The following is a 461,373-nucleotide window of genomic DNA, read 5'->3' as shown; positions in this document are numbered from 1 at the left end:
ACCTCGGCAAAGAATTCCCTATCAATTACAATGAAAGCATTTCAAAACTTAAAGGCGTAGATGTAGTGGTCTTCGTAGGTGGCATTTCGCCACAGCTGGAAGGGGAAGAAATGCCTGTGAATATTCCCGGCTTCAAAGGAGGCGACCGTACGGATATAGAATTACCCGCTGTACAGCGGAACTTCCTAAAAGCCCTGAAAGATGCCGGAAAACAAGTAGTATTTGTCAATTGTTCCGGATCGTCTATGGCATTACTGCCCGAAACGGAAAGTTGCGACGCCATTCTCCAGGCATGGTATGGAGGAGAACTGGGTGGATATGCTGTAGCCGACGTGTTGTTCGGTGATTATAACCCCTCCGGCAAGCTGCCCGTCACTTTCTACAAAAGTACGAAACAACTTCCCGACTATGAGGATTACTCCATGAAAGGACGTACATACCGGTATATGTCCGACCCTCTGTTCCCATTTGGATTCGGATTAAGTTACACGGATTTCGCCATAGGTACAGCCAGTTGCAGCAAAACCCGACTCCGTACAGATGAGTCGCTGACCTTGACTGTACCGGTCTCCAATACGGGCAAACGGTCCGGAACTGAAGTCGTACAAGTATACATACACAAAACCGATGACGCTGACGGACCATTAAAGTCCCTGAAAGCCTATGCACGTGTAGAACTCGCAGCAGGAGCCAAACAGGATGTCAAGATAGAGTTGCCATCCGAATCATTCGAATGTTTTGATCCTTCTACAAATACCATGCGTGTAGCACCGGGTGAGTACGAGTTATTCTATGGAACAAGTTCCGCAGCCCGGGACCTGCAATCCGTCAAAGTCACTTTACTATAAAAATAATTTTTTCATGCAAGCATGAAAGTTCTGCATTCGATTTGCATTATCTTTGTGTCCGGATGAAGAAATAGAAAGCCCGTGCACATAAAAAACAATTAACTTATGAAAAACAAAAGACTATTTTTATTATCCGCATTTCTGGTAATAATAGGTACATTAAAAGCCCAGAACCCCATTATAACAGATCAGTTCACCGCTGATCCTACCGCCAAAGTTTTTGAAGGCAAGATGTACGTCTATCCTTCACATGACATTCCAAGCCCCATTGAGCGGTTGAAAGAATGGTTCTGTATGGCAGATTACCATGTATTTTCGTCAGACAATCTGGTAGACTGGACAGACCACGGAGTGATCCTAAGCCAGGAAAATGTACCTTGGGTAGCTCCTGACTCCTATTCCATGTGGGCTCCCGAATGTGTTTACAAGAATGGGAAATATTATTTCTACTTCCCATCTACCCCTAAAGGTGAAGGTAAACGCGGTTTCAGCATCGGAGTTGCCATAGCCGACAAGCCTTACGGCCCTTTCACCCCGCAAGCCACTCCCATTGAGGGAGTCAACGGCATCGACCCTTGTGTGCTCATCGATAAAGACGGACAAGCCTACATCTATTGGTCAGGTCGCGGAATGTCAGTAGCAAAGTTGAAGGACAACATGCTTGAACTCGCTTCAGAGCCTATGCAGATTCAAGGATTGCCCGAAGGCTTCAAAGAAGGACCTTTCGCCTTTGAACGCAACGGGAAATACTACTTCACATTCCCTTGGGTAAAAGAGAAAACAGAAACATTGGCCTATGCCATGGGAGACAGCCCTATGGGACCTTTTGAATTCAAAGGCATCATCATGGACGAGTCACCGACCGGGTGTTGGACAAATCACCATTCATTGGTGGAATACAAAGACCAATGGTATCTGTTCTATCACCACAATGATTACTCTCCCGAATTCGATAAAAACAGATCAGCGCGGATCGACTCCTTATTCTTCAACCCGGACGGCACTATCCGAAAAGTAATCCCTACTTTGCGCGGAGTGGGTATAACAGACGCCCGGAAAGAAATTCAGCTGGATCGCTACAGCCGGTTAAGCAATCAGGGAGCAGCCATCGATTATCTGAACCCAACCAACAAATTCGAAGGTTGGAAAACTTTATTGAGCAAAAACGGCGCATGGGTGCAGTACAACCGGGTGAACTTCGGAGACAGTGCCCCCCGAAAAGTGAATGCGAGAGTAACCTCGGATAACGGAGGAATACTACAAATACGTATAAACGGAACAAACGGCCCGGTTATCTCGGAAATAAAAGTCCCCAAAACCGATCAATGGACGAATATTGAATCTTCGGTTCATTCCGCTCCGACCGGCATTCACGATTTATATGTGTCCCTGAAAGGAAACGGTAAAGTGGATATCGACTGGATCAGTTTCCGATAACTAAATCTCCAGGCCGGATATGAAGTATACGAAGACAATAGCGCTAATCACAACCCTGCTCTGCTTCCTGCAAGGGCAGGGTCTAGTGCTTGCTCAGCAGAATCCAAACCAATACAATTACCTTTATCTTACTATCCGGAACGGATTATGCGACAACTCCATCCGAGCCATACACAAAGATCATAACTCATTCATGTGGTTCGGAACCTCCAACGGGCTCGACCGTTACGATGGTTACGAACTGAAACACTACTCCACAGCTCCCAGACAACCGTATCTGTTTATTGAAAGCAATTACATCAATGACATTAGCGAAGACGGCAACAACTATTTGTGGGTAGCTTCCGAAGCCGGTATCATGAGCATTGATCTCACTCACGAAAATCTCAACTTCTATAAGGAATACTCCGGCAAGAACAATAATGTACTTTACTCTCCCGTTCAAGCCCTGCTTGTCGACGATTTCAATAATCTCTGGGTGGGTAAAAGTGACGGACTGGCCTACATCATTCTGGACGAAGAAAGGCAGATAAAAGATATCCGGATATTGAAAAAAGACGTGGATATCAGAACCATTGTAAAACATGGAAGTGATATCTGGGCGGGAGGCGATAAGTGTTTATTGCATTTTACTCCTTCGGGTAAACAGGATTACAGCAACATACCCGTAGTTGCAAACCTGGATACTTCACAGTTAATCTTTAACCGCCTGTTTTCGTATGGCGACTATCTGTGGATCGGTACCCAAAGCGGCTTATACTGCTATAACACCCAGAACCAATTCTGTATACTTTACCAGCATAACCCCAATAATCCTCACAGCATTTCCTCCAACTTCATCACAGATATCGATAAGAACTCATCAGGCGACATCATTATCGGAACCAGAAACGGAGTGAACATATATCAGCGAAATGACCAATTCGTTACTTTCAGCAAAGGTATACAAGCCCGGTCACTGAATGATAATATCGTTAATCGGATATTTGTTGATAAGAATGATAATATCTGGGCAGGAACCGACTTCGGTGGGATTAATATCATGGCTCCGCAACGTATAACTTTCAACTATTCACTGCAAGGGTATGAAAAAGGAGTGCCCAACATTATCAGTACAGTACTTGAAGACAAAGAAGGAAATATCCTGGCAGGAATTGTAGATGGCGGACTTGCCATTAAGAGGAAAGACACCGACTCCTTTTCGTTCTTCAAACACAATCCGGGAGATCCTCGCTCACTGGCTCACAACAATATCTCGGACATCATTCAGGATTTACATGGCAATTACTGGATATCAACAATAGGCGGAGGGCTGGATAAACTGGATAAAAACAATCTGTCACACCCCGTATTCGAACATTACAACAGCTCGAATTCCTCCCTGACCTCCGATGACATCTATGACATAGCTCTGGACTCTGCCAGAAATGCATTGTGGATATGTAACGGCAACCATATCAATACACTCGATTTCTCTACGGGAGCTATCAACCGGCTAAAGTTTTACACACAATCCAAAGAGCCCGTTCATAACATGAATACAATCTTCATCGACTCACAGTCAAGATTATGGATTGGCGGAAACGGCGTATACGTCATCGACCTGGAGAATTCCAGGAATACCTACGAATGTATATACTATCAGCACAAACTGGATGATCCCGAAAGCAAAATCAATGAAAAGATCACTTGTATATTCGAAACTAAAAAGGGAGAGATTTATCTGGGTAGCCTCGGAAATGGCATCTACTTGCTGGAAGACAACAGCAACAGCGAAAAATATACATTCAAGAACTATGCCGTGCGCTGCGGTCTTTCGGATACCAGCATCTCAAACATTCTGGACGATGAGAACGGGAACTTGTGGATCAGTACCTTAAAAGGCATTTACTTCTTCGATATCAATACAAAACGGGCCTTCAAGTTCGATGAAGGAGACGGATTGCTGGTGCCCCAGTTCTATAAAAGATCCGGTTGCAGGACCATCAATCACAATATGTTACTGGGAACTATCGATGGTTTCGTAACATTCAGCCCGCTGGTAAACCTGCCCAAGCAAAAGCAGCGGACAATAACCCTCACCAGTGTTGTCTGTAACGGCAGCCAGTTGATACCTTATCTGAACAGCGACAATCTGCCTGTAAGTATCTCAACAACCAAGGAACTGCATTTATATCCACCACAGAATTCCTTTGAAATCACATTCAGCTGCCTGGACTATATCGAACCGGAAAAGGTGTTCTACTTCCATCGCATTCATGAACTGGAAGAACACTGGAACACTGGATTGGTAAAAAGAAACGCCAAATACACCAACCTGTCGCCAGGAAAGTATATGCTGGAAATACGATGCACCAACCACGACAACACCTGGTCTACTGAGGCCACCTGTCTCAGCATTATCGTACATCCCCCATTCTATAAAACAGGATGGTTCTACTCACTTATCGCTATATTGATAGTGTCCATTCTGCTTTATATCATCTATTGGTATAATGCAAGGCAACAGCATATCCAGAAACTTCTGAAAGAAAAGATAGAGATCATGTCCGAACAGATGGAGGCTATCAACAAAGAGAAGCTATCCTATTTCACCAACCTCGCACACGAGTTTAAGACACCCCTGACCCTGATACAAGGACCGGCAAGCCAGCTTGTCAGGCAAACTACCGATCCCAAAGAAAAAGAGGACTTACAGATTATCAACCGGAATGCCCAATACCTGCTTTCACTGGTCAACCAACTGATTGACTTACGCAAGATCGATACCCAGAACTTAACGCTCAATTACTCTCAATTCAACTTCAGCAAGTTCCTGAACACAACAATAACCGACTTTTCCAACCTGATGAAAGAACGAAACATCAGCTTTGAAAAGATATACCGCCTGAAGAGTGACCATATCTATTCTGATAAGGAAAACCTGCATAAGATACTGTTCAATCTATTATCCAACGCCATCAAGCATACTCCCGATAAAGGAAAAATCACATTGCATGCCAACCAATTCATCGACAAGTCGAACAAACTCATGCAGTTTATCTCCGTCACCAACAGTGGCAGCATAATAGCTCCTGACGAAATAGACAAAATATTCAACCGTTTCTACCGGATACCCGAACAGAACAAATATACAAACTACGGACAGAGCAGTACGGGCATCGGACTTCACATCGTAAAAGAGCTTATCAACCTATTAGGCGGAACGATTAAAGTCAAGAGTTCGGAAAAAGAAGGTGTATCTTTCAGATTATATTTCCCCATTACGCTGGCGGACGCAGCGGAGAATGAAATTCATGAGGAATATAAAGAGCCCGTACCCGTTGAAGACAAAATCGAGCCGTTCATTCCTATAGACAGGAGCAAGCCGACTTTGTTATTGGTAGAAGACAATCCCGATATGCGTCATTATATCAAGAATATGCTAAAAGAAAAATACAATATCGCTGAAGCAAACAACGGTGAGCAAGGCTATAAGACAGCCCAGAATATCGTGCCCGATTTCATTGTATCCGATCTAATGATGCCCGTATGCGATGGTTCCGATTTCTGCAAAAGACTGCGCGAGGACAAACTTTTAAGTCACATTCCTTTCCTGCTTCTCACGGCAAATTCAAGTGAGACTGCCCGGATAGAAAGCTATGAAAACGGAGTAGACGGATATATCACCAAGCCTTTCGAACAATCCGTATTATTAGCCCACATAGACTCCATCTTGAAGAACAGGGATTTGCGTCAGAAGAAATTCGTAGAACAAGACTTAAATCCTATTCTGCTGGAAGTGGGACAATCCGACCAGCAGTTCATGAACGAAGTTATGAATATTCTGGAAAAGAACTATGCTGATCCTCAATTCGGTGTAAAGGATCTGACAGAAAGACTGAACATCAGTTATACAGTGATTTATAAGAAATTCGTATCACTCACCGGACTTCCGCCGGTACGTTTCATCCAATTATACAGGCTACAGATTGCCAAGAAAATATTAGAGAATAGCACCAATAACGTCATTGTATCAGAAATAGCCTACCGGGTGGGATTTAATGATCCCAAGTACTTCACCCGTTGCTTTGTGAAACAATATAAGCAAACGCCCAGTTCATTCTTCAAGTAGCACGACCTTAGGATCAGATCTGCTTACACACATTGCAGAAGGTTTCTATTTTATAACTATCAGATCGCCTTCCGCAAACCCAACTGTTATATGTTTCACCTGAAAAAGACTTATTTCTTTCAGATCTTTCTTTAACTCTTTCAGAACTTCCACCAGGCCGTTCAGTACTTCCTCCCACGGAATTTCGCTGGAAAGTTGCAAAGCATCACAGTTCCTTTCTCTCGGATCGAAATCTTCTTCACAGGCCCAGTCATCATTTTCCACGTCATATTGTTTAGAGCCTGTCAGTTCGAGTGTATAGCAGCTCTGCCCATTTTCTTCGACAGCTTCCCACAAGTTGAAGTTCAATGCAATGATGTCATTAGGCAGGGTTTCGTATTCAGCAATGAACAAAAGCCACTGTTTTACAATGGCTTTTACTTTCTGTTTATCAAATACCTCCATAGGGGTACAGCAGATCCGAAAGTCCGGTTTACTTTCATCGTTCCCCAATATGGAGAATAGTCTTTTAAAGATATTACTCATTCTTAATCAATTCAAAAGTGTAGCTTCCTTACTCAATGACATCATTGATATGATATGACTACAAAGATAATGACAAATAATAAATAAATAATATCTTTGTTACCATACTACATAAATAACCTTTTAGCTGAGAAAAATGTTTTATCCGGACATAATTAAACATTAATAGAAGACGTTATCTCTTTTTCTTCCAAATATAGATATGTGCCCCTACCGTTGCATATAGGCGACTGGCATCCATTTTGCCGGTATACAGTTCATCCATCGCGGCTTGCAGTTCATCATTGTCAACTTTCGGTTTTCCGATTTCGCCTCCCACAAGACCGGCATCCACGCTTAAACCTATTACTGAACTCAAACGATATTCAAGTCCCACCGTAAAGTTCCCGCCTAAAGCATTTGCCGTAGCATTAATTTTGCCTAAGCCATCTGCTTTAAGAGTTTCTTTATAACGTAACCATCCCCATCCTACTGCACCGTAAATGGTTAACTTCTCCCCTAAAACCCATCGCCCGGTAAACTGAGGAGCAATATACAATAATCGTCCTACGTCTTTCATCTCCATCGTTTGAAAACCGTCAGTGAGAGACATTGTCTCTTTGGCGCGAAACTGCTGTACCAGCACTCCCCAACCCCAACGGTTGTAATAACGAGACATGCCTACTCTCCAATCAAGTCCTGTGGACATATACGATGTCCCCTCAACCTCTTCTGTGGAGACAATATGCCCTATACCTACACCTCCAAAGACGTAACCGATGGGTTGTTTACTCCAGTCCGTTCCCTTACGTGGCTGTGAATTTACTTCCTTTTCGGATTGCGTCAGACTTTTGTTTATTTCCTGAGCATGAAGAGAGAATACTCCCAGAATGCTGATTGCTAATAGAATGATTTGCTTTTTCATATTTTATGTATTAGTTTTATGTTTCAGTTCTCACCTTCAGGGGGATATACTATTGTCCAATTTGCCTGTTCCATATCTTCTAATGAAACCCGATAACGATGAAGAATAGGAACGTATTTGCGAATTGTATCACAAGGTTCAAACATATATCTACGATAGATTTCACGATCCATAATCAGAAATTGCATACAAGGAACAACGTTGAAATCAGCTTTCCAGCCTGTATCGTCTACACTCTCTATAAGAGATGACAAACCTTTGGAGACTCCAACGGCCCCAACTGAACATAAAAATAACGTGTCAGCAATTGTAAGATTTCGATCTCTATATTCTTGGTAAACAATATCTCGTTCTGACTTATTAACAAGTGTAATGTATTTCTCGCTCTGTTCCGGACATGCCGATAATATGCATGACAATAAACATAAGGCAAGTATTCTTGTAATTCTCATAACATTAATAGTTAAGTAATTTATTGAGAACTGTTATTGATCACATAAAGTTCTCATTCCTTTTCCTTAGGGGGATATACTATTGTCCAATTTGCCTGTTCCATATCTTCTAATGAAACCCGATAATGATGCAAAATAGGAACATATTTGCGAATCGTATCACAAGGTTCACCCCGATATTCATCATAGTTTTCTTTATCCATAAACAAAAATGTCATATAAGGGCTCAAGTTGAAATCGGCTTCCCAACCTGTATAATCTACACTCTGACAAAGATACAACGAGTCTTTCAAAATCGTAAAGACTATACCTTGACAAATGTAGGATATGTCATTATTCACAAAATAATTATCGTTGTCTGCCTGAAAAACAACATCTCGCTCTGACTTGTTTACCAGTTTAATGTATTTCTCGCTCTGTTCCGGACATGCCGATAATATGCATGACAATAAACACAAGCCTAGTATTTTGGCAATTTTCATAAATTTCATAATAAACAATTATAAATAAATATTTTATCGAGCACTACTATTATAGATTCCAACACCAATAGGACCAATAACAGGAACCGACCATGATACATAATCATACCATTTTTCTTTTATTCTCAAACTATTTATGGCCTCCCTGACTTGAGGATTATGATAATCATGATATCCACGTTCTTTGCCAGTACGATTAATATCCAACGGGTTAACAGCAAAATTCCATCCAATATTATTTCCTTTTAATATTTCATTTACTATAGATATTTTCAAAAAGGATAATTCCACTTACTATAAGGAGGCCACATTCTGATATCACGCATGGTGGAAATAGGTGGATAGTACAAGCAGCCATTTAAGTACCTCAAATCTTCAACACTGACATCATATCGCTGCAAAATATTATAATTCTTCTGAATTATATTCCAATCATACATATTTACTGTATCGGTAGCTAATATAAAAATACGCATCGTATCAATACCCAAGTACTCAAATATTTCATCCCAATCTGGTATTTTCCCTACCCCGCCCATATCGCGTTGTTTCCCTTTAGGGATTTTGTGAAGAAGATTAAGAGCATCTATATTCGGAAGTATCGTATCCGCATCTGCCGTAGTTTGTACTCCTCCCAACAATACAGATATATCCTGTACTGATTCGTTTTCTAAACATAACCGTGCTTCGCCTTTTTCAAGACAACTATCGCAAGAACCCAATAACAATAAACATAATACAGATTTTAATATTTTCTTTCTCATACTGTTTAATATTTTAATTTAGTACTCACCGGTTTGTAAGTTGGGTTTTTATCTTCATCCCATGATACATCATAATATTTTTGAAAATATTCTTTTCCTCTTCTGCTCGCATTCATTTCATAAGGCTTCTCGAATTGTTGCCTGCAACCCAGTATTGTCCACTTTTAGTTTCCCTATTTCGCCTCCTATTAAACCGAGATCTACGCTCATACCTACTACCGAACTCAAACGATATTCAAGACCCACTGTGAAATTTCCACCTAAAGCATTGGTTGTACCACTGAGTTCCCCCAATCCGCTTCCTTTCACTGTCTCTTTATAGCGCAACCACCCCCAACCGATTGCGCCATAAATGGTTAGTTTCTCTCCTAAAATCCATCGACCGGTAAATTGAGGGGCAATATACAATAACCGCCCTATATCATCCATAGCCATAGCACGTACACCATCATAGAAAGCAACTGATTGCTTGGAACGATTGCTGTACAAGTACTCCCCATCCCCAACGATTGTAGTAACGAGACATTCCCACTCTCCAGTCAAGTCCCGTAACGTAATTAGAAGCAGCCAGTCCCTCAACCTTTTCTACCGATGGAATATATCCTATGCCTGCACCTGCAAAAACGTAACCGATAGGTTGTTTATTCCAGTCCGTGCCCTTACGTGGCTGTGAGTTTACTTCCTTTTTGGATTGCCTCAGACTCTTGTTTATTTCCTAAGCATGAAGAGAGAATACGCCCAAGATGCTGATTGCTAATAAAATGATTTGTTTTTTCATATTTTATGTATTAGTTTTATATTTCAGTTCTCACCTTCAGGGGGATATACTATTGTCCAATTTGCCTGTTCCATATCTTCTAATGAAACCCGATAACGATGAAGAATAGGAACATATTTGCGAATTGTATCACAAGGTTCAAACATATATCGGGAATAAGTCTGCTCATCCATGATTAAAAATTGTATGCAAGGGGTGTAATTGAAATCGGCTTTCCATCCTGCATAGTCTAAACTCTCTATGACAACCGATGTCCTCTTTTGAATTTCTACGGCTCCAACTGAGCATTGAAATAATGCATCACTAAATGTATGACCAAAATCTCTATACTCTTGGTAAACGATATTTTGATCTGATTTATTGACAAGTGTAATATATGCCTCACTTCGTTCCGGACATGCCCATAACAAGCATGACAATAAGCATAAAGCTAGTATTTTTATAATTTTCATAATATAGGTAATTAATGTGTATAAAATAGGGCACTTTATCGCGAACTCTTGCTGTTATAAATTCCAATACCAATAGGACCAATAACCGGAACCGACCATGATGCATAATCATACCATTTTTCTTTTATTCTCAAACTATTTATGGCCTCCCTGACTTGAGGATTATGATAATCATGATATCCACGTTCTTTGCCAGTACGATTAATATCCAACGGGTTAACAGCAAAATTCCATCCAATATTATTTCCTTTTTTAACATTGGTATAATATTGATCCCCCGTTTGATAGAACCCAGAAACATGCCTATTAAAATATAAAAATGCCCTAGCATTCGCATCCTGTTCGTGAGGCTGATATTTATGTTCCCCACTTCCGTCAGCACTCATCAAGCTCGGTATGCCTATTCTGGATAAATATCCCCACCCCATCGATTGACTTTGCAGGTAGTGCCCATACTCATGTTGGAATACCGAGTTATTCGGATCAGCCGAAATTGTACGATCACCAATAATAAAACTACTCAGAGTTACTGCTTTTTGTCCCCAGTTATTTCCGCTCATTACAGTTGCTCCTCCCCAGTAATCCACATTATCTACTTGACCGACATGATTAGATATATGGGCGTAAGTATGACCTACCATAGTCTGAGGTAATTGCCAAGTAAAGCGGCTTAAGAGTTCCCAGGATTGTCCCCAAAAACTCTTACGCTTATCAGTCGTAAATAACCCTCCATACATCTTTGCCTCATTTGTAAAAGTGCTCCATATCGTTTTTATAATATTTTTCTTTTGGAAAATAGCTTTCCAAAAACCTGCAAATATTGAAAAGAAGAACTCTCCATCTTCATCAATATACCTTAATGGATTATTCAAGCAATAAGAATACCTATTATAATTCTGGCTCGAATACGGTTCTTGCAACTGCGGATCAGGAGACAGGAATCTGCCTATAACCGGATCATAAAGCCTTGCATTCATATTAATCAAACCAAAGGCAGTCAGATGCTCATGCCCAGTATAACCTCTGCCCAAGAATAACGCAGGTTCTGTGCCAACTGCATATAAAGCCTGATTAACAGGATTTCTTAATCTGCCCCACGCATCGTAACTCAACTCTTGCTTGACTACACCGGAGGAATTAACAATGTGGGTAATGTTACCCAGATAATCCCCACACAGATAGTAAACAGCCCAAGCCCCTGAACCTTCTTTCACATACACTGCTGCCGCTGAATATGCATCGCCGCCAAGGTACAGAATTTCTTTTGAACCCGCAACTCCTGTCTCGAATTCATATTGATTTCCCCAATAATATTTATTGAGTTGAACTTGATTGTTCTTCTTCAGATTCATTTTGACCCTATTACCTTCCCCATTATATGTAAATGTTGCTACATAACCATTCTCAGTAATAGTCGTCGGCCTTCTTAAAGCATTATAGGTAATCTGTTGTTCCCGAAGTGGAACTTCCGTACCATAAGGAGTAATCGAAGCTATCGCATAAGGTTTCTCATCATTATACACAAAAGCTCCCACATTAGATATATTGGTTATATTTCCATTGTTACTGTAAGCAGCCGTTTTTCCGGCAAAGCTTGTTAATCTGTTCAGATTGTCATAGCCAAAGCTCTCCTGAATGTTCCTCACATTGTCTTTTCTCCAATTCAGATTGCCCGTCTTAGCATTAAAATTATATCCGGAATTCTGAATAACAGTAGAACCGTTTTTAACTACCCTACCCGTTGGAATTCCGTTTGCATCATAAGAATATGTACGGGTCAGAATACCTGTGCTTACACCGGTCGTTAATCCTAATGAGTTTTCAGCAGTTAACTTCCAGATGGATGTCGAGTTATTAAGTTTCACTTCCGAAAGATTACCATAGGAATATGTATAGTTTTCAGTCACAATACTGCCGACATTGGAAGCATACGCCAAGCCTGATATACGCCCACTCGCGTAAGTAAATGTTTTTTCGAGCCATTTTCCATCCACATTCGTTTCTTTCATAGTCTTCAGCCTCATCAAAGCGTCATAAGTATAGGTTTTAGACGTCCCGTTTGAACTTACCTCAGATTCTATGAGATTGTCAGCATTATAGCTGTAGTTTATTGTCTGTCCGGCAACCTCCTTTTTTGTTAAACGATGAAAATTATCATAAGTTTTCTTCGTAGTATTTCCATTGGCATCAGTTTCCAGAACTCCATTCCCCATAGCGTCATAACCGTATTCGATTAGTCCGAAACTTGGGTCATTCATCGTAATTCGTCTGCCAAAATCATCATACCCGAATGTAGTTGTAATCTGTCCCGGAGCAATTACGCTATTCATCTGACCGTCCGGTCTATAATTATAGGCAGTGGTACCTGCGGGGTCGGTAACTGATATTATATTTCCGGAAGCATCCTGTTTTTCTGTTTTTGAAACACCATCTACCACCGAAGTTACGCTTGTATTAGAGTATGAAAAAGTGTCCTCCTTACCGGATGCATATTTTAATGATATGACCCTATCATTAGAATCATAAGTATATGTATTCCATTGCGCAGGAGTGGCTCCCTTGAACGGTACGGAAACTTTAGCCAACCTCCCTCTCTCGTCATACACATTATCGGTATAAATATAATTTCCATCAAAGCGTTGTTTTCCACTTCTTACTTCCCTCCCTAAAGCATCATAATAAGTCCGGGAAGTCGGAGCACCTGTGGCAGAAACGGTAGTAAGCCTTAAAGCTGAAGCCGGAGCCGTAGCCCAAGAATATGAAGTAGTTTCTACAGAACCATCCGGAGAGACAGTTTTTACTTTTCTACCCCAATCATCATATTCGAACGTGGTTTCCTGTTCTTTATGATTTTTTACAGAATAAAGTAATCCCTTTGGATTGTACGTATACGTACTCACAAAATTCAAAGGAGTCGTTTTCTTTATGACCCTCCCATAAGAATCGTATTCATACAGCGTTTTTAAGCTAGTAGTAGCTCCATACTCTTTCAGAAGTTCCTGAGTAACCAGCCCATCTTTATATAAACGAGTGACTTGAGAGGCTGATTTCCCGTTTACATAATTCACTGTAACAATCGGAAACTGATTCTTTTCAAATACAGGTATGTAATTTCTGCCGACCCATGTTAAACCATCTTTTGTTTTAGTGGTTACCTGATCATATAACAGTCCTATTCTATAAGTCGTGCCATTGTCTATGTTATGATAAAACTTATCAGTTGTTATCGTGAGACCATCGCTGTAAACAGATGTTTCTTTCGTTACATTACTATAAACATCATAGACGCAACTGGAATTTACTGACACGTTTTTCAACTTATCTTTTTCTTCCTTACTGCTCGAAAACATCCTGATTAGCTTATTTGACAAAGTAACTATATGATAGTTATAAGACGATTCCGCCGTTGGAGTGACCACTTGAGTAATGAATCCGAATTTCATGGGATCAAAAGTCTGTTCTGTCTGAATTCCTCTGTTATTGTCATATATCCTAATTTTCCTGAACCCACAGAAGCCTAAGCCTTGACGATGCGCAACAGCATCATTATAATAATACGATACAGAAGATATATATTTACCATTATAAATAGAGTATGCATTACTCACCATATTAACGTCTATATACAGCTTATTATATGGGAAACCTACATTATAGTCAGATGTCGTCCAATACATACTGCCATTAGTAAGATTTTCATAATCAAATTTCTCGATCACTCCATAACTGTTAATCATGCCGGTCAGCATTCTTCCCCGGGCATCATTACGTGTAAAGGAAATTGGAGTGACAGTGGCATCTTTAATACTTAGCAATTGGCTGGTCCTACAACTATAACCATCTCCTATAGTTCCTGTTATAAAATGAGAATCAGAATCTACAGTCACTTTTGCAGATTCGGCCACAGTATTCAGTTTACCGTTCCGGTTCAGATGTACACTGATTTGAGTTCCGGATTTTACAGCTAAATCGGGAAGTTTATCACCATTCAGATCATGAAACAGAAACTGATAATTGGTATCGGAATTAGATAAAAACTCAAATGTGCTGCTTACAAATCCACTGCCGGTTGCCAATAAAACAGTCCAGGTTTTATATGTACTATTGTAATGAGTAACCCCATAAGGGATGGGCCTAATACACCGAGTGGTCGGTCCAAGAGGCTTGTTGATGTCAACCTTGCCATCATTATCAGGAAGAAAATCATCTTTTATTGTCGAATTATCAATAATCTCACCCCTACAGCCACTACATTCACCACAAGGACGTTGTTTCATTTCAACCCAATAATCATTCCTTTTAGGACCTAAAAGAAAATCCGTGAGTCCGTCACCATTAATATCCTCAACCAGTAATTCTCTTTTTGAACTACTTGATATATCCGTGTTCCTGATGCCGCTTGTATATGCAATCTGCACAAAAGTGCCTCCCTGATAGGAGTGAATATAAGTTCCACTTCCGTTTATGAGGCAAATGTCCGTTCTCCCGTCCCCGTTATAGTCGACGGCAAAAAGCGCATCTTTAAAATAATCAAATAAGAATGGAGTTTGATCATATATCTTAGTCCTTGATTCCAAATTAAACATAGTGGTTCTTGACCATGTCCTGGTTTCTCCTTTCGGAAGTTTGTTGCCCGAAACGGCAACCAGTTCCATCTTTCCATCTCCATTGAAATCTCCGGTAATGAATAATCTGGGGACGGCACTTTGCCTGCTGCCTTCCGCAAATGTTCCTTCTAATAGGAAAGATGCATTCCGGGCTGTCATATTCTTATCATAGGTAGTGATATCTACTTTGGCGCTGTTCTGATCATGCAGCCAATAATTAATTCTAACCAGTTCATCATTTCCATCACCATCTATATCAACAGGATATAATTTCTGGAATCCATTACCTGCCTGGATTTTTACCGGTGAGCAGAAATAGTCGCCAAGATTCTTATAAACCAACAGATTCTGCGCAGGATCATATCTACTTCCATACAGACAATTCCCTTTACTATCATGAGCCGTGATGCCATAAGATTCAAAATTAGGATAGGCAACGAGTCCCTCACTCCGGGTAAGAGAATTAAATTTACCTTTATGCAAAATAAGGTCGGGAGCCTTACTGTTAGCAAAATAAGTTTCAAGAAAAGCCGTGCTTGTCTGGAAACGACTTTCATCAGACTCACCTCCATAATAGAACATCAGCGGATTAACTTCTTTGCCATTCGATTTAAGACTGATTTTAGACAAGAAACTATATATACTTGTGTCATAACTCAGCGTATAAGTACTAAGAAGCATTGATGATTGATAATATGTATCTATCTTCGACAATAATTTACTATCCTTCATCAACCGCCCTGCTATATAGGAAGATTGAACATCATTTCTTGCCTGATAGGTAAACTGTATAGCACCATATTGAGTAGAGTTACTGCCATATTTGATCTCGGTGACATAATAGACGTTATTATCCAACAGATAAGTAAAATCAATATACCCTCCGAATGCATCTACACTTTTAGTAATCGGGTAAGTAATTTGTGCCGATGTATTGGTGGGATATCCAAAAGTTACTTTCTTTCCATCCGGATACCAAACATCAAAATAGTATTTTCCTGATGGTGCATAAAATGTAACTTTCACATTGCCGTGCTCTGTCTGATAATTGATTTGAGAAGTTGTTTCTGATATCTTAATAAGCCTACTTCCATCTAATGAATAGGCAGAATTCTTATCTAAACTAGCTGGTTTTGCATTACTTCCATCATAATAATAATTTGAATTACAAATAGATATATAGGATAATCCTCCTATACACCACCCGTATCCGGCAATACTATTCCCCATCAGACTATTATAAGATAAAGCAAGAGCGGGTTGGTGTCCGTTTTTCCCTCCATATATTTCAATAGGTACACTGTATGTGAGTGAGCCATTTTCTATTCTCGATTGAATAGGAATTTCACCTACTGCTTTTGCCCGGTCTATTTCTACCGTGCTTGGCAATTCGGGCAGGGATGGAGGCGCCGGCAAAAGAGGATCTAACGGTTCTAATGGATCTAACGGATCTAATGGTTTCAACGGGGGGGTCAAGAGAGGGGCGTCTAACGGAAGAACTTTATTTCGGACATCACCATCTTCCGACGACAACTCATTGACTTCTCTCACTACTTGATACAACCCGTCCGCATCGGCCTCTTCCATAAATTTATCTTTTGATAAATCTATAACAAGAGAGTCCCGATCTACTGAAATCTGGGTATATCCTGACAAGGAGTATAGCAGTACTAAAATAAAAAATATATTTCTTTTCATAACAGAGTATTAGCTTTAGGTCATTTCTATTCTTTAACTATTTTCCAACTGCTGGTATTGCCATTATAGACTATCTGCATGATATACATCCCCGGAGTTCGATCAGATATATCTACCATATTGGATTGAGATATACTGCCCCATTGTTGCAGCAATGTCCCGGTAAGATCATAGAGAGAAATCCGGGCATTCTCAAACTTCTCAACTCCTGAAATATCAATTTTGAGTATACCACGGGTAGGATTGGGATAAATTGTCACTTTAGTTTCCGAAAGTTTTTCTTCATATGTGGAAGGCTCTCCTTCATCATCGCTCAAGGCTCCCCTTGTCTGAATCACAATCTCCTTTTGGCGAGTCAACCGATTACCGGCACTGTCATAGGTATATTTGATTTTGTTTTGGGCGTATGCATCAGCAGCAGCCCACATAGATAAAACCGCGAATAGCAGAAATATGGCAACTATCCGTTTAGATGTTTGAATTCTTAAAAGTAAAAATGTTGTTTTCATGTGATATAAGATTTTATTGACGCTTCAAATAACCACAACTTTCACATAAAAACAAAATATTATATGGTAACAGTGGTAACAAACCTACTTCAGCAAGAAAAGTTGTTTTGCATCTTACAGTTCTTTCAGCCTCCGTCAATTGCCCTATTCATCGGCTTTCCGGCTGAAAGAACTGTAAGATCTGATTGGTTAAAAAGACATAACCACCGATTATAGAAAACGATTTAAAAGTAACATCTCAGTCCGCCTTGAATTCCCAAACGATTTACTCCATGACGGTCATTAATCACAATCATACCTGAGTAAATGCCATCAGGACGGGAGATAGATGCCCGCCACCATCACACACCCAGCTTCTGGCAATAGACAAAGACAGGAGCCACATAACCCAACGTCACAAGTTCCTCCGGGAAATCAGTAGTAATAGCCTCACATTCCACTCCAAATCCATATCCGCCGTCACCGACCCAGTTATACGCTACTTTATACTCTCCCCCTCCTTTCCACTTGTAAGATCCCGAGCGCATCACCACCTCACTCGTTATCCATCCATAGCCGAAATTCACAATAAACGTGTTTCTCGGTACTCTTATCCTCTTCTCCTGCTCTTTTTGTGCTTCCTGCATCCCAACCACATCTTCCATCGTGAGAACTACACTCTTTTCTTGCCCCCAAACACTGACATTCAGGCAGCATAAGCCAAACATCAATAACACATACTTCATGACTTTCATTTTATAGATTTTTCTAATATCTCATTAATAATCCCGCTTTGATAAGATACTCTATAACTATAATTGCCGACTCTTTCTTTTCTTCGGGCAAAGCGTTATATTCCTGCGAATACTCAGGATAATTCAGCAAAATAGTTCTCATATTGTTTTTAGTGATGAGTTTCACTTTCTTGCTATCAGACTCTATCAAATAACAAACTTTGTTTTTCAGTTGCTTAGACGCTACGATAGCCCCTCCTATGGCACCGAAGAGCATACCCCCCGCAACAGCCTCACTTATCTGCTTTTTGCCAATCTTAGTACCGATAAAACAAATCTTGTTTGTACCAAAGCGGAAACCGGGTGCATACCAACTGCCAAACCTGCATCCCTCATATCTTAATTACCGACAGTTTACATACAAGGTATCCTGATGTATGATATACTTTACCTCTTTCTTCAATAGCTTATCTGTCTTTTTATCACCCGTCTTCGGTTTAAAATCGGCGCCTCCATTCCAGAATCTCTTGCTCTGGGACCTGGATTTAATAGCAAGATTCTCCAATGCAGTGAACTTTCCATCCATGTAATCGGAAAATGAAAGAGCATATCTGCTCTGAGCAAACGAAGTGGCTGCAAATAACAGAAATATAAAACATAAGATGTATTTATTCCGTATCATAAAACTTGTATTTGAGTATAAGAATTTTTAATTCGAGGTTCTCCGAAATGATTCCCAATAATATATTGGACTGAATGGAGTACAGTTTATTTCCACAAGTTAAAGCAGTAACCTACATGAAGCTCCACCCCGAAATTATGGGGAGACCTCGTTATTTTGTTTTCGTCGAAAACATCCTCGAACATACTTTTAAGAAATTCCTTACTGACGGGAAGAAGGCCGTACTCCACTGCGCCACCGACAAAAAAAGATTTGTACTTGAAATCTACCCCGGCACTCAATCCGATGTCCAATCGTTTCAAGCCTCTGTCTTTATTGAAAGTATCAGAACGAAACTCTCGATGAGTACCCAAGTCCTCAAATCCTTCCGGAACAAGACCACTACCACTCCAATGAGGATCTCGTTTCATTTCACCGTCAATATTTCCTCCAATACCATAAGCAATGTACGGTCCTGCACTTATTTGTAAACCACAATCCGTATTCAAGGGTAGATATGTCGCTATTTTCACTGGAAGCTGAAGATAGACGGCGCTCATTTTAGACTTTTTCGTCTCATAGAGCAAAACTGTCTCTCCTTCGTATTGGCGAGTTTCTAATGCATCTTCATCAATGGAACTTTTCCTGTTCAAGAGTTGGAGACCTGTCTGTAATGACCAGGCACGAGCTAAAGGGAACTCCACCCCAACCCCGAAACGGTATCCGAAGTCAGCCTTATAATTTTTATCCTTTGTGATGCCACTGAAACCGGCACCACCTTGTACACTGACTTTTACTTGTGAATAACAGAAAGAGGTTGTTAGACCCAAAAGTAGAACTAATAAAACGTGCTTTTTCATATTCATATCAGAATTAATGGATTATTTGAAATATAATTAAGAAAACAAGGAGGAAATATACCATAAAAGCATTGAACATGCAAGTAATAAAACGAAAAAATATGGATAGCCCATTCGGCCGGATATATCGTCCGGCTGAATGAGTACTCTATCACTTATTTCTTCTTAAACTGTTTTTTCAATTGTTCAATATGTTTCATATAGTTTTCCCAGTCTTGCTCATTGCACCAGAACCATTTTCTTTTAAGCAAGTTATCGTCCGGTTGAGGAATTTTCACACTAACAGGAACAAACCGAAGAGTATCACCGATATCAGAAGGGTAACTTTTGGAAAGTTCTCTTTCTCTTTCAATAGTTGTGTTATTGAAATCATTTATACACAGTATTGTATTTTTATCGATGATTTTATACCATTTTTCCGTTCCTCTTCCAGCATCATTTAGAGATTGAGTTTCTCGTATATACTGTATCTTTAATGTATCTCCATAGATCTGGTAAATTCCAATAAAATATGTAGAAGTAAAACGCTCTTCTGAAAATTCCTTCAACTTTTGCAATTCAAGATGGTCACGTTCAGGATAATACCCTTCAAAAACTAGTCCATTCTTATAAAAAAATGTGCGCCGATTATAATAACCGTCCGTATTAATAAGAGTATCAATCCCTGTATACACATCTGCATAACAGTAAGTAAATGCTCTTTTAACATCATTAGGAATCCCCCTGCAAGATGATAAAACAGACAGTACACATAAAATAAATATTATTTTTTTCATATTGAATACATTTTTATTTTCCCCATAAACTCAAAGGATTATAATAGCCCGAATAGAAATATCCGCCCGCTTTAAAGTTTTCATAATTCAGATAAAAATTCTGATTTCCAAAACCGGTTCGCCCATGAATTCCATTCTGCTGTAAATCCTGGAACACTTTATGGCTATAACCAACGCGCGTAATTTGATTTCCTCTTCTATATCCAATCCATACAGGAGCCGAGAAAACCTGTCCATTTTTCCAAGTGCTATAACCTTCATTTCTATTTTTACCCCATATTGGACTACGTGCATTTTTATCTTGCTCTTCATTACTTGCATCCAACCCATCATTTGTATAGATATAAGACCCAAATAAAAAATCTCCAACACTCAGTTCAAACGCATTCGTCCTCCATCTATCTCCATCTCCTCCTAAAGATTTCATATCATTTTGCAACGCAAAAGAACCACCTTTCCAATATGCCGTTATATTAGCAACTCTTTGTGCGTTCGATTTTCCGTCCGGACCTTGAGTCTTCCCATAATAAGTCAAACCATATCCGACTCCAACGCCATTATAGGTTGCAGAAGCATTCCACCCCCAATGATTATCACCCACTCCACACTCCAACACTGACACCAATGCTAAAGTCTCCATGAACTATTTTTTAATCTAATAATTTCTTTACAACCTCTGCCATCCATCCTTCATAATTACTTATATTATCCACGGACACTTCTTTAAAAACTATTTGTTTAATTTTCTCTCCATACTCGAACACAATAGCAGATTTCTCCGGATGCTCCTGTAGACGCTTATAAATCCTCTGGTAAATAACCTTACTCGAAGGATATGAAAGTCCTGCAGTATGAAAGAGGATTAGATCATTTTTCTTAAATAATATATCTATCAATATCGCGGCTTTTATTCTTATATGTATGATATTATCTGCATATATTTTATCATCCAAATTAAGTTCTTCAAATAAAAGATTGATTTCATTAGTAGAAAAGCCATACTTCTTCAATAAATTAGAAAGTCTTATATGCCTGAATATTCTAAAATTCTCAAAATAGATCTCTACTTTTTCTTCTATCCTTGCTTCGTCCATAAAAGGATCAGTATACTTCTTGCAAAAGATATTTAGAGGAAAAGTGCACTTCTTGTTTTGGGAAGATATAATTTTCCCAAAATTCGGTATTGCAGAGAAACATACATAAAATCTACCTGCAAACGCTGTAAATGAACTTATATTTCCCAGATTATATATTTTAAAATAATAATTATCTGGCGATTGGGAAGCTGTATGATCTATAACCATAATTCTTAGGATTATTAATAGTGAAATTTCCGTTATTCAGTAATGAATTAACAAATTTGTCATTGCCAGTTGATAAATAATATCTGATAGCAGCATTCATCCGATGGTTACCATCTGTAATGGTTCGCACTCCTTCATGATAAAATCCCGCAGCACCAGATTTATCACTAAAAGTACCATTTTTCATCTGTTCATAGTACATATCTACTATATCCTGCTTTACACTTTGTTGTGCACTACGCAAACCTAATTGCGCTGCTGTTTGCTGTATTTGCTTACTTTGATCAGAAATACCTGTCCAAATATCCACTTTATGGTCCAGCGAATAGTTTGCTGCAGCTCCAACCGCTGATAATCCGCTTGTCATAAAGCTCATCTTGGCACCACTCCACATCCCATCAAGAAAGGAAGTATTGGGATCATCATCAACTTCAGCCATCACACCACCCATCAAAGTACCGAAAGGCAAACCGGAAACTTCATGAGTAATTAGATTCTGAAGCATTGGAGATTTTATGTTTTGGGTAAGTTTCTCGATAGGACCGACAAACCGACCGGCAATCTCACCGCCAACATAAGCCATCGTACCAGCCATTATGCCATCAAACGCAACTTGTTGCAGGTTGATATTCTTCCACCCATTGTTAAAACCTTGACCAATCGCAGAGTTTGCGGCACCGGTACCGGCGGTAATACCAATAGCGGCACCGGGGAAAGCGGCAGTCAATGCACCGGAAACTGCACCGGTAGCAAAATAAGATAATCCTTCCCAGCTTAAATCCGCACCATTGGCAACCCAGTTTATTGCTCCTCCAATAACTGCACCAATAAATAGATGCCAGAACTCTCCATCCGGATCCGTATATATTAACGGATTATTTAAGCAATAAGTATATCTATTGAAATTTTGTGAGAAATCAGGCATCTGAACAAACGGATCAGGACTCAAGAAACGAGCCAGTAACGGATCATACATACGGCCGTTCATGTCTATCAGCTTGAACTCATCCAGATGTTCATGTCCCGTATAGCCACGGTGGAACTTGAAGGTGTTATTAGCTACCGTACGTCTGCCCCAAACATCGTATGAAGCCTTGAAAACCTCAGTACCTGCATTATCAGTCAACTTCACAACACTGCCCAAATGGTCTTTGTGGGCATAATAAATCTTATCAGGCTGCCCGGATTGTTTCACATATACCGCTACCAAACCGTTATTGCCACCAAGATAATATAATTGTTTCGTTACACCGCCTTCGGTGACCATCTCATAATCGCCCGCATATACAGTCGTACGTGCAACCGCATTGTTCGTCTTCAACGTAGATTTCCAACGTTGGCGATCAGGACCATACGTGATGTTCAACAGGTAATTGTTCGAACCGACCGTTTCACTGATGGAGGAAACTTTATCAAATGCAGTATACGCAATGGTCTGGTTATTCTCGGAAATCAGGCCGCCGGTATTGTCAACGGTACTTACCGCATGAGGTTTGTCATAACTGTATGAACCCAAGCCTGTTTTAGAAACAATATTGCCATTGGCATGATAACCCATATTCATGACTGTAGAACTACCTTGCTTCACAACAGTCAAACGATCTGCGCTGTCATAAGTGAAGGTTTCCGTTTGCCCAATCATACCCGTACGCGAAGTAAGATTGCCTGTAGCACCATCAAACACATAGTTCATATTATGCAGCGACGTAGTACCTTTCATCGTCTTCAGGTTACTAAGTAAGCCTTGCGAATTACGGGTTTCGGTAGAAATCAATGTACCACCAAGTTTGGTAGTAGTGACAGTTCCGGTAGTTCCCGTGAGTTCCCAGATATTTTGCGTACCTGCCAGCACCTGTCGCAGATTACCATAAGCGTCATAGTTGCGACTGACGGTCAAAGATCCAGGATAGGCAATATTACTCAGTTGCCCCTGTGAGTTATAAGAGTAAGTAAATGCCAAAGCACCTGTTCCTTCTATTTGACGTGTCTCAGTCCTCGTACGACCGTAATTATCATACGTGTAAGTCGTGTAATTATTACCCGTCTGTTCCTTTGTCAGACGCAGCAAGTTGTTGCCGGACGTTCCATAGGTATAGGTAGTAGTTACACCATCCGCCACGGAAGAGGTCATACGCCCCAACACATCATAGGTATTTGTCGTGGTTTTACCTTTCCCGTCAACCTGAGTTTTCAATCGTCCGGCAGCGTCATACGTATAGGTTATGGTACCTGCATTGGGATCGGTCAGCGTCTTTTGCTTGCCCGTGTCATAATAGGTCATAGTGAAAGTAGCTCCACCTGTGACTATCTTTTGAGGTTTTCCCAATGACTTATAAGTATAGGCAATGCTGGAAACCGGATCGGTCACGGATTTCACTCCACCCCAGGGATCATAAACTTGGGTATAAGTTTTCCCGTTTGTGGTGCTCGATACTGTACGGTTCCCATAAGCGTAAGAAACGGATCTCCCTGCACTGCTTGTTTGGGTCAGCACTCGCCCACGAGCATCATACGTATAGTTCTCCGTTGTGGTAAGATTGCCAGTTTCTGTCTTTTTCTGAGTGACCAGCCCTTTGTTGTTATAAGTCGTAGCCTCTTTAATGGACATACTTTTGGGACCGATTGTTTCTACCAATACCTCACGCCCCTGATTGTCGTACCAAGTTTTTACCCAGGGCTCTCCCGTAGCTTGGGCAAGCGTAAAGAATCGTTTACTTGAATTGACATTCCAACCACTCAGATAACTTCTCTTAGTACCGTCGGGAAAAAGAGTAGACAGTCTGTTCCCCCATCCATCAAACGTATGCCTAGTTGTTAACTTATTGGAAGTATCACTTTCGTCTGTTTCCGTCAGGACATTTCCCCAAGTATCATATGTATAAGCAATAATGGATGACGACGGATTAGTAGAAGTTTTAGCGATAAAACGTTTCGTTGCATCATAATCATAGTTGCTGGTAAGGGCGGAAACTCCAGAGCCGCTGATTTTCTCCGTCTTCACGTTTCCCCAAGTATCGTAGGTGAATTCGGTGGTAAAGGGTAAAGAGGAACCATAATTTTCAACAGTCTTCGTCTTATATCCTTTAGAGGTATTATACGTGATTTCAGTCTTCTGCGTGAAAGTCGACGAGTCGTCCGTATGCTTCTGTACCTTTGTGATCAGCTGGGGCTGATAGGTTTTTCCGGCAAGGATATAGTCGCCATATTGAACAGTGCGATACATATTATTGCCATAGTCCGCCTTTTCCTGGGTCATGTAACCGTAGGTAGTATTGAACTGACGAGTGGTAGTAACCATATTGCCATCCAAATCCTTCTCTGTAGTAGATGAAGGGTAAGCAAAGTATTTCCTGGAGCCTTTATCCACAATAACCAGCGTAGAGTTAGTTTCAGCCGTACTGCCGTCTATGGTATTTTTAGTATAGGTAGCAGATGGTATATAGAAGGAAGTATTCCATGCTTTTACACCAGATTCAGAAACTGTCCCCAACGTCATATTCTCAGCTATCATGGAAGACATTCCCAACAGCCCTTTTCCTTGCAAATGCATTTTAAGGCCACTGTACCGATAGTTAGTTGTCATTGTTCTGCCTGCCGCACCATTATCCGAATTTACTTTCTTTACTACATGCAAAGGCAAAGTATAATCGGCAACAGGATAACTGCTACCCGTACCTTTGGTATAGATACCGCCATTGACAAGGGAGGCATAAGTAATATTCGTCACACTGCCATAGCCACCGGTAACAGAAGTTACCTTACCTTTGTCTGTATTGTAACTACTATTAGGGTATAATCGCCATACAGGGTCTCTGTTTGAATTACTACTATTATAACAATTGTAACCATAATTCATCAGTTCCATCTGACCGTCACCGTTGAAGTCACCCACCAGATAGCGGGATGAAAGAGCATCTTCATCTCTGTTAGAAGTCGCCGAACGCACTATGGTAAGCGCACTTCCTGTAGAATGCATCCAATAGGTATAAGTTTTATTGAACTCACCCCAAGAACCTTGAAATATAGCGCTCTTCTTATCATACATGGCCTTGGTTATCACCACATCCGATTTCCCGTCAAGATCGAAATCATATATAAGGCAATCAAACCTTGAATCATCTTTTGAAGTGAAGCTCTGATCGTAAAGCCCTAATGTGCATGCCTGCGACTTAGTAAAAGTTCCATTGCCATTATTCAAGGCAAAATACCAACTACTTTCACCGGTACTGTTCATTAGTATATCCATTAAGCCATCACCATTAAAATCACCGGAACGAATCATCCACACCTTAGAGACATTGGTTCCTGTAGTCTTCTTGGCATCCGAAAAAGTAGTTCCCGTAATTCCATTACCCTGATTCCAAAAAATGGTATAGCCTCCATTATAAATTATCATCATATCTTCCAGCCCGTTACCGTTAAGGTCAGATACGAATACCTTATCGGGATTAGAAGGCAAGGTAAGGCTAAATGCCGTGCGGTATAAAGATGTTCCGGAATTATGTCCAATAATCTCGCCCGGATACTTGTTGCCACTGTGTCCCTTTTCTATGAAAACGATATCTCCTTTTCCGTCATTATTAAAATCACCGGTAGCATAGGCGGGCATTTCACTACTGTGCTGCAAGTTGTATCCGAAAGCCCCCTGAACCGTGTTTCCATAAACATAAAAAGCTATTTGCTTCCAATGATCATTGATGCTTACATGTGGTACTACAAATTCATTCAGACCGTCTCCATCAAAATCGATGACGGACGATCCCGCTTTGTATTCTTGCATGTCAGACAATTGAAAACTTGCTCCAAGACGATAATTCGTTCCGTCAACAAATCGGACATTTCCGGAAGAATCCAATGAGGCCCAATATATATAAGCGTAAGTATCATAGGTCCAAGAATTCGTACCTGTCGGTATCTTTACAGGAGAGATTCCCATCATATCCGTCAAACCATCTCCATTGAAATCACCAGCAATAAATTGCTGTTCAGAAAATGCGACAGCCGGATAAACAGAAGCAGCATTCACTTGAGGAGAAACAGGAATACTATATAGGGAAGGCAAATAAGACCAATTTAGCTTAACCGGTTGCATAACATCGCCGGCACCATTCCTCTCCGTAACACTTGTCAGACGTGAATATTTAGTACCGGAAGCATCACCGGTGGTATTGTATTGCAAGTCATAAACACGGTAAACCGAATTTCCCGTTTTGCTTGTAATGGTTTTCAGCCTACGATCCATGGTTCCTTTTACGCCTTCAATAACAAATAGCTGTGGATCATTGGAGCGAGTTTCATAACTGAAAGTAACCGTATTCTGTAAACCGGTACTCCCATTCTTATTATTTCCATACATTATAGTGTTGGGATACATGCAGTAACTCCACTTATTATAGGTATAATTCATGTAATTACCCAACGGATCTTCCACGTAATCCAGATACCATGCATAGATTCTGGGAGAATTACCAGCTGTGTAGCTTTGTCGAGCACCGGTTGTATTTCCATAATAGCATATCTGCCCGGTAGAAGATTGCACTTCAAACCATGTATTAGCTGTAGAAGCAGTGTATGTGCCATGAACAATCACTTTAGTAAAAGGATCGGATTCCAAATAATATACGGCTCCCTCTTGCCCTATAGTGCCAGAAGAATAAATCAAGCGTTTACCGTCCAGATAATAAGCCTCATCGGCGGAAAAAGTCAATGCCTTGGCTGTACCGTCATGATACATATCCTTCGGACCGCGAGTTATAACTGACATTCCCGACAAATTACATCCCCAACCCAACATTCCATTTCCTGCCTGACTATTATAAATGATAGCAAGCGTAGGTTGCATACCTCCTACACCTTGCGGAATTTTAATAGGAATTGAATACGTAGCTGCTCCGGTAGCCGATACATCAAAAGTTCCACCAAGAGAGCCAACGGCTTCCTGTTCCGCACTATATGTGATGGGAATGTCCGGATAATCAAAGTCTTCCGAGGCATATCCGGTAATATTGGTAGTAATAAGTTCCGCTGTATCATATCCTTCCGATACTATATAATAGGTGCCCGGTTCTAAGGTTCTCTGTATAAAAGCATGAGAGGATGAAGAACAGTGACCATCATCTGAATAATAATCATTGGAAGCAATGACACCTCCCGCGGCATTCAACAGATAGGCGCAAGTTTCATAGACCATTGATCCGCAATGAGTTATTGTTACAATCATTTTACGGGTTAATGTGAACTTATAAAAAACATCCTCTTGTTCTCCGGCTGCATACTGATTAGAAAAAAGATTCATATTCTGTATATCAGAATAGTCAAAACTCTTGTTGTAAGTACCGGCGTCAATAGCATTCTGCTGACTATCCCCTTCTGAAGATAAAAACATCCCAGTTATTTGAGTAGTAATAACTCCGTTCTCTTCATATCCTTCTGCCACGACGTAGTATGTGCCGGCATCCAGTATCTTTGATAAATAAGCCTCTCCAGCACCACCGCCACAGCCTATGGAAAAGTCAGCATCATCGTTATAGTCAATTAATTTTCCGGAAGCATCCAAAAGGCTCAAATAGGTATCAGAAAGCTCTGATTCGCAATGCTTCATGATGACCTTCATCCTAGTACTTATAGTAAATTTATAAAAAACATCATTGGAAGGTCGCCCCGTATAATTGTTTGTAAAATCTTCCGTGTTTTGTGAATCTGAATAATCAAACTCAGAATTATAAGTGCCAACTTCAATTGGATATGATCTAGTATTTCCCTGTTGCGCATGGGCAATAAGTGGAAATAATAAAAAGGAAAATATGAATAATAAATGTGTTTTCATGGAGAAGTGTGTTTTAAGGTTATCTTATTCTTTAATTATCTTCCAACTGCTAATCTTGCCATTGTAGGCAACCTGCATGATATACATTCCCGGAGTCCGTTCGGATAAATCAATTTCATTGGATTGGGATATACCCGCCCACTGCTGCAACAACTTTCCGGTAAGATCATAGAGGGATATTCGAGCATTCTCAAACTTTTCAACTCCTGAGATATCAACTTTGAGCATACCACGGGTAGGGTTGGGATAAATAGTTACTTTAGTTTCCGAAAGCTCTTCTTCGTATACCGATGGCTCCTCTTCATCACTCAAAGCACCCCTTGTCTGTACGACAATCTCCTTTTGGCGAGTCAACCGGTTTCCGGCATTGTCGTAGGTATATTTGATACGCTGCGCACAAATATCCAGACCTGCCCACATAGATAAAACTACAGATAGCAGAAATATAAGCGCTACCCGTTTAGATATCCGTTTATCCTTTTTCATAATGCGTAATGTTTATTCGATACTGAATTCTCCTGATAACAAGGTTTCTCCGAAAGAAATTTCTAATAAGTATTTTCCATTCTCCACTTCGGACATATTCACAAATATATTGGTCGGAGTAAAGTACAATTCAGACTGAATAGTTTCACCTGTCAAAATACTTTTTACCAAAACCGTTACTTCAGTATATACGCAATCTAAATTAATAGTCAAAGCAGTATTATCAGGATTAAAATAGGCAAAGACATTCAATGGTTCTAAAGAACGTGTTCCGGGCTGTTGCGCTCCCTTTCCCTTAAGAGATTTTTTTAAATTAATCTGTTTGATAGATACCATTTGTTCTGCATAAATATTTAGAGAGAACAAAGCGAATAAGAGCGAAAGTAAAAATGTTGTTTTCATGTAGTATAAGATTTAATTATTTGATGCCTCGAATAAACACAACTTTCATCTAACAACAAAATATTACGTGGTAACAATGGTAACAGAGAAATCCAAGTATGTAACAGACAATATATAAATCACACATTATCAGACATAAATACTTTCTCAAAAAGTCCCTTATCCATTTTATTCTTAATTCTATTTTTCCGTGTTTTTATTGCGTCGGCAGTAGTATTCATTACGTCCATAACAATTTCTTTTGGACAATGAAGTATGATTAATACGCAATATAACAAATCATTCATAGTCAAAGAAGAACAACAAGCATTCAAATCCTTCATGATATCTGCAAATGCGCTTCTAATATCATCAAGAATCAACACCCTGTGGTTATGAATAATACTAATACGCTCTTTTGGTTTTGCTTTCATTAATTCTGTCAATTTCCTACCCCCCTCAGTTGATCTAAATAAAGAAATGCAAATATCAATCCTTAACTCTTTCAATTCATGCAACTTGCTATTTCCTTCTTCACAGATATCTTTTCCATGTAACAATATTTCCGCACGATTCTCCATCAGTTGTTTCTGTAAAACGATATATCTGTTCTTCCTGCATCTATCCCTCCACATCAATATAAGGCTTAATACTAAAACAATAAATAAGGATAATATAATCAGGAGATTCATTGTTCTTCTATGTTCAACAGAGAGTTTATACTTATGCAATTCCAATAAATGTTTATCCATTAACTCGTTAATCTCCGCACGGTCATTCATTCTCTGAATCGAATCATAATAAACGATGAAAGAATCAACATTTAAAATCGCATCTTTCCAATTAGAAAGCTCTTTATTGGCTTGATATATACTATAATAATTTGAGGTCTTTGTATATATATCAGAAGATTCCTTTCCTAAATTCCAATAATAAAAGGCTGAGTCTTTCTTACCCAGATTATACAAAATATCACCTTTCAAAGAATAGGCAGAGGTTAAGCTTTCTATATCTAACAAATAAGGCATGGCTCTTGAAATACAATCATTGGCCTGTCCATACTCTCCCTGCTCATTATAAACTCCGGATAAATTCTTATATATGGCGCCCAACAACACCGGATAATCCAGTGAAAGTGCCATTTCCAGTGCCTGTTGATAATAATTTAATGCACTGTCAAGTTGAAGTTCAAGCAAAAAAGTACCACCAATACCATTCAGATTGTGAAATGCACGTAAAGTATCATGATTACTCACATTTATAGCATAAGCCTGCTTATACATGTTTCTTGCTGTCTCTTCCATATTTTGGTCTGTATAGCAATCTCCCAAATCGTTATATACCATAGACAAAAATACCGAGTCACCTCCTTGCGGCATAGTCCTCAATGACTTCAAATATAAATTTATGGCAGTAGATATGTCTTCTTGCTCCCGATACACACATCCGGTATAAAAATAAGATTTTGCCAATCGCTCTCTATCACTGTTCTTTTCAAAATAATCCACAGCTACCTGTATCAAAGAATCATTCTCCAGCGACACATAATTCTTATACTTCGCCTGCGTAAGCAGCAAGGCATACCATGCCCTGTCTGTTTTCCCCATCTTCTGCGGTGCAGAAACCTCCTCCAATAATTGCAGCGAACTGTCAGGACGCGATTGCATCAACGAATCAGCCAATAACAGAATAGAGCTGACAGCATGAGAATCTCTTCCGCATGCCCCTAGCAGCATAGTAAATGATATAAAGAATAGGAAAGCGGGTAACAGTTTTTTCATGCTATATTAGACTTCTCGTTTCAATACTGCAAAGATAGCAACAAATCATGGAAAAAGCCAGTTAGAAAGTAAGCAGTTGAAACATAATTAGTATCACACTATCATTTTGACACTTTGTATTTCCAATTGCCTGAGAATGCATTATTCCCGAATAACTGACCATGGAGGTAAAAAGAGACAAACGAAATTCAGCAAGCCACAGATTATTAATAATATATCGAAATACTTACACTTCTTTTAGAGTAAAACACCACCCTAAAAACACAAATATAAGAGAAATAGCCAATACAAATAAGTGTATTACTAGTAAGTAGTAACCCTTTTGACCGTAAGTAGTAATGATATCACCTATAAGTAGTAACCCTTTCACCCGTAAGTAGTAACCCTTTTCTGCATAAGAAGCCCTAAAACACGCAAGAATATGCAGAAATAACGAATTTACATTCCTTATTTATTCACAGGATATCCTATAATGCAAGATTGACAAATGGGCATAATCACATAAAACAAAGAAATAGCATCAATTTGATTAAGATATCAATAAATAAAAATCAATTTATCATTTCACTCCACAAGCATTTTGCCCCCCCCTAAAAACAACCAAAGGAAAAGATTCGTTTGCCGGCAACAAATGAAATCATTTGCCAATAAACTATGAAAGCATTCAATCTGTCGGAAGGTATTATTGTAACAACTAATCAGACCGATTCTTTTGAAGAAGACGGAAAACATATCCGGCTGATGCCCGCCAATCAATTTTTACTATCATAGAATCAATAAGAAGCCGCCCCCTCCTTTCGCAATACGAAAGGAAACAGGGCGGCTTCTATATAAATAGCTTGTAAAGCTACGCTGATTACAAAACCAGAGAAAGATTACAGACCGAAAGCGGCTTTCACCTTGTCCACGTAATCCAGTTTCTCCCAAGTGAAAAGTTCCACCTCCACATCTTTGTTACCTTCGTAACGAGACTTGAAGTGCTTGGTAACAATCTGCGGTTCACGTCCCAGATGTCCGTAAGCAGCAGTCTCCTGATAAATCGGATTACGAAGCTTCAGGCGATCTTCAATAGCCTTCGGGCGAAGATCAAAAAGTTCATCTATCTTCTTCGCAATCTCACCATCGCTCATGTTTACATGGCCGCGGCCATAAGTATTGACATAGATATTAATGGGACGAGCCACACCTATAGCATAAGACACCTGTACCAGCATTTCGTCAGCTACACCGGCTGCCACCAGGTTCTTGGCAATATGACGGGCTGCATAAGCGGCACTACGGTCTACCTTACTGGGGTCCTTACCGGAGAAAGCGCCACCACCGTGAGCACCTTTACCACCGTAGGTATCCACGATAATCTTACGTCCCGTCAGACCGGTATCTCCGTGAGGTCCGCCGATAACGAACTTTCCGGTAGGATTAACGTGATAGGTGATATGGTCATTGAACAATGCAAGTACTTTCTCTGCATGAATAGAAGCAATGACACGTGGCATCAGGATATTGATGACATCCTGACGGATAGTGGCAAGCATTTCTTCATCCGCTTTCAGCTGGGCGGCTTCGCTGTCGTCGGCAGGCTGGATGAAATCATCATGCTGGGTAGAAACTACAATTGTATCGATGCGGACAGGCGTACCGTTATCATCATATTCAATAGTTACCTGACTCTTGGCGTCCGGACGGAGATAAGTCATCTCTTTACCTTCGCGACGGATGTCGGCCAGCACTTGCAAGATGCGATGTGCCAGGTCGAGCGAAAGAGGCATATAGTTTTCTGTTTCGTTAGTAGCATAACCGAACATCATGCCTTGGTCGCCTGCCCCCTGTTCCATAGGGTCCTGACGTTCCACACCACGGTTAATGTCGGGGCTTTGCTCATGAATGGCGGACAATACGCCGCACGAGTTACTTTCGAACATGTACTCGCCTTTGGTATAGCCGATTTTCTGAATTACTTCGCGCGCAATGAGTTGCAGATCAACGTACGCTTTGGTTTTCACTTCTCCAGCCAGTACCACCTGTCCGGTAGTTACCAGAGTTTCGCAAGCTACTTTCGAACTGGGGTCGTAAGCCAACAGTTTGTCAAGCACAGCGTCCGATATTTGATCGGCCACTTTGTCGGGGTGTCCTTCTGACACCGATTCGGATGTGAATAAATATCCCATACTTCTAAATTAAAGAATGAATAATTAAAGAATGAAAAGCGGGGGATCTGATGGTGAGTAGACATGCATATCCCGATGCTCGGAGCATCGTCAGAAAAGGATGTGTTTTAGCATTTTTTTCTGTGGTTGCAAGCTACTCAAATCTTTCCACATTTCATTTTCGGGTGCAAAGATAAAGGTTTTCTTATGAAATAGCATATAAACAGGAAAGCATTAACATTATATTAGCAAAAGAAGTGTACCGATATCCCATCGGCACACTTCCCAATTAGTAGTCTCAATATTGTTAACTTTAAAATTGTGCTTTATTTCAATAAGTTCCGGTAGTAGCTCTCCACATCGCTCCATTTATAGAAAGGAAACTGGTCGGTCTGTACCGGAATGTGTACTTCATGCTCATTATGCAGTATCTTAACCAGAATATCATCCGCGTTTCCTTTTTCATTCCGGAAGAAGGCAATCTGCACATTAGCGGCCATAGGGACTACCTTAAAGTCACTCCACACTTTATACACCTCGTAAGGATCATCTACGGCAACATTACAATTCTCTATCTGCATCAATGCCACCAAAGGAATCACATTGCCATCATGCCCGAAGCGAAGGGTAGCAGCTATGCCTCCCTTCTGAATAGCCTCATTGGCGCTATCCAAAATATTCTGCAACAATGATTTCGCATTGGCTACAACAATCCCTTTCCCGTCTGCATGATTTGCATTGCCCACATAGAAACGATAGTTGATACACTGCCACAAATCAAACAGTTCCTGGGGCTGAAACAAATCATAGAAAGAAACCTTTGTCTCTGCATTCTGCATATCACTCGCCACCCAGTACATACCCCACATCACTTCCTTCGGATTCACTTTCTTCAGTATGAAACGCTTGTCCTTAAATAAAGAAGCAATCAACCGGTCGGGATTGGTGTGGACATCTTCAAACTTTCTGTATTCTTCAGCCCACGGACCGTCAGTGGAAGAAGTAAAGCGGTTGGATTCGTCCGTATGGAAATTCAAGTAGTCCATATACTTATGGCTGGCCTCATAAGAAATGCGCAGATTGGGATTCAGTTCCTTCAAACGATCACCAAAAGCCACCATACTCATCGCACAACGCAACACAACGGTAGAACGGGCAGAAATGGAAGGGCTGCCCTTAAAGGCTTCAGGAAATGCAGCATACATTCTTTCCGCAATTCCACGGTGCTGACGGACACCTAATGGGGTCAGATCACCTCCATGGCCTTCCGCTTCTTCCCACACCTTCAGCAAACGCTGCCGGGCATCTTCTCCCAAGTCTGAAAGTGCACCCTCACGATGCGCTTCTTCAAAAAGGTCCACCAGCCATTTATAATCACGGTCGCCAATCAAATAACGGGAACCATGCCGTCCATAGTGGCTCACGTAGAATGGTTTATATCCTTTGGGAGCCCGGGTTTGCGGTGCAAAATCAAGTGGATAAGCCCAATAGACGCCACCCGTTTTCTCAATGGTAGAAAACATCTCTTCTTTGGATGTCTGCGCCCCAAGCGGAACACAGCACATCCACATCATACCACATAACAGTAATTGTTTCAGTCTCATTCTATTTCTTCATTTATTGTTTATAACCGTCATTCTGATTCAACGCCGGGTTGTTGGTCAATTCGCTTTCCGGTATCGGGAACAACTTATACTTGTCGTCCACATCTCCACCCAGACGGATACCGTTCTTCCAGTCCCAGTTATTGCCTTTCGTATATTTACCGAAACGGATCAGGTCAGTGCGCCTGGTCAGCTCGGATGCCAGCTCTTTCTGACGCTCGCTCAGGATAAAGTTCAAAGAAAGCTCATTGAGGGCGATTTCTCCTGAAACATCCGAACGAACGCCGCTCTTCGCATATTTACCGGACATATACGCTCTGGACCGGACTTCATTGACGTAGCCTAATGCTTCCGTTTCCGTACCATTTGCTCCACGCAAGATAGCCTCGGCAGCCATCAGATAAGCATCAGCGGTGCGGAACAACGGGAAATCAATAGAGGTATAAGCATCGCCCGAAGCACAGAGCTGATCATCCTTGGTCACATTTCTCCATTTGATATAGCCATAGCCACAAGTAAAGGTACTGGTCATGTTCAGTTCCGAGTCCCAGGTTTCCTTCACCTGATTCGGAAGGGCGGTCATGAACTGGGCACGTTTATCTTTCTTTCCGTTACCCCAGGTATCATTGACATCAAACGCCACATCATCCGCATCAAAGGCGTCTACCAGTGTCATCTTGGCACGGACATTACCCCAACCTCGCGAACCGACTCCTGTCTTATACAATTCGTCCATCGGACCATTCACGAAAGCTTTTACGTAGAAGTTTGTTCCGGCTGAACTTTGGGCACGCTGTCCGTCCTGTACCAGTCCCCAGATGATCTCCTTGCAGGTTTTGTTATCCGCCAGGAAGATTTCACGATAGTCGGAAGCCAGCGGATAGTGTCCGTCTGTAACTACCTTCTTCGCATACGTATATGCCTCCTGGTATTTATTTTCATGAATCCAAGACTCAGCATTCAGATACATACGGGCCAGCAGGAACCAGTCGGCTACACGGTCAATTCGTCCGTATTCGTTTTCTCCCGGAGCTTTCAGTTCATTCTCAACAGCCAGCAATTCACTTTCCGCATATTCAAATATCTGCTTACGGGTATACTGAACCGGAATTTCCTTCACACCTGTATGTTCGTCAACATAGGGCACGGAACCAAACAAATCACAAAGCATGGAATAGCAGTATGCACGTATAAAACGTGCTTCGGCTCTGTAACCAATGTATTCGTCCTTCATTTCTTCCCAAAGTCCTCTATCCTGTAACTTCCCTTCGGTACATTCGCGCAGCAGCTCGTTACAGTAAGCAATACTCATATAAAGCCGCTGGTAAGTCCAGGTGACAACTGAGGCGTTGGAGGCATCCCATTGCAGGTTCAGGCACTTACGCAGACCGTTTGAAGAAGAAGGCATCAGGAAGTTATCCGTACTCATCTCCTGCAAGTAGAACAACAGACGCACATAACCGGAATACCCTTCATTGGCACCTTCCAAGTCACCATTACCGCCATCGCCACCCTGCTGCCCTGTCAGGATCAGAGATGAATAACACTTGGCCAGAACACCCGTATAGCCGTCCTTGGTCTTATATACCTGGTCGCTCACTAACTGGTTATTATCCAGTGGCATGGTATCGAGATCACCTAGGCACGAAGCCAGAAACGTGACCAAGAAAAGTAGATTGAATGAATAGGCAATTATCTTTTTCATATCACATAGTTTTTTTTAAATCCGTTAGAAAGTTAAATTAGCACTTAATGAGAATACTCGCGGACGAGGATATATTTCCTTGTCGATACCGCTGTAGATTTCCGGATCGATGCCCGAATAGCCGGTAAAGGTAGCCACATTCTGAACACCGAAAGTCAGCCGCAAAGAGCTTGACTGATCCCACAGTTTCTTGAAAGTGTAACCCAATGAGATATTGTCAATCCGAAAGAAGTTTCCTTTCTCCAGGAAGTAGTCCGAGTACAGTTGCTGGTTCTGGAAGCCTGTAGCTTTGGTTCTGTTCAGGATATTCGAGAAGTTTCCCTGGTCGCTGTAAACAGACTGTACATACTGGTCGGCAGCTATGTAGTTATAGACATAATTGCCGAAAGCTCCGTGCCCGCTGATAGCGAAATCCCAGTTCTTATAGCTCAGTTGGGTATTGAAGCCCAGATAAGATTCCGGCAATGCACTCTTGTTGGTGGCATACTTTGTTTCTGTTGCCGATACGGAACCGTCCGGCTGTACATATTGGCCTTCTATCGGTTTGCCATTGTCGTCATAAGCTTGTTTTGCCAGATAGAAAGTATAAGGGCGTTCGCCTACCATGAATACCTGTACTGTTTTACCGGTACCCGAAATGGCTCCGGTCTGTACAAAGTTGGCTTCCGAATCCACTACATTCAGTTTTGTGATCTTTGAATCGTTCCAGGTATAGTTCATGCCTACTGTCCATTTCCAGTCCTTTGTATGTACCGGCACTGCATTAATGGAAAATTCGAGTCCTTTATTATCCATTTCACCGATATTAGTGGTAATCACAGAAGAATAGTTGGTTCCTGAAATCACAGGAATCGTATTCAGCAAATCCTTGGTGTGGCGTTGGTAATAGTCCACAGAACCATAGATACGGTTATTGAGGAAACCATAATCCAATCCGATGTTATAAGTCTCGGTAGTTTCCCATTTAATGTCGGAGTCATAACCATTCGGACGATACGTATTATACCATTTATCTCCGAACTGATAGCAAGCTTCAGGATAGGATACTGTGAAAGTTGTCATATAAGGATAGTCGTTCAGAATATCCTGTTGTCCGGTCTGTCCGTAGCTCAAACGCAACTTCAGGTCAGACAGAATATCCGAATCTCTCAGGAAAGCTTCCTGGCTGATTTTCCACCCCAATGCCACGGAAGGAAACAATCCCCAACGATTGCCTTTTGCAAAACGGGATGAAGCATCCGAACGCAACGTAGCTGTAATCATATAGCGGTTATCATACGAATAGTTAAGACGACCGTAAAACGAAAGCAGATAATATTCCGATTCATAATGATTGGGAGAGAAGAGCTCCTTGCCCTCCGGAGAAAAGGTAGTAGCATCAAACTTCTTCCAGAAATGCTGCCAGCCATATCCGCCCATGGCACTGAAGTTATGCTTCTCATTGAAAACATGAGAATAGTTAGCGTATAAGTCCAGCAGATAATTCCGTTTGTTCTGCTTGGAGTCATAGACAAGACCTGTACCGTCCTTCATGTTAGAGGTGTACATCATTCCCGCCAACTCGGGCACTTCCTTCGAGTATTTACTGGTCAGGACATCGTAGCCCAGGTTCATGTTCAACTGCAAATCTTCCAAATGATGTACCTTATAGTTGAAAGATGCATTACCGATAGAGCGTGTCACTTTATTGCGGATATCCTGCAAGTCAAGCTGTGCCACCGGATTATCCGTCTGGATGGCCATCGGAGAATTACCGTTCATCCAGATAAAATATCCCAACCCCGGATCAGTAGCCGCTGTGGCACTTCCGGTCTTAACCGGACGTGTAGGATCATAGCGAAGCGCGTTATTTACGACGCTTTCATCGACTTTCTTATTATTTTCATAGGACACTTTCAGGTTCAGATCAACTGTGAGATGATTATCAAAAAACTTGGGCGAAATACCTCCGTTGAATGTAAATCTCTCGTAGTTATTGGTACGTATGACACCGTTCTGATTGGTATATCCAACTGAAAGACGATAAGGAGCATTTTGCTTCACTTTACCCGATACGGAAAAGTTGTGTTCCTGTCCGAATGCCGTCCGATAGATTTCATCCTGCCAGTCAGTCGATGCTGTGCCTAAGGTCACAGAAGCCGGTACTCCGGATACAGTGGGAACAAACTGGCGAAATTCATCGGCAGAAAGAATATCCAGCGTTTCAGTAACTGTACTTACCGACAGGTTCGTTGAATAATTAAAGCGCAAATTGGTATCAGCCCCTTTCTTCGTAGTGATTACAATCACACCGTTCGAAGCCCGCGAACCGTAGATAGCCGTAGCCGACGCATCTTTCAACACCGTAAAGGTTTCTATATCATCAGGGTTAATACCACCAATCACATTGCCGCCACCTTCGATAGTAGAGTTATCAACCGGTACGCCGTCAATCACAATCAACGGATCGTTGGAGGCGGAAAGCGAAGCACCGCTTCGGATGCGAATCGTGGCGCCTGTACCCGGAGCACCGGAACTGGATACTACGTTTACTCCCGGTACTTTACCCACCAGGGCATCCTGAGCGGTTGTACGCAGTCCTTTATTAAAATCATCCGGCTTAATGGCTGTTACCGAGCCTGTTGCATCCGACTTCTTTACGCTGCCGTAGCCGATGACAACTACATCTTCAAGCATCTCGCTATCTTCCGTCATCACGATCTTCATGCTGGCAGAAGCAGGCATCTCCACGTTTTTATACCCTATATAGGTAATCAGTAATGTAGCTTTAGGATTTGTGATCGAAAGAGTGAAGTTACCGTCCACATCACTGATCGTTCCGTTCGACGTTCCTTTCTCCAAAATATTAGCTCCAATAATAGGCAGATTGTCCTTATCGAGGATATTGCCTTTCACAACCGTTTTCTGTGCGGCAACGCTCACACTGAAAACCAAAGCAAACAGTACCCAAACATACCGCCATCTACTTCCAAAAGTTTTCGGATTCTTCTTGTTTTTCATAATAGTTTTAAATTAGTTTATTATACGTGTAACAAAGGCATCGCGTGACTTATACGATACGAAGCAAAAGTAATTTCAATGGTATAACAGAACAACTACACGAAACGGAAAAGTAAGTAAATAAATAAGCCGATAAGCAGTAACTAACTATTTGTCAACACATTGACCAATTAGAACAAAAGAGAAAAAGTAAGATCAAAGGAAGTGTAAAACTACAGTTTCTGTACCTGAATTGCCAAATCCTTACCCGGAATGATCGCTTTATTCCGCATTTTCATCCGGTAGTTGTAAACCGTCTGAAGTGAGTAATGAAGAAAGTTGGCAATCTTTGAATTATCGTTTATACCCAAACGTATGAGAGCGTATATACGCAACTCGGGTGTCAGCAACTCGCCTTCCTTCAGCTGCACACGCTCTTCTTCCTTCAACAGAGCATTAAACGACTCGACAAAATTAGGAAAGATGGAAAGGAATATAGTATCAAACTTACTGATGAAAAGCTTGAAATCATCGGAAGTGGAAGATTGTCCGCGAAGTGTCTTTGATATATCCGCCATAGAGCCTGTATTTGCAATCTTCAACAATGCCTTGCGGTCGTTCTCCTGCTTATAGATATATTCGGAACATATATTGAACAGTAATCCGATATATTCTTCCTTGATATGATTCGATTCCCGGATCTGCTCATTCATCCGGGTAAGGTTCTCAGCCATTTCCTGCAAGCGCAAATTCTGTTCGGCCAGCGATTGCTTCACCTTCAGCAGTTTGGTATTCTTCTTACGGATGAAGAAGAAGGCAACGATCAAGGCTATTACCAATATCAGGAGTATCAAAAGGGAAAAGAGCACCCGGTTTTCATCAGCCTTGATGCGTGCATCATTAGCGGCCTGAATGATAGGGAGATATTCGGCAATGTCAATAAAGCGATAGCGGGCTTTCCCGAAATTCACATCTTCCAGGGAACATGAGATATAATTATAAGCCCTTGCAATGTCACCTTCCCGGAAAAGAAGTATTGCCAAATGCTGCAAAGACATATACACTTTCTTGGCATTGGCAATATCAGTCAATGAAGCCAGAATAAGATAATGCCTTGCCTGCAAAGTATCCTGCTTTCCCAAATACAATTCTGCCAGAAGATACTCCATTCTGGCTCTATCTGAATTATCTTCTGTACTTTGCCCATAATAATCCTCCAACAGCCGGATAGCCTCATCCCACTTTCCGGACATACTCAGGCGACCGCATTTATTGGTAATATAGCTGGAAGAGTGTGGTTCGCTAATCGCAATCAACGTGTCTTTATAAGCTTTTAGCTGCTGCCAGGCAAGTTGTTTGCCGGATTCATCTATGGCATCACTATAGCAGGATAAGTAAATGGTGTGGTATAGATAATAGAAATAAGTATCCTTTCTTACGTCTTCTGTCCGTTTCACTTTGGCAAGCATAATCAACGCATTCTCATGCTTCCCCATTTTGTTCATTACATCAGCTATGTTCATCAATCCCTCATTGATTAACTTTTCATCTTTCAGACTTTCCGCCAGTTGCAGCCTCTCCTTTGCGATAATCATAGCCGTATCAATCCGAAATGAACGATATTTAGTGAACAGATTCCCTAATATATCAAACCTGAGTTTATCATCTTCCGCATAATCCAGCGTCCGGCGAATGTCTGCTATTTCCTTTTCCACTTTTTGCTGGTAAACCTCACGATGCCCGATCATCTTATCCAGTTTTAAAAGCAGGGCATCGTCGTCCGCTTTGACCGCAGCCCACAGACCGGAACAAATAAAAAGACAAAATAAGATAGAAACAGAATATCTGGACATTAGACTACAGGTTATATACTTCAAGAGCAAAGATATAGATTTTTTCTCTATGATAATCGTGTACCGCCTCTTTTTAGCAGATAAAAGGCAGCTTACTTCTTATTACCGATCTTTATCAAAGCCATTCCGATGGCTATCCATAATAATTCGCGTATGCGGGTTATCAGCCCCACATAAACGCCCAATGCCGGGGACATGTGCAATCCGTCCACAGCCAATGCCAAACCACCTTCGCGTGCACCCAGTTGCATCGGAAAGAAGAAAATCAGATTACTGAACAAAGAGGAGAAGGCCAGTATCAACACACAATCCCACCCGTTAACGTCCGGTGTGAAAACGCTTAGAATAATGTATATTTCAAGACTGGAGAGTATGCGTGCCGAAAGTTCCAATAGCAAAGAACTATAGAAAGTTATCTTATGCTGGCTATGCAGTAAGGCTATCTGACTATCAATCTGTTCCAGAGTATCTTTTTGCTTCACAACAAAACTATGCGCCCACTTCCTGATAAAGGGTACCTTCTGTAAGAACCGGAAAGTCTTCACCGCCATCCCATTTTTATATCCACGGGTAAAGAAATAGATAGCCAACAGACAAAATGCCCCTATTGCAGTAAGCAATATTGCCATAAAGGTATTCACAGGATACAGGAAGATATATAAGAATATGGAGAGAAACCAGAACCAAAAGTGAGAAAAGATGTGCATCATCACATACAGAATGACCGAAGACGTAGCTTTACTTACGCCTACATAGGGAGTCAGTTCCATAATCCGATACGGCTCACCGCCCATCAGTCCGCCGGGTGTAGCGTAATTTATGGCAAACCCTGTGATCGACAACTTGCAGACCTTCCAGAAAGGGACGCTATATTTACGGTCGTCCCTGATTATCAGATACCATGAACAGGTATTTATCAGATAGACAAAGAACCACAGCATCATGATTACAGGAAACCAAAAGCCTATGCGCTTCACGTTCTCCCAAATGTCGGAACAATCCATATCCATTGTACAAAGCATGATGACAATGGCGAGTATGCCGAAAAGCAAAAACAAGTTACGGTATTTATTCTTCATAAAGACTTCTTTTTATCAATTGGTACAAAATTATGTAATTATATCCTCTTTATTTAATTTATTAAAAGAAAAGGGATTAAACGCACCTAAATAATGTTTTCAAAAGAATAAAAAGAAAACGAATTTTTGTATTCCCCCAAAAACTAATTGTTATATGAACCTAAACTTGCCAGATATCTTAATACTACAACCTTCAAATCTCAATATAATCATTATTTTACTATTAGAATTCTAAATAGTTATACTACCCTCTAAAATCCTCATAAATGAGGATTGTTTAAATATAAAGTCTTCCGTATCTTTACAAATATTTAAATATTATCCATATGAAAAAACTACTTTATGCAGTTCTAGTTGCTACAGTTGTAATTATCAGCTGTACCAAGGAAGATGTGGTTCTTCCAACATTATCAACCACTAAGGTGCCATCGATTTCTTATGAAATCTCCGAATCTCAAGCAAAAAAAAATTTATTGAATTATCTTGGAAAATTAGAAAAAGCAAGTACAAAGAGCATACAATCTGACATTCAAATTGGAAGTTCTGAAATCATAAAAATACCCTATACTGGAAAAAGGAATACTCGTTCCGTTAAAAACAATATAGATATCAACATATACAATTTCACATTATCAAGCCCTGAGGGAAAAGGATATGCCTTAGTTTCAGGCGATATCAGGATACCTCAAATTCTAATATTCTGCGAACAAGGAACGCTACAAGATACTATATTCAATAAAGGTTTAGCAAAATACGTAGAAAATACATTTCAAAATCTAAGCAACTTTATTGATGAATGGGAGGCTAACTACGCAGTTGCAAGTACCAGAGTTGCACCTGGTCGCCCCAATTTACCAGAACAACAATTACTGGACACTATAAGTATAAAAGATTCAATAGGAGGGGATACATTATACCGCGAAATCGGTATATTATCTTATTCTTTTAATGAACTTAAAGAAGTTTTTGTACCTGTACAATGGGGGCAAGGTGCTCCATATAACAATAATGTCCCAATGACATGCAATTCAGGTAAAGCACCTGCAGGTTGTGTTGCTATTGCTATGGCACAAATTATGGCATATCACAAATATCCTCCAACATACAATTGGGATTTACTTACATCAAAGAAACAAATTGATACGTATTCTTCGGAAGATGCAACCCGCAGAATAGAAGTAGCAAGACTAATTGCTGATATCGGTTCTAAAGTTCACATGAGATATGATTGCTATGGAAGTGGTTCTAATATCTATGACGCTAATGCAGCTTTCACGGGATATGGATATAAGACATATGGAGTAACTCCATTTTCAATTTACCATGAAATACCAGGAGAATACGGACGCTATCATAAAGTCTACCATTTTAATTCACCCATATATTTAAGAGGCGTAAATGACGACGATGAAGGACATGCATTTGTAGCTGATGGTCGTGCAACTTATATTCAAGCACTTTGGATAGTCCAAGACAAGTATTATCGCGGGCAATACGTAACTACAGATTTAATTTTTGCGATGCCAATAACATGGGGTGATGTAGGTTTATACTTACATATAAATTGGGGTTGGTATGGAAGTTCAAATGGTTGGTACATTTTTGCCAACCTCAGTAAAAATGATATTAATGATTTTTATAGAGATATGAAAGTTATTTATGACATAACTCCTAATAAATAATGATATGAACACTGCAAATATTTTTTTATTAATAACTTTTTTATTGGTAACGCTGTCTTCATGCACTCAGGAAAAAGAAGATAATATGGATGGCATTCAAAAAGATACTATTCTTCAATCTGTAAAGGACACATGCATTGATTATAGGCAGCAAATTATAAAGGTTACAACAAAAGGAGAAAATTGGTACTTCTCAACAATTGAAGCCACAAATTCATATATCGAACATAATACCGATTATAAAAAGCAAACGAGTTTTCCTTTTACTATTGAAGGAAAATGGTTTAAAATTATCAGAAAAAAAACGAATGAATTTGAAATTATACTATTTGAAAATCAATCAAATGCATCCAGAGAGATGAACATTAATCTATGGGATAAAAACTATTATACTTGCACCAGAATCTTCCAGAAAAGAAGGTAAGTATTATCAATTTTTTAGAAAAATATCACCAGTTGATGCTATCCTAACTGGTGATATTTTTATTGTAGGTATAATACTCAATTTTATGGATTTCAAAACAATATGATAACCTTTAAATCTATAACAATAGATATTCATATACCATTACCTTAAAAGTATCAACAGTTGTTAATATTTAAATTAAATCACGCATTGTCGCTCTCAAAATAAGATTCTTCCAAATGCCATAATAATCCGATCCATTGTGCAAAGTATGACAACGATAGCTAGCATATCAAAGGGAAGGAAACAGGCTTGCAGTATTTATTCTTTATTGTGTTTTCATTTGCAGGATATATAGATCCAACATGTTGGGCATATAGATCGGAAACGTTGGAGATATAGATGGGAAACATTGGAGATATAGATGCAGGAAATCAGTTATTAATCAGTCAAATCACGATAGATATCCCCCAGTGTCTTTCCTAATACCGGGTGCATCACATCGGGCGCAATCTCCGCCAGCGGCTCCATCACAAAGCGGCGTTCCTGCATCAGCGGATGAGGCAATTTCAGTGTAGGGGTATCCAGAATAAGATCATCATACAACAACAAATCGACATCTATCACACGGTCACTATACACACCGTTCACTGATTTATGGGTACGCCCCATCTCCTGTTCAACGGACTGGGTTATGGAAAGTATCTCCAACGGCGGAAGTGAAGTCTCCGCACAAACGGCAGCATTCAGGAAAGCATTATCAGAATCAAACCCCCACGGGGCAGTAGCATAAAAAGCGGACAGGGAAACAATCTTCCCTATCCGCTCTTCTATATGTTGCACGGCAAGACGGAGGTTCTGCACCTTATCACCGAGGTTGGTTCCTAAACTGAAATAAACGTACATTACTTATCCGTAATCAACATCGCATCCCCATACGTACCGAAACGGTAACCTTCCTTCAAAGCCACATTGTACGCCTCCATTACCTGATCGTAACCACCGAAAGCGGCAACAATCATCAGCAACGTGGAAAGTGGCATATGGAAGTTGGAAATCATCGCATTGGCTACTGTAAAGTCATAGGGAGGGAAGATAAACTTGTTAGTCCATCCTTCGTATGCCTTCAGGTGACCGTCTGTGCTTACGGTGCTCTCAATGGCACGCATCACAGTGGTACCTACAGCGCAAACCTGTCTGTTCAGGTCTTTGGCACGATTTACAATGCCGACAGCTTCTTCGTTCACAATCATCTGTTCAGAATCTGTCTTGTGCTTCGTAAGGTCTTCCACATCAATATCACGGAAGTTACCCAAACCGGCATGCAGCGTGATATACGCAAAGTCGATACCTTTAATTTCAAGACGCTTCATCAACTCACGGCTGAAGTGCAGACTCGCAGTAGGAGCCGTCACCGCACCCTCATTACGGGCAAAGATAGACTGGAAACGCTCCGAATCTTCCGCCTCTACAGGACGGTTGATGATGCTGTGAGGCAGCGGAGTTTCGCCCAACGCATACAAAGCCTTCTTGAACTCATCGTGCGGACCGTCGTAGAGGAAACGGAGCGTACGGCCACGAGACGTTGTATTGTCGATAACTTCAGCTACCATAGAGTCGTCATCACCGAAATACAGCTTATTGCCGATACGGATCTTACGGGCAGGGTCTACCAACACATCCCACAGACGGAGTTCTTCATTCAACTCACGCAAAAGGAACACTTCAATACGGGCACCAGTCTTCTCCTTGTTGCCATACAAACGGGCAGGAAATACTTTCGTATCATTGAAAATGAACACATCCTTATCATCAAAGTAGTTCAGAACGTCTTTGAATTCTTTGTGCTCAATCTCACCTGTCTTTCTATGCAGCACCATAAGGCGCGACTCGTCTCTGTACTTTGTAGGGTGCAAAGCAATCTTCTCTTCCGGAAGCTTAAATTTAAATTGCGACAGTTTCATATCTATTCTTTCTTTAAGTTATTCTTCTGTTTCTATCTCTTGAGCGTCTATCCACTCTTTAAAATCCATCGGATCGAGGCAATCTTCCAGCCGGACATCACCTACACGGGTGCGTTCCAAAGCCGTAAGATGGGCGCCACTGTTCAGCGCTTCACCAATGTCGCGGGCCAAGGCACGGATATAAGTACCTTTACTGCATACCACACGGACTTTAATTTCCGGCAGATTACATTCCAGCAACTCTATCTCGTCAATCACCAGCAACTTCGGTTTCAACTCTACCTCTTCGCCCTTACGTGCCAGGTCATAGGCGCGTTTGCCATTTACCATACAGGCCGAAAAGGCGGGGGGAACCTGCTGTATCTCACCGATAAATGTCTTCAACGTTTCTTCCACCAACTCCCGCGTGATATGCTCAGTAGGGTAAGTGGCATCTATCTCGTGTTCCAAATCGTAAGAGGGGGTAGTGGCACCCAATTGAATGGTAGCGACATACTCCTTCGTATGATACTGGAACTCTTCTATTCTCTTCGTAGCCTTACCCGTACAGACAATCATCACCCCTGTTGCCAAAGGATCGAGCGTACCGGCATGGCCTACTTTCAACTTCTTTACTTTCATCCGCCGGCAGATGTGGTAACGCGCATGTCCCACAACCTTGAACGATGTCCATCCCAGCGGTTTATTGAAATATAATACTTCTCCTTCTTTAAACTTCATCCGTTATCCTTGCATTTGTGACAGTACGATGGTTACGATACCGGCTATTGCACAATAAACAGCGAAGTATACCAATTTTCCTTTCTTCACAATATTAATCATCCACTTACAAGCCAGACAACCCGCCACAAAAGCTGCAATAAATCCTATCAGCAATGATAACGTTGAAATGCTTCCGGCAATCTCTTCTCCTTTCATCAACTTGATACCATCCAGCAGCCCTTCACCCAATATCGGAGGCATTACCATCAGGAAAGAGAACTGAGCCAGCTTTGCTTTATTGTCACCCAGCAACAATCCGGTTGCAATCGTCGTACCGGAGCGTGAAAGTCCGGGAAGCACCGCACAAGCCTGGGCCAAACCTATAATGAACGCATCTTTCATGGAGATGTTCTCCTTCTGCTTCGGTTTATAATAATAAGAGAATGACAGCAAAGCAGCCGTTACCAGCAACATGCAACCCACAACCAGCAGGCCTGAACCGAAAACTGCCTCCACCTCATCTTTAAAGAATACCCCCACAATGCCGATAGGCACCATAGATATCAGGATATTGATTACATAACGTGTTTCATCATTCATCTGGAACTTAAACAGTCCCTTGAAAATCCATTCGATTTCTTTCCACAAGACCACCATTGTACTGAACACCGTAGCTACGTGCACTACCACCGTAAATGCCAAATTTTCCTCTCCCTGAATACCAAACAATGCCGAACCGATAGCCAAATGTCCGCTACTACTTACCGGCAAATACTCTGTCAATCCCTGGATCAAACCCAGGATGAGCGCCTCAAACCATTCCATGTAAGTTGATTTATGAATTATAATTTTTCATTCCTTCATTATTCATTTGCTTGTCACGCGGTTTGCGCAATACAGCGTATATCATGAGTAAAAACCCCACAAGACATACCACGGGAGCTACTTTAATACGTCTCGCACTAAAAATATCCGGTTCAAAGTGTGTCGGGGTAGACACCGGACCTGTCATCAGAATAAAACCGATAATCACCACCGCCATTGCAACGGCAAGCAGGATAAAGTTAGTTTTATCGAAAGCAAATTTCTCTTTACTCATCTCTTTATTTATGATTTAATTGTTTACAATTTAACTTCACTCAAAACATCTCTTATTTCTTTATTAATGTATAAGCTGTAATGTTCAATACTATATATAATAAAGCGTACTCGCCTTCATCCGTAGGAACTTATTGATAGACAGGTATGCACAGAACCACGTGATACACACTCCAAATACAAGCACCGATACGGAAACCAGCAACATAACATTGGGTGTGATTACACTGATCAGGTCAGGCTCATACACCACCAGCCAATATGCCGCAGCCCACAGAACACCATCGGCAATGACAGCCGCCAACACACCGATCCAGAAGTTACGCCACAGGAACGGACGCCTGATAAAACTCCAACTCGCACCTACCAGCTTCATCGTATGAATCAGGAAGCGTTTAGAGTAAATAGTCAGCCGGATGGTATTATTGATCAATGCAAAGGAAATGAAAGCCAGTAATACAGCCAATCCCAACAACATCAAACTGATATTACGGATATTCTCATTAACCATATTTATCAGGTCTTCCTGATAACGCACTTCCTGTACATTGGTATTCTTCTTTATTTCTTTTTCTATTTTGGCAATACTGTCGGTATTCGCATAATCGGAGTGCAGCTTCACTTCGATAGAAGCATGAAGAGGATTATATCCCAAAAAATCCTGCGGATCTGTCCCCATGGCTTCAATCTGTTCACGAAGCGCCTGCTTCTTCGAAATATACTCCGTAGACCGTACGAATACTTCCTTATCCAGTCTTTTTTGTAACTTCAGAATATCCGTTTCCTTCATATCATCGCTGATGATAATAGAGAAATTGATATTCTCCTTTACATACACAGAAAGATTGTGAGCAGTCAGTACGAAAAACACCACCAATCCCAGCAGCAATAACACCAGCGTCGTACTGATGCTGGAAGTAATGAACTGCATATCAAAATAGGATACGGAATTATTCTTGCTTTTCGTCTTCATGCCTTATCACCTTACCATTTTATCATCTTATTTCTGCTTCTTCCTGAATACATAAATCATCGAGCTGCTTCGCTCCTTGCTCGCCAACGCGCTGAACCACGCTAACGTACCACTGAGTACCCCCCGGAAGAAAGACATCGAATGTCCCATATACTTTTCGCTTAGCATCGACACATAAAATGCATCAAATGGCATCGGATGACGTGCAGCCAATATAAATTCATGCTTTGCTCCCAATCTCTGAATAGTGCCGGGCGTAAAATGCCATAAATGACGGGGAACATCGTAGGCAGCCCAGTGCGCACCATATTTCTTCGCATCATACGAGGAGCAATTGGGCACGGCAATAATTAACACGCCTTTTTCCGTCAACAGGCTATTCAGTGTATCCCACGTTTCATTCAAATGTTCCAGATGTTCCATTACATGCCACAAAGTGATGACATCAAAACTTCCGGGAGCAAAATCCTGTAATGCGGTATCGGGCTTCACATCCAGACCGAAATGTTCTTTGGCAAAAACGCGCGCCTGCGCATTCCTCTCCACTGCTTCCACTTGCCAGCCCCGCCGCTTCATGGTATCGGCAAAATATCCAGTTCCCGTACCGATATCCAGCAAATGTCCTTCTTTCCGGTGTGCTTCACGAGCCACCAGACGTGCCTTGTGCCCCAGCATATAACCACGCACCCAATGGTACGCCTTATTCATAAGGCCCTTTTTCGTATCAGAATGGGAAATATAATCGGGAGTCTCATAATATTTGCCTATCTCAGCCTCCACAGGAAAATCTTGCGTAAAGAGAAAGTCGCAATCCTGACAGCGGCACAGATAAAATGCCTCGCTGGAAGCATAATGGTCTATGCAAGTCATAGCACGCTCTATATGCGCACTACCACATACCGGACAGACTTTTATGGTGAGTTTATTCATTGAACGTTCTGCAATAATGAAGCGCAGCCTGAACCTAACAGACCGCACTATACCCGAATTTGGTGCAAAATAACAAATAAAAAGTGACGCATCGGGCTTTCTTTAAGGAGATTTAATAAAAGAGAAGTTTAAACACTTGTTTTAAATACATTTGTCGGAACAAGATTACTCCTCACCGACATTTTCATAAGTACATTCTTCCTTGATTTCTCCCACACCCGAGAAGTCCGCATAATATTCACGAGACAGTTTCAGGTATTTATCAAACAAACGACAGGTAACGACCAGTTCATCCCCATGAGTGACAGGTGTTCGTGCTTTACCCGTCTGATCCACATAGGCAAGTTCCCATTCAGCAAGCCGGTTGTAAAAGTCGTTTGCACGGAAATCTTCTCTACCGTAAGCCAGGGGTAGCCCTTCCTCCTGATAGTCAGTACCTGCATCCAAATGTCCCTGCAACATTGCATAGAATTTCTGCCAGCGAGGCAAATAATACCCATTAATCAAACCTGCCCATTCCCTCCATGAATAATCAAATATACGCGGATCACCATCAGCTCCCCAAATAGTGACCAATGAAGTTGCATCACGTTCCATCAGATCCTTTTCCTCTTTAGTCTCTCCCCAACTGCGGGCTTCCGTCAACCATCTGTCAAAACTATACTCACTGCGTGTATAAAGCAGTTCATCCATATCTCTCAATAATTCAAGGAAACGCCCTGAGTGCAAGGCAAAGGCCGCCTTATCTTTGGCAACAAATGCTTCTGCCGCCTTTTTGTGCACTAATTGCCCCAGATTAGTCATCATCTGGCGTTGCACATCTACAATATCAAAACGATAAGGTTTGGAAAATGCCAGTTTATCAGCATCCTTCAAAAGTTGCGATTGAGCCCGAATCACCAACATCGGTTCATAAGGAATACCCAAACCCGCATTCGGGCCAGACTTCTTTACATTCAATGCCGGACGAGCAGCTACAATAGAGCTCCTTTCCGTTCCATTCGTACCCCGACGATAAGGACCTTCCAACAGGTACATCCACGCTGTTCCGGCAGCAGCAGATTTCGCTCCATACCGACGTTCGGCATAAGCTGCAAGCCATGCCTGCAAAGGGATACTATCAGCATGATTGGGCATTTCAAAAGCCAGTTCATAGTAAACAGGATTCTGCTCAATGGCCTCCATAAAAAGTCCGGACCCGCACACATTCGGATAACGCGCCTTCGCTTTCTTATACTGGTTAGAAGCCAGCAAAGCTAAATCGCCATGCATATTGATACGTCCGCCAAAATTATGAAGATTACCAGCTATCACAGGATATCCCCAACCACCGTTAGCAGCAGTTTTCGATCCGTTTAAGTCCAATATCAGTAAAGATTCCTTAGGAACAGCTTTCACTATATCTTCCCGCATACTCCATGCCTGCATCACCCACAAAGCTCCCGCATCAAATGTCTGGAAAAGCTTATGTATGGTCTGTCCCACCCCTGTCAGATATTCAGGTGTATCTATCGGGGGAGCGCTCTCATGAAAAGGATCGGCTGCGTATACCCCATAACTACCAAACAATTTATCTTGCTCTTCCAGAAAAGCCAAGCCCATTTCATGAAACAAAGGGTCAGTCGGGTCTAGTTGAGCAGTACCGTCAAAACCACACCACTTCCGTTTCATGCTGATTTTGGCTTGCGGATATTTAGCTTGCAATTCCCGCGGAACATATCCTGAAAAGCCCTGCTGAATAGGTTGCATCCCTAATTCCAACTGACGCGCCAGTATCTTTTTACCCAATATGACATGCTTGTCTATCACCGATTTAGGCAAAGGACCTCCATAACTCTGAATATTCTGCATCCACTGCCACGCCGAATGTCCCGGCCCAGTGAGAAAAGCCCGGGCTTCTTCTTCCGTAAAATTAAAACGTAACAGCGTATTATACCATACACCATCCAGCCCTACAGAAAACAAAGGCATATTGATAGCATTCATCGCCATGTAGTCCAGTTCTTGTTGCCAACGTTCCCAATTCCACCACGCCGCAGTATAGCTTACCGTGCAATAGTTCATGTAAACGCGGTATTTTCCATTAATAATCCTCCGTTCTTTATTCGCAGGTTGTGGCAATTTCGCAGGCAATTTCAATTGATTACCAAACCAGGATACATGGGCGTGGCACGTATACTTCAAATACCAGTTGAAAGCAGTTGCCAAGGAGACAGCATTGTTTCCCCGCAGAATAATTCTCTGCCCGTCACCATCCACTTCATAAACATCACTTCCATTTTCCGGCTGTATTATCTCTAACCGATACTGCGAAGCATAACCGGGAGTAACCCGCTCTATCAGGTCATACACTGCCTTTTCCGACGTTCCGCCACCCCATACCGGCAAACCACTGAAACAAATAAATAAGGTAATCAAACAGAAATTCTTCATAGCATATTATTTTGGAGACAAAAATAGTTGCGTTATCGATAAAAGGATATTGATAATGTACCAAATGTTTGAACTCATGTCTCAAAAGGAATAAATATTTTGTTTTATTCAGGTCACTGTTCGATAATAAGCGGACAACTGTCCGATAATGAACAGCTTATCATTTTTATTATTTACTGATTTTCAATCACTTATCACTTTGGCACAGGAATTGACTATTATTAAGCGAAAGCGGTCAGCAAAAAAATAAAGATTATCTGCCACTTTTCAACAAGTAGTTCCGTCTAACAGATAAGAGCGAAAGCCAAATAGAAATAGTAACAATTAAAAAATAAAGATTATGAAAACTACAAGTTTATTTAAAGCAGTCGCATTGGTAGCTATTATGGTAGCAAGTGTTCTCAACTCCGAAGTGAAAGCTCAGGACGGTTTCATAACAAATCAAGTGATGAACGGCGAATTAGTCGCATCCAAAACTATCTTCAAGCAAGAAGGCTCTTATCTGCAACGCCACATGCAATACACTTTTACTTATGACGACCAAAACCGTCTGATTAGCAAAGAAGCATCCAAATGGGATGGTGCAAAAGATGCATGGGTGCCCTATTTCAAAATGACTTACCAGTACAGCGATAATGAAATAACCATGAATTACGCCCGCTGGAACGAATCTCACAAAGCTTATGATGAAGCCGTTCAGAAAAGTGTATACGAACTGAATGACGCAAATATGCCGACGGCTTACAAAGCCTACAAGCAAGACAATAAGAATAAATCAGATTGGACTCTGGTTAACCACAAGCAGATGGACTTCACGACCAATCTATTAGCAATTGCAAAGTAATAAATATAGAAATTAAAGTTAACAATTAGTTGAAAAGCACGGGCCGGAAGGCTCGTGCTTTTTTAGTTATCCGATTACAAAACAGCTATAAAGCACCTAATACCATTATATTGAATGCTACTGTTACTGAAGCCCAACTTCTGTTGAGCTATCAGTATCAGATAAACAAAGTTAAGGTTCCGGTTATTAATTACTAAATCTACAATAAATCTTTATGTCAATACAAATCTTAAATCTGATAATGGGTATACCTCCGGCACATAATGCTTATTCACTATGACAGAAGGGGTTTTACTTATCTTTTGTTCCCGACAATATATCTGTTGTTTTGTCCACACATCACGTACCTCAGCCGTTATACTATATATACCCGCGTCTTCCATGTGCCTGGTTTCATACCACTCCCGCAAAAGCTCTATTGCCCTATCCCAACCGACAACGTAATAAGCCGCAATAATAACCTGGGCAATTTCCTCACCCAACCTATCATTTGGAAATGTTACCAATACTAATGACACGGGAACACTTGAAGCAATTTCTACTATATGACGATGAACACTTGCACAATTCTTGCAATTGGGATTAGTCACTATCATCAATTCATTACTACCTTCTTTTTGATTATGCAATGCAATATCCCGACTTACCATTTTCCCGATCTGAGGTTTTAATGCCAACAATGTTTGAAAAGTTTCCGGGTTAAGCAGGCTGCCAAAATATTTCTTTAAAATAATCCTTTCCTTTTCTCCGGTTTGTATGGCTCTTAACTGTAGTTCAAAAATCAAACAGATATACCCTATGACCACAAATGCGAAAAGTGAGGATAATGACAGCTCCATTACAAAATCATTTTTCAATATATAAAGAGCTACCGCACTACCCCATACTGCAAAATCAGCCAATACACAAAGCATGCAGGCTTTACGCAAAATAAAAACCTGATAAATAATAGAGTATAAAGAAAGCGTCACGGCTACAGCACAACATACAACAGAAATTATATAAAAATCATCCTGCCGGATAAGCGAGAATAGATAAAGAGGCGCAAAGTATAGCAGAGATAATTCCCCTAACCCTAACCCTGCTATACTTGCCCCTTTAGAGTGGAACACTTCATTGCAATTCACTACCTTACCGATATTACAGAATCGCTCCATGAACTCCCCGTTCACCCGCTCTTTGTAGAGGATGGCGACAGATACGAGTATTCCAAAAACCAATGCAGATAAATAGAACATAAAGGCAAGCGACCGACTCTGACAAAATGCAGTCTGGAGTCCCAATATCAGGACAAAGAGCAAAGCAATAATGAATCTATAACGCAATAAATAAAATACGATATTTCTCATTATATAAAATTGCTCGTTCGGTGTTGCTTCAGTAGGTTCTCCCAATAGGACTGTACCTGTCCAATGCTGTAGAAACTTGTCTACCTTTACATGCTGTTTTCCACCCTCTCCATTGATAAATTCTACGATGAAACCGTCCTTTTTCGTCACAACACAAAAAGATTTTTTGTCCACCTCAAGCATTGTGATAAAAGGAGTTTCCAGTTTTGAAAAGTAATCATGTGACAGGAGCCGAAATACCTCATTTTTTATATGAAGCGCATCCAGTGCATTACTGACGCCGCGCATACTGTCTCCCAACGGAGTACTAAGCAGGCGATGTACAGTATCTCTACTTACTCTCACGGACAATGTCCGCAGATATTGATAAAGTACGACACTGATGTTATCAGCCCCGGTCATGATTACCTTCGTTTATTTATCAGGATATTATAAAGAAAAAGTGCCTTCAAAGGAGGTTCCGTCAGAAATAACCTCTATTATATATTCTCCACTATCTTCTCCGTTCAAATCAATAGAAAAGTTTGTAGGACTAAGAAGCGCCTTTGAACAAACAGTTTTCCCTGTAGTTTCATTAATAACATTGATTGCAACAGTAGGGAATACTGTTGCAAAATAAACAGTTATTTCTCCATTATCCAAGTAAGCATAAACCGGTTGGAGAACAACACTACGAGTTTTGGGAGCATCTTCCGGACTGGTAGATTCAGCCTGATCACTTATATCTCTGTCACCACTTTTTTGTACAAACACAATCTCCTTAACTCCAAAGCCCAATTGTGCTTTTACTGAGCTACCTAAAATCAAGAATAGAAATAAAATAGATAATACTCTTTTCATAATGCATAACTTTTTTGTTTGATGCCGCTAAACTACAAAAGTCCATGCGAAAAGAGTGTGTCACAAGTGTGCCATCCCTATATTTCGCGCAAGATTTCTTTAAATTCACTGTTCTGTTCAACACCGATCCGTTCACATAAAGCATTCTTTTTCCGATAAAGTGTTCTTCTGGAAAAATGCATCAAATATGCTAAATGAGCAAATGGAAAATCTGTCAAACTTAAACATACTAAATAGAGTTCCTCTTTGGATAATTGATACTTGACATGAAAACGTGAAATGGCATTATTCCACTGGGAGTCCATGCTGACAATTAATTCCTGCCATTCCTTATCGCTTATTTCTTTATCTGATGCATCTTTATCTAGATAATCTTTTATAATTGCCTGCATTTTTGCATAAAGTGGTGAATGTAGGAAGGCCTCTTTTACCAAAGCTTTTCTCCTTAAAACCATTTCATCCAGTTCTACCCGTATTTTTTCCCTTCGCTCTTCATCAATCCGGCAAGAAGCTAACTCTTTCCTTAGATTTTCAATTTCCAGATCTCGTTGGGTAATCTCTTTCTGTAGACAAGCATAATGTTGACTTAAGTCTTGGTTTACCTTCTCTAATTGCTGATTATTCTTTTGCAGCAAATCATTTTTTCCTCGATATTGTTTATTTTTTCTATAAAGAAGAAAAACAATCATAATGATTATGATCGTCACTGGTATAAAAACACACAAATATATATTTAAGCGCCCTTTATAGTATAACTGGTGAAGCATTAGTCGTGCATCAGTCTCTGCTTCAACTATCTTATCAGTAACTATATTCCGACGAAATTGATATAAACTGTCTTTATATGTAGAGCTATATCTCTCCAATCGCATAGAAAGAGCAGCATTTCCTTGAATCATTGCTATATCAGCTAAACGCATATAAGCATCTGCCCTTCTTCCATAATCCTTACTTAACAGGCTTTTATTCAAATAGAAAGTTGCGGAATCATACTCTCCAATTTTATAATAAGCATCTCCTAAAATAAGAAAAGATCGATAAGCTCGTGCAGTATCCCTCCGCAAAGAAAGATTAAGTTTTCCATAATATAAAGCCTTACCACCTTGATCCATCTGATTATACAAACGACTTAACGTAGCTGAAATATCAGCTTTTATCTCATTATTTTCTATTCTGTCTGCCACCACAAAAGCGTCCAATAATTTTCGTTCAGCAACCGAAAAATAATCACGACCCTTCATAAGGGCAATAGAACCTTGTCTAGATAAGGCTTCTGCCCAAAGATCCATATCTTTCAAATCTTGAGCTATATTCTCCATTAACTGATAGATAGAATCTGCTTTTTCCTTGAAATTCAGTATATAATAAATATAGCCTATATTATTGTATATCAAACCTAGTTGCCGTTTTTCTCCAACCGCTTTTGTTAAAGGCGCGGCAATGAGGTATTCTCTAAATGCTTCTGTCTGTTTATTCATATCCCTATACACACATCCCCAATAGTAATGCGCACTTGCCTGCATTCTTGTATTTCCTATTTTATCATAATGTGCAACAGCGTAACGTATCAACGAATCATCTACCTGTACAACATAATTTTTATCTCTTGCCTGTGTCAGCAACAGCGCATAATAGGCACTATCAGCGGGCGAGGTAAACTCCTGAGTAGAAATATTCTGCAAAACAGACAAGGCACTATCCGGCAGCGACCGCATAAGGGAATCTGCCCATATCAATTGCTTGTTATTGCTTTGCCGGGCTGTACAGGCCAACAGCAAAAAAGTGACTAAAAAGAGTATAATAGCTTTAGTTTTTCCCATTCTATAAGTCATCTACTGAGTCCTTAGTTGGACAAAGATAATGTTTTCCGGCCAAAGGCGTCAGATGTTAGAAGAAAGAATAGACTAAAATCAGAAAAAACAGCCAATCTTATCTTACGTCACCCCCCTCCTTATAGCCGATTCTTATCTGATTCGCTATTTAGGATTCCCTAAATTAAGTAATAATTCCATTTCATATCAAAATGTAAGAATAGTTCAGTAACAGTTTACTTCAAAACAAAGAGTACAACTTTAACCCCGCCAACCGGGTGGTGAAATGGCTACACCCTTTCACCCGGATAGTGTAGCCCTAAGCATAAAAGGGTGTAGCCATCCGTGAGAAAGGGTGTAGCCATTACAGAAAACTGATTATTAACTATTTACAAGTCTACAAATTCCTAAAAATGAAGAAACAGATATTGCCGGAAAGATATCCACACCTTTTTAGAAATTACTTCATTGTATAAAAAAGTCGGTTAATTCTTCAGATATTGCAGCCGTTTTCCCCAGTCTTCCATAACTGCCTGACGCCACTTATAGACAGTCTCGGCACCTTGAAGATTTCGCCAGAACAGTGCAGGGGCGCTCTTGTCAGTGTACCAGTTGGGACCTACCTCGTAGTCGGTGGCAGACTCGCGACCCGGCCACAAGTTTTCAATAGTTATGGCACCCTCCAGCACAGGGAAACCGGATATGCCCCACAAATTCATAAAAACATGCCGGATTCCGAGATATTGAAGACTTTCGATGAAAAGCGTGGCGAGTTGAAACCCTACGGTCTGACGTGTGAAACCTAGCGCCCGCAGCTTATGCCGAAAATCGACCGCCATAACGAGATTGAGCTCAACTACATTCCCGAAGGAAGCATTACCTATTTTTTCCCTACAGGAAAAGTTACGGTTCCGCCTCGCAAAATGGCTCTGTTTTGGGGGCTTATACCCCACAAGATCATCAAAAGTGAGGCTGACGCACCCTATTTTGTGGTCACCATACCGTTCAACCTCTTTTTAAGCTGGAGATTACCTTCGGTCCTTGTCGATAGGATTCTCGGAGGGGAAGTTGTGGTTGAAGCCGTCGAGTCTGAGTGCGGACTCGGCAAGCCAATGTTTGAAAGGTGGGTTTCCGGTGAGCTATATTGCCCACAACTATGACCGTCCAATAAAGATTTCCGATATTGGGCGGACCGTGGGACTTCACCCCGATTACGCCAATGCCATTTTCAAGAAGGCCTTTGGCTGTACGTTAAGTCGTTACGTGGCAGAAGAGCGGATAGGCCACGTCAAACGCAAACTTATCCTGACAGACATGAGCATAACGCAGATAGCCTTTGACTGCGGATTCAATTCAATCAGCCGTTTCAACAGTACCTTTCTTGACATCTGCGGGCAGACTCCCCGGCACTATCGCGAACAGAACAAGTGAAATTATATCGAGTTTGCGTCAAGCCTTATAGAAGTCATACCCAAAGGCTATCATACCACTTAAATATGCACACTTAACATGATAACTACCATAGGATAATATATCTTCTCCCTATGATCATCCTTCTCAAAATGCTTCATTTTGCAATTCCCACAGAAGTGGTTCGGCAGCCTCACGGCTATGAGGCTCGTGCTCCACAATCGTAAAGCACAACCACCACAGCGGTGGCCACAACTAAAACAATGATTATCAACAAAATGCGTATGCATAGTTTTCGTAATGGACATAGGGGATTAACGTTTACAATCCCTGTTTAGGACGAACAAAACTGCGTGTAGGTAAATTTACCTACACGCAGTTTTAACTTACTTACACCACCGCTCTATCACCGATGAACAGGGAGGTGCAGCGCATGAGTGCAAGCGTGTAGGTAAAAGTATACCAAAAATCTTGTGTACGCGCGCGAAGCAAATAAATCAAACCTCTTCTCCCTTCAGCGTTGCTGAACTGGCTTCTGTAATCTTCACCATTACAAAATCACCAATACGGTGCGTACCACGGTCGAACACCACGACACGGTTTTGCTCCGTACGTCCTACAAGCTGTTCGCGCGAACGCTTGGAAACTCCTTCCACCAGAACTTCATACGTCTTACCGATACAGCGGGCATTAGACTCGGCGGAGAGGCGGTTTTGCAGAGCAATAATCTCATTCAACCGACGTATCTTTACCTCTTCGGGTACATCATCCGGCAAATGCTTGGAAGCATAAGTACCCGGACGCTCAGAATACTTAAACATAAAAGCTGAGTCGTAAGCACATTTCTCCATCAGAGAAAGGGAAAGCTGATGATCTTCTTCCGTTTCGGAATGGAAGCCTGAGAAGATATCTGTGGATAAACCACAATCGGGAACAATGCGATGGATAGCATCTACACGGTCCAGATACCATTCACGGGTATATTTACGATTCATCAGTTTCAGGATACGGGAACTTCCACTCTGTACAGGCAGGTGGATATGTTTGCACACGTTGGGAACCTGTGCAATGACTTCCAGCGTTTCGTCACTCATATCCTTGGGGTGCGAAGTAGTGAAACGGACACGCACACCTGGCGCAGCCTCAGCTACGATGCGGAGCAGCATAGGGAAAGTTACAACTTCTCCGTCCGGTTTCTCAAAACGATAAGAGTTGACATTCTGCCCCAGCAAAGTGACTTCTTTATAACCTTTCGCCACCAAGTCGGACACTTCATTAAGAATGCTTTCCACATCACGGCTGCGTTCCCGTCCACGGGTATAAGGAACAATGCAGTAGGTACAGAAGTTGTTACATCCACGCATGATGGATACAAACCCGGAAATGTGATTACCGCAGATACGCGAGGGGATAACATCCCGATAGGTCTCAGTGGTAGAAAGTTCTACATTGATAGCTTTCTCGCCCGCCTCCACAGCAGCAACCAAGTCAGGAAGAGTAAGATAAGCATCAGGACCTACCACCAGATCAACATGATGATTAGTGATCAGATCATCCTTTACCCGCTCAGCCATACATCCCAGTACTCCCACAATCAAATTACGTTTCTTCTTTTTGAGCGAATAGAAAAATTCCAGACGATTGAGAATTTTCTGCTCGGCATTGTCACGAATGGAGCAAGTGTTCATAAACACTGCATCCGCTTCTTCCAGCGTATCAGCCGTTGAATATCCCGCCATCTGCATCACAGAGGCAATAACTTCACTGTCCGCCACATTCATCTGGCAGCCATAGGTTTCGATGAACAACTTCTTGTTGTCATCAGCAGTTGCAGATTTAAAGTCTGCTCCCGTTACTTTTTCCATAATTTCTTGTTTTTTAGCTCACCACAGAGGACACGGAGAACACAGAGGAAAGATTCAAAAAACACAAAAATAAAAAAGACTCAGCGTCCTCTGTGTCCTCTGTGGTGAAAAAGTTTCAGCTGCAAAGATACGCCTTCGGCACTAAATTACAGATGAAAAGGCAAAAAATAACACTCAATAGTTAGAAAATGAGCTGTTTTCTATAATTAATGTTAATAGACCGAACATTTTGGGGACTGTTATTTGGCATAAAGGATTTTATTTCACAAATTTGCGTAATGAAAGAAACATTAGATTTTTTCATAGTTAAGGTTTAGGTTAAAAAAAATAAGGGGAGCTGTGAAGCTGCCCTTTTTTCATGCCTAAAAATTGGCTGTTATTCAGATAAATTAGTTACCTTTGGCGGTGAAAAACTTAAATGAGTATGGATGGTATCTTACAGTTTCTGTTAATCGCAGGCATAATCGTTATCGGAGTTGTTAAGCAGTTCAAGAAAGAAGCAAAGAAGAACGCTGAGAACAGGCCTGCTATGCCTGTGCCGGAAGATGATATTGATGAAGATACATTACCCATTCCTGAAACCTGGGGAAACACATATGGCGGATTTATTCCCGAAGGTCCCGCCCCCCAAACACCCTCCGCTCCGACAGCAAAAGAAGAATATCAATTTTCAGCTTCAAAACATATTTTTGGAGGAGATTCTACAAACACATCTCCCAAGCATACCACAACTCCTCCAAAACAGAAGATTTCTCCTCCTCCGTCCACCCCGCAAAAACCTGAAACCGATTCCGAATACTCCATTCATTCGGCAGAAGAAGCACGGAAAGCTATCATTTGGTCGGAAATACTACAACGGAAGTATTAATACATAGAGAATTGAGAGTTGAAAACAGAGAGTTGAGAGTAACTCTTCCGGTAACTTATGAATTTTCACACAGGAAAAATAACTAAATACATTATGGCATTCAATTACATCTCGGCAGCGGAAGCTGCAAGCCTGATCAAACATGGCTACAACATCGGCTTGAGCGGATTTACTCCCGCTGGAACAGCCAAAGCCGTTACGGCAGAATTAGCAAAAATAGCGGAAGCTGAACATGCAAAAGGAAACCCTTTCCAGATAGGTATCTTTACCGGTGCCTCTACGGGTGATTCCTGCGACGGCATACTTTCACGCGCCAAAGCTATCCGCTACCGTGCTCCTTACACAACCAATTCCGATTTCCGTAAAGCAGTAAACAGCGGAGAGATTGCCTATAACGACATCCACTTGTCTCAGATGGCACAGGAAGTTCGTTACGGTTTCATGGGCAAAGTAAACATTGCCATTATCGAAGCTTGCGAAGTAACTCCCGACGGCAAGATTTATCTGACCGCAGCCGGTGGTATTGCTCCCACCGTTTGCCGCCTTGCCGACCAGATCATCGTGGAACTAAATGCTGCTCACAGCAAAAATGCTATGGGATTGCACGATGTATACGAACCGCTTGATCCGCCTTACCGTCGCGAAATACCTATCTATAAACCAAGTGACCGCATCGGTCAACCGTTTATCCAGGTAGACCCTAAAAAGATTGTAGGCATTGTGGAAACCAACTGGCCGGACGAAGCACGTGGTTTTGCCGACGCAGACCCGTTGACTGACAAGATTGGTCAGAATGTAGCTGACTTCTTGGCTGCGGATATGAAGCGCGGAATCATTCCGTCAACCTTCCTGCCGTTACAATCCGGTGTAGGTAATATTGCTAACGCTGTGCTCGGTGCACTGGGACGCGACAAAACCATTCCGGCATTCGAAATGTATACGGAAGTTATTCAGAATTCCGTAATCGGATTGATCCGCGACGGTCGCGTGAAGTTCGGTAGTGCTTGCTCACTCACTGTAACAAACGACTGTCTGCAAGGTATCTATGATGATATGGACTTCTTCCGTGATAAACTGGTGCTCCGCCCGTCGGAAATCTCCAATAGTCCGGAAGTTGTACGCCGTCTGGGGGTTATCTCTATCAACACGGCTATCGAAGCTGACCTCTACGGAAACGTCAACTCTACACATATCGGCGGTACGAAGATGATGAACGGTATCGGCGGAAGCGGTGACTTCACACGCAACGCTTATATTTCCATCTTTACTTGTCCGTCCGTTGCCAAGGAAGGTAAGATCAGCGCCATTGTTCCGATGGTATCTCACCACGACCATACAGAACATGACGTAAACATCGTCATTACTGAACAAGGCGTTGCCGACTTGCGTGGTAAGAGCCCGAAAGAACGCGCGCAGGCAATCATCGAAAACTGCGTTCATCCGGATTACAAGAATATCCTCTGGGATTATTTGAAAATAACTGATGGTAAGTCTCAGACTCCGCAAGCAGTCCGCGCTGCATTGGCTATGCATGCGGAATTGGCAAAAAGTGGAGATATGAAGAATGTAGATTGGGCACAGTATAAGTAAGCTACGAGTTACGGGCTACGAGCTACAAGTGTAAATCAGTACGAGCTATAAGAAACGAGCTACGAGTTCTGCAACATCAACGCAGCCACTCGTAGCTCGTAGCTTGTAGCTCGTAACTATTTTATTACTTCGTCACATACCGCATCCTGAAAAGCACGTGCTTTAGCTCCTGAAAGTACATTCTGATTCATGATGGCAAAAGCCACTTCATGCCCGTTTGCGGCACGCAAATAGCCGGCCAAGCAATTAATAGCTGTAAAGGACCCGGTTTTGGCATGTACATTCTTATGAGAGGGAGTCCCGCGTTGCATCCGGTATTTTAATGTTCCGTCCACACCGCCGATAGGCAAAGCCTTATACAACTTCTGAAAAACATCCGTGCGCGAATAAGCAAACTTCAGGAAAGAAACCAGCAGATCAGGAGAGATATAATTATAATTGGAAAGCCCACAGCCATCAGCCAGTTTATAGCTATCCGCATCTCCTCCCAAAGCTTTTATCTGCTTACGAATGGCAGAAAGCCCGTCTTCATCCGAAATTCGTTTTTTACCGGTAGCTTGGGCACCCAAACGACAAAGCAAAGCCTGGGCATTCAGATTATCGCTTTCTTTCATTATCTGATTGACTACATCCTGAGTGGAAGTCTCAAACAAAGCCATTTGCACTGAAAGGCTATCTTTTTGCAATTCGTTGAAAGCATAATCGGCGGGGCATTGGATACCTTTTGCTTGCAGGCGTTCAAGAAAAGTATGCATAAAGAAATCCTGGGAGGAATAGATATTCACCGTACCTATCCGCTTACTTTCCACGTTTCCTTTAATAATCACATTATTGCCATTCTGCAACCAATCCCGGGAAACACCGAAACGTCCGGCAGAAGGAGTACGGGACTGGGTTTCATTGGTCACAGTATAATAAGAAGAGACGGGAACACATTCGATATTTGCCATTTCTCCTTTCTCACCCGGAGAAGCGGTTACGGTAACCAGACCTTTATTCAGCATCAACGGTGAGAGATAGGGTTGGTATGAGGCAGGCGTATCATCCCATGCCCAGCCACTTCCCCAATAGATGGAGTCTTTCATAGAAACATCACCGTATACATTGCCCGCTATCACCGAGAAGGGAAAGCGGCTCACCGTATTCACCAGCGAGTCCAAAGCTTCATCATCAAATTCAGGATCATATCCACCGACAACATATATGTCACCTTTCAGTGTATCCCGTTCAATCACTCCCTGATACCATACCTCCGTTTTAAAAGGTTCATCCGCATCGGGGCGGGCAAGGGCGGTAATGGTAGTCAGCAACTTCATGGTAGAGGCCGGACGGGAAAGTTTATCCGATTGATAGGTATATAAGGATTTCCCTGTAGTCAGATCGTATACGGATATACCAACGTTGGAACCGGCAGGAAGCTGATATTTTATCAGGGTATCCAAGCGGGAAGAGAGACTCTTAGCATTCGTATTCTGCCCCCATAGTACTATGGGAATAAATAAGAGAATCAGTTTTACAATTTTCATCGTTCTAATATTTTATATGAGTCCTGAAAAGTGCTAAGAAGCGATTGTGATTATCATAATGCTTCCTTAAAGATTTCAGAAACCGTAGGATGGGGGAAAATGATTTTCTTCCATTCCGTAGTAGTCAGTTTCAACTCGATGGCCATACCTGCCAAAGTGATGATTTCAGAAGCCGGATTGCCCAATACATGCGCCCCCACTATCGTTTCATCATCCGCAATCAGAAGTTTGCAAACTCCATTCACACCTTCATTTTCAGCAACGAAACGCCCTGAGTAGGCCATTGGAAGCTTTACAACCCGATAGTTGATACCTTTTAGTTGCAGAACCTCTTCCGTTTGCCCCACACCGGCAATCTCCGGATTGGTATATACCACCCCGGGAATAGCCCAATAGCTCATAGCATCCTTCTGGCCAAGTATGGTATGTACGGCTACTTCCGCCTCACGCACGGCTGTATGTGCCAGCAAAGAGAAACCCGTCAGATCACCACATACATATATGCCCGGAACAGAGGCCTGCATACATTCGTTCACACAGATATTTCCCCGTTCAGTCCTTCGTAAGTCCAGGTTTTCGAGTCCGAATCCTTTTATCACCGGACGACGGCCTACGCTCATCAATAATCTATCAGCCAATACAGCACCTGCACCTTCCGCATTCTCATAATTCACCTGTACCTGTGGTTTCCCATCATCGGAAGAAGCCTCAGTAATAGATACCACTTTTGTGCTAAGCATAAACTTAATTCCACGTTTGGCATACTCTGCACGCAACATAGCGGAAAGCTCCTTATCCATGCCGCCCAAAATTTCATCAAGCATCTCTATCACAGTGACCTGCACGCCCAGACTATTGAAGAAAGAAGCAAACTCGATGCCAATCACTCCACCACCGATAATGGCAAGTGACGCGGGAAGCTCCTTATTATCCAAAGCGTCGCGATGCGTCCAGAAAGGTACGGTATCCACACCGGGAATAGGCGGAACAAAGGTTTCCGAACCCGTACAAAGAATCAGGTTTTCACATTCATAAGTTTCGCCACCACACTGCACGGTATTCTTGTCAATGATAGTAGCCTCTCCCTGCACGATATTTACACCGTGTGCCGTCAGTTTGCCTTTAACGCCCAGCACCAGCTTGCGCACTACCTTCTGTTTGCGGGCAATAATCTTCGGCAAGTCAAATGAGACTTCGGAAACATTCACCGCATATTTGGAAGCATGACGCGCAGCATCATACGTCTTTGCCGAATACAACAAGGTCTTGGTAGGGATACAGCCTTCATTGAGGCAGACTCCACCCAAATTCTGTTTCTCGAACAACACTACACTCAAACCGGCTTTTCCGGCTGTTTCGGCAGCAGTATATCCAGCAGGACCTCCACCGATAATGGCAACTTGGTATTTCATAGTCTTATTTATTAATATACTTGTAAACTGCCTGCAAGTTAATAAAAACCTCTCTTATCTGCACAAAAGAATTATCCTTTCTTTGTCTTTTTCACCGTACGCTTCATCTTTAAGGCATATAAATTCAGCTCTATCGAAGATTCGGTTTCTGTTATATCCCCTTTCTCTTCTACAGACAATAATTCGTGAAGTAACTCACTGCTGCGTTGGGTCAATGTTTTCTGTTTACCTTCATCTGTTTCTGTTGACAAGATATTTAGATTGCGGGAAAGTTCTCTTAAATGGGCAAAAGATTCTATAATGGCAAGAGTCATAGCCGTAGCCCGGGGACTTTTCAAAACGGTGGCAAGCATATAAAGTCCTTTTTCGGTGAAAGCTTTAGGTTCCATTGTAGCATGCTTTAATGTTTTGAACCGGTCGAAATTTTCGACCAGTTCCTGTTTCTCAGACACTTGCAAAGAAACAAGATACCCTTCCGGGAACTTATCCGGATTATTTCTCACCGCTTCATTCACCCGCTTCGTTTCTACTCCGTACAGCGTTACCACATCTCTATCCAACAGTACTTTTTGTCCTCTCAGTTCTATTAGGCATGCTTCTATTTCCTATTCTCTGATAACTTGTAAATTGTTTTCTATGCTCTATATGTATTTTGTTGATTTAAAGACCTACAAGGTACAACTAATATTCTACAAAAAGCATCCTCTCCTATCTTTTTCTTACTAAAAAAACATACCTTTGTTTGCAGTATTTTCCAATAAAATACGTCTATAAACAAAAGCTATTTAAACGAACGAAACTAAAGATACATGAAACGAACAAACGTACTCCAAGCGCTAATATTCTCCATTGTCATCCTTTTCGGTGGAACAGCCTGTGATAATGCAAATGATGAACGTTTCTCTTCTACAGAAGAATTTACTGTCGAAGGCGATGCAAGCTCCATAGAAATCCCGATGACCAGAACCAATTGGATTGTGGCTTCCGTTATGTACCCGGATGGAGGCATCATGACAGATGAGAACGGGTATCCCTTGAAACTGGAGGGTATAGGTACCGTACGCTTCCATTGGGGCAGCATCACCCGCGACAAGGCAAAATCCCTGACTATACAACTGAATGACAACTTTGCAGGGGAAGAGCGCAGATTGATTCTCAAACTGAGTAGCGAACAAGGACTTTACTCAGAACAAATATTCATCCGGCAGAAAATATGCACCAATTACTATCAGATAGAATCCATCACTTACTCCCTGGATGAATTTGATGGAGTAAGAGAAGCCGGAACAAAGCCTTGGGGAATCACCTGGATAGACAGAACCGGTAGCGGAGAAGAAATAAAGAAAACTTCTTTTTTCCCCTTCTACAATGCTTTTACTGAATATTACTTCGACACCGATACTGGCGAATATCCCAAGGAATGGATGAATCCCGAAGGAGAAAGCCGCTATGTGGATATGCCGGGAAATATTGTAGACGGACAAATTATCTTCGAGCAAGAAAAACAGAAATACACCGACAGAGGAATGTACAGAGGTGAATTAAAAGATATTAGTTTCGAGGTGGACATGGTCGGCATGAAACAAAACAGGTATCAGGCTGATGTCTATTATAAGACCTTGCAAGTCAGTTACACTATGACCTTGTCAAGAGCCGGCAGTGACACAAAGAAAATCATTACAGGGAAACTGCTAAAGAATTACCCTTATGATTGTTCTCCTATACGCCATGAAGTCAGCGATCTGCCGCCGGAAGACGCATAGACGGTAAGTTTTCAACAATCTCCTCCCTGCTCACGGTAGGAGGTTGTTTCTCCGCTAACTTGCGACACACCAATCTGCCTATTTTCAAGGCTTCTTCTTCTGATGCAAAGGCCGTCTTCTCGCCTATGGCAGGTATATAAGGCTGATAAATCAGTGTATCTGCCCCGTAAACCACCACATATCCATACCCCCCTTCCACTTGCATGGAACGGCAGGATAACTTCTCTCCGGCAGCATTCGTACAACCGGAACAATAAGAAAGGCATACTGCCACAAGGGACAGCACACCTATCTTCACAATAAACACCAGCTTCATAAATCTTTATATAGCAAAAACACTAATCAACATCTTCCTGCTCATAAGGCAAGAGCTCATAGACATCATCAAAATAACTGGTTCCCGAAGATCCCGACAGAACAAAACCCCGCTTACCTGTGGAGAAAGATACTGCATAGGAACGCGATGAGCCTCCGGAACTGACATTATGCACATTCGTCATCGGCGTATAGTCATCATCAGAGTCACCATACCACAAATCTTCTTCCGGATCATATACCCAATAATCACTGGTCACCCCACTACGGGTTCCTGTTGCGATATATCCCCTACCGTCTATAACGAAAGATACGGTACCCGCACGGGTAATGGCATAATCGTCGTCATAATCTTCATCGCTATCATTATCGGCAATGTCGCGCAACTGCTTCCAATCGCTACCATCGAACTTCCATAAATCGTCTACCAGAGTACTGTTGTTCTCCCCACAACAGATGTAAGCCACATCATCTATAACGAAAGCTGTACCGTACCGGCGTTTATATCCACCGAATCCATTCACGATTGTCCATTGCTGTCCGGTAGCAGCATTAGGGTCGAAACGATAAAAGTCTTTCAGGTAGTTGTCATTATAACCCGTACCCACATAGCCATATTCTCCGATGGAAAAAGCCAGTGCGCCATAACGTGCACCTCCGCCAAAGTCATCTTTCTGCGTCCAGGTGTCTGTATTGGGATCATACTCCCAAGTATCTGCCAGGTTCGTAGACTCATTTTTCTGGACACCAGTGCTAATGTATCCTTTTCCATTCAGAGCAAACGAGGCGGCACTGTGGCGACCTTGCGCCTCATCGGGCATATCGGCGCATTGTGTCCAATAATCATTGTTGATGTCGTACACCCAAAGGTCCTTCAGGTACGTCTTGTTCGTCCCACGGAAGCCGCAGCACAGATAGCCTTTATTATCGATGGTGAAACTACTGGCTTGTCCCCGTGCAACCCCGTTCAGGTCCGACCTTCTCATCCATACACCCTGGGTGTATTCATCGTCGTCCGTACAACTGCCGGCCAGGCATCCAACCGCCAGCAGCATCATTCCAAATAATAGTCGATTCATTTTTTCTTCAGAACTTATTTTGATTACTATATTTTTGGTAGCAAAAGTAGGCGGCAGGCACTTCATCAGCAAATATAACCGACAAACAGCACTAATTTTTCGGTAAATAGCTTTACCGATAAAACCCGCCCGATAGCCGATTTTAATAGGAAGATATGGAAGATTTCATTTTCCTTTGCGAAAGAATTTAAGAGTTACGAGCTACTGGCTACAAGTGCCTTTCGGTATGATAGCGCAGCCACTTGTAGCTCGTAGCTTGTAACTCGTAGCTCAAAAACACTATGAACAATGAAAAAGTTATTGTATAGCCTGATTATAACGATCGCCGCCGTCTGCGCCTGCCAGGACGAAAACTCAGAACTGGGCAAAAGCCTGGTCGACAGTTCTTTCTACAATATATATGTAGACACCTGCACCGTGGATATCAGCACCATTCTTATGGACTCCATAGAAACCAGGGGAGACAGCATCTGCCAGCTGGGGCATTACAAGGACCCGTCATGGGGCGAAGCCTCTGCCACCTACTATGCCGAATACTCCGCAAACAGTTTCACGCCCAACGAGAACTACAGCTATAGCTTCGACTCACTCGTACTGCGGATGACGCCCTCCGGCCACTTCTGGGGCGATACGCTGACACAGCAACGCATCTCCGTATACCGGCTGAAACAGCCTATTTATCTGGATGATGACGAAGATTTATACACCACCACCGTGTTGCCCACCGAGAGCACTCCTCTGCTCAGTTTTACCTTCACTCCACGTCCCGGACAAAAAAGAGAATTGGAGATACGTCTGCCCGACGAACTGGGTAAAGAACTGCTGACAGACCTCATAGCCGAAGAAGACTACTTCGACAGCCAGGATAAGTTCAAGGAAAAATTTCCCGGACTGGCCCTCGTGGCCGAAAGCAGCGGAGGATGTATCACCGGATTCCTGGTGAATGAATCATCCATGACCATCACCCTGCATTATAAAGAGATAACCAGCCAGCGCACGGAAAAAGAGCTGGTATTCAGCGTAAATACAGACTATGCCTACACGGGTATTCGTCACGACCGGACAGGGACTTCCCTTGCCACTCTGGAAAGCGGAATAGAAAACCTTATTCACTCCTACGATCTGGACAAGCATGCGTATATGCAGGGACTAACCGGACTCTACAACCAGATAGAGTTCCCCTACCTGAACAATTTGCAGGATGCGGGAGAAATCGTCTCCATAGAAAGCGCCACCCTCTACCTTTATCCGCAGGCCGGAAGCTATAACAAGCTGAACCAGTTACCGGAAGATATCCGCCTCTACATCACAGATGAAAACAATGTGCTGGAAGACTATGTATATGGTAGCGACGGTGTAACGGTACAGACCGGCAATCTGAGCGTGGACGACATGTTCGGACGGGATACCTACTACTCTTTCAACGTGACCGAATTCATCCGCAACAACTTCGGCACATGGGGCATCAAACGACAGAAACTGCTGCTGAGTCTGCCGGACAATGAAATGATAACGACCTTCAATCAGATCATCTTTGCCAACGACCCCGACCGGGAGAGACAATGCAGATTAGATATCAGATTTAAAACATACAACGAGAAATGAAACATCACCACCAGATTCTCCTTACGCTGTGCAGTTTATGTGCAGCAAGCCTCTCTGTCGTAGCCCAAAACACCACAAACCTGCCCACTTCCATGTATGGAATAGGTGAATTAAGCGCCAGCGACGGCGGACGCTATGCCGGAACGGGCAATATCGGCATCGCCCTGAACAAGCCCGGCTTCCAGAACACTCTGAACCCGGCAGCCATCACCCGAATGGACAGCACCTGCTTTATATTCGATGTCGGTGCATCAGCTTCGTATGCCCGTTATTCTTTTCAGAATGATCACAGTTCCAGCTTTATGGGCAATCCCAACCGCTTCAGCATAGGCTTCCGTGTGTTGCCGCGCTGGTATGCCATGGTGGGTGCTTCGCCCTACAGCAGCGTAGGATACGTCATCCAGACCGAAGAAGAGGTGGAAGGAATGCCCGGAAGCTATACTTATTCGTTATTTGAAGGATCGGGAGGCTTATACCGCTGTTATGTTACCAATGCCTTTGCACTGACCAAGAATCTGTCGGTAGGCGTGAATCTGGGCATCATACTAGGAACAGTTACCCAAAGTGAAACACAGGAGAGTGCCATTGTGGAATATGAATCTTCCAAACGCGCCTTTTACGCCGATTTCGGAGTACATTATGAATTCAATACTACCGGAAGGCAGAAGTGGGCGGCCGGATTAGTGTTTGCTCCCTCCCTTCAGATCAGCCACGACAACAGTCTGACTTATAGCAATTCCTCTACCAGCGACAACCTTGACAAGAGCTACCATAGCCGGACACAATACCTGCCCATGCACATCGGCAGCGGAGTGTCCATGACTACCGAACGTTGGGTGGTTACCGCCGACTACAATTACCTGGACTGGAGCCGTAACACTTCATCCTACACTTCCATGAAATATGAGAATCAGCACAAGATGAATATCGGGGGAGTTTATACCACAAATCCACGCTATCCCCGGTCCACTGAAATAATGGGAGGGGTAGGCTTCAGCAATTCTTATATAAATCTGAGAGGTGGCAAAATGAAGTATCTGGAGGTCAGTGCCGGGGCAAGTTTTCCCATTCGTTACTCTTATCTTTCATTGGGCGCCACTTGGCGGAAACAGATAAATTCACGTAGTAGCCTGATGCAGGAAAGTCGTTTTAGCATAAACCTGAATCTTAGGTTCGGAGAAAGAATATCACGGGCAAAGCTGAAATAAGGCTGATATGACAAGCATAACTACCTGTATGATAGAGAACTTGGTGTCCCACTAAGTTCTATCGTAGTGGGAACTACATTCAGTCGTAGTGAGAGCTACATTCAGTCGTAGTGGGAACTACTTTCAGTCGTAGTGGGAAACACCTTCAGTCGTAGTGGGAAGATCTCCCACCCCTATACCGATGTGAGCTGATTCCGGAAACAAACATCGCAACAGGTTAAAGAACAGAATAATCAGCAATATAATTCTTCAGTTTCTTCCGGTAAACCTCTCCGATAGGAATACTTCTTTTGTCCAAAGCAATCTTGCTGCTTTCTATGACGCGTATGCAGTCTTTACGTATAATAAACGAACGGTGAACGCGTATGAACTCATCGGAAGGCAGTTTCTCTTCCATATACTTCATCGTGCACAAGCTCAGCACAGGCTTTGGCTCGTCCTTGCTATAAATCTTCACATAATCACCCAACCCTTCGATATAGGATATCCGGGATATATCCAAGCGGAAAATCCGATTGTCAGACTTCACATAAATCACCTTGAGCGTTTCCGTCTGGCAAGTTTCCGTCTGAGACTTTTCGGGAAGAACGGTAAGCAGCATTCCCGTTTCACCTTTCAGGCTGAACCAACGCGAAGCCTTATTCACTGCTTCGAAAAAAACCGGAAAACTGACTTCAGATATCAGATAGTCCAATGCGTCCAGCCGAAAGCACTCGGCGGCATACTGGGGAGTATCCGCAATAAATATGACACGGGTGGACGGAGAGAGTAGTTTACTGAATTCCATCCCGTTGATGCCCTCCGTTTCTTCCTGCCCGATTCCTACAAAGTAAAGGTGTACCTTATTATCATAATAACCCTTCAAAGCCTCAATAGGATTACTGTACTTTCCACACAAAGCAAGAAAGGGTGTCTTGGCTATGAACGCTTCTAGTTGTTCACTCACCTGTCTGTCGGCATGCAAAATAGCACAAGTCAAATTCATCATCATTTCTCTTATTTTTAGAAATTAGACGGACGACTCTCGCGAAGGCTGCAACAGGTGAATAGAGAATTAGTATTTCTTCACTTCATTTAAACGATTAGTAAGGGTTTTTATGAACATATCTTCCTTCACCGGAAGCAGCACGGCACATTTCCCCTTCGTTCCGTACTTCACCAGCACATAGCGCATCACGGCGAAACGTCCTATTTTCATGGACGAAGCCCGCTCCACAGAGATAATGTCTTTCAGGGATATTTCCTCCGAACGGGAAAATCGTCCGTAAAAAAGGAGGAGCCTGTCGTCTGTGGTCAGCGTATACGTGGTATGAATGAGGCGCTCGATGGCGATGACGAGCAAAAGCATGAAAAGGATGGCCATGAGGGCATGCTGCATCCACATGGAATAAATAACGATAATCGTTGTCAGCACTAAAAACAAATATTGCCCTATAGCAATGCGGGCATGGAAGATACGATTCATTTTGTTCCGTTTTTGCCGCTAAGATAGGTATTTTTGCGGAACGGCAGGAGTTATCCTTCCAAGATCTCCCGCAATTTATCGCCCAACAGCTTTTCTTCCTCCAATCTCATCTTCCAGCATACCGACTTACGGAACATATACACCTGGTCGGCCGGCAAACAAAACAGTTGCTCAATCTCATCTACCGACTGCCCAACGGCAATCAGCATGCAGAGCAATTCCTCATCTTTCGTGATATCCGGAACCAGCTTCTGCACCTTATCTATAAAGCTTGGATAATGAAAAATAAATATCTCGCGGAAAACGGCTCCACGCGCTCCGCAAAGCATATCCTTCGAAGCATAGGGCGATTCATCGGAAATCATCTCTATCAAAGCCCTACTGATTTCTTTCATACACAATCGTGACATCTTTTCCACCTAATTTATTATTTGGTTAGTCTTCTATAAGACTACAAATGTGCAGAAATAATAAGATTAAATCATAAATAAGCAATATACAATCCAATATACAAAAATGTATCTCTCTCATTATCAAGCTCAATAAAACATAAAAAAAAATAAAGGTAGCACTTTTTCCTTTTTTAAAATGGAATTGTATCTTTGTCCGGCAAACCCAATAAATTTCTATCTTATGAAGATAAAAACACTTATATTACTCCTCATGCTGTCAGTCGGAGCCTGTACCGCATCTTCAAATTCTTCAAGCGATCAAGACACACAGCAATGGCAGCAGACTATCCAACAACTGAACACATTACTGAAAGAGAGAAAGCATCAGGCAGCCATTGACGAAGGCAAACAAAAGATATCCGAATTGTTAGCCGTAGCAGATTACACCGAACCCAAAGATACAGTGGTCAAATACGCCCGGCAGATGATCAATCTCTTCTATTTCAGTTATCTGGCCAGCAAGCAATTCCGTCCCGGCATAGAATATCTGGACAGCCTCAACAACGCTCCCTTCCTGCAACAGCATTGTAAGCACGAATTATTATCCACCCGGGCAGGCTTGCACCAGATGTACGGAGACAATGAGGTAGCTATCCGGCTGGCAGATGAATACTTGCAATTACCCGAATACGATGATGCCGACCGTTACATTCCACAAGCCGAAATTGTCAGCGGAGTTTATATCTATTCCGGTAACGATGTTCCTCAAGCCATCCGACTCCTGGAGAAAGCGATGGAATATTACCATCAGGGAGGAAAATTCCACAATATGCTTCGCATCATATCCCGGCTAGGCATCTACTACCGCCTGGTCGGTGAATACGAGAAAGCGGTAGCCACCAACCAGGAAGCCATCAACAGCTATAACGACAGCATAGCCCCGCCTAATATCGTGATAGCCTATGGCGAACAAGCCAACCTCTATGCCGAACTGGGCATGTACGACCGTGCCTTAGAAATGAATTCAAAAGCCCAATATTATTCACTCTTGAAAGACAGCTTCGGACTGGGCGATCTCTATCGCTATCGTGCAGAAATATTCCGCAGAACCCAGAATAAAGATTCTGTATTCTACTATCTGAACCAGGCCGGGAAAATTTCAGCCGGACAGAAGAGCTTTAAAGGTGTATTTGTCAATAAAGTCCTCACAGTAGATAGCTATCTGGACTATCCGGACTCCGTACAAAAGGCATTGCAGCTTGCATTAAGCATTTGTCCGGACAGTACCCGCATGCCTCAATGGGCCAGGTATGACCTGAATCTTCATTTAGGACGTGCTCTGATGGAGACAGGTAAGGCCTCACTAGGAATACCTCTTATAGAAAAGGCAGCCCGTGGATTTGCCCGGATGGACATGATCGGAAAAGAGAAGAGTGCCAACCGGATATTGATGGACTATTACCGGAGGATGAGAATGGACGATGCCTTCTTCCGTTGCTACGACCGCGACCAGCTCTTCGCCGACTCTCTGAATCTGGATGAAAAGATGCGTGCCGTTGCTGCCGCCAATATCCGGTTTGATGCCGAACGCAAAGAGAAGGAAAATAAACTGCTTTCAACACAAGTGGAGCTGCAACAACGCCGGTTATTCTTCAATATATGCATCTCCATCGCATTATTACTGTTACTTATCATTTCCATTGCCTACTTCATCACCCGAAAAAAGGCGAACCGCCTGTTATTGGAAAAGCGTAGACAAGAAATACAGAAACTAATTGCCCGCCAGCAGGAACTGAACAGACACAACGAGGAACTATCCCAACAGATAGAACAAATTATGGCAACCAACAATCTGAATACCATCAGCCAACTCACCGGTCAAAGCCTGCTCAGCAAAGAAGATGAAAACAACTTCAGAAAGTCATTTGCCGCCATATATCCGCTCTATCTGCCCAAGCTGCGGGAAAAGTACCCGCAACTGACGCGCAGCGAAGAACTGCTTGCCATGCTCATCTGCATGAATCAAAGTACGGATGAAATAGCCTTGATAATGGGCATCAACCGGAGTAGTGTCAACATGATCCGTTCGCGTATGCGTAAGAAAATAAAGCTTACAAAAGATGAGTCGCTGGATGAGGTTATAAAGCAGTACTTATCATAAAATCGTGAATTAATATACAGGAAAAGTACAAGCAACCCAGTTATTTTGTAGCTTTGCAGTACTTAAACATACGAAATATGATTAAAGAGTTCGACTTTTTAGTAATTGGTTCCGGTATAGCCGGCATGAGTTTCGCTCTGAAAGTGGCTCATAAAGGTAAGGTAGCACTCATCTGCAAGACGGAACTGGAAGAAGCCAATACCTTCTTCGCCCAAGGGGGAATTGCCTCAGTAACCAATACACTGGTAGATAACTTCGACAAGCACATTGAAGACACCATGATTGCAGGCGACTGGATCAGTGACCGCGCCGCCGTGGAGAAAGTAGTGCGCGAGGCCCCCGGACAAATCAAAGAACTGATAGACTGGGGAGTGGACTTCGACAAGAACGATAAGGGAGACTTCGACCTCCATAAAGAAGGCGGTCACTCCGAATTCCGCATTCTGCACCACAAAGACAATACAGGTGCCGAAATACAGGAAAGCCTTATCAGAGCCGTAAAGACGCACCCCAATATCGAAATATTCAACCGCCATTTTGCCGTAGAAATCATCACACAACATCACATGGGTATCATCGTAACCCGCCATACCCCGGGCATCAAGTGCTACGGAGCGTATGTGCTGAATGAAGACACGGGCGAAGTGGATACTTTCCTTTCCAAAGTGACGCTGATGGCTACGGGGGGGGTAGGTGCTGTCTACCGCAATACCACCAATCCGCTGGTTGCTACCGGAGACGGTATTGCCATGGTCTACCGTGCCAAAGGTTTCGTACAGGATATGGAATTCATCCAGTTCCACCCCACAGCGCTTTATCATCCGGGCGACCGCCCCTGTTTCCTGATTACGGAAGCGATGCGCGGATATGGTGCTGTATTGCGTAATATGGGTGGTGAAGAGTTTATGCAGAAATATGATCCGCGTCTTTCTCTTGCTCCGCGTGATATCGTGGCACGTGCCATCGACAGCGAAATGAAGCAACGCGGTGACGACCATGTATATCTGGACGTTACGCACAAAGATCCGGAAGAAACCAAGAAGCACTTCCCGAATATCTACGAAAAGTGCCTCAGCTTAGGTATCGATATCACCAAAGACTATATCCCGGTAGCTCCTGCCGCACACTACCTCTGTGGTGGCATCAAGGTAAACCTGAACGGAGAATCTTCCATCAATCGCCTGTATGCCGTAGGAGAATGTTCTTGCACAGGTCTTCACGGAGGCAATCGTTTAGCTTCCAACTCTTTGATTGAAGCGGTTGTCTATGCCGATGCCGCTGCCAAACATGCGTTGAGCGTGCTCGACCGCTATGAGTTCAACCACGAAATACCGGAATGGAATGCCGAAGGAACAGTGACCAACGAAGAGATGGTGCTTATTACTCAAAGCATGAAAGAAGTGAACCAGATTATGGGAGCCTATGTAGGTATCGTACGAAGTGACTTGCGTCTGAAACGTGCCTGGGTACGTTTGGATATGATATATGAGGAAACGGAAGACCTCTTTAAACGTAGCAAGGCATCCAGGGAAATTTGCGAACTGCGTAATATGATTAATGTAGGATATCTGATTACACGTCAGGCAATAGAGCGCAAAGAAAGCCGGGGGTTACACTATACGATTGACTATCCGCACGCAAAGAAATAGGATAACTCCTTTATTAATGCCGAACGCCCGGATGTTTCTTCAAGCGAAACACCCGGGCGTTCTTTATCATAGAAATAAGAATTTCTTAATAGTTTTCTTTTTTCACTTCAAAGTAAGCCTGCGGATGCAAACATGCCGGGCAAACTTCAGGAGCTTCTTTACCTGTGAAGATGAAACCGCAATTACGGCATTGCCATACTACTTCACCTTCTTTAGCGAATACTGTAGCATTCTCGATATTGTTTACGAAAGCCAGGTATCTTTCTTCATGCCCCTTTTCGGCTATTGAAATGTTACGGTACATAGCAGCGATTTCATAGAAACCTTCTTTTTCCGCTACGTCAGCAAAGTGAGGATAGTCCAAAGACCATTCTTCGTGTTCACCGGCAGCAGCTTCTTTCAGGTTATCCAGTGTAGTGCTGATAACACCGGCAGGATAGCTTGCTGTAATTTCTACCATACCACCTTCCAGATACTTGAACATACGTTTAGCGTGTTCTTTCTCCTGATCAGCCGTTTCAGTAAAGATAGCAGCAATTTGTTCGTAACCTTCCTTCTTAGCTACACTTGCAAAATAAGTGTAACGCATTCTTGCTTGTGATTCTCCTGCAAATGAGGTCAGCAGATTCTTTTCTGTCTGAGTTCCCTTAACACTTTTAGCCATAGTTCTTTTTCTTATTTAGTTAGTAATTACGTATCAATTGTCGTTAGTCATTCTTATTTAACAACACAAAAATAAGGATTTTGTTTGATGTTTACACATTTTTTATTCATCGGATTTATCTATACAGACATAGATAACATCTATTTCCGATACAATCTATTCAAGCAATAATGAACTAAAGCCTTAACTGTCCGCTATCTGATAAACTTCCAACAGTCGAAGTTAAATAGCTCATCTTCGCCGCCTCTAAAGATGAAGTAAACATCGTGCACGCCTTTTACTTTATCAACCTGAGCCTGGAAAGTCTTCCAACTTTCCGGACCACCTGTATTGCCAATAACGCAGGTACCAATCAGCGTACCTTCTTTGTTATCCAAACGAATTTCTATTTGCCCACCGGAAGAAGACGATGCAGCAACTGCTTCAAATGACTTCGCCCCTTTCTTGAAATCGACATTGCGCACACGGATATAATCCCCGTCGTGGATAGCCGTAACATACATACCTGCCTCACTCTTTTCTGTCTTCAAGCCCTCACTCCAAGCTATTGTCTCAGCTTCAACGCGACGGTAAGGATTCAGCTTACCCACCGGATCTACGCCTTTTGCCGTCCAGAACGGAAGTTGCTGAATTGTGCCATCCGGATTAAAGGTCAGTTTCTCTACACAAATAGAGCGTCGCTCATAGTGCTGGGAAATCTTGGAAAAATGGATATCATAATTGAAGCCAAAGACATACGTATTCCCTTTATAGTCGATAATGCCCGGATGATTGCCATTTGATCTTCTGTCACCTTCCATAATCATACCTTTATATACCCAGGGACCGGTCGGAGAGTCACTCATCGAATATCCCATGCCTTCGGGACAGCAGGTGGATGCGAACGCCATGTAATACTTATTCTTTCTCTTGTAAGCCCACGGCCCTTCCTCATATAAAGTGGGGCGTTTCTGATTCCCCTTCCGTTCGCCAAAAGCCTCATGTGTCATCCGCTCGTGCACTACTTCACCGTCACAGGAAATCATATCTTCATTCAACTTCACATAGTATAAATCCGGATTTCCCCAATACATATAAGCCTGCCCATCATCATCAATCAGCACCGTAGGATCTATATCAGCATAACTGTTTTTCACTAATGGCTTTCCAATGGGATCTATAAACGGTCCATAAGGACTATCGGCAACCAGCACTCCGATGCCTATCCCACCGGGCATCGGACAATACATATAGAATTTCCCGTTGCGTTCAATACACTGCGGTGCCCAGGCACCATTGTCATAAGGAACCCATTTGAAGTCTTTCAGCGAGGCAACCACTCCGTGATCTGTCCAATTCACCATATCAGTCGAAGTATAAAGCAGCCATTCGCGCATGACAAAGCCTTTCGCATTGTCATCGTCATGGCTTGAATAAAGGAATACAGTATCATTGTGCACCATTGGTGCCGGATCAGCTGTATATTTAGTCTGAATGATCGGATTGTTAGTCTGTACTTTCAACTTTTTCGAGATCCTATATAAACCTGCACCGTGATAATTGATGACAGGTGAGAACTCCGTTCCCGAGAAGTTACCAAGATCCTGATTCCTCCAGATATCACGTACTTTGGCAGCTCCGTCAAATCCTAATTCTTTCAGGTCTACAGTCACTTTCCGGTTGGCAGGATGTGACTCCCGGGGTTCTTTCTGATCTACATAGAACAGTGCCAGATATCTATCTCCATTTCGGGGATCATCAGCTGTCCAGGCTATAATGCCATCTTTATTATACCATTGCTTGTTGTTTACAGAGTTCCGATGTACATAGAGCACTTCTTCATTCGTTATCAGCGAATTGGTGAATTTATCATTATCAGGCAAGTGCCCGCCGAACATCAGCGGCGACTTAAACATAGCAAACAACGTCATAACCATATATTGTTCATCCCGCGTAAACTTGCTCATACGGGCATTACCTCGAAGATCAATATGTCCCAGCGGCAACATATCGGCATCGGGCCATGCGCCACGACCTATATAAGGCGCCCATTTGGGACATACTTCAAACTGATGGTAAAGATGCGGCCAATTGTCCCAGAAATCATCTACCGTACGCCACATATTAGCATGCCCTACAGCGTGATCCGCCTTGTTCACATCGGTTTCTCCCGGTGACATGCTCAATACAATCGGCCGTCCGGTACGGTCAATCGCCTTCCGTATCATCTCTATTTCCGCCTGATGATAAGGACGGGAAAGATCATCAATCTTAACAAAATCCACTCCCCATGAAGCATACAGGTCGAAAATTGAATTATAATATTCCTGTGCTCCCGGTCTGCCGGCTACAATCGTGTAGTTATCTCCCAACCAAGGACATTTCCAGTCGGTAGAATAAATATCGGCAGCCGTTACTCCGCCGGCATCTTTCACTGGCAATTTCTTCTCTACGGCAAGTGTGGGTACACCGCGCATCAGATGGATACCGAACTTCAATCCTTTACTGTGGACATAGTCAGCAAGAGGCTTAAATCCATTTCCGTTGCCAGCTGATGGAAAACGGTTCACGGCAGGCATATAACGGCCGTATTCATCGAGCACATATTTAGGATCTTTGAAGTTATAGTAACCGGTAGTCTGATTTTCCACAAACCAACGGATATCCACAACAATATACTCCCATCCGTAGTCTTTCAGGTGCTCCGCCATATAATCGGCATTGGCTTTTACTTCCGCCTCAGTAACATTAGCTCCAAAGCAATCCCAACTATTCCAACCCATAGGCGGTGTTTCTGCCCATTTATGGAAATCAGCGTTCCGATTTTGATTATTGTTCTGCGATTGTACCCCACAAACTGTTAAAAGGGTAATGAGAAATAAAGTTAGTCTCTTGTTCATGATATATAATATTACTTGCTCAATTTACATTCAATCCGCTATTACTTCTTTTTCTACCACAACTTCTTTTTCGTCAGTGTATGGATTTACAATCTCAGCTACTTCGGCGGCAGTCTTCGGCTTCACAGTAATACCTTCTTTGGTCTGCTCAACATACGCCATACGTCCGTCGGGTAGATAATAAAGATAGTCAACGCACACGCTTCGGCGCCCTGTGGCACCGGATTTACCATCTATGGTAAGTATTGCATTATGATAGAACAGATAGTTTTGTCCCTTGAATTCAATGATTCCCGGATGTATGGTAAAGCTATTTTCTGCCATTCCTGTCAAGACTCCACGATAGGTCCATGGACCTTCCATGCTGGGCGCCGTGGCATAGCTGATTGTTTCACGCCCCTTCCCCATCGATGCATACGTCAGATAGTAAAGATTTTCACGCTTATGAATCCATGGCCCTTCCACAAATTTCGGCATTTTAAGAATCTCTATATTTCCGTCCAGTTCTATCATATTGGGTTTAAGTTTCACCAAGAAGCAGGTACCGTTACCCCAGCTCATCCATGGTGTGCCGTCATCATCCACAAAAACGGTCGGATCGATATCGTTCCACCATCCACGAGGACCGTTAGGAGTCATATCATCTGTAATAAGCGGTGTACCCCGAGCATCGATGAAAGGTCCCGTCGGACTGTCCGATACTGCAACTCCTACCACCTTACTATTATATGGCGCACCCGCCTGTACCGTTGTATAATAATAGAATTTCCCATCTTTCTCTACAACTTGGGAAGCCCATGCTTCTCCAACTCCCCATGAGAAATCCGTAGGCTTCAGCACACTTCCATGATCAGTCCATGTTTTCATATCTTTTGTTGAATAACACAACCATTCGGTTATGTTAAAATCCTGTCCTTCTTCAGCCTCATCATGACCCACGTAGAGGTACAGCCTCCCATTATGTACCATGGGTGCCGGGTCAGCGGTAAACTTATCCGTCACTATCGGATTACCTTCCGAAATAAACTTCACTTCATTACTTTTCTCACCACAGGCAGATAAAATCAGATATAAACTAACAATAAAAAGAGTGTTTCTCATGATAAAAACAATTAAGTAAGTAATTCTATTTTTTTATATTTCATTGAACCGGTGTAAATTTATAAAGAAGTACCCCATGAGCCGGAACATTGAGAGACAATGGCTTCCGTCCTGTATCCAAGGTTCTTATATCCTTTTGTCTCCAAAGGTCACGCACAGTTTGTTTACCCGTAATACTCAGTTTATCAAAATCACGGAAAGAGATATCAGCCTTTTCCCGGTCGAAATTACAGAAACCAACCGCCTTACTGCCATCTTCAAGTTCTTTCACATAAATACGTAATTCCCCTATTGAATACACACATGTGGCTTGTTTACCCAAAGGATCCTGATTAACAGCTATCACCTCATTGTTAGTCAACAGACTCAGAGTAAAATCATCCATTTTCTCCAAATCGCAACCTATCAGAAGCGGTGCGGAGAATAAACTCCAAAGACTGAAATGGAGATACTGTTCATCAGGTTTGAGCTTGGTTTGGTGAGGATTTCCCCAACCTACAACACCTAAAACCAGCATGTCCGGATCATTCCAGTTACCGGGTTTCGCCCATGCAGCTGCACGGTCCTGAGAAAGAGCGATACCTTTCACACTTTCCCAAGTATCGGTGATATCGTTAGTCGTACGCCAGCACTGGCCTCCAACGGCATCTCCCCATTTCCAGACATCCCCCATACCATACTGACACAGGTTATAAACAATGTCTCTGGGCTGCTGACGCAAATAGTCCCCCATAATCTTAAATGGCTTTCTACCGGCAATTGAATCCCCTCCCCCTTGAAACGCCAAGGAAGACACGCTGTAAGGATCCTTATCTAAATCACGGTCAAGAACTCCCCCGTAACTGCACCAGTCATATTTCAAATAATCAAGCCCCCATTTGCCATACATATCGGCATCTTGCTTTTCATAACCATAACTGCCTACGCAACCTCCGCAAGTCCACGGACCGGGTGAAGAATAAATCCCCACTTTCAGTCCAAGTGAATGTATGTAGTCCGTTAACCCTTTCATATCAGGAAATTGGGCATTAGGTATGATATTACCCTGATCGTCACGCAACCGTCCACCTCTGGTCCGGTCGTTGGGATCTCTGTGATGTTGCCATGAATCATCTATATTGATATAGGTCCAGCCATAATTCACTAAACCACTTTCAACCATAGCTCTTGCCGCTTGTTTCACTTTCTCAGCCGAGACTTCGTGTCCGAAACAGTTCCAACTGTTCCATCCCATCGGCGGGGTAAGCGCAATTCTGTCACCACACTCAATACGAAGTTTTCTTTCTGCCGTTCCTTTCACATTTTTCGCCTGTAAAACCACTTCAAATGTACCGGCCTTGGTTAGCTTACCCGTAATCAGACCCGTTTCCGGGTGAATCTCCAGTCCTGCCGGTAATCCCTCCGCTACAAATGCCATCGGACGATCGCCTGTGGCCGCTACCTGATATTGGAATGGCGAACCGGGACGCACTCCAAACACAGAGGCCCCATTAATTCTTGGCGTTGCGGGAGCCGGTGGAGTCAGTATATAAGGTTCCGTAGCAATGAATTTAAGTGTAGGAAAACTCTTCTTCCCTTTTGATATTATCTTTGCATCCGCCCAGTCAGCATGGTCATAGTAAGGCCCGTCACCACCGTCAGCAACTATCAGCTCAAGCCTTTTGACTCCATCCAGTGAAACCGAACATGATTTAGGCGCATCTCCCGCCTTTACAATCCCACTGGACCAAAGCCTGGCTCCATCTCCTATTACAACAAATTCGGCGGATGTCTTATGCTCGATGATCTCATCATCCAGTCCTACCTGAGCCGTAAATGATACGGCTTTGCCATCCAATTGAATTGCTATCTCGCTGACAGAATGAGTACCCACTCCACGTTCAAACGTTTGTCCTCCGATTGTCAGGGTTTTACCGTCAACCGATTTATTTTTCATAGCTACTCCATGACCTTGAGTCATAGCTGTCAGATCCAAATCATCAAGCCATACAGTATGGGGCTGACCACATCCTGTAATTATAGAGGCTATTGCAAATCCTACAAGGGTCAATAGCGGTTTCATATTATTCTTCATGTCTTTTTAAAATTCAAATCATTGTTTCAAGTAAGCGCTATAGTGATATCACGATTGATTTTCCCTCATAGATAACGCTCTTATTTACTTTTGACTGATAAATTCCAGTGCCTGACTCCGGCGTTACAATTACAATATTGAAGTCCATTCTTTCCTTCATTCCCGCGAACGAACCTTTTCTGTCACTGATAGTAAGGGTCTTATCCGAATCACTCCACTTCAGGTTAAACGTGCTGAACCGGCCTTTCTCATAATTGTAATTGATTCCTTCGTCTTCATAAACAGAATAAGAGCCATCAGCCCCCGGATAAATACGGATTTCCCACGGTTGTTCCGTCTCCTCCGATGCATACTGTTTCTGAGGTCCTAACGGCAAAATGGAACCCGCTTTCACAAACAAAGGAGTCTTCATAAGATCCACATTTACATCTGTAAATATGCCTCCCTTATGAGGTGTACCATTCCAGAAATCTACCCAGCCGGCCTGACATTCCGGAAGATAAACCTTCATCCGGTTAACGCCGCTTTCTACCACCGGAGCCACCAGTATAGAAGGTCCGAACATGAACTGATAGTTTTGTTCCAGTGCAAAACGGTCTTCAGGGAAGTCCATCACCAACGGACGCATCAAAGTAGAACCTTTGAATGAAACCGCAGCATTTTGTGAATAGATATAAGGAAGAAGCCTATAACGTAAATCCAGATACCGGGCAATGATATGTTCCACCTTTTCTCCATATCGCCACGGCTCGGTATTACTCATATAGCCATGCACACGCATCAATGGGAAAAATGTTCCTGCCTGTATCCAGCGGATCAACTGTTCATGGTATCCGGTATTTGTATATTGGTCGCCCGGACGGAAGAACCCGCCTGCATCATAAGTCCACCAAGGCAGCCCTGTCGCCATCTGCCCCAATCCCCCTACGATTTGCCGGCGTAAGGTTTCCCAGTCATGTCCTACGTCTCCCGACCACGTGGCGGCTGCATAACGTTGCATTCCTGAAAATCCACTGCGAGTAAAAATCATAGCTCGCCTGTCAGGATCATCCTGACGTAAACCTTCATAGATTGTCTTGCTGACATACATCGGATATACATTCCGGTAAACCTCTCCCGGAGTTTGTTCACGATTGATGCGGCGGTTCTGCAAATCATCATTCTCCGGTTCGGTGGCATCCTGCCACCAGGCATCAATACCATATTTCAATAATCCGGTACGGAAATTCTGCCAATAGAAAGCCACCGCATCCGGATTGAAAAAGTCAATCCAATCACTGCCCGGTATGTAATATCCCTTTTCCTTGGCTTGTTTCCCCACTTCGGACTGAGCATCAATTTTAGACCATACAGAAATCATCAAACGCATATCCATCTCATGGAGTTCCTTCAACATACTTCCCGGATCAGGATATCTGTCTTCATCAAACTTCATGGCATTCCAGCCATATTTTCCCCAATATTGCCAGTCCTGTACAATCATATCGATAGGCAATTTCCGTTCCCGGAATTCACGGGCATTCTCCAGCAATTCCGCCTGAGTATTATAACGCTCCCGGCAATGTATATATCCCAGACTCCACAAAGGCATCATGGGGGCAGGTCCGGTTAGTTCCCGATAGCTGGCGATTACTTCATCTCCGTTACCGGCAAAAACCGTATAATCCAACATTTGGGCAACCGGAGAACGAAATACAGTCTCTTCCGAAACAGGACGCCAATACAACACAGGCTTATCATTGCGCTCACCTTGCACTTCTATATCGTGCTTGCCGGCTGTCAGCTCCACAATGGCAGAAGTAGTGGGAGGCAACCATAAATTATTGACATCCACAATCTTTTGTCCATCGATAGCCAGATAATACTTCCGTGCCATTCGCTGTCCCACATCCAACAACAAAGAATAACTACCGGAACGAGGTACTTCCACCGAAGCTGTAAACGAATAGGTTTGTCTGGTTTCCCTTACATTTCCACTCGTACCGGTGGTATTTACCGTAACAGCCTCTCCACTAGCATTGGCAGGAGTCAACTCGACAGATTTATCTGCCGGATTGAAATCCGTCAATCCATAGTTGTTCCACAGCAGCCCATAGCCTTTACTTGAAAGAATAAAAGGAATAGAAATCTGCGTATTCACCTGCGTCAAACGCCGTGTCAATCCCCGGATATTCAGATAACCGTCCTGAAACTGCCCTGTACCATATATGTATTCATCTTTCGGAGAAACAAAACGCTGTTCCACCTGATAGGTAGGCTCATTCTGTACAGAAGAAACCTTCATGAAACGCCCGCCAACTTTCTCTTGGAGAATGATACGCTTATTCGCATCTTTAAAAGTCAAGACTTCCGTACCTTTGTCGAATTCCACAGAAATTCCATCCAGAGATAAAACCAGCGATTGCTTATCTTCTGTAACTTCATATTCAGGAACAGGAAGTTTTTCTGTATAGATAAGCTCTTCCATAGGCGCCGAACCCGGTTGGGAAAACTGTACCCGGACAGCATTCTGATTTAATGGTATCAGCGAAAGTAATCCCTGTTTCAGTTCAAGAACGACTTTCTCTTTTTGCTTTGAAGCACATGCCGTATTCAACAAAGCAACACAGAACAACAGGATGATTCCTGTTGTTCTGATATACTTTCTTTTATTCCTCATAGTATTTAGTACAAGTTATTTAGAGAACATCCAATAATCAAAATACATAAGATTGGTAGCAGGCCTTCCTTTTACCACAAAATAAAGATCATGTACTCCGGTCACTTTCGAGATATCGATGGTTCGTAAATCCCAACGGTCACTGCCACCTGTGCGGGGCACTTTAATGGTTCCCACCAATTCTCCGTCCACACCACCCAGACGCACTTCAAGCCGCACGGGGTCATTGTGTGTCGTACCGAGTCTGGCAGTGAACTTCGTTGCACCGTTTGTTCCAAAGTCCACGTCACGAACCCTGATATAGCTGCCGTCCTTCATTGCCGTCACAAAAACACCCACCTGATTGTTCTTGAAAGATTTGAACCCTTCGGAAAAAGCGATAGTCTCCGCTTCCGTTTTTACATACGGATTCAGTGTCGTAATCCCTTTTGTAATACCCTCTGTCATCTTCAGTTGAGGAATAGAACCATCTTTGTTGAATTTAAGTTCTTCAACACATACCGAACGGTTGAATCCACCGCCTCCGGGTAACTGTCCGTTATGATAGAAAAAGTAAGTTTTACCCTTGAAATCAATAACTCCCGGATGGATGGTAAACGCTCCGCCACCGGCAGGCATCACTACTCCACCGTATTTCCACGGGCCTGTAGGAGTATCGCTGGTTGAATATCCGATATGCTCGGGCAGCGGACCTCCCGGCCAGAATAAATAATACTTCTTATCCCGCTTATAAAGCCAGGGACCTTCTTCATACAGAGTGGCTCTCTGGGCATCTCCTTCGCGTTTACCAAACGATTCTGCTACCAAAGGTACACGTACAATATCCCCACTATAAGAAATCATATCTTCATTCAACTTCACATAATACAGATTAGGGTTTCCCCAATATAAATAAGCCTGTCCGTCATCATCAATAAAAACAGTCGGATCAATGTCTCCCCATTCACTCTGAACCAGTGGTTTCCCAAGCGGATCATAGAAAGGGCCGTAAGGACTGTCAGCTACCGCCACGCCAATTGCACCTCTATTGTTTATATTCGAAATCATGGGTACATACATATAAAACTTACCATCTCTCTCAATGCATTGCGGAGCCCATGCATCCCCTTTTGCCCAACTAAAATCAGTATATGATAACACAGCGCCATGATCCGTCCAGTTCACCATATCACTGGTCGTATACAATCGCCAGTCGTTCATCGTAAACCAGGTAGAATTATCCTCATCATGGGTAGTATAAAGATATACTTTATCATTATATACCATTGGAGCCGGATCAGCCGTATAATTTGTCTGAATGATTGGATTTTGTGCCAATCCCGAAGTACTTACCACCACCAATAGCGATGAAAAGAATAAAGATTTCATTTTATCCATATTGCTTTTTTAGTTTGATTATTCTACAATTAATATTCCACCATTACAAGGCATTGCCAATTGTAATTCCTGTTTCTTATTTACCTTTATTTGTTTTACATTTCCTTGCAATTCTTCATTATCAGTAAATACCCTCACTTGATCACCAGGCATAAACATCGGTAAGGCAATCTTCAACTTTACGGTCTCTTTCTGCGCATTAACTCCTGCAATATACCATTTATCTCCATGCCTGCGCGCCATAACTACATATTTACCGGGATAGCCATCAATAAAACGTACTTCATCCCACGTAGTGGGGACTTCTTTCATGAAGCCTATCGCCCATTCCGGAGCATCTGTCAGATTGTTCGGAGCCAAGGCAAAATGTTGTACCGGACTTTGGAACAATACCGCAGTAGCCAAAGCAAACACATCAGAAGTCATACGCCGGCTGCCGCGCGGAGCATTATCCGAATTATAATATTTATTCAGTGCACTGCCGCCAAAGTCCATGCTACCCACCGTATTACGAATAAATGGATGCAGACAGGCATTGAAAGCCTCATTGTCACAACTCCCCTGAGAGAAATGCAGGTTCTCACTGGCCAATACGGCTTCACTCGACGCAAAGTTAGGATACATACGTTCCCAACCGCGAGGCAAAGTACACCCGTGGAAAATCACCAGTAACCCATACTCATTGGCATCAGCAAGAATATCTTCATACAGCTGCATGGTAACTTGCTTATCACCACCAAAGAAGTCAACCTTTATACCGCGTATTCCAATGCTTTGCATCCATTTCATCTCCTTGCGTCGGGCTATCGCATTGTCCATGATACCACGCGGTGATTGTGGGGCATCATTCCAATATCCATTAGAATTATACCACAGATAGAGACCTACCCCTTTCTGCGCTCCATATTTAGCCAACTTCTCAATCTTATCATATCCAATCTGCGTATCCCACAATGCATCTACCAATACAGACTGATACCCCATTGCCGCAGAGAAATCAATGTAGCGCAACTGCTCTTCATACTTCGTACTTCCATCCATACCGATAATCCAACTCCAGGAACCTCTGCCGTATTCATATTTTCCGGATGCTGCATACAGTGGCTTTACAACATCAAAGGAAACTGTTGTTTCAACAATCGGAGCTAAAGTTTCACCCAAAGTGATCGTTCTCCAAGGCGTTTCTCCTGGCAGGGCAAGTCCGGGTGCAGTTGTACCATTTCCATTCATTTCACCCTCTTGAGGAAAACCGATTGTATACAAGCCATTTTCATGTCCCAGTAAACGACTTCCACAATATTTGCTATCTACACCCGTTTCCGAAATAAGTATCCATCCCTTATCACCATTACGGAACAGGCAAGGAAAAGTATAACCTTCACCCCATCCATTTTTGCCCATGGAGTCATCTGCTTTATAAGGAGTCTCGTAACTGGGCGAAGTGCGGGCAAATCCTCCCATAGGTTTGCTTTGCGGGCACAGGAAAGTCGTACTTCCTTCAGGAAGCACAAAGCCGGTCACCTCCTCTTTCACAACGCAGGACAAAGTATTCTTTTGAGGATACATTTTATATCTGAAAGCTACATCCCGGTCACTTACACGAAATATGACATCATAAATAGCCTTACCTTGTTGACTAAACTGGCATACAGCTTCTGTTGCCACATAATGCACATTGCTCTGCTTTATATTAGGCAATGTATAGGTCTCGTCAATCTTGTTTGAACGGACATTCTGTCCCAAAGACATTTCACGGGAAAAATCACCGACATTAGTAATAAGCCCCAAAGGAGAAGGGTTAATGAAAGGAATACCATTATAGCTGATGCTATACGAAGGTTGCCCATTTTTATCAGAGATGGTTACCAATATTTTCCCATCGGGACTTGTAATTTCTTTCTCTTCTGCTTTTATTGCACTGCAAATCAATAATGCTGCTATAACTAAAAAGTAGTGTTTCATGAATATCAAGATATTATTTATTAATAGTCACCCTATCATTGGCCCTCTCGTAGTCAAAGTAATCAACGTCGACATAACCTCCCAACGATTTTGTTGCATAGTTAAAGATGGCAAACTTATTTCCCATAAACAGTTTTGTATAATCAAAACGCATTTTGAAATCCGTTCCAATCTTCTTCCATTCCTTATTGTCCAGGCTGTAATAGAAAGTAGCAATATCCCGCTTCGGAGTAAAATCACCTTCTATACGCAAATAAATGATATTCTGATTAAGTTCTACCTGTTCCTTTTCCTCTACATCCACACTTGCGATAGCTTTATTAGGAGTATTATCAAAGTTGACTACATTGGTAGACATCACAAGTCGTTTTGCATCTCCCTCCTTCACCACAGACAAAAGTCCGGAATGTCCATTGAATGCACTAAAACCTGCCACATCGCCATCCTTCATATTCGAAATATCAAGCGAGACAGTAGCCTTACATTTCGGTCCTTCCATACGCTGCGTAATTGTATTCGGAGCAAGATACAGATTATCAACTACCCGACTGGTTTCTAAACGTAAATATCCCGGCCGTTCTGTGAGCGACCACTTATCATCCACCGGATTGTGATTCCATTGCCAATAGAGTGAAAGTTTCTCTCCATTGAAATCATCACTTCCAAGTATTCCTTTGGTATTTTTAGTCGGATATATCTCTTTTTCCATCGTCAAAGGCACATGTCCATTTTCATCTCCCAGCATCGGCCATCCGTCTACCCAACGGCAGGGCATAAGAGTAGGTACACGGCCTATTCCTCCGCGGTCTTGAAAAATAACCCCATACCAGTCTCCTTCTTCCGAGTCAATAATACAACCTTGACCTACTCCTCCATAACCATCAAAATCATGCTCCAGGATAACCTTCTTCTCATAAGGACCTGTTATCTTGTCTGCACGATAACATACTTCCCTGCGTACCCGACCGGGGATACTCCAATCCATGGAAATCATCAGCAAATAATACTTTCCGTTATGTTTCACAACCTGGCTTCCTTCCAGCAAGCCCTGTTCATCAGCATCCCGTTCAAAAATCTTCATACTGACTCCATCGGGTTTCACATCCGACAAGTCACTCTTTAACTCCTTCAGCTCACCGGTTCCATAGAATACATATACTCGGCCGTCATCATCAAAAAACAAAGAGGCATCATGAAAATGCTGTGTTCTTGACAATAGTTCCCACTTCCCTGCCGGATCTTCCGCCGTGAATATATACGACCGATAGGGCACATCGTTTGGTGAGAACAATACATAGAATTTCCCATTATGATAGCGTATAGAAGATGCCCATTGTCCGCGTCCATAAACAGTTCCACCAATCAAATCATACTTTGAGTTATCAGTCAGCTTATCAAAGACATAGCTCACTGTTTCCCAATTCACCAAGTCTTTTGACCTCATAACAGGTCCGCCGGGCATCAAATGCATGGTGGTACTTATCATATAATAGTACTCTCCTGCACGCGTAACGGACATATCCGGTACATCAGCATAAATTACAGGATTACGATACATCCCCTTCACCGACGTCTCCGAACCGGTACACCCCATCAGTAATGAAGCAACAGTCAACCATGCTAACATCATCTTTTTCATGATACTCTTAGTCTTTAAAATCTATATTTCCAAATAGCACTAGAATTTCACACTAACTCTTTTCCCTTTGTAGTCAACAACTTTCCGAGTTCCGTCTTGAAGTACGATTGTGAACTTTCTATTATTTAACATTCCCTTGTATGCACCTTTTCGAGCCCCTATAGTCAACTGACGTGATGCATTATTCCATACGACAGGAATCTCTGTATATGCTCCCTGCTCATAATTATAATTATCAAATTCATCTTCATACAGAACAAAGGAACCATTGGCACCGGCATATACTCTCAATTCAAGATTATCCCACGGTTTCTCCGTCGCATACTGCACTTTAGGTCCCATTGGAATAATACTACCCGCCTTGACATACAAAGGAATGACATCAATAGTCGTTTCCTTTTCTATTTCTTGTCCGCCGTCATACTTTTCATTCGTCCAGAAATCATACCAGGTAGCACCTGCCGGCAAATATACCTTTGCGGACTTAGCCTGCATAAAGTCTACCGGAGCCTTATCCCCAAACTTCTGAGCGTTATTTCTATTCCAGCCATCATGCTCATTTACCTTCACCACCTTTTCCTGAGTGTACTGCGCATTGACCACCGGCGCTACAAGAATGGATTTACCAAACATATACTGGTCTTTTATATCCCATACATTCTTATCACCGGCAAAATCCATTACCAAAGCACGCATAAAGCTTGATTGGTGTTCAGTCACTTCCCATGAAGTGGAATAGATATAAGGCAACAATGAATAACGCAGATTAATCATCTTTTCAATAGCATCATATACAGGTTCGCCTTTTTTCCCAAATTGATAAATTTCTCTCGGCGTATCAGCTCCATGCGAACGCATCATTGGAGTAAATGTCCCGAATTGTAGCCAGCGTACATACAATTCCTGAAACATTGGATTCTTAGGTGCACTTCCGTCATTCCAACTCTTGTTATAATGTCCGGCAAAGAAACCACCTATATCAGTATTGAAATTAGGATTTCCGGTAAGGGTAAAGTTCAATCCCGCCGGAATCTGATTACGCAGTGATTCCCAGGAAGATCCGATATCTCCTGACCATACATTGGCTCCGTAACGCTGCTGTCCGGCAAAAACGGAACGTGTAAGAATAAAGACGCGTTTATCGGAAGTTACAGCACGCTGATTATCATACACGCCACCCACCGTCAACAACGGATAAGCATTACGCACCTTGCGGAACGAACCCAGATAAGTTTTCGTATCAAAGTCCTCCGGCTTCCAATCGAAGTGGTCGGGTTCTGTAGAATCCATCCACCAGCCGTCCATGCCCAACTTGAAGATACCTTCATTCAGGTATTTCCAATAGATATCACGGGCTTTCGGATTATAGGCATCGTATACGCGTACTCCGGAAGGATATTCCATATCGGGCGGCCAAGTCTCCAGTCCCGATTGAGGCCATGTAGAGAAGTTAAACAGCATGCCATTCTTGTCCAGTTCCCTGTAAGGCTTGGTCATCGGCCCAAACGAAGACCAGATAGAAATCAGCATGTGAGCATTCATTCCATGCACATCATCAATCATCTCTTTAGGATTGCTGAACGAAGGGTTCTTAAAGTCCATCGCATTCCACAAATAGTTGTGTCCCCAGTATTGCCAATCCTGAATGATTCCATCAAGAGGCACACCCAGTTCACGGTATTTCCGTACCACTCCCACCGTTTCTTCCTGGCTCTTATAACGTTCCTTGCTTTGGAAATAACCGTAAGTCCAGAGGGGGAACATAGGAACCTGTCCGGTCAATGCACGCATCTTTGCAACTACGCCGTCGGCATCTCCGCCATACATGAAGTAATAATCGATGCAATCTCCCACTTCGGACTGAAAAGAGGTCCCTTCCGGTTTATCGGCAAAATTGGTTGGTGAATAGTTATCCCAGAAAAGGCCGTATCCTTTCACTGACTGCACAAATGGAACCACATCTTCCACATTGCCCTGCACAAGACGTTTAGTCTGATTGCGTTGCGACATCTTTCCATTCTGGAGAATGCCCAACCCATAAAGAGGCTCATCCTTATCTAAGAGAAACGTCTGTTTAACAGTGAACGTTTTTGTACCTGCATCATTAAAATCAATAAATTCCGGCTTTCCTTTCTCATTGAGCAAAGGTTCTCCTTTCGCAGTAAAGAAAGACACAATGCCAGACTCCAAGTTAAGAGTAACCCCCATTTCACTACTTTTCAGTCTTACAATATTGCCTTCCTGAGTAACGGCAGTCTTCACCTTCTGAGGAGTTTCTATTACAGAAAGGCTCTCCTTCGTATACTTCCAACCATTAGGAGATTTTAATATCCTTACAATTGACGGAGTATAGAATTGCAATTCTACATCTACAGAATTAACAGTCGCCTTAATTCCCTCAGGAATTTGCTGATAATCTTGACCCGCAAGCGGGATACAACAACACAGCGCCATTAATATTAATACACTTTTAATTGGTTTCATGGTACTTATTACATTTAATGATTAAAACTCGCATTCCATAACTTTGCACGATACAAAAATAGCTGCATATCTTTTACACCTTTTTCAATATTAGATATTTGACTTTCAATATTAGATAAATAAATGGCTATCAATCAGAATATTCCATCAAATAACCATAATAATAAGCTTGATCGCCATCAATTGTATATTCATCCAATGTTCTTGCCCCCCAAGAATCAATACCTCCTACGCCATGAATATTCAAATCAATATTCACATTTACATAATCGCGTCCGGGTAGTTCATAAGCATGCCTGTTCTTTTCCAAATCTTCCTCACCATACGGCCACACACGAAAGCAGAGCGGTTGCAAACCTGTCACTTTTATCATTCGGCCCTCCTTATCATTCAGTGAAAACCAACGGACATCACATCTGTTTGCATTATCCTGTGGAAAAGCATAATCCGTGACAAAACTATTGAGATCCGTTGCATAACAACCGACTAAAGCAGCCGTTTTCCTATCCGGATAGTTCTCAAACTCACCACGACCATACCATTTGACATAATCCATGGAAGAAGGTAAACGCATCCTCATTCCAAACTTAGGCATTAATGGGATTTTTTCTTTTTCCGGTTTATAGAAAGCTTCAACTTGTATCTTTCCGCTCCCATTTACAGTATAGCGCAATTGATAAGCAGCACCTACCACAGGCAACGACATACTAACCTCCACTACAGCCAACCCATTCTTTACAGAATAATCCACACCTTCGACTACACGTTCATCGGCAGCGTTTCTCCATATTCCTAAACGGTCATTATAACCATTATTCATCTGATTACTATTCGCCGGTTTCCAGAAATAAGGTTCCAAAGGAGCATATAGAATTTCCGTTCCATCATTTTTCCAACTTGTCAAAGCACCGGATTTCACATCTACAATGAAACAATTCAGTCCAGTTATTATCTCAATAGTAGCCGGTGACGCATTCACTTCAACACTTCCCCCTTCCGAAACAATAGACTCCGGTTTAGACATATTCACCAAAAATTGCTCCTTACTAACAATAAAACCTTTTTCAGCCCAGCATGTACTCTGTTTCAACTTGGCAAATACATTCAGGAAAAGCTCACCCGATCCCGTGAAAGAGGGAATATCCAAACGATTTCCAGCCACAAGCGGTACTTCTCCCGACTTTACAAGTTCACCATTCTGCAACCATTCATACTCATAATCGAACTCATCCAAAGCCGTAAATTCATACTTATTGGTGAGACGTACCTTATTCGGACCTTCAAGTGAAAAACCAATATTCTGATACACTTTCTGAACCTGATAGTAGTGTGGGTGGGGAACACGGTCAGCCCCAATTAAACCATTAAAACAGAAATCCCCATTATTAGGAAAATCCCCGAAATCTCCTCCATAAGCCCAGAATTCACCTTCCTTCAATAGCAAAGCATCTGAGTTCTCCACTCCCTTCTTATATCCCGGATTTATCTTTTTTGCAATTCCCTGATCGACCCAATCCCAAATAGCCGCACCTGAAACATGCTCATTAGACTCAATGACATCCCAATACTCCTGCAAATTACCTACAGAATTTCCCATGGCATGAGCATACTCACGCATAAAGATAGGCTTATCACGTTTTTCCCGGACATATTCCTTAAACTTTCCGGGAGTATAATAAGAAGGATCATTAAAAGCCGATACAGAAAGATCGGTATCGCTAAAAATAATACGTGAAGCATCTATGGCCCGTATTGTATCTGCCATGGCCTGCATATTGCGTCCGGCACCTCCTTCATTACCCAGAGACCAAAAGACCACACAAGGGTGATTCTTATCGCGTTGTACTAATGCAAGTGCCCTGTCTACATGCGCTAACGTCCATTCCGGGTTGTCACCAAGTATTTTATTACCTAAACCATAATCATGACTTTCCTGATTAGCCTCATCCATCACATAGAAACCATATCTGTCACACAATTCATAAAACAACGGGGAATTAGGATAGTGTGAAGTACGGATCATATTGATGTTGGCTTGTTTCATCAGCTTCAAATCCTTTTCCATGGTTTCCCTATCCACCAACCTGCCGGTACGGGGATGATGCTCATGACGGTTCACTCCCTTCAATTTAACAGGCTGCCCATTAAACTTAAATACATTCCCATCTATCTTGCATTTCCATATTCCTATATGTGATTGAAACTCTTCAATTACCTTCTTACCATCGTAAAGCCTTATTTCAACATCATACAAGTCTGGCTTTTCCGCCGACCATAGCTTCGGATTTTCTACAATAGATGACAAAGTATAGCAACCTGCAGATGCTGCCGGCAAATTCTTTACAGGAGTAATTAACCGTTTCACAAATCTCTCCTCACTCCAATTCTTCCCTTTCAATAGAACCTCAAGACTCAGTTTGCCCGATTTACTGTCCGACAAGTTTCTCAGCCAGACTTTTGCCTTAAAACCGGCAGACGAAAAATCATCTGCCAGATCGGTAGTCAGCGAATAGTCTTTTATATGGATTTTAGGGCGTACCCACAACTCTACCGGGCGATAAATTCCACTAAAACGCCACATATCCTGATCTTCCAGATAGCTGCCATCCGACCAACGGTATACCTCTACCGCCAGACGGTTTTGCCCCTCATTTACATATCCGGTAATATCAAACTCCGCCGGAGCCATGGAATTCTGGCTATATCCTACTTTTTTCCCGTTAATCCATACATACATAGCCGACTTAACTCCTTCAAAGTGCAAATACAATTGCTTATCTTTCATATCCTCCGAAACATCGAAAGTTGTCACATAAGACCCCACCGGATTGCGATTCTCATAACTAAAAAAATGCTTGGGAGGCTCTCCCGTCACTTTCGGCTGGTCTTTCTTAAAAGGATATGTCCAATTAGTATAAATAGGTTTTCCATAGCCTTGTAACTGCCATGTCCCCGGTACAGAAATATTATCCCATCCACTCACATCAAAACTATTTTTATAAAAGTCCGACGGTCGACTTTGCGGATCGGGGGACCAATAAAACTTCCACCTCCCGTTCAAAGGCACAACCTCTTCACACGAGGATTTCCCGGACGGCAACGTCAATGTACTGTGATACTCTTCTTTATTGATACCTACTACGCGAGGATTTTCCCAGTCAGGCACTTGCTGTGCACGCATCTGAAAGGTAAAGCAAACAGTTAACAGAAATATATAAATTCTCATACTCATCATTTTATAACAGCCACAAATCCTCCACGCGGCAAGCATTTTATCTCCAAGCTCATTTCGTCATCTGACAAAGGAAGATCCTCTGCAATAGTAAAGCTTCTGTCATCTGTACCATCCTCAAACAAGGTTATTTTCTTATCGGCAACGGAAAGATCTTTCAGCGAAAAATAAAGGGTTTTCGATTCATTGGTCCCATTAATACCTGCAATATACCATATATCCCCTTTGCGTCGTGCCATAACAACTTCCCTACCCGGATAGCCGGTCAAAAACTTCGTATCATCCCAAGCCGCCGGCAGATCGGATAGTAACTTCTTTACAGGTTCCGGCATATCATAATAAGCCGAAGGTCTGTCCGGCATATGCTGCAAGGCCGACTCAAAAATCACCGGTAATGCCAATTCATGACCATAAGAAGTGATATGCGGATGCTGAGAATCAGAGAAAGTACCCGGAGTATAATCCATTGGACCTACGACATTTCTCGTAAAGGGTAAGGTAGCATTGTGTTCCGCAGCCCGATTCGTCAAAACCGGAGTGTTATTGTACCATTCCGCCCCATATACTCCCTCCACCGACATCATGTGAGGATACGTACGTTGCCATCCGCGAGGAATAGTGGCACCATGAAAGTTAAGCATCAATTTATACTTCACGGCATCTTCAAGCAGATCTATATAATAATTCATTGTAGAAACACTATCACCCGAGAAGAAGTCAACTTTAATGCCAGCGACCCCCATATCGCTCAACCATTTATATTCCTTTTCCCTATCTACCTTTTTATTCAGGCGGAAGAGAGGACCGGGACCTATCCAATTCGTGCTCGAATTATACCAGACCAAAGGTTTAACGCCTTGGCTCAAAGCATATTTCACTGCATCTTGAATATTTCCCCCATTTCTCATTACATCCCATTCCCAATCAATCAGATCATAAGGCCACTTCATCTTGACTGCCAGGTCAATGTATTCCTTCACGATCTGATAATCTTGAGAACCATGGTTATATGCCCAATAAATCCATGACACCATTCCGGGTTTTATCCATTCCGTATCCTCCACCTTAGAAGGGTCAGACACATCCGTCACCAGTGTAGACTCAGTGATATCAGCCAAAGAACCGGCAATAAGCAATCGCCATGGAGACTCCCACACACCACTGAAAACCAGTTTTTTATCAGCCAGCCGTACCTGATAATTATCGCGATTATCCCCATTATACAGAAAAGAACCACAATGCCCCCGTCTGATATTAGCCTCCGTAATCAGCACAAACACAGAATCCCGTGGCTCTATAAGCGCCGGATATCCCCAAAGGTCAACCTCCGGGCGATTGGCAAGCTCACCATCAGTAGACAACGGGAAAAACTTTTCATAACCCGGATCATACTGTTGTATCCATCTTTTACTCCCTTGCGGTAAGGCGTACGCCGTATATTCATTAATGATATGTTCTTCATCCGAAATAGCTTTAAGTCCATACTTAAATGCAACTCCATCGTTGTACACCCTAAACGTTACCTCCAAAGTTTGCCCTTCATCGTTTTCCAGAGAATAAACCCGTTCGGAAGCCTCGTTCACACAATGGCTCCGTTTTCCCGTGATCATCTTATAATCATCAATCACGGATTTCGGTTCCGAAACTGATTTCAATCTTAAGTTACCGGCAAACTTTTGTGCATCAGTCTCCAATCCCAGTTCGGAACGAAAAAGAATACTATCTCCCTTGTAATGCACAACGAAAGCGGCTTTTCCATAATCGCCATCCTTTGTTGTTACTACCCCAACCTTTAAGGTTCCATCAGGAGAAATAGTATCAAATGTTCCCGAATGGCACGAACTGATTATAACAGCTATTACAATCCCCCATGTTTTTCTAAGTAAGTTCATAAACATACATATTTTTATGTCACGCGACCATTATTTATCCATTACCATTGATTCGGGAACCAGCAATCGTACTGCAAAAATCCCTCCCGCTGTAGTATCCGGTTTACTCTGAAACCTAACCGTAATTTTATCTTTCGATTTCAGTAAAGTGGTCGGAATATTATATTCCACATTGCAAAACAAGTCTTTCTTCCATTTCCCGACAATATCTTCCGTAGCGATAATTTGACCGTCCACCAGAATATCAAAGCTCCTGCTACCAGACTCAGCTCCCCAATAACGGACCATCAATGAGAGATTCTCATTCCCTTTCGTGGTCAGTGTATATTCGAAATATCCTCCATTACGGGCATCACGCCAAGCCTCACCGGCATGTACTCCACGATGTGAATCCTGAGTTTTCATTGCATGATCCGACTCAGGTTGTTGCTCACCCGATGATACCATATCCACAGTACGCTTGTCGAGTATCATTCTCCCATGTTCTTCAGCTTCCACGGCTTGTTTATATTCCCTGAATGCGGGCTCGGACATTGATAACCAATACATCATATACCGACTATCATGAATTCCATAGAATGGTTCAAGTACCAGATTCTTATATTTTTCCTGAGTAAACAAACCGGGAACAGTAAAACTAAAAGATTTTCCTTCGACAGGCTTCATCCTATTCAATTTATTCAGAATATCACTTCTTTCCCCTATAATATAAGGTGCGTCAAAAAGTGAAACCAACGATCCGTGCGCAATATGTTCCCAACGCCCGTCTCCGGCAATTAATCCGGGCATATTTTCCGTTCCCGTCCTCGCACCTAACAATATAGGTCCACGCATGATCGAGATAGCGTTAGGTACATTGGGCAGTTCTTCAATTCTCACGGTCATCGGAGTTTTTATTTCTACCACATCTCCTTTTGACCATTGGCGATCAATGGTTATATAAGAACCTGGCCATGCATTTTTTGCATAATCAACTCCATTGCAGACCACCTGCATTTTTCCCTGCTCCACCCACGAGGGATAACGTATCAGCAGTTTAAACTGTGTTGCTTTAGAAGGATTAACAGTCAGCGTAGTCCCTTCTTCATTCGGAAAGTCCGTTTCTTGTACAATCTTAATCTTCTTCTCTTTCCAGTTTAATTCGGAAGGTATAAAAAGATTCACATACAGAGCATTATCCGCCGTATCATGGGTATAAATAAACTGTCCGTATTTACCATGATTCTCCATACCGGTCCCTACACAACACCACATCGCTTTTCCCGGTGCCGAATAAACACGATAATGCGAGGGGCAAGCAGGTGTGAAATATACGTATCCTCCATGTTCAGGATGCTGGGTAGAAAGGATATGATTATACATGGCACGTTCATAGAAATCAGCATATTCCACTTTGGGATGCATGCGGAACAGGCCTTCGGTAAGTTTCAGCATATTGTTGGTATTACACGACTCCGGTCCCTGACGTTCGTGCATATAATCGGAACATTTTCCTGCTTCGGGAAAATGCTCCCCCCGACTGTTTCCGCCTAATGACAAAGAGCGATGATAAACTACGGTCTCCCAGAAAAATTCAGCAGCAGTCATAAAATCATTGTAATCCGGAGCGGTTTTCGAATTAAGTTCAGCCACACGCTGATATCCCACGGCTTTAGGAACCTGTGTATTGGCATGCTTGTTATCCAGGTTATCAATGCGCCTTGCCATACTGTCGAAAATCTGCTTATGTGAGAAACGCTTCGCTGTATCAAGGTATTTGGAATTACCGGTCATTTGCCAAGCATCCGCATACACTTCATTCATACCGCCGAATTCATTATCCAGCATACGCTCCATTTGCCGGTCGTCTAAATTAGAAATAACGTCGATGCCCCAGTCACAGAACTTCAGGAAAACCTTTTTCGCTTTTTCATTTTTACCGTAAAGCCAGGCATCCCGCAGTCCGGCATAGGTTTTATGCATATTATACCAGGCCACCCAATAGTTCCATACAATGCCTACATTTCCTTTTCTTATTTCTTTTGCAAACTTCTTACTATTCGGAAAACCGCAAATAGAGCCGTCACCATTAGCCTGCTGTACACGTGCGAATTCAGAAACCATATAATCCATACGTTTTTTGCATTCCAAATTACCTGTAGCGGCATAGTGAATAGCTAAAGCGGTCAGATAGTGCCCACCGATATGCCCGTCAAGACCGTCTTTTTCCCAATTACCATACGTTTCCGTTTTCTTAGGTAATCCTGCTTCACGCAGGAAAGGGGCTAGCAGACGATCGGTATCATACTGAAGCAGAACCTTTACGTTCAAATCACAGGCATGCTTAAAAGGACCTGCGGTTATTCTCACATCTCCCAGAGGAAAAGTGTTTGAATAAAGAGCGTCCTGCGCAGTAAGGCTTGTAAAACTAATTATTATCAGTAACAATAGAATCCATTTCTTCTTCATTTCCTAATCCTTATTTATTTCCACTTACACTCCTACTTCCATACAATCTGGTACACTGCAAAAATAGGCCTATTATATCATAGTTATTATCAATTTCAGACATTTGATTTTAGATTTCAGATAAAACTTCTTTCGTAGATTTACCGCAGTTCTATCGTACTTAAATCGTATCCGAACCGTACTTGCTCCGTACATTCTTCGGTCAGAGGTACCTTCAGACGGAGAAACTACGGACTTGGTACGGAGCAAGTACGACTCGGGTACGGTGCAACTATGATAAAGGTACAATGAAGGGGTACAGATTTGAAAAGCAACGGATAGCCATATTTTTCGAAAGATGTAACATCAGGAAAGAAACGTGTAACATCATTATTGGGCTGAGAAAGCAGAATGCTGTATGTTTGCGACATAAAATTCAGAACCATGAAAAACATTGCAATCATCTTAGTATGCGCATTGGCGTATTGCTTCGGGGTACAGGCACAAAGTACCATCCCCCACTCCCTGGCTGGTTCCGACGTAGAAAAGGCAGGAATAGACCAAGGGAAAATAGAAACAGTGACTTATAACTCTAAAACCGTTGGTACGAAACGGAGAGCATTGGTTTATACCCCTCCCGGCTTCAGCAAGAGCAAGAAATACCCTGTACTTTATCTGCTGCATGGCATTGGGGGCGACGAACTGGAATGGTTCAATAACGGCAAACCGCAAGTCATTCTCGATAATCTATATGCCGAAGGCAAACTAACACCGATGATCGTAGTACTCCCCAACGGAAGAGCCATAAAGGATGACCGCGCTACGGGCAATATCATGGCTCCAGATAAAGTGGAAGGCTTCGCCATTTTTGAAAAAGATCTGCTGAACGACCTGATTCCCTTTATTGAAAAGACATATCCTGTAATCAAGAACCGGGAGAGCAGGGCCATCGCAGGACTGTCAATGGGTGGCGGACAATCCCTAAATTTTGGTCTGGGAAATCTGGATAAATTTGCTTGGGTAGGAGGGTTCTCATCCGCTCCTAATACCAAAGCACCCGAAGTGCTTGTCCCTAATCCGGAAGCTGCCAAACAACAACTGAAACTACTGTGGATATCCTGCGGGGACAATGACAACCTAATGTCCTTCAGCGAGCGCACTCACCTCTATCTGCAACGGCATCGGGTTCCCCACATCTTCTATGTGGAGCCAGGCGGGCACGACTTCAATGTATGGAAGAATGACCTCTACCTGTTCTCCCAACTGCTTTTCAAACCGGTAAACACATCAAGTTTCGACCAATACGGCATTCATGGTATGCGTGCGGAGACCAATGTACGGAACTCCAAATATCCACAACTGACGGCAGACCATCGTGCCATATTTCGCATACAAGCACCGGAAGCACAAAAAGTCCAATTGGATTTGGGACGGAAATATGATATGACCAGACAGGAAAACGGCATCTGGCAAACGGTTACAGACTCTTTGGGAGAAGGTTTCCACTACTATTCGCTCCTGATAGACGGAGTGGCGGTAGCTGATCCCGGAAGCGAGACTTTCTATGGCATGGGACGCATGGCAAGCGGCATTGAAGTGCCTTTTGAAGGTGGAGAATATTATGCGCTGAAAGATGTGCCGCATGGCGATATCCGCATGAAGCGTTATTATTCGGAGGTAAGCCGCTCGTGGAGACGCTTCTTCGTATATACTCCGGCAGGATATGACACCCGTACAGACGAGAAATATCCCGTTCTATACCTTCTGCACGGTGGTGGAGAAGACGAACGCGGCTGGGGCACACAAGGAAAGACCGACCTGATAATGGACAACCTGATCGCAGCAGGAAAAGCCAAACCCATGTTAGTAGTAATGCTTGATGGCAATATGCCTTCTGCCGGGTTCAGTGCCGGTGCCTTGAAAGCATTCGAAGCCGAGCTGATGCAGGCTGTCATTCCATTTGTAGAAGATAACTACCGTGTCAGAAAAGAAGCAGACAGCCGGGCACTTGCAGGCTTGTCCATGGGAGGTATACAGACACTTTATGCCGGATTGTATCATACAGATTTGTTTGCTCATCTCGGTGTATTCAGTTCTGGATGGTTACCCTTCTACCAGAAAGTTGCAGATGACCAGTATGAGTTTATCAGCAAAAATAAAGCGGCAATAGACTCTCAACTAAGATTACTCTGGATCGCCATGGGAGGCAAAGAAGATATAGCCTATCAGAACTGCCAGAATATGCTTAAAGAGTTTGATACGCTAAAACTGAAATATACATATTCCGAATATCCGGGTGGACACACCTGGCCGGTATGGAGGAATAATCTGTATCATTTTGCACAATTGTTATTCAACAAATAACAAAAGACACATGAGAAAACAATCTATCTTCTTACTCCATACTTACAAGGATTATCACAAATATATCTGATTTTGAAATTCAAATATCTAATATCAAAAGCCACTCATTCTTCGATAGCTTACTTTTGTCGCATGGTGTCTTATTGAATAAATAATAACATAAATATTTACGTATAAAAAAGATTAGATTGGTTATGAAAAGAATTCAAGTCGTTTTATTATTGTTTGCTATTGTCCCTGTGTTTGCAATAACAAAAGCAATAGCCGGTAATAATAATCAGCCCAAAACGTCGAAGTTTGTTTATCACGGAGCCGGTAATCCGTATCTACCGTTATGGGAACATTTACCGGACGGAGAACCCCGTGTTTTTGAAGACCCCGACAATCCGGGGAAATTTCGCGCTTACATCATCGGTTCGCACGATGTCCGCTTCGGCAGTTATTGCGGACCAGACATCAGGATGTGGTCGGCACCCGTGGAGGATTTATCAAGCTGGCGTGACGAAGGCCCCATCTTCACCTATCAGGTAGGAGGACAATGGGATGTGATGTACGCTCCCGACCTTGTTGAAGTGAAAAGAAAGGACGGCACAAAAGAATATTATCTGTTCCCGCACAGCCGAGGCAGAGACAGGGAAGCGATGGTGGCTAAAGGAAGCCGTCCCGATGGACCTTTTACACCCATCAACTTGACTGCCGACGGCACGAAAACCCTTCCCGGCAGTATTCTGGGATTCGACCCGTCTATATATATCGAATACATCACAGACCCGAACGACCCGGATTATGAAATCGGATTCAGAGCCTATGGATACTGGGGATTCCAACGTTCATTAGCCGCCCAGCTGGACCAAAACACCATGTATTCCGTACGCCCCGGCACAGAAGTGATTCCTTATTTCATGCCGGCAGGCGTCCGCAGAGGCAACAACCGCGGTCCGAAGAATATTTCCTATCCGCACATCTTTCCCGGAGAAGATCTCGAATCATTCAATTTCTTTGAAGCCTCATCCATACGTAAGATCGGAAACAAATACGTGACCATCTATAGCGGGCATTCAGGTCCCGACTATGGATTGGGCAGTTCCAACTCCACTTTGCGCTACGCTTATGGTGATTCTCCACTGGGTCCATGGAAAAGCGGCGGCGTTCTGGTCGATTCGCGTGCCCCGGTGTTAAATCAGGATGGTTCACGACTGCAAACAACTAATGCAGGACACAATACGCACGGAAGTATAGAGCTCATCAACGGACAATGGTATGTATTCTATCACCGCCCGCCCCGTGGCTTCGGCAACGCCCGCCAGTCGATGGTAGCTCCAATCCATGTAGAATGGGATAAGAAGCCGGTATCGGAAGGCGGTAAAGTATCCATCAGAGCTTACGACCCGTATGCAAAAGATAAAATCTGGACAGCCAAAGACAGCCAAGGGAATGAATACAAAGGAGCGGAAGTAACTTCGGAAGGCTTCCATATATTTGGTCTTGATCCTTACCAGTATTATTCCGCAGGATTCGCATGTTATCTTTCCGACGGACGTATCCAACAGGATTCATGGGACATCTGGGATAATCATGCCCCCATCACAAACGTGAAAAACGGCAATATAATAGGATATAAGTACTTCGGTTTCGGCGGATTGAATAAAGATAAACTGGGCCTGAAAGCTTTCGAAGGAACCAAAAAGGGAAACAAAACAGCCTTCAACCTCTTCCTTGCACCGAAAACATCAAAGACGTTTAAAGTGAATGTTTGGTTAGACGGTCCGTGGGATAACGAAACCTGGAAAGGAACGAAGATAGGTGAGATAGTTGTTCCCGCCAATTCGGTACAGGAAACAACACAGTTTACAATCGACGTATCGAAGTTTGTTGACCATTTGGACAAGAAACATGCAATTTACCTCGTTGCTGAAAGTCAGGAGACCGGTGATCTCTTTGATTTAGCCGGATTGGGATTCAGTTCCAACAAGAAGAAAATTGTTCGTCCGGTTGTCCCCAAAGTAAATATCGAAGTAAACGGGAAAGCAATCGAAGTGCCGGCAACTCCTGTACGTTCTACCGAAAGCAATGGTATCACCGGCTATGACATCTATGAGGCTGTCTGCAAGCTTCCCGCCGGAACAACCGGAATACCTACTGTGTCGGCATCAGCAACTGACAAGAGCGTGAAAGTAGAGATTATCCAGGCAACATCGGTTTCCGGAACCGCTATTGTGAAATTCGACTATAAAGGGGTGGTTAAAACATATAAGGTTGTGTTTACCCCTCTTGCATAAGAATATAAACAACAATCAGTATATAGTCAAATAGAACTGATTTGTGAATATGAAATTCGCAATACATTTCTATTTGACTATATAGCTATATAAAAAGAATGTAACCATGAAAAAAACATTTACTATTCTATTATTTATATGTGCTGCCACAGGGATAAATGCACAAGATAAATTGTATTCCAACGAGTTTCCTCTCTCGCAAATAACACTCCTCGAAGGACCCTTGAAACATGCCCGTGACCTGAATATCGAGACATTGCTCAAGTACGACTGTGACCGCCTGATAGCTCCCTATCGAAAAGAGGCAGGACTGACACCCAAAGCAAAGTGTTATCCCAATTGGGACGGATTGGACGGACATGTGGGGGGACATTACCTCACAGCTATGGCGATTAACGCAGCTACCGGCAATGAAGAATGTCGCAAGCGCATGGAGTACATTATCAGTGAAATTGCCGAATGCGCCGAAGCCAATTGCAAGAATCATCCCCAATGGGGTGCTGGCTACATGGGTGGAATGCCTAACAGCCAGAATATATGGAACGGTTTCAAAGATGGCGACTTCCGCATATACAGCGGTTCGTGGGCACCTTTCTATAACCTGCACAAGATGTATGCAGGCTTGCGCGACGCATGGCTATATTGCGGCAACGAGCAGGCAAAGACTCTTTTTCTGCAATTCTGTAATTGGGCAATCGATATCACATCAGGTCTGTCGGACGAACAGATGGAACGGATGCTTGGCAACGAGCATGGCGGCATGAACGAGGTGCTTGCCGATGCGTATGCCATTACCCACGAACAGAAGTACCTTGACTGCGCGAAGCGTTTCTCTCATAAACGGTTATTTACTCCTATGTCGCAGCGGCAGGACTGTCTCGACAATATGCACGCCAATACGCAAGTACCCAAAGTTATCGGCTTCGAGCGTATATCAGAGTTATCGGGCAATGAGGATTATCATGCGGCAAGTTCATTCTTCTGGGACGTTGTAACAGGCGAGCGCAGCCTTGCATTTGGCGGGAATAGCCGTCGTGAACACTTCCCCGCCAAGGATGCTTGCATGGATTTCATCAATGACATTGACGGTCCTGAGAGCTGCAACACCAACAATATGTTGAAACTGACAGAAGACCTCCATCGCCGTAATCCGGAAGTGCGGTATGCCGACTACTACGAGCTTGCCACTTTCAACCACATACTCTCTACCCAGCATCCGGAACATGGAGGCTACGTCTATTTCACGCCTGCCCGTCCCCGCCACTATCGCAACTACTCCGCTCCTAATGAAGCAATGTGGTGCTGTGTCGGCACCGGTATGGAGAACCATGGCAAGTACGGACAATTCATCTACACCCATGTAGGTGATGCTCTTTTTGTGAATCTATATGCGGCTTCGCAGCTCGACTGGAAAGAACGCGGCATCACGCTACGTCAGGAGACGGCTTTCCCTTATTCTGAAAACAGTACTATTACTATTGCGGAAGGTAAAGGCACATTCAATCTCATGGTGCGCTATCCGGGATGGGTACATCCGGGCGAATTCAAGGTCAGTGTAAACGGAAAGCCTGTCGACATTATTACAGGCCCGTCCTCCTACGTCAGCATCCATCGCAAGTGGAAAAAAGGCGATGTGGTGAATATCCATTTCCCAATGCACTCATCCCTGCGCTATCTACCCAACGAACCGCAGTACGTTGCTCTCATGCATGGCCCTATCCTTCTCGGCATGAAAACCGGTACAGAGTCGATGACTTCACTCATAGCCGATGACAGTCGTTTCGGGCAGTATGCAGACGGTCCAAAGCAGCCTATTGATAAAGCTCCAATCCTCATCAACAATGACATTGCCAGCATCCCGTCGCAGCTCACTCCTGTGCCAGGTAAGCCGCTGCACTTCACACTCAGTACCCGCATGGAAAACAAGATTGAAGGAGAATTGCAGCCATTCTTCGAAATTCATGACTCTCGCTATATGATGTATTGGCTTGCTCTCACTGAAGACAGTTACAAGCAATACATCGATAACATTGCCAAGCAGGAACAGGAACGTCAGGTACTTGAAGCAAGCACTGTCGACAAAGTGCAGCCGGGTGAACAGCAACCGGAAACCGATCACAAGATGGAGACCGACGAGTCATACACCGGTAATACAAATAATGTCTTCTACCGCGATGCCCGCAACGGACATTATTTTAGTTACCTCATGCAAACCGACGGTCTGACTAACCTCAAGTTGCGACTCAAGTATTGGGGAGTGGGCGAATGGAAAAGCCATGAATTCGATATCTATATTGATGATGTGCTTCTCCGTTCCATCAACAACACTGGCAAATATCGCATATCAGAGTTCAAGGCAGAAACTTATGACATTCCAGCTACTCTCTTGCAGGATAAGAAACAAGTACGCATCAAGTTTGTGGCAAAACCAAACAAGCAAATAGGTGAGATATATGAAGTAAGACTCATTAAACAGTAGCAAGATGGCTACTGTTCAATAAACAACAGGCCTGTATGTTTTATAAAGAACATACAGGCCTGAAAAGTATATTTTTATTTTTAAGTAAAACATTAAAGATCAAGAATCAAACGCGGACGGAACTCCGCTTCCAGTATTTCCCGCTGACGGGCATCAGCTACAAATAAACCGGTCGACAAAACTTCGCCTATAGCACCATTGTCCGTAACCACCGCTACCTCTCTTTTCCCTTCCACCGGTTTTCCGTTCCGGGGATTGATGATATGTTTTCGCTCATACGAATCATTACCGGAAGTTGTGAGGCATTCATTCTGAAGAAGCAACTCCTGCGGTTCCCTCCCCTCTGGAACAGCGCCCTGTCCAAAACCGACCTTCCATCCATCAGCCAAGGGATGATGCCCCAAAGCCAATACAGAACTGTTTCCCATATTGATCAATGCATCCTTCACTTCATAATGTTGCAGTAATTTCCGTGTTTTTTCCAAAGCATATCCTTTCAGGAATCCGGAAAGGTTGATAGTCACTCCCGCTTGCAAAAAGAGAAGGGTACGCTCCTGAGGTGATAGTTGAACACTACGGATTAAACCGGGTGTATAGTCAGCCGAATGAATAGTTACATCAAAACATCCAGCGGTACGGGTATGGCAATCTACACAGAAAGTAAGCATATCATAAAGCTCGTGGCTGACCTGTTGCGGATGTGTAGAAGCAGTCCGGTTCAAATATGCCAGCTCACTATCCGCATCATAATAGTTGGCCATCTTTTCTAAACGGCACAGCATTTTGTACACCGCTTCGACTACCGACAGTAAAACGTCCTCCCCCTGCCTGCCACACAGCATTATATCGACACGTGTATGCATGGATGGAAACCAGGCATAAAGCAAGCCACCCCGGGAAGGTGAATATTTATAAAGATGTTGAATAACGTCCGGCATTTCCAAGTGTGTGTTTCCTAAAGAAAAATGAAAGGGCAAGCCGCAATTCTGCAACTCACCCTTTTCAAAGACATACTATTAATTACAACTCTTTGATCTTTATATTCTTAAACCAAACTTCATCGCCATGGTCTTGCAGAAGGATATTGCCGGATTCCCAATTACCGAAGTTGGGCCAATCTCTGTATTTGCTATATGCAACCAGTGCATCCCACATCTGGTTCTGGCGTGTGTATTCGATGAGCTTCATGCCATTCAGCCAATGCTCTACATGGTCACCCCTCACGATAATCGTAGCCGTATTGAAATCTTTCTTGTTGAAAGGCTTGTCCGCCGGAGCGGGAATCAAATCGTAAAGTGAACCCAATGTGCGGTTTCCTTTCACGCCCAATTTGGCATCGGGATGCTTGTCATCGTCAAGAATCTGGAACTCGCAACCGATAGCAGAACCGGCTCCCTTATTCATATCGGGGCTAACGAAATATTTCACACCACTGTTAGCGCCTTCAGTGATCTTGAAGTCTACCTTCAGGATAAAGTTCTTGTATTTTTTAGTGGTTACGATGTCGCCACCGTTGGCAGATTCAGCGCCACCGCTCTTCATCACTTTCAGGATGCCGTTTTCCATTTTCCAGCCCTTTTCAGGAAAAGAGTTCAACCGGGCTCCTCTCCAACCTTCTGAAGTCTGGCCGTCCCAAAGGAGCGTCCAACCTTCTTTTGCTTCGTTCGGAGAGATGGTATTGGGGATAACATTTATCTCCGGAGCTTTCCGATCCGTCTGGTAGCGCTCTACGTCTGTCGTACAAATGCGGATATTCTTCCAGCTGACTGTTTTTCCTTCATCGGCGGCATTACCGATAGCGTGTACTTGCAAAGCAATAAAACCGGCAGGGGTCATATCGTCCCAGATATTGGCACAAGGCACTCCATTGATCCAGGTAGCGATAGAATTACCTACAGCCTCGATACGGGCCTTATTCCACTCATTGTTCCTGAAAGCACTTTTAGCCGCCGGATTTTGTGTCAGCGGATAAAGCCAGTTACGACGGGCCTCATCATAGATGCCACCCGACCAGGCACGCTTGGAGGGATCAATTTCAAACTGATAGCCGTGCACGCGTCCTTTCTGATAGTCTTTCCTGCTTTCACTGCGCAGCTGCACGCCCGAATTCAAGCCATCATCTACTTTGAAATCAAACTCCAGGATAAAATCACCATACGTCTTCTTTGTAGCCAGAAATGTGTTAGGCGTTCCCATCTTCGAAATGCCGACAATAGCACCATCCACCACCTTGTATTCGGCTTTACCATTCAGCTTCTTCCAGCCACTCAGATTCTTCCCATTGAAAAGAGGCTCCCAGTCCTGCGCTGAAACAACGGAGGCACAAAACACTAACAAAAGCAACAAATAATTCTTTTTCATATTGATATTTCTTCTATTGATTATTTAATACTATGCAATTACAGTTTATAGAACTCATCCCATCCCTTACGAGGCGGTACGCCGGTCAACATTGCATTCGCAAACTCATTATTCGTAATCTGCCTGGTGCGGGGATCAAAGAATATTTGCGTATTGAGACGTTGCGCAATCACTCCCAATGAGAATACCTGCCCCAGCACACCGTTAATTTCAAACGGTGAGCGGGTCTTTTCCTGTCCCATACAAGCCAACAGGAAATTTTCGAAATGATTCGACGGACTCTTAGGTACTTCCGGCAGCTTGCCTGCCATTTCCTTAGCCTTCTCCTCCGGGATTATGGAGAGTGTGCTGCCATGGCTTCCACCCTTAAATATCAAATCCTTTGTATAGATAATCTTTCCGGGGTTCAGACTGGAGGCCGGCGTATCTCCCTGATTAGTTGCAGGAATATTAGGATCCAGACCGGATACACCATAACCGGCAGGGATAGGGGGAAGATTATCCAGACCATCATACCAAGTAATGTCAACCGGCGGCATACCCTTACGTTGCGGGAAACGGAACAGGATAGTGGAAGAATAAGGGAAGAAATAGTCATTATGTCCGTTGGCATATTTCATAGACACTTCGTAGGGCAATCCCAATTCCAGGAATTCGTGAACCGTATCCAGGATATGCGCACCCCAATCACCCAGACAGCCCATTCCGAAATCATACCAGCAGCGCCACTGTCCCAGATGGTAGTCTTTGTTATATTCGTGATAAGGAGTCACTCCCAACCAGGCATCCCACTCCATATCCTTCGGCAGTTGCTGGCCGGAAGGGAACTTATAGATATTGGTATCCCATTTGTGCCAGCGGCGGGGGTTATTCATATGTGCCGTCACAGCCGTTACATCCTTGATAATACCGGCATCCATCCACGCCTTGAACTGAAAATAGTTGGCTTCCGAATGCCCTTGGTTACCGACCTGCGTAGCCAGGTTCGGACGTTTCAGCGCAGCTTGCATCAGCAATTCTCCTTCATAGAAAGTACGTGCCAGAGGCTTCTCCACATACACATGTTTGCCTGATGCCAAAGCCAGCATACTGATAGGGAAATGTGAATGGTCGGGGGTTGCTATGGCTACCGCATCAAAATCATTGCCCGCCTTGTCAAACATCTGACGGAAATCGCGGAAACGCTTCGCCTTAGGATACTGGTTCATCACTTTCTGGGTGTGAGCGGCTCCCATATCCACATCGCACAGAGCCACGACTTCTACCATACCGGTACGGGCAAAATCACCGATAATCTGTTCGCCACGGTTTCCAATGCCTATATAGGCAATCTTCACTTTATCCGTCACTTTTCTTTGCGTCGTGGAGGCACGGGCTCCCAACACATCACCGGCTCCGAATGCCAGCCCGGCAGAAGCCATTGTCATCGTTTTCAAAAAATCTCTTCGTGTCGTCATATATCATTGGTATTAATTAAGTTACTGAATCTTGAGCATCTTCAGGCCGCATCTCTTTTCTTCAAAAACAGACTTCTTATCCCATAGAACAGAATACGCAGGATTGTCCAAAAGACATAAAGCACGCCCGAAAACGCGAGGACATAGAAAAAGGATGTCAGCATCTCCGAGAAAGGTGTCTCATAAGAAATTATGGCATACAGATTTGCCAGATTGCCGATAATGAAGCACGCCAGCAAAGTCAGCAGTTCCATCTTTTTCCGGCGGGCGGTAATGACTGTGTTTTTCATACGGCTTGAGGTGTTTTAGCTTGATGATTCAGGTAATTGATTTTATATTCATCGGGGAAGTATAGTACCCGTTCTTCCTGTAAAGCCTGATCGCCCAACAGGCAAAGCATACTTGCATAATAGCCCTCTTCGGCTATGCGTTCAGGCTGCCTACGGGTAATGACAGCCTCAACAAAAGCTTCTAATAACAAAGAAGTGCCATCCGATTTAGGCCGTTCTCCCAGAATGAATTCCCCTTTGTTTTCATTGGCGGTTTCCGGTGCCCAGCTTGTTCCGGCAAAAGGTAAGGAATCAAACACTTTATTCTCCCATTCGTTAATCATCTGCAAAAATCCGGGTGCGGGAGGGACACTTTCAAAGAAGTATTTGCCTTTCTCCGGTTCCACCGTCCCCAGATTACCCATGATCTGTTCTTCCAAACCATAGAATTTATTGGATATGACAGAATCAAATGTCATCTTCACTCCGTCATCGAACACATATATGCAACTTACATTATCATATACTTCCCTACCGTCTTTCCAATAGGTGATAGCCCCATGCCCCATCACTTTCTCGGGAAGCTTCTGCAGTGCCCAGCTCCCTATCTGTAACTGATGGCAAGCCAGTTCGGTCATCAGTCCTTTGGAATATTCACGGTACAGACGCCAGTTAATCAGACGTTCCAGGTCAGGTGAAGGCACTTCACGCCTCCAGTCTCCATTCCGGTTCCAGAAAGTACGGATGGCGTTTATCTCACCGAAAGTGCCGGCATGAACCATTTCCATGACCTTGATGTATCGCGGATCGAAAAGACGTTGCTGCCCGGTAAAGAATATTTTGCCCGTACTGATATGCTTACTGTAAATGCGGAAACATTCTTCCATCGTAAAGCCTATGGATTTCTCACAGAACACGTGCTTGCCGGCATCAAAAGCATCCAGCACAATCTGGCAATGGGAATTAAGAGGGGTAGCTACCAGTACGGCATCAACGGTTTTATCTTCCAGTATTTTCCGGTAATCGTCATAAACTTTAGCTTTCGGAGCCAGTTCCAGTGCTTTTTCAATAGAGGGCTGATAGATATCGCACAATGCCACAATTTCTACTTTAGGATTCCGTACCAGGAAGCTCATCAAAAAACGCCCTCTTGAACCCGGACCGATGATAGCCAGACGGCATTTTTCACCGGATGTCTCTACAACTTCCGAAAAGGCAGAAAGCCAAGGGCTCGCTGATAGCAGCACTCCGGCTCCAATCATCCCTATATCTTTCAGAAATTCTCTCCTGCTGATAAATGTATCTTTCATATAATAATGATGTATAGGGTTAAACAACAAAATTGACAAAAAGCAAATCAATGTATCAAATACAATATTTGCAAAGATACACCGATTAAATAAAGATACTATATAATTCTGTTACATATCGTTTAAAAAATAATGCGGATATATTTCTGCCGTATCATTTTTATTAACTGATGTTACACCATTCTATCACACTTCTTCATTTTTGCTATTGATTATAATCCGCTTTAGGTACACACAGTGCAGTCCTCACTTTCCTGTTTCTTTTCCAATACGGATACAAGCCCCGCCACCCGGTGCTAACTTTATATTCAAAACTTCATTCCGGGTTACTCTCTTTTTCGAAACCTTCATCGTTTCTCTGTTACTTAAATAATGGGCATTCTCTCCATCTTCCACAATTTCCGCTTCATAGTCTCCTTTACCTAAGAAAGACAGCGGCACACGTAAAGTTCTACTTTCTTCGTTAGTTGCAGCCCCTACCAAGAATACTCCATCTTCCGCTTGACGCATCATTACGATATATTCCCCTATTTCGCCATCTAAAGTCTTACTTTCCAGCCAAGGCATTTTCTGTGCAGACAAAAAGCGGAGTAAAGCAGGATATTTACGATAATATTCGGGAATATCCGGAATAATCGTTGCACCGGAGAAAGTGATCAATGTTCGTGCAGCTTCCGATACCACCGTTGAAGGTACCTCCTGGTTATTATCCGAACGTGTCGTTTTCCCTTGCCGAAGGTCAAACATACCATTATTCATATCAATCGGACCGGCTACCATATTTACAAACACCGAAGTAACAAAGGTTTTAGGATAGAAAATCTCGTGTCCGTCCAATTGAGCTTTGCAGTATTCACGTGTCACAGCATTGGGCCATGTCCGCATCTGCCCATAGGGATGCACCGGATAGTCATGAAAATCCACCAATAGCTTATACCGTGCACACATTTCCGTTATATTCTTTGTTCTGGTATTCTTCTCTTCAGGGTTTCCGGCCATAAAACCATACTTCACTCCGGCAGCTCCCCACTCCCCATATTGTTTCAAAGTTTCTTCCAACGGATAATTACGTCCTCCCACATCATTCAGATACAGCCAGATACCCACTCCTTTCTGCTTTCCATATTGAATCAATTTTCGCACATCCCCGGCCTTATCTCCCTTAACGGGGTCCGAACCCTGCTCAAACTCAGGTCCATACCAATTGGCATCAAGAACCAGATAGACAAAACCCTGCTCTGCGGCAAAATCAACCGCTCTTTCCCAAGAAGGATAGGACATCGTATAATTAAACCCTTCCCACTGAGCACCATTCATACGCCAGTCCCACAATGCAACTCCCGGCTTTACCCATGAGAAATCATATTCTCCGGAAGGTTCCGGATTCAGCAATTCCACGAGATGAGAATCCACCAGATCACCCGGACGATTGCCGCAAAGAACCACACGCCATGCCGATTGATACCCTGCACGAAACAAATGCGGTTTCGCAGAAACGGAAAACAAGCATCGCCCCTTTTCCGATTTCAGTTTCAAGGGTTCACCCTCATCCAGACAAGCCTCATGCACAGCCAGGTATAAATCATCCGCAGCTTTCACCGTCATCACGGGTAAGCGCTCGCCATCTGTTTCGGTCAATCGTTCCGGACCGATATTATGCCTTTCTCCATTATAATACCATGCAGTATAGTCACCTGCAAAATTAAAAGTGGTAAGTTCCAACGCAGAACCTGCACCTTGAGGCAACACATAGCGAAAAGCCACACCTTCATTATAAGCCCGTGCCACTACTTCCAAAGCATCCGATGATTTCGCTTCATTCACAAAAGACAGCTTCATCTCATTGTATTTATCAGGCACCACGGCACGCTTTCCCCACAAAGGTTTCCAAACAGAATTCACTTTGTTACGAGTAACCTTTCCCATTTTCCATCCCCGAAAAGGAAAAGTCAGCCCATCTTCCGTTTTAAACCCTAATGCAGAAGCATCAATCACTTGTTTACGCTTCACGGATAATTGATAAGTCAACTCACCGGCATCCGTCTGAATAATCGCTAACTGTATCTTTCCGTCAGGCGAATCAACCGTATATTTTTTTTCACCGGCATAACAATATGTTCCTATCAATAAGAACAACAAACACAATTTTCTCATAATCCGATTTTATCACATCAATAAACTTTATTAAATACCGGCTTCATTATAAAACTGAATTCATAATTACCATACGGCAAGCGGTATTGCGGATAAGCGATAGCTCCCCAGCTGTTTTCACAAGCCAGACCCAATTGAGCCTTATCTATACAGATATTCGTATAATCCACCGGGATTACTTCCGGCGAATGACGCTGATCTTTATTCAACCCGTCGTCCAAAGACTCAATTGTATAATTCAAAGCCGATGCCGAGAACGGGGCTTCCGCAACAAATTGCAACCCGGAACCCGCTTCGTTCAGTTGTCTCCACCAACGTATATCAGTCTTAGTACCCGTTTCCTGTGGACGAATATATGGATAGAATTGTTCCCCCACCGTCTGACGGTAAATTCCTAAATCTGTTGCATGATTGCGGTCCGAATAGTTTTCCACAGGACCTCTGCCATAATAATTGATTTTATAGAACTCGTCAGGCATCTGCATCTGCATGCCGAAGCGGAACATATCGGGCACTTTCTCTGCTTCACCAGCAAGCATTTTCTGGGTAACTTTTATCTCACCTGTATTATTTATCACATAAGTCAGATATAATTTAGCAGATACATCAGGCATTTCATATCCGGCCTCAACTACAATCGTTCCATTTTCCTGCTTATTGGTAAATGAAGTCCTTTTAAGTTTCGGATTCAGCCATACCCTGTATTTGTGCTGCAATCTGGCACCATAATCGTTGTCAGTAGGCGCACGCCAGAAATTAGGCACGAGTTGTCCGCCATCATTCATCAATTCTTTGCCTGCAACCTTATATCTGCTCAGAAAACCATTGTTCTTCGCAAACTCGATAATGAAATCCTCACCTTCAATGATCAGATAATTGCCATCATTATTATTCACGAAGGGAGCAACGGATTCTATATTCGCTTTTTTCACATTCACCAACGCCATATCGGGTGCCTTATAGGGAGTGACGGACATCTGGGCTTTTGCAACAGTAAATCCGGGAGATAATAAGGTTTCAGCCTTTTTAAGTTTATAAGACACATTCAGTAATAGTTCTTTGTCTTTATACGAATTTATACCGGAGATATCCAGTTTTAATCTTGCCGTTTGTTGAGGAGCAACATCAAGATTGCCAACAGTGCCGGCTTCTACCAATTCACCATCTGCCAATAACTGCCAATCCAGATAATAGGCGGAAAGATCACGGAAGAAATTCTCATTGAAGATTTCTATTTCTCCATTTTGCAGGTTGACGGGATGTGTCCAAATGGACTGATAAAAGTAACCCACTTCGTACATGTGCGGATTCGGTACCCTGTCAGGGCTTATCAGACCGTTATCACAGAAATTATTGTCAGAACCATCGTACTTATTAAAATCTCCGCCGTACGCATATATTTCAATACCGTCTTTATTTTTCCAACGCACAGACTGGTCAACAAAGTCCCAGATGAACCCACCCTGAAATTTCGGATATTTGCGTATCAGGTCCCAATATTCTTTGAATCCACCCATAGAATTACCCATGGCATGCGCATATTCACACTGTATAAGCGGTTTAGTGGCATTACTCTTGGCATAATCCTCACACGCACTGTACCACAAATACATCGGACAGAAAATATCGGTATAATAATCATGACCGGCCTGTTCATACTGCACGGGGCGTGTCGCATCTTCCGCTTTTATCCAACGGTAGCAAGCTTCAAAATTAGGGCCGGGACCGGTTTCGTTGCCCAATGACCAAATAATAACCGAAGGATGATTGTAACTGCGCTGCACATTACGCTGGTTACGTTCCAGATGTGCTTTGGCAAAGGAAGCATGTTTAGAAAGCTGATTATTAGTATATAACATTCCGTGCGCCTCTACATTAGCCTCAGCTACGACATACAAACCATACTCATCGCACAATTCATACCAAAGATTGTCATCAGGATAATGGCATGTACGCACGGCATTGATATTGAATTGCTTCATGATCCGGATATCCTGCAACATACGTTCCCGCGAAACAACATATCCATAATCGGGATCCATTTCATGGCGGTTGGCACCTTTAATCAGTACAGGCTGTCCGTTCACAAGCAACTGGGCATCCTTAATCTCCACTTTACGGAAACCTACTTTTACTGGAATAACTTCTAAAATATCATTGCCATTCTTCAAAGTAGCCGTCAGACAATAAAGATTGGGCATTTCCGCACTCCATTTAAGGGGATTCTTAACCTCCATGGTAGCCGAAAGATTGCCCGAACCGTTCACCCGGGTGTTTGCAACGATATTGCCTTTCGAATCCGACAGTTCCAATTCCACAGTACCTCGCCCTTTCATTTGAAGGGCAATATTCAACGATCCGTTTGTATACTGTTGGTCCAAGTCGGGAGTAACTCTGATGTCCTGAATATAGTTCTTGTTGCGGGTATACAAGTAGCAATCACGCCCTACACCCGAAAAACGGAAGAAATCTTGGTCTTCAAGATATGACCCGTCGCACCAACGGAACACCTGAAATACAATCAGATTTTTACCCGGTTTGAGATAACCCGACAAATCAAACTCCGCTTCCAGTTTACTGTCTTCACTATACCCAACGTATTTACCATTCACCCACAAATAGATATTAGAAGTGACTGAACCAAAATGCGCAAAGATTTGCTTATCCTTCCACTCCGCCGGTATAACAATCTCCTTACGATAGGATCCCACATGATTGTTCTTTACAGGTATTTTCGGAGGATCTGTTCTGAACTGGTTCTTCCACGGATACCCAACATTGACATAAATAGGATCTCCATAGCCATTTAACTCCCATACAGCAGGTACTTTCAGCTCATCCCACGCACTATCGTTATAACCCAACCGATAAAAGTCGTCCGGGCGCTGGTCGGCATTCCTTACCCAATTAAATTTCCACATCCCATTCAGTGACAGAAAATTATCAGATTCTTCCTTCACACCTGCACGGGCAGCATCGGGCGATTCATAAGCAAAATAGTTGGTATGCATCGGAGTACGATTTACAGCATTTACCTCCGGATCTCTCCACTCATTCTTTTGGGATAAGGCAATTGTCTGAAATCCAATAGCCAAAGCAAATAAACTGAATAGCTTTTTCTTCATATCATTATTATTTAAAATATTTTTAATCAGTTAGTCCTGTCATATTTAATAAATCTTACATGCATCTACAGAAACTTTCCCTTTCCTGTTGACAATAGAAAGAGTATGTTTACCCGGTACTAGATTTTCCATTTGAAAAACCACTTGCTGAGGAAGACATACATCCACTGTAGAAAGATCAACAATAGATTGGCTATTGCCATCAATAAATATTTCCATGCTACCGGCACCCGGTTCTTTCGGAGCAATAACAGCGATGTTCCTTCCTTCAAAACTACATGCCCAAACGTCACCGACACGTTCGCTGACAGTCAAGTCATTATTGTAATCACCGGAATTCAAATTGCAATAACGTTTCCAGCCTGTAGCCGCAACACCCGGATCATCATCATTCATCCACCCTTTAGTATGTGATATACGCAAAACACGATATTTAGAGGCAAGAGACACATTCTCTATATCTGCCAATGGCAGTACCCTCCCGGAAGGTTTAAGCATCAATCCATCAGCATTTTGAGTAAATGTAAACGGTACGTCGGACCCAAGCATCACCACCTCTGTCACATCACCTATAGTCGTGCCTCCGGAACGTAAAGCCTTTAAAGTAAGCGTACTATCACTCCAATTCAACAGAGTGGCATATACGTATCCTTCATTACGCGTAAAAAGAACCTGATGATCTCCCCACACTTCAAAAGGACGGGAACCGTAGACGGCCTCACCATTAATTTTGAGCCAAGCACCTATATCATGACAAATGCGGACAGCCTCTTCATCCACATCCCCTCTTCCATGTTGCGGAATATTAAGCAGTAAAGCCCCATTACGTGAGACATTTTCCATCAATCCCCATATCACCTCGTCTGCTTGCGCATAGGGCGCCCCTTTTTTATAGTGCCAATCGGAAAGGCTCCGCTCTGTCTGAAACGGATAAGCCATAATTTCCGATTCAATGTAAAACTCAGTACTTTTTACCATAGCCCGTTCCACTACCGGTATCAGCTCAGGGTTATTTGGAAAGCTATTGTAACGTCCGCCCACTCCTTTTGCATTGAAAACTACATCCAGTTTTCCATTATTCCATGCCATCGACTTATTATAGTAATTGGCTATCAAAGGAGGAGCGAGAAACCCCAACCCCATATTCACCCCGAGATCGAGGTATGCATCTCCTGCCGACTCGTCAAAATAGATCATATCAGGATGGTATTTTGTAATGGCATCATCTACACGCCACATAAATTGATTGGCAAAAGGTGATAGTAAAGGAGTCTTGACATCATGCTCAGGACCGTAGAGATCGGCAGGATCCATACCTTCCCACCACTTGCCTTTACCGTCCAAAATAGTTTGCATCGCATCATAAGGAACGCCTGCCTTATCTCCATTACGGTCCGCCGTATAACGAACCGTCATAAATTGTCCCCACGTACGTGGAGGCGAGCTATGGAAACCAATACCGAAACGCATCTTATGGTTACGAGCCACTTTTTCCCATATACCTATAATATCCATCTTAGGACCCACACGAACAGAATTCCATGGCTGATATTTAGAGTCATAGCAATCAAAATTATCATGATGCCCCCCCATTGCCATAAAGTAACGGGCACCCATATCCATATATAGCTTCATCAATTCTTCCGGATTCCACTTGTCTATCACCCAGTCGTTACATATATCCTTATAACCATATTCAGAAGGATGACCAAAATGCTCCACATGATAATTGTATTGCCAATGCCCTTCAATATACATATTCCTTGCATACCAATCACCATATTCGGGCATAGACTGCGGATCCCAATGAGACCATGCTCCAAACTTTGCTTCACGCCACCAGTCTGGAGCAGAATAGTGATTACTCAAGCTATCCCAGTCCGCGGCAAAAGGTCCTTCAGCTACTTTAAGTTCAGGCAGATTCCAAATATCAGGTGGTAATCCGAGGTCACCTTTACCGACAAGTATCTTGTCTACGCAAAGAGCCACATCTCCCTCCTCTACACTCAAAGTAACAAAACCATTTCCAGGAATAATAACGTCAACAACCGCATACAGAAAACTGCCTATAAAACTACCCGAAGAGTGAATATTCACCTTTAATGCAGGCTGACCATTGACCGACAAGCTGAAAACGCCGACATTTTCAGTGGCATAACGAATAGCTATTTTCTCAGAAGCCGGAAGATTTCTGAAACAGACAGACTGCCCCCTGCCCATCAACCCGACAGTTGCTCCACCTGATGCTTGCTTATCTATATTCTCTGATACGCAACTTACCTTATCAGCCTCTTCAGCTTCATAAGAATATACATTGTCACTCGTATTGCACATCGTTAACATCAATATATTGAGAAATGCAATGCCTAACCGTATAATTCCTAAATTACCATTCATAGTTCCACACTTATATTGCTTACAAATATAAGAGCGCTCTACCTTCCATGACTTTTAATTTCAGACATTTTATTATTGAAAATAGATAAATCCAGCCTTTTATGCGAAAAAAACTACCCAATCTCAAAAGTCTTATTCCAAACAAACTTGCTTCAATAAAGTTTTTCGATAAGTTATCAGCACTCCAGCACTGATAACGTTCAAACCCCTTGTCAGCCGTAGTTTGACGGCAGTGCTGACAATGTGTTTGTAAGTGCTGAAAAACGTTTTGTCAGCACTGTTTTTCACTCTGTTTTCACCTGTTTTTAAATATAACTTTCTGATTTATAACGCTTAGCCCTATTATGTACGGTTTTCTCGAATTTACACTCAAATGGTTCTTTTTTATCAGTAAGTCCGTTCTGGTTGATATTGTATAGTCTCAGTCTTGATTGGGCTATGATTTCTCTCAGTAGCATCTGCGGAAATTCCAATGCCTTGATGGGAAACACAAGTTTCCGAGTACAACTGTCGTTTCTCTTCATGGGAACTGCTGTTCCAATTAAAAAAGTATCATGCAAAATACCATCATATTTTCTTTAATTAATAAAGTAAAGAATATATATCTAATATATTTCCTTGGCTTTTTTCTTAGAAGACCGTAAGTAATCCTTTACTTTCACATCACAATATGTCTTGAAAACCCCATCATCATTGGAAGGTAGCCTGTCTTTTTCATGAGGTAACTCAAGAATATCAATCACTTCTACACTTTTTTTCAGTTTAGGGAAAAGGAGACTGACATAGATATACTTGGAGTTGAACCCCTCTACAGTCAATAATCTGTCTTGGGGAGCTCCTCTGTCATATCCTCTCACATGGTATTCATCACCCGTTTTCTTGTCAATTATCACAAACCCCGGACTATAGTACAGCCATTGCCAATTAAAATAAATAGGTTGCAGGAAAGTTACTTTCGTATCTTTGGCTCTTCTCTCAATGGAGTATAATGAAGGTTTTGTTACCTCTGCTCTGTTATAGGGTCTCTTAACCACTTCAATACTATCTTTGGGAAGCGCATAAGCTGCATCATATAATTCCTGGTCCCGATTTCTCGTTTGCTCCATTGCATCCATACTCCTGTCAGATTCCGGATGCAGCTCTTTCCTCGTTTCCACTTGTAGCCGGCTGACCAATAACGGCATAGCTTCACGCATAATACTTATTGCCGACTCTCTATATCGCTTTCCCAAAGGAGATTCATAAAACGCAATGGTTTCTTGCAGATCCTCCAAAGCTAAATGTTTCTTGTAGACAGGCAGGTATATCTCCATGACCATCCGTTCCATCTTCTCTCTCCACGACTTGGCAAATGTATTCCAATAGTCAGCATCTTTTTCCGGTTCATTCATCCTTGCCACGGCCAAAGTATGTGGCAGAATCTCATCAATAGAATTCAAAGCACCGGTAACTTCCATTAGCTTCTTCAAAGCAACTTCGTATTCACTCGTTTCATCTGATTGCTGTGCGGAAACCGGTAAGATGAAGGTAAATAATGCAACTACACACATTGCGACTTGAAAAATAATTTTGTTTCTCATAATATAGTTTTTAAATAATCCGTGATATTTATTGCATAGATAGTTCATAAAGTAAGTTTTAACACAATCACTTGCAACTTCATCATCTGATTATGGTTGTATCGAATAAATTATCATATATAACAATTGATTTATAATGTATCGCATTTCTTTATAATATTTTTTCTTCTTCAAAAAACAGTCCACTGTTATCATAACAAACACCCAAATAAGTAATGTTACAGGCGTCTTATACTCTTTTTCTAAAGGGTTCATTAGAATAATATAAAAGTTTAAAGATACTAATAAGATTTCACTGAATACAATAATCAAATGTCTCATATTATCTATATTTACATTATATGCCCATTAGCGAACAAGTAATCTCCGTTATAGTTATTTCATTTATAGAATGCATACCTACCCTACGCCTTTCAATTTTGGAAAAGACGATTCAAATCCTCTATACTGAAATTTCTTTTAAGAATTATTCCGTCGGGTGATATCAGCATCAATACCGGTATTTTATTTATTCCATACGAATTCACAAACGAATAATCCGCCAGTACTTGTGTCCAAGGAAGCCCTAACCGCTTAAGTGCTTTTTCCCAGTTTTTCCTATCACGATCTATTGAGATAGATAATAACTTCAGATTTTTGGAAGCATATTTTTCGCCCGCATTTCTGATTTCCGGTAACTCTGCAATGCAAGCCCCACACCACGAAGCCCAGATATTCACTAACACATAATGCCCCTTCCCTATATAATCCGACAAATATACTTTTGTACTGTCCGGTAATTCCACTTTAGAATCAACAAAATTGCTACCTTCTTGCACACTAATCATCTTTGTTATAAACCGATTGTTTTTCAACACGGGAGAGGCACCGGCAAGCATAGCGTTTAATTCGTCAACGGTAATCTGTTCCTGAAAAATACGAATCCAGAATGCAGGAATTATATTATCAAGATTCTCATAAACAGTTCTTTTTATAAATTCCTTTGTTTGTTTTATCACCTTTTCACGGGTAATTGCATATAATTCCTTTTTTCTTTCAGTTTCAACATTCAGACTGTCCAATTTCTTAAAAGCATCTATACCAGCTTGATTCAGCACTTGATACTCTCTCCAACTCTTTTGAAATACATCATTAACCGGAGTGCCTTCGCACCACCCCTCCTTACCATCTGTACAAATACGAATACTCCCATTCTCAAGTACGGTGAAAATCCCATCCATACCATCAATGCATACAGCCGCCCAACAAGGCTGTAGCAACTCTCCTTCAAAAATGAACTTTCCATTCACGACATTCGTACTATCAGCCTGCCGATTATCCTCTTCCACCATAATCAGGAAAACTTTTCGTCCTTCATATTCGTGATCTGTACTTCCTTCAATACTGTAATGTACTTGAGAGAAGGTTCTTCCTCCTACGAGAAGCAAGATTATTAATAGTACTATTTTCTTATCCATTTTAATATTATTATCAACGGTTCAGTAAAAAACTACTCTCTTTCAATAATCCCTTCTTCCTCCAATTTCTTCTTCAACCGATAATAAGTATCAAGTTTACGATTCCAAACGTCGTCGTTATCATCACTCAATAAACATGCTTTCTTCAGGAGACTTTCATGACTTTCTTCTGCAACAGGAGAGGCAACTTCATCCAATTCCGCAAATTCCACTTCTATTTCATCCCCTATTTTAAACTCTCCTCCATTCCATGTAACATGTATTTCTTCGGGCATTTTCAAACCTCCGATATTCCAATAGCCTCCATCATATCCATGTTGCATTATCATAAGACTGACTCCACCATTTGGAATACCCGCTTTCCAAACAGTATCCCTCCATTTCACAATAATCCCTTTCATGCTATATAAGTCCCTTTCCTTGTAATTCCATTTTTAATTGTTCGTATCTCCTTTTCATCTCATTGCGATTACAATCTTCAATTGTCAAGACAGGCGATACCTTATCCGTATCGACCATTTTTATCAAGACTCTGTCACCTTCTTCCAACTTCTCTGTAAGCCAAGTGAGATAATGCAGAACATCACTTCCTTTTATTTGGATTCTGCCGGAAGAACATCCGAATGCCAAATCCGCAAATACAAAATAATCTGAAGCGGCAACTATAGGCTCTCGACCATTTATACTTATTTCAAAGCCTATCATAATCACTTATTATACAAAATTCTATCACTTTTTTTAATTTGATAATTTTTAATCATAACCACCCATATACCCACACAAAATCCCAATGCACCGGTAAAAAGTGAATGAATAATTGTAAGTTCTGCAATCCCAAACCATTGAGACATGTATATCCGTATTATATACCCCGATATTAGTGCCATTAAAAGCCCTAACGCATATTTAATAATTTCTTTTATCATTGATTTATTACATATTACAGTCACATTTAAAACTTCAAACCTTTCGCTCCTTTTTTTAATTCTATCTGTTCAAAGTGCTATATATTTCCTTCTATGAAATGGAAACTCACAGCTAATGTTTGTTACCTATTTTTCTTTGATAATAAAGAAAAAAACATGAACTAACACAGTAAAACCACCCATAACAACTATCGTAATACATACGCCCTCCCAAAATGTTATATCTTTTACATTGAAGAAATATCTCAATACAAAAATAGCGAGCGCACTTCCTATAATGCATCTCAAAGCAAATAAGTACTTCATAACGACTAAATTTATGATTGATTTAAAATTAATAGCATAGATAGCCATTTCATATAACTAAACCAAACTCAAAGCGTATACAAATCCGCTAATGCAAAATTTATATACGCTTTAAGCTATCTTCCTTATCTAAACAGCTTTTTGATAAACTCTGGTAATGAATCACAATCTACCCCCATCTTCCTTTTTAAACGACACCGTCTCATACGGAAAGACCTTGGCAAAATATGTAATAATCGTGCAATCTCAACATTCTTCATGCCAATGTGCATCAAAAGTATAATATGCATGTCATCCCTCGAAAGCATCGGAAAATTTTGACGAACTTTACATGTAAAGTCATTTTGCAATAGATTTACCAAAATTTCCAGTTCTTCCCAATCTGATTCATCCAAATAATTCAAGGATAACAATTTATCCAAGAGTTCTCTTACTAAAGTAATCTTATCTATTTCCATATGAAACAGAATTACCCACCCCTGCATACAAGTATAATCTTCCTTCATCAGAAAAAAACATTGGTTCCAACATTTCTAGAGGAAAACTGCAAGCTATCGTTTTCCAGACTCCATACCTCAGGTTATCAGTTTTATAAATGGCATCCGTGTCATAAGAATGATGGGAAACATCATCGAGACAGAAACGGTAATTCAAATTAAGGGGATTGCTTATAGTGCGGAATACAGGATTCTTCGCATCGGGTATCCGGCATCCAGCTACCACAACAATTATCATGACTAATACCCATATAGTTTGCCGATTATACATAGCATTCATACATATTAGATTAACTTTTTATATGGGCACAAAGTTAAGCTACTAATAAAGTATCCTTATTTAGATTACAGATATTTGATTTTAGATATTAGGTATTTAATCAGAAATTACCTCCAAAATTGTTATATTTGCCTTCGTATACTGTTTAAAAATCTATCAGAAATGAACATTGAAGAATTTAGAGAATACTGTCTGTCATTAAAAGGAGTTCATGAGAAAATGCCGTTCTTGAATATTCCTGATAAATACAGTCGGGATGTTCTATGTTTTTATGTAGCGGATAAATGGTTCTGTTTTGTCAATATCGAAGTCTTTGACTTTTGCTGCATCAAATGCGAGCCGGAAGAATCGGGAGAATTACAAACCACATATATAGGAATAAAGCCCGGATGGCACATGAATAAAAAATACTGGATCAGTATTTACTTCAATCAGGATGTGTCTGACGAGAAAATTAAAGAACTCGTAAGGAAGTCTTATGACATTGTTTTCAAAAGCCTGACAAAGAAAGAACGGGAAATGCTACTATCGAGTGATAAATAGCATTCCCGACATTAATATGATACGTAAGCTGACTATTTGCCAAGCATTTTCCATATCCTTTTATTTAACTCTTCATCTTTAGTACATGACAAAAATTGAAAATATGCTGTCAAGCATTTAAATTTCAAGTGATTATATTTGCAAGAGCCCCTGAAAATTAGTAATTTAAAGGAAAGGTTTGCCGACTTTTCTCCATGAAAACTACTAATTCCAAGGACTTGGTCAAAGTTAACCAAATCCTCCAATTATGCAAGAGCATTTTGGAAAATCGATGAATATGGCCCGTATAAAGTTGATGGCGTTGCTCATCCATGCGCTCTGTGTGGTGCAGAAGGTCAGTCTCCATAAGCTTGCGGCAGCTATGCCTGCGGATGCCAAGAGAAATTTCAATATGCGAAGGATTCAGAGATTTCTTGCAAAGTATTCCCTTGACCTGGATTTGATTGCAAGGATGATATTCTCGCTGCTTCCGAATAGGCGTGGGCTTGTGCTGAGCATGAACCGTACCAACTGGAAGTTTGGCGGGTTCAACATAAACATCCTCATGCTCGGGGTGACCTACAAAAGCGTGGCGTTTCCCTTGATATTCAAACTGATGCCAAAGCGTGGCAATTCCAGATGGACTGAGTGCAAAGAACTTGTCAAACGATTCGGGAAGCTCTTCGGATATGGCTGCATCGACTGCCTTGTAGCCGACAGGGAGTTCGTGGGCAAGGACTGGACCGGGTGGCTCAACTCCATGAGAATACGTTACTACATACGTATCCGTCAGAACTTCTGGGTACAGAATCCGAGGTCTGCCGAAAAAACGAGGGCATGGAATCTGTTCAACCGTGTCAGACTTGGTGAGGAGCTTTTCTACCACAAGCCATATCTCATGAACGGAGAGTATGTATATCTCACCGGCGCACGGCTCAAAAACAGCAAGGGCGTCCCGGAACTTCAGATTCTCATCTGCTACAACCACCCCCATCAGGCTATCGGGGCATATAGGGAAAGATGGCAGATCGAGACTTTGTTCCGGGCCATGCAATCCTCCGGTTTCAATATCGAGGACACCCATTTGCGAGATATAGAACGCATAAAGCGTCTTGTTGCAATGGTATGTATGGCGTTGGTATGGGCCTATCTCGTCGGTGAGCATGAAGATATGCATATTAAGAAAATCAGGGTTCTCAAGCATGGTCATCGAAGCAAATCCATTGTCAAGTACGGACTTGAGGAGATTGCAGATGTTTTGAACAGACCTTGGCAACAACCCGATTTCGATATTTTCAATTTTTTGTCATGTAATTAATATAAAAACATATGTTACACAAAATCACTTGTCGCCGAAAACCTGCTCCATCACCCATTGGGCGGCATTGTAGTTATTTTCGGGGAAATTAAAATGTGCATTGGTATATGTAACCGATACTGTCTTAGGCGATTTCACCTCGTTGAGCATGCTGTTGATTGATGTAGGCGAACAGGTATCGTCATTATAACCATAGTCACAATAGAGAGGAACTTTTAGAATACGAGCAAAATTCACAACATCATAATATGGTAGAGTAGCAAGCACCAAAGGGGTATCTTCATCGGAGAACTTATTATCCATAAAATATTTAGGCCATCCTCCGGCTCGTCCTTGTGCAAATCCCGAAAGGTCGCAAAGCGCCGGATAGTCGGCACTTACATATTTCACCTTATCATTGAGCGCAGCGGTTATTATGGAAAGTGCCCCACCCTGGCTGCCGTCCATAGTCACAATGGTATTTCCGTCCCATTCAGTCAGTGTAGCAAGATAATCCACACAACGCACACATCCTGCATATACCTGACGAAAATAGCATGAGTCTCGCGAAGTTAATCCACGATTCCAATAACCCCATATCTGTGGTGACGCAGATTCAATAAGGTCCTGTGAAGACTCTGGACTCAGTCCGTGAATATCAACATTCAGCACAATGAAACCTTTTCTTGCGAAATCGGTCTGCGGCTGTCGCTTATATGGTCCGGCTCCGGGAGGACAGAACATAGCCGGATGCTTTTTACCATCATTTGGCATCGATAAGTAGCCATAGAAATAGCGCCCGTTCTCTCCCACCGTAAGGCGAATCAAATACACACTAACATCCTCAGACGAGTGACGTTTGATGTAAGTAAGACGCGGCTCAAGGTCCAACTTGCGTACCGCAGCAATCTGTTTATCCCAAAACTCCTTGAAGTCCTTGGGCATCTTTGTGAACGATTTGATTTTGTCCGGGGCAAAAGCCACTTTAACCGCATCGTCAATCTTCTGTCCGAATATGGAAAAAGAGAAATTACACTCTCGGAAACCAGGGGTCTTGGATGTTCCCATATCGATAGTGGCAACTCCATTGACAAATGTGGTAGAATCGGTCATTGCAGGCAGAAGCATCTCACTGCCGATGCAGTACTTAACGACAACACCGTCCAATGGAATGCCACCCCTATATGCCTCAATCCTGACGACAGGACTATCGCCGATTTTATAAGTGCGGTCAGTGCGGTCAAGCTTAACCAAATACTCCAAATAAGGATGTTGCTGTGGTCGGAATTGGGCATCAAGCTTTTGTGACATACCCATAACCAGGACCATCAAAATGAGTAATAAAATGAAATCCCGTTTCATAATTTGCGATAATGTTAGTATAATTAGTAATTTAGTACATGACAAAAATTAAAATTATGCTGTCAAACATTTTAAATTTTAAGTGATCATATTTACAGGAGTCCCTGAAAAATGAAAACAGCATAAACAACAGACAGCTATTTATTTGCTTCATAATATGAGTCATTTTTTACTTCCAAAACGTTGCTTCAGATATTTCTCCAGATTATAAGTTCCCGGAGAATTTCGCAATACAGTACCATCTTTTTCTATCCACTCATAATGAGGGATACCATTAAAGTGGAATAATTGGCGGAGATAGTTGTAATCTGCCTGGGGGATACGATAACAAGCCTCACCTTTCAAATTCTTTTCCACATACTCATTATAAGTCTTTTCGGGACTTTCACGATCACTGGTGATGTATATGAACTGGAATTCCGGATGATCTTTATACTGTTGGCGCAAACCGGCAGTATGTTCAATACCTCCACGACAGGGACCACAGAACGTTGCCCAAAAATCTACAAATAGAGCTTTACCCGCATGGGCTTTAATAATATTACGGAAGATGTCCGTAGCGGGCCCTTCAGGTAAAGCATACGTGCTATCATTTTGTTGCGGAAACGCTTTGGCATACAAACGTTCCGCCTCAGCAAACATGAACGGATGGCTGATTAACTGTTTTTCTTTCTCCAACAGGCTACGGGCACCTTCCCTATCCAATTGTTTTAAATCAAAAGGAAGACTACGCAAAGTAATGATCTGCGAAACCAACGGAATATATCCGACTATGGTATCCAATCGTCCAGATTTTTCTCTTTGATATCTAAAGAAAGCATTTATTTTCATTTTTTTTTCATCTTCTGCCTTTTGATTTTCATCAATTGATACAGAAACACCATCCATTACCTCGTTTTCCTTTCGATAAGCTTCGAATAAATCCTTATATTTTTCTCTAAGTTCTTCCCATATCTTTGTCTCCGCAATGAGTTCGCTTATCTCTCTTGTCACAGTCTTACCCGCTCTTTCTTCGCTATCTTTTCGCATTTTTTCTTGCTCGGGAGTCAATATTACACCATTCTTCTTCAAATAAGTAAGAACAGATTTTTCAGGATATTTATAGGTAATCTTTCCCATTTCAACAGTCGTCGTATCACCCATAGCCCTTGCAAAATCCATATACTCAAGGCGGTTGATAAATGTACTGAAATGCCTGTCCGCTACGATAAGACTATCGTTAAGCGGCATCTGTCGTAAGAAGTGGTAATAAGTTGAATCTTCCTTAACCTTCAGAACCTCGTTATCTTTATTCTCTCGCGCCAGATAAGCTCTGTCCATTACAAAGTCCAGCATCTGATAACCTTGGGAAATCCTTGCCGTATTTCTCACCAAGCGTGCCGCCTTTCCCACATATCCGTTGACAGCTACAAGCGAGTCAGCCTGCTCTGACCAACGACGAAACATGGGTTCGCAACGCTCTGCAAATTGTGCAGGGGTCAGCTCTTTCTGCATCTTCGAGAAATCCTCATAACGGAATACGAATAAATCATCCACATATTTCAATGCCCTTCCTATATATGCAGTAGTTCCCATGTAATGGACATTATGAAGAGGATAATAATAATCACGGGCACGACTACGTGCCATTACAGCTTCCCAATCTACATACATGGTTACAGTTTGCCCCGGCTCTATATAAAAGGGTAACCAGTTATTATTAAACACTACCGAACTTACCATAGGGTAGTTGACCTCAAACTTACACTCAAACCTTCCATTGGGTTGCAGAGTCACTACCATCGGATAGTCTTCCCTCGTCAGGTCATTGGAAACATAAATCAGACCATTGGTAAAACCTAATTTCTGATCATAGCCGGCAATATATCCTTGCAGGCAAACACTATCACGACGGAATACCGGCCTCTCATCCTCTTCAACCTGCATCGCCTTCATGCTTCCCGCATCCCGTGAATAAAACCGGGCGGGTTCTTTATCTTTCTTTATCCGGCACAGACCATTCTTTTGCGGGGTAAGTTCCAGTTCCACTTTATCGCCCCGGTCATCTTTCAAAGTCAACAGCATGCTTTTGCCTTTCTGACGGATTGCTTCGTACTGATAGAAACGGTTGTCCATGACAGCAAGAGAATCGTATATGCCGAAAGCCCATTCATAATAGTCATCCATTCCCATCCAGTTACCGGAAACTTTATCGAAAAGTGAGGCTTTGGCATCTTTCTTTTCCAAAGATATATAGAATGTATGCGACTCATCGCCTTCATCATCATCGAGGAAATGAATCTTTTTTGTTGTTTCAGGAAGCGGTGGAAAAAGAAGTACAAAATCTAAAGTTCCCGAGTCCGGAGTATATACTTCTTTATCCAGTTCAAAACCTTCGCTCCCCGTAAGATAATATTTCTCACCGGTATCCGCATCTTCCAGATAAGTGTTCTTACCCAGCATCACCCACCAATGCGGACGGAAAATAACATGGATATGCAACCTTGTTGCATCCGGAGTACGTTCAATGCGAGGAATATTATAGATACTGCCCGAACGGAATTTAAACTTAGGATTGTCGATTACATTTTGTGCCTGAAGCATACCAGTAATGCAAAGCAGGAGAAGGAAAATAAGTTTTCTCATGGTATAGTTGTATATAATTAATTTCTACTAAGGTTCAAAGATTGATCACTCTGACAAATATAAGCAATAAAAAAAGAAGAACTTTTATTTTGAATAAATATTTTTCAAAAACTGATATTCTAAGAGTAAAGCATCCTTTCGGAAAGGCTACACCCTTTATATGAAAAGGTGTAGCCATGAGACTAAAAGGGTGTAGCCATCCGGGCAAAAGGGTGTAGCTCTTCCAAAGCATGGATACAAGTACCTGTAAGCCGGATTACAGTATCCTTATAAATACGTTTTCAAAGAAATAGATTGCCCACTTATGTAAACTAATCAGATTCCATCATCGGATTACTTCAGTATGGCAATCTTCTCTCTTCCCACAATATAAATTCCTGCAGACAAATCCCGGATCACCTCACTTCTGCGCACCTGAGTGCGGAGCTTGATTCCCGTAATGGTATAGACATCTACCAGAGGATTTTTCTCTACGGTTACATCCTCGATACCAGTAGGATCTTCGTAATCATCGGAATTAGTCAGATAGACTTTCTCTATGACAATGGGCTTTCCTCCTAACGACCAAAAGCCTACAATATAAATATGGCTCGGATCAAGTTTCACTTTGGGATTACCCTTATACATATTATTCAAATCGACAACCACTTGCTTGCTGCTCTTGATTTCATATTCGGCAGCTCCCGACCAATAGTTATTCTCATCAAACAAACGGAATGAAGCACCGTTGTCCGAGTTATCATTGCCCATTTTTGCCACAACGTATTTATATTCCGATAAATCAATACCGTTGTCGTACCACCAGCCGCCGAAACCATACTGTCCGGTCATTAATGTATGCGTATTCTCATCAAAAGAGCCGGTCGCATAAATATTGGGATTAAACAATTCTGCAGTTAATGGAAAAGTGGAGGAAGTGACATGAATCGTCAAAGACTGACGGTCGCCCAATGGACCTTTGTAGCTGATAACTACATCACTTTCTCCATCCTGCAAAGCCATTATACGCCCATTAGTTACACGCACGACATCCGGATTTTGATTTTCATAATCGGCCGCCATAGTGATATCTTCCGTATGGCCATCGGCATATATTCCTTTCACTGTAATTGTAGAAGAACTCCCGGTAAGCAAAGTTAGCTCTTCATCTCCATTGATGGCCAATTCGGTTAAGGTTAGTGATTCCTCACTATAACCCTCAAAAGAATCGTCAAAATAGAACTCTTCATCAAACGCCGGTTCGGTAGAGAACCAGTCTATATCTACATAGCCACCTGTCTGGACAGTTGCATAATTAAAGATAGCGAACTTATTACCTGTGAATACCGTCAGATCATACTTCATGTTCAGGTCATCTCCAAATTTTGTATAGTTCTTGTTGTCCAGGCTGTAGTAGAAACCTGCCTTACTCGTGCTGTAATTGGCAATAGCTCGCAGATAGATTACCGATTCAGTGACTACCTCTCCTATCTGCTCCGACTTTGCAGCCGACGAAACTACAGGGGCAGTGGTATAAACCAACCGCTTCTGTCCGTCTATGACTTTAATACCAATAAAAGCATAAGGGTCCTGAAATACTGCCAATCCTGCCACATCGCCTTCTTGCATTTTTCCTATCTCCATTCTGACCGTACCATAAGAATGCTCCAAATCCTGTGGATATCCCAGAATTCTTTGGGTCAATGTGTTCTTGGCTTTATGCAGGCTGTCAGTAACATTTGCCGTATACAATCGCAAATAGCCGGCATGTTCAGTCAACGACCATTTTGATCTGTCTGCATTATGATTCCATCCCCATTGCAGTCCTAATTTATAATGTCTGAAATTATCATTTGTAGGCAATGACTTTATAGGGTATTCCTTACCAACATCGGGCTTACGATAGGTAGTGACTCCTTTTCCGTTCTCACCGATTTCAGGCCAACCATCCACCCATTTTACGGGTTGCAGGTTAGGGAACCGTCCATAAGCGCCTTTATCGTAGAAAAGCATAGTCCACCACTCTCCAGTCTGCGTTTCTATCAAAGCTCCCTGATGAATGTTGTCATCGTCTATCAGCTTCTTCTCCTCATAAGGTCCGTAGATGTCTTTGGAACGGAAAACAGTCTGGAAAGCAGGCCACCCTCCATACGTAGAGTAGATATAATAATATTCACCTATCTTATACAAACGGCTCCCTTCGAGTCCTTCGCGGAAAGACCATTTAACCACATCCTTATCTCTGCCGGGAATTTTATTGAAATCTGCATCCAATTCGGCTATGCGAAGCTGATTGATACCGTAAACTACGTATATTTTATCATTATCAAAAAGCAATCCGCAATCATAAAAACCGTCATTCAACTTCTTCTTTTCCCATCCACCTTCAATATCAGTAGTGGTCAATAGGTATCCACCTTCATCCAGTGTAGTAAACAGAAGATAGAACTTGCCGTCATGATATTGAAGCGCTGTTGCCCACTGTCCGCGACTGTAACGATTCTGACCATTTTCAAGATTATAACCATCAGATGCCTCTATCCGCTCCAACGGATTGCAGCAATACTCCCAGTTCACCAAATCATAAGATTTCAGAATGGTAGCTCCAGGAAAAATGAACATAGTAGTGGATACCATGTAGTACACATCACCTACACGGATTACATCAGGATCAGGGAAATCACCGAAGATAACGGGATTGGTATATGTTCCATCCCCATTATCACTATGAGACTGATAGGTGAAATCGGGACGCGGATAATTCTCCTTTGCATATTCCTGATACCAGTGATAGGTAGACCACGGACAAGCTTCCGGATCAGTCAGGAAGGTGTATGCCTCTCCTTCGGCAGGTGGAGTATCTTTAAACTTCGCCAGCAAATCGGCACCCGTAAAAATAAGCCAGCTCACATTGCCCGAATTATCTACAATATGTTTCATATTCGCTCCAAAACCCGGACCGCCAAATGTACCGGTATGGGCTTTCCCCCATGAAGCATTATATTTTGACGGCGCCCAATCCATTTCTGTTATCATGATAGGTGCGAATGCCGCTACCGGAGCTACAGAATCATCCCATCCCTGCTGGAAAGGTTCATATCCTCCTGTACTGGAACCACCGTCTCCATTTTCCCCGTCACTTCCCATCCAGCCCGGGTAAAGGTGAACAGCATAGCCAATATTTTCTCCCTCAATCGGATTCACAGCAAATCCTTTATACAATCCCTGATAACCCAAACCGGGTATCCAGAGAATATTATCACAGCCCTGTGCACGCATCGCATCTACCACCGACTGGAAATACTCTTTCAGTTTATCGAAGTGTCCCTGCGAACCGGCTCCATAAGTACCATCAGGCCCAAGTATATTAATCGGCTCGTTGGCCAGTTCAAACATAATATTGGGATGATTCTTTAATTTCGGATGCTGGGCTACATGTGTCCATACTTTAATAAGATACTGATTATACTCATCTCCTACGGCTATCTTTTCCGGACAGACTCCGGGAGGACGCATCACTACATAAAGCCCTTTTGAGACGGCATATTCCGCCATCGGAATAAAGACTCTATCAAGATAAGTTTTAAACCGGTTGAAATCGAATGCTGAAATATCATTCTCTCCTTCTACATGAATTCCCAGAGAATTTGACCAATACGGGTCCATGTGTAATCGAAGAAAATTCATTTTCCAACCGGCATCCATAATGTCGTCAATCAGTCCTTGATTGTATTTCAAGCATTTTGCCACGTCATAATTGTCCCACTTCTGTCCCATCTCATTGAACCACGGACTATAGGTTTGTGCAAATCCATGTAAATTAACCTTATTCCCATGCGGGTCTACCAAATAACGGCCTTCGACATGCAATCTGGGCATTGGCATATCTTCCCATGCCCAAAGCGTGGAGGAAGACATCAAACAGCATAAAGCTATAAGAAATTCGTAAAATACGTTTGTAATGTTTTTCATAAGCAATATTTTTAAATTATTCTGAGAAAACTAATAAGAAGCATTATGCCGCGATACAATTTTCTCACCTGAATAAATGAGATTGCCTGAAGCGCAGACACCTTCTATCACTATCCCATAATCGGCTGCAGAATCAGCCGTATAGAAACTGACGTGAGCAGTTCCCGATTCATCAACCTGAACGCTCGGATTCCAGTATATCGTTGAACGCAAGTCAGGGGTGGTGGATTCTTTCTTTGCTTTGGTGTCATACGCCGGTGAGTAAAACTCTACAGTCTGCTGGTAGCCAATACCCGCAATAGTCTGTATGTTGCTGTTCATCTTATTTTTCTGCACAAACCCGTTCTTCGTAGTGACTACTATGGCACCATTTCCCGCAGCCGACCCGTAAAGAGGACCGACAGAAGTGGCAGGAGAGTAAAAAACATCTTTGATATCATCTACGTCCAACAGGTCAAAATCGAAATTTTCTTCGGGAACATTGTCCAGTAACACCATGACCGGAGCAAATCGATAACGCACCTCATTATTTGTGACAGTAATGCCCGGCAAACGTCGCAAAAGGTCGTATGTAGAAATAAAATGTCCCTTTTTCACATCTTCTTCCGTCAGCACCTTCGAAGTCCCCACCGAATAAAAGGGAGATTCCGTTTTTACAGCTCTCTCTCTTCTGGCTGTCACTATCACTTCCGCCAGATTATAGACTCTCATTCCATTTTCTATAGTATATTTTTGGTCCATCTTTGCCATATAGTTTTCTTCTATATGTGGTTTTTCAATGCGGGGAATAAATCCGATTTTAGGGGCAGGAAATGATTTATAGGGGTCCAGTTCAATAAAGACCTTTGAAGAACCTTTCTTGCTAAGAGCCTGAACTATATACTGAGTACCGCTGGGATATTCCAGCCTGTCGAATACAAACCGCCCATTCCGGTCAGGCTTCGCCAGTTCTGTCCCGATGAGCGAATCTTTAAGGGCAAGCAAAGAGATATTTCCCTCTTTCAATGCAGAAAACAAGCCCTCTACTTTACCGGAAACTTCGTCGCCCAATTCCAAATTGTAGGGTAATGTGTCGGTTATATTACCTTTCAATACCTCCGGAATGTTGTATTTCCGCCAGCCTTGTGTCATCATCAGCAAATCCAGGGCATAGGAAGAACTGCGGCTGTCCTGCAAGTAACTCAACGGTGACTCAATGTGTCCTTTAAGATCGGAAGTGAGCAATAAAGTGGAAACAATGTTAGAAACGGTATCCGGCTTCACGTCTGTTCTGTCAACAACTGCAAGTGCGAAGTTGCCTGACATGGGGTTTCCGTTTATATCTTTAATCTGTATATCCATATTTACCTTCTCTCTTGCCAAGTAGTTTTCGCGGTCGAGCCGAACTTCAGTCTGCGCCAGCGCGCTTTTTTGCAGAGAAAACACTAAACGTTCGCTCAGAATGTTTCTCCCTTCATCAACCAGCAGAAAATGAACGATACCCGCCGGGAAGAAATTTTTTTCGAAGTCAACATAACTTTGTTTGTTATCCCAAGGCTGTGCATACAGAACGATACCGCGTAAATGCGCCACCAGCGTCAGCGAAGTTCCCAATGGGGTATCGGGTGATTTGGAAAGACTTACCCGCAAATAATCTTTAGACCAAAGTGTATTCAGGGAGATAGCATCCGGAGAAGGCTCAGGCAAATCAAAACGCCTGGAAACACCTGTTCCGTCACTACAAACGGCATGATACTTTTTTCCGGGAACATAATACATCCGGAAACTCCCCATACCCAAATGCTGGCTCTTGAAATCGGCACATACCTGACCTTCTTCGTCAAGTACCTGACCTTCTATCTCTGTAGACAAACCATCTGCATCAATAGCCTTAAATGCCATTTTGATTGTGGTGGACTGAGCTGCATGACCTCCTTCGGGAAAAAAAGCTACATCAAAGTTTTTACTCAATTCGGGGATTCTGAAATAGCGGTTGGATATTTTTCCATCATACACTGTTTGCAACAAAAATGTACGCGAAGCGGGAATTTCTTTCTTTTTGAAAGTGTAATGGATATTTTCTCCTTCCAATGATAAGACTTTTCCTTTTTTGTCCCTGTCTCCATCGGGGAAAAGAATGGCTTGTGTGGGAGTGACGGATCGGTTGTCCGGTTTACTGAGAAAATGTATTTCTGCATGAATGTCATTGTTCTCAACAGAATAATTGATTTCCGGAGATATCGCTTCGGATACGGGATCGGATATATAAATCAGTTTATGGGAGAAATACTCTTCACCTATATTCTGCATGAACCAAGTGTAGGCTCTGAGAAAATAGTTACCTTCCGGCAGGTCTTCACCCAATGGAATATGTCCGTAAAAACATCCCAAAGAGTCCGGTCTTATTTTCACTCTCTCCACCAGATTGCCCAACGGATTCACCAACTCTACATATACATATCGGCTGGCATTAGCTTGTTTTAGCATAAGGGCATCTACTAAGTGCGCCCTGAACCAAAGGGTTTCACCGGACATGTAGATGCCACGGTCAGTCTGAAGATAAATTTTTTCCTGGGGGAAATGTGACAACTCTTCTCTGAACAGGTTTTCAATGGTATCTGTCGGTACAGACTGGGGAGCGGTACCATCTGCCCAAAGGCTGGGAGACAGCATCAGGCAGCACAACCATACCATGTATTTGACAGAACTGTTCGCAATGTTCTTCATTATTTTTTCTTTTTAATTATTAATTCACCACAGAATACACAGATTAACACGAATACTTTCTCATTATCAGCATTGTAGAGTAACAGATTGCTTTCTTCCCTGTTTTCCAATGGAAAACAGGGAAGAAAGCAATGGAAAGATTTCACAGGTACTTATTAGTAAGTAGGCATTGGAGAATCTGGATAATAAACTACTCCATCCAAAACTTGACTCATTTTTACAGAACGGACTATTTGGCTCAAAGGCTCTAAATTAGTTGTTTTATACACACAATAGTTTGTACATGCTGGTAATGATGAACCATTACCAGGAGACAATTTGGGACACCCTCCATCGTAAAGACGAATATCTAAAGTGAAAGTCGCATCCGGACGATCCCAAAATCTATCTAATTGTGGATGGCTAATTTTTATTACCTCGGACATAGATGAAGTAAGAACCGGGAGATCAACCCAATTCGTAATATCTTCAACATCATATACAGGGTTAGAGGTATAAGGGTAATAAGGAAGGGATTCATAATGATCGAAGCTCTGAACATGCAAGATATATAACAATAACCCTCTTTTAGGAAACTCTCCTCTCGAAAAATAGAAATTATGCTCCAAGTCTACGCCTATACTTAATACTGGATATCGTGGGTTATATCCATGGCTACAATTTGGTGGAGCAGCAGGATCATTCATAATACCGAGTGAAATAGTTATTGGTTGACCAACATATCCATTAGAAGAACGACCTCTTACTGTCGCTACCACAGGTCCACTGTACGATGCAATAGAGGACAAAAAAAACTTCTCACTTCCAGAGTCGTCACTACTTGAAAATGAACCCAATGACATACCAGACCCAGTAGATACTCCTACTTCGATGCCAACATATTTACCAAATGGCTCATTCCAAGAAATAGAAACAACATTCCCTGACAATGACAAATCAAGAGAGCCTGATGGCCCCCTTGTCGTTGCAGACGAAGGGTCATTTTTTTCTTCTGTGATCGGATCATCTTCTCCTTTACATCCGATACATAATAGCATCAGAAACAAACAATAAAATAAATGTTTCATAATGGTTCAGCTTTAAAAATTTGACAATATTTACTTATAGAATGGTGTTTCTCACGAAGCACCATTCTTAAACTAATGATAATAAAAAAGTCACAATCTGTTTTTTACCTTAAAAACACCTTCCTAATAATCATATTTTCTATTTTCTTCCATCCAGTCGTTTATCTTACGCACTTCATCATCATTCTTACGCTCTTTGTATACAAATCCTCTGGTTTTCTTTTGTATCCCATCTTCTTCGAAAGTATACCACAAATCATATACTTCCATCTCCGGATAGTATTTACCACCGCCACTGATAAGTTTGAACTTATCCCAAGACTTCAAGGTTACTGAATTATCCGGATTAACAGTGATATTGAAACAAAAATCCGGTCTATAATCTGTTGACCCTTTTGACCACTCATTCTTTTGATGATACATACGTACAGTGTTACCATCAACTACAGCTTGCAACGTGCGAGGCGACTTATAGATAATGGAATCTTTCGGATTATCAGCAGGCTTAATCACACCGTCCATATAATAAAGCCCTGAATAGTCATTCATCAGATTCAGACGGATTAGCACCACTGTATCTTCTTTAGCCAATTCAAAACGAGATGTTCCACTAAGTTTAAACGCCATCATATAGAGCGAATCTATATGCAAAGTGGATGGGTCAATGTGAACAGGATACGTGCCATAGGTTTCACCCTTTTTCACAACTACATTTTCTTGCGGAAAACTATAGATACCATTTGTCAACGTACGATATTTTATATCATCCGAACCGAGTTCTTTCTGGTTATAACTTTCAATACCAGAAGGAAATTCTTCAATAGTAACAGTTATATCTTCCTTGGTAGGCAGCGAACCGCTGATGGCAACCGATGCATATATGGTATCTTTTTCATAACCTATATTCAGATCTCTATTTATAATCTTATCTTTTGCCCCAACCAGATAAACCGTTTCGGGCCATAAATTCTCTTCCATAGGTATTTTATTGTCGCAACCCGCCATACATGCCAACAGCAAGGTTATCGAAAAAAATGCTATTTTCTTCATATTATCAACTTTTAGTGTTTTCATTTTAATTCCATCCTGGGTTCTGTACCAACTTACCGTTCTTTCTCAGCACATTTCTGTCAAGCGGCCACAGATACATCTTGTTGGAAAACATACGTTTCATGGTTTTTTCTGTATTCCAAATTCTTTCTGTATAGAACTGTTCGCGTTGTGATTCGCGAGCACTTACATCCAATCCTCTGATGGGTTTGTTGTAAGCGTCATAGGCATCTTTCCAACGGCGCAAATCCCAATAACGATGACTTTCGAAAGCAAACTCAATCAACCTTTCATGCTTAATCAGTTCACGCATCCTGCTTTGGTCGGCTGCATCGACAGTTGTGATTCCCGGTTGACCGGCACGATAACGAATCTGATTGAAGTATTTCACCATCTGATCCACATCACGAGTAACCGTCACCTGCCCATCTTCGTCCGTATACGAACCTTCCATTTCGTTCATCGCTTCTACATACCCCAACAATACTTCGGCATAGCGGAATATCGGATAAGTTTTCGCTTTTACCACTCCATTCCAAAAGATACAATCATCCTGATGCACATATTTCCGGCAGGTATATCCGGTTCTGGTTCTGTTATCATTATTATTCATATCAGATGCACTACCTCCGTAATAATAGTCGGTAACATAGTTTCTGGTACCTGCTGACAAACCGTCACGGTGAGAAGTTGTAGGCCAGATACAAGCATTGAAACCAATAGCCGCATAAAAACGCGGCTCACGACCATCATCACGATGAGCTCTATTTCCGGAAAGAAGATAATCTGACGAGAATGTTTTATCTTGTCCCACTGCCTGCCATGATTTTTCCGCCTGAGTAGCTTCACTAAACGGTCTACCGTCAGCCATCCGGTATTCATCAATCATATCCAAAGTAACACTAAATGAAGATATTCCCCCCAATTTGGAAGGTGTCACAAGAATATAGTTTCCATTATTTCTTGAAAAATAGATGTATTCTTTAACCAACTCAGGCTGGTAAGTACCATCAAACAGCGTCTTGTATGACTTATAGGGATCTATGCCTCCAGCTCCATCAGGGAAGTTGGCATCGGATACCGTCTCGGGAAGAGGCAATGTGCCTGTACCCTTTTCATTCACTATTTTAGGTACAGTATGAATGGCATACTTATTCATATCAATAATCCGTTTGAACGTGGCGGCAGCTTTTCCCCACTTAACCTTGTCTTCCGTCTGGGCAATGAAATTCCTGCCCTCTGAGTCTTTCCAATCGGAATAATAACTGTTACCATTGAAAAGGGGGCTGGCAGCATAGAGTTGCATACGAGCTTTGAACGCCAAAGCAGCACCCTTGGTAGGTATATACTGCAATGCATCTATACGACTTGGAGGCAGCAATTTAGCTGCTTCTTCAAAGTCGGCACAGATTTTCTCTACACACTCATCGTAAGTGGAACGCTCGAATGAAACTGACGCTACATCTTCGTCCGTATCGAAAGGACGGTCGGGAAGTACAACCACAGGCCCGTACAATCTTACCAAATAGAAATAGAAGTAAGCCCGCAGAAAATAAGCCCTTCCCTTGAAATCACGCATTTCCATCTCGGTAAGCTCCTGGTTTTTGGATATATTCTCCAATACGATGTTGGCCTTACGGATTCCTTTATAGCAATCGCCCCACGGATTAAACCATGAGTTCGTTTCTTTCACTTCATCATAAAGTATAGCATTTCCATTCGTTACAAACGGAACGATTGCTTCATCTGAGCCCAATCCACTGGGCAATGTAGAAGACGCTCCCCAACCATTCATAAGTATTGATTCATCGGGAAGCAGTGCAGCCGCTCCATTGATATACTCTTCCGTTCTGGAGCGGGAAAGGAAAATGGAGTCCAGCGTGGTCTGATCATACACATATTTGTCAATGTCCAAGTATTTTTCGCACGAACCGAACATAATGCTTGAGACCAAAATAACGGTTATTGCAGCTATTCTACCGAGAAAACCGAATTCTCTTTTATAATTTCCAAATTTTATCATAATTGTCAGGTTATATTAGAATGAAAGATTAAGCTGTAAAGTATACACTCGCTGGACAGGATAGACTGTTCCATTATCTCCCGCTTGTGCAGGATCCAGCATCTTCTCTTTAGACCAAACTGCCAAATTGTCTCCAATCACACTAATTACTGCTTTCTGGAGACCAAACTTTTTCAGGAATTGGTTCTTGAGTGTATAAGAGACTTGCACATTCTTCAGACGCAAGTAACTACCATCAGACAACCAAAAAGAAGATGATTGACTATTATTACTGCTACCTCCATAATAAAGACGAGGGTACTTGGCGTTCGGATTCTCGGTGGCAGGGTCGCCTGAGATTTCACGTGAAATCCATCGGTTTGCCGGATTGGCAAAGTCTGTAATCACATTACCAGCTGTACTACCCGAGAATGGCTGATACATATTTCCACCTTTAAAATAGGTCACGCGGCTTACTCCCTCGAACAGAACACTTACATTAAAGTTCTTCCAGTTAAACTCTGTGGCAAATCCATACTGTATCTGAGGCACATAAGAATACTTCAAAGGTACAATATCATCCCAATTGACAATGCCATCGCCATTGACATCCTTATACTTGATGTCACCAGGCAAGTAATTGCCAAAATCCTGACGAGGACTATTATCTATATCTGCCTGGTCTTTAAACAAGCCCAAAGCTATCAAGCCTCGGTTAATTCCACTTTGATATCCTACGGCTGATTGGTAATCGTATTTCTTAAGGTCTTCCTCGAAATTAGTGATTTTGTTCATGGACTGTGTGTAGTTGGCACGTACAATCAGGTATTTGTCACTGTCACCCAAAGGCTGTGTATATGAGATATGTCCATCCATACCCCAACTCTTCATTTCACCTACATTGGCCCAAGGCAATGACGGAAGTCCCATCTCTTCGGGTACACTCTGGCGTTGTTGATAAATACCGGAACGTATATCCTGGAAGAAATCGACTGTCATTTCAAAACGTTCGTGGAAGAAACGTGTATCAATACCGATGTCAGCTTTCTTGGCCTTTTCCCAGCGCAGGTTGCTGGAACCCACTTGCGTTTCGGTCAAACCGGAACCGTTATTCCAACTGCCGGAACCTGTGTGACCAATCAAAGTCAGATAGGGAAAACGTACCGAGTCATCCCAAGTGAGACGGTCATTACCTACTATACCATACGAAGCCCTGATTTTGAAATAATTGATAAAATTGTCCTTATTACGCCAGAAGCGATATTGCGTGGGAGCCCAACCTATAGAAACAGCGGGAAACCAACCAAATTTCTTACCTTTCTCAAAAGCCTCCGAACCGGTGTAACCCATATTAAATTCGGCCATATAAGTATCATCATACGAATAAGAGAAACGGCTTGAGTAACTATTATAACGTTTAGGGATAGCAGTCAGCAATTGATTATATTTCGATGCTTCATAATCGCTCCATTCGGCCTTCACCAAAGCACCTACCTTATGTACCTTATTAAATGTCTGGTCGTAATTCAGTCGGAAATCCCAATAAATTCTACGCTCAGTGTCATTCCAATTTGTATAATAGGGCTCCACTGCATCAGATATTTTCTCCAAATCGAGTGTTCCATCACGTTTATAACCATGAGCATAATAAATGGCCGGCATTTTTTCGCGAACTTGGGTTCTCGCACCTATCGAATTAATGTTGACCAATCCTGCAATACTCAGTCCGGGAGTTATCATCTTCAAATCCTGATTGAGCTGCATCGTGATTTTATTGTCATTGGAATAGAACTTACGATAACCCGTCATATTCAACAATACATACGGACTGATATTCGATTTATCAGTGCCATATCCAGGTGCCTGCCCTGTGGTGTACATCAACGGTACTGTCACCGGAGTCAGATTGGATTGTGCCTGCCACAATACCTTACTGTCGTTTCCATATCCCGGATAATTCTGAGTAACAATCACAGTCTCTTCATTCAGCGAGAGCGTAGTGGTGGAAGTGACATTCACATCCACATTGGCACGGAAATTAAACTTGTTGTAATTTACGTTCGTATTGTATTTGTTTACACCTTTGTCTTGCTTAAAAATAGCATCTTTTGTCGTAAAACCAGCACTGATGTAATAACGAGCCACTTCACCACCTCCCGATGCACTCAGGAAGTATTGTTGGTTCCAGGTATAGTCTTTCAAGATAACATCCCGCCAATCCACATCCGGATGAAAATCAGGATCCATGTGATTTCTAAACAGTGCCAAATCCACATCCGTATAAACAGGAATACGTCCACGTGTTACGGCAGCTTCGTTGGCGAGTGCCGCATATTCCGCAGCACGTACATATTTGGGCATTTGAGGAGAATAAGAAATACCAGTATTTGCCTTCACCTGCAAATTCAGCTTTCCCGCCTTACCCTTCTTGGTACTTACCAATACTACACCGTTGGCACCACGCACACCATAAACCGCCGTAGAAGAGGCATCCTTCAAGATAGAGAAACTTTCGATGTCTTCGGGGTCGAGCGTATTCAAGTTACCTTCGATACCGTCAATCAATACCAAGGCACCCTGTCCGGCACCAAAGGTACTAATACCACGCACCCAGAACTCGGAGAAATCCTTACCCGGCTCTCCACTACGTGTAACGGAAATGATGCCCGGAACACGTCCGCCCAACATGTTGCTTATGGAAGTGGCAGGAGTTTTCAACGTAGCCACCTCAACTCCAGTAATGGCACCTGTCACATTAATCTTCTTCTGTACCTTACCCGATGCCGTAATCACAACCTCGTCCATTACATTCGAACTCTCCTTCAACACCACGCGCATGCGCTCGTCACTCTTGTTCATCTTTATCTCCTGAGGATCATACCCCACATAGGATATGACCAACGTATGCCCGGCTTTGATACCCCCTATCTTGAAACGACCGTCAATATCCGTAATGGCACCCATAGAAGGAACTTCCTTTACAGAAATCGATACTCCGATTAAGAGTTCGCCTTTCTCGTCCATAACCGAACCCGAAGCTACCACAGTCTGTTGCGCATAGGCCAAATTCATAGAACTTACCCATGCCATAATAAACAGTAATATATGTTTAATCTTCATCTTGATTCATTTTATATGATTTCTACTTTTATTCAATTGTCATTTTCCGGATTGCCTTTGAAGATTCTTCACCAATGAAGAAGTTCTCTTCCGAATCCAAAGCAATACACAATGGATTATCAAACAATGCATCCGTAGGGAATCCGTTAAGTCTTCCTGACCGATCGGGAGCTCCCGCTACCAAAGAAACAAGCCTTCCTTTGATTTTCACAATGCAATGGCTATTTTTGCAACATACATAGAGTTCACCGTTACTATTCACCGCCATTCCGCAAGGTTCTTTCAATACGGCATCGGTCAATCTATCTCCAAAAGCTGTAGCCAACCATCCCGGTTGGAAGCCAGCATAGCGTTCCACTTGCCATGCGCCCGAAGTATCTTTCCATATCTTCACAATGCCATTACTCTCAGGATAAGAGGCGAAAAAACACTTATCGTATTTACTATAAGTCAGATAATGCCTCCACTGGCTGGTGTTCACTCCATCAAAAGCCGGGTAATCTGATGTAGCAAATAACTTTGTATAACCTTTATCTTCCAAATCTATTTCATAAAGACCATCACCGGACATTGCATACAAATAGCGGTCATCTTCAGCATAAGCCAATGCCCCCTGGCAATCGCCTTGGAAAGGTATTGTGAGACCAAGAGAGTTTAAAATCCATCCATCCGCACGGGTAGCTGTGTATAAAGCGCCTCCATTACGGGGCATGATACTCACTTTTTCTCTTGAACTATCAACTGCAACAGCACCCATATAACCAATATTAATCAGACGAATCACCGTATTATCCTCTAATGACACAAAATAGGTACGGTCGCCCCATCCTCCTCCAACGAAAATGAAATTATCACTCTTTTGTCCTGCAACAGCTACAATTCCTGTACACTCATTCATTCGGAATTCTTCTATTTTACTGTCATCTGACGATGTCCATCCGTCTTCACCAAATTTTCCCAATATTGTTTTCACAGATTGAGTTTGATAATACTTAAACTTCACATTGTCAGAGGTGTACCTTTTACCTTCCACTTCCAATGTTATCTCGTTATAGCCAGGCAACTGCTTGGGGATAAGCCCATACAATTCATTTCCGTTGTTGTTTACTATAACCGCTTCCTTATCGGCAAAGAAAACTTTGACTTTTCCGGTCGTATCAACTGGAAAGTTTCCTTTGATAATAAAAGAATCGTTGATTCTTCCCCAGTCGGGTGACATGGATTTTAACTCAATAGGCTTGCTCGAATCATAATAGTTGCCTATTTCAGGCCATTTCTCAATTACTTCTTCGCCATTACAACTTGCGAACAAAATACTTAAGAAAAGAAAAACAAAATAAAGCTTGTTGTTCTTCATAATATATAAGTAGTGGGGTTCTATGTTTTTCATTACTAATAGTAGTCATTGGTACCAGCCCCCCTTTAAATACCAAAGCTACGTAAAACTCATTGCAGATTACCGAAAGTGATATGTATCGCTACGGTTATCTCTGATTCTACAATCTTTACATAATAGCTGACTTAACCGTCATTATCATACATACATTTCATAAGATTAACTTGATTAGATTTAACATAACAATAACTCCATCGATATACATTCCGTACATCGATACACAAAGCTACAGAAGTGTACCCAATACACTTTTAGATATTAGATATATAATTTTAGATATTAGATATTCTAACTAATAAATAATAAAAAAGAGGAAAAAAGAAGTAAATCACACCTCTGTAGGAGACTTTCCAAAATATTTCTTAAATACCGTACTAAAGTAACTGATACTGGAATAACCACAAAGTTCGCTAACTTCCGTGATGGTGTATTTATGAGATTGGAGTAATTCTAAAGCCCGGTTTAAACGAATGGATTTAATAAACTCAATAGGTGATTGGCCTGTCAATGCTTTTATTTTTTTATATAACAGGGAACCGCTCACATACATTTCCATAGCAAAACTTTCTTTGTCAAAATCCAGATTTTGCATATTATTATGAATCACTTCCACGGCTTTTTTCACAAACTGATCATTAAGCTCATTCGCCAGAATAACCTGTTGCTCATCATTATCCGGCTTTATCAATTTCAAAGCTTTCTCTCTGACGATTTCCCTGTTTCGCATAAGGGACTTTATCCGTTGCTCCAAAAGTGATATATCAAAAGGCTTTGTGATATAATCTTCTGCCCCCAGACCTAAACCTTCCAATTGGTCACTTTTATCACAAAGTGAAGTTAACAGGATTACCGGAATATGCGAAGTTTCAAAAGTAGATTTGATCAATTTACATAACTCAAACCCATCCATATCAGGCATCATCACATCTGAAATAATCAATTCAGGAGATTCTTTCTGAAGCAATTCCCATGCTTCATTACCATTGCCAGCTTCTAAAATGTAATATTGATTTTCAAAAGAATACTTCAGGAAGTTCCGCAAATCCTTATTATCGTCCACGATTAATATAGATTTCTTCTTTCCGGATCTATCATCTTCCTGTTTATATTCCGACTGATCAGACGGATCATCGGCAGATATGATATTGCCCGGTTCTTCATGTTCAACAGGTGCAACCTCAACCACTTCTTTATAAGGGATGTTTATTTTGAATAAAGAACCTTCATTCTCCTTACTTTCAAGTGAGACTTTTCCCTCATGCATCAAAACGTAATTCTTCACCAACAACAGGCCTATCCCGGAACCTACCATGCGTGAATTAACCTTATTATCTCCCCTATAAAACTCTTTGAACAGCTTCTTCTGAGCATTATCCGAGATACCCAATCCATAATCTCTTACCTCCAAGCTCCAATAGTACTCATTGCAATTCAATGTAAGCTCCACTTTACCATTCGTATGGGAATATTTGATTGCATTAGATATCAAGTTATCAACGACTTTCTCTATTTTCAATTCATCAACAGCTGACATATAAGATTCCCTGTTAGAGACAAACTCCAATATAACATTCTTTTTTCCCGCCGTAGACTTGAACATTGTTTTCCGCCTGTACACCAAATTAACAATATCAACCATTACCAGAAACAGTTGTCCTTTCCCCATATCCACTTTCTGAAAATCCAGGAGTTGGGTCGCAACATTAGATAAACGTTCAGACTGTTCCGTAGCCAGATTCAGATAATAATGTCCTTTATCTGATAGTTCCTTCTCTTTATTCAATTCCTGAATAGGCGCGTTTATCAACGTTATCGATGTACGAAGATCATGAGCGGTATTTGTGAAAAAACGAATTTTATCTTCGGCATGACGCTGTTTTAAACGATTTATATAGAAATTAAGCACAAAGAATGTAATACTCATTATAATAATGAATATTACCAGGCGGAACCACCACGTCTGCCAGTAAAGCGGTATAACGTGTATATCCAATGTACGTTCATCGACTATCTGAGAAAGTGAATTATTGTACATTTTTACTTTAAGCCGGAAATTTCCATTAGGAATATTGGTATAAGTAAGTATTTGCTGGCTGGAAGGATGCGACCACTCAGCATCAAGACCTTCCATTTTCCATGAAAATTTTATTTCTTTGGAAGAAACCCCAATAGGCAATACCTCAAGTGTCAGAGTATTCTGATCATATTTGAATGAAATATCTGTTTGCTTATTTACCGGAATTCCACGCAACAAATCCTGATTTTCTCTGATAGAACTGCCGGAAATAGTGATATTCTGGAAATAAATCTCCCCGTTGAGCTGGGTATGATATAATTTATCGGGATTAAACATTACCGCTCCATTATTTGTACCCCACATTAATTCACCATTGCGTAATTTACAACTGGCATTCACATTGAACGAAGCACTGGAAAGAGCTAAAGTAGAATAAAAAGTATGCACCGTGCTGTCGGCAGGATTATAACGGCACAAACCATTTTCCGTACCTAACCATAAATACCCATTATCATACATGACACTGTTAACATAATTAGATGGCAATCCGGATTCCACTGTTATTTTATGAGTTTCACGAGTCGTGTAGTTATGGTGCAGCAATCCGTCTCCGGAAGTAGCCACCCAAATATCATCCTCCATTACTAAAATATCTTGTGCAAGGCATTCCGGTAAAAAAGAGATTTGCCCTGTTTCTTTGTCTAACAAAAGCACAGAATAAGTACAGGCCAACAACATTTTTCCCGGAGAAAACTCCATAAACGTACGCATGGGCTGTGCACCATACGTATGAAAACGTTTTTCTTTCGTTAAATAACATATTACATCTTGGATACCTCCAATCCAAATATCACCCTCACTATCCTTATATATATTCATTATGAATTTACCATCAGACTTCAAATCCGATGTATTCCGTGGATAATGAACCAATTCTTTTCCGGTATTCCGATCTAAAACATAAAATCCGGATGAGAACGACCCTGCCCAGATGTTTCCTTCATTATCTTCACATAATGCCAGAAATACCTGTGCCTGTGCCTGTTTATTCTGATAATAAGTATCCCATTCATTAGTGGCGACTCTCCACCTGCTTATTCCATTATTCGTAGCAAACCAGATATCTCCTTTGCTATCTTCCAGTATCTTGTTTACATTGTTATTCCCTAAAGAATTCGGATTATTGACCTGATGGGTAATTTGATTAATTAAGGGAGATTTCCAGTCGAAGAAAGAAAGTCCACCCGTATAGGTAGCGACCCATACTCTTTGCTTACCATCGCAAAATATATCATAAACTCCATCCCCATGAAGAGAGAAAGGATTATCAATATCTTCTTTCAGAATGTTCAGAACCTTTTTTTTATCCTTATCCAATTCCCATACTCCCTGCCCGTCAATTCCCACCAATAATGTTGAATCAGCACTTTCCGTTATCACTCCGATAGGCTGCCTTGGAAAACCGGAAAATGGCAATAACGACTTTTTTTTCATGTCCAGATAAAAAAGACCGTCAGTAGAAGTCCCTATCCATAAAACCTCTCCTTTATTATCATAAAAAAGGCTGCTTATCTGGAAAGCATTATTTATTTCACATACACTTTTTTGTTCCAATGTATTCATATTCAGCAATCTAATGCTATCCTGATACGTTACAAGCAAATGTGTTGGATCATAAGGTGCTATACTCTGTGTCATAGTTTGTTTCTCGCCTATTTGGGAAAACATTCCATTTTTATATTTGCACAATCCTCCGGAAGTAGGAATCCAGAGAGCCTGTTCATCATCAATAATGACTTTGCCTACACTTAAATAAGAATTTTTTAATGAAACCCTAAGATCCAGAAATAAATCAAACCGGTCATACAGTTCATTATAATGAAAGAATTGGCCATTATTCGTATATGCTATTAAAAACGAATTATTATAGGCCAACTTTACATTTATGATATTGGCTGTTTTATAAGGAAGCTGATAAATGCGATAATCACTTTCCGTAATTCTCAATATACCTGTTTTAGAAGAAGCCCAAATAAAACCATTCTCATCTTTGCAGACAGAAGCCATCTCCCGCATGGAAATTCCATACATTGCATTAATATTATAAAACTTCACATCCGAAGCATATATATTAAAAATAGAAAGAAAAAGAAAAAATATAAGCAGTCGTGATTTCATAATATTACAGTTAGCTGCTGCAAATATAATATATTTGAAAGCAATCAACCAATATATGCATTATTTTGTCTAATTTTGCACCTCGTTTCACAAAAAGTACAGATTATCAATGAAAGCGTTCGATTTCAGACCAAAGCTATACACAGCTTTGAAAAATTACTCGAAAGAATTATTCATGGCAGACCTGATGGCCGGTATCATAGTAGGTATCGTTGCTCTTCCGCTTGCCATTGCGTTTGGTATTGCATCCGGTGTATCACCCGAGAAAGGTATTATCACGGCAATCATTGCCGGATTCATTATCTCCATGTTGGGAGGTAGCAAAGTACAGATCGGTGGTCCTACAGGAGCTTTTATCGTTATTATTTACGGCATCATCCAACAATATGGAGAAGCAGGACTGATTGTTGCCACGCTGATGGCGGGAGTCATTCTTATTCTGTTAGGGATATTCAAGTTGGGTGCTGTAATCAAATTTATCCCCTATCCTATCATTGTGGGATTTACCAGTGGTATCGCTGTCACTATTTTCACCACCCAGATAGCTGATATCTTCGGACTTAATTTCGGTGGTGAAAAGGTTCCCGGAGATTTTGTCGGGAAATGGATGATCTATTTCCAGCATTTCGATACTATCAACTGGTGGAATACAATTGTCAGCATTGTAAGTATTGCAATTATCGCCATAACCCCGAAATTCTCAAAAAAGATACCGGGATCGTTGATTGCTATTATTGTAGTGACGGTAGCGGTATATCTGATGAAGACTTATGCCGGAATCAACTGTATAGATACTATTGGTGACCGTTTCAGTATCAAAGCGGAACTGCCGGATGCAGTAATGCCTTCACTAAACTGGGAGGCTATTCAGGACTTATTCCCTGTAGCCATTACCATTGCGGTATTAGGAGCCATCGAATCACTGCTTTCCGCTACGGTAGCGGATGGTGTTATCGGTGACAAGCATGATTCCAATACGGAATTGATAGCACAAGGAGCTGCCAATCTAATAACACCCTTGTTTGGTGGTATTCCTGCTACCGGTGCCATTGCACGTACAATGGCCAATATAAATAATGGTGGTAAAACCCCTGTTGCAGGTATGATACATGCAGTGGTGCTCTTGCTTATCCTTCTGTTCCTTATGCCTTTGGCACAATACATTCCGATGGCTTGTCTGGCAGGTGTATTGGTGATTGTCTCTTATAACATGAGTGGCTGGCGCACATTCAAGGCACTACTGAAGAATCCGAAATCAGACGTCACCGTATTGCTGATTACCTTCTTCCTGACAGTTATTTTCGACTTAACCATCGCTATTGAAGTGGGTCTTGTCATAGCTTGTGTACTCTTTATGCATCGTGTGATGGAAACCACTGAAATTTCTGTTATCAAAGATGAGATAAACCTGAATGAAGAATCTGCCAGCAAAGAAGAAGAAGAAAACTTATCCATCCCTAAGGGTGTGGAAGTATATGAAATAAACGGCCCTTACTTCTTTGGTATTGCCACTAAGTTCGAGGAAATCATGTCCAGACTGGGAGACCGTCCCAAAGTGCGCATCATACGTATGAGGAAAGTACCTTTCATCGATTCAACAGGTATTCACAATCTAACCAATCTTTGCCAGATGGCGCAACGGGAGAAGACAACAATCGTACTTTCCGGTGTGAATGAAAAGGTGCACAAAGCATTAGAGAAATCCGGTTTCTATGAACTGCTGGGTGAAAAGAATATCTGCCCGAATATCAATGTGGCATTGGAAAGGGCGAAAGAATTATTGGATGAGTAAAACAAAGTAATAATATAAAGGAGGGGATGAAAAAATCATTCCCTCCTTTATATTATTAAAGATACTTATTCCCTCATCCATGCTCCGGTAATTTCAGCTACATAAATATGATGCAAACCGCCATGGGCACCACCATACCATTGCTTACAAACACTTGGATCGATAAAACAGTCTTCTTTCATTACATCCGTATAAAGCTTACGGCATTCCAGACTGAGACGGCCTTGTTCAAAAAGAATATTTCCTTTTTCTGTAATAACCGGTTTCAGTCCCGTCTCTTTCACCTTGTCTACTTCCCTACCCGATTTGCTTCCACATATCTTATGGATAGCTCTGTTCTCTTCTCCCAGGAAAGAGAGCGTGAAGTATTCACTCTTCTCAATAAACTCAAACGTATAACGTTCCGGACGGATAAAGACATAGACCACCGGTTTATTCCATAGGAAGCCTATACCACCCCAACTGGCAGTCATTGTATTGAAATGATCTTTATTACCTGCTGTCACCAGCATCCATTCTTTACCGATAACTTCAAAGAAGTTCTCTGAAAGATCTTTAATTGCAATAGGTTTCATTGTATGCATATTATAAAATTAGTCACTTTAATATTTCTGATAAATTCCATGCTTGTACATGACGTATACCTTCTCTTGAAGGCAATTGAACTTCGTCCATTGAAACAACATACTTCTCATAACTATCAGCAATTGATAATAAAGAAGCATATTCACGCTCCATTGTTTCTTCCGTTTCCATCATGTAAGCAACCTGAATATAAATAATACGGTCGTCTTTCATAGCCACAAAATCGACCTCTTTATCACGAATAGTGCCCACATAAACTTGAAAACCAAACCTGCGAAGCTCGATATATACCGCATTTTCCAACAAATATCCTACACCATATGCAAAGCCCGGATATAAAAAGTTCTTAAATGCCAAATCATTCAGATAATATTTGCAATTACCCGCCAGAACTTCTTTTCCTTTAATGTTGTAACGCTCTGTTTTATAAGCCAAAAAGGCTTCTTCTATATAACTTAAGTAATTCGATAACGTATCGTATGATACTTTACGGTTCTTCGATTTAAAGAAATTTATTACATTCTGAATCGAAAACAAATTGGATGTATTATTCAACAAATAAATAAAAACATCATCCAGAAGTCTGACATCACGAATGGGTTTACGTTTCACTATATCACGCAATAATATGGTATCTTTGACCGAAGCAACATATTGCTTCTGAGATTCCGTATCAGGCAAATTATACAATTCCGGTAGCCCTCCACGTTGTAAATAAGATAAATAAGAGGAACGTCCTGCCACTGTATCCGTCACTTGAATATATTCCATATAATTATATGGGAAAATATGAAACTCAACGTAACGACCGGAAAGCAAAGTAGCCAGTTCACTGGAAAGCATCTTTGAGTTTGAACCGCTGATAAACAACTCACATTCTTCCACAAAATCCTGAGAATGAGAATTGACAAACCGCTCCCAACCATCCACATTCTGTATTTCATCGAAGAATAAATAAACCTTTCCCTGAGGATTAAGTTTTTCACGATAAAGTTGATATAGTTTTTCTAACTCCTGATAATTGTCTATGAAATCAAATTCCAAATATTCCTTATTGATATACAGAATATTATTAGGATGAACACCTAAGTCAGAAATCAAACCGGAAGCTATTTGCCTTAGAATATAGCTTTTCCCGGAACGACGTTGACCTATAAGTACCTTTACTAATTTATTTCCTACAAAAGCATGAATCTTATTAATGTAAGATGTACGTAGTAACCCTAATTTATAGGAATTTCCATTCCAAAGATTATACTTTTCCAGTGCACTCCATTTATCGTCCATAAGCTAAGTTTTCCACAAAAATATAAATAGTTTCGATTATAATCGAAACTATTTAAAGTGATTGTTTTAATCAAGATGCGGTTACCCTGTACTTATTTTACCTATAGGTAATTGCATCACTACCTATAGGTAGTTTAATAAGAAACACTAACCGGAATACCTTCTTCCTTAATTAAAGCAGCAATGCGGTCCAGTTCCTCATGAGTAGCCTTACAAAGATCATGGTCAGGCGTTTCACGATCAATGGTATAAATCATCACCTGACGGGGCTTTATCTCTTTCACAACTTCCAGCCACGGAAGAACGTACTTATCCGAAGTATTATCCACATCTTTTCCCTGATAACTGCCTTTCATGAACATAGTCTGAATAATACAGTTGCCTTGAAAAGCTTTCATATATTCTACGATTCCACCCACAGAATAATGCCCTGCAGGACGATCCACAGTATGAATATAATCCTCATCTACCGTATCGAGTTTCAGTATGTTGTTATCTATCTTGTTCAGCGCATCAAACACTGCAGGGCGGTGAATAAAGGTGGAATTACTCAATACACTGACTTTGGCATTCGGGAAATACTTATCACGAAGCATCAACGTATCTTCTATGATTTCAGGGAAATGCGGATGAGCTGTAGGTTCACCGTTTCCGGCAAAAGTCAATACATCCGGTTGAGGGCCATTCTGTTGCATATCCTGCAATCTGGCTTCAAGGGCATTGCGTACCTCTTCGCGGGTAGGCAATGCCTTCTTGGGACGATGGTCTGCATTGAAACCGCATTCACAATAAATGCAGTCGAACGAACACACCTTACCATCTTCCGGCAATAAGTTAATCCCTAAGGATACTCCCAAACGGCGGGAATGAACAGGACCGAAGATGGGAGACGGATAGATAACAGTCATTGTATTTACTATTTTAAATTAAAATGGAACTATTATATTAAACAAAGATATGAAATAAATAAGATAACCGTCTATTTCCAATCTAAAACTTTATACGAAGCTGCATTTGTAAGTCGGCTTTTCTGTTTCCTTGTATCAGGTCGTTACCCGAACCAATGGTTTCACGGTCCTGATAGACGGTTTGCCCGAATTTAACAAGAAGCATCAGAGCTTTGTTCACATCATACCGGGCACAGGCAGAAAAGCGAAATCCTTGTCCATAAAACGAAGGCGTATAGAAGGTGTAAAGCAGACCTTTTTCGGAAGCATAAATGCGGGAATCGTAATCATCCGTATGGAAATAAGTACCCTGCACAGATATCTTCAGCGGAAAAGAAAAAGCATACGAACAGGATTGTGTAAACTGATATCCCTGGCTTCCCTCCTGCCCCTGTGAATGAAAATGATTATAATCCACCGTTGTTCGTAACTGTAGATGATCCGGTGAATAAGTCAGGCGGTAACGAAGGCGGTGATGATAAGTAGGGAGGATAACTTTTCCATCCGTTCCTGCCACATCTCTCTCTTTTCGCTTATAGCGATAGTTAACATACATAGATAAATTTCGCTTAGGAGAATAGATTGACTGGAACATGCCATCCACACCTTGCGACGGTTTACTGATGCGGTATTTCCACCAGGGAAAAGAAAATAAATCCAGAGAAGCGAAGAATTTCCAATGTGCCAAAGGCGATGCTTCGGCAGCCAGATACCAGCCATTTTCATTTTGCGGTGTACTACTTTCACCAAACGAACGTGCAAACATTGCCCAGTAATCATGACTATAATATCTATGAACAATCAACAGTTGATAACCGGTTAATATATTATATTTCAATTGGTTCAACAGTGAATAACCTTGTTTGCCCATAGCCGCTTCACCTGTCAGAGTAAATCGATTCCAGCGATATTTATAATCTACACCTACATTATGAAAGTAATTCCCTTGCAAATTATACTTGCCATAAGTTCTTAACTCCGGTTGATAACTACGGTTGAAAAAGTAATAAATGCCTGTCATTCCTACTTTTAGATTGTTCTTTTCATAGGTGATATTCCCACCCATCAACTGTAAAATGAAAGCATTTACTTTATCCGCTTCCTTCTTCGTACGATGCAATCCGGTTTTATAAATAGAGGTAATTTCACTCCCTTCTATGACTCCATCCATAGAACGATGTGAATAAAAACCAGATAACTGAAGTGCAGGAATAATCTCCACTGTTGCCGCAGCACCCCTGAAATAATTATATTCATCCGTTGAGCTGTGCTTCCGGATGCCACCACTACGGTTATCCACCGTTGAGAGAGAATAAGTTTTCCCTAAACGGAAATCAGTGCTGACTACTAGCCCTTGCCCGAAACTTAATCTGTAATTTCCCAATGCCAACGTTTTCAACTTACCCAGATTACGAAGCAGAAAGTAGATAGAATAATAATCATATCCTTTTTCATTATGCAGGGCAAAGAAAGGTTCTCCTGCATCCTTTTCAGCCGTAATTCCCATCTGGAGATAATCTCCGTAGCGATACCCATATCTTAGAGAGTGGTACATTGCAGGTCCCAGATAATTCTTCTGATAACCTTTACGGGTATAGAAAGGCACGTCCAGCCGGGTTAATACCTCCTGTTTACCATATTTCAACAGACTTTTCAACCGGGGAAAACCTGTCTTTTCAGGAATAGGATGTACACAAACAAAAGGAAGAAGCAGGTCGATGGTATGCTTATCCATTTCTTCCACCAATTGCAGTTCATAAATGGTTTGCATCTGCCCGTGTATATACACATAAGCCAAGATATTTTCAATCTGAATATCCGAAAGAAAAGGAAATTGCTCTAATTCACGTTTAGTAGTAACATTGATATTAACAGGTTCCTGCAGGCGATTGGACAGCTCTTCAAGTTCATCTTCCCAGTTCTTTTCTTCTTCATCCATAGAGAGTTGCTCTATATTCTCTTCCCACAAGGACACACTTGTATTTTGAGCTTCAAGTACAGGAGTCATCAACAGCATACTTAGAAAAACTCCCAACTTGAGTAATTTCATTCGTGTAAATAAGTTTAATTGTCGCGAAATTACCATAAATAAGTTAACACGACAAGGAAAACATCGACAATCAGACCAAATATAAAGATAAACACTTAATTTTGTGGCATGAACGCACGACTGAACATATTCATCATCGTAGTCTTCCTTCTGTTCGGGACTTCCTTATGCCAGGCACAGGAAACGAAAACCGAAGGATACTTGGTTCCTATGTGCGTTTACGAAGGAGACACTATCCCGTATATAAAGATACCCACCGTTTATATCTTCAAACCTCTCAAATTCAAAAACAAAAAGCAATTGAATGAATATAACCAACTGGTATATAACGTAAAGAAAGTATTGCCTATCTCCAAAGAAATCAACCGTGCAGTTATTGAAACTTACGAATATATGATGACTTTGCCTGATGAGAAGAGCCGTCAGAAGCACATGAAAGCAGTAGAAAAAAGCCTGAAAGAACAATATACTCCACGCATGAAAAAGCTTTCTTTCTCTCAAGGAAAGTTATTAATCAAGTTAGTGGATCGCCAAACCAATTCCACGGGTTACGAACTGGTAAAAGCCTTCATGGGACCTTTTAAAGCAGGTTTCTATCAGACTTTCGCCGCACTGTTCGGTGCCAGTCTGAAAAAACAATATGATCCTACAGGAGATGATGCGCTTACCGAACGGGTTATTCTGTTGGTAGAAAGCGGACAACTCTAATAATGTTAAGAACATTGTTAGTAATGAAAAACTGTCATTATAGAAAACCATGTATTTCAAACACTTACCTATATTGAAAACTTCTATGAACCATTGTTCATTTCTCTATTGATAAGGACATAATAACCACTGTTTGAATAGGGTTCAAACAACTTATCAACACCCTGTTATTTCAGTTTCTTAAATAAATCCCAGATAACGATACCGGCAGTTACAGATACGTTCAATGAGTGTTTTGTACCATATTGAGGTATCTCAATACATCCATCGGAATGGTCAATAACCTCCTGCTGAACTCCTTTCACCTCATTACCCATAACTACCGCATACTTCTTAGTACGATCTAAAGACAGCTCATCCAGCATGATACTACCTTCCGCTTGCTCTACGGAATAAACAGTATATCCTTCCTTTTTAAGGTTATCAACAGCTTCAACACAGTTATCAACATACTTCCAGTCGACAGTGAATTCAGCACCTAAAGCTGTTTTATGCATTTCAGGATGGGGCGGAGTAGCTGTAATGCCACACAGGTAGATACATTCCACCCGGAAAGCATCCGAAGTACGAAATACAGAACCAATGTTATGAAGACTGCGGATATTATCCAATACCACCACCAGGGGCAACTTTTCAGCTTCCTTAAACTCCTCTATACTAATACGATTCAGTTCTGTTATTTTCAGTTTACGCATGACAGCTATACTCTTTAAATGACTTTTATTAATAGATTGATTTTATCTCGTTGCAAAGATACTTCTTTCCGTTCACATCCCTGTTAATAACCGTTGAAAAGCTGTCAAAAGAGTAGGGAAAGAAATTCAAAAATAATTCTTGCAATATTCAAAACAACGTATATGCACCCACCAGAATGAACATTCCAAAAAAGTTAAGAGAAACTTTCCGAGGTTATATAAACACATTTTTTAGCCCTATTACACCGGTTTATAACCATAAAGTTATTAACTTTGCACTTTATCAACAAGGTGTTGAAAGAGTTTTATAGATGGCTTATTATCAAGAGATATACCTTTTATTTGCCCGTTGATAACGTACGAATAAAGTTTTATCTCATACTAATAACTTCATAGGCAAGAAAAATCGTATTTACTTGTCGACACTATTAACAGCCTATCATCACCATCAAAGGATTTTTAAATTAGAAAGAGAAATAAAAAATATAATTATGAATAATCTCATAGAAGCTATCAAGCAACTTAAAAAGGAGAAGAACGCGATTATTCTGGGGCACTATTACCAGAAGGGGGAAATACAGGATATAGCCGATTACGTCGGCGATAGTCTGGCATTGGCTCAATGGGCAGCCAAAACGGAAGCGGATATCATTGTGATGTGCGGTGTTCACTTTATGGGTGAAACGGCCAAGGTGCTTTGTCCGAATAAGAAAGTGCTGGTTCCTGATATGGCAGCCGGTTGTTCGTTGGCAGACAGTTGTCCGGCGGACAAGTTCAGTCAGTTTGTCAAAGAGCATCCCGGATATACGGTGATATCTTACGTAAATACGACAGCTGCCGTGAAAGCAGTGACAGATGTTGTGGTAACTTCTACCAATGCGAAGCAGATCGTGGAAAGTTTCCCCAAAGATGAGAAAATAATCTTTGGTCCTGACAGAAACCTGGGGAATTATATTAACTCTATCACGGGGCGCAATATGTTATTATGGGACGGCGCATGCCATGTACACGAACAATTCTCGGTTGAAAAGATTGTTGAATTAAAGGCGCAGCATCCCGATGCAGTGGTTTTGGCACATCCCGAATGTAAGAGTGTAGTTCTGAAGTTGGCTGATGTGGTAGGTTCAACGGCAGCATTGTTGAAGTATGCAGTGAATCATCCCGAGAAAGAGTATATTGTTGCTACCGAATCGGGCATCCTTCATGAGATGCAGAAGAAATGTCCGCAGACAACGTTTATTCCGGCCCCTCCTAACGATAGTACCTGTGCCTGTAATGAATGTAGCTTCATGAGATTAAATACGCTGGAAAAGCTTTATAATTGCTTGAAAGACGAATCTCCGGAAATAACAGTAGATCCTGAAATAGCTGAGAAAGCAGTGAAGCCTATCAAGAGGATGCTGGAAATTTCGGCAAAGCTGGGGCTTTGATAAAGTGGTAAGGTGATAGAGGTGATAAAGTGATAGGGTAACATTACTCTTACCACTTTATCACCTCTATCACTCTTATTCTCCTCTTATAAATGCAATTTTCGTAACAATCCCTTCTTTTCCTTCACTGTCTGCGGCAAGTACCATATATATTCCTGTGGCTACTCTCCTACCTTGCTTATTTCTTCCGTCCCAGGTGAATTGCCCTCCCAGGGAAGTACCTTGGTAAATAAGATGTCCGGCAGTATCCACAATCTTCACATCACTGTCGTAAACCATTCCCGTAATAGTAATCACTCCGTTGTAGTCCGGACGTACCGGATTAGGATAAGCACGTACATTACTCTCTTTAAAGCTGTTTTCAGCCTCTGTAGCGTCACTTTGATAAGAAACGAGTCCCTTGCTTGTTCCGATGAAGACTTCGCCGGTACGGGGATGTATGGCAATAGATACGATGCTATTGGAAAGCAGCGGACTGTTCTCTTCCATAAAGTGATGAATCGTTTCCATTCCATCCGCACTTATCAGGTAAATTCCATTGGACGCTGTACCTATCCACTTTCTGTTGGCACCATCTATTGCAATGGCATTAATCGCTTCGTTCACCAATAAGAAATCAGCCAAGCCGCTGTCGTCATTGCGCGGAACTTTAATCTGTGTACAATAGAAGTTATCATTAAAGTAACGAGAAGGGTTATTCAGTATCAAAGGCCCTTTGTTAGTACCTATCCAGATAGCTCCCTCTTTATCTTCGGCAATGCAATAAACCGCCAGTTGTTCTAAAAGGGTTCCATCTTGGTTAGTGAACCGGGTAATGAACCTGTGTTGGTCGTCCGAAGTATCCGCTATAGTGCTGTTATAATTCAAGCAGAACAATCCTCCCGACTCTATACGCGAAGAAGTAGCCCACAGCCAACCTCTTTTATCAAAGATAGTCCGTCCGAAATTACTTCTTTCCATGGCTTCCGGATAATGAAGACTTACCCAGCTTCCATCTTTTCTTAATACCTGTACCGGATTTTTAGCAACACCGCAACTTACCATCCAAAGATTATTATCTTTATCATAGATAAGTCCATTTACGCGTACATAATTGTGTTTTGAATCACTGTTTGGCAGTGCACTTTCCAACGGACTATTATGCATACTGTACCAATTAATAAATTTCCCATCTTTAAATTCATAAATCCCCTCTCCTGCTGATGCCGCAAAATGATGAGTATTGTCCTGAGGATCTTGAACGATACAATTGATATCATCATACCGTTGTTTGGTTTGTTCACTGATACCCTCTTCCTGAAAATTGTTCCAGGTATTATTTTCAAATGTCATGATAGTACCTGGACGATCCAGTCTGTTTGCTATATGTCCGCCTCCGGTTATTAATAATCGTTCTCCGGTAAAATTCATATAATACGGATAGTTACGTATAGGACTGTTTGGCGTTATATTTTCCGGTATTTCTTCTTTAAAAGGAATATCCTTGTATTTAGAAAGGAATTCAGAGGTATCGTCCGAAACCTTTTTCCAGTTGTTAATATCTAATAGATTTTCAGTTAATAGTCCTGCGAACAATCCTTCGGAAGTAGCTGCATAAAGATAATTCTCCGATACGTTGCATGCCATAACGTTTTTATTCAGGGGATAATAATTGCTGATTTCTCGCTTTTTCAGATTAATACAAAGAATACCCGAGGCAGTGGATAAATACGTGTATTCTTTATAAAAACAAGCATGGTTGACTGTTTTGTCCTGTGTCATATTCTTGTTTTTATAATCGGGAAGATTATAAATATCTTCCTCATTCACTAATAAATCTATATTCGCATTGGAATAAATAATGACTAATAACTTATAGGCTGATTGGTAAGCAATATAGGATATTTCCGTATCGCTTAGCGGAAAAGATTTTGAATAAGTTCGTATACTGGTATCTTCTTTATCATAAGCATACAAGTCTCCGTTTGCAAGTATGAAGAGTTTGCTTCCTATGACTTCACTGCGGGTGGGGGTGTGATAAGAAAGGTAAGTTTGCCACTCTCCTATTGCGTTTTGTGCATTGACGGACAATAGAATGCATAAGCTGAATAAAAGTATATATAAAAATCTCATAAAAAGGTCAGAGCTATATTAGTTTGTAAGCAACACACTTACAAACTAATAACTCTATATTTATGGGTTTATTGTATGCTATTGAGGAATTTGCAGAGTTTGTTTGTGGCTATGGCGCGATGGCTTATTTTATTTTTCAATTCATTGCCCATCTCTGCAAAAGTTTGCGAGTAACCTTCGGGTACAAATATCGGATCGTATCCGAAACCCGAATTACCTCGTCTGGTTTTGATGATTTCTCCTTTTATAAAACCCTCGAACAAGTGTTCTTTTCCGTCAATAATCAGGGCAAATACTGTACGAAATTGTGCTTTCCTGTTTTCTATTCCTTCCATGTTGTGCAGGAGTTTCAGCATATTTGCTTCTGCATTGTGTCCGTCTCCGGCATAGCGGGCAGAATAAACTCCAGGTTCTCCATTCAGTGCTTCCACTTCCAGTCCGGTGTCATCGGCAAAGCAATCCATCTGGTAGTTTTCAAAAATATATTGAGCTTTCATCAAGGCATTTCCTTCCAAGGTATCTGCTGTTTCGGGAATGTCTACGTGGCAGTGAATGTCTTTCAGGCTAAGGAGTTCTATCCTGTTGCCTAAAATGGCAGTAACTTCCTCCAATTTATGTGCATTGTTTGTGGCAAATACAAATTTTCTTTTCATAATAATTGGTATTATTTATCGTTGTATATTTGTGCAAAAGTACAAAAGATGAAGGAAATATTTTTTAATAAGGACTTAAAATATGCTTTGTTCATATTGTCTTTAACTATAGGTTACGGACTTCTCTTTGTTATATGGGAATTTCTGGATATTCCTTGTTCTGGTTTTACTGATTGTCTGATACTTGTATTGCAATGGGGGATTATCACCTTAGCTTCTTTTCCCTTATTTCTTTTGTTAGGGGTCAACAGATATGTTTTCTGTGTTTCTTTTCCTGCTATTGTGTTACTTAGTAGCATTTTTGCTTATTTTCGCTATTCGCTTCATATTACGCTAACTCCGATGCTGATTGATCTGATTGTAGTAAATGATGCAGGTTTCGGAATAGGCTTTATGACTTTTAAGTTGTTTCTGTTTGTTCTGATTGCCTTGCTGTATTCCTTGTTTGCTGTATATTGGCGTTTCAGCAAAATACAAGTAAATAAATGGGAACTTTTTATAGTATCTTCCTTATGTTTATTATTTGTGTTTCATGGTGTGGGAAAATTATCCGGTTCCGTATCACGGCGTATGCCGGCTTCTTTCTTTTATGTATTGAAAGATTATACGTTGCAACGCCAGACACAAAGTACACGAATTGACTTTAAGGAAAATATTCGTTGTGATGCAGATACTTTAACTACAATTGTGGTATTGGGGGAATCATTACGTGCCGACCATTTGCAACTGAACGGATATAGAAGAAATACTACTCCTTTACTTACATCTGATGTGCAGATATGTTCCTTCTCCAATGTTTATACTAAAGAGTTTTTTACGCACACCAGTCTGCCGGTTATCTTGACAAGGGCAGACAGTATTGATGATAAAAGAGCACAAACAGAACGATCTTTTATTTCTCTCTTCAAAAAGGCTGGTTTTCGCACATCCTGGCTTGCCAGTCAGGAGCCTGTAAATACTTATTCCGATTTTATGTATGAAGCCGATACATTGATATATGCTAATGAGGGAAAGAATGTGTATATGTTTGATAAATGGCTGGATGGAGCTTTATTGCCTTCTTATTTGAAAGAATTAGAATATTCGAACCCACGGAAGTTGATTGTTCTCCATACGATAGGTTCACATTGGTGGTATAATTCTCATTTTGAAAAAGAAGTTTTCTCTCCTATTCTCCGTTCAAAAAATATCTCTTCAAGTACTCGGGAGGCTATTATAAATTCTTATGATAATACTATCATATATACTGATTGGTTTTTGCATCAGCTGATTGAAGAATTGAGAGATAAAACAGCTATTCTTATTTATCTTTCCGATCATGGAGAATCTTTGGGAGAGAACGAAAAATATCTTCATGCGGAAGATAATGAACCGCTTCATTATCCGGCAGCTTTTGTGTGGTATTCGGTTAAGTATGAAAATTTGTTTCCTCAGAAAATAGAAGCTATGAAAAGAAATGCTGTGAAACATGTCACTACGAGTTTCATGTTCCACAGCATTTTGGATGCTTCTTCCATTACATCTGTTTATCTGGATGGAGAAGAAAGCATATTCAGATAAAGTCTTATTTCACTTTCAACCGGTCGAAACCTTCTCCATATACTCCGATAACGGAACTTTGAGAGATAAATGCGTTCGGGTCAATGTCTTTCACCAAACGGAAAATGTCGATTGACTGGCGCTTGTAAGCCAGAACGACGAGTACTTTTACATTGTGTTTACTGTACCATCCTATACCGTCCAGAACGGTTACGCCGCGGTGTGTCTCCTTCGTAATACGGTCGGCAATCTTTTCATATTCTTTGGAGAAGATAAAGAATTGCACGGACTGGCGGGCACTGTTCACAATATAGTCTAATACGAAACCGATAACAAACAAAGTTACAAAACCAAATATCACACGTCTCCAGTCATGGAATACGAAGTAACAGGAACTGATGATAATCACATCGCAAAGCATCACCATACGTCCCAGTGTGACGTCTTTATACTTATGTATGATGGCGGCGATGATATCCGTTCCTCCCGTGCTTCCGTTGCAATTGAATACGACTCCGAGACCTGCACCGCACATCACGGCACCTATCATACAAGCCATGAAGTCCTGTCCCGGTCCCAGTATAAGTGGTGGTGTATTGTCTGGACCGTTTACAAGCATTTGGAAAAACCATAAAAAGAATGTCAGCCCGAAGATGGCGAATGTGGTTTTAATACTGAATTTAGGACCCAGTATTTTAATGGCAAATGTCATTAAGACAGCATTGATGATGAAGTATGACCATTGGATAGGAAACCCCGTGGCGTAATAGATAATTGCACCGATACCTGTAGTACCGCCCGTCGTTATCTGATAAGGAATCAGAAACAACGCCCATCCCAAGGCATAACTGATAAGACCGACAGTGATGAAGATATAGTCCCGCAACTCTCTCATCATTTCGGCTTTGGTTGGTTTTGTAATTTGCATATTAGTTAGTTACAAGCTACGAGCTACGAGCTACAAGTGTAGGTAAATGAGACAAGTTGACTTGTCTCTTGTAGCTTGTAGCTCGTAACTTACGTTATTTAATAACAATGTTTACGATCTTCTTCGGAACGACAATCACTTTCACTACTGATTTGCCTTCCATCCATTTAGCCGAACGTTCATCTGCCAATACGGTGCTTTGAATGGCTTCTGATGTTTCGTCAGCAGGGAATTCCATATTGAAGCGTGCCTTGCCATTGAAAGATATGGTGTAGTTGATTGTATCTTCCACCAGGTATTCTTCGTTGTAAGCAGGCCAGTTGGCATCGCAAACTGAGTCTTCATGGCCCAGTGTATCCCACAACTCTTCACATACGTGCGGAGCGAAAGGAGCCAATACGATAACCAGTTGATTCAATATTTCCTTCTTGCTGCATTTCAGGCTGAATAACTCGTTTACGCAGATCATGAAAGCACTGACGGAAGTATTGTAAGAGAACTGTTCAATATCACTCGTTACTTTCTTAATCAGTTTATGCAAAGATTTCAGTTCTTCCTTGGTTGCAGGCTCATCCGTCACCATATAGTTTCCGTTACGGTCGTAGAACAGTGACCAGAACTTCTTGATGAAGCGGTACACACCGTCGATACCGTTCGTATCCCAAGGCTTGGATTGCTCTACCGGACCGAGGAACATCTCGTACATACGCAATGTATCCGCACCGTATTTCTCAACAATCATATCGGGATTAACTACGTTGAACATGGATTTACTCATCTTCTCCACAGCCCAGCCGCAGATGTATTTACCATCTTCCAGGATAAATTCAGCGTTGGCAAATTCAGGACGCCATGCTTTGAAAGCTTCGAGGTCCAAAATATCATTGGATACGATATTTACATCCACATGGAGTGGGGTAGTGTCGTACTGATTCTTCAGATTCAGAGAAACGAACTTGTTGCTATCTTTGATACGGTAAACGAAGTTACTCCGTCCCTGTATCATGCCTTGGTTCACCAACTTCTGGAACGGTTCTTCCACGATAGACACTCCTACATCGTGCAGGAATTTATTCCAGAAACGTGAATAAATCAAGTGCCCCGTAGCATGTTCCGTACCACCTACATAGAGGTCGACGCTTTTCCAGTATTCATCTATTTTCTTATCAACCAATGCTTTGTTATTATGCGGGTCCATATAGCGCAGATAGTAAGCGCTGGAACCTGCAAAGCCCGGCATGGTATTCAGTTCAAGAGGGAATACAGTAACGTTATCTATCTTTTCATTCTCTACCACACATTTGTTTACGGTATCCCAAGCCCATTTGGTAGCATGTCCCAACGGTGGTTCTCCGGTTTCGGTAGGAAGGAATTTGGCAACTTCCGGCAATTCAAGCGGCAGACAGCTTTCATCGATCATATAAGGCATTCCATCCTTGTAGTAAACCGGGAACGGTTCACCCCAGTAGCGCTGGCGGGAGAAGATAGCGTCACGAAGACGATAATTCACTTTTACGCGTCCCAGATTATGTTCTTTTACGTAGCTCTTGGTCTTTTCGATAGCTTCTTTGATGGTCAGTCCGTTCAATGTAAGATCACAGTAAGGAGTTACATCAGGTCTCGGAGAGTTGCAAACGATCCCTTCTTTGGCATCAAAGCTTTCTTCGCTGACATCGCAACCTTCTACCAACGGACGGATTTCCAATCCGAAATGTTTGGCGAAAGCATAGTCACGGCTATCGTGTGCAGGTACAGCCATGATGGCACCTGTACCATAACCGGCAAGTACATAGTCGCTGATCCAGATGGGCACTGCCTCACCTGTGAAAGGATTAATGGCATAACTTCCGGAGAATACACCCGTCACGCTGCGGTCTGTGATACGATCACGTTCGGTACGTTTATTTGTACGTTCCAGATAAGCGTTAACTTCGTCCTTTTGCTCAGGAGTAGTCAGCTGGGCTACCAATTCGCTTTCCGGGGCCAACACCATGAAAGTAACACCGAACATCGTATCTGCACGAGTGGTGAAGATGGTAAATTCCAGATCGCTGTCTTTTACTTTGAACTGCACTTCGGCACCTTCGCTACGACCGATCCAGTTTCTTTGAGTTTCTTTCAGAGAATCTGTCCAATCGATAGTATCCAGTCCGTCCAACAAGCGTTGTGAATAGGCAGAAACGCGAAGACACCATTGACGCATCTTCTTCTGAACTACGGGGAAACCTCCGCGTTCGGATACACCGTCTATCACTTCATCGTTGGCCAAAACCGTACCCAATTGGGCACACCAGTTTACCATCGTTTCACCCAGATAGGCGATACGATAGTTCATCAGGATTTCCTGTTTCTCTTTCTCGTTCTTGACTTTCCATTCTTCGGCAGTGAAGCTGAGTTCTTCGCCACAAGCCACATTCATGCCGTTGGTACCTACTTGCTCGAAAGCCTGTATCAGCTCTTCGATAGGGCGGGCCTGTTGTTCATCATTGCAATAATAGCTGTTGAACATCTTCTGGAATGCCCATTGCGTCCAATGATAATATTCCGGTTCGCAGGTACGTATTTCGCGGCTCCAGTCGAAACAAAAACCTATCTTATCCAACTGCTCACGGTAGCGGTCGATATTGTTGATCGTAGTAATTGCAGGATGTTGTCCTGTTTGTATAGCATATTGTTCGGCGGGAAGTCCGTAAGCATCATATCCCATGGGATTTAGTACATTGAAGCCCTGCAGTCGTTTGTAACGAGCATAAATGTCCGAAGCGATGTATCCCAGCGGGTGTCCTACGTGTAGGCCCGCACCGGAGGGGTAGGGGAACATGTTTAGTACATAGTACTTCTGCTTCGTCTCATCTTCCTTCACTTGGTAGGTTTTCTCTTCCACCCACCTTTTCTGCCACTTCTTTTCAATCTCCCTGAAATTGTACTCCATAATGGTTTTCTTTCGTTATTTTATGGTTGATACTTAGTTATATACTTTATTAAACGGTGCAAATTTACGGGTTTATTTTCAGATTCATAGCTTAGTACAACAAAAAAGTATTTGTCCGGACCGTACCAGGGATACACTTGCTCCGTACCAAAGCCGTACTTTCTCCGTGTAGAAGTACTTTTGACCGAAGAATGTACGGAGCAAGTACGGTTCGGATACGTTTCAGACAGGTAGCGGAACATTTGAAAATATATGTTTTTTCCTGTTTAGTGGTAAAGTAGCGGAAAAGATGGAAAAAATATAAATAAATACTTGACAAAGTAATTTTTATTGCTTATATTTGTGATGTGCTTATTAAAACTAATTCAAGTAATGTAATACAAAAAATGGCTAAGTTAATTCAATAGGATTTTACACAAAAGTGTTTTTAGGATATTTCAAAGGATGAAGTCTGAGAAGATTGCATCCTTTTTTTGTTTATTTTTATGCCGAATTGCTGAAAAGTACTCTAATCACGTTGTTAATAAACGTGGGTAAAGTTTTTAAAAAACGTCACCCTTATTTATTAAAAACGTTTCCGGCGTCTATTAAATCCCCTGTTTTATTGTACAAAAAGTAGAAATGGTATATCTTTGCCTGCAATTTATCGGGAACGTATGAATGAGAAGAAAAATTACACCTATCATCTGATAGCGATCTTCACCGTAGGAGTGTGGGGATTAACCTTTATCTCCACCAAAGTTTTAATTGCCAATGGACTTTCTCCGAAAGAGATCTTCTTGCTTCGTTTTCTGATTGCCTATATTGGTATCTGGTTTATATCTCCCCGCAAACTGTTTGCGAACAACTGGAAAGATGAACTTTGGTTGTTATTGGGTGGCATCACGGGCGGTTCCGTTTATTTTCTGACGGAGAATATGGCTTTAGGCATTACATTGGCTACCAATGTGGCGTTTATTGTTTGTACAGCTCCGTTGCTCACCACTATCTTTTCACTGATGATTTATAAGAAGGAAAAGGCTACCCGCACTTTGATAGGCGGTTCACTGATGGCATTGGTAGGGGTGGCAATGGTGGTTTATAATGGGAGTTTTGTTTTGAAAATATCTCCGTTGGGCGATTGTCTTACTTTGGTTGCTGCTCTTTCATGGGCGTTCTATAGTCTGATAATGAAGAAGATGACGGGGAGCTATAATACTATTTTTATTACTCGCAAGATATTTTTCTATGGCATATTGACTACACTTCCCGTCTTTATGTTTCAACCTTGGAAGGCTGACCTTTCTTTGCTCATTCAGCCTTCCGTTCTGTTGAATTTATTGTTTCTGGGTGTAGTTGCTTCCCTGATTTGTTTTGCAATTTGGAATGTTGTACTGAAAAATCTGGGAACGGTACGTGCTTCCAACTATATCTATCTCAATCCGCTGTTCACTTTGGTAGGATCGGCTGTCCTGTTGGATGAACATCTGACGATTATTGCACTGGTCGGGGCTGCTTGTATTATGGGGGGAGTGTATATGGCAGGGAAAAGGTAAGAGTTATACTTGTTTTCAGGGTTTATCTAAATAATAAAAGGCTACGGACTTATAATTTACAGGATGTGTATTTCCAACCATACCATGTTCTATACCCATGTAGAATTCCTTTTCAAATGATAATTTGTCTGTTGTATAGAAACGGAATCCTCCGGTGCGTGCAGTTTTTAAATGATAATCCAGGCAGCCATGTAGTGGCAGGCTTTTAGCACGGTCCCATTTTCCAGGCAAATCGTACCATCCTCCATTGTAATAATCTTCGGAACCCGTACCGTGAATACGCATTTTACCGTCTACGTAAGTGGAATCATCTCCTTCGAAGAATACCATATTACCAGGATATAAACCTTGTGCTGAGTGAATGGTACCTACGTAGTGCCCTTTACCTTTTACAGAAAGGAAATCATAAAATTTGCCTTGTTCCGGATTAATTTCTCCATGCCAGAAAGCATATAATTTACCTTCGGTTTGTTTGATTCTGGCTTCCGTATTATAATAAACTTTCACTTTGAAAGGAATAGTTGTTCCTTCTATAGCTCGATACTGCAATGACATTTTTGCGGATTGATCGAATGGGCAAGGTAGAAAACAATAATGCCTTCCTGCGTCACTTCCTATAATCATTCCGTTCATGGATGGCTTTTCAGTGGAATATCCAAAGAAGTCTTGCATCGGAATGTTTATTGCAGGAACTTCTTCTTCATCCCATATAGTTTGTAGAAATACATCTTTGTGAAGAAGCTGTTCGCTGTTAATTTCGAATCCTACGATTCGTCCCGGTGTATTTGTATGGAAGAACTCTTTTTCTTCACCTGGAGCCAATGAAAAAGAAAGTTCTTCTGTCTGGCAATTTGCAGACTTTCCTTCAGCAAAAGTGTTCATATGGGATTTAGAAAAGTTTTCCCATACCCGGCATGCTTTCGATAAGGTAGTTTCCTCTTCAGAAGATAGGTCGATGGAAAAGCTTTCTATATCATAGTTTGGCATATTGCGGTATTGAATTTGATAGAATTTCATTTGATCACCATCTAATATAATTTTGCATGATTTTTTGTATGGAATGGGGAGATAGCAATAATATCCGCCTACTCCTTCTCCGCAAACAGGGTTTATGAAAGGATATCGTTTGTTAGAGAATAAATCCTGGAAGCAGATTTTCAATTGGGCTTTTTTCTGTCCGTCAAAGTAAAATTCTAATGTATCGTTAGTAGGGGTAGGGGTCCAGATGCGATTAATGATTCCGGGACCTTTCATTTCTGCAATAACAAGTTTATCACCTTCTTTCCGAAGATATGAATAAGTGCCATTAAATCCATCATCATTGCCTCCTGTTCTATCATAACTGGAAATTTGCTCCACGATACAGTTGGAACGGAAATCGGGTAATAAATCCAGGCGATAAAGAGTTTCTAATTCTGATGAATAATTATATTTTCTCTTTGTAACGGTGGAGCAGGAGAGTAGTAAACATATAATTACTCCTCCTGCTACTATAAAGTGATTCTTAATCCATTTATTCTGCATATTATAATTCTCTTTTTCCTTGATAAATAAATAATTATTCGTCTCCCCAGGCATTATTTCCTTTCGTCTTTTTCCATGTTTCGCGCATCTGATGAATATTCCAGAAATTAATCAGAGATTTCAATTTGCGACCGGCCTTATTCGGAATGGAGGGAATGGGATAAGCTTTATCCTGATACCAATAGGCAACTGTGGCAATATCCAAATTCATATCATTGGATGTACCATGTTCAATGGTTGCTTTCAGTGATTTTTCAAAGAAGATGGGATCGTTTATAAAGAAACGGTACGCATGGGTACGTCCTAACCATCCGGTTTCATTATTCACCCGAGGGTAACCGAAGAAAGGACTTTGGAAAGGTTCTTTTGGACACCATGAAGTATTGAAAAAATCTTCTGTTCCGGTACCTACCATTGAAGGTATTTTTTCTCCATCGATAAACCACATATCATCTCCTTCACCATACCAGGCAGTGGAAGGATTTTGAACATAGTAATTTAATCCAATGAAGTGTCCTTTCCCCTGTATATCAGCAAATACATAATTTTCTTTTCCATCTATATTAGCCATTTCTCCCCCTGTTTCAGGGTCTTTTACCGGAACAGTGATTTCGCGATTGAACCATGCATGAAAACGTCCCATATCCTTAGGCAATTTATCTACTTCATAGTAATCCACATAGAAAAATATGTTATCAATAACATTGTTCGCTTGATTTTCTATTTCAATGCGAGCACCTTTGCCAAACGGCATCATAAAGTAAGTGGACATACCTGTTCCGTTTGCAGGTCCGGTTGTCAATGCATACGATGAGAAATTGTAGCTCTCATCCCATCCTTGTCCGAAAAAAGGACCTATTGGAGACTCTACCGAAGGATAATCATTTTCATCCCAATATATTCGTAGAATGATATCATTCCGACTGATTAAATGAGGAGGCGGGGCAATAGTAAACCAGATATGGTTGATTATTCCAGCTCCTTGAATATCGCAGATTATGACTTTTTCGTTAGGTTTAATTCCGACAATACGGTCACCATTATAGCCATTTTTATCATAACTGCTTATGCGTTTTGAGCGGTAGCCGCTTTTGGTTTTTGCCAGATTATATAGTTCTCCATCCATTTGTTGGGCGAAGGCGGACAAAAAAGGAAGATATAACAGTAACAATAGTAAACCACGTTTCATATTTTCATTGTTTTATTTCTCAGTTCCTGATTAATAAAAATCAGGAACTGAGAAATTGATGAATAATGCGAATCAGTAGTTGATAATCATCTACCTTTTCGCTTGTTAAAATGTTATTATTCAGTTAATTATCTCATTAATTAGTTTTCTAATCTCCTTGAAAATCAGTATATTAGAAGAATAAAACCACTCATTATTCTAATTATGATTCCCAAGGAGAAAGAATTAAAACTTATAAAACTATATATGTATATCTGTGATGTTTACGAGTCTTCACTCAAGTTCTACTGCCAGAGGTTCAGTAACAGCAATCATCCAATCTTTACCGATCAGGAACTGCTTACTGTATATCTGTTCTGCGGAGCTTATCAGCAATACTTTAAAATCAAAGACATACATACCTTTACCAAGGAATACCTGCTTTCATGGTTCCCTGACTTGCCTTCTTACCAAACATTCAATTATAGATTGAATTTGATACCGGAAGCAATCAGCGAACTTGTCAGGCAGTTAATCCATTCATTCAAACCTCAAGATTGTGACAGTATGAAATCATTAGTTGACTCAATGCCTATCATTACTTGCGCGGGAAAGAACAAAGTAGGAAAGGTCGCTACTGAGATTACTTCCAAAGGATATTGTTCGACAAAGAACATGTATTATTTCGGAATAAAACTCCATGCAGTGGCTTTCCGTAGAAAAGGAACTATACCTTTTCCTGAAATGCTCATACTTTCCGCTGCGGATGAAAATGACTCAACTGTATTCAAAAGAGAATGTGTGGGAAATCTGAACAATAGAGAAATATATGCCGATAAAATATATTCGGATATACCATTCTATAAAGAGACGAAAGAATCCAAAAAACTCGAGCTATTTACTCCTGTAAAAGCTATCAAAGGAGAATCACCTGAAATAACAAAAAGGGAGAAAGCGGCAAGAGACTTGTTTTCAACGGCAGTCTCAAAAGTTAGACAACCCATTGAATCATTATTCAACTGGTTGAATGAAAAAACAAATATTCAAAGAGCGATGAAAGTCAGATCTACATCTGGACTTCTGGTACATACGATGGGAAAAATTGCCATCGCATTAATTACTTTAATTTTTAACTAAGGAATCAAATACTGATTCGCATGAATAATTAAATTATTTCCATCCCGGATTCTGTTCCAACTGTGGATTCAGCAATATCTGACGGGTAGGTAATGGGAATAAATAATGTTTGTCAGGATCGAACTTTCTATCTGATGCTTTTTCCAAAATAATAACTCCCTCTTCGTCTACTTCATAGCCCAGATTATTCCAACGACCATCTGTTTCATATTCAGTACCTTTATATTTAATGCCTCTCAATGGTTGATTAAGTTCTGTTTCTGCAGTTTTCCAACGTCTCAAATCGTCTAAACGGAAACCTTCCAGACTTAATTCAATAGTTCTTTCACGTCGAATCTCTTCCAACATATTCAATCCGTTTGTAGTAACGAAATCATTGGTAAGGTGAGGCATGCCAACCCTGTCTCTTAGTTTGTTAATACTTAAATTCAATTCTGCATCTGTTATTCTGTTATTCTTTTCGAATGATGCTTCAGCATAGATAAGCAATACTTCAGTATAACGGATGACAGACCAGTCGTTTCCTAATGGGAATGTGATTTCAGCCTCAAATTTTACATTTCTGTAACCTGTTTGAGTCCAAAAACCGAATTCCACATTATAAACAATACCTCTATTAGGATCATCCAGATTATTCCAGTCTGCATTGTACATGGGTTGTGAGAATAGCCAGAAACGTTCGCCCGGTTTCAAAAAGAAGATGTCCATACGAGGATCACGGTCTTCATATTCAGAAGTGAGTCTTTGATAGCCTTTGAATACAGTATTTGGATGATTTATAGGCAAACCATTTTTATCCAGATACATATCTGCTAACTTTTTAGTTGGGCAAAGATTACCGGAATGTTCGTAACGAGGAGATTCTCTGAGATCTTCATCATATCGTTGTGCTAAAATTGTTTCTTTATTATCGGCTTTAGTTAAACCGGCCGGATTAGCCTTAATTTTAGAAAGTGTGAAGAAGTATTTATAAGCTAAATCTCCTAATTCTGTTCTATGATCCCATAATTCATATTCATTACTATCAATAACACTTTTGGAAGCTGATATTGCATCATCCAGGAAAGCCTCTGCTCCTTGCAAACCATGATATTTTCTCCATGTTCCTTCAAACAGTGAAAATCTGGCTTTAAAAGCTAAAGCAGCTCCTTTTGATATACGACCTTTATCATCATTAGCTATTTCTGATTCAAGTGGTAACTCGGGAATGGCTTCATCTAAATTCTTTTTGATAAAAGCAGCAATTGTTTCTCTACTGTCACGCGGACCATACAATAGATCTTTATCATCCAATGTAAGGGTTTTCTCAATAAGAGGAACACCACCGAAACGTTTCAATAAGTTGAAATATTGATAAGCTCTGAAAAATTTCATTTCAGCCTCATAGACTTTTATGTCATCTTTCAAATCATCCGGTGCGGTTGCACACCTTTCAAGGCCATAGTTTATGTAGCGTATAGCCGAATAAGCTCCATCCCAGGTTCCGTCAGTTGTTCCGGCTATATATGAACCGTTACTTACATTATTAAATCCTGAAGGTTTAGTAATGTCGGACATGTCATCATCCGAATTGAAAGTGGATAAGCCATAATAAAAATTATTTGCATATCGTTTGAAATCCTCTGCGTTTGCAAAGTATACAGGTTCAGAAATTACATCTTTCGAGTATAAATTCAAACCTTTTTCACAAGAAACTGTAGTACCTAATAAAAGTAAACAGAGTCCTAATATTATATATTTATGTGTCTTCATATTATCTGTTTTTTAAAATTGTACATTCACACCTATAGAATATGTTCTGGAGAAAGGTATTAAGTTTTCATTATAGGGAGCTTCAGGATCAAATCCATCTGGTAAATTATCCCATTCAAATAGATTCATACCTGTTGCATAGACTCTTAGGTTTTCGACACCAATTTTCCTTGTAAGTTTGGTTGGAAATGTATAACCTATCTGGATTTCCTTCAATCGCAAATATCTGTTATTGAAATATTTATATGGTGCAGTCGACCACATATAATTGTTATTTTGGATACCTCCATCCTGAGTTAAACGAGGATATTCTGCATTCGGGCGGTCTGCACTCCAAGTGTTATGATAGAAATATTGGGATGATTGTTTCCAGACTTCTCCTCCTCCTGCATAAGTTCCATTTATACAATTCCATTTACCTACGCCTTGCAGGAATGCACTAAAATCAATTCCTTTCCAGTCGACTCCCAGGTTGATGCCATATAAATACCGTTGATTGTGAGTGCCTTTATATACAATGTCACCTGAGTTGGGGTCACCTTCCTTATATAATGTCGGTTCCAATATTCCATCTCCATCTTTATCTACATATTTGGCATCACCTACTCTTAGGTTAGTAGGAACTCCACCTTTTATCTTAGATTTATAATCTGCAAGATCAGCTTCGTCTTTAATGAATCCATCAAATTCATAAATGAAGAATGCATTGGTAGGATAACCCTCTACAAAGGCATTTAAACCATGTCCTGGATTTCTGGAATCACTTAAAGAAACAACTTTGGTTTTATTATCGCTTAAAGTTACTCCCAGTCTATAACCAACTTTACCTATTTTATCTTTCCAGTTCAGTGTAAGTTCCCAACCGTTGGTTCTGACATGAGCTCCATTGATAGAGGGGGCACTTGTTCCCAAAATGGTAGGAAATTCTTCTGCATAAAACATATTTTTATTCTCTTTGATAAAATAATCGAAAGTACCATTTAAGCGATTATTCAATAAACCGAAATCGATTCCGGCATTATAAGTCTCAATGGTTTCCCATGTTCTGTCAACGGCAGGCATACCTCCTAATGATGCATTAGGAACTTTCAATGGGTTATTGGAATCTCCGAATGGATATTGTCCACCTACAAAAATATATTGATAATGATCATATAATCCAATACCTGCCTGATTACCCAACTGTCCCCAGGAAAGTCTGATTTTTAAATTGTTCAGATAATCCTTGACAGGTGTGAAGAAGTTTTCATTGGAAATGATCCATGAGCCGGAAACACCCCAGAAATCTTCCCATTTATGACCTTTGGCGAATTTAGAAGAACCGTCATTACGATAAGTAGCTTCAACAAAGACACGATTATCCCAATTGTAGCCTAAACGTCCGAAAATGGAAGTAATAGCCCATGCGTTGGCATATTCATCATTATATTGTTGTTCTGCATCTCCTAAACCCAATACAGGCAATTCATCGGTAATCAGATTATAACGATAGGCATTGAATCCTCTGCTGTCGAGTTCTTCATGGGAAGCACCGAACATTGCATTGAACATATGCTTATCTGTAATATTGAAATTGTAGTTGGCATGCAAAGATGTAACTATATGTTCATTTCTGCCATAAAGAGATTCTGTCTTAGTTTTTCCGCCTTCCCAGTAATCTATGACATCGTAGTTTAGAGAACCATCCCAGTGGTAGGTCTGATGTCTTTTGCGATAATACTTCTCATCGGTGATGTCATAATTCAATGACATGTCACCTGTAATGGTTAAGTTTTTGATAGGGGTGATGTCAAAGCCTAACTGTGTGTAGTAAGAATAATAAGTCTTCCATTTATTGCCTGTATGCTGTGCATAAGCAATTGGATTGCCAAAACCACCGGAAGCATAATACTCGCCTTGAGGATTGTAGGTAGGCTGGCAGTTCCAGGTCCAGTAGGTTAACCATGCCAGATGGTCGATATTATAAGGCTCTGTTACTTTTTTGCGGCCTACATATACGTTGGAGCGGAGCTTAATATACTTATTCAGATTATATTCATATTTGAAACGTCCCCAATATTTTTTATTATTATGTTCTCCATAGTTGAACATGGAACCTTGATCAAGATAGCCGATAGAAGCATAATAATTGGATCTTTCTGTACCTCCGGATATAGATAGGTTGTGTGAATGGTCAAAAGCTGTTCCATACATCTCATCCCACCAGTCATGCCAGCCCAATACTAAGTCAGGAGTATCACCAAACGGACCTTTCACAACTTGAGGATCCTTGGAATAGATATCAGCAGTTTCTACATATGGAAGTAAATGGGTAAAGAAGTGATTGGTTATTCCATCGTTGGCATATAATTCACCCATCATTTCAATGTGCTGCAGAACGTTTACTTTTTGAGGTACGCTGGCAGGAGCATTAAAAGTAAAATTACCGGTATAGCTGATTGTCGGTTTTGCTGTTTTACCTTTTTTAGTGGTAACCAATAGGACACCGCCTGCTGCGCGTGCACCATAAATAGCTGCTTGTGCATCCTTCAGAATAGTAATGTTTTCAATATCCTGTGGGTTAATCTTATTTAGGGCATCTGCATTATTATCTTTATACGGAATGCCATCTACTACTACCAGAATTCCCGGATCTGAACGGGATGTAACCCCTCTGACCTGAATGGAATAACCTTCTTCACCAACTTTACCTTGATTTGTTCTTCTGATTTCCATACCGGGAACCACACCTTGCAAAAGCTCAGCTGTGTTTGTTACCGGTCTGTTCATTAATTTATCAGAGTTGACCAAATCTACTGCACCGGTAGTGGTAGCCCTTGTTTTTGTACCATAGCCGATGGCTACTACTTCCTGAAGCATTACGGCATCTTCTTTCAGTCTGACATTAATAACAGACTTCTTTCCTACCTCTACTTTTTCTGATTTCATTCCAACAAAGGAGAAAACCAATGTTTTTCCATCCTGAGTTGTAATTTCATACTTACCATCTACATCTGTGATAGTTCCGGTGGCTGTACCTTCTATCGTTACTGAAACACCAGGCATAGGATTACCTTCTAAATCTTCAACTACGCCATGTACTACCTTTTGTTGTGCCCATAGCGGAGTTCCCACTATCAAGCAAATTGCAAGCAAAATTGTTGCTAAGCATCTGTTTTTACATGCTGATTTCATAATTAATTGATTTAATGTAACAAAAAAGAAAAATTGTTTATTGTATTTTGAAGTAATATGCTCCAAAGTGGCATGTGTTTTGAAGCCCATGCAACACACCACTTTGGAAACATATATTGTTCTTACTCAAAGGTTATCTGCAATTTGTCTCCCAAACGCATCTGCAAACCGTTTAATGATATTTCAGTATAACCATTTGTATTTGCAGCACTGACAGCAATATCCTGATTGTTTAATGAAGCTTTTATATTATTGATGCCTGTTCCTGTCGGTAAATTAACTTGTAACTTATCAAGGTACAAACGACCAAATTTCACTTCCACACAATTAGTTTGTTTATTGTTTTTTCGGCTTTGTGAGATATTTCCCCATCCTTCGGCTGCATTAAAGAATCCGGTAAAATCATCTTTCCTGAGTTTCGGATCAAATCCCATAATGCCTTTAGGACCGTCATACCAATAACCTTGTATTGCTTGTAGTACTCCATAGGATGCCATAGCCCGAGCATAATGATCGCCACATTCTATTTCATTCCACGGATTGTGTTTCTTACCATCGTAACGTGAGTGAATAGCTTTGACTATGGCTAAACCTTCGTCTATCATGTCACGTTTTATCATTTCAGTTGCAACTTGATATTCAATACCGGTCCAGACCTCATCGCGATATCTTACTCCATCTTCCCCCGGATGTTTACTGTAAGGCCATGTACATATGAATAATCCGGGTTCTCCGGCATGAGCATAATATCTCTCCGGAAGGTGAGCTTCACTCTGAGCTTTCACATCATTTGTCCAATTGAATTTCCAGATAGAACGTAATGCCTTGTTGATAGCATCTGTCGGATAAATATCTCCTAATCTATAAAGAGAAGCCCATGTCTGACCAAAAAGCTGATCACTTAAACAACCTTTACTGTATTGGTATTTGGGATATTCTTTTTCATCTACATCTTGATAGAAATACTCACCATTCCACAGGCGATCCATGGTGTTCTTACTACCTGCTGTATATATTTTCTTGTAATAATTAGCAGCGACAGTATCTTTCATGATGTAAGCCATCTTTTCACCAGCTCTCAATGCAGCCAGATAAAGTGCTCCTACATAGGTGTTGGCACCATTAAATGAAATGTCATATGTATTCGGTTGAGTTTTGACGATCAGACCATCTTCATTGCCATCCTCATTTATAATATATTGCAAAGAACGCTTTATTTTATCCCAGTTCCTTGATAAGAAGAAGTTGTTTTTGGACATCAGATGTTCACGATACATGCGTAGAATAACGCTTGCGTGGCCATCAATCAAAACCCCATGTTCTCCATTGCGTGATAAAATGGCTCCGTCTTCTCTGAGTGAAACGCTATAATCCGTCTTTTCACGCAGATTACGTTCCAGTTCAGGGAATAGGGCAGCCATTGATTGAGCATATCCCCAAACATGCGTGCAAGTTCCTTCGCAAGAGCCTACACCTTCCCATGCCCAGAATTTATCGGTGGCCCACCATTGGCAGGTTTCGGTTGCTAATGTAGAAATAGGCATCATCACGCGTTGTACCAACCAGTAAGGCAGGTTAGTCTCATTGTAGTAAGTATTGTGGAAGTTATGAGTTTCTTGTGCTAATTCTGCATAATTCTCATGTAGTTGTTCTGCAACATCTAAAGAAGAATCATACCAGTTGGAATACATATTACCGATAGCTGGACTGTTGGGCGGCAATGGTTTATTCCATTCAGAACCTTTATAACTTAACGGGCGGTTTGGGAAATACCATGAAAGTACAAACGTTACTTCCTTAGATTCTCCGGGCTGTAAGGTCATAGATGAGCTTAATGCGCCATTTATTTTATTACCAAGTTCTGTTTCTGCATATTCCACATTATTTTTTGAATCATCAGCTGTAGCTGTTGCGTTATTATCAAAGACAGATAAAGCAAGATTTCCGAAATATGTATGTGATTTATCAATGGTTGTTGCCGGAGCAGCTACAGGAGAATTAGAGAACTCTATATTGTCAACACTGATATGCCCCCAATCACCTTCTACACTATCTACGATTTCCAGATAAGCTTTTTTTCCTTTATATTTTGATACATCCCAATTACGTGGGAGGAAATCTTCATTATTATTGCCAGTTGCAGACATTGTCACTTTGCCATCGATAACTAAATTGATACAAGTTTTCCCTGGATGAGAACCACCTGCGATATTGAAGGAAATGAACTTATGCTTGATGGTAAATGGCTTGGAAGTTAATTTACCAACAGGCTTATCATAGTTTGTATATGAATTGGCTAAGTAATTGCCATAATCACCGCCAAAAGGATTTTGATTGCATTGTTCTCCGGGAGAAGGTTTTCTTCCGAAAGCCGTTCCTTCTACTTTCCAGCGATTATAAGTTCCGCTTTCAAAATTTTCAAATACTTCATATTTACGGCTTTTATCAGAGGTTTTGATTGGCAGGTTATCCACTCTCATATCCATGTAAACTGATTTCCAACCATTATTATCAATAACTTTATTTTGTAGCATTCCCTCTGCACGTCCTTTTAAATCAATGCATACCAGGTTTTGCATCCAACCTTCCAAATTGGCTGTAACTTTTCTATCCGACACGTTTTTTACTGTGTATTTCATGATTGTTGCCGGAGTAGCAGATTTTTTAGCATCCAGTGGAACAAATGGTGAATAAATCTCTGCGGAAACTTTTACTGGTAGATTCTCATTTTTGTGTCCGTACTCAATAAAAGCAATCGGATATTCACCTATAAATGCAATGTCATCAAAGTCTTTTTTATTTAGTTCTTTTGTTACCGTTTTACTACCGTCGTCTACGGTTATTTTGAATCCCTGATCGATATAGCTCGCCGGTTCAAATGTTTGGTAACAGACTTTCCAAGGTCCTAGAGGGGTATCGAAGTTCAATAACCAGTCAATTCCATAACCTGTGTTATAAGCATTATTGGCAATCCACCAGTTGGCTAATGTCCCATCGCCACGAACATATAACTGTCCGGCACAAATACCTCCAACCGGCATGCCGATTGTTGTAAGTTCATCGCCTTTGTATACTTTTCTTTCACCTTTCGTTTCCTTGTTTCCAATGAATGATTTGATATCACCTTTATCTAAAGATACTTTATGATCAGGTGAATACTGGGAAAAGGAAGGTAAAGATAAGGACATTAAACATGAAAGTGTTAATAATTTAATTCGCTTCATAATCTTTTGTTTTGTAATTAGAAATAATTGAAAACAATCTATATTACCTTATTTTTAATACCTAATCTACCTTAATTTGCCTGATATTTGAAATCTGTTTTGTTGCCGGAAACAATGCAAGATTCAATATCAAGACTGCCATAAACAACATTGATAATGGGTTTTCCCTGTTGTACTTCAACTGTTCCGAATCCTGTATTTGTGGATAAAAATGTTTTAAAACTATCACCTATTTTGGAGTCTATATATAAAATGTGGTCTACTGCGTCATAGCGGAGTCCTGTTAGGGCTTGAAGCAGGCTATAGCTTGATAGTGCACGTGCATACCAACCTCCACATTCATATTCATTAAATGGATTTCGTGCTTTACCATCGTAGCGCTCGCGTACTGTACGGACAATATCGAGGCCTTTTTCAACTTCACCTTCAAAAATCAAGTGGGAAGCAACCTGATATTCGATTCCCGTCCATACTTCATCGCTGTAGACAAATGGAAGACTTAGTTTTCCCCCTTTAGGCCAGGTACATAATAAAACTCCCCCATCTTTACCAAGCCCGTAAGTGGGGCGTTGAGGATTTGCATGATCACTTAAATCTTTACGAAGATTATATTTATAAATAGAGTTCAGATGACTTTTTACTTTAGCTTTGTCGATGGGTTCATCTAAACCTGCTACCAGAGACATCCAACAACCGATGATACCATCTGATAAACAACCTTTGCCATATTGATATTTAGGACCTTCTTTTATAAGGATGGCGCGTGCTTCTTCCGAATAATCGCTGTTCCAGTTCTTCTCGGCTATAGCTATCGGATCCGGTGATTTTAGATTCTCCCATTGTATATTCTGGATGAAGTATTCTCCGTCATATAATTTTGTTTCCATGTAATCTTTACTTTTTGCAAGCAATGATTCGTATTCGGAAACATTTTCATTTAAGGCTTTACCTAATTGTATGAAACTTTGTAAGGCGGCTGCATAAAAGCTGGTACACATACCGTCAGCGCCCCAGAATTCAATGTCGTATGTATTATGATGCGGTTCTTCTAATGCACCTACACGTCGCGGGTCCCAAGTATCAATGCAATAGTCAAGGCTGTTTTTTACCTGAGGGTACATCATACGTAGCCAATCGGCATCTCCACTAATTCTCCAATCACGATAAATTTTGATAATGCCACCTAATTGTCCGTCTGCTGCTGCATGGAAATCATGTTTCACGGCCCGGATGGGAATATTGGTTCTGAACATTTGGTGTCCTTCTTTATTCTGACTTATAAAGAATTCACTTTCACGTAGAGTTCTCTCCATTGCCGGAAAGAGGTGGGGTATGGCTTGTGCATAGTTCCATACATGTGTACAAGAACCATGGCAAGAACCCCAGGTATCACCACATCCTTCGAAATTCCACAGGCGTCCGTCATGTTGGCGCATTACGGTTGGCGATTTGAGAATAGAGAGGTTGGAACTTACGGCATCAATAACCTCTGCTGGTAAGGTAGTATTATAAAATGTATTTGTAAATAGTTCGGTTTTATGTTTAAGCTCATCATATTTCGATAACCAATATTCTGAAACTTCATTAATATCAGCAAAATAGCTACTATACCAGGGACGATAACACTGAGGAGTTTCCATTTTTTCAACAGTAGGACACTCTGTAGATTTATCATTTTCTGAAATAGCGTCAGCACCAATACGCATATTGGTATCGGGAACATACCATGCCATATGTAAACGAAGCGAATACGTTTCACCGGCTTTTACTTTGAAAGGCACGTATAATGAAGCGCCGGGAGCTTCTTCTTTTACAGGAGCATTTTCTACTATTTTCCCATCAGCAATGGCATTCCATGCCATAGTTAAAGGGTCCCACCATCCACCACGGAACCAGCAATAATTTACTTTTGTTGCATCTGTATTGGTGTAGATAGCAAAATCGCCTTTCAGATGCTTTTCAGTATCTGAAGCTTCTTGTGATAGAATAAAGCCGTTTTTCATGGCACGAATTGTATGGGGAGCTCCATGCATTGCCATAAAGTTGCGTGTGTTATATGAAAAGACAGCTTCTATATCTTGATCCGATGTATTGGTGAAGGCATATTCAAGGGCTCCGACAGGTAAACTGGAATTATCCTGATCAGTCGGAATAAAAGGACTCCATCCTCTCAATTCAACATTCAGAGGAATGTCTTTATCTGATAAACGAATGGATGCAAATGGGAAACGCGAACTAAAACTTGCATTTTCAAATCGAGGCAATCCCCAGGAGGTCAAAGGTCCTCCCAAAGCCGATTCCGGTCCACCAAATTTTTTGCGGTCAGGAACAGGTCCTTCTAAAACTTTGGAACCTTTCTCGTATCCTTTAACATGTATAGCGGCAAACATGCAAGGTTCGTTAAATATATTGGGCTGATGCCTGACTGACATATTAGAAATGGCACCAGTGCCTTCCAGACAAAACATACCGACACCCATTCCTCCAATAGGAAATGCTATGCGGTTCAGGAATTCTCCCTTGTATTCTTTGTTGTATTCGCTAATCTGTGGTTCATTTTGTCCTTGATTATGGCAAGAACAGACTGAGATAAGAACAATAGTTCCTATGACTAAAAGATTTTTCATATTAGATGTTTTTTCTGATTAAAACTAAAGGGGACTATTTGAGTATTTCTGCTATTTTTAAGTATTTCTTGTAGAGTATTTCATAAACCCTTGCCCTTTCGGTGTCCGGTTTATATTCCACTTCAATATCCGCCCCCATATACTTCATGGCTTCCATGATGTCCTGATATACTCCCGCGGCCACCGCTGCAAACATAGCCGCCCCGAGTGCGCAAGTCTGCTGTGAGCGCACGATGCGAATGGGCATATTCAGCACATCAGCCAAAGTCTGCATGACAAAAGGGGCCTTTTTGCTGATTCCTCCAATGCCGTTGACAGAATCAATATGCAGACCTTGTGCTTTCATATGCTCTACAATACGCCGGGAGCCGAATGCGGTGGCTTCGACAAGGGCTTTGAATACCTCCGGGGCAGTGCTTCCCAGTGTCAGTCCTGCAATCATGCCTTTCACATTCTGATCGGCATACGGCGTGCGGCGCCCGTTCATCCAGTCAAGGGCAACGATGTCATTTTCAGAAAGTTTCAAGGCTTGTGCTTCCCGGGCCAATTCAATCAGCATGGTGTCCATGACTTTCTGTTTGGCTTCTCCTTCGGGAATGTTCTTCAAGGGCCATGACATGAATTTCCTGAACCATGCATAGATGTCTCCGAAAGCTGATTGTCCGGCTTCCAGGCCAATGAATCCGGGAAGTACGGAACCGTCTACCTGTCCGCAGATACCTTCTATGCATCGGTCTCCTATTTCATGTTTCTCTGCCACCATGATGTCGCAGGTGGAGGTTCCCATGATGCGTGTAAGTACCCCTGGTGCTACCGAAGCTCCCACGGCTCCCATGTGTGCATCGAGTGCTCCTACGGCTACGGCGATGCCTTGAGGTAAGCCCAGTTTACCGGCCCATTCGGCGGTCAACGTGCCGGCACGGGTGTCACTGGTGTAAGGTTGCGTGAAAAGATGGGGGAGGATTCTGTTCAGGGAGGGATTAAGTTCTAAAAGAACTTCGCAGAGAGAAACAATTGATACTTATATCATATAGAATTATGGATATAAAAGAGAAGTAGTAGAAATTGAGTTATATTTCCACTGTATTATTATATTCTCACAGCTTCTGTGCGGATTATGAATATATTTGCGCTATACTTTCTCCTTACTTACTTCTTACCTACTCCCTACCTTCTCCTTCTTATAATAGCATAAGGAGAAGGTCAGAAGTAGCTAAGAAAAAGATAAAAGTCAGATATGGAACTGAAGCGAACGAATATGTATTGAAAAAATACAAAATAGCATTTTATGCCTCATTGTTGCACGGTAATATAGCATCAATGCTATAAACCGTCTGAGGTAAGCCCTGTAGTAATTCCTGATATAACCTCTTCCCATGAAAGAGGAGTGATGCCGAATACATAACTCTGTCCGGAACGGAAAGGTTCCGTCAATTCGAAATTTTCATAAGAAATGCCGCCGGGAATAGGGGATTTACTTGCCCAGTAGGTATAACGACCATTTACTACCCCTTCTAATTCATTACTTGGTTTAGGACAATACCAATATTGAGTAGCTTTTTTTCCTGTATATTTCCAATGTGTATGGGTATCCTCGGCATAAACCGCTTTAGCAGGGTCCTCTTCATCAGGAGAAGCGATGAACCAGGCACCTCCGTTCTTATCTTTTATCATTTCAGATAAAGGGGTATGGTTATGTTCTGTAAAATTGCTTTCCTTATAAGTTGGCCATAACTGACCGGCCTTTTTGTTTTTTCCATTTGCAAGATGCAATGTTCTGAGTCGGGCCTTGTTGCCCATTGTCGCTGTAAGTATAAATCGGCTTAGTTCGTCGGAGTCCTCAGTGGTATATCCGGTTATCTCAAATTCGTAAGGTTTTCCCGCTGTGAATTTAATTCGTACATAAACATCTGCTCCATTATCAAATGTCTCGCAGAAGAGATATACGGTCAGTGTCTCGACTCCATTTTCATTGGATATGACTCCATGCGCCGGATAATATTTATCGGGAAAAGAAGGTGCTTCAGGCGTATTGCTACTCCAAAAGCGTTTTCCGCGAACATCATCCAGCTCACTCCATTCCAATTCGGACAGTCCTCTGATGTTTTTTGCTTTGTCTATGGGTTCGAATGCAATAAAATTAGTTACCACAAAATTATCATGCCCTAAATAAGGAGTATAAATACGTATCAGTCCACGTGGACCGTCGAGCGGAGCAATCCCTATCCGGATGCCATCGGCAAATCCCCATATCGGTTGTGCTTTGGTGTTTTGGGCAGGCTGCACCCATATCCCGTTTTCTTCCGGAACTGCTAAAGTTTTAGGATCAATTTTCAAATCAGTTTGTCCGTAGCAAAAATACGTTCCGGCTACAAAAAATAAAATGGCAAATAGAATCTTGGTTTTCATTGTCTTAAAGATTTAAATTAGTTTTTTATATGATGTTTATGGCAGGTTACAGTGATTTCACGCTGCAAATATAAAATTGTTATAACGAATTAGCAAAATAATTTGCTATTTTAATTTTTATGTTTATATTTGCAGCGTAGTAAAGTACTAAATAGTACATTATCAGTAGATAAATGAAAAACATAATATTCTACTATAGCAAAAACGTTATACTGAAAAACATATGTCAGCACTAAAAAAAGTATCGCTAAAAGACATTGCTGAAGCCGCAGGAGTATCAACAGCACTGGTTTCATTCGTACTGAACGGTAAGAAGAAAGAATATCGTGTAGGTGAGGAAACAGCCAAGCGTATATTGAAGATAGCTCAAGAAATGAACTATCAACCCAATATTGCCGCTAAGAGCCTTCGTAGTGGGCGGACTAAAACAATTGGCGTAGTGATATCTGACATATCCAACCCTTTTTTCTCACAATTAGCCCGTATACTGGAAGACGAGGCAACGAAACGTGGATATACCGTCCTGTTCGGTAGTTCTGATGAAGACACAGAGAAAATGAACCGTGTTGTGAGCAACCTTATTAATAAAGGTGTAGATGGATTGATTATTGTTCCCTGTGAAAATTCGGAAAAGTCCATTGCCTCATTGGTAGATAACAATGTTCCCATTGTTCTTTTCGACCGCTATTTCCCCGAAATAAATGTCAGCTATGTAGCTCTAAACAATTATAATGCAACTTATACCGCAACTAAATATCTATTGGATTCAGGTTATAATGCCCCCTGTATAGTGGCTTATGATATAAATCTGATTCATATGAAGGAGCGTATTCGCGGATATAAGAAAGCAATGGAGGATGCCGGCAAGAAACGATTGGCAAATGTCATTTTCCTGAAACAGGATGCTCCAAGAAAATCGGCCGACCGTTTATTGCCCAAAATGATTGAAGGAGGAGCAGATGCATTTCTGTTCGCGACAAATATGATCTCAATAGCCTGCTTATATACCATAAAGGATTTGGGACAGGAGGTTATTAATAAAATAGGATTAGTAGGATTTGATGGTACTCCCGCATTCGACTTTTTCAGTGCGCCTATATCCTATGTTCAACAACCCGCAGAAGTATTGGTACAGAAGGCGCTTGGAATACTGATAGACAATATTGCTAATGGTAATACTGTGCAGTCGGTACTTGCTGATGGGGTATTTATAGAAATAACCCCTTAACCGGGGCTATTTTTTTTAAATATTTGCTTAATCGATTTAGTTAATTAACAGTATTAATCTATATAAATCTATTTACCCATGACTCATTCAAGACTTATCGGTGGAAAGCCGAAAATTGGTATTCGGCCTATTATTGATGGCCGTCGCGGGGGTATCCGCGAATCACTGGAAGATATGACCATGACTATGGCCCATAAAGTAGCAGAGCTTTATTCTTCATCTTTACGTCACAGTGATGGCACACCTGTGGAATGTATCATAGCAGATACCACTATCGGCGGTGTGGCTGAAGCAGCTATGGCAGCAGAGAAATTCCGTAATAATGGAGTAGGAGTAGTACTCTCTGTTACTCCCTGTTGGTGTTACGGATTCGAGACAATTAACATGGATGGTGAAATGCCGAAAGCCATCTGGGGATTTAACGGAACCGAGCGTCCGGGCGCTGTTTATTTGGCTTCTGCTCTGGCAGGACATACACAGAAAGGATTGCCGGCATTTGGCATTTATGGGCGGGACGTACAGGAAATCGGTAATACGGAAATTCCGGAAGATGTGCAAGAGAAACTATTGCGTTTTGCCCGTGCAGGTTTGGCTGTTGCAACCATGAAAGGTAAATCTTATCTTTCGATAGGAAGCGTGTCCATGGGCATTGCCGGTTCTATCCCCAATCCGGATTTCTTTCAGGAATATCTGGGCATGCGTAATGAATATGTAGATGCCAGTGAGATAGAGCGTCGTGTTCAGTTGGGTATTTATGATCACGAGGAATTTGACCGCGCCATGGCATGGACGGAAAAGTATTGCAAAAGCAATGAAGGAAAGGATTTCAATCCGGAACATCTGGTATATTCCCGTGAGGAAAAGGATGCGCGTTGGGAATACGTGATAAAAATGACTCTTATTTTCCGTGACATGATGATCGGTAATCCTAAATTGGCAGAGATGGGCTTTAAGGAAGAAGCAATGGGGCATAATGCCATCGCCGCAGGCTTCCAGGGGCAACGTCAGTGGACAGACTTCAAGCCAGATGGTGATTTTACTGAAGCTATACTGAATAGCTCATTCGATTGGAACGGTATTCGTGAAGCATTTACTTTTGCTACGGAAAATGACACGTTGAACGGCACTTCCATGCTTTTTGGACATTTATTATCAAATACGGCACAGATATTTGCTGACGTACGTACCTATTGGAGTCCGAAGGCAGTGGAACGGGTAACCGGCAAAAAACTGGAAGGCAAAGCTGCCAATGGTTTCATTCACCTCATTAACTCAGGTTCTTGCACGCTGGACGGAACAGGACTTCAAACCCGTGACGGAAAACCTGTAATGAAACCTTTCTGGGAAATATCTGAGGAAGAAGTTGAGGCATGCCTTGCTGCAACCACATGGTATCCGGCTTCCCGCGAATACATGCGTGGCGGTGGATATTCTTCTCAATTCCTGACCCGTGGTGAAATGCCTGTAACCATGTGCCGGTTGAATCTTGTAAAAGGACAAGGACCTGTACTTCAGATAGCTGAAGGTTGGGCGGTTAATCTGGATGAGGATGTTTTCAAGGCTATCAATGAGCGTACCGACCGTACATGGCCTTCCACTTTCTTTGCTCCACGCCTGACAGGTAAAGGTTGTTTCCGCGATGTATATACCGTTATGAATCGTTGGGGTGCCAATCATGGCGCTATCAGCTATGGTCATACGGGTGCTGATTTGATTACACTGGCTTCCATGCTCCGTATTCCCGTATGCATGCACAATGTTCCTGAGGAAAATATTTTCCGTCCCAGCGCATGGTCTGCCTTCGGTGAAGACGTGGAAGGTAGTGATTATAGAGCTTGTAAAAATTACGGACCTCTCTATAAATGAAAAACATGAGAATTATGTTGCAACTAATCAATTTGAAAAACACTCTGCTTGTAGGTGCGGTTACGTTACTCGCATCTTGCAGCGGACAAAAAGAAGTTAAGATGGGAAGTTATGCTTATGATGCCCAATTCCTGAAAGAGAATGGCATAGAATACACTGAACTGGTTTCTGCCGATGGAAATTCTAAAGTCATGATTGTTCCGGCATGGCAGGGGCGGGTGATGACTACTTCGGCTTCCGGTGACGAGGGCGATAGCTACGGATGGATTAACTACCGCTTTATTCGTGAGGGAAAGGTCAGCCCGCAGTTCAATCCTGTAGGAGGTGAAGAGCGTTTCTGGTTGGGTCCCGAAGGCGGCCCGTTCTCACTCTATTTTAAGGAGGGGCAGGAGCAGGTTTATGATAACTGGGTAGTTCCCACTGTGCTCGACACGGAAGCCTTTGCCATTAAGTCACAGGATGATAGCAGTGTTCATTTCGTGAAGGACACCCGTCTGACAAATGCTTCAGGTACTACTTTCGACATGAATATCGACCGTACGGTGTCATTGATGAATACTGATGAAGTGGCTGCGGATTTCGGTATACAACTTTCACAAGGTATGAAAATAGTAGCTTATAAGAGTGAGAATAAGATTACTAATACGGGCGATAGCGCATGGACAAAAGAGGGCGGACTGGTGTCGGTATGGATGCTCGGCTGTTTTAATCCCACACCTACCACTACCGTCTTTATTCCATATAAGGAAGATGCGGAAGGGACGATTGTAAATGATGAGTATTTCGGCAAAATCCCGGCAGATAGGTTAATCAAAGAGGAAGGTATCATCTATTTCAAGATAGATGGAAAATATCGTTCAAAGTTAGGATTGCCGGCTTCACGCGCAACAAGCCTGTGTGGAAGTTATGACTCGTCAAAAGGTGTACTGACTATCTTGTGGTGCAGCCTGCCCGAAACTCCTTCAGCTTATGTGAATGGACAATGGGGACCACAGGAAGACCCGTTTGAGGGTGATGTCATCAATTCTTACAATGACGGTCCGGTGGAAGACGGTTCTATCATGGGACCTTTCTATGAGATTGAAACATCTTCTCCGGGAGCGGAACTTGCACCGGGTGCATCGTTGGTACATACACAGAAAGTAATTCACATACAGGGTGAAGATGGACAGTTGGCTCCTATCGTACAGAAATTATTCGGAGCAGATTTGAATGTAATTAAGACAAAGTTTCAATAGGGTAACTATATAATATCAAATTCGTATGGAATCGAATCGAATAATACCGAAAGGAATCCTCTTCCCGTTCATTCTGCTCACCACGCTGTTCTTTGCCTGGGCTGTGCCGAATAATCTTACGGATACCATGCTCGCCGCATTCAAGCGAATCATGAGTATCAGTGACTCGAAAACTGCCTGGATACAAGTGGTGTGTTATCTATTGGGCTATGGATGCTGTGCCATTCCGGGTGCATTATTTATCAAGAAGTACACTTATAAGTCCGGTGTAATGTTGGGACTTGGTTTGTATGCTTTGGGTGCCTTATTGTTCTATCCGGCAATGCTTTGCTCCGGAATAAACGTTGAGTTCAGTTTCTTCATGTACCTGTTGGCCATTTTTGTTCTTTTTGCCGGACTTTCCGTATTGGAAACATCAACCAATTCGTATGTATTGGCAATTGGTCCTGAGAGTACAGCTACACGCCGTTTAAATCTATCGCAGGCATTCAATCCGTTTGGAGCAATTACGGGAGTGGTGATTAGTCAGATTTTCATTCTTTCGCAATTGAACATGATGACTGCTTCAGAACGTAGCCAGCTCCCGGCTAGTGAATTGGCTGCCATCCAAGGTCAGGAATTAAGTGCTGTCACTATGGCTTATGTAGTGCTTGGATTGGTGATGTTGGTACTTTTAGCCGCCATTTGGATTACCAAAATGCCTAATCTTAGTGAAAAGGGAGAAAAGGTTGAATTTGGCGCCACTTTCCGCAGGCTCATGAAAAATAAGAATTATGTGTGGGGCGTAGTTGCGCAATTCTTCTATGTAGGTGCACAGATAGCTGTGTGGTCATTTGTCATCCGCTATGCTATGCAGCAGTTGAATTTTGACGGTGTGTTGGCTTCTCTGGGCAATGCGGCTTCTGCCGATGCAGTTGTAGATGCATTGCGCAATGTAGAACCTGTATCTGCCGCATTCTATAATGGTTGCGAATGGCTTGGATTGAATGACTTGTTGCCTCGTACGGCCGAACAGGCAGCCGCGACTTATTACATTATGTCGCTTATCCTCTTTGTCGCTATGCGCTTCCTATGTACAGGGATGATGAAGTATGTGAAAGCCTACAAACTTTTGATAGGTCTCGCTATTCTTGCCGTACTATGCTGTGTAGGTGCTATGCTTGGTAAGGGTAGTTTCGGAGTATATTGCCTGATGGGTATTTCCGGATGTATGTCACTGATGTTCCCAACCATTTATGGCTTTGGACTTACAGGTTTGGGAGAAGATACTAAAATCGGGGGTTCGGGCATGGTAATGGCCATTGCAGGTGCGGCTGTCCTGACTCAAATTCAAGGTATTGTTTCTGATCAGACCGGTAGCATTATGGCTGCATATATTGTTCCGGCTATAGCTTTTGCGGTTATTGCTTACTATGGATATTTCATTGCAAGAAAACAGGAATTAGCAATTAAATAAGAATTCATATGATAGAATCTAATAAGAAATATGTCATTGGACTTGATTTCGGTACGGATTCCTGCCGGGCATTAATAGTGGATGTGCGCAATGGAGATGAAGTTACTACGGGGGTAAGTTTCTACCCCCGTTGGAAAGCAGGTCTTTACTGCGATGCACAAAGTAATCGGTATCGCCAGCATCCGCTGGATTATATTGAATCTATGACGGAAGCTGTGCACACTGCTTTATCCCATCTGACAGAAGAGGAGATAGCTTCTATTTGTGGGTTATGTTTTGACACCACCGGCAGTACACCTGCATTGACTGATTGCAATGGGATGCCATTAGCCTTGAATCCTGAATTTGCAGAAGAGCCGGATGCCATGTTTATCCTTTGGAAAGACCATACGGCGGTTCGTGAAGCCGAGCAGATAAACGCTCTCATGAAGGAACGTAATCTTGACTATTTACTCTACGAAGGAGGTACTTATTCTTCAGAATGGGTATGGTCAAAAGTTTTACATGTCATCAATACTAATTCTAAAGTAAAAGAGGCTGTTTATTCATGGACAGAGCATTGTGATTGGATGACAGGTTTGGTTACAGGGAACACAATTCCGGAAAAAATGCTTCGTAGCCGTTGTGCAGCAGGGCATAAAGCTATGTGGCACGAAAGCTGGTTACTTTCTTCTTCCGAAGTTCTTTTAGAACTTAATCCCTCCCTGAACAGAATCCTCCCCCATCTTTTCACGCAACCTTACACCAGTGACACCCGTGCCGGCACGTTGACCGCCGAATGGGCCGGTAAACTGGGCTTACCTCAAGGCATCGCCGTAGCCGTAGGAGCACTCGATGCACACATGGGAGCCGTGGGAGCTTCGGTAGCACCGGGGGTACTTACACGCATCATGGGAACCTCCACCTGCGACATCATGGTGGCAGAGAAACATGAAATAGGAGACCGATGCATAGAAGGTATCTGCGGGCAAGTGGATGGTTCCGTACTTCCCGGATTCATTGGGCTGGAAGCCGGACAGTCAGCTTTCGGAGACATTTATGCATGGTTCGGGAAATTCATGTCATGGCCCTTGAAGAACATCCCCGAAGGAGAAGCTAAACAGAAAGTCATGGACACCATGCTGATTGAATTGACCCGAGAAGCACAAGCCTTGAAACTTTCTGAAAATGACATCGTTGCCCTTGACTGGATGAACGGGCGCCGCACGCCGTATGCCGATCAGAATGTGAAAGGCATGATTGCAGGACTGACACTGGGAAGCACTGCCCCGGAGGTATTCAAAGCCCTTGTCGAAGCCACCGCATTCGGCTCCCGGCGTATTGTAGAGCATATGAAAGCACAAGGTCTGCATATTGATTCTGTCAACGGCATTGGAGGAATCAGCAAAAAGGCCCCTTTTGTCATGCAGACTTTGGCTGATGTGCTGAATATGCCTATTCGCATCGTGCGCTCACAGCAGACTTGCGCACTCGGGGCGGCTATGTTTGCAGCGGTAGCTGCGGGAGTATATCAGGACATCATGGAAGCCATGAAGTATATGGGGGCGGATATTGAGGTGGAATATAAACCGGACACCGAAAGGGCAAGGGTTTATGAAATACTCTACAAGAAATACCTTGAACTGGCAAAAAATGCTGAATATATCAATCTATAAACCATTAATCTATTTAATCATGAAAATCAAAGCTTTTATTTTAAGCGCCTTATGTTTAGGTGCAGTGAGCGTTTATGCTCAAAACTTCAATGGACTTGACATGAATATGGGTAATTTGTATCGTTTGTCCGATGCAAAAACCCGCTCTATCAGTCCTGAAAACTTTACCGGCGAAAAAGGTAAGGGTGGTATGGCTGATCCGGTGAGGGATAAAGATAAACCTAATCAAGCTAATGCACATCACGCAGCAAAGACCTTGGGACAAGGCTGGAAGGTGAATCCTTATGTGAATATCGGTCCTAATGAGACTTTTACATTGGCTGAAATAGAAGGTCCCGGCGCTATCCAGCAAATCTGGATGACTCCCACAGGTGAGTGGCGGAAAACAATTATCCGATTTTATTGGGATGATGAGAAAGAGCCTTCTGTAGAATGTCCCATTGGTGATTTCTTCTGTAGTGGCTGGGGAGTGTATTCTCCATTATCTTCACTGGCCGTATGCGTGAATCCGGGCAGCGCATTCAACTGTTACTGGCAAATGCCTTTCCGCAAAAAGTGTAGAATCACTATGGAAAACATTGATCCGAACAATGAAATGCGGGTTTACTATCAGATAAACTATACATTGACTGAAGTTCCTGAGGATGCCGCTTACTTCCATGCACAATTCCGCCGTTCAAACCCCAATATGACTTCTGACCATGTATTGGTTGATGGCATCAAGGGCAAGGGCCAATATGTGGGTACTTACATGGCATGGCAGGTCAATAACAGTGGTTGGTGGGGTGAAGGAGAAATTAAATTCTTCATGGATGGTGACAAAAAGTTCCCGACCATCTGTGGTACTGGTACAGAAGACTATTTCTGTGGTTCCTACAATTTTGAGAATAAAACAACCCGCCAATACGAGGAATTTTCTACCCCTTATGCAGGACTTCACCAGATTATACGCCCCGATGGAGTATACCGTTCGCAACAACGTTTCGGTATGTATCGCTGGCATATTCTTGACCCTGTTCGCTTTGACAAGGACTTGAAAGTTACTATTCAGGATCTTGGATGGCGCAATGATGGTCGTTATCTTGACCAGAAATCAGATATCTCTTCTGTTGTATTCTGGTATCAGAGCGAGCCGCATGCCAAGTTCCCGGCATTACCTTCGGCTGATGATCTGGAAGTCGTCAGACCTTTTTAAAAAGAAAATCACGAGAGACAAATAACAACTTAAATTTATCAACCTTATTACTTTAAGTCTATGCCTAAGTTTAATCAAGAACGGATTATTTCCGGAACAATGCGGCTGATGGCATTGGTATGTATGTTATGCGCATGCCAGTTTATCGCTGCACAGACAAAGAATTTCCAGGGTGTTGTGAAGGATTCAAAAGGTAACACTCTGCCGGGTGTTACGATTTTGGAGACGGGTACTGCGAACGGTGTTTCGACGGATGTCGATGGACGTTTTGAAATTAAGATGACTCCGGGTAACACACTAACGGTGAGTTATGTCGGTTATGTAACGCGCACTATTCAGACGAATGCAAATACCACTTCCCTTAATATAACTCTTGAAGAGGACGTTTTCTTGTTGGATGATGTAGTGGTGGTGGGCTACGGCTCAATGAAGAAGGGAGAAGTGACGAGTGCCATTACTTCGGTGAAAAAGGATAATTTCCTTGCCGGTATGGTGAAGAGCCCCGAACAGTTGCTTCAAGGTAAAGTAGCCGGCTTACAACTTTCTAATTATACCGGTGACCCGGTGTTGGGGCTTGAAATGACTATTCGTGGTGTAAATTCATTATCAGGCAATACCAGCCCGCTGATAGTCATTGATGGTATTCCCGGTGGTAGCATGACGGCTATTTCAAGTGAGGATATTGAATCTATTGACGTGTTGAAAGATGGTTCGGCTGCTGCAATCTACGGTACACGTGGTACGAATGGTGTGATTGTTATTACTACCAATCGTGCCAAAGCCACGAAGATGTCGTTGGAATACAATGCATCCGTATCATTTGAAACTATTTCCAAACATGCAGATATGTTGACTGCGGATGATTATCGTAACTTGAAAGATAATTCTGATTTTCCAGGAATTCAAGATGAAGGAACTACCACTGATTGGGTAGATGCAATCAGCCGTACAGCTATCAGCCAGAATCACTTTCTTTCTTTGAAGGGTGGCAATGCCCAGTCCAATTATGTGGCTTCTATCGATTACCGGAAGCGTGAGGGTGTCATCAATAAGACAGACCGTGAATCCATCACTGCAAAAATCGGATTGAATCACAATATGTTTAATGATAAACTGCGTTTCCAGTTGAATATCAATGATAGCTATGTCACTCAGCAACGTGCATGGTATTCTGCCTACCTGAATGCTCTGTTGGAAAATCCAACGCGTCCCATTTATGATGAGAACGGAAACTATACTGAATATAAAGTCAATCTGAAACCTTATAACCCTGTTGCCATGATTAATGAAGAATATGACAAAGAGGGATATAATCAACTGATGATGAGCGGTAAGATGACAGTTACCCCGATTGAAGGGCTTAATTTGAGCGTCATGGGAGCTCTTCAACGCTTTGACCGTATGGAAAACAAGAGCAACTCTTTCAAGCATATGTCTACGGTTGTCAATGGTGATTATGGCAATGTGTGGAACTGGGCTGACAACAGTCTGCAGAAAACGTTGGAATTGGTAGGTGATTACACCAAATCCTTAGGACTCCATAATCTGGGTGCTATGGCGGGCTATAGTTATCAGGATGATGATGCTAAAGGATTATATCAATGGGCGAAAGATTTTCCGACGGACATGTTCGGTCCATGGAACATTGGTTCCATGAATGATATGAAAGATAACAAGGCAGCTATGACCAGCTATAGAAATACACATAAGCTTATTTCTTTCTTTGGCCGTGTGACTTACAATTATGATGAGAAGTACATGTTCATGGCAAGTTTGCGCCGTGAAGGTTCTTCCCGCTTTGGTGATAACCATAAGTGGGGATGGTTCCCTGCCGTATCAGCCGGTTGGCGCCTTAGCAAAGAGAACTTCCTGAAAGAGGTGAAGTGGCTGGATGATTTAAAGTTCCGTGTCGGTTATGGTGTTACGGGTAACGAGGTGAATGCAAACTTGCTGTCAATGTATCTGCTGGGTTATGGTGGCTATGCTTACATTAATGGTAAATGGACACAGGGAGCTGCACCTTATCAGAATCCAAATCCCGATTTGAAGTGGGAAACGAAAAGCGAGCTGAACTTCGGTCTTGATTTCTCTTTCCTGAAGAACAGACTTTCGGGTTCGGTTGACGTTTATCATCGTGAGACTTCGGATTTGCTTTCTACTTACGAAGTTCCTACTCCGCCCTATATTGTATCGAGCATGATGGCAAACGTAGGAAAAATCAGAAATCAGGGTATTGAATTGTTATTGAGTGGTACAGCTATACAAACCAGGGATTTACGTTTTGACATAACAGGAACTTTTTCCTATAACAAGAACAAGATTGTATCTCTTTCTAACGGACTTTACCAGAAAGATTACTGGTATGCAGGTGCTACAGGTTCGCCGATACAGACGCATACACACATTGTAAGAGAAGGTGATCCGGTAGGTAATTTCCATGGTTTCCAAACACATAGCCTTACATCTGATGGTCTGTGGATGGTTTATGGAGCCGATGGTGAACCGAAATTGCTGACGGATGCCAATGACGGTGACAAGCGGGTAATAGGTAACGGTATCCCTACAACTTATGGTAGTCTTAACCTGGCATTGAATTATAAGGGCTTTGATGTTTCTGTAATGTTCCGTGGTGCATTCAACTTCCAGGTGCTTAACCGTCAACGCATGCATTGGGAAACAACAGCACGTATCGGCGAAGGCAATCTGCCACGCTCCGTACTCGAGAAACCATTTGGTAGTAATTCCTATGTAAAGGGTGCTCCTGCCATGCAGAGTTACTATGTGGAAGATGGTGATTATGTGAAACTGGATAATGTAAATATCGGTTATACGTTCAAACTAAAGAACCAGAATGTCATTCAGCGTCTTCGTCTGTATGTAGCGGGTAACAATCTGCTTACTATGACGGGCTACAAAGGACTGGACCCTGAAGTCAGCATTAAAGGGCTTGCACCCGGTGTTGAAGGTTCCGGTGCCGGTGAACTTTATCCGACAACACGCCAGTTTACTGTTGGTTTAAATCTTTTGTTTTAACCTTTAAAATTTATAGCAATGTTTAGAAAACAATATATTATCACTGCATTCCTTGCCCTTACTGCGGTATTCAGTGGTTGCACTAATCTTGATGAGGAAGTTTTCAGTAGCATTCCGGAAAAAGATTTCTATAAGACCGAGTCTGAGTTTTTGGCAGCTATGGTTCCGGTTTACTCAGGTATGCGTGCTATGACCGATTGGCAAAACTGGTGGGATTTGGAAGAAACAACCGATGTATGTGTCACTCCTGTTAAGAATCACGGTTTGTGGTATGATGGCGGCATTTATATTCGCCTGCACCAACATTCATGGACGGAAGAAGATCCGCACCTGAATGCTATCTGGAATGTGTTGTATGCAGGTGTGTCAAGTGCCAATCGCGTACTCTATCAGTTTGAAAACTCTTCCATAGAAATGGCTGGAAAGCAAAATTACATTTCGGAGTTGAAAGTGGCGCGTGCATTCTATTATTATCTGTTGCTTGAGGCTTTTGGAAATGTACCTATCATCGACCGCTTTGATGTACCCGACGGTTATCTTCCTGCTACGGAGCCACGTGCAAAAGTCTTTCAATTTGTGGAAACGGAATTGAAAAACAATATCGATAACCTGAGCGAAGACAGATTGAGTACTTACGGGCGCTTTAATAAGTGGAATGCTAAAATGCTGCTTGCGCGCATGTATCTGAATGCTGAGGCTTGGATAGGTACACCTATGTATAGCGAATGTGAAGCTCTGTGTGATGAAATCATACTTGCTAATAAGTATAGGCTCGATGGCGATTACTCATTGCCATTCTCTACAAACAATGAGTTGAGTAATGAAACAATGTTTGTCATTCCGTTTGATGAAACGAAATCCGGCGGGCAGATATATATGTGGGCACGCAAGACGTTGCACTATTCGCAGATGCAAACCTTTAGTCTTCAGGCTACCTGGCTTGATGGAGGTTGCTTAGGTGTTCCTACTTTCTTTGACAATTATGTGGAAGGTGATGAACGTTTGGAAAAGACATGGCGGATGGGGCAGCAATATGCTCTTGACGGAACTCCTCTATGGACAAACGGTTGGTGCGGTGACCCGCAAATGTTGCTCAGTTATACCAGGGAGGTTACTAATATTAGTGGTGACGCTACGATGTATCAGGGTTACCGTTTTGGCAAATATGAAATCAAGGTAGGTGCTACCGGAACCCCGGACAATGATTATGTCATCATGCGTTATGCCGAGGTGCTTATGACAAAGGCGGAATGTATTCTTCGTACCGGTGGAAATTCACAGGATGCGGCGGACTTGGTGAACGAAGTGCGCAGGAGAAACTTTGATACTACAAATGAGTTGACTGGTGCTGAACTCGAAGCTACCATATCCTGCAATGGAGTACCGGTGAAGTATGGTCGTTTGCTTCAGGAACTGGGTGTCGAATTTGCCCTTGAAGGTTTACGTCGTAGTCAGTTGATTCGCTTTGATGATAACTATACGAAAGGTACCTGGTGGGAACATACACCTACAAATGACACCAAGCGTAATTTAATGTTGATTCCGTTCGACCAATTGCAGCGTAACTCTAATTTGGTACAGAACCCGAAATAATCATGTTACTATCCGGTCAGTATGGTCTATAAAGCGTTCTGGCCGGATACTTTAACTTACATATCCATACTAAATATGACAATAAAGAAATTCTATATCCTATGTGCCGCCTTATTCTGTTTCATGGCTGTCTCGGCCCAACAGAACATATCCGTATCATCACCCGACGGGAAACTCAAGTTTCTGTTGAAGATAACTCCAGAAACCGTTTCTTACGAGGTTAATTACAAAAAACAGTTGTTGGTGGAGAACTCCCTGTTGGGATTCAGTTTCGACAACGGTGAATTTGGCAGTAACCTGAAAACCGGTAAGGTTCGCCGGAAATCTATTGATGAAACCTATGAATTGGTGGTTGGTAAGGTGAGTAGTGCCCGTAATCATTGCAATGAGATGATAGTTCCTTTGCAGGAGAAAGAAGCTCCGGGAAGGTTAATCAATCTGGTAGTGCGGGCTTTCAATGACGGAGTGGCTTTCCGCTATGAGTTTCCTGAACAGGAAGGATGGAATTCCTATGTAATGTATGATGAGAAGACCCAGTTCAGGCTGAATGGCAATCCGATGGCGCTATTGATGTACCTGCCGGGATATATCAACACGCATGAAGGGGTGTACACGCATACGGAATATGATAAGATAGCCAAGAAACGTCTTATTGAAATGCCTGTAACCTTGGAATTTGATAACGGCATATACATGTCGATCACAGAGGCGGCTGTCCGCGATTATGCAGGCATGTATCTGGTGAAGGAGAAGAATGGCTTTGCAGGTAAACTGTCTCCCCACCTGGGACAGGAGAAGATAAAAGTGGAAATCAGTGAATTTCCGCATCGTACCCCTTGGCGTGTACTCTCTGTAGCCGACCGTGTGGGCGGACTTCTTGAAACAAACATCCTTACCAGTCTGAATGAACCCTGCAAGATTGAGGATACTTCATGGATAAAGCCTTGTCGGACTACATTCACCTGGTGGAACGGCAATGTGGTGCCTGATAGTACTTTCTCTCCCGGAAACAACTTTGAGACAAACAAGTATTATATTGATTTTGCAGCCCGTAACGGTCTGGATGCCCATGGTATCTATGGTTATGCCGAGACTCCCTGGTATTATGACGATAACTTCAATTTCGGCTGGGCAGGTCCGAATGCCGACATCACCCGTCCGATACCTTGCCTGAATATGCAGCATATTGTAGAGTATGCCAAGAGCAAAGGAGTGGGAATACATTTGTGGGTACATTGGCGACCGCTCTATGATAAGTTGGAAGAGGCTTTTGCACTCTATGAAAAGTGGGGCGTAAAGGGCTTGATGGTCGATTTTCTGGATCGTGACGACCAAGAGATGATACGTATTCAGGAAGAAATTCTCCAGGCGGCTGCCAGACATCGTCTCTTTATCCAGTTTCACGGCTCCAGTAAGCCCTCGGGACTTACCCGCACTTACCCTAATGAATTCACCCGTGAGGGAACGCTCAATTATGAAGTTTGCAAGTGGGATACATTGGTGAATGCCGACCATGATATTTCCGTTCCATTCACCCGTTTGCTGGCCGGACCTGCCGATTACCATCTGGGGGGCTTCCGTGCGCTTCCACGTTCTGAGTTCAAGATTCAGTATGTTAATCCCTATGTGATGAGTACTCGTTGCCACATGATGGCGATGTATGTGGTTCTGGAAAACCATCTTACTTCCTTATGTGATACGCCTATGGCTTATGAAGGACAACCAGGCTTTGAGGTATTGCGTACAGTTCCCGGTACGTGGGATGAAATGCGCGTGCCATTGGCCGAATTTAATAAGTATGTCACCGTAGCCCGCCGCAATGGTACGGACTGGTGGGTAGGTACTTTAAACGATGGCACGGCACGCACATTAAACCTGAAGCTGGATTTTCTGGATGAGGGAGAATATCGGGCGGAGATATATACAGATGCTCCGGATGCTGAGAGGAATCCTAACCATTTGAGTAAAGAAATACGTACAGTGACTCGTAAGGATAAGGTAGAACTGCCTTTGGCTGTTGACGGAGGGGCTGTGTTGCGTATCTCTAAATTGTGATATGAGAAGGAAATATATACTGTTACTTGCAAGTCTTCTGATGACGTGGGGACTTGCAAGCTGTGAGAAATCAGATTCGGATGATGAAACTCCAACTCTGAATGTGCGGCTTTCCAAAAGTGAGGTTACGGCTGACAATGGAAAGGCGTCTGTTGAAGTGACGGTTGATGGCTTTGCACAATTAGCTTATCTGGAAATCACGAAAACCGGTGATACGAAAGGCGCGACTGAGAAATATATGAAGGCCAGCCTTTCGGAAAAGTATATCTATGAATATACTGTGAAGGAAAATGATGATGCCCGGTTTACTCTTGAGTTTGTAGCTGTAGGCAGTGACAATAAATCATCAGAAGCCGTTCAACTGATGGTGAATAGAGGCACTGTCAATGTATCGAAAGCATTAGCTTTTACCAACCTGAAATGTGTGTCCCGGGTTACCGGTGCAGAAGTAAATGGAGTGAACGGACTGCCTGCTGTGGAGTTTGAGGTGAATAACCGTACCAATGAGCTGTATAATGTGGGTGGCACCGATTTGGGAATTGTCTGGGAGCTTCAACCGGGACGTTATGGCCTTTTCTTTGGTGATACGTTTGGCAGTGATTTCTATCCTAATTTTGTTAATCCGGGACCCAATGGTGGCAGTTGGAGAAGCAATGTGCTGCTCTTTTCCGAGGACACCAATCTTTCTGACGGGCTCGCCATCAATGGTGCGGCTATGGATGAAAGTGGTAAGAGTGCCCGTGAAATCTGTTATGGAGGTAAGGATGGCAGTGGCAATGGAGATTGGACTTCCATTCCTACAGCCGCTATTCGTGCCAATGGTGCCGATTATGTCCATTATATGAATATCCGTAATTGGGCGGGATGGGTGACCAATTATTCAAGCCTTTATAAATCTATGGATAATGGGGTAACCTGGAAGCGTTGTCAGGATGTAAAGTTCGGTTCAATGAGCAACTTCGGTCAAGTGGGCTATTTTAAAAAAGACGGTTATGTCTATATGATAGGTACTATCACAGGACGTGATAATAAACCCCACCTTGCCCGCTTCCGTGAAGAAGATATTGAAAACCAGGCAGAATATGAGTTCTGGAACGGTGGCGGCTGGGTGAAAGATAATGAGGCGGCTGCTGTCCCGCTTTTCGATGATATAGCCGGGGAACTTTCCGTGGCTTATCATCCGGAGTTCAACAAGTGGATATTGCTTTATTTCAATGGCCTTCGCTATGAGATTTCTTTCCGTGCAGCCGATCATATAACAGGTCCGTGGAGTGAACCCGCAAAGATAGTGGATGGCTGGCAATATGCCCAGCTCTATGGGTCGTATATTCACCCGCTATCACTCAAAGGCGATACACTCTATTTTATCATGTCTATGTGGCTACCCTATAATTCATATTTGATGTCTGTGGAGCTATTTAGTAAATGAGAATTTAATAAAAAGGGTATTAATCAAAAATAAAGCGTCAGAAATCATTCTGGCGCTTTATTATAGCATCTTTGAGCTGGCAGACTACTTTTCGGCAAACAGCATAATTTCTTCCGGTTGCGTGCTGTGTTCTGCCGTCAGGTCCCAGGAATTGTCTTTCTTGTTCCATTTATAGCTTTGATAATTCGCACCCATTGCGTTTATCTGGTAAACAGCTTTTGCTTTTACATCGGCGTAAGCGTTCGTTTTGTTGTTCCATGCTACGTATTCCACGTTTATATCAGTTCCGTCATAAGAGAAGTTCAGGCAATATTGTTTCTCAAAACTTTGGTTTTCTTTGTTCCATTTCAATACCTCTTTGGCTGATACACGTCCTTCGGCATTGTACGCATAGTTATACTGCAAATGATGATGCAGATACTTCTTGTTTTCTACTTTGAATACGGTTTCCGTCTTTACACTACCCTCGTTCATTTCCGTGTTGTAGGCGAAGCCTTCCAGATTGTTTCCGCTTACTGCGTTTACTACTGATGTCAATGCAAATACTACTGATAATACTAAAGCTTTCATAATCGTTTTATTTTTTAAGTTATACATTTTTGTTTCTTTCGATGTTGCAAAGATAGGGCAGAGGCATGAGGATGAATGTTATTGCAATGTTATCATTAGGTTAACACAGAAATACCGATGATTTTATCAACTACAATTGCAGCTTTGTATCTTATCAAATCCGTACCCGGGATGCACTTGCTCCGTATCAACTCCAGTGTTTCTTCGCTTAGAGGTACTTCTGACCGAAGAATGTACGGAGCAAGTACGTCCCGGATACATCCAGAGTAGGGTGGTGAAGTGATAAAATGCTCAGTTAGGTTTCACACAAAAGAAAGTATCTTGCATTTTTATCTTTTCAGGAAGGAAAGTATCTTTAGGTTAATGCAGAAAAATAGTATCTTTGTCCCCAAAATAATGACAAAATGAAGCTCCGTTCGCTTTACATCCTTTCTATTGTAGGACTGTTTCTCGTTGTGGTGATACAATTGGGAGGGATGATGTATGCCTATGACAGCTATAAGAAAGAAGCCAAACGTACACTGGACGAATGTTTCCGACAGGCTTTTATAGAGACAGTAGATAATCAAATCAACAACCTGTCCTTTCCGGACTATACCATTCCTTTCTATTCGTACATACCTAAAGATGAGAATAGACCTATGGATGATGAAGTTTTTCTGGGATATCAACAGGCCGCTTCTTTCCTGCAAGATGTTTATCAGGTGACGATACCTCTGGATGAGATGGAAAGGACGTTGGAAAAGAAACTGAAATGGAAGAATATAGACCGGACCGTGTGGATTGATGCGGCGGAAGACCATAGCCAGTATTCTGCCTACAAACTTTTCAAAACAGTAATCTCTGATACTGCCTGGCTGAATGAAAAGAAAGGAGAAGCCATAGAAGCAGCCATTATCACCCCTTTCCTTCCGCTTATAAAAGATATATTCTTCTTGTTTCTTCCTACTTTGTTGCTGACCGCTTTTCTTATTTATAGTTGGGCACAGCAGATGAAATATATCATAAGTCAACGGCGGGGCATTGAAGAACAACGCTCGGCTTTTTATACTTTGGCAGAGAAAATGAGGCTACCGATAGGCGAAGTGCGTAGCCGGATTCCCGGACAACGGTGGGAAGAAATAGAAATATCGGGTAAGCATATTCTGGATATGACAGAACAAACTCTCTCCGTTGCCAAAGAAGAAGAACGTAAAAAGCGAGCACGTAAGCAGCACTCTTTCAAGGTATTCTTTATAATCAGTCTGCTGGCAAGCTTTTTGCTGATGGTGGCCTGGTTCGTTTACTTGTATCGTACGGCTGCCCGCGAGACGGTTTATCAGGTGAATGACTGTTTTGAGGCTGCTTTTTATGATGAAGTGGCGTATAACCGTTTTCCTTTGTTCCGCTCGCAACCCGGAGAAAATAGAGAATCCGAAGAACGGATAAAAAGAAGCGAGTCGCCTTTTGCCGAAGAGCAAAGAGAATATTTAAAAGGAAAAGAGGCAGAGTATACTATAAATAGATTGTATGTGGTGCATACGCACAATACGATTGATCAAAATTACCGTCTTCGTGCAGCTTTGATTATGCAGAAACACTTGGAAGGAGTGGAGATGAATTCCCAGTATCTGGATTCTGCCTTTGCCGGACATCTCAGCCGGTTGGGAATGAAATCACGCAGTGGAATCCGTCAGTTCCGCTATCCTTCGGACAGTACGGTTACACAGTCAGGATATACTTCTGTGAGGTATGGTGACTATACATCCCGGTTTATACCGTTGAGGGAAGACAGCACGCTTTGTGTGCAGGGGATAGTGAAGAACCCATATCGCTATGTGGTGTCTTCCATCTGGTATTTGCTGATTCCTCTCTGGATTATGTTTCTGGTGATGCTGGATTGCATCTTCGGACAGATAAAGGTGCTCCGTATGCAACGCCGCCTGGAACAGTTCCAGAAAGACTTCACGTATGCCATGATTCATGATATGAAGTCTCCGTTGAATTCCATATTGATGGCGGCGCATGTGCTGGCGGGCGGGAAGTTGGCGGATAAGCCTGAAAAAGAAGAAAAATACCGCCGGGTAATGACGGAAGAGAGTGAGCATTTGTCGGCTTTATCAAACAGGGTATTGATGCTGACACAATTGGACGAAGGACATCTGGAATTGCATAAGGAAGAAGTCGCCCTGCGCCCTTTGCTCGATGATTTGATAGCGAAGATTTCTTTGAAAGTCAATAAAAAAGTGGAATTCAATACGGTTTATCACCGTTGCGAGACTGTTTATGCGGATGCTTTCTGTCTGCGCGAAGTATTGGGCAATCTGATAGACAACGCTATCAAGTATTCTCGTGAAGAGGTGAAAATAGATATTGTCAGTGTGTCGGAGAAAGGTTTCTGCAAGATAAAGGTGTGTGACGACGGTTTGGGTATTTCTTTGAAAGACCAGTCGCGCATCTTCAACCGCTTTGAGCGCTCTGCGGCAGCCGGACGTAGTGATAAGGGTGGAGCTTCGGGCTTCGGTTTAGGACTGAACTATGTGCAGCAGGTGATGCTGGCACATGAGGGCAGGGTAGAGGTGGAAAGTGAAGAAAGCCGTTTTAGTGAGTTTACACTTTATTTTCCGATAAAATGATTGTGTCTGCAAGGAGCGCTTGCAGACAATCACCAGATATGAAACCGTAACTCTTGTGAGCAGTCATTGATGAATGCATCTTTTCCGAAGGAACGCAATTTCCAGAGGATACAGACGTCATCGATACTGCCGATAATCAGAAATATCCCGAATAAAGCACTGTAATAATGCCCCGATATCATGCCGTAAGAGAGTGGGATGATTCCTAATAACAGAATAGGCAGAAAGCAGGCGGTACGATATTGCCACATTCTTATGGGTTCATTGCAATGGCAGAAACGTATGCCCCCCTTATGTTTCACGAAGGATATGGACCGGAAACCTTTGGGTGAGAATATTCCGAAGAAGAGGGCGTGGAGCAATAAGTTTACTACAAAACCAGCCAGGGCACATGACCAGAATATCAGATAGGATATGTGAGTCATTTCTTCTCCATGAATCAACCGGAACAGCACCAGTATGGGTAGAGCAAGCAGAATGGCGGCTATGATTCCGTTGCGGTTGATTTTGTTTCCCGAAACTACTATTTCGGTACCTTTTCTGCTTTGTATGATTGAAATGTCCGCTTTCATCATCTAATCCTTATTTGTTAATTGAAAAATAGGTCTGCAATAATGTGTTTTAATCCTATGTATACAGGGTTGACAATACCTGATAATATATAAGCTGCAAGTACTATTGTGATATCTTTTGAGAATTCTATTTCTATTTTCTGATACTTCTTCATGGCTTTTTTATGTTCTGAGTAATACAATTTGTTCCCTTTCGGTGTTGCAAAGGTAGGGTGGGAGGGGGAGGAAGAATGTTATCGCAATGTTATCTTTACGTTAACGAAGGGTTATAGGACTGTTTGATTGTAACCTTTCGAGGTAATTCTGTTTACTCCAAATGGTAACTTCATTTACGTGCCGATGTAAAGGCCGTTACATGCCGATGTAAAGAGCGTTACAATAGGAGGTAAAGGTCGTTACATACCGCGGTAAATGCTTTTACATTATGGAGTAAATAGATTGTAAATGCTATATGTTGATAATCAGTAAACTAAGCGTGTTAGGTTAATTCGTTTCTGATAAGAAATGAAGCAAATGATAAACAGTACTATCTTAATTCTCCTCCTCTCGGGAGGAGGAGTACCCGTAGGGGGAGGTGGTAGGTAAAATAATAAATACCTATGAATCATAAAATTAAGGATTTCTTTTCTCACCTACCACCCCGCCCTTCGGGCACCCCTCCTCCAACTGGAGGAGGGGAATTGAGATAGTCCGTTTGATTCATAACCTAATAGTCATGAATCCTTCCTAATAATCTTAGCCTTCAATAGCCTTTTATGAAAGCAAGAACTTTGAATGATATGGCAGGAATTTCTTGTTTTCTTCCTCTGATATCCCCTCTGTTTCCCTTGTAAATTGAAAATGTCCCCTTGTTCCTTTCCCTTCTCTGAATAATAATATACTGAAACACACATTTTTATAAGTAAAAGCTCCCTCTTCATTTGTCCCCCCTGTTTATTTTCCGGTTTATGGGTATCTTCCTATTTTTGCTACAATCTCTTTAGCAGATGCGATGCAACTATTATTAATCTATATTAGAAAGTAAAATTATGGAAAACCAGGGAATTCTTCTTTATATCGGGATAGGCTTTATTGTGCTTCTCATACTTTGGTATATCTGGACTGCCAACAACCTGATTGCTAAACGAAACCGCGTAAAGCAATGCCGAAGCGGTATTTGTGTAGTACTGAAACAACGCAATGACATGATACCTAATTTAGTAGCTGCTGTAAAGTCCTACATGGGACATGAAAGTGAGCTCCTGACACGCATCACCGAACTCCGTTCGCGCACCTTCCAGCCTTCGCAAGAGAGTGAGCAGATAAAAACCGGAAATGAACTCTCTTCCTTATTATCCAGATTGCAACTCTCCGTCGAAGATTATCCGGAACTCAAAGCGAACGAACAATTCCACCGCCTGCAAACAAGCATTGAAGATATGGAATTGCAGTTACAGGCCATCCGGCGTACCTACAATGCAGCAGTGACCGATTATAATAATTCCATTGAAATGTTTCCTTCCTCCATCGTTGCCCGCAGGCAGAACCATCATCAGGAAGAATTGATTGATATTCCCGAAGCCGAGCAACGCAATGTAGATGTCAGCGAACTTTTAAAACGGATGTAATATGGCGACGATTGATTTCAAAATGCTTTCTGAACGACTCCGTAATGAGTTGTCTCGTGTGAATCGCTGGCGCAGAGTGGTGCGTGGCCTGAGTATTATAGTTTATCTTTTTGTTTTCTGCTGGATGATGTTCGTCCTCTTGGGCGGTTATTTGGCGGGATATATCGGACTGGAGAATTATAGTCTGATAACGCAATATATACTGCCTGTTTTCATGGGCTTTGTGGTGCTGAACTTTGTATTCTCGCGTTCCCTTATGAAGTTTCAGCAGCAGGAAAGCGATATTATGCGCAGTGTTATGTCCACCTTATTTCCGTCGTATGTCTTTTCTTTCTCTTTGCAGATAGACTATCGGATATTGTCTGGCAGTAAGCTCTTCAACACTTCTTTCTCCGATCCGGCATTTGGAGCCACCACTTACGGCTATCTGGAAATTCCTCATGGCAATCAGTCCCTTTATGTGGCGGATATAGGTGTTTCTTATGGTTTGCTGAATAAGCTGGCACAAAATTCTGTGACGGGATATTTCGTGATGCTTTACCGATATGTGCTCCGCCCTTTGTTTGCTTCCCGTTACGAAAGCAGTGCGCACAATTTCCGCGGAATGTTCGGCTGGTGCCGCTTGGAGAGAACTTTCAAGGGAACCACCCTTATCTTGCCCGACCATTTGGAGCAGAAAGTCGGTTATCTGGCAAAAAACATCCAGGCATTGAAGAAACGTTATAATGCTCGCTTCATGCATTTGGAAGACCCTGAATTTGAGAATTACTTTGCTGTTTATGCCGATGATGAAGTGGCGGCGCGCATGATACTCACCCCGGCAATGATGCGCCATATCACCCGCTTGCGCGAAGCTTTCGGACACGATATAATGCTTTCTTTCAGCAAAAATACTTTTTATTACGCAGCAGTCATGCCCGAAGGTTTTTTGTGCCTCCGCACGCAGGCGCTGGACAACGAACATTTACTGGAACAGATATACGACGAGATAAACCTTGCCTGCCGGGTGGCGGATGAATTGAGACTTAACTAATTTCAATTTTCGCAGTGCTCAACTAAGAACCTTGAGCTTGCAAAAGTTGAGATATTAACTATTTGATAGAATATTAACTCTAAAACTAAATTATTATGGCATTTTTTGTGAATCCCGGCAAAGACTGGGAGAATAACCTGACGGAAGAAGATATTGCGAAAATGGAAGCGCAAGGGTGTGACGTGAGTGGACTGCGTAACAGGCCGACCGTGCCGGAAGACGACGGTGAGGAAGAGGAGGCTTTCGATAACCCTACCCGTCTGGATAGACTGAAACCTTATCTGCAAACACCCCGCGACATGGAAACTCCTTTCTTCAAGGCAGTGGCAGGCAATGCTCCCTGGTTGTTCAAGGATCGGTGGAAGAAGAAATATACGGAATCTCCCGTTGTATATGCAGCAGTGGTGCAAGCCAACAGTGCTTTGTGGAGACCGGGAGACAACGATTACTATCCGGCAGTGTTTGTTTTCGCCCTCGACAAGAAGCACATTTACGACGTGGAATGGTTATCACAAATGGCAGAAAAAATCAGCGAACTATCCGATGCTTCTACTGTACCCAACGATTGCCGCAAGCTGATTGATACGTTGAACGACAGCCAGAGTGAGTTTTGTTTCCGTATCGGCAAGAGCGTATCCGGTGATGCCGATGCCTGGTGTGCCACATACAAATTCGATAAGCAATCGGCTCTTCCGCGCAAAGCGCTTCCTTCAGACGGTATTGTTCCTTTCTTGTTGAAAGCCAAGCCGGTAGAGAACCAGTTTGTAGATTTTAAACTGATTCCCTCCGAATTGTATATCGGTTAAATAAAAAATAGAGATACATATTATGAAACAGACATTAACCTATATCCCTCCTGTAGTGGACTCCACACAAAGTTCCATACATATAGAGGATTTTGAAAAGAGTGTGGACTTGTATAATCAAGGTGAGTATCTGCAGGCTTTCCACTGTTTGCTGAACTATCTGAATCCTGATTTCCGGGCTAAATATGGTAATCCGGAAGGTACAGAATTTCATATTCCGCATGGTTCTATTCTGGTACACATCTATGTGAAAGAGGATGCTTTCCGCATCAATGCCGATTTCCTTACTTTACCCGAAAAGGGGCGTGTGGCCATGCTGCGTCAAGTGGCCGACCTGAACATCAACAGATTGATGCTGCCTCGCTTTGTGAAGGACGGTGACAGTCTGAGGATGGAATACTCCTGTCCTTTGTCGCAAAGCCATCCGCACAAGATGTATTTCGTCCTGCAGAACATCTGTCACATCGGTGATAAATACGATGATGAATTCTGCACAAAGTTTGGTGCCACGCGTTGCTACGAACCTAAAATTACTCCTTATCCGCAGGAAGAGGTAGACCGCATCTATGAAGGTCTGCAAAAGCTCGGTCGCGAGACGCTGGAAGTCATTAAAGAGTATGATGCCGACCGTAAATACGGCTATTCATGGAATGTGCTCGACACTACTTTCTATCAGATTTCCTACTTTGCCCGTCCGCAAGGCCAGTTGCTGAACGACCTCGACAAGGCAGTGGACGACATGGATGCCGAACTGCCCACCGCCGAAGTGGTGGCAAAAGGAAAAGCTTTTCTTGAGAAGTTGCTTGCTTTGTCCAAGGAAGAATTGGCTACCGACCTTTATTTCGTTGATACCTTAGTCTCCACCAAGCGCCGTTCATCCTTGAAGAATGTACAGGAGAACTTTATAAGTGTCTATAAAGAAGCCACCGAAGCCATCCAGACGGAAAACTACGAACGTAGCGCCGTACGTTTGCTTTATATCTTCTACGAGGCTTATTTCTACAACGATATGCAAGACGACATCAACGTCATCATCTCCCGCGCGCTCAGTAAAGCGAGCGGCCGGTCGATGGAAGACGCTTCTGAAGTTCTTTATAATGCCATGGATAAGATAATGGAGGGTGACCTGGAACCGGATGATGATGACGACACTCTTGAAGAAATATCTTCTGAAGCTATCGAGCAGATGCAAGGCATGGCTGCTTCCCTGCAAGAAGAAATCATGAAAGCACAAGCCGACATGCAGGCTGCCATGATGAGGGGAGATATGGGCGAGTATATGCGTCTGGCACAGGAACTTCAGCAGAAGATGATACAGCAGGCACTTGGCGGACAAGCGTAACACTTTAAAAAAGCAAATCAATGGAACAGAACAATATATATCAGTTGGTTTTCAAAGTAACCCATGCGGGCGGTTCAGGTAGTTGTTTCTACCTGAAAGACTATGACCTTTTTGTAACGAACTACCATGTAGTCAAAGGCTTCCATTCACTGGCGGTGCACGATAATGAACGGAATCCTTATCTGGCTAAAGTGGTGTTGGTAAATCCTTCTCTGGACATTGCCTTGTTGGCTGTGGAAGGTGATTTTTCATCCCTTCCCTCTATAAGTCTGGCGGGAGATGATTCTCTTTCTATCGGTGGGAAAGTGTGTGTGGCTGGTTATCCTTACGGCATGCCTTTTACGGTGACCGAGGGTTCCGTTTCCTCACCCAAACAACTGATGGAGGGAAAGTATTATATCCAGACCGATGCAGCCGTCAATCCCGGTAACTCCGGTGGACCTATCTTCAATGAGAACAATGAAGTGGTGGGGGTGACAGTAAGCAAGTTGACGAATGCCGACAATATGGGATTCGGTGTACGTGTGGAAGCATTGCGGAAGCTGCTTGAGGCGGTAGAGGAGGTTGACCACTCTATTTTCCAGGTGCAGTGCGACAGTTGTGATGAGTTGATAGCCGATGAAGAGGAATTTTGTCCTTCATGTGGCGAGAAGCTGCCCGAAGGTATCTTTGAGGAGCGTGAACCGTCTTCGCTGAGCGTTTTTTGTGAGCGGGCCATCCGTGAGATGGGGATTAATCCTGTACTTGCACGGGATGGTTACGACTCCTGGACATTTCACAAAGGCAGTTCGGAAATACGTATTTTTGTATATGAGAACGCATATTTGTTTGCTGTTTCTCCTATCAACCTGTTGCCTAAGAAGGAAGTGGAGAAAGTGCTCGATTATATTCTGAGTGAAGATTTCTCTCCGTACAAACTGGGCATTGAGGGACGGCAGATTTATATGGCCTACCGTGTGCATCTGTCTGATATCACAGATGCGTCCGAAGATGGAATCTGCCATAATCTCGTCAATCTGGCTTTGAAAGCGGATGAAATGGATAATATGCTGGTAGAGCGCTTCGGTTGCGAGTTCTCTGAATACTCCAAACAGGAAGAATAACTTTAAGTGATAAACACGACGAATGTGCCGGAAGTGGCGGTACTTGTGGGGTGATAATTATTCACTCACATATAGTACAGCACTTCTGGCACTTTTTTTAAAAAAGAGAGTATTTATTGTTAGAGTAAAGTTACTTGTTAGCCAGCAAATCTTCGTTCCAGTGGATGGCGTTGTGTTCTGTCACCAGATTCCAGGAGTTTTCTTTTTCGTTCCAGTTGTAGCTCATGTAGTTCATGCCTTGTTCGTTCATCTGGTAGATGGCTTTGGATTTCACATTGGTGTAGTCACTGTCTTTGCTGTTCCATGCTACGTATTCCACGCCTACTTCATTGTCAGTATAGCGGAAGTTCAGACAATACTGCTTTTCAAAGCGGCTGTTGTCCTGGTTCCATTTCAGGATTTCCTTGGCTGATACACGTCCTTTTTCATCATACGTGTAGTTGTACTGCAGGTGGCGTTCCAGGTACTTTCCTTTTTTTACCTTATACACCATTTGGGTTTCCACTCCGTTTTCCTGTTTCTCCGTGTTATAGGCGAAATCCTTTACATTGTTACCGCTTACTGCGTTTACTACTGATGTCAATGCAAATACTACTGATAATACTAAAGCTTTCATAATCGTTTTATTTTTTAAGTTATACATTTCGTTACTTTTGATGTTGCAAAGATAGGGCAGGAGCATGAGGATGAATGTTATCGTAATGTTATCGTTAGGTTAACGAGATTTTTGCGACTCTGGAAAGCTCCCTTGTTTTTTAGAGTTGTATGTATTTTTATATTCCTCTGGCTGGAAAGGACACATTCTCGTACGATATAAAAAGTCGTGCATTACTTCGTGATCCATAGTTATTTGCTATTTTTGCAGACGAATATAAACGGATAAGATGAAATTACATACTGTCATCTCTCTTTCACTTGTGAGTCTGGTTGCTGTTGTGTTGATACAGTTGGGCGGAATGCTTTATGCTTTCCATGCACAGATGCAGGAAGCGGAGAAGTTACTAAACAAGTGTTTTTGGATGTCTTTCACGGAGACGGTGGATAATTTGGTGAACAACCTTCCTTATCCTGATAATTCAATAGCTGTCATAGCGTATGCTCCTAATCCTAAATACAAGCGGATTGATGGGAATGAAAGGAATAAGCGTACTTCCCAGCAGGTGGCACAGGCTTTGCAACGGGTGTATGGAATAAAAGAAATTCCGTTAGCCACCATAGACAGCGTGTTGCACAATAAGTTGCGGAAGTTAGACATGGATGGAACACTGACCGTGGAGCGCATTGATGTAAATACAAATGAGGTGCTGGCAAGTACCAATCCTCAGGTAAGTATCCGTAACTTTGCCGCTGTTACTTCCGAAACAGCTTTTACCTTTAAATCCCGTGGGGAGGCTGTCCGTGCCATTCTTTCTTTCCCTGCCAAGGAGATGGAGAAGAGACTCCTGTTACTGTCATTCATTACATGGCTGTTGCTGGGTACGGCTGTCTATGCCTTGATTGTACAGATGAAGTCGGTGTTCCGTCAACGACATAACTTGCAGAAACAACAACAGGACTTCTATACGTTGGCCGAAGAAATGAAACATCCCGTCAGCCGGATGAAGAATTTGATAACCACAGAAAACTGGCAAGAGGTGGAGTCACAAAGTAACGTGCTCTTTGAGAAAACCAATGCTACTCTGACACACGCCAAAGCAGAAATCCGGCAAGGAAGTACAGGCAGGCCTATTTCTCTTAAAGCAATTTCTATGGTCAGCTTGGTGGGAGTATTCCTGTTGCTGGCTGTCTGGTCGGGATATTTGTATTATACGACCTCTCAAAAGATACGGTATCAGGCGGAGGAGCAATTGGAAGAGGCTTTCTATCGGGAGGCAGACTTACATAGGTATCCGCTTTTCACTAAGGCTAATCCTGATTTTAATTGGGATAGTTCACCGGGAGAATTTCTCCCTTATCCGCGGCGTATGATGAATGAACTTTATAAAATATATCTGGAGAAAGGTTATCGTTACCGGGTACAGTTGAGTATCATACGACATCTTTACAATAAGTTTGATGAAGATTTCCGCGTAAAGATGGCTTATGATATACAGGATACGATTAGTCTGCGTAGCCGTGTGCCCATTCCGTTCTCTTTGCAGTTTGCCGACAGTGTGTTCAGAAAACAGCTTTTGGAAACAGGTTTTCCAGATAAGGCGGATATCCGTTGGATCAAGTATCCCTCCCGGGAGTTGATACTTTATACAGGTAGTCCGGCTGTTGACTTCGGGGATATCACTACCCGGTTGTTTCCGTTGGATAAGGATAGTACGAGTTGCATCTTTGCTGTGGTTCGTTCACCACAACGTACTATTATGAGTACCACTTGGTATATGCAGGTGCCGCTGCTTATTGCTTTCCTTTTCGTATCTCTCTGTGTTTTCTTTCAGATACGTATGTTGCGGGCACAGCGTCGGTTGGAACAGTTTCAGAAGGACTTTACTTACTCCATGATACATGATATGAAGTCACCGTTGCAGTCTGTCATGATGGGAGCGCATATCCTGGCAGGTGGTAAGTTGGCGGATAAGCCGGAGAAGCTGGTCCGCTACAGGCAAGTGATGGGAGATGAGTGCGAACATCTGCTGACACTTTCCAATCGTGTAGTAATGCTGACAGAGATAGACCGTGGAGAACTGGAACTACATAAAGAAGAAATTGCCCTAAGACCGTTGCTGCGGGATATAGCGGAAAAGTATCAGTTGAAAGCGGCGAAGACGGTTCATTTTGATATCGATTGTGAAGAAGGATGTAGTGTTTATGCGGATGCTTTCTGTCTGCGTGAGATACTTTCCAATCTGGTGGACAATGCTGTCAAATACTCTAATGAAGAGGTTCTGATCGTTCTTTCAGGTACAAAGACAGAGGATGGAACCATTGTTAGAGTGCATGATAACGGTATTGGCATCCCTTTGAGCGAACAGCATAAGATATTCAATAAGTTCGAGAGGATTGCTTCCGGTAGTCGTAAGACGGGTGCATCAGGTTTCGGGTTAGGATTGAATTATGTGTTGCAGGTGGTGAGTGCCCACGGCGGTATGGTGAAGGTAGAAAGTATGGAAGGGAGTTACAGTGAATTTACGCTACAATTCCCCTTGCGTTAAAAAAGCCTGCTGGCAAAGATGAAATGTACTCAACTATTTGTTATTCAGATAGCCTTTTACTATTTTTGTATACAGAGTCTGTAAAAAACAAAGGAGGTAGATTATGACACGCAGGGTTGGCATATCTTGGCTCCCAATTCGTTGGGGATTATTTTTTCTGTTCATTTCTGGTTTGCAGTTGCTTTCTGCACAGGAAGATAGTACACGCTTCACTCTTGATAGTATGTTGATAAAGCCGAAAGCTACATTTCAGCTTCCATCCGTCAACCTGCTTCCCGAAAAAAACGTATATCCTTTGATAAATCCTATACAGTTAGGTGATTTGCCTTCTTTCTCCTTGAAAGAGGAACTCCGTATCCCTTATCATATAAATCCTTCTCCGCTATTCCGGGGCGATTATAGTACGGGAGGCGTATTAAGGCAATTTCCTCATGGAGCGGTATTCGGTTCCGGGGGCCAGACCAGTATTCCGGGCATCGGGCGTTTCAATAATGCTTCGTTAGGATATCAGCATATCTTTAATGATCGGCTATCATTGCAACTTCGTGCCAATGCCATGAAGATAAATATGTCTCGTATCACTGGGCAAGCCTTCAGTACTGCGGGTAGGCTGACTTATCGTGCTTCCGACCGGGTTGCCTTCAATGTCTTCGGTTCGTATGATATCGGTAATTCTTACGGGATGAGCACTAATAGTTATGGTGCTACGATATCTCTTGATATGTCCGAACGTTTTGGTATGGAGGTCGGTGCCCAGCGCTATTACGATGCCATGCGTGGAGGTTGGCAGACGGTTCCCGTTGTGATACCTTATTATCGCTTCGAGAAGTTTAAGCTGGGATTGGATGTAGGCGGAATAATGTACGAAATTCTGCGCAACGTGGTGTTTGATAAACGTGGCGGCGGTGACTTTGGTGGAGGCCCTACGATTAGACCGCCAAAGTTTTCATTTCCGATAAAATGATTTCCTAAATCTTTCTTGATATGTACCGGATTATTGAGATGTGCCAGTTGTGCAAGCCTGTTGTGCATATCCTATTGTGAAGAGCATGTTTGCGATAATTAGTATAAGAATGAATGATATCGCAATGTTATCTTCGGGTTAACGAATAATTTATTACTTTTGTGGCATACAACTGGAAGTTAATACAATTCATATCAAAGACATGGATACAATAAAGTTATTGTTAGTTGAGGACGATCCCAGCCTGCGTTACATCGTTCAGAGCGGATTGGAAGATATCATAGAGGGCTATGAAGTGTTGGCAGCTGCCAATGGTGAAGAAGGATTGGCAATGTGGAGGGAGCACCATCCCGATGTCATTCTTTCGGATATAGAAATGCCCGTCATGGATGGTTATGAGATGGTGAAACGTATCCGTGAGGTGGATAAAGAGACGCCTATAATCTTTTCTTCCGGTTTGGTTTCTCCCAAAAATGTATTGAAAGGCTATGAGTTGGGAGCCAACAATTATATCAAGAAACCTTTCATTCCCGAAGAACTGGATGCCCATATTCATGCTTTGTTGAAACTCTCCAAAGGTGAAAAGAGTAAGGACGAAAGCGAATGTTACAAGATTGGAAAGGAATATGTGCTTGATGCTACGCACGCCATATTGAAACATTCATCCGGTGAAAACAAGACATTGACCGCCCGTGAAGCAGGACTGTTGCAAATGCTTTGTGAGAACAGAGGTGATGTAGTACGTCGTGAAGCCATTCTTGATAAGTTCTGGAATACGGAAGATGATTATTTTGCTTCCCGCAGCCTGGATGTATTCGTCACAAAACTCCGTAAGTTGATAGCTGAAGATTCATCAGTCAGCATTAAAACGGTGAAAGGTGTGGGGCTGATGCTGGAAGAATGAAACATTAGTAATTAAGAATGTAAATACCGGGATAATGAGATATAAATTTCATCATCCCGTTTTTTTTTTGGAATACAAGTTATAAAGGAAGTTGCTTTTCTTGCAGATGAATCAGAGAAAATATCTGATTCCAGAAAAAGATGTTATCCGATTCGGAAAAGTGAATCAGATAGTAGTAATTATAAAAATATGGGGACAAGCAAGAAAATATATCTGGTAGCAGGTAATGTTGCTCCTTCATTGGTTCTTCATGAAAAGCTGCGGGTGGAGTCAGTCTCTTTATGCAAATGTCCCCTTATTTGTCTATCCTTTCTATCGAGTTATTATTTGAAAAACAGTTGTTTAGTTTGTGGGTTGTCCCCTTCATTTATCCCCCACGATTGTTTCATTATTTACAGGTTACTTTTTACTTTTGTTTTCATACGATAACCAGGAAAGATGGAACTATTATTAATCATTATAAAAAGTAATATTTATGGAAAATCAAACAAAACTCTACCCAAGCTATATGGGTGAATTCTATGCAGCAAACCCGGTGAAATTTGAAAAAAGAAAGAACAATGTTAAGCCGATGCTTTATTATGGATTGGCTGTAGTCGCTGTTATTATTGTTATTTTTCCTGGTTTTATCCCTGTAGCGGGTTGGTTGGTTCGGACGGTCGGAGTAATTGCTGTATTAATATGCCTGCTTGCAGCGTATTTGAGCAATTTCGATTATTATAATAGCGAGAGTGGGGGTAAGATCAAAGAGGTGGGTTTGAAGAAGTTCAAGCGCGATGAAACCGATATAAACAGAATCCTGGAAGCGTTTCTCAGAAAAGACTTTGAGTATCTGGCAGAGTTGCCCGGAGCATACAGCGCACCGGTTCAGATTCATGTGGAAGAGGATAAATTAGGGCAGGAGATGTATTGCTTACTGACTTCTTACGATTCTGACAGCAATATTATCGGTCTGACCAATGTCCTGACCTTATCAGGAAACGATTATCTCGATCATGCGGATGTAATAAGGCAGATGCTTAAAGATGCGGAAAACGATTGATTCTTAAATTGTAGGACATAATGAAAAAGCTGATTTTATTTATTGGCCTTTTGCTTTTTGCTTTTGCCTTTCTGAATGTCCGCTCGCTTTTCTGTATTTATGAGTAGAAAGAAATTTAGGCCCAAACAGCAACCGGTTCAGGGCGAAGATGCCTCCCGACGGCAGCTGAAGAAAAGAACGGCACTATGGAAAATCCTGGTGCCTGTCTTTGTCTTTCTTTTCCTGTTGCATTGCAGGATGTGGTATATAGAAGAGGAAATGCTGATGCATACTGCATTCTCTTCCGGCAGCTATTTAGGATTGAACCGGAAAATCGTTATTCTCCTTATGACGATAACGATGTGTAGCTGGATGGTTTATATCTATAAGAAAAGCACTGGGAAGTGGTATCATTGGAGAAACTTCGTCTATGCCTTTATGTGCGGAGGTATTGTAGTGGGATTATGTACCAATGTGCTGGTCGTCTTTCTGTTCTGGCTGAACAGTTGCTTTACTTCCGGGGTACAGACCCGTGAGTATATAATTGTCAATATCGCTCCCCACGACAGGACGCGTAAGAGTCACAATCCACGTTCTGCCTCATGGTTGCTGAATACGTTTTCCTATGGAGAGATATTTATACAAGGTGACCGTTACACTCGCATCTACTTGCCCATTGACTCTGCATATCGGCTCAGCGGTGAACGAGGCATCTATCTTAAAATAGAGTTGGAAGACGGCTGGCTGGGATGGGGAGTAATACGGAAGATCAATTCGGTGACCACAACAAAAGTATCGGAAAAAGTAGAAGTTCGTTTCCTTGAAGATGAGCAGGCACAGGTGTCTGATTCTTGTTTGCACGAAAAAAATGAAAAAGCTTTTAAATATACATGGAGGGATATTCATATCTTTGCCAAACTGAGGAATATTAATTTATCAGATACTACCCACGTCAGTGTAAATCAGTATATAGACGGGCAAAAAGGTATTCCGGTATGGGAGATTGATATACGCGATTCCATTCAGCCGGATATGGCCAGAGTGATATTGATTCATGGAGAGACTGGAGAAGTGATGATGGATTCGTACGAATAACACGATATTGAAGATGAGATTGAAGAGTTTGATAGGAATAATCCTGTGGGGCGGTATGTTGGTTGCTTGTGGACCTGATAATCGTGTGGCCTTGGCAGAGAAACTGATGGCAGAAAAGGAGACAGACAGTGCCATAGTAGTGATGAATGAGATTAAAGAACCGTTGCATAACTTATCGAAGCGCGATTATGCACTTTATGCCTTGCTGATGTCCGAGGCTGTCCACAGGAAGCAACAGTTGAATGCGGCTACAGATACCCTGCTGCTACCTGCAATTAAATATTTCAGCCAATCGGGCGATTCTCTTTATGCCGAACGGGCCCTTTACTGCAAAGCACATCTGGACAGACGGCTTAACCGGATGAGCGATGCCATGCAGTCTTTTCTGAAGGCTCTGCTTTTCCTGCAAAATAGTGGTAATCATGAGCAGCTCTACCGGGTGAATACCTGGTTGGGAGTTGTCTGCCTGAATCAGGAAGAATATTCCGGTAAGGTGCGTTATTCCAAAGAAGCCTTGAAAGCGGCTTTGGATCTGGGAAATATGTTCTATAAGAATATGGCCTTGTGCGATATTTCTACCGGATATTTGTTTCTGAATCAATTGGATAGCGCCCTTTACTATGCTCAGGCGGCCTATGAGGCGGCTTTAGCCGATTCTGTTCCTCAGCAGCTTCCTTTCATCTATACAAATCTGGGTAGTATCTATTCCCAGAAGGGAGAACCCACCAAGGCGCTGGACTACATTAATAAGTCTATAAGTCTTCGTCCGGCTAAGGATACTGTGAGAATTCTTTCGCTCTATGGGGCGAAGTTGGAGTTGTTTGGGAAACTGGGACAATATGATTCGGCATATCACTATTTTCAGAAAGTTATCTCCAGTCCAAATCCTTCTTCGGTGGCCGATGCCTATAATAATATGGCGAAAATATATCATAAGATGGGCCGTGCTTCAGATGCCTATCCTATGCTACAACGTTTCATTGAGTTGTCCGATACCATACGAAAGTATCGTCATACTGAGGAAGCCATTGCATTGCAGGAGCTTTACAAACACGAACAGCTTTCGGTGGAAAACCTGTATTGGCGCACCCGGGCTGCGGAAAGGCAGCGTAATGTGTATTGGATGACCACAATCTCTTTGCTGTTGGTTTGGGTGGCAAGTGCGGTATATCTCATCTATCGCCGTAACCGTAATCGCCTGATGGCGCAGCAGCATCAGCTCGTGCAACAGGAAAAGGAACTGAAGCAACAGCGTAAGGTCACTTCCGAGAGTCTTCGCCGCATGGTGGAAATGGAACAAAAAGAAGCAAGGCTGAAGGAAACCTTTTTCAGGAGATTAAGCCAGAAAGTGGTGCAAGAATTAGAGAAGGGCGGCAATGTCATCCTTTCAGATGAAGACTGGGATGACATTGTGCAGAATGCTGATATTATCTTCGACAACTTTACGAAACGCTTGCAGCAGACTTACCCAAGTCTCAATAAAGACGACTTGCGTTACTGCTGCATGGTGAAAATGCAATTATCTCAGTCGAGTATGGCACAAGTGATGCATCTGGAGCGGGATTCCGTGAAGAAACGCCTGAAACGTATCCGTATGGAAAAGATGGGGGCGGATAGTGGTATTACACTGGAAGAACTGCTGTAGAACTTTTAAAGTAAGGTAGGACTGTCCTAAACTCAAATCGTATCTTCATTATCTTGCAACTCCTGACTAAGTTTATCCTCCAGTTCTTCAATGGACGGCAGCCCGGATTTGATATTTTGGGGAAATGCTTTGCCTAATTCATAATCTGAAATCCCTATCGGCTTGAGTACATCCCGTAAGGCGTATTCGGCCATGATACGGTCTTTGTTCTGGCAAAGAAGTAAGCCGATGGTCTGGTTATCCCCTTCCCGGCAAAGAATATCATCCACTGCCGAACAGTAGAAATTCAGCTTGCCGATATATTCAGGCTGGAACTCACCCCGCTTTAGCTCAACGACTAAATATCGGTGCATAAAGGCATTGTACATAAGAATGTCAATGTAAAAGTCCTTTTCCGATACTTTGATATGGTACTGCCTGCCCATGAAAGCGAAACCTGCCCCCATTTGTAGAAGGAACTTCTCTATATGTTTAATCAGACCTAACTCTACGTCTCGTTCATCGTACTCGTCGGTAAAAGTTAGCATATCGAAGATATAGGGATCTTTCAAAGTTTCTTTTACTTGCTTGGCTTGTATTTCGGGAAGGGTGGCATCGAAATTATTTGCCAGTGCTCCATGAACATTATAATAGTCCTGATTGATGGCTTCGACCAGAAAGTTACGCCCCCAACCGTTTTTGAGGCACTGTATCATATACCAATATCGGGCTTTGAGGTCTTTTACTTTTTGCATCAAAATAACATTGTGCGACCAACTTAGTTGTTTAACAGGAAGGGCTAAGTTTGATATTTCTAATTTGGCAACAGGTTGTTGCCAAATTGTAAGTTCCTGATTATATTCCTTATAGAACTGAATCATGCATCTGCAATTACGTGGCGAGAAACCTTTCACTTTCGGGTAGTCATTCTTTAAGTCATTGGATAGTTGTTCAAGCGCATTGTTACCCCAACCGATCAACTTCTGGCTTTCAAACAGCAATTTGCCAATGTCCCAATACATAGTAAGCATTTCTTCATTGGCTGCATAGATAGCCTTCTTTTGGGCGAGTGCCACCCGTGTCTTGACTTGTTTAAGCAGGATTGCATAGTTAAAGATATTGTTTTGAATTTCCATTTTACGTCTATTAATTAATTTATTAGGGTTTAAGAGTGCCCGGGGGCTTTTCTTGAACATTCGCCACTCGGTCATAAAAAGATCAAAAGCTCTGACTGGCAAAGATAATGATAATAACGGGAAAGGCGATAGCTTTTTCAAGTGCATCAGCAAATGTAACTAATTTGCTTTATTCTGCCAAGGTCAGTAAATACGGGCGTCACTTTCGTTTTGACACTTTGCTTTTTATGCATAACGAGAATGCGATATTTCCGTCCCGATGTAAGGACGAACGGAAAGAAACGAACGGAATTCAACATTTTGTTGATTGATAGCGTGATACATAAATATGTACAACTCTAATAAAAGAAAAACAGATGGTCTGTGCAGTGAATACAGATGGTTTGTCTCCCATCTATAGACCGTTTGTTTCCTATATATAGATGGTTTGTGTTGCATCTATAGATCTTTCGCGTTGCATCTATAGATTGTGCGCCTCAGATATATAGTTCCTTCGTGTAAGAAGTATAGTTCCTTGCATAGGTATTGCATATACTGCCTGCTTTATGCAAAAGGCGTGTATATATATTCTATAGATTGTACGAATGGATTCTGTTTCGGGTGTTTTTAGAAAGGTGTCTGTTAGTAAAAGGAGTATTTTGGTAACATTATGTTATATAATGCGAATGAAGCATTTATACTTACTGATTGCTTTTTATCTGTCCTCAGGAAGATGATGAAGATTTGGCAAAAGAGGTGATAATCGGGTAGAGATAGGTATATCAGGCGATATAAATGACTTGTTGTTCGCTTTTGTGCGGACACTTGTCCGTTTATGAACACTCTCTGAAAATGAATATCTGCTGATAATCAATGCTTTATTGTTTTGGCACGGCAATTGACTATATATTGTCGAAGGCGGTTGACAAAGACTTCCCTTCAAAAACCAAGAAGTAATAACAATAAAAAAATAACGATTATGAAAACGAACTTAATTTCAAAAGCAGTGGTAATGATGGTAGTAGTAATGGCAAGCGTAATGAACTTCTCTGCAAGTGCAAGCAATCCTACCCAGTACGTAAAGAACGAAGAGATGACCGGTGAACTGATGACCGCGAAGACTATCTTTAAGAACGAAGACGGACGTCTGTTCCGCCACCTCCGTTACACGTATACTTACGATAACGAAAACCGCGTAACCAGCAAGAAAGCTTCCAAGTGGGACAGCGTGAAAGAAGCTTGGGTTCCTTACTTCAAAATGAATATGGAGTATAATAATCATGAAATTGAAGTGAGCTACGCCCGTTGGAACTCCAAGAGCAACGCTTACAACAGCAATGTTGAAAAAACTGTTTATGAACTGAATGATGATAATGTTACTTTAATGTTAGCAAGTACAAAATAAAAGCGAATAGTTTTCTCGGGTAAAACCGGCTATTGGGAATGAGGCGTTTCCCGATAGCCGGTTTCTTTTGTTATTGGCATTTGTTATGTTATTAAGTCTGAACAGCTTTACTACCCTACGGATAAAAAATATATCTTTGTGAATGAACCTGTTAATTGTCGGACATTAATCAAAACACAGATGAAAAATATGTTTTATTGGGCTGGCATCATAAGCATTCTTATCTGCCTGCCGCTTCGGGTTTCCGCTCAGTCGTACGAACAAATGTGGAAACAGGTTGAAGCTCTGGAACAAAAGCAGCTACCTGAATCTGCAATCAAAGAATTGCAAAAGATTTACGAGCACGCCAAACAGGAGAAGAACATGCCCCAGATGATGAAAGCCCATCTGACAAAGGCATCCTTATCTATCGACATCACCCCCGATAGTCTGGACCATGAATTATCCGGACTGAAAACCTGGGTGGCGGAAGAAAAAGACCCGGTGTATAAAGCTATACTGAATAATCTGCTGGGATACTACACCCTCGATACCGGCAAGAGGGATGAGGCTGCCATAGACGCTGCCATTGCTTATTTCCGCCTTTCACTACAAGATAAAGATATACTTTCACGGAAGTCCGCTGCGGATTACCGCCCGATGACTGTCAGCAAAGAGCTGAGCGAGAAGTACTGTGGCGACAATATGTATCAGTTGCTTGCCCGGCAGGCCATTTCACGGCTGAGTGGTTATTTCATTGTCAATCCCGTGTTAGCCGAAAAAATACAAACCGAGATATTGTCTATTTATGACGGGCTGATTGACTTCTACCAACAACAAGGTATGACGGATGCCCGCCTATTGCTAATGCTCGATAAACTGAATTACCAAGGGAATGACATCAGTCGCGGCGGTGTAAATGAAAAGTTGAGGCTGACCGACGAACAAGTAATAGCCCTCCTGAAACAATGGGCCGAAGAGTTCTCCGCTTCTCCACTTTGCGGAGAGGTATATTGCCAACTGGCAGAACGCTACGATAGGATGCAGGATTATACCGCCAAATTGCATGCCGCCCAAACCGGACTAAAAAAATATCCCCAATCACCCTCTGCCAATGATTTGAAAGAACAAGTGGCAGAAGTGCTCACTCCCCGGCTGATGGTAGAAATTCCCTTTGCTTATCCGGCAAGGGAAGTGGATTTGAAAGTAAAATACCGCAATCTGACCGGGCTGACCATAGAACTTTACCGGATGAACCTGCCCGTTACGAGCAATATCCTGGAAAGGGAAATAACAGCTTCCACCGTAAGTCAATACGGTAAATTGGTCGGCACCCGCCATTATCAACTGGCAGCCACCCCGGATTATATGGAAACAGATACCTTGCTGCGTTACAAATTTCCCACCGAAGGCATTTATATATTAAAATCTATTCCTGACGGCCATCGCAAGTATACAGCTTATGGAAAAGCTTATGTTTCCTCCCTGCAAGCCATATCCTTGGGATTGCCCGGCGGAAAACAGGAAATCAATATCATTGACCGCCTGACGGGACATCCGGTGGCAGGCACGGAAGTAGCGTATTACCGTGTGTCGCAGGGAGAAGGTTATCGTTTGCTGAAGGCTTATCCTACAGACAGCAAAGGAACTGTTACCCTTACCCCGCCCGATGAAAGAAACTGGCTGGGAATAAACGTCCGTAAGCCGGGTGCCGACTATATGGAAATCAGCTATGCCGGTTTCTCGGGTGCGGGATATCATGTGCCCGCCTCCCGGAAGTGGGAAAAGCATGTTTCCCTCTTCACCGACCGCGCTTTATACCGTCCCGGGCAGGTGGTGCATGTTTCGGGGATAGCGTATGAGCAATCGGGTGATTCGATACGCGTCTTCTCAAGAGTCCGCAAGGATGTGGTGCTGCGGGATGCCAATCGGCAGGAGATTGGCAAACTATCTCTTGCTACAGACGAATTCGGGGCTTTTTACGGCGACTTCGTGCTTCCCGAAACACTTCTTCCGGGAGAGTTTGAACTATCGGTACAAGGCGGTGAAAATCGTTATATCCGTGTGGATGAGTACAAGCGCCCGACGTTTGATGTAGTCTTCCATCCCTATCAGGTCACTTATAACGTGGGGGATACCGTATTAGTTAGCGGCGAAGTAAGAACATTTGCAGGCGCTCCGGTAGGACTGTGTAAACTCAATTATAAACTCACCCGTTCGCAGAATGAATTCTGGAGGATTTCGGACCATGAAACTGTCCTGGCAGTAGGTGAAGTGCAGACTGATGCAGCCGGTAACTTCCGCTTCCTGGTCTTTCTGCGTAAACCGGATGATTTCAAGCCCGACCGGCCGGGCCGTTACTACACCTATAAAATAACGGCTGAGGTCATCAACCTGACCGGAGAGGTGGAAAGCGGTACTTTGTCGTTACCTGTAGGGCAACAGTCCGTAGCCTTACAGATTAAAGGTCTGCGCCCAAAGGTGGCTCGCGAGAAACGGGAGTCCATACAGGTGCTGGCTATGAATCTAAGCCGGCAGCCCGTAACGCTTCAAGCCACGTATGTGGTGTATGCTTTGGACGAAAAAGGAAACAAAACCAATGAGGTATGCCGCCGTACAGTCGAAACCCGCCGCTCTTTTGTTCCCGATGATATACTGGCCCTTGCTCCGGGACGTTACACTATGGAAGTGTCAGCCCTCGACGAGCAGGGAAGAACCTGCACGGCACGGCAGGATTTCATTCTCTTTTCGTTGGCAGACCGTCACCTGCCGGTACATTCACCGGAGTGGTTCTATCAGGACGGGACAGAGTTTAATGACGGGTATCCCGTCAGCCTGTATGTGGGCAGCAGTGAGAAAGATGTCTATCTGTTGTACGATGTCTTCTGTGGCGACAAGCGCATTGAATCCAAACGGATGGTTCTCAATAATGAAATCCGGCAGTTTACTTATCCCTATAAACAGGAATATGGAGACGGCATCACCGTGAACTTCGCCTTTATGCGCGAGGGCAAACTATACACCAAGCAAGTGCAGATAGCCCGTCCCCGCCCGGATAAGAGCCTGCAACTGAAATGGATTACTTTCCGTGATAAGCTGCAACCGGGGGGAAAGGAAGAATGGCAACTCCAAATCACGCATCCCGACAAGAAAGCGGCCGATGCGCAACTACTCGCCACTCTTTATGACGCTTCCCTCGATAAACTGTATGTCAATGACTGGGCTTTCAACCTGAACTTTCCCCGTTCCACTCCCAGTGTCCGTGCAAACCTGATATTCTCAGGCCATTCTATCTGGATGTACAGTAACTTCCCCTATGCGGGCAGCACTCTGCGCGGCCTACGTTGGTGGGATGTGTATAGCACCCTGAATGCTCCGTTCTGGCGGGTTCCGCATCCGGAGAACGGTTTTCGTATAAAGCAGGATAGCAGGATGATGAAGCCCGTAGCTATCAGCCTCGATGCTGAAACTTTGTCTGATGACGGTTTTGAAGTAGAAGACGGAAGCTCCATTGAAGCAGTGTTTGAATGCTCTGAGGCTGTGGAATTGGATGATGGTTCGCCATACGTTCCTCTCCGGCAAAACTTTGCAGAAACAGCTTTCTTCTATCCCGCCCTCCGTACGGATACGAATGGGATCGTAAGCCTGTCTTTCACCTTGCCCGAAAGCCTGACCGAATGGAAGTTCATGGGGCTTGCCCATACCCGGGATATGGATTACGGGCAGATAACAGCCCGGGCAAAAGCTGTCAAGCCGTTTATGGTGCAACCCAATATGCCCCGTTTTATCCGCGTGAACGATAAACCGGTCATCAGTGCAGGAGTAATCAACCTGTCGGAAGAAAACATCCGGGGAACAGCCCGAATGGAACTGGTTGACCCGCAAACAAACCGGGTTCTGTCAACCCGCGAACACGAATTCAGTGCGCCTGCCGGAGCAACCGTTTCCGTATCTTTTGATTTGGAAACCCCGGATGAAGCTACGGTCTGGATTTGCCGGATTATTGCCGAGGGAGGCAATTTCAGTGATGGCGAGCAGCATTATCTTCCGGTTCTGTCTGATAAACAATGGGTAGCTGAAGCGATACCCGTTCAATTGAATGGTACGGAAAGTAAATCGGTTACACTGGAGAGTCTGTTTAATGATGGAAGTAAAACTGCAACAAACAAACGGCTGACGGTGGAACTGACGGCCAATCCTGACTGGTATGCCATACAGGCTTTACCCGTCATTGGCAATCCTGTGGATGAGGATGCCTTGTCGTGGGCAAGTGCTTACTATGCCAATTCATTGTCTGTGGCCATCCTCGATGCCAATCCCCGCATCCGGCAGGTATTTGAAAGCTGGAAGATACAGGGAAGCCCATTGCCGGGCAATCTTAATGCTAAGGAAGAATTAAAGGAGCTGTTACTTAAAGAAACTCCCTGGCTGGCAGATGCTCTTGATGAAACAGAGCGGAAGAGGAATATAGCGCTTTTGTTTGACTTGAACATGATGAGTAACCGTAATCGTATTGCGGTATCCCGTCTGGAAGCATTGCAGCTCCCTGACGGTTCATGGAGCTGGTATAAAGGGATGACGGGGAACCGTTACATCACTACCCGGATCGTAGAAATGCTGGCACGGCTTCGCACAATGGGTGCGTCTACCCTTCCGGTGCAGGGAATGTATGAAAAGGCTGTAAGCTATCTCCATACCCAATGGCTGGATGAATACAGACAGATGAAGGAAAATGAAAAGAAAGGCAATAGGAACGGATTACCCGGCGAGCAATCCTTGCATTATCTGTACATCTGTGCTTTAGATGAGCAGGTGGCAAAGCGAGCTGATAAAACCGCCTACTCGTATATGATTGATAGATTGGAGGCCGGTGCTCCGAGTGATGTGATTTACGACAGGGCACTTATCGCTACCATACTGCATAAAGCGGGTAAAAAGGTGAAGGCGGACGAATTGGCGCGATCCATTCTGGAATATTCCGTTGCTACTCCCGAGATGGGACGCTATTTTGATACTCCGAAAGCCCGGTATTCATGGGGCAGTTACAGAATTCCGACACAAGTGGTTGCTATTGAAGCCTTATCCGGTATTCTGAAAGAACCGCTGGCAATTGCTGAAATGAAGCAATGGTTGCTTAAGCAAAAACAAATGCAGGTTTGGGATAATCCGGTAGCTACTGCCGATGCTGTGTATGCTTTCTTGAGTGGAGATGATAACCGGTTGGCGGAAAACAGTACCATGAAAGCGGAAATAGCCGGGACAACAGTAGTGGCTCCTGATGATGCATTAGGGTATGTCCGTCGTTCTTTCTCCGGTAATGAGGTCGGAGCCCGGCAAATAGAAATTGCACATACAGGTGCAGGAATAGGTTGGGGAGCTGTATATGCTCAATGCCTGGAGGACATGGATCAATTGCAATCAGCAAAAGGCAACGGCTTGAAAATCACCCGTGCTTACTATAGAGATGGCAAGGAAGTTTCTTCAAAAACAGATTTGCATGTGGGAGATGAGCTTATTGTCCGGCTGACCGTGAAGGCGGATCGCGATATGGATTTCGTTCAGATAAAAGATACGCGTGCCGCTTGCATGGAGCCAAAGGAGGCGTTGTCGGGATACCGCCAATCCGATGCTACCGGTTATTATCAGGTGATGCGCGATGCCTCTGCCAAATTCTTTATTGATAAACTAAGGAAGGGCATTGTTCAGATAGAATACAAAGTCTATATAGACCGTCCGGGAACTTATCAGACTGGTATTGCTACCGTGCAATCGGCTTATGCACCCGAGTTTGGCGGGCATACAAAGAGTCTGTCTATAACGGTGCGTTGAAATTATTATTCATTTATTAATCATAAAATGCGTATGAAGCATCTATGCTTACTGATTGCTTTTTTATCTTTCCTTAGCTGTAAGGCTCAGGAGGATAATGAGGATTTGGCAAAGGAGGTGATAATCTCGGGCCGTGTCTTGAATAGGGAGGTCTATCCGAAAGAAAAGGAGGTGACGCTCGTGATACCTTATCTGTCTGAGATGGAGACTGTCTACACTTCTCCCATAGCGGATGACGGTACTTTCAGTTTCCGTTTTAGTCCTTACGCTCCCGTTCGCGAAGTTGTTCTTCGCAATTATGCGGAGCACTTGTTTGTACATCCGGGCGATAGTCTGTTTGTAGAGATTGACTTCAGTGATTTGCTGTCTCCCAAGATTACGGGAACTTCCGGTACACTGAATCAATATATGGCTCTTTTCACTTTAGGTGGATATTATCGTGGCCCTTATTATTGTAATCCAAGGAGTACTTTCGAAGAATTTGAAAAGGAATTGGGAGAAGAGCATACCAGTCGTTGGGAACGTCGTGACGACTTCCTGAAGGAACATTCTCCGGGTGCCGAGGTTGAAGAATATACAGCGGATTTACTGTGGATAGATTATTATAATGCACTCTTTAACTATGCTGCGTCACAGGCATCACAGGGCAATGATGTCAGTCTGTATATGGCATTGATGTTAAAACTTAATCCTCTCTTTTCGGGGAAAACCGTTTTTGCCGGTCTGTTTCCGCTTGCTGAAACGGTGAATTTTTTCCTCTATTGCAATCACACCAGGAGAGAATATAGCAATTTTGAGTTAGCAGATCTTGTCGAGGATTGCAAGGATAATGCTATCCTGCCGTATTTATATCTCCAATCCATGGGCATCTCTTTATGCGATAACGATACACTTTTTCTGGCTGATTACAGGCTCCAGTTCGATTCTATAGTGCAGGCTTCCCATTTGAGGCAACCCATACTTGAATTATATGAGGATAAAGTGGATTATCTGAAAGCTCCCGGAAAGGTATCCCACCAGATGCTCTATGGCAATAATGCCGATGAGGCGGCTGTCAGGAAGGACATGCCGTTTATGATTCCCGTATATAATCTTCTGGAAAAGTACGCAGGCAAGGTGATTTATGTTGATTTCTGGGGAGTGATTTGTCCCCCTTGTCTGGCAGAAATGGAGCCTTTGAAGGAATTACGCAAGCGATATTCTCCCGATGATGTGGTAATGGTGAGTATCTGTGGAAGTAGAGATCGGGAAGCGTACCATAAGGTTCTGGAACGCTTCTCTCTACAGGGGAAGAATATTGAATGCGTCTATTCGGAAGATTGGGCAACCTCCGATGACTATCACCGCATCATGAAGCACTGGGGCATGAACAGCATACCGCAATTCCTTCTGATTAACCGTGATGGGGTTATAGTGGATTATGGCACTGCATTGAGACCCAGTTATCCGAAGACGGCGGCAAAGATTGATGCCCTAATAAAATAAGAAACCGATAAAATGTACAGCTGGCTTCGGAAGATAGTGAGAATAATAGAAATGTCTAAATGATGATATAATCCTTGAATCGTGTTCTTAATGGCGGAATATTCCTGTTTTTTGTAACACGCTTAATTGTGCAGGTTCGCATTCCAGCATATTCTGTTAATAAGTAAGGAATAAAAATGCACTGTTCCCATGTGTTATGCATTTTTACAAGCTATTTATACAGAAAAGGGTTACTACTTACAGGTGATAAGGTTACTACTTATGGGTGATATCATTACTACTTATAGGTAAAAGGGTTACTACTTCCGGGTAAAAGGGTTATTTGATATGTGATTTTCTCTTATAAGGATGATTTAGGAGAGATATTTCAGTCTGGAAGAAATGTAAGAATTTCGATAGTGTACTAACAATCTGATGTTTGCTTGTTTTTATTCGTGTATTTCCATTCCCGTAGGGTTCCGGTTGGAAATAACGGATTCTCGGCTAACTAAAAATACAAAATGACAATTTGATCAGTATTTTATATATTCATCCTATTTGGATTGCCTGAACAACCCATTCTAAAAAGTCTGGTTGATTAAATGCCGGGTCCCAACTTGTTTGCTCTGTGAATTTACCGAAGTTTTAACTTGAAGGGAAAAGTGTGCTTTATTCTTGGTTTGTCCGCTTTTATGCGGACACTTGTCCGGAAATGAACATTACTCGGAAATGGATATCTGTTGATAATCAGTATCTTATTGTTTTGGCACGGCACTTGACTATATATTGTCGAAGGCGGTTGACAAAGACTTCCTCTTAAAAAATCAAGAAGTAATAACAATAAAAAAATAACGATTATGAAAACGAACTTAATTTCAAAAGCAGTGGTAATGATGGTAGTAGTAATGGCAAGCGTAATAAACTTCTCTGTAAGTGCAAGCAACCCTACCCAGTACGTAAAGAATGAAGAGATGACCGGTGAACTGATGACCGCTAAGACCATCTTTAAGAACGAAGACGGTCATTTGTTCCGCCACCTCCGTTACACATATACTTACGACAACGAAAACCGCGTAGCCAGCAAGGAAGCTTCCAAGTGGGACAGCGTAAAGGAAGCCTGGGTTCCCTACTTCAAAATGAATGTAGAGTACAGTAACAATGAAATTGCAGTAAACTACGCCCGTTGGGACTCTAAGAGCAACGCTTATGACAGCAACATCCAAAAGAGCGTTTACTCACTGAACGATGCTGACGCAACTTTGATGCTGGCAAGTACAAAATGAAATGAATAGTTTTCTCAAATGAGTGGGCTGGCAGGAAATATCTATTTCCTGCCAGCCCGTTCTATTATTATGGTATTTCTTTTAGCACTTTCCAGACTCCGCTATACCTTCCTCCGATGCGGGAAAGCATTTCATTATTGGTTAGGTAGGTTATGCGTCTTTGAACTGCAGATTCTGAAAGACCAAGTTTTTCGGAAATCTCCTTCCGGGTAATAGAGGGATTTTCTTTCATTAGATTGAGAATTTGCAAATATTCATTCTTTTCGGTTGTTTGTTCGCTTTGTTCGGTTGTTTGTTCGCTTTGTTCGGCTGTTTTCCCGCTTTGTATAGGACGGAAGTAAGTTACCATAGAGCAGACCATATCTGTTGCGAAACTTACCTTTTGGCCTGTAAGTAATTCCCATTTGAGTATTTTGTCTATTCCATAGCCTGCATTTTCAGAGAGCTTGGCATAGCGGAAAAGTTTGATGATGTTGGGATTGCGTGGTATTGAGATTATTTGCTCTTTAAGGCGATTGAGATCAATATAGAAACGACCGGGGTTTTGGAATTCTATGCGATTATCAAATACACGAATAGTCGAATGCATAGGGCTAAAATAATCGGCATGTGCCAATAAATTGACCAAACCTTCCCGGAGGGCATAAAGTTGGGAATTGTCATCTGGTGAATACCCGTCAGGCCCTGTACTGAAGGGGGCATCAACATATAAACGTAAGCGTTGTATTAAAACTTGGTAGTATTCCCAAATATTCTCCTGTTCCGGCATACGATAAGTATATCGAGTGGGGGCATCTTGATAAGAAGTACCGGGAATTTCAATATAATCTATCCAAAAATTGTGAATAATACTTTGAACCACATCTCTTTTTCCTAACATAAGAAGACTACCGTAAGTGAGTTGATTATTATAAGTAATCCCTGTTTTTTGGCAAAAAGTCTTATCGTCAAGGTTGTTATAAGCAAATTCATGATTGAATTCTTGGATGCGGCGACGAAAAGTCTGAAGTGATGAAGGATTAAGATCCTCAAGTGTTGTATTGGGTATGATTTGTTCGGAGCGACTACCAAAGGCTTGATCTCGCTGGATGGCAAGGATTTCCATCTCAGTTGCTCGTTGATCTCCACTTCCGGTACGTATAAAAGTATTGCTTAGGTTATTATTAAAATATACAGGTTTGATGGGAGATGAAGGGATGTAAAATGCAAGTACCTCAACTCCGTCAATAATGTATTTTTCGGCTTGTACAGGAATTGGAAGGTTAAACTTTGTCTACGAACGAAGTGTACCTATAAAATCTTGTTCCTGTTTTTCAGGTTTCTTCACTCCTGATATTTGGTATTGGCTTATTCCATTTTTTCTATTTTCTTCTATTCCAAGCACTATCCATCCGCCGGAAGTGTTGGCAAAAGCAGATACTGTTTCCCAAATATTTTTGGGAAGTTCGGTTTGAGCGGATTTTACTTCAAAATCATTCCATTCAATGTCAGTGAGTTTATGTAGTAGTTCTTCTTTAGTCATAATTTTTTTTATTATGAGGTAAAAGTAATACTTTGTTTGCTATTATAGTACTTTAAGGCATACAAATCTGTTATACTTTGAATCTATTTGTTCTTGTTTGTCCGCTTTTGTGCGGACACTTGTCCGTTTACGAACACTCTCTGAAAATGTATAATCGTTGATAATCAGCATCTTATTGTTTTGGCACGGCACTTGACTATATATTGTCGAAGGCGGTTGACAAAGACTTCCTCTTAAAAAATCAAGAAGTAATAACAATAAAAAAATAACGATTATGAAAACGAACTTAATTTCAAAAGCAGTGGTAATGATGGTAGTAGTAATGGCAAGTGTAATGAACTTCTCTGCAAGTGCAAGCAATCCTACCCAGTACGTAAAGAACGAAGAGATGACCGGTGAACTGATGACCGCGAAGACCATCTTTAAGAACGAAGACGGTCACTTGTTCCGCCACCTCCGTTACACGTATACTTACGATAACGAAAACCGCGTAGCCAGCAAGGAAGCTTCCAAGTGGGACAGCGTAAAAGAAGCCTGGGTTCCCTACTTCAAAATGAATGTAGAGTACAGCAACAATGAAATTGCAGTAAACTATGCCCGTTGGAACTCTAAGCGCAATGCTTACAACAGTAACATCCAAAAGAGTGTTTACGCACTGAACGATGCTGACGCAACTTTGATGCTGGCAAGTACAAAATAAAAGTATAAGCATTATCGGAAGCCGGATACAGAGAACGCATTTCTCGGGTATCCGGCTTTTTTGTTGTTTGAATGCCGGAATATTCCGTCAGGTTTCGCACCTGCATGTCCCAATATTGTTGGGAGGAGCAGAAGACAAATGTACAGCTATATGTGGCTGAAGCTTTGTCCTCTTGATGGGCAGGGGCTTTTCATAGGTTGCATCAGTAGATTCTGCCTGTATTTCTGCCTCGTTCTCCGGTGCTTCGGCTATCGAAATCGGTAGGCAAATGCTATTGGAAACACTGTCTCCATCGGCATTGCGAAAGCTGAGATAGGCAACCAGTTCATCATCCTGCCAACTATCCGGAAGGGGAAATTCTGCATGCTTGCCGGAACGTAATGCGGCCTCAGTGTCGTAGACAGCCATTTCTTTATCTTTGTTGTACACCAGCAGCATGGCTATATCGGTGTCCTCCGCATTTCCCATACCACTGTTATTCTGCCAGTTGAAACTCATTTTATCCTTCTCTTGCATGGCTGCGCCTTCGAATACGGGCATCAGCGTTCCCATAGACACCAGCACTCGGTTGAAGTCAATCGTGATGTCTTTTCCGCTACCCGTCACAGCTCTTTTCAGTGTGTAGGACATGGCAGCGTTGAATGCAGATTTATCTTGCGTAAATTCTTTATAACCCATACGTATGAAAGGTTTCATCGTTTTCAGGAAGCTGAATGCCGTGGCAAACTTGCCTCGTTGTTCTTGCTGTTTCGGCGTGCGCGGATTGCTGACTTTGGCGGCGCGTGCACGGATATAGTAGTTTGATTTCCAGCGGAAACCGACTATCGGTCCCACTTTACCGGAGAAACCTCCGAGAATGCCTTGATTGATAATTCCCATGATATTGTGTTTTTAATTACTTGTTTCTGTTACTGTGCAAATCTATGGAAAATAAATCTCTTCAACCCGCTTCCTGTGATTTTTGCGTTCATTTGCGTCATTTTGCGTAGATAATTCTTTTGCTTTTTCCGATGGGATCTGTTTTGTCCGCATTATATCCGGGATGCACTTGCTCCGTACCAAGGCCGTGGTTTCTTCGCTCAGAGGTACCTATGAGTGGAGAAGGTACGGAGCAAGTGCATCTCGGATATAGCCTGTATCAGTCGTTGTATGATGATTAATCCATGCTTGCTGCTGACAAATAATTCTTTATTGTTATTTTTTTTGATATTATTTTCTTATTTTTACATCCCAAAGATAGAAAATAAGAACGCATGAAAGTTCATGATAAGAAATTACTATATTGGGGGACTATTGTATGTCTGCTGATTTCTGGAGGTATTACATACGCTTTATATCAAAATGGAGCTAAACATTGGAGAGAACAGGCATCTGCTATATTTAGGCAGGCACTGGAATTGGAGTTGCAGAAGCGCGATACGGTTTTGGTATTTTATAAGGAATCCATGGGATACTCCACTTTCTCTTTGGATGAACCTTCACCGGGACCAATAAAGATAATAGATGAGCTGGGAGAAAGAGAATATATGATATCGGAAGAAAAGTTTAATCATAGTCTTGTGAAAGAAGGGCTAAAGAGGAGTGTCCTTAGTATTTTATTGGAAGATTATCCTCTGATCCCTGATACTTTGAATAAAATGTGGGACAGTTTATTAGTCGCAGCAGATATTCCAGTGAAAACCCGTACACGTGTTTCTGTTACCGATCTTCAGGAGCGTACGTCAGTTGCTCATTCTGAAAATATTAGTGGATTGCTTTCTGCAGATAGTTTACTTTCTTATTATTTAGGTGAACGTTGCGAGGTGGAAGCTACAGGTTTTATTTCTTATGGCTGGTACGAAGCGTTCAGTGGCTGGAGATATCTTGTTATTTGCTTTTCATGGATTATTTTCGCTTTTTTATTCTTTTCGCGAGAAAAGATCATTTTCATATTAGAGAAGTGGTTCATAAAGCATAAGACTGTCACTACAAAACCAATAGTGCCTGTTATTGCTGTGAAAGCTGAAAATTCTCATATTTATCAGTTGGAAGAAGGTGTATTTTTCGATCCGGAAGAAAAGGTGTTGAAGAGTGTTGAACTGACGAAAAAGTTGGCACCACAAGTGGCTTATTTATTGAAGTTGTTTTTAGAGTCAGAAGGGTATCGGCTTTCTACCGGTAAAATAGATGAGGCTTTATGGCCTGATGGTAGTGGAACACAGGACAGAATATATACAGTGATTCAGCGTTTACGTAGGTCCTTAGATGGAATAACGCATCTTTTTGTTGACTATAAGAATGATGTATACCAATTAAAAAGTTCCGTTGCGGATAAAATGGTGAAAGATAGTATAATATAGGCTACTCTATTGTAAATATGATAGTTGTAATGTGAAGTTAATGCATCTTTGTCCGGAATGTAACACAAGCAAAGAAAAATGTAACATTGTAGTTTGTCAAAAATAGATTTGGTCAGTATTCGTCAGTGAGAAAGTTTGGATTGAAAGCTTTTTTGCCGGTAACTTTGTGCTCATAAGTTTACATGAATCATGATGTCTAATACTAAAACATTGATTTCTTATGAAGGGTAAAGTTATTATTTGGAGTTTACTTATCGCTTCGGTTGTTGTTTCTTTCCGGAGTTTTAAATCCCAGAAGAAAATGGATGGTTTAATGCTGAGTAATGTGGAAGCATTGGCGGCTGGTGAGGAAACAGTTCCTCTTCGTTGCATGGGTACAGGAACAGTAGACTGTCCTCTCGGTGGTAAAGTAAGACGGGTCGTAATTGGTTATAGTCTTGAAGTACCTTATTAACATATTGTTTCTGTTTTCCTTTCTTGCATGTACTTCTGTACCCGTGCATAAGGGAATACCGTATACGGATTTTCCGGAAACGGAAAATCTGACTGCATGTATTTTGCCTATGGATACAGCCGTATTTCGTTTTCCTTTCCGGATAAAGATGCAAGGGGATACTGTAGCAATAATGGATTTGCATGGTATGGATCATTTTATTTATTTGTTCCACTATCCGAACTTCTCTTATATCACTTCTTTAGGTAAGCGTGGAGATTCGCCGGAGGAGATGCTTTCTGTTGAAAATATCCGATGGAATGGAAGTTCGTTGTGGGCATTGGATGCAAATAGTTCAAAATTAACTCGGTTTGGTTTGTCTTTATCCAATGGCTCATTACTTCGTGAAGAGGCAGTGAGCTTGGATAAGGAGATACTTCGAGGGCTGGATTTTGTGATTTATGATGACTCTACTTTTATCATTCCTGATTATTCAGGAGAAAGTCGTTTTTGCTGGGTGGATCGAACGGGTAAGTTATTGCATAAAATGGGGATTATTCCCACTACGAATGAGGAGGCTTTAAAACATGCTCGCCCGGCATTGGCGCAGGCATGGCGCAGTTTCATTGATTATAATCCTCGTAATGGGATTCTGGCTGCCGTTACTCAATTAGGAGAAGTGCTTGAAATCTATAATCTGAAAGATAGTACCCATATAGTTCGTGTCGGTTTGCATGGTGAACCTGAATTTCAAATAGCAGAAGGTTATGGTGTGCCTACTGGAATTATGGGATTTAGTGATGTACAGGTGACGGATACTGCTATTTATGCCGTTTTTCAAGGGGATACTTTTGAAGAGATTTCGCGGAAAATGCAGAAAGGTGATATGACGGATGGTGGGAGGTACATATATGTATTTAGTCTGAGCGGTGAACCTATAAGGAAATATGTGCTGGATCATAATGTTTACGGTATATCGGTAGATGAACTAAATGGTGAGATTGTCGCTACGGATGTGAATAGTGATGAACCGGTGGTGAAATATGCGGTGGATTGATTATTTCATAATAAATAAAATAAAAAAGGACAGGTGTGGATGTTTTGTATAGTCTGTCCAGTAATTAAAGAAAGGAGGTGTTTTAAATGTATAAATAAAAGGACTAATTTAGTGATTTTGCTTAAGAGGTGTTAATTGAGAGATGATAATGTATTATGTGCCAGACACTATAATATATTATTGAATACGGATTTATGACTAATTGTATATAGATAAATTTATTAACTAATTATAAAATAATATGAAAGATAGTTTTGTAAAAATAGCTTTGGCTATAGCATTTGTCTTATGTGGAGGATATAATGTTTTGGTTTCTCAGCAATCGGAGACCTTTTCAGATCTCATGGTGGCTAATGTTGAGGCATTAGCAAATGCTCGTGAAATCGATGGGGAAAAAAGGGAATAGAGATTCCTGGTGATTCAAAGATCATAAGCAGAGAAGAATATGATACTTATGTAATTGTACGTTCATCAATAGATTATACATGTATGCCGGGAGGAAGTGTTGATTGTTATCCACACACAGAATATATAACGGTAAAAACTCCTAAATAATATGAAGCGAGAGTTGAAATTTACTCCTTCTTTTTCGGTTTTGAATGAAGTGATATACTGAGTATCTTCATTCCCCTCCTCCAGTTGGAGGAGAAGTACCCGTGGGGCAGAATGGTAGATGAGAAAGAATTCCTTATTCTTATGATTAATAGGCATTTTATAGTTTTACCTATCACTTTCCCCCGTTGGTGTACTCTTCCTCCCAGGAGGAGAATTAAGATAGTACAGCTTTAGTATTTGCTTCATTACTGAGCGGTTTAGAATCTGTCTCAACTACTGATTCGCATAAATAATAGGATAGTATTGATAAGTTGATTATATTAGAATTAAAGATTTTTTTTGTTTGATTCTAATAATTAGTTAAAAAATAATTTATGAGAAAAAACATTATATTATTTATTTTGATTATTGGTTTTGTTTCATGTAGGAAAGATGTTAATCAATCTTTTGCAGAGTATATTATTTATGTAGATTCCCTTTCTACTGAATTGCCACCAATAAAAAGTATAAGGTATATACCTTTAGAGACAACGGATGCTTCATTGATTCGAAATATCAATAAGATTATTGTTCGAGATAGCGTGTATTATATTTTTGATAATTTAAGCAAAAAAATATTGCTTTTCAATAAAAGAGGGAGGTTTATTAAAAGTATTAATAAAGTTGGTCAGGGACCTGGTGAATACATATATCCATCAGATATAGATGTTGATAAAGAAGGTAATATATATTTGTCTGATTTTCAGTCGAAAAATATTATCAAATACTGTTTTGGGAATGAAAATGATTTTGAAATATTAGATGTTGGAGAATCGTTTATGGATTTTGTTATTCAAGGGCAATATATTTATTTATCACGTTTGGCGAGAGAGGGGACGTTGGATATAAATTTAGCCCGTTGGAATATGGATTCTCAAGAAATAGAAATTTTGAAAGAGAATGAACTTATTGAAGGTAACTCTATAGGTTTCGCAGATCATTATTTTTATCGTACAGGTAATGAATATGCATTCTATTACGAACGCTTTCATAGAATAGGGTATCAGATTGTGGGAGATTCTTTAAGAGAATATATTTCTTTTGAATCAGCGAGTTTTCCAACAGATGATGAAGTTAAGAAACAGGCTAAACTGCCTAAAGAAAAAAGGAACATTGATTTTGCGTCTTTGGATATCTCTGCTTGTTATGAAACAGAAAAATATCTCCTTATAACTTTCAATACGACTCCATTCCATACATATAGTTTAGTGAATAAAATGACGAAAGTAGTTTATTCAGTAAATTCATTTCAAGAAGTTGGAGTTCTAGGTTATGAGATTTGCGCTTCTACAGGGGAAGATTTTATTTCTTATTTTCTGCCTAATGATATGAATATTAGACAAATACAAAGAATGTCTGTAGACATGGATGATATAAATAATGAGTGTGTAACAAATTTAAGTGTAGAAGACAATCCTGTGCTTGTATTATTTAGTTTCGATTAAGATGCAAAAACTTATATACTGCTTTATTTTCATCTTGTATCTATGTGCGTGTACTGAGTCTGAGAAGAATCGATTATCTTGCTTAGTTTCTGAGTGGACTGGCAAGGAAATACTTTATCCTAATAATTTGACTTTTACACTGTGGGGGCAAGATACTGTTGAAACGGCTTTTTCTAAAGCTCCTTATAAAATAGTGAGTTATGTAGATTCTGTAGGTTGTATTGGTTGTAAATTGCAAATATTTACTTGGAAGGCTTTTATTTCGGAACTAAATTTAAGATTTCAAGATAAAGTGTCGGTGTTTCTATTTTTTCATCCGATGAAAACAGAAGAAATTACTTTTATCTTAAAGCGTGATAAATTTAATTATCCGGTGTGTATTGATAAGGATAATGCATTTAATAAACTGAATCATTTTCCAACAGAAATGACATTCCAGACATTTTTGCTGGATAAAGAGAATAGAGTCGTTGCTATAGGTAATCCCATTCATAATCCTCAAATAAAGGAATTGTATTTGAAAATCATCGAAGGGAAATCGTTTGTTCTCAATGAAAGCGAGAGAGCAAAAACTGAGGTTGACATAAAAGATAAGAGTATATTTCTTGGTAAATTTGATTGGCAGCAAGAGCAGAAGGCTGCGTTTATATTAAAGAATGTAGGTGTTAATCCATTGGTACTTAATGATGTAATCACTTCCTGCGGTTGTACTTCCGTTGATTATTCCAAAGAACCCGTTCGTCCGGGAAATTCTATATTACTGAATGTGACATATAAGGCAGATCATCCCGAACATTTTGATAAAACTATGACAGTATATTGCAATGCGGAATCTTCTCCTGTTGTTTTGAGAATAACCGGCGATGCAGAATAAGATAACATAAATGAAATACTTATGAAGAAACATGGTATCCTACTAATAGTCTGTATTTTTTTGATATTGGCTTCTTGTACTAAAAATACGGTTGGTCCTTCCTTAGAAGATATTTTATCAGCCAATCCCAAGTTGCAGGTTGTTCTTGACAAATACCAAGATGACTCCTTGAAGCATAGAGCTGCCGTTTTTCTTATCGAAAATCTGCCTTTTCACTATAGCTATGAAGGTGAAGCTCTAGATGATTACCTGAAGCTTTTTGAACTTCACGGCAAAGGTACCATGTATCCGGATAAAGTGTTGGACTCCATTAAACGTGCTTGCGGCCCTTTTCATTTGGATAGACTGGAAGCGAAGAGCGATATCTATATTGATCCGGCCTATCTGATTGAGAATATAGAATGGGCTTTTAAGGTATGGCGTGAACAGCCTTGGGGGAAAAATGTCTCTTTTGACGATTTCTGTGAGTTTATCCTTCCTTACCGTGTGGGCGATGAAAGGCTGGAACCTTGGCGTGAAAGAATCTATAATAAATATAACCCATTGCTGGACAGCATTCAAGGACTTCCGGAAGCCGAAGATCCGAAGTACGTTTCTCAAATACTGATGGATACCTTACATAAGGCTCCGGTCTATTTTACCGAACTTTTTTCATTTGGCCCTCATTACGGACCTAAAGTTGTGGATTGGCGTTCGGGCAGCTGTGTAAACTTTACCGATCTCCAACTGTATGTCTTCAGGGCATTAGGTCTACCCTGCAGCGAGGAGATTATGTTGATGAGAGGCAATGGGAATGTTCCTCATTATTGGAATGCCGCTTTTGATAAAGATGGTAACTCTTATCGATGTTCCATATTGGATCCTACTTCGGAATTGAATACTCCGGATAGTTATTGGGATCCTAAAGGAAAAGTCTATCGCCGTACGTTCAGCATTAATCGGGAAATGATCAGGATTATGGGAAAGAATGCGGAAGAAAGACATCCCACTTTCCGTTATCCCTGTTTTCGTGACGTTACTGCTATATATGCGGGGAGCAAGAACCGTACATTAACGATTGGCCCCGAAAACTTCTACAGCCCTTTAAAGAAGGGTGAACCGGTCTATCTCTGTTCCGCCAGCTTTATGGACTGGGCTCCCATCGGGTGGTGTCTTTACGACAAGCGTCTGGGCGCTGTCTTTGAAAATGTGGAGGGGCAGGTTGTCTTCCGTTTGGGAACTTATGAAAACGGCAGTATATGCCCGCAAAGCGATCCTTTCTTGCTTGATAGGGAAAGCGGTGAAGTACGGTTTTTCCCTTCGGGCGGTAGGGAGGTCGAAGTTACGCTGCTCCATAAATATGAACTTTACTTTGAACCTTTTGTCCGGCGAATGGTAGATGGTGTGTTTGAAGGTAGCAATGACTCTCATTTCAACAGGAAAGATACACTGTTTATCATCAAGGAATTCCCCGAGCGGCTTTGGAATGTTGCACGGGTAAATAGTGCCCGATCTTACCGTTATGTTCGCTATTATGGCCCTAAAGACAGCTATTGTAATATTTCGGAGGTTGCTTTCTATGCATCTGCTGCCGATAGTATCCCCTTGAAAGGAAAAATTATCGGTACACCGGGGGGTAACGGATTGGACGGTTCCCATGAGTACACAAACGTGTTCGACGGAGATCCTTATACCTCCTTTGATTATACCCGGCCTACGGGTGGATGGTCGGGGCTTGATTTGGGTGCTCCCCGGCGTATTGAAAAGATTGTATTCACTCCCCGCAACCGTGATAATTTTATTCGTACGGACGACGAGTATGAACTTTTCTATTATAATAACGGTGAGTGGACATCAGCAGGCAGGGTACGTCCTCATTCCGATTCTTTGCTTTATAAAGTTCCTGAAGGTGCGTTACTCTATTTGAAAGATCACACCCGTGGAAAGGATGAACGTATATTTGAATATAAAGATGGAAAACAACAGTTCTGGTAAGAAAAAGAAAGGGGCGTCTTGGGTTGTTGACAAGTTCCTCAACCTGTTCCTGATAGCTTGTGGAGTAGTGGTGATATGGATACTGCTTCAGGTGACCAGTATCGCTACTTTCAAGATTCCTTCCGACTCAATGGAACCTGCCCTGCTTGCCGGAGATAATATTTTGGTGAATAAGTGGGTGATGGGTGGGCGCATTTTTAATATATGGGATGCCATAGATGGAAAAGAAGTGAAGATTTCACGTCTCCCGGCTTTAGGGAAGATTAAGAGGAATGATGTGCTTGTTTTCAATTTTCCTTATCCGGCACGATGGGATAGCATTGGTCTGAACCTGATGTCTTACTATGTAAAGCGATGTGTAGCTTTGCCAGGGGATACGTTTGAGATCAAGAAGGCTCACTACCGGGTGCGTGGTTGTGAAACGTCATTGGGCAATGTGGAATCACAGGATGCATTGATGCGTATGGCAGCAAATGGCACGGAAAAAGATTATGGAATAGTGATGAGTGGTTATCCTTATAATGGATTGGTGGATTGGGATATCATAAACTTTGGGCCTTTGTATCTTCCGGCAAGAGGAGATGATATAGAGATGAATCCTAAACATGTGGCTCTGTATCGGAATGCGATAGAGTGGGAACAAAACAAGAAGCTGTTGCTGCGTGGTGATACGGTTTTGCTGAATGACAGCGTGATACGGAATTATCGTTTTAAAGAGAATTATTACTTTATGACTGGTGATAAGGTGATGAATTCACAGGATTCCCGTTATTGGGGTCTGCTTCCGGAACCTTTCATTGTGGGTAAGGCTGTTCGGGTATGGAAGTCGGTGGATAGGGGGACGGATGAAATTCGGTGGAAACGTATATTTAGAAAGATAAAATAAATAGGATCCTAGATAAATTAATTATTAACTTAAAAGAAAGTAGAATGAAAACAATTTTTTTTAAAGTAACTTTATGTGTATCAGCACTTGCTATTGCAGGTGTTTTGTGGGTAAAAGTACAATCAACAGATACATTGTCTGATATACAACTTGCCAATATTGAAGCACTTGCTAATAATAGTGAAAGTGGGACTCAAACATGCACTAGAGCAGTTGCATGGGCAAATTGCTATGATAAAAGAGGTAATTGGACTGGATTGAGAATTACAGCTGTGACAGAATATGTGGTGAGTAGTGTTATTGAGATATGTGAACATGCCCGTGTGACTTCATGTCCTAGTGGAAGTATGTAAAGACTATAATAGAATAATTGTAGTTTGGTGGATTACATAGGTGTTTAGTTCTTCATGTTTATATCTTTTTGCAGTGTAAAATTGAAGGCTAAATCCCTATGTATAAATATAATATAGCTATGCATTAATATATCAATTATGAAACATGTAGGTATTTTCTCTTTTCTTCTACTTTTGTTATTTTCATGTACTTCTCATGATAAGAGTAAAATAGAAGAAATATATAGTATTAAATTAGACGATGTTCAAGAAACGACTTTGACGTGTTCTGATATCATTGATATTCAGGAGTGGATTGTGCTTGATTCTCTCAATGAGTGCACCATTGGAGATGTTGCAAAAATAGAGGAATTTAATGAAGAATATTATGTTCTTGATAAAACAATTCAGAAATGCGTACTTGTATTTGATGAACATGGAAAGTATTTGCGTCGTATAGGAAGAATTGGCCAAGGTCCCGGAGAATATGCGCAAGTTTATGACTTTACTATCAATAGAAGGACTGGTTGCGTTGCTATTCTTTCCGGACTATCAAAGGTATATGTGTATGATTTGAAAGGAGAGTTCCGGGTAACTAAACAAGTGAGTGAGTCGTTGTTGTGGAATATTGCAAGTAATGATTGCGGGTATCTTATGTCATCTAATCATCATACATATACTGAGGGTGAGAATGCTTATCTGCTATATGCTTTTGACAGTGATTTTAATTTCAAGGGCAAATGGATGCAGGTCCTTTCTGAGCGGATGCCTACTCTGCCTTTGTTATCTTCTGCATTGCAGATAGTCGGAAATGAGGTATATTATTGTGATGTTTTCACCAATTCTATTTATAGCTATATGTGTGATACAGATAGTGTAGCTGGAAAATATGATATACTCTTTCCGGCACCGGTACCGGAAAATATCTTTGCTAATGTTATGGATTTTATGGGAAAGCAAAGAGAATATGACTTTATCAATGAAGCTGTTATTAATGAAAAAAATATCCTGATTTGTTATGCTCGTCAAGGGAATTATAATCTTGCGATTATTGATTTTGATGGCACTATATTAAAAAACGGTCGATACTCAGGTCATTTTCCCAAGATATTTCATGGTAGTGATAAGGAACTTTTGTCTCCTGTTTCAGCGGATGAGTATCTGTCATATTGGGAGAAACTTCCTGTAATACATTATAATGGTATCGTATCCCCTGAAAGTAACTTTATGATACTCAAATGGATTATGAAATAATAAGATGCTAAAGGTGAAAAAACATATAGCTAAAGATGCCATAACAGTATTACTTTTGTTTGCTGGTATATGTTCCTTATTGAGTCTTGTTTGTACGACAACTCCCGAACTTCCTTCCGGAGAAACTGTTGGGCAATGGATTTGGTTAGGGAAGGCTGTGTTGTTTTCTTCCGGATGCATTCTTATTGCTTCTTCCCTGCAGTTGTTTGGAAAGGCTTACAGGGAAGATGCGTTGGGATTTCCGTATTTTTATGTTTATGTAGCGTGGAGTTTAGTTCTTATAGGGGCTGTTGAGGCAGTGTGGGGATTGTGCCAGCTTTATGGATTTTCTGTTTCCGGTCATTCACGTTATGCACTTACAGGTTCTTTTTTCAATCCCGGTCCGTATGGGGGATATCTGGCAATGGTGCTGCCTGTATGTGTCCATTTGTATCTGCGCATTTGTGGCTGGAAGGGGATGCCTGCGCGCTATAGAATAGAAAAAGGTGCGGCTGCCGTGTCGGGTATGGTGGAAAGGATGAACGTATATTTGAATATAAAAATGGAAAACAACAGTTCTGGTAAGAAAAAGAAGGGGGGTGTCTTGGGTTGTCGATAAGTTTCTCAACCTGTTTCTGATAGCCTGTGGAGTAGTGGTGATATGGATATTGCTTCAGGTGACCAGTATCGCTACTTTCAAGATTCCTTCCGACTCAATGGAACCTGCCCTGCTTGCCGGAGATAATATCTTGGTGAATAAATGGGTGATGGGTGGACGTATTTTTAATATTTGGGATGCTCTTGAAGGGAAAGAAGTCAAGATTTCCCGTTTGCCGGGATTGGGAAAGATACGGCGGAATGATGTGTTGATTTTTAATTTTCCCTATCCTGCACAATGGGATAGTATAGGCCTGAACCTGATGTCTTACTATGTAAAACGATGCGTGGCTTTGCCGGGGGATACATTTGAGATCAAGAAGGCTCACTACTGGGTGCGTGGTTGTGAAACGTCGTTGGGAAATGTGGAGTCACAGGATGCACTGATGCGTATAGTAGCAAATGGCAGAGAAAAAGATTATGGAATAGTGATGAGTGGGTATCCTTATAATGGATTGGTGGACTGGGATATCGTGTGTTTTGGTCCTCTCTATCTTCCAGCAAAAGGAGATGAGATAGAGATGAACCCTAAGCATGTCGTTCTATATCGGAATGCGATAGAATGGGAACAGAAAAAGAAACTTTTCCTGCATGGTGATACGGTTTTACTGAATGATAGTGCGATTCATGCTTACCGTTTTAAAGAGAACTATTACTTCGTTGCAGGTGATAAGGTGATGAATTCTCAAGATTCCCGTTATTGGGGCTTGCTTCCGGAAGCTTTTATTGTGGGTAAGGCTGTTCGGATATGGATACGGGCAAAGTGCGATGGAAAAGAATATTTAAAAAGATAGAATAAAACCGGATTTTAAATAATAATGACTTAACTCATGAATTAGGGAAAGGAGGTTTGTGGAAACTAAAAAAAACTTTAAGGCAAAGAGTGGATATAGTAATATTTATTTGCTCTACGGAAAGTTTCTTATCCGAAAAAAAGAAACGATTTATTAATATATTAATTTTAAAGACAACAAAATGAAAAAGAGAAATTTTATTATTGTTATTATTGTATTAATTGCTACCATTAACATCACTCTTAATATGCGTATTGGAAATGAGTTATGTGGTTTAGCTTCCTTAAAAATAGAAGCGTTAGCAAGTGACGAAGGATCTGCAGGTGGACGTGGTCCTCTCTACAAATCAGGATGTATTGTGATTGAAAAAGTAATTATGGGTTATCATAGCGATGGTAGTCCTAATATTGTGGAAGTAGGGTATGACGGAGAACAAGGAGACTGTGCAGGTCTTTCAGGAGATTGTACTCCGTATGGGTGTACTAGATATTATTAATAGAATTGGGGCCAACTTTTTAGTTGGCTCCAAAAATATAAATGGATATGCTATGAAATTATTAGTTTTATTTCTGATTATTAGTTTTTTGGGGGGCTGTAGTGGAGGTTCTCAAAAGACAACCATTCAGGGTGATATAGTGGAAATCTTAATAGATCCGGAAAATTTTTCAGTAGATCTGGATTTATCAGAAATACTGGATGATTCGGTTGAAATTATTCCATTGGAAACGACTGAAGAGTGTCTGATATCGAAAATTAATAGAATAGAATTTTATCAGGATAAGATATTTGTGTCAGATAAAGCAAATGCAAAAATATTTGTGTTTACTTCTGAGGGAAAATATCTAAAAAGTATTGGTACACAGGGAGGGGGGCCTGGTGAGTACTCTTTTTTAGGAGATTTCACCTTAAAAGGAGATTCTGTTGTTATTCAGGATCGTTATAATAGCAAATATATTGCATATGATCTATATAGTAATGCATATAGAGAGATTCCGTATGATATGCCTCATTTGGAAATTGTATCATTTGATGAGATTGCTTATCTAATTTCTAATTATTATCCCTCTAAATTAGGGAACTATAATCTTTCAAAATTCAACCTTAATACTTTAGAACGAATATCACTGGAATTACCATTTGAAGAAGATGGTGTTGATAAATCTGCTTACGGGCTAAGAAGATATGCTAGTAAATGCGATGATACAGCTATGCTTATCTACCCATTGAATGATACTATTTACACCTTAAGTAGGAAAATGGTGTATCCTTCTTATGTTATACATTTTACTTCAAGGAATCTTCCTGACGAATTGAATGTTAATAAAGAAATGCTTTATAGGTATGTTCATAAGAATAAATACTTAAAAGGGTTTGAATACATGCAAAATTCTAGGGACTATTTAATTGGTTATTATATCGATGAAGGTTTCAGGTATTTTATATATAATAAACAAGAGGGGAACATTAGTGTGGGGCGGTGGATGACAATGAGTTCACTGAGTGATTTGAAATTCATAGATTTTTATACTACTGTTGATAATCAATTTTGTATTCTTCAGGAAGCACAGATTTTATCTTTCAATTGGAATGCTGTGAGAAATCAATGTACAAATGCTACCTTTAAAAATAGAATGGATGCGATAGTTGAGAAGCTAAATGAAGATGCAAATCCGGTATTGTTCAAATGCAATTTTAAAATGTAGAGATTATGAAAAAGAAGGAATACATATTGTTTGGATTGCTTTTTGTTGTGCTAGCTTTTAGTAATCTCTATAATTATATACAATTTCAGAAGGCTCGTGAAGTTCAGGCTGTCTTGTATAAGTTGAAGACAGAAGCAGATGTGAAACTAGGAAATTTAGGTGCATTGGAAGATAGTAGAACATGTGAAATGCTTTTAAATGGAACAAGGGTTTGTGCTGGTTTGAATGTTGTTGATCTGCAGTATCGTGAGAAAAAAATATCTGATATTATCTCGGACAATACACTTATATTACGTTATTCGGAAATGAACTGTGATGTCTGCGTAGATAGTATAATAAAGAGATTGAATGTTTATAAAGATTCCATTGGATTATCCAATATAGTATTATTGACTACTTCTCAAAACTTGGGTTACACAAGGAGGTTTAAAAAAATAAATAAGATTTCTTTTGGCATATATAATATGGGTAAGGTGTTGGATTCTATATTAGTTGATATCGGAATGCCATATTTATTTGTATATTCGTCTAACAATGATAGGATTAATAATGTGTTTGTTCCGCAAAAGGAGAATCAACGACTCACTGATGAATATTTACATTCTGTTTTGATGAAGTATTATATAGAGTAAATTTTCGGATTTGAGAATGCACAACTTATAGAAGGTACTTTTATAATGGATTGGTGGACTGGGATATCGTGTGTTTTGGTCCTCTCTATCTTCTTGTAAGAGGAGATGAGATAGAGATGAATCCTAAACATACTGTCCTATATCGAAATGTAATAGAATGGGAATAAAAAAAGAAACTTTTCCTGCATGTGATACGGTTTTACAGAATGATAGTGCGATTCATGCTTACCGTTTTAAAGAGAACTATTATTTCGTTGCAGGCGATAAGGTTATGAATTCTCAAGATTCCCGTTATTGGGGCTTGCTTCCGGAACCTTTTATTGTGGGTAAGGCTGTCCGGATATGGAAGTCGGTGGATAGGGGTGCGGGTAAGGTTCGATGGGATAGGACATTTAAAAAGATAGAATGAGATGATAAAGAAAAGAGCTGGCTAATGTAAGAAGATGGGAAAAATACAAACTTATAAAATAAAGACAGCAGTAATGGTCTTACTGTTGTTTGCGGCTATATGTTCCTTATTGAGCCTTGTTTGTACGACAACTCCCGAACTTCCTTCCGGAGAAACTGTTGGGCAATGGATTTGGTTAGGGAAGGCTGTGTTGTTTTCTTCTGGATGCATTCTTATTGCTTCTTCCCTGCAGTTGTTTGGAAAGGCTTACAGGGAAGATGCGTTGGGATTTCCGTATTTTTATGTTTATGTAGCGTGGAGTTTAGTTCTTATAGGGGCTGTTGAGGCAGTGTGGGGATTGTGCCAGCTTTATGGATTTTCTGTTTCCGGTCATTCACGTTATGCACTTACAGGTTCTTTTTTCAATCCCGGTCCGTATGGGGGATATCTGGCAATGGTGCTGCCTGTATGTGTCCATTTGTATCTGCGCATTTGTGGCTGGAAGGGGATACCTGCGCGCTATAGAATAGAAAAAGGTGCGGCTGCCGCAACGGGTATGCTTATTCTTTGCGTATTGCCTTCCACTATGAGCCGCTCCGCCTGGATAGCTGCGGCAATAAGCTGTATTTGGGTGGCATATATGAATCGTGACAAACGGAAGTGGAGTATATTGTGGCGTCGCTACAAGAAGCATTATGTTTCATGGGGAACCGGGATATTTTTAATTCTGTCGCTGGCTGCTGCGGGAATGTTCTTTTTGAAACCCGATTCAGCATTGGGGCGTCTGTTCATGTGGAAGATGACTTGCCGGGCTATTGCTGCTCATCCGTGGGGATGCCCTACCGAATTCGCTTGTGCTTATGGTGAGGCTCAGAGTTTATATTTTGCCTCAGGGAACTATGCTGCTTGGGAAGAACGTGTGGCAGGAAGTCCTGAATATGCATTTAATGAGTATCTGGAGTTTGCCCTGGCGTATGGTATCGCTATGTGTATACTGGTGCTGTTTGTAATCTTTGGTTGCCTTTGGATGGGAGTGAGACTTCACCGTTATGGTATCTGTGGTGCCCTTATCTCCTTGCTTGTATTTTCTTTTTCTTCCTATCCGCTGCATCTTCCGGCTTTCATCGTAACTGCTATATGTTTGCTTCTTGCCTGTGGGATAGGTGATGTAATTGGCAAGTACTTTGTTCTTTGTGTTTGTCTGGTGGTGTGGCTCGGAGGCTATACGGAAAAATGGACACAAGAAAGGGATGCTTGCCGGGACTGGATGAATGCGAGAATACTCTATCGCTCGGGGGCTTACGAAGCTGCCAACAGGGCTTATGAAAAGCTTTATCCGTCTTTGGGGAAGAAGGGTGCATTCCTGTTTGAATATGGCCATAGTCTGCATAAATCTGGGCGCTATGACGAATCTTTTGAATATCTGGATCAGGCACGGTTGTATAGTAATGATCCGATGATATTGAATATTATGGGTAAGAACTGTCAGGCGTTACATGAATATAAATGTGCCGAGGCTTTTTTTCTTATTTCTATCAGTCGCCTGCCGGGCAGAATCTATCCTTACTATTTGTTGGCTAAACTCTATTCGGAACCTACATACCGTGACAAGGATAAGTTTAGGGAGATGAAATGGAATGTGTTAAATAAAGAACCTAAGGTACATTCTACAGCTATTGAAGAGATGCGCAGGGAAGTAGAGGAAATAGCAGAGAATTGGGATACAGGGAGTAATATTATACATTCTGATGACGTTGAATCGGAAGAGTGAGGCGGCATTGAGAATATAAATTATATGGAACATAAAAGAACGAGAAATTGAATATGGAAACTTATCATGATAACTGGAATGCCTGTCTGTTATTCCGCAATAAACAATTAACTAAACAACTGAAAGACTATCAGAATGCCTCGGCACTGGCTGAATGTTCTTCTTCCCTGCTTGTGTCTATGGGGCAATTGCTTTGTCTTCATCAGCATCCGTCTTACGGACTTGTCCGGGATGAGGCTGAGTGGGCGAATCTGTTTACTGTCATTGATATGCTGTATGGTGATTGCCTGTCGGAGACGTTATCTTCATATGGACTGAGTATGCAGGAATTGAAGTTATGTTACCTGGTTCGTGCCCGGTTGGGTAATAAGGCTATTGCAGTTCTCTTCAATATAACTCCCCGTTCGGTGCTGAAGGCAAAGCAACGTATAAAAGGAAAATTGACTTTATCGGCTACGGATTGTTTGGATACGTATATACAGCAATATTGAAAAGACTGTTTACGAACTGAACGATAGCAATGCAGCTTTTATAGTCCGTTCTTCTTGAAAAACAGTCTTCAAAATATAAAGAAAAGACTTGTACTTCTTGCTCTTCCTCTTGTGGATACAATGACATTTGTCTTATCTTTTGAGTATCTTTCTGAATAAATGCTAAATAAAAGTTATTTAGAGAAGCAAATTGACAGAATACAATTTGCAATTTGTCATGGCTTCTATAAAATAGCCATTATCCAATTGTAATTTTTTATGGCAGTTTATAGAGTGAATAAACTGAGTTTTTATATCTTTGGACATCATTAAACCACAATGAATAATGGATGAAACATTAAGGAAACAAATTGATGCTTGGACAGAAACTGACGAGCATGGTAGAATTGTTGATATGTTAGGACAGATTTCGCCTGAAGAAAGAGATTCTGAAGCTACAGGTTTGCTGGCACGTGCATATAACAACCTGGGTGAATATGAAAAAGCTTTGCCTTTCCGGAAGCGGGTGCAGAACTTTTGGAAGTGGTTTACCGATAACGAGGAGGAGCTCTCCCGGATTGTTGAGAACCGTGGGCAGCTTGACGGTGGTGATGCTGTTGAGTTTGTTACCGCCGGTACGAATTTGATAGATGAGGATGTGCATTTTAACTTGGGTGGAGACTATGAATTCACATTCTCCCCCAATATCACTTCTATCTTTCCGACTTCCATCAGGGTAGTGATTTGTGCAGACTGTATGAAACGGAGGATGACGAGTCTGAGGAATAAAAATGAATCTATAACTATAAATATATCACAATCATGAGTATAGGTTTCAGATTAACAACGAAATGCAAAAGCGTTTCTTCATTTCAGAAATTGTTGGATGTAGTTGCTGCCCGGCACGCGGCATCTGTCAATCATACAGAAGATTATTCTGAATTATCAGTCTGCCGTTTAGGAAATATATTCTTCAATTATGAACAGGAAGAAGATGATATAGCTGTTATAGGTGATTGTCAGACTAACCTGTTGGGAGCAGGTTTTCATAAGGCTGCGATAGATATCGTTGACGAGTTGGTGGAACTGAGAGACTCCTCTACTGAGGTGGAGGACGATACGGAATATTATGAGCATAGGGATTTTGAGCGGATGCGTTCCGAACATTTCTATCACTGGCTGAACGCCATTGTAGAACTCTGCCGTGAACGTATGAAGGAGAATTGCAGCATGTCTGCCATTTGTTGGGATTGTAATAAGTACATGCCCCGTGGGATAGAAGGAACGGTGGTATCTCCTTTCGGAAGAATATGTCCGGAGCACTTAGTCGAACGGATAAAAGGTGAAGGTATCGAGAGGTTGGCAAGCGAATTTTTCATGTGGAATAATGAAGAGCGTGATGCATTATTCTATCGGAATACGGCTTTGAGTGCCTTGTGGGAAGATTGCTATTTTATGCCTTCCGCGCGTAGCGAAGAAGATATGGAAATCAATTTGTTCATTATAGAAAACCTGGAGAAGGCTGCCGCAATGGATACGTCTCTTGCTTTCCCGAAAGAAGACTATCTGTTACTTTGTCGTTTGGCGGAAAAAGAGCCGGTAGATGTTTCTGCATTGCCGGATTTCATAAGTGAATTTCCAATTGGTTATCGCAAGGACAAAGTGACCTATACATTAGGAAATCTAAAGTTTGATCTTCCGGGTAATTACCTTTATTTTGAAGAGGATGATTCTCGCGGGTATTATGATGGAGAAGACGAGAATTGGCATGTAGTGCGAATGTCGGCATATTCTATGCCCGATGACGAAGCGGACTATCTGGAAGACGATGAGAATGTGCTGATTGAGGAGAAGTTTTTTGAAAACGGTAAGTGCAGGCTTTATGATCTGGGTGGAGAAGAAGAGGAAGCCAATGATGAATATGTGTGCCAATGCCAGATTATCACTGAGCATCAGTTCACCCTGTTTACTCTTTCGTGCGAGGGAAAGGATGAAGCAATGTGCTTTTCAGCCGACTTTATCGATCATCTGACTGCTACTAAAACGAACAAGCATGATAAATTGCTCCAGCAAATAGAACAGTGGAATGCGGACGATGAGGAGCAGAAGATAATTGACGCCATTCTGGAAGTTCCTGAAGAGGAGAGGACTGCGGAATTGACGGGGCTTTTGGCGCGCTCGTACAATAATCAGGGGAATTATAATGAAGCCATTGAACAGCTTCTTTCAGTAAAGGAAGAATGTAAGGAAGACGCGCTTTGGTTCTATCGACTGGGTTATGCTTATTATTATCTGAATCAACTGGATAAGGCACAGAAAGCCTTTGAGCATTCATTGGAATTGGACCCCAGCGATGAAGATGCGAAGGAATACATTGAAAATTGTAAGAATGGTGTTTTGCCTCATCCTGAGATGTACGAAGAGGAGGAATTGGATGCTCTTGAAGCGCATATTGACAAGTTCTTCGGTCATTCGGATCATGTGTTCCATGAGATCGCTTCACCGGATATCCATGTGGATATCTTTATTGTCGAGCCGACGGCTGAGAGGAATTATTACACGCTGGTCACATCGGGCATGGGTGCCCATCGGATGAATGTACCCAAGGAACTGGCTGAGTATAAGCTGGAGCGTGCGGAGATAGTGGTATATTTACCTGCCGACTGGAATATTTCTGACCATGAAGAAAAGAATTACTGGCCGCTACGTTGGCTGAAGATACTTGCCCGTCTGCCGTTAGAAGAGGACTCTTGGTTAGGTTGGGGGCATTCTGTACCCAACGGGAAACCGTTTGCAGAGAATACTCAGCTTTCCAGTGTATTATTGATCAATCCGGAGAATGTGGGAGAAGGAGCTGCTGTTTGCCAATTGCCTAATGGGGAAGAAGTGAATTTCTATCAGATGATTCCACTGTATGAAGAAGAAGTCAACTTCAAGATTCAGAATGGTGCGGAAACATTGTTAGGGAAGATGGGAGAAATAAGTGCAGTGGTAGATATTCATCGTTTGAATGTCTGCGAGGGATTTGGTCGGCCGGAAGAATAGAGATTTCACCACAGAGTAACACAGAGTTCAATAATTTCTAAATAAAGAATATAAAACTCCGTGATACTCTGTGTCACTCTGTGGTGAAATCTCTTAATCCTGAGAAACAAAAGTGATAACGGAACGTGCAGGAATCACTGCTATCTGTTCATTTTTCAGTTTCTTAATGGGTAGAAGATCTTCACCTGCTTCATCTGAGGTGCGGTAGCCTTGCCATGACTTTACTTTGGGACCATCCACTTTGAAAGTGAAATTTTTCTCCTGATCAGCGTAGTTGATAACTACCATTACCCATTGTCCGTTTGTATTCTGATAAGCAGAACACATGAGCCCTTGGGGATCATTATCTCCTTCCGGGATTACCTGTCCGGATTTGTCTGTTGCCTTAATAGACATGCGTACAGCTCCCGGACGTATAAAGCGGCTGTAATTACCTAATATCCATAATAATTTAGAGTCTTCCACTTTACCGTCATGAAGATCGGGATCAGTGTATTCGCGTAGCAATCCGTCTTTGTAGTCACCGCCTATGGCACGCCACCACTGCCAGCTACGTGCTCCTGCATAAACAATGTCGTGATGAATGATACGGGCCACATAGAGAGCTGTTTTCATTGTATGATCAAATCCACCGCCTCCGCCAATTTCTTCATCGTTCCCCATAATGCAGGTTTCCGTTTGCCAGAAGTCGACTTTGTATTTGTCCAGTGTATCACGTAACTGACGACGGTAATCTCTCAGACTCTCTAAAGGCGTATTGGTCCAATAGCTGTGTCCTGCAATGAGATGGGGGACATTCGGGGTATTTCCCAGATAAGTATCTACACTGTCGGGACAGAAGAAAGATTGTATTTCGTATCCACGTTCATGGTTTGTCATGTGTGTGGAGAACATACAACGATAGTCTGACGCTTCGCAGATGGTGATTTCCGTATCAATACCCTCTTTCACAAACTCTTTGCTGATGAGGCGTACGGCACGGGCAATTTCTTTCTTTGTTGCCGGGGTGCCTTCTTGTTTGGGACCTATCCAATTCCAGTGTCCGTCCGGTTCGTTGAAAGGGGAGAGGTAATCGAACTTAATGCCGTCTTTCTTTTCAACTCCTTTTATCACATTTGCCAGAAAGCGGGCGAAGTCTTCATAATGTTCCGCTTTCAGATTCAGTGTGCCGTCACGTCCGGTGTTGGTGGCAAGCCCGTTTTGAGTGAAATAAACGGGTGGAGAGTTTAGGAAAGCAAGGAATTTATTGACTCCACGTTCCTTTGCTAACCGGAGGAAATTACGCTGTCCCTGTTGCTTGTCCCAGTCATAGCTTCCGTCCGGTTGCAGAAAACATTCGGTACGCATCCAAGGGGAGCCTATCTGACTGGCTTCGCCCTGTTCCGTGCTTCCTGCACCTACATTGAAGCGCCACAGAGAAAGCCCGATTCCTTTGGGCTTTCCGTTAGCGTCATTTTCTGTACTGAACAACCAGTCGGCTACTTGGTCCTGTTTCTCCTGAGGCCATTTGCCTATGATGTGCATGCTCCAGGCATCCGAAGCACTGAAATGATCCATGGTTTGCTGAGGCTGTTCGGGAATAATCTGATAGTTTATATCTGCTTGTGGTGAACACGAAGTAGTTATTGCGGCGAGGGCGAGTAATAATACTTTGTATTTCATATAAATATTTGTTTTTAGAGGATTATTTAGCATTCAAGACAATCTCTGTTCCTTGTAAAAGTGGTGAAGTAAACTTTACGCGAATCTGACCTTTTTCACCGACGGTCTGTAGGTAGGTAAGCAGGCGTCCGTGGAAGGCACGATGGTGATTATCGGTGTAGTCACTCATGTCGCTGTTATCGGAACCTTCGAGTCCCAGTAAATGTGCCGGACCTTCGATGGTGCAAGTAATGTCATTGTCGCCTAATTTCACTACGACACCCTTTTCATCTATCACTTCTACAATGAGATGCGCTGTAGCGCGGTTGCAGGATAGATTGGTACGATCGGCACTTACACGGAGAGCGTAGGGACGACCGGAGGTTTTGATGGAATAGCTGGACAATATATTTCCGTCTTTATCGCAGCCTTCGGCTTTCAGCTCACCCGCCTGATAGGGAATATCCCAGTAGATGATACCTGTCTTTTCATCATAGGGTTTCATCTCACCTAGCACTTTTCCATCGAGTAACAGACGTGCTTGTGGGGCATTGGTATAGCAGACTACACGTATTTCCTGACCGGGATCATAGTTCCAGATATCCCATGCATCGGGCGACAGGAAGGTGCGTCGGGAGTTTTTAAAACGATCCGGTATGGGATAAGTACCCACATAAGTAACCGGTTTTTCGCACCATAAGGAAGCACGGAAGTGTCCGCGGGGTTTGGGGAAACTGCCAAAGTCGAGCAATCCGGTATATAGTCCGCGTGAGGGCCATGCGCCCGATTCACCGAGATAGTCGGTACCTGTCCAGATGAATTGGCCGAAGATGAATTCTTTATCCTTTACGGCATACCAGGCTTCAAGACCGGAACCGTTTTCGCTACCATAAATGACACGGTCGGGGTAGGTGGCATGATCTTCATCATAACGGTTTTCAGTATAGTTGTATCCTACTACGTCGATGGCTTCGGGATATTCTGTTTGATTGGACATGACAACTCCTGCCAGTGCTCCCGTTACGGGGCGTGACGTATCGACAGCACGGACGCATGCAGCCAGTCGTTTGGCTATCTTTCCGATGCGCATAGCATCAGGAGCATCCGGTTTGTAACCGCCAAACATGGGTTGATTGATGGTTGATCCGTCAAGAATGGGATGTGAGTAAGGATCATTCGGATAATCTACTTCATTACCAATACTCCACATGAAAATGGAGGGATGATTGCGGTCACGGCGTACCATGTCGGTTACATCCTGTTCAATCCATTCTTCGAAGAAATCGAAAGAACCGTCATAGGCGGGTTCACCTTTATTCCAGCCTTTTACCCATTTACGTTTCGGGAACTCCCATTCATCGGATGCTTCATCCATGATGAGGAGTCCCAGTTGGTCGCATAGATCATATACGACGGGAGCCTGTGGGTTGTGGCTCATGCGGATGGCATTTACACCTATCTCTTTCAGATTGTTCAAACGACGCTCCCATACTTCCGGAGGTACTACGGCACCGAGTACACCGGCATCATGATGCAGACATACACCTTTGACTTTCATCCAGTTGCCATTGAGTGCAAACCCTTTATTGGGGTCAAACTTCAGTGTACGGAGCCCTACTTTAGTCTCACATCCATCAATACGTTTTCCATTGCTGAGCAATTCTGTTTTTAGTGTATAAAGGTAAGGATCGTCCAGATTCCAACGGTGGGGTTTAGTTATTTTCAGTGTGAGATTTTCTTTAGTAATACCTTCTTTGCCATCAGAAACACGAGTGCGCCGTTGCGCTACTTGTTTGCCGGTAGCATCGTATAGTGTAGCCGAAAGTTCAAGTCTGTTGCCGGTTGTTATGTGTTTCTGTACTTCCATATCTACAGCTATGGTAGCTTGCCGGTCGGTCAGAGAAGTAGCATGCCAACCTATGCCCCATTGTGCCAGGTGTATTTCGGGAGCGGCAATTAGCCATACGTCGCGATATATCCCCGATCCTGTATACCAGCGGGAATCAGCATAGCGGCTATGATCCACACGTACGCTCAACACGTTGTCCCCCTCTTTCAGATAAGGGGTCATGTCGTAGAGAAATGAGATATAACCGTTAGGACGTTTACCGAGCAGATGCCCGTTTAAATAGACTTCACTGCGATTGTATACCCCTTCGAAATAGATGTAATGGCGTGGGGCATTATCCGTGATCTTGAAATGTTTGCGATACCAGCCGATTCCGCCAGGTAAGTAGCCGGTGCAGCTTGCTAAAGAAGGTGAAAGTTGCCCTTCAATAGACCAATCATGTGGAAGCCTGAGTTTGCGCCATTCGCTGTCATTGAAGGCGGGGTTTACAATGGTTGAGTCATCGGTTAGTCGGAAGAGCCAGTCTTCATTGAATTTGGTGGCATTACCAAATGAAACCTGCGCCTGTGCCGGGAGGCCGGTGAGCAGGACTGTCATGAGTACAGCCAGCGTGAATATAGCGTTTTTCATTTTGGGTGATTATTTTAGATTATACACTACTGTGGTTACACTTTCCGCTTCCAAAAGTACAGATTCTCCGGCAGATACGGTGGCTTCTGTCAGTTTTTTGCTATTGGTAGTGGTGTAGGTCCGGATTGATGTAGCTTCGTTGCTCCATCCTTCATGAGTTTCGCTCAGGCGGACATTCTTGCTGGACATGTTAGTGAAAACAGCTACTATTTTATCTCCTTGCGGGGATAGCCATGCTGATCCAAAGAAGTTGAGCGATTCGGTCAGCTGCATGTTGATACGTTGGTATCCGGGGCGGATGAACAGACTGTAATTACCTAATACCCAAAGAGTCGCTGTGGATTGGAAGGTACCTTCTTTTTCTATGTTGTCATTGTTGTCGTTGATTCCTCCACCGGGTACGAGGGATATCAGAAGAAAACGGTTTTTATGTCCCCAACGGGCTACGTCCATGGAAGTCCAGTAGCTCCATGAAGATACTCCTGCTACAGTAAGGTCATTGTGTATCACTCTCGACATATAAAATGCGATATCCATTTCTGTAGCATTGTCATATCCTACAAATTCTGTGTTGCTGTAGTTGTCTCCCAGCATGCTCCATTCACTTTGCCATATATCTACACCATATTGTGTTGCTGCTTGTGCCACCTGCTTACGTACGCTGCGCATACCGTCCCAAGTGCCATCGGTCCAGTAGCTATGACCGCAGATTAGTTTCTTTACATGATTTAAGTCACCTACATAAGCAGACGAGCCGGGAGTGAAAAAGGCAGACATAACGTTACTGCGATTGGCATCGTCTTTTGTCTTATATAAGTATTCCCAGTCGCCCGATTCACCGAGCAGGATATCGGTAGACAAATTACGTTCGGTTAAGGCATCATCCAGTTCGCGGGCCAATCTGGCAACTTCGTCATTGGTCCAGCCGCTTCCTTCTTGTCCGCCATCCCAGTTGTATTGCGGTTCGTTGACCGGTGAGATGTGCGTCACAGGATAACCTTTATCTATGTAGTATTGAGCTACATCGCCCATGTAAGCGGCAAAGTCATCGTAGCAATCGTTTTTCAGGTTTGATACTCCTCCTTGGTTGGAGAAACCTTTGCCGTTCTGTGTATATTGTACGGGTGGTGTATTGCTGAAAAGGACGATACTTTCGCAACCGAACTCTTTAGCACGGTTCAGGAAATAACGTTGCCCTTCGCAACGATTCCAATCAAGGGTCAAATCGTTTGTCAGGTATGACTCTGCGCGACGGGATTTATCGGTAATGCCGCTTGCATCACCTTGTTCGGCAGTTCCACCGCCCAGGTTTACACGCCACATGGAGAGACCGATACCTTTGGGGCTTCCTGCCTGGATTTCGGAAGAGAAGAGTAATTCGGTGATTTTGTCACGGCTGTTGGTCCAGTATTTACCTACATAGGAAGGATTCCAGCAGTCTGATGCACCGAATCCTGTGATAGTCTGATAGGTTTTTCCGGCATTAATGGTGACTAGTTTCTCTACACTATTCGGTACATCCGGTTGATCGGGGGTATCGGGTGTAGAAGGAGAATCGTCACTGCAAGCCATAAAGGAAAGCAGGGACAGCAGAGTGAAATAATATTTTAGTTTCATAAATATTCGATGGTTTAAAAAAAGACTGTCGCGGATAATCTATTATGAAACTATCCGCGACAGAGTATAAAGATCTATTGAAGAATTCTATTTAGACATTCACCGGGGTTAATTCCAACCCGGATTCTGAACGATAGAACCATTAGACATTGTGATTTCATACAAAGGAATGGGGAATACCATGTCGCGGTTTTCATCGAAGCCAGCACCTTTATTACTTGCTTCACCCTGGTTCTCCCATTCATAGAGGTCGCGGGTAGCGGCATCTGTGTTATACTTAACGAAAGTACCATTGGTTCCCAGCAGATTGGAAATCACCTTCTTGCCATTGTCGTCGGTCCAGCGACGGATGTCATACAAGCGGTTTTGTTCCCATGCTAATTCCAGACGACGTTCCAAACGGATATCTTTGCGGAGATCATTGCCGCTTGATTTTACATCCTCCAGGTTTACGCGGTTACGTACTTCATTGAGGTATTTACGTGCTGTAGCGTCATCACCCAGTTCGTTGCAGGCTTCGGCATACATCAGCAATACATCGGCATAGCGCAAGATGCGGTGATCCAAAGGAATCTTGTCTGTATTGTACACTTCCGGACGCTTTTCGATAGGCACGAAATATTTGCGGACGATACGTGCCGATTTATGTTGTGCAGGGTCAATTATATAGCAATCCGGATCCCAACCATACTTCTCGATATAAGTTTTGTAATTAGCCATGTCTTTGCTATTTTCAATGAACTTATCGAAGTTATCTTCACCGGCAATCTCGGTACATCCGGTTTTGATGATAGTCCAGCGAAGACGTTCGGTATCACCTGCGTCAATATAGGCCTGTTCGAGGTTGGCAGTAGGCTGACCCCAAGACCATCCGTCGCCGGGACCATTACGTGCACCAGTGATTATTGTCAGTGAACCACCTAATGAATAAGTACCGTCGTACATATACTGTACTTCAAACAGACTCTCTTTACTGTTGTTGTGATCAACACTCCATACGTCACCGAAGTTATCAAGCAGTTCGTACTCTTTGCTGTCAATAACAGTTTTCAATACATCATGTGCTTCTTGCCACTTTTCCTGATAGAGGTAAACTTTACCTAGCAGGCCTAAAGCTGCACCACTGGTAGCACGCCCCATATCGGTGGCAGCATATTCACTACGTTTTGGCAACGCGTCGGCGGCAGCTTTCAGATCATCTTCGATGAACTTATATACATCTTCGGCAGAAGCACGGGTAATGCCTTGTATCTCCTCGGGCAACAGGAAGCTTGTAACGAGAGGTACACCGCCAAAGTTTCTTACCAGTTCGAAGTAGAAATATCCACGCAGGAAGCGGGCTTCGCCTATCAGGCGGTTCTTCATGTCTTCGTCTGAGAATTCGGATTGTGAGATGCGCTCTACGGCTACGTTGCAGCGTAAGATACCTTTATAACGGTATTGCCAGAAGTTTGAGATGGCTCCGTTGCTCTGTCCTGTACCCTGATAATGTGCTAAAGAGATATAATCACTCTGGCTTTGGGTTGTATTTCCCATCCAACCGTCATCGCTGCACATTTCGGAAAGTAACCATACCGTATTGATGTTCCACCAGCCACCGAAAGTGATGGCCTGGTAGCAACCGGTGATGAATGACTCAGCTTCCTCTACACTTTGGAAATAGGTGTCGAGATTTTGTTGCCCACGCACTTCCTCGGTCAGGAAGTCCTCGCAAGAGGTGAATGTCAGCGAGGCAATCAATGTCAATATTGCTAATATCTGTTTCATTGTTATCAAGGATTAAAATTTAAAGTCAATACCAAACAAGAATGTACGTGGGTTGGGATAGGCAATGCCATCGATACCTGTTTCGATTACACTTCCATCATTACCAATTTGCGGACGTTCGGGGTCCATACCTGAATAACCGGTGATAGTGAACGGATTCTGTGCTGAGAATGAAAGACGCAACTCTGTTCCGCGCAACAGCTTCTTGGGAAGAGTATAGCCTACCTGGAGCAGTTTGCATCGCATGTACGAACCATCTTCTACAAAGAAGCTGGATACGCGTGTATAGTTCTGATTCAGGTCGTTGTATGACAAGCGTGGAATGTCATTGCTGGTACCTTCGCCATGCCATGCTTTTTCCAGCGTACCTGCCCATACGTTCTGTCCGCTTACACCGGAATATAATCCTTTGGTTTTATTAAAGATATCGTTGCCGAGTGTTCCGTAGAAGTTGGCTGTGAAGTCGAAGTTCTTGTAATTGAAGCCCAGATTCAAACCTACCATAAGGTCTGGATAAGGGTTACCGATCCATGTCTTATCGTTTTCGTCCAGTACACCGTCATGATTCAAGTCTTTGAAGCGGATATCACCTGGCTGTGCTTTATCCTGTATCTGTTTTCCATGTTCGTTGGTATGAGCATATACCTCGCTCCAGTTTTGGAAGATACCATCTGCCACGTAGCCGTAGAACCGTGAAATTAAACCGCCGTCTTCGTTACGGATGATCTGATCACTATTGAACCCACCTGTCTGAATAGGTCCGTCTCCAGAGAATTTGATAGCTCTGTTTTTCACAGCTGAAAGGTTTACACCTACATTGTAAGAGAAATCAGATACTTTATCCTGCCAGTTCAGGCTTAATTCCCAACCGCTGGCTTTCATACTACCGATGTTCATCCATACAGTGCTGTTCCAATCGGGATAACCGATAGCGAAGATATTCTGTTTCTGATAGAGCATGTTGCTGGATTTCTTTTGGAAATATTCAAAAGTTACACCTAGGCGAGAGTTTAGGAATGACATGTCCACACCTACGTTCCAGTCTTCTACTGTTTCCCATTGCAACTGATTGTTTCCTACACCTGATATCATGGTACCGGGTACACGGACGGGAGTTGAACCAAATACATAGTCAGCTTGTCCCAGAAGGGTAAGAGTAGCATCGTTGTCGATGTTCTGGTTACCTACACGTCCCCAACCACCACGTAGTTTCAGATTGCTGAATACCTTCTGGTCTTGCATAAAGCTTTCGCTGATGATACGCCATGAAGCAGATACCGCAGGGAAGATAGCATACTTGTTTCCTTTAGGGAAGCGGGAAGAACCATCGGCACGGATAGATGCTGTCACATAGTAACGGTTATCATAGTTATACATGATACGTCCTAAGTATGATATCAACGTGTTGTAGGTGGTAGTACCGTCACCTTTCTGATTCTGTGTACCGGCATTTACTTCCTGCATGATGTCCATATTGTTGGGCACATCGTCGCGTGAAGCTTTGGTCTGGAACCATGCAAAACGTTCTGCAGTGAAACCACCCATTATATTGATGTTATGCTTTGAAGCAAAAGTGTCAGAATAAGTTGCGGTATTGGTCCAGTTCCAGTCGAGCCATTCTTGCATCTCACGGGAAACATTACTCAATGTAGATTGTTCCAAAGCGTCGATATAGAATTCGGGCGTGAATCCATCCGAGCGACGGAAGTGGGCATTGGCTCCGAATTGTGTACGTAAGGTAAGCTTTTCAATCGGATTTACTTGTAAATAGGTGTTTACAATGGCACCCATTTCACGTGAATGTCCATTCTGGCGTGGCAACGAACCGGCTGGGTTCCATTCCTGGTTGTTATAAGAACGCTGATAGTTGTTAAACTCATTGTCCACCCATTGATCTTGTGGTTTAAATACAGGAGTTGTCGGGTCCATGGACATAGCAGCTGAGAAAAGGTTGGGAGTATCATCCCATGATTCTACGCGCGGTGCAATGTCAAAACCCATCTTCACGTATTTGTTGAAGGTATATTCCGTATTGAGACGTGCATTGATTTTATCCCAGTATCCGTAGTCGTATTGTGAATTGTTACGGAAATAACCTAAGCTAAGATTATAAACCAATTTGTCATTACCACCGGAGATGTTGAGTGAGTAATTCTGTACTAAAGCAGTCTTATTGATTACCTCATCCCACCAGTCGGTACCATTCGGATTGGTAGTGGCACCGGTGTCATTCCAGATAGAGGTACCTCCATCATTTGTATAGCGGGTATTGAACACTTCTTTGTATTCGGCAGCATTGGCCATCTTGGGCTTAGCCAACGTTTGGAAACCTGCCGATGCACTGAAACTGATATTTGTTTTTCCGGCAATACCTTTCTTGGTAGTAATCAGGATTACACCGTTAGAGGCACGCGTACCGTAGATAGCAGCTGCAGAAGCATCTTTTAGAACTTCCATGGACTGGATATCATTACTGTTTAGGAAGTTGATGTTCGTACCTACCGGCATACCATCTACCACGTAGAGCGGATCGGTTCCGTTAACCGTAGTTACACCACGGATCAATACTTTGGGTTGTGTACCCGGGCCACCACCGCTGGTTACTTGTACACCGTTGATCTTACCTTGCAAGGCGTCCATAGCGTTACCGGTTACAGTTTCGGTGATTTCATCGCCTTTTACTGTAGCGATGGAACTGGTCAGGTCACTCTTTTTCACGGCACCATATCCGATAACCACCACTTCGTCCAGTAGTTCGGCAGATTCCGACAGCACAACGTTGATGGTGGTCTGTCCGTTCACTTTGATTTCTTGTGTCTGGTAACCGATGGTAGAATACACAAGTATGGCGTTTGCAGGAACATTCATCAGTGTATAATCACCATCGATGCCTGTGATGGTGCCTGTTCCACTATCTTTCACTTGAATTGTAGCTCCGATCAAAGGTTCCTTATCGGTAGCTGAAGTCACTATACCTTTTACTGTTATCTGTTGTGCATAGCTGCATATTGACAGTAACAAAAGACATGCAATTAATAGTTGCTTTCTCATTTGTCAGACTATTATTAGATTAATTTACTCGTACTAATTTCGCTCTACCCAGGTGGGAATCAAACCAGAATTGATAGGTGCCTGTTACAGTCACTTTAGGTTTAGACCATACATCTTGTGTTGTAGTGGGACCGGTGTAATTGGAATTTTTAAATGCACTTCCGGTGTAATAGCCGAATATTTCAGGCTCTTCTTCAGTATCGCTGCACCAGCGAACAAAGTTCCACCATTGATCTGTGTGATAGTTGTGAATAATGAAGTTCATTGATTCTCCTGCTGTCAGTGACATAGGCTCATTGTAGAACAAGTGCGGGTTAGTGGCATCCTGTTTGAAAGAGACTACTCCGGTAGGATTGTCAGGTGTCAGACCGAACGTAAAGTCCATCATCTCACCGCTGTTGTTGTTCCATTTATCCATGGTAGGTAAGCCGTATTTCATGCTTGCAGGCCATGGGTCTACAGCTTCTGCAAGTGAATAAGTTTCCATTTCATACGTCTTCAGCAAGATATTAATATTGATTTTATAGTATACATTAGCTTCAGTCAGTACAATTGGTTTAGCCAGTGCCGGATCATCGGTCAACATGGTTTCATCTGTCGGATCAATACCATAACAAACAGGAGAAAAACTTGTCTTCTGCGGTAAGAAGAAGATTTCTGTATTAGCTTTCTGGCAATAATAGAGAGCTTGATATTGGAATTCGCCCACATGATCTATGCGCATCGGTACGCCGAATACATCGCTGTTTAGTTCAGTTTCGGTAGCTACGTCTGCCAGATACATCTTTTCGAAATCCTGCACATCGGTTACAGATACGGTACATTCTATCATTGTGCTTTTTCCTGTCTTGTCGACAGCGGTAAGAGTCATCGGATAGTCCTTCTTTTCATTAGGCATTGTGATGTTGAATGAGTGCTCAAAAGCTTTTTCGCCATCAGCATCTATTTTTAGGTTTTCATATCCTTCGATGCCTTCGATATTTACCAATAGATAATCCAGCCCGCGGTCGTCAGTTATCGAGATATTCATGTTGAGTGTAGGGATTTCACCTTCTCTCAGCAATACGGTGACCATACCACCCTTTTCGGGTGCAATAACGAATACAGGGTCTTCAAAGTCTCCGTCCAACGTTACAAGTACATCTTGTGAAACAGTACGTCCGCCTACGTCGGTTACGGTAACTTTTACGGTGAACTGTTCACCGATTTCATCCGGTTGAATTTTGAAGTCGTAGCTCAATTCGTAAGTTTCGAGAGGTTTCTCATAAATCTCGATCAAATCGATTGTTTTGTTGAGGTTCAGGTCGGCACATTGCAGTTGAATGGTTGAAATACCATCAGCATCTTTAATCGTTCCTTCCAATGTAAATGTGCGACCATTTGCAGTCTGAATGTGTTCGAGTGTCATTTCTATGGAAGGTGCTTGTCCGTCCACATCAGGATAGCCATCATCGTCGCTACATCCTGTAGTCCATAAAGTCAGTGATAAGAATGCCCAGAGTAGGGCAGCATTGAATAAATGCTTCTTCATACATATTACTTTTAAAGTTAAACAATTAGATACATTCTTTACTAAAATATCACTTTTAGATGATGCAAATGTAAGCTATCTTAAGTTTCTTGGACTGCATAAATCTTGCAGTGAGGGGATGTAAATCTTGCAATGAACGATTTGTGTATCTGAAATAAAGAATTTATTTATACTTTTGGATTGCAATAGAAAATTGATGTCATGAAAAGCAGATTATTACTTTACTTACTGTTGTTACCTGCCCTTCTGACGGCACAACCTTATGCTGTCAGGCAATTGGGAATTGAGAAGGGATTATCCAATAACTATGTGGTTAGTATAGCCCAGGACAAGGAGGGCTTTCTATGGTTTGCGACAGAAGAGGGCCTGAATAAGTTCGATGGAACGCGCTTCATTACTTATTATAAGAATGAAACAAAGAACGGATATGGCATTACGGGGAATGAACTGAACTGTCTGCTGGATGATCCGAAGGATTCCATCTTATGGATTGGCACACAGAGGGCGGGGTTGAATGCTTATGATTATGTAAAGGACACTTTTACATTCTACCGGCATAATGAGGCTGTGCCTGAAAGTATCATTACGGATGACGTAACCAATGTTATTGCCGCTGCTGATGGAAATCTATGGGTGACAACTTATTGGAAAGGAATTGAATATTTCGATAAAGAAACCGGTCGCTTTTCTCATTATAATACGGCAAATGTACCGGGGCTTGCCAGTGATAACATCTGGACTGTTGCTGACGGGGGGAATGGTAAGTTATATGTAGGTCATGTCCATAATGGTTTTAGTATTCTTTCCATTAAAGATAGGAGGGCGAAGAACTTCGTGCATGATCCGAGTGATCCGCACAGCTTGCCGGGTAATGAAGTGAGATGCGTATATAAGGAGCTGAATAATAATATCTGGGTAGGGACAAACAAAGGTCTGGCATTGTTTAATCCCGAATCAGAGAATTTCATCCAGTTTAATTCAGACGGGAATCTTTCGCACTATATCTACGACATTAAGCAGCTTGACGGGAATAAGTTGTGGATAGCTATGGAATTTGGCGGAATAGCCATAATGGACTTATCGCAGCGCTTGTTCCTGCTACCCGAACAGACTCAATTTCATTATATCAGGGAAGGAGATGACGGATACAGTCTGTCTAACTCAAGTGCGAGGTGTATTTTTCAGGATTCATTCAAGAATATATGGACCGGTGTATGGGGTGGCGGCATAAACTTCCTTAGCTATGAGCCACCTTTGTTCAGCGGTTATTACTATTCTCCCAATCAGAATTCAATGAGTCGCCTGAATAATAAAACAGCAAGCAGCGTTTGTGTGGACAGCCAAGGTAAATTGTGGATTGGAACAGATGGGGGAGGAATCAATGTCTTTGATCAAGGTAAACGGGTATCCGTTTATCAGGAAGAGATTCGGGAGTGGTCTGGGGATAGGAGACGATGAATTGCAGGATATCAATCTCTTTAATATGGAGAACCTGTTCCCTTCCAATACCATAAATGCGATTTATGAAGACAGCAGGAAGAATGTATGGGTCGGGACAGGAGAAGGTTTGGTGTGCTTCTCCTCGCCATCCGATTGGGAATATAAGGTTTACCGCCGTGAAGAAGGATTGACCAATACACATATACGTGCTATAACGGAAGATGCCAACCATAATATCTGGGTGAGCACCAATAAAGGAATCAGTTGTCTGTTGCGGGATAAGGATGTTTTCTATAACTATGACCATTGGGATAATGTGCCGATGGGAAATTTTATGAGTGGCAGTGTGGCTAAGGATCAGGATGGAGAGATTTATTTCGGTTCCATCAATGGACTTTGCCACTTTAATCCGGATTTTGTTCTGGCAAAGCGTGAGTCTCCTGCGGCTGTTATCACGGAAATGAAGATATTTGCTCCTTTGGGTAATGCGGGAGGCAATGAAGAGGTGGTCAGTATTGACGGTCGGTCGAAAGTAAGGCTGAAGTATATGCAAAATAGCTTTAATATAACTTTTAATATACACAACTATGCATTGGTCAATCAGGTGGAGTATGCCTATATGCTGAAAGGACTGGAAGATGCATGGTATACGGTGACGGATCCCAATAACGTTACCTTCCGCAATGTACCTCCCGGTGATTATCACTTCATGGTAAAAACCCGTATCAAGAACCAAGAATGGTCGGATGAGGTTACTACTTTGGATATTCACATTGTTCCGCCTTTGTGGCTTACCTGGTGGGCGAAATGCAGCTATATATTGTTGAGTGGAGCCATCCTGTTCCTCATTCTTTATGCTTACAAGAAGAAGCTCGATATGGAAGTTCTGTACGATCTGGAAAAGAAGAATCATGAGCAGGAGCAGGAACTGAACCAGGAGCGTCTGCGTTTTTATACCAACATCACGCACGAACTCCGCACACCGCTGACGCTGATACTGGGACCATTGGAAGATATGCAGAAAGGTAACTCACTGTCTAGCAAAGATTCCCAAAAGATATCGGTGATTCATCAGAGTGCGATCCGGTTGCTGAACCTGATAAATCAGATACTGGAATTCAGAAAGACGGAAACGCAGAATAAGAAACTCTGTGTGGCTCATGACAATATCGCTAATCTGGTGCATGAAGTCGGCCTCAAATATAAGGAATTGAACCGCAAACCGGATATAGAGTTCCACATCGAACTGGAACAGGAGGATATGTCCCTGTACTTTGATAAAGAAGTGGTGACCATTATCCTGGACAATCTGATCTCCAATGCGATTAAATATACCGAAAAGGGTATCATTACACTGGGCCTGTATCACGTGGTGCGGAACAACATTGACTATACCGAGATTAAAATCAGCGATACCGGTTACGGCATCAGCCCCGACTCATTGCCCCATATTTTTAACCGTTATTATCAGGAGGGCGGTGATCACCAGGCCTCCGGTACGGGCATCGGTTTGGCATTGGTGAAGAATCTGGTTACCCTTCACGAAGGGGAAATAAGGGCGGAAAGCACTTTGGGTGTAGGCAGCACGTTCTACTTCAGCCTGCTGACGGGCAATACCTATCCCAGTGTGTTGCATACCGATTCACCGGAGAAACCGGCCGATGAAAAGGAGGAAAAGGAAGAGATTCCGGAATTAGTGTCCGGTGGAAAGCGTATTCTGCTGATTGTGGAGGACAATGAGGACATTTGCAACTATATCGTCGAGTCCTTCTCCGATGATTTTGAAGTGAAGACCGCCGCCAACGGCGAACTGGGAATAGAGCAAGCGTTGAGTTGTATCCCCGACATCATCGTGAGCGATATCATGATGCCCGTGATGAACGGAATCACGATGTGTAAGCAGCTGAAAGAAGACGTGCGCACCAGCCATATTCCCATCATCCTGCTGACTGCCAAAGACTCTCTGCAAGATAAGGAAGAGGGATACCAGGTGGGAGCGGACTCTTATCTGACCAAGCCTTTCAGTGCTACCCTTCTGCATAGCCGCATCAATAATTTGCTTGAATCGCGCAAGCTGCTGGCGGAGCGCTTTGCCGGTTCGACGTCTCATCACAGTCTGGATGAGAAGCGTGCCCAGCTGGCAGAGTCCATGAATAAGCTGGATAATGAATTTCTTGAGAAGATAAACAAGCTGATAGAAGACCGGCTGTCGTCCGAGAAGATTGATATCGGCTACTTGTCTGACAATATGTATATGAGTAAATCTACGCTTTACCGTAAGATGAAAGCGCTGACGGGACTTTCCACTAATGAGTATGTCCGTAAGATAAAGATGCGGTATGCCGAACGGTTGTTGCTGGAGGGCAGGTATAATATATCCGAGGTTGCGTTCAAAGTAGGTATAAATAGCGTGGTTTACTTCCGGCAATGTTTTAAAGAGGAGTTCGGAGTGTTGCCTTCGGATTATCTGAAACAGCCGTAAAGGGGATAGGTGGTAATAATACAATGTTATCAAACAAGTTTGTTACAAACAACTTTGTTTGTAACAAACTTGTTTATCATCAAATAAATCGTTTATTTTGCAGATAACAGTAAACTTTTGCATTATGGAAAAGCCATTTGTATTTGGTGTAGCCACCTCCGGTGAAAACTTTACCGACCGCGAAAAAGAAACAGAGCGTCTGCTTCTCAACTTTACACATGGTGTAAATACCATATTGATTTCTCCTCGTAGGTGGGGAAAAACGTCATTGGTGAAAAAAGTGGCCCAAATGGCTCAAACCGCGAAAAGAAAGGTTGTATATATGGACATCTTTTCCTGCCGAACCGAGCAGGAATTTTATCGCCTTTGGACCACTTCCGTACTTAAGCAGACCTCATCCAAATGGGATGAATGGATAGAGAATGCCAAACTTTTCCTGTCGCATATCAATCCTAAAATCTCTATTGGGACAGACCCGATGAACGATTTCTCAATCAACTTTGAATATGTTAGAGGTGATAGTTTTGAAACCGATATTCTGCAACTACCCGAGAAGATAGCTCGCGAGAAAGGTATTCAGATTGTAATTTGCATTGATGAGTTCCAGCAGATTTCGGACTTTGAGGACTCCAAAACTTTCCAAAAGAAACTGCGTACCGTTTGGCAGTTGCAACAGCACGTATCTTATTGCCTCTTTGGGAGTAAGAAGCACCTGATGAATGAACTTTTTGAGAGGAGGAACCTGCCCTTCTATAAATTCGGAGATGCTATCTATCTTACTAAAATAGAAACGAAGTATTGGGTGGAATACATTTGCCGGCGTTTTGCGGATACCGGAAAACATATTTCCTCCGGTTTGGCCGAAGAAATATGCAGGCTCGTTGATAATCATTCCTCCTATGTGCAGCAACTTTCCTGGTTACTTTGGATACACACTGCCGGTGCTGCTACCGATACTCAGCTTTCAGCTGCTTTAGAAGATTTGTTGGATCAAAACAACATCTTGTTCCAAAATGAAATAGAATCCCTTTCATCTTATCAAATGAATTTCCTGCGGGCTATTATTGATGGAGTCGATTCAGGATTCAGCCGTAAAGAGGTGCTGCAAAAGTATAATTTAGGTACTTCGGCCAATATTATCCGTCTGAAAAACGCTTTGTTGCAGAAAGAGCTGATAGAGACAGACGGACCAAGAGTCACACTTTCTGATCCTGTGTTTGGGGTTTGGTTTAAGAAGAGAGTGTGTATTCCTCCTGCCTGATCATTTTGCTGCCTTGCAGCTTTAATCTGCCGGGAATGCGGCGTTGCCGAAACCGTAGAGCTGTGCCTGATTCTTGCCACCGCTTTGGCACAGTCGTGCCATAGGCATGGCAATGTTGTGCCACTATGATGGCAAAGTTGTGCCATAGGCATGGCAAAAGCATGGATCTATAGATGGGAGGTAGCTAGCCTGCAGATGGGGGAGATTGTTACCATTCGTAGTCTTCTACGTAAGCGTCAAACTCCTGTTTTCCGGTTGCACCGCACTGTTTGAAGATTTTCTGTACGTCCCTTTGTTCGGCAGGGCTGAGGAGGCGTTCGCCTTTGCGGATGCGGTAATAGGTTCTTCGGCTGAAGTATTCTACCAGATGGATTATGGCGAGTTGTCTTTGCTTGTGGGGCAGGTTATCAAGGATATTCATGCAGCCTTTGGCATATTGCACTTTTTGACTGGAGCGATAATGGGGACATGCACCCTTCAGTTTAGCCTGGTATTTGGGGCTGATGACTACCCAGTATTCCATACTGTCCGGCACTTCTTGCTCTACCAGTTGCCGCAGGCAGGTAGATGCTTTGGGGCATTGGCGGTTGAGGCATAAGGGGTAATTGTAGGGTACGTTCGTAAAATGATGTTCTTCTTCCATAGTTGTGAGTTGTTTGCTCCTTAGTGTGTTTGCTTGTGCATAATGGTTCCTAAGGGGTACTGCAAAAGTAGTTATTTTATTCTGATATATTTTACAGGCACTAATATTTTTCTACCTTTGCCTATACTTAAATCTGGTGGCATGGAATTTTCAGAACAGTTAGTTATTGAGCAGTTGAAACAAGGTAATGAGGAAGCTTATAGATATCTGTACCGGAATCATTATAGTATGTTATGTCATGTGGCTCGTGAATTTGTAGGAGATGGCTTTCTAGCAGAGACACTTGTAGGTGATGTAATATTCCATATTTGGGAGGTTCGTGAGCTTCTGAATATACAAATCTCTTTACGCAGCTATTTGGTACAGGCGGTCCGTAATCGCTGTAAGGATTATCTGTCTTCTAAAAGGGAACAAAGTGAAGTAACTTTCTCTGTATTAGGCGAAGATGAAGATATCAGGGAGCGGTATATAACCTCTGAAGATACTCCCTTGGGCTCATTATTGGAAAGGGAATTAGAACATGAGATTTATCGTGCTATTGATGAATTGCCTGAAGAATGTCGACAAGTTTTTCGAAAAAGCAGGTTTGAAGGAAAAAAGTATGAGGAAATCTCACAAGAAACCGGAATCTCTATAAATACCGTTAAATATCATATAAAGAATGCTTTGGCTACCTTGTATACTAAGCTTGGCAAATATCTGCTGACTATCTTCTTCTTTTTTTTCGGCTGAAATAGTGAGAAAAACCCAATTTAGACTACCCTATCAAATAAAAAAATCGTCATCATTATAGAGACACCAATATGGAAACAAAAACAGCACATATAGATGAACTGATTTCTACCTTCCTGGCAGAAGGGTTGGAAGTAAATGCTTTGGAAGAATTGAAAACATGGATTGCCGAATCGGAGGAAAACCGTGTGTACTTTATGAAATGCCAGGAAATCTGGTTCTCTGCGGTGCAGGAGAATGGAGGAGAATATTATGATCAGGAAAAGGCTTTTGAACGTTTTGAGAAACGGCTGGAAAGGCAAAAAGCTGAGAAGAGAAAGACGAAAAACTTTGTGTGGAGAAGTTTGTACAAATACGCAGCAGCAATTTTACTACTCGGTTTTATTTCATATTTTTCATATCAGAAAGGAGAAGACAACTTAAGAAATGCCTTGGCGGAAATAGAAGTAGAAGCACCGGCAGGCTCGCAAACTCGTCTTCATTTACCGGATGGAACAACAGTATTGCTGAACTCTGATTCCCGTATCACTTATGCACAGGATTTTGGTGTAAACAGTCGTGAAGTGACTTTGCAAGGTGAAGGATATTTTGAAGTGGCACATAACCGGAAGATACCGTTTTATGTCAGGACGGAGGATGTACAGGTGCGAGTTTTGGGAACTAAGTTCAATTTTCGCGATTATCCTGAAGATGGGGAAGTTGTTGTATCTCTGATAGAAGGCAAAGTGGCTTTGAAGAATAAAATTCGTCAAGAGGCTGATTTGGTTTTGATACCTGATGAACAAATGGTGCTGGACAAGAAGGAGAAAGTGATGAAAAAAGAGTCGATAAATGCTCAGACAGTATTGCGATGGGCAGAAGGCTGCCTTTCATTTGACGAAACACCATTGCTGGAAGTTGCCAAAATATTGGAAAGAAGCTATGGTGTAAAAATAGAGTTTACCGAAGAATCTTTGAAGGAACTTAGATTTTATGGAAACTTTAACCGGACTAAGCAAGGTATTAATGATATATTGGACGCACTGTCTGCTACCGGAAAAGTACATTATACGTTGAAAGGAGAGAAAATCGTCTTATATTAATTTTTTTGTTAAACCTTAAATATTAATTAATTATGAACAGAAGTCCATAATAGCTAACTAAAAAGGGGAACATATAGAGTATATAAGAAAATCGGAAGATGTACGAGACCTTCCGATTTTCACTTCTCGTTCCTCAACTCAGTCAATTAAGTGTGAGATGCTTTTAAGAAGTGTTACAAAAGTAGCAAAAACATTTCTTTAAGAGCGCCTTTTATCAGATGTTTTAATCATTAATTTCTAAATTTATGAATTACAGAAAAAAGGCCATCCTTGTGGTCGGGGCTTTGCTATGCCTGAATCTTAGTATATATTCTCAGGATATATCTTTGAAAATGAGCAATGTATCGGTGAAGAAGGCGATAACGGAGTTACAAACTCAAAGTGGTTATTCATTCGTTTATATTGCAGGAGATATTAATACCGATAGAAAAGTATCAATTGATGCCGGTCAATTGGATGAAGCTGTCAAACAGATACTGAAAGGACAAAATGTTTCCTATGAAATTCAAGGGAAAAGTATAATTGTCAGAAAGGGGACTCAAGACCAGAACTCCACAAAGGAACAAAAGAAGCAAAAGATTAAAGGTACAGTGACTGATGTGGAAGGTGAACCGGTAATCGGGGCGACAGTCACCGAAGAAGGCAATCCTTCGAATGGTACGATTACTGATATAGATGGAAATTTTACTTTGGAGGTATCTGTTGGTAGTACATTGTGTGTATCGTATATTGGTTACAAAGAACTACGTGTGGTTCCTGTAGGAGAAAAATCATTGGCAGTGACTTTAAAAGAAGATACTCAAACTTTGGATGAAGTGGTGGTTATCGGTTTTGGAACGCAGAAAAAAGTGAACCTGACCGGTGCTGTCAGTACGGTAGATGCAGAAACATTTGAGGCACGTCCTGTAGCAACTGCTACTCAGGCTTTGCAAGGACTAGTTCCGGGCTTACAGATTTCTACCAGTACCGGTGAACTGGATCAGAATATGAGCATCAATATTCGTGGTGTGGGTACCATCGGTGATGGGTCAAGTGGGAGTCCGCTGATTTTAATTGATGGTATGGAGGGAGATATTAATACTGTCAATCCACAAGATATTGAGAACATTTCTGTGCTGAAAGATGCGGCGGCAGCTTCTATTTATGGTTCGCGTGCACCTTTTGGGGTAATATTGATTACGACTAAAAAAGGTAAGGCTGGAAAGGCCTCTATAAGTTATAATAATAATTTCCGTATAGCAAGCCCCATCAATTTACCTAAAATGATGGATTCTTATACTTTTGCTAACTTCTTTAATGCCGCATCTTTGAATAATGGTGGGGGGGATGATTTTCAATGATGATATTATGCAGCAGATGATTGATTATCAATCTGGGAAGATTGGCGGTGGAGTTCCATCTTCCTCAAATGGGCAATGGGGTAAACCGGATTATGATCCTTTTACAAATGCTTATGCGAATACAGACTGGTATAAAGAAGTGTATGAAGACAATGTGTTCTCACAGGAGCATAACTTAAGCGTGAATGGCGGGGCAGAAAGAGTGGCTTATTATGCTTCTTTTAATTATCTGAATCAAAATGGTTTATTACGTCATGGACATGATGGTGTAGAGCGCTATTCGGCTACAGCTAAGCTTAATACTACTTTAACCGATTGGTTGAAGTTCAATCTTACTACTCGTTTCGTGAGGAAAGAGAATGAACGGCCTAAAGCTTTTAACGGCTGGTTTTATGAATGTTTTGATCGCTTGACATGGCCTAATCTTCCTGTTTATGACCCTAATGGATATTATTTTGATAATAATGCAACAAACCCGGCCATGGTTTTGGCTGAGGGAGGGAATCGTAATACGACTTCTGATCAACATTATTATCAGGCCTCTCTGTTGATAGAACCAATTAAAGGATGGGTGACTAACATAGACTTTAATTATAGTATATTGGATTACAATGTAAAAGAGACAGGGTTACCAGTCTATAACCATGATGTAAACGGAAATGTGGTTAATACAAATGGTACTTCATATCTGTATAGTGAAAATAAAAAAGAGGATTTCTGGAATCTGAATGTCTACAGTACTTATGAACATTCATTCAATGATGTCCATAATTTGAAAGTGATGGCAGGTCTGCAAATTGAAGAGATGAAGCAGGAGTATTCTTCGGTTCTGAAAAACGGACTGATGGTAGACGGTATGCCTCAATTTGATTTGACTACTGGTACGGATGGAAATGGAAAAGAATTAACCCCTTCAATCAAAGGTAACTATAATGAATGGGCTACAGCAGGTTTTTTCGGACGAGTGAATTATGACTATAAAGGGCGTTATTTAGCAGAGTTCAATATGCGTTATGACGGAACTTCCCGATTCAGGCGTGGTAGCCGCTGGCAGGCTTCTCCTTCGGCTTCTGTGGGATGGAATATTGCTAATGAGGAATTTTGGGAACCGCTTAGTGGAACAGTAAATGCACTGAAGTTACGTTTTTCTTATGGTGAGCTTGGCAATCAGAATACTAATTCATGGTATCCGACTTATCGGATGATGTATTTAGGTGCTTATGATGGAGGTTGGATGGAAAATTTGAAGAAGCCCAATACAGCATTAATAGGCGATTTAGTTAGTACTTCATTGACTTGGGAGACTGTACGTACATGGAATATAGGCTTAGAGTTCGGGCTTTTTAATAATCGCTTGACGGGATCATTCGATTATTATACACGATATACAGATAATATGGTAGGCTCTGCTCCTGAATTACCTGGTATTTTGGGGATTAAAGTTCCTAAAACTAATAACTGTGACTTAAAGACCACTGGTTGGGATTTGAATATCAACTGGAGAGATAGACTGAATAATGGTTTGGGATATGGAGTTGGACTTGTATTGTCGGATGCAAAGACCGTCATAGAAAGTTATCCGGGTAATAGTGCTCACTCTATCAACACTTATATTGCAGGAAGGGAGATCGGTGAAATATGGGGCTTTGAGACTGTAGGGATTGCTAAAAGTGATGCTGAAATGCAGGAACATCTTAATAAAGTGGGCGGTCAAGATGCTTTAGGATTTAATTGGGCTGCAGGTGATATTATGTACAAAGATTTGGATGGTAAGTCTGGTATTACTGAAGGCGGACGTACTTTGGAAGATCATGGTGATTTAAAAGTGATTGGTAATAATACACCCCGCTATTTCTTTGGTCTTGATTTGACGGCTGACTGGAAAGGTTTTGATATACGTTGTTTCTTCCAGGGTGTAATGAAGCGTGATTACTGGTGTAATGGTGGAACTTTCTGGGGAATCTATACAGGTATGTGGTACTCCATTGGGCTTGAAGAACACAATGATTATTTCCGTGCAGAACCAATTGGTTTACCCGGACATGAAATTTCCGCTAATTTGGATGCATATTATCCTCGTCCGGTGATGGATAACGGAACGAAGAATCAGAAAGTACAAAGTCGTTATTTGCAGGATGCTTCTTATATCCGCCTGAAGAATCTTCAGATTGGTTATTCATTACCCAAGCAATGGATACAAAAGATTGGCTTGAATAAATGCAGGCTCTATGTATCCGGTGAGAATCTTTGGACGGGAACCTCTCTTTCTGCACTGTATGATCCGGAAACAATCAATGGTGGATTTGATAAACGAGGAAATGCATATCCACTTTCCAGAACCTGGTCTTTTGGTCTTAATGTAACCTTTTAATAATTTGATAAAATGAAAATAGCAAAAATAATAATGATAAGTGCCGTGGTAACCGGACTTGTCTCTTGTGATGATTTTCTAGACAGGACTCCTCAGTCAAACCTTTCTCCGGAAACTTATTTTACGAGTAGTTCCCAACTTAAGGCTTATGCCGACAGAATGTACTCTGATATTCTTCCGTCTCATTCCAATAGTGGTAATAATTATGGAATTTATGGGGTAGATACAGGCACTGATAATCAAACAGGGGCTGAAGCAAGTAATATTTATGCTGATGGACTATGGAAAGTTCCTAATACAGAGAGTAATGATTGGAAATTCGATTGGATTTATCATACTAATTTTTTCCTTTCAAATGTATTGGTGAAGTATGGTGAAGACCTGAATGGCTCACAGAATACCATAGAAGGAAATATATCAGAAATCAAGCACTATATTGGTGAAGTTTATTTCTTGCGTGCTTGTGAATATTTTAAACGTTATTGGAAGTTTGGTGATTTTCCGATTGTAACAGAACCTTTGCCTGATGACAAAGATGTTCTTATTGAAGCTAACAAGCGGATGCCCAGAAATGAAGTGGCACGATTTATTTTGTCTGATTTGGATAAGGCTGCTACTCTTATGAGTGGACAGCAGATGAGCACTAATCGCATAAACAAGGATGCTGCCTTGCTATTGAAGTCGAGAGTTGCGCTATTTGAAGGGACATGGTTGAAGTACTTTAAAGGAACTGCTTTTGTACCTAATGGAGAAGGATGGCCAGGAAAGAATAAAGAATATAATGCCAATTATCAATATCAGTCGGGAAGTATAGATAATGAAATAACTTATTTCCTTGAGCAGTCTATGGCTGCTGCTAAAGAAGTTGCTGAAAAATATAAAGGAAGCCTGACTGTGAACACGGGTGTGTTGCAGCAATCGGTGACTGAACCGGAGAATCCTTATTTTGAAATGTTTGCTAATGAGGATTTATCTTCCTATCCGGAAGTCTTGTTGTGGCGGCAATATGGGCGTAGCCTCGTTACTCATGCTGTTGATATTGCAGCTAATCAGGGAAATAATAGAATTGGTGTGACGCGAGGGTTGGTAAATAACTTCTTGATGTCTGACGGAACGCCTGTATACAAAAATGGCAGTTATGCCGATGGAAATGATTATTATAAAGGTGATAAAACTATCCATGATGTTCGTCAGAATCGTGACTCAAGATTGGTTGTATTCTTAAAGGAACCTGGTCAGAAAAGTATTTTGTATGAAAATCCGGAAGGAACAGAAGCATGGATGGAAGAGCCGTATCCGTTGATAACTTCCGTAGACGGTCAGAGAGGATATCTGACTGGTTATGCTTTGAGAAAAGGAGGTTCTTTCGACCAGTCGAACTACTTGAATATGAACAGTTATTCTGCCTCTGTTTGCTATCGGGCAGCTGAGGCATTACTTAACTATATGGAGGCATGCTATGAGAAAAATAGTTCGCTGGATAACCTTGCTAAAGAATATTGGCAGATTATTCGTGAACGTGCTCATGTAGATAGCAATTTTGAAAAGACAATATCACAGACCGATATGAATGAGGAGGCTAAAAATGACTGGGGAGCTTACTCTGGTGGGCGTCTAATTGATGCTACTTTGTATAATATCCGCCGGGAGCGCCGGTGTGAGTTGATGGCAGAGGGCTTACGCTATATGGATTTGTGTCGTTGGAGGGCTATGGACCAGATGATAAGTACTCCATATTTTGTAGAAGGAATTCATATCTGGAACACACCAATGGAAAAATGGTATAATGACTTATTGGCTGATGGTTCAGACAAGGCTACTGTATCTTCTCCGGCAGTTAGTGAATATCTTCGACCTTATCAGAAAAATAGTAATCAGAAATGTAGTAATGGCTATATGTGGCACATGGCACATTACCTGACCCCTATTATGTATAAGCAATTTCTAGTGACATTATCAAGTGGTAATAATGTAGAAGATTCTCCTCTTTATCAGAATCCGTATTGGCCATTGGCAGCAGATCAGTCTGCAGAAAAGTAATAAAAATATAAGAGAATGTTCGGTAATTATATTTATAGCTTTTTAATTCCGGACATTCTCTTTTCATAAATATAGTTGAAAGGAAAGCATATGAAGAAGTTGGTTTTATGGATATTATTTATTTCAATAGGTAAAATTATATATGCGCAGCCCAAATTCGATAATGTATTGTACGGTGCTGCTTATTATCATGAATATATGCCATCTGAACGTTTGGACAAAGACATTCAGATGATGAAGGAGTGTGGACTTAATGTGGTGCGTGTCGGTGAATCTTCTTGGGGGTTGTTTGAACCGCAAGAAGGGGTTTTTGATTTTAAATGGATGGACCGGATTATCGATAAAATGTACGCAGCCGGTATTAAAGTTATTTTAGGGACGCCTACTTACTCTATTCCAGCCTGGATGGCAGAAAAACATCCGGAAGTGTTGGCGGTATATCAGAGGGGTGGGAAAGCTCATTATGGTATTAGACAAAATATGGATATTACAAATCCTACTTATCTCTTTTATAGTGAACGCATCATTCGTCGTCTACTGGAGCATTATGCTTCGCATCCTGGTATTATTGGTTATCAGGTAGATAATGAAACTTTAGCGCGTGGAATTAATAATCAGGATTTCTTTGTGGGATTTCGGAGTTATATAAAACGGAAATTCGATAATAGTCTTGACTCTTTGAACCATGCGTGGGGACTCAATTATTGGGGAATGAATATACATACATGGGAAGAATTTTATGCCAGAGATGGAGTTACAAATCCTTCTTATAAACTGGAATGGGAACGGTATGGAAGAAAGAAAGTTGCTGATTTCTTAAATTGGCAAGTGGATATTGTGAATGAATATAAGCGAAAGGATCAATTTGTGACCCATTGTTTTATGCCGTTTTTCCATGAAATGGACCAGAAAGAGAGTATGCGTCAGATGCAATATCCCGCAATTAATATTTATCATGATGTTCAAGATAAACAAGATGGACATTTCATTGCTTATGGAGGAGATTTTATGCGTACAGTGTCGAAAGGCAATTATCTTATAACTGAAACCAATGCGCAAGGTAGAGGATGGGACGCAAAAGCACAATATCCTCCTTATGATCGTCAATTACGTCAAAATGTTTATTCTCATTTGGCTTCTGGAGCCAATATGGTGGAATACTGGCATTGGTCAACTCTGCATTATGGACAAGAAATGTATTGGCGGGGAGTGTTGGGGCATGATTTGGTTCCTAATCGCATTTATAAGGAATTTGCTACTGTAGCTGGAGAATTGAAGAAGATAGGTCAGAAACTTGTAAATCTACGAAAAAAAAATAAAGTCGCCATTTTGTTCAGTCATGATTCATATTATGGCCTGCAATTTATGCCTTATACAAATAGAGAGAATTATCCTGTTGAAATGATACACCAAGTGTTGTTTAATATGAATATAGAGACGGATATTGTTCCATGTGATAATGATGATTGTGATTTCTCTGAATATAAATTGTTGGTTATTCCGTCACTGTATGTTGCCTCTGAGACTCTTTTGAATAAGATTGCGACATTTGTTGAACAGGGTGGCAAAGTAATTATGATGTATAAAAGTGGTTATTGCAATGAATTTGATGCGGCAAGAACAGAGATAGCTCCGGGACCATTACGTAAAGTATGTGGTTTCTACTATCAGGAGTATTCTACGATAGGGGCGATGAAGTTAAAAGAAAATCCTTGGGGAATAGAATCAAATGCAGCAAGTGAATTTATGGAGTTTATTATTCCGGAGACGGCACAACCATTAGCATATGTTGAGCATCCATTTTTTCAGAAATGGCCAGTTGTGACAAAAAATAATTATGGGAAAGGGAGTTTAGTTTATATTGCTACATATCCTTCTTGGGAACTGTTAGATAAAATCATCTGCCAAGAGGCTGAACAAACTGGATTAAGACATAAAGAGGACTATAAATTTCCAATAATTGTTAGACAAGGTATAAATGATCAGGGAAAGCGGATTCGTTATATATTCAATTATTCTGCTTCTTCCCAGTCTATTAAGTACAATTATAGTAAGAATGGCATTGATCTGCTAAGTAAGAAGATGGTAAAGAAAGATGAGCTTGTTACTATTGAACCGTGGGACTTACTGATAATCGAAGAAAACTGATTTTAATATAATTATTTGGATAATGGTAAGAAAGATATATTTGCTGGTAGTCTTAGTACTATGTGCAATAACTGGTATGCGGGCACAAGAAGAACTCTCCCGGATAAATTTGGAAGGTTTATGGCAGTTCAAACTTGATCCGGATGGAGTGGGCATAGCAGAGAATTATGCAGAAAAGAGTTTCACAGAACAGATAATTCTCCCTGGTACAACAGATACAAACAAGAAAGGTAATCCTATAATAAAAAAGGATGATGAGTAGGTTATTCTCTTATGTAGGAAAGGCCTGGTATAAGAAAACAGTCGAAATTCCCCAAAAGTGGAAAGGTAAGTATATTCGGCTTATGTTGGAACGAACGAAGCCAACTTGTGTCTGGATTGATGGAGTAGAGGTAGGGCGGAATGATAATATTTCAACTTACCAGATTTATGATTTATCTAATCAACTTGTACCTGGGAAACATGAAATTACTATCATGATTGATAATGGCAAATCTGTACCGCCTCAACTGATAGGCTATTCGCATGCATTTACAGAGTCGACACAGACTAATTGGAATGGCATCATTGGCAATATGTATCTGGAAGTAAAAAATAGACTTCATATAAAGGAGGTGCAGGTATATCCCGATGTGTATAAGAAATCGGTGCGTGTAAGGGTAAATATTGCTTCACCTGAGAAAATTAAAAAGACTACAAAGTTAATTCTATATGCGGAAACTTGGAATACAAAAATAAGGTATAAAACAAAGGCGAAATCATATAGGTTGACAAAAATGCAGGAAGAATACGAATTTGATTATGACTTGGGGAGTGATGCATTATTATGGAGTGAGTTTCATCCTGTTTTATACAAATTACATGTCCAAATAGGTGATATCGATGAGCAAATAGTCAACTTTGGATTGAGAGAGTTTAAAACTTCCGGTACGCAATTCGCTATAAATGGACATAAGACGTTTTTACGTGGTAAGCATGATGCGTGTGTATTTCCGTTGACAGGTCATACAGCAATGGATGTAGAAACGTGGCAACACTATTTTCGGGTAGCCAAGTCATATGGCATCAATCACTATCGTTTTCATTCGTGGTGTCCGCCAGAAGCTTGCTTTTTGGCTGCTGATATGGAAGGTATCTATATTCAGGCTGAATTACCTTTTTGGGGAGCTTTTGACAAAAATGATAAATATCTGAATTCTTTCCTGACTAAAGAGGGCATCAATATACAGAATGAATATGGAAATCATGCGTCTTTTGTTATGTTTGCATTGGGTAATGAGCTTGGTGGTGATTTGGATGTGATGAAAGATCTCATTAATACTTTCAGGAACATAGACGACCGGAGACTATATGCTTTCGGTTCTAATAACTATTTAGGGTTCAAGGGGTATTTACCTGGTGAAGATTTTTTGGTAACGTGTCGTATTGGCGGAGAACAGTCCGGTACTTTCAATACACATGTGCGAGCATCTTTTTCCTTTGCTGATGCTTATGATGGTGGATACATAAACCATACTTATCCAAATACAACAATGGATTTTTCTTCTAGTATAGCTGGTTGCAAGATTCCTGTAATCAGCTTTGAAACAGGACAATATCAGATATATCCCAATTATAAGGAAATAGAAAAATATAAAGGTGTACTTTATCCTTATAACATGGAAGTCTTCAAAAATAGGTTAGCGAAAGCAGGAATGCTGAAACAGGCTGATAACTTCTTCCGTGCATCAGGAAAATGGGCTGTAGAACTTTATAAAGCAGAGATAGAGATGGACTTGAGAACGAATGGCTTTGGTGGTTTCCACTTGTTGGATCTGCAAGATTATCCAGGGCAAGGTTCTGCTTATGTGGGTATATTGGATGCTTTTATGGATAGTAAAGGACTTGTTACGCCAGAGAAATGGAGAGGATTTTGTTGTGAAACTGTGCCATTATTAGTTATAGATAAGTTCTGTTGGAGTAGTGACGAACAGATTTCAGCGATAATAAAGATTGCCAATTATGCAGAAGAATCATTGAATGGAAAATCTGTAATATGGGAATTAAAGTCCTTACAGGGAAAAATTTTAGATAAAGGTAGTCTGGAGATATCATCGGAAGATGTAGGATTGATAGAAATCGGAAGAATTCATCCTAATATTTCTGAAGTGGACCAGGCTCAAAGATTAGATTTGGAAATAAATATAGTGGGTACATCTTACCAAAATACTTACGGACTTTGGATATATTCGTCGAACAATCTAATCAGCCAATTCACGGATGTTATTATAACTGATACATTGGGAAAGAAGGTTATTGAAGAGTTGAAAAATGGAGGTAAGGTATTATGGTTCCCCAAACATAAGCTATATGAGAAACAAACTATAAGTGGTCTTTTCCAGACTGACTATTGGAATTATCGAATGTTTAAAACTATTAGTGAGAATAATAAGAGGCCAGTATCTCCGGGTACATTAGGTATTTTGGTTAATCCAGAACATCCCCTATTTTATGACTTCCCTACTGATTTCCATACGAATTGGCAATGGTTTTCTATTATTAAACAGAGTTATCCGATGATATTAGATAACTTTCCTTCACAATACACTCCTATTATACAGGTTATTGATAACATTGAAAGGAATCATAAATTAGGTTTGCTTTTTGAACTTGCTGTTGATAAAGGAAAGTTGCTGATATGTATGGCTGATTTGGAAGCTGTTATGGATAAACCAGAAGTGAGACAATTTTATACTAGTGTACTTCAGTATATGCATTCTGATAGTTTTAATCCTGAATTTCAGTTTGATGTTGATACTTTGACAAATCTACTTCGGAGTGAGACAAAAGCTGGTCAGATAGAAATATTAGAAAACAGATCCTATAAATAATCCTTTTTAGGGAAGATGAATTAAAGGTAAAAAGAATATTTCAGATGAAATTTTGTTAGTTAGGAAACAAGTAATTTTTATTTTAGTGTAGTGAAGAATCTGCTTTCTTTTACGAGAAGAGATTCTTCACTGTTTTTTTATTTCAAAAATCTACTTCTCTTCGAATGTATTGAAAGAGTGCGGTTGAAGTTCAATGTTCAGGTAACGGTTACCCAATTTCACAGTTACTTTTTTAGCCTTATCATTAAAGTTTCCGGCTATCACTACCTTTTTCTTTTCTGGAGTTTCCACTACCAAGACCGGTGTTCTTCCTTCTGTTGAAGGCTTGTAAGCTATTATACGTGAACCGGGTGTTACGAACTGGCTATAATGTCTTACAGCATAATACTCCGGTGTAAGAGTTGCCGTACGGGATTTTGAATCAACATGTATCAAAGCGTTCTGTTTCCAACCCCAGGGACTTTCACCATTATCACAAAGCGTACTGTTCCAGAAGGTGTATTCTTCGCAGCCATTACCCAGGTAGTGGTTAATCAGATGGAAGGTGTGTTCGCCCGCTCTCCAGTCGAAGGTACCTCCACCGCATTCGCTTTCTGTCTGCATATACTTGTACTGGGGGTATTTGGCACGTATTTTAGGCAGTATCTGTCCTCCTTCCCACTGAAAGCCAACTCCCTGAACGCTTTGCGGCATGCGTGGGTCGGAGAGTATTTTATCAACATAGTCATAGCGGTTGGTATTGAAAGTACCAAGGTAGAGAGCTACTTCCGGATGGCGCTTCTTTAATGTGGGCGCCAGATACTCTACGTTGAAACGTACGGTACCCTCGGCTGTCCAGGCACAACCGGGATACGGAGTATAGCTGTATGCTTCGTTCTGATACATGATCATATCGATGGGAATTCCTTGTTCTTTATAAGCATCAATGAATTTGCAGAAGAAGTTGGCATAAGTTTGCAGATAGCGGGGGTCTTGTATCATGTAGTCGTTCACTGCGAGTTGCCGGGGGAAGACGTTATCGCGTGTCTCCGTATTATCCTCATAGAGTACTACATCAGACAGAGGCGACATCTTATTAGTCCTGTCGCTGCGAACCGGATAGTCATTGTTAATTTTCATCCAGCTGGGAGGTGACCAGGGAGACATCCAGAAAGTCATACCCGGATTATACTTTTGCGCTGCACGGACAAAGGGGATAATAGCCAGTTTATCACGGTTGATGTTGAAATACTTCAGTTGGAAGTCGCCTGATACTTCATCGCAGCTATACCAGCCGCGGGCATAGTCATTGGCATTCATCGAAATGCGGCCTCTGTTGAAACGAAGTTCTCCTTCAGGGGAAAACATTTTCTTCAACAGGTCATCCTGTTCATCACGGGTGAGCATATTCAAGGCATCCCAGCACAGTTCGTTAAAGGTGGTTCCCCATGCTTTGAATGTGGTGCCTTCTTCCGTTCCGCTGATATCTAAAAGCGGGGTTTGGCCGGCGCTCGATTGTAATTTCACTTTTGATTGTTTCCAAGTGTTGCCTTCGGTGCTGCTGACCCAATTGAAATTCTGGGCATAGGTATTAGCAGCCAAAGCGGTGAGGCAACACATAAACACTCTTTTGATGTTTTTTTCTCTCATGATAATAGTTCATTTATGTAATTAATAATTCACCACGGATTACACTGATATTCACAGATTGTTTATATTGAAGAGCAAGTATCTGTTTTTATCTGTATAATCTGTGGTGGTTTTTAATATATCCTTTCCGGCTACGATTATTCTTCGCTTGCCGTTGCCGATATTAAGTAGGCTTCCACTTCATTTCCATTCACCTTGCATGCAAAGCTGAATGTTTTGTTTTGAGGATCGTAGCTTCCGCTTCCCTCCGTAACATTCAGGTTCTTCCATCCGGCAAGGCTGAGTGTGTTATCTTCGTTCACTGTAATGGTGAGTCCGGTATCTTTCGCTCTTGCCAGTTCCTCAGTACCTGTATAATAAATACGAATTGTATTCTTGTTTACGGCAACGGCATTACGAATCAAACTAAAGGAAGCTCCGTTGTTGGTACCGATGTAATTGTAGTATCCCGAGTAGTTGTTGTAGGTCTTTATAGCGAACAGAACCACTGTTTCAGCTTGTGCAACGGGATACTCCTTGCAAGATTCCATTTTCAGCGGAAGGGCGTATAAGGAGTCACAATGTAATCCTTCCGGGTGGATGGCGACAGGTATGCGGGTATAAGATTCTCCGGCACGGATCACCGCATTCATTGAAGATATGTTGTAATTAGCCGTAGGAAGTGCCTGATATTGGATTTCCGTACTCGATTTATATTTTTGATTGTAAGAAGTGATGCCTGAGGGATCTTCAATCAATGTACAGTGAATGTCCCCATCCGGATTCAATGAGCCGCTGGTGCCTACCGATACGAAAGTTTCTGCACTTTCGTCCGCATAGTTGACGTTGCGGGTCACTAATGCTCCTTCTTCTCCGATACCTACCAGATAGGCTTGTTTTATATACTGTTCCTCTTCCCAAACATTGGTGTTCTCACATCCGGTGAGCATAAAGAGCGAACCTATCGCTAATGAAAATAAAATATGCTTTTTCATAATTGTCTTAATATTAAAGTTAATTACCAGCCTGGATTCTGAACCAGTTTTGCATTATGATCCAACGTTGTCTGTGGGATGGGGAAGAAGTACATCTTCTGTGTAAATACACGCTTCTGTATTCTCTCTGAATCCCATATTGTACGGGTGTAGAATCCGGTACGGTTGTTTACTCTGGCTTTGGTATTCCAACCGATAATCTTTGTATTATAAGCTGCGTCCGCATCGCCCCAACGGCGTAAATCGTGATAGCGAAGTCCTTCGAGGGCAAACTCCACTTTACGTTCCAGCTTGATGGCTTCACGCATGTCGTCTCTGCTGTTCAGTTCGGCATCGGTAATACCCGGCATGCCGGCACGATAACGTATCATATTGAAATATTTCTTTATTTCTTCTGTATTGCGGGCCACGGTGATACCTGTGGCTTCATCCGTATAACTTCCTTCCAATTCATTTAAAGCTTCTACATAGTTGAGGAGGATTTCCGCATAACGGAATACAGCAAATGTTTTGGCACGACTGGAGCCTTTCATGTTATCTTCCTGATTGATGTATTTGCGGAGGGTATAGCCTGTACGGTTGTAGTTGTCCGGATATTCGGGAAGGGGGCCTGCATTACCATCAGAGTAATAAGTCACTTCCACATTGGTCACCGGGTCATTGCCCACATAAGAGGTACCAGGCCAGATACAATGATTATATCCTATGGTTGCGTAAAAGCGAGGTTCACGGTAGGCATCTACTTTGGCTACATTGCCATCCACGGTATAGCCGTCAGATACTCTGTAAGCAATATCTATCGGATCACCTGCATGAGAAGCATCAGGGTAAGGATAGTTTGCGCTGGAATGGTGAATGTCATATCCATCTATCATTTTGTAGGAATCAATCAAATCCATACAGAGATTTATACCGTTGGCACCTCCTAAGGCAGTTGGTGTTGCTAACCACTGTGGGGAGTCTCCACCAGTTATGGCATCACAATAATAAATGTATTCTGGGATTAACTCTGCATTGACAGAACCGTCGAACAAGGTCTTATACGATGCGTAAGGATCAATGTTACCAGCTCCATTGGGATAACTCTCCTGTGGAATGTTGGTCGGAAGTTTTTGAGTTCTTTCTGTACGCGCAGTCGTATAAAGTTTGTATTTATCCATATTGATGACACGTTTTGCAGCTACGGCGGCCTTCCCCCATTTAGAGTTATCGTTGGTTGGAGAGATATAGTTTCGTCCATCCGAGGTTTTCCAGTCTGTATATCGGTTGTTACCGTTATACCATGGACTTGCGGCATAAAGGCGCAAACGCGAAATGACAGCTAATGCTGCACCTTTTGTCGGAATATTTTGGAACTGCTGTGTACGGGTTTCTTGAAGGAATTCTGATGCTTTTTCCATATCATTGCAAATATAATCTACACATTCATCATAAGTGTTTCGCTCTACTGAAGCTTCTTCAGACGGAGTATCGGCATCAAAAGGTTTGTCTGGAACAATGGGCACGGGGCCATATTGGCGTAGCAAACTGAAGTAAAAATAACCACGCAGGAAGTAAGCGCGGCCTGTATAGTCACGACGTTCCATATCCGATAGCTCTTTGCACTCATTGATGCGGGTTAGTACAGTGTTGGCTTTACGAATGCCTTGGTAAAAAGTTACCCAATTATTATAGTGTGCACTTTGCGGTGTTTCGTTTCCTAATAATAATGCCATTGCAGAATGTCGGTTACCACTATCGCCATAATCCTCTGGCCAAGAGGCAAAACATTCATCGGAGGCCATACCGAATGGGAAGGAAGATTCAGTGAACAGTTTACTCTCATTCGGAAGTTTAGTGGCAATTCCATTAATATATTCGTTGACACGTACTTTGCTCTGGAAGATAGAGTCGATATTAGTTTGATCATAAAAGTAGGAATCTACATCCAGATAAGACTCGCATGAGCTTAATCCAAGACTTACTCCCGCCCAAATGAACATACTGCAAAGAAGAGCTTTAAATGTATATTTAGTATTCATAATGATTTCGTTTTTTATATTAGAATTGAAGATTTGCCTGTATGGTGAATACGCGTTGTAGTGGGTATACCGCACCGTTGTCAGACGCTTGTGCTGGATCCCATAATTTAATTTTGTCCCAGCAGTGAAGATTATCACCGATCAAACTGATCTGACAGCCTTGCAAACCGATTTTCTTGAAGCATGGTAGAGTGATGTCATACATGATTTGTACATTCTTCAAACGTACATAAGATCCGTCTGCAATCCAGAATGTGGATGCCTGATTATTGTTTTTATTCTCTCCATAAGTGAGACGTGGGAAACGCGCGTTTGGATTTTCCGTGTCCTTGGTTCCGGAATAGGAAGCCGGTGTCCAACGATTGCTGGCATCTGCCACAATGCTGAGTATGTTTCCTGTTTGTCCACCGTTGAAAGGGTGGAAGCCGTTTCCTCCATACAGGAAGTTTACTTGACCTACTCCTTCAAGCAGGGCACTTACGGTTAGTCTTTTCCAATGAAATTCCAAACCGAATCCGTATTGCAGGCGTGGTACGTTAGAATAACAGATAGGTACTTCATCGTAACTGTCAATTTTGCCGTCTCCATTGATATCTTTGTATTTGATGTCTCCTGGCATTACATTGCTTGTGAAAGTCTGTTTGGGACTTGCATCAATGTCTGCCTGGTCTTTAAATAATCCTAAGGCCACCAGTCCTCGTTGAGTCCCCCAAGGTGTTCCTTTCCATGCTTGATAGGGGTATTTGATACCACTTTGTTCGTATTCAAGCAGTTTGTTGTTAGAGTAAGTGAAGTTAGCACGGCCTGTCAGACTCATATCATTTTTGAATCGATAGGTATATGAGATGTTGCCATCAGCTCCCCAGCTTTTCATTTCACCTACATTTGCCCAAGGTAATGTAGCTAATCCCATTTCGTCAGGGATACTGGCACGCTGTTGGAAGATGCCTGTACGGCGTTCGCTAAAGAAGTCGATAGTAAAGTCTACGCTATTATTAAATAACTGTCCGTCAATACCTATGTCGACCTTCTTGGCTTTCTCCCAACGCAGATTCTGAGAAGCCTCCTGGTCTTCATAAATAGTTTGACCGCTTCCCCAGATACCTGCTCCGCTACCTTCTTTCATGGTGGAAAGGAACGGAAAGCGTATGCTGTTATCATTGGTAAGTCGGTCGTTACCTACGATACCATAAGAAGCTCTGATTTTAAAAAAGTTGATGAAAGGCAGATTCTTCTGTACCCATTCATATTGTGTGGGCACCCAACCTGCTGAGATTGCAGGGAATACACCGAATTTTTGTCCTTTTTCAAATGCTTCTGAACCGGTATAGCCGATGTTTCCTTCCAAGAAGTAAGTGTCTTTATAAGCATAAGTGGCACGGCCGGCTAAACCTGTGTATCTTTTAGGAATGGATGCAATAAGTGTTTGTGCTTCACCGGTAATGAAGTCTTCCATATAGAAATCAAGTAATCCGGTTACGCGATGCTGTTCGTTGAATAAACGGTTGTAATTTATACGGGCATCGAAATAGATTTTCCGTGTGGTTGAATTGGTAGATTCGTATTTATCGTCTGTTCTAGCGACCTTTTCTATCAGGTTCAAAGAGCCATCTCTGTTTCTTCCTTGAGCATAATAGAGTGCGGGAGTTTTTGTCTGAGACTGTAAGAGGGAAGAAAAAGTATTGATTGACATGGTGGCTTCCGCCTTCAGACCTTTTATCCATTGGTCAAAATCTTGTTCAAGGCGTAGGCGGATACTGCTTGTCGTTTCATTTCTCTTCTTATAACCTGTATAGTTTAGTAAGATATATGGGTTCTGTTGGTCAGCACTGGCACCGTAGGCTGGAAGCGAACCATCCGAATAAAGTACCGGAACGGTCACAGGGGTCAGGTTGGCTTGTGTTTGCCACAAGGCTTTCGTATCATTGGCATATCCGGGGAAAGAGTTGGTTACAATCTCTGTTGATAAGCCCAGCTCAATAATAGTACTTTTGGTTAGGTTAGCATCGATATTTGCGCGGAAATTGTATTTATTATAACCTACACTATTATCATAGTTTTTAATTCCTTTATCTTGCTTATAGATGGCATCCTTGTGTTGGAGGCCCACACTCATGTAGTAACGTGCATTCGTTCCACCACCATTGATACTGATGTGATGCTGATTGTTCCATACATAATCTTTCAGCATGACATCGCGCCAGTTTACATTGGGATATAAATCCGGGTCCAGTCCTGTTTCTATCAGGTTTAACTCGGCATTACTATATACAGGACGTCCACCTCGTACAACGGAGGCTTCGTTGGCCAGTTGTGCGTATGTATATCCGTCCACATATTCGGGATTGCGTGCAGAATAGGAAAGCCCGACATTACTTTTCACACTGATATTCAGTTTACCCGATTTACCGCGCTTTGTTGTAACGAGTACCACACCGTTGGCACCGCGTACACCATATACAGCTGTAGAGGAAGCATCTTTCAGGATGGTGAAGCTTTCAATATCGGCAGGATCAAGTATATTCAGGTCGCCTTCTACACCGTCAATTAACACTAAAGCGGATGCACCTGCACCGAAAGTACTGATACCACGAATCCAGAATTCAGAAAAGTCATTGCCAGGCTCACCGCTTCGGGTTACGGCAATGATGCCCGGTACACGACCTCCCAACATGTTTGTTACCGAGGATGAAGGAACTTGTAAATCAGATGCCTTTACGTTAGTTACCGCACCTACTACCGAGATTTTACGTTGAGTACCACGACCTACAATCACTACCTCATCGGTCTCATTTACAATTTCTTTCAGTGCAATCTTTTGCTTGGTTTTATTTCCGTTTACCACCAGTTCCTGGGGTGCATAACCTATGTAGGTAAACACCAATACTGTATTGGCGGGAACATTGTCCATGCGGAAATTACCATCAACATCCGTGATAGCTCCTTTGGAAGGATTGTTTTTATATTGAATCGTAACACCGGGTAATTCTTCACCTTGCTCCGTCATCACAATACCGGATACGGTGAAACCATTCTGTGCGGCAAGTGGAAGCACACTTGCAAGCAATAGGAATGAAAGTATAAGGAAAAATCTATTTTTCATATATTAGTTTATTTATTGATTTACGGGAAGGAGTTTATTCTATAGCGAGTTTACGCACATTCAATCCTGCACCTCCGGCTATATAGAAGTTTTCTTCAGAATCCATAGCTATATCTTTGGGGTATAGGAATGTACATTCCAGTGGAAGTCCGTCTGTTTCAGTTTCGCCCGACATGGTGCCGCCGGCAGCAATTGTTACGTAGCCATCCGGGTAGGATATTTTTCGGATGGATTGTCCGCCTGCGTTTACTACATATATGTTGCCTTCATTGTCAACAGTTACTCCATTTGGCCAGGCAAACTGTATCTCTTCCCGATAACCTTCCGTATTGGTTTGGTTAGGCCAGCCGTTTCCGGCATATCTTTCGTCCGACCATGTGCCGTCGGCGTTCTGCTTAATCCGGTATACAGCATGTGTCCTGTCTTCTGCAAAATAGAAGCAATCTTCTACACGGCTATAAGCCAGATAGCTACAATGGTCGGAAACCCAAGCTTCAAAGTCCCAGCGGTGTTCAAGGAGTTTTTCTACTTTGTACTGTCCGCTATCATCTTTTTCAGTCAGATTGATACGTACGAAGATTCCCAGGTGATTTCTTGTATAGAGGTATTTTTCTTCATCGTCAATAACGCAGGACCAGGTTTCACCACTGTTGGCGGATAATTCGGTGATACCTTCGCGCAATAGCTCCGGTTGCCAACTATTTTCACGGCGCAGGATATACACTTTAGCTGATTTGACATCAATAAAATACATTTTATCACGGTTTTTATTGATTGCAGGTTTACCTGCTTTGAATCCACTTATCAGGGTTGTAACCAGGTTTTCGCTCTCTGAAATCAGGCGTACCCGTTGCTTGTCCGATTCTACTGCTACAATGTTGTCTCCTGCCACTATGCCGACAGCAAATACATTATTGAATAGTGCATCGTAGATGTTTCCATCGGTATCTCCTCTTTTATTGTAGGTTCCGCAAACTGTAGAGACTTTCTGTACCTGTGTGTAGGCAAATGTTTTGTCGATGGTAAGCTCTTTATCGTCTACAATGACTTTAACAGAATTATTACCGCCTGGTTGTTTAGGTACGGTACAGTAAATTGAAGTTCCGTCACTTGATATGATGTTAGCCTCTTTGGTATCGGCAAAGAACACTTTCATCTTGGACAGGTCTGTACCGAAGTTTCCCTGAACAATGATTTTGTCACCTATTCCTCCTTTTTCCGGGATAAAGCCGGTCAGTGCCTGAGGCTTTGAGGGATCATACTTGTTGGTGATGACGGGATGTTTCACGATGTCTTCATTGCTACAACTGCTGATGAAGAACAAGGCCAGCAACAGCCAGCTCTTTCTTTGGATTGATTTGAGAAATTTGTCTTTCATATATATTATTATTAAAAGGATTGGTCACTGAAACTCTTTGTCCTTATTGCTGATTTACGGTCTTTAAGGCCGGTGCAAATAAATATAGAAAAGAACCGGGAAGAGTACTCAAATGAGGCAGAAAGGGATACAGAGCGAGGAATGCGTTATTTGTATACCTTAACTGCGTCAAAAAGACACTTATTTTATGAGAATCCGTGCGTTTTTTTATATGTATTCATCGTATTCCATGAATAAATGATATCTTTGGAAGTTTAAAATCTGTAATTTATATAGGACTATGAGTGACTTGGGAGACATTGATAAAACATTGCGTCCTGGTGATGCGGATCATGATATAACTCTCCGCCCAGCAGATAGTGCGGATAAAACCCTGCGTGCCGAACAGCAAAAAAATATTGAGATTATCACCCGTCAACATGATAGGGAGTATTTAATTGGTGGGCTGAACTACAAAGTGATAGATATCCTTTCAGAAGGGACGGGAGAAGCACAGATCTTTTTGGTGGAAAATAAGGGCGAAAAATATGTCTTGAAGCTCTATTATGCTGGCATTGAACCTCCCCCTAATCATCATATTCTGGAAATTATCAGACAAACTCCACATTCCGGTTTATTGGTAGATATTATAGATCACGGCCAGTGGAATAATCCACATGTTTCCGATGAATTGAGGCATTATGAAATAATGACCTATTGTAGCGGCGGGTCTCTGGATAAGATAAACTTGAAGGGAAATGAAAGGAAGCTTTGTGAAATAGCTAAACAGGCAGCCGCTGCCATTGATTTTTGCCATAAGCATGGGTTCATTCATCGTGACATCAAGCCGGGTAACTTCTTTTTTGCCGATGAAAGTCAAAAGCAAGTGTTGCTGGGAGACTTTGGTATATCAGTAAGATGTGATCAGAATGGAGTGGCCTGTACTGACCAAGCACGCACTCGCATCTATGCAGCTCCTGAAATGTATTATACGGTTCCCGGTGAGAACAGAGTGGAGATTGATACGAAGAGTGATTTCTACTCTCTTGGCATGGTGTTACTCTGCCTGTGGATGGGGGAGAAAGAATTTAAAGAGAGAGAATTTGAATTGATGCAGCGCAAACGTACGGGGGATTTACCTTTTCCAACGGACTTGTCCGAACATACGTTGCAATTGATAAGAGCATTGACTGCACCACAGCCGGAAAAACGTTATGGTTTTGCTGAAATTGGTCGTTGGGCCCGGGAAGAAAGTGTATTGGATATGCCCTATTATGATATTGATGGATGTCCGCAAACTACAGTTGAGGGAATAGCCCAATCTCTTATTAAGAATTTTAATACCTATCAGACGGCATTGGTGAATTCTAATGATTCCCTTTTTCTTTTTTTCAATGCTCGCGGCTTGAATCAGCTTACGGATAAAGTTACGCCGTTATTCAATGAGGAGGGGCGACAACGGGAAGCTTTGTGGCGTTTGATCTATACCCTTGATCCTTCGCGTCCTTATGAATTGACCGATGAAAAGGGAAATTCGGGACACTGTAATACTCCGGGGGAAATTCTTTATTATGTTTCTAATAACATTCTGAACTCTGATTCGTGGAATGACCTGGCAGAAGAATCATTCCTGATCTGGCTTTCTGCCCGTGATAAAGAATTAGTAGAAAAGATACGCACTCAATTAGAAGGCTTCACTACATCCGATGCTGCCGTGACTTATGGTGTACTTTATAACTTAAATCCCAAAGTTTCCTTCACCCTGCAAATGGATGAAACCGCAAGTGATTATTATTTCACGTATACGCAAATAGCCCAATTCATCAATCAACAGTTGATGGTTTATAAGGATACATCTGAGAATGATGTGAACCACGAATCTGTTGATAATATCCTCAGAATGTTTTCGGGTATGAAAGGTTCGCGGCTTTATTTCTATCTGAAATCTAAGGAAGTGTATGAAGATAAGGTTGAGTGGATAAGTTACTGTTTTGAACTGGAATCTAAAGATAATCTTCGAAAAGCGGGACCTTATAACTGGATCATCGCTACTTTCAAGATGATTAAAGGGTTGGGAGCTTTGCCTTATTATTATTTCAAGGATAGCGATAAATATGTAACTGATCTGGAGGATTTGAAGGCTATTCCATGGAAAGAACTCAGGAATGAACTGGAAAACGGATATCTGAAGGACTGGCTGACTGTCTTTTTTCAGGAAGACCCTTTTAAGGATCTTTCTCCCAAATTTACTTATGAGCAGGAAACTGTAAAATACCTCGAATTCATCGAAAAAATAGATAGTAAAGATGCGGCCGTCTCTGGCTTTCGTGTTGCCACGGATTTTTTGAATACGAACCTTCGGGATATACGTATGCATAACAGGATACTTGCATCTGTGCCTGTTTTGCTGGCAATATTCTGTATTATTCCTGTTTTAATCTCTGTATTTACATTAGTCGTGTATGGGCTTCCGTTTACGGAGAATCCGTTGCCCGTTTGTTCTGTCGAAACGATTGTAACGATATCCGTCATTTTTATTATTCTGATTTATTTTGTGGCTAATGCAGCTTTGATTGGAAGTATTGTTATGGGTTCTCTTTTGGGAGCAATGATTTATTATACCGTATATCTTATATTGGAAGTATTTCTGCCTCAGGCGCCTTACTTATTAGCAGGGATATTGCTTATTCCTACTTATTTTCTGATAAAAAGCTGTTATTTCACTTTCCCTGTCAAGCGGAAAAAGTATAATCACTTGTTAAACCTTACTTTTGAGGAGAAGGTTGTTGAACCTTTGTATTTTGCTTTCAGAACAGATATGGAGACGAAATTTGAATCTTCTATTGGCAGTGAATTGGCGCAATATAACAGATATCTGAAAGATTGCGCCTTTGAATTCTCTTTTTATACAGCTATTTCTCTGTGGCTTGTGGGCTGGTTGGCATTTATGTCTTATTCATAAGACACCTTTCAAAGTATCTACATTGAAGATTTCTCTTCTTCTTTTTTCTGATACTCAGTGGGAGTCATATCAAATTCGTTTTTGAAGCATTTTGTGAAGTATTTAGGATTGGAGAAACCTACGGCATAAGCCACTTCGGATATATTCACAAAAGGCTTTTTTAGTATTGTACAGGCATGTTTAAGTCTGATATTCCGGATAAACTCAACAGGTGAAAGCCCGGTCATAACCTTCATTTTCCTGTTTAGAGTGGATTTGGAGACATTAAGTTCTGAAGCGAAAGCATCTATATCAAAATCTGATTCAACCAGATACTTCTCAACGCATTCGATGGCTTTTTCCAGGAACTGCTCGTCAGTACTCTGATATTCCAGTGCTACAACATTGATTTCCGTATCGACTCTGAACTTCTCTTGCCGTTTCTGGTTAGATCTCATCAGATTGTCAATGCGTGCATTCAGCATCTTCATTTCAAATGGTTTCGTCAGGTAGCCGTTTGCTCCTGCATTGAAACATTTCACCTGGTCTTCCACAGAATTCTTTGCCGTAAGCATCAGCACCGGTATATGGCTGGTGTTGATGTCCTGTTTCATTGTTGCACAGAGCTCGATTCCATCCATTTCGGGCATCATATAGTCGCTGACCATCAGGTTTACGTCTTCGCTTCTTACAATTTCCAATGCTTTTTTCCCATTTGTAGCAGTGAGTATATTGTAGTGTGTTGCCAACTTTCTTTTCATCAATAGCAGGAACTCTTCATTGTCATCTACCAGTAATATCGTACCTTCTTTCTCCTCTGTATCTTCTGTTGCTTCATTCGGTACTGTTGACGGTATTTCACTGGTTTCGATAATGTCCTTTATTTCCGGATAATGATTCCGGTCGATAGGGATTAGAACAGTGAATCTGGAACCTTCTCCGATACTGCTTTCTACCTGGATGTCTCCTTTATGCAAGGTCACCAGTTTCTTTGTTAATGAAAGCCCTACACCGTTTGATTGAGGCGCATAAGCTGTTTTGTTCACATAGAATGGAGTGAATATCTTGGATATTTCTTTCTGGTCTATGCCTATTCCTTCATCCTGCACCTCTATCCGGAGGAATCGGGAATTATCCTTTTGCAGAGTCGATACATTCAGCTCTACTTTTTTATCGGCAGGTGTATATTTGGCCGCATTCGAGAGTATGTTGTACAGAACCTTGTCTATTTTGTCAAAGTCCATATATCCCCAAATGTCTTTTTCTTCCAGATGAAGACTGAAATGAAGGTTTTTCTTTTCAATGATCGGTCGTATGCCTGTATGGTAGATTTCACGGATGAAGCTGCTGATATTGCCATAGGTAGGGGTGAGTACAAACGAGTCGTTTTCTACTTTCCGGAAATCTAGCACTTGCTGGATTAAGCGTTTTAAGCGGAGCACATTACTTTTCAATATATGTACATCTTCCTGTGGAGATGCCTTTGTTTCTTCCAAATCATCTGCTACGCAACTGATGGTAGTGAGCGGGGTGAGCAGTTCATGGCTTATGTGGGTGAAATATTCCAGTTTAGTCTTGGTCAGTTCTTTCTGGAATCTAACCTGGTCGGACCGTCTTACCCTGTGCAGGTAATAGAACATGATGGAATAAAGGACCAGAATGATGAGAGTTATATAGGTACCGTATGCCCACCATGTTTCGTACCAAGCCGGCTTTTTATAGATACGCAGTTCTGTGACGTCGTCTTTCCAGTAGCCGTATTCATCTGTAGAGCGTACCTTGAAAGTATGATATCCTTTAGGAATTTTATTGTAGAAAGCCGACCGATTACCGGTTTCGGTGTATACCCACTCCTTGTCCACGCCATCCATCTTGTAGGCGTATCTTATTCTCGATGTTGCTGTAAATTGAAGAGCGGAGAAGAAGATTTCAAGATTGTTATCTTCGGACTCCAACCAGACGCTTCGGGTTGATAAATCTTTCGACTGGCGCTGGGGGTTGAAGAAGAAAGAATTATTGGATACCTTGATATCTGTTATGATGACCGGATTGGAATTGATCTTCTTAGACGGGAATTTTGAGGAAGCCATCGATACAAAGCCACCATGCCCACCGGCATAAAGCTTGCCGTTGAACAAGTCTATGACGTCCTTCTTGAACGAGTTTATCTGAACGGATTCGTCTGAATTTGAATAATGAATGTATCTATCTGACTGGATATCATAGGCAGTCAATTGTCGGTTTGTTAGTATCCAAAGGGTATTCCTGTCATGTTTCATCCCTAAAATAGACTGTCCGGTCATTCCGCATGAGCTACTGAAGTCCTTCATTGTCTCTGAGTTGAAATCCATTTTCAGGATGGAACCTTGAGTAGTGGCGATCCATAGATGGTTTTCCTGGATCACTATCTTATCAATATTGTTACTGGGTAAGGATGAATTCTGGGTTGAGTATTGTTTAATCGGTTTCAGTTTATCCCCTAAAGAAACCTTATGTAAACCGGAATCTTCGGTTGCCAACCAGATGTTACCGTGTCCGTCTTCTGCAATAGATGTAATGTTGGGCAGAGAGAATTCGGGGATGATAAAGTCTTTGCCATCCGGTTTTAGATAGAGCTGTCCGGTGGTAGCTACCCATAAATTTCCCTTACTGTCTTCATACATGGATGTAATGTTGCCAGTAGTCCCTTTTGGTGTATATAAGTCCTTTGCCAGTAGGTACTCAATTTCTCTTTTACTGTTTAGTTTTGCCTTGTAGAGGGTGGGTTGGTCTCTGCATCCCAGCCAGAATTCTCCCGGCTGTTTCGAACGGAGGATATATCCTACATTATGCACTCCGGAATTTGTATTCGAGTAGTCATAGAATTTATCCTGTTCTATGTCATACCAGCAGAGTCCCCAACGTTCCTGATTGAACCAGAGCCCATTGTTGGGGTCAATACCCAGAGTGGTTATATTCGTGTCGAAACCTACATGTCTTTTCAGTTTGGGCAGGAAGTTATTAGCTATGGCAGGATTTCCCATTAGCAAGTGATACCCGCTGTCATAAGCCCCGGCCCAAAGGTTGCCTTCCCTGTCTTTAATGATCTGGCTGAACATTTTGTTATAATCGAACATATACGAGCTGAGGTCCACTTTTTCCAGATGTCCGTCCACCACTTTGAAAGCATAGAGTTCGTGGTAGCCGAATACCCATATATAGCCGTAAACATCATCTTGTACTACACTGAAGAAGGCGGTTTCAGGCAGGTGCAGTTTTTCATTGAAGATTTCTTGATGCGTGTACATTTTATCCTCTGTTGCATCCGGATGAAAACGGTAGATACCGTCTCCCCAAGTCAATATCCAATATTGGTCATCTCTGTCCTGAAATATTTTAAACGGATTATTATTCACTCCGAGTGTAGGGAAACTCATAAATGTATCTGTATTCTTGAGATACTTATATAAACCTCCTCCCCATGTGCATACCCATATATTGCCGAAATGATCTTCATATATTGAGTTTATACCATTATTGGGAACCGCCGGGATCAAATTTCCGTAACGTTTCTTCAACGAATAGTCGGAATTGTAGTGAGAAACCTGATTACGGGTACATATCCATAGTTCTTTCCGGCTATCTACCAACATGAAGTTTATCCATGTATTCTGGATTTCTGTATCTGGGAATGGCCGTATCTGATAGTTACTTTTATCCACCAAATTAACTCCCTGTCTTGTTCCTACCAGCAGGCAATTATCATCTTCAGCAAAACACCAGATGAAATCATCGGTTAATAAATGAGGCTGGTTAAAATCTGATTTGAAAGTCTGGAGTTGGTATCCGTCATATCGTCCTAAGCCGTTTTTAGTTCCTAACCAGATGAATCCATTCTGATCCTGATGTAAGTCTATTACTTCATTGGAAGGCAGCTGTTCCAGAAAAGGCATTTGTTTGGCTATTATTTGCTGTGCATATGAGGAAATGCTCATTAATAGGAAGATGACAATGAGAAAGGGGGATACATATATCTGAATTTCTGTACGATGCATTCTGTTTTCCATAATGTTACAAGGTATTTTCTTTGGTGGCGATTGCAAAAATAGGGTATTATTGGCAATACTTCAATCAAAATGGCATTTTTGTGAACCTCCCTGTAAGGTATGGGCATAAAAAAAGGAGTACCGCTGTACTCCAACCTTTGTTAACCTTAAATCTAATACTATGAAAAACACAGTGCAAAGATACGGACTTTTGGAATATCTGCAAATAAAACAAATAAAAAAGAGTGTTTTATAACATGTTTTAGTAAAAGTGTTGTTTTTGTTAAGGCTTACTAAGGATTTGAGTCCCCCCAGTACTTGTTTTCTAAAAAAGAATTATCTTTGCATGGCTGCGGAAATAGCTGCACTTTTGCATATTAATAAATTTATAAAGAACAACTACTGTGAGCGAAGAAGATATTGTCCTTACCCCGATGATGAAACAGTTCTTGGACCTGAAAGCCAAGCATCCTGATGCCGTTATGCTGTTTCGCTGCGGCGACTTCTATGAAACTTATTCTACCGATGCTGTTGTTGCAGCCGAAATCCTGGGAATTACCCTGACTAAGCGTGCCAATGGTAAAGGGAAGACTGTTGAAATGGCGGGATTCCCTCATCATGCACTGGATACGTATCTGCCTAAACTGGTACGTGCCGGGAAGCGTGTAGCCATCTGTGACCAGTTGGAAGACCCGAAAATGACCAAGAAACTGGTGAAGCGGGGTATTACGGAACTGGTAACTCCCGGTGTTTCCATCAATGATAATATACTGAATTACCGGGAGAATAACTTCCTGGCTGCCGTACATTTTGGTAAGGGAACGTGCGGTGTGGCATTTCTCGATATATCTACGGGTGAGTTCCTCACAGCAGAAGGGCCTTTCGACTATGTAGACAAGCTATTGAATAACTTCGCGCCTAAAGAAGTACTTTTTGAGCGTGGTAAGCGGGGCATGTTCGAGGGGAATTTCGGAAGTAAGTTCTTTACCTTCGAACTGGACGACTGGGTGTTTACAGAGACTACCGCCCGGGAGAAACTTCTGAAGCATTTTGAAACGAAGAATCTGAAAGGTTTTGGTGTAGAGCATCTCAAGAATGGTATCATCGCTTCGGGAGCTATCCTGCAATATCTCATCATGACGCAGCATACCCAAATCGGGCATATCACTTCTTTGGCACGTATTGAAGAAGATAAATACGTCCGTCTGGATAAATTCACGGTCCGTAGCCTTGAGTTGATAGGCAGCATGAATGATGGAGGCAGCAGTTTGCTAAATGTGATTGATAAGACTATCAGTCCGATGGGTGCCCGTTTACTGAAGCGCTGGTTGGTGTTTCCGTTGAAAGATGTGTTGCCTATCAATGAACGTCTGAACGTGGTGGAATACTTCTTTCGTCAGCCGGATTTCAAAGAACTGATCGAAGAACAGTTGCATTTGATAGGCGATTTGGAACGTATCATCTCTAAAGTGGCTGTAGGACGTGTTTCTCCTCGTGAAGTAGTTGCATTAAAGGTAGCTTTGCAGGCTATCGAGCCTATTAAGGAAGCTTGTATGGAGGCGGATAATGCCAGTCTGAACCGTATCGGTGAGCAACTGAATATCTGTAAGTCCATTCGCGACCGCATTGAAAAAGAGATTAATAATGATCCTCCGTTGCTGATAAACAAAGGTGGTGTTATGAAGTTGGGCGTCAATGCCGAATTGGATGAATTACGCCAGATAGCTTATTCCGGTAAAGATTATCTGCTACAGATACAGCAACGGGAAAGTGAGCTGACTGAAATTCCCAGTCTGAAAATCGGTTACAACAATGTATTCGGTTACTATATTGAAGTGCGCAATACACATAAGGATAAGGTACCACAGGAGTGGATACGTAAACAGACCTTGGCCAATGCCGAACGTTACATTACACAAGAGCTGAAAGAGTACGAAGAGAAAATTCTCGGTGCCGAAGATAAGATATTGATACTGGAAACCCAGCTCTACATGGAACTGGTGCAGGCTTTAAGTGAGTTTATTCCTGCCATTCAGGTGAATGCAAACCAGATCGCGCGTCTGGACTGTTTGCTGTCTTTTGCCAATGTGGCACGTGAGAATAATTATATACGTCCTGTCATCGAAGACAACGATGTACTGGATATCCGCCAGGGACGACATCCGGTTATCGAGAAGCAACTTCCCATAGGAGAGAAGTACATTGCCAATGATGTGGTGCTGGATAGTAGCTCGCAACAGATCATCATCATTACCGGTCCGAACATGGCGGGTAAGTCTGCATTGCTGAGACAGACGGCGTTGATAACGCTGCTGGCACAGATTGGTAGCTTCGTACCTGCCGAGAGTGCACATATCGGTTTGGTGGATAAGATATTTACCCGTGTAGGTGCCAGTGATAATATTTCTGTCGGAGAGTCTACTTTCATGGTGGAAATGAACGAGGCGGCTGATATTTTGAATAACCTTTCTTCGCGCAGTCTGGTGCTCTTTGACGAGTTGGGACGAGGTACATCTACGTACGACGGTATTTCTATTGCCTGGGCGATTGTAGAGCATATCCATGAGCATCCTAAAGCAAAGGCGCGTACGTTGTTTGCTACGCACTATCACGAGTTGAACGAGATGGAGAAAAGCTTCAAGCGTATCAAGAACTACAATGTTTCCGTTAAGGAGGTGGATAATAAGGTCATTTTCCTGCGTAAACTGGAACGTGGCGGTAGTGAACACTCCTTTGGTATCCATGTGGCAAAGATGGCGGGTATGCCGAAAAGTATCGTAAAACGTGCGAATGATATTCTGAAACAGCTTGAGGCAGACAATCGTCAGCAAGGTATTGCAAGTAAGCCGATGGCGGAAGTAGGAGAGACGCGTGGCGGCATGCAGCTTAGCTTTTTCCAGTTGGAAGATCCTGTGCTCTGCCAGATACGTGACGAGATTTTGAATCTGGATGTGAATAATCTGACCCCACTGGAGGCATTGAATAAGTTGAATGATATTAAGAGGATTGTAAAGGGGAAGTAAAAACTTCCCTTTTTTATTCTTATCCGGTGACGTTATTCGTTGATAGAATCCATATCTGTCAATTCCTTCTTCACACTATCCTTCTGCTGTTCCCTATATTGGCGTGGTGGCATACCGAAACGCTGGGAGAATAATTTATAGAACGTTCCGCGGTTATTGAAACCTGTCTTGTCCATAATTTCCTCAATGGTATAGTTCTTTGTCAGCAACAGTCGCTCGGCCATTGTGAGGCGATATTCTTTGATGATATCAGCAGGAGATTTGTCCGTTATAGGCTTTAATTTACGGTAGAACTGACGGGTGCTATAGCCCAGGTCACTGCTCAATAGTTCAACGGATAAGTCAGGGTTTGTGATATTCTTTTCTATGGTTTCTATCACCTTATCCAGGAATTCCTGATCTTCTTTGTGGATACAGTTCCCGTTTTCCACTTTGAATGAACTGAATATGGAACTATAATATTCTTTCAGGTCCGATTCTCTTTTAATCAACCGGTAGACTACTTTCTCTAAGTATTTTACATTGAAAGGTTTCGTCACATACACTTCTGCACCAGCCTCAATGCCTTTCACCTGATCGTCTTCGTGATGAAGGGCAGACAGTAGAATGAGTGGAATATGGCTCCATAACTTGTTTTGCTTGATTTTCTGGGCAAAGGAAAGTCCGTCTATTTCAGGCATCATCACATCTGAAATAATCAGATCCGGCTGTTTCAGTTCCAGACTGGCCAAAGCTTCTGCAGCGTTATTGAAAGATAATACATTGTATTTATCTACAAATATTTCCGAGACGAACCATAACATAGAAGGATCGTCGTCAATGATCATAACCGTGTGCTTGGAAGTGTCGAAATTAACAGCGGTCTGTTCCAGTTCCATGGGCTCCGTATTTGTATTCAGAGGTCCTGTTTCATACACTTTTTGGGGTGTTTCCGCTTCCTGTGCAGTGGGCGATAGTTCCGGTAAAGTGACTGTAAATGTCGTTATCTCATTCTGAATACTGCTGACATTGATTTCACCGTTCAACAGAGTAACCATATTCTTACAAATAGCCAATCCCAGCCCATTCCGTGAATTCTTGCCATTCATTTCAAAAGAATCCAATATCTTATAGCGATCGAATATCTTTGCAAGATTCTCTTTAGCTATCCCCTTTCCTGAGTTGGATATATTAAGGGTTAGAAGCTGGTTTTCTACTTTCAGGCCGATGGTGATATTCCCTTCTTCCGGAGTATATTTGAAAGCATTTGAGATCAGGTTATTGACGATCTTACTGAAACAGCTGATATCCGTGTTCCATTCAATGTCCGGTTCAATATCCAACCGATAGTTCAGATTCTTATTTTCAGCCAATTCACAGAAGGATTCCGCTATGTTCCGGAGTTTGTCCGATACGGATAATCTTTGGATAGAAAGCACTTTATGACCGGTTTCCAGCCTGCGGAATTCCAGCAGTTCCAGAATCAAGCCATTCAGTTTTTCTGTATTCTGCTGTATCATCTTCCCGTATTTGCGGATGTACGAATCAGATTGCGGGTAGGCAAGTATCTTCTCGCACGGACCATAAATCAGCGTCAGCGGCGTACAGAATTCATGCGTGATGTTGGTAAAGAAGCGCAGCTTGGACTCATAGACTTCTTCTTTCTTTTCCCGGTTCAATTTCTCAATCATGCGGTGTTGCTTCCGGCGGTATTGATGAACTATCCTGTAAACAGCAAGAATGCAGAACAAAGCGATTAATATGAAATAGAGAATATACGCCCAGTTACTTAAATACCAGGGAGGAGTAATCTGAATCAGAAGTTTCTGCGGTTCGCACTCTTTTCCATTCATGTTATTCTTGTATTTCACTAACAAGGTATATTGTCCGGGTGCAAGATTGGAGAAGATGGCGCTGGCCGATGTTCCGCTTTCTATCCACTGGCTGCTTACTTCGTCCAATTTGTAAGAATAAGAGTAATTGTTACCATTTATATAATCTATTGCCATAAAGTCGATACAGAAGAAGTTCTGGCTATAATCCAGCTGAAGTATCTTCTTTCCTTTCTTGTCGTGAAGAAAATCATGAATATTGTATTCTTTTCCGAAGATAGATAATCCCTTCAGGTTTATTTGAGGCATATAGTCTGCCATAATATAAGCGTTAGGCTTGACGGTAACAAATCCGTTTGTCCCTCCGAAGAATAAAGTTTCGGTCCGTAAGTCTTTATAAAAAGCACCATCACTGAATTCAGTGACTTCCAGTCCGTTTTCCCGGTCGTAAGTCTGCCCGGTATTGGTTTTAGTGTTGAACCTTACCAGTCCTTGATTTGTGCTGATCCAAAGGTTATTTTGCTGGTCTTCCAAAATGCCATGTACTGTGTTGTTTGAGAAAAGGTCAGCCCTGTCATGATAATGTGAGTAATCTTCATTGAAGTGAAGTAGTCCGGAACTGGTTCCCAGCCAATATCCTTTCTCATTTTTATAAATGGCGAAAATATCATTGGCCGTCTGACTGTTCACTACATTATCAAACCTGTATGGAGTTAGCTGTTCGGTTTCGACATTGAGCCGGTAGGCTCCATAACCACGGTTACCGAACCAAAGGATAGAATCATTCTCCTGGAAGGAGGTAAAGAAATAATTGGAAGCCATACGCCCGTCATCCAGAACAATTCTGGTAGCCGATTTAACGGAAGGAGAGCTACCGGCTTTATCCAAAATAACTTTTACGATACCTTCACCTACAGTGGATACCCATAAAGTGGTATCATTTAATTCGTTGATGGAGTGTACATATTTCACCTTCTTTCCATCGGCTATCACTGTAAACGCTTTCAGCTGTTTATTCTGGTATGAATAGTAGTTAAGCCCGTTTTCCGTTCCAATCCATAGCCTGTTCGCAGAACCGGGGGCAAAGCAATAGACGGTGTTGTCGGTTAAGGTACTGTTGCTGATGGAGATCCGATCGAAAGAAGCTGCTGTATTGGTTTCCGGAGAATAATTCCTGATACGCAATATACCTCCTCCTTTGGTTCCTATCCATAAGGTTTGTTCCTCGTCGTAGTAAACGGTACGTACGGGGTTGTTTATCTGGTATACAGGAGTATCCAGCAGCGTATTGGTAATGGAGAAAGCATCATTGAAATACATGTATACCCCTTGTCCGTCTGTTCCTATCCAAACAATATCTTGATATTTGTCCTTCATCAGACAGAAGATGCCGGAATGGATTTCCGTATCTTGTATCTGGTATTTTATTTTCTGATCGGACATATATTTCAATACGATCAATCCGCTGCTTTTGAAGCCAATGTAATAGTCGTTTTGTTGTTTGATGATGGAAGAAACTTCTCCGCGAGTTTCGACTTCTGCTTTGAGATCTGCAATAAAGTATTGCTGTTGATTGCCGAAGTCATATTCATAGAGTGAGTAGGTTTTATCGATGAAATAGGCCAGATCTTCTTCTGCGAATGCCCATAATAACTGTTCGGGGTGCTTGAAAAGATTGCTGGGGGTGAGGGTTATTCCTTCTTTATTCTTGTTTATCTGATAGCTGCGGGTGTCATTATTCGAAGTGAATACCCATAGAATATTGTTTTTGTCGATGATAGTGGATAATACGTGTCCGAATGCTATTTGAGCTACTTCCAATTTTTGGAAGAGTTGCTTTTCCGGTTGATAGTAATAGATATATCCGTCGTCTTTTACAATGAAGAGGTCATTATCCCTGCTTTTTGCCATATAGTTCTTGTCTTTGAACTCCGTAAAGCTTTTAGATGTCTGGAGTTTGGTATCCAGACGATCCAGTCCATAGTTGGTCTGTATCCATAATACATCCTTTTCAGTCTCCATGATGTCGTTAATCAGGTTTCCGGATAATGGGGCTTTCGTCGGGTTGACAGGATTATATACATGGATATTGGTGCCGTCGAAAATATTCAGACCATCACATGAACCGATCCAGATAACTCCCTGATGATCCTGGTAAAGGGATAAGATAGCACTGTTGGATAAGCCGTTTTTGTTTGAAAATTGCCGCAGACTGTATGCATGAATCAAATGCGGAAAGCAGCATAAGATGCAAATAAACAGTGAAACTTGGGGGAAATAGTGTCTGTTTTTCATATCTGTATATCGGACTAATTAGGTATTGCAAAGATAGAGAATTATGGTAGGATACGGCTGGGAAGCATAGAAAAAAGAGTAATACTTTTCTGACTTTTTTGTGCGTTTTACAGCCATATATCTTTTTTTGTGACAATTAAAAGAAAAGCAGATAATTCAGTATGCACTAATTATCTGCAAGGCTCTTTCATCTTTCATTGTTGCCTCATTCATTGGCTTTTCCACTGAAACTGCCGTCTGAAAGACAAGGAAGTTCTTTTAGGTGAATCAGATCACTTCCTCGCACACCCGCATTTCCATCCCTTTATATACTACTACAACCTTGTGCAGCCGGGTGTTGCCGATGGCGCGTTTCACTGTGTCCGTGTCGGCGTAGCGGTTGGCTTGGGCAATGGCTTCCCGGCGCAGTTCTTCCACGCGGTTTTCGGGGTCTTTGTACTTGGCATACTTCAACTCCACGATGTAACTGTGCGTCATGTCGGAGTAAATCTCCAGCATCGGACAGAGGAAGATATCGACGTATCCTGCCTGTGTGTCCTGTTCGGAAATGGGGCGGTAGAAGCGATTCTGAGCAGTCATGGCAAGGGTGAAGCCGTGGACAAAGAACTCGCCCTTCTGCTTGTCACGCTGTGAAGCATAACGCTTCAGACAGTCGGCAATGTAGCCGAAGTAGGACTGCCAATCACCCCGATAGGCCAGTGCACTGGATAGTTCGCTCTTTTCATAGCTGCTGAAGCTGAGGTCGGCATCATTATAAGTATTCAGCAGATAGGTGTAGAGTTGTTCCTGCACCACCATATTGGGAATGGTCAGTTTGGTTTTTCCTTCGTGCATTCCGCTGATGGTGAGCATTCCGAAGTAGTAGAGCAGGCTTACGAAATTATCGGGATTGGTGATGCTGACGGCAGGGAAACCATCCTTCAGGTCACCGATGATATAGCCTTGGCTCACTAAAGTCTGGATGATGGAGGCATCGTGAGCAAATTCCTTGTCCTTGCGGATGAGCATGCGCAACTTCTCATAGTCGATGCGGATGTTGCTCTCTATCATGTTTTGCGGCACTTTACCATTATCAATGTAGTTTTTTACGAAATAAAGCACCATATTGGAGTTGTACATCGTGGTTTCGCCATAACAATCCTGCGCAAAACAGTAATTGTCATACCAAGGTTTCATTATCTCTATCAATTCGTCCACGGTGTGGCGGAAAGGACTGTTTGTAGAGTAATAGTTCAGCATTTCGCGCACTTCTTCTTCAGTGAAACCCATCAACTGGTTGAATTTCGATGAGAGTGAGTAGTTGGTACCAATGTTGAATCCGCTGGTCAGGTCGTCCATCGTCACAGGGTTTACGCCGGTGATGAAGCAGCGCTTGATGCTGAAATAGGTTCCTGCCTTCACTTTGTTAAATAGATTACGCAGATAACCTTCGCCATGCGTCTCGTCAGTGTATCGGCGTAAACTTTCGGGATTGGAAAGGATGGCGTTGGTGAAATGGTCGTATTCGTCGATGAAAAGGTACATTTTCTGTCCGGCGCGTTCACATACTTGGTAGAGGAATTCCAGTTGCGCTACAGCTCCGTTTTTGGTATGCAGTTCTTCCCATGTCTCCGGGGGGAGGAGATCGGCATATTTCTTGCAAAAGCTCTCGATGGTTGTGCCGCAGTGCTCATCCAATCCTTTGCGGTAATCATTTAGTTCGGCATTGATGCCGGAAAAGTTAAGATAGAGCACTAAGTAGCTGTTGCGGTCAGGCGTAGGGTGTTGCCCGATGTAGAGGTCACCAAAAAGATCGTCAAACTTATCGCGGGTACTCACGTCATAATAGTGTTGCAGGATATTCAGTGTCAGACTCTTGCCAAAGCGTCGTGGACGGATGAAGAAGAAGAAACGGTCTGCCTGCTCTATCATGGGGATGAAGCGGGTTTTATCTACATAATAATAGTTGTCGCAGCGAATATCTGCAAAGTTCATCATTCCGTAGGGAAGTCTTTTCCTGTCCTGTACTATATAGTCCAATGGATTCATTTCCTGTCCTCCTACTATTCTTATTTTAATCCGTTACTTTGTTGCACAACGATACAAAGATAATATAAAGTTCTTATAGAGGCTATGCGTTTCTAACTACATATTGTACGAAGTATTTCGGGTTTATCTGTTGGGCACTGCATGCCTCGGCATTCCGTAATATCCCGGTATAGGTTGATAGATAGACTGTGCAGGCCTTCCACTTGTTACTAAAATGGCGTCTTCCTTTTGCAGAAAGACGCCATTTCTCTTCTTTTGCTAACACGAGCCTTTTTTGAAAACATGAAAATAGGAGTTACATGTGCCGGATAATGCCTGTAAATGCAGCTATTTCCTATGCTGTTTTTCAGATGTTGATATTCTGTTTGCAAGAGCTATATATCCAATCTGTCAGTACTTTATATCCAACTTGTCAACACTTATATCCAGCGCGCTGGGTCTATATGTCCTGCACCTTGGAAGTCTATATCCTACACGAACGGCATCCTTTTCCAACGAAAAGCACCTTCATTTTGTAGAAATAGGAGATGCTTCTACTTTTTTAGCGATGTGTATAAAAAGATATCCGGCTGTGCATCAGCCGGATATACTTTTTTAATCGCGTATTTCTGTCCTACTGTGCCCTGTTGCGCAAATAACGCATTCTCGGGGGATGGGAAATACAAAGTGTCAAAAACCTATCACCATCCTTGATTCTGTGGATAACGTTCGCCGGTCGTCACACGGTCAATCATTTGTTGTGGAACAGGACGTAACCAATGTCTGTCTTCCGTAATATTCGTATTAGCTTTACCATCGTCATACTTGCGCACACGGTCAATCAATGTTCCGGTACGAACTAAATCTGCCCATCGGCAATGTTCTGCAAGCAACTCACGGGTACGTTCTTCAAGGATGAAGTCGAGCGTAACATCACTTGGAGCGATGTCCAATGCACCAATTTCACCGATTTGCTTATCACGGGCACGCTCTCTAATCACATTTATATATTTAGCTGCATTCGTATTATCACCCAATTTGAAAGCGGCCTCAGCAGCCAGCAAATAAGTTTCGGCTAAACGATAAATGATGTAAGAACGATCTGTATTGTCATTGGGAATAGCACGCGTTCTGTCCAGGAACTTCATGATAGTGGGGAAAATGGCACGACCATTGTAAGCGTCAGGGGTAAAAATCAGATAGTGATTACCTTTACGATTCTGGGTTTTAGCTCTGATTTCTTCAGCAGACATATAATATCCCGGATAGTACATGGCAGTATCGCCAACAACGGTATAGTCCCAGTTGAAGCTTTCGTCCTTGCCGTCAATGAAATAATTGACAACACCACCTTTTTGCGTTTTAGTGGCATACCACACTGTCTGGAAAGTTGCTTTATAACGTGTATCTTTATCACGGTTGTTGAAAGCATTATAGGTATAGCCGGTAGGATTAATCCAAGAGTAACAACGTCCGTCATTGATGTTACGCTCACCCAAATACTGGTCATAACCATTCACAAAGTAATGATTCAGCGTGCTGCGTCCGCCAAAAGTGTTGTCATCATCCCAGTCCATACGGGCTACAAACAGTTCTTCCTTGTTCTTGCCGGAAGGGGCATCATTGGCTTCATCAAAAACATCTGCATAATTGTCCATCAGCTTCAATCCCAAAGAAGGGGCATCCGTGATTAATCCGGTTGCCATATCAAACGCTTTCTGATAATATTCCTTAGCCTTGGTGGTGTTATAGTACTTCGTCTGCGTATTTCCTTTATAAGATGGATTGGCAGGATCTTTATCGAATACCCAGGCTAATGTCAGATAAACGCGTGACAACAGGTGGCGGGCAGCTGCGGCAGAAGCGCGGCCTGACTCCAGATTATTGAGTTGCGGACTGGGTGAACAGAGCCTGATGGCATTCAATAAATCAGGGATAATGACCTCTTCATAAACACGCACCATATCATGGCGTTCGGCCGAAGTACTTGGGGATGCATTATAGGTGGTAGTCAGTGTAACGTCACCGAATTGTTCCACCAAATGAAAGTAATTATAAGCTCGCATAAAATAAGCTTCACCTAAGTACTGGTCACGCTGTGCAGCAGTCAGCACAGTGGTGGTAATGTCTACTTTATCAGCATTTTCAATCATATAGTTCAAGGTGTTGATGTGGATATAGGCATCGTTCCACAACTTCCTTGGGTATTCATTGTTTGCATTATATTTCTCTAAATCGTAGTTTGCAAGATCGGCGCAACGGTTGCTTCCTCCGATGTTGTTCTTCAATTCGTCCGTGCCCGGATTCATCAGTCCGTGAATGCCTTCTTCGGCACTATAAGTGGAACGTACATTGGCATAAACAGAGTTTAGGGCCATGCCAAAGCCGGAAGGTGTTGCCATGAAATCCTGCATTACATTCGAGTGATTCTCTTCCTCCAGAAAATCGGAACAACCGGTTGCCAACAAAACAAGTGATGACAAGGCAAGTGTTGATAATATCTTTTTCATATTCATTCTGCTATTATTCAATTACTAATTTAGAAAGTCAAATTCAAGCCAAACACAAATGTGCGGGTAGGAGGAGTCTTTAAGTTGATGGTACTTGTAGTCTCCGGATCTATGCCGCCATCTTTACGGTATTCTTTGCTAAACCAAGTGAAGAGATTTGAGCCTGTAGCATATACGCGGGCTGTTTGCACGTTTAATTTGGAAAGGAATGTCTTGGGAATATTATATCCTAATGTGATGTTTCTCAGTTTCAGGTAAGAACCGTCATAACGGGCCAGTAATCCTTTGTTAGAAATTGTAGCGGTAGTGGGTTTCGGCCAACGGGCTGTTGTATTGTCCGGCGTCCAGTAATCCACGTTCAGGTTGTTGTAACCACCCTGCAAAGTATTCATCCAGCCGTTATGCATATCCGAGGTAATAGTTCCACCATAACGGAATGTCCACAAGAACGAAAGGTCGAAGCCTTTCCAGGCAAAACGGTTGTTGATACCTCCCTCGAACTTCGGGGCACGGCGACCGATGAATACTTTGTCATCTTCGTTGATAATCTGTTTGGCTTTCGGAGTGACGCCGTCTTCCTCATAATCGATATGGTGGTTTTTGATCTTGACAGTACCGATTACGGAATTGGCACCGGAAGTCGCGTAGCCGAATGACTCGGCCAATGCACGGTCTTCGGGAGTATCCTGCCACAGGCCGTCGTGCTCGTATGAGTAAATCACATATCTGTCTTGTCCCAAGAAGAATCCGGCATCTTTGTCAAATTCTACTCCTTCGCCAAGATCCATGATTTTGTTACGGTTGCCGAAGATGTTTAAGTCGGTTGACCAAGAGAGTTTGTCCTGTCCGTTGCCTTCGATATTCACTGTAGTCACATTGAATTCCATACCACGGTTTCGGGTAGCCCCGCGATTGGTCAGGTAAGAATTGGAGTAACCGGAAGTAGAAGGCAGATGTACACCCAGCAACAAGTCCGTAGTATTCTGCTGATACCATTCGATAGTACCGGTGATGCGGTTGTTCAGGAAGCCGAAGTCTACACCTACGTTCCATGTCTCGGTGTTTTCCCATCCCAGGGAGCTATCCGGTACAGTACCCGGACGAACACCCATCACGCCGCCTGTACCCAACAAGTACTTGCTGCCGGTATCCAGTATCGACATCGTCTGATAAGCATTGATAGCCGTACTGCCCACATTACCCCAGCTGGCTCTCAGTTTCATGCCGGAAAGGACGTCCGTATTGACATTCTGCATGAAGTTCTCACGCATCAGGTTCCATCCCAAAGCAACCGAAGGGAACGCATGCCATTTGTTACCTTTTGCCAAGCGGGACGAGCCGTCGTATCTCACGGTTGCCGTCAACAGGTACTTCTCTTTATAGTTATAGTTCAGACGTCCCATGTAAGAGAGCAGGCCCCATTTCTCGTAGCCACCGCCACCGGTCACGTTGCCCTGTGCAAGTCCCGGATTGTAATACTGGATGTTGTCATCGTAGTAGTCATTGCCAGACACGCTGTTCTTGGTGAACTCCTTCTCTTCTGCGGAAAACAATCCGGTCACGTTGAAGTTGTGAACATTGTTGAAAGAGTAATCCCAAGTCAGGATATTCTCCAACGTATAGTCTACACTGTGCTGATATTCGCCGAACGACCAGTCGAGGGCGCCCATACGTTTGGTCGTATTGGTGGATTGGAATTGGCCGATTGAGTAATATTTCAGGTTGATACCGCCGTTGAAACGATACTTGATGCCGAAAGGCAGCTTCACGTCGATATAACCGGTGGTGAAGGTAGACAGGCTCTTACGGTCGTCCACTACACTGTTCTTCTGCGTATCTAATAAGGGGTTCCATACATTCTGTCCGCTACCGGGCAAGTAAGTGCGCAGAGAACCGTCTTCTTTGTACGGAGTGGTGAAAGGAGAAGCACGCAAAGCCATTTCCATCGGATTGGTGTCCTGACCTTTATTGATGATGTAAGTATTCAAGGTAGAAAGACCCACTTTCAGGAAGCTGGTTATCTCCGTGTCGAGAGAAAGCTTTGCCGTCATACGCTCGAAGCTGTGTGCCTCATAGTTATTCTGTCCTTTATAGTAACCTACGGAAGCGCTGTACGTAGTACGGTCATTGCCGCCATTGATAGCCACCTGATGATTCGTCGTCATGCCGTTTCGGAATATCAAGTCCTGCCAGTCCGTATCGTTTCCTGCCAGATAGCCTTCCATCTCCTCCTGATCGCGGAAGACATCCCCCACGCGCATCAGATTCGGGTCGTCAATGCCGGTGTAGGCATCCGGATTGGCATTATAGGTAGCCCATTTCTTCAGTTGGATATATTCGGAACTGTTCATCACGTCATATTCCTTGATGGCAGTCGTGATACCGTAATAACCGCTGTAGCTGACGTTCATTTTCCCTTTGCTTCCACGTTTCGTAGTGATCAGAAGTACGCCGTTGGCACCGCGAGAACCATAGATGGCTGTTGCCGAAGCGTCTTTCAGTACGCTGATGCTCTCTACGTCATCGTTATTGATTTCGTTCAGTCCGCCGGAAAAAGGGATTCCGTCTACAATGATCAAGACATCATTTCTTCCACTAAGCGAACGCTCTCCACGCACACGAATCTGCGGAGAAGCTCCCGGATGCGTATTTCCGCCTGCCATCTGCACGTCCACACCGGCAGCAAGACCTTGCAATGCCGTTCCGATGTTTCCTACGGGTGCCTGTTGCAGTGCTTCGCTCTTTACGTTCACCATAGCTCCCGTTATGTCTGATTTCTTTTGAGAACCGTAACCGACAACTACCACTTCGTTCAGCATCTCGGCATCATCCTTCAACACTATTTTCACCGAAGGTCCTGTCACTTTCACTTCTTCTGACTTATATCCGATAAAGGAAATAAGCAGTACCGCATTCTTCGGAGCGTCAATAGCAAAATTGCCGTCTATATCCGAAATCACTCCGGTAGTAGTACCTTTTACTACGATATTGGCTCCAATCACAGGTTCACCGGCAGAGTCTACAACCTGCCCTTTCACATGGATGGCTTGCTCTATAGCCGCCATGACATTTACACTATTTACGAGAAATAGGCATACCACTAAAGGTATCCATAATAAATGTGTTTTTCGTAACTTCATAATATGCAATTTAAATTAAACGATTTGTTATTTAATTATAGTTTATATTCTATATATCCTGACCGAATGTCACCTTTTTGTCTTATTGTAATCCAGGATTATCTTTTCTCCATCCTTTTCTATCTCTATACAGGTAGAATTGAACAGGGCTTTGCAATAAGGATTATCATATCTATACTGCCAACGCAATGGCATTTCCTTGCCTTTCACATAGAAAGGACTGTCCCAACCGTATGAAATCGTACCTTCGGACGGAGATTCATAACTGATGTCTAGTCCGTTATCATGAACCGATGCGGCAGATATGGCTTCTATAAACTTTGAGAAGCTTCCCCATTGTGATTTTGAACCTGTCTCACAAATCCAGATATTCTGCCGGCCCTTTGCCAGTAGGTCACAGACTTCGCCTCTGTCGTCGGCTCTTAAATCTGCTGTATTTCTTGAATATAAAGCTACATAGCCATCCTTTTTGCATCCAAATATCCAGGAACCGGAAATATGTACTTCATCAAAAGCTTTCACTGGGAAATAAGCATGGGAAAAATCATTCTTTTGATTGACCGGTATGTTATAGATGCAGATTACCACATTCTTGCTTTGAACAGCACGGGGCAGAATTTCGTTACCGGCCCAATAGTTGGGCGACCAACGCAGATTCTTTCCGCCGGGGTGATTGGTATATACCAGAGCCTTATTGCCCAATGTTGCTTGCCATATATGTTGCTGATAGCCCGGAGCACCTTTTCGGTAGTCCAGCGCACAACTCAACATATAGTCCTTAGTACGGTAGGTCTCTATATTGGCCTCTGAAAGTGCAAATCGATCCAGATGCATATCCACAAGTTTACCATGTTCGGCTATCTGCGCATCATATTTTTTAATGTACTCGTCATAGTTCCGATAGGGCCATACGTCGTATTTTTCTGAAATCTGTTTAGACATACGAATAGCCATAGGATGTATGAACTCCTGCATGCCCCAGAAGAGGTGACAATCCAGCTCCTTATCATACGAAATGCCATAGGCGGGAGCATCTTCTACGTTTATACTTACCCGTTGACGGTTTAATAAAGGAGTCTTGTAGTCCACTGCTATTTTTCGGATGACTTCCGGGCAACGGTACGAACTAGTGGAGAGAGCTACGGGCGCCATCACCTCATCCCGGTCATAAGTCCCCACGCCGAATACCAACTTGGTCAATGGAGCCGTATTGTGGGCTCCCATGATGATAGAATGGGCATAATTACGTCCACTTGCCGAGCCGAGGAAACCTTCATAATTATTCAGCGCTACATCAAACATGAGTAAATCCAGCACCATGCCGGCTTTGGAGCGAATATCCTTGTCCTCGGCAAAATCATACAAATTGGCCAGCAGCAATACTTCCACCTCGTAATAAGTGGACATCCATTCGCTGAATCCGAAACGGAAACGATATTCCAACCATTTCATCAGCCTTTCTTTAGCGTGTGCCATGTGTTGCTTGCCGTTCATCCCATTGGTAAACTTTGTTTTTTTATAAAGCTGACCTGCCAGCAATTCCGCGGTATGATAAAGCGCCTGATGGTTTTCCGTATGATAGCAACGGTAGGTTGTATCACGGCGGCCGTCGTCCCACCAATATTTAAAGTCCAGAATACACTCTTCAATGCTTCCTTTTATTTCTGCCGGAAAGAAAGGTTGCCTCTTGTCCAGATAAACCATGCGAAGCAGACAATTGAGTGTAAAGTCATTGCAATCACGGTTCGATTTGATGACGGAAATCACCTCCCTCATCTTGTCCATCTCCAGAGGACGTCCGGAAGCGGCACGCGCTGCCTGGCGGAAGACACCGTAAAGAGGGTGTCCGCCTCCATTCTCTGAGTAGTAATCTAAAAATAAATCACGACGTTCTTCGTAAGTGCCACGAGGAGAACTCCAATATTCATCAGGCTGACGAGCCTGGGTCGGCATGGCAAATAACCACACCAACAACATTGTAAACATCATGTATTTCATAAATTCTTTATTTATTCGTAGCGTCCTTTCCAATCATGCGGGAAAGGAATGGTTTTATAATATTTCAATGAATGTTTGGGCTGTTCCAGATTTGCAGGGATAGGCAATCTTGAATAGTCCTGAAAGAAAAGTAGACAGCCGTCTCGCCACCAGATAGCTTCCTGTTCCTGATACTTCAATAAAGATGCGACATGATTAAAACGTTCACGGTCTATCTTACCATCCAGTTTGTTCCAAATTGCCTGCATCTGCCGAACTTCGTCCACACCTTTGTAGTAATGATAAATAAGTTCATCCCATAAAGTCCTTCCCGAAGCCATCTTATAGTTCCAAGGAACTCGATGAAACCACAGAAGATATTCCTGAGGGCACTCCTTGATATCATCAAACATTTCACTAACCGGGTGATGATATTGTCCGGTAGCTCCCGTCCCCTTGGCAGTTCTGTTTACACCGATACTGTCCTTGGTTATTTTATGATAGTCGAAAGCAGTCCATACCGGATCGTCATGCCAAGGTTCAGGTCCGTTATGTGTGTCATAGTTCATGATATGATTCAGTCCGAGGGGCATGGTATAGTTGACATAGGTTTCACGGGACATCATCATAATTTTCAGTACCGGAGAGAGTACGTTTTCGTCGTTGGAGAAGGTCATTCTCACCCAGTCTTCCGCAATTTTGCCTGAGCTTGTATCCGGATTCCATGCCAGACGACCGAAGGCATACCAGTTGGCTTGTCCGAATAAATGTCCTGTCCAATTAAGGTCTGTACCAATATTAGGAACACCGGCGATGGCTGAAATTCCATGAGATTCCCCGTAGTTTTGCAAAACCTTTGAAACGGTAGAGCCTTTTCCATTCTCATAAGTATCTGATTGGAGGGTTTCTTCAAACAGAGTGCCCAAATATACCAGATGCCCTGCATGTCCAAGATTCTCCTGTGTTATCTGAAACTCTAAAGACAGTGGCGTATCGGGCATACCACCGAATAAAGGGTGAAAAGGTTCACGCGGCTGAAAGTCTATGGGGCCGTTCTTGGGTTGTACAAAGACATTTTTTGCAAATTTACCATCCAGCGGTTTAAACTCATTGTACCCGTTTATCACACGATCTACATGACGTTCATTCTGGTAGACAAATGCTCTCCAAAATACAATACCCCCATAAGGTTCCAAAGCCTCGGCAAGCATATTCGCACCATCGGCATGAGAACAGCCGTAATCTTGTGGTCCGGGTTGACCTTCTGAGTTTGCCTTTACCAGAAAACCACCAAAATCGGGTATTAAAGAATATATTTCTTTCACTTTCTCTTTCCACCATTTCCGCACCTGAGGATCTTTAGGGTCAGCCGTATTCAGCCCGCCTATTTCTTTGGGTGCGCTAAACTTTGCTGTCAGATACACTTTTATACCATAAGGGCGGAATACATCTGCCAGTCCGGAAGCTTTTACCAACCAATCCGTTCGCAAGCTCTTAGCTTGTACATTCACATTGTTGAGTACCGTTCCGTTGATACCGATGGAGGCATTGGCGCGTGCATAATCCGTATAGCGTTGTTCCTTATAAGATGGAAGCCTTTCCCAATTCCAGATACTATATCCTGCATAACCACGTTCTACTGTTCCGTTCAGGTTATCCCAATGATTTAATACACGATACTTCAGTTTTGGATTTTCCTTAATATATAGTTTATCCAAAGGCTGATTGGTCTGTATCAACCTGAGATAATGGAAAACGCCATATAGTATTCCAACATCTGTCCTGGCTGCTATAGCTATAACCTTTTTCCCTTCTATAGTACAGTCCAGAATTAGATAGCCTTCGTCGGACAATCCGTTAATTTCGGCATAGAAATCTTGCTTCTTAAACAATGGTACAGACTGAGGTGTACCAACCACCAGCATGTTATCCTCTAAACTCTCCGCTTCTGTATAAGGCATATTTAATAATCCGGACAGACCGACCTGTAGTTCTTTCTTTGCAGCAATCAGGCTTTCTGCTTCTCCCGGGAATATGATTTTACGGCTTTTCAAGCAGTAGGACTCGCAAAGATTTCCCTTGTTTACCGGCTTATAACGTAGCCATAGCTCATAACCGTTCTCTGCATACAACCCTTGCGCACAACACAGCAAGAGTAGCAGGCATATATTTTTCAAATTCATAGTATTGTTTTTCTTATTCGATTACACCAGCCCAACCACCATTACGAACCAGTTTCATCGTCAATTTGGTAGAATTTGTAACTTCTGCTTCTTTCTTTTTATAATCCATTGCCTGGCGGTCCGCATTAATGCCATCTTCAAAGTAAGTGAGATGTAATTTCTTGTTTTCGGGCAGGAAACTTAAATCAACTTCTATAGTACGCCCCGTGTTGTTGGTGATAGCGCCAATAAACCATTTATCTCCACTACGACGGGCAATGATGACATACTCTCCCACCTTGGCATCCAGTACTTTGGTTTCGTCCCATACCACAGGAACACTGGATATGAATTCTGTGCAAGGGCGTTCACGATAGTAATACACCGGGTTATCAGCCAACATTTGCAAACCACTCTCAAACACAACAAACAGAGCCATTTGGTAAGCACGGGTTCCCGATCCCATTGCATTGGCGCGAGTAGAACGATTGTCCTCGGGTTGGGCGGAAAGCATAGAGCCGGGGGTAAAATCCATGGGACCTACGGCATTTCGCATGAACGGCAGATAGATGGAATTTGCCGGTTTACAGTTGCCGCCTTGCTCCATGCCCAATACTCCTTCATACGAAAGGACATTCGGGTATCTGCGTTCCAAACCTGCCGGCTTGAATGAACCATGGAAATCTACAAATAATTTGTATTTAGCAGCTTCTTTGGCTACGCGTTCGTAATAGTTCACCATCCATTGATCGCTACGATCCATAAAATCTATTTTTACTCCGGCAATTCCCCAATCGGCAAATGTCTTGAACAAATCAAAATGATTTTCCACCGCCAACCAAGTCAACCACAATACAATCTTCACATTACGTTCTTTGCCATATTTAATCAGCTCTTGCAGGTCAATCGTAGGATTCGGTGTAAACGGGTCACGGGTGCTCTTTGCCCAGCCTTCGTCCATGATGATGTAAGGAATGCCAAAAGATGAAGCGAAATCAATATAATATTTGTAGGAATCCATGTTGTAACCGGAGCGGAAATCAACTCCATACAAACGGGCATCATGCCACCACTCCCAGCTTACTTGGCCCGGCTTAATCCAACTATAATCTTCCAGTTCACAGGGAGAAGAAAGATTGTACACCATCTCATTGGAAATAATATCCCTGTCATCATCGGAAATCACAAAGAAACGCCACGGGAAACTCCTTTTTCCGGAAGTCTTGGCTATATAATCGGCCTCTTTCAATATTTTCATGCTACGGTCACCGTCCTCACCAAATTCCAGCGGACACTTCGGGAAAAGCGATTGCATCCCATTGTTACCGGTACTTTTCAGGAACATACATGGATAATCCTGCAAATCGGCTTCCGATATCAATATCTTGTATTGTTTATCTGTCTCTAATAGTACAGGCAGATAGGTCATACGGTCTGTTGCTTTGTATTCTTTAGTTTGTATATGCGTATATGGATATTCGTAGGACGTTTTAAAGCTGTTCGGCTGAGACATGTGAGCCAAATAGTCAGCCGGGAAATTGATTACGAAATCTTCTCCCTTTACTTCAACCTCACCTTTCTTGTCTGTTACAAAACGATAGGCCATTCCATTATCAAAGACCCGAAATTCGATGGCGTAATTACCTGCCATATTCATGCGTAACGTATTGCAATGATTCTCAACGATTGCATTTTTCAATGGGATTTCCCGTCTTATGCTTTCATCAATCTTGCTACGTTTTAAACTTCTCAGTTTCGGTTGCTCTCCCAGTACTTCATTGCCTAATGTCATAGTCAAAGAACAATTATCCAGTAATAAGTCATTGACCGAATATACGGAGTAATATACCTTATCTTTTAATTCTATGTTCACTCTCAGTTTGCCGTCGGGCGACTGTACACTGATTTCCTTGGCAGAAACTTTTCCTCCGTACATGCACAACAGTGCTATCAGTACAGGCATAAAATACTTATGTATCATTGTTTTTCTATTGTTATAAGGTTATTTTTCCAAAAATGCATTCACACACCACAATACCGGAGCTTGTCCATGCATATTGCCCGATAAAGTGCGGCGGTTCAAGTAGAATTGACGATCGTTCGTCTTGTTGGTGCCTTCGCACACACCGGCAATATCTCCCTTTTCGTCAATATGTCCCACTAAAGCAATCCAGGCTTTCCGAACTATGGGAGTGTAGACAGCCTCATCCAGCCACCCTTGTTTTACGCCTTTTATCATTGCATAAATGAACATAGCCGAACCGGATGTTTCCGTCCAAGTCGTTTTATCATCTACTAATTGTCCCCACAAACCATCTTCTTTCTGATATTTGCGCAAGGTATCCATCATTTTCCGGTACGATTCCAAAATGCGGGTCCGGTTCGGATTGTCCTCAGGCAAGAGTCCGAGAAGTTCCGTCATTCCGGCTGCCATCCATCCATTACCGCGCCCCCAGAAGAATGGAACATCTTCTGCATGATAGAATAATCCGTTCGGTCGCTGTATTTTATCAAGGTAAACCACCATTTCCGCGGCAGCACGGTCTATATACCGACGGTCTTTGGTTACGAAAAAGGCTTGAGACTGAATGGCTGATATCATAAACATATCATCAATCCAATAACGTGTCTGCCACGATAACCCTTTGTCCAGCAAGGCTTGATATTCTTCTTTATGTTTGGTGTTACGGGGCATTTTCCATTGCTCGTCGGCGTACCAGATTCCCATATGATAATAAATCTCCTTACCTGTCTGCGCATACAATTGCAAAGGTATCGTTCCGAATACGGTATGGTCTACATGGTCGGGTAACGGCTGCAAACGGCGTTCCGGACCGAAGATGGGCAAGAAGCGCTCTTCCAATTGCCGGAGTAGTTTCTTATTATGGGTTATGTCCGCATAGCGCAAAGCTCCAAACCAAGCACATGTTTCAGGATAAGTGATTTCATTGGGGGGAGCCGGATTACCATTAAAATTGGGGTGCGGAACTTCTACAAAGCGCTTACTAACCAGTTCACCCACTGCTTTAGGAGATGCGCCTTCAGGCCAATTCTTAAAAGCTTTTTGTGCCGACAGCCAGATGGGCACAAAAGTCATTAACCCCACTATTATTAATTTACGCATATTTGTTTCTCCTCTTATTTGATGTTGTTCAATAATTCCAGTTTTCCTTCATCCACCAATTTCAGAATCAGTTCTCCGAACAGTGTGTTTTGCCACGCAAACCAGGCACGGGTGAAGTTGGCGGGATTATCTTTATGGAAAGACTCATGCATGGAGCCTGTACCGGCATCGGTATTCATCAGCATTTTGATACATTCTTTAATCTCTTGATCATCTTGGCTGGTGAAAGCTTTCATCATGATGCTCATGGGCCATACCATGTCATATCCGATATGTGGGCCGCCTATTCCTTCACCGGCTTTGCCTTTGAAGAAATACGGATTGTCCTGGCTCCATACGAAGCGGCGGGTATTCTGGTAGATAGGGTCGTTTACATCCACATCGCCCAGATAAGGCATGGCGAGGAGGCTCGGCACGTTGGCATCGTCCATCAGCATGTGGTTGCCGAAACCATCTACTTCGAAAGCATAGATTGTACCATATTTCGGGTGATTATAGGTAGCGTATTTCTGTAGAGCAGTCTCTACCTCGTCAGCCAAAGCTGTGCACTCCTGAGCCAAAGTACCATTTTGATTTACCGTGGAAAGGATTTCCGCAGCTTTTCTTAAAGAAGATACAGCGAAGAAGTTCGATGGAATCAGGAACTGAAATGTTGTAGCATCGTCCGAAGGGCGAAAACAGGAAACAATCAGTCCGACAGGGTTGACAGGAGAACCTAAACCATTATTGTTCAGTGTGTCGAGAGCACGTTCCGTCTTGCGTTGGAATTTATAAGGACCGACACCGTCTTTACGTTGTTGCTCTTTGAATGTCTTCAGTATGTTTGTGATAGCTTCCAGCCATGCTTTATCGAAAACGCTGGTGTCACCGGTTTCTTTCCAGTATTGATAAGCTAATCGGAGAGGGTAACAGAGAGAGTCGATCTCCCATTTCCGTTCGTGCAGTTCGGGCTTCATATCTGTATTATCAGACATCCAGTCGCCGCCTGTAGGGCCATCGTTGTATCCGTTCGCATAAGGGTCGATGTTGATGCACATGAATTGGCGACGGATGACACCTTCCAACATCTTTTTCAGTTCAGGGTCTTTATGCGCCAGTTGCACGTAGGGCCACACTTGTGCACCGGAATCGCGCAGCCACATGGCATGGATGTCACCGGTATAAACAAATGTGTCGGGTTTGCCGTCCAGCAAACGGTAATGTACGGTTGTATCCAGCGTGTTCGGGAAACAATTCTCAAACATCCATGCCAATTTCTGGTTGGTCAGCAGTTTCTTTACCCGCAAGATTTCAGCTTCTACGGCTTTCGAAACATATAGTCTGTTTTTTACCGCAGGGCGGTTTGTCTTGTATGCGGCAGTCACCTGGGCATGGTTCACAACTTTAGTGTTGTCTTGTTTTAAAGTTGGTTCCATTGCTTTGGCATTGTTGTGCATACAGAACAAAGCTACGGCACATAGGCCAATATTTCTCTTTTTCATGTTTTTAAGGGTATTAGTGTATTTTCATTTATTACTTGATAGCTGCAAGGCGGGCGTACATTTCGACCATGGCGGCCTGAGTCAGCAGCCATTTACGATTGTCGTGGGTACTGCCGCTGAAGTCGGTATTGAATAATCCTTTCTCATCCCGTGCATGTTCCCAGGCATAGTCCAGACTTTGGTTGAAGGAATCCAGATAGACTTTATTCTGGTCTGCTTGGTATAGTTCGATAAAACCTCTGAGCATGACTGCGGTGAACCAGATATCGCCTTTCTTCAGGAGTTTGATGGTGTTGCCCTGTTCTGTAACATAGTCCATGAAGAAATAGTTGTGACACGCCCGGGCGATGTCCTGAGCGTCGGTCAGGTAGTTCTTGTTGCCAGTCAGTTGGTAGAGTAGGGCAGCCGACTGCATCATCTGGCCACTGTTGTAGGCGAATTTGGCTTTACCTATTTTTCCGTTCAGGGCAATATTGTCGAAGTACAGATAATCGGTAGAATCTTGCAGATTTGCTTTGGTCCATTCATAAAGGTGCTTCCCTTTTACGAAGTAAGTGCTGTCTTTTGTGGCTTTGAAGAGCTTCAGTGCGAAGACTGAGCCAGGGGCATTTGAGCAAGTGTTTTTGGATTCTTTCTTTTGCTCGCACCAGTAGATGCCACCTCCCAGGTTACTGTCCATACCGCTTTCTATGAAATTCCAGATAAGTTGTGCTTTCTGGAGGTATTTTGCTTCTTTGGTAAGCGTGTAAACGTCGGTAAAGTCAATGCCCAGCCAGACATTATCATCATAGAAACGGTCGGATTGTGCTGCGCTGTTGATGTATGAAGCGTAGGCTTCGGGAGTTCTCTGGGTATCGAAATATTCTTCCAGTCCTACTAACACTTTATTATCGAGCAATGATTTGTAGTTTGCATCGCTTGTTGCCTCGAACAAAGCGTTTACGGCAGAGAAGGTTCCGGAATAGGGCCATAAATAGGAATACAGGTTAGGCATATTCTTTTGCTCTTCGGATGCCAGGTAGGTTGCGGTGTAATCACCTATGTTGGAAGGATAATTTTCACGTAACAAGCATGTGCCGGAGACTGAATAATTCTGGTACAAGGAATCCAACGTTTGTTTGGCTCGTATCAGGGTGAGTTCATTGCCTACGAGGACTTGTTTTTGCGTATCACAACCTGTTATTGCCAGTACGCACATTAATAGACTGAAAAGCGCTTGTTTTGAATTCATCATTCTTAATTTTGATTGTTATATTGTATGTTTTTCTTTTTTCTCTTTTCTCTTTTAGAAAAACAGGTAGTTGAAACTGCTACCTGTTTTTGTCTTCCTGTTCTGAAATCTTTCTTACCTATATTTTTATCTTAACCTATTCTTTAATCAAGGATACAAACGAAATTTTTTCTGTTTGCAAAGGTATGCGCAAATGCGAGAAGAGGTATATGATTTCGCGACATTAACGTATGGATACTGGTAATGGCATAAATACAGATAGATATGTCACAAAACCGTAAAAAGAAGAGGAACAGCCCGTTATGCTCTTGTGGGGCTGTTCCTCATGTTTTATGATTGTATGCCAGTAATTTCTGAGCGACGATATGTTCTGCTATTTTTCCTCTTCAGGCGTCTTAGATGTCACCTGATGCCAATATATACCTGTTTTCTGTATATCGCATCACAGTTTCGGGCATGCCGCCAACTATGCAATAGTTTTTGAAATGTTTCATAATACGCGTATGGGCTTTATCGGCCTGAAGGTTTTCTATCAGTTCTTTATCATAGTCTCCTTCTATACCGTTCAGGAACTTTTCCATCCAGTTAAAGAGACTAAAAGTCTACGTTCTATCATAAAGGCTTAAGTATTTTGCTGACATAAAGATGGGGTTCCGGACATTCTGCTAACGTAGCTTTGTATTGAATTACTTCTTTTAGCACGATCCATCATCTTTTTTCGGAAGAAACATCGTCCTTTTTGTTGCAATACACCGTCTATTTGCCTTGAACGGATGGTCTTTTCAGACAAAACAGATGATGTATTCAGGTAAAATACACCATCTGTTTTTCGGTAGGGCTACACCTTTTGCCCAAAAGGGTGTAGCTATTTGCCTGAAAGGGTTATACTATGTGGGTGAAAGGGTGTAGCCTTACGAAAAACATGCTTTATTTTCTTCTGGTTGAATAAATAATTCGATGCTATATCAATCTACCCTTTGTTCGTGTTTCGCTCAATATCGGGCTTTAAAACACAAAAAGGGGACAAATCTTTCCATGATGTTCTTCCATAAGTGACTTTTCCCTCCTTTCTGTTTTTCTGCTAAATGAAATCCTTGCATTTTTTTCTTCTTTTCCTGCCTTAGGGCGGAAAGAAGGCACTCTCAGACGATGGGATTATCAAATTGTCAGATTGATATTATTTGCTTTTCATCACCTTGCTCTTCCAGATATGATATGTCCATTCGGCATGGCTGCTACCTGAAGGTTGTACGTCAGGTGCCGCCTTACTGACTGTAAAGTAGAAAGCAGGTTCTTCCCAATCCTGTAAGTGCCCGAAGTTATCCCGTAATAAAGTTGCGTTATGATTTCTCGGGTATCCCGTATCGTCGGGAGTAATCCGGTATATGGGTGTCCAACTGCCGCTTTGGTTCGTGAAGTCGGAGAGGTTCATGTAGTCTATTTCCAGCGCACTGTTCAGATAAGCGGGGTAATCGTTGGGCATAGGTTGCACAGGGCGTATCATGACAATTTTATCCGCATCTTGGTTGATGGCGAACTCGGAATTGCAGGTATAATCCCTCGATTGGTTGTCAATAGCCAGCAAGCCGCTTTGAACGATAGTCATAGGAGTGCTGATGGTATAGCTATCCATGTTGCTGAAGTCAGCTTCCGCCCATGCTATCCGTGTGCCGCCGATGTCACCGATGGTGTAAGTCAGCAATACCTTCCCTTTCTTGTCGAGAGATACTACGGATGGCTGGCCTACTCCCCACGATTTTCCGCCGCCGCCAATTTCCTGGTCACCGTCGTCCGACCATGTCTTTCTTACAATCTGTTTCGGATATTTCACCCAAATATCGGCATCCAGGCTGTTGCTGAATGCCACACCGATTTCATTGTAATACACTCCGTACATATTGCTCAAGAAGAACATGGCATATTTGTAAGTCGTATTGTTCCAACTGAAACTGCCCTCGATGACGGAAGGGTCGCAGGTGTGATGATCGTCCCATGTGCCTGCGATGCCCGGTTGCAGCACACTTTTGGGAGCAGTTTGCGAACCGTCCGGATTGATTTTTATATGGAAGATGTTATCAACCATAATCTGGTTTTCCGGGTTGCCGCAGAAGAACAGGTGTACACTGCCGTCCTCTTGCTTCAGTGCGCTCGGACAATAAGAATATTTACTCTCTCCCGTGAAACCGAAGACGAATTCCGGTTTGCTGATGGTTATGTTAGGAGTCGGTTCGGGAGGGATAACGGGCGGTTCTTCTCCCGGTGTGCTGTCCGAACAGGAGCAGAATAGCCATACCCCGATAATATAGAATAGATATTTAGTCATGATATTGATTATTTAGTAAAGTGAGCGGGTTGTTTGCTAATCAGTTTGACGAAATGTTGTTTGATATTCTCAGCCTGGGCAGCATCTACCGTGAGGTAGTAGCGGTTTCCGGTTGCATCGGGAGTAAATTCCGTAGCCCCTTTGTCCGTTACGTTTATCTTGCCTGCGGGCGAAACTGTGAAGTAGGAAGGTCCTTCAACAGAATAGAGTACTGAGGTCAAATCCCATGTCGGACGGTCGTATGGCATTTTTTGATAGCTCTTGTACGCTTCTACCATCGGATGTATCGGTGCCCACTGGAAATCGTTCTCGATGCTGGTAGCAGGATAGTTGATGGCGATACCTACCTCGAAAGGAGAAGTCACCAGCGTGGTGGGCCATTCTGTAAACACTTTCTTTGCTGCCGGAATATCTTTCACAACGTTGTATTCGTACAATTCGGGATTGTTGAAACATCCTGCCATAGTGCATAGCAGTTTCACTTTCTTGGCAACCAGTTCTTTGCCTGTTAACGATGAGTATTCATCGGCCGGAGTATCCAGCAGGCGGGCAAGATTGGTAGAGAAGCCTACGGAGATGATTGTGACCGAACTGTCCGGTTGCTGTGCCAGCAGCTTGCGATATAGGGCGGGAGCTTCCGGCAACTGGTCGTAACCGCCTTTTAGCGAACGTTTGAATGCCGGTTTGCTGTTCTCATCCTGTATCAGACATACGGCTTTGGCATAGTTTGTGGCATCATTCTCGCAGTCCGCCCCATTGTGCAGGATGCCGATGGGAATTTGGGGATAACCGTACCAAGTGTTCATGATGTCTGTGTATTCGGCAGGGTAAGTGCCCTCCTTGTTTATCATGATACCCAATAAGTCGATGTCTCCCGCATCCAGATATTTGTAGAGCATATCCAGCGCCAGAGCATCGTCCACATCATTGCCGATGTCCGTTTCCAGGATAATCTTTTCCGCGTTTGAAGCAACTTCCGTTTTCTGCTGTTTCCCGGAGGAAGTGCAGCTCGACAAGGTTAGTAGAAATAAGCCTAATAGATAAAGTTTGTTCTTGATCATAACATTATGTTTTAGAAGTTAATTATTCGGTGAAATGGAAATGTGAACTTTCTTATTTGAAGTAACTTTTCAGATTGAACGTAGCCGAATACAGGTCATAAGACCATAACCAGTTCTCTCCCGTCATGGCGGGGGTGAAGTACATCACCAGTTCGTCATCACTGAGCATATAACCTTTCGTGTCCGTCAGGATGCCCGGGTTGTGGTTTCGCGGGAATCCTGTCTCTTCCGGTCCGGCATGCCCTATTTCTATCCAGCCGTCCTTGTCTCCGGCCAGGTCTTCGGTTCTCGGCTTGTACGCCAGGCGGCATACATCGCCTACCCAGGTGGGTATTTCCTTGATGGGAGATACGCGGGTTTCGGACACCATATAGATGTACTTGTCGGACATCGCGGGATAACTGTTGGCACTCAGGAAGGGGATTGCCTGTTCCTCGCCCAATACGATGTTATCCAGATCGTTCAGTTTTATCTCGCGCATGCAGAAGGGGCCGTTCTCCGTGGTGGAGTGATAGAACAACTGTATGGTGGCGGAGTCCTTGACGATGGTGGTGCTTTGCCCTACACCCCATTTGGTGGTGTCCTGATAGGCAACCAATGGGTTTTTGTCGAACTTGATATAAGGACCTTCAATGTTCTTGGAGATGGCGAGTCCTATCTGGTTATGGTTACAGTCCCAACGGTCTACGCCGAGGTAGGTCATAATCCAGTTGTAGGTTTCCCCTTTATAGGTTGTTTTGAATTCGCGGACGTCGGGGTCACAGATGTGGCAGTTGTCCCAGCCGCTTTCAGAGGGTTCGATAATCTGTGTGCCGGGTTGCCATACGTAGCCTTTCTCCGTAGGGATGCCCTTATACAGATAAACATAGTCCACTATCTTGAACGGGTCGCGGTTCTCGCAGATGAACCCGTAGCGGATGCCGTATTGGTCCTGAATGATACTCGGAGCATAATTATAGTGTCCTGCGCCACCGCTGAACTCATACCGGATTTGCGGTATGAGTGTCTGTGGCTTATTGCTGTTATTGTTTTTGCAGCCTGAAAGGGCAAACAAAGCAAGGCATATATAGGTTTTGTAGCTGTTCATCTTCTTAAAATTAGTTCGTTAATGAATGGGTTACAAATCAATCCTCCACTTGTATGTTTTTGACAGGGCGTATCATGGCTGCACGGGCCTTTTGGCCATCGCCCCAGCCCCATGTGTCCCGATAACCGCCTGAGTCTCCCAATGACATTCCGCCATGTGTGGCGCTCAATGAATTGGCACTGCGCACGGCACAGAGCCATGTGCGGTCCATCATTCCGCTTTCACTTCTCCAGCCGCTTTGGGGCAGGAAGAGGCAGCCCAGTTGTTTCAGGTTGTCCTTGGTGGCACGTTTGGCGGTGGCCTCATCTACTCCGATAATGATTCCGTCAACTTTGAAGCCGGTTTGGGCGGCTGTCACCCATGTTGCTCCTTTTTCCCACAGGGCTGCCATTTCTTGTGTGGTGGGCACACGCCAGCCTTCGGGTGAAGGATCGTTCTCCGTCAGCCAGTTGGTGTTGTCGTTCGTATAGTCGGCGGGCCAGTTGGCCGGTGCGGGGTCATCCTGCGGGCCGGCGGGGTAACCCACTTTGCGGTTGAACTGATACAACTGTCCTATCTCGTCGGGAGAGCTTACGAAAGTTCCGGGAGAGCCTACGTTTTTGGTAGACCATACCATACCGTTTATCAGTATTTCGTCTTCGCCCAGTACCATTGTTTCTTGCAGTACTCTGGATTTCAGCGTCTTGTTGCCGCCGCTTACTTCGATGAGGAGGGAACGGTTTTTTACGAACGAGGTACTCGGCTTTACGGTGAGCGTGATTACCGTCTTGCCTGTGCCCGACGTTGCACTCAGTGTGCACCAGTCTTGTGCCGAACTGTTGGAGTCGGTTAATTTGGCTGTCCAGGATTCATTGCCGGTGACTGTCAGTTCGTAGGTTCCGCCATTCGCGCTTACCGGTATGGCTACCGGATTGATGGCAAATTCATTGGGATTGCTTCCGATTACATAGTCGGAATCGTTGCTGCATCCCCATAAAGTCAGCAGTGATATGACTGCTCCTATCAATAAATATCTTGTTTTAGTCATAACTCAGATGTCTTCGGTTAATATTGGTCATTTTGTTTCAGATTCGGATTGTTATCCACTTCGCTTTGCGGCAAAGGCATGCGGATAGACTTACCGATGATGAAGTTGTTGAAATCGCTGTCACGGGTTTTCAACTCGTTCAGAGTGTTGATGTCATTGATGCCCCAGCGTTTCAAGTCAACCCAGCGTACACACTCCATGGCAAGCTCCAGGGCGCGTTCGATTTTCAGATGTTCGCGGAAAGCGTCTTTATTGCTTGTAATCTGGCTGCCATTGTAGAAAGAACTGTCTTCTATGTCGGGCAGGTTTACACGATTGCGCACGCGGTTGAGGCATTCGATAGCTTTGGCAGACGGGGTAGCTCCCAGTTCGTTGAGTGCTTCGGCATAGAGCAATAGCATATCGGCATATCGCAATGCACGGAAGTTGTTGTCATTCCAGTAATACAGCGGGGAGGCATCGGTGCTATACTTCTTGATAAACACGCGGTTACCCCAATCGCTGTTCCAGGGCTTGCCGTAAATCAACTGGTTAGGATATTCGGGGAAGTCGGATGCGGCTCCGTCGTACCACAGGGTGTAGAACAGGCGGATGTCATTCTTCCCGTCCGTAGTTTGTTCGCGTTTGTAGTAGTCCACCAGCCAGCGTCTTGCTTCAATGTTGTTCCAACCGATTCCGGTGGGGGCCTGGTTCATCTCAATCTGTGTGCCCAACTGTGCATTCGGGTCCAGGTAGTTGTCTGTTTGGTCGAAGCCTACCCGGTTGGTTAGTGAGAAGTGGATTTCGTATAGCGACTCCTTATTGTCTTCCGTTTGGTTGTTGAAATTGTCAGCCCAGTTGGGGACGAGGTCGTAGTACCGCTTTCCTTCACCGTCGATGAGCCATTCGAGGCATCTGCGGGCATCTTCCCATTTATGGTGCTGTGCATAGGCTTTTGCCAGTAGTCCGTAGGCAGCGCCTTTTGTCGGGCGGCCGTAGTTATTGGCGTCGCGGGTAGCGGGCAGTTTGGTGACGGCGTCTTCCAGGTCGGTTTCTATCTGGGTGAGCATTTCATCCGCACTGGCTTGCATGGGCTTGTCGGCGGCTGAAGAAGTCTTCAGGACGATGGGAATGTTATCCCAGAGAGTGGTCAGATAGAAGTAGTAGAAAGAACGCAGGAACTTGGTTTGGCCTATCAGGTCGTTTTTGTGCGTTTCGTCGGCAAACGTAACATTATCGATGTTGTCCAGCACCTGGTTGGCACGGAAGATGGCGGTGTAGTGTTCCCGGTAGATCTTGGTATTTGCCTCTCCGAAGTTATAATCGGTAAAGATGAACTTGGTGTATTCGTTCAGTTCCGTCCATCCGGCATAGCTGACACCTTCGTCGGCCATGCCTATCATCTGTGTATAGATATTGCGGGTCCATGTCCCCTGGCGGTAGAACATGCCATATACGGATATTACACCGGCCTCAATGTCGGATTCCGTCTTCCAGTATACGCCCGTACTGAGGGTGTTCTCATTTTGTAGGTCGAGCAGGGAAGGGTCGCACGACGTGAACAGCGCTGTGGCGCCGCATAATATATATAGAGCTATCTTTTTCATATCGGCAGTATTTAGAATGTGAATGATAAGGCGAACTGTACGGCACGCGGGTTGGGGAACGAGCAATAGTCTGCTCCCATAGTGAAGATGCCGCTGTCTGCAAATTCAGGGTCCAGTCCGGAATATCCGGTGAAAGTAACCATGTTCTGCAGGGTGACTGACGCACGGAGTCTCTCCAAACCGATTTTCTTGATGTAACGGGTAGGAACCGTATATCCTAAAGTAATGTCGCTCAGACGGAAGAACGAACCGTTCTCCAACCAACGGTCCTGATCGCTCCGGCTATTGCGGGAGTCTCCGTATACGATACGCGGACGGTCGTTCACCGGGTGTTCCTGTGTCCAGGGAACAATGCCGTTGAAGTTGTTCTGGTTGTTGGCGAAGTCACCGGCTGCGGCTGCCGAGCCATTCCATACTTCCTGTCCGAAGCGGCCGTAAGCGCTGATGCTCAGGTCGAAACCTTTATAGGAAGCACCAAGATTTAAGCCGAGTTCGAGCTTAGGCCACGGATTGCCCACTTTCTGGCGGTCTTCGGATGAAATGATTCCATCGCCATTGTAGTCATCATATTTAATATCACCGGGGCGGGCATTCGGCTGAATGACTTTGCCTTCGGAGTTTACATAGTTCTGTATCTCTTCTTCGGACTGGAAGATGCCGAGCATCTTGTAGAGGTACCACATGCCGAGAGGCTGTCCGACTTCGGTTATTGCGAGTGTGGTATATGTAGGAATCTTCTTATTCTGTTTCCCATATCCCAGATCGATAACTTTGTTCTTCAAGTGGGAGATATTTAATGATGCTGAGTATTCAAATTCACCGACCTTATCATTCCAGCCTACTTCAAACTCGACTCCTCTGTTTTCCAGACTGCCGGCATTGACAGCCGGTGCACCGCCTTCATTACCTGAACTCATCAGGATGGGCAGGTAGACAAGCAGGTCTTCGCTTTTGGAGTAGAAATATTCGGCCGTAAAGCGGAGGCGGTTGTTGAGGGCGACTAAGTCGAAACCTATGTTGGCAGTTGTCTTCTTCTCCCAGACAAGGTCGTTGTTGCTCAATTGTGATTGCGTCATACCAATCAGGATGTTTTCGGGGCTACCGATCACTGCACGCGGAGCGGTGTTGATGACCGACTGGTAGTCCCAGTAGCCGATACTGCTGTTGCCGAGTGTACCGTAGTTGGCACGTATCTTCAAATCGTCAATCCAAGGCACTTGAAAGAACTTTTCTCCACTGATGCGCCAACCCAGTGAAACGGAGAGGAAGTTTCCCCAACGGTCGTTTTTGGGCAGACGGGAAGTGCCGTCGCGGCGGGCAGTCACCTGTGCCAGATATTTGTCGGCATACGAATAGTTGATTCGTCCGAGGTAGGAAATCAGGGCAGATTCACCATAATTACCGCCTGCGGTGGTGTTGCCGGTAGCGGCATCGAGTGAAGTGATGTATTTGTCGCCTATCATCAGCGGGTCTAATTTCGTTATCCAGCGCTTTTCTTCGTGGAACTTGTTGTAGGTGATACCGAACAGAGCATTCACATCGTGCTTACCGAATTTATGCTTGAAGTTATAGGTTTGTTCAATCAGTATGTCATGATTCTTGGCGCTGTCGTAACCTAAGCTCGCGGCATCGTCTCCCTGTCCCATCGTCCAGTTACCTTTCTTGCGCAATGAGTTGGTGATACCCATATAACTCTTGTAGGCTACATTCAGTTTGGCATCGAACATCCCGAAGAGTGATATCTGTCCGTAGATGTTTCCTGTCAGGTACTCTTCTTCGTTGTTCTGCACATACAGGTTTTGCATGGCTACGGGGTTCAGACCGTATGTGTTTGCGCGGTCTACGTCACCATATCCGTATCCTCCGGGATGTGATTCATCATATACCGGAATTGTTGGTGCTATACCGATAAAGTCACTCCAGGGATTGCCATTCAGGTTTTTCCGGTCCGACTTGGTGTAGTAGAAGTTCTCTCCATAGGAGAAGATGCCCTTCTGTCCGCTTGTGTTGATGCGGAAACCGTATTTGTCATACTTGGTATTCAATAGGGCGCCGTCGTCGACCATGCGGTTCAGTGAGGCGTAGTACTTTACCGTTTTGGAACCGCCGGATAGAGAGACGTTGTAGTTCTGTAAAACACCGGTGCTCAGCATTTCATCCTGCCAGTCGGTATTCCCGTCGTAGTGGTTCTGGCGTTTGGTAATGCCTGAGACACCTGCCAGTATAGCTTCGTCGTAGGCGCGGTCGTTGTAGATTTTATAAGTCTCGGCATCCATCAGGTCGTAACGGGGCAGCCAGCTTAGTGTCAGTTGGGAGTCGAACTTTACTTTCAAGTCACCTTCTTTACCCTGTTTGGTGGTGATGATTACAACACCGTTGGCTGCACGCGATCCGTAGATGGCCGCTGATGAGGCATCTTTCAACACCTGGATGGATTCAATATCTTCCACATTGACACCCAAGTCACTGCCGCCATAGGCACCGTCGATGATGAACAGCGGGTTATTGTTCGTCAGACTGCCTAAACCGCGGATTGTGATGTTGGCATTGGAGCCGGGCTGACCGCTGCTCGTAATCTTTACACCAGAAGTCAGACCTCGCATAGATTCCACTACATTGCCCGAAATGCGTTCGGCCAGAGCATCTTCCTTGACGGTAGATATGGAACCCAATAAATCTTTCTTTTTTACAGTACCATAACCGATGACCACTACTTCGTCCAGTAGTTTGTTCTCGGGTTCCAAAGTGATGTTGATGACGTTGCTGGTGCCCACTTTCACCTTTTGTGTGGCAAAGCCGATGAAGCTGAACTCAAGGGTAGCACCTTGATTGACTTTAATCTGGTATTTACCATTCATATCGGTGGTGGTTCCGTAGGTACGGTCGCCATCTTTTGCCAGGATAGATACCCCGGGAAGTGTCTCCCCGGTGTTATCATTTACAATTCCTGTGACATTGACTTGTGCGTACAAGTCGAACGAACACATGCATAGACAGAATAATATTGCTTTAATTAGTCTCATGTATTAAAAATTTTAGGTTGAACGAAAATGTATATTTAGTTCAGGCAATTTCCTCTTTCACTCGATGAAGTTAGAAAAAGAAAGCATTAATTTATGAGATCGAGTGAGAGCCGGATTAATTGGCTCCGGAGATGATAATTGCTCCTAAACCGGATATAAACAGAACGAACATGCAAGCCAGAAGGATATTTACCGTCCGTGAAGAGCCTTTGAACTCTTTCCAGATAAATATGCCCCACAAAGCTGCAATCATAGGCGCTCCCTGTCCCAAAGCATACGAGATAGCCGCGCCGGCTTTCCCTGCTGCAATGTAACTCAGAGCCGTACCTAATCCCCAGATGGCTCCTCCCAACACTCCGACCATGTGTGTGCTGAATTTGCCTTGGAAGTACTCTTTATAGCTTACCGGAGTACCTACAAACGGCTTCTTCATCACGATGGTGTTGATAATGAAATTGCTTATGAAGATACCTATTGCGAATATAAAGAATGCCGAATACGGAGTAGCCATTGCGGGAGTAGGCGACTCAAAGTTATTTAAGTCCATGGCAGCGGCAACGAACCGGTAGAAGAAGGACATCAGTACACCTGCTATGATGGCGATAAAAATTCCTTTCTTATTCGTACTGCTTCCTTTCTTATTCATCTTTCCGGCAGCTATAGCATTGAAAATAATGGCGAGTACCACTAGCGCCACACCACTGAAAAGGATTACTGCATCACCTTTGGGTTCGCCAAAGTAGTTGACGAAAACCCCTAATACCAGTGCTATGCCAACTCCCAGAGGGAATGCTACCGTAAGCCCGGCCATCGAGACGGAAGCTGACAGCAGGATATTGGATAGGTTGAATATAACCCCTCCTGCAAAAGCGCTTGCATAGTTCTCCATACTGATCTGTTTCAGATCTTCAACGAAACCGCGTCCGGCATCTCCCGTACTGCCCAGCGTGAATCCTAAAAGGAGGGAGAAGACCAGGATACCGATAACGTAATCCCAGTAGAACAATTCGTAACGCCAGGTCTTCCCGGCAAGTTTCTGTGTATTACCCCACGAACCCCAGCAGAGCATCGTGATAACGCAGAAAATAACGGCTAATGAGTAACTGTCTACAATAAACATGGTATTAGAATTTAAAGTTATTATTTATAAAACATCTATTTCTTTGCGATAGGGCAGGGCGGACTGTGCTCCCATGCGGGTCACTGTGATGGAAGCGCACTTATTGGCAAACTTCACGGCATCCAGCACGTTCATGTCTTCGGATAGGGCTACGCATAGGGAGCCGCAGAAGGTGTCTCCGGCAGCCGTGGTATCTACCGCTTTCACTTTGGGGACGGAAACCTCATGGTATTCGTTGTTTTCCTTAATCAGGGCTCCTTTGGACCCCATTGTGATAACGACAATGTCCACTCCTTTGGCGCTGATGATGTCCGCAGCTTTCCGGGCACTTTCCCAGTCGGTCACTTTGATTCCCGAAAGAATTTCGGCTTCCGTTTCGTTGGGGATAATCATATACAGGTTTTGCAGCAGCTTGTTGGAAAGTGCGCGGGCGGGTGCCGGGTTCAGGATAACCTTGATACCCTGTTCGCTTGCTATCTGGGCTGCGTATTCCACTGTTTCTATGGGAATTTCCAGTTGCATCAGCAGGATATCTCCTTTTTCGATGGCGGGCTGTGCTTTCCGGATATCTTCGGGACTCAGTGAACCATTGGCTCCGGAGGCAACAGCGATACTGTTTTCTCCGTTCACGTCTACCATAATCAGTGCCACTCCGGAAGGGAGGGTAGGGTCTGAATAGATATTTTCAACGTGAATTCCTTCGTCTTCGTACTGCTCTATGGAACGTTTGCCGAATAGATCGTTGCCGGTCTTGGCTATGAAGTACACATTTCCTTTTAATCGGGCAGCCGCTACAGCTTGGTTAGCCCCTTTACCTCCGGGGTTCATCATGAAACTGCCACCCATTACTGTTTCTCCGGGAACGGGGAGACGGTCGGCTTTGATGACCATATCTGTATTACAACTACCTATTACAATGATATTCTTGCTCATGGCTATTAATTAGTTTAAGATTAAGTAATTCGGAACTGTGCTTTCTTTTTCTACGCCAAATGTATGCGATAGATAATTCATAAACAAACAAAAAGTGCACAAATATAATACTGGTAAATTTATATAATATCGTTAATATGAATGTTAAATAGTTGATGTTCAATGAGATTTATGTGTATGTATGTGCGGTGTTTTAATATTTGTAATATAGCTAAAGCTTATATTATTCCGCGAAAAGATTGTTTCCTTTTGTTTTTTTCTCTACCTTGCTTTCGTTATTTCAAAATCTACTAATGCTATGCCAAAGTCCGAATCGCTTATCCAATTGATAAATAGTCTCACGAAACAAGAAAAGAAAGAATTCTCTATCTATATATCCAATAAGCCGGAGAAAGACTATATCTTCCTTTTCAGATTGATTGATGACAAGAAGATCAGTGGCCCTGAAGAACTGAAACAGTGTTTCCTGAAGGCAAAACCCACTTCTTCTTTCAATACGGTGGTTATTTACCTGTTTGATCTTCTGATAGAGATATTGACAGAATTGAGAACAGAGCAGGATAGCTATTATCTGTTGTTCAATGAGCTGCTGCATGCCAGGGTATTGTATGAGAAGTCTATGCATCAGGAATGCTTCCAGGTATTGAAAAAGGTGAAAGAGAAGGCCGTCTATTATGAAAATCATTTTGCGTTGCTTGTGGCGCAGAGGTTGGAACTGAATTATCTCCTAACGCTGGATTTTGAGGAAGTGGACGAAAAGAAGCTGCTGAACAAACAATATAAAATGAAAAGTACGCTGAAAAGTATCAGTCAGTTGAATGAGCAGTCTTCATTGTATGAGTTATTGAAGCACAGGATGTTGAACAGGGGGGCTTCACGTTCGTTGGAGGAGACTCAGAAACTGGATGACCTGGTGACCAGTGAGATTAGTATCGTGGCAAGTGCAGGCGTCGAGAACTTTGAGATAAAGAAGAATCACCAGCTTTTCCAGGCCAATTACTTTGTGACGGTGGGAGATTACAGAGCTGCGTTCAATTCATTTGTGGAGCTGAATAAACTGTTTGAAGAGAATACCCACCTTTGGAATAATCCTCCGGTATATTATCTGATGACGGTGGAAGGTATGTTAGAGAGTCTTCGCATCATGCACAATTATGAGGGTATGGATTACTTTATAGGAAAGTTGGAGAAACTGTCTTCGCCATCATCGAGTTTTCAGTTGAATGTAACTTATGTGATATTCATATACCGGTTATTCTCCTATATCGATAGGGGAGAGTTTGAGCAGGCTGGTTTATGGATTACTGAACACCAGGCTTCGCTGATTGATAAAATGGCCTTATTAAAAGAGCAACAACAGGCGGAAATGTCCTTATATGTTGCCTTGATTCATTTGGGGAACGGAGAGTACAGGAAAGCCCGGAAACGGTTGAGTACGACTATCGGGAGAGGACATCTATATTCTCTGCCGCTGTTTCGTACCATTAGGATCGTGAATGTGATGATTCATTATGAGTTGGGGGATGTAGACTATATCCAGTCCGAAGTTCGCTCTATCAAGCGGGAAATGTCCAAAAATAAAGGGTATAATCTGAAGGTAGAATCTTTTCTGCTTAAATTCTTGAGTTACTCTTTGGTTGATACGAACCGGAAAAAGCGGGCGAAAATATGGGAAAGTATGGCGGAGGAAGTTCACGCTTTATATGCGGATAAATATGAGACTCAGATTTTGCGTAAGTTCGACTTTGTGGCATGGGTTGAGGCCAAGATATTTGAAGTTCCCCTAAGTGATATTCTGAAGCGGGAGCATGCCTCGAAGAGTAGATGGCAACGTAAATAGTGTGAATGAGGATGCATCAGAATCGTGTCTGATACATCCTCATTCTTCTTTTATTTCTGTGTTTTCTTCTTTCCGTAGAAAAACATGAAATACACTCCTATGATTACAAACGGAACACTGAGCCATTGTCCCATATTCAGTGACATGCTATTTTCGAAATCTACCTGATTCTCTTTCAGGAATTCTACGAAGAAGCGGAATACAAAAATTTCTGTCAGACAGAGTCCGAAGAAGAAACCACGATGCAGCTTCTTGCCGTAATTCTTATACAGGAAAATCATCAGCAGGAAGAAAATGAAGTAGGCGATTGCTTCGTAAAGCTGTGCCGGGTGCCGGGGAAGCATATCTACCCGTTCGAATACAAATGCCCAAGGCACATCGGTCACTTTACCGATAATTTCAGAATTCATCAGATTGGCAAGGCGGATGAAGCAGGCGCAGATAGGAGTTGCTACGGCAATCATGTCCAATACGTCCATATAGTGCATTTTCATCTTGCGGCAGTACAGCCATAGGGCTATCATCAGCCCCAGCGTGCCTCCATGACTGGCGAGACCTGCATAGCCGGTCCATTTCCAACCTCCATCGGGCAAGAACTGTATAGGCAATATCATCTCCCAGAAATGATGAAGATAGTATTCCGGCTGATAGAACAGGCAATGTCCTAGGCGTGCTCCGATGAGTATGCCGAAAAAGCAGTAAAAGAACAGCGGTTCGAACTTGTCATCACCGATTTTCTTGTCTCTGTACTGGTAGCGGACTACGAAATAGGAACAGGCGATACCGATGACCCATAACAGACCGTAATAGCGTACGGGAATATGGCCGAACAGATTGAATAGTTCGGGGTTTGGGTCCCAATTGATGCTGAGTAATGGAAGCATAATATATTTTTTATTAAGTTTATTGTTTCAACTTCTGAACTTCTCCGCCACCATCCGATACGTCGGAATGTCGATTCCTTGTTCCTCAGCAGCAGTAATCATATCGAATAGCAGTCCTTGTACTTCGCTTTCATGTCCTTTGGCTATATCCTTCTGCATGGAGGCGGTGCTTTCCGGGGCAAGTTTGTCGATTACTTTGAGGTTATACTCCACAATGTCTTCTTTGAACTCAATACCCAATTTCCGGCCCAAAGCGGCGCTTTCTTTTGAAAGACCAATGAATGTATCCCGAACCTTGCCGGGCTTCTGTACTCCGCCCATAGACACATCGTAATAAGCTCCGGTAACAGCCATGGCAGAGATGAAAGACCACTTCACAAAGGTATCCCGATTGATGTCCGGAGATATTTCTGCTTTGATGCCACTTTCTTCTAAATCTTGCCGAACAGCCTCCAACGTTCCACGGGGAACAACCGTACCTTTATGTGCTCCGTAAACCAAGCGGAATATCTTTCCCATCTGGGTAATTTCACCTTTACCTGATACGAAACCGACAATGTAAATACAGCCATCCAGTACCGTTACTCCAGGTACAAGGCGCTGAATGCGCGGACCTGTCCCATATACATTGAGAATGGGGATGACAATAGTGTCTTTATGCGATACACGCTTGATTAAGTCAGTGATAGAATCAACCGAATAACCTTTGACACATACGAAAATGACATCGGCACTGCCGTTATATTCTTCGGCAGTATATGCTTTTACCGGTAGTGTATGTTCACCTTTCAGGTCAGAGTGCAGGCGCAATCCATGTTCGCGTATGGCAGTCAAGTGTTCGCCGCGGGCTATACAAGTCACATCTTTCCCGGCAAGAGAAAGAAAAGCGGCGATACTGCCTCCTACGCCGCCTGTACCGGCTATGAGATATTTCATAACCTGTAATTGATTATACGTTAAACCGGAAGTGCATGATATCGCCATCCTGCACTATGTATTCTTTTCCTTCCACGCCCAGCTTTCCGGCTTCTTTTACAGCAGCTTCGCTGCCGTATTGCAGAAAGTCTTCGTACTTGATAACTTCAGCGCGAATGAAGCCCTTCTCAAAGTCTGTATGGATAACACCGGCACATTGCGGAGCTTTCCAACCTTTTTCATACGTCCAGGCACGTACTTCTTGTACACCGGCAGTGAAGTAAGTTTCCAGGTTCAGCAGGCTGTAGGCTGACTTGATAAGACGGCTTACACCTGACTCTTCCAGTCCTACTTCTTCGAGGAACATCTGGCGGTCCTCATAAGTCTCCAGTTCAGCAATATCCGCTTCTGTTTTGGCGGCTACCACCAATATTTCGGCATTCTCATCCTTGACGGATTCCCGTACCATATCTACGTATTTATTACCTTTTACAGCACTTGCTTCATCTACGTTGCATACGTACATCACAGGTTTGGAAGTCAGCAGGAAAAGTTCGCGGGCAAGTTTTATCTCATCTTTAGTCTCAAAGACTACGGTGCGTGCTGATTTGCCTTGCTCCAGTGCCTCTTTGTACTTTACCAGTACGTCGTAGGCAAGTTTAGCGGTCTTGTCTCCACCGGTCTGTGCTTGCTTTTGTACTTTCTGTATGCGCGACTCGATGGTTTCAAGGTCTTTCAGTTGTAGCTCATAATCGATGATTTCCTTGTCACGTACGGGATTTACACTTCCGTCTACATGTGTCACGTTTTCGTCGTCGAAGCAACGCAGCACATGGATGATAGCGTCTGTTTCTCGGATATTTGCGAGGAATTTATTACCTAATCCTTCACCTTTGCTGGCACCTTTTACCAATCCGGCAATATCCACGATTTCCACTGTAGTGGGGACAATTCGTTGCGGATGTACCAAGTCGGCGAGCTTATTCAAGCGCTCATCGGGTACGGTAATTACACCTACATTCGGTTCTATTGTACAGAAAGGAAAGTTTGCTGCCTGCGCTTTTGCGTTGGACAAACAGTTGAAAAGTGTTGATTTACCTACGTTCGGCAAACCAACAATACCACATTGTAAAGCCATTATCTATTTTGTTATTACTTATTTTCTTGCTGCAAAGATAGGTATTCTTCTGTTTATCTGATAAAAGATTAGGTTTTAATTAACGTTGCCCTATGTCTTTCAATGCTATGTAGTGTTATTCTGTATATTGTTTCCGTATATCTATATGGAAATAGACAGGCAATATAAAGGTACTTTCCACACACAAACCTCTTTGTCTGGCAGGCTTCCAAGCTGGCATGGAAAGAACGAGGCGTTTTGCCTCTTGATCCAGCATTGGTGATACACTCTGGAGGATTTTAGGATCGGTAGCTTTACCCTTTTCATCAATAGTGAACTGTATTAGTATTTCTCCTTCTTCCCCTTGCTTAAAAGCTTCTTGAGGATATTGTTGGTTTTCTTTAAAGAATTTGTATAAAGCTTCTTCACCATCTGGAAAATAGGCATCTGCATATACAAGTTCAAACGTACCATCACGGTCGTCTTCATAAGGTTCACCTTTTTCAATGATTTTCTTATCTTTTCTTACATGTACATTTTTCAATCTTTGAATACGTGGTTGCATTTGTACTATGAAGCCGGTAGTATCTTTCTCCTGTAATTGTCTGTATGCATCTTCTTTTCCTGCATGGGTAAAGTATAGGGTTTCTTTAGGTTTGGCATCTATGTAGAAATTTCCGTTTGAGTCTGAAATTGTTCCACGCATACTTCCGGGTATGTAGATACTTACCTTGGGGAAAGAATAGTAATATGCCAAGTATGGCATTATAATAAAGTGCTTTCATTATTGGAGGTTTAATTGTTTTTTTCTTCTGAAAATAATTTGTTGAATGTTTTTTTGAGCAACTCTTCGTTTAGGATAATAGTTTGTAGTTCTTTCAGGCGTTCTGTATTCTTGGAGTTTGGAAGCCAGAGTTTCAGATATCCTCCAGGTGCATATTTATCCATTAAATGCTGATGAAAACGTTGATAGTGCCATTCTTTATCTGCTTCTGGTTGTTGTTTCAGCCCGTATTGTACAGTACGGCGTAGAGTGATAGTGGGGTCAATCACACGGTCTGCTTCTGCGACTATTTTTCCGTAAATACTCCGAGGTTCATGATCCGTAGATGCCCGGTGATCTTCTACCGCTTCTTTCATTGTTTCTATTTCTATTTCATTGAACCATTCGCGGAGAGCGGCATCTTGCTTCAGAATCTCACCTGAGATTAGGTGATGTGTAGCACGATCATGATAAAGCCCGGTATCGTGGTAAGCGGCAATAGTATATGCCATACTTTCATTTACATCATACTGTTTGGCAAGTGAAAGGCTCTCTTCTATAACGGCCTGTACGTGCGAGAGGTTATGAGCCTTGTCGAACTTCTCATAACGTGGAATAATTTCTGTTTCAATGTAGTGGGTGAGGTTGGCAGGTATCATAAAATAGATATTTTTTTGAAAGGTAAAGTTATGAAAAAAGCCGGAATACATCGCATATTCCGGCTTTCATTGGTGTACAAAACTTATAAAGGTTTCGGTTTGTTCAATTTGTTAGAATTTTAAGAGAGTATCTGTATGATTTACAGGCTTGGATTGTCCATTGTGACCGTCATGTCAGGTACAAGGACGTATGCTTTTTGTTTGCTGTTCCATTTATAATAAGTGGTAGTGATACTTTTTCCCTGATAGGCGTAGCAAATGCGAAGGTCGTTTTCCCAAGTATTCTTTTGGCTGTTCCACTTCATAGTTTCGCTTTCCGTCATACGTTTTTGGTCATCATACTTGTAGCTGTACTTCATGTAGTTTGCTAAAGTTCCACTGTCCATTTTGTAAACGGTTTGCCCAACCATCACTCCGTCTTTCTCTTCCGAATTGTAAATAAGGTTGTTTTTGTTAGCTGCAGAAGCTGCCATAGCACTAAAAAGAATTACTGCTGATAAAGCAACTGTTTTTAAAAATACTTTTGTTCTCATGGTTCTATATGTTTTTAAGTTATCTCTTACTATATTCTATCAATATGTCATTGAATTCGCTGCAAAGGTACGTATTTAATTGACATAAATATCATATATGAATTAAATATAGTCAAAATGTCAGATGTGACTACTTTGTTATGCTTTCTTTTTGCCAAGATTGATGATAAAAAAATATCCGGCAATGATGTTGCCGGATATTCTGGTGAGCAAACTGTATTTCGAACAGATTACTTCAGTTGCTTTCTGATTGTAAGTTAAATAAAGTTATAGGTGGAATTAATGGGCTTCCAACCAGTTCTTTCCCCACCCGCAATCGGCTCTCAGGGGTACGTGCATGCGATATGCACGTTCCATTTCTTCAATTACAATTTGTTGCACAAACTCTTTTTCAGCCTCTGGAACGCTGAAATTTAGTTCGTCATGGACCTGTAAAATCATCTTTGCTTTCAGATTGTTACTTTGAAAGCGTTTGTAGATGCGTGCCATGGCAACTTTAATAATATCAGCTGCACTTCCCTGGATAGGTGCATTGATGGCATTGCGCTCTGCATATCCGCGTACGGTTGCGTTGCGGGAGTTGATATCGGGCAGGAAACGTTTGCGGTGGAGGATCGTTTCCACATATCCTTGTTCGCGTGCTATCTGGATGCTTTTATCCATATATTCACGAACTTGCGGGTAGGTTTCGAAATATCCGTCGATCAATTCTTTGGCTTCTTTGCGGTCCACATTCATACGTTCTGCCAATCCAAAGATAGAAATACCGTAGATGATACCGAAATTGGCTGTCTTGGCTTTGCGACGCATGTCGGAAGTGACGTCCTTTATGTCTACCTTATATATTTTAGCGGCAGTGGCGGCATGAATATCATAACCGCTGAGGAAGGCGTCAATCATATTCTTATCTTCGCTTAGATGCGCCATAATGCGCAACTCTATCTGTGAATAGTCGGCGGAGAAGAACTCGCAACCATCGTCCGGAATGAAGGCTTTACGGATTTCCTTACCGTCTTCGTCGCGGATAGGAATGTTTTGCAGGTTCGGGTTACTGGAACTGAGTCGTCCGGTAGCTGTGACTGCCTGGTTAAAAGAAGTATGAATACGCCCTGTGCGTGGATTGATCAGCAGGGGGAGAGCATCGATATATGTTCCTAATAATTTCTTCAATCCACGGTATTCGAGGATCTTTCCGATAATCTCATGTTTATTGCGCAGGCTTTCCAGTACCTCTTCCGAAGTGACGTATTGTCCTGTCTTGGTTTTCTTCGCTTTATCCGTAATCTTCAGTTTGTCGAACAGGATTTCGCCCACCTGCTTGGGTGAAGCTATATTGAACGTTTCCTCTGCCAGTTCATAGATTTCTTTTTCTATCTCTTGTAGGCGGACAGTGAAATGCTCGGAGGTTTGTTTCAGCGCTTCGGTATCAATGCGCACTCCGTTACTTTCCAGATTGGCAAGTACGCGTACGAGCGGCATTTCTATTTCATAGAAGAGATGTTCAACCCCCTGCTTCTTTAATTCTTCTTCAAGTACATTCTTTAGCTTTAAAGTAATGTCTGCATCTTCGCATGCATATTTGTAAACTTCTTCTGGTGGAAGGTCCCGCATGTTCTTTTGGTTCTTTCCTCTCGGACCGATAAGTTCATCAATGTGGATGGTTTGATAATGCAGGTAAATTTCTGCCAGGTAATCCATGTTATGACGAAGTTCGGGTTGCAAAACGTAATGTGCGATCATGGTGTCGAAAAGTTCACCTTTCACTTCCATCCCGTAATTTTGAAGAACAAGAATATCGTACTTGATATTTTGTCCGACTTTCATTGAATTCTCATTTTCGTAGAGCGGCCGGAACTCATTTACTATTTTTAACGCTTCTTCCCGTTCTGCCGGAACCGGAACATAATAAGCCTGATTTTCGGTATCGCTGAAGCTCATCCCTACCAATTCTGCTTCCATTGGTTCGGCTGAAGTCGTTTCTGTATCTATTGAGAGAATTTTAGTTGTAAGTAACTTTTTAATAATTTTACTCCTTTTCTCTTCTGTATCAATGAGTTGGTAGTCTGCGTTGATGGTTTCTAAACGCGCGAGATTTGAATTTTTGGAATCTTCCGGCCCGTTGGGCGCAAATTCTTCAAACAAATTGCCTTGAACCGGACCGTTATTTTGAGTAAAAAGCGGGCCTGGTGAAAAAAGATCGGGAGCAACGGAAGAAGGGGAGGGGGAACTACTCTTTTTGAGTACACGGTCAATGAGTGTACGGAATTCCAATTCTTCGAAAATTTTCCTGAGTTCTTCTTCATTCGGTTCTTCACGAACGAGAGCTTTCATGTCAAGTTTGATGGGAACATCGATTTTGATTGTTGCAAGGAATTTGGAGAAGGTAATCATTTCCCGGTTATTTTCGACTTTCGTCTTCAATGCACCTTTTAGTTCATTGGTGTGCTCCAGAAGATTTTCGATACTGCCGAATTCACTGATCAGCTTTTGTGCGGTTTTCTCTCCGACGCCGGGACATCCGGGAATATTATCGGAGGCATCTCCCATTAATCCCAACATGTCAATAACCTGCTGGGTGGACTGAATGTCGAATTTAGCTTTTACCTGTTCTATTCCCATGACCTCAAACCCGCCGGTATGTTTGGGACGGTACATGAATACATTTTCAGATACTAATTGGCCATAGTCCTTATCGGGAGTCATCATGTAAGTGGTGATGCCTTGTTGTCCTGCCTCAGTGGCAAGCGTACCGATGACGTCGTCGGCTTCGTATCCCGCTACTTCCAGGATGGGAATGCGGTATGCACGTATAATATCCTTTATAATAGGTACGGAAAGGCGGATAGCTTCCGGAGTTTCCTCACGTTGTGCCTTATATTGTTCGTAGGCCTCATGGCGGAAGGTCGGTCCGGCGGGATCGAAAGCGACTCCGATGTGAGTAGGATTCTCTTTTTTGAGTACTTCTTCCAGGGTATTTACAAAGCCCAAAATAGCGGAAGTATTGAACCCTTTGGAGTTGATCCGAGGGTTCTTGATGAACGCGTAATAGGCGCGATATATCAATGCATAGGCATCGAGAAGAAACAGTTTATCGTCAGAATTCATATATTTATCCTTTTTTTCATGGTAAAAGTACAAAAAAATACCGTATTAAGTGTTTTATTACTATTTTTGTGGGAAAATAGCGATGCATGGACAACTCATCACTCATAAAAACTCCGATAGCGGCAGAACTGGACGATTTCAAAAAGCTGTTTGATAATTCGCTTACCAGTTCCAACTTTTTGCTGAATGAAGTAATCTCACACATTCGACAAAAGAACGGGAAGATGATGCGTCCGATTTTGCTGCTGCTTGTGGCAAAGCTATACGGACGGATTTGTCCCGAATCACTTCATGCGGCGGTTTCCCTTGAATTATTACATACGGCCAGTCTGGTACACGATGATGTGGTGGATGAAAGCACCGAGCGTCGCGGACAGCTGTCGGTGAATGCTATTTATAATAATAAGGTAGCGGTACTGGTGGGTGACTACCTTTTGGCAACTGCACTTGTGCAGGTAGGTAAGACGCATAATTACGCTATTATTGATGTGGTTTCCCGTCTGGGACAGCATTTGTCTGAGGGCGAACTTCTTCAACTTTCTAATGTAAGTAATCTCCAATTCTCCGAAGAAATCTATTTTGATGTGATCCGTAAGAAGACGGCTGTGCTTTTTGCAGCTTGTACCAAATCGGGTGCTCTCTCGGTAGGAGTGACCGATGAACAGGCGGAATTTGCGCGCCAGTTCGGTGAATATATCGGTCTTTGCTTCCAGATTAAGGATGATATATTCGACTATTATGATAGTAAGGAGATAGGTAAGCCAACAGGAAACGATATGTTGGAAGGCAAACTGACCCTTCCTGTGCTTTATGCCTTGAACTCTACCAAGGATGAAAGTGCGGAAGAGATTGCCGTCAAAGTGAAAAATGGTACTGCTTCGGCCGATGAAATCGCCCGATTAATCGAATTTGCCAAGCAACAAGGTGGCATTGAATATGCTGTGCAGACTATGTTTGCCTATAAGGAAAAAGCGCTTTCATTATTGGCATCCTTGCCTGATTCAGATGTAAAAGCCGGCCTTGCTGCTTATTTGAATTATGTAGTGGACCGCGATAAGTGATTTCCCCGAAAATTTTGTACTGCCTTCATAATATAAAAGCCTGACAGAATTTCCTGTCAGGCTTTTATATTCAGTTTTACTTCTATCTTTAGAAAAACTTCATTTCCATGCCTTTGATGTCCGAAAGCAGAAGATTGGCCAGGCGGCTGGTGCCCAAGCGGAACCATTGGTTGTTGAGCCATTCTTCGCCAAGCACCTCTTTGACGATAGTGTAGTAGATGACAGCGTCATTTACGGTATTAATACCTCCGGCAGGTTTGAAACCTACTTTGTTGCCGGTTTTATCGTAATATTCTTTAATAGCCCGGCACATTACATAAGCAGCTTCCGGGGTTGCAGCGGGCTGCTGTTTCCCGGTAGATGTCTTTATAAAGTCTGCGCCCGAATACATAGATAGGATAGAGGCTTTCATGATATTGGAAGCGCTCTTCAGAGCGCCTGTTTCCAGAATCACTTTCATGTGATGTTCCTTGCAGACATCTTTCAGTTCCTGTATCTCTTCGCACATGTTTTCGTAGTCTCCACTCAGGAATTTGCCTACTGAAATTACGATATCTATTTCGTCTGCACCTTCCATTAGAGCCATGGCGGTTTCTGCGACTTTTACTTCTGTGAAGGTTTGTGAAGAAGGAAAACCTGCCGAAACACAGGCTATTTTTACATCCTCTACTTCCAGGGTACTCTTTACGATTTCTGCGAAGTTAGGGTAAACACAGATAGCAGCGACATTCTCCAAATCAGGGAATTCTTCGTCGAACTGATTTACTTTTTGAGTGAATTTCATCACGCTTTCATCGCTGTCCGTAGTGTTCAGTGTAGTGAGATCAATGCAGTGGAACAAGAATTTCTTGACTTCTTCCGTATGGTTTCCGGGTACTTTTTCTGCAATGATTTTCGCTACCTGGGCAGCTACTTCCGTATCGTCCAGCTGTGTGTTGTACTTTGCCAATGCGGCATCATACTTGTTCTGGTTAGGTTCATTCTTCTCCATGGTCTTGCAATTTAGGATTATTGATATGGCGGGTGTTATCCCGTTGGGTTTTCTTCTCCAGATTGCGGGCAAACGCTTCAGTGACATTTACACCTGTCTGATTGGCAATGCAGAGTAGTACCCAGAGGACATCCGCTATTTCGTCTTCGATATTATCTTTTTCTCCTTCTTTGAAGGATTGGTCACCGTATTTGCGGGACATAACTCTTGCCAGTTCACCTACCTCTTCAGTAAGGACAGCCATATTGGTGAGTTCGCTGAAATAGCGTACACCATACTTCTTAATCCAGCAATCTACCTGATGCTGAGCTTCTTCTAATGTCATCATTCCTTGTTTTTTGTATCCATACAGATGGTCACAGGGCCATCGTTCAATAATTCTACTTTCATGTCGGCACCAAATTCTCCGGTACCTATTTCTTTGCCTGATAAAAAACTCAAATCTTTGCAAAACTGTTCATACAGCGGAACAGAAATATCGGGCTTTGCTGCACGTATATATGAAGGACGGTTACCCTTCTTTGTAGAAGCATGCAAGGTGAACTGACTGATTGCCAGTATTTCACCGTTAATGTCGAGGATTGATTTGTTCATTACTCCATTCTCGTCGTCAAAGACACGCAGGTTGACAATTTTTTTGCAAAGCCAGTCAATATCTTCTTGTCCGTCTGTTTCCTCAATACCTACCAATATCAGAAGCCCTTTCCCTATAGCGGACTTGCATGTTCCGTTGATTGTAACAGAAGCGTGTCCGACACGTTGTATGACTACTCTCATGTTCTTTTTATCCTAATCTTTTAAAACTTTTCCAAATGCAAAGTTACGAATAAATTCGTGACTGCCTGCAATTTGTACGTATGAATATGTAGAAGGAGAGGTTAACTCCTAAAATATTCTTTAATAACTTTTGCTTTAGCTTCTCCTGTGACTTTCGTAAGCGCTTCCAGGGATGCTTCTTTTATACGCTTTACGCTTTTAAACTCTTTTAGCAGAGCAGCTTTTGTCTTTTCTCCAATGCCTTTTATCTCATCCAATTCGGAAGCAATCTGTCGTTTGCTGCGTTTTTCGCGGTGGAAAGTAATGGCAAAACGATGTACTTCATCCTGTATCTGCGTCAATAAACGGAACAGGGGAGTGTTTTGTTTTAAACCGATAGTCTGTGGTGGAAAGCCATAAAGCAGTTCGGATGTGCGGTGTTTGCCATCCTTGGCAAGTCCGGCAATGGGGATATTCAGATTTAGTTCGTCCAGAACTTCTTTCACAGCGCTCATTTGTCCCTTTCCACCGTCGGTGATAAGGAGGTCGGGTAGGGTTGCTTTCTCTTCAATAGCGCGCTGATAACGGCGTCTTACGACTTCTTTCATGGAGGCGTAGTCGTCTGCGCCTACTACGGTCTTGATATTGTACTTCCGGTAGTCTTGTTTTGAGGGCTTGGCTTTCTTGAATACCACGCAGGCGGCAACCGGATCGGAGCCTTGGATATTTGAGTTATCAAAACACTCTATTTGTATGGGTAAATGTTCAAGGTGTAACTCTTCCTGTATCTCTTTCATCAAGCGGACGCTGCGCTGTTCCGGATTCAGCTTTTCGGCTTGCTTCATGCGATCGGCCTTATACTGCTTTACATTCAGAATGGAAAGATCCAGCAGTTTCTTCTTATCCCCTCGCTGAGGTATTGTAAATACCACGTCTTTCAACTCCATATCCACCTCGAAAGGCACGATGATTTCACGTGAAAGGCTCTTGTAACGCTCTCTCATTTCAATGATGCCCAGTTGGATAAGCTCTTCTTTGGTTTCATTCAACCGCTTCTTGTACTCAAATGTAAAGGCCTGGTTGATTGCCCCGTTTGTGATATGCAGATAATTGATAAATGCAGATTTACCATCGCTGTCTTCCTCTATGGAAAAAACATCGATATTATGCAGAACATTGCTTACTACCTCTGACTTGGCACGGTAATTTTCAATCAGCATGTATTTACTCTTGATCTTTTGTGCCTCTTCAAACTTCATCTCGGCAGCCAGTTCCTGCATTTGCTGAAAAAGTATCCGTTGTATTTCCTGCGTATTACCTTTGAGGATTTCCTTGATTTCTCCAATGTTTTTCATGTAATCATCCAGTGATTGCTTCCCGACACAAGGTCCGGCGCAGTTCTTGATATGATATTCCAGACAAACATTGAATTTTCCTGCCCGGATATTTTCGGGTGAAAGGTTCAGGTTGCAGGTGCGTAACGGATACAGATGCTTGATAAGATCGAGCAATGCATTCATGGAAGGTACATGGCTGTAAGGGCCATAGTAAGAGGAGCCGTTGCGTATGATTTTACGTGTCTTGAATATCCGGGGAAAATACTCGTTTTGAACGCAAATGGACGGATATGTCTTATCATCTTTCAACAAGACATTGTACCGTGGCTTATATTTCTTGATGAGATTATTCTCCAGCAGCAAGGCGTCCTCCTCAGAGTTCACCACAATATATCGGATATCGGCTATTTTGCTGACGAGTACTCTTGTTTTTCCCGGTTCGTGTTCTTTGTTGAAATAGGAGGAGACCCTTCGTTTTAAGTTTTTAGCTTTACCTACGTATATGATAACCCCTTCGGTATTCAGATATTGGTAAATACCGGGGCTCTCCGGAAGGTTTAATACAATTCCTTTCAGATATTCGCTGGTTTTAAGTTCAGGGTTATTCTCCATGTGGTTCTCAGGTCTCTTCTCTTTGTTTATAATGAAAGTACCGACTGTACGTCTACGTCTTTGCTGAATAAGTCTATTCCGTGCAACTCCTTCAGTTCTATGATGAAGTTTACATATATTTTCTTCGGATTCATCTTTTGTACTAGCTTGCAGGCGGCCTCCATTGTTCCGCCTGTGGCGAGCAGATCGTCATGTAGCAAAACTACGTCGTTCTCGTTGAGAGCATCTTTATGTATCTGAATGGTGTCTTTACCATATTCTTTATCGTAGCTTTCCTCGATGGTTTCTGCAGGAAGCTTTCCGGGCTTGCGGATAGGAATGAAACCTGCACCCAAGCGGGTGGCGAGGATGGGTCCCATAATGAAGCCTCTCGATTCAATACCTACCACTTTTGTGATACCTTTGTCCTTGTACATTTCATACAATGTATCTGAAAGTTCCTGAAGCCTTGCAGGATCTTTAAACAATGTAGTTACGTCGTAAAATAGAATTCCCGGAATAGGAAAATTGGGGATTTCCCGAATGCTTTTTGCAAGAGTTTCTTTGCTCATAATCAGTATTTTTAATGCGTTTATTGAATTCTTTGTTTCACGTGGAACGTATTTGCTTTATCTGCCCGAAAGTACCAATAATACGTTTATATCGCTTGGCGATACGCCCGGAATCCGGCTTGCCTGGGCTATCGTTTCCGGATCAATCTTCACCAGCTTCTGTCTTGCTTCGGTGGATAGGGATTGAATGGTATTATAATCAAACTTCCCTTTAATTTTGATGCTTTCCAGACGAGCCAGTTTATCTGCAATCATTCGTTCACGTCCAATGTATCCTTCATACTTAATCAGGATTTCAGCTGCCTCAATTATTTCTTCTTTTCTTTCAGTAACTTTATCCAGCTCCCGGCGGAAAGCGCTGACATGCTCCGCCATGTTTTCAAGCGTAATTTGGGGACGGTTTATAAGGTCGATCAATTTGCATCCTTGGCGGAGGGGAGTGGTACCCAATTGCTCCAATACCGGATTGATTAATGCCGGTTTCATCGAATAGTTACGAGTGAATTCTATGATACTATTGATCGAGTCACGTTTTCGTTTCAATAATTCATAGCGGTCGCTCTTTACAAGTCCGAGCTGCCATGCCTTTTCGGTAAGGCGCATATCTGCATCGTCCATACGTAGCAGGATGCGATATTCGGCGCGCGAAGTGAACATACGATAAGGTTCATCCACGCCTTTGGTTACCAGATCGTCGATTAATACGCCGATATATGCTTCGTCTCGTGCAAGGGTAAATGGCTCGCCACCGTGACAGTTTATATGTGCATTGATTCCGGCAATGATTCCTTGTCCGGCTGCCTCTTCATATCCGGTAGTTCCGTTTACCTGTCCTGCAAAGAATAGATTTTTAATTTTCTTCGTTTCCAACGTATGTTTTAATTGGGTAGGGTCAAAGTAGTCATACTCGATAGCGTATCCGGGACGATAAATCACCAAGTCTTTGAATGCAGGAACTTTTTTCAGCGCTTCTATCTGTATATTCATCGGGAGTGATGAAGAGAAACCATTTAAGTAAAGTTCCTGTGTCGTTTCTCCTTCAGGTTCCAGGAAAAGCTGGTGTTGCTCCTTATCGGGGAAAGTAACTATTTTAGTTTCGATACTGGGGCAGTAACGTGGACCGATACTCTGAATCTGTCCGTTGAAAAGGGGAGAATCCGGCAACCCTTCACGTAATACACGGTGTACTTCCTCGTTCGTGAAGCAAGTCCAGCATGGAAGTTGTTTTAAGTGGCGTACACTGGTATCCAGGAATGAGAATTTATGAAAGTCACATTCTCCATCCTGTGTTTCCATGAATTCATAGTGTACGCTCCGTCCGTCTATGCGAACAGGTGTACCGGTTTTCATGCGTCCGTATTCAATGCCATGCCTTGCGATGGATTCGGTTAATTCGTAAGATGCAGGTTCTGCCATACGTCCTCCGGCAAGTTTGGTACGTCCTACGTGCATTAATCCGTTCAGGAAAGTGCCGGCGGTCAGTACGATGCACTTTGCACGGAAGGTTACATCGAGTAAAGTGGTTAAGCCTGCCACTTCTCCGTTTTCAACGAGAATTTCGCGTACTGTATCTTGCCAGATATGCAAATTAGGAATGTTTTCTAATATTTCGCGCCATGCCCAGATGAACTTATTGCGGTCGCATTGTGCACGGGGGCTCCACATTGCGGGGCCTTTGGAACGGTTCAGGATACGGAACTGGATGGCGGTCTGATCGGTCACTAATCCCATATATCCACCTAAAGCATCTACTTCGCGTACAATTTGTCCTTTGGCAATACCGCCTACGGCAGGGTTACAACTCATTTGTCCTATCTTATTCATGTCCATAGTGATAAGACAGGTTTTTGAACCCAGATTTGCCGCAGCAGCTGCGGCCTCACAACCGGCATGTCCGGCGCCAATCACGATAACGTCGTATTTAAACTCCATTCATTCAATGTCTTTAAAACAGTGCAAAGTTACGAAAAAAACTACTACTCATCCAGTTTTTCTTTTTCTTATCATTGTTTAAGGGAAGGTTAGCGGCTTGTGAACCATACCAATCTCTCATTTTTTTGAGGAAGAACTAATATGCTATGCCCACTATTTTTGAGAAAAAGTTCTTTCTGTTCTTTCAGTTCTTCCCGAGCTCCCTGTTCATCGGCATTCTGGCTGAAATATGCCTGAAGCGACTATAGACTTGGATGTTTCAGCTGAAATGCCGATGAACAGGGAGCTCGGGAAAAAACTGAAAGACTGCAAGAAGAAAATAACACTTGATGTATTGAGTATAATTATAACAAGCAATGTCATGATGTAAAACTAGCAATGTCGTAATGCGGAATATTGCTAGTTTTGCATCATGACGTTGCTTGTTGTTTCAGGCATGTCTGATTCCGAAGCAAGCGGAATATGTTAGAGGTGTGAAAAGCGAGTAATATATGTGCACGAATATTTTTTTGTACAAGGGGAATTTATCGTTGATTATCAAGGTGCTACAAAGTGTCAATTTCTTGCCGACAAGGAGTTAAGAGTTTGTTGGCAAGAAGTTAATTTCCTGTCGACAAACTCTTAACTTCCTGTAAAAGGAGAAATAACAGGTTTTCGACTTCTTTACACAGTGTGATTGATAGGACGAATATATCGTCACTGTCGCGATTATAACAAGCGGCATTTCCATATTATGTGAGAAAAGTGTGTATGTGATGCGGACTAACGAGCTATATATCGGTGGTATTGGATATATAGATACTGCATGCCCGATATATAGATGCGACATGCCCGATATATAGATGTTGCGCGTCCGATATATATAGCTAATATCCAGAATATGAGTTAAATTTCTATTGGTTATGTTTTGTGCATTTTTGTAGGGTTTTGAATGAAGTGCTGATTTATTTTTTAGACGCGGATGACACGGATGACGCAGATTTTTTATTTATTGATGTGACAGCGCAGCCTTTAAATCCGTGTCATCTGCGTCTAAGAGATTGAATACATAGGCTAAAATCATTTACCTCATTTCTATACTGTTTAGGAGCAAAAAAGAGTTTTTTCTATCTGCCGCCATCGTATTCCGCAAATAATTTGATATATTTGGAAATTTAAAATCTGGGTGGTTAACTTATAGTCTGAATACGGTTTATGGAACAGCAACATCAATCTTTATCGGAACAACAGATAAAGGCGCAGCAGAAGACTTCGGAGAAACAGGCGGAACAGCTGCAATGTTGTCCTAATTGCGGGACACCTTGTCACAGTGGCGATAAATTCTGTGAAGAATGTGGCATGTCGCTTAAAGGAACTTCCTGTATGCGTTGTAACTCTCTTGTTCAGCCTAATTGGGAAATATGCCCTTATTGCGGACAAGGACTTCATGCAGAATTGTGTTCATTCTGCGGTGCCTCGATGGAAGCGGATGACTTCTTCTGTCCTGATTGTGGTAATCCTCGCACAGGGATTATCTGTCCTGACTGCAATACCCTTAATTTCCGCAGTTTTTGCCGAAAATGTAATCGTCCCCTGAATGAGATGGCAATGCAGGAAATGCAAAAGGCAAAGAAAGACCCCATTTTTCAGGAAATGCTGGCATTGGCACAGGAACTTGCCGATTTGGAAGAACAAATACTGAATACTGCCTCTGAAGAACTTCCGGTGGGGGAACCGGAACTGCCTCCTGTAGAATTGAGTGAAGCCGATAAGAAACTGATACAACAATATAAAGATCTCTTTTCAGGAAGCGGTTCTCTTGAAGGAATGCAGGTTTCCAGACCTGAACCGAAAGTGGAGGAACCTGTTCAAACCCGTCCGAAGATACAACTGAATGTGAAGAAGGTAGATCTTGACGAAGCGAAGCAATCTTATAAAGAGAAACTGGAAGAAATGAAGTTGCTGATGGAGAAACTTCGTCCGGAAGGAGATATGACGCCACAGATGCAGCGGAATTACTATTCGGCAAGGAAATTGCCTGTTTTGCGGAAATCCGTAACAAAAGCGCCTGTTTGTTGGATATGCAACCTCTGCGGTTGCCAGCATAGCCACCCAAGTGAGTGTGCCCAGCCGGAACTGGGGGGTACTTGGATATATGAAGATGTGGTAACTGTTACAAAAATATTTGAGTATCAGGATGATTGATCCTTCAGGATACCTTGCTAGATACGCTAATCTTAAAACTATATAGAATTATGAGCGACTTGAGAGACAGTGATAAAACACTGCGTCCTGGTAGTGCGGACGGTGATAAAACTTTGCGCCCTGCCCTGAAAGCCGAGAAAACTCTTCGTCCTGGTGAAGAAGAAAAAACTCTTCGCCCGGAAGATGATAGTAAGAAGACCTTGCGCCCTGGTGTAGCTAACATTGACAAAACTTTGCATCCCGGTGGAATGGAGGATAAGACGTTGCGTCCGGTTTCGGTAGATGATGCGACCTTACGTGCCGAACAGCAAAAGGCGATTGAGGCTATCACTCGCCAGCATGATACGGAATATCTTATTAAAGGTTTGAATTACAGGGTTATAAAGGTAATATCGGATGGGACGGGAGAAGCTCAGATCTTTCTGGTGGAAAATAAGGGAAAGCAGTACGTACTAAAACTCTATTATGTTGGCATTGAACCGCCTCCTAATCATCATATACTTGAAATTATAAGACAAACTCCGCGCTCGGGATTATTAGTGGATATCATAGATCATGGTCAGTGGGATAATCCGCGTGTTTCCGGTGAATTGAGGCATTATGAAGTAATGACTTACTGTAAAGGAGGCTCTTTGGATAAAATAAATCTGAAAGGAGACGAAAGAAGGCTTTGTGAAATTGCTAAACAAGCTGCTGCCGCCATTGATTTCTGCCATAAGCATGGGTTTATTCATCGGGATATCAAGCCGGGTAATTTCTTTTTTACCGATGAGAATCAGAACCAGGTACTGCTGGGGGATTTTGGTATTTCTGTAAGATGCGATCAGAATGGAGTTGCCCGTACGGACCAGGCTCGTACCCGCATTTATGCAGCTCCCGAAATGTATTATACGGTTCCCGGTGAGAATCGGGTGGAGATTGACACGAAGAGTGATTTTTACTCTCTTGGTATGGTTTTGCTCTGTCTGTGGATGGGCGAGAAAGAGTTTAAAGAAAGAGAATTTGAACTGATGAAGCGTAAACGTACGGGAGATTTGTCTTTTCCTGCGGATTTATCGGGACGAACGCTGCAATTAATAAAAGCATTGACCGCACCTCAACCGGAAAAACGTTGTGGATTTACCGAAATCGTTCGTTGGGCTCGGGGAGAGGATGTATTCAGTGATTTTGTCGGGCAGGAAAGTAAACGTCGTTTCAGTATTATTTTTAATGCCGGAAAGAATAAGATAGCACATTCACCCGAACAATTGGCTGATTTTATGCGACAGGATCAGAATCTTGCCATTAAATATCTCTATACCGGTAAACTTACGAAATGGCTGAATGATAATCAGCGGCCGGAATTGGTTTCGGAAATCGAAGATATTGTAGAAAAGCGCTATCCGAAAGACCAGACTGCCGGGCTGTATGCCGCCTGTTATACGCTCAATGTGGATATGCCCTATTATGATGTCAAGGGACGTCCGCGGACTACCGCCGAAGAAATAGCGCAATCTCTCATTGAGAATTTCAACACTTACCAGACTACCTTGGCGAATGCGAACGATCCCCTGTTTCTCTTTTTTAATGCGCACGATCTGAAGCGGCTTACGGATAAAGCTCCCTTGTTTAATAAAAAAGATCGCCAAAGGGAGGCTTTATGGCGTTTGATCTATGAACTTGATCCTTCACGTCCTTATGAATTGATCGATGAAAAGGGGAATTTGGGGCGTTGCAATACACCGGAAGAAGTTCTTCATTATGCTTATAATCATATGTTGAGTGCCGACTCGTGGAATGATTTGGCAGAAGAGTCTTTCCTGATATGGTTGGCAGGCCGTGATAAAGGATTGGTAGGGAAGATACGTACTCAATTGAAAGGCTTCAGTACATCGGATGCTGCGGTAACTTACGGTGTACTTTATAATTTGAGTCCTAAAGTTTCCTTCACCCTGCAAATGGACGAGACAGCAAATAATTATTATTTCACGCATACTCAAATAGCCCAATTCATCAATCAACAGTTGATGGTTTACAAGAATACACCGAAGAATGATCCGGATCATGAATATGCCGATTATATTCTCGGTATGCTCTCAAGTCTGAAAGGTTCGCGGCTCTATTTCTATCTGAAGTCTAAGGGTGTGTATGAGGATAAGATTGAATGGATAAATTATTGCTTTGAACTGAAATCCAAAGATAATCTCCGGAAAGCGGGGCCTTATAACTGGATCATCGCCACCTTTAAGATGATTAAAGGATTGGGCTCTCTTCCTTATTATTATTTCAAGGATAGCGATAAGAGTATCACTGATTTGGATGAATTAAAGTCCATTCCATCGAAAGAAGTTAAGGCAGAGCTGGAGAGTGGATATTTGAGAGACTGGCTTACTACTTTCTTTCAGGAGAATCCGTTGAAGAATCTTTCTCCCAAATTCGCTTATGAGCAGGAAACGGTGAAATATCTTGAATTCATCGAAAAAATAGATAGTAAAGATACAGATGTTTCCAATTTCCGTATTGCCACTGATTTTGTGAATAAGAACCTGCGGAAAGTGCGTTTGCGTTGTAGGACGCTGACGGTGATGCGTGTCTTGCTGGGAATACTGTGTTTCATTCCTATTTTGGCTTTTGCGGTTGCATTATGTTTCTACGGGCTTCCGTTCGCAGAAAACCCGTTGTCCGGTTTCTCTGTCGGTTCCATTGCGGCGATGGGTATCATCTTCGGTATTCTTATTTTTGTGACTTCTGATTTTGAGAATCTTATCGGAAGTGTTATTTTAGGCTTTATTGTGGGGACAATTATCTACTATACAGTATATTTTGTGCTGGATCTCATCATGCCTTATGCTCATTATGTACTGGCTGGACTTTTGCTCCTGCTGGCTTATTATCTGATGAAAAGCTGTTATTTCAAGCTTCCGGTTGAGCGGAGGTTGCATGATCATTTGCTGAATCCCGGTTTTGAGGAAACAGGCTTGGAACCATTACATTTTGCTTTTAAGGCGAGTGTAGGAACACACTTTGAGTCTTCTATTGGCGGTGAATCGGCGCAATATGCTAAATATCTGAAAGATTGTATCCGTAAGTTTTCTTATCGTGCTGTACTTTCCATGGTGGTGGTGGGTTGGCTGGCCTATCTGTTTGTGCAATATACTCCGGCATTCGGTCTGGATGCCTCCCGTTTTCTGCAAAACGATGGAAAGCTTAAAGAACTGGCAGGTACATGGGAGGGTACGTTTGAAGGACGTAATGCTACGCTGAACATAACGACAGCAAATTCGGATGGCTTGAAAGCTACCATACATGTGCAATATACGAATCTGACCAACGAAGCACTGACGGGCACCGTGAATACCGTTGCGAATACTATCCATTTTGACGATGTATACAAGAACGGTACTCTCGACGGGCAGTATAACGGTACGTTCACCGGCGATGGAATGGATGCTTTTGAAGGTACTTATGAGAATTATACGACCAAGAAACAAGTGAACTTCAGTTTCAAAAAAGCGAAAGCAGATGTAGAGAACTGATAAATGAAGATGACTATGAATTGTCCGAAATGTAATAAGCCGAACCGTGAAAACGCTGTTTTCTGCAAATGGTGTGGTACCAATGTGGTTACTAAAGCTACCGAACCGCTGCGTGAGTTGGTGGGGATGGAAACTGTCAAGAACCAGTTGCAGGATTTGGTAAATACTTGTGAGTCGCTCGCTTTGCGTGCACAGCGTAGTGGCATTTCCATTCGTCTGGGCATGGATATGATTATTACGGGAAATACCGGAACTGGTAAAACCAAACTGGCAGGAGTGTTGCAAAAACTATTGTATTCCAGTGGTATTATCAAGAAGCCTGCCATGAAAGTAGTGGATGCGGTGGATTATGAGGAGTTTGCCAAAGAGTGGGAAAAGAATACCGCCGACCTGAAAGGGGGTATTCTTTGCATTGAAAATGTGCAGAAGCTTTTGCCTTCGGGTGCAGCCAATGATATCAATAAGCTTGATAAGCTGTTCAGCTGTATGGATAAGTGGAACAATGATCCGATAGTCATTCTTTCCGGGCTTTCATCGGCCTTTAAAGAGTTTCTGATATCCAATCCTGATGTGCGCAATCGCTTTGAGTATTACTTCGATCTGAAAGATTTCAGTATGGAGGAACTGAAGCAGCTTTGTATCCATGAACTCAAAAAACGTTATGGGATTGCATTGAGTGAGGAAGCGGATGCTAAATTGGAACGTGTGTTTAAGAATGAAATGCGGCAGAAATCAGATGATTTCGGGAACGGGCATTTGGCTGTGAAAAAAGCGGCTGATATCTTTGCCAATACTATCAAGCGCGATCCGAATGCATCGGTAGCCATTCCTGAGGATATTCCCGGTAAAGAGTTCCGGCAGAAGAGTTATGAGGAGATCATGGCAGAGCTGGATGAGTTTGTCGGTATCGATGAAATCAAGGCAACGGTGCAGAAAATCATTCATAAGATAGATTTTGAACGGGAACGGAAAGGTGCCGGAGCTAAACGGGAAGTCAAAGATCATTTTCTGTTCCTTGGTAATCCAGGGACGGGGAAGACTACGATTGCCCGTATCTTTGCTGATATCCTGAATTCACTGGAAGTGCTGCCCATCGGTCAGCTGGTGGAAGTTTCACGTAAGGAACTGGTTGCAGGGTATGTGGGTCAGACGGCTTTGGCGGTGGAAAAATATGTGGATATGGCTATGGGCGGAGTGCTGTTCATTGATGAAGCCTATACATTGAAGCAAGGTGATAATGACCAGTTCGGCCAGGAGGCAATTGATACGTTGCTGAAACTGGTAGAAGACCGTCGCGGGCAGTTTGTGGCTATTGCTGCCGGATATACAAAGGAGATGGGAGAATTTCTGAGATCCAACTCGGGGATGGCCTCCCGTTTCAATGAAACGGTGACTTTCCGCGACTATAAAGCCGATGAATTGACGGAAATCTTCCGCCGACAGGTGAAGAAAGAGCATCTGACTCTGGATGAAGAGGCCGAGGCATTTATCCGTAATTACTTCTCGAAGATGTACCTGACCCGTACACGCAATTTCGGTAATGCCCGTGAGGTACGGAACGCAATGGATCGTGCAATCAAGAATCAGGGAGTCCGGTTGCTGGAATTGAAGGGTACACCAGATTATGATGCGTCTATGGTGCATGTACTGACGCGTGCCGATATTGAAGGTGAAGAAAGCAGAAATATCAAGAGTCTGGACGCTGTACTTACTGAGCTGAACGAATTTGTCGGTATGGACAGCGTAAAAGCGGAAATACGTGCGCTGGCGAACAAGATAGCCATGGACAAGGAGATGATGGAAATGGGTATTGCTGACGCTGAGGTGACTCCTGTACACATTGTGCTGACGGGTAATCCGGGGACAGGTAAGACTACCATTGCCTGCAAACTGGGAGAGGTCTTTAAAGCCATCGGTCTGCTGCCTACCGATAAAGTCGTGGAAAAAGAACGTAAACATCTGATAAGTACGTATCAGAATGAGACGGCCAAACTTGTGGATAAGGCTTGTGACGAAGCAATGGGCGGTATTCTTTTCATAGATGAAGCCTATGCCCTGATGCCTATCAGTGCGGGTGGAAGTAAGGACCAGACTGGAGTGGAAGCCGTGGAGGCACTAATGACCCGAATGGTGAAGGATGCCGGGAAATTCGTGGTTATCTGTGCCGGTTATCGCGCTGAAATGGAGGAATTTGTCAATAATGCCAATCCGGGCTTCCGGCGCAGGTTTAGTAATTTTCTGCATATCGAGGACTACTCGGCAGACCAGTTGATCTGTATTTATCGCTCTCTTATCAGGAAGAAAGGGAATACACTGACACCGGATGCAGAAGAGATGCTGATTAAGTTAGTCGATGAAATGGTGACATCGAAAGATGAGAACTTTGGAAATGCCGGAGAAATGGTGAAACTCTTTGAGAAAACCAAAGCCCGCCGTGCCAACCGACTGGCACAACTACATGCCGGAGGACAGACCTTGACTTGCGAAATGTACCTGACCATCGAGGCGGAGGATATTCCGTATGATCCGCCAAAGATGATCAATGAAGAAGAGTGCATGGCGGAATTGAACCAATTGATCGGATTATCTGGCGTGAAACGTGAAGTGAAGGAAATTTCCGATTATATCAAAGTGGAGCGTGCTAAGGCGGAAGCTATGGGTAAGAAATTCCAGGGTGTAGTGGATCACTATCTCTTTGTCGGTAATCCGGGAACGGGAAAGACTACTGTGGCACGTATCATGGGAAATATTTTCTACTCATTGGGTGTATTGCCCAGCAATCGCTTGTTGGAAGTAACCCGTAAGGACCTGGTAGAAGGCTATGTGGGACAGACTGCCACTAAGACGGCACGCGTTGTGAAGCGTGCGGTGGGTGGTGTGCTTTTTATTGACGAAGCTTATTCACTGATGGGCGATAACTTCGGGCAGGAGGCTACGAATACCATTTTGCCGATGTTGCTTGATTATAAGGGGAAGATGGTTTGCATTGCTGCCGGGTATCCGCGTGAGATCCGCCAATGGATTGATACGAATTCCGGTTTGGAATCCCGCTTTACCAAGGTGATTCATTTCGAGGACTATAATCCTGATGAATTGGCGCAAATTTTTAAGATGAAGGTGAAAAAGGATAAGCTTACACTGACTTCTGAGGCAGAAAATGCCATGCATGTTTACTTTACGGACTTATATAATCGTCGTGAACGTAATTTTGCCAATGCCCGTGAAGTAAATAACTATTTCGATCGGGTGAAGAAGAACCAGAGCTCCCGTCTTCGTCACGAAATGGAGCGTCCTGATTTTGATCCGGCAAGCTACAGCATATTGTTACCTGAGGATATAGGATAATTGAATCACTAATCGTTAATCACTAAAGAAATGAGTATATTAGTCAACTGCCCCAAGTGCAGAGTTGAAATAGAAAGTGATAGTTACTATTGCGACCAATGCGGTGTCGAACTGTATATTTGTCCTCAATGCCATGTGTTTGGAAAGGGGAAACGATGCACGCAGTGCGGTCAGCCGTTAGTATCCGCTGCAAATCAAGTCGTGTCACTTGTGCATCCTTCGACTTCTTCCGTGAATTCCCCGGCTTCTTCTGTGAGTCCGGCTCCCTCTAAGGCTGTTGCACCGGAACCTTCCGGACCTGTTCACGTATGCCCGGCTTCCTCTGAGCCTGAAAAGACAATGCGTCCGGGAGTATCCGCACCTCCACTTCCTGTACGTTTGGTTTGTTCTGCCGCAGGCATTCGTTTAGGTTTGGGAAATGGTGCTGTGATTGGGCGTAGAAAGGGTGATTATGTATCTGCATTCGCTTCTCAGGGATATGTTTCCGGTACCCATGCCCGCTTACAGAAGAGTGTATCCGGACAATGGGAAATAGTGGATCTGGATTCTACCAATGGTACGTTTGTCAACGGTAACCGTCTTTCGCCGAATGTGCCTGCTGTGTTTAACATCAGAGATATCGTTCGTATAGCCAATCTTGATTTCAAGGTTGAATAGAATCGGATGGAATAGAGATAATTTAATTGTAGGTTGTAATCATTAAATCGCAGAATAGCCTTATGTTATTATTAAAATGTCAGCTTGCCAGTGATATAGGGTGTATACGTACCAATAATGAAGATATGATACTTTTCAATGGAGGACTTTATCGTGACGAAACATACGAACAAAAGTTTGAACTCATTCCTCGGGCTCGTTTTACGGCTTTTGTAGCGGATGGTATGGGTGGACACGAAGGTGGAGAATTTGCCAGTGAGTTGGCTACCCAGGCATTCGACCGTTTTATTACCGATCTTCCTTCCGGACTTTCCCATGAGGCGCTGTTCGGCGAGATAAAGAATTGGGTGAATGAAACTCATGCTCTGATAACAAACAAGGGCGTTGAACTTCCTCAATACGAGGGAATGGGAACCACTTTTGTAGGCATGTTCAGTTATGAAGAGAACATTTATATGGTGAATATCGGAGATAGCCGCCTGTATCGTTATCGTGGCGGTATTCTGAAACAGCTTTCATCGGACCATTCTATGCGGGAACTGACCGGAGATATGACTACTCCATCCAACGTAATATATAACTCTTTGGGTGCCGGAACATCTGCTTTTGCCGATTTCACCGAATTAACCGGCCAATTATTGGATGAAGATCTCTTTTTGATTTGTTCCGATGGTTTAAGTGATATGCTTACAGATGATCAGATTGAAGAAGTTCTTCAACAAGAACCTACTGCAATCAATCTGATAGAAGCTGCAAAGGCGGCAGGTGGTAGAGATAATGTGAGTGTTGTGCTTCTGCGGGTAACAGAATAGAAAGAGGTAGCGAATCAAATGAACAATGTAGGTTTATGAGTCAGCTTTTTTTGAAATATATATTGCTATTTTTCTATATTTTTATTTTCTTTGTTGTCAGATAACCGAATTTTTTAAAGTAATAGTGAAGATGCAGTTTCCATTTATCTATCTGATCGTTTTCTGTTTACTCGTGATTCTTTTCCTAGTCTGGTATATTCAGCGTACAAAGCAGCGGAAGAAGTTTCTCGAACAGGAGCATAAATACGATCAGGCTTTATTGGAAGTACATGCGATAGAGACTGAGTATTATATTTCTTTATTGAGGGATAAACAAGAAGAAACTCAAAAACTGCTTTCTCAGAAAGAAAATGAAATCAGAAAATTGGCTGATGAAAAGGCGCAATTATGCAATGTGATCTTTAAAGAGACATCTATTTATAAAACAATAGAACGGCTTAGCCGTCAAGACAAAACTAAAAACAAACAGGATTTACGTATTTTATTGGAAGATGAGCAGAAGAAACTTCGTTCTACTATTATGGAGATATACAAGGATTATATAGAGTATCTGCACCAAACCTATCCTAAATATACGGAAGACGATTGTCTATTTTCATGCCTCTCAATTTGTGGGTTAGATGATTTTACTATTGCTCTTTGCTTTGGGAATGTCAATAAGCAAATTGTGGCTCAAAGGAGGCATCGGATAAAATTGAAGGTTGCTAATTAGCCTGCTTTTTGAAGATTGTTATTACTTCTCTTTGTAAGTAAGTGATAAATAGCTAATTGTAAAAATTAGATGTTATCGCTTATATTCTCTTTTTATGCTTTTATGTCACTAACTTTGTCACATTATTAATCAGATAAGTGTGAAAGACATATGGGTGAACGCATTACTATTAGTTTTTATCCGGCGGAAAAGCCTAAGAGGGAAAAAGGATTTTTTGCTCGCTTATTCGAATGCATAAAAAGATGGATTAAGAGACTTCTGAGTTTTAGTTAACATATTTAATAACTTCTTCAAAACGCATTATTATGGATACAAATTTATTATCGATGTCGCAGCAATTCTCCGGGCTGCCAATGGAAAGCTTAATCGGAGGTCCTTTGAATGCAGCCGCTAAGGCGAATTCTGCAATGGCTCTTACTCAAACAAGATTTATGTTGGATACTTGTTTCAATATGGCGAAGAAGGATAAAGATGGGAACGACATTCCGACCCAGTATGAGCCTATCATGATTGATATGATTCTTACTAGAAGTGTTATTTCAGAGGATAAAGATGGAAAGGTTTCTGTTACCCCTGCTTCTACAAAATTCACTTTGCCTCTTTTGACTATTCTGCCAATTAATTCATTAGCTGTGGAAACTGTGGATATTAATTTTGAAATGGAAGTAAAATCAAGTTTCTCTGAAGATGATAACAAAACGTCTGAAAGCGCGAGTTCAGGTTCCGGTAGCTTTGAAACTAAATTGGGTTGGGGACCGCTATCTGTATCTATAAAAGGATCAGCCAGTTATTCTTCAAAGGATTCTGCTACTCATAATACACATTATGAAAAGAGCAATTCTGCCAAGTATACGGTAAATGTACATGCAGGTCAACTGCCGCTTCCTAAAGGAGTAAATACAATAATTGAAGCATTTACACAAGCAATTCAACCTATATCATTGACCCCTGCAAAAAAAGAAGATTAAGTAAATATTGGTGATAAACTTAATATGTAGAATTATCAAGGAAGTTTAATATCAAGTCGAAATAAACGATTATGTCTGAAAACGAGCAAGGTACATTCAAACCTCAATTTGGGGCGGAGCTTAACATTGAATCAATCATTGGCGCACCTTTGGTGGCGGCCTCGAAAGCCAATGTTATGATGCTGACCGGGCAGGCTCAGTTCTTGCTTGATTATTGCTTCACAAAAGAGGAGGGAAGTGACTTGCGACAACCTCTTATGATAGAGATGGTGCTGACTCAGCCGGTTGTTGATCATACGAAACAACCGACTGATCCGGGATACATCTCTATCAACAAAATGGCTTTTCAGGTTCCTTTACTGTGTTTATTGCCTTTAAATTCTCTTGCAATTGATAAGATCAATGTGGATTTTGATTTGGAAATCACATCAGTGGGTTCTTATGATTATAAATCGCAAGTAAATGCGGATGTGCAGCTTGTAGAGAAGAAGGCGGTTCTGAATGGAAGAATTGCTCCGGCCAAACAGGAATATAAGAAAAACTTCCGTGAACAATATGATAGCACTTTGTCAAGCCGTCTTAAAGTGAATATACATGCGGGCAGATTACCTTTGCCTAAAGGAGTATTGACTTTACTTGATTTGTATACGAAATCGATACAGCCCATACAAAAGATAGATAAACAGTCGGAAAAAGAAGAATAGAAGTATGATAGATCAATATATCCCATGTCCGGTATGCAGGACTCAAATACCCGTTGATTTGCATTTACTAATCCAAGGCGTACAATTTTCATGCCCTAACTGTCAAGCGGCGATTGGGCTAGCGTCGGAAAGCCGCTCGGTAGTGAGTGAGGCAGTCGACAACTTTGAAAAGTTGAAGAAGATAGCACCTCAGAAAAAGTAAAATAGCATAGTGTCGAATCATAAAATTCATCGATATGATTAGCTTTAAATTGTTTGTAGAGGCTATCCATCATGCCATTGTAAGTGCCAGCGACTCACTGATGGATAAGAATGAAGGTTTGCTGGATAAGTATTTTGAAAAGCCTGTTGACGGGGAGGGGAAAAATAAAGGGGCATTGGTTCCGAAGATAGTGCAACTTGAATATCCTGCTTTGGATGATACCGGAGCAGTTATTACTACAACAGTTCAGGTCCCTTTAATCACATTGGTGCCTGTTACAGCTTCTAAAATAGAGAAGGCTACTGTGACGGCAGAATTTGCCTTGGAAGTTATAAATGATGAACTACAGATCAGCTTCCCTAATAAAAAAATATCAGAAAATGCTACGGTGGGAAAATTGGAGATTGTTATTTCGCCACAAGAATTAACGGATGGACTGGAATTGATTATCGAGGGATATGCAAATGCTTTGAAACGGCAGATTACCTGACAGGCAAGGAAGTTTCAATTGTTAATTTTAAAAAGTAATTACTATGAGTGTGTATAAATGCAAGCATTTTAAGATTCAGGAATTAGTCTGCAACCATGTGATGCAGCACTATTCGGAGGAACAAATCTGGTCTTTTTTAGATGAAGACTTAAAGAAAACTCTGGATATTATCCGTGAAAGGCTGAATTTGCCTCTTACTATTAATCAACCCAAAATGGGGACCTTTCAAAGAGGACTAAGATGTCATCTATGCGATCTTGTGAAGAATAATAAGAGCCCATACATTTCGGCTCATATACAAGGTAAGGCCGTTGATATATTGCTACCTGCGAATTGTGGCATAACTGCGGAGGATGCAAGGCATAAAATCGAAGGATTTGCTGATGAATTGCCTTGTAATATTCGTTTTGAGCATCGGCAAAAGGGTATTCTTATTTCGTGGGTACATATAGATGTCAGAGATAATGCCGATAATAAGAAAGTGTATTGGTTTGATGTTTAAAATTTATTGAATATAAGGAATTTTATGTAGTATCCATTCAGACTGGAAGTATCTTCATGATTCTGGTTGTTATATCATTCTTCTATAATCTCCCGTCTATTTAATTTCTTGCTATTGATCTCGCCAATTAGTGTGTTTTTCCTATATATCTTTCTATCTTAGCGAATAAATGGAAAGATTCTTGCATTTATTGAGTCAATTACGTTATTCTGAAAATGAATTTGTGGCTAACTTTGCTTCCAAACATTAAATAGAGTTACATACCATGAAAAAATTATTCATCTCGTTATTTTTAGTAACGTTTTTTATTTTGGAGAGTTCGGCTCAATGGAAACCGGCCGGAGATAGAATAAAGACAAAGTGGGCAGAACAGATCAATCCTTCCGATGTATTGCCCGAGTATCCAAGGCCCATCATGCAGCGTAATGACTGGAAAAATTTGAATGGTTTGTGGGATTATGCTGTTATTGATAAAGGTGGACGTATCCCAACTGATTTTGAAGGCAAGATTCTCGTACCTTTTGCTATAGAATCGTCTTTGTCCGGAGTGGGAAAGAGAGTGAACGAAAATCAGGAAGTAATCTATCAACGGAGCTTTGAGATACCTTCAGCCTGGAAAGGAAAACAGGTTCTGTTACATTTTGGTGCCGTTGACTGGAAAACCGATGTATGGGTGAACGATATTAAGGTTGGAAGTCATACCGGAGGATTTACTCCATTCTCCTTTGATATAACTCCTGCTTTGTCAACTAAAGGCAGCAATCGCTTGGTCGTAAAGGTTTGGGACCCTACGGACAGAGGCCCTCAACCACGTGGTAAACAAGTCAGCAGACCGGAAGGTATCTGGTACACTCCTGTAACGGGTATCTGGCAAACTGTATGGCTGGAACCTGTTGCTGGTAAACATATTGAAGATCTTCGTATTACTCCTGATATTGACCGTCACCTGTTAACGGTAAAAGCTGAACTGAACGCCAACAGCACATCAGATTTCGTAGAGGTGAATGTGTATGATGGTAATCAATTAATTGCTGCCGGTAAGAGTATAAATGGAGAACCTGTAGAAGTGGAGATGCCTGAAAATGCAAAACTGTGGAGTCCTGATTCTCCTTTTCTCTATACTTTGGAAGTTACTTTAAAAGAGGGGAATAAGATTGTAGATAAGGTGGATAGCTATGCGGCTATGCGTAAATATTCCACTCGCAGGGATGCCAATGGTATCGTACGTTTGGAACTGAATAATGAAGCACTGTTCCAGTTTGGTCCGCTTGATCAAGGTTGGTGGCCTGACGGTCTGTATACGGCTCCTACGGATGAAGCTTTGCTATACGACATTCAGAAGACAAAAGATTTCGGTTATAATATGATCCGTAAACATATTAAAGTAGAGCCTGCCCGTTGGTATACGCATTGCGACCAGCTTGGAATCATCGTGTGGCAAGACATGCCGAGTGGTGACCGTGGTCCGCAATGGCAGAACCGGAAGTACTTTGACGGTACGGAAATGAAGCGTTCAGCCGAATCAGAAGCTTATTATCGCAAAGAATGGAAAGAAATAATGGATTGTCTGTATTCTTATCCTTGCATTGGTACCTGGGTGCCATTTAATGAGGCTTGGGGACAGTTTAAGACCGTTGAAATTGCTGAATGGACGAAACAATATGATCCAACCCGTTTGGTGAATCCGGCAAGTGGCGGTAATCATTATACTTGTGGTGACATGCTTGATCTGCATAATTATCCGGCACCTGAAATGTACTTGTATGATGCTCAGCGTGCAACTGTCCTGGGTGAATACGGTGGTATCGGTCTTGTTCTGAAGGATCATATCTGGGAGCCGAACCGCAACTGGGGTTATGTTCAGTTTAACTCTTCCAAGGAAGCTACGGATGAATATGTGAAGTATGCCGATATGCTGTATAAGATGGTAGACAGAGGATTCTCAGCAGCTGTCTATACACAAACTACTGACGTGGAAGTGGAAGTGAATGGCCTGATGACCTATGACCGTAAGGTTATTAAGCTGGATGAAAAGCTGGCTAAAGAAATAAATACACGTATCTGTAATTCGTTGAAAAAGTAATCTTCCGGGAAGGAGGAGGTTATGAGCCGAACGATTATAAAGCTTTTCTTTTATTTGTGCATATTGACGGCGTTGCCGTCATATGCACAAAATGCTGTTCATTACTATTTTAAGACAATGGACATCCGGAACGGTCTTTCACAAAATACGGTATATCAGATTTTGCAGGACAGAAAAGGCTTTATGTGGTTTGGGACTAAAGACGGTCTGAACCGTTATGATGGTCTATCCTACTGCGTATACAAAAAGGAAAATTCCGGTTTAGGCAAGAATTTCATTACTGCACTTTATGAAGACCATGAAGGGAATATCTGGATAGGGACGGATGGGGGAGTCTTTATCTATAATCCGGTGCTTGATTCTTTCACAGTTTTCAATCAGACGAGTGATAAAGGAACTGTCATTAAAGATTTCGTAACCATGATTGGAAGCGATGAATACGATAATATTTGGATATCGGTGGAGAATCAGGGCTTGTTTTGCTACAATCATGAGAAAAAGTTGCGGAATTATCTGTATGATTCGGGTATGTCCAATGTAGCTCGTTTCTGGCTTAACGAAAATATCTGCTGGTTGGCTTTGTATGCTGACAATCTTTACTACACAAAGGATAATTTAGAGGAGCCGCTACAACCTTTTAAGGATGCAGATGGTAATGAGATATTTAAAGGAGATATCATCAACTGGCATGTCAGGGGGCCGCACAATTGCGTTTATATAGCTTCGGTTAATGGATTGACTGAGATAAACTTTACCACCGGTAAAACTCGCAGATTACTGGACGCCTATGTGCGCGTGTTGCAGTTCAAATCCGATGACGAGCTGTGGGTAGGTACGGAGTCTGGCCTGTATATATACAACCTGGCAAATGATAAGGTGACACATCTGTCGGTTCCTGATCAGGATGATTCTTATGCATTGTCGGATAATGCCATTTATTCACTGTGCCGCGATAAGGAAAATGGTATGTGGATAGGTTCATATTTCGGTGGTGTGAACTATTATCCGTATCAATGGACTTATTTTGAGAAGTTCTATCCGAGGGATGATCTCAGGAACTTCGGGCGTCGAGTGCGAGAAATATGCGAAAGCAATGACGGTACGTTGTGGATAGGTACCGAAGATAAGGGGCTATTCAATTATGACCCTACAAACGGTAAAATAGTGCCTTTTGATCATCCTGCCATTTACAAGAATGTTCATGGACTTTGCCTGGATGGAGATGATCTATGGGTGGGTACCTTTTCGGGTGGATTAAACCGGGTGAATTTGCATACCAGACAAGTGAAACATTATTCCAGAGGTGAAACTCAGAACTCAATGTCTGCTAATGATGCTTTTACCATTTGCAAAACGACTATAGGCGATGTTTGGATCGGTACAACGGCCGGTCTACTGAAATACAACCGCTCTTCTGACGATTTTACACGTATTGCTGAATTGAAGAGTATGTTTACTTATGATATATTGGAGGATTTCAACGGTAATCTTTGGTTTGCTACTTTCTCCAATGGAGTCTTTTGCTACAATGTCCGAAGTCAGAAGTGGAAGAATTACCTGTCGAATGAAAAAGATTCCGCTTCGCTCTCTTACAATAAGGTGATCAGTATCTATGAAGACAGCAGAAAACGCCTGTGGTTTATGACCTTGGGCGAGGGCTTCTGCCGTTATAATCCGGAGACGGATAACTTCACCCGCTATGATATGTCGAAAGGTTTTCCAAGTAATACTATCTATAAGATGGTGGAGGATAAGCGGGGAAATCTCTGGCTTACGACTAATAACGGTCTTGTTTGCTTCAATCCGGAGACAGAGAGCAAGCATGTCTATACCATGGCCAACGGATTGTTGAGCAACCAGTTCAATTTCCAGTCCGGATATTGTGACAAGAAAGGATGTATTTACTTGGGGAGTATCAATGGATTTATAGCTTTTGACCCTGAAACTTTTGTTGAGAATACTTTTCTTCCTCCGGTGGTCATTACTGATTTTTATTTATTCAACAAGCGGTTATCGGTAGATAGCCCGGATTCTCCCATGAAGAAGAGTATCACTTATTCAGATGAAATAGAACTTGATGCCAATCAGAATTCCTTTTCTCTTCAGGTGGCCGCTTTAAGTTATCAGGCTCCCGAGATGAATCGGTTAGAGTATAAACTGGAGGGTTTTAACAGTGAATGGTATACGGTAGGTAGGAACTCCATGATCAATTACTCCAATCTGCCTTACGGAAGTTATACGTTGCGTATAAAGGGATCTAATAGCGACGGTAAATGGAATGAAGCGCAACGTGTGCTTAAAATACGTATTCGACCTCCTTTTTATTTGTCTACCTGGGCCTATGTCGTTTATGTACTATTGGCTTTATGTTCTCTGGTTGCCGTTATTTTCTATTTTAGGAGGAGGACCCAACAGAAGCATCAGCAGACCATGGAGAAGTTTGAGCGTGAGAAGGAGAGGGAACTGTACACGGCTAAAATAGATTTCTTCACGAATGTAGCTCATGAGATACGTACACCGCTTACACTTATAAAGAGTCCGCTTGAGAATGTGTTGTCGTCCAAATCGGTATCCGATGAAATCAGGGATGATTTGGAGATAATGGACCTGAATACGAACCGGCTGCTCGATCTGGTCAATCAGTTGCTCGATTTCAGAAAAACGGAGACGCAAGGATTTCAACTGAATTTTGTGGAATGTGATGTGTCGGATATCCTGCAAAAGACGTGTAAGCGTTTTAGGCTTTCGGCACGTCAGAAAGAATTGGAATTTGTTATTGACTCTCCCGAAACGGCGTATGCTTCGGTCGATAAGGAAGGATTGACCAAGATTATCAGTAATCTGCTTTCCAATGCTATCAAGTATTCTGAAACTTATATCCGCGTTAGGCTGTATATGGAAGAAGACAAACTGTTGTTTTCGGTTTGTAATGACGGTCCTGTTGTTCCGGCAAAAATGCGTGAAGAGATTTTTAAGCCGTTCATCCAGTATAAGGAGGGAGTCTTGAGCTCCGTATCCGGTACCGGTATTGGGTTGGCATTAGCCCGTTTGCTTGCCGAACTGCATGAAGGTACATTATATATGGAAGATTCCATGGAATGTAATTGTTTCCTGTTATCACTTCCGCTGAGGCATGTACAAACTGTCACAATAGAGCGAAAAGAACCGGTAATGAATGAAGAATCATCCGGAGAAGGGGAACCGGGAACCGGTCGTAAACAATGTCGGTATACTCTGTTGGTTGTAGAAGATAGTTTGGAGATGCGGTTGTTTGTGACCAAACAATTGTCATCGGAATATCAGGTGCTGACAGCCGTCAATGGTATAGAAGCATTGAAAGTATTGGGAGAACATACGGTCAATCTGGTTATTTCTGATATTATGATGCCCGAGATGGATGGATTGGAACTGTGTGAACATCTGAAGTCGGAACTCGATTATAGTCATATTCCCATTATATTATTGACAGCTAAAACCACCCTTCAAGCAAAAATAGAAGGTATGAGGCTTGGTGCGGACGTTTACATAGAAAAACCGTTCTCTGTGGAATACCTGAGAGTGTGTGTGTCTAACTTGTTGAGTAACCGCGAGAAGTTGCGAGTTTCTTTTGCTCATTCTCCTTTTGTACAAGCTAACAGTATGGCGATGACTAAAGCAGACGAAACCTTTCTTAAAACATTGAAAGAAGTAGTTGTGGCCAATATGCAAAATCCTGAATTCTGTCTTGATGATATGGCGAGCCTGCTGAATATGAGCCGTTCGAGCCTGAACCGGAAAATAAAAGGGATATTGGATTTGACCCCGAATGATTACATTCGTCTGGAACGTCTGAAGAAGGCGGCACAGCTGTTACAGGAAGGAGAATGTAAGATCAATGAAGTGTGTTACATGACTGGGTTCAATACTCCTTCTTACTTCACAAAATGCTTCCAGAAGCAGTTCGGAGTTCTGCCTAAGGACTTTATAAAGTGACAACAAGGGCGATTGGTACTATTTTCGCATTGTTTGGATAAATATTTATACTCTATATCTCAGAATTTTGCTATTTTTGGACTGTCATTTTATATCGCTGTTCCGCTTTCAGTAAAAAGACGGGAAATAGGCTTTATTTTAAAGATTTTATTATGAAAAATACATTGATCAGCAGGAGAGAGTTTCTGAAAGATATAGGGATGATTGGAGCCGGAGTGCTGCTATCAGCGAGCCCTTGGCTTTCTGTCTTTTCGGAAGTTGTAGAGACATCCGGTGAAAAGTGCCGTCTGGCTATCATCGGTCCGGGTTCAAGAGGACGTTTTTTGATGAGCTTCCTGGTACAGAATCCTAAAGTAGAAATTGTGGCATTGTGCGATATCTACCAGCCTTCTATTGAAAAAGCACTGGAACTGGCTCCGAAAGCTAAAGTTTATGACGATTACCGGAAAATACTGGAAGATAAAACCGTTGATGCCGTACTGGTAGCTACCCCTCTTAATTCCCATTGCCAGATTGTGCTGGATGCTTTTGATGCCGGCAAGCACGTGTTCTGTGAGAAATCCATAGGCTTTACGATGGAAGAATGTTTCCGCATTTACAGTAAGCACATCAGTACGGGCAAAATATTTTTTACCGGGCAGCAACGTCTTTTCGATCCGCGATACATCAAGGTCATGGAAATGGTTCATGCCGGCACTTTCGGTGAGATAAACGCCATCCGTACTTTCTGGAACCGGAATGGAGACTGGAGGCGTGAAGTGCCTTCACCTGACCTGGAACGTCTGATTAACTGGCGTCTGTACCGTGAATATTCCAAAGGACTGATGACCGAACTGGCTTGCCATCAGTTACAGATAGGGAGCTGGGCACTGCAGAAGCTTCCCGAGAAAGTGATGGGGCATGGGGCTATCACCTATTGGAAAGACGGTAGGGAAGTATATGATAATGTAAGTTGCATATATGTGTTCGATGACGGAGTGAAGATGACATTTGATTCTGTCATATCCAATAAATTCTATGGTTTGGAAGAACAGATCATGGGTAATCTGGGGACGGTGGAACCGGAGAAAGGCAAATACTTCTTTGAAAGTGTCCCTCCCGCACCCGGATTTTTGCAGATGATTAACGAATGGGAGAATAAAGTGTTTGATTCCTTACCTTTTGCCGGAACAAGCTGGGCACCGGAAACCGCCAATGAAAACAAAGGGGAATTCATTCTGGGAGAACGGCCTAAATCGGATGGCACTTCTTTGTTATTAGAAGCTTTTGTTGAGGCTGTCATTACCCGTAGGCAGCCTGAACGCATAGCCGAAGAGGGCTATTATGCAAGTATGCTTTGCCTGTTGGGCGATCAGGCTTTACAGGAAGAACGGGTACTATACTTCCCCGATGAATATAAAATCAATTACCTGAATCATCAAGCTAAAACACCTCAAGCCGTATGAAAAACACAGTCATTACCGCCCGCCGGAAAAAGATGGAACTGCTGACTTTGCTGGCGTGCTTCATTATCGGCAATCTGGCAAATCTGTATGCCATAATTTCTTATGAGACACCTTTCTCGGAGATGCTGACATCCTTTTTCTATGTCCTCGCGTTTTCGGGCGTGCTTTATGTCTTTTGGACAATCCTGCGTATTCTGTTCTATGGGATAAGAAGTCTGTTTTTGAAGAAAAGAGATGCGGCCTGAAGATGCTCAAGATTCAGTAACTTAATTAATACCAATGATATATGACGACACGAAGAGATTTTTTGAAAACGATGACAATGGCTTCTGCCGGGCTGGCATTCGGAGCCGGTGATGTGTTGGGAGCCCGTGCCTCCACGACGCAAAGAAAAGTGACGGATAAAGTGAAGATTGCCTATATAGGCATTGGAAACCGTGGCGAACAGATTATCGGTGATTTTGCCCGTACCGGTATGGTAGAAGTCGTGGCTCTGTGCGATGTGGATATGGGAGCCGCTCACACCCAGAAAGTGATGAACCAGTATCCTAAGGCGAAGCGTTTCCGCGATTTCCGTCAGATGTTTGACAAGGCGGGCAATGATTTTGATGCGGTAGCCATAGCAACCCCCGACCATTCACATTTCCCTATCAGTATGCTGGCTTTGGCATCAGGCAAACATGTGTATGTGGAGAAGCCTCTGGCACGTACTTTCTATGAAGGAGAATTGCTGATGCAAGCTGCGCTGAAACGTCCGAACCTGGCTACGCAGGTCGGTAACCAAGGGCATTCGGAAGCCAACTATTTTCAGTTCAAGGCGTGGATGGATGCCGGTATTATCAAGGATGTAACGGCTGTGACGGCACATATGAATAACCCCCGCCGCTGGCACAAATGGGATACCAATATCTATAAGTTCCCTTCCGGCCAGCAACTGCCGAAGGATATGGAGTGGGATGCCTGGTTGGGAGTGACTCCTTATCACGAATATAACAAAGACTACCATCTGGGACAGTGGCGCTGCTGGTACGATTTCGGAATGGGCTGTCTGGGCGATTGGGGTGCGCATATCCTGGATACGGTTCACGAATTCCTGGAATTGGGATTGCCCTACGAAGTGTCTATGAAATACGCCAACGGACATAATGACTATTTCTTCCCTTATTCTTCCACTATCCTGTTCCGTTTCCCTCAACGTAAGGGTATGCCGCCGGTTGACATTACATGGTATGACGGTCTGGACAATCTTCCTCCTATCCCTGCCGGTTATGGTGTATCCGGTCTGGATCCTAATATCCCTTCAACTAATCAGGGAGATACGCCGGTATCCCAATTGAATCCCGGAAAGATTATCTATACAAAGGATTTGATCTTTAAGGGCGGAAGCCATGGCAGCACACTCTCCATAATCCCGGAGGAGAAGGCTAAGGAAATGGCAGGCAAGCTGCCGGAAGTACCTAAGAGTCCGTCGAATCATTTCGAAAATTTCCTGTTGGCTTGTATGGGACAGGAAAAGACCCGCTCACCGTTTGAAATTAACGGTGTGCTGGGGCAGGTATTCTCATTGGGAGTGATTGCGCAACGTCTCAATACGCAAATATTCTTTGATCCCCGCACCAGGCAGATTACGAATAATGAGTTTGCGAATGCAATGTTGACCGGCGTACCGCCTCGTAAGGGATGGGATGAGTTCTATAAACTGTAATTGCATAGTATTAAATAATCAATAGAAGAAATATCAATATGAAAAAGAATTATTTGTTGCTTTTGTTAGTGTTTTGTGCCTCCGTTGTTTCAGCGCAGGACTGGGAGCCTCTTTTCAATGGGAAGAATCTGAGTGGCTGGAAGAAGCTGAATGGTAAAGCCGAATACAAGGTGGTGGATGGTGCTATTGTCGGCATTTCGAAGATGGGAACGCCTAACACATTTCTGGCTACAAAGAAGACGTATGGTGATTTTATCTTGGAGTTTGATTTCAAAGTAGATGATGGCTTGAATTCGGGCGTGCAGCTGCGCAGTGAAAGCAGGAAAGACTATCAAAAAGGACGCGTGCACGGCTATCAGTTTGAAATTGATCCCTCCAAGCGCGCCTGGTCGGGTGGCATCTATGATGAGGCCCGTCGTAACTGGCTTTATCCGCTGACACAAAATCCGGCGGCTAAAAGTGCTTTCAGGAACAATGAGTGGAATAAGGCCCGTATCGAGGCTATAGGTAATTCTATCGCTACCTGGATCAATGGAGTGCCTTGTGCCAATATCTGGGACGATATGACCCCTGCCGGTTTTATTGCTTTGCAAGTACACGCTATCGGTAATGCCGCCGATGAAGGAAAAACAGTCAGCTGGAAGAATATCCGCATTTGTACGACAGACGTAGAGCGCTACCAGACGGATCGGAAAGCTCCGGAGATAAATGTTATCCCCAATACCATCTCTCCGAACGAAGCAAAAGAAGGTTGGACGCTCCTTTGGGACGGCCAGACTTCGGAAGGTTGGAGAGGAGCCCGGTTGAACTCTTTTCCTGAAAAGGGCTGGAAAATGGAAAACGGCATTCTGAAAGTGATGAAGAGCGGTGGCGCTGAATCTGCCAACGGTGGCGACATCGTAACCACTAAAAAATACAAGAACTTTATCCTGAAGGTAGACTTCAAGATCACTGAAGGCGCTAACAGTGGTGTGAAATATTTCGTTAGCCCCGATATGAATAAGGGAGCCGGTTCTGCTATCGGTTGCGAGTTCCAGATTCTTGACGATGACAAGCATCCCGATGCCAAATTGGGTGTGAAAGGAAACCGCACATTGGGTTCACTTTACGATTTGATTCCCGCTCCGGCGGACAAGCCTTTCAACAAGAAAGATTTCAATACGGCTACGATTATCGTGAGGGGTGACCACGTAGAGCATTGGCTGAATGGCGTGAAGCTCATCGAATACACACGCCAGAACCAGATGTGGGATGCACTGGTTGCATATAGCAAATACAGAGATTGGCCCAACTTCGGTAATTGGGAATCCGGCAATATCCTTCTGCAAGACCATGGCGATGAAGTTTGGTTTAAGAATATAAAGATCAAAGAGTTGTAATTAATAGTATGTCTTTGAAAAGGGTGAGTTGCAGAATTGCGGCTTGCCCTTTCATTTTTCTTTAGGAAACACACACTTGGAAATGCCGGACGTTATTCAACATCTTTATAAATATTCACCTTCCCGGGGTGGCTTGCTTTATGCCTGGTTTCCATCCATGCATACACGTGTCGATATAATGCTGTGTGGCAGGCAGGGGGAGGACGTTTTACTGTCGGTAGTCGAAGCGGTGTACAAAATGCTGTGCCGTTTAGAAAAGATGGCCAACTATTATGATGCGGATAGTGAGCTGGCATATTTGAACCGGACTGCTTCTACACATCCGCAACAGGTCAGCCACGAGCTTTATGATATGCTTACTTTCTGTGTAGATTGCCATACCCGTACCGCTGGATGTTTTGATGTAACTATTCATTCGGCTGACTATACACCCGGTTTAATCCGTAGTGTTCAACTATCACCTCAGGAGCGTACCCTTCTCTTTTTGCAAGCGGGAGTGACTATCAACCTTTCCGGATTCCTGAAAGGATATGCTTTGGAAAAAACACGGAAATTACTGCAACATTATGAAGTGAAGGATGCATTGATCAATATGGGAAACAGTTCTGTATTGGCTTTGGGGCATCATCCCTTGGCTGATGGATGGAAGGTCGGTTTTGGACAGGGCGCTGTTCCAGAGGGGAGGGAACCGCAGGAGTTGCTTCTTCAGAATGAATGCCTCACAACTTCCGGTAATGATTCGTATGAGCGAAAACATATCATCAATCCCCGGAACGGAAAACCGGTGGAAGGGAAAAGAGAGGTAGCGGTGGTTACGGACAATGGTGCCATAGGCGAAGTTTTGTCGACCGGTTTATTTGTAGCTGATGCTCGTCAGCGGGAAATATTGGAAGCGGAGTTCCGTCCGCGTTTGGTTCTTGACCTTTAAAACAACTTTTCAACTGAAGTAGTGAGATATCTAAATCGTATCTAAGTCGTATCTGAGCCGTACTTGCTCCGTACATTCTCCACTCAGAGGTACCTCTGACCGAAGAAACTACGGATTTGATACGGAGCAAGTACATCTCAGGTATTCTGTATGCAAGAATAAGTCCTGTTTGTACAAGATTTGTGTTAGAGGTATAGCCGCATACACTACTAATACCTTTTTGCCTCGATTATTCTATAAAATGATTTTTTCGTTCTATCGGAAATTACCCATAAGCGCTACCTTTGAATGGCTGGATTCAGCTTGTTAGTATCCGGAAACTATCAGGAAGAACCAGTCTTATGGAAAACTGAAAATGATGTTTAATTAAAACTTTAAATCTTATGCAGGTAAATACAAAATTCCTCGTGTGTTCGCTTATATATATGGGGAGTCTTTCTGCGAATGCGGCGGGATCGTTTTCTTTGGCAAATGAAACGGTGCACGTATCTGTCCTTTCGGCGGATCAAACAAAAAATGAACGGAACATTACAGGACGTATAATCGACGGAGATACCGGAGAGGCTCTTATTGGTGTCAGCATTCTGGTTAAAGGAGCTTCTATGGGTACGGTGACCGATGTTGATGGGAAGTTTTCATTGTCTGTGGCTACAGGAGACGTCTTGGAAATATCGTATATCGGCTATAAAAGCCAGTCGATAGTGGTTGGCAATCAGAGTGTCTTGGATCTCCGGATGATGTCCGATAACGAATTGTTGGATGAAGTGGTAGTGGTGGGCTATGGCTCTCAGAAAAAAGTGAATTTGACGGGCTCTGTTGCTACGGTTAATTTTGATGATAAGACCTTGTCGCGCCCCGTAACTACGCTTGCCTCTACTTTATCGGGTATGGTGGCCGGATTGAATGTGATGCAGACATCCAGTAAGCCCAACTCGGAATCATCTACTCTGCGTATTCGCGGTACAGGTACTTTAAATGATTCTGCACCATTGGTGCTGGTCGATGGGATGGAAATGTCGCTGAATAATGTCAATCCTAATGATATCGCTTCTATCTCCATCCTGAAAGATGCCGCTTCGTGTGCTATTTATGGTAACCGGGGTGCCAATGGTGTTATTCTATTGACTACCAAAAAAGGTACGGACGGGAAAATCAACGTGACCTATTCAGGAAAATTCTCCTACAATACACCGGCTAATCTGATCCGTATGGTTTCAAACTATGCCGACTACATGGAATTTATCAATGAGGCTTCGGACAATGCAGGGCAGGCACAGGTGTTTAGCCAAACTACCATTGATACGTGGCGTTCAGCGGCCAGCAATCCGAATGGAATATCCGAATCGGGTTACCCGAATTATGTGGCCTATCCGAATACGGACTGGTACGATGAGGTGTATAATCCGAAATTGATGCAGGAACATTCTATTACACTTACCGGTGCGGAAAAGAGAACCCGATATAGCCTGAATGCCACGTATGTGGATAATCCCGGTCTGGTAGTGAATTCAGGAATGAAGAAATATTATATGCGCAGTAATCTGGAGTCTCAGGTTACCAGTTTCTTGGCTGTGGGGCTGAATGCATGGGGATATCATGTAGATCAGGAAAGAAATAATGTTGATGATTTGAAAGGTTTGCAAATGCAGAAAAGTACACCGGGAACTTATCCGTATTACGATGGGAAATATGGAGCTCCCGAAGCCCTTGAAGAAGATCCGGTAGTCAACAATCCGGTTTATTATCTGAATAGTGCGGGAGGTTCTTATAAAACAACGAAATTCTTCGTGAACCCTTATATTAAGATTGATTTCCTTAAGAACTTCCATTTGACTTCTAACTTCTACTACGATCATTATCGGCAGGAGAATTTGTGGCATTATTCCGATTATCAGGAAAGATTTTCATTCCAGCGTGGAGAAACGATGAATGTTCTTCCTACTTCCGAATTGCTTGCGGAGTACCCTGTGAAATATTATATTGATGGAAATCAGAGCTGGAAAAATACTACCACCTTAAACTGGGGACAGATTTTCAAAGGTAAACACGATGTGGCAGCCTTAGTGGGCTATGAGGAATTCCGCAAATGGGCACGTACTACCGACATTAGTAAGAAAGGAATGCTTGATACCAGTCTTACAGACTTTGATGCATTGACGGAGCCTGATTATATCGATGGAAGCACTACAGAGTTTTCATCCCGTTCTGTCTTTGGCCGTGTTACTTATACGTATGATTCCCGTTACTTATTTGAGGCGAATGTCCGTTATGACGGTTCCTCCCGTTTTTCTCCGGAGAACCGCTGGGGTATATTCCCATCCTTCTCGGCAGGGTGGCGTTTGTCAGAAGAGAGATTCATGAAGAAGCTGAATTGGCTCGACAACCTGAAACTACGTGTTTCCTGGGGGCAACTCGGAAATAACTCAATCGGTAACTATGAATGGCAGGCTGTTTATGCTACGGCTCCCCATTATGCCTTTGGCAACAAGGAGGTCCCTGGGTTGGGTATGGGAAGCTTTTCCAACTACAATCTGGAATGGGAGACAACTACGGTAACCAACCTGGGTATCGACTTTTCTATGCTGAAAAACCGTTTGAGTGGAACAGTGGAGGTTTATAATAAGTTGACGGACGGTATCTTGTATAATCCGACTTTGTCACCCACTTTGTCTGGGTTCAGTTCTCCCCGACAGAATATTGCAGAGGTTACTAATAAGGGATTTGAAATAACCTTAGGTTGGAATGATCGGATCGGTTCTGTCTCGTACGGCATATCCGGAAACTTCTCTTACAACAAGAATGAAGTAACCAAATACAAAGGAGAACTAGTCCGCGGATGGCAGCAGAATGCGGATGGTGGTTCCACTTATTATACCAATCTGGGTGAGGTTTCAACAGGAGATTTACAGCGTGTTCTGGAAGGACACATGATCAATGAATTTTATGTGCTGAACGTATATAAAGGCGATAGAAACTATTTTAATGCCGATGGTACGGTAAATCCGAAAGGAGGGCCTTCTGACGGAATGATCCGTACGGAAGATGATATGAAATGGTTACAGGCCATGACGGATGCCGGATATAAGTTCTATCCGAAACAGGGAATCGGCAAGAGTAATATCTGGTATGGTGATATCATTTATGCAGATTTGGATGGAGACGGCATTTATGGTGACGACGATGACAAGGATTTCCAGGGTTATTCTAAAACACCGAAGTATTACTTCGGCTTCCAGACAAATCTGTCATGGAAAGGCATTGACTTCTCTATGAACTGGGCTGGTGCTGCCGGATTCAAAATCAACTGGTATCAGTCTGGTGAGAATAGCAGTATAACCTGGTTTGGATATGGAATAGGTAAAGATGTGGCTTATGACCATTACTTTTATGATCCTGAGAATCCGAATGACCCGCGGACAAACCTTACTTCGGCGAATCCCCGTCTGACCATGGATAAAGCGGCTCAGGTAAGTGCATCCGGGCAGCATATTTTGCATAATGGCAATTATCTGAAGTTGAAGAATCTGACAGTCGGCTACACGCTCCCTAAAGATTGGGTACAGAAGGTATGTATGCAAAATGTGCGTTTCTATGTTTCGGGAGAGAATCTGCTGACGATTACTAAGTTCAAAGGCATTGATCCTGAGATGATGAGTGGAGTGGGTTATGCTCCTATGAGACAATATGCTTTTGGTGTAAATGTTACTTTCTAAAATTAAATGATATGAACAAGATTAATATAAACAGAGGAAGAAGTCTGATGAAAACAATGGCCGCAGTGGTCCTTGTGGGAATGTCAACCGCAGGTTGCGTAGATATGGATTTGTCACCCAATGGAAAGCCGGCGGAAGGGAATGTATGGTCGACTCCTACCTTGGCGGAACAGACGATAGCGGGTGTGTATAATCAACTGTATGTGGATTATAGCGATGTTGCCAACGGATGGTTTGATATATGGTCCAGTACTATGGACTACGGTATAGGTATAGCTCCTACTTTTAATTTCTTATTCGCGACAAATTCTCCGAGCTCTGTTAAGGGAAGTTCTGCTCCCTGGCAGAGATTCTACAAGGGAATTATCAAGGCAAATGATGTGATTGGCAATCTGCCTACGGTCGAGGGATTTGATGAGAATAAAAGAAGCCGCTATATTTCAGAATGTATGTTTCTGCGTTGCTGGTGGTATTACAGGCTGAATATCTTGTATAATGGAGTTCCTTACTATAAGGATCCGATTAAGGATATTGATGAGGCAAAACTGGCACGTTCCACTCAGGATGAAGTCTGGGGGTATATAGTGGATGATCTGACTTCCTGTATCAATAATCCGAATCTGCCGGATAAATACAGTTCGGATGATGCCAATTACGGGCATATTACGAAAGGTGCAGCCTATGCTTTAAGAGGTAAGGTGTATCTGTGGATGAAAGAGTGGAAAAAAGCAGCTGATGATTTTCAGGCAGTAAAGGATTGTGGATATACACTCTATAAAGGTGCGGGTGAGGAGTCGTACAAGAAGCTGTTTAAGGTGGAAAATGAGCGTTGCGATGAAATGATATTCTCTTTGCAATGTCTGGACCATCCGGATTATACGCAGAAAAAGAACAGAGGTTTCGGTAACAGATGCTTGCCGCCTGACCCTTCAGGCAATGGATTGGGATGGAATAATTATATTATAAACCCGCAGTTTGCCGAGTCTTACGAAAATAGAGACGGTAGTAAGTTCAATTGGGATGACATTATCCCCGGATATAATGATATGGGCATTGATAAGCGTATGGTGTATTTCCTGCGGAATAACATCACGGAAACTGAAAGAAAGAACGCAGTAGCTGCGGGAGCTGATATGTCCCAATATGATGCTTCCGGTAACGAGGAGAGGATTAAAAAAGCTTATGAAAACCGTGATCCGAGAATGGCAATGTCTGTTATAACTCCCTATGCTTCTTTTCTTGGTGGGGTTGAAGGAACTCCTAAAGAGTATGTGATGCGTTATCCTTTCCGTTCTTATACCACATACGGAGATTTGAAAACAGATACAAGTTTGAAGTTCTATTACTTAAATCGTAAGTTTGTAGGTGAAGGATTAGAGTTACCGAACATATATTCTGAATTGGATTTGCCGTTTATCCGTTATGCGGATGTTCTGTTGAATTGGGCGGAGGCATTGAATGAATTGAATGATCTTCCGGGAGCTATAAGCAAAGTGAATGAAGTGCGCGAAAGGGCAGGAGCCCAGTTACTAGGAACCAATGAATTTACTCAGGTTACAGGAAAAACAGATATGCACCAGCGTATCATGAACGAACGCCATTGGGAATTAATAGGTGAAGACGTGATTTATTTCGATGAGATTCGTTGGAGGACCTGGAAAGATCTGAAGTTCTATAAGGATAAGGAAGGCAAAATGAACGGTATGACCCAGATATGGGGAACCAGAACTAATAATTATGCCTGGGGAGGAGATCATTACTGGAGTCTTCCGATACCGGCGAGAGAAATGCAAATGAATCCTAATATGGTGCAGAATCCGGGTTGGGATTGATATGATTGAGTCTCTGCATACTTCATAATCTCTTTATAGGGGTTATGGAGTATGTGTCGTTTTTTTATATGGTTATTAATTAAAATCAGATAGTTATGAATTTTAGAAAGCATCTTTTTTCGGGAATCGTTCTCCAGGGAATAGGTTTGTCTTTGTTTGCACAGACAGATAAACCTAATATCGTAGTGATAATGACAGACCAGCAACGTGCCGATTTGTGTGGACGCGAAGGTTTTCCTATGGATATTACTCCATTTGTCGATGAATTGGCACATCAGAACGCTTGGTTCGATAAAGCGTATACGGTTATGCCGGCCAGTACTCCTGCACGTTGTTCCATGTTTACCGGCCGTTTTCCAACTGCAACTCATGTACGTACCAATCACAATGTGCGTGACATTAATTATGCGAAAGACTTGGTAACCGTTCTGAAGGAGAATCATTATAAGACAGCTTTGGTAGGCAAAAATCATGCTTATCTGAACTCAAAGGATATGGATTTCTGGTCTGAATATTCCCACTGGGGGAAGAATAAGCCGGTGACGGAGGGAGAGCGTGCTATTTCCAAATTCTTTAAAGAGGCAGTCGGGCAGTATCTGGAACCTTCGCCTATACCTTTGAAAGATCAGCAACCTACGAGAATTGTGGATGAGGCCATAGAATGGATAGACAGCCAGAAGGACAATCCGTTCTTTGTATGGGTATCATTCCCTGAACCGCATAATCCGTATCAGGTCTGTGAACCTTATTACTCAATGTTTGCACCGGATAAGATTCCGGCTGTGAAGACTTCACGTAAGGATGTATTAAAGAAGGGAGAAAAGTATCAGATTCTGGCGGAGCTGGAAGACGCTTCTTGTCCTGATCTTGAAAGAGACCTGCCTCGGTTGCGTGGGAATTATATGGGAATGATTCGTCTCATTGATGATCAGATCAAACGTTTGGTTGAGGATCTGAAGGAAAAGGGGTTATTTGAGAAAACGATCATCGTTGTCCTGTCCGATCATGGAGATTATTGCGGTGAATACGGACTAATTCGTAAGGGAGTAGGCTTGTCTGAGTCTCTAACCAGAATACCGATGGTTTGGGCAGGCTATCAGATAAAGAAGCAACCTAAGGCTCTAGATGCGCATGTTTCGTTGGCCGATCTTTTTCCTACTTTCTGTACTGCGATAGGTGATTCAATACCGGTAGGTGTTCAGGGACGGAGTTTATGGCCTATGTTGACGGGTAAAGAATATCCGAAAGAAGAGTTCTCAAGCGTTGTTGTACAGTTAGGTTTTGGCGGAGAGGATGTTCCTTTGGACGATAACTTGACTTTCGAGCAGGAAGGTGCACTGGGCCCCAATAAAGTGGCTCATTTTGACGAACTGAATACATGGACTCAAAGTGGAACTTCCCGAATGGTACGTATGGGTGACTGGAAACTGATTATGAATAGTTATGGAAAAGGGGAACTGTACAATTTGAAGAAAGATCCGTATGAAATTAATAATTTATTTGGAAATCCCAAGTTGATAGATAAGCAGAGCGAGTTGCTGACAAAATTGTTGGCCTGGGAATTGCGTTTGCAAGACCCGTTGCCATTGCCAAGACACCGTTATCATTTTAAGCGGAACCCCTATAACTATCATTTTACTGACTAATGAAGAATGTATTCAGGTTGTGTCAATAGAGTATTATCGAAATAGAATTGTATGAAAAAGAATTTATTTCTTGTCTGTTTGTTTATGTTTGGAACATTGGCATCTTGTCAATGTTCCTCTAAAAAGAGTGCTGACAATGCTGTTGTCAATGCCACTGAAACGCCTGTGCCTTTGGGCGATCCGTTCATTTTGCTGCACGATGGAGTATACTATGCCTATGGTACGCATTCGAATAAAGGAATTGAATTTTACACCTCCGATGACTTGCTGACCTGGAAGTATGGAGGGTTGGCATTGAATAAGGAAGATTCCTGGGCGGACCGTTGGTTTTGGGCTCCTGAGATTTATTTTGTAAATGGGAAATTCTATATGTATTATTCGGCAGATGAACATATCTGTGTAGCGGTTGCGGACTCTCCCACGGGACCGTTTGTTCAGGATAAGAAGGAGCCGATGATTGCTGATGAGAAGTGTATTGACAATTCTCTGTTTATAGATGATAACGGTACGCCCTATTTATCTTTTGTACGTTTCAATGACGGTAACAACATTTGGATAGCAGAGTTGGAAAAGGATTTGATTACTATCAAGAAAGAGACAATGCATCCTTGCCTCCATGTAACTCAGGAATGGGAGAAAGTCTGGCCTCGCGTGAATGAAGGTTCCTATATTCTTAAGCATAATGGGATTTATTATATGTCTTATTCGGCTAACAGTTATGAAAGTCCATTTTATGGTGTAGGCTGTGCTACGGCTACCGATCTGATGGGTACATGGACGAAGTATGATGAAAACCCTTTATTGCAAAAGCCCGGTAAGCTGGTTGGAGTGGGGCATAGTGCTATGTTTACGGATAAAGCCGGCAAGCTTCGCATAGTCTATCATGCTCATAAAGATAAGGATAACATTCATCCGCGTGCCATGTACATCGGAGAAGTTTCGTTTGAAAATGTCGATGGAGTGGACCGCATGAGAATTAGTGAAGAGTATATAACCCCTAAACTTGTGGAATGAGGATTGTTTTGAGTCACAGAACTTCGATGAAAAGGGCTATTTTTATCGAAGTTCTGTGATAAACCGTTGTTTGATTGATTTTCTTGAATCTTAAAGGGACGATATTTCTATTTATTGAAATGTTTCTTTTATTGTTTATCGTCAAATTGGGCTATATTTGACGTATGAATCTATAAAAAGCACGAAAATGAAGAAAAGAATAATAGCCCTTATTAGTTTTCTTTGCTATATCATTTGCTGGGCACAAGCAGCAGATGAACATTACTATTTCAAAAATCTCAGCATTCAGGATGGGTTATCCCAGACTACAGTCAATGCTATTATACAGGACAAGAAGGGATTTATGTGGTTTGGTACCAAGGGTGGACTGAGCCGATACGATGGGATGTCATTCCGGAACTTTAAACGTGATATGACTGATAAACATAGTTTGGGAAACAATTTCGTGACTTGTCTTTATCAGGACAATAAAGGGAATATCTGGGTTGGTACAGATGCCGGGGTGTATATTTATTATTCTGACCAGGAGATTTTTATTCCATTTGACCGTCTGAGTGGGGAGAATACAAAGATAGAACGGACTGTTTCCGCTATTTCGGGAGATAAACAGGGCCGGGTATGGATAGCGGTCGAAACACAGGGACTCTTCTGTTATGAGCCGCAAAAAGGCCAACTTCATAATTATACATTGAATGAGTTCTCAGCCAATGTACAGAGCGTTGCTTTTGATAATAGTGGAACAATCTGGGTAGGATTTTATGGCAATGGCCTGTTCTATTCCAAGGATAATTTAAAAACGCTTCATCCTTATCTTTCCCCGAAGGATAGTGATGAGGTTTTTAAGGATGATGTTATCATGAAGATTGTTCCGGGAGCATATAATTGCATCTATATAAGTTCCATAAGAAAGGGAGTGCAGGAGTTGAATCTGACTTCCGGTAACCTGAGAAATTTGCTGTTGATGGATGAAACTGGTGAAATGGTATATAGCCGTGACCTGTTGGTAAATTCGGATAATGAACTGTGGATAGGAGCTGAATCGGGAGTTTATATCTATAATCTTCGTACGGACAAGTATGTACATCTGCATAGTTCTAAAGATGATCCTTATTCATTGTCCGATAATGCCGTTTATTCGTTGTGCGAGGATCGTGAAAGTGGCATCTGGGTAGGTTCATATTTTGGGGGAGTAGATTATTATCCGAAATCCTATACTTATTTTGAGAAGTATTATCCGAAAGATGGGGACAATAATTTGCAAGGTAAGCGGGTCCGTGAGTTTTGTCAGGATAATAAGGGCATATTATGGATTGGTACCGAAGATGGTGGCTTGAACCGTTTTGACCCGAGCACCAAGACCTTCTCATTCTTTGCACCTAGTTCCGGGTTTACGAATATTCATGGGCTCTGTATGGTGGGTGATAAGTTGTGGGTTGGAACTTTCTCTAAAGGTTTGAAAATTGTAGATACTAATACCGGTAATATCCTGAAAACCTACCAGAAAAATGATTCTCCACGTTCATTAATTGATAACAGCATCTTTGCTATTTGCAGGACAACGACTGGTGATATTTATTTGGGAACGATGTTCGGTCTGTTAAAATACAATGGGCAAACGGATGATTTTGAAAGAATTACAGAACTGGCAGGCAGGTTTGTATATGATATAAAGGAGGATTCGGGCGGTAACCTGTGGCTGGCAACCTATGCGAATGGCGCTTATTGCTATAATGTGAATGAAAAGAGATGGAAAAACTATGTGCACAATGAGGGTAATCAAGAGAGCCTTCCTTATGATAAGGTTTTGAGTATTTTTGAAGACTCCCATCGTCAGATCTGGCTGACTACGCAGGGAGGTGGTTTCTGTCTGTTTCATCCTGAAACGGAGACTTTTACCAGCTATAATTCATCCAACGGATTGCCTAATGATGTCGTTTACCAGATCGTAGAAGATGCGGAGGGTCTGTTCTGGTTGACTACGAATAGTGGGTTGGTACGTTTTAACCCTGTAACTAAACAGGTGAAGGGATATACTACGGCCAATGGATTGCTTGGCGATCAATTTAACTATCGTTCCAGCTATAAGGATGAAGCCGGTAACATTTATCTGGGTAGTATTGATGGATTTATTGTATTTAATCCTAAGACATTTACAGAGAATAAGAACCTGCCGCCGGTGGTGATTACCGATTTTATGCTGTTTAATAAAGAAGTTCGTGCCGATGAAGAGAATACTCCTCTTGATAAGAGCATTACTTTCTCGGACAGCATTGCCCTTCAGGCTAATCAGAACTCATTTTCCTTCCGTATTGCAGCCCTGGGTTATCAGGTGCCGAAAATGAATAAATTGATGTACAGATTGGATGGCTTTGATAAGGACTGGATAACTGTGGGGGAAAGCCCTATTGTGACTTATTCCAATCTGTGGCATGGTGATTATCAGTTTCGTGTGAAAGCATCCAATAGTGATGGTATTTGGGGACCTGAAGAACAGTTGTTATATATCCATATCCGTCCTCCTTTTTATCTGTCCATCTGGGCTTATTGCATTTATTTATTGTTGTTTATTGTTTGCTTTGTATATACTTTCTGGTATTTCAAGCAACGTAGCAGCAGGCAGCACCGTCGTCAGCTTGAGAAGTTCGAACAGGAAAAAGAGCGTGAGATTTATAATGCCAAGATAGATTTCTTTACGAATGTAGCACATGAAATCCGCACTCCGCTGACATTGATAAAAGGACCTTTGGAGAATATCATTCTGAAAAAGCATCTGGATCCGGAAACTCATGAGGATCTGAATATCATGCAGCATAATACGGAAAGGTTGCTGAACCTGACGAACCAACTTCTGGATTTCAGAAAGGTAGAGAGTCAGGGATACAGTCTGAACTTTACCAAATGTGATATTACTAATGTTTTGAGAGAGACTTATATGCGATTTAGTTCCCTTTCGCGCCAGAAAGGTCTCGACTTTACATTGGAGTTGCCGGATGAAAACTTCTGTGCGCATGTCAACCGTGAAGCTTTTACGAAGATTATAAGTAATCTTTTAAATAATGGAATGAAGTATGCTGATAGTTATATGCATATAAAGCTGGAGGTAGATCAGGAAAAGCAGGCTTTCTATGTGGTGACTAAGAACGACGGAGTAATCATTCCTGATGAGATGAAAGAGGAGATCTTTCAGCCTTTTGTCCGTTTTAGCCAGAAGGAAGAGGGAAAGGTTACTACAGGCGCGGGTATCGGTTTGGCTCTTTCCCGTTCGTTGGCAGAGCTCCATCGCGGTACTTTGGTCATGGTTCAGGGAGAAGAAGCTAACATTTTCCGCTTGACACTTCCTATCACTCAGGATATGGTCATAGCTTTGGATTCTGATGTAGAGAATAAAGATGCAGAGTTGCAAGCGGAAACATCCGGTGAATCCTATCCGGATGATAAATTGGAAGGGAAACATTCGAAAGAAAGCAAACATATGGTTTTGGTTGTAGAAGACAATCCGGAAATGCTCGCTTTCATCGAACGTCAGTTATCGTCTCAGTATGCTGTAATCACCGCTACCAATGGTAAAGAGGCTTTGGAAGCTTTGGATAGTAATTTCGTAAATCTGGTGGTGAGTGATGTCGTTATGCCGTTGATGGATGGTTTTGAACTTTGCAAGACTATAAAATCGAATGTAGGTTATAGCCATATTCCTATTATACTTTTAACTGCAAAGACAAATATCCAGTCTAAAATTGAGGGAATGGAACTGGGAGCGGACTCTTATATTGAAAAGCCTTTTTCACCGGAATATCTCCTGGCTGTGGTTTCCAATCTGATAAATAACCGGGAGAAGCTTCGCAGGGATTTTGCTAAATCTCCTTTTGTTGCGGTCAATACAATGGCATTGACTAAGGCTGATGAAGAATTTATCAAGAAGCTGAACGAAATAATTCTTTCTAACCTGTCAAACCAGGAGTTCAGTATGGATGATATGGCAGAGAGCCTGAATATGAGTCGTTCCAGTTTCTATCGTAAGATGAAGGGAGTATTAGACTTGAGTCCCAATGAGTATTTACGCATAGAACGTTTGAAGCGTGCCGCCCAATTATTGAAAGAAGGTGAGAGCCGTATCAATGAAATCTGTTATATGGTCGGGTTCAATTCTTCTTCTTATTTCTCTAAATGCTTCCTGAAGCAATTTGGGGTACTTCCGAAGGATTTTGCCGGCTAAAGGGGGCATCCGGAATTTTCGGTGTATGAGTTAAATCATCGGTATTGGAAGTCTTGAACGTCTTTCTTTTTTCTGTTCGTTTTGCATCTATATGTTGGTGGCGTTGGATATATAGATACAACGTATTGGATATATAGATGCAACACATTGGATATATAGATGCAATACGTCCGATATATAGATGCTGCACGCCCTGTCTATACAACTAATCGCCGGGAAAGTTTAAACTCATGCGACGCTCCGGCTAAAGTATGTAAGAAGTAACTTGTGCAAAGAAATGAGATTTTTCAGTAAGTTCAGGATGACGGAGTGAACAAATTTATTGATGACTGATATTTAATGGCTTTATTTGGAATAAAATTGTGGCTTTTATGCGATTTTGAGATGTTTTTTCTATTTATTGGAATGCTTATTTCGTATTGAGAAGATACTGTGCGCTATCTTTGTAACCGTCTCATAAGAGATTATACCATGATAACAATTATGTGTTTCTTAATGTCTAATAAATAAAGAATTAACCTTATGTGTAAGAAGTCGTTATTATTGCTGTTTTTACTTCCTTTTCAGTTCGTGTTCGCTCAAACAAGTTTATTGACCGATTTTCCTGAGGGATATACTCCTAGAGAAGTCGGTAAACGTCTTGCATATCATTTTGTAGATGGAAAGCACATGCTTCATATTGGAAAGTGGATTAGTTATCCGGAAACTTTTACCTGGAATGGAGGGTTAAAGTTTGCTGCACTTACCAATGATCAAGAGCTTGTGAAGCTTTTGCAGAACAGATTTGAACTTCTGTTCACAACAGAAAAGGCTCTATTGCCTATCATGAATCATGTGGATGTAAATATGTTTGGTAGCTTACCTTTGGAACTGTATAAGATTACAAAGGACCAACGCTATCTGGAATTGGGTCTTCCTTATGCCGATACTCAATGGCAACTCCCTGCAAACGCCAAACCGAAAGAAAGAGAATGGGACCGGAAAGGTTATTCCTGGCAGACCCGTTTGTGGATTGACGATATGTACATGATTACTATTGTGCAGACTCAGGCTTACAGAGTTACTGGTGATCGTAAATATATAGATCGTGCTGCAAGAGAGATGGTGATGTATCTGGACGAACTGCAATGTCCGAATGGCCTTTTCTATCATGCTCCGGATGTTCCTTTCTATTGGGGAAGAGGTAATGGATGGATGGCTGCCGGTATGGCTGAATTGTTGAGCAGCTTGCCCGAAGACAGTGAATATCGTCCACGTATTCTGCACGGTTACCGTACCATGATGAAAAGTCTGAAGAAATATCAGTCTTCAAACGGTTTGTGGCATCAGTTGCTGGACCATCCCGATTGTTGGCTCGAAACCTCGGGATCTGCCATGTTTACCTTTGCTTTCATTAAAGGAGTGAAGAATGGCTGGTTGGATGCCAAGGAATATGCACCCGCTGCCCGCAAAGCATGGATGGCTATGGTGAAATACATAGATGAAAATGATAATGTGAAATCTGTTTGCGAAGGTACCAATAAGAAGAACGACAAACAGTATTACTATGATCGCAAACAAAATGTAGGTGATTATCATGGACAAGCTCCTTACCTCTGGTGTGCCGTTGCACTTTTGGAGGAATAAGATAGCATTACTTTAATAATCTCATATCGAAAATCTATTTATACTTATAAGATGAACATAAGCAGTTGGGTGAAGGCCCTTACCTTTGTTGTACTGTTGTTTTCCTATTCGACAGTAGTAACCGGACAAACCAAAGTAAATGATGTCAGAGACTCTGAACGCCTCTGGCTCGACTCGGAAATTACCCATAATGGAGACTATCAGTGGAAAATGATAAAGGCAGGAGATGTAGCAGATCCTGGAGAAAAGGTATCATTGTCAGATTACCCGACCGCGAACTGGTTGCCTGCCATTGTGCCCGGTACAGTTCTGAATTCATTGGTACATAACCGGAAATATCCGGAACCTTATTACGGAATCAACAATAAGATCGAATCCAAATTAATACCGGATATCTCTGAAACCGGTCGTGACTTTTATACCTACTGGTTCCGGACTGAATTTACAGTTCCCAAATCATTTGAAGGAAAACATGTCTGGTTGCAAGTGGATGGTATCAACTATCGTGCCGAAGTATGGGTGAATGGAAATCTGCTCAGTACTATTAAAGGTATGTTTATGCAGGATTATATTGACGTGACTGACTTTGTGAAGATAGATAAGGCTAACGCATTGGCTATAAAAGTATATCCGGTTGATGTTCCCGGCAGTGCCAAACCCAAATCCTGGGGTGCAGTGGGTGAGTTCCACAATGGTGGAAACGGAAATATCGGATTGAACACTACTATGCTGATGACCGTAGGCTGGGATTTTACTTTCATGGATGGTATCCGCGACCGTAATACGGGGATCTGGAAAAACATCTCTCTCTATGCTACTGGTAAAGTAGCGTTACGTCATCCTTTTGTGAAGTCCGAACTGCGTAAACCCGGTTACGACCAGGCACGTGAGTTCATTTCTGTGGAAGTTATAAACCCTACTACCGGATTTAGCGGAATTAATTGTACGGTAAGAGGTGAGATTACAGGTGAAAATATAACTTTCGAGAAAAAGCTTAAAGTTTTGCGTGGAGAAGAGAAAATCTTGTCTTTTTCTCCGGATGAATTTCCTCAATTAGTGATTAACTCTCCTCGTTTGTGGTGGCCTGTGAACAAAGGTCCTCAAAACCTGTATGAGTTGAAAATGACCGTATCCATCGATGGAGTAGTTTGCGACTCGGTTAAAACAAAATTCGGTATTCGTGAGATTACTTCCGATACGAATACTCCTGATAAGTCACGTGTCTTTTATGTCAATGGCAAGCGTCTCTTTATTCGTGGAACGAACTGGATACCGGAAGCTATGTTGAGAACTTCTGACGAGCGTACGTATGCCGAACTGCGATATAGCCGTCAGTCGGGTGTCAATCTCTTACGCATGTGGGGAGGTGGTATTGCCGAATCCGACTATTTCTTCCAGTTGTGTGATGAGATGGGACTGCTGGTATGGCAGGAATTCTGGATGACGGGTGATACACGCCATCCGCACGATAAGGGCAATTATCTGGATAATGTGGCATCTACTGTGAAACGTATCCGCAATCATCCTTCTCTGGCTTATTATGTAGCCTCTAATGAAAGTACCGAGGTTACAGGTACCCCTGAATTATTGAACAAGCTGGACGGTACGCGAGGATATCAGATGCAGTCAGAATGTGCCGGAGTGCATGATGGAAGTCCGTATAAGCAGGTGAATCCGATGCAGCATTATGAAAATACGGCATCTCCGCGTGGAAGCCGTGTCGATGGTTTCAATCCGGAGTATGGTGCGCCTACACTTCCCACAGTGGAGATTCTTCGTGAGATGATGGATGAAAAAGATCTCTGGCCTATCAATAAAGAGGTGTGGGATTATCTGGATGGAAATGGTTTCCACTTAATGACTACCATGTATACTGATTTGGTGAACAACTATGGAAAGTCATCCTCTATTGATGAGTTTGCTCAGAAAGGACAATTGTTGGGTGCCATTAACTCAAAGAGTATCTGGGAAGTGTGGAATTACAATAAGTTGGATTATGGTGACCGCTTCTGTTCCGGACTCTTGTTCTGGTATCATAACTGCTCCATGCGTCAGGTATCTTCCCGTATGTGGGATTGGTCTTTGGAACCCACTGCTTCTTTGTACCATACAGCCAATTCATTGGAGCCACTACATGCCCAGTTCGATTATCTGAAGAATACAGTGTCTGTGGTGAACGATTATTATCGTTCTTTTAATAATTACAAAGTGATAGCACAGGTATATGATATCAATAGCCGGAAGGTATTTGAAGAATCTGCTCCCGTGAATCTTCCGGAAGATGGAGTAGCCAATGATGTATTGACCATCCGTTTTCCTGAAAACATCTCTCAGGTTCACTTTATCAAGCTGGTGCTGAAGGATGAGAAGGGTAAAGACGTTTCTTCCAACTTTTATTGGAGATCAAATGATAAGTATGAAGGCAGTAAGACTCTGACCGGTCCTGCATCTTCAGGATTTGAAGACTTGAGTCAGCTGAAAGCGGCTAATGTGAAGCTCTCCTATAAAGCGCGTCAGGCAGACGGTCGCTATTTCGTAGACATTACATTGAAGAATACCTCCGGTGGTATCGCTTTCTTTAATCAGTTGCAATTCCTCAATTCTAAGATGAGTCCGATACGCCCGTCGTTCTATTCGGATAACTTTTTCTCTCTGGTTCCGGGTGAAAAGAAAACTGTCACCATTGAAACGGCGGAAGAAAAGTTGACTGAGGGAGCTGTTCTGGTATTGAAGGGTTGGAATGTAACTACTCAGAAGTATAAACTCAAATAAAAAAATGACGTGAAGAGATTTCATTTTCTTACTGTTTTGTTGCTGCTCAGCTGGGGGATATCCGCTCAAAATCATTTTGATATTGTGGTGGTAGGCGGTAATCCCGGTGGCATAATGGCGGCGATTGCAGCGGCCCGGCAAGGCAAGACCTCGGTTATTTTGGAACGTACCCAACATATTGGAGGACTTCCGGCCAACGGACTGGGAGCTACTGATATTGCTACCCGGGAGGCAACTACCGGTCTGTTCATGGAGTTTACTTCCAGAATCAAGCAATACTATACAGAACGGTATGGAAAGAACTCTCAGCAGCTGAAGGATTGCAGTGACGGCTTTCATTTCGAACCGTCTGTTGCAGCCTCTATCTATCAGGATATGCTGAACGAACATAAGGATAAGATTACCGTGCTTCTTATGCGGCAGTTCGATGCTGAAGATCAGAATATCACTCTCAGAAACGGGCGCATTGAAAGCATCTGTATACTGAATCGTGAAAATGGAGAGAAAGAACTTTATCAGGGTGACATCTTTGTGGATGCCACTTATGAAGGTGATCTGGGTGCTGCGGCAGGTGTGCCTTTCCGCGTAGGTAGGGAAAGCAAAGCCGAATTCGGAGAACCCGGAGCTGGAAGAACCTATGAATACTGGAAAAGCCAGCCAGCCAGTGGCAGCACAGGAGAGTCTGATAATGCAGTCCAGGCATATAACTATCGCCTTTGCCTGACTAATGATCCTGATAATCGTATTCTCTTTCCGAAGCCGGCATCGTATAACAGGAACGAATATGTTTCACTGATTGAAGATGTATGGACCGGAAAGAATACTCAACGGGCCATGCTGAAAGTGACCGGTGAAATGATGGAAGAAAACCGTCGTCATATTGCTGGCGGCAACCAGACTAAGCTTCCAGGAGACAGTTGGGGAATCAGAAAACTGAGCAGTATCGTGAAACTGCCTAATCAGAAGACAGATGGCAATAATCAGCATGCTGCATTTATCTCTACTGATCTGCCGGAAGAGAACTGGCCTTGGCCTACTTCTTCCTGGGAGTGGAGGGATAAGTTTGCCAAACGTCTGAAAGATTATACATTGGGTTTATTCTGGTTTGCCCAGAATGATCCGGAATTGCCGGAGCATTTCCGTAAAGCAATGCTAGAATGGGGATTGGCTAAAGACGAATATCAGGATAATGAATATTTTCCCCGCCAGGTCTATGTACGTGAAGGAAGACGCTTTGAAGGAGTTTACTTCTTTACTGCTAAGGACGCTTTACCCACTGCACCGGGCAAACGCCCGCCTTTGCATGGCAGTAGCGTGACAGCCAGCCATTATGCACTCGATTCGCATGCTGCCAGAAAGCGGGAAGCCGGAAGAGTACATTTGGATGGATTCATCAGCTACCCTACAGCAGTGTATACGGTGCCCTTGGGCGTGATTCTACCCCGGAATGTAGATAATCTGCTATTACCTGTACCTGTATCCGGTTCGCATATCGGATTCTCCACATTGCGTATGGAGCCATGTTGGATGGCATTGGGGCAGGCGGCAGGTATCGCTGCTTCACTGGCTATTGATTGTAAAGTGGCTGTGCAGGATGTGGATATGTCCATGTTGCAGGATCTGCTGATCGATCAGAAAGCAACGCTGATTTATTTTCGTGACTTGCGTCCGGGAGACCCTGATTTCCATTTAGCTCAATATATGGGATTGAGGGGGTATTTGCCCGGATGGGATGCGGATTTGCAAGGAACGGTCGATGAAAAGACATTGCAGGACTGGAGTACACTATGTGGGTTTAAGCCCCGGGCTGTTCCCGGAAAAACAACCAGATTGGAAGTATTGACCGAGATTTATAAACATATTCGTCAATAAAACGATAACTTTAACCATGCGAAACATAGATATTAAGATGAAGTTAAAACTCATAGTCGGTTTGATAGGAGTGCTGTCATTGAGTAGTTTTTCTACTCTGCCTTCTTCAGATGATACCGATAAGAAAGAACAGGAGAACTGGGTAATTGGCCCATTCCATCGTCCTGAAGGTGTCAATCCTGTACTCACTCCACAGCCTACCTCTTTCTATTGTCCGATGTGCAAGGAACAGGTGAAGTGGGAGGAAAGTGATATTTTCAATCCTGCTGCCACCGTGAAAGATGGAAAGATTGTCGTGCTCTATCGTGCTGAAGATAACTCGGCACAAGGCATCGGGAAGAGAACTTCCCGTATCGGGTATGCCGAAAGCGTGGATGGAGTAACTATGAAGAGATTCGACAGCCCGGTACTTTTCCCCGGTGGAGATGAATTTGAGAGTATAGAGTGTCCGGGTGGTTGTGAAGATCCGCGAGTGGCAATGACCGAAGACGGATTATACGTGATGCTTTATACGGCGTGGAACCGGAAGACTCCCCGTCTTGCGGTAGCTACTTCCAGAGATTTGAAGAACTGGACCAAGCACGGTCTTGCTTTTGAAAAAGCGTATGACGGGCGTTTCGCCAGAATTGCTACCAAGTCAGCCTCTATGCTTACCAAGGTGAAAGGTGGGAAACTGGTTATCGATAAAGTAGATGGTAAGTACTTCATGTATTGGGGAGAATATGCCGTGCATGCAGCTACTTCCGACAATCTTACAGACTGGTATCCTGTGCTGGATGAGAACAACGAATTGTTGAAAATAGCCAGGCCGCGTAACGGATACTTCGACAGCCAGATGACTGAATGTGGTCCTCCTGCTATTCGTACCAAACAAGGCATCGTATTGATGTATAATGGTAAGAATGATAAAAAGAGAGGCGATGCAAATTATCCGGCAGGTGCTTATTGTGCTGGTCAGCTCCTGCTTGATTCCAAAGATCCTTATAAAGTATTGGGGCGTTTAGACAAGCCTTTTTTCATGCCCGAAGCTTCTTTTGAGAAGAGTGGGCAGTATAAGGACGGAACCGTGTTTATCGAAGGATTGGCCTATTATAAGAAGAAGTTATATCTTTATTACGGCTGTGCAGACTCCAAAGTGGCGGTAGCCGTGTGCGACGACACCAAGAAACTATTGAAAGTGAAGTAATATCAACGGATATTCCAGAGAAAGTAAATTATTGTAATGTTTAATAGATAGAATTCAAATTGTTATGTACAAGAAAGTATTCGCATTATTATTTTTATTATCATCTTTCCAGTTGCTAATCGCTCAGACTAGTCTTCTGAAGAATTTTCCCGAAGGGTATACTCCCGATGAAATCGGCAGACGTATTGCCTACCGTTTTGTAACCGAGAAACATGCATTGCATGCCGGAAAATGGATTGGTTATCCTGAAACCTTCTATTGGAACGGTTCTCTTAAATATGCGGCGGCGGCCAAAGACAAAGCGCTCATCAAACTTTTGCAAGCCAGATTTGAGCATCTGTTTACTACCGAAAAGGAGTTGTTGCCCATCAAGAATCATGTCGATCTGAATATGTTCGGAAGTTTGCCTCTGGAGCTTTATTGGGTGACGAAGGATGAACGCTACAAAGAACTGGGATTGCCTTATGCCGATACCCAATGGGAAGTTCCCGAAGATGCCAAACCAAGTGAGAAGGAATGGGCAGAGAAGGGCTATTCGTGGCAAACACGTCTTTGGATTGACGATATGTACATGATTACCATTGTACAGACACATGCCTACAAAGTGACCAATGATAGCAAATATATAGATCGTGCAGCCAAAGAGATGGTGATGTATCTGGATGAATTGCAACGTCCCAACGGTCTCTTCTATCATGCACCGGATGTGCCTTTCTATTGGGGACGCGGAAACGGATGGATGGCAGCAGGTATGGCAGAATTACTTCGTTATTTGCCCAAGAAGCACAAAGACCGTCCCCGCATTATGGAAGGTTACCTGACTATGATGAAAAGTCTGAAGGAATATCAGAATCCGGAAGGTCTGTGGAATCAGTTGCTCGATGATCCTGAATGCTGGACTGAAACATCGGGTTCTGCCATGTTTACTTTCGCTTTTATTACAGGTGTAAAGAACGGATGGTTGGATGCCAAAGAATATGCTCCGGCAGCCCGCAAGGCATGGATGGCTTTGGTGACTTACCTTACCGAAAAAAATCAGGTGAGAGAAATCTGTGTCGGTACCAACAAGAAGAACGACAAGCAATACTATTATGACCGTCCGCGCCGTACCGGTGATTTTCATGCACAAGGACCTTACCTTTGGTGTGTGGTTGCCCTGATGGAGAAGTAACTTATAAATTATCAATAAATAAACCATGAGTATTTTTAAATCTGTTTTATTAGGAGGCATGTTGCTGCTGAGTTCTTCAGTGGCGTTGGCTCAGGTTTCGCTATCGCAAAATAGTAGTGGACCCAACGTATTCAGTCTCGTAGGCAAGAAGGATAAAGCCTGCGTGTACTATGACGCACAAGATTTTGAAGTTGTAAAAACAACGGCGGGACTATTTGCGAATGATGTGAAAGAGGTGAGTGGACAAATCCTAGGCGTTGCTACTACCAAGGAAGCTCCTCAGAAGAATTGTATTATTGTCGGAACCTTGGGGCATAATGAATGGATTGACCAGATGATTGCAAAGAAGAAACTGGATGTGGAACCTTTGAAGAATCGTTGGGAAAGCTATCTGGTACAGCTCGTTCGTAATCCGCTTCCTGGTGTAGACAAGGCATTGGTTATTGTGGGTAGCGACCGCAGAGGTGCTGCTTACGGATTGTTGTCTGTGTCGAGAACTATCGGTGTATCTCCCTGGTACTGGTGGGCAGACGCTCCCATTGTAAAGAAGGATCAGTTACACCTGAAAGTAGATAAATATATATCTAAAGAGCCTACTGTGAAGTACAGAGGTATTTTCATCAATGATGAAGACTGGGGCCTCTACCGTTGGTCTAAGAGAAACTTCGAGAAAGAAGTGGGTAACTTCGGTCCCCGGACTTACGCTAAGGTTTGCGAACTGTTGCTCCGTCTCCAGGCCAACTATTTGTGTCCGGCCATGCACGATGCGTCTATGGCATTTCACCGCATTCCCGAGAACAGAGTGGTTGCAGACCGCTTTGCCATCATCATGGGTTCTTCTCATTGTGAACCGTTATTGTTTAATACCGCAAGTGAATGGAAACGTGATAAAATGGGTGAGTGGGACTACATCAATAATAAAAAAGGTGTAGACAGCGTGTTGAATGCACGCGTGAAGGAATGTGCTCCCTTTGAAAATGTATATACGCTGGCATTGCGCGGACTGCATGACAGAGCCATGAATGCAAGCAATGATATGGGCGACCGGAAAGATATGCTTCAGGAGGCTCTGATGGCCCAAAGACAGATGTTGATTGATGCCATCGGTAAACCGGGTGAAGAGATTCCCCAAGCATTTACTCCCTATAAAGAAGTGCTGGATGTATATGACGAAGGTCTGGAATTACCGGATGACGTAACAATTATCTGGCCGGATGACAACTATGGTTATATGAAACGTTTGAGCAGTCCGAAGGAACAGAAACGTTCGGGTCGTTCGGGTGTGTACTACCATTCTTCTTATCTTGGCAAGCCTCACGATCATCTTTGGATGAACACGGTTTCTCCTACATTGATGTATGAAGAACTTCGTAAAGCGTATGATGCAACGGCGGATCGCATCTGGTTGCTGAATGCCGGTGATATCAAATCCTGTGAGTTCGCTGTAGATTATTTCCTGACAATGGCTTTCGATATTGATGCTTTTAACTTTGAAAGGGCAGCCAACTACCGTACTGAATGGTTGTGTGGTATGTTGGGCGACCAATACCGTAACGAATATCAGGATGTGGTTAATTCTTTCTATAAGCTGGCTTTCGCACGTAAGCCCGAATTTATGGGGTGGGGTTACCAATGGACTACTGATAAGCATGGGAGAGAACGGAATACGGATACGGATTTCTCACTTACCAACTATCGTGAGGTAGACAATCGTTTGAATGAATACCGCCGTATTGGAAGCACCGTAGAGAAGATCCTGAACAATATGTCGGACGAGAAACAAAAAGCATGTTTCTACCAGTCACTGTATTATCCGGTGAAAGGGTGCGAATTGTTGAACAGAATGATACTGGACGGACAAAGAAACCGCTGGTATTCTATTCAGCAGAGAGCATCAACCAAAGAACTGGAGAAATCAGCGAAAGCCTGTTACGACAGTCTGGAAGTAATTACCAACGGCTATAACTCGTTGCTTGGCGGTAAGTGGGATCATGTGATGACGATGAAACAGGGATTTGCCGCTGCTTATTTTGAACTTCCGAAATTGAGAGACGTTGAATTGGCGCCTACTGCTTCTTTAGGCGTAATGGCCGAAGGTGAAGCTGTGCTGAAAGGCCTTCAGAGTTTCCACTCATTGCCATGTTTTAACACTTACTTGCGCCAGTCCTATTATGTAGATGTATTCAACAAGGGCGCTACTCCGCTGAAATGGAAAGCTGCTGTAACAAATGACTGGATTTTGGTTAGCAAGAAATCTGGAGAGACAGCTACTGAAGATCGTATTGAAGTTTCTATCGACTGGGCGAAGGTTCCTGCCGGTGAAAGAATACTCGGAACACTGGATATCACTTCTGATCGTGGTGAGAAGGAAAGTGTCTATATCTCCGTCTTTAACCCTACCTCTCCTTCATTGGCCGAAATGGATACGCTGTTCGTTGAAAACAACGGATATGTTTCGATAGATGCGGCAAGTTTCCACCGTAAAGTGGAGAGTGATGCCATTAAGATGATTATGATTCCGAACCTGGGATGCGAGAATACAGCTGTACAGTTGGGTAATCCTATCGCTCCGGCACAACGTACCGCAGGACGTAATACACCGCGCCTGGAATATGATTTCTATACGTTTGAGCAGGGATCAGTAGATGTTTATACGTATGTGCTGCCTACATTCCCCATCAGCAAGGACAGAGGATATGCCGGACATGAAGCAACGAATGTTGAAACCAAATATGGTGTATGTATAGACGAAGGTCCGGTAATGACTCCATCTACTTCTTCTTTCGAATATGCACAGATATGGTATGAAAGCGTATTGAAGAATTGCAGAATCAACAAGACCACTCTCCATATCGATAAACCGGGTAAGCATACGGTGAAAATCATCTGTGGAGATGCTGGAACAGTTCTGCAAAAGGTTGTGTTGGACTTTGGCGGTATGAAGCGTTCCTATATGGGACCGCAACCTACCAGAAACGAACAAGAGGTTGCTAAATAAAAGCCATTGTGAACGGTGAATAGAATTGCTTCCTTGCTTGAATAGCTGGAAATTCTTTAAAATCAATAGTACCATGATGAAGAAGTTGATACTTATCCTTTGCATTTTGCAGGGTGTCCTGTTGTCACTGCAAGCGCAGGGTGAACAGCAGAATATTGCTTATACTGATAACAATGTACGGTTTACGGTCATATCGGATGGAACGCTCCGTTTGGAGTATGCTCCGGATGGAAAATTTGTAGACGACAAGTCTTTTATTGCTGTAGACCGTTTATATCCGCAGGTTGATTACAAACTGAAGACAAGGGGGGCATGGATTGAAATAACCACCTCCAAGATGAAAATGCGTTATAAAAAAGACAGTGGGCGGTTTACGAGCGATAATCTGATAATCGGAGCTGTAAAGGGGGCATTCCCCTTCACCTGGAAGCCCGGAATGCAGCAGAAAGGCAATCTGAAAGGCACATATCGTACTCTTGATGGGATGGACGGTGATATACAGACTCAAACTTGGGTGTCTGATACGAAGAAAGGGGATAAACTGAAACTGGAAGACGGCCTGTTGGCAACCGATGGCTGGTCGCTCATTGACGATTCCCGCGGACTTTTGTTTGATAATGATCCGGACTGGGACTGGGCTAAGGAACGCCCCGCTAATGAAGGGCAAGACTGGTACTTCATGGCTTACGGGCATGACTATAAACAGGCCTTGAAAGACTATACTCTTTTTGCCGGCAAGATGCCGTTGCCTCCCCGTTACGCATTTGGCTATTGGTGGTCGCGTTATTGGCTGTATTCTGATAAAGAGTTCCGTAATCTGATCGATAATTTTCATACTTATCAGATACCTTTGGACGTGTTAGTGGTGGATATGGACTGGCATTATACCGAGAAAGGTAAGGGAGGCTGGACAGGCTGGACCTGGAACAGGGACTTATTTCCGAATCCTCAGGGGTTCTTGAAATACCTGAAACAGAATAACGTGAAAGTGACACTCAACCTGCATCCTGCAGACGGAGTGGCCGCTTATGAAGAGAAATATCCGGAGATGGCTAAGGACATGGGTGTAGACCCGGCTACAAAACAGACGATCCCTTGGATAAATTCAGATAAGAAGTTCATGAAGAATATGTTCAAGAATATCCTGGCTCCCATGGAAAAAGACGGAGTGGACTTCTGGTGGCTGGACTGGCAGCAGGGAATGTTCGATTCAAAGATGAAGAATCTGAGTAATACCTGGTGGATTAACTATGCATTTTTCAGCGATATGGAGCAACGTCGGGAGACACGTCCGATGCTCTACCACCGCTGGGGAGGATTGGGAAACCATCGTTATCAGGTCGGATTCTCGGGTGATGCTGTGATTTCATGGAAGTCACTTGATTTCCAACCCTATTTCAATTCTACAGCTTCCAACGTGTTGTACGGTTACTGGAGTCATGACCTGGGCGGACATATCGGTAGCCAGATAGATCCCGAAATGTATACCCGCTGGTTACAATTCGGAGCATTAAGTCCGATTATGCGTACCCACTCCCAGAAAGGGGCTAAGCTGAATAAAGAACCCTGGGTGTTCGACAAGGAATATTGTGATATTATCCGTGAAACGATTCGCCAACGCTATGTGATGGCTCCTTATATCTACACCATGGCTCGTAAGGGGTATGATGACGGATTGTCTCTTTGCCGTCCGATGTATTATGATTATCCGGAGAACAAAGAAGCTTATGACTTTGGCAATGAGTATATGTTTGGAGATGACGTTCTGGTTGCACCGGTCACTACTCCGGCCAAGGATGGTTATGCACAGGTACGTGTATGGTTGCCGGAAGGAGAATGGTACGAATGGCATACGGGAGCTTTACTGGAAGGTAACCGGATTGTAGAACGCTCTTTCGCTATTGATGAATATCCAATTTATGTAAAGGCGGGTGCCATACTTCCTTTGTATCTGGAGAACGTGATGGACCTTAACGGTAATGACGAAGAGATAGCGGTGACGGTGTTTCCCGGTGGAAGCGGTACAACGGCATTTAATTTGTATGAAGATAACGGAAATGATAAGAATTATGCATCCGAGTATGCCGTAACTAAGCTGACTTCTGCCCGTAGTGGTAATGAGCAAACGATTGTTATCGGCAAGCGCGAAGGTGGCTATAAAGAAATGCCTCTTGTCCGTCCGTTCACGGTGAAAGTGCTTTCATCCCTGCTTCCCCAGTCCGTCACGGTAAATGGAGTTCCGACAGAATACAGATATTCGGCTGAAGACTTTGCATTGCTGGTAGATTTGCCGGAATTGCCTTGTAACCAGGAAAAAGTGATTAAGATCGTTTATCCGTCCGGGAAGGTGGATATGAACGGACTTTTAGGGGCATCCAAAAGAGTAGCCCGGTCTATGGAACAACTGAAGTATCGTAATTCGTATATTGTCTTCAAAGAAGAGTTCGGTAGAATGGGTAGTTTGAATGAGGCTGTGATGTATGCTCCGTCTGAAATGACCGCTTTGATCGCTGATTTCTGGAAGAGTTATCATGAATTGCCTTCAGTATTGGAACGGCAGGGTTTGAAGAGCGAGCAGGCAACATGGTTCCTGCAATCCGTTTGCTGGGGTGAAAAGTAACTCCGGATATGTCCGGAATAGGAGTTACTGAATGAGGTATCAGTGGTTTGCTTGTTGGGATTTATGAAATCGGATAATACTCTTTGTTTCTTTTGTAACTCTTTGATTAACAGTAGGCAAAAATGCTCTATAATGAGGTAACGACTGAATAGGGATGAAGTAACGAGTGAATGGCAATGAAGTAACGACTGATATAGGTTAAGGTAACGACTGTTTCATAACGTAGGATTGCTGTAAATGATTCTGTAAATTAATGATGAAAGCGCACATAGTGCCGAATACTAAAGCTATAGTAATAGATGAAACGATACTTGATGACATTTCTGGCCGCATTTCTGGCTCTTTACTGTGCAGGAGCTGTTTTTCCTTTGCCTTTTTCGGGCAATAGCCATGATATAGCGTCATTGCATACATGGGGGCCTTACTCGAAACGTTATGCCGGCATCTCGCACATACCTGATATGCGTAAAGGGATACGTTTTGACTTTTCGGTGATGCCCGGGTATTACCGGAACCGCCAGTTGGTGCCGCATGTCCTGTTCGAATCATCCTACTATCCGTGGGAAATAAATCCGGAGATGACCCGCATCACCTATCGCTATGAACTGGAGTGGAAAGACCGGGTTTATACGGATGTTACCTATCATATATTGGATGATAACCGTACACTGGTCGGGATACGTTGTGTTAACAATACGAGTATGCCCCAAAATCTGGTCTTGAATCAGATGGCGTATATAGATTATCCTGAGACATATCCGCAGGTAGCGGTTTCGGATACAGCCGGTCTGCAATGGTATAATGCCATTGACTATATTGAGAATGAACCTGCCAGTAAATCCCCTCAATACAGATTGGTGTATGACGGATGGCAACGGAATGAGGAGCGCAGTGCTTCGTCACTCGACGGTTCCATACTGGGGAGAGGGTTCGGCAGGAATGAAGGTGACCGGTTGAGCTATCTGGTAAACATCCTTCCGGGGCAGGAAGACGGGGCGATAGGCATCCGGTTTAAGATAAAGAAAGGGGAGAGTGCCGTGCTGCGTCTGAAAGGATTGGTAGAACAATCTGTAGAATTGGAAGGTACGGGGGAATTCTCCTTCTTGTCAGTTCCTTATCATGGAAAGAAGGCGGGAGAATATAAACTGGAACTTGTTTCGGGCAGTACTGTTGCAATTAGTCTGGATGGGTTCTTTATAGGGGATGCTAACGATATAAACAATGTGAATGTAGTCCGCGCACCGATTCCTTTCACCCCTGTAATGGAGGTGGGAGAAACCCAAAAGGATTTTATCTTGAAATATAAGGGTTGTAGCAACTATTATGGCGTGGCGTGGAACTACCAACATTCGGAAGTCAGGGAGATACTGAACGGTGAATTGGAGTCTTTTTTCCGTAGAAGGGTGCATGAACATGTATCTTCAAGGTTGATTGGGGACAGGAACTGGCATTATGCCAATGCTTTTTTGCGCCCTATCGTACTGGAAGCTGACTCGGAACAGACCATTTACATGCTGGTGTGCAGTGGGAATAAAGAACAGGTGAAGCAGGAATTGCAGGATTTCCATTCGACACCGGATAAACTGGTTGCACGGATCAGTTCAGCGGAAAAAGCGAAGCCTGAAGACCAGGTGCTGCCAGGCGGAGAGAAGTATCTTCTGGGAAATCGCCTGCTGCAAGCCTCACTCTTGTCGAATATCGTATATCCGGTTTATACACAGAAGGAATACATCAGACATTTTACGCCGGGTAAGAATTGGAACAGCCTTTATACCTGGGACTCCGGTTTCATTGCGTTGGGACTGATTGATGTGGACCCGGTCAAGGCTTTCGAATGTATCAAGGCTTATACAACTCCGGTGGGGAGTGAATCGGCTTTCATACATCACGGTACCCCGTTACCCATTCAGATGTATGCTTATGCTGATTTGTGGAATAACAGCCTGTCACAGGAAGCGCTGAGATTCTTATATTCCAGGCTGAAACAATATTTTGATTTTATGGTCGGAGCTGATCCGTATTCACCTACCCGAATGGCAGGTTCCGGTCTGCTTCGTACATGGGATTATTTCTATAATTCCGGTGGATGGGACGATTATCCGCCTCAACATGCATTACGCGGTAATAAATCGCAGTATCAATCGGTGACTCCTGTGGTTACCTCTGCTTATTATCTGCGGGCGGCGAAGATTCTGCGCCTGGCAGCGAAGGAACTGGGGCTGAAAAAGGATGTGAAGGAGTATGAACGGATCATCAAACTCTTGTCGTATGCCCTGCAAACTTACTCTTGGGATGAAGAAAGCGGATACTTTGGATATGTAGTCCATGATTCTTTGGGAAATGCAAAAGATATCTTCCGGTATAAGGATCGATCTAATTTTAATAAGGGACTGGATGGGGTCAGCCCTTTGGTAGCAGGTATTTGTTCTCCCGCTCAAGTGGACCGGTTGATGGAACATTTGTTTTCTCCTGACGAACTGTGGACTAAAGTCGGGCTTTCAACGGTCGATCAGTCTGCTCCTTATTATAAAGAAGATGGATATTGGAACGGTGTTGTCTGGTTTCCCCATCAGTGGATGATGTGGAAGGCTCTGTTAGATTTGGGTAAAGGGGAAGAGGCTTACCGAGTGGCACATACAGCTCTGGATAATTGGGAGAAGGAGTGTGAAGAAAGCTATTTCACATTCGAGCATTTCATCATTTCGTCGGAGAGAGGAGCAGGGTGGCACCAGTTTTCGGGGCTTTCATCTCCTATATTAAATTGGTTTGCAGCATACTATAGGCCGGGTAAAGTTTCCACTGGTTTTGAGGTATGGATTACGAAGAGTGATTTTAATGAGAATCATTCCGCATATAAGGCTGAACTCTCTTTTGATGATTCGACAACACCTCATGAGCGTTGCATGATTGTCTGTATGGATGCAGGACATCAATATGAAGTATTCTTCAACGGAAAACCAGTTCAGTACAGGTCTGGCCATGCAGGAATGTTGGAAATTACTTTGCCGGCTACAAATAAGGCGGGAAAGCTTGTAATCCAAGCTCTTGATTGAGAGTTTTTGATAGCATTATTTTCTTTCATATTCATTATCAGCCTCTATTGAGGAATGAGATGCCTATTTCACAGGACGTGAAATGGGCATCTTGTATTATCTTCTTGAAATAATATTTCTTTTGCTCTTTTTTATGGTATGAAAGTTTGTCAATAGGTTCGTTGTGCTATCTCTAAGTAATAAGTGGAATAATATATTCGTCTCATTATTGAAAATTTTGTGTCTATCACAGTTTTGGATGCTCCTGACGGGTAAAATGGGACATTTTTTCTCTTTTTAGGGATTACTGTATCATCAGTTATTCAATCGAATCTCTACTTTTGTCTTGCTTTAAAGCCAAGTAAGTCTTTACAATTTTTTAAAATTTAATATTATGAAGCAGAAGATTTTAAGATTCTTTTCTGATGCAAGGGTTAGGATGTTACTCCTCCTCCTGATTTCTACAATTTATGCTCAAGCTCAATCGGGCAGAATCGTTACGGGTGTCGTTAAAGATGCCACGGGCGAAACAGTAATCGGTGTAAACGTTACTGTAAAGGGTAATGCTGCTTTGGGTACTATTACCGATTTAGATGGTAAGTATTCATTGAACGTTCCTGCACAAAAATCTACTTTAGTATTCTCATTCATTGGTTATCAAACGGTAGAAAAAACGATTGATGCCAACGCAAGAACTCTGAATGTTACATTAGTGGAAGATTCTAAGTTGCTGGATGAAGTTGTTGTGGTGGGTTATGGTACGATGAAGAGAAAAGACGTAACGGGTGCTGTGGCACACGTTGGCGAGGAAGTGACAAAGAACAGAGCTGCAACAAATGCTCTTGACTTCCTGGTTGGTACGGTTCCCGGTGTGCACATCACTCCTTCTACTGATGCAGGTGGCGGTGCCTCCGGACTTTTGATTCGTGGTAAACAATCCTTGAAGGCCAGTACTTCTCCTTTGATTGTTTTGGATGGTGTGGTATTCTATGGTAATATTGATGATATTAATCCGAATGACATTGAAAGTATGGATATCCTGAAGGATGCCAGCTCTACTGCTATCTACGGTTCGAAAGGATCGGCAGGTGTCATTCTTATCAATACCAAGAGAGGTTCTTCCGAGAAACCTATTATCAACGTAAGTACAAAAATAGGTGTTTCACAAGCTACTTTTATGCCGGAGATGCCTACTGCTGAACAGTATATGCAGAGGCGTGTTGATTACTTCAAAACAATCGATTACTTTAAGCCGGGTGAACAACAGCATGGCTTGGGTTACTATGATAATCCCGACAATTTGCCCGATGGTGTTTCTCGTGAACAATGGGCAGGCTATGACAGCTCTTTCTCCGGTGATTATATTGAAACCTGGATGCAACGACTGGAATTCAATCCTATTGAGGTTAACAACTATAAAGCCGGTAAATTCGTTGACTGGATGGATCTCGTCTATCAGAATGGTTTGAGACAGGATTACAGTGCCTCTGTTTCCGGTAAGACGGCAAGAACCAACTATTATGTGTCGTTAGGTTACACTAATAATGATGGTATTGTAGTAGGTGATCAATTCCGTGCTTCAAGATCACGTGTGAATTTGGATACTGAGATTACGAAATGGTTGAATATTGGTTTGAATGCGCAGTTCGTTCATAAAGGCTCGGATGATATTAAGGCAGATACAGGTGCAGCTAAGGCAGCCAGTCCCTTTGGAGACGTTTATGAGGCTGATGGAAGTATCAAGGTTAGACCTTGGGATGACAACCGTATTGCCAATCCGTTATTGAATCGTTCGGTGGATGATAAATATTACAGAACGCAGACCTTTAATTCTAGCGTTTATGGTAAGCTAACTCTTCCTTTCGGATTTACCTGGCAGACAACTTTCAATGTGCGTTATGGCTGGAGAAAGGATTACTATTTTGATTCTGATATCAAACCGGGTGTAGTAGCAGGTGGTAAAGCAAAACGTGTGGACTATTCAGACTATGAATGGAGCATTGATAACATGTTGAAATGGAACCGTACTTTTGCTAAAATTCATAACTTTGACTTCACTTTCGTATATACTGCTGAAAAGTACCAGAACTGGCAGAGTACAGGAAACAATGAAGGTTTCCAGCCGAATGGCGCACTGAGTTATCATGGTATTCAGGCCGGTATAACTCCTACTGTCAGTGCAAATGACGAAATGCAGACTGGTAATGGTTTGTTGTGGCGCTTGAATTACTCTTTGATGGACCGTTATTTGCTGACAGGTTCTGTACGTCGTGACGGTTTCTCAGCTTTCGGACAGAATAATCCTTTCGGTGTATTTTCTACAGTTGCTGCCGGATGGCGTATATCAGAAGAGAAGTTCTTGAAGGATGTTGAATGGATTAACAACCTGAAGCTGCGTCTTTCCTGGGGACAAACCGGTAACCGTGACATCGGCCGTTATGCTGCCTTCTCAAGATTAACTATTACCAACGTTATTCAGAATGGGGTAAACTATAAAGGTGTATATCCTTCAAGTTTGGCTAACAGAGATTTGAAATGGGAAACTACTACCGGATTCAACTTCGGTGTTGACTTTGGATTGTTCAACAACAGACTGAGCGGTTCTGTAGAACTTTATAAGAACAAAACGAACGATTTGTTGATGGACCGTGCTATGCCTGAAATCTCAGGATATGGTAATATTGCTTCTAACTTGGGAGAAATTGCTAATCAGGGGGCTGAGTTGACTTTGTCAAGTGTAAATATCAATACTTCTAATGTACGTTGGAATACCACCTTTACTTATTCTACTAATAAGAACGAAATCAAGCACCTGTACGGTGATATGATTGATGTGCTGGATGCAGATGGTAACGTTATCGGTCAGCGTGAAGACGATGATGTACAGAACGGTTGGTATATCGGACATGCTATTGATGAAATCTATGATTATAAGTGGATTGGTGTATGGCAACTGGGTGAAGAATTGGAAGCTGCAAAATATGGCAAGCAGCCGGGTGACCCGAGATTGCTGGATGTTAATAATGATGGTAAGATCAATGATGATGATAAGCTTTGGTTGGGTACAAAAACTCCGAAGCATCGTATGACGTTGAGCAGTGACCTGAATTTGTTCAAATGCATCAATTTCTCTTTTGTGCTGCGTGGGGAATTCGGTTGGATGGATATTGATAACCTGCCGAGAAATGAAACTAATCGTTTCTACAATACTTCAAACTCTGTTTGGACCGAGTATTGGACGCCATGGAATCCGAATAGCAAGTATGCTCGTCTAGGCGCAAATATCGACAGCCCGGGTGTGAACATTTACGAAAAGAGAAACTACGTAAGAATGCAGAATATGGCATTGTCTTATACATTTCCGAAGAAGTTGATTAACAAGTTTATGATCGATAATTTAAGATTCAGTATTAATGTGGATAACGCATTTGTTATCTCTAAATGGAGAACTTCTGATCCTTTGACTAAGGCCATTACTCCACGCATCTGGACATTTGGTGTAGACATTACCTTATAATCTGATAGAACGATAATTAAATAAAGATATTCAAATGAAAACAAAGAAATATATACTAAAAGGTCTGGCAAGTTGCCTGATAGCTGCCAGTCTTTCTGCTTGTGTTGATCTTGAACCGAAGGCGATGTCGTTCCTGACACCGGAGAACACTTTTGTTGATAAAGCAGGTTTGGAAACCATGCTTCGCCTCTGCCGTAAACAGATGAATTTTGAATGGTTTGGAGACGCTTTCAACTCCGGAAACTGTGAAACCTATTCTGTATATGAATATGCTTGGTCTGACCTGGCCGTTATGGGTGGTCCTGAAACGAAGGAAATCCATAATATGGTGACTCAGTTGACTCCAACCACTAATATGTATCTGCATCTTCGTTACTGGGTTTTTGGCTGGAACGGTATCAAGTATGCCAATACGGTTATTACCCGTGCTCCTGAAGCTGAAGGTATGGCTTCGGAAGAAGACAGAAACGCTTGTTTGGCAGAAGGGTATTTCCATCGTGCTTACTGGTATTATCTGTTGACTAACCAATTTGGAGATGTACCTTGGATTGGAGAAGAAATTACCGGTGCAAAACTGGACTTTAATACCGTTTCCCGCAAGACTATTCTGGCAAATATCAAGAAAGATATGGAATATGCCGTACAATGGTTGCCAAAAGAAGTAATCCGTGGTGCTGTGAGCAGAGCTGCAGGTGAACATTTACTGGCTAAAATATGTCTGGCTACCGGTGACTTCCAACAGGCAGTAGATGCAACTACTCGTTGTATCAATGATTACGGATTGCGTCTGATGACCGAACGTTTCGGTATCAATATGGATGATAAGAGTAAGGACGTATACAACGACCTGTTCCAGGAAGAGAATATCAGTATTGTTGAGAACAAAGAAGGCATTATGATCGGTCAGGAAATCTACGGTCTGGACGGATGTTCTTCTCCAAGCGGTTCAAAACGCAAGCGTAACTTCGTGCCGCAGTGGCATGCCGGAAGCAAAATGAAGACACCGGACGGAAAGAACGGAACGACTGATGCATCAGGTATTTATGATGGATACGAACAGTTGGAAGAACTGGGTAGAGGTCTTGCCAAGATACGTCCTACCAACTATGCACAATATGAGTTGTGGAAGAATTGTGGAGATGATATGCGTCATAATTCCAATAACTGGTATGATAAGTCACGTATCAAATATAACCTGCCGGCTTCAAAGGGAGGTAGTGCCGCTTACTTCGGTCAACCGGTTGATCCTGCTTACTGTACCGATACCATGCGCTGTTATTTCTCTTTCCCGATTGTGAAGGTTCTGATTGATAAGGATGATCCGAATGCAGGCGGTAAAGTACCTGTAGGTGGTTTCACTGACCAGTATATCTTCCGCCTTGCCGAAACTTACCTGAATAGAGCTGAGGCTTACTGGTGGTTAGGCAAGAACGATCTGGCTACTGAGGATGTGAATACAATCCGTCGTCGTGTGAATGCACCGGAACTCTCATCTGTTACACTGGAAGATATCCTGGATGAAAGAGCCAGAGAATTGTTCCTGGAAGACCATCGTAAGACTGAGTTGACTCGTATTGCCTTCCTGAAAGCAGAAAAGGGCATAGATGGATATTCACTCAATAACTTTTCAGAAAAGAACTGGTATTATGACCGCATGATGGAGAAGAATAATTTCTTTGCAACAGAATATTATTATTCAACCAATGCATTTATCATGAAGCCGTATCACGTGTTGTGGCCCATTCCGCGTAATGCCATAGAATCCAACACTCAAGGCCGTATCAATCAGAACTATGGTTACGACGGTTATGAAGATAATATCCCGGTAGAAGAACTTGAACAAAGATATAAATAAGATAATATATGAGAAGTAAATATATATTGTTTGCCTTGGCTCTGACAGGAGCCTTGGCATCCTGCTCGGACGACGATAATAAGGGAACTGCAAACTATAAGAATCCTTATTCAAACCCATTGACAGACTACAGCGTAGGTGACCCTACTGTCTGGAAAGAAAATGATCATTCATTTTATGTATATGCTACCAATACATCTGTGGTCCGCAAGTCGGAAGACTTGATTCATTGGACAGACGGCGGTAAGATGTTCGATAAGAAACCTACATTCGTTACGGAATCAGGTGCGGCAGTATGGGCACCGGATATCGAAAAAGTGGGTGATAAATTTATCTTGTACTATGCCATGTCTGCCATGGGCAAGCCTGCAACTGCCGGTATCGGTATTGCTTCGGCTGACTCTCCCGAAGGTCCTTTCACATTGGATATATCAGTAGACGGAAAAGGAAAGTTGTTCACTTCAAGTGAAATTGATGTAAGAAACTCCATCGATCCTTGTTTCTTCGAAGACAACGGACAGAAATGGCTGGTTTGGGGTAGTTTCAACGGTTTGTATGCTGTGAAGCTGAATGAAGACGGTACGAGAGTATACCCCGACATTGCAACGGCCAAGAAAGAAAGAGTGCAGGTTGCGGGTACTGCTTTTGAAGCACCTTACATTCATAAACGTGGCGATTATTACTACATGTTTGCATCTGTCGGTTCATGCTGTAACTCTATGTTGAGTACTTATACTACGGTTGTCGGCCGTTCCACTTCTTTCTTAGGCCCGTATGTGAATAAGAACGGAGAATCAATGCTGGACAATAAATATGAAGTGCTGATCAGAGCCAATGATCGTTTTGTAGGGCCGGGTCATAACTCGGAGATTATAACGGACAGTGAGGGTAATGAATGGATGTTATACCATAGTTATGACAGACACACCCCGAGCAAAGGACGCTATTTGATGATTGACCGGATTGTTTGGGAGAATGATTGGCCGGTGATTGCCGGTAATAGTCCATCTACCGAGGCAGAAGCTCCGGTTTGTAAATAAGTAATAGTGAATATATGCAGAAAATATTGTTAATCGGAGCCTTTCTCGCCATAAGCAGTTTGCTTATGGCGAAAGGGCCCGTCAAAAACTATCAGAATCCGGTTGTAAATTATAGCCTGCCCGATCCCTCTGTTATCAAAGGGGAAGATGGTTATTATTACCTGTATGCCACCGAAGATATCCGAAACTTGCCTATCCATCGTTCAAAAGACTTGGTGGAGTGGGAGTATGTGGGTACTGCTTTTACCAAAGGCACTCGTCCGGATTTTGAACCTAAAGGAGGACTCTGGGCTCCTGATATCAATAAAATAGGTGATAAATACGTGCTTTATTATTCTATGTCTGTCTGGGGTGGCGAATGGACCTGTGGTATCGGATGTGCCATTGCCGATAAGCCCGAAGGCCCTTTTACAGATCATGGAAAGATGTTCCGCAGCAATGAAATCAATGTACAGAATTCCATTGACCCTTTCTATATAGAGGATGGAGGAAAGAAATATCTCTTTTGGGGTAGTTTCCGGGGAATTTACGGCATTGAACTGTCGGATGACGGACTTTCTGTTAGGAAAGGTGCCAAGCTCCGCCGGGTGGCAGGAACAGCCTATGAAGGAACATATATTCATAAAAAAGATGGTTATTATTATTTCTTTGCATCTATAGGAACTTGCTGTGAAGGATTGAAAAGTACTTATACTACGGTTGTAGGTCGTTCGAAGAAACTTTTTGGACCTTATGTGGATAAAAACGGTAAGAAGATGCTGGATAACCACCATGAAGTACTGATTCATAAGAATGAGGCTTTTGTAGGTACCGGACATAACTCAGAGATTGTAACGGATAAGGCGGGTAATGACTGGGTGTTTTATCATGCAGTGAGTACCAAGAATCCCGGAGGTCGTGTGTTGATGCTGGATAAGGTTGATTGGAAAAACGGATGGCCATCCGTGTCTGGCAATTCTCCGTCATCAGAATCCGAAAGGCCTGTATTGTAAAATAGTAAAATGAAGATTGAATATGAGGTTAAAAAGATTGTTTTTAGGGATAATGCTTTCTGCGGGCATTGCAAATATTGGAGCGGCAAACTATATTCCAGAGAATGTTTCCGTATCTTTAAAAGTTCCGGGAAATGATGCCAAACACTATTCATTAACTCTCCGGAAAGTACAGGATGGCGTGTACAATTGTCAGCCTTCCGAGAATCTGCCGCTGGTCATTACCCGTCAGGTTACGGAGAAAGATGGAAAACAACGCATCAATGTTGTCATCAAAGCTCTGGAGAATGTGTATTTCAATTATGGAGAGCAGATAAAAACCGGTTATAAGCATGATGACTGCCAGTTCTATATGCCCGGTTTCTGGTATCGTCGCAATCTGCGTTCACCCAAGGAAGCACCTTCATTCCATACTTCCGATAGTTGGTTGGTGCGCGAGGATCGTCTGAGTACTCCGCTTACAGCAGCTTTCAGTCCTGCAAATGGTAAATCAATGTCGGTTATCCGCATTGATAAGTTTGACAAGGAGGCGTTGGCCACTCACAAAGAAGGAGAGGTCATTGTGTCCGGAGAAACATCCATAGGCTATACCGGATTTGAAAATGTGGGAGGCATGACTGTGCTTTCTTACGGCTTTCCGTATCGGGAAGCTCCGAAAACTTATATTCGTAAATTGACTTTAGCTCCTGCCGTTGAGGCTTTCCAGTCGCTTCGCAAGGGAGACAGCATTACTCTGACCTGGGAGTTGGCGGAAATAGATGCTGCCGATTTCTCTGAGTGCGTGCAGCGTACCTGGGAGTATTGCTACGATACCAACCGCCCTCAGCCTGTTGATACACCTTATACGGTGGACAGAATGAAAGAAGTACTCAGCAATTTCTTTGTAGAAAGTTATGTGGACAATACGCCTACTCATTACTACTCAGGCGTGGAACTGAAAACGGCTACTTGCGATCATGTGGATGTTGCCGAAATCGGATTTGTGGGACGTACGTTGCTCAATGCTTTCAATGCACTGGAATATGGTACGCAACAGAACCGCCGGGAATTAATGAACAGTGCCAACAGCGTTTTTGATACGTATCTTCAGAACGGTTTCTCTCCGGCAGGGTTCTTCAATGAGGTGGTACATTACAATCGTGGCTTTAAAGAATCCAAGCATAGCATCCGTCGTCAGTCAGAGGGTGTGTATGCCGTGCTGAATTATCTGAGTTACGAAAAGCGGCAGAAGCGCAAACATCCTGAGTGGGAGAAGCGTATCAAAGGTATTTTGGATAGCTTCCTGCGTTTGCAGAACGAGGACGGCAGCTTCCCGCGCAAGTTTAAGGATGATTTCTCCATTGTAGATGGAACGGGTGGAAGCACCCCTTCGGCCACTTTGCCTTTGGTGATGGCTTACAAGTATTTCAAGGATAAACGTTATCTGGAGAGTGCGAAACGCACGGTGGGCTATCTGGAGAAAGAACTTATCTCCAAGGCCGATTTCTTCTCTTCGACCCTGGATGCAAATTGTGAGGATAAAGAAGCTTCCCTGTATGCCGCTACTGCTACGTATTATCTGGCTTTGGTTACTAAAGGTGCAGAACGTACACATTATGCCGAACTGTCGAAGAAAGCGGCTTATTTTGCTTTATCCTGGTATTATACCTGGGACGTTCCTTTTGCCGAAGGACAGATGCTGGGTGATATCGGTCTGAAAACCCGTGGCTGGGGAAATGTATCGGTGGAGAATAACCACATAGATGTGTTTGTTTTTGAATTTGCCGATGTATTGAATTGGCTTTCGAAAGAATACAATGAATCTCGTTTCTCAGAATTTGCACAGGTGATTTCTACTTCCATGCGCCAACTTTTGCCGTACGAAGGTCACATGTGCGGTGTAGCCAAAGTGGGCTTTTATCCCGAAGTTGTGCAGCATACCAACTGGGATTATGGTCGCAATGGAAAGGGATACTATAACAATATCTTCGCTCCGGGTTGGACGGTGGCTTCCTTGTGGGAACTCTTTTCTCCGGGACGTGCGGAGAAGTTCTTATTGAAATAAAAAGATGGATATAAAATACAATGTGCATGAGTCATAATCTCATGCACGTTGCATCTATATATCCTGCATATCCGATCTATATATCCTATACATCCGGTCTATATGTCCTGCGTGTCCCATCTATATATCCTGCGCGTCCCATCTATAGATGCTCTAAACAGCTACTTTCTTTCGTTTCTTTATCGCATAGCCAGAGCTTTATTCTCTGCAGCTTCCATAATCTCCCGTTCTCCTGGTCCTTTATCATTAATGCCGCAAAGATGCAGAATACCGTGGATAATAACCCGGTGTAGCTCCGTTTCATAGTCACTGCCGAACTGTTCTGCATTGGTACGTACCGTGTCGAGGCTGATAAATAAATCTCCACTGAGGCGATTGCCCTCGCAATAATCAAAAGTGATGATATCCGTGTAGTAATCATGTTGCAGATACTGGCGGTTCACCTCAAGTATTTTCTCGTCGGAACAGAAAATATAAGCGATTTCACCGACTCTTTTCCCGTAAGTGGCGGCAACGGCTTTGATCCATTCTGTGGTTTGGCTCTTTTTGATGGCGGGCATTTCTACACCGTCTGTCTGATAGGAAATCATATCAATTCACAATTAAAAATTAAAAGAAAAACAGATAGCTGATGATGATGGCGGCGATGATACCTGCAAAGTCCGCTATCAGTCCGCAAGTGACGGCATTACGCGTTTTGGTGATGCCTACGCTTCCGAAGTAGACAGCCAGGATATAGAAGGTGGTATCCGAAGCACCGCGGGCTACACAACTCATTCGCCCTACGAAAGAATCTGCGCCATACTCCTTCATGGTGTCAATCATCAGTCCGTTGGCACCGCTGCCACTCAGCGACTTCATCAGTGCGGTTGGCAAAGCGCCTACAAAGCTGGTGTCTGCGCCGAACAATCCCACAACGTAACCGATGCCGCTTACCAGCATGTCCATTGCGCCGGAAGTGCGGAATACGGCAATACCTACCAGAAACGCTACCAGATATGGAATGATGCGCACGGCCGTGGTAAAACCTTCTTTGGCACCTTCTACGAAGGCATCATATACATTTATTTTCTTCCATAATCCCCAGACTATGAACAAAAGAATGATGCTGAACAGGATAACGTTGGCAATCAGTGTGGAATACGTGCCGATTTCTTCCCGGCCAAGCCTCATAAACAAGTAAATCAGCCCTGCAAAGAAAAGGCTGATGCAACCGATGAGGATAAGGATGGGCTTGTTGATCAGGTTGATACGTTGGGCAATGCTGACGGCAATCACTCCCACAAGGGTGGAGATGGCTGATGTGATCAGTATGGGGATGAATATGTCGGTAGGCTGTGCAGCGCCCATCTGGGCACGATACATCATGATGCTGATAGGGATCAGGATCAATCCGGAAGTATTGAGCACCAGGAACATGACCATCGGATTGGTTGCCGTATCCTTTTGGGGATTCAGTTCTTGCAGTTCCTTCATAGCTTTCAAACCCATTGGGGTGGCTGCATTGTCCAGTCCCAGCATATTGGCGGAGAGATTCATAAAGATGGAACCCATGGCAGGGTGTCCTTTGGGTATTTCGGGGAAAAGACGGCAGAACACCGGACTCAGCCAGCGGGACAGCGCGTTAATCATACCGCTTTGCTCACCGATCTTCATGATACCCAGCCATAGAGAAAGGATGCCCGTCAGCCCCAGTGATATTTCGAAGGCTGTTTTCGAGGAAGTGAATGTTGAATTGACAAGCTCCGTAAAGATTTCTGTGTTGCCCATAAACAGGAGCTTGATGAGTGCCACAATGAAAGCAATTACGAAGAATGCTACCCAAATGTAATTTAAAACCATAAAATAACGCGTTGATTTTCGTGCAAAAGTAGGAATATCTTTCTATTTAGCGTGATAAATGGAAAGATTATTGCATTTATTAGGGTAATAACACTATTTCGAATATGAAATTCTAGCTATCTTTGCTTTCCGATATTGCGACGGTGATATGTGATTAAAGCAACTGTTTGCAATGCGTCTGTTTAAACCAATAATTAACTGATATGAAAAACAAATGTATGTTAGTTGCAGCTTTGCTGTTGTTATCCGGTACAATCTCGGCCAAGGTGGTGTTGCCGCCGATGTTTTCGGATAACATGGTGTTGCAGCAACAGGCGGATGCCCCTATCTGGGGTGAGGCAAAACCGATGAAAACGGTGAAAATAACCACTTCCTGGGACGGGAAGACGTATGAAACGCTGTCTGATAAGGAGGGTAAATGGAAACTTTCCGTTCGTACCCCTGAAGCGGGTGGCCCGTATGAGCTTACACTGACCGATGGTCAGAAACTGGTGTTGAAGAACGTAATGATTGGTGAGGTATGGATCTGTTCCGGACAGTCCAATATGGAAATGCCTCTGAAAGGATGGGGAAAGATTATGGATTATGAGAAGGAAATAGCTGCCGCTAATCATCCCAATATCCGTTTATTGCATGTGGAACATGTAACCAGTACACAGCCGGAGACGGATATCAAAATCCGTGATAATGGCTGGCAGGTATGCTCACCGCTGACCGTTCCTGAGTTCTCGGCTACCGCCTATTTCTTTGGTCGTGAAATCTCTGAAAAGCAGAATGTACCCGTCGGGCTGATTCATACTTCCTGGGGTGGGACCAATGTAGAGTCCTGGATAAGCGGGAAGGTGTTACAGGAAATGCCGGATTTTAGTAAAGTGGTGGAAGATATTCGTGCAATGCCCGATAAAACTGCGATGAAAGCGGACTATTTGAAAGCTTTGGAAGCTTGGAACAATCGCGTTGATGAAGGCTTTGCTGTCGGAAAACCGGTACGGGCTGAGGCATCTCTGGATGATAAAGCCTGGGGCAAACTGAACTTCCCCGGAATGGTGGATCAGCAAGGGCTTGGTGACTTTGACGGACTGATCTGGCTTCGCCGCACCGTCGATATTCCTGCATCTTGGGCAGGTAAGAAGGTGCAGTTGGTTTTAGGAGCCATTGATGATAATGATATAACGTATTGGAATGGTCGGGAAGTGGGTCGTACAGATGGCTATTCTGTTCAACGTAATTACACCGTTCCGGGTAAGTTGGTGAAGGCAGGACTGCTTACGCTGGCTGTCCGTGTGACAGATACAGGAGGTGGCTGTGGCATGACGGATGAGCTTTATCTCCGTTCAGACAATGGAGAACAAATCAGCCTGGCCGGTGAATGGAAATATCAGATAGCCGCCGATGCCCGGAAAGAGGGTATGTTTCCGAAGGATATGTCCGAGGACCCCAATTTGCCGACATCTTTATACAATGCTATGATCCATCCGCTGGTGCCTTACAGTATCCGTGGTGCTATCTGGTACCAAGGAGAAAACAATGCTTCCCGCGCCTATCAGTATCGTGAGCTTTTCCCGCTGATTATCGAGAACTGGCGTAAGGACTGGGGGCAGGATTTTCCTTTCTATTTTGTGCAGTTAGCCAACTTTATGCAGGTATCTCCCAACCCCGTTGATTCTGACTGGGCGGAACTTCGCGAAGCGCAAGCGCGCACATTGTCGGTAGCAAATACCGGAATGGCTGTGATTATTGATAAAGGCGATGCCAATGATATCCATCCGAAAGATAAACAGACCGTTGGACATCGCCTGGCATTGGTGGCCCGTGCCAAGACGTATGGAGAACAAATACCTTATTCCGGTCCCGTCTATCGTTCCTATCAGGTGGATGGGGATAAGATTATCCTTTCTTTTGATCATACGGATGGTGGTTTAAAGAGTAGTGACGGGAAAGCATTGCAAGGCTTTGCCATTGCTGGTCGTGATCATAAATTCCACTGGGCGAAGGCAGAAATACAGGGTGATAAGATTGTGGTGAGTTCTCCCGATGTGCCGTATCCCGTTGCCGTGCGCTACGCATGGGCCAACAATCCGGTTTGTAACTTATATAATGGTGCCGGCCTTCCGGCTTCACCTTTCCGTACGGATGACTGGAAAGGGGTGACGCAGAAATAGTCAATGCGTCCGGTTGTATGGCGACTCTGCTTATTATCGATTGTAAATTATTGATAATAAGCGGAGTCTTTTTTTAATGTTACTTGTTGATAGATACTGTGAAGATGAACGTTTGCTTGCTTATTTGCTGTTATTGTTCTAAATAATGCTTATTATATGCAATAAAAAGGTAAAAATCATCAATTAGTCTGTCTTGTGAGATAGGGGGATATTTTATTTCATAGATAAAACATATCTTTATCATCATATAACATACAACAGACAAATAACTTATGCTGAAAAAAACGATTCTTGTCTGTGTTCTTTTGCATTTGGTTGTAGGAACTATTTCACCCCAAAATGTAGACTCTACCGATATTAAAAGCATGCGTGCTTACTATAAACAGTATTTCAATGATCCGACTGATCCCATTGTTCTGGTAGCATCGGATACATTGTTCGATATGGCAATCAGGTGCAACGATACGGTGATGGCTAAGATAGCTTTGGGAGCCAAGGTAGACTATTACTATTACGGACAGGGCGAGAACCGCACGGATAGCATCATAGCCGGAGTAAATCGCTTAAAACAATACGCCAGAAGGGTCGGTAATGCAGAACTTTACTACTGGGCGTGGGCTGCCAGGTTGGTTAACTATTATATCATACAGGGAGAATATAACATTGCTCTTTTTGAAGCCGAAAAGATGTTGCAGGAAGCCAAGAGTGAGAAGAGTCAGGAAAGTATTGCTGAGTGTTATTATGCATTGGCCAACGTATATGGGGCTAAAGGTATGATGGGGAAGTCTCAGGAATTTATGCTTAAAGAAATCGATATTTTTGAGAATGCCGATGTAGTAAGATATAATATATCCTGCCAGTATAGTGATGCCGCAAAGATATACATTGATTTGGGCGAAGCGGAAAAAGCTCCCGAACTGCTTAAAAAGGCACTCAAAACTTCTAAATCTACTTATCATGAAGTGACGGCCAAGCTGGTTTATGTATCACTCTATCTTGCGCAAGGAGATACGGTAGCTGCCCGCAAGGCGTTAGAGGAATGTAGACGAATGTATATGGAAGAACCTTCAATGAAACGTCATATCCATTATTTGTATGATGTAGAGATTGATTATAACTGGAGGGTGGGCAACTATAATAAGGCTCTTAGTGTATTGGATGAACGGGAAACTGAACTGAAGAAGAAAAACAATCTGACGACTCTGATGGCATTGAGAAAAACAAAGGCGGACATTCTTTGGGATATGAACCGTAAAGAAGAAGCTGCCGGGCTGTACCGCGATTTTTTGTTGGAACAGAATAAGGAGAAAGAAAGGAATGAAGAAATCACTACCAGCGAGTTTGCTACCATGCTGAACTTGCAACAACTCAATGCTGAAAAGGTACGGCTGGAGAAGATTTCTCAGAAGAAACGACTACAAAATACCCGGATCATTTTATTCTCTGTTATAGGTATTTTATGTATCGTTGTTATCTTCTTGTGGCAACAGAGAAAACTCAATGCAAAGTTGTATCGAGCAAAAAATAAACTGGACGAGCAGAATCGTACATTAATTAAAGCCGAGGAGGAATTGCGCAAAGCCAAAGAGCTTGCTGAACAGAGTAATTGGCTGAAAACAATGTTCATTCAGAATATGTCTCATGAAATCCGTACTCCGCTTAACTCCATTGTCGGGTTCTCCGGGGTATTGGTTGATATGCTTGATGAAAAGGAAGACATCGGGCAATATGTTGCGTTGATTGAGAGTAACAGCAAGCTGTTGCTGAAGCTGGTAGGTGATATCCTTGATATCTCCATTCTCGACAGTGAGGTTGAAATCAAGCATAATGCTGTTGATGTCAATGCTTGTTGCCAGGCCTCGATAGATGCGGCGGGGGCATCCTTCGATCCGGGCGTAAAGCTCATTTTTGAACCGGCCTGTGATGAACTGATCATAAATAGTAATTATAATTATATAGTGCAGGTACTTGATAACCTGCTGGGCAATGCATTGAAGTTCACTCAGGAGGGTTCCGTTACATTAGCCTATGAGGTTAAGAAAGAAGAGAATCAATTGATTTTTACGGTTACAGATACCGGGATCGGTATTCCTGTCGAGGAACAGGAGCGTGTTTTTGAGCGCTTTGTGAAGTTGGATAATTTTAGTCAGGGAGCAGGGCTCGGTTTATCTATTTGCCGTATCGTTGCGGAAAGGCTGGGTGGATACCTGATGATTGATAAAGGCTACACTCAGGGTACCCGTGTTATCTTTTGTGTGTCGATGTGAAGAATAAAAATTGAAATGATATTTTTGTATGCAATTAAGTTCATATTATGCAGAAAACAAAGGAAATACAGCAGGAACTGGAACAGTACATTGACGCGGTGAAACGGGAGTATCTTCCCAATTTCTTTAAAACTGGGAAAGGACAATACGGAGAAGGTGACAAGTTTCTCGGTATTGTCGTTCCCAACACCCGTATGGTAGCGAAGCGGCATAAGGATGTGCCGTTTGAGGTAATGGCAGAATTGTTGCAAAGTGAATGGCACGAGTGTCGCCTGTGTGCCTTACTGATGCTGGTGGAGCGCTTTAAGAAATGCGATGAAAAGGGCAAAAAAGAGATATTCGATTTCTATTTGTCGCAGACTGCCCGTATCAATAACTGGGATCTGGTAGACTTGTCTGCTCCGGGTATTGTGGGCGAATATCTGAAGGATAAACCCCGTGATGTTCTTTATCGCTTGGTCAGTAATGAATTGCTTTGGGACCAGCGCATAGCAGTGGTCTCTACTTATACATTGATTAAAAACGACGATTTCATCGATATTTTAGCCCTCTCCGAGTATCTCCTTTACACTCGTCATGACCTGATGCAGAAGGCCGCGGGATGGATGTTGCGGGAAATGGGGAAACGGAACAAAGACTTGCTGGTGCAGTTCCTTGAAAAGCATTGTAAAGTGATGCCACGTACGATGTTGCGCTATGCGATAGAGAAATTTCCGGAAGAAGAACGGAGGGAATTTATGAAGCGGTAAGCAGTAGACATACGCTGTTGGCTACACTTTCGTCATTTCCGCTGTAAAAGCCCAGATAAGCAATCTGTGTGTCGTCTTCCCACTAGGACTGAGGGTATTTCCCACTACGACTGAGGGTGTTTCCCATTAGGACTGAAGGTACTTCTCATTACGATTGAACTAGTGTTCCACTGCGACTGATCATGGTGGGACATCAAGTGTGTTGTCATACAGAAAGTTACAACGTATATGAAACTCCTACTTGCTCCTTTCTATACGGTTATGAATCTTTTCACCACAGAGGACACAGAGTTAACAGAGTTTTTTAGGCTTCTAATTCATAGATAATTATAACCTCTGTGCTCTCTGTGTCCTCTGTGGTGAATAATTCATTTCTACACAGAAATAAATCAATTCTGCCAACAGGTAAAGGATAAATCTAAAATAGTGATTAGTAAGTTTGAAAATAAATGATATGTGGTAAAAATACCGGATAAAAACATGCCGAATAATTTTCATTTTAAATGAAGACTCTTAACTTTGTCACAATTTCAGCTGACTGGAAGATGAAATTCCATATGGCATCATCATGTTGAATGGGAGTTTATAGTGTATGGTAAATTGTGATGAAGATGAAATTACTACTTTTATTGATGTTTGTTCTGGCGGGGTGTACGAAACTCGCTACCTTGGATATGCAAATGAACAGTGAAGCCGATAGTCTTTACGAGGAAGCTTGTGTACATTATGAAAATGAAGAAATAGACAGTTGCACCTATAAACTGGCAAAAGCCTTAGAGTTATATCGCGGGAGTGGAGAAAATGAAAAGGTAGCTATCACCTGTTTGTCATTGGGGCAATCCTACAATGGAATAGCTCAGACCGATTCGGCAAGACCTTATTTACTGGAAGGACTGAAATATTGTGAAGGGAATACAGCGCTTGACAGTATTCGTGGAAGGTTACTTACCGATTTGGCAAGTTGTTATATGATTGAGGGGGATATCCGGGAAGCAACATCACACTATCTGACAGCTTTGGATGCCACCTCTAAATCCTGTGATAGCGAGGCTTATCTGACCAATTGCAGTTCGCTGGGCGTCGCCTACCGCAGAATAAACCTCCCGGACTCTGCTCTTTACTATTACGGCAAGGGGCTTGAGGCAGCCATGAAAAGCAAGGATTATAGTGCTGTATCCAATTTGCATGCCAATATTGCCGTGATGTATATCTCTTTCAAACAACTGGAAAACGCGAGGGAGCATGCACAGGAAGCCATTACGTATGCACTGAAAGAGGAAGATGCTTTGGACTGGTTGCAGGCTTATTACATCTACGGTTCCTTGTTGGTAAAGACAGGAGAATACGATCAAGCGATCAATTATCTGCGCAAGGCCTATGGAATAGCTTCCCAGCAACAATCACCGCGTTTTCGGTTAAAAGTATTGTCAGCGCTGTTACCCGCTTTTCAGGCTACTGCACAAGATGATTCGGTGCGTTACTATCTGAATGTATGTGACCGCTTTCTGGATGAATTACCGGAAACGAGCCATGAAGCTATCGGTATTTATGAGACAAAAGCCCAGCTTTTACTAAAGGAAAAGAAATATCGGGAAAGCTTGGATTTTTATCGAAAGTTGACGGGACTGATAAGCACGAATTCGCCTACCGCCCCCTACGTGTGGTACAGCCGTATGGCCGAATGCTATCATAACCTGCAACAGCCCGATGAGGCCTACAGATATATGGAGCAAGCTCTCGAATTGCGTGATTCTCTGGCTGCGCAGGAGGTGGAGAAGCAAATGAGCGAGCTGCAAGTGCGCTATGATACTCAGAAGAAAGAACTTGAAATTAAGCGTCTGAAAGAATTACAACAGCAGGAAGAACTTCGCAGCCTTCGGCTCACAATTTGGTTTATAGCTTTTATCAGCTTTATGATTATCCTCTTGATCGTCCTCTTGTATAAACGCAAGTTACAACTCAGCCGTAAATATATTGACGGAATGGAGAGCGAACGTGCCCGTCTGGCACGCGAGCTGCACGATGGGGTTTGCAATGAACTTCTGGGACTGGAAATGGAACTTAAATCGGGATTTAATAGAGAAGAGGATAAATGTGAGTTGCTGGACAAACTGGGACGGAGCCGTGCGAATATCCGTAGTATCTCGCACGAGCTGATGCCTCCCGTATTTTTTGATGCCACTATTGATGAAATTATAACAGACTATATCGATCATCTGAATATTCCTTCATCCATGCATCTTTCATTCGATGCCTCTACGTCCGATTGGAGTCTGGTGTCCTACAATGTGGCCTATGAATTGTATCGTATTGTGCAGGAAAGCATGAATAATATTCTCAAATATTCTTCCGGCACACAGATCTCCATTTCACTGTTGATGGATGGGGCGCATGTGCGGTTGGAGATATTCAGTAATGGAGTAATGAAGCGCTCTTCTTCCAAGGGCATCGGGATGCGCACGATGGAAGATAGGGTCAGATGTATGAATGGTACGCTCCATGTGACTGCTGATGAGACCGGTGTGTGCGTTACGGTTACGGCTCCTATTAAATAAAGATTTATTCCATAATAGCTTTCATGTATGGAAAGTATACCATTGCATTTACATGCTGTCTGTTGAAAAACTACGGAAAACAATAGTAGATTTAAACTAAAAATACCCTTCCTTTGCACAAAATAGTAAACATGATAACAGGGAGGACTAATATCTGACCACAAGCATATAAATAAAAGAAATATGGTGCAACTTCCATCGGATACATCGAAATACCATCTTCTTCTTATAGATGATCACCCTATTGTATTGGCGGGCATCCGTAACATTCTTGAAGTCTGTCCGGAAATAGGTGAGATATATGCGGCTGACAGTGCTGCGAAAGCTTTGGAACTTCTTAAATCCCACGATATCAGTATTTGCATGGTCGACATAGAATTGCCGGACATGTCGGGTTTTGAGCTGATAGAACAGATACGTTTGCTCTATCCGAGCATGCGTATTATTATTGAGACGATGCATAGTGAGGTGTGGGTGGTCCGTCGGATGGTAAAGGCGGATGTAGATGCAGTGATTCTTAAACAGTCTGATCCGGAGAACCTGCAAGAGGCGATTCAATCGGTTTTGGCAGGTCGTAAATACTACTGTCCACACTTCCAGAAATCCCGGAAGAAGCTTCCTCCTGAAATGCCACAGGTTCTCAGCAAACGCGAACTGGAGGTGCTGAAATGCATATCCGAAGGTCTGAAGAGCAATGAGATAGCAGAAACGCTGTATATATCAGTCAATACAGTGGAGTTCCACCGTAAGCAGATCATGCTTAAGCTGGAAGCCAAGAATGCGTCTGATATGTTGATAAAGGCTATTAAGGGCGGTTGGTTGGAAATATAGGCGAGTAATAACTAATTGGTATGGATATGTATTCGAATGAAAAACATAGGGAAAATGGTATTTATGATATCATTTTATCAGTTTTATTTTACGCCATGATTTTTTGTGCTCCTTTTGTGGAGGTGGTGGTGAACAGACAAGTTGCTGAGACAAAGACATTGGCGGGTTTTTTGGAGGAACATAGCGATAATGCTGTTTCGCTGATTTTGAATGTCTTGCCTGTGCTGACTTTAGTGATAGGGGTGTTGAAATTCGTTTTTTCCAGGCTTTTTTACCATTATGTGCTGGTTGTGTTAGATTTGTATAATGGTTTGTTTGCTCTCGCAATGGGGATAGGATTATGTTGGGCAGCATCCACTGTTGCAGGTCAAGCACCAGTGGATCTGATTTTCTATAGTGTCAAATATCAGATGGGCTTCGGTCCTCTTATTCTGCCTTGCCTTGGCATAGGTTTTTTCGTTTATACCCTTGGCACTTTCTGTGGGTATTATAAATGGTATCCTTTGCAAACACTGTTCTGGGGAGTCTATTTGCCTTTAATTCGTCCGGCCATTGTCTATTCATTGTATGCAGTAATAGCTGTGATAATTTCAGGCGTCGGTACGAGCGAGAAATTGACTATAGTTATTTCTATAATAATTTCCATTCTAATTTTGGTTTTCGAGTTCTGGTTGCTGTATACTTATCGTAAGGAGTGGAATCGGAAGTTAAGAAGTCGTGCCAACCGCGGTCAACAGGAAGCTGTACTAACCGTGACTGCTACAGATGGGGAACCGGAAGGCGGTACAGAGATCTTGCTGCCTTCAGAAATGATTCCGGCTACTGTGGTCGTGCCTGTTAGTGAAGAGAAACAAAAAACGGAAGTTCCGGTTAGGCGGAAAACTTCTTTTTATTACATGATAGGGCTGGTTATATTAGTGGTAGTTATAGCTTTGGTTTATATTATAGGAAGAAGAGGGGAGGATAGGCCTGTTGATATTCCAGCTATTAAGGAAATGACTTTAAGCGGACAGGTAGCTGGTAAGGAAGTACAAATGGCATTGACGCAAATTGGAGATTCGCTTTATGGCAGTTATTCTTATAAGCATATCAATAACCCGATACAGCTGACGGGAAAGCAGATAGGTGTGGATTATATCATTGATGAAACTGTTAACGGCAAGAAAACAGGTACGTTTAAATTGTTTGACGGGGAGTATAATGGTGACTCTTTTTTCTCAGGAGATTGGAGTAATGGAAAGAGGAAATTTAATGTTTAACTTAATTATACAAACTACAAAATACTGCCTTCTACTGATGCTGACCACCCATTTGTAGGTGAGTGGAAATATGAAAAGGAGGACGGGACGGAGGTAAATTGTTCCTTGAGTTTATATAATCGGGATATTGATGATGATTATGGTAAGATAACTTCGTGGGTGAATGATGACTGGCATGAATATGAGATCGATTCTATTCTTTCGTTGGAAGGTAGGAAGGCGGTAGTACAGGCGAAACATGGTAATCGGCAAAAGATAACGCTGGTGTATGATTCTTCGAACCGGAGCCTCTCAGTAGATATAGATCAACAGGGAACTTATGTGCTGAGTTTGAATCAGGAGGGGAATAACTTACGATAGTAGAAGAAGATGAGATGAAAAATCTTAATTAAGATAGACTGTATGAAAGTCGGGAATCTTATTATGTAACAGAAGTACCAAAGAGATAGGATCATGAGAAAGTTATTTGTTTTACTTACAATGAGTTTACTGGTAGTTACGGCTTCTGCCCAGAAGCTTTCGTGGCCACCTAAGAGTTATCCAGTGAAAGTGCCTTTTACTGTGTCGGAAGAGGTGAAGTATTATTGGGATGTGCAGGGAGTTCTTTGTACGGGCCGTGGAAACGGAGGCTATAAGTTCAGGATATTGGGAACAGCCAATTACGACTTTGCGGCAAGTAGAAGCATTAATTTTTATTATGTAAGTACAGGTAATAAGACGACAGTGGCAGGCGCGTATTATTTTCCTAAGGTGAAAGCAGGACAGAAGTTTAGTTTTGAGATTGTTTCCGCTTTCTCCGGGTATACTCCGTCAGGCTTCAACGGGTTTTATATCCATGATGAATTGTTGAGGATTCCTAAAGAAGAAGCTTCTTTGAAAAGAGAAGAAACATCTACGTTGCCTGCGGTAACCAATCAAGTAGATGAACGTAATGTGTTGACGGTAATGATTAATATGGCTGGTCAGGTAATGGCTGGGGATGATTATATAGGAAGTCTCGGGCAACTGACAGAAAAGGTGAAGGAATTTGTCGCTAATCCTTATAATGATGAGAATCTGCCGGAGAAGCAGAAGAAGCGTATCCCTTACTTTGATGAAATAATGGTTACTTCCAATCATAAAGTTACCGTGTCCAGGGACGCTAAGACTACCGAAGCTGATCATCAGGCAGTGATGGCTGCTATTCGTGCAGCCTATAAGGAGCTGCGCGGGGAATTGGCTAATGAAAAGTTTGGGAAAGATTTTTCCAAATGCTCTTATCAGGAGCAAAAAGCCATTAGTCAGGTTTATCCACAGAACATAGAGGACTTGGGGATTAGGAATTTCTCTTCTGATAATTCGTCGGTACCACCGCCACCGGAAACGCTTGCTATTGTGGAGGACAAACCGGTTGAAATAAAATATGTCCCTGTACAGATAGAAGTTGATTCTGATAAAATATGTGATGATGCGGAGGAAATGCCCTCATTCCCCGGTGGGCAAGTGGCTTTGATGCGTTTCCTGAGTAGTAATATGAAATACCCGAAGGAGGAGCAGGAGTCCGGGACACAGGGAAGGGTTGTTGTGCAGTTTGTGGTCGGACGCGACGGTTCTATTTGTGATGCTAAAGTAACTCGTAGTGTTAGTCCTGCTCTTGATCAGGAAGCTTTGCGGATAGTCAGCGTTATGCCTCGCTGGAAGCCCGGTATGAAGGGAGGCAAAGCCGTGAGGGTTCAATACACTATGCCGTTGATGTTTAGGCTCCAATAAAGCGTGAATAGATCGTGAGAAAGGGGAAAATACGGATGCGCAATGCGTGAATTTGAAATGATCTGCGTACATTAATCATTAAACGATAAAAGGGATGAATGCAATTCAAAGTTTGAATCGGAGAAAGTGGATACTCTCATTAGGGATCGTTGTATTTCTATTACTCGGAATATCGGGGTGTAGCAAAGAGAAACCTTCACTGAAAGGTCGTTGGGAGATGTTTGTGGGAAAGGATCCAAGTCCGATGGGGCAGGAGTATGGAGTGGATAACCTTACTTACTGTATGGAGTTGGATTTCTCGGAACGTACTTTTGATACGGAAATGGAAGAACTGCCGAGCGGGAAGAAAAGTTATGGTTTTATGAATTTTTCCACTATATCCCGCATCTATCGTTATGATATAGATTCGGTTTCCTACATAGGCAATAATAAGTATCGACTGGTGTCATTAGGGAGTCACGATTTGCAGCTTTATGAAGATACACTTACTTTTAACCCGAAAACAAACGAGATTACTTATGGTAAAGATGAGGTTTTCAAATACGTATCCGGTCTTAGACCGTTTGTCGGGGAATGGGAAATGATGGACAATGAAGGCACAAGCGAATATGTGAAACTTAGCTTGTATCAGGAAATAAAGGCGCCGGATGAGTATCCATTGAACGGTCAGTCTTGTTACGGGTACATTGTTTATGACACAGACGTGGACATTAGTCACAAACTGATTACTTCGGTGGTTTCTTCCAATGCTTTGGGGGCAACCGTAATGGCTGTTTTTCCCGATAATCCGGAGGGTAATCCGATGCAAGTCTATTTTGATTATAATTGGAAAGACGGGACCTTGATAATGGACGGGGGAGCACCTTTACCCAACAAAAATGGAGCACCGGTTTTGGAAGAACTTTCTGCTAACGATTCTTTTTTGTTTGCGAAGGTAGGTATGTGGATTTTTGTTTTGGCCATCCTTCTGGTGGTTTCCTTGATTCTACTGAACGTGCTGGATGTTGAGGGAGCAATACGTTTTTGGTTGCCTGCCATTGAATTGTTGGCAATGAGTGTTTTAATATTGTTTCTTGTCTGCAATATATTCTGCAACGAAGGAAAACTGGATTTAGGAGAACCGGGTTTGATGAATGTTCTGAAACTTTACGGAGCTGTTATTCTGGTAACAGGAAGCTTCTTGTTTGGTTTGTTCAGTATTTTATTGTGGCTTTATGAGGGCTTTGGTTATTTTAGCAAAACTCCCACAACCATTGCTGCTGTGATTGCCGTAATACTTCTTGCAATTCACATGTTTACAGGAAATATGCTGTTTGACATTCTTGCAGAACGCTTTATCCCCTCATTAATGTACCAGGACGGACTATTTGGGTTTATAATGGCATTATTGGTAGTGGCTGTAGGTCTATTATTTATTGTGCAGATGATTATATTGGCTGTTTCTGTAAAAGGGATTTATCGGATTGCGATATTGTTGCTATATCCGGTATTCTTTGCGGCAGGGATAGTATTGCTGATATCATCAATGGCAGTGGTAATAGTTGTCATGATTGTCTGTGCTATCATTGCATTCGTATTAGCTCCTCGGAAGGTAAGTGAGAGTTCGGGTAATACTTTGCCTGAATCTTCTGATAATAACAATGACTCTCAGGAGGAAGATTGTGATGCGATAATCAAAGGTGCCGGTCCTTTTGGTGGTGATGTAAAGGCGAAGGATGTAAGTTTCTTTAAAGACAAAAGTCTCCTTAAAGGTGAAAATGGAAAAGAATATAAGAGAAATGATGATGGGAAATATGAAGAACAGAGTTGATTATATATTTAGATATCTTATGAAACAAATAATATTAATGCTATCAGCCTGTCTGTTACTCATATCATGTGATGGGAAAGTTGATACTTTGTACTTTAATGAGAAGGAACAGGTATTTGAGATTAGTAAAGCAGGTGAGTTACGCTATTTAAACGAGGTGGTTGGTGATATATTGAATTTTGATAAAACTATTAAGTTGTCTAATAGCAAATCGATTCCTATAAAAGGAGCTCGTTTTAGATTAGTGAATGATATTGAGATAACGGGCAAATGGAGTCCTATAAAATATCTGCTTGATAACACTTTTGAAGAATTCGATGGAAACGGACATACTATCACTTTTAAGGATGTTGTATATACTATTAATGAAAAAGATTTGGATTCGGGGTATACTTCCCTTGAGTTTGGTCTGTTTGAAGCTCTAGGTAACGTTACTGTGAAGAATTTGACATTAGCTGGGAATATCACTGTACAAAATAATGCTGAATCATCATCTTTTTCTCTGATGATAGGCGCTTTAGCAGGTCATTTCTTTGGAGGTACCATTGATAATTGTACAAGTAATGTAAATATCCAGGTTCTTGGCGGCAGCAATGTTTCACTTGGAGGGCTTATTGGATTTAATGGATATAATAGTGATGGCAGTGGTACCAATTTTTATCATTCTATCCTTAATAAAGGAGACATTACAGTTAAAGATAATAGAGGATTGGTGACTGTTGGAGGGCTTGCAGGAGGGATTTGTCTTGGAGAAACTACTCAAGATACTAAATTGGAAAACAGAGGAAAAGTTGTAGTCAATTTGAGTACTAAAGTCGGTGGTTATTCAGGCAGCACTATCGGCGGTGTGGTTGGAACCTTATCTTCTATAAAAGATGCCTGTCATTTTTATAATTATGCAGATATTGCGGTTGGTAACCATGGAGTATCTACCCTTGTTGCGGTGGGGGGAGTAGCCGGGCAGATGCGTTGTAAGGATAAAGAGTGGATTACAGTGTATGATATGCGCAATTCGAGGAAGATCAATTTATCCGGTGAATTACAAGATGCTGTAATAGGTGGAGTGGCTGCAACTGTGGGAGGATGTTTCTTACATAGGTTAGTGAATGAGGGAACCTTAACTTTTACGGATAAAATTGATTGCATAGTAGGAGGTATTGTTGGTTCTAGCTCTGGAGGCGGTTTTTATAGACTTGTAATACCGGGAATGCTTGATTCTAATGTTCCTTGTGAAAATTGTATTTATTCTTGTTGTATGGATAAGGTAAGTGGTTTTCCGTTATTAGGGAAAAAGGACGATATAGGAAACTGTTATTGCTCAAAAGATATATGATTATGAAAAAGTTATTTGTTTTACTTACAATGAGTTTATTAGTGGTTGCTACTTCTGCCCAGAAGTTTTCGTGGCCTCCTAAAAGTTATCCAATGAAAGTACCTTTTGCTGTGTCGGAAGAGGTGAAGTATTATTGGGATGTGCAGGGGGTTCTTTGTACGGGTCGGGGAAACGGAGGTTATAAATTCAGAGTACTGGGAACAGCCAATCACGACTTTACGGCAAGTAGAAGCATCAATTTTTATTATATAAGTACAGGTAATAAGACGACAGTGGCAGGCGCGTATTATTTTCCTAAGGTGAAAGAAGGGCAGAAGTTTAGTTTTGAGATTGTTTCCGCTTTTGCGGGATATACTCCTGCGGGTTTTCAAGGATTTTATATTCACGATGAGATGTTGAGTATACCCAAAGAAGAGAAGGTAACTAAGGCTATAGGCAATATTCAGCAGAAGGATGCTGACAGGGCCTATTATGATTCGATACGTATAGTGGATTCAATAGCGGCAGTAGAAGCGGCAGAGGCAGAAATGGCTGCTGAACGTGCTGCGCGTGTAGTGACAGCACCCAAATATCCGGGAGGGACTAAGGCTCTGTATACTTTCTTGCAGGAGAATATGCGTAAACCTCAGATTGCGATTGAAACGGCAGGATATGGTACTACTACTGTTGAGTTCATTGTGACGTCCGATGGCACAGTTACCGGTGCAAATTACAAAAGGCGTTGTAATGAGCGTGTTGATAAAGAAGTGATGCGCCTGGTGAATATGCTGAAAGGATGGATTCCGGCAACGAAGGGCGGTCAGCCATGTAGTGCCGTAGTGCAGGTCTCTATGTCTATTTTTCCTTCATTTAAGGCTTCGGCTCAATTTGTAAGGGTGGTGCAATAGTGATGTTATAAGCGAAGTTTTTTGCTGTCTTTATAGAATAAAGGTGTGCTGGAAGTTACAGGTTAGTTACTTTCAGTACACCTTTATTGTTATGGATTAAATGATATTGGAGGCGGGATGTAAGGACAGAAGTGTTTGTGAAAAGAGTTAACTTATAGGGATTATCTCAAAATAAATTAGTTATTTTGCAGAAAACAAAAAGTTGTGGTATGAAGTCATTGTACATCAGGAATTACAAGAATCTTAAGTAAAAAAACTAAGCCTCATTGGGGATAAAGACTGCATGGGGAAATATTCCTTGTGCAGTCTTTATCATGATATATGATTGCATGTGAGCCGCAAAGGCAGAGTTTCTTTTCAACATGAGCAAGCGGAGAAGGATGGAATGATGAAGGGAGGAAAGAAATTAAGTGAAAAATAGATAGGGTTCATCAGTTTGTACTATCTTTGCTCAATAGAACCAAAATATGGAGACATGGATTGCGAGAAGCAGACAACCGAATATAAGAGTCTTCTGAAAATTAGAACAGGAGATAAAGGATTCAAAGACTTGTCCGTGACCTGTGTTGCTTTGGCAAATGCACAAGGCGGAAGAATCTTTATAGGCTACGATGACAAGAAGAAAGCCCCTTTGCCGGGACAGCATGTCACGCCCGACGAAGTGAATGAGGCAGTGACTAAATTGCGTAGTCTCTGTTTCAACGTCGGCCTTGTAGCTTCTGAAATATGTACTGATGACACCGGCAGCCAATACTTTATTGTTTCTGTTTCACCTTCTATGCATTCTGTAGCTACTACCTTGGACGGACGTATTTACATTCGGGTGGCCGATAAATGTGAACCGGTGCGTAGCGAGGACTTGCAGCGTTTGGGCGAAGAGAAGGGCGCTTATCAGTGGGAATTGGTGAGGACCAAATACCAGCTTGATGGGGTTGCTTTGGATGCTTTGCGGCAGTTGGCGAATGATATTCGTAACTTCAGCTTCAAGAAGAAGACCGTTTGCGCAGCTATACGGATAAGTTGTTGAAAGATAATATTATCGGAAGGAATGGTGCAAAGAAAGGTACCCAGTTTTTTGTGAATCCCCAGTTGATAAAGAACGCAAAGGTAAATTTGAAGACAACTCTGAAAACAGTAGAACCTTATGTGCTGAAAACTCTAATTATGGAAGACTTGAGAGTGCATCCTAAAAGTAAGATTTCGGAGATTGCGGGTCGGTTGCCGGAAGTCGATTTACAAGAGTTGAGGAAGATGGTTTATTCGATGGTGGATGTGGAATTGATAACAGAAGGGGCTCGTACTGATAGACGTTATGCATTGAAATAAGTGGTAAAAAAAAAGAAATAAAAAAGAAATAGAAAAAGAAAAGGGATAAGTAGTTGATTATAAGCCTTGATTTTGTTTTCTATTCTTTTTCTAAAAAGATAAGAAAAGAACTAAATATAGAATGGAACGAGAAGATTTTGACATACGCGATAATCAGTTGACCAGTCGGGAACGCGATTTTGAAAACGCGCTTCGTCCGTTGTCCTTTGAAGATTTCAGCGGACAAGATAAGGTGGTGGATAATCTGCGTATCTTCGTTAAGGCAGCCCGCCTGCGTGGCGAGGCGTTGGATCATGTATTGCTGCATGGACCTCCGGGATTGGGAAAAACGACACTTTCCAATATTATTGCGAATGAACTGGGAGTTGGTTTTAAGGTTACTTCCGGTCCGGTGCTTGATAAACCGGGTGATTTGGCGGGAGTGCTTACCAGTCTGGAACCGAATGATGTGCTGTTTATCGATGAAATTCACCGGCTTTCTCCAGTGGTGGAAGAGTATCTGTACTCTGCAATGGAGGATTACCGCATTGACATCATGATAGATAAAGGCCCGTCTGCACGGAGCATCCAGATTGATCTGAATCCGTTTACGATGGTGGGAGCTACTACCCGTAGCGGCTTGCTGACCGCGCCTTTACGTGCACGTTTTGGTATTAATCTGCATCTGGAGTATTACGATGATGATGTATTGAGCGGTATTATTCGTCGTTCGGCAGGGATATTGAATGTACCTTGCTCTACAAGGGCAGCGTCTGAGATCGCTTCCCGTAGCCGTGGAACGCCGCGTATTGCAAATGCATTGTTGCGTCGTGTGCGAGATTTTGCACAGGTGAAAGGTTCGGGGAGCATTGATACGGAGATTGCCAACTTCGCTCTTGAAGCATTGAATATAGACAAGTACGGACTCGATGAAATCGATAATAAGATACTCTGTACCATTATCGATAAGTTTAAGGGCGGTCCGGTAGGGCTTACTACTATTGCTACGGCATTGGGTGAAGATGCCGGAACTATAGAAGAGGTGTATGAGCCTTTCCTGATCAAAGAGGGTTTCTTGAAACGTACTCCGCGTGGACGTGAAGTGACAGAATTGGCTTATAAACATTTAGGACGTAGCCTTTACAATAGTCAGCGTACCTTATTTAACGACTAAGAACAGATACTATCTTTATTCTCTTCCCGGACTGAGAATAAAGATAGTTTTGTTCATTAATTAAAGAAAACATGGCGGGATTAAAAAGTTTAGCAAAAGAAACTGCTATTTATGGGGTGAGTAGTATTGTAGGGCGTTTCCTCAATTATCTGCTGGTGCCCGTTTACACGATAGCTTTGCCTGCATCGTCGGGTGGCTATGGTGTGGTTACGAATATATACGCCTGGGTGGCATTGATACTGGTATTGCTGACGTGCGGCATGGAGACGGGGTTTTTCCGTTTTGCCAATAAAGGGCAGGATGACCCGATGCGGGTATACTCTACCACCTTGTTGAGCGTAAGTATCGGCTCATTGGTATTCGTTGCTTTGGGATTGTTATTTCTGGAACCTATTGCCGGATGGTTGGAATACGGAGAACATCCCTGGTATGTAGGTATGATGATGATTGTGGTAGCAATGGATGCCATTCAGAGTATTCCGTTCGCTTATCTGCGCTATAAAAAACGCCCTATCAAGTTTGCTGCACTGAAGTTGCTGTTTATCTTCCTCAATATTGCACTCAATCTTTTCTATTATGTCATATTGAAAGGGAATGACGTAGGTTATGCTTTCCTCTTCAATCTGATATGTACCTCTGTTGTCATGTTGTGTATGATACCGGAACTGAGAGGATTTACCTATGTGCTGGATAGAGAGCTATTGAAGCGGATGCTTCGTTACTCCCTGCCATTGGTGATATTGGGTGTGGCAGGCATCTTGAATCAGGTGGCTGATAAGATTATTTTTCCTTTCGTCTATCCCGACGAGGCTGAGGCTACCGTACAACTTGGCATTTACGGAGCTGCCAGTAAGATTGCCATGATTATGGCTATGTTTACCCAGGCATTCCGCTTCGCTTATGAACCTTTCGTGTTCGGTAAGAGCAAGGAGAAAGATAGTCGTGAGATGTATGCCCAGGCTATGAAATTTTTCATTATCTTTACTTTGCTTGCCTTTCTGGCTGTAATGTTCTATCTGGACATCCTGCGCCATGTCATCGGACGTGATTACTGGGATGGATTACGGGTGGTGCCTATTGTCATGGCAGCTGAAATCTTTATGGGCATTTACTTCAACCTGTCCTTTTGGTACAAATTGATTGATGAGACACGTTGGGGGGCCTACTTCTCGTTGACAGGTTGCACTATCCTGATATTGATGAACGTCTTCTTGATCCCGAAGTATGGTTACATCGCTTGTGCCTGGGCGGGATTTACCGGATATGGCGTTGCTATGCTGCTTTCTTACTTTGTGGGCCAGAAGAAATATCCGATACAATACGACCTGAAGGCGATAGGTATGTATGTGCTTCTGGCGGCTGTGCTTTATGTGGCCGCCGAATATGTACCGATAGACAATATCTACTTGCGTATGGCATACCGTACAGTTCTGCTGCTGCTGTTTGTCGCTTATGTCGTGAAGCGTGATTTGCCGCTTAGCCAAATATCAATCCTAAACCGTTTCATTCGAAAATAATTATGCTTATGGAAACACCTGAACAGAACCAAAACCGGAATGTTTTTGCCGTCAAAAAGTTCCTGAGCGAGTATCTTGATCTGAGGAAAGACAAAGATAATGAGCTGGAAACAGTAGACTCCATCCGCAAAGGAGTGGAGTTTAAAGGGGCCAATCTGTGGATTTTGATCTTTGCCATCTTTATGGCATCATTGGGACTGAATGTCAACTCCACAGCCGTAATCATCGGTGCCATGTTGATTTCCCCACTGATGGGACCTATCATGGGTGTGGGACTGTCTGTCGGTCTGAATGACTTCGAACTGATGAAACGTTCACTGAAAAGTTTCCTGATAACGACCCTGTTCAGTGTAACTACGGCTACCATCTTCTTTCTTGTAAGCCCTGTTGCCGAAGGGCAGTCGGAGCTTCTGGCACGTACTTCACCTACGATTTATGACGTATTCATCGCATTGATGGGTGGTCTTGCCGGTGTAGTTGCCCTGTCTACCAAGGAGAAAGGAAATGTGATTCCAGGTGTTGCCATTGCCACGGCCTTGATGCCGCCACTTTGTACGGCAGGTTATGGGTTGGCAACGGGGAATCTGGTTTATTTCCTCGGAGCATTCTATCTTTACTTCATTAATTCGGTATTCATCAGTCTTGCCACGTTTGCCGGTGTGCGTGTGATGCACTTCCAGCGTAAAGAGTTTGTGGACAAGAAGCGGGAGAAGAAAGTACGCCAATACATAATACTCATTGCTGTGCTGACTATGTGTCCGGCTGTCTACTTGACGGTAGGCATTATTCAGAGTACTTTCTATGAGAGTGCCGCCAATCGGTTTGTTGCCGAACAGCTTTCTTTTGAGAATACACAGGTGCTAGACAAGAAGATTCATTATCATGGTAGTAAGGACAATGAAATACGTGTGGTGCTGATTGGACAAGAAGTTCCCGAAGCCTCTATTGCCATTGCCCGTAACAAGATGAAGGACTATAAGTTAGGTGAAACGAAGCTGATCGTTCTTCAGGGAATGAATAACGAAGCTGTGGATATTTCTTCTATCCGAGCTATGGTGATGGAAGACTTCTATAAAAACAGTGAGGAACGACTGGTGGAACAAACAAAGAAAATTACAGTGCTGGAACAGAGTCTGGCAAGATACAAGTCTTTCGATGAATTGGGCAAAACGATCGTTCCGGAGCTAAAAGTTCTCTATCCATCAGTGAAAACTGTTTCTATCTCTCATGCCATAGAACTGACGGTTGATTCGGTACGGACAGATACCATTACACTTGCTGTGCTGAAGTTTGGCAAGCATCCCGACGTCCATGAGAAACAGAAGATTACCGAATGGCTGAAAGCACGTACTGGAGCGAAAAAACTAAGACTGATTGCAGAATGATAATCAGTTAAGTATAACGAGTTATTCTAAATAATAATTTAATACCAAGTATAGAATGAAGCTAAAGTGTATCCTAATTGTAGCTTGCAGCCTCTTCACGTTGACGGGACAGGCGGACGAAGGTATGTGGATGCTGGGAAACCTGAATAAACAGACCCGTAAGACCATGAAAGAACTCGGCCTGCAAATGCCTGCCGATAAACTATATAATCCGAAGAAGCCGTCGTTGAAAGATGCGGTAGTCAGCTTTGGAGGGTTTTGTTCCGGTGTGGTAGTGTCGGAAGACGGGTTGGTGTTTACCAATCATCACTGTGGCTTCAGTAGTGTGCAGCAACATTCGTCGGTGGAGCATGATTACCTGAAAGATGGTTTCGTAGCCCGTAGCCGTGCAGAGGAATTACCTAATCCGGAGCTTTATGTTCGTTTTCTGCTTCGTACGGAAGATGTAACCAAGCGTGTGCTGGGAGCCGTTAAACCTTCGATGAACGAGATGGAACGTTCCAGTGCGGTAGACTCTATGATGATGGTAATAGGTGGTGAGGTATCTCTGAAAGACTCCACTTTGCTTGGCGTGGTAGATGCTTATTATGGAGGCAATGAGTTCTGGCTCTCCGTTTACCGCGATTTCAACGATGTGCGGCTGGTGTTTGCACCTCCTTCCTCTGTCGGTAAGTTCGGTTGGGATACGGATAACTGGGTATGGCCTCGGCATACAGGGGATTTCTGTGTGTTTCGTATTTATGCAGACCACAAGAACCGGCCTGCCGATTACTCCCCCGACAATGTTCCGTATCACCCTGAATATGTAGCGCCGATTTCACTGGATGGCTATAAGGAAGGCTCTTTCTGTATGACGATAGGCTATCCGGGTAGTACGGAACGTTACCTTTCTTCATTCGGTATCGAGGAAATGATGAATAACTCCAATCAGGCGCAGATTGACATCCGTGGTGTGAAGCAAGCCATCTGGAAACGTGAAATGGACAGTAAGGACAGTATACGCATTAAGTATGCTTCCAAATACGATGAAAGCTCCAATTACTGGAAGAACAGTATCGGTGTCAACCGTGCCATCCGTAAGCTGGGAATCCTGGAGAAGAAACGTGAAATGGAACAGGAAATCCGTCGATGGATACAGCAGAACCCGGACGAACGTGAGAAACTTCTTCAACTGTTTACAGACCTGGAACTGAATTATAAGAACCGCCGGGAGGTAAACCGTGCGCAGGCTTACTTTATCGAGTCTTTCCTATATGGACCGGAGTTAGTGCAGCTTGCACTGAAGATTCTGAACTTCGATTTTGAAGGGGAGCAGAAAACAGTTATTGCCGCCTTGAAGGATATCGTTGAGCAATACTCTAATTTGGATCTGGATATAGACAAGGAAGTATTTACGGCACTGTTGAAGGAGTATCGCTCAAAAGTGGATACCACTTTCCTGCCGGAAATCTATCATACTATCGCACAGAAATATAATGGGGATGAGAAAGCTTTCGTAGATAGTCTTTATGCAAGTTCTGAGTTGACTACTCCCCGTGGTTTGAAGCGCTTTCTTGAACGGGATACTACCTATCAGATTTTCGATGATCCGGCTATCTCGTTGGGCATTGATATGCTGACGATGTTGTTCGATATGAATATGCAGATGCAGGCGCCTACTACGGAGATCATCCGTGGGGAACGCCAGCTGAACGGGGTTATCCGTCGGATGTATACGTCTCGTAACTTTTATCCGGATGCCAATTCCACCATGCGGTTGAGCTTTGGAACGGTATGCGGTTATACCCCCTTTGACGGAGCGGAATATGATTATTATACAACGACAAAGGGTGTCCTGGAGAAAGTGAAAGCTCATGTGGATGATGTTGATTTTGCAGTACAGCCGGAGGTACTTTCATTGCTCTCTTCGGGCAATTTCGGAAGATATGCCGATGAAAAGGGCGAAATGAAGGTGTGCTTCATCTCTAATAATGACATTACGGGTGGCAATAGCGGTAGTGCGATGTTCAATTCGAAGGGTGAATTGCTGGGGTTGGCTTTCGATGGAAACTGGGAAGCTATGGGCAGTGATATTCTTTATGAACCGAAGATGCAGCGTACCATCGGGGTGGACGTGCGCTATATATTGTTTATGATTGAGAAATACGGGAAAGCAGGGAACCTGATCCGGGAATTGAATATTCTCAATTAGTGGACGGGCCCCTGCTTTTCGTGAGGGAGACAATTACTTGCTTCCGGACAAGATTCCGGTATCGGTATCCCTGTTGTTGATTCTTCTGCCTTGGCTGTTGCGCTTCTTTCCGAAATCAAGGCTGAAGGATGCATTTACCATGAACAAAAGCCTTAAGTTCTTGGAGTACGCTAACTGGCGGTAGGGAGCCGACTTTGACAGATTTTCTATTTCCTGTTCATACTTATTGGTGAACGGGTTCAGCACCCCGGCAGAAAGGCTCCATTTCTCCGTATTATATCCTGCCATGATGGTGTGCAGTTTCTCCTCTTTAGTCAGCGTTTCACCCCACAGAGTGTGGTTGCTGGTATTCATTTCTACCATCAGTACCCAGTTCTTGTACATTGCCATCAGGCTGCCTCGCAGTCCTGCATTGGTGTGTGTATGCGTGTAGGTGTTGCCATAGCTGATATAGCGGTTCAGAAACGGAGTGATTTTAATGGAGATATACTCTTTGTAAGGTCGTATTTGTATAGCTGTCTCCAGTTTGATCCGGTGGAAACCTTTATGATTCTCGGTAGTGCGGACAAAATACCCGTCTTCGTAGTAGGTATTTTCCATAATCGGCTTATTGTCATAGCTATATCTTCCAAATAAATCGACAGATACATACTTGCTTTGCCAACTGGCAGACAGTGTATTGGCATAGAATGTAACAGACTTTAAGTCGGGATTCCCTTTGCGTATCTGATACTTATCCATTGCTTGCGAGATGTCGTTCAGGTCGGACAGGGAAGGGGCATAGCCCGACACGTATCCGTTGTATCTGAAAAACCACTTCCCGTTGATAGAGTACGACAGGCTTAAGGAAGGTTTGACTATATACTTCTCGGAAGAATACTGCTCCTGACTGTTATAAGTTCTCATGGCTCCAATCCCTACTGTGTAGTTCAGAGCTTTTATCTTTGATTGATACTCGGCAAATAGGTACGTTTCGGCCGTATTCATCGTGATTTTATTCTCTATACTACCCGAATATCTATTTTGCAAATAGGCCTGTGTATGCTTGATGCCTCCGGTAAACTTACCCGTATTGAATTGTTTTTCGTAGATACCTTCGCTGATGACGGAGTATTTCTCACCTTTGGTTTCCGAATAGATATCCGTATCGTTATTGTCATTATTAAGGGCTTTCTGAATAAAAGTCCGTTCATTCTTGCTGTCCAGATAAGAAGCCACTATATCCGCATAGATTGTCTGCTTGTTTTTCAGATTTCTCTGGTAATAGATATCCAAAGAAGGGATAACTACTTTGGAGGTAGAAAGGTCGGATATGGAGTAGGAGGTGTCTCCTTCATACAATGTACTGATTCTGTCCGACATGGAACTGGAAGTATCGCTGTATTGATTTCTGAGAGCAATATTGAGAAGTTGCTTGTCATTATCCTGGTAGCTGTAATTGAGGTTGAAGTTAAGGTTATCATACTTTACTTTGGTAGGTTCTCCCACCTCTCTGTTCTCCTGATAGGCCTCCGGGAAGTGGAAACTTTCATAGTTTTCGCGCGTCCACTTCAGATCTCTCTGTCCCCAATATACGGTAGTGCTGAGCTCTGACTTGTTGAAGTGGTATTTGGCAGCGAGGTTATGTTCGCCATATCCCGTATCGGATACTCCGTTGGTGAGGTCGGCGGAGATACTTCCTCCTGATTCTCTTCTCTTTACAATGTAGTTCAATACAGCTCCTGCATTTCCATAACGTGCGCCGGGATTGTCTATATATTCGATCCGGATCACATCTGTCGGGCGGATGGCAATTATTTCAGCTTGAGTCACTTCTACGCCGTTAATCCTAAGTTGCACATTGTCTCCTCCGGGAATCGTGATGCTGTTGTCTATCGGATTGATCAGGATACGCGACAGTTGTAGATTTCTCAGTAAGGAAACTCCGTTGGAAGCGGCTTTAGTCTGCATTTCGGTCGGGAGGATAATTTGCCGGTCGGTCTTTTTGATGATGGGGCTGGCTGTGACGGTAACACTTTCCAGCATTACATTATCGGGCGACAGGGGCAGTTCTCCCAGATTCAGGTTGGCTTGCAGGTTGCGGATGGAGAGATAGGAGCTTTCATATCCGACGCATGAGATACATAAGATATAATCTCCATCGTTTACTTCTTTCAGCAGGAAGCCGCCACCGTTATCTGTGGCAACTCCGGTGATGAATGTCGAATCCTGAGTCAGCAGGCTGACATTGGCATACTCGATGTGCTGATTGTTACTCTCATCGATGATTTTCCCTGTGATTTTGTTTGCCGCCATCAGGGAGGTACATAGGAATAATACTCCTGAAATGATACTTAGTCTCTTCATTTTTCTTATTATTTTTAGTGATTATTTCTGTTCTTTGAACATGACAAAGGTAGGGGGATCGGGGGAGAAAAGTGGTTTATATGTGGCACTAAATAAAGTGCGACAACTTTTGTAACTATCTGAGAATTAAGGGGATTTAAACTGCGATTTATAGAAAAGTTTATATCTTCCCATTTCAAGTTTATATATAAAGAAAAGTGCAAAAAATGGGATGCCGTAACTTCCGTTAATTGATAAATATCTATCTTTGCAAAGACTTAAAGCAAGAAGGAAGGACGGCATGAAAGCATTGAAACATGGTTTGATAGGTTGGGTATGCGTGTTGGTATTGGCAGCATGTGCAGAAGCCCTGCCATCGCAACGCATCCGGATAGAAAAGGCGGAGCAGATGTTACAGCAGAATGCAGAGGAGGCGATTGCTCTGCTTCGGTCGGTGGAAGATCCCGAAGCATTGCCGGATTCATTGCGGGCACGGTTTGCATTGGCTATGGGGCAAGCCCACTATAATGCACATTGGGTAATGAATGAAGATTCTTTGCTGTTATATGCCTTGGATTATTATGGAAGGCCGGATGTGAGTGACACATTGCGGTTGCTGCGTACCTGCAAACTGGCAGCGCATTACTTCTACGATAGCGAGAGATATAAAGAAGCCACTGAGATGATGGCCGAAGGGAATCGTATTGCAGCCTTGCGTAGTGATACGGCTGCCCGTCTTGATTTGCTGCGGTCCATAGCGAATATAGGAGAAGGTAATGATGACTTTGAAGGTCTGATACGCTTGCAGAAGCAATTGATAGCTATAGAGCCTGATTCCACCCGACAATATAATAACTACAACAGTCTGGCGATATCATACTACTGTGCAAATCAGAATGATTCTGCGCTGCTGGCTCTCCGCAAAGCTACTGAATGCCTGTATACATCCGCGGACTCTCTGAAAGCGCTGTACTATGTGATGCGCAACTATGCGGATATATTGAGTGACTCCGGAAAGAATCGGGAAGCTATCGATTTACAACGCCGCAGTTTACAGGAATATAAAGAGACAAAACACCCCTTCGAGTCCTTATCTTATTATGCTCTTTCGCGTTATTTCCTGAATATGGGTCAGATGGATTCCGCCCGCTACTATATACAAATGGGTGATAGCGTGCGTTCGCCCTATATTGACCAGGACTTATCGTTGGCTAACTTTTGTCTGGTACAGAAAACATTGATGGATTATATGGACAACCGTTCTTTTACAATTCGGGATGTGGCGTTCTTCTCAAACCGGTTGTATAACAACTTTATCCGTGACCAGCGGGTGATAGCTCAAAAAGGAAAGGTGCAATTGTTACTCCAACAGCAGAATATGAATCTGCAACTGGAAAAACAGAAAGAACGGACCTTCTTTGTCGGAGTGGTGGCTCTCTGTATTTTGTTGTTGCTGGTTGTCGTCTGGTATTTGCAGCGAAGAAAGCATTTGCTTGTGGAGAAGGAAGAAGAACTGGAAGCCTTGCGCCGTCTGCTGCATGAGACGGAAGGCGATGAAAGCGGCAATAATGATAAGTTTGTCAAGAAGATGCTGCTTCAGCAGTTAGGTCTGATACGTATTGTGGCTACGAATCCCAGTTCCGATCATCAGGAGCTATTGGTACAGATGGGACGGATAGCCAATAAAGATGTAGCGGTGGACGATTTGCTGGTTTGGAGTGATTTGTATAAGACTATTGACATGGTACATGATGGCTTTTATACCCGTATCAGTCAGAAGTATGGAAATATCCTGAATGAAAAGGAACTGCAACTCTGCTGTTTGTTGAAGTCGGACTTTTCGACGAAAGAGATTAGCGTGGTTATCCAGCAGAGCATACGGACAGTGTATCAACGTAAGACGGTGATACGGCAGAAATTGGGCATGGCAGAAAAAGAGGATATCGCTGAATTTCTTTCTGAGAAATAGATATGCGGACTACACGGATAGAACGGACGAACGCGGATTTTTATTTTTCATCCGCATTCGTCCGCCCAATCCGCATCGTCCGCGTACCTACTTTATGCAATTCCCCGGATGCGGTCATCAAATGCCGACAGTGCCGCCTTTGCACCTTCACCCATTGCAATTACTATCTGTTTGTAGGGAACGTTCGAGACATCTCCTGCTGCATAAACTCCCGGAAGCGTGGTGCGGCAAAAAGCGTCGATCTTGATTTCGCCTATTGGAGTCGTTTCCAGCATGTCACGGAAAGGAGCGCTATTGGCTGCCAGGCCAATCTGTACGAAGATGCCATCCAATGGGAAATCCCGTTCTTCGCCGCTTACACGATCTTTGACGCGGATAGCTGTTACCTTATCACCGTTTCCCACTACTTTGGTAGTCTGTGAGGAAGTGAAGATTTCTACATTCGGCAAGCTTTGCGCCTTTTCTTGCAGTACCTGGTCGGCTTTCAGCGTATCGGCAAATTCAAAGACAGTCACTTTCCGGCAGATACCCGCCAAGTCGATGGCTGCTTCTATACCGGAGTTTCCGCCACCGATAACGGCTACGTCTTTTCCCTGATAGAACGGTCCGTCGCAATGCGGACAGAAAGCAACTCCTCTGCCTATATATTCCGTTTCACCTTCCACATTCAGTTTGCGCCAGCTTGCGCCGGTGGCAATGATAACACCGGGAGATATGAATACTTCACCGCCCACTACTGAAATCCTCTTTTCTTTTCCTTGAAGCTCCGCCTTCTCTATCTTACGGTCTTCAAACAAGTCGATGGGATAATGATTGATATGGCTTCTTAAATTGTCTGCCAACTGTGCACCTGTAGTCTGCGGCACGGAGATCAGATTCTCGATTCCTACGGTTTCCTTTACCTGGCCACCGATCTTTTCAGCTACAATAGCTACCCGTAATCCCTTGCGGGCTGAATAGATCGCAGCTGAGGCACCTGCCGGTCCGCCACCTAATACGAGGACATCATAAGTACGTGAGATAGGCTCTGCATTCCCCACAGGTTCGGAGCCGAACATTTCTTCCAGCTTTTGCAGAAGTTCGCCTAAAGTGCCACGTCCTACATGAAGCAATTTACCGTTGGCATAGACGGACGGTACGCCTTGAATTTTCAGTGCATCCACTTCTTCCTGGAAAAGAGCGCCGTCTATCATTTCATGCGTGACCTGTCCGTTCAGCAAAGCCATAATGTTCAGAGCCTGCACCACATCGGGGCAGTTGGTACATGTCAATGATACATAAGTCTGCAATGAAACGGGCCCTTTCAACGCCTGAATGCGTCGGCTGATGGCTTCATCAGGAAGATTTTTCCCCTTTCCATCGGCATTCAGTATTGCCAGAAGCAAAGATGTGAATTCATGACCGTTCGGTATTCCGCGGAATTTGACACCGGTTTCTTTCCCGTTTTTCAGTAAAGAGAATTCCAGCTTTGGTTCTTCGGTTTCAGTTACCTCACAGGAGAGTTTATCGGAACATCCTGCTACATCTTTCAGCAACTCTGTCAGTTCCTGTGCGCTTTCGTGCCGTGGATGGCAGGTGATATGAAAAGTGTACTGTGCTTCCAGGTTTTGGAAGACGCTACGTACTTGATTTAAAATGCTTGTTTCTAACATAACAGTCTATACTAATGTATTCCGTTGGCGGGATTAATTCGTTTCCGTAGGGTTATGAGTTAAAAGATTATCAGCATTTAGTTCATTACTATTCCGATATAAACTAATCTCGCCAACGGGTACTAATGATAAGATAAAAGAGGTCCCCTCTATGTGTGCAATGGATAAAGGGGACCTCGCTAATAAAAAAGGGATGTGAACTTAAATCTTACCAACTAAATCTATACTTGGTTTCAGTGTTTCGCCGCCTTTCTTCCATTTTGCGGGACATACTTCACCGTCGTGTGTTGCAACGAACTGTGCTGCTTCTACCTTGCGGAGAAGTTCGTCGGCATTACGTCCGATGTTATTGTCCTGTATTTCGGCAATCTTGATTTTGCCTTCGGGGTTCACGACAAATGTGCCGCGGTAAGCCATACCTTCTTCTTCGATCATTACACCGAATGCGCGAGTCAGCACGCCTGTAGGGTCTGCCAGCATCGGATACTTGATCTTACGGATACTTTCGGATGCATCGTGCCATGCTTTGTGCACGAAGTGAGAGTCCGTACTTACAGAGTATACCTCTACACCCATTGCCTGGAATTGCTCGTATTTTTCAGCGATGTCCACCAGTTCGGTAGGGCATACAAACGTAAAGTCTGCGGGATAAAAGAAGAAAATAGCCCACTTGCCTTTTACGTCTTCGTTAGTTACTGTTTTGAAACTTCCGTTCTGGAATGCCTGAACTTTGAATTCAGGAAGCTGTGAATTGATAATTGGTTCCATAATCTTTTTTGTTTTAAAAGGTTTAGTACTTTGTTTTTTCGATGATGCAAAGTTCATGCAAACCGAATGCAGAAGCAAGCTCGCTTGATTATGCTGAGGTGCAGCTGAATTTCGCTTTTGCAAAAATATAGCATCTTTTGCCGATAGAACAAAAAAACCGATTGAAAAGATTTATGGGCCGATAGACGAAATCTATACAACGCACTGAGTTGCCCGCAGAGACAGCATTTCGCGGGGTACAGAGGCTTGTATTTCTTTTGTGAGTACCTCCAATAAGGTGGTTCGTATGAAATGTTCATTGGTGATGAGAATGATCTGCCGGGTAGGAGTGGGGATGGCAAAGGGGCGCACCAACTCTTTCTGTGTCTCGTTGAGCTGATCGATGGCAAGTTCGGGAATGAAGGTAACGCCTTTACCGCTTTCCACCATACGCATGAATGTCTCCATGCTACCTAAATGATAAGCGATCTGGCTGGCTTGCGCTGCCTTCATCTGGCAGAAGCGAACTAACTGGTCGCGGAAGCAATGTCCCTCGTCAAGCATCCAAAGCTGTTCGTCGCTGAGATCGGAGGTACGGATAATCTTATTATCGAACAGTTTGCTTTCGCGCGCGATATAAGCATAGAATTGTTCGTAGAATAAAGGTATCTGGCGGAAGTCATCCTTTTCAGGCAGGGTGGCGATAATGCCGGCATCTATCTCTCCTTTTATAAGAGCCTGTTTGATGTCCTTCGTCTTCATCTCCGTTACGCGGATATCCAATTGAGGATATTTCTTCATCAGTTGCGGAAAGAAGCGGGGCAACAGATAAGGGGCGATGGTGGGGAGTATACCTAACTTAAAGACACCCGATAAGGAGTGCTTCTCTTCTTCAATAATATCCTTTATATGGCCTGCCTGTTCCAATACGATACGGGCTTGCTCTATTACAAGCTGCCCGACGGGAGTAGGGCAGATGGGCTGTTGGCTGCGGTCGAATATCTTAGTGTCTAACTCGTCTTCCAGTTTCTGTATCATGGCACTCAGGGTGGGTTGAGTTACACGGCAATGTTCCGCAGCTTTGGCGAAATGGCGGAACTGACTAACGGCAAGAATGTATTCCAGTTGTTGTAAAGTCATGATAAATAAGGGGTTTGAACGGGTTATATAGATTCTGTCTATGCAAAGATAGAAATTATCTGTTTGACAAGCATGGGTTTCTGCCTTATCTTTGTCTCAGAAAAAAGAAAAACAGTATAAACTATTAAAACCATAAAATTATGAAGACTTTAAATTACATCAAGTTAAATGAATCGGGAGTAGCTAACGTAGTATCTGCATTGCATCAACTTTTGGCAGATTTCCAGGTGTATTACACGAATCTGCGCGGTTTCCACTGGAACATCAAGGGACACGGTTTCTTCGTATTGCACGAGAAGTTTGAAAGTATGTATGACGACGCAGCCGAGAAGGTGGACGAAATTGCAGAACGTATCCTGATGCTGGGTGGTGTACCCGAAAACAAGTTCAGCGAATACCTGAAAGTTGCAAAGATCAAGGAAGTATCTGACGTGGCTTGCGGTAGCGATGCGGTCAGCAATATTCTTGAAACTTACGGATACCTCATTGGTGAGGAAAGAAAGATCATTGAACTGGCTAATGAAGCAGGTGACGACGTTACTGCCGACCTGATGACAGGCTATCTGAAAGAACAGGAAAAGATGGTTTGGATGCTGGTAGCTTTCAGCACAAAAGGATGCACGGACAAATAATATATAGGTTTAGGTGATAAATGATGGAAAAGGTGATGAAGTGGTGGAAATACTGCTTGGTCACCTTTTCTTTTGTCTTATAGCTTAGCCGGCTTGCCTGCCGGGCTTACATCATCATATTCTTTCTGATGGAGAACTTGACAATCGCCATCGCCTGTATGCACGTGAGCGGTAGATCCATCGGTTCATGGTGTGGATTGTAGCTCACCAGCTTGATACAACCTTCCACATCGGAACGGTTCACATACTTCACTGACAGGTATTCGTCGCCGTCGATGTTGAACGACACCAGATACATCTCCCCGTAAATGACGTTGCTGAAACTGCTGATTTCCTTAAAGCCCACAACATCCCCCGATTTCAGGATGGGATACATGCTGTCTCCGCTGATGTAGAGTGCTCCGTCGCAGACAGGTATGTTCGGAATCTGTATCTTTCCCACCACATGCTGGTCTTTGTTGGCAAGCAGTGTTTTCAGGTTGGCGGCAGCGGTGATATCATATAATGACACGCTACGGTCGTCTACCGGATCAGCTGTTTTGGGGGTATGGATCATTTCCACCTCACCCGAAACAATTTCGCCATTGCAGAATTTAGCCTGATGTTCAGGCTTCCCTTTTCCCACCAGCAGCCAATTGTAGTCTATCTCTTTCAGTTTCTCCAGCAGCAACGGGAAGTCGATGCTGTTTCGGGCACACCAGTTACTCAGGGTAGAGCGGGAGACACCAAGATAGGCGGCCAATGCCGCGTCATTCCTCAGGTTCAACACCATTTTGGCGCGCTTCACTATTTCCGAAACATTCAATACTAAGTCCGATTCTTTCTCCATAATATCATTGTATATAAATCGAAATTATAATAACAGCTCATTTACAAACCATTACGTATTTTCTGAGAATTAATCGCCAAGGCTATTTGGTTTATATCTGAAAACAGTTTTATATTTGCAGCGACAAAAGTAGCCAGTTTATTTTTAAATCGCAAACAAAAGAGAAGAATTATGAAAAACAAATATTTCAGACTCCGAAACAGGGAACCGACCGCAAGATATATAGATGCAAGGCGCAGCATATATAGATGCAACACCTTGGATATATAGATGCAACACGCTGGATATACAGATGCTACACACAGGATATATAGATGCTACACGACAGATATATATACTCAGTCAACAGGATACACTTACTAACACCATCTCATTATGGAACAGATACTTACCTCTACCCTGCACACTTGCAGACATTGCCTGAAAGAACTTCCCGCCGAAGCTTTCTATATGGACAAACGCACCCGGCGACCGGAAAGCTGCTGCAAAGCATGCCGCAGCGCCGCCTATAGGAAACGCTACATTGATTCACACTTCGTAAACACCCCCTCGCACGCCACCCTCATAATCACCGACGTACAGGACCGAAAGCAGCGTATGACCCTCATCCTGCATGCCCTCCAAGTGGTGAAAGAAAGCGTAACCCGCAAGCGAAGAAAGCTCATCGAAACCAGCCTCAGCCAGGAATCATAAATTAGAACCACAATTAAAAACCACTACCATGTCCAGAATCAAAAAACGGGGACTCGATTACTTCCCTGTCGACATCGACTTCATGAACAACCGCCTCGTGCGCCGCATCATGAAACGCGAAGGCGAAGGCGCCCTCGCCACCTTGATGTGCACCCTCGCCTGCATCTACGGCGGCGAGGGCTACTATGTCCTTGCCGACGAACTCTTCTACGACGACCTCGCCACCAACCTCTACAACCAGTCCGCCGACGACGTGAAACGCATCCTCGGCCTCGCCATTGAGTACGGCATCTTCCATCCCGGTATTTTCAGTCAATACGGCGTGCTCACCAGCGGAGAGATACAAAGCCAATACCTCTTCAGCACCAAGCGACGCAAGTCCGCCGTGATAGACGAGCGGTTCCGCATCGGCAACGGAAGAGAGGAAGAGGAAGAAGCGCCCGGGCGGGAGAGCGAAGAAAAGACGGAAGAAGAAACCCTTTCCACCGGAAAGAATGAAACGGAAGGGGATAATGTAACATTTACCCCAAAAAATGAAACATCCGGTACACATAGCATAGCACAGAATAGCATAGCACAGAATAGAAAAGAATATCCCCTCCTCAATAGTTCCCCCGCCGGGGGAACTCAGAACGCGGACCGGAAGTCCGCGGAGGAAAGGGGGGAGGAGATTCTTTTTTCACAAAGAGAAGCGGGTTCGGAAAATGCCGTACCCGGAGAAACGCCTTCAAACGGAATCTCCCGCAACCGCCCGCCCCGCAAGGAATGGACCGATGACGACATCTCGCACCTGCAACCGCCCCAAGACGGACTGAAACGCAATCTGGACGGACTGATCTTTAATCTCCGCCAGCACCGCATCCCGCAGCAGGAACAGTACGCCATCATCCTCAAGAGCAACTTCGGTATTATCGGACATCCCATTTGGAAAGGTTTCTTCGACCTGCGCGAAAGCCACGGGAAAATACGCTTCCCGGGAAAGTATCTGCTGAGCCTGTGCGTGAAATAGGGCAGGCCGCACACCGTAAACAATCCGAAAACATTTTCTGATAAAAAACGGATAGATTTATTTTTCAGTTCACACCATAAGCCTTATCTTTGCAATGTGGTTAAGCTTAAGACACAAACAACGAACAGTCTATTAACAATTTAAAAACAATTCAAATTATGCCAGTATTTTACAAACCGGCTCAATCCATTTTGGAAAACAAAGCCGGAAAGAGACTATTTTACCCGCGCATTGTGCTGAAAGGTAATGTAACTACCGATCAGATTGCCCGTGAGATCGCGGAATACTCTTCCCTCTCCAAAGGCGACACAAAAAACACGATCGACAACCTGGTGAGAGTAATGACCACTCATCTGCAATCTTCAGAAAGCGTCACCCTGGATGGCTTCGGCACGTTCCGCATGACGATGAAATCCAACGGTAAAGGCGTGGAAACCGCCGACAAGGTATCGGCGGCACAAGCCACCCTGACGGTGCGCTTCCTGCCCTGCTACACCAAGAATCCCGACCGCACCGTAGCCACCCGCTCCATGGTGACAGGCGTAAAATGCCTCCCTTACAATTCCAAAACAACCGGAAGCGGCAGTGACGGCGGAAACGGTAGTGACGGCGGAGGCGGACTCGACGAAAATCCGCTGGGCTAAGAAAACAGAAGAGACGCGGAGGCGCAGAGCTTCCCAGGGATAACAGAGCAAAAAGCACTGTACCTCCGCAACTCACCCGCGTTCAACGACACGTACACAATACGAATACTACGACTTAACCGAACTATTCTATATTTTATTAACTAAACTATTTTAATCCCAAGAGAATCATGAGAAGTATCAACTTGATTGTGGTGCATTGCAGCGCCACCCGGGCAAATCGTGCCCTTACCACCGAAGAACTGGAAACCATTCATCGCCGTCGCGGCTTCCGCGGCATCGGCTATCACTATTACATCCGCTGGGACGGCTCCGTCGTTAACACCCGCCCCCTGGAGCTTGTCGGCGCGCATGCAAAGGGACACAACGCTCATTCAATCGGCCTCTGCTACGAAGGCGGGCTGGACTGCAACGGGAAGCCTGCGGACACCCGCACTCCGGAGCAACGCAGCGCGCTACGGTTGCTGGTGTACCAGCTGCTGAAGCGATTCCGTAACAGCTATGTCTGCGGGCATCGCGACCTCAGTCCGGACCTGAACAGGAATGGAGAGATAGAACCGGAGGAATGGATAAAGGAATGTCCGTGCTTCGAGGTGAAGAAGGAACTCTGATTCTTCGAAAAATGAAATCACTAAAAAAAGAACACGAAAGGAGGTGTGAAACTATGGCAATCAAGAAATCAGTATGGGACATGATCCTGAAATTGATTATCGCGGTGATTTCCGCGGCTGCGGGCGTGTTGGGGGCTAATGCGATGCCGCTGTAAATAAAGTCTGTCAGAATAGCAGATAAGTGCTTCCGGTGGATGTTGCATCCACCGGAACTTTCAATACAATTAATTATTTAAAGAACAGATAGCAAGAAAAAAAATAAGTTCATAAAAAGAATCTTGTTATTAGTCGTTTTTATAATACTAAGCATAACAGGACAAGCACAGTCAGCTGATGAAATCAGACGTCCCAGTGCGAATGCCCAGCAGTTTACGGCTATTGCATCAACAAGTGTGGGATTACATACCGGACAGATGTCTGCAAATATTCCCTTGTTTACTTTGTCGGGAAAAGGTGTCGATATCCCTGTTTCCCTCGCATTTAGCGGAGCGGAAATCACCCATCAATCGGAAGCTTCGCCCGTAGGATTGGGATGGTCATTATTGGCGGGCGGTGTGATAAGTGTAACAA

General features: G+C 42.5%; 298 protein-coding genes and 9 pseudogenes (2 of these 307 running past the window's edge). 145 read left to right on the top strand and 162 right to left on the bottom strand.

Annotated elements, in window-relative coordinates; genetic code table 11:
* The 3 genes from xyl3A to VYM24_RS05935 form a co-directional block, all read left to right on the top strand.
* Positions 1 to 848, top strand: partial view of a xylan 1,4-beta-xylosidase gene (gene xyl3A, locus VYM24_RS05945; RefSeq protein ID WP_299094389.1) — the final stretch only. It extends 1,741 nt beyond the left edge of the window; 848 of the gene's 2,589 nt are visible here — the last part of the coding sequence; its start codon lies off the left edge, out of view; the stop codon is at positions 846 to 848.
* Positions 849 to 953: 105 nt separating this feature from the next.
* Positions 954 to 2,285 (top strand): family 43 glycosylhydrolase, encoded by a 1,332-nt coding sequence (locus VYM24_RS05940; protein WP_330941736.1) that lies wholly within the window; start codon positions 954 to 956, stop codon positions 2,283 to 2,285.
* Between the two features lie 19 nt (positions 2,286 to 2,304).
* Positions 2,305 to 6,399 (top strand): hybrid sensor histidine kinase/response regulator transcription factor, encoded by a 4,095-nt coding sequence (locus VYM24_RS05935; RefSeq protein WP_330941735.1) that lies wholly within the window; start codon positions 2,305 to 2,307, stop codon positions 6,397 to 6,399.
* A gap of 45 nt (positions 6,400 to 6,444) precedes the next feature.
* Here the strand turns inward: VYM24_RS05935 and VYM24_RS05930 are convergent, their stop codons facing one another.
* From VYM24_RS05930 to VYM24_RS05805, 26 genes and pseudogenes are all read right to left on the bottom strand, one after another.
* Positions 6,445 to 6,924: a hypothetical protein gene (locus VYM24_RS05930; RefSeq protein WP_291549956.1), complete on the bottom strand. Its 480-nt coding sequence runs from the start codon at positions 6,922 to 6,924 to the stop codon at positions 6,445 to 6,447.
* Positions 6,925 to 7,099: 175 nt separating this feature from the next.
* On the bottom strand, positions 7,100 to 7,828 hold the full coding sequence (locus VYM24_RS05925; protein ID WP_299094404.1) for a hypothetical protein: 729 nt from the start codon (positions 7,826 to 7,828) through the stop codon (positions 7,100 to 7,102).
* A 23-nt stretch (positions 7,829 to 7,851) separates the two neighbouring features.
* A complete protein-coding gene (locus tag VYM24_RS05920; protein ID WP_291549953.1) occupies positions 7,852 to 8,280 on the bottom strand; it encodes a hypothetical protein in 429 nt (142 codons plus the stop codon).
* Between the two features lie 53 nt (positions 8,281 to 8,333).
* A complete protein-coding gene (locus VYM24_RS05915) occupies positions 8,334 to 8,771 on the bottom strand; it encodes a hypothetical protein (protein ID WP_291549951.1) in 438 nt (145 codons plus the stop codon).
* Positions 8,772 to 8,795: 24 nt separating this feature from the next.
* Positions 8,796 to 9,038, bottom strand: a complete 243-nt coding sequence (locus tag VYM24_RS05910) for a hypothetical protein (RefSeq protein ID WP_330941734.1) — start codon at positions 9,036 to 9,038, stop codon at positions 8,796 to 8,798.
* Positions 9,035 to 9,526, bottom strand: a complete 492-nt coding sequence (locus VYM24_RS05905) for a hypothetical protein (RefSeq protein WP_330941733.1) — start codon at positions 9,524 to 9,526, stop codon at positions 9,035 to 9,037. Before VYM24_RS05905 ends, VYM24_RS05910 begins: the two co-directional genes overlap by 4 nt.
* 117 nt (positions 9,527 to 9,643) lie before the next feature.
* Positions 9,644 to 10,069: a hypothetical protein gene (locus tag VYM24_RS05900; RefSeq protein WP_007216424.1), complete on the bottom strand. Its 426-nt coding sequence runs from the start codon at positions 10,067 to 10,069 to the stop codon at positions 9,644 to 9,646.
* 258 nt (positions 10,070 to 10,327) lie between these two features.
* Positions 10,328 to 10,756 carry a hypothetical protein gene (locus VYM24_RS05895; RefSeq protein WP_007216425.1) on the bottom strand — a complete coding sequence of 143 codons (429 nt, stop codon included), beginning with the start codon at positions 10,754 to 10,756 and terminating at the stop codon, positions 10,328 to 10,330.
* A 35-nt stretch (positions 10,757 to 10,791) separates the two neighbouring features.
* Positions 10,792 to 16,950 (bottom strand): RHS repeat-associated core domain-containing protein, encoded by a 6,159-nt coding sequence (locus VYM24_RS05890; RefSeq protein ID WP_330941732.1) that lies wholly within the window; start codon positions 16,948 to 16,950, stop codon positions 10,792 to 10,794.
* Positions 16,951 to 17,087: 137 nt separating this feature from the next.
* Positions 17,088 to 17,570, bottom strand: a complete 483-nt coding sequence (locus tag VYM24_RS05885) for a T9SS type A sorting domain-containing protein (RefSeq protein ID WP_217714918.1) — start codon at positions 17,568 to 17,570, stop codon at positions 17,088 to 17,090.
* A gap of 341 nt (positions 17,571 to 17,911) precedes the next feature.
* On the bottom strand, positions 17,912 to 18,304 hold the full coding sequence (locus VYM24_RS05880) for a hypothetical protein (RefSeq protein ID WP_330941731.1): 393 nt from the start codon (positions 18,302 to 18,304) through the stop codon (positions 17,912 to 17,914).
* Positions 18,305 to 18,317: 13 nt separating this feature from the next.
* A pseudogene (locus VYM24_RS05875) lies at positions 18,318 to 18,965 on the bottom strand (DUF6563 family protein).
* A gap of 86 nt (positions 18,966 to 19,051) precedes the next feature.
* A complete protein-coding gene (locus VYM24_RS05870) occupies positions 19,052 to 19,804 on the bottom strand; it encodes a porin family protein (RefSeq protein WP_291549941.1) in 753 nt (250 codons plus the stop codon).
* Positions 19,805 to 19,959: 155 nt separating this feature from the next.
* Positions 19,960 to 20,580, bottom strand: a complete 621-nt coding sequence (locus VYM24_RS05865; RefSeq protein ID WP_291549939.1) for a hypothetical protein — start codon at positions 20,578 to 20,580, stop codon at positions 19,960 to 19,962.
* Between the two features lie 13 nt (positions 20,581 to 20,593).
* Complete coding sequence (locus tag VYM24_RS05860; protein ID WP_044262903.1) at positions 20,594 to 21,220, bottom strand: polymorphic toxin type 23 domain-containing protein; 627 nt, start codon at positions 21,218 to 21,220, stop codon at positions 20,594 to 20,596.
* Positions 21,221 to 21,230: 10 nt separating this feature from the next.
* Positions 21,231 to 21,884, bottom strand: coding sequence for a hypothetical protein (locus tag VYM24_RS05855; RefSeq protein ID WP_044262902.1), 654 nt, complete (start codon positions 21,882 to 21,884; stop codon positions 21,231 to 21,233).
* Positions 21,847 to 28,485, bottom strand: coding sequence for an FG-GAP-like repeat-containing protein (locus tag VYM24_RS05850; protein WP_330941730.1), 6,639 nt, complete (start codon positions 28,483 to 28,485; stop codon positions 21,847 to 21,849). Before VYM24_RS05850 ends, VYM24_RS05855 begins: the two co-directional genes overlap by 38 nt.
* A gap of 249 nt (positions 28,486 to 28,734) precedes the next feature.
* A complete protein-coding gene (locus VYM24_RS05845; RefSeq protein ID WP_224321245.1) occupies positions 28,735 to 29,196 on the bottom strand; it encodes a T9SS type A sorting domain-containing protein in 462 nt (153 codons plus the stop codon).
* Positions 29,197 to 29,208: 12 nt separating this feature from the next.
* On the bottom strand, positions 29,209 to 29,598 hold the full coding sequence (locus tag VYM24_RS05840) for a DUF3244 domain-containing protein (protein ID WP_291549934.1): 390 nt from the start codon (positions 29,596 to 29,598) through the stop codon (positions 29,209 to 29,211).
* Positions 29,599 to 29,717: 119 nt separating this feature from the next.
* Positions 29,718 to 31,358, bottom strand: coding sequence for a tetratricopeptide repeat protein (locus VYM24_RS05835; protein ID WP_330941729.1), 1,641 nt, complete (start codon positions 31,356 to 31,358; stop codon positions 29,718 to 29,720).
* An 875-nt stretch (positions 31,359 to 32,233) separates the two neighbouring features.
* On the bottom strand, positions 32,234 to 33,526 hold the full coding sequence (gene metK, locus VYM24_RS05830) for a methionine adenosyltransferase (RefSeq protein ID WP_007211495.1): 1,293 nt from the start codon (positions 33,524 to 33,526) through the stop codon (positions 32,234 to 32,236).
* 305 nt (positions 33,527 to 33,831) lie between these two features.
* Positions 33,832 to 35,109 carry a histidine-type phosphatase gene (locus tag VYM24_RS05825; protein ID WP_330941728.1) on the bottom strand — a complete coding sequence of 426 codons (1,278 nt, stop codon included), beginning with the start codon at positions 35,107 to 35,109 and terminating at the stop codon, positions 33,832 to 33,834.
* A 13-nt stretch (positions 35,110 to 35,122) separates the two neighbouring features.
* Entirely contained in the window at positions 35,123 to 36,814 is a 1,692-nt protein-coding gene (locus tag VYM24_RS05820) for a RagB/SusD family nutrient uptake outer membrane protein (RefSeq protein ID WP_330941727.1), read from the bottom strand.
* A gap of 24 nt (positions 36,815 to 36,838) precedes the next feature.
* The gene (locus VYM24_RS05815) at positions 36,839 to 39,814 is read right to left on the bottom strand and encodes a SusC/RagA family TonB-linked outer membrane protein (RefSeq protein WP_291549929.1); all 2,976 of its coding nucleotides are present in this window, start codon (positions 39,812 to 39,814) and stop codon (positions 36,839 to 36,841) included.
* A gap of 212 nt (positions 39,815 to 40,026) precedes the next feature.
* Entirely contained in the window at positions 40,027 to 41,646 is a 1,620-nt protein-coding gene (locus tag VYM24_RS05810) for a DUF6377 domain-containing protein (RefSeq protein WP_291549928.1), read from the bottom strand.
* Between the two features lie 92 nt (positions 41,647 to 41,738).
* Entirely contained in the window at positions 41,739 to 42,725 is a 987-nt protein-coding gene (locus VYM24_RS05805; RefSeq protein WP_291549926.1) for a lysylphosphatidylglycerol synthase transmembrane domain-containing protein, read from the bottom strand.
* Between the two features lie 326 nt (positions 42,726 to 43,051).
* Here VYM24_RS05805 and VYM24_RS05800 point away from each other — a divergent pair, with 326 nt between their 5' ends.
* Entirely contained in the window at positions 43,052 to 44,407 is a 1,356-nt protein-coding gene (locus VYM24_RS05800; protein ID WP_330941726.1) for a C10 family peptidase, read from the top strand.
* A 4-nt stretch (positions 44,408 to 44,411) separates the two neighbouring features.
* Entirely contained in the window at positions 44,412 to 44,831 is a 420-nt protein-coding gene (locus VYM24_RS05795; protein ID WP_330941725.1) for a hypothetical protein, read from the top strand.
* A gap of 423 nt (positions 44,832 to 45,254) precedes the next feature.
* Here the strand turns inward: VYM24_RS05795 and folK are convergent, their stop codons facing one another.
* From folK to VYM24_RS05755, 8 genes are all read right to left on the bottom strand, one after another.
* Positions 45,255 to 45,719 (bottom strand): 2-amino-4-hydroxy-6-hydroxymethyldihydropteridine diphosphokinase, encoded by a 465-nt coding sequence (gene folK, locus VYM24_RS05790; protein WP_330941724.1) that lies wholly within the window; start codon positions 45,717 to 45,719, stop codon positions 45,255 to 45,257.
* A complete protein-coding gene (queA, locus tag VYM24_RS05785) occupies positions 45,719 to 46,777 on the bottom strand; it encodes a tRNA preQ1(34) S-adenosylmethionine ribosyltransferase-isomerase QueA (RefSeq protein ID WP_007211486.1) in 1,059 nt (352 codons plus the stop codon). The genes folK and queA overlap by 1 nt, the downstream gene beginning before the upstream one ends.
* A gap of 18 nt (positions 46,778 to 46,795) precedes the next feature.
* Complete coding sequence (gene truB / locus VYM24_RS05780; RefSeq protein WP_044262872.1) at positions 46,796 to 47,497, bottom strand: tRNA pseudouridine(55) synthase TruB; 702 nt, start codon at positions 47,495 to 47,497, stop codon at positions 46,796 to 46,798.
* 3 nt (positions 47,498 to 47,500) lie between these two features.
* Positions 47,501 to 48,304 (bottom strand): undecaprenyl-diphosphate phosphatase, encoded by an 804-nt coding sequence (locus VYM24_RS05775; protein WP_195352662.1) that lies wholly within the window; start codon positions 48,302 to 48,304, stop codon positions 47,501 to 47,503.
* Positions 48,305 to 48,314: 10 nt separating this feature from the next.
* A complete protein-coding gene (locus VYM24_RS05770; RefSeq protein WP_195352663.1) occupies positions 48,315 to 48,578 on the bottom strand; it encodes a DUF3098 domain-containing protein in 264 nt (87 codons plus the stop codon).
* Positions 48,579 to 48,668: 90 nt separating this feature from the next.
* The gene (locus VYM24_RS05765) at positions 48,669 to 49,550 is read right to left on the bottom strand and encodes a cell division protein FtsX (protein ID WP_007216444.1); all 882 of its coding nucleotides are present in this window, start codon (positions 49,548 to 49,550) and stop codon (positions 48,669 to 48,671) included.
* Positions 49,551 to 49,577: 27 nt separating this feature from the next.
* Positions 49,578 to 50,480, bottom strand: a complete 903-nt coding sequence (locus VYM24_RS05760) for a class I SAM-dependent methyltransferase (RefSeq protein WP_291549918.1) — start codon at positions 50,478 to 50,480, stop codon at positions 49,578 to 49,580.
* Between the two features lie 165 nt (positions 50,481 to 50,645).
* Positions 50,646 to 52,913 carry an alpha-N-acetylglucosaminidase gene (locus VYM24_RS05755; protein ID WP_330941723.1) on the bottom strand — a complete coding sequence of 756 codons (2,268 nt, stop codon included), beginning with the start codon at positions 52,911 to 52,913 and terminating at the stop codon, positions 50,646 to 50,648.
* A gap of 340 nt (positions 52,914 to 53,253) precedes the next feature.
* On the opposite strand from VYM24_RS05755, the gene VYM24_RS05750 reads away from it, so the two are divergent.
* Positions 53,254 to 53,757 (top strand): DUF3836 domain-containing protein, encoded by a 504-nt coding sequence (locus VYM24_RS05750; RefSeq protein ID WP_007211476.1) that lies wholly within the window; start codon positions 53,254 to 53,256, stop codon positions 53,755 to 53,757.
* A 212-nt stretch (positions 53,758 to 53,969) separates the two neighbouring features.
* Here the strand turns inward: VYM24_RS05750 and VYM24_RS05745 are convergent, their stop codons facing one another.
* The 4 genes from VYM24_RS05745 to VYM24_RS05730 form a co-directional block, all read right to left on the bottom strand.
* Positions 53,970 to 55,508 (bottom strand): vitamin K epoxide reductase family protein, encoded by a 1,539-nt coding sequence (locus VYM24_RS05745; protein ID WP_330941722.1) that lies wholly within the window; start codon positions 55,506 to 55,508, stop codon positions 53,970 to 53,972.
* A gap of 27 nt (positions 55,509 to 55,535) precedes the next feature.
* Positions 55,536 to 55,946, bottom strand: a complete 411-nt coding sequence (locus tag VYM24_RS05740; RefSeq protein ID WP_330941721.1) for a DUF3244 domain-containing protein — start codon at positions 55,944 to 55,946, stop codon at positions 55,536 to 55,538.
* Positions 55,947 to 56,023: 77 nt separating this feature from the next.
* Positions 56,024 to 57,766, bottom strand: a complete 1,743-nt coding sequence (locus VYM24_RS05735; RefSeq protein WP_291549911.1) for a hypothetical protein — start codon at positions 57,764 to 57,766, stop codon at positions 56,024 to 56,026.
* A gap of 476 nt (positions 57,767 to 58,242) precedes the next feature.
* On the bottom strand, positions 58,243 to 58,596 hold the full coding sequence (locus VYM24_RS05730; protein ID WP_330941720.1) for a hypothetical protein: 354 nt from the start codon (positions 58,594 to 58,596) through the stop codon (positions 58,243 to 58,245).
* 202 nt (positions 58,597 to 58,798) lie between these two features.
* Between VYM24_RS05730 and VYM24_RS05725 the strand changes: the two genes are divergently transcribed.
* Positions 58,799 to 59,188 (top strand): AraC family transcriptional regulator, encoded by a 390-nt coding sequence (locus VYM24_RS05725; RefSeq protein ID WP_330941719.1) that lies wholly within the window; start codon positions 58,799 to 58,801, stop codon positions 59,186 to 59,188.
* A gap of 476 nt (positions 59,189 to 59,664) precedes the next feature.
* On the opposite strand, the gene miaB is transcribed toward VYM24_RS05725, so the two are convergent.
* Positions 59,665 to 61,032, bottom strand: coding sequence for a tRNA (N6-isopentenyl adenosine(37)-C2)-methylthiotransferase MiaB (miaB, locus tag VYM24_RS05720; RefSeq protein WP_299090929.1), 1,368 nt, complete (start codon positions 61,030 to 61,032; stop codon positions 59,665 to 59,667).
* Positions 61,033 to 61,456: 424 nt separating this feature from the next.
* On the opposite strand from miaB, the gene VYM24_RS05715 reads away from it, so the two are divergent.
* On the top strand, positions 61,457 to 61,900 hold the full coding sequence (locus VYM24_RS05715; RefSeq protein ID WP_291549903.1) for a hypothetical protein: 444 nt from the start codon (positions 61,457 to 61,459) through the stop codon (positions 61,898 to 61,900).
* A gap of 93 nt (positions 61,901 to 61,993) precedes the next feature.
* Complete coding sequence (locus tag VYM24_RS05710) at positions 61,994 to 63,490, top strand: butyryl-CoA:acetate CoA transferase (RefSeq protein WP_330941718.1); 1,497 nt, start codon at positions 61,994 to 61,996, stop codon at positions 63,488 to 63,490.
* A 116-nt stretch (positions 63,491 to 63,606) separates the two neighbouring features.
* Here the strand turns inward: VYM24_RS05710 and dacB are convergent, their stop codons facing one another.
* From dacB to VYM24_RS05695, 3 genes are all read right to left on the bottom strand, one after another.
* Positions 63,607 to 65,016, bottom strand: a complete 1,410-nt coding sequence (gene dacB / locus VYM24_RS05705) for a D-alanyl-D-alanine carboxypeptidase/D-alanyl-D-alanine endopeptidase (protein WP_330941717.1) — start codon at positions 65,014 to 65,016, stop codon at positions 63,607 to 63,609.
* A gap of 53 nt (positions 65,017 to 65,069) precedes the next feature.
* Complete coding sequence (gene lpdA / locus VYM24_RS05700) at positions 65,070 to 66,428, bottom strand: dihydrolipoyl dehydrogenase (RefSeq protein ID WP_291549899.1); 1,359 nt, start codon at positions 66,426 to 66,428, stop codon at positions 65,070 to 65,072.
* Positions 66,429 to 66,499: 71 nt separating this feature from the next.
* Positions 66,500 to 67,030, bottom strand: a complete 531-nt coding sequence (locus VYM24_RS05695; RefSeq protein ID WP_330942217.1) for an ORF6N domain-containing protein — start codon at positions 67,028 to 67,030, stop codon at positions 66,500 to 66,502.
* A gap of 207 nt (positions 67,031 to 67,237) precedes the next feature.
* On the opposite strand from VYM24_RS05695, the gene VYM24_RS05690 reads away from it, so the two are divergent.
* Positions 67,238 to 68,191, top strand: a complete 954-nt coding sequence (locus tag VYM24_RS05690; protein ID WP_291549898.1) for a hypothetical protein — start codon at positions 67,238 to 67,240, stop codon at positions 68,189 to 68,191.
* Here the strand turns inward: VYM24_RS05690 and VYM24_RS05685 are convergent.
* Both VYM24_RS05685 and VYM24_RS05680 read right to left on the bottom strand, forming a co-directional pair.
* Entirely contained in the window at positions 68,163 to 68,507 is a 345-nt protein-coding gene (locus tag VYM24_RS05685; protein WP_291549896.1) for a DUF4907 domain-containing protein, read from the bottom strand. The two genes, VYM24_RS05690 and VYM24_RS05685, sit on opposite strands and share 29 nt — an antisense overlap.
* Before the next feature lie 22 nt (positions 68,508 to 68,529).
* Complete coding sequence (locus VYM24_RS05680) at positions 68,530 to 69,585, bottom strand: Kelch repeat-containing protein (protein ID WP_330941716.1); 1,056 nt, start codon at positions 69,583 to 69,585, stop codon at positions 68,530 to 68,532.
* 288 nt (positions 69,586 to 69,873) lie between these two features.
* On the opposite strand from VYM24_RS05680, the gene VYM24_RS05675 reads away from it, so the two are divergent.
* Both VYM24_RS05675 and bamG read left to right on the top strand, forming a co-directional pair.
* Positions 69,874 to 71,190, top strand: coding sequence for a DUF4270 family protein (locus VYM24_RS05675; RefSeq protein ID WP_291549894.1), 1,317 nt, complete (start codon positions 69,874 to 69,876; stop codon positions 71,188 to 71,190).
* Entirely contained in the window at positions 71,187 to 72,398 is a 1,212-nt protein-coding gene (bamG, locus tag VYM24_RS05670) for a BamG family beta-barrel-assembly machinery protein (RefSeq protein WP_330941715.1), read from the top strand. The genes VYM24_RS05675 and bamG overlap by 4 nt, the downstream gene beginning before the upstream one ends.
* Before the next feature lie 217 nt (positions 72,399 to 72,615).
* Here the strand turns inward: bamG and VYM24_RS05665 are convergent, their stop codons facing one another.
* The 3 genes from VYM24_RS05665 to VYM24_RS05655 form a co-directional block, all read right to left on the bottom strand.
* Positions 72,616 to 73,389, bottom strand: coding sequence for a LytR/AlgR family response regulator transcription factor (locus tag VYM24_RS05665; RefSeq protein ID WP_291549891.1), 774 nt, complete (start codon positions 73,387 to 73,389; stop codon positions 72,616 to 72,618).
* 63 nt (positions 73,390 to 73,452) lie between these two features.
* Complete coding sequence (locus tag VYM24_RS05660; protein WP_291549889.1) at positions 73,453 to 73,863, bottom strand: PH domain-containing protein; 411 nt, start codon at positions 73,861 to 73,863, stop codon at positions 73,453 to 73,455.
* Between the two features lie 50 nt (positions 73,864 to 73,913).
* Positions 73,914 to 74,273 carry a helicase gene (locus tag VYM24_RS05655; RefSeq protein ID WP_330941714.1) on the bottom strand — a complete coding sequence of 120 codons (360 nt, stop codon included), beginning with the start codon at positions 74,271 to 74,273 and terminating at the stop codon, positions 73,914 to 73,916.
* A gap of 223 nt (positions 74,274 to 74,496) precedes the next feature.
* Here VYM24_RS05655 and VYM24_RS05650 point away from each other — a divergent pair, with 223 nt between their 5' ends.
* Together VYM24_RS05650 and nadB are read left to right on the top strand one after the other, a co-directional pair.
* On the top strand, positions 74,497 to 76,416 hold the full coding sequence (locus VYM24_RS05650) for a soluble NSF attachment family protein (RefSeq protein ID WP_299090906.1): 1,920 nt from the start codon (positions 74,497 to 74,499) through the stop codon (positions 76,414 to 76,416).
* 77 nt (positions 76,417 to 76,493) lie between these two features.
* A complete protein-coding gene (gene nadB, locus VYM24_RS05645; RefSeq protein WP_291549885.1) occupies positions 76,494 to 78,065 on the top strand; it encodes an L-aspartate oxidase in 1,572 nt (523 codons plus the stop codon).
* 85 nt (positions 78,066 to 78,150) lie between these two features.
* On the opposite strand, the gene rbr is transcribed toward nadB, so the two are convergent.
* From rbr to VYM24_RS05580, 13 genes and pseudogenes are all read right to left on the bottom strand, one after another.
* Positions 78,151 to 78,729, bottom strand: coding sequence for a rubrerythrin (gene rbr, locus VYM24_RS05640; protein ID WP_007216470.1), 579 nt, complete (start codon positions 78,727 to 78,729; stop codon positions 78,151 to 78,153).
* 194 nt (positions 78,730 to 78,923) lie between these two features.
* Positions 78,924 to 80,543, bottom strand: coding sequence for a family 43 glycosylhydrolase (locus tag VYM24_RS05635; RefSeq protein ID WP_425286651.1), 1,620 nt, complete (start codon positions 80,541 to 80,543; stop codon positions 78,924 to 78,926).
* Positions 80,544 to 81,491 (bottom strand): annotated as a pseudogene (locus VYM24_RS05630) (glycoside hydrolase family 27 protein); the annotation flags it as partial.
* Between the two features lie 147 nt (positions 81,492 to 81,638).
* A complete protein-coding gene (locus VYM24_RS05625) occupies positions 81,639 to 82,709 on the bottom strand; it encodes a glycoside hydrolase family 43 protein (protein ID WP_291549884.1) in 1,071 nt (356 codons plus the stop codon).
* Between the two features lie 40 nt (positions 82,710 to 82,749).
* Positions 82,750 to 84,783 carry an NPCBM/NEW2 domain-containing protein gene (locus VYM24_RS05620; RefSeq protein ID WP_291549883.1) on the bottom strand — a complete coding sequence of 678 codons (2,034 nt, stop codon included), beginning with the start codon at positions 84,781 to 84,783 and terminating at the stop codon, positions 82,750 to 82,752.
* Between the two features lie 37 nt (positions 84,784 to 84,820).
* The gene (locus VYM24_RS05615; protein ID WP_330941713.1) at positions 84,821 to 87,442 is read right to left on the bottom strand and encodes a glycoside hydrolase family 31 protein; all 2,622 of its coding nucleotides are present in this window, start codon (positions 87,440 to 87,442) and stop codon (positions 84,821 to 84,823) included.
* Between the two features lie 15 nt (positions 87,443 to 87,457).
* The gene (locus tag VYM24_RS05610) at positions 87,458 to 88,819 is read right to left on the bottom strand and encodes a glycoside hydrolase family 43 protein (protein ID WP_330941712.1); all 1,362 of its coding nucleotides are present in this window, start codon (positions 88,817 to 88,819) and stop codon (positions 87,458 to 87,460) included.
* 18 nt (positions 88,820 to 88,837) lie between these two features.
* Positions 88,838 to 90,781, bottom strand: a complete 1,944-nt coding sequence (locus VYM24_RS05605) for a glycoside hydrolase family 97 protein (RefSeq protein WP_291549879.1) — start codon at positions 90,779 to 90,781, stop codon at positions 88,838 to 88,840.
* 13 nt (positions 90,782 to 90,794) lie between these two features.
* Complete coding sequence (locus VYM24_RS05600) at positions 90,795 to 92,420, bottom strand: glycoside hydrolase family 43 protein (protein WP_330941711.1); 1,626 nt, start codon at positions 92,418 to 92,420, stop codon at positions 90,795 to 90,797.
* Between the two features lie 39 nt (positions 92,421 to 92,459).
* Positions 92,460 to 94,904 carry a glycoside hydrolase family 31 protein gene (locus VYM24_RS05595; RefSeq protein WP_425286638.1) on the bottom strand — a complete coding sequence of 815 codons (2,445 nt, stop codon included), beginning with the start codon at positions 94,902 to 94,904 and terminating at the stop codon, positions 92,460 to 92,462.
* A 130-nt stretch (positions 94,905 to 95,034) separates the two neighbouring features.
* Entirely contained in the window at positions 95,035 to 98,130 is a 3,096-nt protein-coding gene (locus VYM24_RS05590; protein ID WP_330941710.1) for a glycoside hydrolase family 2 TIM barrel-domain containing protein, read from the bottom strand.
* Positions 98,131 to 98,135: 5 nt separating this feature from the next.
* Positions 98,136 to 100,034: a glycoside hydrolase family 97 protein gene (locus tag VYM24_RS05585; RefSeq protein WP_299090880.1), complete on the bottom strand. Its 1,899-nt coding sequence runs from the start codon at positions 100,032 to 100,034 to the stop codon at positions 98,136 to 98,138.
* A gap of 24 nt (positions 100,035 to 100,058) precedes the next feature.
* A complete protein-coding gene (locus VYM24_RS05580) occupies positions 100,059 to 102,476 on the bottom strand; it encodes a glycoside hydrolase family 127 protein (RefSeq protein WP_299090877.1) in 2,418 nt (805 codons plus the stop codon).
* Positions 102,477 to 102,899: 423 nt separating this feature from the next.
* Between VYM24_RS05580 and VYM24_RS05575 the strand changes: the two genes are divergently transcribed.
* The 3 genes from VYM24_RS05575 to VYM24_RS05565 all read left to right on the top strand — a co-directional run bounded on the left by VYM24_RS05575 (position 102,900) and on the right by VYM24_RS05565 (position 109,577).
* Positions 102,900 to 104,819 (top strand): alpha/beta hydrolase-fold protein, encoded by a 1,920-nt coding sequence (locus VYM24_RS05575; protein ID WP_291549869.1) that lies wholly within the window; start codon positions 102,900 to 102,902, stop codon positions 104,817 to 104,819.
* 194 nt (positions 104,820 to 105,013) lie between these two features.
* Positions 105,014 to 107,098 carry a hypothetical protein gene (locus tag VYM24_RS05570; RefSeq protein ID WP_299090873.1) on the top strand — a complete coding sequence of 695 codons (2,085 nt, stop codon included), beginning with the start codon at positions 105,014 to 105,016 and terminating at the stop codon, positions 107,096 to 107,098.
* A gap of 106 nt (positions 107,099 to 107,204) precedes the next feature.
* Positions 107,205 to 109,577, top strand: coding sequence for a glycoside hydrolase family 127 protein (locus VYM24_RS05565; protein WP_330941709.1), 2,373 nt, complete (start codon positions 107,205 to 107,207; stop codon positions 109,575 to 109,577).
* A 92-nt stretch (positions 109,578 to 109,669) separates the two neighbouring features.
* Here VYM24_RS05565 and VYM24_RS05560 read toward each other — a convergent pair whose 3' ends face one another.
* From VYM24_RS05560 to VYM24_RS05490, 15 genes are all read right to left on the bottom strand, one after another.
* Positions 109,670 to 110,515 carry an FAD:protein FMN transferase gene (locus VYM24_RS05560; RefSeq protein ID WP_330941708.1) on the bottom strand — a complete coding sequence of 282 codons (846 nt, stop codon included), beginning with the start codon at positions 110,513 to 110,515 and terminating at the stop codon, positions 109,670 to 109,672.
* An 82-nt stretch (positions 110,516 to 110,597) separates the two neighbouring features.
* The gene (locus VYM24_RS05555; RefSeq protein WP_330941707.1) at positions 110,598 to 111,938 is read right to left on the bottom strand and encodes a 3-keto-disaccharide hydrolase; all 1,341 of its coding nucleotides are present in this window, start codon (positions 111,936 to 111,938) and stop codon (positions 110,598 to 110,600) included.
* Positions 111,939 to 111,976: 38 nt separating this feature from the next.
* The gene (locus VYM24_RS05550) at positions 111,977 to 113,395 is read right to left on the bottom strand and encodes a Gfo/Idh/MocA family oxidoreductase (RefSeq protein ID WP_330941706.1); all 1,419 of its coding nucleotides are present in this window, start codon (positions 113,393 to 113,395) and stop codon (positions 111,977 to 111,979) included.
* A 41-nt stretch (positions 113,396 to 113,436) separates the two neighbouring features.
* The gene (locus tag VYM24_RS05545; protein WP_291549647.1) at positions 113,437 to 113,685 is read right to left on the bottom strand and encodes a hypothetical protein; all 249 of its coding nucleotides are present in this window, start codon (positions 113,683 to 113,685) and stop codon (positions 113,437 to 113,439) included.
* Positions 113,682 to 114,974 (bottom strand): Gfo/Idh/MocA family protein, encoded by a 1,293-nt coding sequence (locus VYM24_RS05540; protein WP_330941705.1) that lies wholly within the window; start codon positions 114,972 to 114,974, stop codon positions 113,682 to 113,684. The genes VYM24_RS05545 and VYM24_RS05540 overlap by 4 nt, the downstream gene beginning before the upstream one ends.
* A 246-nt stretch (positions 114,975 to 115,220) precedes the next feature.
* Positions 115,221 to 117,128, bottom strand: a complete 1,908-nt coding sequence (locus tag VYM24_RS05535; RefSeq protein ID WP_330941704.1) for a glycoside hydrolase family 97 protein — start codon at positions 117,126 to 117,128, stop codon at positions 115,221 to 115,223.
* Positions 117,129 to 117,145: 17 nt separating this feature from the next.
* Positions 117,146 to 120,253, bottom strand: a complete 3,108-nt coding sequence (gene lacZ / locus VYM24_RS05530; protein ID WP_330941703.1) for a beta-galactosidase, LacZ type — start codon at positions 120,251 to 120,253, stop codon at positions 117,146 to 117,148.
* Between the two features lie 45 nt (positions 120,254 to 120,298).
* A complete protein-coding gene (locus VYM24_RS05525; RefSeq protein WP_330941702.1) occupies positions 120,299 to 122,650 on the bottom strand; it encodes an alpha-L-fucosidase in 2,352 nt (783 codons plus the stop codon).
* A 305-nt stretch (positions 122,651 to 122,955) separates the two neighbouring features.
* Positions 122,956 to 123,174: a hypothetical protein gene (locus VYM24_RS05520; protein WP_330941701.1), complete on the bottom strand. Its 219-nt coding sequence runs from the start codon at positions 123,172 to 123,174 to the stop codon at positions 122,956 to 122,958.
* An 81-nt stretch (positions 123,175 to 123,255) separates the two neighbouring features.
* On the bottom strand, positions 123,256 to 124,230 hold the full coding sequence (locus VYM24_RS05515; protein WP_330941700.1) for a DUF2059 domain-containing protein: 975 nt from the start codon (positions 124,228 to 124,230) through the stop codon (positions 123,256 to 123,258).
* A gap of 413 nt (positions 124,231 to 124,643) precedes the next feature.
* Entirely contained in the window at positions 124,644 to 125,687 is a 1,044-nt protein-coding gene (locus VYM24_RS05510; protein ID WP_330941699.1) for a TlpA disulfide reductase family protein, read from the bottom strand.
* Between the two features lie 32 nt (positions 125,688 to 125,719).
* Complete coding sequence (locus VYM24_RS05505; RefSeq protein ID WP_330941698.1) at positions 125,720 to 126,088, bottom strand: hypothetical protein; 369 nt, start codon at positions 126,086 to 126,088, stop codon at positions 125,720 to 125,722.
* Position 126,089: 1 nt separating this feature from the next.
* Positions 126,090 to 126,392 (bottom strand): hypothetical protein, encoded by a 303-nt coding sequence (locus VYM24_RS05500; protein WP_330941697.1) that lies wholly within the window; start codon positions 126,390 to 126,392, stop codon positions 126,090 to 126,092.
* Positions 126,393 to 126,394: 2 nt separating this feature from the next.
* Positions 126,395 to 126,613, bottom strand: coding sequence for a hypothetical protein (locus VYM24_RS05495; protein WP_291549847.1), 219 nt, complete (start codon positions 126,611 to 126,613; stop codon positions 126,395 to 126,397).
* 431 nt (positions 126,614 to 127,044) lie between these two features.
* Positions 127,045 to 127,377: a helix-turn-helix transcriptional regulator gene (locus VYM24_RS05490; protein WP_330941696.1), complete on the bottom strand. Its 333-nt coding sequence runs from the start codon at positions 127,375 to 127,377 to the stop codon at positions 127,045 to 127,047.
* 157 nt (positions 127,378 to 127,534) lie between these two features.
* Here VYM24_RS05490 and VYM24_RS05485 point away from each other — a divergent pair, with 157 nt between their 5' ends.
* The 3 genes and pseudogenes from VYM24_RS05485 to VYM24_RS05475 all read left to right on the top strand — a co-directional run bounded on the left by VYM24_RS05485 (position 127,535) and on the right by VYM24_RS05475 (position 129,536).
* The gene (locus VYM24_RS05485; RefSeq protein WP_330941695.1) at positions 127,535 to 127,660 is read left to right on the top strand and encodes a hypothetical protein; all 126 of its coding nucleotides are present in this window, start codon (positions 127,535 to 127,537) and stop codon (positions 127,658 to 127,660) included.
* 198 nt (positions 127,661 to 127,858) lie between these two features.
* A complete protein-coding gene (locus tag VYM24_RS05480; RefSeq protein ID WP_330941694.1) occupies positions 127,859 to 128,239 on the top strand; it encodes an MmcQ/YjbR family DNA-binding protein in 381 nt (126 codons plus the stop codon).
* Between the two features lie 194 nt (positions 128,240 to 128,433).
* A pseudogene (locus VYM24_RS05475) lies at positions 128,434 to 129,536 on the top strand (IS4 family transposase).
* A gap of 24 nt (positions 129,537 to 129,560) precedes the next feature.
* On the opposite strand, the gene VYM24_RS05470 reads toward VYM24_RS05475, so the two are convergent.
* The 10 genes from VYM24_RS05470 to VYM24_RS05425 all read right to left on the bottom strand — a co-directional run bounded on the left by VYM24_RS05470 (position 129,561) and on the right by VYM24_RS05425 (position 152,989).
* Positions 129,561 to 130,826, bottom strand: a complete 1,266-nt coding sequence (locus tag VYM24_RS05470) for an acetylxylan esterase (RefSeq protein ID WP_330941693.1) — start codon at positions 130,824 to 130,826, stop codon at positions 129,561 to 129,563.
* Between the two features lie 213 nt (positions 130,827 to 131,039).
* Positions 131,040 to 133,502, bottom strand: coding sequence for a TlpA family protein disulfide reductase (locus tag VYM24_RS05465; RefSeq protein ID WP_330941692.1), 2,463 nt, complete (start codon positions 133,500 to 133,502; stop codon positions 131,040 to 131,042).
* Between the two features lie 333 nt (positions 133,503 to 133,835).
* Positions 133,836 to 137,453 carry a family 43 glycosylhydrolase gene (locus tag VYM24_RS05460; protein WP_330941691.1) on the bottom strand — a complete coding sequence of 1,206 codons (3,618 nt, stop codon included), beginning with the start codon at positions 137,451 to 137,453 and terminating at the stop codon, positions 133,836 to 133,838.
* Positions 137,454 to 137,483: 30 nt separating this feature from the next.
* Positions 137,484 to 140,159 (bottom strand): MG2 domain-containing protein, encoded by a 2,676-nt coding sequence (locus tag VYM24_RS05455; RefSeq protein ID WP_330941690.1) that lies wholly within the window; start codon positions 140,157 to 140,159, stop codon positions 137,484 to 137,486.
* A 155-nt stretch (positions 140,160 to 140,314) separates the two neighbouring features.
* On the bottom strand, positions 140,315 to 141,226 hold the full coding sequence (locus VYM24_RS05450) for a hypothetical protein (protein WP_125910726.1): 912 nt from the start codon (positions 141,224 to 141,226) through the stop codon (positions 140,315 to 140,317).
* A gap of 123 nt (positions 141,227 to 141,349) precedes the next feature.
* Entirely contained in the window at positions 141,350 to 142,276 is a 927-nt protein-coding gene (locus VYM24_RS05445; RefSeq protein WP_330941689.1) for a BT_3044 domain-containing protein, read from the bottom strand.
* A 25-nt stretch (positions 142,277 to 142,301) separates the two neighbouring features.
* Positions 142,302 to 144,299 carry a RagB/SusD family nutrient uptake outer membrane protein gene (locus VYM24_RS05440; RefSeq protein WP_330941688.1) on the bottom strand — a complete coding sequence of 666 codons (1,998 nt, stop codon included), beginning with the start codon at positions 144,297 to 144,299 and terminating at the stop codon, positions 142,302 to 142,304.
* Positions 144,300 to 144,314: 15 nt separating this feature from the next.
* Positions 144,315 to 147,398: a SusC/RagA family TonB-linked outer membrane protein gene (locus VYM24_RS05435; RefSeq protein ID WP_330941687.1), complete on the bottom strand. Its 3,084-nt coding sequence runs from the start codon at positions 147,396 to 147,398 to the stop codon at positions 144,315 to 144,317.
* Positions 147,399 to 147,426: 28 nt separating this feature from the next.
* Positions 147,427 to 148,755 (bottom strand): hypothetical protein, encoded by a 1,329-nt coding sequence (locus VYM24_RS05430; RefSeq protein ID WP_330941686.1) that lies wholly within the window; start codon positions 148,753 to 148,755, stop codon positions 147,427 to 147,429.
* A gap of 367 nt (positions 148,756 to 149,122) precedes the next feature.
* Positions 149,123 to 152,989, bottom strand: coding sequence for a hybrid sensor histidine kinase/response regulator transcription factor (locus tag VYM24_RS05425; RefSeq protein WP_330941685.1), 3,867 nt, complete (start codon positions 152,987 to 152,989; stop codon positions 149,123 to 149,125).
* 109 nt (positions 152,990 to 153,098) lie between these two features.
* Between VYM24_RS05425 and VYM24_RS05420 the strand changes: the two genes are divergently transcribed.
* The gene (locus tag VYM24_RS05420; protein ID WP_330941684.1) at positions 153,099 to 154,781 is read left to right on the top strand and encodes a SulP family inorganic anion transporter; all 1,683 of its coding nucleotides are present in this window, start codon (positions 153,099 to 153,101) and stop codon (positions 154,779 to 154,781) included.
* Positions 154,782 to 154,846: 65 nt separating this feature from the next.
* Here VYM24_RS05420 and VYM24_RS05415 read toward each other — a convergent pair whose 3' ends face one another.
* The 4 genes from VYM24_RS05415 to VYM24_RS05400 all read right to left on the bottom strand — a co-directional run bounded on the left by VYM24_RS05415 (position 154,847) and on the right by VYM24_RS05400 (position 159,650).
* Positions 154,847 to 155,356: a flavin reductase family protein gene (locus VYM24_RS05415; protein ID WP_022393189.1), complete on the bottom strand. Its 510-nt coding sequence runs from the start codon at positions 155,354 to 155,356 to the stop codon at positions 154,847 to 154,849.
* Positions 155,357 to 155,378: 22 nt separating this feature from the next.
* Positions 155,379 to 156,653 carry an ATP-binding protein gene (locus VYM24_RS05410; protein WP_330941683.1) on the bottom strand — a complete coding sequence of 425 codons (1,275 nt, stop codon included), beginning with the start codon at positions 156,651 to 156,653 and terminating at the stop codon, positions 155,379 to 155,381.
* Between the two features lie 134 nt (positions 156,654 to 156,787).
* Positions 156,788 to 157,561 carry a radical SAM protein gene (locus VYM24_RS05405; RefSeq protein ID WP_330941682.1) on the bottom strand — a complete coding sequence of 258 codons (774 nt, stop codon included), beginning with the start codon at positions 157,559 to 157,561 and terminating at the stop codon, positions 156,788 to 156,790.
* Between the two features lie 82 nt (positions 157,562 to 157,643).
* A complete protein-coding gene (locus VYM24_RS05400; RefSeq protein ID WP_330941681.1) occupies positions 157,644 to 159,650 on the bottom strand; it encodes a helix-hairpin-helix domain-containing protein in 2,007 nt (668 codons plus the stop codon).
* 108 nt (positions 159,651 to 159,758) lie between these two features.
* On the opposite strand from VYM24_RS05400, the gene VYM24_RS05395 reads away from it, so the two are divergent.
* The gene (locus VYM24_RS05395; RefSeq protein WP_330941680.1) at positions 159,759 to 160,358 is read left to right on the top strand and encodes a DUF4294 domain-containing protein; all 600 of its coding nucleotides are present in this window, start codon (positions 159,759 to 159,761) and stop codon (positions 160,356 to 160,358) included.
* Between the two features lie 167 nt (positions 160,359 to 160,525).
* On the opposite strand, the gene VYM24_RS05390 is transcribed toward VYM24_RS05395, so the two are convergent.
* The gene (locus VYM24_RS05390) at positions 160,526 to 161,053 is read right to left on the bottom strand and encodes an RNA methyltransferase (RefSeq protein ID WP_007211408.1); all 528 of its coding nucleotides are present in this window, start codon (positions 161,051 to 161,053) and stop codon (positions 160,526 to 160,528) included.
* Between the two features lie 392 nt (positions 161,054 to 161,445).
* On the opposite strand from VYM24_RS05390, the gene nadA reads away from it, so the two are divergent.
* Entirely contained in the window at positions 161,446 to 162,483 is a 1,038-nt protein-coding gene (gene nadA, locus VYM24_RS05385) for a quinolinate synthase NadA (RefSeq protein WP_074435085.1), read from the top strand.
* Positions 162,484 to 162,558: 75 nt separating this feature from the next.
* On the opposite strand, the gene porZ is transcribed toward nadA, so the two are convergent.
* Together porZ and VYM24_RS05375 are read right to left on the bottom strand one after the other, a co-directional pair.
* On the bottom strand, positions 162,559 to 164,595 hold the full coding sequence (gene porZ / locus VYM24_RS05380) for a type IX secretion system anionic LPS delivery protein PorZ (RefSeq protein ID WP_330941679.1): 2,037 nt from the start codon (positions 164,593 to 164,595) through the stop codon (positions 162,559 to 162,561).
* A 68-nt stretch (positions 164,596 to 164,663) separates the two neighbouring features.
* Positions 164,664 to 165,248, bottom strand: coding sequence for a non-canonical purine NTP diphosphatase (locus tag VYM24_RS05375; RefSeq protein ID WP_330941678.1), 585 nt, complete (start codon positions 165,246 to 165,248; stop codon positions 164,664 to 164,666).
* Positions 165,249 to 165,296: 48 nt separating this feature from the next.
* On the opposite strand from VYM24_RS05375, the gene VYM24_RS05370 reads away from it, so the two are divergent.
* A complete protein-coding gene (locus VYM24_RS05370; RefSeq protein WP_330941677.1) occupies positions 165,297 to 166,808 on the top strand; it encodes a phosphoethanolamine transferase in 1,512 nt (503 codons plus the stop codon).
* Positions 166,809 to 166,812: 4 nt separating this feature from the next.
* Here VYM24_RS05370 and VYM24_RS05365 read toward each other — a convergent pair whose 3' ends face one another.
* Both VYM24_RS05365 and leuS read right to left on the bottom strand, forming a co-directional pair.
* Positions 166,813 to 167,715, bottom strand: coding sequence for a YitT family protein (locus VYM24_RS05365; protein WP_007661161.1), 903 nt, complete (start codon positions 167,713 to 167,715; stop codon positions 166,813 to 166,815).
* Between the two features lie 94 nt (positions 167,716 to 167,809).
* The gene (leuS, locus tag VYM24_RS05360; protein ID WP_330941676.1) at positions 167,810 to 170,647 is read right to left on the bottom strand and encodes a leucine--tRNA ligase; all 2,838 of its coding nucleotides are present in this window, start codon (positions 170,645 to 170,647) and stop codon (positions 167,810 to 167,812) included.
* Between the two features lie 656 nt (positions 170,648 to 171,303).
* Here leuS and VYM24_RS05355 point away from each other — a divergent pair.
* The gene (locus tag VYM24_RS05355; RefSeq protein ID WP_330941675.1) at positions 171,304 to 172,182 is read left to right on the top strand and encodes a DMT family transporter; all 879 of its coding nucleotides are present in this window, start codon (positions 171,304 to 171,306) and stop codon (positions 172,180 to 172,182) included.
* A 15-nt stretch (positions 172,183 to 172,197) separates the two neighbouring features.
* Here the strand turns inward: VYM24_RS05355 and VYM24_RS05350 are convergent, their stop codons facing one another.
* Entirely contained in the window at positions 172,198 to 173,706 is a 1,509-nt protein-coding gene (locus VYM24_RS05350; RefSeq protein WP_330941674.1) for a DUF2961 domain-containing protein, read from the bottom strand.
* A 34-nt stretch (positions 173,707 to 173,740) separates the two neighbouring features.
* Positions 173,741 to 174,895, bottom strand: a complete 1,155-nt coding sequence (locus VYM24_RS05345) for a glycoside hydrolase family 172 protein (RefSeq protein ID WP_217715772.1) — start codon at positions 174,893 to 174,895, stop codon at positions 173,741 to 173,743.
* A 204-nt stretch (positions 174,896 to 175,099) separates the two neighbouring features.
* On the opposite strand from VYM24_RS05345, the gene VYM24_RS05340 reads away from it, so the two are divergent.
* Positions 175,100 to 176,011, top strand: a complete 912-nt coding sequence (locus VYM24_RS05340; RefSeq protein ID WP_425286637.1) for a transposase — start codon at positions 175,100 to 175,102, stop codon at positions 176,009 to 176,011.
* Between the two features lie 33 nt (positions 176,012 to 176,044).
* Here VYM24_RS05340 and VYM24_RS05335 read toward each other — a convergent pair whose 3' ends face one another.
* The 6 genes from VYM24_RS05335 to VYM24_RS05310 form a co-directional block, all read right to left on the bottom strand.
* Complete coding sequence (locus VYM24_RS05335; protein WP_330941673.1) at positions 176,045 to 177,763, bottom strand: RagB/SusD family nutrient uptake outer membrane protein; 1,719 nt, start codon at positions 177,761 to 177,763, stop codon at positions 176,045 to 176,047.
* A gap of 12 nt (positions 177,764 to 177,775) precedes the next feature.
* Positions 177,776 to 180,877 carry a SusC/RagA family TonB-linked outer membrane protein gene (locus VYM24_RS05330; protein ID WP_330941672.1) on the bottom strand — a complete coding sequence of 1,034 codons (3,102 nt, stop codon included), beginning with the start codon at positions 180,875 to 180,877 and terminating at the stop codon, positions 177,776 to 177,778.
* Positions 180,878 to 181,059: 182 nt separating this feature from the next.
* Positions 181,060 to 184,161 carry a GH116 family glycosyl hydrolase gene (locus VYM24_RS05325; protein WP_330941671.1) on the bottom strand — a complete coding sequence of 1,034 codons (3,102 nt, stop codon included), beginning with the start codon at positions 184,159 to 184,161 and terminating at the stop codon, positions 181,060 to 181,062.
* Positions 184,162 to 184,232: 71 nt separating this feature from the next.
* Positions 184,233 to 186,788: a GH116 family glycosyl hydrolase gene (locus VYM24_RS05320; protein WP_330941670.1), complete on the bottom strand. Its 2,556-nt coding sequence runs from the start codon at positions 186,786 to 186,788 to the stop codon at positions 184,233 to 184,235.
* A 34-nt stretch (positions 186,789 to 186,822) separates the two neighbouring features.
* A complete protein-coding gene (locus tag VYM24_RS05315) occupies positions 186,823 to 187,698 on the bottom strand; it encodes an FGGY-family carbohydrate kinase (RefSeq protein ID WP_330941669.1) in 876 nt (291 codons plus the stop codon).
* Positions 187,699 to 188,111: 413 nt separating this feature from the next.
* On the bottom strand, positions 188,112 to 189,197 hold the full coding sequence (locus VYM24_RS05310; RefSeq protein ID WP_330941668.1) for a hypothetical protein: 1,086 nt from the start codon (positions 189,195 to 189,197) through the stop codon (positions 188,112 to 188,114).
* Between the two features lie 223 nt (positions 189,198 to 189,420).
* Here VYM24_RS05310 and VYM24_RS05305 point away from each other — a divergent pair, with 223 nt between their 5' ends.
* The 10 genes from VYM24_RS05305 (at position 189,421) to VYM24_RS05260 (ending at position 205,945) form a co-directional block, all read left to right on the top strand.
* The gene (locus VYM24_RS05305) at positions 189,421 to 190,425 is read left to right on the top strand and encodes a LacI family DNA-binding transcriptional regulator (protein ID WP_294615497.1); all 1,005 of its coding nucleotides are present in this window, start codon (positions 189,421 to 189,423) and stop codon (positions 190,423 to 190,425) included.
* Between the two features lie 78 nt (positions 190,426 to 190,503).
* Positions 190,504 to 192,291: an L-fucose isomerase gene (locus tag VYM24_RS05300; RefSeq protein ID WP_330941667.1), complete on the top strand. Its 1,788-nt coding sequence runs from the start codon at positions 190,504 to 190,506 to the stop codon at positions 192,289 to 192,291.
* A gap of 14 nt (positions 192,292 to 192,305) precedes the next feature.
* A complete protein-coding gene (locus tag VYM24_RS05295) occupies positions 192,306 to 193,529 on the top strand; it encodes a DUF6786 family protein (RefSeq protein WP_330941666.1) in 1,224 nt (407 codons plus the stop codon).
* A gap of 25 nt (positions 193,530 to 193,554) precedes the next feature.
* Positions 193,555 to 194,985 carry an L-fucose:H+ symporter permease gene (gene fucP / locus VYM24_RS05290; protein WP_330941665.1) on the top strand — a complete coding sequence of 477 codons (1,431 nt, stop codon included), beginning with the start codon at positions 193,555 to 193,557 and terminating at the stop codon, positions 194,983 to 194,985.
* Between the two features lie 8 nt (positions 194,986 to 194,993).
* Complete coding sequence (locus tag VYM24_RS05285) at positions 194,994 to 196,640, top strand: ribulokinase (protein ID WP_330941664.1); 1,647 nt, start codon at positions 194,994 to 194,996, stop codon at positions 196,638 to 196,640.
* 19 nt (positions 196,641 to 196,659) lie between these two features.
* Positions 196,660 to 197,835: a glycoside hydrolase family 172 protein gene (locus VYM24_RS05280; protein WP_217712937.1), complete on the top strand. Its 1,176-nt coding sequence runs from the start codon at positions 196,660 to 196,662 to the stop codon at positions 197,833 to 197,835.
* A 60-nt stretch (positions 197,836 to 197,895) separates the two neighbouring features.
* Positions 197,896 to 200,868, top strand: a complete 2,973-nt coding sequence (locus tag VYM24_RS05275) for a SusC/RagA family TonB-linked outer membrane protein (RefSeq protein WP_330941663.1) — start codon at positions 197,896 to 197,898, stop codon at positions 200,866 to 200,868.
* A gap of 18 nt (positions 200,869 to 200,886) precedes the next feature.
* On the top strand, positions 200,887 to 202,461 hold the full coding sequence (locus VYM24_RS05270; RefSeq protein ID WP_330941662.1) for a RagB/SusD family nutrient uptake outer membrane protein: 1,575 nt from the start codon (positions 200,887 to 200,889) through the stop codon (positions 202,459 to 202,461).
* Positions 202,462 to 202,536: 75 nt separating this feature from the next.
* Positions 202,537 to 204,516, top strand: a complete 1,980-nt coding sequence (locus VYM24_RS05265) for a glycoside hydrolase family 97 protein (RefSeq protein WP_330941661.1) — start codon at positions 202,537 to 202,539, stop codon at positions 204,514 to 204,516.
* A gap of 1 nt (position 204,517) precedes the next feature.
* Entirely contained in the window at positions 204,518 to 205,945 is a 1,428-nt protein-coding gene (locus VYM24_RS05260) for a glycoside hydrolase family 183 protein (RefSeq protein WP_330941660.1), read from the top strand.
* 84 nt (positions 205,946 to 206,029) lie between these two features.
* On the opposite strand, the gene VYM24_RS05255 is transcribed toward VYM24_RS05260, so the two are convergent.
* Positions 206,030 to 206,515: a DUF3836 domain-containing protein gene (locus tag VYM24_RS05255; RefSeq protein WP_330941659.1), complete on the bottom strand. Its 486-nt coding sequence runs from the start codon at positions 206,513 to 206,515 to the stop codon at positions 206,030 to 206,032.
* Positions 206,516 to 206,919: 404 nt separating this feature from the next.
* Here VYM24_RS05255 and VYM24_RS05250 point away from each other — a divergent pair, with 404 nt between their 5' ends.
* The gene (locus VYM24_RS05250; RefSeq protein WP_330941658.1) at positions 206,920 to 209,130 is read left to right on the top strand and encodes a sensor histidine kinase; all 2,211 of its coding nucleotides are present in this window, start codon (positions 206,920 to 206,922) and stop codon (positions 209,128 to 209,130) included.
* A 29-nt stretch (positions 209,131 to 209,159) separates the two neighbouring features.
* Here the strand turns inward: VYM24_RS05250 and VYM24_RS05245 are convergent, their stop codons facing one another.
* On the bottom strand, positions 209,160 to 209,705 hold the full coding sequence (locus tag VYM24_RS05245; protein WP_330941657.1) for a DUF3267 domain-containing protein: 546 nt from the start codon (positions 209,703 to 209,705) through the stop codon (positions 209,160 to 209,162).
* Between the two features lie 14 nt (positions 209,706 to 209,719).
* Entirely contained in the window at positions 209,720 to 209,857 is a 138-nt protein-coding gene (locus VYM24_RS05240) for a hypothetical protein (RefSeq protein WP_330941656.1), read from the bottom strand.
* Positions 209,858 to 210,730: 873 nt separating this feature from the next.
* On the opposite strand from VYM24_RS05240, the gene VYM24_RS05235 reads away from it, so the two are divergent.
* The 5 genes from VYM24_RS05235 to VYM24_RS05215 all read left to right on the top strand — a co-directional run bounded on the left by VYM24_RS05235 (position 210,731) and on the right by VYM24_RS05215 (position 215,593).
* Positions 210,731 to 211,309, top strand: a complete 579-nt coding sequence (locus tag VYM24_RS05235; protein ID WP_330941655.1) for a LemA family protein — start codon at positions 210,731 to 210,733, stop codon at positions 211,307 to 211,309.
* A gap of 1 nt (position 211,310) precedes the next feature.
* A complete protein-coding gene (locus VYM24_RS05230) occupies positions 211,311 to 212,342 on the top strand; it encodes a DUF3137 domain-containing protein (protein ID WP_330941654.1) in 1,032 nt (343 codons plus the stop codon).
* A gap of 95 nt (positions 212,343 to 212,437) precedes the next feature.
* Complete coding sequence (locus tag VYM24_RS05225) at positions 212,438 to 213,148, top strand: hypothetical protein (RefSeq protein ID WP_330941653.1); 711 nt, start codon at positions 212,438 to 212,440, stop codon at positions 213,146 to 213,148.
* A gap of 22 nt (positions 213,149 to 213,170) precedes the next feature.
* Complete coding sequence (locus VYM24_RS05220; RefSeq protein WP_330941652.1) at positions 213,171 to 214,490, top strand: hypothetical protein; 1,320 nt, start codon at positions 213,171 to 213,173, stop codon at positions 214,488 to 214,490.
* Between the two features lie 20 nt (positions 214,491 to 214,510).
* Entirely contained in the window at positions 214,511 to 215,593 is a 1,083-nt protein-coding gene (locus VYM24_RS05215) for a trypsin-like peptidase domain-containing protein (protein ID WP_330941651.1), read from the top strand.
* A 130-nt stretch (positions 215,594 to 215,723) separates the two neighbouring features.
* On the opposite strand, the gene VYM24_RS05210 is transcribed toward VYM24_RS05215, so the two are convergent.
* Positions 215,724 to 216,275: a DUF3836 domain-containing protein gene (locus VYM24_RS05210; protein WP_330941650.1), complete on the bottom strand. Its 552-nt coding sequence runs from the start codon at positions 216,273 to 216,275 to the stop codon at positions 215,724 to 215,726.
* A 202-nt stretch (positions 216,276 to 216,477) separates the two neighbouring features.
* On the opposite strand from VYM24_RS05210, the gene VYM24_RS05205 reads away from it, so the two are divergent.
* The 6 genes from VYM24_RS05205 to VYM24_RS05180 all read left to right on the top strand — a co-directional run bounded on the left by VYM24_RS05205 (position 216,478) and on the right by VYM24_RS05180 (position 224,365).
* Complete coding sequence (locus VYM24_RS05205) at positions 216,478 to 218,736, top strand: sensor histidine kinase (RefSeq protein WP_330941649.1); 2,259 nt, start codon at positions 216,478 to 216,480, stop codon at positions 218,734 to 218,736.
* A 103-nt stretch (positions 218,737 to 218,839) separates the two neighbouring features.
* Positions 218,840 to 219,700, top strand: coding sequence for a hypothetical protein (locus VYM24_RS05200; protein ID WP_330941648.1), 861 nt, complete (start codon positions 218,840 to 218,842; stop codon positions 219,698 to 219,700).
* 202 nt (positions 219,701 to 219,902) lie between these two features.
* Positions 219,903 to 220,604 carry a response regulator transcription factor gene (locus VYM24_RS05195; RefSeq protein ID WP_117692942.1) on the top strand — a complete coding sequence of 234 codons (702 nt, stop codon included), beginning with the start codon at positions 219,903 to 219,905 and terminating at the stop codon, positions 220,602 to 220,604.
* A gap of 475 nt (positions 220,605 to 221,079) precedes the next feature.
* Entirely contained in the window at positions 221,080 to 221,646 is a 567-nt protein-coding gene (locus tag VYM24_RS05190; protein ID WP_007211368.1) for a hypothetical protein, read from the top strand.
* Between the two features lie 99 nt (positions 221,647 to 221,745).
* Positions 221,746 to 222,720 (top strand): hypothetical protein, encoded by a 975-nt coding sequence (locus VYM24_RS05185; RefSeq protein ID WP_330941647.1) that lies wholly within the window; start codon positions 221,746 to 221,748, stop codon positions 222,718 to 222,720.
* A 13-nt stretch (positions 222,721 to 222,733) separates the two neighbouring features.
* Positions 222,734 to 224,365 (top strand): tetratricopeptide repeat protein, encoded by a 1,632-nt coding sequence (locus tag VYM24_RS05180; protein ID WP_330941646.1) that lies wholly within the window; start codon positions 222,734 to 222,736, stop codon positions 224,363 to 224,365.
* A gap of 32 nt (positions 224,366 to 224,397) precedes the next feature.
* Here the strand turns inward: VYM24_RS05180 and VYM24_RS05175 are convergent, their stop codons facing one another.
* Complete coding sequence (locus VYM24_RS05175; RefSeq protein ID WP_291549779.1) at positions 224,398 to 225,480, bottom strand: PDDEXK nuclease domain-containing protein; 1,083 nt, start codon at positions 225,478 to 225,480, stop codon at positions 224,398 to 224,400.
* Between the two features lie 958 nt (positions 225,481 to 226,438).
* Between VYM24_RS05175 and VYM24_RS05170 the strand changes: the two genes are divergently transcribed.
* The 4 genes from VYM24_RS05170 to VYM24_RS05155 all read left to right on the top strand — a co-directional run bounded on the left by VYM24_RS05170 (position 226,439) and on the right by VYM24_RS05155 (position 235,419).
* Positions 226,439 to 226,864: a DUF3836 domain-containing protein gene (locus tag VYM24_RS05170; protein WP_330941645.1), complete on the top strand. Its 426-nt coding sequence runs from the start codon at positions 226,439 to 226,441 to the stop codon at positions 226,862 to 226,864.
* A 180-nt stretch (positions 226,865 to 227,044) separates the two neighbouring features.
* Complete coding sequence (locus VYM24_RS05165; protein ID WP_330941644.1) at positions 227,045 to 232,672, top strand: alpha-2-macroglobulin family protein; 5,628 nt, start codon at positions 227,045 to 227,047, stop codon at positions 232,670 to 232,672.
* A 33-nt stretch (positions 232,673 to 232,705) separates the two neighbouring features.
* Positions 232,706 to 234,157 (top strand): TlpA family protein disulfide reductase, encoded by a 1,452-nt coding sequence (locus tag VYM24_RS05160; RefSeq protein WP_330941643.1) that lies wholly within the window; start codon positions 232,706 to 232,708, stop codon positions 234,155 to 234,157.
* A gap of 836 nt (positions 234,158 to 234,993) precedes the next feature.
* Positions 234,994 to 235,419, top strand: a complete 426-nt coding sequence (locus VYM24_RS05155) for a DUF3836 domain-containing protein (RefSeq protein WP_330941642.1) — start codon at positions 234,994 to 234,996, stop codon at positions 235,417 to 235,419.
* A gap of 67 nt (positions 235,420 to 235,486) precedes the next feature.
* Here VYM24_RS05155 and VYM24_RS05150 read toward each other — a convergent pair whose 3' ends face one another.
* A complete protein-coding gene (locus VYM24_RS05150) occupies positions 235,487 to 236,524 on the bottom strand; it encodes an ATP-binding protein (protein WP_330941641.1) in 1,038 nt (345 codons plus the stop codon).
* Between the two features lie 168 nt (positions 236,525 to 236,692).
* Positions 236,693 to 236,941, bottom strand: coding sequence for an AlbA family DNA-binding domain-containing protein (locus VYM24_RS05145; RefSeq protein ID WP_330941640.1), 249 nt, complete (start codon positions 236,939 to 236,941; stop codon positions 236,693 to 236,695).
* Positions 236,942 to 237,215: 274 nt separating this feature from the next.
* Between VYM24_RS05145 and VYM24_RS05140 the strand changes: the two genes are divergently transcribed.
* Positions 237,216 to 237,641, top strand: a complete 426-nt coding sequence (locus VYM24_RS05140) for a DUF3836 domain-containing protein (RefSeq protein ID WP_330941639.1) — start codon at positions 237,216 to 237,218, stop codon at positions 237,639 to 237,641.
* 87 nt (positions 237,642 to 237,728) lie between these two features.
* Here VYM24_RS05140 and VYM24_RS05135 read toward each other — a convergent pair whose 3' ends face one another.
* Complete coding sequence (locus VYM24_RS05135; protein ID WP_330941638.1) at positions 237,729 to 238,520, bottom strand: DUF6266 family protein; 792 nt, start codon at positions 238,518 to 238,520, stop codon at positions 237,729 to 237,731.
* Between the two features lie 374 nt (positions 238,521 to 238,894).
* On the opposite strand from VYM24_RS05135, the gene VYM24_RS05130 reads away from it, so the two are divergent.
* The 20 genes and pseudogenes from VYM24_RS05130 to VYM24_RS05035 all read left to right on the top strand — a co-directional run bounded on the left by VYM24_RS05130 (position 238,895) and on the right by VYM24_RS05035 (position 258,268).
* On the top strand, positions 238,895 to 239,980 hold the full coding sequence (locus VYM24_RS05130; RefSeq protein ID WP_330941637.1) for a hypothetical protein: 1,086 nt from the start codon (positions 238,895 to 238,897) through the stop codon (positions 239,978 to 239,980).
* Between the two features lie 220 nt (positions 239,981 to 240,200).
* Positions 240,201 to 240,434 carry an NVEALA domain-containing protein gene (locus VYM24_RS05125; RefSeq protein WP_330941636.1) on the top strand — a complete coding sequence of 78 codons (234 nt, stop codon included), beginning with the start codon at positions 240,201 to 240,203 and terminating at the stop codon, positions 240,432 to 240,434.
* Entirely contained in the window at positions 240,418 to 241,470 is a 1,053-nt protein-coding gene (locus VYM24_RS05120; RefSeq protein WP_330941635.1) for a BF3164 family lipoprotein, read from the top strand. Before VYM24_RS05125 ends, VYM24_RS05120 begins: the two co-directional genes overlap by 17 nt.
* A 241-nt stretch (positions 241,471 to 241,711) precedes the next feature.
* Positions 241,712 to 241,876, top strand: coding sequence for an NVEALA domain-containing protein (locus tag VYM24_RS05115; RefSeq protein WP_330941634.1), 165 nt, complete (start codon positions 241,712 to 241,714; stop codon positions 241,874 to 241,876).
* 523 nt (positions 241,877 to 242,399) lie between these two features.
* Positions 242,400 to 243,509: a 6-bladed beta-propeller gene (locus tag VYM24_RS05110; RefSeq protein ID WP_330941633.1), complete on the top strand. Its 1,110-nt coding sequence runs from the start codon at positions 242,400 to 242,402 to the stop codon at positions 243,507 to 243,509.
* 1 nt (position 243,510) lies between these two features.
* Complete coding sequence (locus VYM24_RS05105; RefSeq protein WP_425286636.1) at positions 243,511 to 244,383, top strand: DUF1573 domain-containing protein; 873 nt, start codon at positions 243,511 to 243,513, stop codon at positions 244,381 to 244,383.
* Between the two features lie 21 nt (positions 244,384 to 244,404).
* Entirely contained in the window at positions 244,405 to 246,357 is a 1,953-nt protein-coding gene (locus VYM24_RS05100; protein WP_330941632.1) for a discoidin domain-containing protein, read from the top strand.
* Positions 246,335 to 247,243, top strand: a complete 909-nt coding sequence (gene lepB / locus VYM24_RS05095; RefSeq protein WP_330941631.1) for a signal peptidase I — start codon at positions 246,335 to 246,337, stop codon at positions 247,241 to 247,243. Before VYM24_RS05100 ends, lepB (VYM24_RS05095) begins: the two co-directional genes overlap by 23 nt.
* 44 nt (positions 247,244 to 247,287) lie before the next feature.
* Positions 247,288 to 247,596, top strand: a complete 309-nt coding sequence (locus VYM24_RS05090) for an NVEALA domain-containing protein (RefSeq protein ID WP_330941630.1) — start codon at positions 247,288 to 247,290, stop codon at positions 247,594 to 247,596.
* 138 nt (positions 247,597 to 247,734) lie between these two features.
* Entirely contained in the window at positions 247,735 to 248,829 is a 1,095-nt protein-coding gene (locus VYM24_RS05085) for a 6-bladed beta-propeller (protein ID WP_330941629.1), read from the top strand.
* A 13-nt stretch (positions 248,830 to 248,842) separates the two neighbouring features.
* Positions 248,843 to 249,427, top strand: coding sequence for a hypothetical protein (locus VYM24_RS05080; RefSeq protein WP_425286635.1), 585 nt, complete (start codon positions 248,843 to 248,845; stop codon positions 249,425 to 249,427).
* Positions 249,387 to 250,264 (top strand): annotated as a pseudogene (gene lepB, locus VYM24_RS05075) (signal peptidase I). The gene VYM24_RS05080 and the pseudogene lepB (VYM24_RS05075) overlap by 41 nt, the downstream one beginning before the upstream one ends.
* Before the next feature lie 176 nt (positions 250,265 to 250,440).
* Entirely contained in the window at positions 250,441 to 250,755 is a 315-nt protein-coding gene (locus VYM24_RS05070; protein WP_320995398.1) for a hypothetical protein, read from the top strand.
* On the top strand, positions 250,733 to 251,962 hold the full coding sequence (locus VYM24_RS05065; RefSeq protein ID WP_330941628.1) for a 6-bladed beta-propeller: 1,230 nt from the start codon (positions 250,733 to 250,735) through the stop codon (positions 251,960 to 251,962). Before VYM24_RS05070 ends, VYM24_RS05065 begins: the two co-directional genes overlap by 23 nt.
* A gap of 5 nt (positions 251,963 to 251,967) precedes the next feature.
* Complete coding sequence (locus VYM24_RS05060; protein ID WP_320995400.1) at positions 251,968 to 252,594, top strand: hypothetical protein; 627 nt, start codon at positions 251,968 to 251,970, stop codon at positions 252,592 to 252,594.
* Between the two features lie 35 nt (positions 252,595 to 252,629).
* Positions 252,630 to 253,003, top strand: a pseudogene (locus tag VYM24_RS05055) (S26 family signal peptidase); the annotation flags it as partial.
* Positions 253,004 to 253,037: 34 nt separating this feature from the next.
* Positions 253,038 to 254,753 (top strand): O-antigen ligase family protein, encoded by a 1,716-nt coding sequence (locus VYM24_RS05050; RefSeq protein WP_330941627.1) that lies wholly within the window; start codon positions 253,038 to 253,040, stop codon positions 254,751 to 254,753.
* Between the two features lie 53 nt (positions 254,754 to 254,806).
* A complete protein-coding gene (locus VYM24_RS05045; protein ID WP_291549743.1) occupies positions 254,807 to 255,244 on the top strand; it encodes a helix-turn-helix transcriptional regulator in 438 nt (145 codons plus the stop codon).
* A 325-nt stretch (positions 255,245 to 255,569) separates the two neighbouring features.
* Entirely contained in the window at positions 255,570 to 256,049 is a 480-nt protein-coding gene (locus VYM24_RS05040) for a hypothetical protein (RefSeq protein WP_330941626.1), read from the top strand.
* Positions 256,046 to 258,268 carry a suppressor of fused domain protein gene (locus VYM24_RS05035; protein WP_330941625.1) on the top strand — a complete coding sequence of 741 codons (2,223 nt, stop codon included), beginning with the start codon at positions 256,046 to 256,048 and terminating at the stop codon, positions 258,266 to 258,268. Before VYM24_RS05040 ends, VYM24_RS05035 begins: the two co-directional genes overlap by 4 nt.
* Positions 258,269 to 258,361: 93 nt before the next feature.
* On the opposite strand, the gene VYM24_RS05030 is transcribed toward VYM24_RS05035, so the two are convergent.
* From VYM24_RS05030 to VYM24_RS05005, 6 genes are all read right to left on the bottom strand, one after another.
* Positions 258,362 to 259,930, bottom strand: coding sequence for a glycoside hydrolase (locus VYM24_RS05030; protein ID WP_330941624.1), 1,569 nt, complete (start codon positions 259,928 to 259,930; stop codon positions 258,362 to 258,364).
* A 22-nt stretch (positions 259,931 to 259,952) separates the two neighbouring features.
* Positions 259,953 to 262,388 (bottom strand): glycoside hydrolase family 2 TIM barrel-domain containing protein, encoded by a 2,436-nt coding sequence (locus VYM24_RS05025; RefSeq protein WP_330941623.1) that lies wholly within the window; start codon positions 262,386 to 262,388, stop codon positions 259,953 to 259,955.
* Between the two features lie 9 nt (positions 262,389 to 262,397).
* A complete protein-coding gene (locus VYM24_RS05020) occupies positions 262,398 to 264,005 on the bottom strand; it encodes a glycoside hydrolase (protein WP_330941622.1) in 1,608 nt (535 codons plus the stop codon).
* Between the two features lie 108 nt (positions 264,006 to 264,113).
* Positions 264,114 to 265,772 carry a RagB/SusD family nutrient uptake outer membrane protein gene (locus VYM24_RS05015; RefSeq protein ID WP_299090699.1) on the bottom strand — a complete coding sequence of 553 codons (1,659 nt, stop codon included), beginning with the start codon at positions 265,770 to 265,772 and terminating at the stop codon, positions 264,114 to 264,116.
* 12 nt (positions 265,773 to 265,784) lie between these two features.
* Entirely contained in the window at positions 265,785 to 268,823 is a 3,039-nt protein-coding gene (locus VYM24_RS05010) for a SusC/RagA family TonB-linked outer membrane protein (protein ID WP_330941621.1), read from the bottom strand.
* A 19-nt stretch (positions 268,824 to 268,842) separates the two neighbouring features.
* Positions 268,843 to 270,354, bottom strand: coding sequence for a hypothetical protein (locus tag VYM24_RS05005; protein WP_224321090.1), 1,512 nt, complete (start codon positions 270,352 to 270,354; stop codon positions 268,843 to 268,845).
* A 201-nt stretch (positions 270,355 to 270,555) separates the two neighbouring features.
* On the opposite strand from VYM24_RS05005, the pseudogene VYM24_RS05000 reads away from it, so the two are divergent.
* Both VYM24_RS05000 and VYM24_RS04995 read left to right on the top strand, forming a co-directional pair.
* Positions 270,556 to 274,276, top strand: a pseudogene (locus VYM24_RS05000) (hybrid sensor histidine kinase/response regulator transcription factor).
* A gap of 124 nt (positions 274,277 to 274,400) precedes the next feature.
* A complete protein-coding gene (locus tag VYM24_RS04995; protein ID WP_330941620.1) occupies positions 274,401 to 275,537 on the top strand; it encodes an AAA family ATPase in 1,137 nt (378 codons plus the stop codon).
* 208 nt (positions 275,538 to 275,745) lie between these two features.
* Here VYM24_RS04995 and VYM24_RS04990 read toward each other — a convergent pair whose 3' ends face one another.
* Positions 275,746 to 276,180, bottom strand: a complete 435-nt coding sequence (locus tag VYM24_RS04990; RefSeq protein ID WP_044268383.1) for a DUF6078 family protein — start codon at positions 276,178 to 276,180, stop codon at positions 275,746 to 275,748.
* Positions 276,181 to 276,321: 141 nt separating this feature from the next.
* On the opposite strand from VYM24_RS04990, the gene VYM24_RS04985 reads away from it, so the two are divergent.
* The 6 genes and pseudogenes from VYM24_RS04985 to VYM24_RS04955 all read left to right on the top strand — a co-directional run bounded on the left by VYM24_RS04985 (position 276,322) and on the right by VYM24_RS04955 (position 288,763).
* On the top strand, positions 276,322 to 276,912 hold the full coding sequence (locus tag VYM24_RS04985) for an RNA polymerase sigma-70 factor (RefSeq protein WP_330941619.1): 591 nt from the start codon (positions 276,322 to 276,324) through the stop codon (positions 276,910 to 276,912).
* Positions 276,913 to 276,983: 71 nt separating this feature from the next.
* Positions 276,984 to 277,994: a FecR family protein gene (locus VYM24_RS04980; RefSeq protein WP_330941618.1), complete on the top strand. Its 1,011-nt coding sequence runs from the start codon at positions 276,984 to 276,986 to the stop codon at positions 277,992 to 277,994.
* Positions 277,995 to 278,239: 245 nt separating this feature from the next.
* A pseudogene (locus VYM24_RS04975) lies at positions 278,240 to 281,705 on the top strand (TonB-dependent receptor).
* Positions 281,706 to 281,717: 12 nt separating this feature from the next.
* Positions 281,718 to 283,745, top strand: a complete 2,028-nt coding sequence (locus VYM24_RS04970) for a RagB/SusD family nutrient uptake outer membrane protein (protein ID WP_330941617.1) — start codon at positions 281,718 to 281,720, stop codon at positions 283,743 to 283,745.
* Positions 283,746 to 283,835: 90 nt separating this feature from the next.
* Positions 283,836 to 285,893: a beta-galactosidase gene (locus VYM24_RS04965; protein ID WP_330941616.1), complete on the top strand. Its 2,058-nt coding sequence runs from the start codon at positions 283,836 to 283,838 to the stop codon at positions 285,891 to 285,893.
* Positions 285,894 to 285,915: 22 nt separating this feature from the next.
* Positions 285,916 to 288,763: pseudogene (locus VYM24_RS04955) on the top strand (sugar-binding domain-containing protein).
* A 150-nt stretch (positions 288,764 to 288,913) separates the two neighbouring features.
* On the opposite strand, the gene VYM24_RS04950 reads toward VYM24_RS04955, so the two are convergent.
* From VYM24_RS04950 to VYM24_RS04930, 5 genes are all read right to left on the bottom strand, one after another.
* Positions 288,914 to 290,392: a glycoside hydrolase family 30 protein gene (locus tag VYM24_RS04950; RefSeq protein WP_330941613.1), complete on the bottom strand. Its 1,479-nt coding sequence runs from the start codon at positions 290,390 to 290,392 to the stop codon at positions 288,914 to 288,916.
* A 137-nt stretch (positions 290,393 to 290,529) separates the two neighbouring features.
* Entirely contained in the window at positions 290,530 to 291,366 is an 837-nt protein-coding gene (locus tag VYM24_RS04945) for a BT_3987 domain-containing protein (RefSeq protein ID WP_291599720.1), read from the bottom strand.
* A 23-nt stretch (positions 291,367 to 291,389) separates the two neighbouring features.
* Entirely contained in the window at positions 291,390 to 293,387 is a 1,998-nt protein-coding gene (locus VYM24_RS04940; protein ID WP_330941612.1) for a RagB/SusD family nutrient uptake outer membrane protein, read from the bottom strand.
* 19 nt (positions 293,388 to 293,406) lie between these two features.
* A complete protein-coding gene (locus tag VYM24_RS04935) occupies positions 293,407 to 296,490 on the bottom strand; it encodes a SusC/RagA family TonB-linked outer membrane protein (protein ID WP_217712886.1) in 3,084 nt (1,027 codons plus the stop codon).
* A gap of 34 nt (positions 296,491 to 296,524) precedes the next feature.
* Positions 296,525 to 297,868, bottom strand: a complete 1,344-nt coding sequence (locus VYM24_RS04930; protein WP_291549722.1) for an IPT/TIG domain-containing protein — start codon at positions 297,866 to 297,868, stop codon at positions 296,525 to 296,527.
* A 280-nt stretch (positions 297,869 to 298,148) separates the two neighbouring features.
* On the opposite strand from VYM24_RS04930, the gene VYM24_RS04925 reads away from it, so the two are divergent.
* On the top strand, positions 298,149 to 300,809 hold the full coding sequence (locus VYM24_RS04925; RefSeq protein ID WP_330941611.1) for a serine/threonine protein kinase: 2,661 nt from the start codon (positions 298,149 to 298,151) through the stop codon (positions 300,807 to 300,809).
* A gap of 17 nt (positions 300,810 to 300,826) precedes the next feature.
* Here VYM24_RS04925 and VYM24_RS04920 read toward each other — a convergent pair whose 3' ends face one another.
* Positions 300,827 to 304,834: a two-component regulator propeller domain-containing protein gene (locus tag VYM24_RS04920; protein WP_330941610.1), complete on the bottom strand. Its 4,008-nt coding sequence runs from the start codon at positions 304,832 to 304,834 to the stop codon at positions 300,827 to 300,829.
* 413 nt (positions 304,835 to 305,247) lie between these two features.
* Between VYM24_RS04920 and mutS the strand changes: the two genes are divergently transcribed.
* Entirely contained in the window at positions 305,248 to 307,836 is a 2,589-nt protein-coding gene (gene mutS / locus VYM24_RS04915) for a DNA mismatch repair protein MutS (RefSeq protein WP_044268323.1), read from the top strand.
* A 32-nt stretch (positions 307,837 to 307,868) separates the two neighbouring features.
* On the opposite strand, the gene VYM24_RS04910 is transcribed toward mutS, so the two are convergent.
* From VYM24_RS04910 to rbsK, 19 genes are all read right to left on the bottom strand, one after another.
* Positions 307,869 to 311,942 carry a two-component regulator propeller domain-containing protein gene (locus VYM24_RS04910; protein ID WP_330941609.1) on the bottom strand — a complete coding sequence of 1,358 codons (4,074 nt, stop codon included), beginning with the start codon at positions 311,940 to 311,942 and terminating at the stop codon, positions 307,869 to 307,871.
* Between the two features lie 267 nt (positions 311,943 to 312,209).
* On the bottom strand, positions 312,210 to 313,970 hold the full coding sequence (locus VYM24_RS04905; protein WP_330941608.1) for an AAA family ATPase: 1,761 nt from the start codon (positions 313,968 to 313,970) through the stop codon (positions 312,210 to 312,212).
* Positions 313,971 to 314,650: 680 nt separating this feature from the next.
* The gene (locus tag VYM24_RS04900) at positions 314,651 to 316,459 is read right to left on the bottom strand and encodes a RagB/SusD family nutrient uptake outer membrane protein (RefSeq protein ID WP_299090656.1); all 1,809 of its coding nucleotides are present in this window, start codon (positions 316,457 to 316,459) and stop codon (positions 314,651 to 314,653) included.
* A gap of 29 nt (positions 316,460 to 316,488) precedes the next feature.
* A complete protein-coding gene (locus VYM24_RS04895; RefSeq protein ID WP_330941607.1) occupies positions 316,489 to 319,599 on the bottom strand; it encodes a SusC/RagA family TonB-linked outer membrane protein in 3,111 nt (1,036 codons plus the stop codon).
* Positions 319,600 to 319,668: 69 nt separating this feature from the next.
* Positions 319,669 to 321,597 (bottom strand): hypothetical protein, encoded by a 1,929-nt coding sequence (locus VYM24_RS04890; protein ID WP_330941606.1) that lies wholly within the window; start codon positions 321,595 to 321,597, stop codon positions 319,669 to 319,671.
* Positions 321,598 to 321,608: 11 nt separating this feature from the next.
* The gene (locus VYM24_RS04885; RefSeq protein ID WP_330941605.1) at positions 321,609 to 323,759 is read right to left on the bottom strand and encodes an alpha-glucuronidase family glycosyl hydrolase; all 2,151 of its coding nucleotides are present in this window, start codon (positions 323,757 to 323,759) and stop codon (positions 321,609 to 321,611) included.
* Positions 323,760 to 323,772: 13 nt separating this feature from the next.
* Entirely contained in the window at positions 323,773 to 325,719 is a 1,947-nt protein-coding gene (locus VYM24_RS04880; RefSeq protein WP_425286634.1) for a glycoside hydrolase family 97 protein, read from the bottom strand.
* Positions 325,720 to 325,740: 21 nt separating this feature from the next.
* Positions 325,741 to 326,862, bottom strand: a complete 1,122-nt coding sequence (locus VYM24_RS04875) for a glycoside hydrolase family 88/105 protein (protein ID WP_291549702.1) — start codon at positions 326,860 to 326,862, stop codon at positions 325,741 to 325,743.
* A gap of 14 nt (positions 326,863 to 326,876) precedes the next feature.
* Positions 326,877 to 328,343 carry a glycoside hydrolase family 125 protein gene (locus VYM24_RS04870; protein ID WP_330941604.1) on the bottom strand — a complete coding sequence of 489 codons (1,467 nt, stop codon included), beginning with the start codon at positions 328,341 to 328,343 and terminating at the stop codon, positions 326,877 to 326,879.
* 31 nt (positions 328,344 to 328,374) lie between these two features.
* Positions 328,375 to 329,574, bottom strand: coding sequence for a glycoside hydrolase family 76 protein (locus VYM24_RS04865; RefSeq protein ID WP_330942214.1), 1,200 nt, complete (start codon positions 329,572 to 329,574; stop codon positions 328,375 to 328,377).
* 395 nt (positions 329,575 to 329,969) lie between these two features.
* The gene (locus VYM24_RS04860) at positions 329,970 to 330,155 is read right to left on the bottom strand and encodes a hypothetical protein (RefSeq protein ID WP_291549697.1); all 186 of its coding nucleotides are present in this window, start codon (positions 330,153 to 330,155) and stop codon (positions 329,970 to 329,972) included.
* 596 nt (positions 330,156 to 330,751) lie between these two features.
* Positions 330,752 to 331,897: a glycoside hydrolase family protein gene (locus VYM24_RS04855; protein WP_330941603.1), complete on the bottom strand. Its 1,146-nt coding sequence runs from the start codon at positions 331,895 to 331,897 to the stop codon at positions 330,752 to 330,754.
* A gap of 8 nt (positions 331,898 to 331,905) precedes the next feature.
* Positions 331,906 to 332,958 carry a nucleoside hydrolase gene (locus VYM24_RS04850; RefSeq protein ID WP_330941602.1) on the bottom strand — a complete coding sequence of 351 codons (1,053 nt, stop codon included), beginning with the start codon at positions 332,956 to 332,958 and terminating at the stop codon, positions 331,906 to 331,908.
* Between the two features lie 52 nt (positions 332,959 to 333,010).
* Positions 333,011 to 334,045: a glycoside hydrolase family protein gene (locus tag VYM24_RS04845; protein ID WP_291549693.1), complete on the bottom strand. Its 1,035-nt coding sequence runs from the start codon at positions 334,043 to 334,045 to the stop codon at positions 333,011 to 333,013.
* 37 nt (positions 334,046 to 334,082) lie between these two features.
* Positions 334,083 to 335,072 (bottom strand): BACON domain-containing protein, encoded by a 990-nt coding sequence (locus VYM24_RS04840; protein WP_330941601.1) that lies wholly within the window; start codon positions 335,070 to 335,072, stop codon positions 334,083 to 334,085.
* 17 nt (positions 335,073 to 335,089) lie between these two features.
* A complete protein-coding gene (locus tag VYM24_RS04835) occupies positions 335,090 to 336,658 on the bottom strand; it encodes a RagB/SusD family nutrient uptake outer membrane protein (protein WP_291549689.1) in 1,569 nt (522 codons plus the stop codon).
* Between the two features lie 11 nt (positions 336,659 to 336,669).
* Positions 336,670 to 339,681, bottom strand: coding sequence for a SusC/RagA family TonB-linked outer membrane protein (locus VYM24_RS04830; RefSeq protein ID WP_330941600.1), 3,012 nt, complete (start codon positions 339,679 to 339,681; stop codon positions 336,670 to 336,672).
* A 115-nt stretch (positions 339,682 to 339,796) separates the two neighbouring features.
* Positions 339,797 to 340,801, bottom strand: coding sequence for a GRP family sugar transporter (locus VYM24_RS04825; protein WP_294613431.1), 1,005 nt, complete (start codon positions 340,799 to 340,801; stop codon positions 339,797 to 339,799).
* A 24-nt stretch (positions 340,802 to 340,825) separates the two neighbouring features.
* Positions 340,826 to 341,734 carry a ribokinase gene (rbsK, locus tag VYM24_RS04820; RefSeq protein WP_291549683.1) on the bottom strand — a complete coding sequence of 303 codons (909 nt, stop codon included), beginning with the start codon at positions 341,732 to 341,734 and terminating at the stop codon, positions 340,826 to 340,828.
* A 298-nt stretch (positions 341,735 to 342,032) separates the two neighbouring features.
* Between rbsK and VYM24_RS04815 the strand changes: the two genes are divergently transcribed.
* Complete coding sequence (locus tag VYM24_RS04815; protein ID WP_330941599.1) at positions 342,033 to 343,574, top strand: hypothetical protein; 1,542 nt, start codon at positions 342,033 to 342,035, stop codon at positions 343,572 to 343,574.
* 50 nt (positions 343,575 to 343,624) lie between these two features.
* Here the strand turns inward: VYM24_RS04815 and lgt are convergent, their stop codons facing one another.
* The 7 genes from lgt to polA all read right to left on the bottom strand — a co-directional run bounded on the left by lgt (position 343,625) and on the right by polA (position 351,550).
* Positions 343,625 to 344,458, bottom strand: a complete 834-nt coding sequence (gene lgt / locus VYM24_RS04810) for a prolipoprotein diacylglyceryl transferase (RefSeq protein WP_425286633.1) — start codon at positions 344,456 to 344,458, stop codon at positions 343,625 to 343,627.
* A 27-nt stretch (positions 344,459 to 344,485) separates the two neighbouring features.
* Positions 344,486 to 345,394 carry a ketopantoate reductase family protein gene (locus VYM24_RS04805; protein ID WP_291549680.1) on the bottom strand — a complete coding sequence of 303 codons (909 nt, stop codon included), beginning with the start codon at positions 345,392 to 345,394 and terminating at the stop codon, positions 344,486 to 344,488.
* 13 nt (positions 345,395 to 345,407) lie between these two features.
* Positions 345,408 to 346,511: a redox-regulated ATPase YchF gene (gene ychF, locus VYM24_RS04800; protein ID WP_299090618.1), complete on the bottom strand. Its 1,104-nt coding sequence runs from the start codon at positions 346,509 to 346,511 to the stop codon at positions 345,408 to 345,410.
* A 115-nt stretch (positions 346,512 to 346,626) separates the two neighbouring features.
* Positions 346,627 to 347,256: a TonB family protein gene (locus tag VYM24_RS04795; RefSeq protein WP_330941598.1), complete on the bottom strand. Its 630-nt coding sequence runs from the start codon at positions 347,254 to 347,256 to the stop codon at positions 346,627 to 346,629.
* A 29-nt stretch (positions 347,257 to 347,285) separates the two neighbouring features.
* Positions 347,286 to 347,912: an HD domain-containing protein gene (locus VYM24_RS04790; protein ID WP_291549677.1), complete on the bottom strand. Its 627-nt coding sequence runs from the start codon at positions 347,910 to 347,912 to the stop codon at positions 347,286 to 347,288.
* A 140-nt stretch (positions 347,913 to 348,052) separates the two neighbouring features.
* Complete coding sequence (locus VYM24_RS04785; RefSeq protein ID WP_044268273.1) at positions 348,053 to 348,445, bottom strand: DUF3836 domain-containing protein; 393 nt, start codon at positions 348,443 to 348,445, stop codon at positions 348,053 to 348,055.
* 279 nt (positions 348,446 to 348,724) lie between these two features.
* Entirely contained in the window at positions 348,725 to 351,550 is a 2,826-nt protein-coding gene (gene polA, locus VYM24_RS04780) for a DNA polymerase I (RefSeq protein WP_330941597.1), read from the bottom strand.
* A gap of 86 nt (positions 351,551 to 351,636) precedes the next feature.
* Here polA and VYM24_RS04775 point away from each other — a divergent pair, with 86 nt between their 5' ends.
* On the top strand, positions 351,637 to 352,611 hold the full coding sequence (locus VYM24_RS04775; RefSeq protein WP_291549675.1) for a polyprenyl synthetase family protein: 975 nt from the start codon (positions 351,637 to 351,639) through the stop codon (positions 352,609 to 352,611).
* Positions 352,612 to 352,699: 88 nt separating this feature from the next.
* On the opposite strand, the gene deoC is transcribed toward VYM24_RS04775, so the two are convergent.
* From deoC to mnmG, 6 genes are all read right to left on the bottom strand, one after another.
* Positions 352,700 to 353,602, bottom strand: a complete 903-nt coding sequence (deoC, locus tag VYM24_RS04770) for a deoxyribose-phosphate aldolase (RefSeq protein WP_007216626.1) — start codon at positions 353,600 to 353,602, stop codon at positions 352,700 to 352,702.
* Positions 353,589 to 353,927, bottom strand: a complete 339-nt coding sequence (locus VYM24_RS04765) for a nucleotide pyrophosphohydrolase (RefSeq protein WP_026366777.1) — start codon at positions 353,925 to 353,927, stop codon at positions 353,589 to 353,591. Before VYM24_RS04765 ends, deoC begins: the two co-directional genes overlap by 14 nt.
* Positions 353,927 to 354,379: a D-aminoacyl-tRNA deacylase gene (dtd, locus tag VYM24_RS04760; RefSeq protein WP_299090607.1), complete on the bottom strand. Its 453-nt coding sequence runs from the start codon at positions 354,377 to 354,379 to the stop codon at positions 353,927 to 353,929. Before dtd ends, VYM24_RS04765 begins: the two co-directional genes overlap by 1 nt.
* A gap of 101 nt (positions 354,380 to 354,480) precedes the next feature.
* On the bottom strand, positions 354,481 to 356,307 hold the full coding sequence (gene uvrC / locus VYM24_RS04755; protein ID WP_291549673.1) for an excinuclease ABC subunit UvrC: 1,827 nt from the start codon (positions 356,305 to 356,307) through the stop codon (positions 354,481 to 354,483).
* A gap of 26 nt (positions 356,308 to 356,333) precedes the next feature.
* Positions 356,334 to 356,858 (bottom strand): adenine phosphoribosyltransferase, encoded by a 525-nt coding sequence (locus VYM24_RS04750; protein WP_291549672.1) that lies wholly within the window; start codon positions 356,856 to 356,858, stop codon positions 356,334 to 356,336.
* Positions 356,859 to 356,915: 57 nt separating this feature from the next.
* Complete coding sequence (mnmG, locus tag VYM24_RS04745; RefSeq protein WP_299090603.1) at positions 356,916 to 358,790, bottom strand: tRNA uridine-5-carboxymethylaminomethyl(34) synthesis enzyme MnmG; 1,875 nt, start codon at positions 358,788 to 358,790, stop codon at positions 356,916 to 356,918.
* A gap of 1,194 nt (positions 358,791 to 359,984) precedes the next feature.
* Between mnmG and VYM24_RS04740 the strand changes: the two genes are divergently transcribed.
* The 35 genes from VYM24_RS04740 (at position 359,985) to VYM24_RS04570 (ending at position 423,536) form a co-directional block, all read left to right on the top strand.
* A complete protein-coding gene (locus tag VYM24_RS04740; protein ID WP_330941596.1) occupies positions 359,985 to 360,974 on the top strand; it encodes a zinc ribbon domain-containing protein in 990 nt (329 codons plus the stop codon).
* A gap of 50 nt (positions 360,975 to 361,024) precedes the next feature.
* Positions 361,025 to 364,489, top strand: coding sequence for a protein kinase domain-containing protein (locus VYM24_RS04735; RefSeq protein WP_330941595.1), 3,465 nt, complete (start codon positions 361,025 to 361,027; stop codon positions 364,487 to 364,489).
* A 15-nt stretch (positions 364,490 to 364,504) separates the two neighbouring features.
* Entirely contained in the window at positions 364,505 to 367,834 is a 3,330-nt protein-coding gene (locus tag VYM24_RS04730; protein ID WP_330941594.1) for an AAA family ATPase, read from the top strand.
* 30 nt (positions 367,835 to 367,864) lie between these two features.
* Positions 367,865 to 368,491 carry a double zinc ribbon and FHA domain-containing protein gene (locus tag VYM24_RS04725; protein ID WP_291549666.1) on the top strand — a complete coding sequence of 209 codons (627 nt, stop codon included), beginning with the start codon at positions 367,865 to 367,867 and terminating at the stop codon, positions 368,489 to 368,491.
* Between the two features lie 62 nt (positions 368,492 to 368,553).
* Positions 368,554 to 369,303 carry a PP2C family protein-serine/threonine phosphatase gene (locus VYM24_RS04720; RefSeq protein ID WP_291549664.1) on the top strand — a complete coding sequence of 250 codons (750 nt, stop codon included), beginning with the start codon at positions 368,554 to 368,556 and terminating at the stop codon, positions 369,301 to 369,303.
* Positions 369,304 to 369,433: 130 nt separating this feature from the next.
* Complete coding sequence (locus VYM24_RS04715; RefSeq protein WP_291549662.1) at positions 369,434 to 370,015, top strand: hypothetical protein; 582 nt, start codon at positions 369,434 to 369,436, stop codon at positions 370,013 to 370,015.
* Positions 370,016 to 370,320: 305 nt separating this feature from the next.
* A complete protein-coding gene (locus tag VYM24_RS04710) occupies positions 370,321 to 370,983 on the top strand; it encodes a DUF2589 domain-containing protein (RefSeq protein ID WP_291549661.1) in 663 nt (220 codons plus the stop codon).
* 71 nt (positions 370,984 to 371,054) lie between these two features.
* On the top strand, positions 371,055 to 371,687 hold the full coding sequence (locus tag VYM24_RS04705) for a DUF2589 domain-containing protein (RefSeq protein WP_291549658.1): 633 nt from the start codon (positions 371,055 to 371,057) through the stop codon (positions 371,685 to 371,687).
* A gap of 236 nt (positions 371,688 to 371,923) precedes the next feature.
* Positions 371,924 to 372,379 carry a DUF2589 domain-containing protein gene (locus VYM24_RS04700; protein WP_291549656.1) on the top strand — a complete coding sequence of 152 codons (456 nt, stop codon included), beginning with the start codon at positions 371,924 to 371,926 and terminating at the stop codon, positions 372,377 to 372,379.
* Positions 372,380 to 372,422: 43 nt separating this feature from the next.
* Entirely contained in the window at positions 372,423 to 372,881 is a 459-nt protein-coding gene (locus VYM24_RS04695) for a hypothetical protein (RefSeq protein WP_291549654.1), read from the top strand.
* Positions 372,882 to 373,146: 265 nt separating this feature from the next.
* A complete protein-coding gene (locus tag VYM24_RS04690) occupies positions 373,147 to 374,964 on the top strand; it encodes a glycoside hydrolase family 2 protein (protein WP_299090588.1) in 1,818 nt (605 codons plus the stop codon).
* Between the two features lie 21 nt (positions 374,965 to 374,985).
* Positions 374,986 to 378,936, top strand: coding sequence for a two-component regulator propeller domain-containing protein (locus tag VYM24_RS04685; protein WP_330941593.1), 3,951 nt, complete (start codon positions 374,986 to 374,988; stop codon positions 378,934 to 378,936).
* A 152-nt stretch (positions 378,937 to 379,088) separates the two neighbouring features.
* Positions 379,089 to 380,381 carry a Gfo/Idh/MocA family protein gene (locus VYM24_RS04680; protein ID WP_330941592.1) on the top strand — a complete coding sequence of 431 codons (1,293 nt, stop codon included), beginning with the start codon at positions 379,089 to 379,091 and terminating at the stop codon, positions 380,379 to 380,381.
* Positions 380,378 to 380,626 carry a hypothetical protein gene (locus VYM24_RS04675; RefSeq protein ID WP_291549647.1) on the top strand — a complete coding sequence of 83 codons (249 nt, stop codon included), beginning with the start codon at positions 380,378 to 380,380 and terminating at the stop codon, positions 380,624 to 380,626. The genes VYM24_RS04680 and VYM24_RS04675 overlap by 4 nt, the downstream gene beginning before the upstream one ends.
* Before the next feature lie 41 nt (positions 380,627 to 380,667).
* On the top strand, positions 380,668 to 382,086 hold the full coding sequence (locus VYM24_RS04670) for a Gfo/Idh/MocA family oxidoreductase (RefSeq protein WP_299090578.1): 1,419 nt from the start codon (positions 380,668 to 380,670) through the stop codon (positions 382,084 to 382,086).
* Between the two features lie 38 nt (positions 382,087 to 382,124).
* Entirely contained in the window at positions 382,125 to 383,465 is a 1,341-nt protein-coding gene (locus tag VYM24_RS04665; RefSeq protein ID WP_330941591.1) for a 3-keto-disaccharide hydrolase, read from the top strand.
* A gap of 82 nt (positions 383,466 to 383,547) precedes the next feature.
* Positions 383,548 to 384,393: an FAD:protein FMN transferase gene (locus tag VYM24_RS04660; RefSeq protein ID WP_330941590.1), complete on the top strand. Its 846-nt coding sequence runs from the start codon at positions 383,548 to 383,550 to the stop codon at positions 384,391 to 384,393.
* A 383-nt stretch (positions 384,394 to 384,776) separates the two neighbouring features.
* Positions 384,777 to 388,106, top strand: coding sequence for a SusC/RagA family TonB-linked outer membrane protein (locus VYM24_RS04655; RefSeq protein ID WP_330941589.1), 3,330 nt, complete (start codon positions 384,777 to 384,779; stop codon positions 388,104 to 388,106).
* A gap of 11 nt (positions 388,107 to 388,117) precedes the next feature.
* Positions 388,118 to 389,938 (top strand): RagB/SusD family nutrient uptake outer membrane protein, encoded by a 1,821-nt coding sequence (locus VYM24_RS04650; RefSeq protein ID WP_217712834.1) that lies wholly within the window; start codon positions 388,118 to 388,120, stop codon positions 389,936 to 389,938.
* 95 nt (positions 389,939 to 390,033) lie between these two features.
* Positions 390,034 to 391,584, top strand: a complete 1,551-nt coding sequence (locus VYM24_RS04645) for a sulfatase family protein (protein WP_224321031.1) — start codon at positions 390,034 to 390,036, stop codon at positions 391,582 to 391,584.
* 51 nt (positions 391,585 to 391,635) lie between these two features.
* On the top strand, positions 391,636 to 392,598 hold the full coding sequence (locus VYM24_RS04640) for a glycoside hydrolase family 43 protein (RefSeq protein ID WP_217712832.1): 963 nt from the start codon (positions 391,636 to 391,638) through the stop codon (positions 392,596 to 392,598).
* 187 nt (positions 392,599 to 392,785) lie between these two features.
* Positions 392,786 to 396,811 carry a hybrid sensor histidine kinase/response regulator transcription factor gene (locus VYM24_RS04635; protein ID WP_330941588.1) on the top strand — a complete coding sequence of 1,342 codons (4,026 nt, stop codon included), beginning with the start codon at positions 392,786 to 392,788 and terminating at the stop codon, positions 396,809 to 396,811.
* A 522-nt stretch (positions 396,812 to 397,333) separates the two neighbouring features.
* Entirely contained in the window at positions 397,334 to 398,437 is a 1,104-nt protein-coding gene (locus VYM24_RS04630) for a glycoside hydrolase family 88/105 protein (RefSeq protein WP_330941587.1), read from the top strand.
* A 51-nt stretch (positions 398,438 to 398,488) separates the two neighbouring features.
* Positions 398,489 to 401,209 (top strand): glycoside hydrolase family 2 protein, encoded by a 2,721-nt coding sequence (locus VYM24_RS04625; protein WP_330941586.1) that lies wholly within the window; start codon positions 398,489 to 398,491, stop codon positions 401,207 to 401,209.
* Between the two features lie 9 nt (positions 401,210 to 401,218).
* A complete protein-coding gene (locus VYM24_RS04620) occupies positions 401,219 to 403,081 on the top strand; it encodes an FAD-dependent oxidoreductase (RefSeq protein ID WP_330941585.1) in 1,863 nt (620 codons plus the stop codon).
* 37 nt (positions 403,082 to 403,118) lie between these two features.
* A complete protein-coding gene (locus tag VYM24_RS04615) occupies positions 403,119 to 404,267 on the top strand; it encodes a glycoside hydrolase family 130 protein (RefSeq protein WP_330941584.1) in 1,149 nt (382 codons plus the stop codon).
* Positions 404,268 to 404,331: 64 nt separating this feature from the next.
* Positions 404,332 to 405,438, top strand: coding sequence for a glycoside hydrolase family 88/105 protein (locus VYM24_RS04610; RefSeq protein WP_007211151.1), 1,107 nt, complete (start codon positions 404,332 to 404,334; stop codon positions 405,436 to 405,438).
* 25 nt (positions 405,439 to 405,463) lie between these two features.
* Positions 405,464 to 408,436 (top strand): glycosyl hydrolase 115 family protein, encoded by a 2,973-nt coding sequence (locus VYM24_RS04605; RefSeq protein WP_330941583.1) that lies wholly within the window; start codon positions 405,464 to 405,466, stop codon positions 408,434 to 408,436.
* A gap of 73 nt (positions 408,437 to 408,509) precedes the next feature.
* A complete protein-coding gene (locus tag VYM24_RS04600) occupies positions 408,510 to 411,056 on the top strand; it encodes a glycoside hydrolase family 31 protein (RefSeq protein WP_330941582.1) in 2,547 nt (848 codons plus the stop codon).
* 299 nt (positions 411,057 to 411,355) lie between these two features.
* Positions 411,356 to 414,109, top strand: coding sequence for an MGH1-like glycoside hydrolase domain-containing protein (locus VYM24_RS04595; protein WP_330941581.1), 2,754 nt, complete (start codon positions 411,356 to 411,358; stop codon positions 414,107 to 414,109).
* Between the two features lie 373 nt (positions 414,110 to 414,482).
* A complete protein-coding gene (locus VYM24_RS04590; RefSeq protein ID WP_330941580.1) occupies positions 414,483 to 417,605 on the top strand; it encodes a SusC/RagA family TonB-linked outer membrane protein in 3,123 nt (1,040 codons plus the stop codon).
* A 34-nt stretch (positions 417,606 to 417,639) separates the two neighbouring features.
* Positions 417,640 to 419,460 carry a RagB/SusD family nutrient uptake outer membrane protein gene (locus VYM24_RS04585; RefSeq protein WP_224321019.1) on the top strand — a complete coding sequence of 607 codons (1,821 nt, stop codon included), beginning with the start codon at positions 417,640 to 417,642 and terminating at the stop codon, positions 419,458 to 419,460.
* Positions 419,461 to 419,468: 8 nt separating this feature from the next.
* A complete protein-coding gene (locus VYM24_RS04580) occupies positions 419,469 to 420,500 on the top strand; it encodes a family 43 glycosylhydrolase (protein ID WP_330941579.1) in 1,032 nt (343 codons plus the stop codon).
* 65 nt (positions 420,501 to 420,565) lie between these two features.
* A complete protein-coding gene (locus VYM24_RS04575; protein ID WP_330942213.1) occupies positions 420,566 to 421,492 on the top strand; it encodes a family 43 glycosylhydrolase in 927 nt (308 codons plus the stop codon).
* A gap of 22 nt (positions 421,493 to 421,514) precedes the next feature.
* Positions 421,515 to 423,536 (top strand): hypothetical protein, encoded by a 2,022-nt coding sequence (locus VYM24_RS04570; protein WP_330941578.1) that lies wholly within the window; start codon positions 421,515 to 421,517, stop codon positions 423,534 to 423,536.
* Positions 423,537 to 423,715: 179 nt separating this feature from the next.
* Here the strand turns inward: VYM24_RS04570 and ybeY are convergent, their stop codons facing one another.
* Both ybeY and VYM24_RS04560 read right to left on the bottom strand, forming a co-directional pair.
* Positions 423,716 to 424,126 carry an rRNA maturation RNase YbeY gene (gene ybeY / locus VYM24_RS04565; RefSeq protein WP_007216662.1) on the bottom strand — a complete coding sequence of 137 codons (411 nt, stop codon included), beginning with the start codon at positions 424,124 to 424,126 and terminating at the stop codon, positions 423,716 to 423,718.
* Between the two features lie 19 nt (positions 424,127 to 424,145).
* On the bottom strand, positions 424,146 to 425,378 hold the full coding sequence (locus VYM24_RS04560; protein ID WP_330941577.1) for a nucleoside recognition domain-containing protein: 1,233 nt from the start codon (positions 425,376 to 425,378) through the stop codon (positions 424,146 to 424,148).
* 203 nt (positions 425,379 to 425,581) lie between these two features.
* On the opposite strand from VYM24_RS04560, the gene VYM24_RS04555 reads away from it, so the two are divergent.
* The 17 genes and pseudogenes from VYM24_RS04555 to VYM24_RS04475 all read left to right on the top strand — a co-directional run bounded on the left by VYM24_RS04555 (position 425,582) and on the right by VYM24_RS04475 (position 448,552).
* The gene (locus tag VYM24_RS04555; RefSeq protein WP_330941576.1) at positions 425,582 to 427,540 is read left to right on the top strand and encodes a sialate O-acetylesterase; all 1,959 of its coding nucleotides are present in this window, start codon (positions 425,582 to 425,584) and stop codon (positions 427,538 to 427,540) included.
* A gap of 272 nt (positions 427,541 to 427,812) precedes the next feature.
* Positions 427,813 to 429,807: a tetratricopeptide repeat-containing sensor histidine kinase gene (locus VYM24_RS04550; protein ID WP_330941575.1), complete on the top strand. Its 1,995-nt coding sequence runs from the start codon at positions 427,813 to 427,815 to the stop codon at positions 429,805 to 429,807.
* A gap of 47 nt (positions 429,808 to 429,854) precedes the next feature.
* Positions 429,855 to 430,556, top strand: a complete 702-nt coding sequence (locus tag VYM24_RS04545; protein ID WP_330941574.1) for a DNA alkylation repair protein — start codon at positions 429,855 to 429,857, stop codon at positions 430,554 to 430,556.
* 611 nt (positions 430,557 to 431,167) lie between these two features.
* Complete coding sequence (locus VYM24_RS04540) at positions 431,168 to 433,111, top strand: tetratricopeptide repeat-containing sensor histidine kinase (RefSeq protein WP_330941573.1); 1,944 nt, start codon at positions 431,168 to 431,170, stop codon at positions 433,109 to 433,111.
* 183 nt (positions 433,112 to 433,294) lie between these two features.
* Complete coding sequence (locus tag VYM24_RS04535; RefSeq protein ID WP_330941572.1) at positions 433,295 to 433,942, top strand: response regulator transcription factor; 648 nt, start codon at positions 433,295 to 433,297, stop codon at positions 433,940 to 433,942.
* Between the two features lie 20 nt (positions 433,943 to 433,962).
* Complete coding sequence (locus VYM24_RS04530; RefSeq protein WP_330941571.1) at positions 433,963 to 435,201, top strand: hypothetical protein; 1,239 nt, start codon at positions 433,963 to 433,965, stop codon at positions 435,199 to 435,201.
* A 105-nt stretch (positions 435,202 to 435,306) separates the two neighbouring features.
* On the top strand, positions 435,307 to 435,561 hold the full coding sequence (locus VYM24_RS04525) for a hypothetical protein (protein WP_330941570.1): 255 nt from the start codon (positions 435,307 to 435,309) through the stop codon (positions 435,559 to 435,561).
* Positions 435,562 to 436,542: 981 nt separating this feature from the next.
* Positions 436,543 to 436,950 (top strand): annotated as a pseudogene (locus tag VYM24_RS04520) (energy transducer TonB); the annotation flags it as partial.
* Between the two features lie 94 nt (positions 436,951 to 437,044).
* Positions 437,045 to 438,760 (top strand): hypothetical protein, encoded by a 1,716-nt coding sequence (locus VYM24_RS04515; protein ID WP_330941569.1) that lies wholly within the window; start codon positions 437,045 to 437,047, stop codon positions 438,758 to 438,760.
* On the top strand, positions 438,708 to 440,093 hold the full coding sequence (locus VYM24_RS04510; RefSeq protein ID WP_330941568.1) for a hypothetical protein: 1,386 nt from the start codon (positions 438,708 to 438,710) through the stop codon (positions 440,091 to 440,093). Before VYM24_RS04515 ends, VYM24_RS04510 begins: the two co-directional genes overlap by 53 nt.
* Before the next feature lie 2 nt (positions 440,094 to 440,095).
* Positions 440,096 to 440,980, top strand: a complete 885-nt coding sequence (locus VYM24_RS04505) for an energy transducer TonB (protein WP_330941567.1) — start codon at positions 440,096 to 440,098, stop codon at positions 440,978 to 440,980.
* Positions 440,981 to 441,455: 475 nt separating this feature from the next.
* Positions 441,456 to 442,007 (top strand): AlbA family DNA-binding domain-containing protein, encoded by a 552-nt coding sequence (locus VYM24_RS04500; RefSeq protein WP_330941566.1) that lies wholly within the window; start codon positions 441,456 to 441,458, stop codon positions 442,005 to 442,007.
* Positions 442,004 to 442,306, top strand: a complete 303-nt coding sequence (locus VYM24_RS04495; RefSeq protein ID WP_330941565.1) for a hypothetical protein — start codon at positions 442,004 to 442,006, stop codon at positions 442,304 to 442,306. The genes VYM24_RS04500 and VYM24_RS04495 overlap by 4 nt, the downstream gene beginning before the upstream one ends.
* Positions 442,307 to 442,427: 121 nt before the next feature.
* Complete coding sequence (ruvB, locus tag VYM24_RS04490) at positions 442,428 to 443,459, top strand: Holliday junction branch migration DNA helicase RuvB (protein ID WP_291553588.1); 1,032 nt, start codon at positions 442,428 to 442,430, stop codon at positions 443,457 to 443,459.
* 71 nt (positions 443,460 to 443,530) lie between these two features.
* Positions 443,531 to 444,976, top strand: a complete 1,446-nt coding sequence (locus VYM24_RS04485) for a lipopolysaccharide biosynthesis protein (RefSeq protein WP_291553586.1) — start codon at positions 443,531 to 443,533, stop codon at positions 444,974 to 444,976.
* An 8-nt stretch (positions 444,977 to 444,984) separates the two neighbouring features.
* On the top strand, positions 444,985 to 446,361 hold the full coding sequence (locus VYM24_RS04480) for a TIGR00341 family protein (protein WP_330941564.1): 1,377 nt from the start codon (positions 444,985 to 444,987) through the stop codon (positions 446,359 to 446,361).
* Positions 446,362 to 446,416: 55 nt separating this feature from the next.
* Positions 446,417 to 448,552, top strand: coding sequence for a S46 family peptidase (locus VYM24_RS04475; protein WP_330941563.1), 2,136 nt, complete (start codon positions 446,417 to 446,419; stop codon positions 448,550 to 448,552).
* 33 nt (positions 448,553 to 448,585) lie between these two features.
* On the opposite strand, the gene VYM24_RS04470 is transcribed toward VYM24_RS04475, so the two are convergent.
* Positions 448,586 to 450,898, bottom strand: a complete 2,313-nt coding sequence (locus VYM24_RS04470; RefSeq protein ID WP_330941562.1) for a TonB-dependent receptor — start codon at positions 450,896 to 450,898, stop codon at positions 448,586 to 448,588.
* 280 nt (positions 450,899 to 451,178) lie between these two features.
* Here VYM24_RS04470 and VYM24_RS04465 point away from each other — a divergent pair, with 280 nt between their 5' ends.
* Positions 451,179 to 452,846, top strand: a complete 1,668-nt coding sequence (locus VYM24_RS04465) for a tetratricopeptide repeat protein (RefSeq protein WP_330941561.1) — start codon at positions 451,179 to 451,181, stop codon at positions 452,844 to 452,846.
* Positions 452,847 to 452,938: 92 nt separating this feature from the next.
* Here the strand turns inward: VYM24_RS04465 and ahpF are convergent, their stop codons facing one another.
* From ahpF to VYM24_RS04450, 3 genes are all read right to left on the bottom strand, one after another.
* Positions 452,939 to 454,498 (bottom strand): alkyl hydroperoxide reductase subunit F, encoded by a 1,560-nt coding sequence (gene ahpF, locus VYM24_RS04460; RefSeq protein WP_330941560.1) that lies wholly within the window; start codon positions 454,496 to 454,498, stop codon positions 452,939 to 452,941.
* A 201-nt stretch (positions 454,499 to 454,699) separates the two neighbouring features.
* Positions 454,700 to 455,266, bottom strand: coding sequence for an alkyl hydroperoxide reductase subunit C (gene ahpC, locus VYM24_RS04455; protein ID WP_007211096.1), 567 nt, complete (start codon positions 455,264 to 455,266; stop codon positions 454,700 to 454,702).
* Positions 455,267 to 455,458: 192 nt separating this feature from the next.
* Positions 455,459 to 456,385 carry a hydrogen peroxide-inducible genes activator gene (locus VYM24_RS04450; protein WP_330941559.1) on the bottom strand — a complete coding sequence of 309 codons (927 nt, stop codon included), beginning with the start codon at positions 456,383 to 456,385 and terminating at the stop codon, positions 455,459 to 455,461.
* A gap of 140 nt (positions 456,386 to 456,525) precedes the next feature.
* Between VYM24_RS04450 and VYM24_RS04445 the strand changes: the two genes are divergently transcribed.
* Complete coding sequence (locus VYM24_RS04445) at positions 456,526 to 457,017, top strand: Dps family protein (RefSeq protein ID WP_007216682.1); 492 nt, start codon at positions 456,526 to 456,528, stop codon at positions 457,015 to 457,017.
* Between the two features lie 106 nt (positions 457,018 to 457,123).
* Here VYM24_RS04445 and VYM24_RS04440 read toward each other — a convergent pair whose 3' ends face one another.
* On the bottom strand, positions 457,124 to 457,846 hold the full coding sequence (locus VYM24_RS04440) for a LexA family transcriptional regulator (protein ID WP_330941558.1): 723 nt from the start codon (positions 457,844 to 457,846) through the stop codon (positions 457,124 to 457,126).
* A gap of 375 nt (positions 457,847 to 458,221) precedes the next feature.
* On the opposite strand from VYM24_RS04440, the gene VYM24_RS04435 reads away from it, so the two are divergent.
* From VYM24_RS04435 to VYM24_RS04410, 6 genes are all read left to right on the top strand, one after another.
* Positions 458,222 to 458,539: a hypothetical protein gene (locus VYM24_RS04435; protein WP_330941557.1), complete on the top strand. Its 318-nt coding sequence runs from the start codon at positions 458,222 to 458,224 to the stop codon at positions 458,537 to 458,539.
* A 28-nt stretch (positions 458,540 to 458,567) separates the two neighbouring features.
* Positions 458,568 to 459,548, top strand: coding sequence for a DUF4373 domain-containing protein (locus VYM24_RS04430; protein ID WP_330941556.1), 981 nt, complete (start codon positions 458,568 to 458,570; stop codon positions 459,546 to 459,548).
* A gap of 158 nt (positions 459,549 to 459,706) precedes the next feature.
* Positions 459,707 to 460,192 (top strand): HU family DNA-binding protein, encoded by a 486-nt coding sequence (locus tag VYM24_RS04425; RefSeq protein ID WP_330941555.1) that lies wholly within the window; start codon positions 459,707 to 459,709, stop codon positions 460,190 to 460,192.
* A gap of 170 nt (positions 460,193 to 460,362) precedes the next feature.
* Positions 460,363 to 460,803: an N-acetylmuramoyl-L-alanine amidase gene (locus VYM24_RS04420; RefSeq protein WP_330941554.1), complete on the top strand. Its 441-nt coding sequence runs from the start codon at positions 460,363 to 460,365 to the stop codon at positions 460,801 to 460,803.
* 53 nt (positions 460,804 to 460,856) lie between these two features.
* Positions 460,857 to 460,958, top strand: a complete 102-nt coding sequence (locus tag VYM24_RS04415; protein ID WP_425286632.1) for a smalltalk protein — start codon at positions 460,857 to 460,859, stop codon at positions 460,956 to 460,958.
* 123 nt (positions 460,959 to 461,081) lie between these two features.
* Positions 461,082 to 461,373 carry the 5' portion of a hypothetical protein gene (locus VYM24_RS04410; RefSeq protein ID WP_330941553.1) on the top strand. The gene runs 149 nt beyond the window's last position, so 292 of the gene's 441 nt are visible here — the first part of the coding sequence; it begins with the start codon at positions 461,082 to 461,084; its stop codon lies beyond the right edge, outside the window.

Source organism: Bacteroides sp. MSB163 (assembly GCF_036416795.1).
GTDB classification, from domain to species: Bacteria; Bacteroidota; Bacteroidia; order Bacteroidales; family Bacteroidaceae; genus Bacteroides; species Bacteroides maternus.
Note: the sequence above shows the minus strand (reverse complement) of the source record. Positions and strands in the feature narration are given on the sequence as shown.

Bases quoted from the DNA above. Each gene is read 5' to 3' on its own strand.
- VYM24_RS05940 (WP_330941736.1), top strand. From the start codon at position 954: ATGAAAAACAAAAGACTATTTTTATTATCCGCATTTCTGGTAATAATA.
- VYM24_RS05935 (WP_330941735.1), top strand. From the start codon at position 2,305: ATGAAGTATACGAAGACAATAGCGCTAATCACAACCCTGCTCTGCTTC.
- VYM24_RS05930 (WP_291549956.1), bottom strand. From the start codon at position 6,924: ATGAGTAATATCTTTAAAAGACTATTCTCCATATTGGGGAACGATGAA.
- VYM24_RS05925 (WP_299094404.1), bottom strand. From the start codon at position 7,828: ATGAAAAAGCAAATCATTCTATTAGCAATCAGCATTCTGGGAGTATTC.
- VYM24_RS05920 (WP_291549953.1), bottom strand. From the start codon at position 8,280: ATGAGAATTACAAGAATACTTGCCTTATGTTTATTGTCATGCATATTA.
- VYM24_RS05915 (WP_291549951.1), bottom strand. From the start codon at position 8,771: ATGAAATTTATGAAAATTGCCAAAATACTAGGCTTGTGTTTATTGTCA.
- VYM24_RS05905 (WP_330941733.1), bottom strand. From the start codon at position 9,526: ATGAGAAAGAAAATATTAAAATCTGTATTATGTTTATTGTTATTGGGT.
- VYM24_RS05895 (WP_007216425.1), bottom strand. From the start codon at position 10,756: ATGAAAATTATAAAAATACTAGCTTTATGCTTATTGTCATGCTTGTTA.
- VYM24_RS05890 (WP_330941732.1), bottom strand. From the start codon at position 16,950: ATGGAAGAGGCCGATGCGGACGGGTTGTATCAAGTAGTGAGAGAAGTC.
- VYM24_RS05885 (WP_217714918.1), bottom strand. From the start codon at position 17,570: ATGAAAACAACATTTTTACTTTTAAGAATTCAAACATCTAAACGGATA.
- VYM24_RS05880 (WP_330941731.1), bottom strand. From the start codon at position 18,304: ATGAAAGTCATGAAGTATGTGTTATTGATGTTTGGCTTATGCTGCCTG.
- VYM24_RS05870 (WP_291549941.1), bottom strand. From the start codon at position 19,804: ATGAAAAAGCACGTTTTATTAGTTCTACTTTTGGGTCTAACAACCTCT.
- VYM24_RS05865 (WP_291549939.1), bottom strand. From the start codon at position 20,580: ATGAAAAAAATAATATTTATTTTATGTGTACTGTCTGTTTTATCATCT.
- VYM24_RS05860 (WP_044262903.1), bottom strand. From the start codon at position 21,220: ATGGAGACTTTAGCATTGGTGTCAGTGTTGGAGTGTGGAGTGGGTGAT.
- VYM24_RS05855 (WP_044262902.1), bottom strand. From the start codon at position 21,884: ATGGTTATAGATCATACAGCTTCCCAATCGCCAGATAATTATTATTTT.
- VYM24_RS05850 (WP_330941730.1), bottom strand. From the start codon at position 28,485: ATGAAGCATTGCGAATCAGAGCTTTCTGATACCTATTTGAGCCTTTTG.
- VYM24_RS05845 (WP_224321245.1), bottom strand. From the start codon at position 29,196: ATGAAAAAGGATAAACGGATATCTAAACGGGTAGCGCTTATATTTCTG.
- VYM24_RS05840 (WP_291549934.1), bottom strand. From the start codon at position 29,598: ATGAAAACAACATTTTTACTTTCGCTCTTATTCGCTTTGTTCTCTCTA.
- VYM24_RS05835 (WP_330941729.1), bottom strand. From the start codon at position 31,358: ATGAAAAAACTGTTACCCGCTTTCCTATTCTTTATATCATTTACTATG.
- metK (WP_007211495.1), bottom strand. From the start codon at position 33,526: ATGGGATATTTATTCACATCCGAATCGGTGTCAGAAGGACACCCCGAC.
- VYM24_RS05825 (WP_330941728.1), bottom strand. From the start codon at position 35,109: ATGAGACTGAAACAATTACTGTTATGTGGTATGATGTGGATGTGCTGT.
- VYM24_RS05820 (WP_330941727.1), bottom strand. From the start codon at position 36,814: ATGAAAAAGATAATTGCCTATTCATTCAATCTACTTTTCTTGGTCACG.
- VYM24_RS05815 (WP_291549929.1), bottom strand. From the start codon at position 39,814: ATGAAAAACAAGAAGAATCCGAAAACTTTTGGAAGTAGATGGCGGTAT.
- VYM24_RS05810 (WP_291549928.1), bottom strand. From the start codon at position 41,646: ATGTCCAGATATTCTGTTTCTATCTTATTTTGTCTTTTTATTTGTTCC.
- VYM24_RS05805 (WP_291549926.1), bottom strand. From the start codon at position 42,725: ATGAAGAATAAATACCGTAACTTGTTTTTGCTTTTCGGCATACTCGCC.
- VYM24_RS05800 (WP_330941726.1), top strand. From the start codon at position 43,052: ATGAAAAAACTACTTTATGCAGTTCTAGTTGCTACAGTTGTAATTATC.
- VYM24_RS05795 (WP_330941725.1), top strand. From the start codon at position 44,412: ATGAACACTGCAAATATTTTTTTATTAATAACTTTTTTATTGGTAACG.
- folK (WP_330941724.1), bottom strand. From the start codon at position 45,719: ATGTACGTTTATTTCAGTTTAGGAACCAACCTCGGTGATAAGGTGCAG.
- queA (WP_007211486.1), bottom strand. From the start codon at position 46,777: ATGAAACTGTCGCAATTTAAATTTAAGCTTCCGGAAGAGAAGATTGCT.
- truB (WP_044262872.1), bottom strand. From the start codon at position 47,497: ATGAAGTTTAAAGAAGGAGAAGTATTATATTTCAATAAACCGCTGGGA.
- VYM24_RS05775 (WP_195352662.1), bottom strand. From the start codon at position 48,304: ATGGAATGGTTTGAGGCGCTCATCCTGGGTTTGATCCAGGGATTGACA.
- VYM24_RS05770 (WP_195352663.1), bottom strand. From the start codon at position 48,578: ATGAGTAAAGAGAAATTTGCTTTCGATAAAACTAACTTTATCCTGCTT.
- VYM24_RS05765 (WP_007216444.1), bottom strand. From the start codon at position 49,550: ATGAAGACGAAAAGCAAGAATAATTCCGTATCCTATTTTGATATGCAG.
- VYM24_RS05760 (WP_291549918.1), bottom strand. From the start codon at position 50,480: ATGAATAAACTCACCATAAAAGTCTGTCCGGTATGTGGTAGTGCGCAT.
- VYM24_RS05755 (WP_330941723.1), bottom strand. From the start codon at position 52,913: ATGAAGAATTTCTGTTTGATTACCTTATTTATTTGTTTCAGTGGTTTG.
- VYM24_RS05750 (WP_007211476.1), top strand. From the start codon at position 53,254: ATGAAAACTACAAGTTTATTTAAAGCAGTCGCATTGGTAGCTATTATG.
- VYM24_RS05745 (WP_330941722.1), bottom strand. From the start codon at position 55,508: ATGACCGGGGCTGATAACATCAGTGTCGTACTTTATCAATATCTGCGG.
- VYM24_RS05740 (WP_330941721.1), bottom strand. From the start codon at position 55,946: ATGAAAAGAGTATTATCTATTTTATTTCTATTCTTGATTTTAGGTAGC.
- VYM24_RS05735 (WP_291549911.1), bottom strand. From the start codon at position 57,766: ATGGGAAAAACTAAAGCTATTATACTCTTTTTAGTCACTTTTTTGCTG.
- VYM24_RS05730 (WP_330941720.1), bottom strand. From the start codon at position 58,596: ATGGCGGTCGATTTTCGGCATAAGCTGCGGGCGCTAGGTTTCACACGT.
- miaB (WP_299090929.1), bottom strand. From the start codon at position 61,032: ATGGAAAAAGTAACGGGAGCAGACTTTAAATCTGCAACTGCTGATGAC.
- VYM24_RS05715 (WP_291549903.1), top strand. From the start codon at position 61,457: ATGGATGGTATCTTACAGTTTCTGTTAATCGCAGGCATAATCGTTATC.
- VYM24_RS05710 (WP_330941718.1), top strand. From the start codon at position 61,994: ATGGCATTCAATTACATCTCGGCAGCGGAAGCTGCAAGCCTGATCAAA.
- dacB (WP_330941717.1), bottom strand. From the start codon at position 65,016: ATGAAAATTGTAAAACTGATTCTCTTATTTATTCCCATAGTACTATGG.
- lpdA (WP_291549899.1), bottom strand. From the start codon at position 66,428: ATGAAATACCAAGTTGCCATTATCGGTGGAGGTCCTGCTGGATATACT.
- VYM24_RS05690 (WP_291549898.1), top strand. From the start codon at position 67,238: ATGAAACGAACAAACGTACTCCAAGCGCTAATATTCTCCATTGTCATC.
- VYM24_RS05685 (WP_291549896.1), bottom strand. From the start codon at position 68,507: ATGAAGCTGGTGTTTATTGTGAAGATAGGTGTGCTGTCCCTTGTGGCA.
- VYM24_RS05680 (WP_330941716.1), bottom strand. From the start codon at position 69,585: ATGAATCGACTATTATTTGGAATGATGCTGCTGGCGGTTGGATGCCTG.
- VYM24_RS05675 (WP_291549894.1), top strand. From the start codon at position 69,874: ATGAAAAAGTTATTGTATAGCCTGATTATAACGATCGCCGCCGTCTGC.
- bamG (WP_330941715.1), top strand. From the start codon at position 71,187: ATGAAACATCACCACCAGATTCTCCTTACGCTGTGCAGTTTATGTGCA.
- VYM24_RS05665 (WP_291549891.1), bottom strand. From the start codon at position 73,389: ATGATGATGAATTTGACTTGTGCTATTTTGCATGCCGACAGACAGGTG.
- VYM24_RS05660 (WP_291549889.1), bottom strand. From the start codon at position 73,863: ATGAATCGTATCTTCCATGCCCGCATTGCTATAGGGCAATATTTGTTT.
- VYM24_RS05655 (WP_330941714.1), bottom strand. From the start codon at position 74,273: ATGTCACGATTGTGTATGAAAGAAATCAGTAGGGCTTTGATAGAGATG.
- VYM24_RS05650 (WP_299090906.1), top strand. From the start codon at position 74,497: ATGAAGATAAAAACACTTATATTACTCCTCATGCTGTCAGTCGGAGCC.
- nadB (WP_291549885.1), top strand. From the start codon at position 76,494: ATGATTAAAGAGTTCGACTTTTTAGTAATTGGTTCCGGTATAGCCGGC.
- rbr (WP_007216470.1), bottom strand. From the start codon at position 78,729: ATGGCTAAAAGTGTTAAGGGAACTCAGACAGAAAAGAATCTGCTGACC.
- VYM24_RS05625 (WP_291549884.1), bottom strand. From the start codon at position 82,709: ATGAGAAACACTCTTTTTATTGTTAGTTTATATCTGATTTTATCTGCC.
- VYM24_RS05620 (WP_291549883.1), bottom strand. From the start codon at position 84,783: ATGAAGAATAATATGAAACCGCTATTGACCCTTGTAGGATTTGCAATA.
- VYM24_RS05615 (WP_330941713.1), bottom strand. From the start codon at position 87,442: ATGAGGAATAAAAGAAAGTATATCAGAACAACAGGAATCATCCTGTTG.
- VYM24_RS05610 (WP_330941712.1), bottom strand. From the start codon at position 88,819: ATGGATAAAATGAAATCTTTATTCTTTTCATCGCTATTGGTGGTGGTA.
- VYM24_RS05605 (WP_291549879.1), bottom strand. From the start codon at position 90,781: ATGAAACACTACTTTTTAGTTATAGCAGCATTATTGATTTGCAGTGCA.
- VYM24_RS05600 (WP_330941711.1), bottom strand. From the start codon at position 92,420: ATGAAAAAGATGATGTTAGCATGGTTGACTGTTGCTTCATTACTGATG.
- VYM24_RS05595 (WP_425286638.1), bottom strand. From the start codon at position 94,904: ATGAAACCAATTAAAAGTGTATTAATATTAATGGCGCTGTGTTGTTGT.
- VYM24_RS05590 (WP_330941710.1), bottom strand. From the start codon at position 98,130: ATGAGAATTTATATATTTCTGTTAACTGTTTGCTTTACCTTTCAGATG.
- VYM24_RS05585 (WP_299090880.1), bottom strand. From the start codon at position 100,034: ATGTTTATGAACTTACTTAGAAAAACATGGGGGATTGTAATAGCTGTT.
- VYM24_RS05580 (WP_299090877.1), bottom strand. From the start codon at position 102,476: ATGAAGAAGAAATGGATTCTATTGTTACTGATAATAATTAGTTTTACA.
- VYM24_RS05575 (WP_291549869.1), top strand. From the start codon at position 102,900: ATGAAAAACATTGCAATCATCTTAGTATGCGCATTGGCGTATTGCTTC.
- VYM24_RS05570 (WP_299090873.1), top strand. From the start codon at position 105,014: ATGAAAAGAATTCAAGTCGTTTTATTATTGTTTGCTATTGTCCCTGTG.
- VYM24_RS05565 (WP_330941709.1), top strand. From the start codon at position 107,205: ATGAAAAAAACATTTACTATTCTATTATTTATATGTGCTGCCACAGGG.
- VYM24_RS05560 (WP_330941708.1), bottom strand. From the start codon at position 110,515: ATGCCGGACGTTATTCAACATCTTTATAAATATTCACCTTCCCGGGGT.
- VYM24_RS05555 (WP_330941707.1), bottom strand. From the start codon at position 111,938: ATGAAAAAGAATTATTTGTTGCTTTTGTTAGTGTTTTGTGCCTCCGTT.
- VYM24_RS05550 (WP_330941706.1), bottom strand. From the start codon at position 113,395: ATGACGACACGAAGAGATTTTTTGAAAACGATGACAATGGCTTCTGCC.
- VYM24_RS05545 (WP_291549647.1), bottom strand. From the start codon at position 113,685: ATGAAAAACACAGTCATTACCGCCCGCCGGAAAAAGATGGAACTGCTG.
- VYM24_RS05540 (WP_330941705.1), bottom strand. From the start codon at position 114,974: ATGAAAGATACATTTATCAGCAGGAGAGAATTTCTGAAAGATATAGGG.
- VYM24_RS05535 (WP_330941704.1), bottom strand. From the start codon at position 117,128: ATGAGAAAATTGTGTTTGTTGTTCTTATTGATAGGAACATATTGTTAT.
- lacZ (WP_330941703.1), bottom strand. From the start codon at position 120,253: ATGAAGAAAAAGCTATTCAGTTTATTTGCTTTGGCTATTGGATTTCAG.
- VYM24_RS05525 (WP_330941702.1), bottom strand. From the start codon at position 122,650: ATGAATGGTAATTTAGGAATTATACGGTTAGGCATTGCATTTCTCAAT.
- VYM24_RS05520 (WP_330941701.1), bottom strand. From the start codon at position 123,174: ATGAAGAGAAACGACAGTTGTACTCGGAAACTTGTGTTTCCCATCAAG.
- VYM24_RS05515 (WP_330941700.1), bottom strand. From the start codon at position 124,230: ATGAGAAACAAAATTATTTTTCAAGTCGCAATGTGTGTAGTTGCATTA.
- VYM24_RS05510 (WP_330941699.1), bottom strand. From the start codon at position 125,687: ATGGATAAGAAAATAGTACTATTAATAATCTTGCTTCTCGTAGGAGGA.
- VYM24_RS05505 (WP_330941698.1), bottom strand. From the start codon at position 126,088: ATGAAAGGGATTATTGTGAAATGGAGGGATACTGTTTGGAAAGCGGGT.
- VYM24_RS05500 (WP_330941697.1), bottom strand. From the start codon at position 126,392: ATGATAGGCTTTGAAATAAGTATAAATGGTCGAGAGCCTATAGTTGCC.
- VYM24_RS05495 (WP_291549847.1), bottom strand. From the start codon at position 126,613: ATGATAAAAGAAATTATTAAATATGCGTTAGGGCTTTTAATGGCACTA.
- VYM24_RS05490 (WP_330941696.1), bottom strand. From the start codon at position 127,377: ATGGAAATAGATAAGATTACTTTAGTAAGAGAACTCTTGGATAAATTG.
- VYM24_RS05485 (WP_330941695.1), top strand. From the start codon at position 127,535: ATGATGGGAAACATCATCGAGACAGAAACGGTAATTCAAATTAAGGGG.
- VYM24_RS05480 (WP_330941694.1), top strand. From the start codon at position 127,859: ATGAACATTGAAGAATTTAGAGAATACTGTCTGTCATTAAAAGGAGTT.
- VYM24_RS05470 (WP_330941693.1), bottom strand. From the start codon at position 130,826: ATGTCACAAAAGCTTGATGCCCAATTCCGACCACAGCAACATCCTTAT.
- VYM24_RS05465 (WP_330941692.1), bottom strand. From the start codon at position 133,502: ATGAGAAAACTTATTTTCCTTCTCCTGCTTTGCATTACTGGTATGCTT.
- VYM24_RS05460 (WP_330941691.1), bottom strand. From the start codon at position 137,453: ATGAAAAACATTACAAACGTATTTTACGAATTTCTTATAGCTTTATGC.
- VYM24_RS05455 (WP_330941690.1), bottom strand. From the start codon at position 140,159: ATGAAGAACATTGCGAACAGTTCTGTCAAATACATGGTATGGTTGTGC.
- VYM24_RS05450 (WP_125910726.1), bottom strand. From the start codon at position 141,226: ATGAAACATTTATTTTATTGTTTGTTTCTGATGCTATTATGTATCGGA.
- VYM24_RS05445 (WP_330941689.1), bottom strand. From the start codon at position 142,276: ATGAAGAAAATAGCATTTTTTTCGATAACCTTGCTGTTGGCATGTATG.
- VYM24_RS05440 (WP_330941688.1), bottom strand. From the start codon at position 144,299: ATGATAAAATTTGGAAATTATAAAAGAGAATTCGGTTTTCTCGGTAGA.
- VYM24_RS05435 (WP_330941687.1), bottom strand. From the start codon at position 147,398: ATGAAGATTAAACATATATTACTGTTTATTATGGCATGGGTAAGTTCT.
- VYM24_RS05430 (WP_330941686.1), bottom strand. From the start codon at position 148,755: ATGAAGAACAACAAGCTTTATTTTGTTTTTCTTTTCTTAAGTATTTTG.
- VYM24_RS05425 (WP_330941685.1), bottom strand. From the start codon at position 152,989: ATGAAATCACGACTGCTTATATTTTTTCTTTTTCTTTCTATTTTTAAT.
- VYM24_RS05420 (WP_330941684.1), top strand. From the start codon at position 153,099: ATGAAAGCGTTCGATTTCAGACCAAAGCTATACACAGCTTTGAAAAAT.
- VYM24_RS05415 (WP_022393189.1), bottom strand. From the start codon at position 155,356: ATGAAACCTATTGCAATTAAAGATCTTTCAGAGAACTTCTTTGAAGTT.
- VYM24_RS05410 (WP_330941683.1), bottom strand. From the start codon at position 156,653: ATGGACGATAAATGGAGTGCACTGGAAAAGTATAATCTTTGGAATGGA.
- VYM24_RS05405 (WP_330941682.1), bottom strand. From the start codon at position 157,561: ATGACTGTTATCTATCCGTCTCCCATCTTCGGTCCTGTTCATTCCCGC.
- VYM24_RS05400 (WP_330941681.1), bottom strand. From the start codon at position 159,650: ATGAAATTACTCAAGTTGGGAGTTTTTCTAAGTATGCTGTTGATGACT.
- VYM24_RS05395 (WP_330941680.1), top strand. From the start codon at position 159,759: ATGAACGCACGACTGAACATATTCATCATCGTAGTCTTCCTTCTGTTC.
- VYM24_RS05390 (WP_007211408.1), bottom strand. From the start codon at position 161,053: ATGCGTAAACTGAAAATAACAGAACTGAATCGTATTAGTATAGAGGAG.
- porZ (WP_330941679.1), bottom strand. From the start codon at position 164,595: ATGAGATTTTTATATATACTTTTATTCAGCTTATGCATTCTATTGTCC.
- VYM24_RS05375 (WP_330941678.1), bottom strand. From the start codon at position 165,248: ATGAAAAGAAAATTTGTATTTGCCACAAACAATGCACATAAATTGGAG.
- VYM24_RS05370 (WP_330941677.1), top strand. From the start codon at position 165,297: ATGAAGGAAATATTTTTTAATAAGGACTTAAAATATGCTTTGTTCATA.
- VYM24_RS05365 (WP_007661161.1), bottom strand. From the start codon at position 167,715: ATGCAAATTACAAAACCAACCAAAGCCGAAATGATGAGAGAGTTGCGG.
- leuS (WP_330941676.1), bottom strand. From the start codon at position 170,647: ATGGAGTACAATTTCAGGGAGATTGAAAAGAAGTGGCAGAAAAGGTGG.
- VYM24_RS05355 (WP_330941675.1), top strand. From the start codon at position 171,304: ATGAATGAGAAGAAAAATTACACCTATCATCTGATAGCGATCTTCACC.
- VYM24_RS05350 (WP_330941674.1), bottom strand. From the start codon at position 173,706: ATGCAGAATAAATGGATTAAGAATCACTTTATAGTAGCAGGAGGAGTA.
- VYM24_RS05345 (WP_217715772.1), bottom strand. From the start codon at position 174,895: ATGAAACGTGGTTTACTATTGTTACTGTTATATCTTCCTTTTTTGTCC.
- VYM24_RS05340 (WP_425286637.1), top strand. From the start codon at position 175,100: ATGATTCCCAAGGAGAAAGAATTAAAACTTATAAAACTATATATGTAT.
- VYM24_RS05335 (WP_330941673.1), bottom strand. From the start codon at position 177,763: ATGAAGACACATAAATATATAATATTAGGACTCTGTTTACTTTTATTA.
- VYM24_RS05325 (WP_330941671.1), bottom strand. From the start codon at position 184,161: ATGAAGCGAATTAAATTATTAACACTTTCATGTTTAATGTCCTTATCT.
- VYM24_RS05320 (WP_330941670.1), bottom strand. From the start codon at position 186,788: ATGAAAAATCTTTTAGTCATAGGAACTATTGTTCTTATCTCAGTCTGT.
- VYM24_RS05310 (WP_330941668.1), bottom strand. From the start codon at position 189,197: ATGAAAACCAAGATTCTATTTGCCATTTTATTTTTTGTAGCCGGAACG.
- VYM24_RS05305 (WP_294615497.1), top strand. From the start codon at position 189,421: ATGTCAGCACTAAAAAAAGTATCGCTAAAAGACATTGCTGAAGCCGCA.
- VYM24_RS05300 (WP_330941667.1), top strand. From the start codon at position 190,504: ATGACTCATTCAAGACTTATCGGTGGAAAGCCGAAAATTGGTATTCGG.
- VYM24_RS05295 (WP_330941666.1), top strand. From the start codon at position 192,306: ATGTTGCAACTAATCAATTTGAAAAACACTCTGCTTGTAGGTGCGGTT.
- fucP (WP_330941665.1), top strand. From the start codon at position 193,555: ATGGAATCGAATCGAATAATACCGAAAGGAATCCTCTTCCCGTTCATT.
- VYM24_RS05285 (WP_330941664.1), top strand. From the start codon at position 194,994: ATGATAGAATCTAATAAGAAATATGTCATTGGACTTGATTTCGGTACG.
- VYM24_RS05280 (WP_217712937.1), top strand. From the start codon at position 196,660: ATGAAAATCAAAGCTTTTATTTTAAGCGCCTTATGTTTAGGTGCAGTG.
- VYM24_RS05275 (WP_330941663.1), top strand. From the start codon at position 197,896: ATGCCTAAGTTTAATCAAGAACGGATTATTTCCGGAACAATGCGGCTG.
- VYM24_RS05270 (WP_330941662.1), top strand. From the start codon at position 200,887: ATGTTTAGAAAACAATATATTATCACTGCATTCCTTGCCCTTACTGCG.
- VYM24_RS05265 (WP_330941661.1), top strand. From the start codon at position 202,537: ATGACAATAAAGAAATTCTATATCCTATGTGCCGCCTTATTCTGTTTC.
- VYM24_RS05260 (WP_330941660.1), top strand. From the start codon at position 204,518: ATGAGAAGGAAATATATACTGTTACTTGCAAGTCTTCTGATGACGTGG.
- VYM24_RS05255 (WP_330941659.1), bottom strand. From the start codon at position 206,515: ATGAAAGCTTTAGTATTATCAGTAGTATTTGCATTGACATCAGTAGTA.
- VYM24_RS05250 (WP_330941658.1), top strand. From the start codon at position 206,920: ATGAAGCTCCGTTCGCTTTACATCCTTTCTATTGTAGGACTGTTTCTC.
- VYM24_RS05245 (WP_330941657.1), bottom strand. From the start codon at position 209,705: ATGATGAAAGCGGACATTTCAATCATACAAAGCAGAAAAGGTACCGAA.
- VYM24_RS05240 (WP_330941656.1), bottom strand. From the start codon at position 209,857: ATGAAGAAGTATCAGAAAATAGAAATAGAATTCTCAAAAGATATCACA.
- VYM24_RS05235 (WP_330941655.1), top strand. From the start codon at position 210,731: ATGGAAAACCAGGGAATTCTTCTTTATATCGGGATAGGCTTTATTGTG.
- VYM24_RS05230 (WP_330941654.1), top strand. From the start codon at position 211,311: ATGGCGACGATTGATTTCAAAATGCTTTCTGAACGACTCCGTAATGAG.
- VYM24_RS05225 (WP_330941653.1), top strand. From the start codon at position 212,438: ATGGCATTTTTTGTGAATCCCGGCAAAGACTGGGAGAATAACCTGACG.
- VYM24_RS05220 (WP_330941652.1), top strand. From the start codon at position 213,171: ATGAAACAGACATTAACCTATATCCCTCCTGTAGTGGACTCCACACAA.
- VYM24_RS05215 (WP_330941651.1), top strand. From the start codon at position 214,511: ATGGAACAGAACAATATATATCAGTTGGTTTTCAAAGTAACCCATGCG.
- VYM24_RS05210 (WP_330941650.1), bottom strand. From the start codon at position 216,275: ATGCTCCTGCCCTATCTTTGCAACATCAAAAGTAACGAAATGTATAAC.
- VYM24_RS05205 (WP_330941649.1), top strand. From the start codon at position 216,478: ATGAAATTACATACTGTCATCTCTCTTTCACTTGTGAGTCTGGTTGCT.
- VYM24_RS05200 (WP_330941648.1), top strand. From the start codon at position 218,840: ATGACACGCAGGGTTGGCATATCTTGGCTCCCAATTCGTTGGGGATTA.
- VYM24_RS05195 (WP_117692942.1), top strand. From the start codon at position 219,903: ATGGATACAATAAAGTTATTGTTAGTTGAGGACGATCCCAGCCTGCGT.
- VYM24_RS05190 (WP_007211368.1), top strand. From the start codon at position 221,080: ATGGAAAATCAAACAAAACTCTACCCAAGCTATATGGGTGAATTCTAT.
- VYM24_RS05185 (WP_330941647.1), top strand. From the start codon at position 221,746: ATGAGTAGAAAGAAATTTAGGCCCAAACAGCAACCGGTTCAGGGCGAA.
- VYM24_RS05180 (WP_330941646.1), top strand. From the start codon at position 222,734: ATGAGATTGAAGAGTTTGATAGGAATAATCCTGTGGGGCGGTATGTTG.
- VYM24_RS05175 (WP_291549779.1), bottom strand. From the start codon at position 225,480: ATGGAAATTCAAAACAATATCTTTAACTATGCAATCCTGCTTAAACAA.
- VYM24_RS05170 (WP_330941645.1), top strand. From the start codon at position 226,439: ATGAAAACGAACTTAATTTCAAAAGCAGTGGTAATGATGGTAGTAGTA.
- VYM24_RS05165 (WP_330941644.1), top strand. From the start codon at position 227,045: ATGAAAAATATGTTTTATTGGGCTGGCATCATAAGCATTCTTATCTGC.
- VYM24_RS05160 (WP_330941643.1), top strand. From the start codon at position 232,706: ATGAAGCATCTATGCTTACTGATTGCTTTTTTATCTTTCCTTAGCTGT.
- VYM24_RS05155 (WP_330941642.1), top strand. From the start codon at position 234,994: ATGAAAACGAACTTAATTTCAAAAGCAGTGGTAATGATGGTAGTAGTA.
- VYM24_RS05150 (WP_330941641.1), bottom strand. From the start codon at position 236,524: ATGGAAATCCTTGCCATCCAGCGAGATCAAGCCTTTGGTAGTCGCTCC.
- VYM24_RS05145 (WP_330941640.1), bottom strand. From the start codon at position 236,941: ATGACTAAAGAAGAACTACTACATAAACTCACTGACATTGAATGGAAT.
- VYM24_RS05140 (WP_330941639.1), top strand. From the start codon at position 237,216: ATGAAAACGAACTTAATTTCAAAAGCAGTGGTAATGATGGTAGTAGTA.
- VYM24_RS05135 (WP_330941638.1), bottom strand. From the start codon at position 238,520: ATGGGAATTATCAATCAAGGCATTCTCGGAGGTTTCTCCGGTAAAGTG.
- VYM24_RS05130 (WP_330941637.1), top strand. From the start codon at position 238,895: ATGAAAGTTCATGATAAGAAATTACTATATTGGGGGACTATTGTATGT.
- VYM24_RS05125 (WP_330941636.1), top strand. From the start codon at position 240,201: ATGAAGGGTAAAGTTATTATTTGGAGTTTACTTATCGCTTCGGTTGTT.
- VYM24_RS05115 (WP_330941634.1), top strand. From the start codon at position 241,712: ATGAAAGATAGTTTTGTAAAAATAGCTTTGGCTATAGCATTTGTCTTA.
- VYM24_RS05110 (WP_330941633.1), top strand. From the start codon at position 242,400: ATGAGAAAAAACATTATATTATTTATTTTGATTATTGGTTTTGTTTCA.
- VYM24_RS05105 (WP_425286636.1), top strand. From the start codon at position 243,511: ATGCAAAAACTTATATACTGCTTTATTTTCATCTTGTATCTATGTGCG.
- VYM24_RS05100 (WP_330941632.1), top strand. From the start codon at position 244,405: ATGAAGAAACATGGTATCCTACTAATAGTCTGTATTTTTTTGATATTG.
- lepB (WP_330941631.1), top strand. From the start codon at position 246,335: ATGGAAAACAACAGTTCTGGTAAGAAAAAGAAAGGGGCGTCTTGGGTT.
- VYM24_RS05090 (WP_330941630.1), top strand. From the start codon at position 247,288: ATGAAAACAATTTTTTTTAAAGTAACTTTATGTGTATCAGCACTTGCT.
- VYM24_RS05085 (WP_330941629.1), top strand. From the start codon at position 247,735: ATGAAACATGTAGGTATTTTCTCTTTTCTTCTACTTTTGTTATTTTCA.
- VYM24_RS05070 (WP_320995398.1), top strand. From the start codon at position 250,441: ATGAAAAAGAGAAATTTTATTATTGTTATTATTGTATTAATTGCTACC.
- VYM24_RS05065 (WP_330941628.1), top strand. From the start codon at position 250,733: ATGGGTGTACTAGATATTATTAATAGAATTGGGGCCAACTTTTTAGTT.
- VYM24_RS05060 (WP_320995400.1), top strand. From the start codon at position 251,968: ATGAAAAAGAAGGAATACATATTGTTTGGATTGCTTTTTGTTGTGCTA.
- VYM24_RS05050 (WP_330941627.1), top strand. From the start codon at position 253,038: ATGGGAAAAATACAAACTTATAAAATAAAGACAGCAGTAATGGTCTTA.
- VYM24_RS05045 (WP_291549743.1), top strand. From the start codon at position 254,807: ATGGAAACTTATCATGATAACTGGAATGCCTGTCTGTTATTCCGCAAT.
- VYM24_RS05040 (WP_330941626.1), top strand. From the start codon at position 255,570: ATGGATGAAACATTAAGGAAACAAATTGATGCTTGGACAGAAACTGAC.
- VYM24_RS05035 (WP_330941625.1), top strand. From the start codon at position 256,046: ATGAGTATAGGTTTCAGATTAACAACGAAATGCAAAAGCGTTTCTTCA.
- VYM24_RS05030 (WP_330941624.1), bottom strand. From the start codon at position 259,930: ATGAAATACAAAGTATTATTACTCGCCCTCGCCGCAATAACTACTTCG.
- VYM24_RS05025 (WP_330941623.1), bottom strand. From the start codon at position 262,388: ATGAAAAACGCTATATTCACGCTGGCTGTACTCATGACAGTCCTGCTC.
- VYM24_RS05020 (WP_330941622.1), bottom strand. From the start codon at position 264,005: ATGAAACTAAAATATTATTTCACTCTGCTGTCCCTGCTTTCCTTTATG.
- VYM24_RS05015 (WP_299090699.1), bottom strand. From the start codon at position 265,772: ATGAAACAGATATTAGCAATATTGACATTGATTGCCTCGCTGACATTC.
- VYM24_RS05010 (WP_330941621.1), bottom strand. From the start codon at position 268,823: ATGAGAAAGCAACTATTAATTGCATGTCTTTTGTTACTGTCAATATGC.
- VYM24_RS05005 (WP_224321090.1), bottom strand. From the start codon at position 270,354: ATGAAGAAGCATTTATTCAATGCTGCCCTACTCTGGGCATTCTTATCA.
- VYM24_RS04995 (WP_330941620.1), top strand. From the start codon at position 274,401: ATGGAAAAGCCATTTGTATTTGGTGTAGCCACCTCCGGTGAAAACTTT.
- VYM24_RS04990 (WP_044268383.1), bottom strand. From the start codon at position 276,180: ATGGAAGAAGAACATCATTTTACGAACGTACCCTACAATTACCCCTTA.
- VYM24_RS04985 (WP_330941619.1), top strand. From the start codon at position 276,322: ATGGAATTTTCAGAACAGTTAGTTATTGAGCAGTTGAAACAAGGTAAT.
- VYM24_RS04980 (WP_330941618.1), top strand. From the start codon at position 276,984: ATGGAAACAAAAACAGCACATATAGATGAACTGATTTCTACCTTCCTG.
- VYM24_RS04970 (WP_330941617.1), top strand. From the start codon at position 281,718: ATGAAAATAGCAAAAATAATAATGATAAGTGCCGTGGTAACCGGACTT.
- VYM24_RS04965 (WP_330941616.1), top strand. From the start codon at position 283,836: ATGAAGAAGTTGGTTTTATGGATATTATTTATTTCAATAGGTAAAATT.
- VYM24_RS04950 (WP_330941613.1), bottom strand. From the start codon at position 290,392: ATGAGAGAAAAAAACATCAAAAGAGTGTTTATGTGTTGCCTCACCGCT.
- VYM24_RS04945 (WP_291599720.1), bottom strand. From the start codon at position 291,366: ATGAAAAAGCATATTTTATTTTCATTAGCGATAGGTTCGCTCTTTATG.
- VYM24_RS04940 (WP_330941612.1), bottom strand. From the start codon at position 293,387: ATGAATACTAAATATACATTTAAAGCTCTTCTTTGCAGTATGTTCATT.
- VYM24_RS04935 (WP_217712886.1), bottom strand. From the start codon at position 296,490: ATGAAAAATAGATTTTTCCTTATACTTTCATTCCTATTGCTTGCAAGT.
- VYM24_RS04930 (WP_291549722.1), bottom strand. From the start codon at position 297,868: ATGAAAGACAAATTTCTCAAATCAATCCAAAGAAAGAGCTGGCTGTTG.
- VYM24_RS04925 (WP_330941611.1), top strand. From the start codon at position 298,149: ATGAGTGACTTGGGAGACATTGATAAAACATTGCGTCCTGGTGATGCG.
- VYM24_RS04920 (WP_330941610.1), bottom strand. From the start codon at position 304,834: ATGGAAAACAGAATGCATCGTACAGAAATTCAGATATATGTATCCCCC.
- mutS (WP_044268323.1), top strand. From the start codon at position 305,248: ATGATGAAACAGTTCTTGGACCTGAAAGCCAAGCATCCTGATGCCGTT.
- VYM24_RS04910 (WP_330941609.1), bottom strand. From the start codon at position 311,942: ATGAAAAACAGACACTATTTCCCCCAAGTTTCACTGTTTATTTGCATC.
- VYM24_RS04905 (WP_330941608.1), bottom strand. From the start codon at position 313,970: ATGAATCCATTGGACTATATAGTACAGGACAGGAAAAGACTTCCCTAC.
- VYM24_RS04900 (WP_299090656.1), bottom strand. From the start codon at position 316,459: ATGAAAAAGATATTATCAACACTTGCCTTGTCATCACTTGTTTTGTTG.
- VYM24_RS04895 (WP_330941607.1), bottom strand. From the start codon at position 319,599: ATGAAGTTACGAAAAACACATTTATTATGGATACCTTTAGTGGTATGC.
- VYM24_RS04890 (WP_330941606.1), bottom strand. From the start codon at position 321,597: ATGAAATACATGATGTTTACAATGTTGTTGGTGTGGTTATTTGCCATG.
- VYM24_RS04885 (WP_330941605.1), bottom strand. From the start codon at position 323,759: ATGAATTTGAAAAATATATGCCTGCTACTCTTGCTGTGTTGTGCGCAA.
- VYM24_RS04880 (WP_425286634.1), bottom strand. From the start codon at position 325,719: ATGATACATAAGTATTTTATGCCTGTACTGATAGCACTGTTGTGCATG.
- VYM24_RS04875 (WP_291549702.1), bottom strand. From the start codon at position 326,862: ATGCGTAAATTAATAATAGTGGGGTTAATGACTTTTGTGCCCATCTGG.
- VYM24_RS04870 (WP_330941604.1), bottom strand. From the start codon at position 328,343: ATGAAAAAGAGAAATATTGGCCTATGTGCCGTAGCTTTGTTCTGTATG.
- VYM24_RS04865 (WP_330942214.1), bottom strand. From the start codon at position 329,574: ATGAATTCAAAACAAGCGCTTTTCAGTCTATTAATGTGCGTACTGGCA.
- VYM24_RS04860 (WP_291549697.1), bottom strand. From the start codon at position 330,155: ATGGAAAAGTTCCTGAACGGTATAGAAGGAGACTATGATAAAGAACTG.
- VYM24_RS04855 (WP_330941603.1), bottom strand. From the start codon at position 331,897: ATGACTAAATATCTATTCTATATTATCGGGGTATGGCTATTCTGCTCC.
- VYM24_RS04850 (WP_330941602.1), bottom strand. From the start codon at position 332,958: ATGATCAAGAACAAACTTTATCTATTAGGCTTATTTCTACTAACCTTG.
- VYM24_RS04845 (WP_291549693.1), bottom strand. From the start codon at position 334,045: ATGAACAGCTACAAAACCTATATATGCCTTGCTTTGTTTGCCCTTTCA.
- VYM24_RS04840 (WP_330941601.1), bottom strand. From the start codon at position 335,072: ATGACTAAAACAAGATATTTATTGATAGGAGCAGTCATATCACTGCTG.
- VYM24_RS04835 (WP_291549689.1), bottom strand. From the start codon at position 336,658: ATGAAAAAGATAGCTCTATATATATTATGCGGCGCCACAGCGCTGTTC.
- VYM24_RS04830 (WP_330941600.1), bottom strand. From the start codon at position 339,681: ATGAGACTAATTAAAGCAATATTATTCTGTCTATGCATGTGTTCGTTC.
- VYM24_RS04825 (WP_294613431.1), bottom strand. From the start codon at position 340,801: ATGTTTATTGTAGACAGTTACTCATTAGCCGTTATTTTCTGCGTTATC.
- rbsK (WP_291549683.1), bottom strand. From the start codon at position 341,734: ATGAGCAAGAATATCATTGTAATAGGTAGTTGTAATACAGATATGGTC.
- VYM24_RS04815 (WP_330941599.1), top strand. From the start codon at position 342,033: ATGCCAAAGTCCGAATCGCTTATCCAATTGATAAATAGTCTCACGAAA.
- lgt (WP_425286633.1), bottom strand. From the start codon at position 344,458: ATGCTTCCATTACTCAGCATCAATTGGGACCCAAACCCCGAACTATTC.
- VYM24_RS04805 (WP_291549680.1), bottom strand. From the start codon at position 345,394: ATGAAATATCTCATAGCCGGTACAGGCGGCGTAGGAGGCAGTATCGCC.
- ychF (WP_299090618.1), bottom strand. From the start codon at position 346,511: ATGGCTTTACAATGTGGTATTGTTGGTTTGCCGAACGTAGGTAAATCA.
- VYM24_RS04795 (WP_330941598.1), bottom strand. From the start codon at position 347,256: ATGCCATACTTGGCATATTACTATTCTTTCCCCAAGGTAAGTATCTAC.
- VYM24_RS04790 (WP_291549677.1), bottom strand. From the start codon at position 347,912: ATGATACCTGCCAACCTCACCCACTACATTGAAACAGAAATTATTCCA.
- VYM24_RS04785 (WP_044268273.1), bottom strand. From the start codon at position 348,445: ATGAGAACAAAAGTATTTTTAAAAACAGTTGCTTTATCAGCAGTAATT.
- polA (WP_330941597.1), bottom strand. From the start codon at position 351,550: ATGAATTCTGACGATAAACTGTTTCTTCTCGATGCCTATGCATTGATA.
- VYM24_RS04775 (WP_291549675.1), top strand. From the start codon at position 351,637: ATGGACAACTCATCACTCATAAAAACTCCGATAGCGGCAGAACTGGAC.
- deoC (WP_007216626.1), bottom strand. From the start codon at position 353,602: ATGGAGAAGAATGAACCTAACCAGAACAAGTATGATGCCGCATTGGCA.
- VYM24_RS04765 (WP_026366777.1), bottom strand. From the start codon at position 353,927: ATGACATTAGAAGAAGCTCAGCATCAGGTAGATTGCTGGATTAAGAAG.
- dtd (WP_299090607.1), bottom strand. From the start codon at position 354,379: ATGAGAGTAGTCATACAACGTGTCGGACACGCTTCTGTTACAATCAAC.
- uvrC (WP_291549673.1), bottom strand. From the start codon at position 356,307: ATGGAGAATAACCCTGAACTTAAAACCAGCGAATATCTGAAAGGAATT.
- VYM24_RS04750 (WP_291549672.1), bottom strand. From the start codon at position 356,858: ATGAGCAAAGAAACTCTTGCAAAAAGCATTCGGGAAATCCCCAATTTT.
- mnmG (WP_299090603.1), bottom strand. From the start codon at position 358,790: ATGGAGTTTAAATACGACGTTATCGTGATTGGCGCCGGACATGCCGGT.
- VYM24_RS04740 (WP_330941596.1), top strand. From the start codon at position 359,985: ATGGAACAGCAACATCAATCTTTATCGGAACAACAGATAAAGGCGCAG.
- VYM24_RS04735 (WP_330941595.1), top strand. From the start codon at position 361,025: ATGAGCGACTTGAGAGACAGTGATAAAACACTGCGTCCTGGTAGTGCG.
- VYM24_RS04730 (WP_330941594.1), top strand. From the start codon at position 364,505: ATGAATTGTCCGAAATGTAATAAGCCGAACCGTGAAAACGCTGTTTTC.
- VYM24_RS04725 (WP_291549666.1), top strand. From the start codon at position 367,865: ATGAGTATATTAGTCAACTGCCCCAAGTGCAGAGTTGAAATAGAAAGT.
- VYM24_RS04720 (WP_291549664.1), top strand. From the start codon at position 368,554: ATGTTATTATTAAAATGTCAGCTTGCCAGTGATATAGGGTGTATACGT.
- VYM24_RS04715 (WP_291549662.1), top strand. From the start codon at position 369,434: ATGCAGTTTCCATTTATCTATCTGATCGTTTTCTGTTTACTCGTGATT.
- VYM24_RS04710 (WP_291549661.1), top strand. From the start codon at position 370,321: ATGGATACAAATTTATTATCGATGTCGCAGCAATTCTCCGGGCTGCCA.
- VYM24_RS04705 (WP_291549658.1), top strand. From the start codon at position 371,055: ATGTCTGAAAACGAGCAAGGTACATTCAAACCTCAATTTGGGGCGGAG.
- VYM24_RS04700 (WP_291549656.1), top strand. From the start codon at position 371,924: ATGATTAGCTTTAAATTGTTTGTAGAGGCTATCCATCATGCCATTGTA.
- VYM24_RS04695 (WP_291549654.1), top strand. From the start codon at position 372,423: ATGAGTGTGTATAAATGCAAGCATTTTAAGATTCAGGAATTAGTCTGC.
- VYM24_RS04690 (WP_299090588.1), top strand. From the start codon at position 373,147: ATGAAAAAATTATTCATCTCGTTATTTTTAGTAACGTTTTTTATTTTG.
- VYM24_RS04685 (WP_330941593.1), top strand. From the start codon at position 374,986: ATGAGCCGAACGATTATAAAGCTTTTCTTTTATTTGTGCATATTGACG.
- VYM24_RS04680 (WP_330941592.1), top strand. From the start codon at position 379,089: ATGAAAAATACATTGATCAGCAGGAGAGAGTTTCTGAAAGATATAGGG.
- VYM24_RS04675 (WP_291549647.1), top strand. From the start codon at position 380,378: ATGAAAAACACAGTCATTACCGCCCGCCGGAAAAAGATGGAACTGCTG.
- VYM24_RS04670 (WP_299090578.1), top strand. From the start codon at position 380,668: ATGACGACACGAAGAGATTTTTTGAAAACGATGACAATGGCTTCTGCC.
- VYM24_RS04665 (WP_330941591.1), top strand. From the start codon at position 382,125: ATGAAAAAGAATTATTTGTTGCTTTTGTTAGTGTTTTGTGCCTCCGTT.
- VYM24_RS04660 (WP_330941590.1), top strand. From the start codon at position 383,548: ATGCCGGACGTTATTCAACATCTTTATAAATATTCACCTTCCCGGGGT.
- VYM24_RS04655 (WP_330941589.1), top strand. From the start codon at position 384,777: ATGCAGGTAAATACAAAATTCCTCGTGTGTTCGCTTATATATATGGGG.
- VYM24_RS04650 (WP_217712834.1), top strand. From the start codon at position 388,118: ATGAACAAGATTAATATAAACAGAGGAAGAAGTCTGATGAAAACAATG.
- VYM24_RS04645 (WP_224321031.1), top strand. From the start codon at position 390,034: ATGAATTTTAGAAAGCATCTTTTTTCGGGAATCGTTCTCCAGGGAATA.
- VYM24_RS04640 (WP_217712832.1), top strand. From the start codon at position 391,636: ATGAAAAAGAATTTATTTCTTGTCTGTTTGTTTATGTTTGGAACATTG.
- VYM24_RS04635 (WP_330941588.1), top strand. From the start codon at position 392,786: ATGAAGAAAAGAATAATAGCCCTTATTAGTTTTCTTTGCTATATCATT.
- VYM24_RS04630 (WP_330941587.1), top strand. From the start codon at position 397,334: ATGTGTAAGAAGTCGTTATTATTGCTGTTTTTACTTCCTTTTCAGTTC.
- VYM24_RS04625 (WP_330941586.1), top strand. From the start codon at position 398,489: ATGAACATAAGCAGTTGGGTGAAGGCCCTTACCTTTGTTGTACTGTTG.
- VYM24_RS04615 (WP_330941584.1), top strand. From the start codon at position 403,119: ATGAAGTTAAAACTCATAGTCGGTTTGATAGGAGTGCTGTCATTGAGT.
- VYM24_RS04610 (WP_007211151.1), top strand. From the start codon at position 404,332: ATGTACAAGAAAGTATTCGCATTATTATTTTTATTATCATCTTTCCAG.
- VYM24_RS04605 (WP_330941583.1), top strand. From the start codon at position 405,464: ATGAGTATTTTTAAATCTGTTTTATTAGGAGGCATGTTGCTGCTGAGT.
- VYM24_RS04600 (WP_330941582.1), top strand. From the start codon at position 408,510: ATGATGAAGAAGTTGATACTTATCCTTTGCATTTTGCAGGGTGTCCTG.
- VYM24_RS04595 (WP_330941581.1), top strand. From the start codon at position 411,356: ATGAAACGATACTTGATGACATTTCTGGCCGCATTTCTGGCTCTTTAC.
- VYM24_RS04590 (WP_330941580.1), top strand. From the start codon at position 414,483: ATGAAGCAGAAGATTTTAAGATTCTTTTCTGATGCAAGGGTTAGGATG.
- VYM24_RS04585 (WP_224321019.1), top strand. From the start codon at position 417,640: ATGAAAACAAAGAAATATATACTAAAAGGTCTGGCAAGTTGCCTGATA.
- VYM24_RS04580 (WP_330941579.1), top strand. From the start codon at position 419,469: ATGAGAAGTAAATATATATTGTTTGCCTTGGCTCTGACAGGAGCCTTG.
- VYM24_RS04575 (WP_330942213.1), top strand. From the start codon at position 420,566: ATGGCGAAAGGGCCCGTCAAAAACTATCAGAATCCGGTTGTAAATTAT.
- VYM24_RS04570 (WP_330941578.1), top strand. From the start codon at position 421,515: ATGAGGTTAAAAAGATTGTTTTTAGGGATAATGCTTTCTGCGGGCATT.
- ybeY (WP_007216662.1), bottom strand. From the start codon at position 424,126: ATGATTTCCTATCAGACAGACGGTGTAGAAATGCCCGCCATCAAAAAG.
- VYM24_RS04560 (WP_330941577.1), bottom strand. From the start codon at position 425,378: ATGGTTTTAAATTACATTTGGGTAGCATTCTTCGTAATTGCTTTCATT.
- VYM24_RS04555 (WP_330941576.1), top strand. From the start codon at position 425,582: ATGAAAAACAAATGTATGTTAGTTGCAGCTTTGCTGTTGTTATCCGGT.
- VYM24_RS04550 (WP_330941575.1), top strand. From the start codon at position 427,813: ATGCTGAAAAAAACGATTCTTGTCTGTGTTCTTTTGCATTTGGTTGTA.
- VYM24_RS04545 (WP_330941574.1), top strand. From the start codon at position 429,855: ATGCAGAAAACAAAGGAAATACAGCAGGAACTGGAACAGTACATTGAC.
- VYM24_RS04540 (WP_330941573.1), top strand. From the start codon at position 431,168: ATGAAATTACTACTTTTATTGATGTTTGTTCTGGCGGGGTGTACGAAA.
- VYM24_RS04535 (WP_330941572.1), top strand. From the start codon at position 433,295: ATGGTGCAACTTCCATCGGATACATCGAAATACCATCTTCTTCTTATA.
- VYM24_RS04530 (WP_330941571.1), top strand. From the start codon at position 433,963: ATGGATATGTATTCGAATGAAAAACATAGGGAAAATGGTATTTATGAT.
- VYM24_RS04515 (WP_330941569.1), top strand. From the start codon at position 437,045: ATGAATGCAATTCAAAGTTTGAATCGGAGAAAGTGGATACTCTCATTA.
- VYM24_RS04510 (WP_330941568.1), top strand. From the start codon at position 438,708: ATGGAAAAGAATATAAGAGAAATGATGATGGGAAATATGAAGAACAGA.
- VYM24_RS04505 (WP_330941567.1), top strand. From the start codon at position 440,096: ATGAAAAAGTTATTTGTTTTACTTACAATGAGTTTATTAGTGGTTGCT.
- VYM24_RS04500 (WP_330941566.1), top strand. From the start codon at position 441,456: ATGGATTGCGAGAAGCAGACAACCGAATATAAGAGTCTTCTGAAAATT.
- ruvB (WP_291553588.1), top strand. From the start codon at position 442,428: ATGGAACGAGAAGATTTTGACATACGCGATAATCAGTTGACCAGTCGG.
- VYM24_RS04485 (WP_291553586.1), top strand. From the start codon at position 443,531: ATGGCGGGATTAAAAAGTTTAGCAAAAGAAACTGCTATTTATGGGGTG.
- VYM24_RS04480 (WP_330941564.1), top strand. From the start codon at position 444,985: ATGGAAACACCTGAACAGAACCAAAACCGGAATGTTTTTGCCGTCAAA.
- VYM24_RS04475 (WP_330941563.1), top strand. From the start codon at position 446,417: ATGAAGCTAAAGTGTATCCTAATTGTAGCTTGCAGCCTCTTCACGTTG.
- VYM24_RS04470 (WP_330941562.1), bottom strand. From the start codon at position 450,898: ATGAAGAGACTAAGTATCATTTCAGGAGTATTATTCCTATGTACCTCC.
- VYM24_RS04465 (WP_330941561.1), top strand. From the start codon at position 451,179: ATGAAAGCATTGAAACATGGTTTGATAGGTTGGGTATGCGTGTTGGTA.
- ahpF (WP_330941560.1), bottom strand. From the start codon at position 454,498: ATGTTAGAAACAAGCATTTTAAATCAAGTACGTAGCGTCTTCCAAAAC.
- ahpC (WP_007211096.1), bottom strand. From the start codon at position 455,266: ATGGAACCAATTATCAATTCACAGCTTCCTGAATTCAAAGTTCAGGCA.
- VYM24_RS04450 (WP_330941559.1), bottom strand. From the start codon at position 456,385: ATGACTTTACAACAACTGGAATACATTCTTGCCGTTAGTCAGTTCCGC.
- VYM24_RS04445 (WP_007216682.1), top strand. From the start codon at position 456,526: ATGAAGACTTTAAATTACATCAAGTTAAATGAATCGGGAGTAGCTAAC.
- VYM24_RS04440 (WP_330941558.1), bottom strand. From the start codon at position 457,846: ATGGAGAAAGAATCGGACTTAGTATTGAATGTTTCGGAAATAGTGAAG.
- VYM24_RS04435 (WP_330941557.1), top strand. From the start codon at position 458,222: ATGGAACAGATACTTACCTCTACCCTGCACACTTGCAGACATTGCCTG.
- VYM24_RS04430 (WP_330941556.1), top strand. From the start codon at position 458,568: ATGTCCAGAATCAAAAAACGGGGACTCGATTACTTCCCTGTCGACATC.
- VYM24_RS04425 (WP_330941555.1), top strand. From the start codon at position 459,707: ATGCCAGTATTTTACAAACCGGCTCAATCCATTTTGGAAAACAAAGCC.
- VYM24_RS04420 (WP_330941554.1), top strand. From the start codon at position 460,363: ATGAGAAGTATCAACTTGATTGTGGTGCATTGCAGCGCCACCCGGGCA.
- VYM24_RS04415 (WP_425286632.1), top strand. From the start codon at position 460,857: ATGGCAATCAAGAAATCAGTATGGGACATGATCCTGAAATTGATTATC.